Origin of the sequence: Weissella ceti (genome assembly GCF_018394055.1) — a bacterium.
In the GTDB taxonomy this organism is placed as follows: Bacteria; Bacillota; Bacilli; order Lactobacillales; family Lactobacillaceae; genus Weissella; species Weissella ceti.
In genome coordinates, this window is sequence record NZ_CP074441.1 from 970,699 (window position 1) to 1,432,071 (window position 461,373).

A 461,373-nucleotide genomic window follows, 5' to 3' on the forward strand; every position below is an offset into this window, starting at 1 on the left:
TAAGGTTTGTTGCGCCTCAGAATCAATTTGTCCTTCTACCCATTCATACTGTGCTTCAATCATCCTCGTCTCCCAACTCCGTTTGATCTAGTTTGATTGGTTGTGTGTTACTTTGCTTTCCAGTTGGAATTTCATACACATCAAAGTCATTCACAACACGTGTATTCTTAAAGACGCTGCGTGCTTGATAAGCCAATTCGCTGGCTGACTTACCGGCATAACGTGCTGAAATATGGGTTAGGAACAAGCGCCCAACCTTAGCGTTACCTGCGACTTCAGCAGCTTGCATACTTGTTGAATGATAGTGATTACGAGCTTGTTTTCCCTCGCCCTTACCATAAGTTGATTCATGGACTAACACATCCGATCCTTCAGCCAAGACTTGGGCATTTGGTGTCTTACGTGTATCACCAAGAATTGTAACAATACGGCCCTTCTTATCTGGTCCGATGAAATCGGCCCCGTTCACTTCAGTCCCATCTTCAAGTGTGACGATTTCTCCACGCTTCAAACGTCCATAGACTGGTCCAGATGGAATCCCTAGTTCACGTAACTTTTCAACCTGTAACTCACCAGCACTATCCGCTTCTTCAACACGGTATCCAAATGATAGAATCTTGTGGTCTAGTGGCAAAGCAGTAACTTTGAAACCAGCTTCTTCTAATACAACGCCACCTTCACTGGGAATCTCCACAAAATTTAGGGGATATGTTAAGTGGGTTTGTGACAAGCGTAGGCTGGTCTCAATGAATTGACGCGTTCCACGCGGTCCATAAATCGTTAACAAATCTTCGCCACCTTGGAACGAACGAGATGCCAACAAACCTGGTAAACCAAAAATATGGTCACCATGGAGATGGGTCACAAAAATTTTATCCACCTTACGCGGACGAATGGTTGAAGATAACATTTGAATTTGTGTTCCTTCACCGGCGTCAAATAACCAGACAGAATTTAATTCATCTAATAAACGCAATGCGATACTTGTCACATTTCGATAACGTGCCGGTACACCCGCACCGGTTCCTAAAAATTCAATTTGCATCATCCAACCTCAATACTTCCAACTTGTTTTTATATGTTTAATTTTTATTCTGTATGTTTGTCGTTTTCTGACATAAAAAAACCGCCTGTAACAGCGGACTTTTTGTTTATTTTATCATTTTTTAGTCTAAAATTCAGCTAAAAGCTGATTTTCTGCGCATCGGTTTTCGGTGTAATCATCTTCCCGTTTTGATCATATACACTCGAGAATTCAAAATGCATTGTTTGCAACTGATCACGTTGGCTAGCAGGCACCAATACTGTCATCCCCGTTGAAATGGTACTCTTGGCGGGGACTCCGGCTTTCAACTTATCATCATTCTCTAAACCACTCAACGCCGTGACTGCTGAACCGTTCAAATAACTAACCGCAACAACACCGTCAGTATAGATGTCATACGGGGCAGTATTTTCAATATCGTATTTCACTTGCACCGTCATAAATTGACGTCCTAACCCCTGGTCATTAAATTTATTGCGTGCATTTTGTTGTGCTTCTAAAGTCTTACTTGAATTAACCAACAATTTAATCGTCTTCAAATGGTACTTAACTTTTCCATTTTTAATAACTTCTTTGCTCTTGCTCAATTGGCGTAATTCAACCCGCTGTCCTAATGGCGAGTACATAAATTGCCCTTCTTTGGTCAATGGTCCTTTTTGCACAAAATTTTTATTTGCTTTTTCCGCTACCGGAATATCAAACATCACCGGCCGTTCTGGCGTTGTATCCGTCAATAAATTATTATCAGTTCCTAGGGCATCTAATTTGCCTTCATCGGTCTGCGTTGTGTAAAGATATGCACCACTAACTAATCCTATAATTAACACCATTAACCATGTATAGTTCATCCACTTCTTCATCACTACCCTCTTAACCTAAAATAATATCATCCCCGTCTACTCGATAACCAAAAATAGACTGTTCTTTACCCTCTACTCTTTGAACCAACTTCAGTTCGACATCGCTATGCCACAAATCCCGCAGATATAATGGCGCACCATCACCGCTCGATAACAGCAGACGTTCTCCCATCTTTTCAAGCGTTGTTACTGGTAGTTGATCTACCTTCCCTTTTAACCAAATGGGACGGTCTAACGCCATCCCTTCAGTTGCTTGCTTTAAATCGTATACATTCATAAAAACCTCTATATTGAAGATAGCAATCAAACCTTAAAGCAACAAAAAAACCAACGACCGTAGTCGTTGGTTAAAATGTTTAGCCAAAGAAACCGTGCATTGTTTCGCCTTCACCAAAAGCTTCTTGGTAAGCTTGCAACGCCTTCTTTTGAGCCTTATTCAACTTAGTAGGCACATCGATGTAAACCTTCACGATGTGGTCACCTTGGCCACCACGCATGTTAGAAGCACCCTTACCACGTAGACGGAAGTTTGTTTCTGTTTCAGTTCCAGCTGGAATCTTCAACTTCACATCTCCATGGACCGTCTTAACAGAGATTTCACCACCCAAAACCATCGTTGGGTAATCTACTGCGACACGTGAGTAAATCATGCTACCATCACGTTCGAAACCATCCTTAGATGCATCGACGTAGAAGACAACAAACAAATCACCGTAAGGACCACCGTTACTCCCAGCCTCACCTTGACCAGACAAACGCATTTGTTGTCCGTTCTCAACACCAGCTGGCACAGTAACCTTCAATTCCTTCTTTTCTTGTTGACCTAGGTCGTTCAAGCGAGAGAATGAAATGGTCGTTTCCTTACCAAATACCGCTTCTTCGAATGAAAGATTCATACGGTATTGCAAGTCACGTCCCTTACGTGGACGGTTTGGATCTGCTGAGAAACCACCACCGAACATTTGTTCGAAGATATCTCCCAAGTCAGATGCATCACCGAAACCACCGAAGCCTCCAAAGCCACCGCCTTGACCACCACCGAAGCCACCTTGGTTAGCACCAGCCTTACCATATTGGTTATACATGGCACGCTTTTGCTCATCCCCTAGTGTTTCGTAGGCTTCTTGGATTTCTTTATACTTCTCTTCCGCACCAGCGTCATGGTTGATGTCGGGGTGATATTGCTTTGACTTCTTTCGGTAAGCCTTCTTGATTTCATCTTGCGATGCATCTTTGGCTACGCCTAGGACGTCATAATATTCATTATTATTCATCACGATACCTTTCCATTTAACTTAACATCTTTCGATAATAGCACAAAACGAGGTCGAAACCTCGTTAGATGTGTTTAAAATCGATTACTTGTTATCTGATACGTCTTCAAAGTCACCATCAACAGTTCCGTCATCAGTTGCTGCACCTTGTTGTGCATCAGCTTCAGGCGCTGCTTGTTGGTAAAGCTTCATTGCCATTTCTTGGGCAACCTTTTCCAAAGCTTCCTTCTTAGTCTTCATGTCGTCCAAGTTGTCAGCTTCCTTAGCAGCCTTCAATTCTTCAACGGCATCTGAAACAGTCTTCTTTTCGTCTTCGGCAACCTTATCACCGACTTCTTCAAGAGTCTTTTCAGTGCTAAAGATCAATTGGTCAACTTCGTTACGCAAGTCAACTTCTTCCTTACGCTTCTTGTCGGCTTCTTCGTTGGCCTTAGCATCTTCCATCATGCGTTCGATTTCATCTTCTGACAATGAACCTGAGCTTTGGATAGTAATCTTTTGTTCCTTGTTAGTTCCAAGATCCTTAGCTGAAACAGAAACGATTCCGTTACGGTCAATGTCGAAAGTAACTTCGATTTGTGGCACACCACGTGGTGCAGCAGGAATGTCAGTCAATTGGAATTGTCCCAAAGTCTTGTTATCAGCGGCCATTGAACGTTCACCTTGTAGCACGTGGATGTCTACGGCTGGTTGGTTGTCAGCGGCTGTTGAGAATGTTTGTGACTTTGATGTTGGAATAGTTGTGTTACGGTCGATCAACTTAGTGAAGACCCCACCCATTGTTTCAATACCAAGTGACAATGGTGTAACGTCAAGCAAAACAACGTCCTTAACTTCACCAGTGATAACTCCACCTTGTACGGCTGCACCAAGGGCAACAGCTTCGTCAGGGTTGATTGAGTGATCAGGTTCCTTACCAGTCAACTTCTTAACTGATTCTTGAACTGCAGGGATACGAGTTGATCCACCGTTCAAGATAACACGGTCGATGTCGTTCATTGACAATCCAGCGTCCTTCAAAGCATTCTTAACAGGTGCTTCGGCACGCGCAACCAAGTCAGCAGTCATTTGGTTGAATTGGCTACGTGACAAAGTCAATTGAACGTGCAATGGACCAGCATCAGTTGCTGTAATAAATGGCAAGTCGATTTGTGCTTCAGTTGATGATGACAAAGTCTTCTTAGCAGTTTCAGCAGCATCCTTCAAACGTTGTAGGGCCAACTTATCGTCGCGCAAGTCTACACCGTTATCCTTCTTGAATTCTTCAGCAATCCAATCGATGATCTTTTGGTCAAAGTCGTCACCACCAAGGTGAGTGTCACCGTTAGTTGACAATACTTCGAAGACACCGTCTCCCAATTCAAGGATAGAAACGTCAAATGTTCCACCACCCAAATCGTAAACTAGGATCTTTTCGTCCTTTTCATCGTTTTCCATACCGTATGCCAAGGCAGCGGCTGTTGGTTCGTTGATGATACGTTCAACTTCAAGACCGGCAATCTTACCAGCGTCCTTAGTTGCTTGACGTTGGGCGTCGTTAAAGTAAGCAGGTACTGTAATAACAGCCTTTTCTACCTTTTCACCCAAGTAGTCTTCTGCGTAACCCTTTAGGTATTGCAAAATCAAAGCTGAGATTTCTTGTGGTGAGTAGTCCTTACCAGCAACAGAAACCTTGTAACCAGCTTCACCCATGTGTGACTTGATTGATGCAATTGTGTCTGGGTTTGTAATCGCTTGACGCTTAGCAGTGTCCCCAACTAGAATTTCATCATTCTTGAATGACACAACAGATGGTGTTGTACGACCACCATTTGGGTTTGTAATAATCTTAGCAGCATCACCTTCCATCACGGCAACGGCTGAGTTTGTAGTTCCTAAATCAATACCAATAATCTTTGACATAATGATAGTCTCCTTTTAATTGTTAATTTAATGTTTGTTTTATTTCGTTCATAAATGAATCTAATGATTCAACTTAGCTGTAAACAGCTACCATGGCTGGACGAATCACACGATCCTTCAATACGTAACCCTTTTGCATAACTTGGGCAATTGTATCAGCTGGGTGATCATCATCAGCAGGTACAGATTGAATTGCTTGGTGTTGGTTCGGATCAAATTCACCACCAACTTCACCAACAGCCACAATTTCATGGGCAGCCATTGTATCAACCAAAGTCTTCAATACCATATCCACCCCCGTCTTAATTTGTTGGGCTGCTTCGTCGTTTGTTTCAACTTGAAGCGCACGTTCCAAATTATCTAAGGCAGGCAAGATATCTGTCGCTAGCTTTTGATTAGCATACTTCAATGATTGGGCTTGTTCTTTTGCCAAACGCGCCTTCATGTTTTGTGCTTCCGCTTGATTACGCAGGAGCTTTTCTTCAGCATCAGCTAGTTGCGCCTTCAATTCAGCAATTTCATCAACTGCTTCTTCGACCGCTTCTGCATTTTCCAATGTTTCAGCTTCAGCAACTTCTTCTACTGTCGAATCTGCTACTTCAACTTCTTCAACGTTTTCATGTTGTTGTTCAGTCATCTCAACACCTCTTTTCCATATCAATTTTAATAATATTCGCGCATTTGCGCTTGAACGCCTTCTCGGAACGACTCCAATGCATGTACAGACTCACCATACTTCATCGCCATCGGTCCAATCAACGCTAATGCACCTAACCCATGGCCGGGTACATCAAATGTTGTCGACAGCAGACTGTACTGTTGCAACAATGATTGATCATTTTCTGATCCGATATGCACAGCAACCTGACCAGGCATATAATTAACCAATCGTCGCATGGCTTTTGGTGACTCAATCAGTTCATAGATTCGCTTAACATTCTGTGGACTCACTTCATCTGAGAAGTCCAACATATTCAAACGACCTCCGATAACAACTTTATCGCGAACTGTTCGTGCCAACACATCACCAAACATTTGCAAGAACGCAACCGGCGTACGGATAACGCGATCTGTCTTCATTGGATAATCACTAGCAATCGTTGCCAAGACATCGCTAACTAATTGGTTAACTAATGTTTGGTTAATATATTGCACCATGTTATCTAACTCATGTAGATCCATATCCGCAGGTATGCGGAAACTCTGGCTTGTTACCTCACCATCATTCGTTACGATAATCGCCATGACTTGTTGTCCATCTAATGGAACAAGTCGGAAACCTGATAATCGATTCTCACGAGAATCAGGCTTCAATGCCATCACTGTGTAACCAGTTAGCGTCGCCAATTCATCCGCGGCACTTTCAAGCACATCATCCACTTGTTGAAAGTTTCGTGAAAATGCTCGTTGCATCGCATCAGCAATCTGCCCTGCTCCTTGATTACCAGCCATTAACACATTGACATAATGGCGATATCCCGCTTGCGCTGGCACACGACCAGAAGATGTATGTTCTTTTTCAATGAAACCTAACCGTTCTAACACAGCCATATCATTTCGAACCGTTGCTGAACTAACATTTAACTGTAGTTCTTCGACTAAGACTTTCGAACCGACCGCCTTACCCGTATCAACGTAATTTCGAATAATTTCCTTCAAAATCAATGCTTGCCTTTCAGCTAACATAATACACCTCCTTGGTTAGCACTCTCGTATACCTCTTGCTAACAACGACTATATTACATGCCTTTTAGTTCTTTGTCAACCTTTTTAGCACTCCTTTTTTCAGAGTGCTAACACCACCACAAAAAAACAGCCTATCGACTGATAGACTGCATTTCTTGTTTTTAATTTTAAACGTCTAGACGACCAGCCTTAGCTTCAAACCAAACTGATTCACCATTAATTTCTGTGTTGTACCAAATCGTGTCATCTTCGGCAACGAATTGACCAATCACATGTACAACTTCACCATCAACAGCTTTACGTAACTTTTCTGATCCAGCTTCACCGCGTGGTGAGAACTTGTAAAGATCATCCTGACGCTTAGCTTGATTGAAGACAAAATCGGCATCTACTTGTTGCGCATTAACTTTTTCTAAATCTAATACACTAGCAGTTTTCTTGGCTGGAGCCTTCTTAACTACCTTCTTTGGTGTTGTCTTTTTAACTACTTTTTTAGGAGCGGCCTTCTTAACAGGGGCAACCGCTTGAGCTTTCACACTTCGTGAATCAACCCAAACATAGTATCCGTTAACCTTACCATAGTACCAAACAACCTTCTTTGCATCAGTGAATTTCTTTTCAACTAGAATTGCACGATTATTTGGTACACGTCCAGCATACTTGGCATCACGATATTGGAATGGTGCATTCACATACATACCATCCTTACGTCCAGCTTGATTAGTTACATAGGTCTTATTAACTGGTGTTGTCTTTAAGTTACTTGGTGCAACTACAGCCTTTGAGTCAAACCACACATACTTGCCATTAACTTGACCATAGTACCAAACAACATTATTTGACGTTGTAAACTTCTTATCGACGTAAACACGCACATCGTTAGGCATACGACCTGCATAATGAGCATCACTATATCCAAATGGCGTGTACATGTACATACCATCCTTACGACCAAATTGACTCGTTACATATGTTTTATTGACTGGCGTTGTCTTTAAGTTACTTGGTGCTACAACCGCCTTTGAATCAAACCATACGTACTTGCCGTTAACCTGACCATAGTACCAAACAACATTATTTGATGTTGTTAACTTCTTATCAACATAAATACGTACATTGTTTGGCATACGACCTGCGTATTTAGCATCACGATATCCAAATGGTGTGTACATATACATACCATCTTTACGACCAAATTGACGACTTACATATGTCTTATTCACATTTTGTGTATTTAGCTTAACGGGTCCCGCCACAGCAGTCGCATCAAACCATACATACTTACCGTTCACCTTACCGTAGTACCAAAGAACCTTGCTTGCAGTTGTCTTTTGCTTTTCTACTTCAATTTTAACGTTATGTGGCATGCGTCCGACAAATTGAGCATTCTTTTGACCATATGGTGCATTAACGAACAACCCATCTCGACGTGTTGTTTGATTACTTACCACTGTCTTGATTACGACACGCTTTTTAGGAACATTCACAACACTCTTGGCATCAAACCAAGCGTATTGCCCGTTAACCTTTCCGTAGTACCAGATAACTCCGTTACTTGCCTTTTCTTGTTTTTCAACATTCACAACCGCGCCATGCTTAGGACGTCCGACGAACTTAGCACCACCATAACCGTAAGGCGCTTGTGCATACAAGCCATCTGTACGATTCTTTTGATTGAACTTCATTTGCTTCTTAAGCGTTGTTGGGTTGACCTTTTTAACAGGCTTTGGTTTTGGCTTTGCTGGTGTCATGACCCCAGTATAGTCAATATTCGCATCAAAAGTTCCACGAACATTAGGGAAATGCATATTACTGTTAAATTGCCACATACCTAAATCAGTGTGCCAAAGATATTGTTTACTTGGAGTAAATGGGTATGAGGCCATCCAGATTTTGCGCTTACCATATGCATCTTGATTCAAATTCGTTTGTGTTGAATATGACGCGTAGGTATACAAAACGTTGTTTGTGTAACCCTTTGATGCTACTCCTGAACGGAACGCTGCAACATTAGCATTCACACGCCCGTTGGAGTTCACAGAAATCATTGATGGTTCTTCTAGATCGTCTGCCATCGGTGTATTCTTTGAAAGCCCTAGTTCTTTTGCAAATTGCGCAAAATATTGACCTTCAATACGGGCTTGGGCAGGATTAGCATACCAGCTATAGTGGTACCCACCAATTCGCATACCAGCTGCTTTAGCATTGGCAATTTGACTTGCAGCATATGGGTTACGGTAACTAGTCGCCTCGGTAAGCTTAACCATTACCCCTTTCACACCATAGCTCTTCATAATTTTAAATTCAGCAACCGTTGGAACACCATTATGTGACGAAATATCCACAAAATCTGTTCGCGGTACTGACTTATCCGTAATGTTTACCCATGGTGAACTTGCTTGCGCATCGTCCGAATGGATTAGTCCCATAATCCCTACAGAAAGCCCTACTAACAGTAAGCTTTTGATCTTCATACTCATTTCGCCTAACACATCTACCCTATATTTAATTTAACTAAAATTGTACATAACAAACAGTTTCCAGTTTAACATATCTGCTCCTTATTTGTTAATGACATCTACTTTACAAGAAACGGCTAAAATTACCGTTGTGTTGCACGAAACTTAAAAGTGAGTCTTTTTATTTTTTTTCTTAGTAAACTTTCGGATCAAAAACGCTGAACCTTTATCAAGCCAATTCGTTTTTTCTGTAGTAACCAGCGGATATTCACGGAATGTTTTATGATTAGTGATCATCCACGTGTCTAATAGATATTCTGACAAGAAACCAAATACACGGCTTTCTTGTCCTTCATATTCCCGATATGGAATCTTTGGTTCGACCTTTTCTAATACACCAAAGACAAAATCAGTAAACGACTGAAAATCCGCTTGTTTCATCATTTGCATGTTAAATAGGTGTGCTTTAGGTGAACGACATACTTGCTCGAATGCATCACTATATTCCGGAAACGCTGTCCCAATAACATCCTTCATAACTTGAAATGGTAGATGTTCATGTGCGTTGAAATAATGTGTTTGTTGATCTTCAATAAAGTAATTACGTGCTTTGGGCACCAAAACATCTACTTCTGTTAACGCCTTACGAATTTCTTCTCCTGACAAAACATCTGTCAACGAATGTGACGCCTTACGACCAAAATAACGACGATAATGCATCAACCCCAGAATGTCTTCATCTTGCAAATTGTACTTAGCCCAATATAGTGCTGTTAATTCATTAAAATGTGCATTCATAGGTGACATGTTCTTCCCAGTATCATCACCAATATACCCTTCAGGCATATTTTCCTTAAGCGCTGCACCAACATACACCGGTTGGTAAATAGGATCATCTGGCATTTGGTACGGCTTATGGGCCGCAACTAAAATCTTCATAGGTTTATCCTCTCTGTAAAAAAATCTCCCAAAACCATATGACTCGTTTTGAGAGATTTTTAATGAAATCATTAATTAACGTTCTTCTTTTGAAAGATAGACTGGTCGCTTCTTCACTTCCAAATAAATGTTTGAAATATAACGCCCCACTATCCCGATACTTAGTAATTGAATACCACCCATAAACAGGATAATAACAATCATTGATGTCCAGCCAGACACCACCGTCGCTGATGTAAACAATGTACGAGCAACTAAGAAAATACTTCCGATAGCTGCACCGATACATGAAAGCAAGCCAAGAACGGAAACAAGTACCAAAGGTGCCTGTGAAAAGTTGACAATTCCTTCAATTGAATACTTCAACAGACTCCAGAAAGACCATGATGTCTCTCCGGCCACACGGTCCTTATTCTTGAATTCAAGATACTTTGTATTGAACCCAACCCAGCTAAACATCCCCTTAGAGAAACGATTATACTCCGTCATGCTCAACAAAGCTTCCACCACTTGGCGGGACATAACACGGTAATCACGTGCACCTTCAACAATATGCGTTGAAGAAATACGATTGATCAATTTGTAAAACATCTTACTAAAGAACGTACGAATTGGCGGTTCACCATCACGGGTTGTACGACGTGTTCCCACACAATCGTATTCTCCTGACGCAACGCCTGCGACCATTTCTGGCAATAGCTCAGGCGGATCTTGTAGATCAACGTCCATGACAGCAACATAATCACCTGTTGCTTTTTGAAGACCAGCATACAACGCTGCTTCTTTCCCAAAATTACGTGAGAATGATACATAGTGTACCTGGTCTGGCATTTCTGCTTGTAACTTACGTAATTCTGCTAACGTTGAATCAGATGATCCATCGTCAATAAACCAATATTCAAAAGCAATATTTGGTAATTCGTTAATACGAATTTGCTCAACCGCTTCTGTAAAAATTGGAATCATGATTTCTTCGTTGTACACAGGTACAATGATCGAAAGCTTTTCCATAAAATTTACTCCTAAGTTTAATTCCTTAGTAACTAATTACCGTGGAAATTTTCACGTGCATAGGTGATGACGTCCATCCCTTGCGTAGATGATTTAACAATAATTTTCTTAATATCACTAGGTGCAAACTTGTCTGCAGGTAGTCCCGCATCTAGTAACTCTTGACGCACTCGTTCAACATCATTAGATGTCACCAAACGTCCATTTGCATCAACGTTTGGGTCATATGTGTCTGGCATTTGTTGGGTTGGCAACACTTTAGAAGACACTGCAGCATCTTCCTTAGATTCGATAGTATCAACTGCATTCATCAGCCAGATACTTCCACCAATCAAAACCAGCGTAATACTAATTAACACGATGTATAAACTTGTTCGTTTTTTATTCTGCATTGCCCATTCACTCCTAGTTACATGGCACCATCACGTTGGAAAATAGCCGCAATTGTCTTAAAAATAATTTTAAAATCAAACCACATATTTGCTTCTTTAGCATACTTTAATTCCAACGTTGCTCGCTCTGGATATTGAATCGTACTACGTCCAGTCGCTTGCCACAAGCCCATCGCACCTGGTTTAACAGACAAGAATTCTTCGACTTCATCACCGTATTCAACGAGTTCACGTTCTACCACCGGTCGCGGCCCAATGATACTCATATCTCCTTTTAAGATATTCAAGAACTGTGGTAATTCATCAATCGAAGTTTTGCGAATAAAGACACCAAACTTAGTAATCCGCGGATCTTCTTCGGTTGGTAGTTTGTAGCCATTTTCTACGAACTTAGCATACAACTTTTCATTCTCTAATAATTTTTGTTCTGCGTTCACAACCATTGATCGGAACTTATAGATTTTAAACGGCTTATGATGATATCCAATTCGCTCTTGTCGATAAAAGATTGGTCCTTTATTGCTACCAAACATGTAGAAACACATCACGATTGCAAAAATGGGAGCAAAAATAATTAACGCAAAAATTGCAACTGAAATATCTAAAAACCGTTTGGCAAAAATATAGCTCTTACTAAATTTATGCATCTCAACTCCTCTATGGAATTACAAATACTTCGCGTCCATTTCAGCATCTTGACTTGTCAAAATCTTTGGACCGTCATTTGTAATCGCAATTGTGTGTTCATATTGACATGACCATGAGCCATCCTTTGTTGTAACTGTCCACCCATCAACAGCAGATGTTTCAACTTGCCAACCACCTAGATTAATCATCGGTTCGATTGTAATGGTCATTCCTGGCTTCAAACGTAATCCACGTCCCGCTGTCCCATAATGAGGGACTGATGGTTCTTCGTGCATTGTAGGTTGAATTCCATGTCCAACATAATCACGTACATTACCGTAACCAAATTGCTTTACATATTCATCAATTGCAGAACCAATATCACCAATACGGTTTCCAACTTGTGCTTGATCAATTCCAAGGTACAAAGCCTTCAATGTCACATCCATCAATTGCTTAACTTCATCTGACACTTCACCAACCGCATATGACCATGCTGAATCAGTGTAGAATCCATCCAATTCCACAACTGTATCAACCGTGACTAAGTCTCCTTCGCGTAGAATTTCATTCTTACGAGGAAACGCATGTGCAACTTCATCATTAACAGAAACCGTTGTCGCAAATTCAAATCCTTCAAAGCCGATTTGTGCGGCGCGAGCACCACGACTCTCAATGTAGTCACGTCCAAATTCTTCAATTTCCCATGTTGAAATTCCTGGCTTAATAATATCACGAAGACCTTGATGCATCCCCGCAATAATTGCACCAGATTCCTTCATGGCATTAATTTCGCGATCTGATTTAATTGTGATCATTTACATCCACTTCCTTATTTTTTTACATTAATACTATTATAGCGCACTTTATGGCTAGGTGTTAATAAACTAACACATGTAACGCTTTCCTTATCATTTCTTTTTAACTCATCAAAAAAACGAGACCAACATTAATTGCAGTCTCGTTCTTATCATTAATGCATTTTAATCAGCCGCAGGAATAATTTCAAACAAAAAGTCGACTGTTTTTTGCGTAGGCACTGAATTGTAATATGTCAATACATCTTCAACTGCTGATGTCTCTAATTTCTCACCCTCGCCTAACATGTTTAACAATTCTGCCTCACTATGTGCAACAGGTAATGATAATTCCTCACCCGAAATGTATAAACCACGTTTCTCTTGATATTCAGCTAAGTCCGCTTCATACAAATAAATTGGCTTTAGTTCTGCTGCATAATCAAATAACAGACTTGAGTAATCCGTTACTAAAACATCACTCATTAAGAATAATGCATTTAGGTCCATATCATTCGCTACAACGACACCAGGTATTTTGTCTCCGCGCTCCATAAAATAATGACCACGATAAATCACATTATACGTCACTGCTAGCTCACTCAAAGCTCCACGACCTAAATATGCTAAGTTTTGATTATCACTTGTGTATTCACGGAATGTTGGCGCATATAACAAAGTCGGTTTGTTGGGATTCAGATGTAACTGTTCAAGCGATTGCTTACGATCAAATGTTAGACGTAGTTTTTCTAACGCATGCTTACGTAATTGTCCCACTTCATTGTAACGTTGCGCTGCAGGAAAAATGCGCTTAAAACGTTCTGTATCATATTGACCATACGTAAACAGATAATCAAAATCCGCATTTTGATACCATCGCTTGACTAATGGACTAATTGATTTTTCATCCACGCCAAGATGTTTCATTGGAATACCATGCCAAAATTGAATATACACATTTTTAGGATGTTTAAATGGCGTTAAGCGCTCAATTGAGGCATTTGACACCCAGTACTTAGAGCGCAACAGATGGTAAAAATACGTCACTGAATTTGCGGATACCTTCTTGGTAATGCCTGAATGATCAACTGCTTTGGGATCATTAAACGCCCACACAAATTTAAAATCAGCATAGGCTGGGTCTGCCTGCAACAATTCAAACGCTTCACGTGGAGAATCACTAAATTGACGGCCGCTATAGGCCATAAACATAATCTGCTTGTCATCCACCCGCACAAACAACTGTAAGAATTTAATGAAACTCAATTGCAAGACGCCATACATACGCCCAAGCAATGTCGAATTCTTAATTTTATTTTTTAATTGTTGCATATCTTACTCCTTAATATGTATCAGCGTAGGCTCATGTACCATACACAAACCGCTCCTGATGACATTAAACCAAATCCATAAACTTTCCACGTAGGCGCACGTGTACAATCGCTCCAATCCACAACATCAACACGGTTATTGTCCAGAAAAACGCTGAATTGATAGGGTTATAAAAAACACTTTCATTGAACAATAAACTGACACGAAAACTATCCAAAATATAGTAGAACGGTGTCATCTTCAAAATCGTAACCACCACATCTGGTAAGTTACGGGTATCTACATTAATAATGACGCCCGAAATAAAGAAGGCTAACCGGAAAAATAAATCCGCTGCCGTTTTAAAATCAGGTACTAAGATAGTTAGGGTTGAGGTTAATAAATTCATCCCTAGCATAAATGTCCACATCGCAAAAATCGCATAAATGACTTGTAACCACATCAAGTTGGGCATAATACCAAACAACATAATTACAATTATCGTTAATCCAATCAATACAAGAAAACGTCGAAATTCCTCTAACATTGGCACCACAGGCGCAATAGATAGCGGAAATTTCGTTTTCGTTAACATTCCAAGTTGTGACGAAATACTTGTCATCCCTCTTGTAAATGAGCCTTTAATAAAATACCAAGGAACAATCCCTACTAATAACCACAAAATATACGGTTGATTGTGCACAGTACCGTTGTACATACCCAGCCCGAAGACAATAAAATAGGTCGCAATGTACATTAGTGGTTCTAAATAATCCCAAGCAGAGCCTAAATAGTTGTCAGCCCATCGTGAAGCTATATTAAATCGTGCAAGTCGATTTGCAGTTGTGAAATGTTGACCTATTTCCTGCAACACTTGCCACAAGTCTTTCATCATCAATTCATCCCTCCAGCAGCAACCATCCCCATCAATACGCTTGCCTGGCCAATTAATGTTGATCCTAAGAAAATTGCAATCATCATAAATAATGCCAGTCCAATTTTATCACCTAGCGTTAGCCGATCGTTGAACGGTTGCGAAAAAACCTGATTTTTTACTGCCTGTTTGTCAACCGGTGTACTTACTTGGTTCATTGCACGTTCCGCCAACTTTTCAACAGAAAAACTCATTTGTGCTTCTCGCTTTTCATCACGATACTGTATTTGCCCAGCCGAATCTAGTGCTTTATATTCATCTACAAACGCATCATATTGATCCATGACTTCCCGCGTTGGTCCAAACATACGCACTTCACCAAAATGCATCCACAGCACTTTATCAGCCATTTCACGGACTTGCTTCAAGTCGTGAGAAACAAAAAATATTGTTTTCCCTGCTGCTTGAAAATCCTTGATTTTAGCAAGCGCCTTCCGGTTGAAGGTTGCATCCCCTACAGATAAGGCTTCGTCCACAATAATGATATCTGGATTCGTATATACTGAGATGGCAAATCCTAATTTCGATTTCATTCCAGATGAATAGTGCTTCACTTGCTGTTCAATAAAGTCTCCTAGCTCTGAAAAATCAATGATATCTTCCATGCGCTCATCAATTTCTTGCTCAGTTAAACCAAGCATCAGCCCTTTTAGCTTAATATTTTCACGTCCTGTCATCCCGCCACGCAAGCCAGCATTAATTGCAATCAAAGAAGTATCGCCATGAATGTTAATAGTCCCAGAAGTGTTCGGAATAATCCCAGCCACCATTTTCATCAACGTTGACTTACCTGAACCATTCGTTCCAACAATAGCAATTGTTTCTCCTGCATATGCGGTAAAACTAACACCACGAACAGCCCAAAACACAGCAAAATCACGATTAAACAAAGTCGCTTGGAGTTTTTCCACACGACTCGGCGCTAGCTCATACTGTTTGGTAATATACTTGGCTTCAATTTTCTTTTCTTTTGTTGTTTCCATTTTAGCCTCCTTGTTAATCGTGTCTATGTTCTCGCAGAACGTCTATTATAACTTTTGACTCATTTGTAATAGATTACGTGACTTAATTAGGCTAAGCGCTGTGACGAAAAATCCAATCAAACTAACCCCAATCTGGATTAATCCATTCACTTGCAGCCATTGAAAGGCTGTTGAAAGTGCAAATGTTGTAAACAATACAGAAAACGCAATAGCACGACTACGATTCGCATTCAAAATCATCATATCTTTGGTATTTTGTTTTGCAGCAACATCTTGCGTCATTTCTTGCATTTGCTTGGCAACGCGGGCCATTAAATCTTCCATTGATTCATTTGCTTCTGGATCAATGTTCATCATTTTAAATTGATTTTCTTGCATCTTTTTATTTAGTTTTTGCACACGCTCAGTGTTCGCAAAAGATTGATATTGCCCCCATGACTTAATCATCATGAATGCACACACCAACAATAAAATCGTATCTAAGACTACCATATAGTCCCTCCATCCTACTTAATGATCTCTATTTCCATCAAGTTTTTAACTTAAATATTAATGTACTCATTACACGTTAAATCAACTTAAAGATTACACGGTAATCATGCCAACATCCAATTTACTGGATGTGTCGGCCGCTCATTTTATAACTCGTGCCGTCAATGAAATCATTTCAAAGACTATCGTTATAGTATACGCCATTCCTGCTTGAGAATAACACTCTATACCGTGATTTTATGATTACTTACTTAGTTTTTCACAGCACATGCTACCTTTCCTTACATTTTATATTTTTTCACATAAGATTTATTGCATTCAAAAAGCAGTAAGGTATCATTGAAATAACTTAAATTAACTGGAGGCATTATATGACGATTCAAAATTTTGATACTTTGTTAACTAAATACGCAAATTTAATTGTGAATACTGGGATTAATATTCGCAAGGGACAAAATGTTATTATTTATGCGGAAATTGATCAACAACAACTTGTTCATGCCTTAACAGATGCAGCATATGCTGGCGGGGCAAATCGTGTTGACGTTGATTGGTCTGACTTGCACACTAAGCGCGAGTTTCTACGTCATGCAAGTGACAGCGACCTACAATCACTACCTGAATCAGCTAGCGTTCGTGCACAAGAAATTGCCGATAACGTGACATCACGTATTGCGGTTGTTTCAAATGATCCTGACGGTTTTGCTGGAATTGATGGCCAACGTGTGTCAACATTTGAACAAGCTTACCAACGTGCTGTTGCACCAGTTCGTCAAGCAACCATGAATAACGATCTAGATTGGTGTGTCGTCGGTGCAGCAGGACAAGCATGGGCGCAAAAGATTTTCTCAGGCCTTTCTGCCGCCGATGCACAAGATGCATTGTGGGAACAAATCTTCAAAATCAATCGTGTGACAGTTGATAATAACCCAACCGATGAATGGTCAAAGCATATCGCAACCTTGAATGCCCAAGGCGCTTGGCTAACAGAACAAAACTTTACTGAATTACACTTCAAATCAACCGTTACTGACCTAACTATTGGTCTAGCAACTGATCATGTCTGGGAAGCTGCCGATTCAACTGACAAGTCTGGTTCACGTTTTGTTGCGAATATGCCAACTGAAGAAGTCTTTACATCACCAGACTTCCGTAATATTTCAGGAACCGTTACATCAACTAAGCCACTATCTTATGCAGGTGTCTTGATTAACGATATCCAATTAACTTTTGAAGCCGGTAAGATTGTTTCTGCCACCGCTTCTAGCGGCGAAGCGGTCTTACAACAACTGATCTCTACTGATGATGGCGCAAAGTCACTTGGAGAAGTTTCATTGGTACCATTCCACTCACCTATTTCTGAGTCTGGAATCGTCTTCTACAACACTCTATTCGACGAAAACGCCTCATGCCACTTAGCAATCGGCGCTGCCTACCCTTCTAATATCAAGAATGGTACAACAATGGATACTGAAGCACGTCAAGCTAAGGGACAAAATGAATCTGTTGTCCACGTTGACTTCATGATTGGATCATCCGACATGCAAGTTGATGGTATCTTACCTGACGGTTCAAGTGTTCCTGTTTTCCGTGACGGTGATTGGGCCTAAGCCTTAAAAAGGATTATTAAATAACAAAAGCCTCGACATTTCTTCTTAGGAAGTTGTCGAGGCTTTCTTTTTATTTTTTATTTAAAAGCAACAAAAAAGCACCTCCTAAGAGGTGCTTCCTTAACGTTCATTGATTGGAATTAACCGATCTTTGAAACGTTTTCTGCTTGTAGTCCACGGTCTCCGTTAACTACTTCAAATTCAACAGCTTGTCCTTCGTTCAATGACTTGAAACCGTCACCTTGGATAGCTGAGAAGTGTACGAATACATCGTCACCGTTTTCGCGGGCGATAAATCCGAATCCCTTGTCATCGTTGAACCACTTTACTGAACCTTGTTCCATAATATGCAACCTCCTGGCATACGCCAAACTTTTAATAACAACAAAACTATGCCAGATACTTCAATGTTGCAAAAAACACTTTAATAATCTTTTTTTAGTTTTAACTACGTGTATAAGTATAACACGCCTCTCAAACAATTAGCTAGTAAAATTCTTCATAATTCATATATGCTTTTTTAATTTATAAAGTTTACATACGAATAATTAGCATATTGACTTGAATACCCCATAGGATGTCCACTTAAATCCATTACTTCATTTGCGACATCATTTTCTTTGCTTCTGCTTGTGTCAGCACCATCCAGTCGTTTGGTACATGGACAGTAGCTACCTCGCTAACAACAGTGTGATCTTGACCACTGGTTCCAAACAACCACTTTACGACATCATTCTTCCATTCAAGACGAGTTGTCTTTACTTCAACCTCTGCACGCTTATAAGCTGCGCTTTGCTTAAATGTTGCGTGACTTTTAGTAGCCTCCGTCAAATCATCCTGGTTTGGCTTAAAGTGTGCTTTAGGTGTCGTATCCGCCTTTGTATCACGATATACCATTACATAATGATTTTTTGCTGTCCCTAGTGGTTCAGCAATCATAATACCATTTGGTAGCCATGGATCACCAGCAGAGTAAATGGCCTTAGTTTCAACTGTTTCAACTTCCTTCATACCTAGATGATGAGTGAAATTCAAAGTCATGGCACCAACCGTTAGTATTAACCCTAACGCCGAAATCGTTCCGACAATCAAACGCGTCTTTCGAACTGGCACAACTAACCAGGCTACAAACGTTAATACGGCGAAGATTGCCATTAAAATCATAATCATATTACTTCACCTCCGCCTTCTTTTGTCCTGTCTTACCAGTGTGCAAGAAGTACGCAACAACGATACCAACTAACGCAAAGACCAAACTCAATGTAAATGAGATACGGAATCCATCCATTGAAGCGTTCAAGAAGTCGCTTGCATATTTAATTGGATCAGCTGCACGTAGTGCTTCTGTTGGCTTGTTAGTGTCAATCACATTTTGTGTAACTGACGTCAACAACGCCACAACCACGGCTGATGACACTTGACGAGCCGTGTTGTTTGAGGCCGTTGCGTGACTAGCCTGTTCTGGCGGCAAAGCTCCCATCGCTGAGGCTGTCAACGGCATCATAACCATCGCAATACCAAACATACGTAATGCGTACAAAGCAGTGATATAGGCTTCTGGTGCTTCAACAGTCAAAAAGACAAATGGTAGTGTTCCAATTGCCAAGATACTGAATCCAACAGCCGCTAAACGACGTGCACCAATACGGTCATATACACGACCAGCGATTGGTGACATCATTCCCATTACCAACGCTCCTGGTAACAATACTAATCCTGAGCGGAACGCATTCATTCCGTGAATGTTTTGCAAATATGTTGGCAACATCATTTCAACACCCATCATGGCCATCATAGCCATCATGATAGCTAGTGTTGTAAGTGCGAATTGCTTATTTTGGAAGACACGGACGTTCAAGAATGGTTCTGCCAAGTGCAATTGACGGCGAATAAAGATTGCAATAATCAAGACACCAAAGACAATTGGCAAAATAACGTTTGTCATGTCAAACCAACCAAAGGCTGCGACATTTGTGAATCCCCATAGGAACAACCCGAACCCAATAATTGATTCAATCAATGACAACATGTCTAATTGAATCTTCTTGTTTGGCACAACGTCCTTCAAGAGGAAGAATCCTAATACAAACGCGATGCTTAATACGACCATTGGGAAGTAGAAAATTGATTGCCATGTATCTTCAATCGTCATACCGAATACTGTGTGTGGTGACTCAAGAATCCATCCTGATAGAACTGGCCCAATCGCTGGTCCCATCCCAACAACTAGTCCTCCTAGCCCCATTGCAGCTCCACGTTCTTCGGCTGGGAAGATATTAACCATAACCACCTGCATAAGTGGCATTGTAATACCAACCCCCAAAGCAGCAAGAATACGTCCTACCAAGAACATATTCCACATATCTGGTTGTGGTGGTGTCAGAACAGATACACCCATTCCTAAGATAATCAACGCAAAGGCAGCTAAATATAGCCAACGCGTTGGAAATTTGGTTGTTAGATACGCTGATACCGGAATCATAATCCCGTTTGCTAACAAGAACCATGTTGTTGCTTGTTGTGCTGTTGCAAGATTAATATCAAAGCTTTCCATTAATGTTGGTAAAGCAGTTCCCAATGATGTTTGCATCAACACTCCAGCAAATGTCGCACTTAGAATCAGTGCCATCATCGCAAATCGACTAAACGACTTGCCATGAATATCTACTGGCCTAGTTTTTTGCTTATTTTGTGCCATGTCAATTCTCCTTTAATTGCTGATAAACTATTCTATTCCTATTAAGATTGAATTACAAGTACATGATAAACAAAAAAACACCCACAATTTCTTGTGAGTGTTTAAGTGGATTACCACCATCCGTTAGCGTTACGGAACTTTAGTGCTCCGTCAACTGATCCATAACGTGATGTTGCGTATCCAAGCATACCTTGAGTTTGTGTTGCAACTGAACCTGAACCCCAAGCTTCCTTAGTTTGACCAAGTCCGCGGTATCCAGCAGCTGAAACAACATTTGGGTTTCCACCTGATTCAGGTAGCACGATCGTGCGCCACATTGCAGGTGTTCCACCAGCAGCAATAAATTGGCTGTAAACTGATCCTGAACCAGCAGGCGCAGCAGAAGCACGTGGTGCTGAAGGTGCTGGTGTAGCAGCTGCTTGTGCGGCTACTGCGGCAGCTTCTTCAGCGGCTGCTTTTTCGGCAGCTTCCGCTTCCTTTTTAGCTTGTTCTTCGGCCGCCTTAGCAGCTTCTTCAGCTTCCTTCTTTGCCTTTTCTTCTGCAGCCTTAGCAGCCTTTTCAGCAGCTTCTTGCTTGGCTGCAGTTTCCTTAGCAACCTTAGCAGCCTTTTCGGCAGCCTTGTCAGCGTTTGACTTTGTGTCATCTGCAATCTTATCAGATGATACAGATGTGTTTGATGTAACACGGATGTTTTGGTCCGCAAAAGTAATGTTAGTGTTTGAGGCTGATGCAGAAACCATGTCGTCGATTGACACAGCTAGTTCTGAATCAGCTGATTGGTTAGCTGATAGTGTTGATGCAGCGTGAACCATAGTTTGGCCGGTCGTCAACAATGCAACGATTCCAGCCACCGTTAAGGCAACTTCTTTTGATGTCTTCATTTCTTTAAAATCCTCCATTGATCATATCGTGTAACCACGATTATCAAATGCTAATTGTTAAAGCAACTTGTGTTATCACAGGTCGTCCTTAGTGATTACCTGTCGCAATCACAAGAACTATCTTAACAAGCTAGCATGCTTTTATATTTCAAAAAAATGTCAAACAATCTATTAGATGACTAAACGATGCGTTTTTCTGTAACATAAATATCACATTCGACGAAAAATCGCCCAAAACCCTATCTCTAAACACTGCAAAAACCTTTTACTTAACCAGTTAATTAATTCCTATAATTTCGTTATTTTTATTGAAATAATCTCTAAACACTAAAATAAAGCGTCCATCAAACTAGTTTGTAACATAACTGTAATGTAGTAAAGTTTATTTTTTAGTGTTTTCGTAACCATATTTGATCAATACCATGACCAATCGATTTACGTAAAATTAAATCCGCACGCTCACGTGTCGGCAATATATATTGCGTTAAATTAGGTAAATTAACGGTTTCCCAAACAGATTGGGCATACGCCAAGGCTTGTTTTCGTGGTTGTTGCGCCAGTTCAAAAAAATAATTTTCCGGATCATTGACCACTTCTGTTTGATCTAACAACGCCTCAAATCGGTCTAAATACCAGTGTGCAATCAAATCTGTATCCGCATCTATATAGATAGAAAAATCAAAAAAGTCTGATAAATAAACGGCCGATCCCACACTAGACTGTAAAGTGTTGATTCCTTCGACAATTAATATAGAAGGTTTTGAAAACTCGTCAAACTCATCTTGCATCACATCTGAAATATCATGCGAGTATTTAGGCGAACGTAGCGTGTCTGTTCCAGATTTAACTTCATCCATAAATGCCAACAATTTAGGCATATCGTACGACTCTGGAAAGCCTTTGCGTTCCATCATCCCCTCAGCCATTAATTGAGCATTTGTTTTCAAAAAACCGTCTGTGGTCATCAAGGCGACTTCTTGTTCTCCAAACAGGTCTTGTAATAGATATGTTAATAAACGTGCCGTCGTTGTCTTCCCGACAGCCACTGAACCAGCAATCCCAATCACAAAAGGCATATCATTGCTGTTTTCATGTAAGAACATCGCTTCATTACGACGATGTGTTCTGAACTCTTCATATAGAAAGCGTACATAACGTACTAGTGGTAGATAAACGTCTTGTACATCCCCAAGAGAGATTTGGTCGTTAAAGGCCTTAATACGAGTTAGAAACGCCGCATCAATAGCGCTAGGCATTTGAACCGGAGTTTCCTGACCAATATGCCGCCATTGCTCTTTTGGATATGATACATAGTTCATCAACTTGGCATCATTCATGATTATCCTCGAGTATATAGAGCTGGATCAACACGATCCAACAAAGGTGTTAACTTGTCCAATGCCAAAACTGTCAAACGGTGCATTGCACGAGATGCAATTGTATAAACTAGTTGGCGTTCGTCATCTTGTGTGTACACCTTATCAGAAGCGTCCCACATGATAACAGCGTCAAATTCTAGCCCCTTTGCAAGGTACGCTGGCACAATAATTGTCCCCGGCACCAAACGTTGGTTTTCGGTACGAATAATCGTAACGTCAACATCATCACGCAATGCAGCATATACAGCTTCTGCTTCAGCCAAATTCTTAGTAATAATCGCTGTTGTTTCCTCATCATCGACATTACGTTCAACTTGTGTCTTAGCATCCGCAACCATTTCATCGAAACTTGACGCCACAACAACACGTGGTAATTCACCTTCACGCGCAAAGGCATTAATTTGCGCACCATCAATCAAAATTTCCTTCGCGAAATCAGTAATTGGTTGCGTTGAACGGTATGTGTCCGTCAATTGGATATATGCTGACTTTTCTGGGTTAAACAGAGTTGCTAGATCAGCACGCAAGCTCACAGAGTTTTCCTTGGTAAAGATGGCTTGGTTCAAGTCTCCTAGCATTGTGAAACGCGCCTTAGGAAAGCTGTACTTCAAGAACGCCAATTGGAATGGTGTGTAGTCTTGAATTTCATCGATAAAGACGAAACGAATGTCACGTTCTCCATGGCTACCCTTAATCAAGTCAAATAGGTAGATAAATGGTGTCATGTCAGCTAGTAACAAGTGGCTACCCTTCATTTCAGTAACTGTTTGTTGGATACTTGCAACCCAGTCTTGGTTTGTAATGTCATACTTTGACAAATCAACCATGTTTGGCACTGCTTGTAAGAAGTGGACAAATTGCTTGTTGATGTTGATAAATCGATTACGATTAATTCCCTTGGCCAAAGGTGCCAATTCATTAGTCACAATAATCTTAGCCAAGTACTTTGTTTCTGCTTCTTCAGAATCAAATTCCTTCGCTTCATCACCCAACATTGAGTCATATTCTTCCTTAGAAAGAGATTGAATGATTTGTTCAACCCAGTCAGCCTTCATTTCAGTCCCAACATGACCTTGCAAAATGTTCAGTAACTTTTCCTTCGTTGCTTGTAGACGGTTACCTAGGTGGTAATTTTCGTTAAAGCTGTAGAAGATACTCAAAATACGTTCCTTTGAGATTAATTCCTTACCCTTGAACTTAATTGGACGAACTTGAATATCGTTGAAGTTCAAACCTTCTGAATAAGTTGTCATCAAATCAAAGTAATCACGTGTTCCCTTAAAGTCGTTCACACGCTTTTGTGCGGGTGTTAAATCTTCTTCAAAACGTTCTTGCAATGTTTCTAGTTCGAAACGTGGCAAACGACGAGATGCGTATTGGTAGTAAGTCAATTGAACCATGTTTTGTTCCCCTAGTTCAGGCAAAACTTGGTCAATATAGTCGTTAAATAATTGGTTAGGTGAGAACATGACAACTTGTCCAGAAGTCAATTGTCCACGGTAACGATACAACAAGTACGCCACACGTTGTAGAACAGCAGATGTCTTACCTGATCCAGCTGCACCTTGCACGAATAACAAGTCATCCGCAGTATTACGAATAATCTTGTTTTGTTCTTGTTGAATAGTTGTAACGATTGATTGCATCTTAGTTGTTGAATCACCTGACAAGGCTGCCAACAACATTTGGTCACCAACGGCTTCATCCGTGTCAAAGATTGTCACAATTGTACCGTCTTCGATTTGGAATTGACGCTTCAAATGAACAGTCGCATCTTGTTGTCCATCTGGGGTTGTGTATGTCACTTCTCCAACACCATCATCATAGTAAATTGATGAAATTGGTGCACGCCAGTCATAAACTAAGAAGTTATCTGGCCCATCAGAAAATGATGCCAACCCAATGTAAATTGACTCCGTTGTTTCTGCACCTTTTTCTTGCACATCAATACGTGCAAAGTATGGACGCTCAACCAGACGGTCTAAAATTTCAGCACGACGATCAGCTGAGTTCATTGCTGCTTCACGTTGTTCCAACATTTGTTGTTGTTGACGCACTGAAGTTGCTGTTTCAAATAAACTACCATAGTTTTCTGTTTTGAAACGAACATCCTTCCACCCTGAATCAACTTGTGCATGTTGGTCAGCGGCATATTGTTGATCTAAACGATTTTGAACTTGTTCATCTTTAATCTTATTCAACACCATATCAAGGCGTTGTTGTTCTAGTTGAAACCCTTCATTCATTGGGAGCCTCCCCGTTTTCGTTAAAATTAGTTATTTAATCTTACTACAATTTGATGTTTAATTCCATGTTTGACAATTTATCAAGGCAATAAAAAAAGCGCCCGATTTTTTACAATCGAACACTTTTATGAAAAACTTATTCACCGTCGTCCAACAAATCCAATGATTCTACGTTTTCATTTGCCTCAACAGCATCAACCTCTTCAACAATTTCTTCCTTGTTTCCCAAGTAAGCATCACGAACACGGTTGTAAATTTCATCATAAGTTGCTTGTTGTTCAGGATCTTCTAGCCAACGAATTGCATTAACCTTTCCTTGACCAATCTTGTTACCTTCATAAGCAAACCATGATCCTGACTTATTGACGATATCCTTATCAACCGCCAAGTCAATCATTTCACCAGTCTTTGAAATTCCCTTACCGAACATAATTTCGATTTCAATTTCACGGAAAGGTGCAGCAACCTTGTTCTTAGCAACCTTAATCTTAGTCAAGTTACCAACTGACTTCACATCATCTCCATCTGCCTTAGTCGGTTCGATGCTTCCACGACGACGCACATCCAAACGTACAGAAGAATAAAACTTCAATGCACGTCCACCTGGTGTTGTTTCAGGGTTACCAAACATAACCCCAATCTTTTCACGCAATTGGTTAATGAAAATTGCAGTTGTTCCAGTACGTAAAATACCACCAGACATCTTACGCAATGCTTGTGACATCATACGTGCTTGTAGCCCAACTGAAGAATCTCCAATTTCACCGTCAATTTCAGCCTTTGGTGTCAACGCCGCAACTGAGTCGACAACAACCATGTCAATCGCACCAGATGAAATCAATTCATCCGCGATTGCAAGTCCTTGTTCACCAGTATCTGGTTGTGACAATAACAATTCATCAACATTAACACCTAATGCACGAGCATAAGCAACGTCAATCGCGTTTTCCGCATCAATATATGCGACAATTCCGCCATTTTTTTGCGCTTCCGCAACAGCGTGCAAAGCCAGTGTTGTCTTACCTGATGATTCAGGTCCATAAATTTCAATAATACGACCCTTAGGATATCCACCAATTCCCAAGGCGATATCCAACTTCAATGAACCAGTTGATGTTGATTCAACATGCGTGAACTTACTGTCACCCATCTTCATAACTGATCCCTTACCAAATGATTTTTCAATCTTCTTCAACGCATCATTTAAGGCCTTTTCACGAGCCGCTTTATCTTCAATACGTCCTTCAATCTTTTTATTCGGATTAATATTCTTCCCTGATGCCATAACGACTCACCTCTTATTAACTTTAACTTAATTTATTTAAGTATACACCTAACGACAAAGACCACGCAACCTTTTTAGTTATTAATTTCTAGTGTTGCTAATAGCCATTCTGCAGCTGCTTCAATTGCTTGTTCACGTACTGCTTGACGATCACCGGTGAACGAAAATTTACGACTCATTACAGAATGATTTGGTTGGGCAATGCCAATGAACACCGTCCCCGCTGGTTGCCCATCTGCTGGTCCAGGTCCGGCAACACCCGTAAAACTAATTGCCCAACTAGTATCCAATTTAGTTTGCGCTCCGCTTGCCATTGCTTTGGCTACTTCAGCGGATACAACCCCTTTGTCAGCGATTAAATCTAGCGGTACATCTACCATACTGGCTTTTGTTTCAGCTGAATACGTCACAAATCCACCTGGCAAGACAGCAGAGATTCCTGGCACATTACCTAAAGCACTTAGAAACAATCCTGCTGTTAATGACTCTGCACTCGTTATTGTTTGTTTTAAGTTGATTAATTGCTCGCCTAATTTAATCACGTTATTCATCTGTAAATCCCCCAAGCTAATTGTAAATAAAGAAGCCAATGTCACAGACACTGGCTTCTTTTGCTTTTTTATTTAAAACCGTCACTGAAGACGCGTCGGTTTTGATAGAAATAATCAATCCCTGAGTAGATTGTCGCAATCAACGCAATCCACATCATAATTTCTGCAAATGGTAACCCAATCAAAGCAAAGCCTGTATCATGAAGCAAGAAAAATGTAATTGCAATCATTTGAGACATTGTCTTAATTTTACCAGGCATTGCAGCTGCAAGTACTTGCCCATCATTTTCAACAATCAGTGTACGTAGTCCAGTAATGGCTAGTTCACGGATAACAATAATAGAAACCACCCAAGCTGCTACCCAGTTTAGTTCGACAAAGAAAATCAAGGCAGTCATAACGAGTAGTTTGTCCGCCAAGGGATCCGCAAACTTACCAAAATTTGTGACTAGCTTTTGACGACGTGCGATTTGTCCATCTAAAAAGTCAGTCAAAGATGCAACAATAAAGACCACAGCTGCAATCAAATGTACAGTTGGCATGGTTGCACCCAACAAGGTAACTGTTCCCCAGTTAAACGGCATTGATAGCAATACCATAAACACAGGAATCAAAATAATTCGAAAAACAGTCAATTTATTCGGTAAGTTCATGATCAATCCCCTTTATTAACGCTTAAAGTTCAACGCTGCACGCCAAACCATCACGTTACCATTCTTTAGTGGCAAATCAGTCCCATCCAATTGCATTGAAAGCATTGTGGCATTACCAATTTGCATGTTTACACCTGCCATAGTGGCTGGAATTTCAAGCGTTTGTGATGATCCACGCTTAAGTGTGTCATTCATCAAAACAGTACCATCTGTTCCAGTAATTTGCATCCAAACATCACCCTTAGCTGTAAACTTCAATGGTGTTGTCTTTCCCTTAGGCAATTCAATACCAGTATAAGTTACGCTACCAGCGGCAACTTGTGAGTTACCAAGCTTAATCTTCTTATCGTCGCGTGAAGAAGATGATGAATCTGCTTTACTTTCTGAAGAAGCACTTGATTCAGTCGCACTTTCCGTCTTTGAAACAGATGATGTTGTGACAGATACAGCCTTCTTATCTGGTGTGTTTGTCGCCCCAGTAAAGGCAACTACCAACGCCCAAATTACACCCAAAATACTTACGATTGCAATCCCAATCAATACCTTAGGTAGAACACGACGTGTCTTTTCGGCAGCACCTTCTTCGGCACGATGCATTCCCGCACGTGTCACAAGATCCTTGTCTACGCGTGCACCATCCAATGCCTTATCGGCTTCAGTTGCTGTTGACGCAGTTGTTAAATCATGTGCTGCTGTAAATGTATCTGCATCCAAATCAAGCGCATTCGCAAATTGACGTACAAACGCACGTTCATAAAATGCACCCGGTAGTTGCTCGAATTGCCCATTTTCAATTGCTTGCAAATAACGTGCTTGAATCTTTGTCTTTTGTTGAATTTCTTCTAGGGACATTCCCTTATCAAGACGGGCATTTTGCAAGTCTTGACCAATTTGCTTATTACGTTCTTCATTCATAACATTCACCCTACTCGTCAATTTATAGTTATTTGCTCATAATAGCATTTTTTAAGGCGTTTTTCAATTCTCAATTCGCTTGTGCAACGATTTCTACAATTTTATTTTGAGGCCCTTGAGCTAAGATATTTGCGACATCATCAACCGTTAATTCACGTAAAATTTTAATGTCATCAGCGATGGTGCTTTCGGCAAATGTTTGGCCTTCAAAATGCGTCACCACACCTTCCAAAAAGTTCAAACGTTGAATGGCACGGCTCAAGGCATCAAGCTTTGCGTACTGGAACGACTCTTTTACTACTTCGAATTGATTAGGTAAATCAGCTAGAACTCGCTTAATTTCTCCGACAAATTCATCAACTTCTCCAGTATCACCAACGACACTAATAAACGCAAAACCGCGTTCCCATTCCATGTCCACCGCAAAATTATCATCAATCAAACCATTATTGTACCAATCCATGTATGTTGATGAGAATTCACCGAAAACAAGGTCTAATGCCAAACTTACAGCTAAAATTTCACGTAGTGCTTCTTTACCAGTTGCTAAGACGCCTTTATTATCCCAACGCATCCCTAACGCAACCTTATTGCGGTTCGTTGGAATGTCGATAAACAGGGGCTCTTCATCACTTTCATGATGCTTAATTGGCAATCGTGTAGCCACCTCTTGAAATGGACGTTGCCCGGCTAATGATGCAGCAATCGTTGCCTTGGTCTTTTCTACGTCAAAAGCACCTGCGATATAAATGTCCATATTTTGTGGTTGGTAGAACGCATCAAAAGCAGTCTGAATATCCGCCATTGAAATTGCCGTTAATGATGCATGATCACCAACAATTTCATCAGCCAAAGCGTCCTGTGTATACAATTGTGCCATCAAGCCACGATACAGTTGTCCATCAGGATCATCTGCGTATTGGTCAGCTTCTTGCATAATAATATGCGATTCGCGTGCGACATCTTCTTCAGTTAAAAAGACTTCTTGAGTAAATGACAGTAATTCATTTAAAGCTTCTTGATTATCAGCCAAACTATTGAAGTAATAAGTGGTACGCGCTTGACTCGTAAACGCATTGGTGTCAGCTCCATAGGCACTTAACTTTGTAAAAGCATCATAGTCTGATTGTTTAAAGATACGATGTTCTAAAAAATGAGCAATCCCGGCTGGTTGGTGAATATCTTGACCTTGCCAATTAAAGTCACGATCACGGGCGCCAAAATCAACCGTGATCATCGCTGCCATTTGGTGATAATTTTGTCGTGGCTCCAAATGAACGCGTAGCCCATTTTCTAGGGTGTACACAATTTCTTCTGGACTAAATTTCTTCACTGGATTCATTTGCTGCTCCAATCGCTGTATAGTCGACGGCTAATTTCATTAGTTGCGCAGCCGTGCGTACATCTTCAACACTAACACTGGCTAATTTAGCCTGCCATGCTTCTTGTGATAATTGTCGATTTGACAAGGTCTGGTCAAAAGCACGGTCCGTCAGCTGACTCTGACTATCTAGACCAGTTAGATAGCTCGTCAACATTAATTTCTTAATCGTGGCTAATTCTTCTTCTGTAATTAGTTCTGTTTGTAATCGAAGTAATTCGGCTGCAATCGCTGCTTTAGCCTCCGCCAAACGATTTTGATCTACCCCTGCGGTTACTGTAACTGTGCGGTTATAGTAATTAAAATCAGAAGCGACCGTATACGCCAATCCCTGAACTTCACGTACTTCATTAAACAAACGTGAAACAGCAACACCACCAAAGATATCATCAAACGCATAGGCTGCAAAACGCTTTTCATCCGACACATTCAATTGGTAAATTTGAACCAATTGGGTTTGATTGGCATCCGTTTCAACTTGTTTAATTTGTGCCTTTTTTGGTTCAGCTTGTTCATAGTAAGGGGAAACAGCCATATCACGAGGACCAAAATCTAATGCTTGATAAGCAGCAAGCAAATCTTCCTCTTGAACATCCCCGAGCACAATCATATCAATACGGTTCGTTGCCAATGTTGTTTGCCATGTTTGCCATGCACTTAATGGATTGCTTTGTTCCACTAAGTTAACTGATCCATAAGCCGGCAACGCCATTGCGGCATCATCATAGTACATTGACAATGCATTGCGACGAGCTACATATGGTCGGTCATCTTCTAAACCGGCTAATTCATCTAAAATATTATCTTGTTGACGTTCAAAAATAGTGCGATCAAATCCATTAACATCGTCACCCAACGGACGCTTGAGCATTTCTGCTAAGAAGGCAAAACCTTCTGGAACTAATGATTTATGTGGCTCGGTAAAAATATCATGTACTAAGTTAAAGCGCACGCGCATCGTATGCACTTGACCATTCTTAACTGTTTCTACCCCAAAAGCCGCGCCATACATCTCACTTAAACGACGCGCTAAGTCGGTTTGACTTGGGTATAATTGCGAACTATTTTCTAACATATTAGAAATAATAATACGGTCACCCATTCGAGTTTGATTCAATGGCTCTGAAAAATTAATTTCAATGCGCGTTGTTGCAAATTGTGTCGTGGGGATAATGTGTAGATATACACCTTGTGCCAAATTGATTGTTTTGACCATGTGAATCCCTCCTTTGATTTTTAATCAAACAAAAAAGCACGTTTCCGCGCCTTTGCTTGTTTTATAATTTTTTGCGTATTTTTTACAAGATAGGTGATAACAAACGTGAAAAGGTTTGTTTGAAAGTCAACCACTTAGATTGCGCTAAGAAGTCCGCCTCAGTTAGTGGCTTAGCAAATGCTAAATCAGCTTCAAAAATCGCTTCTAGTTCTTTAGCGATTTTTTCACTATACATAAATGCATTTGCTTCAAAATTCAAACTAAATGAACGCATATCCATATTTGCGGATCCAACAGATGATACAACACCATCCACTGTCACTACTTTAGCATGTAAGAAGCCATTTTCATACGTATAAACTTCAGCACCTGCCGCTAACATTTCACGAGCATAGTACTGTGTTGCACGATAAACGAATGGATGATCTGGTTTATTCGGAATCATTAGGCGGACACGTACCCCAGACATTGCAACGATTTGTAACAAATCCAACACCCCTTGATCAGGGATGAAATACGGTGTTTGAATCGTGATTGAACGCTGTGCCCCAGCCATTGCCCGCATGTATCCTTGTTTAATTTGTTGAATATCTTGGTCTGGTCCTGAACTAACAATTTGAATGGCTGTATTTCCTTGTACACCAACTTCTGGGAAATAGGTTTCAGAAAAGGTTAATTTACCATGACGCGTGGTTGCATTCCAATCCATAAAGAATCGACTTTGCATCGCCAAGACAGCGTCACCGTTAATGCGAATATGTGTATCACGCCATGGGCCAAACTTTTTAGAGCGTCCAATGTATTCATCCCCAACATTAAAGCCACCAATAAACCCAACTGTTCCATCTACAATCACCATTTTACGATGATTACGGAAATTTGCACGGAATGTAATTGGGAAATAACGTGGTTGCATAAAGGCCTCTACGTGCCCACCGGCGTCAACTAAGCGCTTATACATCTTACGGTGACAACCATGAGATCCCCATTGATCGAAAATCACGCGTACCTCTAAGCCCGCTTTCGCTTTTTTCGTTAGCAAATCAATTAATTCATTTCCCAGTGAATCATCTGAAATACTAAAAAATTCAAGATGTACATGATGTTCTGCTTTTTCAATTTCTTCAAAAATGGCTGGAAAAAGTGCGTTTCCATCTGTATAAATGTCGACGTCATTTTGACGCGTTAAAATCGATGCATCATTATTTAAAAACAAGTTAATAAATGCATCTTGTTCTGCAATATTACGTAATTGATCAGCATTAGCTTCTTGTAGATAATGCCGTTGGTTTTCGACAATTTGATCCATCCCAAGATCTTCTTGCGTCCGAAGATCACTTGACTTTCGGCTAGAGATTTTTCGTCCCAAGAAACCATAAATTAAGAATCCAAAAATTGGAAACAACAACAAAACTAACAACCAAGCCCAAATTGAGGCAATATCGCGCTTTCCACTAAATACCGTTACAATCGCTGCAGCCGTATTCAGAAAAAAGATTAACGCAATAATTCCAATAATATAAAGTGACATTTATCCCCTACCCATTTGTTATTTATATGTATTCTATCATTTATGTACGTAAAAAGGGACTATTCCCCCGAAACTATCTAGCAACCTCGACAAAGGCTTATTTTAAGGTAATTATTGGATAATTGACCTAATTGCGCCTGAGTGCAATAATTAGCAAATCATACATAGTTTTGCGCTATCTTACATATGTTATTCAGGAGAACTACTCATGTTGAAAATTTCCCTTCGAGACCTTTATGAACGTGTCTTGCCCTTCCTTTTACCTTTTTTCCTTATTCTTGTGATGTCAACCTTGTTCATGGGATCATCACCTCTATTCCAAACAAATCCTTGGGACGACAGCAATGCCATGCTAACCATGGGTCGTAGTATTCAAGAAGGTCTAATTCCATTTGTGGATATTGTTGAACAACGTGGACCATTTATCTACTTCTTATATGCTATCGGTGCCGGTATTAGTTCCACTTCATTTATGGGCGTATTTTTAATTGAATTAGTCAATATTACGCTAATTTACTATTTTGCGACGCGTCTAGCACGAATGTTTACGACACATACGACACACATTCCTTGGTTGGCTTTACTAGCACCACTAACATTGTTGGGCACACCGGCCTTTCGTTTTGGTGGTTCACCAGAAGAATTCGCCTTTACATCAGTGATGTACCTCTTAGTCGTTTTAACTGAAAGTCATGGTCGTTTCTCAACAATTGCCTTGTCTCGATTCTTCTGGCTAGGACTTAATCTTGGCTTCATTTTTTGGAATAAGTATTCATTGGTTGGAACGTTTGCAATTTTCTTTCTACTATGTGGCTTCTACTTGTTGTATCGTCGTCAATGGTTACGATTTGTTCAAGTTGTCGCAATATCATTGTTGGGATTCTTTGTCGCAGCATTACCAATCTTCATTTATTACATTGCCGTCGGTCACCTAGATGCCTTGTTTAACATCTACTTCATTCAAAACTTAACGTCTTATCACGTCCAAGCTATGAGTGTTATGGATCAATTAACACAACTACTAGGTCTAATTTGGTTACAAGTTCATAACCACTGGTTTGGCTGCGTATTGATGGTAACAAGTTGGATTATTGCTTCTCGTAAAGGACACAATGTCAAAATTGAAATTATCTTAGCAGGTGGCAGCATCGTATTCGTGGCCTTGCAAAAGGTTGTCTACATCTACTATCCACTTGTTTGGCTTCCTTTTATGGCCATTGCCGTGATCCGCTTGATCGCTTATAGCTGGGACTGGTTACTAAAGAACAAGAATTGGACATTAGCTTGGCAAACACCTATTTTTATTGCCTTAGCATGTGTCATCTTACCATTCTTTGGTAATCCAGCTATCAAGTCACTTGTGCCAACTACTGGCATGGCCTCACTAAATGGCACAACTTATCATGCACAACCACAATTCGGTGAATTGATGCAAGCCAAGCATGCTAAGCCTAGCCTACTCACACTAAACTGTATTGATGCTGGTTTCTTCTTATCTGGTCAAACTGTTCCTGTTACCCCTTACTATCACCGCATGAACATGTCATACAATGAATTGCCAATCATGTACGACACATTCAAAAATGCGATGGAAGATCGTGCGGTTGACTATACAGTCGTACGTGTCCGTCATGCACTTACAGAAGATACAACTAACGCGGCTCGTAAAAAGTCTGCTGTTGATGCTGTGAATAACTCATTGAAGACTGCACTTTCTAACAACTATCATGTTGTGGATGCAGTTAACAATACAAAAAACACTTACTTTGTGTTATTGGAACGCAACGTAAACTAACTCAAAACCTAGCAATAACCCGTATTAAGACATCATATACGTGGTTATTGCTTTTTATTTTACCGATATGAAATATATTCACTTTACATTAAGGTTAAATGTGATATTCTTTTAAAGACAAATACGATACGACGTTAACATTTCATATGTTTCCGTTTTTAAATTAGGAGAATTTTATGGCTACTTTAATTACTTTTGCACTAGGACTTTTGTTTATGGCCTGGGGCTACTACCGTATCAAGACAGATTTCGCTAAGAATCAATCACGCAATAACTTACTACAACTTATCTTTACAGGACAAGCATCGGGAATCGGACAATTCCTATCTGGTGTTGTGTTCATGATTATTAGTGTCATTACATTGTTTGTAAAATAATCGATTCATAAAAAGACCACCGATGGGAAAATCCCTATCAGTGGTCTTTTTCTTATTTATTATCATATCTAAGTCTACATAACGATGTTCACTCTGCCCATTCTTGAATCGCATCATGTAAGAACTGTGCTCCACCAGATACAGCATCATTGTAATATGACGCAAACCGTTCATCAGCAATATACATCTCCGCTAACCCTTTATGGGCTTCTGAAGTGTATGAAGGCCAAGTATACGCTAACCATTCATGGTGTTTTTCAACTAAAATTCTTGCTTCATTAGATTGAACATTCTGGGTTTGTACCGCAGCCAATAATAGTGGGCCTTTGATATCAGCCTCCAATGCCCGAAATTCTTGGTAGATGTTCTCAGTCATCCCCATCATTTGAGCGTTACTAGCATCAACCGCTTGATCACCATATGTTTCGCGAATTTCTGCACCATATCGTTGCTCATTCTCTAAAACGAACGCCTCTTTAAAAGCGCTAAATTTCTCATCATTACTCATCTCGGCCCCTCCTTGATAATACTGCATGGTCTTTTCTAAACTTTTGAGAACTTTATCTAATCGTTGTTTTTCCAATGTTAGTGCATCATGTTGTTTAGCTAGCTGTTCCTGTATATAGCTAGGATTCGCTTCCATCAATGCTGCAATTTCTTTAAGCGGCATTTTTAATTCTCGATAGAATAAGATACGCTGTAGCCGATCAATTGCTGTTTGATCATAGACGCGTTGTCCATTTTTAATTGCAGTAGCTGGCAATAACTCAATTTCATCATAATAGCGTAGCGTTCGTGTACTAACACCTGATAGCTGTGCTAATTCTCCAATTGTGTACATAGTGATCTCCTTTCCATAATCAATGTTAATCGTTTCCGTTACGTCACTTGCAAACATATAGTTGCTAAATAACCAAAATAAAAACGATATAACGGATGATAAACATCGGTTATATCGTTTTTTCATATATTATTACTTATCGTCCTTCTTCACGTACTTACGTTGGAAGTCAGCGATGTTCTTGTATTCTGGTTGTAGGTGACGTGACAAACGGATAAAGATTGGTGCTAGTGCACGGTAAACTTCGTAGTTTTCAGGCTTTGGTTCGTAATCCTTAGATTCACCAACCATAGTTCCGATAACTTCAAGGTTATCAACCATTCCCAATGCCTTTTGTGCCATAACAGTCGCAGCCAAGGCTCCTGATTCGAAGGCAGTTGGTACTGTAACTGTTTGTTCAAAGATGTCAGCCATCATTTGACGCCACAATGCTGAACGAGCAAATCCACCAGTGGCTTGGATTGACTTCAAGTCTCCTGTCACTTCTTCAAGTGCCAATGAAACCATGTAGATGTTGAAGATGATTCCTTCAAGCACGGCACGTACCATGTGGGCACGAGTGTGGTTGTGAGTCAAACCGAAGAATGATCCACGTGCGTTGGCGTCCCAGATTGGGGCACGTTCTCCACCTAGGTATGGGTGGAACAACAAACCATCAGCTCCAGCAGGAACCTTGCTTGCGATTTCAGTAATCAAATCGTATGAGCTCATACCCATCAAATCTGCAGTAGACTTTTCAGCGTCAAACATGTTGTCACGGGCCCAACGGAAGACATCTCCACCGTTGTTAACTGGTCCACCAACAACCCAGTGATCCTTGTCCAAGGCGTAAGTAAATGTACGTCCCTTAGGGTCAATCTTTGGTGCATCAGTAACCACACGAATGGCTCCTGAAGTTCCGATTGTTACGGCTGCAACACCAGGTTGGATTGCGTTAACCCCCATGTTTGACAAAGGTCCATCACCAGCTCCGTAAACAAAGGCTGTGTCTTGGTCCAAGCCCAAAATGTGTGCCATTTCTGCTGAAAGTCCACGTTCAATTTCGTAAGGTTCAACTGGTTCTGGCAATTGTTCCTTAGAAAGTCCTGTTACTTCCAAAGCTTGAGCGTCCCAGTCCAATTCAAAGATGTTGAATAGACCTGTTCCTGAAGCAATTGAGATATCCATCTTGTTGGCACCAAACAAACGGTGGAACAAGTATTCCTTAATTCCAAGGTAGTGAGCTGCATTGTTATAGATGTCTTGCTTTTCGTTCTTCATCCAAAGGATCTTTGACAAAGGTGCCATTGGGTGAATTGGTGTTCCAGTCTTGCTGTAAATTTCTTGTCCAAGACCAGTTTCACGCAATTCTTCTGTGTACTTAACCGCACGGTTATCAGCCCATGTAATCACACGAGTCAATGGTTGCCAATCAGCGTCAAATGCAATCAATGAATGCATAGCTGAACTAAATGACACAGCCAAAACCTTTCCTTCTGTAGCTTCTTGTGCAACTTCTTGCACAGCTTCGACGAATGCACGGTAAATTTCGTCTAGATCTTCTTCAGCCATGTCAGGTTCGTCACGGTATAGCTTGTAACCGTGGTTTGCAGTGGCAATAACCTTTCCTGCTGTATCGAACAAAACTGCCTTTGTTGATGTTGTACCTAGATCAACTCCAATTAAGTAATCCATAATTGTTCTCCTTCGTAAACGTAATTCTCTTCCCTTTCATTTTAGTAGAGTTTTATGCCTTTGGCAACGCTTTCGCCTTGATTGGAGCGCATTCCAACGAAATAATTCAGTTTTTCACAAAAAAATTGTGATTCTTCTGAATGAAATTAAAAAATCATAATTACAACTATCAAAAATTTTTATATTTTAAAAAGAATTAAAACGTTTACGTATTGATAATTACAGTATTTAACACGGTTTGGCATACTTAACATCTATTAACCAATTTTATATATACCATTCCTGAAATTTAAGTATTTTTTTCACAAAAAAAGCACCCTAAGGTGCTTAATTTATTTATTTATCGAAATTTGGACGATAGATACTACGTTGGTCAAGCGACCATTGACGGCCTGAAAAAGTACCAGGTTCTGTATCTGCTAATGCATTATCAAAACTTTGCATTGTGGCATCTAATTCATCCAGTTGGTGTAAAATATTCGCTTCTTTGATCAGTGGACGTACTGGTGAGCCATATTCTAGAACCCCATGATGTGCTAAAACAGTATGGCGCAACACTAACATGTCTTCACTATATAGATCCAACCCAATTTCCTGGCTCGCAATGACGATTTGTTCATCAATTAATGTAATATGTCCAATCAAGTTACCAGCGGTTGTGTACTTCGTTGCGACAGGCCCGCTTAATTCAATTACTTTTCCTAAATCATGCAAAATAGCTCCAGCATACAATAAGCTTGCATTTACATCATCGTATTGCTTAACAATTGACTCTGCTAAACGGGCAATTGATAGTGAGTGATAAGCTAATCCGCCTGCAAAGGCATGATGATTAGCCTTTGCTGCAGGGAATTTGTAAAATTCATCATGGAATTTCTTTAATAGATGACGCACAACACGTTGCCATGTCGCATTGGTAATTTGGAATAACAGCTTGGCCACTTCTTCTTCCATCTCAGCTGCACGAACTGGTGCGGCCTGCATGAAATCAGCTGCATTTTGTGGTTCACCCGCAACGGCTGGTCGAATCGCAAGAACTTTAAGTTGTGGACGTTCTTGATACATTTGTTTAACGGCAGTGATATGTACCACTGTTCCAGCAGACAAATTTTGAACTGCATTGGTGTCAACATCCCACAGCATCCCGCGTACTTCCATTGAGCGGTCAGCTACTTCAACTGCCAAATATGGCTTACCTTGGCTCGTTGTACGAATATCTGCTTCTTTCAACAAAACAAACGTATCAAATTTTTCATCAAATTTAAATTCTTTTAATTCAGTCATATCGTCCTCCTACAAAATCACTTGGTCTGGTTCATTCATCGTATCTTTCGTAAAGTACAAGATTTGTTCATCCATACTTTGTCCTCGTAATAATGATAACAGAGCAGCTTGCCTTTCTATATCAAAATCAACAAAAGCATCATCAATTAGCATTGGTAAATTAACTTGCGCTTGTAATTCTACAATCATCGCGAGACGTAGCGCGACATATAATTGTTGCGCTGTTCCACGAGACAACTGACGAACTTCCCACTCTTGGCCTTGGAAATCAGTGACGATAAATGTTTTCTCAGACCAACTAACATGTTGATACTGTCCTTGCGTTAACGTTTGTAAATAGCCATCTGCTTGTTGTTCTAGACGCGGCCAACGATCATTATTGGCTGCGTCAAAACTTTGTTGCGTCCATTGAGCTGCCATTTGTAGAGCGAAATAATCTTGTAAGTCGGCAACTAATTCACTTTCCCAATTGGCCACCATCTGACGTTGTTGGCGAAGAGTTTGATCATTACTTAAACGCTCTAATTGTATTTCTAATTGGGCAATGTTCGCATGCTTATCACGTAATTGATTCGTTAGATCATCGACAGAATATTGAACGCCTTCTTGGTCTGTTATTTCAGCTAATTGTTCTTGCAAAATGCGTTGACGTTGTTCTTGCTGACTAATTTCGGCAGCAAGGGCACGCCGTGATTCAAATTCTGCATCTGACGTAATCCCCATTTGTTGATACAACATCTCTAATCGTTGTGACATTTGTTGATGATTATCGGTTTGGTGGCTCAATTTACCAATTTCTTGTGCAACTTGTTGGCGTGAAACCGCAATGTTTGTGTTCACATTTACCATGAAGCCTAGTTGTGCCAATTGTTCGATCAAACGTGCATCACGAGCATTTGACGTTTGTTGGACAGTTGTTTGTGGTGCACTCTTTTGCCAATATAAAACAAAGGCTCCAATAAGTCCCAAAATTGCACCAATCACACTCTGTCCAATGAGACTTCCAACAACAAACCCAAGCAAGACAAGCCCGACCATCAATAACCAAGGTTCCTCGCCCTGACTTTGTTGCGTCTGTCGTGTTGTAACAGGTTCATTTGATAATTGTGCCAACAAGCGTTCGATATCATAACAGCGTTCTAATTCGTCAGTCATTGGTGGATTAACTAATGCATTTTGTAGATACAAAACGTCATTAATATCAGATTCACGTAATTTTTCTGGTTGTGCTTCAAGCCAACCATTTACATCAACTAATTGTTGTTGTAGATGTGTGTATTGACTCGCTACCACTTGTTTCGTTTGTTGGGCTTGTAACGTATTTACTTCTTGTTTGAATTCACGAATACGTTGTTCTAACATTGTCACTTCCGGCAGCCCTTGCTCCATTCGGCGCAACGTCGCCTTAGCTTCTTCTAAATGAGCAATTTTCTGATTAATTGGACGCTTAGACGTAGCTGTCTTCCCCAACGCTAATTGCGCTTCTTTAATCCACGCATCACTTTGACGTAGCCAACCTTGGGCATGTGGAATTCCAATTACACGTAGACGTTCTAACAATTCCGCTGGCTTGAGCGTCAAAATTTCCAATAGGCTATCTTGGTTGAAGACGTAAATCTCTCGATACAGATCTGGCGTTACCGGTGCCATAAATTGCGCAATCATTTCGTTAGCATCCCCAAACTCTTGCCCAGTTTCAACGTCTGTTAGTATTACACTTGAATTCGTCCTTTGATGACGAACTAGTTCATAAATACGTTCTTCATGTTCAAACCACAGACGACCACCATATATTGTCGCTGCATTTTTATTCTCATACGTATTTTCATTGGCCTTAGCAGTAGGAAAACCGAATAACATCCCCTGAATAAACGCCATCAAGGTTGTTTTTCCAGCCCCATTCAACCCGCTAATCACTTGAAACTCATCAGAAAAAGAGAACTCTTGATTTTGCCAATGACCAAATTGATCAATTTGCACTTTATTAATTTTCATTGGTCACCTCTTCAACGGATTGAATATAGCCCTTCGCTTTACGACTAATTTCATCCATAAACTCTGCACTTGTTAATTGGGTTAATAAGGCTGGATCTTTAACCATCTTCAACCCCAATTCATACAAATTTTGCTCACTAAAGACATTCGTATAACTTGCTTCCCAATACGTTTCATCGACAGTTGGCAGCCCCTTATCTGTTGGACTTGCTAAGTGGATATTGACAACATAAAATGGATCGTCATCGTGACGGAAATAGTTTACATCAAATGTATGTTGCAAAATGTGTTGTTGGACGTCTGAATTATTTGTCATAACATTCAGATGAATTAATTGGAACGATGAGACGTCCTTAAAGGCAGTTCTAAGCGATTCGATGACAATTTGTGGATCATTAGCCTCAATTTCTGCTTTAACCCATTCTACGGGGGCTACTGAGACAAATTGAGGTGTTAAGATGCCATCATGTAATGACACCAGTTGATATCCCTTTGACCCAACTTCTTTTTCATGATACCCCTGTAAGTTACCTGCATAAGCAATAAAAGGTCGTTCATGGAGTAAAGCACGTTGATGGATGTGACCTAAAGCCCAATAGTCATATTGCTTCGCTAATAGGTCTGGTACATTAAATGGTGCATATTGACCAGATGTCCCGCTTTGCTCACCATGGTAAACACCAATATGATAATTCACATCTAAGCGTTCTGGAAATAGTGGCACCATAGATGTTTCTAGATGACGTTGATTATATGAAAAACCAGAAACTGCGACCGTCTCATTATTGATGGTTGTCAGTTCAAATGATTCAACTTGGTCAGAAAACAAATGAACATTATCTGGTAACAATTGACGTAATTTGTCGACCAATCCAAAGTCATGATTCCCCGTACCTGCAAAAACGGGAATCCCTGCTTTTTCTAGTGCTAACATCGCTGTACGAAATCGCAGCAATGATTGTTGATCTGGATTTGGCGTGGCAAATAAATCCCCTGCTAAAATAATAAAATCAATTTGTTGTGCAACTGCATCATCAACGATACGTTGCAAACCAAATTCAGGCGCATTTAATAGTTTTTCAGCGACACCGCCATTAGGTTGGCGAATCCCAGCAAAGGTGGCGCCAATATGTAAATCTGCTACATGTATAAATTGCATGAGTTGTCCCCTTAATTTATGTTAAGTCTATTATCCATCATCATTAAAAATTAGGATAGTCCTAACATCGTTATTTTTTAAAATTTCGCCAAAAAAGGCGACACAGTTGCCTGCATCGCCTTTTTGAACACTTATTTTGTGTTTAGTTTGTACCTAATTGCTTAACCTTGGTAAAGTTCTGCAATTGGCTTTGTGATTGCGTTGTTAATTTGCATCAACAATTGATTCATTGCTTGTTCTGTTTCCATCAATGTCTTCAATTCGTCAACCATTTCCATTTCCTTAGCAACTGCTTGCCATTCCATGATTTGTGCTTCTTCTGGTTGTTGTCCAGTTTGCATACTTGAGTTGATTGCAACTTGTGCTTCTTGGAAGCGAGTGAAGATTGCTGATGCTTCTTCGTTGGCACGTACGGCCTTCAAAGCTTCATTCAAGTTCTTGTATTGTGGTGTTTCACGCAAGTCCTTTTCTACTGCATTTACACTATCAAAAATATTTACCATGCTATCCACCATCCTTTATTTATATACCTTATATTATGCCACATCTAACCTTAAAACTCATTAATTAAAGAAATCAGATACTTTGTTCCAGACCTTACGAGCACCGTCTTCAAGTCCCTTAACAACACTATTTGCACCTTCTTTAAATTGTGAACCAATATCGTTCACTGATTTTGAAACACCATCTTGCTTTTGAACTTCCACTTTTTGGATCTTTTCATGTACACCCTGTACGCTAAATGGTGTTTGGTTCGTATTTGGAATCACTTGTTCCAACGTCGTCTTCATCAATGGACCAGCTGTTGCGCTTAGATAAATTGGTAAATTATTCTCGCCATTGGTCTTGTCAAAACCATTCCAAGTAACCACCACGACATCCGGTGTGTAGGCCACAGCCCATGCATCAGTTGCATTGGCCTGTGTTGAACCTTCACCAGATACTTCGGTTGTTCCTGTCTTACCAGCCACCTTGTAACCACTAGGGTTCGCTGACGTTCCTGTTCCATTGGTATAAACACCTAACATCATTGACGTCATATCATCAGCAACATTCTTAGACCAGACTTCGGTCTTCTTGTCTTTGTGTTCAACGACCGTCTTACCTGTTGCATCCACAATCTTGGTGATAAAGTGTCCTTCACTCATTTGACCACCATTGGCGAAACTTGTGTAAGCTTGGGCTAATTCATATGGTGAAGTTCCCTTCTCCATACCACCTAGTGCCAGTGACAAATTGTTATCATCATCAGTGACAGACAAACCAACCTTCTTTGCTGCATCAAATCCAACCTTTGAGCCCATTTGATCAAGCAACCAAACAGCTGGAATGTTGTAAGACATTTCTAACGCCTTGTACATTGGTACTGGTTCACTGGTTACTTCACCAGCATTGTGTGGTGTGTAACGGTTTGATCCAAACGATGTCACTTCATTCTTCAACTTTGATTCAACACCAAAACCACGTGACAATGCAGGTCCATAATCAACGATTGGCTTAATGGTTGACCCTGGTGAACGCTTCATTTGGGTTGCACGGTTAAAGCCACGGAACACGTGCTCACCACGACCACCAACAACCGCACGCACACCACCATTTGTGGCATCCATGACTAATGAAGCGGCTTGCGCTTGTCCATTCAAAGGATCTAAGCCAGGATTGTCATAATTTGCTTGCAAGTTCGTTTGATCTTGTTGATTCAAACTGGTGTAAATTTGGTAACCGTCATTCAACAACTTAGTTTCGCTAATATCATAACGTTCAATTGCTTCGTTAATAACAGCGTCAAAGTAATATGGATAGTTATAAGTTGAATTATCAGATTCATGTTCAGACGCACCAACCGGTGTCTTCTTTAATTCATCAGCTTGAGATTGTTCTAACTTATCCGTATTGACCATATTTTGCATCACTTGATTACGACGTGTTTGTGCTGCTTCTGGATGTGCAACTGGATCATAACCACCTGGTGATTGCAGCATCCCCGCAATCATCGCCGCTTGGTCCACCGTCAAATCTTTTGCATCAATACCAAAGTACTTTTGCGCTGCGTCTTGGACACCCCAAGCACCACGACCAAAGTAGGCATTATTTAGATACATTGTTAAAATATCGTCTTTTGAGTAGTCTTTTTCAACTTGAATAGCCAAGAATAATTCACGTAACTTACGTTTAATTGTTTGATCTTGAGTCAAAAAGGCATTCTTAACTAATTGTTGCGTTAGTGTCGATCCACCAGCAACAGCGTTAACACCTCGTGCTTTATTTAACACGGTTGTGATTCCACCGCGCATCATTCCACGTACAGAGAACCCATGTTCTTGATAAAAACGGCGGTCTTCAGTTGCAATGACCGCATCCACAACTGAAGGAGCTATCGCATCTAGCTCGACATAAGTCCCCTTATGACCTGCTAATGATCCAGCTTCATTATCATTTTCATCAAAGATAACTGTCGATTGCTGCAAACGTGCTTTTAAATCACTAACATCTGTTGTTTTCGCTTCAAACGTTCCCAACGCACTCACTAACAACACCATAAACAGGGTCAATACGATTAACCAACGACCGCCTTGGTAGCGATGCCACTTCGTTTTAAGCCATGTTTTAACCGTTTGTAAATGTTCTTTCATGCATTTCCCTCACTATAGCCAATGGTTAAACAACTCCGCTAGCTTTTCTGCTTCTTCTGATGATGGACTTGTCACATAAATAGTATCGTGACCAGCTAAAGTTGCGACAACTTCTGGTAATTGTGCGGCATCAATCGACGCCGCAATACGGTTTCCGTTACCTTTAGATGTTTTCAAAATTGTCATAAAGTCCACTCGTACAATATGATGTACTGATTGTTCAAACAAACGCTGCAAGACTTCTAAATTATTTTCTGGCATAACACGTAACGTTTGGTAACGCGCCGTCCCGTCTTGATCGGGTTGTCGAACAATATGCAATTCTTTAATGTCACGAGATACTGTTGCTTGCGTTGTAGTTACACCCACTGCTTCTAGTGCGTCCATCAACATATCTTGTGTTTCAATAATTTGGTCAGAAATAATTTGTAAAATATGATTCTGACGTTCGGTTTTCTTCATTGTCATTTTCTTTTCCCCTAATGTATCGCAAACATACATAATTCTCCCTTACTATTATATGTCATATACCTTAAAAAAGTCAGATGTATTTAAAAGGATACTAAAAAACGCACCGTCCTTAGGGACGATGCGTTCATTATTTATTACATTTCCTTAGGTGCCTTAACACCTAGCAAACGTAGAGATTCAGTCAAAACTTGTGAAACAGAGTTTACAAGTGCTAGACGTGCGTTCAATTCAGCATCTTCTTGCAAAATCTTTGAGTTTGCATAGTACTTGTTGAAAGCACGGGCTAATTGCAAAGCGTACTTCGCAATAACTGATGGTTCACGATCACGCCATGAACGTTCGATAGTAGCTGGGAATTCACCAACCAACTTTTCAACTTCCCAAACAGCAGCGTCTGAGATCGCCAAGTGGGCACGGTCAATTTCTGGGTTACCAACCTTACGTAGCAATGATTGTGCACGGGCATTTGTGTATTGCACATATGGACCAGTATCACCTTCAAAACGAACAACATCTTCCAACTTAAAGTCGAAGTTTCCGATACGTTCGTTCATCAAGTCGTGGAACACAACGGCTCCAGTTCCAACTTCATGCGCAACTTGTTCCTTGTTAGCAAGTGTCGGGTTCTTTTCGTCGATTTGAGCTTGTGCCAATTCAACAGAATCGTTCAATACATCCTTCAACAAGATGATACGACCTGAACGAGTTGACAACTTCTTACCATCAACAGTGATCAAACCAAATGGAATGTGTTCAACGTCATCAGCCCAATCATAACCCATCTCCTTCAAGACAGCCTTCAATTGTAGGAAGTGTTCACGTTGTTCACCACCAACAACGTACAATGACTTCACGAAGTCGTAGTTTTGCTTACGGTATGTTGCCGCTGCAAGGTCACGTGTCATGTACAATGTGGCACCGTCTGTACGTTGGATCATCGCAACGTTTAGACCGTACTTGTCCAAATCAACAATCTTAGCACCTTGTGATTCAACAAGAACGTTCTTTTCGTTCAAAGTATCAATCACTGTATCCATCTTGTCGTTGTAGAAAGCTTCACCGTTGAATGAATCAAATTGAATGTCCAACATGTCGTAAACATCCATGAATTCCTTCAATGATTCTTCACGGAACCACTTCCACAACTTAACGGCTTCTTCATCACCATCTTCAAGCTTCTTGAACCATGCACGACCTTCGTCGTTCAATTCTGGTTGTGTTTCGGCTTCTTCGTGGAAACGAACATAGTACTTTACCAAAGTGTTGATTGGGTCAGCTTGAACTTCTTCTTCTGATCCCCAACGCTTGTAAGCTGACATCAACTTACCAAATTGTGTTCCCCAATCACCCAAGTGGTTAATCTTGACTGGTTGGTAACCATTAGCACGTGCAATTTCTGCCAAAGAGTTTCCGATAACAGTTGAACGCAAGTGTCCCATTGACATTGGCTTAGCAATGTTAGGAGAAGACATGTCGATTGTAACGTGTCCTGCTTCACCATTGTTGTTTTGACCAAAACGTTCATCATTCAAGACAGTACGTAGAATTTCTGAACCAGCGGCTTGCTTGTCCAAGAAGAAGTTGACGTAAGGTCCAGCAGCTTCGACCTTTTCAAATCCTTCAGCATTGATAGCTTCTGCCAATCCTTCAGCGATTTGGTTAGGTGCTTGGCGGCGAACCTTTGCTAAAGTGAATGTAGGGAACGCGTAGTCTCCCATACGGCTATCCTTAGGTACTTCTACCTTTGATAGGATGTCAGCAAATTCTAGTTCTGATAAGGCTGGTTCGATGGCTTTTGCCACTTGCGTCTTAAAATCCATTATTCAGTCTCCTCTCCGTCTTCTTCGTTTTCTTTTTCAGCATTGGCTGCTTCAGCAGCTGCAACGCTCTTTAGTTCTTCATCTTCTTCGTCGTCTTCAGCCAATACCATGCGCGGTGCAGGATTGTCTGTCTTCTTCAAAATCTTCGTTTCACTCATACGTACAACCGCGCGTTGGTTGTATTCGTTAACAGTTGCTGAATCTTCCGGATCAAATTCAGTAATCATCACCAATAGTGAGTTTTCGTAGATTTTTTCAACGATTCCATCAAAATCATGTTCAAAGTTGGCAAACTTCTTTCCGTGAACGTAGTCACCAATATCAAATTCTGATGTGTTTTCAATAGGTTCTTTAGCCATGGCTAGCGCCCCTTTCTATATTCAGTGTTAATGTAAAGTCCCGATATTATAGCACAAATTATGCTAAAAAACTACTTAGAACCTTCTAGCTCTTGCACGATACGCTGTGCAATTGCCCAGTCATTTTCGTATGGTGTATCAACACCACCGATCTTTTGGTATTCATCCAAGCCCTTACCGGCCAAAATCACAACATCATTTTGACCAGCTGCGGAAATGGCAGCTGAAATTGCCTTAGTACGATCAAATTCGCGATGAACAATTACCTTTGGATCAGTAATCGCTGCTTGAATTTCATCCGCAATGTCTTCTGGCTTTTCAAATTGAGGATCATCACTTGTTAGGTAGACTTCATCTGCCCCTTCGTTAACCGCTTGTCCAATACCAGGTCGACGAGATTCACCCTTATTACCAGGTGCTCCCACGACGATACTCAAATGCTCAACGCTTTCGTTTGTCTTGGCAAATTGTAGCAAAGCTGCCACTGAGGCATAGTTGTGTGCGTAATCAACATAGATGGTTCCGTGTTCAGCAGTCGTCAAAACTTGCATACGACCTGGAATCTTCACGATTTCCAAAGCATCATGCATGGCGTCAGCATCAGCCCCAACGAGACGTGTTGCTAACATTGCCGCCACAGCATTTCCTTGATTGAAATCACCCGGCATATCCAACTTGAAGTCACCATCAATCTTTAGTGATTGTGCTTGTGGCCCAACCAAGTTAACGGCAAATTCACTACCTTGTAAGTTTTCTTCAATAGTACTGTAGCTAACATCAACACCGAAGCCTTGGTCGTCGCTTTCACGTCCGTACAACCAAACACCGTCACGTGGAATAAATTCAGCAGTATGTGTCACAACATCTTCAAAGTAAGCTGAGTCTGCATTGATAACTGCTTGATCTGAATGTTCAAGTAACATCTCTTTGCACATCAAGTATTCTTCGAAGCTTGCATGTTCATTAGGACCAATATGGTCTTCGCTAATATTCAAGAACACACCTACGTTAAAACGTAATCCATAAACACGGTCTAACTTGTAAGCTTGTGATGACACTTCCATTACCATGTGTGTCATCTTATTATCCACAGCTTCACGCATCCAACGGAATAGATCTACGGATTCTGGTGTTGTTAGTGTCGCACGGTAATGATTTTCTGCTTGATTACCTGTAATTACTTCTAGAGTTGAAGACAAAGCAACACGGTCACCTGTGGCCTGCTTTAGAATTTCATAGGCCATGTAAGTTGAAGATGTCTTTCCCTTAGTTCCAGTAATTCCAATCAAGCTCAACTTTTGTTGTGGGTACTCATAAAAAGCCATACTTAGAATACTCATAGCTGGCATCACTTCATCAACGGTCCAAGTTGGTAACGTTGTATCGTGAGCAAATCCCACTGGCGCCACAATACCTTGGACACCCTTTGCAATTGCATCAGTTAAGTATTCAGGTTTGAAGTTTCCTTTGATAAACAACAAAGTGCCTGGTTGTACGTCCTTTGAGTTATAAGCTAAATGCGTAAATGCACCCTTAAAATCTGGCGCAGCTTGTAATAGATATTCATCTGTAAGTAAATTGGTAATTTGTTCTGACGTTAGTTGCATTTGCTTTCCTCTCGTTATCTTTATATGTTTGCTAATTTCTTCAATAATACTTGTGCGGCACGCCCACGGTGTGCGTAATCAATACGCTCTGACAGAGGCATCTCACCTAGCGTCTGCCCTGTCTCAGTCACCATTAACGCATCAATGCCATTGTCACTACGTGCTGCTTCTGCGATGGCAATACCACCTGTTTGGACAACATCTACCCGTTCTCCTTCAGGCGTAATCAAATAAAAATTAGCTTGCAGGTAACCAGCACGATCAACACCTGCTGGTAATTGCGCCAAAATGTAGTCATTGATTTCTTCGTTACCTGATAATTGATGCGCTTTAAATTCACGCATTGTTGTGACCCCAAAATGTTCAGGGATACTTGGAATAAACAAGGCAGAATCGTCAGCCAAGATATATTCATCCGGTAAAATCGCATGCACTGTTTCGGCCTTCATTTGCATATTATACGCCATGTCGGTCTCTGATTCGGCAGGGAAACTAATCTGTTCATGCAAATCGCGATAATTAATCACTTCTTGTCCTAATAAATCAAAGTACGCAATCATTTCAGCTGTTTTGTGTGAATTGTTAGACGCAACTACTAACCGTTTATTAGTCATCAAATGTTAGTCCTTCCTTATTAATCGCCCGTAGTGTATACAATGAACCAGTCACAATAATCATGCGTTTCGTATCACGGCGTGCACGACGAGCTAAATTAATCGCCGCCGTGGAATCATCCGCAACTTCGACGTTAACATTACTTTGCATCACAATTTTAGCTGCTAGTTCATCCGCATGCATTCCTGCATGGTGGGCTGGTGTAACGGCGATCACTTGATCTGTCACTGGTAATACCATATCTAGAATTTCACGCCAATTTTCATCTTTACGTAGGCCAAGAACAAAAATCGGCTTTGCTTGTAGATGCCATGATTTTACAGAACTTAGCAAGTGTTCCATCGTGGTTACTGAATCTGCTCCATCAAACAAGATATCGTGCTCAGCATCATAAGTCATGTGCCCTGATACCTTCAAATGAGCCAATGCTTCTGCAATGTTAACCATTGAGATATGCGCACCATTTTCTTGTAGATATCCAATAATCTGTAGTACATTGGATAGATTTTTTAAATGGTCACTTCCCACGACGCTCAATCGCATTTCAACGTCATCGTTTAGTTTCAAAACCATCCCCTTAGAATCCGTCTTCATCAACGTCATCTTTGGTCGACTAGAATACCAAGTAGCACCCTTTGCTTCAGTCACTTCTTTCAAGACGCGTGAAATTTCATGGTCTTGCCCAGGCATATTGACAACCACAGCACCTGGCTTAATTGCGCCACTTTTATCTGCTGCAATTGACGCCAAACTATTACTTTGTGGCGTTTGCCCAGCTTTGTAGTCGTAATCAATGTGCGTAAACGCAACTAACAAGGGATTTGAAATAGCATTAGTCGGATCACAGGTACCATCCATGCCACCTTCCAAAACCACAAACTTAACTTCTTCACGTCGGAAATGATCAATTGAAATCAAGAACCACCATTCAAATCGGCTCAGTGTGTTAATGTCGCCACCGTGCCGCTTCAATTCTACTGAAATGCGTTGAAAACTACGAACAAATTGTTCTTTCGTAATTGGCTCATTATCAACCAAGATCATGTCACAATCGTCCATAATGGCTGGCGTAGTGAAACGTCCAGTTTTGTAATTCGCTGCGTTCAAAATCTCTGCAGTCATGGCTCCAGTGGCGCGTTTTCCGTCGGTTCCGACAATGTGAATGAAACGTAGTTTTTCATCTGGGCGGCCAATCCAATCAATAACTTCTCGTAAAATATGCCAACGCTCTTGGTCACCAATATGTGCACCTTCATGGCGATCCATCTGTTGATTGATTTGCTCATATAAATCATTGAATGACATACGTTGGCCTCACTTTCTTCCGTCTATAATATGCTTATTTTACCACAAATTTGACCAGTCGATTTGTATCTTTGCGCTTTCAAATAGTTGTGTGCTATAATTTATTTACGAATTGATGTAGGGGATGTCTCCTACTCTTAAACCACTCTGGAATAGACGCCAAAGTGGTTTTTATTTTGCTCAAATTCAGGTGTACTCGTTTTTGGCGCCACGTCTATAAAAGGCGCTAGAGAGGAGGCCTCCTCTAAATGCATCAATTCGTATTAGCAGTGTTTACTGCATTTTTGTCAATGATTGTCTCGGTGGCAACACCATTCTTAATTGACTATATTAAAGACTATTTGCGCAAGTAGTATATTCTTTAATTTAAAAGGCTCAATCATTCGTGGTTGAGTCTTTTTTAGTATAGTTATATCGTTCGTTACCTACACTATTTCTAAATGGCATCCACTTTTAATCGCTCCCCTAAACACATACCAACCTTCTCATAAAGAATTAAGACAAAGAAAAAGCATGATAAGTTTCCTTATCATGCTTTTTGCTTTAATCATTCACTTTGGTATCAATTTCAATGATATCTTGCGTGAATGGATTCTTTTCAATGTTTTCGTCAATCCCTGTAACCATTGTTAGCAAGGCACGGTGATTAACAAATGTCATGGGCGCGTCGCCACCATACTCACCATCCAAGTTAATTGGAATTGGGGCATCATTTTCAGGCAAAGGCGTAATCTTAACCTTCGATGACTTTACATATAGCAGGTTGTCGTCATCAACGTGCTTACCTTGGAACGCTTCTTTAACTAATACGAGTAATTCATTTAGCTTGGTTGTTTTCACGACAAGCAGTGTGAAATTACCATCATCTAGTTGTGCATCTGGCACTAATTGCTCAAACCCTCCAACTGAATTCGTCAAAGCTAGCAAAAACATTGAAGCTGGGCCACGGTAAACACCATCGTCATATTCAACTTCAATATCCATTTGATGTGACTGTGGTAACATTTCTGCTGCCTTAACCACATAAGCTAGATAACCATACATTGATTTTTGCTTTGAGGGTACGGAATATGTCAATTCAGATAATGAACCACCAGCGGCGATATTTACAAAGTAATTGTCATTGGCCATTCCAATGTCCATGCGGGCTGCACGACCTTTTAGAATAACTTCCGCTGCTTCCAGTGGGCTATCACGTGGAATGTGCAATGCACGTGCATAGTCATTCGTTGTTCCAGCTGGGATAACTGCTAACATTGGTGGATTATCCAATGCCGCAACCCCATTCACCACTTCATTGATTGTGCCGTCTCCACCAGCTGCGACGATTAATTCGAAACCATCTTGAGCTGCACGAAGCGCTTCATCTTGTGCTGAGTTTTCTTCAGGCGTAGTCGCAAATGCACTGGTCTCATACCCTGCAGATTCATACACATTTAAAATATCAACTAGGTCTCGGCGAATCGCTTCGCGTCCTGAAGTTGGATTATAAATAATTCGTGCTCGCTTCGTCATACTCGTTCTCCTTAATCATCAGTTTTAACTGATTGTCTTATCAACAAGTATACGAACCAGACCTTAAATTAATCTGGCTTACGTGCTGACAATTCGCTCATCAAGATATCATTCACAACATTAGGGTTGGCATTTCCCTTAGTAGCCTTCATGATTTGTCCAACCAAGAAGCCAACCGCACGATCCTTACCGTTGTGGAAATCTTCGATTGATTGTTCGTTAGCATCCAAGATACCCGCAATAATTGGTGTCAATTCAGCTGGATCTGACATTTGCTTCAAACCATTTGCTTCAACGAATTCAACTGGGTTTTCACCCTTTGTAATCGCTGTGAAGACACGCTTAGCCATCTTAGTTGAGATAGTACCATCATCAATCAAGTTGATCATTTGTGCCAAGTGCGCAGGTGTCAACGCAGTTTCTTGAAGGTCCAATTGCTTTTCGTTCAAGTAGGCGTTAACGTCACCCATCAAGTAGTTGGCAGCACGCTTAGCGTTAGCCCCTTCAGCAACAGTTGCGTCAAAGAAGTTTGCCATTTCAAGTGTTTGTGTCAACACTTCTGAGTCGTAAGCTTCTAGTCCCAAGTCGTTGACGTAGTGTGCACGGCGAGCTGGTGCTGATTCAGGCAACTTGTCCGCAACTTCAGCCAACCAAGCATCTGTCACATGAACAGGTGCCAAATCAGGTTCTGGGAAGTAACGGTAGTCATCTGCTGTTTCCTTTTCACGCATCAAGATTGTTTCACCAGTAGATTCATCAAAACGACGTGTTTGTTGCTTGATTGTTCCACCAGCCATGTAAATCTTTGCTTGACGGTTTTCTTCGAAAATCAATCCCTTACGGACATAGTTGAATGAGTTCAAGTTCTTCAATTCAACCTTAGTCCCGTATTCCTTTGATCCGACTGGACGGATTGAGATGTTCGCGTCAACACGCATTGATCCTTCTTGCATCTTAACGTCTGAAATGCCAGTAAATTGGATTGCTTGACGCAAAGCTTCTAGGTAAGCATATGCTTCATCTGGTGTGTGCAAGTCAGGTGCACCAACGATTTCAATCAATGGTGTTCCTTGACGGTTCAAGTCAACGTATGAGTAACCATCATCCGCGTGAGTGTTCTTACCTGCGTCTTCTTCGACGTGCATTTCAGTAATTCCAACACGCTTAGTTTCACCATCAATCACGATATCCAACCAACCGTTTTGTCCAATTGGTGTTTGGCTTTGTGTGATTTGGTAAGCCTTTGGATTGTCTGGGTAGAAGTAGTTCTTACGATCCCAAGTTAGGTCACGTGTCACTTCAGCGTTCAAAGCTGTTGCAGCCATCATTCCAGCTTCCAAGGCTCCTTGGTTCGCTGATGGCAAGACACCTGGGTAACCCCAGTCAATCACGTTTGTGTTTTGGTTAGCGTCCGCACCATATTGCACTGGTGATGGTGACATGGCCTTTGAGTTTGTCTTCAACTCAACGTGGACTTCAAGTCCGATAGTTGTTTCAAAATTTGGCACAGCCATTAGTTGGCACCTCCTGGTACTTTTTCAAATAGACGAGTTGCTTGTTCAAAAGCATATCCCGCTTGGTAAATCTTTTCTTCGTTAAATGCATCAGCAATCAATTGCATTCCAACTGGTAATCCATTGCTGAATCCAGCGTTAATTGACATACCTGGCAATCCAGCCATGTTAACTGGGATTGTCAATGCATCGTTCATGTAAGTTACTTCTGGGTCATCTGGATTTTCACCAAAGTCGTACGCAACACTTGGTGCAGTAGGTCCAACGATCAAGTCGTATTCAGCAAAGACCTTCTTGAAGTCGTTGGCTAGCAACGTACGTACTTGAGCGGCCTTCTTGTAGAACTTGTCGTATGAACCAGCTGAAAGTGAGTATGTTCCAAGCATGATACGACGCTTTACTTCATCTCCGAATCCTTCAGAACGGCTCTTAACGTACACTTCTTCAAGGGTCTTAGCTGATTCTGAACGGTAACCGTAACGAATACCATCAAAACGTTGTAAGTTTGATGATGCTTCAGCAGAAGCTAGGATGTAGTATGCAGCAACACCGTAACGTGTGTGTGGCAATGAAACAGTATCAACTGTTGCTCCTAGTTCCTTCAACTTGTCAATCGCGTTGTGGACAACTTCCTTAACATCTTCATGAATTCCGGCACCAAAGTATTCTTCTGGTACGGCAATCTTCATGCCAGTTAGGTCCTTGCCAAGGTGGGCAGTGTAATCTGGTACAGCGACGTGTGAGCTTGTTTGATCATTGGCATCATGACCAGCAACGGCACCCAAAACATACGCATTGTCCTTAACAGTACGTGTCAAAATTCCTACTTGGTCAAATGATGACGCAAAGGCAATAACACCCCAACGTGATACACGACCGTAAGTTGGCTTCATTCCAACAATTCCGTTGAAAGCAGCTGGCTGACGGACAGATCCACCAGTGTCAGTTCCCAATGAGTAAGGAACTTGTCCGGCAGCAACCGCAACGGCTGATCCACCTGATGACCCACCAGGAACCTTAGTTGTGTCCCAAGCGTTCTTTGTGTTCTTGAAGTATGAAGTTTCAGTTGTTGAACCCATGGCAAATTCGTCCAAGTTCAACTTACCAACACCAACCGCTCCACGATTTGCCAACATGTCAGTAACAGTTGATTCGTAGATTGGTGTGAAGTTAGCCAACATCTTTGACGCAGCAGTTGTCAAAACATTCTTTGTTACGATGTTGTCCTTGATTCCGTAAGGAATACCTGACAAAACGTCATCTACGTCGATTCCCTTAGCATCCAATTCACGAGCTTGGGCTAATGCTTCTTCCTTCATCACAGTGATGAACGCACCGAATGTTTCATCAGTTGCGGCGATGTTGTCAAGCGTTGCTTCAACAAGTGCTTCAGCAGTGATTTCTTTGTTAACTAGTTGCGCGTGTAGCGTTTCTAGGTCTGTGTTTAAGTAGTTCATTAGTTACTTGCCCCTCCTTCAAGAATGGCTGGCACCTTAATGTAATCACCCTTACGTTCAGGGGCATTAGCCAATAATTCTTCAGCTTGTTCAGCGTTCACACCTTCATCGGCACGCAATGACATTTGCAAGTCAATTGGGCTGAAAGTTGGCTTCACATCAGTTGTATCAACTGCATCAAGCATTGTCACCACTTCGAAAATCTTATCCAAGTGGTCTGTCATAATTTCTGTTTCTTCTGCTGTCAATTCTAGCTTTGATAGAGAGGCAACATTTAGCACTTCGTTAGCGCTCAAGCTTTGTTCACTCATGTTTGTAACTCCTTTGATATTTTAGTTATTGTATTTCTTTTAACGTGGCAAAAAACGTAATCCTTTAGGATAAAAATTCTTCATTTGGCCATTTACAAACTTACCAAATCCGATGCCATTGCCATTAAATGTCAAGACGTGCCAACCATTATCTAGTTGACTGTCTGGCATCATGAATGTATCACCATGGACATATTGAGCCCATTGTTCGTGGCTTAATTCAGCAACGTGTTTGAACGCATTGCTTGGCATCGCTAAGGCTAATGCCAAACTAGGTTCGAAACGCTTCTTTTTGAATGTCCCCAAATGCATCCCTGCACGCAAAACTTGTAACTTGTTTAAGTCTGGTGCATCGACGGGCAACGCATATAGTTGATCACCAAACGCATGTAACACACGATTTAGTGGTTCAACTAATTGGTTCGCTTCAAATTCATCCCATAATTCACGTTGTTCCTTTGTCAAATTAGTCTTCGCTAATTTAGGTTCACGTGCATCACTTTCCGCTTCTGCCTTATGTAGTTTAGCCATGAAGTGTCCTTCACCCGCAACGTGGTGTGGGAACAAACGGACAGTATCAGCCAACGCAGGATTACCATCTGCCCAATCCGGACGCCCAGCATCAACACCTTCAGGTAGATCAACAGGCACCACACTGAACTCAGGATATTCTGCTAGGAGCCAAGCAATCACTTGTTCATCTTCTTCTGGCGCAAAGGTACAAGTTGAGTAGACCAATGTTCCACCAGGTTTTAGCATGGTTACCGTATCTTCCAAAATCATCTTTTGGCGATCAGCGTTTTCCTGTGGATAATCCGCAGTCCAATAATCAACGGCGTCATGGTCCTTACGGAACATGCCTTCCCCTGAACACGGTGCGTCTAACACAATGGTGTCAAAATATTCTGGGAAGTGCTTGGCTAATGCCGTTGCATCGTGGTTGGTTACCAGCGCGTTTTGCACCCCAAAACGCTCCATGTTTTCACTTAGAATACCGGCACGCTTACGACTGATTTCGTTTGAAATCAACAAACCTTCTTGTTGCATAAAGGCTGCAAGGTGAGTTGATTTCCCACCTGGTGCAGCAGCCAAATCTAAGACGCGTTGTCCTGGTTTAGGTTCTGCTAACTCCGCAACAAGTTGTGCTGATGGTTCTTGTGAATAGATAACCCCTGTTGTGTGGTCCACTGAATGACCATTAACTTGGCCATAAAAACCAAAACGACTCCAAGGAATCGCTTCCCCTGAGTCGGTATCGAATGGTTCTTGATTCGCTTTCAACGGATTCACACGATAGGCTTTACTGGCCGGCTCATGAAGAGCCTTAAAAAAAGCATCTGCTTCATCACCAAGCAATTCTTGGTATTTTTCGACAAATGCATTAGGTAGAACTAACATGCCAGACCTCCTTTAAACGTGAATTCTTACTCCATATTTTACCATAAGCCCCTTGTTTTCGGCACATTTGCTATGCAAATAAAAGCAATAAATCATAATCACAACTATACCAATCGTTTGGTTTTGATATCTTTTTTTCTAAATACATTTTGAGTATACAAAAAGCTCCCCAAAACATTTGTTCCAAGTAGCTGATTCAATGGGGATTTCGATAAAACTTTCACGAGTTAAATCGCTCATTTTTTAGATATTAACCTGCGCATTATTTTTCTGGAATTAATTTGCGTACAATTACATTCACTGTAAATCCACTGATAAAAGCCAACAATACTAACAAGCCAAATGACATTTGATCGAATAGCATCGTCATCATCCCCAAACTGATAATCGTTCCTAAGGCAGAACCAATCATGTTTACATATTGCTTTTTCATTTCTATTTCTCCTTCATCCGCTTAATGATATGACGTATTTTTATCCTGTCGTCAATGCTCACATCGAACTAGTCCAATTGTTTAAAATGATGACTAGGCGTTAAATCTGTATAAATATGTTCTACTTTGAAGATATTTACCATAGACGAGGTCACACGAACGCCAATTTTATTTTCAGGCAGAATATAAGTCTTTAGATTAAATAACCCATTACGGACAATAAGGCCAAATCGGGTCGTTTTCATTGTCGTAATTGCAGGTCCAATCAACAGACCAAACAAAATCAAAGCACTAATGTACGTCCAAATTGCCAAACCAAAATACAACATCCCTACCAACAAGACGACTAGAAGGCCAGCTGTATAAATAATTTTCGACAGCGTCACATGCAGCGGTATACGCTCAAAGGTATGGGTATATGCCGGCACATACTTCTCTAACAATCCATTCACTTGAGCTACTTTAACATACGGAAAGAGTGTATTTTTCGTTTGCGTGCCACCCTCAGTGTCTGCATCATTCATAACTGCTGACACTGTACATAATCCCAACATGCGCATGCCTAGGGACTGTTCTACCATAATGCCATTGATATTCGTCTTTTCAATGATATGCTGATCACTATCAATTAGTCCGTTTTTCACCACAAAACGTCCCTGAATATCATAAATTTCGAATTGAATATATCTGAAAAATTGCAGAATAATTGTTCCTACGGGTAATACCAGTAACAAAAGCACACCGATTATCTTAATATCAATGTGTATTGGTAGATACTTCATCCATGGTTCAATAAATTCGATTCCCTGAATAAGCACGGGGATAATCAAGAAATAATTAGCGGAAACTAATGCCGTTAGGACAATTTTATTCCATGTAACGTTTACCTCTTGGATTCTATAGATACTAATATTTTCCACAGCTTCATCAACCGCATCTGAAACTTTAATATGCTTAGTCAATAAACTAATTTGTTCTGCAGACAGTGCTGCAAACTCAATGGGTTCTTGGTCTTCACCATTTTTAAAGTTAATAACTAATCCTTCAACACCTACTATTTTCTGTAACCAATTACTGGTCACACGATAATTTACGATTCCTTGATTTTTAGAAATATTAATCGTACTGACATCTAAAATGCCGTAATTCACATGAATGTCATTGTTGACGATTGCATAGGTCGTATTGAAATATCCCAATACAAACCGTACTAATGCAATGATCACCATTAATATCATTAAACACATTAAGAAAAACGGTTGATGTAACCACTTATTTAAAAAAATATATAGTGGAAACAAAGCAAACAATGCCCAAGCTAGGTCTTTTGTCTGCACGATAAAATATAACGGCGATTGTCTCTTAGCACTCATGATTGTACCTCTGAGATAACTTGCGTAATATCTTGCCACTTTTCGACTAATGGTTCACCTACCCCTGTTGCAATCCCGTGTACAGCGTAAGCTTTCGCTGATGTTTGAATCTCAAGAGTCATTAGATCAACGTTCTTTTGTAGAATATTTTGTTTTTTAATTGTGGCGTAAACCTTTTCTAACGGAATTGCGATTTCGCGATAATATAGTCTTCCTTTTCGGATAACCACTTTTTCACTATCAATCGTTACTGACGTATTTCTAACATACGCTTGAGCATATATCGTCATCCATCCAAAAAGTAAGACTACAAAAACAACAAACACACCCATATATTTTTCCAAACCAAAACACCATATTGTAAATATGCCTCCTACTAACAGGGCGACATTTTCCACGATATTCATCCAGAACTTATACTTCATATAATTATTATGTACATTTAAAATCATTGTTTTCTCCCTAATTTGATACACGATATTAAACGTTTAAATATTAGCACTAGATTTACAATCCTTCAAGAAGGCTCACCTACGCTAATTAGGCGATATATCCACTTAATTCCTACGCCTATCATGTTTAAAACGATTTAAGATTTAAACGTAAAAATCTGATTTTTAATACTTTTAAGAAAAGCTGATATACTAATGAAATACAAAAAATTGACGGCCTTATTTCTTACAGAAGGTCGTTTCAAAATTGGGAGACTAAGCGACATGGATACGCAAAACGAAATGGATTTTTCAGATATTAAAAATATAATCATCAATAGCACACCTTATTTTGATATCAAAACATTGTTTAATCATCATGAACCAGACCCCATCAATCGTCGACTTATGTACAGTGCTGAACCCCACGCAACATTACGTGGATCATTCATGGGTACACATACAACTGACCGAGAACTCTGGCCATTTTATCCAGCATTGGGCTGGTTAGCACAAGACGACATCAACGCTGGTGATACCGCTTCTTCATTCCGTACTCTATTTCATCACGTTCTATCTCAATCAGAAAACAAGGATAGCATCCTTCAGTCAATTGATGGTTTCAACCCTAATGAAAAACTTGAGAATCAATATGATTTACTCGTGGATAAATATGCTGAATTTGATTGGATTAGCGATAATCTGGATCGTTTCCGTCATTACGTGAGTTTAGTCGATACGCTGGGTAATATTGTTGTTTGGGATCGCATCTTTAACAAGGTCCGTGGGTTTGATTTTTCAACCGCAGATAATTTCCCACTATCTCTTGTCCAATACCAAGAGGAATTCTATGCAGACAATCCAACTGGTTGGCAACAGTTCATTACAGACAACCAATTAACCATGTACGTTAACGACGATTACTCAGTCGATGTTTTCTCAGACAATCCACTACCAAAAACAAGTGCAGAATTTGGTGCTTATCTTGACTGGATTACACCTAAAATGATGCAACGAAACGACGAAGTCATTGCTTTATTAGCCTAAATATTTGGCTGAATGATCGAAATTCACTATAAACGCAAAAAGGTAACTAATCACACTTATTGTCGTGTAGCTAGTTACCTTTTTTATTTTGCTCATTTCTTATTCTTGTGCGATTATGTACGTTAATTAATCTTTTTCAGGAATAAATTTGTATAAAATATACCCAATAATGTATCCAATTACGCCACCTATGGCTAATTTTTCCCAGAACATACCTTCTCCGAAAAATTGTCCCATCATGATTCCTAACACTGTTCCCACAGCTGCAATCAGTAACGTCTTATAATTTTTATCCATTGAAATATCCTCCCTAAATAGACATCCTCAGAAACATGTTCATTATATCACATTAATTTATCCCAACAAAAAACACCAACATTGATGTTGGTGTTTCGTATTATTTCATGTCATACAACTTGATTTCACCATCACGAAGGTTAATCTTTAGGGCATCTTCTTGCTTACCCTTTTTGTACTTGTTTTGCGCACGGGCCTTTTCTTGCTTCTTACGGGCCTTTTCTTGTTCTTTCTTGTTATCGATATCTAATTCGTTCTTATAGTCGTAGAAAGGATTGTTTTCATCTAGATATGCATCTTCTTCGCTAGACTTTGTTACATAAACGAACGCTTCTTCAAACTTACCTGTTTCAAGTTGTAGACCTGGTGCAGTTACACTTGAAAGTGAAACATTTCCATCACGGAGCTCAATGTTACTTGCTTCAGCAAGTGTCACAAATGATCCGTAAACATAAGCATCACGACCCGTTACCTTCAACTTGTCCAACTTAACATCGTCGAATGATAGACGACCGTCCTTAGTTGTCATCGTTAGTGATTCCCCAGTGAATTCGCTCAAGTTCGCACCACCACGACCAGAAGTTACTTTTGTGTGCTTAACGTTAAGTCCTTGCACAATAACACCACCATCATCCATTGTTAGATTCAAGTTTTCTAACTTAGTCCCAGCAGGTACGGTAATCTTCGCTGAGTATTCAAACGCTTCTGGCGTTGATAGGAAAGCACCACGTACCAATCCTTCATTCTTTACAGCTTCAACTGAAAGTACATCACCCTTTTGGGTAGCAGATGCCTTTTGATTGTCAACTGACCAGCTAGTCACTGACCCTTCAGATCCTTCGACAATACGCACAACACCTGAATTCGCATTCACGTTAATTGTTTTAATATTGTCGAACTTTTGTTCTGTCTTCTTAACGTCAACCAACTTCACACCACGGTCCCAACTGAAGTCAAAGTTCGATTGACCAACTGTTGTGACCATCATAGCTGCCCCAGCTACAAATAATACCCCACCAAGAATAAGCGGCTTCTTTAATTTAAACATTAGTTTTGCCCTCCTTGCATAGGTGCATTATCACGACGTGATACGAAACGACGTCCAATCCACTTCATGAATTGCACAAAGACATCAAACAACCATTGTGTTAGGTTCAAGACGATTGGTGTCATCATGATTGTCAAACCAGTCATCAATAGACCTAGACCCATGAAGAAAATACCAGTTGGTACTGATTGACCAATCAACATACCACCAAAGACCAATGAACCCACTCCACCAGCTAGAACACCAACAACCATCGCATAGATGCCAAATAGTGCCGCGACAAAGAAAAATAATCCTAGTCCCAACATCAATAGAACACCAATTGCCACTGGAATTAGAATTGGACTAGCAAATAGACCTAATACAATCAACCACAACATACGTGTACGTTGCTTTGTGCGTTGTTGGGGTGTCACTTCTTCTGATACCGGCGCATCATCCATGTCCATGAAGTATTCCAAACGGATTGTACGAGCAAATTGCTTAGGCGTTCCATACTTAGCTTCTACATCTTCTAGTGACATACCAGATTCAATGACTTGCTCATTGTAAAATTGCAGCATTTCTTCTTGTTCTGCTGCTGGTACACCATTTAGATAGCTTTTTACTTCATTAAAATATTGATCAATCATTTTGCTCATCCTCCAACAACAATGTATTCACAGATGCACGGAAACTTGTCCATGCAGTCTTAATTTCGGCCAAATGGGCACGACCTTCTTCGGTAATCTGGTAATAACGACGGATACGCCCTTCATAAGGTTCATCGTAATTAATCAGATAATTATTTTTCTTCAAACGACGTAATACTGGGTACATCGTTGATTCACTAACATTCATATGTTCTTGCATAGTCTTGGTAATCACATAACCATATGTGTCTTCTTTAGCCAAAATAGCCAAGACGGTACCATCAAGCACGACTGTTGGGACTTGAATATCCATAAGCGCTCCTTTAATACTGTTTTCTATATAACATATAGTACACCGTGTATAGTAGTGGGTCAAGCACAATATATTTTTAATTTATATTACAGACAAAAACATAAAAAAAAGACTGATGCACCAACCTAAGTTGGGCATCAGCCTAAATTTATTTTACTTTAAAATGTTGTCAATGGCTGTCAATTCGTCAGAAGTAAATGACAAGTTTTGCATTGCCGCAATGTTGGCTTGCAAGTGCTTTGATGATGTTGCACCAAAGACCAATGACCCAACACGTGGATCCTTTAGCAACCAAGCCATCGCCATTTGAGCCAATGATTGGTTACGGTTCTTTGCCAATTCGTTCAATTCGTTCAATTGCTTAACAGCCTTTTCAGGATCTTCAGCAATGAAGGCGTTTGAACGGTGCAATGGCATATCTGCTGGAATACCATCTAGGTAACGGTCAGTTAGCAGTCCTTCTGCCAATGGTCCGTAAGCAATCAACCCAGCATGATGTTGATCCAAGATGTCTAGCATGTTGTCCTTTTCTGCTTCACGGTTCAACATGTTGTATGACATTTGGTTACCAATAAATGGTGTGTGTAGTTCTTCAAAGATTTCAGCAATCGCTGCTGTTTGTTCAGCGTTGTAGTTTGAAACCCCAATGTACAATGCCTTACCTTGACGAACCAACAAGTCCAAAGCTTCCGCAGTTTCGCGCAAGTTTGTGTTTGGATCCCAACGGTGTGCGTAGAAAATATCAACGTAATCTAGGTTCATACGTTGCAATGACAAATCCAAAGCGTTTGACAATGTCTTCTTGCTTGAGAATTCACCGTATGGGCCTGGCCACATGTGGTAACCAGCCTTAGTTGTGATAACCAATTCGTTACGGTATGGCTTCAAGTCACTCTTGTAAACTGCTCCAAAAGTTTCTTCAGCTGTTCCGTTTGATGGGCCGTAGTTTGATGCATTGTCAAATGAGAAGATTCCGTTGTCGAAAGCTTCCAAGATAACACTCTTTGAATCAGCCAATGGACGTTGGTCTCCCATATTACGCCAGAATCCCAAACTCAAGTCAGGTAAGATTAGCCCTGAATCTGAAACGCGACGGTAAGGCATTTTTTCATAACGATCTTCTTGTGCAGCATATACCATAGTTAATATTTCCTTTTCAATTTATTTGTGTAGCTTAAATGTATCGGGATCATTTTGCGCGATACGTAGCTTATCTAGTGAGATTTCTTCATGAATATCATGAATGGCACGTCCCAAAACCGGCGCCACTGACAACACTTCTAGCTTGTCAGAACGGTTCGCATCTGAGATGGCGTTTGTGTCAGTCACAATAATCTTCGTAACATTGTCATCTGCACCCAAACGAGCACCTGCTTCATTTGAGAACACAGCATGTGTTGCCACAACATAAACTTCAGTCGCACCGTTTTCACGAACTGCCTTAGCCGTAATGGCCATACGTTCACCAGTATCAATGATGTCATCAATAATGATGGCACGACGACCAGCAACTTCACCCACAATTGCATCTGGTGATGACGGGTTCGTACGGGCGACGTTATCATTAACCACTCCCCATGGTGCTTCCAAGAAATCGGCAAAGCGACGTGCACGACCTGCACCTGTGTGGTCAGGAGACACAACGACTAGGTCATCCGTTAAGTTATGTTCAACGAAGTATTCCGCTAGTAATGGTGCAGCACGTAGCAAATCAACAGGGATATTAAAGAATCCTTGAATTTGATCCGCGTGGAAATCGATTGAAATCACACGTTCTACACCATTCATTTCTAGTAATGAAGCAAGTAACTTAGCTGTGATGGCTTCACGGGCCTTAGCCTTACGGTCTGAACGTCCGTAACCATAGTAAGGGATCACAACGTTGATTGTGCGTGCTGAGGCACGGCGCAATGCATCAATTAAAATCATGATTTCCATGAAGCTATCATTGGCTTCACCAGAAATTGATGAAATCACAAAGACATCGTCTCCACGGATACTTTCCAAGACACGTTCATAGATTTCACCGTCAGAAAAAGTTTGAATTTCAACTTCCCCTAAGGCAATTCCCATCTCGCGTACCGTCGCTTCTGCTAGTTCACGGCTGACGGACAAACCAAAGACTTTTAATTTAGACTCCACGATATGCCTCCAATTAGTAATAGAATATCTTTCTTATGTCTCCTATTTTAACAAAATTACCGGTTTCGGGCTATAACTAACCCATAATTCCATGACTTTTTACGTCTATACCAAAACTTTAAAACAACTTAGTAAAACACTGGATTTTTTAATTAAACATTGGTAAAATGTTTTAAACACTTTAACAACCACATATTTTAAGGAGATTTACCATGACGACTTTGACAGCGAGCATTGCAGGTTTCGACTTTGATGGCATTCTTTTGAATGCTGCTGGAATTAATTGCCAATCTATTGAGGAACTAGATCAAATCCGCACTGCACCTGGTGCGGCGAGCCTAGTAACTAAGACTGCAACACAACACCCTCGTAAGGGAAACGAAGGAATTCGTTATGCAGATATGCCATATGGTTCAATTAATTCAATGGGGTTGCCAAACTACGGTTTGGAATACTACATCGAATATGTTGAAAAGTATCAACATGAAAAGCCAATTTTCCTATCAACTGCAGGAATTACACATGATGAAATTTTGTACGCCATGCGTCGTATTCAAGAATCTGATTTCGATGGATTGATTGAATTGAACTTCTCATGCCCTAACGTGCCAGGAAAGCCACAAATTGGTTATGACTTTGCGACAACAGAAGCATTGCTAGAACAAATCTTTACCTTCTTCACAAAGCGTGTTGGGGTAAAGCTACCACCTTACTTTGATATCGCACACTTTGATCAAGTTGCTGAAATCTTGAACAAGTTCCCATTGGCATTCGTTAACTCAATTAACTCAATTGGTAATGGTTTGACAATCGATCCTGAAACAGACACAGTGACTATCACACCTAAGGGTGGTTTTGGTGGCCTAGGTGGCGCAATTGCCAAGCCTACTGCCCTAGCCAACGTGCGTGCATTCCGTGAACGTCTACGTCCTGAAATTAAGGTAATTGGAACCGGTGGTGTAACAAACGGTCGTAACGTGTATGACTTGATTCTAGCTGGTGCCGAAATTGTTGAAATTGGAACAACATTGTATCAAGAAGGACCTGCCGTCTTTGAACGTTTGAACGCTGAATTGATTGAAGAAATGCAACGTCGTGGTTACGATGATTTGTCACAATTCCGTGGAAAACTAAAGACATTGCAAGCAGATCCAAACGCAAAAAACATCTAATTGTTATTGCAAAGCTTTTGAGAACTAGATATACTTAATTGAAACGAATCGACCATGCTGGGGTGCCGAAAGGCTGAGATAATACCCATGAACCTGATCCGGTTAGTACCGGCGTAGGAAGCTTGGTTTTGTTTATTAATATTGCTATTAAACAAAACCCCAGTGAATGAAACCCGTAGAAATACGGCTTGATTGACTGGGGTTTTTACTTTGCTCTTGGCTGTCGGTTCGTTAAATAAATGTTTCAACACTCGTTGAAATAAAAACATATGCCGCTCTAGGAGGAGTATTTTCATGCAACAACGTAACATTCGGGTGACAATTGAAATTGCCATCTTTACTGCCTTGGCCATCGTTTTGGACCAAATCGTGCTATTCCGTATGCCACAAGGTGGAAGCATTTCTTTGGCCATGTTGCCAATCATTGTCATCGCCCTTCGTCGTGGAACAGCTGTTGGAATCACAACTGGTTTCTTGACAGGACTATTGAACTTCATCTTTGGGGGATTCTTCGTTAACATCTTCCAAATGCTTTTGGATTACCCATTAGCTGTGGCCGTTATCGGACTAGCTGGGGTCTACTCAAAGACACTACAAGCTCAATTGGCCAACAATCAATTGACTAAGGCTGCTATTTCAGGAAGTATCGCAACAATGATTAGTGGTGTTGCTGCACTAGTACCACATACAATTGCTGGTGTGGTTTTCTATGCGAGCTTTGCGCCAAAGAACCAATCAGTCTTGCTATACTCACTTGTATACAACGCAAGTTTCTTGATTCCAAAGGCGCTTGTGACACTTGTTGTGGTGGCAATCCTAATCATGAAGGCTCCTCGTATCTTCACAGATAACTTGTAAGAGCTCATTCACTTTTAAAATTAATCAAAATAAAAAGACTGTCACAATTGTGGCAGTCTTTTTCGTTATCGTTCAAATCTAATAATCGTTCAAATATGAATCAGCAAAGAATTTTGCTATGTCGTCGACTGATAATTGTCCAGGCGCAGATGCTTGCCCTGCTTGGGCAAATGTTAATTGAGAGCCATGACGAAACCCTTCTAGTCGGGTTCGGCTTCCTGCATCCCCCATCGCCATCGTAATTAATGGCATCTCACATTGTTGAAAAAGAGCTTTTGTTTCAGCTAACAGCATATTGGCTTGATCTTCATTTTCCGCCATTACAGCATATTTAATCACATCTACTGGCATGTCAGCTAACTCAAACAGCCGTTGATGTAGATTACTTGGATATTGCCAATCATGTCGTGAACCAATAACCGTAACGCCTTGCGCTTTCGCAAATGCACGCGTCGTCATTTGATCATCTAACACGTTAGTTTCAATATCAATCGCTGCAATCCCTGCCTCAATTGCTGCATAATAGACAGCTTGATAGTCATGGGCATTGTAGTTTTTTAAGCCCCCCTCTTCACGTGTACGCCATGTAAAGATAATTGGTCTTTGACTCACTACCATTACCTCTTTAATGACTGCAACAGTTAGGGTTCTCAAATCTTGCCAGGCATCAATGCGCCATTCAAGCACATCTACTCGCTCATCAATACCCGCTTGCAGATAGCCCTTCGTTTCTGACGCATCCTTCACTTGCATCGCAATCGCAATTAGTGGTCTCTCTTGCTGTCGCACTAGTTTACCGATTTGTAATTGACTACTCATAGTGCGCCTCATAGTGTTCAATAATTTCAGACACAATTTCTTGTGGCGTCTTACCATCAGTATGGATGGTCACATTAGCTGCCGCTTCATACTTTGGTAAACGACTACGCCATAACACACCAATTTCAGACAAACTGCTATTGCGCAGGATGGGACGATCCATATCATCCACAATACGCTCCATCGTCTGACCAAATCCACCAGACAAATAATACACTGGCGCAGGATTATCATATAAACGTTCACGATTGACGGTCGTTTCTACGACTCCGCCACCAGTCGCCAAGATACCTTCCTGTTGCAATGCTTTTTGGACGATATTTTTTTCTAACATTCGAAAGGCAGTTTCACCCTTTGCTGAGAAGATTTCACCTGGTGTTTGCCCGGTTTCTTCGGCAATCATTACGTCAGTATCTAGCATTGGTACGTTCAATTGTTGACTTAGGAGTTCAGCGGTTGTTGTTTTTCCCGCTCCCATAAAGCCAATTAGGATCAATTTACTCATGACTGCTTCCTTTCGTTAGAATTATTTTTTAAGTCGTGCTAAGTCTGTAAAGAAACTTGGATAGGACACATTCACAATGTCACCATCTGCCAAGATAACCTCACCATCCGTGATTAACGCTGCAATACTTAACATCATGGCAATGCGATGATCATCATAGACGTCCACCACTGTTGGTTCGTTAACTCGCAACGGCGTCCCCCCATGGACAATGAACCCATCTGGCTGTTCTTCAATGTTGGCACCTAATTTGTTCAATTCATTAGTCACTGCCGCGATACGGTCTGATTCTTTCACACGTAATTCGCCGGCTCCCGTAACAACTGTTGTCCCGGTCGCTTGTGTTGCAGCTAAGACCAAAAGTGGTAATTCATCAACCGCACTTGGAATATCTTCGGCGGTTACTTCAATCGCAGACAACTGTTGTGTTTGTACCGTTAAGTCCATCACTGGTTCGACGTCATTAGACGTCACTAAGTTTGGAAATGTTGCTCCCATTCGTTCAAAAAGACGCAATAACCCAATTCGAGTTGGATTAACCCCAACTTGTTCAATCGTAATCTGACTATTGGGCACTAACAGACCTGCTGTTAGCCAAAAAGCCGCTGATGACATATCACCCGGAACATTAATATCCGTCCCTGCTAATTGTTGCCCACCAGACACACTAATCGCATGGTTTTCAACGACCACTTGTACGCCAAATTGTCGCAACATACGTTCAGTATGATCGCGTGTCGCAATTGGTTCAATAACAGTTGTTGTACCTTCTGCTTGTAATCCGGCTAATAAAATTGCACTTTTAACTTGGGCTGATGCCATGGGTAAAGTATAGGTCATCCCCTTTAAATGTGTTGATCCGTTAGTGGTTACTGGCAAGACAGCTGTTTCCTCTGCTAGTTCCAATCCCATTGAATGCAATGGATCTAATACACGTGCTAATGGACGCTTAGATAGACTAGCGTCCCCAACAAAGGTTAGTGGAAATTGTTGCCCTGCAAGCAGTCCCATCAGCAAACGAGTCGTTGTTCCTGAATTCCCCATATCCAATGGTTGGTACGGCTCAGACAAGCCTTGGAATCCTTTACCTATAATTGTCCAGAGACCATTGTGTTCTGTGATTGAAATATCCATGGTACTAAACGCCGCAATCGTACTTTTAACATCAGCAGACTCTAACAGTCCTTTGACCGTTGTCACACCATTAGCGACACTTCCAAACATTACTGAACGGTGTGAGATACTCTTATCCCCAGGCACACGGACAGTCCCTTGCAATCCATGTTGTGCTTGTTTCAATGTAAGTTGCGCCATTAGAATTCTCGTACAGTTTCACGATATGCAGCAACTTGCGCAATCAATGTATCCATGTTGTCAGCATCGAACTTATCTAAAATTGCCTTGGCTAGTTCAATTGCGACCATCGCTTCCGCAATTACAACCGCTGCGGGAACCGCCGTTGTATCTGAGCGTTCAATAGAAGCACGGTGGTTTTCGTGCGTATCAATATCGACACTTTGCATGGGACGGTATAGCGTTGGAATTGGCTTAACGACTCCCTTAACGACAATCATCTCACCGTTGGTCATCCCGCCTTCAAAGCCACCTAAATTATTTGAGCCACGATAGAAACCACGTTCTTCAGTCCAGAAAATTTCATCCATGACTTCACTACCAAACTTTTCAGCATTGGCAAAGCCACCACCGAATTCAACCCCTTTGAATGCATTAATCCCTAGAATTGCTTGCCCGATTTTGGCATCTAACTTGGCATCTGCCGAGACGTAAGATCCTAATCCAACGGGGACACCGGTCGCCATCACTTGTACTGTTCCACCAACCGTATTACGGTCTAGTTTCGTGGCGTCTAACATTTCACGCATCTTCGCATCTACGTCAGCATCTAATGTACGTGTTTCGAATTGTTCACTGACCTCACGCATAGCCGCAAGATTCGGGAAGTCCAATAACTTATCTGTATTCGTCCAAACTGGTCCGACATTTAATACAATTCCATGCACATCAATGTCCAACAACTTTAGTAGCTTACGTGCCACTGCTCCGACTGCCACGCGCATGACTGTTTCACGGGCTGATGAGCGCTCTAAAACATTACGTAAATCGTTCTTATGTCCGTACTTAATTCCACCCACCAAATCTGCATGACCAGGCCGTGGTCGCAAAACTTTACGTGTTGAGTTTTCAGGCGTTTCTACCGCATCTGGATCCATGATGGCTGTCCAGTTATTGTGATCATCATTGTGTACATTCAATGCAATTGGTGATCCCAAGGTCATTTGATGGCGGACACCACCCATAATCGTCACATTATCTTTTTCAATAAGTTGACGTGCACCACGTCCATAACCACGTTGACGACGGTGTAATTCATGATTAATATCTTCTGCTGAAAGTGGCATTCCCGCCGGGATACCTTCTAAAATAGCGACCTCTTCTGGGCCATGGCTTTCGCCTGCTGTCATATAACGCATAATTAAATTCCTTCAATAAAATCTGACAAGTGATCCATTGTCTTCTTCAACAAGACCGGCTCACCAATTTTTTTCAAACCAATCAATTCAATTTGTTGACCACGATGTTTTTTATCGTGACGCAATGTCTCTGTAAAATCAGGATGATTAAATAACTCTGAAAAGACAGGCAGATTAACTGCCTGAATCCGCTTCACAAGTGCATCTGTTGTTCCGACTTCTGTATACCCATCTCGTTCAAAACGATCAGACATTGTTACCATACCAATCGCAATTGCTTCACCATGACGTAGCTTACCGTTTGAAAGCAATTCAATTGCATGGCCAAAGGTATGGCCAAAATTCAAAATTTGACGTTGCCCATTGTCAAATACATCAGATTCCACAATTTGCTTTTTAAAACGAATAGATGCATCAATCAACGGCATTTGATGTTCCCGTACATCATCTAGTGATTTAATTGCTTCAGTCATATCCGCAAAAACACCACCAGCTAATACACTCATCTTGATGATTTCTGCATACCCCGCAGCGTAATCACGAGTTGTCATTGTGGTCAAAACTGTGGGATCAATTAAGACCAAATCTGGTTGGTAGAATGTTCCCACGACATTTTTAATGCCTGCTAGATTCAACGCAGTCTTACCACCGATACTAGCATCTACTTGTGCTAATAATGAAGTTGGCATTTGAATTAAGCTAACCCCACGCATATATAGTGATGCAATCACGCCAGCCAAATCAGTTACAACTCCACCACCTAACGCAAAGACACCATCAGTACGGGTGAAGCCTAATTCAGTCATGCGGACCAAAATCTTCTCAGCAACTGTCATCGACTTGGCACCTTCACCAGCCGTGACGGTTGTTGCTGTGACTGTGAAGCCAGCATCACGTAAACTTTTTGATACTTCATCCAGATATAGTGGTGCAACATGATGATCAGTAATAATCATAATTTGACGTGGCGACCACACTTCGGCTACTTTTTCTCCCAAATGTTCGCGCAATCCATTTTCGAGCAAAATTTCATACGACTTGTCTTGTGTATTGACAATAATCATTTTATCCCTCCACTAAATCGTGAATTTGGCGAATCCCTGGTAATGCTTCGGCTAACACTTTTGGCGTAATCGCTTGGGCACCATCGACAAACGCCGCGTCAGGTTGTTCGTGCATTTCAAACATAACCCCTTGTGCACCAGCCGCTACCGCAGCACGTGCTCCAGGAATGACCAAATTGCGCTTACCTGTGGCATGTGATGAATCAACTAAAATTGGTAAGTGTGTCAATTCACGCAATACCGGCACAGCCATCACATCTAACGTATTTCGTGTGTACTTGGCATCAAATGTACGGACACCACGTTCAATTAGAAAGACATTTGGATTCCCATAGGCCATGATGTATTCCGCGGCATTCAGTAAATCGTCAATGGTTGCAGACATCCCACGCTTCAATCCAACTGGCTTAGTTTGTTGTCCCAATACCTTCAACAAACTAAAGTTCTGCATATTACGTGCCCCAACTTGAAAAATATCAGTGTACTTATCAACCAATTCAAAATCTTGTGTCGACATAATTTCAGTCATCATATCCAATTCCGCAGCGTCTGCTGCTTCGCGATGATAAACAAGACCTTCTTCCCCTAAGCCTTGGAAACTATATGGATTGGTACGTGGCTTGAATGATCCGCCACGTAGAATTGTACTTCCCATGTCTTTGACGTTTTGCGCCATCAAGTGAATATGCGCATTATTTTCAACTGAATCAGGTCCTGCGATAACCGTCAAATTGTCGCCACCAATATTGCTGTGCTTGGTTTCAATAACTGTGTCTTCTGGATGAAAGGCACGTGACACTTGCACAGCGTTCGCTGGTGCTAATTCAATCTCAATATCAGCTGGTAATTCTGATTGAATCATTTCTGGTAAGTCTTGTACCTGCTTATATCCAGCAACTGCGACTCGATTCAAATGAACAAAGACATTTTGCACGCCTAATTCAAGTAATTTATCCGCAACACGTTGTGCTTCTTCATTCGTACGAAAAATAATTATCATAATAATCCTTTCACTCTTGACTCGTCTCAATGATCGCTTTTGCCATACTGTCTCGATCAGGGGCTGCCTGAATCCATTTTTCATGACTTAAAATTGCCTGTCCCAATAACATTGCTTTTCCGTCCATCAAGGTTCTTTTCTCTCCTTGCCCTTGAGTCAAAAAAGGTGTTGCTGATTGGCCATACTTTAAATCAATCAACTTAACATCTGATTTTAATTGTGCAATTTGTTCCTCAATTAATACCGATTGGTCATTAGTTAAGCCCTGAGAGGTTGCATCAATGACGACATCTACCATTCCCCAGTCTTCAAATGTTGCTAAGTCTTTTAATTCGGTCTGTGTTAACTGCCAAACACTTTGCTCATATGCCGGAAAATTCGCACTACGTCGATTTAATACCTGTAAATGAACATGTTCAGGTTTTGTTGCCATAATGGCACGTGCCGCACCACCACAACCAATCATAACTACAGTTTGGTTCCCATCTATACCACTTGTGTCCCAAAAACCTTCACCATCAGTTGAATCACCAAACAGATCACCATTTGGTAGACGATAAACTGTATTCACTGCCTGAATCTTTTCTGCTGCTTCCGTTACTCCATCTAAATACGGAATAATGGCTTGTTTATATGGCGTTGTCACGTTTAACCCACTATACGTTTGCAGTATGTCTATAATTTCAGCGGCAAAGTCATCCGGATGAACAGGGATTAATTCATACGTATACTCTAGTCCTTCTGCATTAAACCCAGCATTATGAATTGCTGGTGAAAGTGAGTGATCGATTGGCCAACCAATTAATCCAAATTGTTCCATAATCTCTCTCCTTTAAGCAGAATGTGTCCGATTTTACTTACTTCTAATTAAATTGATTATACCGTAAAAATGAGCGCTATACATGTCTGCGGCTTTAAATTCATAAAGTCTTCAAGTATTTCATTTTAATTAAACAAAAAAGCTGTTGGTATAAACCCAACAGCTTTTCGACTTAATTATTCTGCTTAACAACAGGAATATAAACAACTTGGTCTGACGTAGACAAAACCCATTCTTCTAGATCCATTACTTCTGGCAATACTGTATCTTCTAGCATCGTCCACAATGCATCAGTCGCTTGTTCTACTGCCATGTTGAAGTCATCACCTTGCGTAACCATCCCCGGAATATTTGGGGAAGTCACCACAAAATAGTGTCCATCCTCATCATTCCTTTCCGAAAAAATTGTCGGATAACGAATTATTTCTTGTTTCATCATATTTGGTTCCCATCTGCTTTTACTTGAAACCAATACTAAATTTCTTGGCTTAGTGAATAATCGCTGTCAAAAAGGCTGTTAACCCAAAGAAAATCCCCGGCACGTTTGCAACCAAGATGGCCTTATCACGGGTATGCCCATCTAGTCCAAACAAACCGTAAATTGTCCAGAAAATACAGTTAACCGTCGCAACGAATGGTTGCACTGGATCACCATAGTTTCCCGCCAAGTTATTGGCGATTTGTGGAATATATGACACATACATTAATACTGACAAGATACTTGCTGCACGTGCAATAAATGACAAAACTTTTGTGTTCATGATATAGCTCACGCTCCTAAATATAAATAATTAGACATCTTACATTACCCTATACATGATGCCCCTATAGTCCCATACATGGACAATAAATCATTTCGGATTCGAACCGTTTTTTGTGTGTTTTACACACCACAATGCTCCCTAAGTGAGCATATGATTTCTAAAGATTCATTTCTTGATGCGAATCTGATTCAGATTAATGACCCCATCATTAAATATATATTACTATTAGTAATGAAATTAAACAAATTGATTCCATATATTTTAAACTCAAAAACCCACTTATTTCTATATTTTTTATCTATGCTATTTTTTAATTTAATACTGATTCATCCACAGTATCGTGCATATGTGCTCTAATCTATAAAAAAAGAACTCCTTCGTTGAAGGAGTTCTTTTTCTTAATCTATTATTTCAATTCAAACGCGGCTTCTCGTTCGCCACTTTGCCCAATTACTAAATATTTAGCATCAGAAATTTTAGTCATAAACGTTAGCGTTCCTTTTAAGGTTTCACCAGGTTCTACAACTTGATCATCGATTAGACGGAAATTGTATTCATTCAAATCTAATTCAGACAAAAACACATCATATTCAAGCATACGAGTTGCATCTTTACTGTCAGCTAATTCAAATTGGAAGCTTTGCAGTTCCAACGGCTCCTTACCTGTGTTTTCAATGTCCAATGCTACACGAACGTAATCATCGTTAATTTGCTTTGTTGAAATGACATCAAATTTAACGCCATCCGCTTCAACCCACTCATCTTTCGTAACAGTTAACAATTCAGAAACTGGACGTCCTTCATTTCCAGGCTCCAATTTCAAAGCGTTATAAATCGTTGTATCCAGCGTTGATACTTTATTGCTACGTTCGTAAACTTGATTGAAATGTGAACCAGCCGTAACACCTAATGAAATTGTTGCGGCACTAACAGCAACAGCCAAACTAATCAACGCTACTAAACGACGACGCTTCATATTAAACACAACTGCTGCAATGCTTACAACTAGACCTAGTCCTAAGACTACAATTGCACCCCAACCGTTACTTGTCACCCCAATTAAGATAGCACCAACTAGACTGATAACCATTCCCAACGCACCTAGCCAATAAAAACGTTCCTTACGTTCTAGACGAGGTGCTGCTTTCTTAGCAGGCATTAACATCAAAATTGAGAAAATCGTATTAAAAACCTTTAAGAAAACTAATGCCCATGGTAGTCCTGCATTACGCAAACGGCGCACACTCAAAGCTATTTCAGGCAGAAGTGATACTAGTGTGAACAACAATAGCATCCCAAATCCAATAATGATAATTGTGCCAATTGTTGCTAAATCGTTTCCCAGTAACACACCAATCAATGACAGGATAACGATCATCAATGCAATCAAGCCATTCATTACTTGCATGTACCAATATGTATAACGAGATGTTTCTCCAGTAAAATTAAACGCTTGTTTCCAAAATTCCATATATTGCTTCATACACTCTGCCCCCATTATTTTCCGTTCAACATCGTTATATTATACCGTATTTTTGTATGTAATTTAATTAATTACACGCTTAAATAAAAATATTTAAAATTTACAAAAACACAGCAAAAAACAGTATTAACGCTTAACTCGTTAATACTGTTTTCATCTTTAAATTAAGTTTTGACGGTTTAAATATGTTATGACAGGCATGGCGATTAGTGGTACTAAAATCATACCCGCAATAATTTCAAAAATTCCATTAAAGCCAGCAATTGATGTAATCAGCCAATTAGCTAACCCTGTGTCAGGAATTCCCGTAAACGATGTGTTCATCATTGAGAAGCTAAACCAAGTAATCAATAAAACCAGACTGGTATTAATGAACGCAGCTAAACCACCCAACAACACTAGATATGGCGTTTGCTTCTTCAATGATCGGTTTTTTACCCAATATTGATACAGTACTCCAATCAAAATCCCCACCATAATGCGTGGTACTAATGCAGTAATTGGGTTACGGAAAATCAATGCCCCAATACTCGGAACTGCAGTCCATGCATGCCATAATGAGTATGCGCCCCAAACAAATCCCAATAACGCACCAGTCCGTGGTCCCAACACGATTGCTCCGATTGCAACTGTAAACGTAATAATTGTTACAGCCGCCCCTAGCACGAATGCACCCAATGGTAATGTGCCTAACCAAGGTACGATTGATTGAACCAAAATAATGGCAATAAATAATGATGTCAACACTAAGCGTCGACTTTGTGTAGCTTGTTGCGCCATGACTCTGCAACCTCTTTATCTTTAAAGTACCTCCATTTTACCATGAAACCTTAAGATAAAGCATTTTCTACTGACTACGTTTATCCTGTAAGAATTTTTTCATGCGTGTGACAGCACGTTCAAGGTCTTCGTCTGAAACCGCATAAGAAATACGAATATAATCTTTGGTTGTCTCAGAAAAAGCCGAGCCTGGAATCACACCAACTTTGCCTTCTTGTGCTAAAGATAGTGCAAAGTCATAGCCATCATGGCCAATATCTGCTGGAATCTTCGCAAACATATAAAACGCACCTTGTGGACTTATCACACTAAAGCCCATGTCCTCCAAATGTGGCAGTAACCAATCCCGACGTCGTTGATATACTTGACGCATTTCTGCCACAATATCATCTGCTTCAGTAATCGCAACCAAAGCACCATCTTGAATCACCTTAGGTAAGGAAAACATCAATGTATCATGTACCTTCTTAGCTTGCTTCATAAATAAATCATCCGCCAAAATAAAGCCTAAGCGGTATCCCGTTAATGCATGTGATTTTGACAAACCTGTAATCATGACCGTTTGACTAGGCAGTAGTTCTGCCATTGAGGTATGTTCTTGGTCATATGTTAATTGCGAGTATATTTCATCAGAAATAACCCATAGTTGATGCTTTTCAAATACATTAGCCAATGCAATAAGTTCATCTCGTGAATAAGTCACACCAGTAGGATTGGTTGGATAGTTAAATAGAATCGCCTTTACCGGAATGGAGGCTTGTTCAATTGCTTCCTCAACTTGTTCTGGCGTTATCTTAAAGTCTGACGCACGTGTATTAATCGTAATAGCCTCTGCATACGCTAATTTTAGTGCTGCGAAGTATGGTGGGTAGGCCGGATCTGGAATTAGGATACCTTCTCCTGCTGCCAACATCGTCATAAAAACAACATTGATTCCTTCAGACACGCCTGCTGTAACCATAACATTAGACACATTCCCATAGTGTGTTTTGTACTTAGTATTTATGTATTCCCGAAACTTATCTCTGAGTGTTTCCTCACCCGATGGATCTGTATAATGTGAATTATCTGCGTCCACTGATGCCTTAACGGCTTGTTTAATCCGTGCATCTGCATTAAACCCTGGTTCTCCAAATGTTAATTGCACAATATCAGGGATATCCCGAATTGTTCTTTGAAATTCTGTTAACCCATCTGGAGCTAAATTCGTTACAATAGGATTAAGCAATTGATTGAAGTGACTAGTCATATTAATTTCCTCCGTTCGATTTTTTCGTACGATGAATCACTAGTTACCTTATTCTCATTGCCATAACATGAACTTAATAACGAACAGAAAGAGGTGTTTTATGATGGATTACACACAAACGCCAATTGCTTTACCTAAACCAAATTGGGATTGGGTGGCGATTCGCCAAGTACCAATTGCGCCAGTATCAGAAGAACTCATCTCATTAAATTATTTACCTTCACACATGTTGGTAAGCCCTCAATATGCTCTGCAAAAATTACCAGGAGCTGAAATTGAATTATACGCACGCCCAGCTGTCCAAGCCAAGCTTGTTGAAGCGGCAAACCTACTGCCCGAAGGATACAAGTTAGTTATTTTAGATGCCTGGCGTGCAATGGAAACACAACAAGCCCTATTTGATCAAATGCGTAAATTCGTCGCACGTGATTTCCCTGAATACACTGACGAAGAAAACGAACAAGCTGCCCTACGTATCGTTGCGTTGCCTTCACTTGATTTGAAGAAGCCATCTCCTCACAATACGGGAGGTTCAATTGATCTATCCATCGTTGATCCACAAGGTCGTTTACTATACATGGGTAGTCCTTTTGATGATATCAGCGAACGAGCTCGTACCGATTTCTATGAATCATCTGCGAAAACAGACGATGAAATCATCGCGCGTGATAATCGTCGCTTGTTGTATCACATCATGACCAGCGTTGGATTTACTAACTACGCCGAAGAATGGTGGCATTTTGATTATGGTAATCAAAACTGGGCGTGGGTATCAGAACAACCTAATGCACTTTATACGAGTACTACGCCAGTTTATGCCTGGGTCGATTAAGCTGCTTTTCTCAAGAATAAAAACAAATAGCCGAACTAATCAAGATTTGATTAGTTCGGCTATTTTTATGCCATAAACCGTTGTATACGTTTTACGGCTTCAATAATGTCATCTGTGGCCCCCGCAAATGATAAGCGGATATATCCATTAGCACCAAAGATGTCGCCTGGTAAAACGCCCACTTTTTCTTGCCCTGCTAATTCAATGACAAATCGTTCTACGTCAGTCAAAACTGGTAACTTAGCTAAAACATAAAATGCGCCCTCTGGTTCAATCACATGGAGACCAGCGTCCTGAAGTCCTTGGACTAAGATGTCTCGATTTACTTGATACACTGCTTTATGTTCGTTCACAAAATCAGTATTAGTTAGTGCGTTTACTGCACCAATCATTAAAGGCAATGGCACTGATCCTACTGTTAATTGATGGACTTGCGTTAACATTCGAATCAATTCCTGCGGTCCTAACACAAACCCTAGCCGATATCCCGGTATAGCATGTGACTTAGATAATCCGCCGATGATAATTGTTTGATCTGGTAAATATTTGGCGATTGTGACATGTTTGTTTCCATAAGTTAAGGCCCCGTAGATTTCATCCGTCACAACGACAAGATTAGTTTGGGCCAAAACTTGCGCTAAGGCGCAAACTTCACTTTCTGTATAAGCAACCCCTGTTGGATTGGTAGGATCATTAAAAAGGAATCCTTTAGCTTGGGGATGTTGTGCTAAACAATCTGCTAACAATGGTGCCGTCACACGAAAACCAGTCGCCCGCGTATCTAATGCAATCACTGTCAAACCAAGCAATTTAGCAATATTTCGGTATAACGGATACATTGGTGCTGGCACAATGATCTCATCCCCCGCTGTAAACAAGGCTTGCATCGTCACATAGATTCCTTCAGTCGCTCCGATAGTGACAAGTACTTCCGCAAGCGTGTAGTCAGGCGCGCCAAATGAGTCCTTCATATATGTGGCAATGTCACTTCTTAAAGGCGCATAACCCTCTGTCGTGGCATATTGAGCCGACCTTTCGGCTATGGCATTTTGAATTGATTCTGTGATTGATTCAGCCACTTTAAAATCCGGCTCACCTAAACTTAAATTAATAATCTCTGGGTCGATTTGAAAGCGTTGATGCCACTTACGCAATTGTGAATCTGACAATAACGTTTGACGTTGATTTAATTGTGGGTATAGTCCTGATTTTAAATCTGGCATCGTACATCTCTCTTTCTAGTTCATATAAATTAGCTGAATATGGCAGAAAACTCACGTCCATTACTGAACGTGAGCTTTTTAAAATCCATTCCAAGTTGTAATACTTGAAGCGATATCTACTTTCTTATCTTTAATAACTTGATAAGTATTTGTATTAATCGTGTATTGGTGGGTAGGTACAGCACTAGTTCCTTGTGTTAAAACCATTGTCACAGTATGATTACCATTATTTTTTAGGAATGCTTGGCGTGGTTTTTCATTAGGTTGTAGTGTAACCGCCCAGTATGGCTTTGCAAAATATGCTTTAAATTGTGGTGCTGCTTGTAATGTTTCAGAAGACTCGACTTTCAATTTCGGAAAATCAACACGATGCTTATTCGCTTGGCCTACTTTTGTTACAAATAACGCCGCATTCTTAGTAGTCCAGCCACGTTCAATATTGTCCGCAGGTTTTGTTGGTTCAGTTGGCATCGTGACGATTTGTTCACGTTGTGATGCTTCTAATTCTTTTTCAGCCTGCGTACTTGCTTGTTTAGCTGCTAATTCTTCTTTCTTTTGTTGCGCAGCCGTCTTTTCTTGCTTGTATTGTTTTTGTTGATGGGCATAGACACCCCCACCAACAACAACCAATACTACAAACAAGACGATTCCCCATACTATTTGTTTCTTCATATCGTACTCCTTATCAACTAAATCGCACGAGTTGAGGCACGTTCAATAAGCTTAACATCAAAGATACGTTCTTGACGATCGGCTTCAAAGTTTTGAACGCGGCTCAATACCAATTCAAGAGACGCCTTAGCAATTTCTTCCAGCGGTTGATGAACGGTTGTTAGACTAGGTTGGTAAAAACGAGCATAGTCTGTATCATCGTATCCGATAACTGACATTTTTTCCGGTACAGATATACCAATCTTATCTAATCCACTAATTAGACCAATAGCTAATTCATCATTCAAAGCAAATGTTGCGGTCGCTTTTGAAATTGATACAGCCATAGCGGACGCTTGACCACCTTGCTTTGACAAATAATGTGTTGTTACTTCACTTACCTTCGCACCCGCTTCGAGCATTGTCTCTTTAAAGCCAGCTAGACGATCTGATAAGTTATCATTCATTGCTTGCTTTCCTAGTACAGCTACGTGACGATGTCCCAATGACAACAAATGTTGCGCTGCAAGTTGACCACCCGCAAATTCTGCGGCTGCCACAACGTCAGCAGAACCTAATGAGACATGATTTTCAAGCATAACACATGCAATCCCACGCTTCTTAAGATCTGCTGTAACCCCTTCTGCATCTTGTAGTTGGTTCGCAACGATAATCCCGTTAACACCAGCAGACATCAATTGGTAAACTGCCTTGTCAGTATCAGCACCTTCCGCTGACATAATTGACAAAGATACATTTTCAGGCAATCCATCTTGAATTTTTTGTACAACATAACCAAAGTATGGCAATGCCAATGACGGTACAACAACACCGATCATCGTTAGATTGTTCTTCTTCAAACTACGAGCACTTAAATTGGGCACATATCCTGTTTCTTCACGTGCAGCAAAAACCTTGTTACGTGTTTCTTCAGAAAAGCGTTCCCCTTTGTTATTCAAAATTTGTGAAACGGTCGCAATTGATACGCCAGCTAAGTTGGCCACATCCTTGATTGAAGCTTTTTTCATTATCGTTTCCTCTCTACGCTGTGACCAACAACCCAGTGGTTGCCAGTTCAACTTTGCTAAATGTACCTGCTACTTCGACGTGCGCTAATACATCTAACATATCTTGTGTTTGTTCAGGGGCCACAAAAATAGCAATAGTCCCTTTATTGCCGACTTGGGTCGTTCCAAATACATCTAGGGCATGCGTTGCTTGACGAATTACAGCTAAATCTGAAGTGATTTCAGGAACTAGAGAATCATTTTCTAATAATTGTCCAGCTAATACATATTGGTTTGATTGCCATGCTGCAAACAACATGTTACCTGCTGCAGCTGCATCAATCGCAGTTGTCATTGTAATATTTTCAGCAGCTTGTCCCAACAGCACACGTTCCGTTGGTTCATACACGATAACATCATATGGCGGGGTAACAATTTGGCTACCAAAATAATCACCATTTTGTAAGTAACTCGTGGTAACGCCTCCCAATAATGCGGCAGATACGTTTGCAGGTTGTCCTTCAGTTCGTGCAGCCAATGTCAATTTTGTAAAGTCATCTAAACCTAAGCCACCTAATTGGTCTGCTAATTCAATTGCCGCCATTAATGCCGCTGTTGAAGACCCTAATCCACGTTGTAGTGGAATGTCTGATTCAACACTTAACTTATGAGGTGTAAGCCCTGGCGCCAATTTATTCGCAACAGCAACAATGTAATTGGTTGCATCAGTTGGAATTGATTCGCCTAAATTGTGGTTTACGACCCATTCAGTTGTTTCTTCGAGTACGGTTACTGTTAGCCACAAATCGAGCGCTAACCCAATTGACGCTTTTCCTGGTCCAAAATCACCAATCGTTGCTGGTACTTTAATTTGCATAGCGCTTGCCCCATTTCTTTATGATTATTTTATTTTACCAAATTTTACTTACATTTTCACTAACGGATAAACGTTTTTACAATACAGTATTTCTAATTTCAAAAATTAATGTTCGTTATTCTCACTTTTTATAAGACCTACTCATGTGTTATACTATTCTCTGTTCAAAAAATGAACACAGGGTAGACTTTGGTGCGTTAAGTGCTGCGGGAACGGAATGTGGACCGCAGACGAAGGATTTTCCGCGATGCCTTAGTCACATTCACTGTTTATATAGTGAGACCCTCCATTAAATTTAGGAGGTGTTTTCAAAATGAAAACATTAGAATCATATTTCACACGTCTTAATACTCGTGCAGTTGCACTGTTGGGTATTCTATTAGCACTTCACTTGCTAATTGGTCGCTTCTCTTTTGGAACTAATTTTCTAAAAGTTGGCTTCGGATTTGTTATTGTCGTTGTTATCGCTCGTTGGTTTGGTCCTTATTGGGGCGTTCTAATGGCGATTGTGCACGACATCATTTCCACAGCAATCAACGGACATTCATTCTTCTTCGGATTTATGTTATCTGCAATTGTTGGTGCATTCATTTACGGTGTTAGTTTCTACAATCGTGAACACATTTCATGGACGCGTACAATTACTACTGTTGCGATTGTTCTGTTCCTAGTTAACACGATTATGAATACCACTTGGGTGGTTATGATGGGAAATATCACAAACTTCGATGCCATTATGTCAATGGTTGAGATCCGTGGTATTAAGCAAATCATCATGTTGCCAATCCAATCAGTTATCATCTACTCTGTCTTGAACAACAAGTCATTGGGTGAATTGATGAACCGTGTTTTTAATTAACTAAAACAACCACTACACCTTGTTGGTGTGGTGGTTTTTATTTTGTAATTTTATTGGAAAACAGAAAAACGCCTGATGTAAAACTAACTTTACATCAGGCGTTTGTTTTATTTCTTTAGTAGTTATTAACCAGCTCCATGTTGGAATGCAGGATATAGTGACATTCCCCCATCCACAAACAAAGTAGTTCCTGTAATGTATTGTGCTTGCTCTGAGGCCAGGAAGGCTGCTGCATCAGCAACATATTTCGGTTTTCCAATTTCACCCATTGGTACCATCGCTTGCGTTTGCGCCTTCTGCTTAGGATCTTCAAACTTAGCTGCATTGATTGGTGTATCAATCGCACCTGGAGCAATATTATTTACTCGAATTCCCTTATCCGCATATTCTAGAGCGACTGTCTCAGTAAACATCTTCGTTCCACCCTTTGAGGCAGCGTAATGTGCGAATGTTGGCCATGGAATTTGTTGGTGAACGGAAGACATGTTGATAATGTTTCCCTTCTTCCCTGACTTCGTAAAATGACGTAAAGCTTCACGCGTTCCTAAGAACACTCCGGTCATATTGACGTCCATGACACGATTCCATTCGTCTAGGGGCAAGTCAGCTGTTGCATAAGCCTTTTCGACACCTGCATTATTTACCCACAAATCAAATCCACCAAATTTATCAATTGCAGTTTGTGCTAACTGAGCAATTTCATCTTCGTTAGATACATCAGCTTCAAAGAAGATAACAGAATCACCATACGTGTTCTTAACGTCTTGAACGGCATCTGATTCTAATACTTTGTCGCTGCCAACGTAATCAATAACTACCTTCATTCCTTCAGACAATAAACGTTTTGAGATTTCTAATCCCAAACCAGTTGCTGCACCAGTAACGATTGCGACTTTATCTTTTAAGTCCGTGTACATCTGTAATCCTCTCTTCCTGTATCTTTAATATAATTAACTAATGTTTTTTACATACTTAATGTTAGTGTTAAAACCTTGGAGAAAGTTTAAAACGTCCTGGGAAACGAAATAACGCCCTTATGTACCAAGACATAAGGACGTCATTTTTAGTTAAATCAACGCATCATTTCTGCAATAAAATTTTAGAAAGAATAAATTAATTTTAGAAAGATTGTTGTAGCGATACACCACGACCCATACATAATTTTTCAAAATGTTGAGCGAATCGGTCGCGTAGTTCAGTCGTATCAAATTTTAGGATGGTATGTTGTGCCACTTCGTTAATGCCGATTCGATAAACACAACTGTCCATCACTCGGCCGACGAAGATAACTGGTGGGTATTGTGTGAAAGATTGAATGGCTGTCTCGAGTTCTAGTCGTTGTTCACGAGCAATGTTTCGATGTGACAAAAGTGCTGCAAGGTCTTCATTATGAATAAGTGGGTTTTCTAGGCTCATGTACGTCTCCTTAAATGTGCCGCCAAAACTGTTGCTATGTGTCGTTGGTTTAACCACTAATAATATTATCATCAACCGACTTTTTACACAATGGCTAAATTATATTTTCATCGAGGTTATAAAACATTCAAGTACATTAACTTTATAGCGTGGTATAATGAGTCAACAAATAATTTATATTAAAAAGAGGCACTATTACATGAGTGATTCAGTTTCCAAAACCCAGTACTTACAAACCATTTTAGAATTAAGTGGCGGCGATGAAACAACAAAGATTTCTAATAATCAAATCGCTGATCACTTGCATGTGACACCATCTTCTGTGTCTAACATGCTTGCTAAATTGCAAGAAGCTGGGGAAGTTAGCGTTGTTCCATACTATGGAGTAACGTTGACAGAACCGGGACGTCAAACCGCTTTACGTTTGATTCGTTCTCACCGCTTATTTGAAACATTTATCGTTGATAACTTGAAGCTACCTGTTTCAGTTGCTCACGAAAATGCGGATCATCTTGACCACGATGCAAGTGGTCTACTGATGGATGCCTTAGATAACTTCCTTGGTAATCCTAGCCATAGCCCGCATGGACTATCAATTCCTGACAACAAAAACCACTATGCTCCTGAACACTGGACAAAGTTGATTGATGCTGCCGATGGACAAGAAGTCACAATGAAGAGCTACACTGAAGATCTTGAATTATTGCAATATGTTGAAACTTTGGATTTGCCATTGAACTCAACATGGACGATTCGTGAACGCTTGCCGTTTGAAGGTCCTATGATTCTTGAAAATGGTGAACGTGAACTACAAATCACACAACACGCTGCTTCATTTATCTACATTGTTTAAATTAAAGATATAAAAAAACCATATCCCTAAGGATATGGTTTTTCTTTTATTTTATTACTTTGTTTTTGACTTTTCAGCCAACTTCTTTGAAGAAGAATATGCTTTCTTTAGTCGTAGCAAACGGAATACGGCACGCATTAATTGGAATCCTGCTAATACCATAATCCAAAAAATTGAAAATGCTTCAGTCATCATCTTCAACTTAGTCATTGGTGTTGTCTTTTGCAGACGCGCCTCTTTTTTAGATACTTGTAAATTCTTCATATGTTCTCCCCTTACTTAATCCAACGATTATCAGCGGTAAATGAATCCTTCGCTGCTTTCGGTGCATGCTCCCAATCGTAAGTCTTGGTTAATTCACCTTGCATGACAACACGTCCTGCTTCGGCTGTGTAATTACATGTAATCAGTGTAATTACTTTCTTACCGGGTACTTCATGTGTCCATTGTACATCAGTACTCTTAATTGTTTCTACTGCAGTCGCCGTATATTCATAAACATTAGTCATATCAGTTAGATAGATTTTTTGTCCCACCTTACCTTTGTAGTACAAAGGAGAGAACATCAATCCCTTACCTGTTTCGCCTTGAATAAAGTGACTTGCCAGTGAGTAGTTTCCTTCACCCATCTTTTGATTAGGATACATCGTTCCCGCTCCAAGTGACAAAACTAGATCATCAATCCCATGTGCGATTGGTACAGAAAGTCCAATTTCTGGCATCGCTACGAAGCCAACAAAATTAACTTTTCCCGCATTTATACGCGCTTGTAAAATTTGTTCTGCGCTTAATGACTGTACATCACGCCATTCATACTTTGCATCTTCCTTTTCCGCAGCCGCAATTGTTTCCTTAGAAACTTCGGGATGGAAATTTTGTAGTGCAAAATGGGCAATTTGATTATGAAAGATCAAACCAAGCGAGATAAGAATCAACACAATAAACATTGTAATGCGCATAAACTTGCTCTTAAAGAACTTACCAATTGCTTTCATATAGTAAACCTCTACTTATTATTAATTGTTCCCGTCAAATGTATTAATAAAGTATAACAGAGTTTGTAGTTCATTGGTAAGATCGACGTTTTGGACACGTACGTTCTTAGGTACATCAAGACGTAGTGGCGTAAAGTTCAAGATACCTTGAATGTTTGCATCTGCCAAACGTGTTGCAATTTCTTGCGCAACTGGTGCCGGTACTGTCAGGATAGCCACTTCAATACGTTGTTCACGAATTTGTACTTCAAGTTCATCCATGTCGTAAACTGGTACACCACTTTGAATTGTATTTACGATATCTGGGTTAACATCAAACGCTGCAGAAATACGCGCATTTGAACTTTGGTGGAAGTTAAAGTTTAACAAGGCGTGTCCCAAGTTACCAACCCCAACTAATGCAACAGATGCAAGGCTGTCTTGATTCAAGATATCACCAAAGAATTCCATCAATTCTTTAACATCGTAACCGTAACCACGCTTACCTAGTGCACCAAAGTAAGAAAAGTCACGACGGATTGTTGCTGCGTCGAACTTAACGGCCTTAGCCAATTCGTTTGATGAGATACGCGTTACACCTGAATCTAGCAGAATGTTTAGGTAACGGTAGTAAATTGGCAAACGCTTGGCTGTCGCCTTAGGGATTGCCTTATCAGTTGTTTGAATGTTCATTTCATCAGTCATTATTTTGTCTCCTACATCTTAAAGCCTATCCACTTTTATTTGTGAATATAAAAGATAACAACCTTACTATAACATATAGTAAGGTTGTTATGTGAATTAATTAACATTTATTATTTTCACAGACTATCTAGAATATAGATATCTGATGTGTTTTTAATTCTTTGGCTTAGGCTTACCTTTGTTCTTACGATGCTTGCGCTTAGCCTTTTTCTCTTGTGCAAAACGCTCTTCACGTGATTGCACTTCAGGCACATCTTTCTTCACAAACTTTTTAGTTTGTGAAGAACGTGTTGAACTTATAGGCTTTTCGTCAGATTCAGTCTTCACAACCTTCTTTTCACCTGCTGCCTTAGCAGCACGCTTTTCAGCATACTTGTCCGTACGACCTTCGCGCTTTGATGTACGTTCGGCTGTTGCACGTGACTTCGTCAACAACTTTGGTTGCCCTGTAATTTGTTCGATTTCAACCGCAACCAAACGGCGCATTTCACGCAAGTCATGATCGTTACCAAATGAAATCACAACACCTTCACGAGACATACGTCCTGTACGTCCAGCACGGTGTGTGTATGTTTCTCCCATACGAGGCAAATCAAAGTTAATAACGGCTGGCAAACCAGGAATATCCAATCCACGGGCTCCAACATCAGTTGTCAAAAGGAACTTTGACTTTCCTTCACGGAAAGCACGCATTGCCTTTTCACGTGTTGAACTTGAATCACCACGGACCAATGTGGCCATTCCAATGTGTTCGTGTGCCAGGAAGTTGGCTGTGTTCTTCAATTGCTTTGTTGTGTTGAAGAATACCATTGCTTGGAAGTTCTTTTGTGATGCAAGTTGACGCAAACGCTTGTTACGTTGGTCATTGGCCGTCAACCAGAATTCGTGCTTGATACGTGTTGGGATTGGTACATCACGTTGGTCGATTGTTTCGAATTCACGGTCAAAAATCTTGGCTGGAATCGCTTCATCTACGGCTGTTGCCCCAAACAAAGCTACTTGGATATCGTCATCTTTCGCAGTACGCCAGATTTGTTCGATTTGTTCCGCTGTTTCTTCACGTAGCAATTCATCAGCTTCATCCAAGATAACAGTACGTAAGCGGTGTAGCTTTAGTTTACCAGCACGTACCAATTCTGAAACACGTCCAGGAGTTCCAACAATCACTTCTGGGTGCTTCTTCAAACGATCCAATTGGTTCTTAACATTGGCTCCACCAGTAACTGACAAAACACGTAGCCCTAGCACAGTTGCCCATTCACGCATCACACGTGTTGTTTGCATGGCTAGTTCTTGTGATGGTGCCAAAACAAGCAATTGTTCACCATCTTCAGGTACTAATGTTGGCAAAATTGGCCATGTAAAGGCCAAAGTCTTACCTGTTCCAGTTGGTGCCAAGGCATTAATTGATGCCCCATTGGCCATTGGTTCTGCAACAGCAGTTTGGATTGGAGTCCAATCTGTAATTCCAGTTGCTTTTAATTTTTCTTCAAAACGTGTATCCATGTTTATTCCTTTACTTATCAGCTGGGAACACAATGCCCGCTGATTGACGCAATGCTGTCAAAACTAGATTTACACGTTGACTAAGCATTAAGAGTTCATTATATTCTGTTTCAGTTTCAGCAGGGTTTTCTAGCATGTCTGCAAAGACAGCTGCTTCAACAACCATGGGGTTATCTGGCCCTGTTTGTGTCAATTCGTGACGTTCACCCGCTTCATCTATGTAGACTGCACCATCAAGTTCAGCAATGCTGTCTACGACGATTGTGTCCTTACGACCACGAATTTCTGTCTCTTGGTATGAGTTACTCATCTTACCAAATTCTGCCACCATGTTAAAGTCTTGGTACTTCAAGATCGCAGTTCCACGCCCATCAGCACCATTACGCAACAAAGTTGGGAAATAGTGACTTTCAGTTGGCAAACCAAACAACTTTACAATCGCATAAATTGGGTAAACACCCAAGTCAGTCAAAGCACCTGCACTGAATTCGCGGGTCAAAACATTTGGTTCTTCTCCAGCCAAGTAAGCATCAAAACGTGATGAGTACTTTTCGTAGACAAATGTTCCACCAGAAATGACCGGCATTTCCTTTACTTGCTTTTCAATTGCTTGGAAAGTTGGTTGGTAGATATGACGTGCTGCTTCAAACATACGAACATTAGGGTGTGTATGTAGCAAATCATAGATGGCTTCAAATTCAGTTGGGTTTGAGAAGATAGACTTTTCAACGATGATGCTAACATCATGTTCAATTGCCATCTTAGCTTGTTCAAAATGCAAACTGTTTGGTGAAGCGATGTACACAACTTCCACTCCACTAGCATAGAAGGCGTCCAAATCAGTAAAGATTTCGGCGTCGACATCTAAATCAGCTGCAAATGCAGCTCCCTTGTCAGCGTTACGTGAGTACACATGTGTTAACTCATAACGACCTGTTTGTGCAGCTGCCTCCACAAACATCTTTGTAATCCAATTTGTTCCAATAATACCTAATTTAAGTGTCATGTTGGTACTCCTTTTCAGTCCTTTAATTAAAGGCAGAATGCGTTAATCTGCTTGTCTCATTATAGCATATCAAAGCGATGAGACCGCTATTGCTCTACTGAACTACCCACTAATTGACCAAATAAAAAACAGCCTTAGTCCAACTTGAACAAAAGCTGTTTCTTAACTAAATTAGTTCTTTTCAAACACTGTGATTGATTCCACGTGTGTTGTTTGTGGGAATTGGTCAATTGGTTGTACATCACCCTTGATGTGGTAGCCGTTTTCAATAATTTGAACGGCGTCACGGGCCAATGTAGCTGGGTTACAGCTAATGTACACGATGCGTTCTGGTGCCATACCAGTAGCAGCAACGATCAATTCTTCAGTCAATCCCTTACGAGGAGGATCAACAAAGATTACGTCCGGCTTGACGTCAGCGTCTTGCCATTCGACCATCTTTTCTTCAGCCTTACCAAGTTCGAACTTAACGTTCTTGATGTTGTTAATGTCAGCGTTACGCTTAGCGTCATCAACGGCACCGGCAACAATTTCGACACCGATAACTTCCTTAACTTGGTCAGCAATGGCCAATGAGATAGTTCCGATACCTGAGTAGGCGTCGATTACTGTATCAGTAGCCTTCAATTCGGCCTTTTCAGCAGCCATTTCGTACAAACGTTCAGTCATTTGTGGGTTAACTTGGTAGAATGAGTTTGGCCCGATGGCGAAAGTCTTTCCTAGCAATTGGTCACGGATAGTTCCCTTACCCCAAAGGATGTTGTTCTTTTCACCCATGATAACGTTTGTCTTTTCTTGGTTAACGTTTTGTACGATTGACTTCACTTCAGGCAATGCTGCGCGAATGTCTTGTACAATAACTTCAGCCAATGGTAACTTCTTTGAACGAGTAACCAAAACAACCATCATTTCGTGGCTGTAGTATCCACGACGAACCATGATGTTACGGATAGTTCCCTTGTGAGTTTCTTCGTTGTACGCTTCAGTGTGGTACTTACGCAAGATATCACGAACAACTAAGATAGCTTCGTCAATCTTTGGATCTTGGATCAAGAAGTCTTCGATTTCAACCAAACGGTGTGATCCACGACGGTAGAAACCAGTCGTCAACAAGCCGTTGATTTCACGTGTAGGGATTTGAGCCTTATTACGGTAACCCCATGGGTTATCCATCCCCAAAGTTGGTGCGATTTCAACGTCAACGTGTTGCTTGTTGAAAACGTCCGCAACTTGCTTTTGCTTGTGCTTCAATTGTGCATCGTAGTTCAAGTGTGCCAAAGGCGCAATTCCAGTCAACAATGCGTTTGCTTCAATTTCATTATTACGGTCTGGTGATTCAACCAAGCGCTTGATTACACGTCCGAAGGCGTATGTACTTGCAACTTTAGTAACCCCAACCAATACGCGTTCTCCAGGAACAGCGTTCGTAACGAAGATAGGAAAATCGTCTAACTTAACGACTCCATTTCCTTCGTAAGTGATGTCGATAACATCAGCTTCAATTTCTTGATTCTTAACAACAGGTGCTTTACGTTTCATTTCATTTTCTCCTTTTGGTTTTTGCGACAACCATAAGTGCCTAGTATAGCATACTTTTCACTCAGCCCCTATACTATCTTCTTCGTTGATTATAATTCAATCAAATAAAAAAGCAGACCCTTAGGTCTGCTTTCAATTACATCGCGCGTAATGCGGCAATGCGCTTTTCCATTGGGGGGTGTGTATCAAACAATCCACTCAATGGTGATTCTTTCTTCAATGGGTCACCAATGTAAAGACCAGCACTTGAATCCGAAACGTTTTCTGGACGCATTGGTTCACTACTACTAATCTTTTCTAACGCTGAAATCATTGCTTGTGGGTTACGTGTCAATTCAACGGCCCCTGCATCAGCTAAGAATTCACGATTACGTGAAATCGCTAATTGAACAATTGTTGCTGCGATTGGTGCTAAGATCAATGCGGCAAATGACAAGATAATCCCGACAATGTTCGTTTCACGTTCATCATTGCGACGACTGCTCATCACCCAGAAGTTAGTCGCGAAGTTTCCAACCATTGCAATCGCAGCTGTTAATGCAACGGCTAGTGTTTGCAGACGGATATCGTAGTTCTTAACGTGTGCCATTTCATGCGCCATAACGGCTTCTAATTCAGCACGTGTTAGGCGTGACATAATCCCAGTTGTTGCCGCAACTGCTGCAGTTTCGGGATTATTTCCTGTCGCAAATGCATTAGGACTTGGATCATCAATGATAAAGACACGTGGCATAGGAACTTTCGCCACCATCGCCATATCTTCCACAATGTGCCATAGTTCTGGTGCTTGATTAGGTTCTGTGATTTCTTGGGCATTATTCATGCTCATAACAACTTCTGAAGATTGGCTAAACATGTATAGCGCGTATACAAGTGCACCAACTGATGTCATTAAGACACCACTGACAATGTTACCCCACATGAAGTAACCAAACGCCGCTCCAACAAGCGCCATGACCAAGAAAAATCCTAAGAAAAGAAGAATCGTATTACGTTTGTTTTGGGCAATTTGCTCAAATAACATCGCTTCCTCCTAATTACTTCCCATCGTCTCCAAATGAAACTGTTGGGACTGCCTTTTCTTCAGTTGGTGTTTCCAAGAAAGCTTCGGCCTTAAAGTTGTGCACCCCAGCAACGATATTCGTTGGGAATGTTTCCAGCTTTGTGTCGTAGCTTGAAACTGATGAATTGTACAATTGACGCGCGTATCCAATCTTGTTTTCAGTGTTTGTCAATTCTTCCATCAACTTGTTGTATTGTGTTGATGCCTTCAAATCTGGGTATGCTTCCGCAACAGCGAACACACTCTTCAAGCCTGATGACAATTCGTTAGAAAGAGCCATCATTTGTTCGTGATCCCCAGCAGGTACTTGTGTCAATTGATTACGCAAAGACACAACCTTTTCCAATGTTCCTTCTTCGAACTTAGCGTATCCCTTAACAGTTTCTACCAAGTTTGGAATCAAGTCATTACGGCGCTTCAATTGTACATCGATTTGACTCCATGATTCCTTAACGTACATGCGTGACTTAACTAGTCCGTTGTATGTGTTGATCCACATCATAACGATGATGACTAGTACAGCAATTAAAATCCAAATTAACATATGAATCTCCTTATTTTTGTTAAATAAATAGGCCTATTTCAGGATTACTTATTTTACGTGACGGTTCCACCATAGGTGTCCGATTGAAGTTGACAATAGAATTCCAGCAGATCCTAGACAGAACCCAGCTGAAACGTCTGATAGGTAATGTACACCAAGTGCAACACGTGACCAACAAACTAAAGCAATCATAGCAAAAGCAGTTAGTAATACCAATGTTCCAGTCAACATTGTTAGATGAGCAGCACGCATCATGTAAACCATTGTTAACCCTGCAACCAACCAAAAGAACGTGCTTGATAGCATTGCGTGTCCTGATGGGAAACTAAAGCCAATTTCATTTACCAAGTGGTACGCTGGACGTGGACGTTGGACCAAGTACTTAACTGACAAAGTCCCTACGCCACCAACAAGAAAGAATGTTCCGGCAAACCATTGTGCCAACGCTTTATCTTGCTTACGCCACATGTATGATGCCATGATAATCACGACAACAGATAGGACAATAAAGTTTCCAAATAGTGAAATAAACTCAGCGAAATGTGTACGAACCAAGCTACTTCCAGTGAAAATCATATCGTATCCAACAGCATCAATTCTTCCAATAAAGGGTGAATTGTGCCAAACACCCAAAAACAAAGTTAGGAAGGCCAAGATCAATAGACCCGCCAACGCAACAAACCATCGACGGTTAGTTTTAGAAAATTCCATGTAAATCACCTATTCATTTTATTCTATAATATTTAAGTTAACGTTATTCGACTTAAATAGCCCTAAAAGACTACTAATATCAACGTTACCAACTTTTTTTATTTCAAGCAAGATAAAATATTTTTTCTGCATCATTAAGTTAATTTAAATCGCTTTGTATCAGATATATCTTATAAGAAACACCGTATCAAAGCGATATGTGACTCACATAGTCGTAGAACATTTATCATCCTTTTTGACAAGGAACAGACCTTGTCAGATTTATTGATTGGGGTGTACTATAAAAGGGCAAAGAAAAAGCAGCAGGTGTGTCCGCACCTACTGCATCCAAGAATTTAAGTGTGATTTGTGTAACCGACTACTCTTCTGAGTAGTCGGTTTTCTTTTTCCTCTGTAGTCCTGACCTCCGTATAAAATCAGCCGTCGCTACTTTTATACAGAACGTTCCCAAAGCAAAAAGAATCATTGAACTAGCCATTGCACATTCAATTATCACTTTTACACTTAAAGATCCTTTCCATTTATTCATGTTCTTCACCTCCAAGAATTTAATGAACGAGAGATGTGGACACTCAAAATGGTCTAAACCTATTTCTTGGCATGATAGGTTACAGTTGTAAACTGCCCTACCACATGACTTAATATACTGTGTTTTGTATCCCAACGCTATCGCTAAAACTGCACGAAATCATGAGTAAAATCATACACCTATGTCATCATGTTTACACTGATTTGATTTTCATAATACGGTCAATATAAGTTCAGATATTGTGTATTCCGATTCTGAATTTTCGTGATTCTCTCTGTTTAATTTTTCTATCTTTATCAAAATTAAAATACAAAAAAGTCTAAGGTTGATCATGATCTCTGACCTCCTTAGACTCTTTATTTATTTTTCATCTCGCTTATAAGACGACGTATATTGCTTAAGAGATATACTCTGTTAATTATTTTTATTGCGTTGTAGTTCACGAACTTGCATGTGTACGTCTTTGTTCCCACGATCCATGACTTTAATTTCGTTCACGTGTTGAACAGCAACATATGCCCCTACCAAAAGACCGACAATAATCATTACCCAAGCTAATACCATTTTTTCAAAACGAACCGCTAACCACCCTAGCACAATTACGACAAGTGTTAGAATCGTCAACAGATACATCGTGTAATGGGCATTTGATCCAAGTGAATCTTGGTAAAAGAACACCTCTGATGTCCCCAATACAATCAGTAGTGTGTACATGATGAACAAAATTCCTGTACTCAATTTCTTCATTTTTACAATTCTCCTATTCCGATAACAATTATCTACTTTGTAATCCTTTTAACCCTCATCTATTTAATTTACCATTTTATTGGTCGACGATTTATTTCAACCTTTTCAATAGAACACATCATTTTAAATTAAAACGCACTTACATGCTTTTAGCCTTTATATGAACTATCCTCGATCACCTTACAGATTTAATAAACAAAAAATAAAACGCGATAATTTCTCACACCCGAGAACGTTATCGCGTTTTTTATATGTACAACAAGACATCATATTTCTTACTCATTGATAAGAGAATCGTTGTCTTAATCTTAGTTCGCATTAAGTGATTTTTCAATTGCTACCCAAGTTTCATCTGAAATAACTTGGCCATTTGCAACCATTAAGTCATTACGATCAGCGCGATTAACAATCGCCATCAAATCAATTGGTTCATTTTGTTTTGTATCGATGTTAAGACGCTTTTCAATTTCGTTCTTAATTAATGCAAAAGTTGCAATTTGATAATCACGATACTTTTCCTGTACGAAATCACTATCTGGTTGATCTAAATAGCCAAAAGGAATTTTAACCACGCTTTGGACACGCCAATTTGCATCCCCTTTCTTTGTTTTCAAACCAGCTGGTACACGATGATATTCAATCGTTACGACCGCACTAGCATCCAACGTGTTTGATGCATCTCCAGTTACCTTAACTGTTTGATATTCATCCCAACGAATTTTATTTGGATTACTCAAGTCAAACGGTTCTGCTGTAATGTCTGTTTCAAATTCAATTAATTCTTCTTCAGGCGCATCATATAAAAGCACATTCGTCGGCACATTTAACGCCTTAGCGACTTGTGCAATTGTTTCAAATTTGGGATTTCCTGTACGCCAACGGTACAGTGTCTTTTCACTCAAGCCAGCTTTCAGTGCAAGTTGGCTTAGTGACAAGCCTTGCAAATCCGCCAACTGCTTTGTTCTCATAAAAATATCCATCGTGGTCTCCTTAGCCTATTTCCACTAATCGTCAGTAGCTTATAATGCACATCTTTTTCCCAAAAAAACACCAACGTCAGTTGATGTTTTGAGGTTAATTATTATAGGTTTGTGTATTCAGCAATAGTTGCTTGAATAGCAGCCAATTCTTCTTCAGCCGCAGCTTGCGTGTTACCCTTTGTTCCAACGTAGAACTTAATCTTAGGTTCAGTTCCTGAAGGACGTACAGCAACCCAGCTACCGTCGATTAATTGGTACTTCACAACGTTAGCCTTTGGCAAGTCCAATGGTGTACTGATTTGTGTTGAAACTTGTGTGACTGTTTGCGCAGCAAAGTCTTCAACACGTTCAACTGGCACTCCACCAAATTCAGTAGGTGCTTCCGCACGGAACTTAGCCATCAACGCATTAATCTTGTCAGCCCCATCAATTCCGCTGAATGTTAGTGACTTCGTGTCTTCAACAAAGTAACCATAGTTTGCAAACAATTCTTGTAGCCCATCAAAGACTGTCTTACCTTGTGCCTTGTAGTAAGCGGCAACTTCAGCAAACAAGACAGTTGCTTGAACTGAATCCTTGTCACGAACGAAAGGCTTAACTAGGTAACCATATGATTCTTCAAATCCATACAAGAATGTACGACTGTTATCATCTTCGAATTGTTGAATCTTTTCAGCAATATACTTGAATCCAGTCAAGACATTCAACATTTCAACATTGTAGTGATCCGCAATAGCAGTTGCAAATTCTGATGACACAATTGACTTCACAACTGCACCGTTTGCTGGCAAACGATCGGCATCAGCCAGAGCAGTCAAAATATAGTTCAATGTGACAGCCGCAATTTGGTTTCCACTCAATAGTACGTACTCACCATCAGGTTGGCGAACTGCCACACCCATACGGTCAGCGTCTGGATCAACACCAATGACAACATCCGCGTTTTCCTTCTTGGCCAATTCAATTCCCATAGCCAAAGCCTTTGGGTCTTCTGGGTTTGGCAATTCAACTGTTGGGAAATCACCGTTTGGCGCCATTTGTTCTGGCACCATGATTACGTTTGTGAATCCTGCTTGTTCTAGCGCTGGTCCTGCTACCTTAGCACCAGTTCCGTGCAATGGTGAGTAAACCAACTTCATGTCAGCCCCTTCCGCAGCAATCAACTTCTTGTTGATTGAAACTGTGGCTACTTCAGCCAAGTAAGCTGCGTCAACATCTGCACCAATCATTGTTAACAATGGGTTTTCATCAAATGTTGCATCGTCGGCAACAGGTACTTCAAACATATCAGCTTCACGAATTGAAGCAGTAATGATGTCTGATTCTGCAGGTGGCATTTGACCACCATCTGTACCATAAATCTTGTATCCGTTGTACGCCTTTGGGTTGTGTGATGCTGTCAACATGATCCCAGCATATGCCCCTAGATGACGAACTGCAAATGACAATTCTGGTGTTGGACGCAATTCATCAAACAAGTATACCTTGATATTGTGCGCAACCAATACACGGGCTGCTTCACGCGCAAAGCGTGCTGAATTATGACGTGAGTCGTATGAAATCGCAACACCTTGTTCCTTAATGTCATCACCTTGTTGGTCCATCAAACGCGCCAATCCTTCAGTTGCTTGGCGGATTGTGTAGATGTTCATACGGTTGATTCCGGCTCCCATAATACCACGCATACCAGCTGTCCCAAATGATAGTGCTTGGTAAAATGCATCTTCGGCCAACTTTTCATCCCCGGCCAATTGAGCCATTTCTGTTTGCAAATCTTCTGGTAGGTTTTCACGTTCTGCCCAAACTTGATAATTTTCTTGCCAACTCATAATATTTCTCCCTTTTATTTGTTTCCTAAAATTTTGTAATTACTTCATAAAATCATGATCTACTGCTAGGTCAAACTCTGTACGAACAGTGTTTAACGCTGAATGGATAACTTGATCCATGTCGAAGTAACGATATTGTCCCAATCGTCCGCCAAACAAAACCTTGTCAGATAGCTGACGCGCTGCCTTCGCATATTCCTTATAAACGTTCATATTACGATCGTCATTCACTGGATAATACGCTTCTTCGTTGCGGTTCCATTCTTTAGGATATTCGCGTGTAATCACTGAGTATCCTTCATCAGACAATCCATCAAAATGTTTCCATTCCATAATACGTGTGTACGGTGTTTCAGCATCTGTATAGTTAATAACCGCATTACCTTGCACATTATCAACCTCATGTACTTCAGTTTTAAATTCAAGTGAGCGGTATTCCAATTCGCCGAATTCATACTTGAAGAATTGATCAATCATTCCTGTATATACGATTCGTGGGAATTCAGCCAAATAAGCTTCTTGATTAGTGAAGAAATCTGTATTTACTTGCACATCAATTAGTGGATGATCTAATAATTGATCAAAGATTTGTGTATATCCACCAATCGGAATTCCTTGATAACGATGATTAAAGTAATTGTTATCGTAGATAAAACGAACTGGTAGACGCTTGATAATAAACGCCGGCAATTCAGTCGCTTTACGTCCCCATTGCTTTTCAGTGTATCCTTTAATCAACTTTTCGTAGATATCGGTTCCAATCAAAGAAATGGCTTGATCTTCCAGGTTACGTGGTTCACGATCACCCATGGCTCCTAGCGCAGCTTGACGTTGTTCTTCAATCTTCGCTTGTGCTTCGGCAGGGGTCTTTGTGCCCCACATTTCATAGAATGTGTTCATGTTGAAAGGTAGGTTATATAGTTCACCCTTATAGTTTGCAATCACTTGGTTTTGATACCCATTAAATGGTGCAAATTGACGGATGTAATCCCACACTTCTTTATTATCTGTATGGAAAATGTGTGCGCCATAATCGTGCACCGTTACACCGTGATCAGTGTGTGTATACATGTTTCCACCGACGTGTTCACGCTTTTCAATGACTAAGACACGCTTATTTTGTTTTGCGGCTTCGTGTGCGAAAATGGCACCAAATGGTCCAGCTCCGACAACTAAATAATCATATTCTTTGTTATTTAACATAGTTTTCCCATTCTTAGTACGATTATCGACGATATTCGTCGATGCCAATTTCACTATTACCAATAGTATATAACATTCTATAAGTGATACCAAACAAAAAAGACTGCGTTTTCATTCGCAGTCTTTTCAAATTATTAAATTAAGTTCAAGCGGGCAAAAATATCGTCCACATGCTTCAAGTGCCAGTTGTAATCAAAGGCTTCATCGATTTCATCTTGAGTCAGACGTTCAGTGATTGTGTCGTTTGCTTCGACCAAATCCTTGAATTGTAGTTGTTCGTCCCATGAACGTGCAGTCAACGGTTGGACCGTATCGTATGCGCCTTCACGTGACATACCCTTATCAACCAACTTCAACAACAAACGTTGTGAGTAGATCAATCCATAAGTACGATCCATGTTGGCACGCATTGTGTCAGGGAATACTTGTAAGTTGTTCAAAATGTTTGTCATACGGTTCAACATGTAGTCCAAGACACTTGTTGCATCTGGCAAAATGATACGTTCAGCACTTGAGTGTGAAATATCACGTTCGTGCCACAATGGGACGTTTTCCATTGCAGTTACTGAGTAACCACGTAGGACACGTGACAATCCAACCACGTTTTCTGAACCGATTGGATTACGCTTGTGTGGCATTGCTGATGATCCCTTTTGTCCACCAGCAAAACCTTCTTCAACTTCATGAATTTCTGAACGTTGTAGTCCACGAATTTCAACGGCCAATTCTTCAATTGTTGTTCCGATAACGGCAATTGTTGATAGGTAGTCAGCATGTAGGTCACGAGGCAAGACTTGTGAACCAATTGGTTCTGGTGTCAAACCAAGTTCAGCCATCGCAACTTCTTCAACGTGTGGTGGCACATTGGCAAATGTTCCCACAGCACCAGACAACTTACCAGTTTCAACTGAATTAGCAACACGTTCAAAACGTTCAATGTTACGAACAGCTGCTTGGTAGAAACGAGCCATTACCAAACCAAATGTTGTTGGTTCAGCGTGCACACCGTGTGTACGTCCCATCATTACAGTGTCCTTGTAGGCCAAAGCAATCTTTGCCAATGCATCACGGTATGCAACAAGGTCAGCCTTGATGATGTCGTTAGCTTGACGCAAACGTAGCGCTTGTGCAGTGTCAACAACGTCAGTTGATGTCAAACCATAGTGAATCCACTTACGTTCGTCACCCAATGATTCAGAGACGTTACGTGTAAAGGCCACAACATCATGACGTGTTTCGGCTTCAATTTCTGCAATACGTTCTGCATCAAACTTTGCATTTTCACGAATTTTGATCAAATCAGCTTCGGGAATCATACCTTCAACAACCCAACCGGCTGTTACTGCGATTTCAACATCTAACCAACTTTGGTATTGGTTTTCTTGAGACCATACTGCGCGCATGGCTGGTCGTGTATAACGTTCAATCATCCTTAATCACCTGTCTCTTTCAAAATACGAACATTCTTTATTGATAAACATAATTATACACGCTTTCTACGTTAATGAATAGGTTAAACGATTAACTTTTGCAATAAAACCGAATTTAATCTGAAATTAAATCTTTTCTATGACCTCAAAACACGAACATTCTATTTTTTTGTTTTGTTTAATTAAAACGGCGCCACCACATTGTAAACGTTTACATTTTAAGTAAGTTTATCTATTATTAATATGTATAGCCCTATAAAACACTAGGAGGAACAACAATTGACTAAAATAGCTGTAATCTCAGATATCCATGGTAACCAAACTGCTTTTGAGGCAGTCATTGACGACATTAAATCAGAAAATGTTTCAGAAACGTGGTTTTTAGGTGACTTATTTTTACCTGGACCTGCAGGAAATGATTTGATCCCCTTGTTAGAAGAAATTAACACTACAGTATTGCTACGTGGAAATTGGGACGATGTTTTATTGAAAATAGTTGACCATCCTGATCAGTACAACAGTGATGATCCTTCTGATGTTTATATGGGGTTACTGTCAAAGTATCTATCTGAAAAACTAAACGATCAATATATTTCAATCATTCGAGGTGCCCCTATCCAGACAAATAAAACTATCCATCATTTAAATTTCACACTATCACATAATGAAAAAGCTAATAACGGCGGCCCAAAACTTGTCCCTACCTCACCGACTGATAATTTCGAACCTTTATTCGAAAACGAGAGTGTGGATGTTGCGATTTATGCACACACGCACCATCAATTGTTCAGATATACACAAAACGATCAACTAATCCTTAATCCCGGGTCTATTGGCGAACCCTTTTTTAAACATGCGAGTCTGAATAAAGATCGTCGTGCGCAATATACTATTTTAGATATTGATGACACAGGAATTAAAGACATTCACTTCAAAAAAGTTGCGTATGATATCAAAGCCGAAATTTTAAAGTCTGAGCAAGAAGCATTACCTTACATTGATTTGTATGATCGCCTTCTGAATCAAGGAATAAGCCCTACTCAAGACAAAGAATTGTTGCAATCTGTAAATGAGGCGAATGAGTTCAAGGAAATGTTTCAAGATATTCTTAACGCACTGAAATAAAAGGATGTCTTTCTTAAGAATATGTACGTTTTGAGAACCATCAATACATGGAAGTCGTGGCAGATTATTATGCACATCACTTAATCTATCAATAATCTCGCTATCTTTAATGTTTTAAATTAATTAAACATAAAATAAAACCTCGTTAATTGATCATATCGACCAACTGACGAGGTTTTATGTGCATCTCCTAGGAGATGCTTTTATTTAACTAAAATTACTTTGACTTAGCCTTAGCTTCATCAGCCTTCTTAGTTGCAGCAGCTTGAGTGTATGTGCTCAAAACGTTCTTCAAGTCCTTGTCCTTGATGTTAACTTCTGCCTTACCCAATTCTTCACCAACAATCGCATCAACAGTGTTCTTGTCTGCTTGGGCTGCCTTGATCTTACCATCCTTCATTTGGTCCTTAACGTCTTCAAATGACTTCTTGTCGTCACGTGAGTTCATCTTGATAACCGCATATCCAGTAGCTGTCTTAACAGGCTTCTTTGTGTATTCGTCCTTCTTCAAAGCAAAGGCTGCTTCGTTAAAGTCCTTTTCTTGTGTCGTTGTGTATGAGTTAAAGGCTTCCATCTTTCCACCTTCAGCTGCTTCTGCACTCTTTGATTCCTTCTTAGCGATTTCAGCGAAGTTACCCTTGTCATCAAGCTTCTTGATGATCTTTTCGGCATCTTCCTTCTTTTCTACGTTGATTACAGAAACGTTTACGTTAGGCGTAAAGTTGTCATAATCAGCCTTCAAAGTCTTATCTGAAACGTCAGTGTTAGCCGCTACAGCAGCTTCCTTCAACATTTGTAGCTTAACGGCTGACTTGAACATGTCAGCTGTCATTCCAGCTGATTGTAGTTGTTGTTCAAACATGTCTCCCATGTTCTTACGTTCTTCATCGTACTTCTTGTTAACGTCCTTATCAGAAACATCCTTACCGTAAGCCTTTTCCAACACTTCAATAACGATCATATCTGACAATGCCTTTTGGCCAGTAGGTGTGTTCTTGATATTGTCGTAGAACGCAGCTTCACTTACTTGTCCATCCTTAGTTGTCGCGATACTAGTTTGACCAGCAGATCCCCATACAGCAAGTCCTACTCCCGCACCCAATACGACGACTACCGCAATAAATTTCTTCCACATAGCTAATTCAGCCTCTTTTCTCTTACTTAGTTATTGTTACAGTGTATCATATTTTAACTCTGTACACCTAAATGTCACGCATCAAAAACTTCATAACGTGCCCCTAGGCCAAAGCGCCCATTATCTAATGCATGTTGCAATTGGAAATGGACTTTCATTTCTTCGTCTTCATAGGTCAACTTACCACCCGCGTGTTGCCAGTCGACTGCTGGTAACTTGGCTAACAATGCCAAGTCTTCTGCAGTCATTTGATCAAGCATTGCACGAACTGATAGACGCATAAAGCCAACACCAGTTACCTTTTCTAAGAAAGCAACATGCGTAAATGGCATTGGTAGAATACCATCCTTAGTTAACGCTGTGCAGTCATTAAAGTCAGTAACTTCACCTTGGTACAGTCCTGGAGCAATTAAATCTACATCCGGAATTGGCATTTCTGAAACCAGATGTTGGTCAGCTGGATCCATCACAATATGTGCATTGGTTTGGCGACTAACACCGATTGGGTACAATTGCTTCCCATCGTAGAAGTAATTCAACAAGTGCTTTTCGGCCTCAACCGGCAAAGTTGTCGTCAAATACTTATTGCGCGGGATAACTTGCACATTCAAGCCAGCTTCTTGCAAACTTTGAATCAACTTCATGCGATTACCAGGTACAAAGACACGCGTAGGCTTTTCAATGTCGACCACATTCATAATGTCAGAGATTTCCAAAGGTTCAAAATAACGTTTGTCGCTTAATTCCGGCATAAACATTAAGTCATGCGGGTTGTTATTCATCAAAATTGTTTTGATACCTTGACGCTTAATTTCATCCGCTACGGATGCCATCACGTATGATGAAGCCCCGCCATCCCCAAGGCGGAAGGCTCCAGTTCCGATAATTAATGCACTGTCATCCCCCAACTGTTCACTCTCGTTTTCAAATTCGAATGTTGAGTAATATTGCGTCACTGCTTCTTCAAATTCTCCAGCTGATGGCTCAAATGCTTTATAAGTTGGTAGAATTTCGTTTTCTAAACGGAAACGACGCACATCTTCATAGTCAGCATCCCACAAACGGGCAACTAACCCATCAGATAGCCCGTAGTATTTCGCCGTACGTAACATTTCTGTATCCCATGGTTGTTGTGGAATAGTTTGTTCTAACTTCATGATATTTTCTAGTTTATAGAAGTAGAATGCATCAATCTTTGTTAGCTCAACCAATTCATCAACGGTATAACCACGACGAATCGCTTCTAGTAATAGAAGAACACGGTTATCACGGGGATGTAGCAATTGTTCAATAATTTGGTTATCAGTCAGCGCATTCATCAACGTTGGTGAAAAACTCAAGTTATTGAAGTGTGCCGCACGAATCGCCTTTTCTAAGGCTTCTTCTACACTACGTCCCACCCCGATGGTTGTTCCAACAGACTTTTGAATTGTATCCAAACGATTTGCTGTTAGCACATTGGCATTTTCCAATTCACGGAAAGCGAACGCTGGGAAACGAACCGCAACGTGATCCATGGTTGGCTCTAACAAGGCAGTATGTTCTGCATAAACGTCAGAAATTCGAATCTTGTCTAGACGTTCACCCATCATTACACCAGTCATAACTGGAATTAGTGGGTACCCCGTCGCAGCGGTAATAATCGATGTCTTGCGTGCAAAGAAAGGAATCACACGTGTAATCACGTATTCATCTTCTTCCGGTTGAATCGCAAAACGAACTTCTAGAATTCCTTCAACGTCAAACCCACGTGCAACCTTAAAGGCAGCCTCACGTAATGTTTGGAATGCTGGATCAGACAATGTTTGAACCGGCGTAATTGCAATTGAATCTCCTGAATGAATCCCAAATGGGTCAAGATCTTCCATGCCACCAATTAACAAGGTTGTGTCACGTTCATCACGCATCACCAACAAGTCAATTTCACGGTAACCGTAAATACTTTTATCAATACTTACTTGATGCGTTAGTGATTGCTCCAAACAAACCGCAGCTACTTGATCTAGCTCTGCCGCATCTTCGGCTTGCAGACGTGTGCTAACTCCACGTGATGCCACAGGGCGGACAACAACGGGAAAGTCTAGTTCTCGCGCAACGTCAAATACTTCTGACTGCGTACTCGCAATGCGCGTTTGGATGTATGGCAAACCTAACTTCGCCAAACGTTCTTGCAAGTATTTAGAATTTTGGGCTGCTTCCATTACGGCCAAAGAAGGTCCTAAGATACGTGGGCTTTGTTCCCCTAACACTTCAACTAAGTCAGTCGCTAGGTTAATTGCCGTCATCCCCCCAACGGTTGGCGCAATGGCAGTGATTGCTTCTTCAATAATGATCTTAACTAATTTTTCAGTTGTTAATTCAGACACAATGAACTTAATGCCTGGATGTGTTGCCGCAAAACTATACGGATTATCATCCACATACAGCACGCTGCATTCACGACGTAATAGTTCATCAATCATTTCATAGCTGGCCATGTCACTTTCAGTGGCACGTCCAAATCCATCCGCGGAACTACCAATTAGTAGAATACGTTCGCTCATATACGGTAACCTCCTCGTCGGTCAGTAACCACTTCCATGAAGTCATCAAACGGTTGGACCGCTTCCGCAGGTCCTGGCGCTGTGTCTGGAAAGAATTGCACACTAAAGGCCGGATAGTCACGGTGCCGCAATCCTTGAATTGACCCATCAGTCAAATCAACGTGGGTTACGATCATGTTCTTACCTCTCAAGCTAGCCGGATCCACTTGGTACCCTTCTGCTTGCGTTGCATACATAATTTGGTTCGAAATTTGTTCTCGAATTGGGTGGTTCATCCCATGATGTTCGCTTGCCATACGTGACAAAGAAACCCCATTCGCTAACGCAAACAATTCATGTCCCAAGCCAATTCCAAACAATGGTACCTTTTCTTGGAATTCACGAATCAACGCCAAGATGCTTTCGGGTACAACGTGTGGATCACCAGGTCCAGATGAGAACACGATCCCGTCAGGATCCAAGTTAGATACATCATCACTCGTTGCGTTATATGGTAAGACCGTAACGTTCGCATCGTAATCGTTTAATAGACGCAAAATACCACTCTTCAAACCAAAATCAATCACAATAACATTAGTCTTACGACCTGGATTAACATACGCACGCGGCGTCGATGTTTGTTGGATTTGTTGACTCGTTAACACCATCGCGCGTAATTGATCAAATGCATGTTCATCGGCATTATCTACAATTGATGCTTTTTGTGCGCCACTTTCTCGTAGATGACGAGTTAGAGCTCGTGTATCCACTTGGGCAATTCCTGGAATATTATGACGCTTCAAAAATTCATGTAAACTCATTGAACGTAAACGGTTCGTTGAAACTTCTGCTAAAGAACGGACCACAATTCCCTTAACCATTGGTCCGATAGCTTCGTCGGCACGGTGGTTAATCCCGGCCGCACCAATTGTTGGCATTGTAAAAGCCACAATTTGGTTATGATAAATTGGATTGGTCATGATCTCTTGGTAACCCGTCATCGCCGTGTGGAAAAAGATTTCTCCTGACGCGCTTGTGGGTGCACCAAAAGCTACTCCTTCAAATACCGTTCCGTCTTGTAAAATTAAATATCGTTTTGCCATGATACCGTTCGTAACATCTCCCAATGTTACGTCCTTTCTATACCTGGTAATTAACGGATTTCAACGGCATCATAGCCGTCAACTTCCTTCACGTTAACCTTGATACGTTCTGTGGCTGATGTGGGGATGTTCTTCCCAACGAAATCGGCGCGAACAGGTAGTTCACGATGACCACGATCAACTAGTACAGCTAAGTTAACAACAGCTGGACGTCCATTATCCATCAAAGCATCCAATGCCGCACGAATTGTACGTCCTGTGTACAAAACATCATCGACCAAGATAACACGCTTACCATCGATGTTAACGTTCAATTCTTGCTTGTTGGCTTCACCAACTGTTGCATCATAATCGTCACGATAAGCCGAAATATCCAATTCTCCAACTGGAATATCAACGTTTTCTAATTGCTTTAGACGCTTGGCAACATGTTGTCCAATGAATACACCACGGGTCTTAATCCCAACAATCACTAGGTTATTAACACCTTTGTTCTTTTCAATAATTTCGTACGTAATACGTGTCAATGCACGTTGCATGGCCATTGCGTCAACGATTTCTTTAGTCATGATTTTTCTCCTAGGTATATAAAAAAGCGCTATCTGAAAAAATGCAGATAACGCTTTGGTTGCTTACTAATTTGGCGTTATCTTCTGCTCAACTCACAGGTTGAATTTAAGAAGAACTAACTAAATTTTAACATGAAACGATGCAGAAACAAATTAATCTTCTACGTCAGTTTCAGCATAACGTGGCAATTCAGCCAATGTCTTTTCAAAGATTTCTGGGACAGGTACTGAGAATTCTAATTCTTCCCCAGTTGTAGGTTGAGTCAAGCCAAGAGTGGCTGCGTGCAAGAATTGTCCGTTCCCCTTCAATGTCTTGCTTGGTCCGTATAATGGATCACCCGCCACTGGGTGGTTAATGTATTGCATGTGCACACGAATTTGGTGTGTACGTCCAGTTTCCAAAGTAACCTTCAACAATGTGTAACCAACGAAACGTTCTACCACTTCAAAGTGCGAAATTGCTTCACGTCCATCAGCCACAACACCTTGCTTCTTACGGTCAGCCTTTGAACGCCCAATTGGTGCCTTGATTGTTCCTGAATTTTCAACGAATTCACCGTGAACCAATGCGTAGTATTGACGCAAGTTCTTCTTGTCCTTCAATTGCGCTGACAATGCTTCGTGTGCCGCATCGTTCTTAGCAACCATCAATAGACCAGAAGTATCCTTGTCGATACGGTGCACGATACCTGGACGGATCACACCATTAATACTTGATAGTGTTGTGTGGTACATCAATGCGTTAACCAGTGTTCCGGATGGGTGTCCCAATGCTGGGTGCACAACCATTCCTTGTGGCTTGTTTACAACAATCACATCATCATCTTCGTAGACAATTTCAATGGGAATATTTTCAGCTTCGATACTCAATTCCACTGGATCTGGAATTGTAATCACAATTTCATCCCCTGGCTTCACTGAGTACTTTTGCTTCTTGTTCTCACCATTAACTAAGATGTTTCCATCCGTATTAAGAGTTCCAACTTGAGAACGTGTTAGATCTTCAAAGTGTTCCGCAAGAACCTTATCTAGACGTCCTGTTTCTTCTGTAATAACTAATGTCTTTTCTGGCACGATATTATCTCTTTCTATTTGTGTAACGTTGAAAAACGTTGCTTTAATTCGGTTAGGATGTTTGATGAGAACCAATAGTTATATTGCTCACCACGTACACTAAACATCATTGTACGTTTTGAAAATTGAATTTGTGACATTTCATCAAAGGTAATGTAGTCACTATGAATACTAGCTAGTTTACGGAAACGCAAACCATCTGTTTCAACTGTAATGCGTTGACGTCCAAAAATGTACACGACTAGTACGACGAACAAGATGAAAGCACCAATTGCATATACATTCAAATGACTAACTTCTAGCCACATAATCATACCAAATACTGGTATCATCAATAGCCATGTCCAAAATACCCAGCCTACTAGTCCAGCTGTTTGATAAAAACCTTTCATGCTTATCGCCTCACTCAATTTATTATTATTTCAGTATACCATATCAGAAGTAGCAAAAAACGCGCTTGCTTAGGCAAACGCGTTAGTTATAGATATTTATTATTTTAACAATGATCTAAATCGCTCAATTTATAAAGCTTTATATCGGGTCACTAATTTCATTACCTCTCGTGCGTATTCGAATAATTGACAAACTCTCATGACGATGGGACAATATTTATATAAAGTGTGTCAAACGGGGTAACCTTTTTGACTTTAAGCGTTTGACTTTGGTCGGTCAAACGCTTTTTTTGTGCATTCAAACTGAATAACCATGCTACAATAACAATCGTGCTATGACCATAAAAGGCACGGTTAGGAGGTTACCTCTTAAATGTTCGATACACTTTATACTGTTGTACTTGGCTTGGTTATTTCCGACCCATACAACGCTATTAAAGATCATCTACGTAAGTAATATAATCTTTAATCTAAAAGGCTCAACCATTCCTGGTTGAGTCTTTTTAATTTTATAATTTTTCACGTTAAACGTTGCCTCTTTATACCATTTATTTAACATCATCTCTCTTTTACTATTCTACGTATGCTTAATTCCTGCACAAAAAAACGCGCTTGCTTAGGCAAACGCGTTAGTTATAGATATTTATTATTTTAATAATCTGACATTAGTTAGATTCGACACGCTTTAGGCCGATTCCAGTCCATGCAGAGACGAATGAGAACACTGGTGACAACCATGCGAAGAATACAAATGGTGCCACGGCCCAAACAGTAACCCCTAGTGTTTGGGCGGCAAAACTACCAGCCACTCCCCAAGGAACAAGGTAGTTGAATACTGTCCCTGAGTCTTCTAATGAGCGTCCAAGGGCCAAACGAGATAGCTTTACACGATCAAAACTATCCTTCCACAATTGACCAGGCAAGATTGTTGCAAGGTATTGTTCTCCGATCATGAAGTTGGCTAAGATTCCAGTGAACAATGTTCCAGTAACGACACCAGCACCTGTCTTAATACGTGATACCAATGGCGCCATAACACTTTGTAGAATCTTTTGTTCTGTCAACAAACCACCTAGTGACAAAGCCAACATAATAATAATAACTGTTGGCATCATTGACATCATTCCACCACGGTTGAACAATGCTTGTACTAATTCGTTTGAACTGTCTGTCTTAAATCCTGTTAGCAATAGATCATTCAATGCCATTGGTGTGTGGTTCATCAAGAACACACTGGCTGTTAGCAAAATGTTAACCAGCAAAGTCACAATCGCCGGAATGCGCTTGATTGTCATCGCAACCAATAGTACTAGTGGTACAATCGCAAACCATGTTGGTGACATTAATGAGCGCAGTTCGTTCAAGCCAGCTACATCTGTTCCCGCTGTATGGTTCATTCCCAAGATAGCAAATAGAACTAAACTAGCAACAAGCGCTGGAATTGTTGTCCACATTAGATTCTTAATGTGCGCAAACAAATCTGTTTCTGCGATTGATGATGCTAAGTTTGTTGAGTCTGACAAGGGTGAGCTCTTGTCCCCAAAGATAGCTCCTGAAATAATTGCCCCAGCAAGTAATTCTGGTGAGAATCCAAGCGTTAGACCAATTCCCATTAAAGCAACTCCAACCGTTGCAATACTTGTGAACGCTGATCCAATCATTGTTCCAACCATTGCCATCAATAACAATGTTGTTGGCAAGAACCATTGTGCATTCGCAACGCTAAATCCAGCCCACAACATTGTTGGGATAACATTCGTTGCCATCCACAACGCGATTAACATTCCGATTAGTAAGAACAAGAATAATGGTGCTAGTCCGGTTTTAAGACCTGACAACATTTGGTCTTGAATGTCATTAAATGAAAACTTATGGAAACGACCAAATCCCATAACAACGGCAATACTGATAATTAGTGGAATAAATGGTGGTAGACCAAATCCAATAATACTTACAGCGAAAATTACTACTAAGCTAAGCAATAGGCTTAGTGCGGCCACAAAACGTGGTTGTTCAACTTTATTCATGAGTTTCTCCAATTCATTATCAAATATGTGTTATTAAATGTTCACTGGTTCTATTCGATAACGAATTTTGCCACCAGCATGGCTTAGTTTGTATATCCCATCAGCTTGCCTCATTTCTGTCTTGAAAAATAAAAAAGTCCCAACCGCGCACTAATGTGCACAGTTGGGACGAAATAATTAGTTTCGTGGTACCACCCAAGTTCATGCTGCCTAAAAAAGACAACACCTCTAGTCGTATACAATTGTTAATAGTTCAAGATATGTACCTGCACCGTTCACAGCGACCACGGTTTCTCTTACGTACAATACATATCTCTACTGGATGAGTCTAAGCATAACCACTCGCAAAACAAAAGTCAATCAAAAAACGAAAATAACTTACTTTTTCTCAGAAAAAACTTTTTATCCCACCTTTTTAGCATAAAAACGGTAGCTAATAAACCCAAAGATAATACACCATGTAAGCCCGCCTAATGCGGCATATCGATCATTTGTTGTTAGGAACAATGTTGCAAAAATGAAAATAAAGAAAATAATCGTTAACGGACTCGTAATTTTAAACCAAGGCATTGTAAAACCATCTGGCATAAAGTCTTCACTCTTACGGAACTTACGATGTGCAATCATAATCATCAAATAAATCACGACTGTAATCGCCGCAGTTGCTGATGCAAAGAAACCAAAACTTGATTCCAACATTGGCAAGGCACTAATTACAGGTGTTAAAGCAATTAAACCGGCTGACCATAGAATGGCTCGCGCTGGAATAGCATTGTGTGATAACTTCGCGAAGTAGTTTTCAACACGACCATCGTGCTCTTGTGACAATGCATACACGTCACGCCCGGCTGAATAGATTAGTGTATTCAAGGCTGACAACGCTGCTGTTAACACAACGAAATTCATAACAGCGGCTCCAATTGGCAAACCAACTAATTGGAAGACCATAACAAACGGACTTTCATTTGTTGGAATATAGCGCCAGTTGTAAATCGCCATAATCATTGCTAATGCACCAATGTAGAAGAACAAAATACGGAATGGTACTGTGTTGATCACCTTTGGAATCACATCACGCGGATTCTTCGTTTCCGCAGACATCAAGCCTACGAATTCAATTCCAACGAATGAGAAGAATACCATCGGAAAGGCTTGTAGAAAGGCACCACCACCATTAGGGAACCAACTAAAATCGATTCCCAAGTTAGCAAACGACACAGCGCCACCATGTGGGCCAGATGTTTGGAAGCCAGTTAACATCATAACGACTCCGGCAAACAAAATGGCTAGGATCGCAATGATCTTAATTGATGAGAACCAGAATTCCGCTTCACCAAAGTACTTAACGGCAGTGAGATTTAGCAAAATCAAAATCGCCATCACACCCAATTCAATTTCCCAAATTGCTAAACTAGGGAACCAATAACGGATGTAAATCGCAATCGCTGTTAATTCTGCCATGGCTGGCAAAATCAAAGTGATCCAATAAGACCACCCAACAAAGTGTCCCGCTCCTGGTCCAATATATTTAGATACGACACTCACAAATGAGCTACGGTCAGGATCTACATACAACATTTCTCCTACTGCACGCATCATTAAGAACAACATCAAGCCAGTTACAGCATAAATCGCCAGAACAGCAGGTCCTGTTAAACTAATTGTATCCCCTGCCCCTAGGAATAAACCTGTTCCGATTGTTCCTCCAATGGCCATCATTTGTACATGTCGACGACTTAGCCCGCGAGCCAACTCAGTCGGTTCATTTTTATTTTCATTCATATTTATCACCTCGTTTTAATCCATGCATCAGTATAGCATTAAAATGAATAAAAATGCAAAAACTTTTATATAATATACACTTTTTCTGTAATATTCATTTTTATATACAGAATTAAAGATTAAAACCGGTTGATTTAATAGAAATAATTGTTTTTATCATGCTCAAATACTACACAAAGTTTGTTATTTATGGTATATTGGTTCAGTTAATAAACTGACTCTAGCACAGAAAGTGTTAGGGCGATAAGGAGATTATATAATGCAAGCAGATATTCAACCACAATACCAACAAGTTGTATTCGTTGACTCAACTACTGGTAAGAAGTTCTTGACTGGTTCAACTCGTACATCATCAGAAACAATCGAATTTGAAGGTGCTACTTACCCAATGATTCGTGTTGAAGTTACTTCAGACTCACACCCATTCTACACTGGTAAGCAAAAGTTTACTACTGCAGACGGTGCTGTCGACAAGTTCAACAAGAAGTACGGTTTGAAGTAATTATACTTTTCTCAGTACAAAAAAAGCGATGCCTCGTGCATCGTTTTTTTTTGCTCTTTTTTCGGAATATTTATCTAAATTGAAATACAAAAAAGCCGATAAGATATCATCATAGACACCCTATCGGCTTTTATTTATTTCATGATTAATCAGTCTTAGTCTTCATCATCCGTGTTCAAAACAGACATAAAGGCTTCTTGTGGCACTTCAACAGTTCCAACAGACTTCATACGCTTCTTACCACGCTTTTGCTTATCCAACAACTTAGCACGACGGTCCGGATCACCTGTGTGAATCTTAGACGTAACGTCCTTACGGTAAGCTTTGATTGTTGAACGGGCGATAATCTTTGATCCAATTGCAGCTTGAATTGGCACTTCGAAGTTACGACGAGGGATAATTTCCTTCAACTTCTTTGTGATAATACGTCCACGTTCTTGGGCAAATTCACGGGCAACGATAAAGCTCAAGGCATCGACCTTTTCTGAGTTCATCAAGATATCGATCTTAACAAGGTCAGATTGGCGGTACCCTTCAATTTCGTAGTCCAATGAAGCATATCCACGTGTTGATGACTTCAACTTGTCGAAGAAGTCAAAGATGATTTCTGACAATGGAATGTGGTACTTCACGTTAACACGTGTTTCGTCCAAGTATTCCATTGTTTCGAATTCTCCACGCTTACGTTGTGCCAATTCCATAACTGCCCCAACATAATCATTTGGCACCATAATTTGAGCCAATACAAATGGTTCTTCGATAGACTTGATTTCGCTTGGATCTGGCATATCAGCCGGATTCAAAACTTCAACCTTTTCGCCATCTGCTGTGTATGCATAGTACGTTACAGATGGTGCAGTTGTAATCAATTCCAAATCAAATTCACGTTCCAAACGTTCTTGGATAACGTCCATGTGCAACAATCCCAAGAATCCAGTACGGAAACCAAATCCCAAGGCTTGTGATGTTTCTGGTTCAAATTCCAATGATGCGTCGTTCAATTGTAGCTTTTCCAATGCTTCACGCAAGTCATTGTAACGTGCGTTATCAGTTGGGTACAATCCTGAGTACACCATTGGTGTCATTGGTTGGTAACCAGGCAATGCTTCATCAGCTGGGTTAGAAACCAATGTAATTGTGTCACCAGGTCGCGCGTCACGGATGTTCTTGATTGACGCAGCAACATATCCAATGTCCCCTGCCATCAAGGCTTCACGCTTGATTGGTTGTGGTGAGTTCACTCCCACTTCAGTCACTTCATATTCAGCTCCTGAGTTCATGAAACGAATCTTATCTCCAGGCTTCACAACACCGTCACGAACACGGACAGTCAAGATAACACCCTTGTATGAGTCATAAGTTGAATCGAAAATCAAAGCCTTCAATGGTGCGTCTAGTTCCCCATCCGGAGCTGGAACAGTTTCCACGATTTGTTCTAGCAATTCGTGAATACCAATTCCTTGCTTAGCAGATGCAAGCACCGCTTGTTCTGCATCAATTCCGATAACTTCTTCAATTTCTTCACGCACACGTTCTGGTTCAGCGGCTGGCAAATCAATCTTGTTAATCAAAGGGATGATTTCCAAATCATTTTCCATTGCCAAGTAAACGTTCGCCAAAGTTTGTGCTTCAACCCCTTGTGCCGCGTCAACGACCAAGATAGCACCATCGGCTGCAGCCAATGAACGTGACACTTCATAAGAGAAGTCGACGTGTCCAGGTGTATCTACCAAGTGGAAGATGTATGTTTCGCCGTTATCGGCCTTGTAATGTACTTCAACGGCGTTCATCTTGATTGTGATACCACGTTCACGTTCAAGTTCCATTGTATCTAATAGTTGGTTTTGCATCTCTCGCTCAGTAACAGTGTGAGTTGCTTCTAGGATACGGTCTGAAATAGTAGACTTACCGTGATCAATGTGGGCAACGATACTAAAGTTACGGATATGAGATTGGCGCGCTTGCATTTCTTCTAAATCCATCTTTGCGCTCACTTTCTCTTGTTAATTTCTTTTGTCGTTTTTATTATACAGGGATATTGACCTTTTGTAATGTATTCAATTAAAAGAGCACGAAAAAAGGACTTGGAAATTAATTCCAAGTCCTTTTCTAGATATCTGATTACTCAGAAACCTTATCAGGTTAGATTACTTGTCTGAAATCGCAGCGATTCCTGGCAATTCCTTACCTTCAAGGTATTCAAGAGAAGCTCCACCACCAGTAGAGATGTGTGATAGCTTGTCAGCAACACCCAATTGTTGAACAGCAGCAGTTGAGTCACCACCACCAACGATTGTCGTTGCGTTGTTTGCTTCAGTAACCTTAACCAATTGTTCACCAATTGATAGAGTTCCCTTAGCGAAGTTAGGCATTTCGAACACACCCATAGGTCCGTTCCAAACAACAGTCTTAGCATCTGCAAGAACAGAATCGAACAATTCGATAGATGCAGGACCGATGTCTAGTCCCATGTATCCATCCTTGATACCGTCAGTAGCTACGTATGTGTCAGCATCGTTTGAGAATGCGTCTGCAGCAATAGCGTCAACTGGCAATACTAACTTGTCTCCAGATTCGGCGATCAACTTCTTAGCCAATTCAACCTTGTCCATTTCAACCAATGAGTTACCAATAGTCTTACCCATGGCAACGTCGAATGTGTAGGCCATTCCACCACCGATAATTACCTTATCAGCCTTGTGCAATAGGTTTTCTACGATTTCGATCTTGTCTGAAACCTTCGCTCCACCAATGATGGCAACGAATGGACGTTCAGGAGCGTTAACAGCTTCTCCCAAGAACTTGATTTCCTTTTCCATCAAGAACCCAGCAGCAGCTTGTTCGATGTTTGAAGCGATACCAACGTTAGAAGCGTGCGCACGGTGCGCAGTTCCAAAGGCGTCGTTAACAAAAACATCACCAAGTGATGCCCAGTACTTACCCAATGCAGGATCGTTCTTTGATTCGCGCTTAACTTCGTTTCCTTCTGCATCAACGTCAGCAAAACGAGTGTTTTCGAATACAAGAACTTGTCCGTCAGCCAATCCATTGATAGCTTCTTCCAATTCAGGTCCTTCAACAGCTGGTACGAAAGTAACAGCTTGTCCTAGCAAGTCAGCCAAACGTTGTGCTACCGGCTTCATTGAAAGCTTCTTCTTGTCATCGTTTGACTTGATACGTCCCAAGTGAGAGAAGATAACTGGACGTCCACCATTTTCCAACACGTACTTAATTGTTGGCAATGCGGCTACGATACGGTTATCGTTACCAACAACCATTTCTCCTTCTTCTTCCTTCAATGGCACGTTGAAGTCAACACGCATCAATACTTTCTTACCTTGCAAATCCAAGTTGTTAACAGCTAGCTTTGACATGGTTAAGTCCTTCTTTCTTTTTAAGATATGTTATTTCTGTGAATAAAAAAACAGGTGATCTAGTTTTCACCAAACCACCTGTTTAAAATTAATAACCGAACCGATTATTAAAGCTTTGCCAAGTGCAACAAAGTACGGATCATGTTTGAAGTGAAACCGTATTCGTTGTCGTACCAAGCAGCAGTCTTAACCAATTGGTGGTCTCCTGCAGTAACAACTTCAGTCAAAGTTGGGTCGAACATTGAACCGTGTGTGTCACCGATGATGTCTGAAGAAACGATTTCGTCTTCGTTCCATCCAAATGAATCGTCAACGTACTTCTTAACAGCAGCGTTAACTTCTTCAGCAGTAACCTTAGTTGACAAGATAGTTGTCAATTCAGTGATTGAACCGTCAACAACTTGCACACGTTGTGCGTGTCCGTTCAACTTACCCTTCAATTCAGGGACAACAAGACCGATAGCCTTGGCTGCTCCAGTTGAGTGAGGGATAGTGTTAACACCCGCAGTACGGTTGTTACGAGGCTTTGAACCCTTAGGTCCGTCCAAGATCATTTGTGTTGAAGTGTAGGCGTGGATAGTAGTCATCGTACCAACTTCAATTCCAAATTCCTTGTTCAATGCATTAGCCAAAGGAGCCAATGATTGTGTAGTACATGAACCAGCAGAAACAATGTTGTCTTCTGGCTTCAAGATGTCTTGGTTAACACCGTAGACAACTGTTGGCATGTCACCAGCAGGGGCTGAGATCAAAACCTTCTTTGCTCCAGCGTCCAAGTGAGCTTGTGACTTTTCCTTTGAAGTGTAGAATCCAGTAGCTTCAAGTACCAATTCAACAGAATCGTTTTCAACCCACTTCAAGTCAGCGGCGTTACGTTCTGCGTATACACGAATCTTCTTTCCGTCAACGATGATTCCATCTTCGTCTGCAGTAACTTCTGCATCCAAAGTCCCGTGAGTTGAGTCATACTTTAGCAAGTATGCCAACATAGCAGGGTTAGTCAAGTCGTTAATCGCAACAACTTCGATGCTTTCAGCAGTATCCTTCAATTCAAGAATACGACGGAATGCCAAACGTCCAATACGTCCAAATCCATTAATACCAATCTTAACAGTCATTATGAATGATTCCTCCAGAAAATAATTCGCAAAATACATTGCAGCTTTTTACAAGTCTTATTATACGACTTTGCGCAAAGTTTCGCAAACGCTATCAAGCAAAACCTTATGCGCTTTTGTTCATATGACGAACTTGTGAAAAACTCATAATTTGTGCATGTTCCATAGGACGGACAATGTCCCCTTTTAAGATCAAAATTTTATAATTAACATCTTCATTTTTCACAAAATAATATGCTGCAAATCCTAAACGGTAAACGAACATACCAATACTTGTAACAATTAACTTAGATACAACAATAATTCCTAAAATAGCGACAAACATAATGGTAAAACCTAACATCCCTTGCATAACACACCTCTTTTATTAGTTTTAACTTAATTCAATTTCAAAAATAAAACTCAGACCTGCTGAGTTGATATTTATATTCTATCATTAAGTTAAACCTAACTTCAAGGAGTTAAACCTAATTTAAATCTTATGTTTTTCTAAACATATCCTCGTCGACGATAATATGACAAGGTCTCATCAGCAAAATCAGCTGGATATCCCAATTGCTCCATTAACATCCATGGTGCCATTGGTTGCCCTTCATATTCACGTCCAACACGACTTAGCTCTTCTGGTTCAGTCATATAACCAATCACATTTTCACGTGCCATCAGTTCATTGTTGTAATGTCGTGCATTTTCACTGTAATCTAACATGTTTCCTAAGTCGAACATCACATGGAAGTATTCTTCTACGAGTGTCTGCGCTTTTTCAAATGTTGATAGATTTTTATCTAAGAAAATGTAGGCGTTATCTCCTTTTACGGTGACAACACCCGACAAACCAGATTCTTCTTTTAAAGACATGTTATCTAAAATAATGGGATTTAGGCCTTCAGCTTGTAGATCATCTTCTACGCGCATCATCAGGTCATCGTATTTTCTAGTTTGCATTCCGATCCTCGTAGTCAGCAATCAAGCCTTCTACGTATGATTTAGCGCGATCAATCACTCGGGCACGTTGATCATCAGGAACACCTGACAGATCTAATCCCCAATGCGCCGCCATCAATGTTGGCTCATCAGTTTGCTCTTTTTTGACGATTTGTTCGGGATCTTCAACAAGATCAGACTTGCTGATTCCGAAGTATTCAGCCATTGTTTCAATTTTATCAATTCGTGGGTATGTCTTACCGTTTGACCAGTCAGAAATTGTCGCAGTTGAAACTCCCACAATTTCTGATAAGCGTGCTGCAGTCATACTATTCTGCTTAAGCAATCGCTTAATATTCTTACCCATGATTGCCTTTCCTTCAGAAGTTGCCATATATTCACCTTTTCATTTTTTTATTTATATATTTCATAATAAAGGTAAACTTAACAAAAAACAAGGTTAAACCTAATTGCGTTTGTTAATTGCTTTTAAATTAAGCCTTCGCTATAATTATTTACATTGTTGGGCCCGTAGTGTAATGGATATCACGTTAGATTCCGGTTCTGGAGATGTGGGTTCGATTCCCGCCGGGCTCATGAAAATAAAAAAGCAGCCAGACAACATTTAAGTATGTTGTCTGGCTGCTTTTTATTTACTTTGTTTAATGAATTACTTTAAAGTGTTCCGCAACAGATCTTAACTCCTGACCATACTGACTCAAATAATCAATTAAATGGTCAGTCATCGTGCCTGGAATCTCGCGAATCGTTTTGTCTGTGTTAAACATAGTAAAACCACCCGCACCAGTTGAACGATATTGATTCATCGCAACTTCATATGTTTGATCCATCCCCATAGGTGTACCGTCTGCCAACGTTAAGTTAGTTACACGTTCTCCAATTTCTTGGTTCAAATCAAATGTATAGTTAATGCCTGACCAAATATCATAGTTATAATGTTCAACCTTGGGCCATAGATACTTAGGATTAACTACGACTGTATCCCCATCCAAGGCAAAGTAATTTGCGTTGACTTCCAACGCATCTTTAATGTTCTGGCCTGTTAATTCTTGTACAACAACTTCATTCGGATAAATGTAATTTGTCATGACATCACGACGAGTCACAGTCTTATCCAATCCTTGTACTTCATTGTTAAATAATGCCGTTGATGCAATTGTTGTATCACCTACGGCCATCTGAACAGTATTCACCAGTTCCAAATATGGATGGCTATGCATACGGGCTTGTAGATGATCAGTCACACGCATATCGACTGGTAGTGTCGTAATCGGTGTATCCAACCATGTATCAGTCGCAACTTGAATATCATCAATCGTTTGAACAACTTGTTCATCCATGGCTAAATCTGCCACACTAACAAGTTCAGCTTCACTGGTAATCACTTCGTGTTGTTCATTCAACGTTAAATGAATAACGCCGACTGCTTCACCACGGTAACCTGGTTGGGTTAACGGTGTTCCCTCAATCAAGGTCGCAATTTTACGATGTTGATGTCCAGTAACAACGGCATCAACGCCATCAATTTCAGCTAAAGCGTATCCTTGGTTTTCACCAGTATTCACTTCTGTGAATTCACCTGAATCAACATCACGTTCAACTCCACCATGATAAGCAACAACGATAATATCTACATCATCTCGTAACACCTGTACATAGTGTTCAACCGTTTCAACTGGATTATTGAAAATCAAGCCATGAATATGTGCATCAGTTTCCCAATTTGGAATAAATTGCGTTGTCACCCCAATGACCCCAATTTTTATCCCTTGTTGTTCAATGACACGATATGGTTGACCAATGAATGGCACGTTTGTCTGCTTATCTAAAATGTTCGCATTTAGTAAGCGATCATTATCTTGATAGAAAGCTGTTAAAAAATCACGACCATAATTAAATTCATGATTACCTAATATTTGCACATCATAGTCGATTTCATCAACTAATTGCTTAAATACATTCAATTGATCTTGTTGCTTCGCGTAATCCGTTAATGGTGATCCTTGAATAAAATCACCATTTTCAACAGTAATGGTTATATCTGCGTCCTCGACTTGGCGTAATGCAGTCACACTCTTGGCTAATCCAAACGGCTTATCCGAAGACGGACGCCGAAAATCATCGGCTAATACGTAACCATGAACATCTGATGTAGATAAGACTGTGACTTGCATAATAACCTCCTAGACAATACGACGACGAATAGCTCCAGAAATGTAATCAATAATGGTAACCATGATGATAATACCAACTAAGATAATACCAACGCGTTCCCAGTTACGTGTTTGCAAAGCAAAGATAAGTGGTGTTCCAATTCCCCCAGCTCCAACAATACCTAGAATTGACGCTGAACGTACAGCAATTTCAAAACGGTACAATGTGTAATTCAAGAATTCTGGTAACACAGTTGGGAATGTTGCCAAGTTTAGTGCTGCTAATGGTGTTCCACCAGCACTGATAATGGCTTCTTCCGGACGGCGGTCAACGTTTTCGACTGCTTCACTAAACAACTTACCTAACATTCCAATTGAGTGAATAGATACCGCTAGCACACCTGCGTATGCGCCTGGTCCAACTGCCTTGATGAACATCAATGCCAGAACGATTTCAGGGAATACACGGATGATAGTCAAAATTAGCTTTCCAATCATAGCGCGTGGTTGGAATAACTTTGATGTACGTGCAGCTAAGAAACCAAATGGGATTGATAGAATGGCTGAAATAAACGTTCCTAAGAACGCAATGGCTAATGTTTCAATCAAAGCTTGAATCAAATCTTCTCCTTCAGGATTGTAAATGTAGCCCCAATCAGGGTTCATCAAACCTGAGAATATTGCTTTCGTAATTGTACCTGCTTGTTCCTTAATTGGTGAGAAGCCTACCCCAGCAAAGGCCCAAACATAAATTGCTACAACGACAAGGGCAATTAACCACGGACGTGACTTTTGCCATAGTGTTTTTTGTTGAATTTCCATTATGACAATGCCTCCCGTAGATAATTTGATAGTGCATCAACTAGAATAACAACCACCAAAATCCCCATCACAACCACAATCGTACGGTCGTAACGGAACATTGACATTGTTTGTTCTAGGTACAATCCAACTCCACCGGCTCCAACATATCCTAAGACCGTTGAAGAACGGATGTTAATTTCAAGTGCATATAAGAAATATGACGCAAATTGATTAAGTACTTGCGGAATAATCGCAAAGGTAATCTTTTGTGGCATATTTGCCCCACTGGCAGTTAACGCTTCCAGCGGTCCTTCATCAATCGTTTCAATCGCTTCGTAGAAAAGCTTTGAAATCATTCCAAAACTAAAGATAGCAACCGCAAGTACCCCGGCCATCGGTCCAATTCCAACGATGGCTACAAAGACGGCAGCCAATAGCATTTCTGGAATGGCACGGACAATGTTCAAAATAAAACGAACAGCCCCACGGATAATTGGGTTGGTCACAATATTATTTGAGGCAAGTAGACTAATTGGTAGCGCAAAAACGGCTCCTAACAATGTTCCCACAAGGGCCATTTGAATAGTTTGCATAATGGCAGGAATAATAACGGTCATGTAAGCCCAATCTGGATTCAACATTTGCTTCCAGATTACACCAAATTCAACCCAGTTAAATTCCCCAGTGGCACCAACGATGCTAGCTGTTTGTAGAATCATCAAAACAAACAACACAACTAACAACACCGTCTTAACATGCCATTGTTCGGCTACTGAACGTGTTGGTAGTTGATTCATGCTAGCTCCTCACCTGACTTACCTGTGTAAATTTCAGAGAAGTCATTTTCTGTTACTTCAGCGATTGGCTTATCGTAAACCAATTCACCACCACGAAGACCAACAATACGTGTTGCGTATTCCATTGCTAATGGCACACTGTGCAAGTTAACAATAACAGTCATACCCATTTCTTCGTTCAACTTCTTCAAGTCATCCATGACCATCTTTGTTGTACGTGGGTCCAATGATGCAATTGGTTCGTCAGCCAAGATAACATTTGGTGATTGCATCAATGCACGAGCAATCGCAACACGTTGTTGTTGCCCACCAGATAGTTGATCGGCACGAACATAGTACTTATCTAGCAACCCAACACGCTTTAGGTTTTCAACGGCCTTTTCCTTATCTTCAGGTGTGAAGAATCCCATCATGCTGTCAAAAGTTGAATAGTATCCAACACGACCTGACATAACGTTACGGGCAACGGTAGAACGCTTTACCAAGTTAAAGTTTTGGAAGATCATCGCAATGTTACGGCGAGCTTCACGTAATTTCTTACCCTTAGCTTTCGTAATATCTTCGTTATCAATCAAAATTTCACCAGATGTGACATCATGTAGGCGATTAATCGCACGCAATAGTGTACTCTTTCCCGCTCCTGATAGCCCAACGATCACAACAAATTCACCTGCTTTGATATCTAGGTTAATATTGTTCAATCCAATTGTTCCATTGTCATAAATCTTAGAAACTCGCTTAATACTGACGTTCCCTTTTTCCGTGTTCATCTTTAGCTCCTTTAAACTTCGCTTTACGCGGGTTTACTTCATGTTATCAATGTATTCTTGGTATTCGCGCACAATGTTGTAGTTCTTATCTGATGACTTAGTTACCCCAACCCAACGATAAACATCCTTCATTACTTGCTTACCAACTTCATCTTCATTGAAGACCTTGATCATTGCATCTTGAATCTTCTTTGTGTCTTCCTTTGAAATTCCTGAACGAATTGTAATGTTGTCGTTTGGAATAGGTTGTGTGTACTTAATGAAACGAATTTCGTCATAAACATTTGGCTTATCTGCCTTAACAATGTTTGGTGCTTCTTCAAAGACAAAGGCGGCATCTGTGTCACCATTCAAAACGGACAAAATACCTTGATCGTGTCCCTTAACAGTTACAAGCTTTGAGTCCTTCAAAATGTTTACATTGTTATCTTTGTTCAATTCAACCGCTTGGAAAATGAATCCTGAGTCAGAAGTTGTATTTTGCACAGCAATTGACTTACCCTTCAAATCTTCTGGCTTCTTGATGTCTGAATCTTTCTTAACGATTACTGTTCCACGGTAGGCATTCGTAAATTCATCAGTTTGTGAACCGTCACCCTTCTTCGTGTTCATCTCGTAACGTTGTGCTTGTAGCAAAACGTCTGCCCCGTACTTTTCATGTGCGTAAACGTATGGGTGTGGTGGCAAGAATCCAAGATCAATTTGCTTTGATCCCAATGCTTCAACCACAGTGTTGTAGTCTGTTGAAATTGATACGTGCACTGGCATGTTCAATTCCTTTGACAACAACTTTTCCAACGGCTTTGTACGGGCTTCCATCTTGTCACCTTGTGATGATGGTACGAATTGGATACGGACTTCCTTGAGTGGTCCGTCCTTCTTGGCATCCTTACCTGAACCTTGCAAGGCATTGAACCCCATAATTCCACCCACGACAACAATAGCCGCAATTACAACAAACCAAAAACTTTTTTTAGACATTTCCTAAGCTCCTTAAACTTATCCTATTTGATACAGAATAAGCGTGTGATGACCCCTTGTCAACACAACACAGAGAGAGATTTTGGTCAAGATATTTTCGCTTCACATATCATTTTTTTATAAAACAGTTATATTTCAATACAGCTGTGAGCCTGATATATCAACGGTATCTCTTCTAAATGCCTATATTTTCCTGTTTCTTATAAAACAACAACAAACTATCAATATGTTATTTATTGAAACCGTTATTGGTTATTCCTTACGTCCATTTCAATTTCACAAACTATCAAAATCGTCTTACTTTCATTAAGAAAGCCCTAGACACAAGTACCATAACTTGTGCCTAGGGCCTGATTCAGTATTACACGTTTAGCCTGATCGGCATACAACGTATTGGCTTATTCAGCGACATACATGTATGTCTTGGATTACTTCATGTTATCAATAAGGTCTTGGTATTCGCGTACCTTATCGAAGTTTGAATCCTTAGACTTTGTAACACCTGACCAGCTGTAAACTTCTTCCATAACCTTCTTACCTTCTGGGTTCTCATTGAAGATCTTTAGCATCGCATCTTGAATACGCTTCTTATCTGCATCTGAGATTCCGGCACGTACAGTAATTGTGTCGTTTGGAATAGGTTGTGTGAACTTAATAGCACGCGTCTTCTTAAAGACTTCTGGTTGGTCCTTCTTAACAATATTACGGGCGTCTTCGAAAATGAAGGCGGCATCTGTGTCACCGTTTAGTACTGACAAAACACCTTGATCATGTCCCTTAACCGTGATCAACTTAGCGTCCTTTGTAATGTTCAACTTATCATCCTTGTTCAAATCTACGGCTGGGAAAATGTAACCAGCATCTGAAGTTGTATTTTGGACGGCGATTGACTTCCCCTTCAAGTCAGCTGGTGACTTGATATCTGAGTCTTCACGCACCAAGACCATACCACGGTAAGTATCTGACAACTTGTCCGTGTTTGCCCCATCATTCTTGCTTGGGTCAATGGCGAAACGTTGTGATTGCAACAACACTTCGGCACCATACTTTTCATGAGCGTAAACATATGGATGTGGTGGCAAGAATCCCATATCAACTTGCTTTGATCCCAACGCTTCCACAACTGTATTGTAGTCAGTTGAAACTGAAACATTAACTGGCATATCTAGTTCCTTAGACAACAACTTTTCCAATGGCTTAGCCTTAGCTTCCATTGTGTCAGCTTGTGATGATGGAACTAGTTGAATATTCAATTCCTTCAACGCACCATTTTTTTCATCCTTGGCATCACTCTTAGTCATAGCGTTATAACCCAAGAACCCACCAATTGCAATAATCACAATAACAACGATACTCCAAAATCCCTTTTTAGACATTTTATCCGTAAACTCCTTATCATTCGTTAGCAACAATTAACACGTTAAGCATAAAACCGAACAATATCTTTGTCAATATCCCTAACACACGTAAAACACGACTAAATAACGAACGAAAATGAGAAAACGGAATTAAATAATTTAAAAACACGAAAATAATTAGGATAGGTTAAACGATACACCTCGCTTGCTTATCATATTCCTATTTCTATCCATCATTTGGTCATTACATATGATCTTCTCATTTTTAGTCCGTTCATTTTAAAGAAATTTTTTTGTTAAATTTTTCTATATTATCCTAAACACATCTGATTTGAGGCCACTGCCGTTGATTAACCGTCAACACAATTAATTTTCATATGATGTCATCCTTATTTTTCAAATAAAAAAAGCACATCCAAAATAGATGTGCTTCACATATTAATTCTAGAATGCTGCAACGATGTTCATGATTCCATAAACAAGGAAGTAAGCTCCTAGCAAGGCAACTGCTAGCCCAACGGCTGCAATTGGGTTAAACAATAGGAAGATTCCTAGAATAATTCCCAAGATTGCCATGATGACTGTGAACCAGTACAAACCAGTAGACAACTTCTTAACGAATTGTGCAGCAAACAATTCGAAAGTTGAATCCATAATCAATCCTAGTGTTAGAACAATCCAGATGTACGTAATTCCTGATGCAGGTACGAACAAAATGATTAGACCTAGAATAATGTCCAATACTGCAGAAACTGTCAACATTCCCGTGTTTGACATCCCCATTGAACGTAGTGTGTTACGGTTGGCAAAACGGATAACTCCGTTAATGACTAGGAATAGTCCAACCATCCAAACTAAACTAATTACGGCTGATGCTGGGTTTGATAGTACGAAATATGCCAATCCCACTGACAAAATCCCCATCAACAACTTTAGAAAATCAAAATCTCTCTTTGCACTCATAATAATGCCTCCCATAGATGTTATTACTTCTCCATTATAACATAGTCAGAAATTGATAACTGAATGTAAGTAAATTAGGCTGCCGTTGCATCCCCAGAACGATAGTTGATCTTAACCCCTGGCTGAACGTTTGGAATAAAGACATTAAATTCTAAACTACCATCTTTCGCTTTGGCTTCCATATGTGACCCAGATGGCACTAGATTATCTCCTTCATACAAAGGTGTGACACGATAACGGACTTGTTTGTTTTTATCAAGGCTACGACGAACTAGGGTTTCATAATAGTTTTGACCAGTGTTTTGATCGTTCCCATTAGACGATTGATTAGCCCACGCTGTTTGCGTCGTAATATTTCGCGGATTAGCCACAGAAGCATCAAAACCTTTAATACTCCCTGCAATCGCGTATGCAATGGAGTGTCCCCGATTATATAAAACTTCTCGCCCCCCTAGGTTCTTTTGCTTCCAACCCACAGGGTTAATCTTCTTATCATTTCCCGTTTCTTCACGACTACGATATTCACGGGATGTCTTATTCAAGTAAGCATTGGCTGCTCCAGGACGCCCTAATGAATCTTGTGCGTTTAGTTGGACATATGGCGCAACATTTACATTTGCATCAAGATTCGTCTTACCATTGTTTACCACAAAGGCACCTGTCCCATTAAATTCAACAGAATTACTTTTTAGTTGTGACTTAATACTTGGCGTCATTACTGATTCAGCTAATTGTTGATCTGGTCGCTTTTGGTTCTGACCTTGATTCAACTTCAAAGATTCGGTTGAACTTGATTTCAATGCTTGGGTTGGCTGCCCAATTGCTTGACTGACTTGCGGTGGCAATAGATTAAAATAATCAGCTCCTGCTAACAGTCCAACAGCGATAATCCCTGTTAACGTCAGTTGTTTCGTCTTTGCTTGCTTCTTACCTTTACGGGCACGTGATTTGTTGGCCATTCGATTTATCCTCATTAATCTTATGTAATAAAAAAACTCTATTAATTAATATTAACAGAGTTTATTCATTTTAACCTAATATTTTATTTATTAATTCGCTTTTGCCATTTTTTCTTCATACGTTGGAATGCTGTTACACGTTGACGAATTTGTGCTGGCTTCAAATATTGACGGATAAATGGCAAGGCCTTTTTAACCTTACCGCCGACAAATTCAAAAGTGTGTCCTTCATCTGTTTTAACAATAAATCCACGATAATAGAAACCTAAAGCAATTTCGACACTAATGTATTCCACATTTTGCCAAGGAATAAAGATATATCCACCTTTATCTGATCGATAATCTAATCCCTTTTCCCCATACAGCATCATCCCTGGTTGAATATCAACTGGTGACATTGCCGCATTGACACGTGCCATAAATGGTTGTGGTTGGACGCCTTCAACTTTAGCCATATTTGATCTCCTTTAACGCCATTATATAGAAAAAGAGGACGCTATTCGCGGCCTCTTTAACTTGGTTATGCTTAACCCATGATACCAGTTGCGTATGCAAGGATACCAACGGCAAACAATCCGAAGATAATTGTGATAGGTGAAACGCGCTTGCGCAATAGCCACAAGACAACGAACATCAACAACAATGGTGCCAAACCTGGAATCAATTGGTTCAACGTATCTTGCAATGTTGTAACCTTTTCAATACCAATGTTTTGTCCACCTTGGATGGCGTGGATAGCACCTGAAAGTTCATCACCTGTCAACTTACCGTTGTTAGCCAATTCAGCCAATCCGTTAACGTCAACATATGCACCTTCTTGTGCCTTAACACGTGAAATTTCCATTGGGAAGTTCATTGTAGTCCAACGAGGAACCAGAACACCCATGATAAACATACCTAGGATTGATGCACCCATGGTAAGCTTTTGCATCATTCCACCGGCCAAGTTAGTTGTGATGTTTGTTCCTTCACGGTATCCCAATTCTTGTGTGTACCACAAGAATGCCATACGAGCCAAGTTCCAAACAAGGAAGAAAATGATTGGTCCAAGAACTTGTCCACTAATCGCCATACCAGCAGCGAAAGCTCCCAAAACTGGACGTACAGTTCCCCACCAGATTGGATCTCCGACACCGGCCAAAGGTCCCATCATACCAACCTTAACACCTTGAATTGTTTCATCGTCAATTCCAGTGTTTCCGTTAGCACGTTGTTCTTCCAACGCCATTTCCACACCGATAATTGGTGAGGCAACGTATGGATGTGTGTTAAAGAATTCCAAGTGACGCTTCATTGCGGCAGCACGGTCTTCCTTAGTCTTGTATAGTCGCTTAATTGTTGGCACCATTGTGTAGGCCCAACCAACGTTTTGCATACGTTCGTAATTCCATGAAGCTTGAAGGAAAGTTGAACGCCACCACGTTGCTCGACGGTCACCCTTTGTTAGGTGAACTCCGTCAGTTTGTACACTAGTGTTTTGTACTTCACTCATTTTTCTTTCCTCCACCTTAGTAATTGTTTAGAATTTGATCAAGTTGGTCGCCACCTTGATTTGATGAACCACCACCGTTGTTGTCGCCACCACCGTTTCCACCGTTAAATTCTGGTGAAAGTTGTAGGTAAACAAGGGCAAGTACTAGACCGATAATTCCCATTGCGATCAAGTTCAATTCTGTCAATGATGACAAAGCAAATCCAAGGAAGAAGAATGGCCATAGCTTTGGTGTTGCCATCATGTTAATAACCATGGCGTAACCAACAACCACGATAAATCCACCGGCAACGGCAAGTCCCTTAGTAATCACATCAGGAATTGCGTTCAAAGCGGCGTTAACTGGTTCGGCACCAACAGCGATAACGATTCCTGTTGGGATCGCAATACGTAGTCCTTGTAGCATCAAGGCAGTCATGTTAACCATGTCCAAGCCACGTAGGTCACCCTTTTCTGCCTTCTTGTCGGCAACGTGTGCCAACGCAACAGTCAATGTACGAACACCGATTGTCAAAACTTGTCCGGCAACGGCAAGTGGAATGGCAATCGCCATACCTTGTTCGATTGAAACTTGTGCAGGTCCTGTTACCAAGTAAGCAGAAACAACAGAAGCCAAGGCTGCGTCAGGCGCAACAGCAGCTCCGATGTTCATCCAACCTAGGGCCAACATTTGAAGTGTTCCCCCCAAGATAACACCTTCAACCAAGTGTCCATTTGCCAATCCAATCAAAGTTCCAGCAACGATAGGTTGTTGGAATTGGAATTGGTCCAAGATACCATCCATTCCGGCTAGGAATGCGATAATAATAACGAAAAACGCTGAAACCATTGCGTTAATCCTCCTAATTTCTTTTAAAAGTTACTCATTTTGAGTATGCGTTGTTTTACTTATCCTTCAACAAAGCAAAGATGTCCTTACTTTGATCAGCGGGAACCTTACGAACATCGAACTTAATGCCGTTGTCGCGTAGGTATTCAAAAGTCTTCACGTCATTGTCATCAACGGCAATTGCGTTAGTAACCATGTGCTTTCCTTCTGAATGTGACATTGATCCCAAGTTCACAGTGTTCAACTTAACGCCACCTTGAACCGCCTTTTCGACGTCTTGTGGTGTTTCGAACAACAACAATGCCTTAGTTCCCTTAAAGCGTGGATCATCCCAAATATCCACAAGCTTTTGGATAGGTACAACGTTAACCTTAACCCCAACAGGTGCTGCGTTAACTAGCAAAGTCTTACGCAATTCATCCTTTGATACCCCGTCAGATACGACGATGATACGGTCAGGTTGAACTGACTTAGTCCATGCAGTTGCAACTTGTCCGTGCAACAAACGTGAGTCAACACGTGCCAAACCAATTTCAAGAGTTGGTTCACCAGAGTGTTCTACCTTTGTTACATCAGTTGGTGCCATTGCAGCAGCTGGTGCTTCTGAGACAGTTTCTTCGGCAGTTTCAACAACTGTTTCTGGAATTGTCTTAACCCCATCCTTAGCAACTGGTACCAAGTAAGATGCGATTTCTGCAGCATTTTCCATTGTGAATCGAGCACCGAATGCTTCAACAAGCATTGGTAGGTTCAATCCAGCAATGATCGCCATACGATCTGGGTTTTCAGCTTGAATACGTGAAGCTGCGTTGAAAGGTGATCCTCCCCACAAATCAACCAAGAACAAAACTTGTCCGTCTGGTGCAAATTGCGCCAAAGCTTCTTCGTAATGCTTCATTAGATCTTCAGGCCCTTCATTTGGCATGAAAGTAACCACTTGCACGTTTTCTTGCTCCCCAAAAATCATTTGACCTGATTGTCGAATTCCGGCAGCAAATTCCCCGTGACTCGCGATGATAAAGTTTACCATATCACTCATCTCCTTAAATTTATGTAACTAACACGTCACTAGAAGTAATTGTACGCTATGAAACGTTGATTGTAAACGTTTTCAAGTGTTTTTTCATAACTTTTTCTTCTTATTTACATTTAAAAAGGTGTTGTTTTAACAATTTGTATGACATTTAATGTATTTCAATAGGTATTCTACATCAAAGTTATCGTTTCGAGTCATTATCAGTTCTGGCAATAATGCTATAATAAGGACACATTATTCTGATTTATGAGGGAGCAATTATGTTATCGAATCGTCAATGGTGGCGTAAAAATGTCATATCGTATAGTCTGCTATTCACGGCTGTGTCATTGGTTATTTTTTTACCCTATGTTTTGTCAGGAACATCGTTAGTTTGGCAATCAGATGGAATCACCCAGCATTTACCTGCTCTTGCCCAGTGGCAACAAGATTTAAAGCATTTGTTTGCCACTGGTAACTGGCCCACCCAATGGAATTGGCATATCGGTTTAGGCGCTGATTATTATCAAACATTTTCTTACTATACTTTGGGCGATATTTTTTCATACGGGGTTGGCCTAGTCAGTGCGCATCACTTACTTGCCTACTATGAGTGGATGATTATTATCCGCTTGTTCTTAGCCGGGGCAGCCATATTATGGGCGATTAAATACTTTACTCAAAGTAATCATCACTGGATTAATGCAGCTATCTCATTAGCCTATGTTTACACTGGGTACACGGCGTTTTCTGCGTTTGAACATCCATTCTTTATTAACCCGCTAATTATTCTACCTTTATTAGCTGTTAGTTTTGATTATTTATTATCAACGCGCAAGATGGTGCCATTTACATTAATGGTCTTTTGGACACTATGGAATAATTACTATTTTGCATTCATGTTATTCCTAGGCTTAGGCTTTTATTGGATCATTAAAAATACGCTCCAACACACTTGGTTAGATTGGCGCATGCATTTACGTGTTCTTATATCCGGACTACTAGGTCTAATCATGTCGTTAGTCCTATTTTTACCAAACGTCATTGGTGTTTTATCATCATCTCGTTCTGGTGCTACTGTAGCCAACGGGCTAACTATTTATCCAATGTACTATTACTTGGCATTGCCAGGCACCTTCCTGGGTAATTCTGCCACACCGAATTTTTGGTTTACAGGTGGTTTTGCAAGTATCTTCATCTTAGGATTAATTTTCACGAGTTTACATTGGCGCGAGTATAAAACGTTAGCCTCAATCTGGTTATTAGCTGGTATTGGCTTACTCTTCCCTGTATTCGCTGCAATGTTTAATGGTGGCTCTTCGCCCTCTAACCGCTGGACATTCCTGCTGGCCCTGCCGTTAGCTTTAGCGGCTGTTCATTTATTAAATCATCTTGATGAACTCTCAACTCGTGATTGGTATTGGTTTTATGGCGTAGGTTTCCTTATGGCCTTATCTTTATTCGTTGTTTCAGGTTTCTCCTGGCAAACACCGTTTGGTATGTTAATTACGATTTATGTGATGACGTTACTGCTACTCAAGATTGCTCAACATACTCCTCAAAAGAAATTGACCTCTGGACTTGTCGTCGTAATATTAATAAATATCGTCGTTATTATGGGACATACCCATTTGTCTGATTTTGACCCTGATAAAACGCCAATGTTATCACGCGCAAGTGTCCAAAAATTATTGAAACAACAAGCTGACTATCCTACTGAACATGTTTCAAACACGGCAAGTCTACAACGTTCATTAATTTCTGATCCACTTCATAACGCCGAAGGGATTGCCCCTGGTAATAACTTAGCGTTACTAAGCTCGGCTCATAGCATTGAAAGTTATTGGTCATATCAAAATGGCGCAACTAATCGTGTTATGCGTGATTTAGGTATACTGACGAGCAATAATAATGATGTGACTAGTGATTTAAATAGTCGTACCGTCGTTGCTCATATCTTAGGGATCAATCAAGTGTTCAAAAATGCAACTGATCTTGATATCCCTAACTATGATTATGGACCTGAGTTAAATTACCAAACGCTTGGCACAAGTACTTCAGCGTATCCACTAGCTTATGTCCCTACTAATGTTGTCTCACCAGATACGTATCGTAAAGCATCACCCACGCAACGTGAAGCAATGTTTGCTGACAGTGTTGTCTCAGACGCATTACCTAATACCCACAATACTAATAAGTTCGTCGATAGTTTAGTCACAAGTCCCATTAGTCATCAAAAGACAAGTGACTCAGCTAACTCACTTCATTACAAATACACAACTAAATCTGATACAGACAAGCTTGGTATTTACGTTCCCGCTAATAAAAAACTACAAAACACAGAGTTACATTTGGAACTAACGAACATCCGTTTCGTTCCACAAACATTCAATGAAGCCTATCAAACTGATTTAGACGCATATACTTTTGCTAAAAAAGAACATGAAACTGATAAGAATACGCCTGATTTGCGTTATAACCCTTCTGCTTTCTGGTTTAATTGGCATAAAGAAAATATTGGTCAATATGGTTCAAATATGGGTGGTTACTCTATCACCGCTAAGTACAATGATGTAAAACAAAAGTTTGTTCAAACAAGTCAGAAAAATCTGTCTTTCTTTAACCCGCGAACTAGTGCCACAATCAATCTAGGTATGGCTAATAGCGTTGATGAAACACAATTTATTCCATTAACATTCAGTCAACCAGGTACTTATGAATTTGATATTCAATTAGTTGGTGTCCCTACTGATCGGCGTTTTACAGATAAAGCCAAAGAAGCGCAAGAACATGCCGTACCTCTTAAATTAGACGCTGACCATATTACAGGTCGCTTCCAATCTGAAGGCCGCCAAATTATTTCGACAACCATTCCCTTTAGTCGTGGTTGGTCATCTGAAAACAATGAGTTAATTGAAGTTAACAACGGATTCCTTGGTATGCTAACTACAGATGGTGAAAACACTATTGATCTGACGTATCATACCCCTGGTTTGAAACTTGGTATGTATAGTTCATTCATTGGATTCTTCTTATTTATCGGCTTAGTTATCTTCGAACAACGTTTCATATCGTTATTACGTAAAAAGAAGTCATAACGCATCAATTTAATTGCACAAGAAAAGGCCCCGCATATACATGCGAGGCCTTTTTAGTATTTAAATATAATCTAGGGCAAACCATTCTGCCATTGTTACCCATACGTCTGTTTTTTGCACATAGATCATGTATGCGGTAATGTCTTGTAGATTGTTTCGTTCGCCATCTAATGGAGACCAATACGTATCATCTGCACGCTTTAAAACGTCCCACACTTGATATGTTTGCTCATTACCAGCTTCGTCTCGTACTTTAAACGGAACGTCTAATTTAAACGTTTTTTCGCCAACGACAGGTGCAGCAACACCCAGATCCACGAGTAATTGTTGGTATGAATCATTTTGAATTGCATCTAGGCTCATTGCTAGCTCCTCCTATTCATTAAGAACTATTATACAGAATTTAGGCAATAAAAAAACACTCATTTCTGAGTGTTAGTGATCGGGACGACAGGATTCGAACCTGCGACCCCCTGGTCCCAAACCAGGTGCTCTACCAAGCTGAGCTACGTCCCGAATTTTATTTAAAAGAAAATGCCCATCTCTGGACATTTTCTTTAGTGCCGTCGGTGGGAATCGAACCCACACTCCCTTGCGGGAACTGGATTTTGAGTCCAGCGCGTCTACCAGTTCCGCCACAACGGCATGTGTTTGTTTGAATATTACATCTAAGGGCGATTGACGGGACTCGAACCCGCGCATGCTGGAACCACAAACCAGTGTGTTAACCAACTTCACCACAACCGCCATGGCAGGGATAGAGGGAATCGAACCCACACCGACGGTTTTGGAGACCGTTGTTCTACCGTTAAACTATATCCCTAAAATGCATGTAATATTCAAAACGGTCACAACGGGACTCGAACCCGTGATCTCCTGCGTGACAGGCAGGCGTCCTAACCACCTAGACCATGCGACCAAAGTGGACGTTACAGGGATCGAACCTGTGACCCCCTGCTTGTAAGGCAGGTGCTCTCCCAGCTGAGCTAAACGTCCATATATGCATTGCGATGTCCTATCCTCGCAGGGGGCGATCCCCCAACTACTTTTGGCGCTATTGAGCTTAACTTCTGTGTTCGGTATGGGAACAGGTGTGGCCTCAATGCCATCATCACAACACGGTATATTCAAGACTTACGTCTCTCAAAACTGAATAATATGTAAATTTTACTTCACTCTTTAATTGAGCCTTAACACCACGTTTTGTTCAACTTGGTTAAGTCCTCGAACCATTAGTACTAGTCCGCTCCATGCATCACTGCACTTCCACTTCTAGCCTATCTACCTCATCATCTTTGAGGGGTCTTACTTCATAAAGAATGGGAAATCTCATCTCGAGGCGAGTTTCACACTTAGATGCTTTCAGCGTTTATCTCATCCGTACATAGCTACTCAGCGATGCTCCTGGCGGAACAACTGATACACCAGAGGTACGTCCACCCCGGTCCTCTCGTACTAAGGGCAGCTCCTCTCAAATTTCCTACGCCCGCGACGGATAGGGACCGAACTGTCTCACGACGTTCTGAACCCAGCTCGCGTACCGCTTTAATGGGCGAACAGCCCAACCCTTGGGACCGACTACAGCCCCAGGATGCGATGAGCCGACATCGAGGTGCCAAACCTCCCCGTCGATGTGGACTCTTGGGGGAGATAAGCCTGTTATCCCCAGGGTAGCTTTTGTCCGTTGAGCGATGGCCCTTCCATGCGGAACCACCGGATCACTAAGTCCTACTTTCGTACCTGCTCGACTTGTAAGTCTCACAGTCAAGCTCTCTTGTGCCTTTACACTCTACGAATGATTTCCAACCATTCTGAGAGAACCTTTGAGCGCCTCCGTTACCTTTTAGGAGGCGACCGCCCCAGTCAAACTGCCTGCCAGACACTGTCTTCCATCGCGATAAGCGATGTGAGTTAGAGTGGTCATACAACGAGGGTAGTATCCCACTGATGCCTCCTTCGAAACTAGCGTTCCGATCTCAACGGCTCCTACCTATTCTGTACAAGCTGCACAAACACTCAATATCAAGCTACAGTAAAGCTCCATGGGGTCTTTCCGTCCTGTCGCGGGTAACCCGCATCTTCACGGGTCTTTAAATTTCACCGAGTCTCTCGTTGAGACAGTGCCCAGATCGTTACGCCTTTCGTGCGGGTCGGAACTTACCCGACAAGGAATTTCGCTACCTTAGGACCGTTATAGTTACGGCCGCCGTTTACTGGGGCTTCAATTCGTACCTTCGCTTGCGCTAAGCACTCCTTTTAACCTTCCAGCACCGGGCAGGCGTCAGCCCCTATACGTCATCTTACGATTTTGCAGAAACCTGTGTTTTTGATAAACAGTCGCCTGGGCCTATTCACTGCGGCTCAGCTTTCGCTGAGCACCCCTTCTCCCGAAGTTACGGGGTCATTTTGCCGAGTTCCTTAACGAGAGTTCACTCGCTCACCTTAGGATGCTCTCCTCGACTACCTGTGTCGGTTTGCGGTACGGGCAGGTAAACACTAACTAGAAGCTTTTCTTGGCAGCGTGACATCACAGACTTCCCTACTTTATTTCGGTCCTCATCATCACTTGTCCTTGGAAGAGCAAGCATTTAACTCACTCTAAGACTTATGATTTAACCCAGCATATCCATCAGCTGGGATCTGTTAGCCTTCTGCGTCCCTCCATCGTTCAAACATGTTCACCTGGTACAGGAATCTCAACCTGTTGTCCATCGACTACGCCTCTTGGCCTCGCCTTAGGTCCCGACTAACCCTGGGAGGACGAGCCTTCCCCAGGAAACCTTAGTCATACGGTGGACAGGATTCTCACCTGTCTTTCGCTACTCATACCGGCATTCTCACTTCTATGCGCTCCACCAGTCCTCACGGTCTGACTTCATCGCCCATAGAACGCTCTCCTATCGCGCCACTTACGTGGCACCCGTAGTTTCGGTGGTGTGTTTAGCCCCGGTACATTTTCGGCGCAGAATCACTCGACTAGTGAGCTATTACGCACTCTTTAAATGGTGGCTGCTTCTAAGCCAACATCCTAGTTGTCTATGCAACTCCACATCCTTTTCCACTTAACACACACTTAGGGACCTTAACTGACGATCTGGGCTGTTCCCCTTTCGACAATGGATCTTATCACTCACTGTCTGACTCCCGGACATACGTGATTGGCATTCGGAGTTTATCTTAATTTGGTAACCCGAGATGGGCCCCGCACCAAAACAGTGCTCTACCTCCAACACGCTTCATTCCGAGGCTAGCCCTAAAGCTATTTCGGAGAGAACCAGCTATCTCCAAGTTCGATTGGAATTTCACCGCTACCCACACCTCATCCCAGCATTTTTCAACATGCACGGGTTCGGGCCTCCAATGCGTTTTACCGCATCTTCACCCTGGACATGGGTAGGTCACCTGGTTTCGGGTCTACAACAACGTACTCAAGCGCCCATTTCAGACTCGCTTTCGCTACGGCTCCGGTCTTTCCACCTTAACCTTGCACGTTATCGTAACTCGCCGGTTCATTCTACAAAAGGCACGCCATCACCCATTAACGGGCTCTGACTTCTTGTAGGCACATGGTTTCAGGAACTTTTTCACTCCCCTTCCGGGGTGCTTTTCACCTTTCCCTCACGGTACTGGTTCACTATCGGTCACTAGGGAGTATTTAGCCTTGCGAGATGGTCCTCGCGGATTCCGACCGGATTTCACGTGTCCGGCCGTACTCAGGATCCTGTACGGGAGGTTGTTCGTTTTCGCATACGGGGCTATCACCCTATCCTGCTCAGCTTCCCAGCTGATTCTGCTAACAAACAACTTTGTAACTCCACAACGACAGTCCTACAACCCCAATGTGCAAGCACATTGGTTTGGGCTCTTCCGTTTTCGCTCGCCGCTACTGACGGAATCGATATTTCTTTCTCTTCCTGTTGCTAATGAGATGTTTCAGTTCACAACGTCTACCTTCAACCTGACTATGTATTCATCAGGTGATAACTTGCATACACAAGCTGGGTTCCCCCATTCGGAAACCCCCGGATCAAAGCTCACTTACAGCTCCCCGGGGAATATCGGTGTTAGTCCCGTCCTTCATCGGCTCCTAGTGCCAAGGCATCCACCATGCGCCCTTAATAACTTAACCTATCAACTTACGTTGATGATTCAAGTTTGAGTATGTGGCTCAAGGCCACATGCGATTTAAACTAATTTAAAAAACTCAAAAAATTACGCGGTGTATTTTTTTCGGCTCAATTTAATTAAATAATTAATTTGAAATGAATTTAAAATTTACAATATTATTCAGTTTTCAAAGATCTAAGTCACTGCCACGTGAGTGGCAATGGAGAATATCGGGATCGAACCGATGACCCCCTGCTTGCAAAGCAGGTGCTCTCCCAGCTGAGCTAATTCCCCGTTAGAATGGGACTGAGAGGACTCGAACCTCCGACCTCACCCTTATCAGGGGTGCGCTCTAACCAGCTGAGCTACAGTCCCGAGGTTCTTCTCTCGTGTATTACATTGAGTGTAAACCACTCAAAACTAAATATCGTTTCAATGCGAATGTGTAGGTTTCCGATTTTCCTTAGAAAGGAGGTGATCCAGCCGCAGGTTCTCCTACGGCTACCTTGTTACGACTTCACCCTAATCATCTATCCCACCTTAGACGGCTGGCTCCTAAAAGGTTACCTCACCGGCTTTGGGTGTTACAAACTCTCATGGTGTGACGGGCGGTGTGTACAAGACCCGGGAACGTATTCACCGCGGCGTGCTGATCCGCGATTACTAGCGATTCCGACTTCATGTAGGCGAGTTGCAGCCTACAATCCGAACTGAGACAAGCTTTAAGAGATTTGCGTACCCTCGCGGGTTAGCGACTCGTTGTACTTGCCATTGTAGCACGTGTGTAGCCCAGGTCATAAGGGGCATGATGATTTGACGTCATCCCCACCTTCCTCCGGTTTGTCACCGGCAGTCTCACTAGAGTGCCCAACTGAATGCTGGCAACTAGTAATAAGGGTTGCGCTCGTTGCGGGACTTAACCCAACATCTCACGACACGAGCTGACGACAACCATGCACCACCTGTCACTTTGTCCCCGAAGGGAAAGCGCCATTTCTGGCGTGGTCAAAGGATGTCAAGACCTGGTAAGGTTCTTCGCGTTGCTTCGAATTAAACCACATGCTCCACCGCTTGTGCGGGTCCCCGTCAATTCCTTTGAGTTTCAACCTTGCGGTCGTACTCCCCAGGCGGAGTGCTTAATGCGTTAGCTGCGACACTTAGGGGCGGAAACCCCCAAACATCTAGCACTCATCGTTTACGGTGTGGACTACCAGGGTATCTAATCCTGTTTGCTACCCACACTTTCGAGCCTCAACGTCAGTTACAGTCCAGAGAGCCGCCTTCGCCACTGGTGTTCCTCCATATATCTACGCATTTCACCGCTACACATGGAATTCCACTCTCCTCTACTGCACTCAAGTTATCCAGTTTCCAAAGCACTTCCACAGTTAAGCTGTGGGCTTTCACTTCGGACTTAAATAACCGTCTGCGCTCGCTTTACGCCCAATAAATCCGGATAACGCTTGGAACATACGTATTACCGCGGCTGCTGGCACGTATTTAGCCGTTCCTTTCTGGTAAGATACCGTCAGACACTGAGCAGTTACTCTCAATGCTATTCTTCTCTTACAACAGTGTTTTACGAGCCGAAACCCTTCATCACACACGCGGCGTTGCTCCATCAGACTTTCGTCCATTGTGGAAGATTCCCTACTGCTGCCTCCCGTAGGAGTATGGGCCGTGTCTCAGTCCCATTGTGGCCGATCAGTCTCTCAACTCGGCTACGCATCATCGTCTTGGTGAGCCATTACCTCACCAACTAACTAATGCGCCGCGGGACCATCTCTTAGTGATAGCAGAACCATCTTTCAAATAGCAACCATGCGGTTGCTAGTGTTATGCGGTATTAGCATCTGTTTCCAGATGTTATCCCCCGCTAAGAGGTAGGTTTCCCACGTGTTACTCACCCGTTCGCCACTCACTGCAATGTTCATCGTCATATCAGAGCAAGCTCTTCAAATCAGTTGAACCACAGTGCGTTCGACTTGCATGTATTAGGCACGCCGCCAGCGTTCATCCTGAGCCAGGATCAAACTCTCAATTTGAAGTTTGAGTATAACTCAATTTTTTTGTTGTTTAACAGATGTTAAACGAATTTACTAGCGAATTGACTTCGCAAATGTTTGGACCAACTAATAGTTGGTCGACCTACACATTTGTTACATCGAAACGATATTCAGTTTTCAATGATCTACTTCGTTGTTTCGTTTGATTTGCATCTCCCTGAAACAACTTAATTATCATACCGTGAACCGATATGATTGTCAACGCTTTTTCAAAAGTTTTTTTAAAACTTTTTCCAGAAGCGAATCGGCTAATGACTTGCGCCCCTAGGGGTTAGCGAATCGTTTTGCCTTTGACAACTCGTATAATATTACAGACGAGCGAGCTAATTGTCAACACCTTTTTTGAAAAAGTTTTTTGAATCAATTAGCGTTGTTTCAGTCGCCGTAGCGCCCTTAACAACTCGTATAATATTATAGAGCAATCACTGAAATGTCAACATTATTTGACAAATTAATTCAAAATTTCTAAAAAACCGCTAATCCAGGCTTGTAACCCCTGACATATCAACGTTTTGCAGCAATTTATGTGCTTGACGCGCATTCATAAATTGCAAACCAACAGCACGTAGTCGTTCAAAATCTAACAAAGAAATATCAATTGGTTCGAAAGTAAATAGAGAAAAAGCGTCACTATTGTCTTGTTCACCACGTTCATGCCATACAGCTAATTCGCCTAAACGTAGGTTATCAATGTTAATACCTAGTTCAGATTTCATCCCCGTTAGCAATGAACCTAGTGCAGTATCACCTGCTTGACGGTGTAGCTTAACAGTATAAAAGCGTGATACTGGTGTATCTGTAACTAAAAAGAAGGATTGATCTCCTCTTGTAAAGATAATAGTTCCCGCAACGTATGACATATTCTTCTCTCCCTATGATTAATCTAACCGTTCTAAACTTTCCTCTATAGAAGCATTTACGTGTTCAGCGATTGTTTCAAAGCCAAATGTATAGTGTTGGTTCGTCCAAAAATGATGATAACGTTGATCGCTTGGCTTATATTCAAGTGTTACCTTCTTAATTCGTTCCCGATCCACCACACTTCGTCTAGACAATGATAGTTTTTGCGTATATTCATCTATATCTAGCACCATGACTTCAATTGCTTGTCCAATCGACAATTCATCACTGACTTGCTTAATAAACGCTGAACGACATTCAGAGATATGAATTAGCCCTTGTTGTTCTTCATCTAGTTGCACAAATGCACCATAAGGTTGGATTCCCGTCACAACCCCTTGTACGATATCACCAATTTTATACTTCATCACATCTCCTCCTTTCTATAACAATAATGGTTATTATCCCTTTAACCATTCCCATCTATATGTATCCGGGTCTATGTGCACCCGGGTATCACCATTACCCTTCAGTAATTGTGATGTTTTCGATCTTGATTTCTTCCATTGGCTTGTCAGCGTAGTCAGACTTTGCATTAGCAATCTTTGATACGACATCCATACCTGACATAACATGTCCAAAGACAGTGTGCTTTCCATCAAGCCATGGTGTTCCACCCATTTCACCGTATGCTGTGATGACTTCATCAGGGAATTGTCCCTTCATTTGCTTCAACATACGACCTGGTACACGAGTTGCTTCAACGATGAAGAATTGTGAACCGTTAGTATTTGGACCAGCATTGGCCATTGATAGGGCACCACGCAAGTTAAATACTTCTGATGAGAATTCGTCTTCAAACTTCTTACCGTAGATTGAAGTTCCACCCATTCCAGTACCTGATGGGTCTCCACCTTGAATCATGAAGTCCTTAATCACACGGTGGAAGATTGTACCATTGTAGTATCCTTCTTCTGCCAATTGGATGAAGTTCTTAACACTCTTAGGTGCATCTTCAGGGAAAAGCTTGATTTGAATCTCCCCCAATGTAGTTGTCATTGTAACGACAGGACCATTTTGTTCTTCTAAACTAAGTTGCTTCAATGTCATGATAGACTCCTCTAAGACTTTAAATATTCAATAAAACACATTGGGTTCATTATAGCATACTGCACTGTAACAAATAAGTTGTGGTACACTACTAATTAAACGTAGATATAAAGAGATAGAGGAGATCTTTCATCATGATGCACATCATTGATATTTTCATTCACCTCGACAAGCATCTTACTGAATGGGTTAACGTCCTAGGACCTTGGTCATATGCGTTACTATTCGGTGTGATTTTTGTCGAAACAGGATTGGTTATTTTCCCATTCTTACCTGGTGATTCACTATTGTTTGCTGCTGGTGCCATTTCTGCACTACCAGGATCAACATTGAACCCTTGGGTATTAATGATTTTGTTCTGGATTGCTGCCGTAACAGGTGACAGCTTGAACTACTTCTTAGGACACAAGGTTGGTCTACCTCTTGTAAAGCACCCAGTATTGGGACGCTTTATTAAACAAGAACACTTGGATGAAGCAAATACTTTCTTTGAAAAGTATGGACCATGGGCTATTATCTTTGCCCGCTTCTTGCCAATCATCCGTACACTAGCACCATTTACAGCCGCTATGTCTAAGTTCCCATACCGCAAGTTTGTGATGTTGGAAATGTTAGCAGCTACTATCTGGGTGGTTATTGCCGTTGGAGCTGGATTCTTCTTCGGTCAAATCCCATTTATCCAACATAACTTCTCACTTGTTATTTTCGGAATTTTGTTTGTTACTGCTTTACCAGTCATTATCACTGGTTTGCGTTCATACATTGTAAAGAAACGCGAAAAGAAGTTTGCCAACAAGGATTAATAAATACAAAAAAGACTCACATCATCTGATGTGAGTCTTTTTTATTTATTAAGCTTCGTTTTCTAGTTCAGTTGCCGCTGCATCAATCACAACGTTTCCTGCTTCGATTTCTTCAAAAGCTTGTCCGATTGGCTTAACTGAATCGAACTTTGGCAATGTAGGCAATGCCCCTTGTTCCAATTCGTGCGCACGCTTAGCACCAAGTGCAATCAACTTGTAACGTGAATCAACTTGTTCCAACAACTTATCAACAGATGGGTATAGAATCATAATTATAGCTCCTCAATCATTGCAATATATTCGGGAACAACACGTTCAACACGCAATCGTTCCACTTTGATAACGTCTTTAATACGTTGTACGGCAGCAGCAACTTCATCGTTAACCACAGCGTAATCGTAACGCTTCATCATACCAATTTCAGTCTTGGCCGTGTTAACACGGCTTTCGATAACTTCAATTGATTCTGTTCCACGACCAATCAAACGATCCTTCAAAGCCTTTAGATCAGGTGGTGTTAGGAAAATGTAGGCCCCTTCAGGCATCTTTTCCTTCACTTGAACTGCACCTTGAACTTCAATTTCAAGCAATACATCTTTACCGGCAGCAAGTGTCGCATCAATGTATGACTTAGGTGTTCCGTAGTAGTTACCAACATATTCGGCATACTCCAACATTTCACCTTGTTCAATACGCGCTTCAAATTCTTCACGCGTTACGAAGAAGTAATCTTCCCCATCGACTTCACCTTCTCTGGGTTGACGGGTCGTCATAGAGATTGAGTATTGAAAGTCGATGTCTTCTTCTTCAAACAACGCCTTTCGCACAGTCCCTTTTCCAACACCTGATGGACCAGACAATACAATCAAAACACCACGCTTCATGGTCAAAACTCCTCTTCAAACAAACTATATAATATCTCATTGTACTTGTTTTAAAGTCGAGACACAACATACAGATTTATTTATGCTTGTGCAGTGCGGCGTTCAGCAGCACGTTGAATCAAATCACGCGCATTACTTTTCGCTGCTTCCGTTAATTCATCCCCTGACAACATACGCGCTAATTCATCAACACGCGCTTCACCATCTAGACGATCAACTGACGTTTCAGTACGTCCATCAATCACTTCTTTATGGATAAACACATGATGTTGTGCCACCGCAGCAACCTGAGGTAAATGTGTAATTGTCAAAACTTGTGAATGACTCGCCATATCTGCAATCTTGTCCGCCATTGCTTGCGCGACACGACCAGATACCCCAGTATCCACTTCGTCAAAGACAATTGACGTCACACCTTGTTGACGTGAGAAAATCATCTTCATCGCTAGCATCATACGGGACAATTCACCACCTGATGCAATCTTGACCAATGGCTTGGCTTGTTCACCTTCATTCGTTTGAATGAAGAATTCAACATTATCTTTTCCATCAGCTTGTAAATCAGCCAATTGATCAACGTGAACTTGGAACTCTGCCTTACTCATATGCAAATCTTGCAGTTGTTCATGGATCAATGTAACCAATTGCTCACCCGCAGCCATACGTGCATTGTGTAATTCTGCCGCAATTTTTTCAGCTTGCTCAGCCAAGACTTGTACTTGTTGTGCAAGTTCATCCGCTGATTGTTGGTCACCACCCATGTCATCCAATTCTTGTTCAACACGTTCTTGGTGTTTAAGGACATCTTCGATGGTTGCCCCGTACTTTTGTTCCAAACTGTGAATCAAATTCAAGCGATCATTCACATATTGTAATTGTTCACCGTCAAATTCCAAGCCATCACGTACAGAATCAATCTCACTGCTTACATCACGTAGATTGTAGTACACTTCGCGCATAGATTCAGCCAGCTTTGTATAACGCGGTGATAGTTCTTCAATGTCTTCCAAAGCACCTAATGCAGTACCGACACTTTCAGTTCCATTGTTTTCCCAATCACCAGTTAATACTTCACTGGCCTTTGATAGTGCTTCTAAGACATCTTGAAAATTAGTCAATTCTTGATATTCAGCGTCTAGTTCTTCTTCTTCACCGGCACGTAAATCTGCAGCCTGCAATTCATTCACTTGGAAAGTCAATGTATCCAGACGTTGGGCCCATGCTTGTTCATCACTTTGACGCTTCTTCAAAGCACGCTTTAGGTTTTGATACTCCGCAAAAATAGCAGCATACTTCTCTTTCAGTGGGCCAATGGTTTCAAACCCAAATTCATCAAGTAAGCTAATGTGCTTTTCGACTTGCATCAAATCTTGCGTATCATTTTGGCCATGAATATCAACTAGATAACGGCCAATTTCTTTCAACGCAGTCGTATTGATTAAACTACCATTAATACGAATCACATTTCGTCCACTACGGTGTAGTTCACGATGGATCAATAATTGACCATCTTCCACTTCAATCCCGTGTGTCTCTAGCAAAGCCATCAATTCTGGTTGTTCATTAATACCAACCAATCCTTGCAAGACTGACTTATCAGCACCTTCACGAATGTATTCCTGTGAACCACGGCCACCGGTCAATAAACCAACGGCATCGATGATAATTGACTTTCCAGCTCCGGTCTCCCCAGTTAGCACAGTCATTTCGGGTTCAAAGCTAATATTTAACTTAGGAATAATCGCAAAATTTTGAATAGACAATTCTTGTAACATGAGAACTCCTCTCTATGTTAATGACGCACATCCATCATGTTGGTCATGAATTCTGACGCATCAACATCTTTTTTCAAAATTAATAGTACACCTGTGTCATCACCAACAATCCCAAACATTTCTGGTGCATTCACTTCTTCCAATGCAATCTTCAATGCTGGGCCTGATCCTGGTGATACTTTCACCATGACCAGATTGTCTTGGACATTATACTGTGTCGTTGTTTCATGTAGGATATGGCGTAGTTGGCTACGGTAATCATCATGTGACATCGTTGCATACGTAAATCCACCTTCAGCAAGCGGCACTTTAACCAATTGCATTTCTGAGATATCACGTGACACCGTTGCTTGTGTTACTTGCCATCCTAATTGGTTTAATTGTTGCACCAAATCTTCTTGACGTCGAATTTGTTGTTGCGTAATTAAACGTCGGATATCTTGTTGTCGTTCTTGCTTATTTTTCGCCATCCTCAGACTCCTCACGACGCGCGTTCAATTGTGCGTGGGCATCTTGCACCACATGTTCACGAGCTTGTTCGTCCAATGTTGTTGCGCCATTGTCTAATACTAGGTCAGCAATGAATTCAATGTTTCCTGAGCCACCCTTAATTGGTGAGAAATCTAAACCAGCCAAGCTAAACCCACTTTGCTTAGCCAAATCAGCAACCTTATGGATAACCGCCAAGTGTGTATCTGCATCCTTAACGATTCCGTGCTTACCAACTGCTTCACGACCAGCTTCAAATTGTGGCTTAATCAATGTAGCCACGTGACCACCAGGTGTCAAAATTTCTGACAATGGTGGCAAAATCAAGCTAAGTGAGATAAATGATACGTCGATTGTTGCCATTTCGGGTTGACCAGAAGTAAAGTCGTCACGCTTTGAATAACGGAAGTTCGTGTTTTCCATAACAACGACACGTTCATCTGAACGCAACTTCCATGCCAATTGATTTGTCCCAACGTCCAATGCATAAACTTGCTTAGCCCCGTTTTGCAACGCAACGTCAGTAAAACCACCTGTTGATGAACCAATATCCAATACCGTCTTACCTGTAACGTCCAAACCGAAGACTTCAATCATCTTCGCTAGTTTGAATCCCCCACGAGATACGTAAGGCATTGGCGCACCCTTTAAGTGCAATTCCGTTGTGACTGGAATCTTTTCACCTGGCTTGTCTTTACGTTCTTCTTTATCCCCTAGGATTTGTCCGGCCATGATGGCACGCTTTGCTTGTTCTCGTGATTCAAACAATCCTTGTTGGACTGCCAAAATATCAACACGTTCTTTTTCTACACCCATTGTTTCTCCAATGCTGGTTTAAAGTATTCTAAAAATGATTCCAATAATTCGACGTTGGCGTGACTGTTATAGCGAACGATCGCCAAAGCATCACGTGCCAACGCTACTTGTTCAGCAAGTGCATCTTGTGCCCCTTGTACACCCAACAAAGTTGGGTATGCTTGCTTATCTTCTTGATCATCTTGTGACAAGTCATCTAAGTCGTCATTAATTTGGAAAGCAAACCCAAAGGCACTTCCAAAATCATCTAACGCACTTAATGTCACTTGATTGGCATCCACTAAGATACCTCCGGCTACTAATGCATAACGAATCAAGGCTCCCGTCTTCAAACGGTGCACATTTTCGGCATCGAACAAAGTTGCGTCATCATGTCCGGTAAAGGCCATGTCTAACACTTGACCTCCAACCATTCCGTTCGGTCCACTGGCCTTCGTTAGCCCCAATGTCAATTGACTCTTTTGGAAGTCTGACAAAACTAGGCTTTCGTTAATCCATTCATACGCTAGTGGTTGTAATGCATCCCCAGCTAAGATGGCCATTGCTTGACCAAACTTCACGTGTGTTGTTGGCTTACCACGACGCATATCATCGTCATCCATTGCTGGTAAGTCATCATGAATCAAGCTATATGCATGAATTAATTCCAATGCGCTAGCTTCAGTCAAATAACGTTCTGGACTACGGCCAAAACTTTCGATGACTGCCAATGTCAATAATGGACGCAATCGCTTACCACCATTCATCACCGCATAATCCATGACTTCATGTAATTGTGCATTTTTAACAGTGGCTTTTAAATTATGTGATAGTTGTTCATTCAACTTAGGTTGCCAAATGGCTTTAAAGCTCGCTAAATCCATTAATCGGTCACCTTAAATTCTGATACAGTCCCATCATTTTCGATAATCTTTGCCAGGCTCTTTTCAGCTGTTTCCAATGTCTTTTGCAATGATTGGCTAAGTTGAATCCCTACTTCGAATTGCTTCAAGGCTTCTTCTAGCGGTACATCACCCTTTTCCAATTGCGTCACAATTTGTTCCAAACCTGCCAAATTTTCTTCAAAACTCTTTTGCTCTGCCATATTTATTCTCCTGTTACCTTTGCTCGAATAATACCATCAGTCACGCGAATGGCCAATTCATCATCTTCTTTAACTTGTGTCACGCTTTGTACAACTGCGCCATCTTGTTCTACTACACTGTATCCACGTGCCAAAACTGCCAATGGACTAACAAGATCCAATCCCTTAAACGCTTGTTGCGCTTGGTATTGTTTACGTTGTAGTAATTGCTCCATCGCTGCACTCAAACGTGGATCCAGTAATTCATAGCGATGCTTAGCATCACGTAATTGTTGATCCATATTTTGTTGTAAACGTTGGTTCGCAATATCAACACGTTGCAAGTAGCCTTCATACAAACGTTGGGGTTGTGTCAAAACATAGCTATTTTGAACACGTGTCAAACGTTCTTGACTTTGCTTAATTTGGCGTTGCATTTGTGCAACTAGTCTTTGTTGATATTGTTGAATCCCCAACCAAACATCTGCTAGCGGTACAGCAGTTGCAAGTTCGGCCGCTGCTGTTGGGGTTGCTGCACGTTGATCGGCAACAAAGTCCGCAATCGTGGTATCCGTTTCGTGTCCAACGGAACTAATAATCGGCATCTTCATTTGCAACATTTGTTGGGCAACTTGTTCATCATTAAATGCCCACAAATCTTCAATGGATCCACCACCACGTCCCATAATCACGACATCCGCTGATCCATCTGCGTTAACTGCTTGCAATTGCTTCAACAAAGACGGAACTGCGCCATCTCCTTGCACCACTGCTGGGTACAACACAATTTCAGCGATTGGATAACGACGTTCAACCGTAGTCATGATATCGCGAATAACCGCACCACTTGGTGATGTGATAACCGCAATCTTCTTGGGGAAACGCGGGATTGGACGTTGAAGTTGTGCAAAGACACCTTCAGCTTCTAATTTACGCTTCAATTGTTCATAAGCTTGGTACAACGCCCCAACACCATCGGGTTCAAGGCGACTGATAATCAAACTGTATGAACCATTTGGTGCGTACAAATCAATGTGTCCAGTCGCATTAACTTTCATTCCTGCTTCAAGTTCAAACGGTAATTTTGAAAATGGACCCTTAAACATCGTTGCGTTAATCACCGCACCATCATCCTTCAAAGAAAAGTATTGATGGTTTGGTCGCTTACGATAATTTGATACTTCCCCAGTAACATGAATTTCTTTCAAGTGTGGGTCAGCTGTAAATTTGCGCTTTAGATATTTTGTTAGTGTACTAACTGTTAAATACTCTGCCATGCATCCTCCAAAGTTACGCCGTGATGTTCAGCCGCTAGTTCTAGCGTTGTTTGCATCAAGGTCGCAATCGTCATTGGTCCTACACCACCCGGTACAGGAGTAATCTTTGATGCAACTGGTTCTGCTGATGCGAAATCAACATCACCAACCAATGAACCATCCTCTAGGCGATTAATACCTACGTCAATGACCACGGCTCCTGCCTTTAGATCATCCCCAGATACTAGACCTGGAACACCCGTTGCGACAACAACGACATCCGCCATAGCCAACAAAGTCTTGCGTTGTGCATCAAGTGTATAGCGGTGAACCAAAGTTACTGTTGCATCCGCATTTTCAAGCAATGCAAACATTGGACGACCAACTAATACTGAACGACCAATCACAACCACATTCTTATGCTTCAATGTGACATCTTCAGCTGCTAACATCGTCATAATCCCACGTGGCGTGTTCGCGACTGGATAGTAACCTTCGCGATCAGCATATAGACGGCCAACATTCACTGGATGGAAGCCATCAACGTCCTTTTCTGGTGCAATTGCATCTTGAATACGCTTTTCGTTAATGTGCTTAGGCACTGGACTTTGTACTAAAATCGCGTCCACTGCTGGATCTGCATTCAATTCTGAAATCTTAGCCAACAAAGCATCTTCCGTCATATCGCTTGGATATTTAAACGTTTCTTCCGCAATCCCCACCTTTTCTGCTGCGCGTCCTTTATTACGCACATAGATTTCACTTGCTGGGTCATCCCCCACTAAAATCACCGCCAATCCAGGCGTGATTCCTTTTTCTTGTAAACGTGCAGTTTGCTTGGCGACTGCACCACGCAGACGTGTTGCAATTGCTTTTCCATCAATTATGGTTGCCATTTTCCACCTCACAAATATTCATTATTATTGCATAATTTTACCACAAATCAGGTAAAGTGACCATCTCACCTAGTTAGCCAAAATAAAAAAGTTGCCTCAGCTTTAGACTGAGACAACTTTGTTTTAAGCTTTATTCTTAAAGAAGTGGTAGCCATAGATAAAGGCTGTACCAAAGATTCCAATAACAAGGAAGTTTAATCCTGCAGCGGTCAAACCTTGGTTCAACACATATAACCAATCTGACTTATAGACTAAGGCATCGCCTAATGGTGCAATCACTCCCCAGACGAGAATATTTGCAATTCCTTGCCAGATGTTAAATTGAATTGCACGTTGCAAGGTAATTGGTTGCTTCAACAAGTTTAAACGCGTTGCGATTAACCCCAACATTAAACCAAAGACTCCATCGGCTACAATCCAAGTCCACCAAACGGTTGTATACGTTAAACTATCTGATAGAAAATGGGCCAAGAAGGCAACAATTGGCGTCAATATAGCCCCAGATAGTAACGCAAAAATCGTTAATGCGGCATAAGATAGTGACCCTTGGACATTATCTACACCAACATCAAGTAATAGTAGGCGACCAACTAAGACAACACAGAGTGTCCCCAAGATGATCAATCCACCTTTTTTAACAACTGTCATTAAGCGTCACCTTCACCATCTTGTGTTTCTTCACTATCATCAAGTTCTTCTAGTGTTTCTGTATTATTGATTAGTGTAATCTTTTCATCAAAGTATGCCGCAATACGTGCTGCGACTGAATCAAAATCATCTAATGCAGATGTAACTGACGCAGCAAAATCAATACGTAGTCCTGATTGAGACACCTTAGGGTGTTCCACAATCATGTATAGGTTTACTTCTGCATCGTCATTGTTAATCACAATTTTCTTGATTGCATTGGCATAACGCAATGGCAAATTGATCAAGTTACTTTCAACCATCAATGTAATGGGTTCATCCCCACTGATAATCATTTCAGCGTGAACAAGTTGATCTGCTTTGATTGTTTTATGGACAAATTCGAAGAATTCGTCCAAGTTGATTGTTGCTTCATCCGCAGCTGTAAAAGTCTTATTTGTTACTGCTTCTGTTTCTAGTGCCTCAATTAAGGCGTTCCCTGTTAATTGCATATCTGCACTCACCATCTCTTATTTATTACACCTAGTTTAGCATAGTTCATCTATGTCCACTATGCTAAATCGAAAAAATAGACAGCCCCCTTAAGCACTGATGCCTAGGTAGCTGTCTATTTTTATACGTTACATTAGTTCGTTTATTGCTTAGGCACGCCCCAGTAACTTCTTCATCAACTTGTATAGACGGTACTTCATCTTGTTGATTGGGTATTCAAATTCACCGACTAATTGATCAGCAGTTCCATTGAATTCGGTCTTAAAGCGGAAGACACCATCTGATCCATCGAAGTCTCCACTGATACCATAGAAATTGTGCGTTGGAATATTGTGTTCAATTGCCATGCGCATCATTGTGTCTTGAATCAAGTATGGTGCAAAGTATTCACGGTATTCATCATACATACCAGAGAACATGTAGGCCATTTCTTGTGGTTGTTCGACAAACAATGCACCCGCCACAATCGTTGGCTCAGTTGGAATGTCACCATTGAACAAATCATTCACGCGCTTCATACGCTTAATGTGCATATTCTTTTGGTCAGTAAATTCATTAAATTGACCACGGTTCTTCTTAGTTTCCTTCACTGCTAGACGTTCTGCCAATGTATTGATCTTCACATCTAGTTGATCAATCGTTGCTTGTTCTTCAGCCAAGTAATTTGGGAAATTAACTTCAGCCACTGTAAAGTGCGCATCATCCCCGTATGTGTTGAACAGCACTTCGTAGAATGAAAGTTCCTTATCATCAAAACCACGACGTTCCGCAGTATCCGCAGTCAACTTCTTGAACTTAGGCAATTCTTCAAACGGCAATTCACGGAACTTAACCCCAAATTGCTTATTCTTCTTCAAGTAGTACTTAACGTCTGGTTGGTAACTTGCAATCAATGAATCCAAGTCTAATGAACGTAGATCCTTAGAGTATTGCCAAGGCATACTTCCATCAGTGCTCATTCCCTTCTTAAATGGCATGTGCTTTGCACCATGCTTTTCAAGACGTGCAATAAAGTCTGTTTCTGGTTCAGTAACCGGATTACCATGGTTATCGAAACGTTGGTATACAACATTAGGTGAAAACTTAATGTACAAGCCATTAAATTGCTTAGCGAAGTTAGCCAAGCCCTTCAAGTATGTATCTAAGACACCTGTGTCGCTATAGTTCATCAATGGTCCATGATTCACAGATGCAACTGTTCCACCATTGATACCATCAAAAGTGACAATTGATCCCGCTAAAATCGTACCATCAATATCTTTAACACCTAGAATATGAACGTTCTTACCACGTCCTTGCAACAAGTCGTATTGTTCAACTGATTGCGTCATTGATCCTAATGGTGATTGCTTTTCAAATTCGGCATATTCAGCCTTTGTTAATGCAGTAAATTCCATGCTATCTCCCATCACTAACCAAGTCTTGGTTTTTTATATCTGAACCATGCTGTCCAGCTTTAATGTTAATTTTTAACGCTCGTTTAGCACACAAACGAACCGTTCTATAGGCGTTATTATAGCATAATTGACATTAAACCAACCTAGTGTGACACGTAATCATACTGATTTTTAACATCTAAAGCATGTCTCCATTGATTTAGCTTAAGCCAATGGCAAATACCACAATAAAGAGACTTAACATGCTGATAAATACATTGTCCCACTTCGCTTTCTTCTTAAGTAGCTCAGCGTTTAATTGAGTTATCTCAAGATAAATGCCTTCTGAATGCTCTAATAAGATATCTATTGCCACATTTTGCCTAACCATAATTTTTTGCAACGTTTTATACAGCCAAATAGCTGTCAAAATCCCTGCAATAATGTGCCAAGGATGCCCGACATTTAAAGTAATGACTAAAAGCACTGCCATGATTGACACCGTTTGCCAGATAATGCGCGTTCGACTTTGCGTCTTATCAACATGTGTTGTAATAACGTTCGTCGCATATGCTTGGTAGCTCATCTCTTTATTTACTTTTAAATATTTTTCTTTTGCTCGTAGGTTACGTCGTATCGGTGCGGTCATATACTGTTCCAATGCCAGAATCACAAACATTGTCACTAACAGTCCATAAATCACAATTGTCATACGTCTTTCCTCCCAACAATTTAGTTACGCATTCACTACACAACACCAAAGTCCAACATCATTATCTTGGCTTCAATGTAATGTTCTTCTTTACCATCACAATGTAGGCAATTAAAATTAACCAACCAAATAACAAATAAAACACAATGGCCCAATAAACAATCAAACCTGTCACTAATCCAGTAAGTAATGTTAGCCCAATCACTTTGACAAATGGTACGACGCCATCTTTTTTATAGATGTGTTCACGTTGCTTAATCAAATTAGGAATACGACTTGCTTGCTTGATAAATGCATCAGTCACCACACGACGTACATTCACAACTTGATAAGCATCTAATAGATCGACCACCAATGCATTTGCCAATGGATAGATAACAAACATCAACGCAATAACCAGGTTCAAAATAAAATCATTCCACAGAACACTAAATTGTGTCCCCATCCCGCTTTCCACAGTCGTAATATCATGCACCACATGTGGCCAAATATACATCGTAAACAACACAATCGCAATCACGTAACGAATCACAAAAAAGCGACGATCTTGTAAATCAAAAATATCTTTAATCATATATCCCCCTCACAAAAACAATAAACATCCCTAATATGTATAAACTTTTATGCATCAGATTATCGTCCCTCAAACAATAACCGACTACCACGCCATAGCAGCATCGAACCGTTAATTATTGTGCTTGGCGTGACCCTGTATATGCTTTAAACAAACGAATACTTTCATACATCGCAACGATTAACCAACCACCGAACAAATACACCAGGATTTTAGTCATTAATAGCAACACCGCAATCATTCCTAACAATAAGCATTGTCCTGCCAATAAAGTGATACGTCCCCAATTAACGTCACTTTTACGAATATTGTGCATATCGATATCATCGGCTTCAACCATCAACTTATAAAACAATGTACCAACTTGTTTGACCAATATTAACACCCAGTTTTGGACATGACGTGCATCTAGCAATGCCTTAACAATCGCGTTCGCCAATGGCGCAAAGCTTGTCACAAAGATCATTAATAAAATATTCGGCACTGTCACCATTAAGTGTAACGGTCCAATAACGGTATAAACACCATTTGAATCTTGTAAGAAGAGCATGGCAACAAATTGCCAACAATAAAACAGCCCTAATAACGCATAACGTCGCATAAAAAATTGATGGCTTTGCAAACGCAACACCGTATTAAACATCTCTATAAACATTCCTAACCCCTTAACAAATAACCCTCTTAATATCTTCTATCCATCATACACATTAAAAAACGCTAATCAAATTGAATGCCTAAAACTTCCGTCATTTAAACCTATTTGCCCTTCAACTGCAATAAAAAACAACCTATCGTTAGTTTCCTAACAACAGGTTGTCTAAGAGTTATTTAATTAGGCCATCTTGATGTTGTCGCGGTTCTTCAACTTAGCTGATGAAGCAGCGTCAACGATAACTGTAACGTCCTTGTGCGCTTGCAAGGCACTTGCTGGCATGTCTTCAGTCATAGGACCTTCGATCATTGCAGCAACGGCGTCAGCCTTACCGGCACCGTAAGCAACCAACAAAATCTTCTTACCCTTCATGATGCTTCCAATTCCCATTGAGTAAGCTTCACGAGGAACATCGTTGATGTCTTCGAAGAAACGAGCGTTCGCTTCGATTGTTGATTCAGTCAAAGCAACCTTGTGAGTCAATTCGTCAAATGGAGTTCCTGGTTCGTTGAAACCGATGTGTCCGTTTGCTCCCAATCCCAACAATTGTAGGTTGATTGGCATGTTGTCGATGATGTCTTCGTAACGCTTAACTTCAACTTCACCATCTTCAGCCAAACCATTTGGTACGTAGCTTTCGCGGAAAGGCTTCTTGTTAAACAAGTGTTGGTTCATGAAGAAACGGTAGCTTTGGTCGTTATCTCCTGACAATCCAACGTATTCATCCAAGTTAATTGACACCTTGTCTGAGAAGTCCAAGTCTGATGCAGTGATTGTATCGTAAATGCTGATAGGAGTTGATCCAGTAGCTAGTCCGAATACGTTCGCTCCGTTTTCCAAGGCATCCTTGAAAATGTCGAATCCAACTTGTCCACCTTGAGCTTGGTCTTTAACTTCAATAATTTGCATAATTTGTTGCCTCCACGTTTTTTGGTATAGTCCAATTATAAACGAGTGGACTAGTCCAATTCAACCCTTTTATTTAAAATAATTTTATCTAATTTTTGAACCCTTGATTTGCTGGGAATTCAGGCAATAAAAAAGCTGACCGTATTTTCAAATACAGTCAGCTTTTTATCATTCAATCATGAATGCGGTCGGATTATTCTCCGATCATCGCCTTTTCAATCTTTTCTAGTGTTTGTGAGTGGCTTGCAATATCAGCCAACAAGTTTGCTTCGAATGTATCAACATTTTCTGCAACCATGTCCTTTGAACCGAAACGACGGATTGTAACTGAGTCGTTCTTCACTTCTTCATCACCGATAACCAATGTGTATGGAATCTTTGATGTTTGTGCATCACGGATCAAGTAACCCATCTTTTCGTTACGGTCATCGTATGAAGCACGAATTCCTTGCAAGACCAAACGTTCCTTCAATGCTTCAGCGTATGAACCATGCGCTTCGCGGTTAACAGGAATGATACGTACTTGTTGTGGTGCCAACCATGTTGGGAAGGCTCCCTTGTACATTTCAGTTAGGTAAGCAGTGAAACGTTCCATTGTTGAGATGATTCCACGGTGAATCATAACAGGACGGTGCTTTTCACCATCGGCTCCAACGTAGTTAACGTCGAAACGTTCTGGCAACAAGAAGTCCAATTGGATTGTTGATAGTGTTTCTTCACCACCCAAAGCAGTCTTGATTTGCACGTCCAACTTAGGTCCGTAGAACGCAGCTTCTCCTTCAGCTTCGAAGTAATCCAATTCCATATCGTCCATGGCAGTCTTCAACATGCGTTGTGCCTTTGACCACATTTCATCATCATCGTAGTACTTTTCAGTGTTTTCAGGGTCACGGTATGACAAACGGAAACGGTAGTCTGTGATATCGAAGTCCTTGTAAACATCAACCATCAAAGTCAAAATCTTCTTGAATTCATCTTCGATTTGGTCAGGAGTAACGAATGTGTGTCCGTCGTTCAAAGTCATTTCACGTACACGTGACAAACCTGTTAGGGCTCCTGACTTTTCGTAACGGTGCATCATTCCCAATTCAGCCACACGGAATGGCAATTCACGGTATGAACGAGGCTTGTGCTTGTACACTTGGATGTGTGAAGGACAGTTCATTGGACGCAATTCTAGGAATTCGCCATCACCCATATCCATAGGTGGGAACATGTCATCACGGTAGTGATCCCAGTGACCTGATTGCTTGTACAAGTTCAAGTTTGACACAACCGGTGTGTACACGTGTTGGTATCCGTCAGCCAATTCACGGTCAACGATGTAACGTTCTAGTGTACGACGGATAGCGGCTCCGTTTGGCATCCAAACAGGCATTCCGGCTCCAACTTCTTGTGAAGTGAAGAATAATTCTTGGTCGGCACCAATCTTACGGTGGTCACGTTCCTTAGCTTCTTCACGACGCTTCATTTCTTCATCCAAATCAGCTTGTGTCCAGAACGCAGTTCCGTAGATACGTTGCAACATTGGGTTAGAAGATTGACCACGCCAGTATGCTCCAGCAACTGAAGTCAACTTGAAGACCTTAATCCAGCTAGTTGATGGTACAAGTCCACCACGGTCCAATTCAACGTGTTCACCTTGAACAGCGATTGTGATTGGTTCGTCAGCTGGCAAGTCTTGGATCAATTCAACCTTATATGGGTCATCCTTGAACATGTCCAATGCTTCGTCACGTGAAATTTCACGAGAAACGATTGGCAAGTTTTCCGCAACAATCTTCTTCATCATCTTTTCGATTTCAGGGAATTGTTCTGCGGCGATTTGTCCATCAGCCTTATCAGTGTCGTAGTAGAAACCATTGTCGATGAATGGTCCTACACCAAAGTGTACGTTTGGGTATAGACGGTTGATGGCTTGTGCCAACAAATGAGATGCTGAGTGACGCAAAATGTCCAATGCTTCTGGATCTGACTTTGTAATCAATGAGAATTCACCATCCTCAGTAATTGCATCGTTCATTCCAACATAACGTCCGTTCAACTTAGCTGAAACAGACTTCTTAGCCAATGACTTTGAAATCCCTTCGGCGATTGTTAATGGTGTTACGCCTGATTCAAATTCCTTAACGGCCCCATCAGGGAACGTCATCTTAACCATTTCTGCCATGATAATCTCCTTAAATATATTGATATTAGTTTTTGTGCTTAGAAAACAAAAACGCCCCGTCACATAGTCTATATGTGACGGGACGCCTTTCTCACGTGGTACCACCCGAATTCATCCACTTATGTGGACCTTAGGGCTCTTAACGCGAGCTCACGGAACTGGTTTGCCAGTTCACTTAGAAGGAGTATTTCAATTGACATGTGGCTCATTCACAACAACTAGAGCTCTCTGGACACATGCGATCAATCAAAACATATCTTCATCAACGTTTTCTAATGTCATTATTGTATCAAATCCAACTTTAAAAAGAAAGCCTATGCTTGACTCTCTTTGCTAGCGATTAAATCAGCCACCATCTTGGTCAAAGCGACTTCATCATTCGCATCTGGATTTAGATTAATCTTCACAGAGTCAGCCCCACGAGTTGCATTTGTTAACGCTAATTGCGTTTCAAAATCATCAACGGCTGTGCCAAAGTCATCCCCGTAAAAATCATCCCCTGAGCCAGCCACTGCATAATACAAACCAGTGAAATCTAAATCAGGTAAGTCTTCATAAAAGTCTAAGGCTTCTTCTGGCAATGACCCTAGATCAAATGTATACGGAACAACAACTAGAAATTCAGTTTCTGCAGGGTTAATCGTCATTGCATCAACTAATGATAAATCTTCTTTAGTTGTTTCAATCCCAGCATTTTGAAATTGCGTCACAATGATATTAGCGACTGCTTCATTATTACCAGTAATTGTCGCAAACATAACGCGTGCTTTCATGACGAAATCTCCTTTCAATCTTAAAAATTAGAATGGGTGTTCATCGTATTCTGTCCAGCTCGTGTGGCTATCTTGAATACGCTTAAACATCTTTTCCACGTCCATCATTGATAGTGTAACAACTGTCGGACGGCCATGTGGACAGTTATATGGATTTTCAGTTTCCGCTAATTGCGCAATTAAGCCACGGGCTTCAAAGTCATTCAAAGACCAATTGGCTTTAATTGATCGCTTACAGGCCATCATAATCGCTGTCTTTTCACGGAACTTTTCCAGCGTTAAGTGTTCGTCGCGTAAATACCAGTCTAACATTTCACGTAGAGTTGATTCTTCTTGTCCTTTGACGAACCACCCTGGGTGTTCACGTAAAATAAAGGTATTTACACCAAACTCTTCTAATGTAATTCCAAGGCTATCTAATTCTTCTAAATGACCTTGTAGCTTTAGCGCATCTACTGCTGAAAATGATACCACAATGGGTACTAATAATTGTTGGCGTTCTAAGCCAGTTTGACCAATCTCAACACGGTACTTTTCATACTTGATACGTTCTTGGGCGGCGTGCTGGTCAATCATGTACAAGCCGGCCTCACCCTGCGCGAATAAGAATGTACCATGCATTTGCCCAATATAACTAAGCTTCGGGAATGTTTCTTGCGTTTCCGCTTTATCTTCTTCCCACAATGTTTCTTGGGCCGCAACACCAACAACTTGTGATTCATGTCCCGCGAAAGGACTCGCCTCAGTGCCACTATAGGTCGCTGAAAAGCTTCGTAAGTTATCTAATTCAGATTCATGGGCCACAGTGATACTTTCGACTGGTTCCTCATGATCAACTTTTGTGACTTCATCTGCTGATGTGGCAGCTTGTTTTTCAACCGCTTCCGCAACAGGTGTTTCCACAACTGGTTCACGTAGAGTTAGGTCTGCACCCAACACGGTTTGATTCATCAAATTATCTAACCCATCCGGAATCAAGTTTTCACGCGCCAATCTTTCAGCGATTGCTTCACGAACTAGATTAACTAACTCTGTTTCTTTTGATAAACGCACTTCATGCTTTTGTGGATGCACGTTCACGTCGACCAATAACGGATCCATTTGAATATCAATCACGGCAATTGGAAAACGACCAACCATTACCTTTGAGCCATACCCTTTGATAATGGCATTTGTTAATTGATAATTCTTTACATAACGACCATTAATTAAGACAGCCATGTAAGAACGATTGGCACGTGTTAATTCAGGCAATGATGTGTAGCCATTAATCTCAAAGTCATTATCTTTAGCTGTAAATTCAACCATCTTACGTGCTTGTTGCGTACCATAGATGGCCGCAATCACTTGCTGCAAATTGCCATTCCCAACTGTACGCATGATTTCTTTATCACCATGTCGTAGTCGTAATGAGACTTCTGGATGACTCAATGCAATATGGTGCAAGACATCCGTGATTTGCGCTAATTCAGTTGATGGACTCTTTAGATACTTCAAACGTGCTGGCGTATTAAAGAATAGATTTTTAACCGTAATATCCGTCCCTTGACGCGCACTGGCACTTGTATGTGATTCTAAAAGCCCACCTTTATACACAACTTGTGATCCTTGTGCACTATCAGCTTGCGCTGTTACCAATGTCACTTCACTAACAGAGGCAATTGATGGTAAAGCTTCACCACGAAAACCAAGTGAGTGAACACGGAAAAGATCATGACGTGTTGCAATCTTAGAGGTCGCATGACGTAAAAATGCTGTTTCAACATCATCGTCAGCGATTCCTTGCCCATCATCAATCACACGAATTAAATCTGTTCCCGCTGCTTCAACGAGTACATCAACTCGTGTTGCTTGCGCATCAATGGCGTTTTCAACCAATTCTTTTACGACTGACGCAGGTCGTTCAATTACTTCACCAGCCGCAATTTGATTGGCCAACACATCCGACAGCGTTGCAATCTTTCCCATTGTATCCCCTCCTCAAGTTTCCATTTACTTATCACTTTATTTTAACTTAGCTTGCCATTCATTTAACTTAATCAGCGCTTGCAATGGTGTTAAGTCAGCTAAGTTCATTGCTTTCACTTCATCTAGCACACCTTGTGTATCTGCATCGGGCATCGCAAACAAGTCTAATTGTGCATCTTGTTCCACGGTTTCTTCGACAGCTGTCTCAACGATTGGTGCAATTACTTCTGGTTCAGCAGTGACTACTTGCTCTGTCACTGGTTCGTGAATTGGTAAGTTAGCTGATGGTTCATGTAATGAAGCAATCGTCACATCTTCACTAGCTTCTAGAGTTGCCAAGATGTCACTTGCACGTGTAATCAACGTATCAGGTAGCCCCGCTAACTTCGCGACGTTAATTCCATAACTTTGATCAGCTGGTCCCGCCAAAATTTTGTGTGAGAAAATCAATTCGCCATTCTCTTCAGTTGCACCAACGTGAATATTCTTCAAGTGTTCTAGTTCAGTATCTAGACTTGTTAATTCATGGTAGTGCGTTGAGAACAATGTCTTGGCCTTGGTGTGTGCATGTACATGCTCAATAATCGCTTGTGCCAATGCCATTCCGTCATACGTTGCTGTTCCACGTCCTAATTCATCAAATAGGATCAATGAATGTGGGGTCGCGTTTTGCAAGGCCGTATTGGCTTCAGCCATTTCAACCATGAACGTTGAGTTACCGGAAATTAAATCATCGGCCGCTCCAATACGCGTAAAGATTTGATCAAAAATTGGCAACGTTGCACTTTCAGCTGGTACGAACGATCCAATTTGTGCCATCACAACAGTTAAAGCAAGTTGACGCATGTATGTTGACTTACCAGACATATTTGGTCCAGTGATCAACAAAATGGTCTCATCTTCACTCATTGTAATATCGTTAGCAACATAGCTTTGGTGTCCCAATACTTTTTCAACCACTGGATGACGACCATTCTTGATATTCAAGATTTGCTTATCTGCCAAGTTAGGACGCACAAAATCATAACGTTCTGCAACATCAGCCAATGCTTGTAGAACGTCCAACTCAGCCAATGCAGCCGCTAGTTTTTGCAAACGTGTAATATTCGCCTTAATTGTTTCTCGGACTTCACTAAACAATTGGTATTCTAATTCGCTAGACTTTGTCTCAGCTTCTAGAATTAATTGTTCGTGTTCCTTCAATTCAGGTGTAATAAAACGTTCAGCGTTAACCAATGTTTGCTTACGTGTGTAACGATCTGCTTCAAGTCGATCAATGTTAGCCTTTGTCACTTCAATGTAGTAACCAAAGACCTTATTGTAACCAATCTTAAGTGAATTAATCCCTGTTACTTCACGTTCACGTGCTTCAAGATCAGCCAACCATTGCTTACCATTTTGTAGTACATCACGGTATTCATCTAATTGTGCATTGTAGCCATCACGAATCACGCCACCATCTTTCAAACCAATTGGTGGTTCTTCAATGATTGCTTCACTAATTAATGTTTCTAGGTCAGCGACTGGATCAAGTTGTTGGGCAAAGTTACCAAAAATCGCTGCGTCCATCGTACGTAGACTATCCAGCAACAATGGTACTTGACGTAATGAATTACGTAGTTGTAATAAGTCACGCCCATTGGCGGTTCCATACGCAACACGTCCGGCAAGACGTTCCAAGTCATAGACCTGCTTCAAGCCATCTTGAATTTGGGCGCGATTGAAGAAGTCCGCCACAAAGCCACCAATTTTATCGTAACGAAGGGCCAAGGTTGGCTTATCTAGTAATGGTTGCTCTAACCATTGCTTCAATAAACGACCACCCATGGCTGTTTTCGTTTCATCCAACAACCAGTAAAGCGTCCCACTACGTTGTCCCGTACGCAGATTCGTTGTTAGTTCCAAGTTCGCACGTGAGTTACGATCCAACTTTAGGTATTGCGCTAATTCATAACTAGCCGCAATTTTCAAATGATCAAGGGCACGCTTTTGAGTTGTAAATAAGTACGCCAACAAAATCTCAGTTGCAGCCTTTTCTACTTCAACTGCCAAGTTTTGTGTTAAGTATGAAATCTCAGCATTGGCATCAGTCTTTTCTTGATGTGATGTCAAAATACCAAGGTTCGTTAGGTTTGCTTGGAAATCGTCTGGTAATGGTCCGTCAGTAACAATTTCTTTTGTTTCTAAACGACTCAACTCATTCAAGACATTATTTAATGACACAACCGTAGTAGCCTTCAGTTCACCAGTCGCTAAATCAGTATAGGCAAGCCCATATTGTTGTTGCGGGTTCATGGTTACACTGACTAGATAATTATTGTCTTTCGCATTATCTGCTGTGTCCTTCATACGTGTTCCTGGTGTCACCAATTGCACCACGTCACGCTTAACCATCCCCTCAGCTTCAGCGGCATCTTCTAATTGTTCCACAATCGCAACTTTATACCCTTTATCAACCAAAATATCGATGTAATTCGCAGCTGCGTGATGTGGTACTCCAGCCATCGGAATTGGATTGTCTGATTTCTTGTTACGTTGTGTTAATGTCAATTCCAGTAATTGAGAACCCAAGACGGCATCATCGTTGAATAGTTCATAAAAATCGCCTAAACGATAAAACAAAAAGGCATCCGGATATTGCGCCTTGATTTTGTTATATTGCTCCATCATCGGTGTAGTTTTTGCTTTTTGCACCATCTTGTACCCTCCATTAATTTGCGCAAACTATGTGATTTAAAAAACGCTCATTGGGGTTAGCCAATCAGCGTTTAGGTTTATTTGTCGCTGGCCTCTGCAAACAAGTCTGCCAATCCAGCTAATGGTGTGTTACTTTGCTCTTCATCAGCCTTATTTTCGTAATCAGTTTCAGTCAATACTGCCCAATCCTGACCCGTTGGCATATCTTGTCCCTTTGCTTCTTCTTCAGTTAGCACTTGCAATGGAATGTTCACAACAATGTATTCTGCAATCGCTTCTTGGAAATCAATATCCTTTTCAACGACGACAACAGATTGTTCTTCTTCGTAGCGATCCATGTGTGTTGTGTCTTGAATGTACACTTCATCAATGTCAAAGCTTAGTGGTACTTCTACCAATTCCAATGAACGTGTTGAGGGTGTTGTCACCGTAACATTAACTGTTGCGTGGACAATGATATCATCACGATCTGCTTGTGTGAAACCTTTAACCTCAACTGGTGAAACATCCTTAACAACATTGTTAAAGTCACCTAGCAAACGGTCCTTCACATCAATTGTTTCAGTGAAGTTCTTAACTTCTTCACCGAAGTTTTGTAAATCAGAAAAACGCCATTTCATGATTATGTCTCCTCATAAAAAATTGGTTGTCTGCGCACGTCTTGTGTGAAGTTTTGATAAACCTCATCAACAGCACAGTACTGATACAGTTGTCCTGCCCGGAAATCCAAACGCAGTAAGTGAGTCAAATCATCTTTACCCACTTTAGTTAGATTCGGTAAGGTAATCGATTCACGTTGTTGTTTCATATAACGTCGTCCCGTTTGATTACTGCCTAAGAGACGTAAGTACGGTTGTACTTGGTTCATCTCATCCTCAGTAATCTGTAACAACGTATATAACAAGGTACGTTGTAAACGCGCTTGTGTGTAACGCTTTGTTTTAAATTCTGATTGGAAAGTTTCCCAATCAACATTTGGTTGTGTTTCAATTAGTCGCTTCAAACGGAAAGCTAGTCCATCATTTAATTGATAGATGTTTTCTAATTGTTCAACTGGTGTTGTTAGCACTTTATACTTCAACAACGCAAACCATTTATCTGACCACACAGCGGTTTCTGGACCTTGCGCTAACCATTCTGCAGCTTGGGTAGAAGCATATTTCGATACATCTCCCGTTGCAGCACGTAAGGCAGTTGCACTCGCAATCTCACCAGTTGGTAGATTGGTATCGTGATAACCTGCTTGAATACGTTGAATTGGTGTCAAAGTCATTTCATCTGCCCACCCCAATTCAATGACAGCATTTGCATATGCAAAGCCTAACAAATCATTTGGAGTTTCTAGACGAAAGCCAATGATTTCCTCAAGGACATCATTGAACTGTGTAGCATAGGTTTGCCGATAATCTTGCTTAAAATCTTGATTTTCTGCTAGTTGCTTGTGCGCTACTAACGCTAAATTCATAAAATCTAATTCAGCATGTTCAGCACCAAACACAACTTCACGAACACCAAGATCATGTAAGATCATCAAAGCACCTTTGGCGAATAAATGCGCAGGTTGTACCGCATACGCGAATGGTAGTTCATAAACTAAATCAACGCCACCTTGTAGCGCTAATTCAGTTCGTCGCCATTTATTAAAAATAGCTGGTTCGCCACGTTGGACAAAGTTACCACTCATCACAGCAACAACTAAATCTGCACCACTCACCTCACGAGCTTGTTGCGCGTGATAGGCGTGTCCATTATGGAAGGGATTATATTCAGTTATTAGACCAACTGCTTTCATAATCACACCTCCATACTATTACGCCTTCGTTGTGCTAAAGAACCAACGTGGTGCCTTATCCAAGTCTTCACTACGACCAAAGTCACTTGTCACCTTCACATTCGTGAAGCCAGCTTCTGCCAACAACTTCATGTATGTTTCTAGTGGGTAAGTACGTTCCGTGTGAATTTCTTGGATTTGTTGGTAACCATCAATTTCTTCGTTAAAGACAAAGAATGTTAGTTCATGTTCGACTGTATGTTCAGCTTCTTCAACACCGAATGATGACCACATAAATGCAGTTTCTTCATCATGCCAGTTGTACATGTATCCTGGATAGATCACATCAGTTTGTTCTGGTGTAATCACGTCAAAGATAAATTGACCACCTTCATCCAAGTGTTGCGCCACTTGTTGGAAAGTTGCCAACATTTCCGCTTCATTCGCCAAGTAGTTGAATGAATCTGCGAAACATGTAATTGTGCCGAACTTTTGTTCAAGCGCTGACCATTCACGCATATCTCCTTGCACTAATGGCAAGTCAACTTCTGCGTTATTGGCATGTTCTGATGCGATCGTTAACATTTCCTCTGATAGGTCAAAGTTCATCACGTCATCAAAACCAGCTTGCTTCAACATAATCGCCAAACGCCCTGCACCACCTGCTAATTCTAGTAAAGGTGCCTTAGGGTCTTTAATCTCTTGCTTTGCATAAGAAAACCAATCTTCATATGCTGTTTCATCAAATAATTGGTCATATAAACGAGCAAAAGTTTGGTAATTCATATTAGTATTCTTCCTCTACCAACCAGTCACCAATGTTGATTTCAGGTGCTTGTCCCCACAACTTTTCAAGGTTGTAGAATCCACGTGCTTCACCCTTGAATAGGTGCACTAGCAAGTCACCAAAGTCCAACAATACCCATTGCGCTTCTTGACGTCCTTCTTGACGTAGCAAAGGTACACCGGCTTCAGCCATCTTGTCGATCACTTCATCAGCAATCGCCAAAACTTGACGTTCTGTTGGTGCATCTGCGATTAGGTATGTGTCAGCGATGAAGCTGATTCCACCCAAGTCCAAAGCCAAGATGTCAGCAGCGCGCTTTCCATCGACAGCCTTAACGGCAATTTCTAATTGTTGTTTTGCATCAATCATGTTTAGTACTCCATACATTGTAAGTTTGTAAAGTGCCTGGATAAACAGGCAACTTTTGGTTAATTAAATAAGTAAGGGTGTGTTCTGTTTGCCAGCCCACACTGGCCGCTAAGTCTTCAAAAGCTAATGCTCTGACTTCCTCAACGCCCGGGAAAGTTCGCCCTGATTCGATGTAATCAGCCATGTATAAAATTTGGCTAAGTGGTGACATTGCTGCCCCACCAATGGTGTGTTGGCGAATAGCTGTCAGAATACGCTCATCATGAATGTGCAATTCTTTCGCAACTAATTCAGCCCCAACAACACCATGCCAGACATTATTGCCCCAAGCTTTTAGGTCAGAATCTAAATGTAATTCATCAATGACTGCTAAGAAATCAGCGTCAGGTCGTTCTTTTGCGTAATCATGTGTTAATGCTGCAATTGAAACCAATTGTGCATCCACTTGATATTGTTCTGCCAATGCCAGTGCCATTTCTTCCACACGTAGGACGTGGGCAAAACGCTTCGCTGACATATGTGGTTCAACAAGTGCTGCTAGTTCAGCACGTGTACCTGCAAAGTAAGGGGTTAGATCATCATTGTTCATCAAGATATAATCCTTTCTTAAAGATATACGCTGCAACCATATCCGGTACCATGTATCGAATACTTGCATGTTGCGCAACACGTTGTCGAATCACAGTAGAACTGATTTCCAATTGTGGTACATCAGCCCAAATCACAGGATACGGTTCTTCTTTATTAACACCCGGTCGGTTAACACCTACAAAGTGAACGAGATCAACCAGTTCATCAATGCGATGCCAAGTTGGCAAATATGCCACTTCATCTCCACCAATAATAAAGTAAAAGTCCGTATCCGGGTTTTGTTCACGCAAGGCGACAATACTATCGTACGTATAACTCTTGCCACCGCGTTGAATTTCTAATGTCTCCAACGCGAACAAGTGATTATCATGTACAGCAGCTTGCACCATGGCTGCACGTTCGAGAGGATCAATCGCAATTTTCGTATCCACATGTGGTGGTAATGCGTTCGGCATAAAGCGAACTTCATCCAGTTGTAATTGCTGCGCAACATGCTCACCAATCATTAAATGCCCTAGATGTGGTGGATTAAAGGTTCCCCCTAAAATACCAACCCGCTTCTTAGGCTTTGTTTCAACTGCCGTTTGTGTTTTTGCTTGAATTGCCATGGTAACCCCCTCTTGTGTAACTAGATGGCGCGAACCTTTGTTGAGTAGTGACGACGTTCCTTGTCAGCTGATTCACCAAACAACACCAAAGTGTGTCCGATTGTTTGTACAACTTGTACATCGTAGACATTTTCTTCGATGAATGCCTTCAATTCGTCAACAGTAACGTCTGAGTTAGATTGGATGTTAACCTTGAACAATTCGCGCTTGTTGATAGCGTCTTCGATTTGTTCTAGCCAAGCTTCAGTCAATCCTTGCTTTCCGATACTGAATAGTGGTGTCATGTCGTGTGCTGATGCACGTAGGTAGCGCTTTTGCTTTCCGCGTAGTTCAATCATATTAAATCATAGCCTTTCGAGTCAAAACAGAGACACCCTTAGGCGCCCAACCAGCAACAACAGAGTTAGCAGGAACAGTAATCCAACCAAGTCCATCGATGACGATATCTGTCTTTTGTGTTGTTTTAAATTCGTGGCGTTGCAATGGTGGCAAATCTGCCAAATGCTCCGCTGATGGTGGTGCAAGTAGTGTACCAGCATGCTTGGCATAGAAATCTTCTGCCTTTTCTAGCTTAGTACGGTGAATCATCAAGTTGTTGTCAAAGTAAGCTGTAAAGCCACCCTTTGATCCTTGAACGAAGTCGAAACGTGCCAATGCGCCCATAAACAATGTTTGTTCAGGGTTCAATTGGTAAGTACGCGGCTTTAATTCCTTTTGTGGTGTGACATACTTCAAGTCCTTAGGTGACAAGTAGTGTGCCATTTGGTCTTGGTGAATGATACCAGGTGTGTCAATAATCGCACTATCATCATCCAAAGGAATTTCAATACGATCTAGTGTTGTACCTGGGAAACGTGAAGTTGTGATAACTTCGTTCTTTTCACCAGTAACATCCTTGATGATTTGGTTAATCAAAGTTGACTTACCAACGTTAGTAACCCCAACGACGTAAACATCACGTCCTTCACGGTACTTTTCAATCAAGTCCATCAAGGCTGGCAAATCATCCCCTGTACGTCCAGAAGTCAAAGCAATATCAATTGGACGAAGTCCAGCGATATTAGCTTGTTGACGCATCCAGTCCTTAATCTTGCTACGACGCAAAGACTTTGGCAAAACGTCAATCTTGTTTCCAACCAAAAGGATTGGGTTCTTTCCAACGAAACGGTGAATTCCAGGGATCAATGATCCAGAGAAGTCAAAGACGTCCATTACGTAAACAACCAATGAATTTGTTCCACCGATTTGATCCAACAAACGACGGAAGTCATCGTCAGTCAAACTAACAGGTTGAATTTCATTGTAGTGTCGCAAACGGAAACAACGTTGGCAAAGAATTTCTTCGTTTTCAAATCCCTTACGCAACGCTGACATTGGTGTGTAACCCAATTCTTCAGGTTCAGTTGTTTGAATCAATGCCCCACAGCCGATACAGCGAAGTTCGTCTGCTAGGTATTCTTGTAGTTCTGCATCACTAATCAAGTTCTTGCCTCCATGTTAGCTCTGGATGTGCTGCAAGCATACGCTTCTTCACATCCTTTTCAAAGAATCGGTTGATTTTTGTATTCCATTGGTCAGTTTCCAAAATAGGCTTAACCAAGATACTGCGCATGCCAGCATTGTTAGCTGACCAGACGTCTGTCAATAATTGATCCCCAACCATCACAACTTCATCAGCTGAAAGGTTTAAGTCACGCATTGCCTCGTTCAATCCACGTGTTAGTGGCTTAAATGCACGAGAGACGTATGCAAGTGACAATGGTTCTGCAACACGTGCAACACGTGGCGCCTTGTTATTTGACACAATAACCACTGGAATTTCTGCTTCGGCCATTTCAGCCAACCAACGGTGCAATTCAGGTGTCCCGTCGGGGTTATTCCACGCAATTAGCGTATTATCTAAATCTGTTAATACCGCCTTAATCCCCTGGGTGCGCAATTGTTCAGGAGTTAAGTGATAAATCGCATCCAACATCCATGTTGGTGTAAATTTTTCAGTCATATTATTTCCTAACTTAACTTTAGTATTATTCTTCATTATACGCTAAAACACGTCTAACTGAAAGGCACAGAGAAAACAGAAAAGACGTTGCTCAATCAAGCAACGTCTTTTTCATTGGTAATTAGTCAGTAGCGCGTTCAGCGTTAATGTTCTTCTTTCCAACCTTTTCTTCACCCAAGGCAACGAAGTCGTATGACAACTTTGCGTTACGTTCGAATTCGGCTAGTCCGTAAGCGATGATTTCATCAATCAATGCTGAGTAGCTAATTCCTGAAACTTCCCACATTTGAGGGTACAAAGAAATGTTTGTAAATCCAGGCAATGTGTTAGGTTCTCCCAAGTATGGCACACCATCTTGGTCAACCATGAAGTCCATACGAGTCAATCCTACAAGACCAAGTGCCTTGTAAGTTGCCAAAGCCATTTCAGTAATTTCTTCTGCCAAACCATCATCTAGAGTTGCTGGCAATTCGAAAGTCATTCCTGAGGCGTCAACGAACTTGTTGTTGTAGTCGTACCATACGTCTTCACCAGCATCTGGCAAAATGATTCCACCAATGCGTGATGCACGTGGGTTTTCATTTCCCAAGATTGAGATGAATACTTCGCGTGGTGACTTCAATCCAGCTTCTACAAGGACCTTGTAGTCGTATTGTAGGGCGTCAGCAAGTCCTGCTGCATATTCTTCTGCATTCTTAACACGGTGAATACCAACTGATGAACCTTGCTTAGCAGCCTTAACGAACAATGTGCTTGTTCCAAGCTTTTCAACAAGTTCTTCGTATGTGTAATCATCCTTAGTTTGGTCTGTCAACAAAACGTACTTTGTGTTACGGATTCCCGCTTGGTTCAAAACACGCTTAGTTAAGTCCTTATCAAAGGCCATTGCTGACGCAGCAGTTCCCGGTCCAATGAAAGGCTTTTGTAGTAGACGGAACAATGATTGCAATGTTCCGTCTTCTCCCAAGTTACCGTGCACAACTGGGTAGAACAAATCGATTTCGCCCATTTCTACCAAGTTTGCGATTGGTGCAAGTGGGTTAGACATGTCCATCTTTTCCATTGCTGCTGCAACGATTGGATCTTCATCTTCACCTTCAAAGACACGCAAAGAATCTTCGGGGTTCATAATAATTCCGGCCTTTGAAATCAAGAAAACAGTAACGTCGTACTTTTCCTTGTCCATTGCTTGGTAAATGTTCCAAGCAGAACGCTTTGACACGTCGTGTTCTGATGAGTTACCACCAAAAAGCAATGCAATATGCAACTTTTCTGTCATGTTCGCACACTCCTCTGTACTTTGTGAAATTTGAGTTCTTGGAAACCATAGTATACCACGAATTTATAACTAAGCGAGTATGTTCTTTGATTGATTTAAATATTCCCTAATTTCTTCAGGCAACTTTTCACGAATCAATAAACCTTGTAGGAAATGTTTTTGATTACTCAAACGAACCCAACTCAACTCATCTTGTGCTGAACGTTGTAACACCAGGCTTTTACGCCATTGTTTCAAGATATTCAACGCATAGTCTACGTAGATTTGATCTAGGTCTAGTAAGTTAATCCAGTATGTGACTAAACGCCAGTCTTCACCAGAAACTAGTGGGTATGGTTGGCGCTTTAACCCCTCGACCATTAATGCTAACAAGAAGATTTTATCGGCACGTTGCACTTGCTCAGTTAATGCCACAGCGTCCAAAAATTGACCAACTTGTAGGTACGTTTGCGCCAATCCTTTTCCATCAATCATGCCACGATTATCACGTTCTAAAACAAGATACACAGCAAAGCGTTCTAGAATTTGTGTTTGCAATAATGCCGGTAGGTTTTCTTTGTATTGGCGTGGTCCCCAAAATAGGATAACAGCTAACAAATTCACCGCAGCAGCCCGTGTAAACACAGCATCATTAGGTCCTTCATCAATATGCGCTAACAAATACTCATCGCGACTAATTAGATAGGCAACGCGCTTCACTTGTGTCCAAGTTAGGACACCACCTTGAATCAAATCCGTCAATAAGGTTACTGCACCCGCATCACGAATAAAGAATTCCTTCGCATGCAGTCCCTTTACCAACAAATCTACTTCTTCATCCGTTACCGCGCGATCTTTTTCCGTACGTAACACGATCATTAATTCTGTTAAATCGTGTTCATCATCTGGTCGCATGCCTGCGACACGTGATGATTCTGTCCGATCATTCTTTTCTTCAACACTATCCATCCAACGACCCAATACATCCCCTAGTGATGTATACAAGGCACCTGTTAGAACCCGTTGGCGTAATCGACTTACTTCTCTTCTTAATGCATTATAATCAGTCGTCATAATCGCCTCCTCGTTTTTATCTTAATATCTATTGTACACAAGCAAGAGGAATCAAAAAAGACCCACACCTAAGTGTGGGTCTTTTCGTAAGTACCTTCGGTTGTTGAAGGTCTTTTTTGCTTTAATGCTTTAAGTGGTAATAGTAAATTGATACTGCAACGTCTCGACTAGCCAGCGCATTGTGTAGGCGCATACTGTTTTGATTGTGCAACGCATTTTGCCAACTATGACGTGGTACGAAACTTGGAATCAAAATCGTTACAGAGTGATTGCGTTCCTTCGCACTCTTTGAAATTTCATCCACGAAACGTACCGCTGGTTCAGTAATTGAACGATATGATGAATGAATATCTACGTATCGAACATCTGGGAATTCTTTCTTGAACTTAATTCCTAAATCACGTTCCTTTTGCGGATTAGAGTCAAATGACACGTGCATGGCGATGACTTGATCACCAATTGATTTAGCGTAATCAACCGCTTCTACCGTGACCTTAGTTAGGTTAGACACCAACAAGACAACAGTACTTCCGGCATAGTGATGACGCTCAACTCGTTCCTTAGCCATAACACGTAATTCATCGGCTACATTCATATAGTGTAAATGAATACGCCAGAAGATACCTAGCAATACTGGCATAACAACTAGGTAAGGCCAAATCCCGTCAAAGCGTAATAAGAACAACGAGATAACTAGCACGGCTGAAATTAGGGCACCAATGAAATTGGCAACCATCTTCCAACGCCAGTGACCTTCACGTTCACGAATCCAATGACGAATCATTCCTGATTGTGACAAAGTAAATGGCACGAAAACTCCAATTGCGTACAATGGAATCAATTGTTCTGTTGAACCTTGGAAGATAATCACTAACGCAATCGCTCCAAGCGCCAAAGACACAATTCCATTTGAATAACTCAAACGGTCTCCCTTATCCAAGTAAATGTGTGGCATGTACTTATCTTTGGCCAAATTGTAAGCCAATTGCGGAAAGGCTGAGAATCCAGTATTTGCCGCAACAGCCAAAATCAATGCTGTCGCTAATTGGAATAAGTAGAACAAGACACCATGACCAAAAGTTACGACCCCAATTTGGGATAGAACAGTCACTTCTGCTTCTGGTACAATGCCGTACCAATAAGACAAAAAGGTAATTCCGGCAAAGAAGACTGCCAAAATGGTTGCCATAATCGTCAAAGTCGCCGCAGCATTTTTCGCCTTAGGTGTCTTAAAGTTTGGCACCGCATTTGAAATCGCTTCGACTCCGGTCAATGAAGATGATCCACTTGAGAACGCACGCATAAACAATACTAACGATGCACTTCCAAATGATGTTCCCACTGCCGCCGTTGCATTGTATGTGACTTGCCCAGTGATGATGTTATAAAACCCCATCCCGATCAACAACAAGACCATCGCAATGAAGAAGAATACTGGAATGGTCAAAAATCCAGCGGATTCTCGTACACCACGTAGGTTCAAGGCCATCAACAATAAGATCAGTCCAATCGCAATGAGCACTGAATAGGGACGTAAGCCTGGTAAAGCCGACGTAATGGCTTCTGTTCCAGATGCAACAGAAACGGCCACTGTTAACGTGTAATCAACTAGCAATGATCCTCCGGCTACTAGCCCTGCTTTTTGTCCCCAGTTCTTGGCCGTAACACGATATGCGCCTCCGCCACCTGGATATGCGTGGATAATTTGTCGATATGATAGTGTAATGGCTGCCAATAAAATCAAGACAAGCCCAGCAATTGGTAATTGCCACCATAACGCAACTGTTCCAGCCATCAACAAGGCTGTAATAATTTGTTCTGTCCCGTACGCCACAGATGACAATGCATCTGATGACAACAAAGCTAATGCTTTTCCGCGACTCAACTTTTGCGATCCTTCATCGAGCGTCTTCAATGGTTTCCCAATGACAAGACGCTTAAGATAACGCCACATTTTCTTACCCTATGTCTTTCTAAAATTATATAAAGCTTTAAGTTACTAACGGTCATTTTAGAACCATTAACAACGAAAGTCCATTATTTTACACTTTGTTTTTTAAAGTTCTTGAAAAATAAAAAACAAAACAGCCAGTTCAATCACTTGAACTGGCTGTTTATCTTACTTTTTTAAAATTACATCATTCCGCCCATACCGGCCATGGCTGCTGCTTGTGCAGCTGCATCACCGTTATCCGCCTTAGGTTGTTCTGCCACAACGGCTTCAGTTGTTAGCAACAATGCGGCAACTGAGGCAGCGTTTTGCAAAGCTGAACGCGTTACCTTAGTTGGATCCACGATTCCAGCTTGGATCATATCAACCCAAGTGTCATCAGCGGCATTGTATCCAATACCTGGTGTTTGTTCCTTCAACTTGTTAACGATAACTGATCCTTCAAGTCCTGCGTTTTCAGCAATTTGACGCACAGGTTCTTCAAGGGCACGCTTAACAATGTTGATACCAGTTTGTACATCACCAGTTTCTTCAAGCTTAGCAACTGATTCAATAGCGTTTACCAAAGCAGTTCCACCACCTGGTACGAACCCTTCTTCCACAGCAGCACGTGTCGCATTCAACGCATCTTCGATACGGTACTTACGTTCCTTCAATTCTGTTTCAGTCGCTGCACCAACGTTGATTACTGCAACTCCACCAGCCAACTTAGCTAGACGTTCTTGTAGCTTTTCACGATCAAAGTCTGATGTTGTTTCGCTAATTTGCTTCTTCAACATTTCAACACGTTCGGCGATAGCATCCTTAGATCCAGCACCTTCAACGATTGTTGTTGCATCCTTTGTCACGTTAACCTTCGCTGCTTGTCCCAATTGAGCCAAAGTTGCATCCTTCAAACCTAGTCCTAGGTCATCAGTAATCACAGTTCCACCAGTTAGGATAGCGATATCAGCCAACAATTCCTTACGACGGTCACCAAAGCCTGGTGCCTTAGCCGCAACAACGTTGAATGTTCCACGCATCTTGTTCAAGACCAAAGTTGGCAAAGCTTCACCTGCAATGTCATCAGCGATGATGAACAATGCACGTCCTTGTTCCACAACATTTTGCAACAATGGCAAGATGTCTTGGATGTTGTTGATCTTCTTGTCAGTAATCAAGATATATGGATTTTCAAGGGCAGCTTCCATCTTGTTTTCGTCAGTTACCATGTATTGTGACAAGTAACCACGGTCGAATTGCATTCCTTCAACAACATCTAGAGTTGTTTCAATTCCCTTTGATTCTTCAATTGTGATAACACCATCGTTACCAACCTTGTCCATTGCTTCCGCAATCAAGTCACCAACTTCAGCATTTGCGGCTGAGATTGAGGCAACTTGTGCCACTTCATCCTTAGATGAAACAGTCTTTGACATCGCGTGCAATGAGTCTACAGCGGCCGCAGTCGCTGTTTCAATTCCACGACGAATTCCAACGGGGTTCGCACCAGCAGTTACGTTCTTCATACCTTCGTTAACAATTGCTTGTGCCAACACAGTTGCAGTTGTTGTTCCGTCACCAGCGATGTCGTTTGTCTTTGAAGCCACTTCCGCAACCAACTTGGCTCCCATATCTTCAAAGTGGTCTTCTAGTTCAATTGCCTTCGCAATTGTCACACCATCGTTAGTAATTGTAGGTGCACCGTAGGCTTGTTCCAACACAACGTTACGTCCCTTAGGACCAATTGTTGTCTTAACTGTATTAGCCAACTTGTCTACACCAGCTTGCATCTTTGAACGTGCATCTTCAGAAAACTTAATATCTTTAGCCATTTCGTACTCCCTCTTTTTCTTTTAATTTATCGTTTTAATCGCTTAATTTAATGGTTGCTTACATCACACCGATGATGTCTTTAGCATGTAGGACCAATAGTTCTTCACCATCAACCGTAATCTTAGTTCCGGCATATTGGTCGTACAATACTTCATCACCCACTGAAATTCCTTGTGGGGCAACTAATTCACCCATCGTTTGTTCTGAAACAGCAACAACCGTTCCAACAATTGACTTTTCTTGTGCATTAGATGCTAGCAAGATTCCACCGACTGCTTGTTCTGTTTCTTGCATGACACGCAAGACAACACGATCTCCTAAAGGCTTTAACATAAATGATGTCCTCCACAAATTTTATTTTAGCACTCTGTATATCCAAGTGCCAATTTCAACATAACTATCATACCATAATTCAAAAAAATAAAAAAGCATCACACGCTAATCGTGTGATGCCATTTAAAAATTTAAATTAAAAATCTTCAAGCTCGATAGACACATCTGTCCATCGTTCTTCTAATTCTTTATTTTGCTCACCCAATTGAGCACTTTCCTCAGAAAGTTGCGTCAATTGATAAACATCTTGTGCCAATTCAGGCGCGTTCATTTCCACTTCAATTTCAGACAAACGTTCATCAATCGTAGCCATTTGCTTTTCAATATCCGCTAGTTCACGTTCCAACTTACGTTGGGCCTTTTGACGTTCCTTACGTTCTTGATTACTCAAAACTGCTTCAGAAGGTGTGTCTTCAACAGCTTGTTCTGTTTCTTCTTGTTTAGCTGCGACACGCTTCTCTAGGTAATAATCATAGTCACCATCAAAGAATGTTGTGCCATCCGCAGTTAATTCAATCACTTCAGATGCAACTGAGTTAATGAAGTATCGGTCGTGGGAAACAAAGAAAATTGTTCCATTGTATTCATTCAAGGCCGTTTCCAATACTTCACGAGAATCAATGTCCAAGTGATTTGTTGGTTCGTCCAGGATCAAACAGTTCGCTTTTTCAAGTGATAACTTAGTTAGCAATAGACGCGCACGTTCACCACCAGATAAAGCTGAAACTTTCTTATCAACTGCTTCACCACTAAACATGAATGAACCCAAAATTGTACGTACATCTTTTTCTGGCATGGTTGGATGTTCATCCCAAATCGTGTTGATAACCGTCTTCGTTTCATCAAGAACTTGTTGTTCTTGGTCATAGTAACCAACCGTTACACTTGAACCAATCTTCATCGTTCCACCTAGTAATGGTAAACGATCCAACAAAGTCTTAATCAACGTAGACTTTCCGACTCCATTTGGTCCAACCAGCGCCACGGCGTGTTGCTTATCAATTTCAAGATTTACATTTTCAGCCAAAATGTTATCCATTCCGTAACCAACTTTTCCATCAAACATACGAATGACTTCATTACCAGATTCTTCGGCTGCAGAGAAAGTAATACGTGCTACCCCAGATTCATTTTGCGGCGCTTCAATCTTTTCCATACGTTCCAATTGCTTACGACGTGACTTGGCACGATTAGATGTTGAAGAACGCACAATATTCTTTTGTACGAAATCTTCCAACTTCGCAATTTCTTCTTGTTGCTTATCGTAAGCTTGTTGTTCACCCAAAATCTTTTGGGCTTTCAATTCCATGAACTTACTGTAGTTTCCAACATAATGATCTAGCTTCCCAGAGTGCATATCGTAAATTTCATTTACAACACGGTCCAAGAAGTAACGGTCGTGGGAAACAACCAATAGTGCACCACTGTAGTTTTGGAGATATTGTTCCAACCAAGCTAATGTTTCCATATCCAAATGGTTAGTCGGTTCGTCTAAAATCAACAAATCAGGTGTTTCTAACAATTGTTTTGCAATCGCCAAACGCGTACGTTGTCCACCAGATAGTGAATCAATCTTACGGTCATAGAATGATTCATCAAAACCAAATCCATGCAAGACACTACGAATTGTTGCTTCGTAACCGTATCCGTTCTTTTCTTTAAAGTCATATTGCATTTGATCATAATCACTCAAAAGCCGTTGGTAAGCATCCCCTTCGTAATCAGTCACATTTGCCATCTCTGTTTCAACAGCACGCATCTTTGCTTCCAATTGCACAACATCTTCAAAGACTTCACGCATTTCATTGTAAACAGATAGTGTTGAATCTAGTCCTGAGTTCTGCGCCAGGTAAGCCATACGCAGTCCCTTTTTACGAGAAATCTCACCTTCATCAGGGGTAGTTTCTCCTGTAATCATCTTCAACAAAGTTGACTTACCCGCTCCATTACGACCGACTAACCCAACACGTCCTTTATCTTGAATTTGCATCGAAAGATGCTCAAAGAATGTCACACCGCTGAATCGGCGTGTTACATCACTTGCTTGTAAAATAATCATGTTTTTATCCTATTTATCTTTTCTTATCTTGTATCTGTACTTTTAATTGTTGTTGGCACGCATGATGGCATGACGTACTTCAGATACAAAATACAACGATCCAGTTACGATCGTCACGTCTGCATCCCCAACAGTCATGTCTAATGCTTCTTGCCAACTATTTTGCCATGCTAAGCGTTCATGTTCGAATGGTAGCTCAGACATCGCTTGGCGTGCACCAGGCGCTACAAAAGGTACAACAGTCACACGAATGTTATTTTCGGATAACAACTTCTCTAGCATTTGTTGAAAGTTCTTATCCGCCAAGGCACTAAAAATCACATTAATATGCTTATCAGCATAATTAACGCGTAGTGTTTCAACTAAGGCCTCAATCCCTGCTACATTATGTGCCCCATCCACAATGATTAATGGATTGGTTTGTACAGTTTCAAAGCGGGCTGGCCACGTAACGTGACTCAGCCCATCTTGTATGATTTTATTGGCAACATCTATCCCTAAGGTAGGCGCAACTGTTAAAACAGTTGTAATAGCTACCGCAGCGTTATTAATTTGATACTTACCTTGTAAACTCAATTGCACGATGACATCATGACCTAACCCTGTGTAGTGTAGCCCATCTACTTTTTGTGTCATGTTAAAATCTTGTCCATTAACCAATAAAGCACTATGACGTTCATTAACAGTCTCTGTCACGACTGCCATTGCTTCATCTGGTAATAGTCCCACAATCACAGGGCGTTCAGCTTGAATAATATCTGCCTTTTGTGTCGTAATTTCAGTTAAAGTATCACCTAATACATGCATATGGTCATAAGAAACTGAGGTAATAACTGATGCTAGCTTATCTGGAATAAATTGCGTACTATCCCACATTCCCCCTATGCCGACTTCCAAAATCACAATATCCATTGGACGTAGACGGAAATACATAAACATCAATGTGGTCACAACTTCAAACTCAGTTAGTTCGAAACCAGGATGTTGCGCATCTTGCGCTTCAACTAGTGGCGCTAACTCTTGCATCAAAGTTAGCAAGATATCATCAGGAATTTGTCCGGCGTTATCTTGGATGCGTTCATTAAATCTTTCAATAAACGGTGAGCTAAACAAACCAACTTGTAAACCAGAAGCACGTAAAATTCCTGCCATCATTTGACTCGTTGATCCTTTTCCATTTGTGCCCGTCACATGAATATATTTTTGTTCTTGTTCAGGATGATCAAGCGTCGCCAAAATAAGCGCCAAACGATCAAACGTTGGCGTTTTAGTCCATTTATGGCGCCCGTGAATAAAGGCGATGGCTTGGTCATAGGTCTCAATCATTAGCTCACTCATCTCATTTTTAATACATCAATCGTATCATGAATAGCCTTAAACCTAAATGCCTAATGTCTTGATTACAATTTGATATGAAGACAACAAAAAAGCGCAGACTATCAATGATAGTCTGCGCTTTATTTGTTATTAATTATCCGCGAGCAGCTTCAAGTTCTGTCAAACGAGCTTGTGTAGCAGCCAACTTAGTTTCCCAGTCAGCAAGCTTTTCACGTTCAGCCGCAACAACGGCTTCAGGCGCTGAACCAACGAACTTTTCGTTGTTCAACTTACCAGTACTACGCTTAACTTCACCCGCAAACTTCTTTGCTTCACCTTCAAGACGAGCAATTTCTTCTTCAATGTCAATCAATTCTGCAAGAGGCACGTAGATTTGTGCTCCTGAGATAACTTGTGACATGGCCAAAGCTGGCGCTTCAATTTGAGCACCAATTTCAAGTGTCTTAGGCTTTACAAAACGGTTGATGTAATCTGCATTTTCTTCGAAAATACGTTGTAGATTTTCATCTTCAGTTTGAATCAAGATGTCAATTTCAGTAGACATTGGTGCATTCGCTTCTGTACGGATAGTACGAACCGCAGTAATCAAGTCTACCAAGCTTTGGAAGTCAGCTTCCGCAACTTCATCAGCCAATTCAGCATGTACTTCTGGGTATGCAGCTGAAGTCAATGAGTCTTCAGTTGGCATAGGCATATCCAAGTAGATAGCTTCTGTAACGAATGGCATGATTGGGTGTAGCAAACGCAATGTTTGGTCAAGCACGTAAGCAAGAACTTGTTGTACAGTCTTCTTAGCTTCTGCGTCATCCCCATTCAAAGTTTGCTTAGTCATTTCGATGTACCAGTCAGCAAAGTCGTTCCAGATGAAGTTGTACAATGTACGTCCAGCTTCTCCGAATTCGAACTTTTCGAAATTCTTTGTGACGTTTTCGATTGTTGTGTTCAAACGTGACAAGATCCAACGATCAGCCAATGACAAAGCTGCACGGTCTTCTGGCAACTTCGCTTCAGTATCTGCATCCAAGTTCATGATAACGTAACGAGACGCATTCCAGATCTTGTTGATGAAGTTCCATGAAGCATCCATCTTAGTGTATGAGAAACGTACGTCTAGCCCTGGAGTTGATCCAGTTGCCAAGAACCAACGCAATGCATCGGCTCCGTACTTTTCAATCACGTCCATTGGGTCGATTCCGTTACCCAATGACTTAGACATCTTACGACCGTCTTCGTCACGGATCAAACCGTGAATCAACACATTGTTAAATGGACGACGTCCAGTGAATTCCTTTGATTGGAACATCATACGTGATACCCAGAAGAAGATGATGTCGTATCCAGTTACCAAAGTATTAGTTGGGAAGTAACGGTTAAAGTCATCCGCTTCTTCATCTGGCCAACCCATTGTTGAAAATGGCCATAGCGCTGATGAGAACCAAGTGTCCAAAACGTCGTTGTCTTGTTCCCAGTTTTCGATATCTTCAGGCGCATCCATACCAACGTACATTTCCCCAGTAGTCTTGTGGTACCAAGCTGGGATTTGGTGTCCCCACCATAGTTGACGTGAGATAACCCAATCGTGAATGTCTTCCATCCAGCGTGTGAATGTATCTTCGAAACGTGATGGATAGAAGTCAACGCGGTCTTCACCTTGTTGCATAGCCAAAGCTTGTTCAGCCAAAGGCTTCATCTTAACGAACCATTGTGTTGATAGACGAGATTCAACTGGCACACCAGTACGTTCTGAGTGACCAACTGAGTGTGTGATTGGTTCAATTTCTAGCATGTAGTCACCAGCTTGCAAATCAGCTGAGATGGCTTCACGCGCTTCGAAACGATCCATTCCTTCGTACTTACCAGCACGTTCGTTCATTGACGCATCATCGTTCATTGTGTTGATACGTTCTAGATCGTGACGGTTACCAACGGCAAAGTCGTTAGGGTCGTGGGCTGGTGTAATCTTCACCATTCCTGATCCAAATTCTGGGTCAACGTATTCGTCAGCGATAATTGGAATTTGACGACCAACCAATGGCACTGTTACCAATTGACCAACAAGAGCCTTATAACGTTCGTCACTTGGGTGAACGGCAATCGCAACGTCACCAAACATTGTTTCCGGACGTGTTGTCGCGATTTCAATGTAGTTCTTACCATCGTAAGATACCCCTTCTTCAACGAATGGGTACTTCACATGGTAGAAGGCACCTTCATCATCTTCGTGGATAACTTCGATATCTGACAAAGCCGTACGGGCCTTTGGATCCCAGTTGATGATGTATTCACCACGGTAGATCAAGTCCTTTTCGTACAATGTCACAAAGACCTTACGCACAGCATCTGACAAACCTTCGTCCAATGTGAAACGTTCACGTTCGTAATCCAAAGAAAGACCAAGCTTTCCCCATTGTTCGTGGATTGTTTCAGCGTATTCGTTCTTCCAATCCCAAACTTGTTCAACGAACTTTTCACGACCTAGATCGTAACGTGAAATCCCTTCACCAGCCAAACGTTGTTCAACCTTAGCTTGTGTTGCGATTCCAGCGTGGTCCATTCCAGGCAACCACAATGTGTCAAATCCTTGCATACGCTTTTGACGGATCAACATGTCTTGCAAAGTTGTGTCCCAGGCGTGTCCTAGGTGCAACTTTCCAGTAACGTTAGGTGGTGGAATAACGATTGAGTAAGGACGAGCCTTATCGTTACTACTTGGGGCAAAGCGGTTGTCAGCCAACCACTTTTCATAGCGACCCGCTTCAACGGACGTCGCGTCATATTTACCAGGCATTTCAATTTCACGCATTGGTATTCTCCTTTTGGGTTATCAATTATCAACAATATTTAAAGCAAATAAAAAGCCCCGATCATGTATAAAAATATACATAATCAGGGCGATTGGATTCGCGGTACCACCTGAAATTAGGAAAAATCCTATCTCATTAGAACTTAACGCGTTCACACGTCATCAACTACAAAATCAAGTTCATTGATGAGGCCCACTAGGTACTACGATGCTATCTTAATGATGTGCTTTCACTATCCACATTCGCTGAAACATTAATTTGATAACATCGCCTCTAGTGCATTGCTATTCCATCATTTTAAGTCTTTTAGCCCTAAAAATCAAGTTAGCCCATAATCATTTTCGCAGCACCGACCAATAGGTAGATACCGTAAGCCATCACGATAAATCCAGATACAATGTTGACCCAGACGAAAGCTTTCTTTGTTAGCTTTGTCTTGAACAAGTTCACAATCAACGTGATGAATGTGAACCATGTTGCAGTCGCAATCAATACCCCGATGATAAATGGCCAAACATCAGCTTCAGCCAACTTGGCACGTGTTGCTCCCAACATCAAGCTTCCATCAACCAATGCTTGTGGGTTTGCCCATGTCACAACAAAGGCTGAAATCAATGCGGCCTTAGGTGTCAAAGAAGTTCCCTTTTCACCCATTTCAACGCTATTCGCTGAACGGAAAATTGCCCAACCAATATATAGAACCAACAATCCCCCAACGATCATCACAATCAACTTCAACAATTCGTTTGAGTTGATCAATGCACCCATGCCAAAATAGGCTGCTAGTGAAAAGGTTGCGTCCGCAAACCATACAAATGCAACGTACAAAAATGCACGCTTCATTGTGTTATTCATCGCATTGTTAAAAACATACAAATTTTGCATCCCGATTGGTGCAATAAATGCAAAACCAATCGCCATACCACTTAATAGTGCCAACATAATTAAGTGCCCCCATCCTTTTATTTTTAATTAATAATGATATTTATTTTACACTACTTAGGTAACTAAACCTAACTTTATGTTTAAATTCCAGACATGAGACATTTAAACAATAAAAAACAGCTACTGACCTAAGTCAGTAGCTGCATAATAATTTATTAGTCTTCGGCACGAACAATCAATGTGTCGATCTTTGATGTACGGACAACGTAGTCAGCAACAGAACCAATCAACAAACGTTCGATTGTGTTCAACCCAGTGGCTCCCAACATGATCAAGTCAATGTTGTATTCCTTAGGTGCTTCTTCAGCAATGATTGCCTTAGGTGATCCGTATTCAATTGTGTATTCTACGTTTTCAACACCAGCAGCCTTAGCTTCAGCTAGGTAGCGATCCAATGTTTCCTTCGCAGTTTCCGCAACTTGATCAATCATTGTTGTTTGGAAATCAGTCACACTTTGGAATGAACGTGTATCGATAACGTGCAAGATGTGCAAATGCGCATCAGAACCGTTACGCAAAGCAACTTGAACTGACTTCTTGAAGGCAGCTTCAGATTCCTTTGATCCATCGACCGGTACCAAAATGTTGTTGTATGTTAATTCTGTCATAATAATTTCCCCCTACATCCTTTTGATACTCATAGTATAGCACAAAAACATGTAAGCGCTTAATTTATTTTTTCATTATTTTGAAAATAACTTTTGAACTAACACACCACCAAATACTGGCATCAAAATTGAGCCTAAAATCAAACCAACAACCGGCCAACCTGATTCAGGCCCAAAATCCAATAGCCACCAGGCAGTTAATAATCCTACCCCCGCAAACAAAGGTACAAATGTATTGCTAATGCGCGTTGATGTTTCAACGTCCAATGTTAAAATACTTGTCTTTTGTAGCCAAAGGTAGATTGAAACCACTAACATCAAGGCGATAAAAATGTAATATAGCACACTAATCATGAGACACTCCTTACTTCATCAATTGAACGAACAAATCAATGACGTTCACAATGGCAAACAATGAGGCAAAACAACCAAAGATAACGTACACAAAGGCACCAATCTTACGGTCACGAGCATTCTTCCCGTAGCCCAAGTAAAAGCTTCCTGCTGCTAATGCAACAAACAATACAACTAATAAACTAATCACCAATAGTGAACGTTCCATTCCTAAATCCTGCTCTCTTTATGTTTATGACTTCAATTGTTCTTTTTGTGTCTTTTTCAAACTTTGATAACGTTGTGCGTATGTCTGTTCGACCTGCGAATTACCATCTGGGGTAAAGTATTCACGTCCCATTAATTCAGTAGGTAGATATTGCTGTGCAACCCAGTCATTTGGGTAATTGTGTGGATATAGATATCCAACCCCATGACCCAAGTCAGCCGCCCCTTTATAGTGGCTATCCTTTAGATGATCGGGTACTTCATACGTCTTGCCAGAACTAACGTCAGCTAAAGCCGCATCAATCGCATTAATACCAGATGCTGACTTTGGCGCTAGCGCTAATTCAATTGCCGCATTCGCTAATGGAATCCTTGCTTCCGGGAAACCAACTTGCTCAGCTGTTTGAATTGCCGTAATCGCACGTTGTGCAACGACGGGTGCTGCTAGGCCAATGTCTTCATACGCAATGACACGCATACGACGGGCAATGCTTTGTAGATCACCCCCGGTAATCAAACGGGCTAAATAATGCAATGCCGCATCAGCGTCACTCCCACGAATAGATTTTTGTAACGCTGAGATAACGTCATAGTGACCATCCCCATCCTTATCAACGGATAGTGCTTTACGGCGAACAGTTTCTTCCACAACAGATAAATCAATATGCACAATGCCATCAGTATCCGGCTGGGTTGACTTAACAGCCAATTCCAAACCATTCAATGCAGCACGTAAGTCACCATTCGTTGTTTCAACTAGGTGTAACTTTGCTTTATCGGAAATTTCAACATTGAAATTTCCCAAACCGCGGTCTTTATCAGCCAAGGCACGATCTAAGGCCAATAGCATATCATCAACTGACAATGATTCAACCTCAAAAATCTGTGTTCGCGAACGAATGGCTGGATTAATTGATAGGTATGGGTTTTCAGTCGTGGCCCCAATCAAAATGATTTCACCACTTTCAAGCAATGGTAGTAAGAAATCTTGCTTCGTTTTATCTAGACGATGAATTTCATCTAGCAATAAGACAACACCCCCACTCATACGCGCTTCCTCAGCGACGATTTGTAGATCCTTCTTGCTATCAGTTGCCGCATTTAACATGCGAAAGGCATACTGAGTGGATCCAGCAATTGCACTGGCGATACTTGTTTTTCCAGTTCCTGGTGGTCCGTACAGAATCATTGATGACAACATTTTGGCATCAACCATACGACGTACAACCTTCCCTGGGCCGACCAATTCTTCTTGTCCAACAATTTCATCAATTGTACGAGGACGCATACGGTAAGCTAACGGTTTTTGCATAACGGCCTCCTTTCAATGACTGCATTTTTAAAAGAAACGTTGGTACCATTTCTTTTTCGGTGCTTCATTTGTTTCAATGACTTGTTCTTGTGGTTCGTTCTCTGCCAACATATCTTCTAAGTATACATCTTCTTTATGCACTGCGTGATCAGCTACCAACACAGCGACGATATCATTACGTGCAGATGCACTATCCGTCACCATTGAAAACTCTTCATGGTGTTTCTTTGCTAATTGAATATATGGCATTAATTCATCCGCTGCTAGATGACCATTTAGTTTCCAAACGGCATCTGGATATTTCGTTAGGATATCATCCCACAAGTCCATCACTTGTGCATCATCTAAACTCGCTTTCGTTTGAATCGCGTAGACACGTTCACGATAAGCACCCAAATATTTATTTTGTTCATCCGGGTTTAACTTTGGCGTCCCATATAACGCATTTTGTAAATGTGGATCCATTTCTGGCATGGCATTTCTCCTCTTAATTCATTAACTATTAGTTTAACATATTCACCTTAAGCTAGCTGAAGCACTACGCTACATCACTTTTAAACAAAAGAAAAAAGCCGGCGCTAATGCGCCAGCTTTCTATCCCAATATTAAAATATAAAGCCCCATAACAAATACACACAACATATAGATACTAAACAGTATATGCCAGAAGTTATATGCCTTAGGGTAGCGGCGTAACAGCCAATGTCCGGCAAAGTAAATCACGGTTGGTAAAATCATGATAATTGCGAACGACTGTAACCCTGCTAACCAAGTTGTTGATGCGACCGCAAGGGTCAACATCATAGCTTAGCCTCCAATTGCACATCTGGATACTTATCACCGAACCAGCGTTCAGCGAATTGGTTTTCAAACAAGAACACTGGGTTTTGTGAACGGTCACGGACCAACAAGTTACGTGATGAGGCCATACGAGGATCAAGTTGATCTGGGTTCACCCAACGCGCAATCTTGTTCCCCATTGGTTCCAAGACAACTTCAGTGTTGTATTCATTTTCCATACGGAATTGGAAGACTTCAAATTGCAACGCCCCGACGGCACCCAAGATGTAATCTCCTGAATCCCAAGCAGTGTACATTTGAATCGTTCCTTCTTGCACTAGTTGTTCCACTCCCTTGTGGAATGACTTTTGCTTCAAAACGTTCTTCGCATTAACACGCATGAATTGTTCTGGTGTAAATGTAGGCAATTCTTCAAATTCAACCTTCTTCTTACCAGCATGGATTGTATCTCCAATTTGGAAGTTTCCAGTATCATAAAGTCCAATGATATCACCTGGTACGGCTGTTTCAACGTTTTCACGCGTATCAGCCATAAATTCAGTCACGTTAGACAAACGCAACTTCTTACCAGTACGTGCCAATGTCACGTCCATACCACGTTCAAATTCACCAGATACGATACGTACGAAGGCGATACGGTCACGGTGATTTGGGTTCATGTTGGCTTGAATCTTAAAGATAAAGCCAGAGAATTGTTCATTATCTGGTTCCATCTTACCACCATCAGTAGTTGCCTTTGCTTCAGGAGCTGGCGCATATTGCATGTAAGTTTCAAGGAATGTTTCAACCCCGAAGTTAGTCAAGGCTGATCCGAAGAATACAGGTGTCAATTCACCCTTCAAAATTGCTTCTTCAGAGAATTCGTTACCCGCATCAACCAACATTTCAACTTCATCACGCGTTTCTTCCCATGCTGGTGTTTGTTGGATTGGGTTTGGTTCAACTAGTTCTGACCCTTCTTCGTTCAATGCAAGGAAACGTTCCCCTTCAGGACGGTAAACTTCAACACGGTTGTGGTACAAGTCAAACAACCCTGACAAAATCTTACCTGACCCAATTGGCCAGTTCATTGGGTATGCGTTGATTCCCAACGTGTTTTCCAATTCATCTAACAAGTCTAGTGGTGGACGACCATCACGGTCCAACTTGTTGAAGAATGTAAAGATTGGAATGTGACGTTCCTTAACGATTTCAAACAACTTCTTTGTTTGTGGTTCGATACCCTTAGCTGAGTCGACAACCATGATAACTGAGTCAACGGCCATCAATGTACGGTATGTATCTTCAGAGAAATCTTCGTGGCCCGGTGTGTCCAAGATGTTAATACGCTTACCTTGGAAATCAAATTGCAATACAGATGATGTAACAGAGATTCCACGCTTTTGTTCGATTTCCATCCAGTCAGACTTGGCAAAGTTTCCCTTACGTCCCTTAACTGTTCCTGCTTCACGGACAACTCCCCCAAGCAACAATAGTTGTTCTGTAATTGTTGTCTTACCCGCGTCGGGGTGGGAAATGATGGCAAATGTCCGGCGATTCTTTAATTGTTCTTGAAATGCTTCCATGATGAGTTCGCCCTTTTTTATGATTTTTAATTTAACTATTTCTTAATTTTCTTAACAATTTAGTATACCCAAAAAAACACCCTGGTTCAAGACCAAGGTGTTTCATTAGTATGATATTTTACCAACGCATTTCAGTTGCGACGTCGGATAATGAGCTTGCGCCATTACGTGACTTAACAGTTTGAATTAGTTGTTGGACTTCAGGATCAGGAACGTAATCAATATTCTTACCTTGTTCTGCCAAACGTGCGCGCGCTTGCGCAACAGTCATATTACCTTCTGCAATGTTTTGCTCACGCTTTGTGTTACCTTCTTGCTTAGGCGCCTCTGTTTCAGGCTTATTAGCTTCTGGCTTTTCACTTGTGGCTTTTTCTTCTTCAGGCTTAGCTTCCAAAGTTTCATCATCCTTCTTCAACTCTGAACGTGAACCATCTTTGTCAGCTTGCTTCTTGTCAGCATCTAATTGCTTCTGCAAATCAGCCTTCATCTTATTCATTTCATCCATAATTACAGGAACAGTCACTTCTTGCTTCATTGACTTATCCAAGATATCAATGGCACCTTGTTGGTCATTACCCGCCACTGTTTCAGCGTTCATGATGGCTGTTAATTGTTCATTAGCAGCTGTTGTCATGTCTGTCTTCTTAATCTTTGCCGCGTCCTTGTATGCGTTTTGTGCATCAGTCCACTTGTGTTCCTTAACTTGTTTTTCAGCCTTAGTAATGGCTTCATCATATTGCTTGTTTGTGTTGTTATTCATGACTGCGTAAACGCCACCAGCACCTAACAATAGCACCAAAAGTGCTCCAACAATGGTTAGTATCTTCTTCATCTTGCAGTCCTCCTTGTTATTACGTTTAGTATATCAAAAGGATGAATGCGTTATCATCTTTTCATCTTTAAATAAAAAAACGACCCTGAGGTCGTTTCTTACAACTTTATCGATTATTTCGTCGCTTAATTTCTAAGTAACGACGGTACCACAAATCAACATATGCTTGTGAAAATGGGCCACGCTCTTGCTCAATCCAATCAACCAATATTTTGACATGTTCTTTCAAAATATAATCTATGTCTGCCGAATATTGCCAACGCGCTTTATGAATCTCATATTCATCTGCATCTAATAAACGACGTTCACCATCTGGAAACACTTTGACATCCAGGTCGTAATCTATATATTTAAGTGCTTCTTTATCTAAAACAAATGGTGAGGCCAAGTTGCAGTAATATGACACGCCATTTTCACGCAACATCGCCACAATGTTAAACCAGTATTTTCGATGAAAATATACGATGGCTGGTTCACGAGTCACCCAACGGCGCCCGTCATCTTCAATCACCAACGTATGATCATTTAATCCAATAATCGCATTTTCACTGGTCTTTAACACCATTGTGTCACGCCAGGTACGATGGAGGCTCCCATCATGCTTGTAGCTCTTAATCGTAATAAAGTCGCCTTCCCGTGGTAGTCGACTATCTTTCATTATTAGAGCCCGCTAAGCCTTTCTCCTATTTAAAATCTTCCCTTTTATTGTACCTGAAAGCCAGCATAATGTATATTCTTTGCCTGCCTATTCCTCGTCTTTTTCGCGCTCAAACGCTCGTAACCAGCGATCAATGGCATCTAATTGATACCCTTTACGATACAAGGCTTGTTTTACCCGTTTCGTGAATTCCCAACCAGTATATTGACGATAACGGTTAACCACTTTTTGGGCATCTCGATCTAGTTTCTCAGCTTCTTCATCAGCGTCCACACCATGTGTTTCAAAGTAGTCTGCTAATGCATGTTTAATGAGGCGTTGATCAAACCCATCTTGTAGTAATTTCTGAGTTGTCTTTTGCTTGGCAATATAAATTGACTGATTACTATGTTTCTCGAGCAAGCGTTCCACTTGTGTTACGAGATGTTCTGATTGCGTTTCATCATCATATGCATCCACAGCATCCAGAATAGTATTCTGATCAATCCCCCATTGCTTTAACTTGTAGATGACACCTTTTGGTCCCAACTTCCCAGAGCGCATTATACCCGCCACATAGCCTTCTGCGAACGCTGTATCATCTAATACCTGTGCATTAGTCAGACGCTCTAAAACACGTTCTATAACATGTGGTGGGAATTCAGCTTGTCGCAGTTTTTCGGCCACCTGTTGACTAGAACGTAATTGGCCAGTCGCATAAATTAACCCTTTTTGATAAGCTTTTTGTTCAAATTCAGCGGCTTCTACTTCAGCCAACTGCTCATCATCTAAGGTCGTACCCTTAAATAAATCAAATTGAATCAAAATTTTTTCGTCGACCGCAAAGCCATAATCATCATCTAAATAAATGTTATAGCGGCCAGGTCGTTTTTGTTGCGTTACGCGTGTAATTGTTCGCATCTTGTCGTCCTCTATCTTTTACTATAACAAAAAAACGCCACTTTCGTGACGTTTTCGTTTCTTACAAGTATGAAGATGTACCAGGGTTCAATTCAACAATCTTTCCTGTACGCTTGTAAATAATCCATTCAGCAATATCTGTAACGTAGTCTTCAGTACGCTTCAAGTATCCACCCACAACAATGTAGTCAGTTGCTGCAGCAACGAATTCAGGATCTTCCTTCATTGCTTCAATTGACTTGTTACGGATTTCAGCCATTTCTGCACTAACGTGGCTTGCTTCAGTTGCCATTGATTCGGCACCAGCAATATCATCGTTAACGTAGTAGTCCAAGACCTTCTTAACCATACCAGCAACTTCCTTACCAACTTCACCAATCAAGGCTTCAATTTCAGGAATACGCTTTGTACCCTTCATGTGAATTGTTGAAATGGCGATGTTACGGGCGTTGTCACCAATACGTTCAAGAACTGAAACAGCCTTCAAGATTGTGACGATTTCACGCAAGTCAGTTGTAACCGGTTGGTACAAAGCAATCATTTCGAATGTCTTCTTTTCGATTGCAATTTCACGTTGGTTAACTGCCTTATCGTGGTCGATAATTTCTTGGGCATTTTCACGATCGTGATCAAGGAATGCTTGAACAGAGTGTTCCAAAGTTTCTGAGACAAGAAGTCCCATTTCCTTAAATGATGTATCTAAATCAGCTAATTCTTCATCAAACATGCGACGCATATTGAATCCCTCCCAAATTTCCCCTTATTTCTAAGGTGCCGTATTTTAAATTTTATCCAAAACGTCCAGAAATGTAATCTTGTGTTTCTTGACGTGCTGGGTTCATAAACATCTTCTTTGTTGTATCTGCTTCAATCAAATCACCATTCATGAAGAATGCTGTACGATCTGAGATACGTGACGCTTGTGACATTGAGTGTGTCACAATAATCATTGTGTAGTCATCACGAAGTGACAACAATGTGTTTTCCACCTTGTGTGATGACACTGGGTCCAACGCAGCTGTTGGTTCATCCAACAACAAGATGTCAGGTTCAGTGGCTAGCGCACGGGCAATTGACACACGTTGTTGTTGTCCACCAGACAATGATAGGGCTGACTTGTGCAAGTCGTCCTTAACTTCGTCCCAGATAGCGGCTTGACGCAAAGACATTTCAACCTTTTCGTCCAAGATCGCCTTATCTGTTTGACCAGAAATACGCATTCCAAATGAAACGTTATCGTAAATTGAGAATGGGAATGGGTTTGGTTGTTGGAAAACCATTCCTACCTTCTTACGCAATTCAACGACGTCCATTGTTGGGGCATAGATATCTTGCCCTTCCAAAGTAAATGTTCCATTAACAGTCACGTAGTCAGTCAAGTCGTGCATACGGTTGATTGTACGCAAGTAAGTTGACTTACCAGACCCTGAAGGTCCGATCAAAGCAGTAATTCCGTAACGATCGTAATCAAGGTTAATCCCGTGTAGGGCTTCCTTTTCACCATAGTACAGACGAACATTTTCTGTTTTTAAAATTTTATCGCTCATGCTAGTCCCCTTATCCAAAGTTTCCGTTGACGTAGTCAATTGTCAATTGCACCTTAGGGCGTGTGAAGATCTTACGTGTTTCGTCGTATTCAACAACCTTTCCCAAGTGGAAGAAAGCTGTGTAGTCAGAAATACGTGCTGCTTGTTGCATGTTGTGTGTCACGATAACAATCGTGTACTTGTCCTTCAATTCAAGCAACGTATCTTCAATCTTAGCTGATGAGATTGGGTCCAACGCTGATGCAGGTTCATCCAACAATAGGATGTCTGGCTTCATGGCAATTGCACGGGCAATAACCAAACGTTGAGCTTGTCCACCAGACAAAGCCAAAGCTGACTTATCCAAGTCATCCTTAACTTCATCCCACAAAGCGGCTTGCTTCAATGATGATTCAACAATTTCATCCAAGTATTCCTTATCGCGAATACCGTGTTGCTTCAAAGCAAAGGTAATGTTTTCGCGAATTGACTTAGCGAATGGGTTTGGACGTTGGAATACCATTCCAATGTGACGACGCATTTCGTAGACGTCAACATCCTTAGAGTTGATGTCCAAGCCACGGTACATGATTTCACCTTCAACGTTCGCTACACCATCATTCATACGGTTCAATGAACGCAAGAAAGTTGACTTTCCTGATCCTGAACCACCAATTAGTGATGTAATCTTAAAACGTTCGAATTGTAAATCAGCATCTTGCAATGCAAGCTTTGTGCCGTAGAAAACCTTCAACCCATTAGTTGTTAGGGCGACTTCTTGGTTTTCTCCCATGCGGTAAATGTTGCTTGTTGGTTGATCCGCATCAAGATTTAAGTAATCTAAGTTATTTTCACTCATGTCAAAATCCTCTTTTACTTGGTTGCTGTTAGACGCTTGAATAGGTAATTACTTAGGTAACGTGCTAAGAAATTAAAGATCAAGACAGCAATGATAAGAACTGCAGAAGCACCGGCTGAAACGGCAGCCGCATCTGGCATAATTCCTTCAGAATTAATCTTCCAGATGTGTACTGACAATGTTTCAGCAGGACGCATGATGTTCAATGGACTTGAGATATTGAATGGGTTCCAATCTCCAAAGTTCAAAGCAGGAGCTGATTGTCCGGCTGTGTAAATCAATGCAGCGGCTTCACCGAATACACGTCCGGCTGACAAAACAAGTCCTGTCACGATTGATGGCAAAGCAGCAGGCAAGATAATGTGCCCAACTGTTTCCCAACGTGACAATCCAAGGGCTGCCCCAGCTTCACGTTGAATGTCAGGTACTGTACGCAATGAATCTTCAACTGAACGTGTCAACAATGGCAAGTTGAAGAATGTCAAAGCAATCGCCCCTGACAAGATTGAGAAACCAAGCTTGAATTGAACAACGAATACCAAGAAACCAAACAAACCAACAACAACTGATGGCAATGATGACAAGATTTCGATTGATGTACGAATCAAACCTGTCATGCGGCTCTTAGGGTTAGCATATTCATTCAAGTAAATTCCAGCTCCCAAGGCAATTGGGAATGAAATCATCATGGTAATAATTAGTAGGTAGAATGAGTTAAACAATTGGATTCCAATTCCACCACCGGCTGAGAAACCAGTTGATGGTGATGTCAAAAACTTCCATGACAAATGTGGTAATCCTTGAATTAAGATATATCCTAGCAAGGCAGCTAGAATCACAATTACGAAACCAGAAATTCCATAAAGGACACCTGTTGCAATCTTATCTGCACGTTTAGCGTTCATCATGATTACATCGCTCCCTTCTTGGCAATGGCACGAATAACTGAGTTAAAGAATAGTGACATCAACAATAGGATCAATGCCAAACTCCACAAAGCGTTGTTTTCTAGTGATCCCATAACTGTGTTACCGATACCTTGTGTCAAAACTGATGTCAAAGTAGCAGCTGGTGATGTTAGGTTGTGTGGCATCAAAGCCGCGTTACCAACCACCATTTGTACGGCCAAAGCTTCACCGAAGGCACGCGCCATTCCAAAGACCATGGCTGTCAAGATACCTGGTGTTGCACCGCGCAAGATAACCTTGTAAATCATTTGCCAACGAGTTGCACCAAGCGCCAAGGCTGATTCACGGTAGTGACGTGGCACAGCCTTTAATGTATCAACAGTCATTGATGTGATGGTTGGCAAAATCATAACAAACAGAACCATTGCCCCAGACAAGATTCCAAATCCAGATCCACCGAAAGTGTTACGCATGAATGGTACCAAAACTGATAGTCCAATAAATCCATAAACAACAGATGGAATACCAACTAGCAATTCAGTAACAGGTCCCAAAATCTTGGCACCCTTCTTTGGTGAGATTTCTGTCATGAACAAAGCAGTCCCAATTGCAAATGGTGTTGCAATCAAAGCAGCCAGTAGTGTTACCAAGAATGATCCAACGATCATTGGTGCAGCACCAACAAATGGTACGCCATTAGCGTCCTTTTGTCCTGGGGCCCACTTAGTTCCAGTTAGGAAATCCCAAATGTTAATGTTGTTAGAAAAGAAAGTTGCTAATCCCTTAGAAGCAACGAAGTAAAAGATTGACACAACAACGGCCACAATCAACAACAATGCTGACAATGATACGATGCGTCCAAACTTATCACGACGACTAGCTTTAGATTCCTTTAACAAGGACTCACGAATTTCGTCCATCATTATTCTCCTTTAACTGCGCGTACATTTCCTTCAAGATCACGTTCAACCTTCATATCGTGAATTGAAATGTATCCTAGTTGTGGTACAAGTGTTTGTTGAATTTCTTTTGAATTCATATGATCAATGAATTTTTGAACAACCGGACGTGGTTGTCCCTTTGTGTAAACGTGTTCGTATGCCCAAATTGGCCACTTACCAGCTTTTACAGTATCGTCAGATGGCTTAATGCCATTCAACATTGGTACAGAAATTGAATCATCTAAGTAAGCAAAGGCTGCGTATGAGATTGCACCAGGTGTTGTTGATACGATTTGACGTGTCATCCCTGATGAATCTTGTTCTTGCGCATCCATAGATTCGCCTTCCTTCAATCCCCACTTCTCAAACGTCAAACGCGTTCCAGAACCAGCGACACGGTTTACAACAACAACTGGCAAGTCAGCACCGCCAACTTCACTCCAGTTCTTGATCTTACCTGTAAAGATATCGATCAATTGTTGTTGTGTTAGGTTATCAATTTTATTCTCTTTGTTCAGCATAGGTGCGATTCCGACAACTGCGACCTTGTGGTCAACTAGTTGACTGGCATCGATTCCGTTCTTTTCTTCCGCAAACACGTCAGAATTCCCTAAATCAACGGCCCCTGATTGTACTTGTGCTAGTCCTGTTCCAGTTCCACCACCTTGGACGTTAACAAACGTTCCCAAGTGCTTGTTGGCGAAATCTTCCCCAGCAGCTTCCACAAGCGGTTGTAGCGCGGTTGAACCAACCGCAGTAATGTTCTCGCCACCATTTTCATCGCGTGTTGCATAGCCCCACGTCAATAGTCCTCCAATGGTCACAAGAATGGCAATAATGATCAACCAACTACGTTTCATAATTGAACGTCTCCTATCAATTTTTACTACAATAATAATTATCTAAGATATATGTAAAATCGTCATCACAGTTGTGTAAAGATTTCCATTACAAAAGCTAAATATTAATGACTCAGCTTAGCTAAATGCTGTGGCAATCCCAAGCAACAAGACTGTCACTGCATTCAGTCCAATAATAATTGAATACAGAATACGTTGTCGCTTTGTTAGGTTTTGCGTTAACAGCAAGACACCAAAGAATACAAAAATCATTAACATCGCAATGACAATTAATAGTTGATTGCGAATCATCAGTTGTGCCAACATCACGACAATCAGTGCAACGTTGTACCAAATTGAATTAACAATCGGCACAAGTGCCGTTGCTATCTTCTTTATACCAGACATTTCTCTCCCTCAAATCCTGTAGATTACCCTAACCAAGCTGCTAGTTCTAAGACAATGATCACTAAGTACAAACCTAGGATAATGTAATAGAATGTGCGTTGTTGCTTCGTTAGCTTAACCGTTAGTAAATTAACAACCACCAACAATAGCACCATTGCCATTGATAAGAAGGTTGTTAATGGTGTTCTAAAAAAGAACTGCGCCAAAATAACAGCACCAAAGATAATCAAAAACCAAACCGTTTGAATATACGGTTTTACTGCAAAAGCAAATTTTGTTAATAGCTTCAAAACATATTCCTCAATTTCTAAATGGCAATGTTACTAACTAGTATACTATATTTAAGACCACTTTATGGCCACTCAATCACCCGATCAAGGGTTTAATTATGAAAAATTTAAGGTTGTTTTTTGACCTAATTGATATACTTTCTTTACTTAAAACGCTTATCGTCAAGAAAAAAGGAGTCTTTTTATGCAAGAAATTTTAGTTGTGACGACTGCTGAAGTTGCTAACTTCAACATCGTTCAAACCCATGGTGAAGTCTTTGGACAAACAACCCGCTCACGTAATATCTTCTCTAGCATCGGACAAGCCTTTAAGTCATCTACCATTGGTGGTGAAATTAAGGGTTACACTAAGCTACAAGACAGCGCTCGTGATGAAGCGATCGAACGTATGCGTCAATCAGCCCTCGAATTAGGGGCAAACGCCATTGTCATGTTCCGTTTCGATAGTAATTCTGGTTCTATTGGAGATTCAGTTACAGCGTATGGAACTGCTGTAACGATTGAACCCGTTAACTAATCACTTGTGATTTAAAATAAAAACATACAAAAAGCCGACCTATTCTGTTTAGAAATAGGTCGGCTTTTTAAGTATTCTCTTGCAAAAAATTATGCGTTTAGAAAGTCCATTCATCTAATGCATTCACAACATGCGTTGGTTGAACATCTTTTTGCGCGACTTGTTCTGGTGTTGAAACACCACTATAGACAAGCAATGTATCCATCCCTGAGTTAATCCCCGCTAAGATATCAGTTTGGTAGTTATCTCCCACCATCACAACTTGATCCGCAGTTAAACCAGTGCGCTTAAGCGCTTCTTGCATAATAATTGTTTCCGGCTTTCCAACAATGGTTGGCTCTGTTTGAGTCGCTGTCTTAACAGCGGCTACAATTGTTCCGGCACCCGGCAACAAACCACGTTCATTTGGTAAGTTGGTATCACCATTTGTGGCAATAAACGCCGCCCCAGCTTGAATTGCCAATGTTGCTTCAGCCAACTTCGCGTAATTAATGTCGCGGTCTAGCCCAACCACAACAGCATCAGCTGGTCCTTCGGTCACAATCGTTAAACCTTTGTTTTCTAAAGCAATCTTCAATCCGTGTTCACCAATCATTAGGACACGTTCAAAACCACGACTAGCCACATAATCAGCTGTGGCCATCGCACTTGTGTAAACTTCCTCAGGACTTGTCGGAATGTTGTGTTGCTCTGTTAGAAAAGCAGCCACTTCTTCAGGTGTTTTTGTAGAGTTATTTGTAACAAACAAATGGTCACTGTCAGATGCTTTTAAATTAGCGACAAATGTTTGTGCTGCGGGAAATGATTCCATCCCCGCATAGATAGTTCCATCAAGATCAATAAAATATGCAGCATACTTTGACATGTTTACTTTCCTTTCGTGACATTAGGCTTATCCGTCTTACGATCACGGACTTCAAAATGACGCTTCTTACGTGCACCCTTCACCTTAACTTCAGTGTTCTTACCACCCGTTGGTTTCTTATTTTGCACCGGACGTTGCGTTTCTTTGATCGCAGCACCCTTATCCTTGCTTTTATTTCCAAAGCCAGGACGACGACGTGAACGATGGCGACGCTTAGTTCCTTCACCAGCATCGACTTCTTCAGGCACATCATGTGGTTCTAAGTTTTCTAGCACAAAGTATGGTGCCCCAAAGTTCACTTCTTCATACAAGTAATCTTCCAAAGCCGTAATTTGTTGGTTACGCGGAATGCCTGTAATCCCTTTATTGTAGAAGCCACGCAAACGTAATTGGTCTGCCGCAATGTCTCCCACAATAAAGTTATACTTTTCCAAAAACTCACTGAAACGAGCAGCTAACTTAGCATCGTCATACGCTTCGCGATAGTTGACAACTAACTTGTAGCTACGTTCATTAATTTGTAGTTTATCAAAATCATCAGGCGCATGGACAATTTGTGTCGCTGCTTGACGTTCAGCAAATTGTGCTTCCGCCAACTCTTTCATTCTTTCACGGTTCATGTTAATTACTCTTTTTCTGTCTTATTTTTTAAATAGTTGCCAAAAGTCTCACGTAACACTTGATCGTACATTAACGTATTATCCCCGGCGATTTCCAATGTTGGGAAATACGGAATAAACAAAAAATGATCCAAGCTCCCTAAATGGTAGGTATGTGTCAGTTCAATCGGCTCATCATGCACATAATAAGTTCCATTATCTTCTGTGATGCCACTGAAGACAATCGTTCCAAATTCTTGTCCACGGAATCCCATCCCCTTTTGTCGATGCATACGCAAAAACGGTTGGTTCTTTTTAATCTCTTTAAGTAAACGAATTAAGTCGCTTCCTAGTAATTCAGTCCGCATCGGATGAATCGCATGGGGCAACATGTCGTGCAAAGTCTTTTTAGTTATCGTTCCAACTGGTAAGTCTGTTAGGAACAAGCCGGTTGATAACATCGCAATATCAGTATCCGTTGCTGCTTCTAAGGCTTCTAATCCTAAGTCGATAACACGATGATTTCCCGTTAGCCCATTTGAATATACAGTCGGCATCTCAGTGATGACTTCACGCTTTAAACGTTCGTCACCAGAAATACGGTAGCCATTAATTTCACCCTCATCTTCAAACAGACGTGGCATCTCAGCAACTGGATAAACCGTCGCTTCGGCAGTTACACGATCATCTTCGAATTCTAGGGTGACTTCACCAACGTGGTCGCCATGGCGTCCTGCTGCTGCAAGCAATGTCTTACCTACATATTCACCTTCTGGCAACAAGTGGTGCGTGTGCGCACCTAAAATAACATTGATATCTTCAAACTTAGTCGCAATGTCTCGATCAGTCGGTAGCCCTAAATGTGATAGTAGCACAATAGCATCATGATTCTCTTTTAACTTCGGAATCCAAGTTGCTAAAGTATCCATGACATCTAGCGGTGCCCACCCGAGCAATGGTAGCGTACGAATAAATGGCGCGGTCATTGCTAGGACAGCAATCTTTTTTCCGCCACGCGTAACCAATGTTTTACTAGCTTGTGCCCATACTGGTACTTGTTCTGTTGCCATATCAAGCACATTCGTGATGATAACGGGAAAGTTTGCTTGGTCATATAGATGGTTCAAAGCGTCATGAGTCATCCCCAAGTCTTCATTATTACCAATTGTCACCGCTGTGTAATCACCTTGGTTTAACAATTGCACATTCGCACGTCCCATTGTGGCATCGGTTAACGGATGTTCACGATCAAGTGCATCCCCAATGTCAAAGGTATATGACGTCATCCCTGCACGATTCGCATTGCTACGGCTTGCCTTGAGAAAACGGCGAATCCGTGGCCAACGTTCCAAGTGTGAATGCATATCATTCGTGTGTAATAACTGAACTTTGTCTCCCATTTACATCACCTCACTAACTCATTTAAATCACGTGCCCATGGCCTAAACTTTGTAGCCAATTTTCAAACTCAGCTAAGTTGTCTGGCTCCGCATTGGCACCCATGTATTGTTGCCAAGCTTCAATCTCATCGTCAAAGAAACGTAGACCCCATTCATCAGTTTCCCCAATTTGCAGTTTTTGCATTTCAGGGACCCATTGTGCAGTCAACTCATGCATATGACGTTCAATATTCTTCCATTGAAGTGAGACATCTTGCCCCAAATGTGCATAACGACGTAATAATGGATTCTTTCGTAATGTGTCTTCATTGCGTGGCATGAAGTTAATCTCAGCATCTGAAATATCAAAACGTGGTGCCTTTAGTTCTTTATTAACTGCGACCACAAAAGCTTCAGAAGCATTCAATTGCTTACCATATACGAAATCAAAACCATTCTTTAAATTCCCATGATAAAACTCAAAATACGCTAATGCCATCTTACTTCTCAATCACAATCAAATCTGTTGAAATACCAGCAGTTAGGTTTTCGTAGCCATCTTCAGTAACCAAGATTTCATCTTCGATACGAACCCCACCTTGATCAGTCAAGTAGATACCAGGTTCAATTGTTAGCACCATGTTGGCACGAACAGTATCAGCTTCATCGGCACGGGCTGAGATAACTGGTCCTTCGTGGACATCAAGGCCAATTCCGTGTCCAGTTGAGTGACCGTAAGCTTCACCGTAACCAGCAGCCTTAATGATGTCACGATCAACAGCATCCAATGTTGCCAGGCCAACACCAGCCTTTGTAGCTTCGATGGCTGCACGTTGTGCTTCTAATACGATTCCGTAAACCTTCTTCATTTCGTCCGTTGGTTCACCAAAGGCTAGTGTACGTGTAATGTCTGATGTGTAACCATCAACGAAGTACCCAAAGTCAATTGTGACCATATCACCTGCTTCAATCACCTTGTCTGAGTAAATACCATGTGGCAAAGCACCACGGTAACCTGACGCAACGATTGTATCGAATGATGTCTTGTCGGCACCATTTTCCTTCATGATGGCATCCAAACGGTTAGCTACTTGTCGTTCTGTCATCCCAACATGTAGTTCAGGCAACAATTGGTTAAATGACTTTACAGCCACATCCGCTGAACGACGAATCTTGGCGATTTCTTCTTGATCCTTCACTTCACGGATCATTTCCAACAAGCTTGGTACAGGTGCAATATCAACACCATCAAAGTTTTCATCCAAGTAATCAAAGTCACGGAAAGCGATGCTATCTTCGAATCCCAAGTTCTTAATCTTGAAGCGCTTAGCCGCAGCCATCGCTACACCCCAGTAATTACGTGTTACCAACATTTCAATACCCTTTTCTGCCAAAGCAGCGCGGTATTCATCTTCGTAACGATCATCAGTAATCAACGCGATGTTGTCAGGTCCTACCAAAACAAGTCCATCACCAGTCCCACCTGTAAATCCTGTTAAGTAGTTCATGTTTGTTCCGTCTGTAATAATCAAACCATCTACGTTTAGTGGTTCAAACATTCGGCGAACGTTTTCTGTACGTGTCATCATGCTAAATCCTCCGGTCGTTTTTTTCTATTATATAGCAAAAAGCACCTCGATGTTAAACGAGGCACCTATCTTTATGGCTTTTGTAACAAGTTATACGTATATTTCGGTCCAATTTGTTGGGCTTCAATTGCTGGCCAATCAAGTTCAATACCAATCCCCGGCCCAGTTGGCACCAATACCTTACCACCTTCAAAGATTAAATCTTGTTGCACAATATCGCGTGTAAAGTAACGCGTCTGTTGTGAAATATCAGCTGGATATTGCGGTGTCGGTAACTGACTAGCTAATGCTGCATCGACGGCACGTCCTAAGCCAGAAGCCAACATCCCACCAATCCAGGCTAGCTTATTCGCTTGAACAATCAAAGTCATTGTTTGTAGTGTATGTTGAATTCCGCCTAATTTCCCCTGCTTCAAGGTATAGGCGGGTATGTCTGTTTGTGTTAACCACATTTCAACATCAGCAACGGTATCTAACTGCTCATCAAGACTAACCTTTAACGGTGCTAGTTCATTTGCCAACCGATGATAACTGTCTAGTGTAGGTTCAGCGAAAGGTTCTTCAATCAGATTAATCCCTAAGTCGCGAACACCTTGTAGATAACGATGCGTTAATTCGGTATCTGGCAAACTTGCATTGTAGTCTAATGAAAATAGTTGGTTTGGGTATTTGGTCACAAGCAACGCTAATTCATCTAGATTTGCTTGCTGCTGTTTCAACTTAATGCGTTCATAACCAGCCTGGATAGCATCATCAATTTCACTTCGTTCATCAAGGCCTAATGCAATCCCCACTGGCGTACTGCTTGTATGCTCACCTAACATATCCGCTAACGATTTATTTTGTTGCTTACCCACTGCATCCCAAACAGCCATTTCTAATCCAGCACGAGCAAATTGACCATCAATTGGTAACTTCGCCAATAACGAATTGATATCTTCACCCTGCCAATTTTTCAAACTAGGCATTGTATCTGTTAACCAAGCTAACGCATCGGTTTGATCTTGTGTCGCATATGCATGGTTATCAAATGCTTGAACTTCACCATACCCAATGTATTCGTCATCCAATGTCACAGCAATCAAAATTAAGGGGCGTGTAGCGGTTGTGTCATTCGCTGTCTTAAAGCCATTCTTCATTGTTAGGGCTAATTGACGATATTCAATTTTAGTAATCTGCATGTCTACCCTCCCAATGGTAATAAAAAACCACCATACACCGATTAGTCGGCATATGGTGGTTAGTCAGAATGTTCCTTCAGGGACTCGAACCCTGGACCGAACGGTTATGAGCCGTTTGCTCTAACCAACTGAGCTAAAGGAACCCCATAAATACTGTTTAATCGATTGATTAAATGTCCCCTCAGGGGCTCGAACCCTGGACCCAAGGATTAAAAGTCCTCTGCTCTACCAACTGAGCTAAGGAGACAGTGTATTTATTAGAAAATAACAAAATTAATTATACCGTAATCCTTTTTTGAATGCATCCTTTTTAAAGACGATTCAATAATTCAACAAAGCGCTTAGGCGCTTCTAGATGAACATTATGTCCTACATCAGGCACAACAATCTGCTTACTTGTCGGAATTTCGGCTACAAGCGCTTGACCAAGGTTGGTAAATTTCTCATCAACAGAACCTGTGATGATTGTCGTTGGTATCGTAAGCGTTGCTAGATTCTGCCAATGATTAGGCATACTACCTGTGCCGAAAGCACGTAGTGATGCGGCCATATTCGCGGGTTGTTGCCGCAGACGTTGCTGACGAACATGTTGTTGTACTTCATCAGTCAATTCAGTTTGTGTGGCAAATAGTGGCAAATTTTCCCACATTGTCACAAAATCAGCCATGCCATTTGTTTCAAGACGTTGCGCAAGGCGCTCATCTTTAGCACGTCGTTCTGCTCGCTCTTCGCTTGTTTGTAGACCAGCTGTGCCACTTTCTAAGATCAATTGTTCAATTAATTCTGGATAGATGAGTGCATAACTCAATGCTAGTCGCGCTCCCATTGAATAGCCAACTAGATTAACGTGTGTCAACTCTAACGTCTGTAATAGTTCATGCAGTTCAGCTACCTGCTTTTCAACGGCCATGTCATTCGTCTCAACGATTGGTGCATGTACGCCAAAGCCCTTTAAATTCACATAGATGCGCGTTCCATGTGGTTCAATGTGTTGAAACTCGGTTTGACTACCTAAAAAACCATGTAAGAATACCCAAGTTGGTTGTCCATTGCCCACGATCTGCACATCGTATGGATAGCCTTGTACACTAACTTGCTTATCCATGACTCGCCTCTTTTAGCGCAGCAATACGATCAGCATGTACCGCAACGTTATCTTGACGCGTTGTTTGCACCTCAATGATACGTAAACCATGCCAAGGGGATGTCACCAACGTATCCAGTTCTGCTGCATCTGTAATTAATTGATAATCTGCATCATACAAAGCAGCAATTTTTTGAATATCTAAATTCTGTGGTGTCCCAAACATTTCTTCAAAATAATCATCTGCTTGTGCTTGCGGCAAGAATGAGAAAATCCCACCCCCATTGTTATTCGTTACAATCAATGTCAAATCAACATCGTTTTGACGCGCTAACATCAAACCGTTCATATCATGGAACAATGTGAGATCACCAATGGGCAACCACGTTGGCTGGCCGTTAAACGCCATCCCCACAGCTGATGCAATTGTTCCATCAATCCCGTTAGCCCCTCGGTTAGCCATCGTCTTGACGACTGACTCTGGTTGCCAGTAATTATCGAAGTCACGAATCACCATTGAATTGGCTAAGAAGATTTGTTGTTCCTTAGGCAATGCTGCCAATGCGTTAGCAACACTCATTTCGGTTAGTACATCATTTTGTTGCACATCACTTAATTGTGTTTGTGTCTTTAACCACGCTTGTAAGAATTCAGCATCTGACTGCACATCTAAGTTCATCAAGTTAGCCAAGATTGTCATCTCATCCCCAGCAATGTTGATAGATGCATGGCGTGAATGATCATGCCCCAAATGTTGTGTCCCTACTTGAATTTCAAGCACCTTATTACTCTTCAACCATGGCAATACGCGACCAGAAACTGGTGTTCCCCCAAATCGAATCACAACATCAGGAATTGCTTGTGTTGGAATGGCGTCTGCTGCAATCAACGAATCAATCCCAGAAATCATGTGCTTTTGCCCACGGACACCACTTAGTACGTCCGCAATAACCGGTACTTGCCATTTTTCAGCTAGTTCTTCAAACGCATCAGCGGACCAAGCTGATTCAGCTGGTCCCGCCAAAATAGCAATACGCTTATTCGCAAGCAACGCTTCAACTTCTGTCATGTCAATCGTTTGTGTTATTTCTACGAACGTTTGTGGTGTCGTGATTGGCCATTCTGTCCCAAGGTCTGGCATCAATGGCTTACGTAATGGCAAATTGATTTGCACTGGCCCAGCTGGTGCTGTTGTTGCTTCGTGTACCAAATGTTGGGTTTCATACATGATGTATTCAGTCACATCTGCATGCTCATCTTGCAGTGTTAACTCAATTGCACGCTTAGCGTGTTCACCATACATCCCCAATTGTGGCATCGTTTGTGGTGCCCCCACATGACGCAGTTCTTGTGGGCGATCAGTTGTCAAAACAATCAATGGAACATGTGACAACTTAGCTTCCGCAATTGCTGGTAAGTAGTTCGCTGTTGCGGTTCCCGATGTCGCTAACAAAGCCACTGGCATCTGTTGCGTCTTAGCTAATCCTAATGCTAAGAACGCCGCATCACGTTCATCAACGGCTATATGAATTTGGAATTCTGGATTAACATGTGTCACATATTCCGCTAGCAGTAGCGCTAATGGTGTTGACCGTGAACCTGGTGAGACAACAATATGTTGCACACCTTGCATTACTAAACTTTGAATCAAGTGTTGTCCATTGTTCGTTAAAACTGGATTAGTCATTTAGTTGCTCCTTAATCAATTCCAACATTGGTGTCATCTTCAAGTTAATTTCAGCCCACTCTTGCTGTGCATCTGAGGCCGCCAAGATCCCCGCCCCAGCAAATAATGTCGCTGTGTTACCAGCCACGACCATCGCACGAATCCCAATCGCAAATTCACCATCGCCATCAGGCCATACGACCCCAAATGGTGCAGCGAATAATCCACGCGGCTGAGCTTCCACTGCCTTAATTGTCTGCATCGCCCATTCGCGTGGTACACCACCCAAAGCTGGTGTTGGGTGCAAAGCCTTCATAACATCTAGGATATGACGACCATCTTTCAACGTTCCTGTAATTGGTGTGTACAAATGTTGAATTTGCGGTGTTTGTAACATAATCGGTGTATCTGCCCATGCCACGTTTGCGATATTCGTCAAACGTTGACTAATCTCATTCACTACTAACGCATGCTCTTCACGATTTTTGTCGTCCGCAATCAACGCTTCACCTAATACTTTGTCTTCAGCAGCATTTTTACCGCGTGGTGTAGATCCAGCAACAGCGGCCGTTGCGAAGACGTGCGCATCGACTGAAACCAATCGTTCGGGTGTTGCAGAGACGAATAAGTTGCCTTCACGCTTAAACGCAATATGGTAACTCTTCGGTTGCTTCAAATTTAGATCACGCAATAATTGCGCTTGATCTAACGGCTTAGATAGATGTACTTCTTTTTGTGCACCAAGGACCGTCTTTTGTTTTGTTGTGTCGTTGGTCATTTCAGTGATTACTGCATCAACGCGTTCAACCCAGTTATCTTCTAGCGTCTCCTCTATAATCACCCGGGCTATTGGTTGTGTAATTTGTGGCATGACATCTGTCTTTAGATAGTTTTCGTCACCTAAAATGACTTGCTTATTAAAATCAATCACAACCTTTGGTGCAATAAATCCGGCCAATAAATCACGTTGATTTTCTGGTGTCGTTTCGTCAAATGACAAGCCACCAAATACTGGCACGACTTGTGCAGCTTGCCATGCTTTTAACGCCTCCATATCTTCGGCAGTGTGACTTGACGCTACCCCAAATCCCATTAAGGTTGTTTGTCCATCGGCACTTTTCCAGTAAACTGCGTTGTCCGCTTGTGCAAACAGCTCAAAATAATCTTCAATAATCATATTTATCCCCTTAATTCTAATAGTCTATTTCGTAATTTATCATCTGCTGCAGTGACATACAAGCCTTTAATGCCCCAACTGATCAATACATGTAAGGTATTCAACATGTATGTCTGCGCTAAGGCTTTCAACGTTGCTGGATCTGTCACATCTGGACGACGCTTGTAAATTTCACGATGTGTAACTTTATCAGTATTAACCACAATTCGATCATTCATGTCATCATATTCGTATGCCGGACTTAAAATAACACCAACATAATTCAAATCGAATCCTTGTACCGTATAAATTGACCCTACTTCGTTAATTGATTCTGGTCGTTCCGCCCAAGGTGTTTTTTGTGGATCATATTCATCCCAAGGTAAGTCGAAGTCATCCATATACACATTGTGCTCATCTGGATGCCGACGTGGAAATCCAGTTGTCGCCACAATTCGTGATAGTCCCACTGATGCATCGCGTTCTTTAATTAGGCTGAACATATCTGACGCTTTATCGAAAACCTGAATATCATAATCACCATGCTCTTTGGGAATCACTCGTAACTCACCATGGCCAAACGCTTCTATCCATTCTTGGATGGCTTGCGGTGCTTGAACACGATGTTGATAATTTAAGTTCAGTTGTAGTATTTCACTGCCTACCAACTGTTCTTGTAACAAATCAGGCGTCCACAACATCTTACTCTGCATCACTTGATCAAAATCAAACACGACGATGACTACTTTGGCCCTTTTAATAATCTCGTGAAGTTGATTATCTTGTGTAAACCGAATATATGGTTCTGACTTTGATAAAAGCAAGTGTCCCTCATCAATCACCACGACATCCGCATGTCGTTCTTCTTTATCTAGACGATTAATCAAACTGGTTGGTCGGACATAGTCTTTTTGGCGTAACTCTGGGATGTCCGTTGTTAGCGCTTGGTAGACTTTTAGTAATTCCGGATGGTTAACCGTAAAGTAATTATCCAAGTCAGCAAAACCATCAACCTTATTCTTTACCTTGGTTTGTAGTCGACGGAAAAGCGCTGTTAATAACACACTCTTTCCTGTCCCAGCTGCCCCTTCAATAATAGCGACATGCGGGTCATCTGCTTTTAAGCCGGTTTCAATAAACGCTTCTAACGTGGTTAAATCATTTTCTTGTTGTTTAGTTAATGTTGGTACATTAAATTTCTCAAAAATCGCATTTGTCATATACCTAGTATAACGCAACAAATCAAAACACTTGTATAAAAAAAGAGAGCCACTTCTTAAAGTGACTCTCCGAAAATCTAATCTTAATTAGATTTTTATTTACCTGTCTTTTCTGGCAAGATGTGTCCGTATGTCTTGTTGAAGTTTTCAACTTGACTGATTGTGACACGGTCTTCATGCCCTTCTGGACTAACCAAGTTCTTGTCATAGAATGGGCTACGACGTTCTAGTTCAGAATCAAAGTATTCCAAGCCATCACGTTCTAGCAAAGTCTTTTCGTTTGACATCAAATCAGTTCCAAGCCCTAGACGATCACCTTCAATCTTAACTCCCATATTTGAAAGAATTGTTGGGAAGTAGTCGAATGACGCGTATTGACGGTTATGCGTCTCAGGGTTCTTGTGTTCTGATTCTCCATTCAAAATCAAGTTGAATGTTGTACGGTTGTAGTTTGGATCAAAATCACGGAAGAACTTCTTATCCATACTTAAGTGATCACCAGTCAAAACGATTGTTGTGTCCTTGTAGAATGGTTGCTTTTGAATCCAACGAACAAACTTAGTTACTTCTGCTTGTGAATGGAAGATAACATTCGCATATTGCATGTCGAATGGTTCTGCCATCCCTTCTTCAACGTAACCGTTCGGGAAGTGTGTATCTGCATTTTCCATGACAAAGTTAAATGGTTCTGGCTTAGCAGCTAGCTTTGTAATTTCTTCCTTAGCGTATTGGTACAACTTCTTGTCTTCAAATCCCCAGAATTCTTCATAGTCGACTGGAATCTTACCATTAGCACGTGCATATGAAACGTCGAAGATATCATAGTTTCCGTGTGTCTTGTAGTAAGTTGTCAAACCACCGAAGTCTGCGTCAGATCCAAACATAACCATTTGGTTATATCCTTGGTCCTTCAACAAGTCTCCCATTGTTGTCGCTCCAGGCAAGAAAATTCCATCACGCCCATAAGTATTCTTAGCTGAAACCTTCAACGGAATACCAGCTGACATATTAACCATTCCAGCAACTGACCAGCTTGAACCATACGTTTGTTGTGGGCCACCGAACTTATCCGTGTCAGAGAAGTGCACACCTTCATCAGAAAGCTTTTGCAAATCTGGCATCAAGTTGGTGTTCATGTAACCACCATCTTTTTTCTCTAGGTATGAGTTTTCATATGATTCTAAGTAAATATGAATCAAGTTACGCTTCTTCTTTGGGAATGTTAGCTTAGCCTTTTCAGGATCAACATAGTTGTCCTTTACGTATTCAGACGTTGTGTAACGTGAACGGTACAAGCTAACAACACGCAATTCATGCCCAGCAAAGAATAGACTTCCTAGTACGATTGCCAATTGCACAATCACAAACCAAATCTTAAATGTCTTTTCCTTCATGTGCCAGTTCTTAATAGCAAGCGTCCAGCTTCCCCACAACAAACGTAGGTTAATCATCACGATCACTAACCAGGCAACGATTGGCCCGTTCCAGACTGAATTCATAACTGATGAATCAGCACCATCAGTTGTTGATGTCAATTGGAATGACAATTGTTCTGGTGTAATCTTACCGAATGTACCCACGAACCACATTGCCCCAACTGTAACAAATGTTCCAGCCACAACGATGATACTCATCACTGAGTAGCCAGCCCATTCACACGGCGTTAACTTGTGGTCTTCCAGTGTCAAACGAATTGGTGACTTGTGTCCGTACATACGTGCCAACATGTAGATGCCCGCAAGTACAGCCACAACCATTAGGTAAAATAGCAAATGTACCCAATTTGTCATGCCTAACAAAGTTAATACAATGTCTTCAAAGTCAAACACGTAACGCATTACCAATAAAGCAAATGCATTTAGTAGGACTGAGTGCCACAATACCACTGGAATTTGACGCCAACTCGTTAATTCTGGCCCAAACTTACGTCCACTGATATATGTTAGCCCGCTACCTAGCAGCAGGCACAAAATTAGATAAAACATATTTATTTCCTTTTTCTCTCTATAACATATGTATCACGTTATGTTGTCACAGCACTCCGTGTTTATCGCACTAAATTTTCCGATTCTCAAAAAGCACTATTTAAGTAGTATAACAAAAAGAAGTGCTTTCGACTGTATTTTTATTGTGCAATAAAACAAAAAAAACACATGTCTGTTTAAAACAGACATGTGTCTAGATGCTTAGGCGCGGCGGTTCATAAAGACATATACCGGCAAACCAAGCAATGTTAATGATAGTCCGATCAATGCCAAACTAAATTGCGTGAACAACGTAATGATAACGATGAACAAACCACTAGCAATCGCAATAATTGGAATCACTGGGTACAAAGGTACCTTGTATGGACGTGGCAAATCTGGTTCGCGACGACGCAAGATAATTACGGCAACAAAGACCATTGTGTAGAACATCCAGATAACGAAGATCAACATGTCAGTCAACATGTCAAATCCACCCATGAACATCAAACCAATTGACAATGCCAATTGGAACAATCCAGCCACAAATGGAATTTGGAAACGGTTCAAACGTGACAATTGCGCTGCGAAAGGCAACATCTTAGCTTGAGCCATCACGTATGGCAAGCGCATTCCAGTCAATGTGTATCCATTCAAAGTTCCAAAGATTGAAACCAAGATACCAACGGTGATCAACTTACCACCCATATCACCAAAGATGATTGAGGCAACGTCCATCGCTGCGTTAGGGTTTCCAGCAAGTGCTTCTGTTGGCAATGTACGAACGAATACCAAGCTAACTAGCATGTAGATAACTGTGATTCCGACCAAACCACCAAGGATGGCACGTGGCAAGTCACGTGATGGGTTCTTCATTTCACCAGCAATGTTACCAACGTGGATCCAACCATCGTAAGCATACATCGTTGCTAGCAAACCAGCACCAAGTGCTGTGATAAATCCACCAGCTTGTGATCCAGCTTCGACTGGGAACAAGCTCACTTCAACGTGACCTGGTTGCAACAAACCGAAGAAGATAATCAATGCCAATGGTACTAACTTGAAGACCAATGTGATTGTTTGGAAGCTTCCAGCAACCTTTGATCCTAAGAAGTTAATCAAAGTAACAAAGACTAGTGCAATAACTCCAACAGGGACAATCATCTTCATGTCCAAGTGGAACAAGTTTACAACTTGCGTTCCAAAGATAACACCTTTAGCGGCGATACTAGCTGGGAAGTAAATAATAACTTGTGCCCAACCTAGTAGGAAGCTCCAAAGCTTTCCATACGCACGTTCGATGTAGACCAACATTCCCCCAGTTTCAGGGATTGCTGCTGCTAATTCCGCACCAGTCAAACCGGCGGCGATACTAACCAAACCACCCAACAACCAAACCAAAAGCGTCATGCTTGTTGATCCAGTAACTTCCGCAACGTTTGATGCCTTAAAGAAAACACCCGCTCCGATAACAGTACCCATGACTGTTGAAATCGCAGGAATTAGGGTCATCATGCGATTCAAGCCTTGTGGACTTGTCGTATTGCTCATGTTTCTAACCTCTACTCGTTCAAATTTATTTTTGTGATTACGTTACTTCAACGACTAACGTAATTTTGAATACCGCTCATTATAGCACTTAAAAAAAACATAAAGAAAACTTTTTGTTAATATTCCTTACACATACGAGTGTCATCATGTAAAGATTGCGAGATATCCGCCCGCAACAACTAACATCAAAGCCCCACCCATACGGTTTCCCATCTGGGCAAATCCAATTAAATCAAGTCGATTAGCAGCACTCAAAACCCCTAGATTTCCAGTACCACCCATTGAATTGTTAACTAATCCAGCCGTAATTGCTGATTCTAGTGGATATAGGCCCATTAGATATCCCAGGAATCCGGCCACAATACTAATAATAACAACGCTCAAAATGACCATTAGCGCCAAACGCCAAGTCACGGTATTCCAAACAACATCCAAATTCAATTTTGTTAATCCAACCCCTGCCAAAACTGCATGAGACAAATTCTTCGTAATTGATTGACTAAATGAAACTGATGCCCGTTCATATTTCAACGGTAAATGTCCAGATAGCTTTACCACCATCACACTCAAAATAATGAATGCATACCGGTTAACTACAGGCACAATGGCATGCAGTAAGGTTCCAACCATGTAGAATGATAAAATAATCATCAACCCAACGCCCATATCAGTTGCATCAGCCCGTTGAAATGAACGTTTCGCAACATTTTTTTGGTTACGTAACAGGACCCCATGACCATCAAATTTTGTATCTTCACCCCATTTTGAGAGCCAACCAGACACAATAATGGCAACGATATTCCCAAAGATAACCGCCGGTAGAATCATTGAAAGATAATCACGACTGACCCCAAAAGCGGAAGCATATAATTCTGATAACGGAATAGCACCTGCGCTAATACCACCACCCATAATTGGAAATCCAACGAATAATAACGTTTGATTGACATCAAACCCAAAGATATAGGCAATTAGTGCTAACGCACCCAATGTAATCCCCATGGATATAAAGGCAACTGGTAAAAACCGTACCGCTGCTTGCGCCATTAATTGACTGCTAATCCCTAAAATAGACCCAACAATCAAAGAAATGATAAAGAAGTCAATGAACTTAACATCACTCAATAGACCTTCAACTGATTCGACCACGTATGGTGGCACAATATTAAACATCGCTAGTGCAGCTGATCCAACTAAGGTCACAACAGCACCACCACCAACATATTTATTTAAAAATGGTACACGTGATCCAACGTTATAAAGCAGGTTTCCCAAGACCAACATCATAAATAGATCACCTAAAATATTTTGCGGATATAAGTCAAAATGGATCAAAATAATCAATAATGACACCATTAGGGCATACATACTTAAGCCCATGCCATCAATTGGCCGCCCGCTAAATTTTTGGAGTGCTGAAGCACTACTTTGTTGTTCTTTTTCTTCTAATCCCATTTTATCCATACTCTCTTAAACCATTAGCACGGGCATAAAACATCTTGCTAATTAAATGACTTTGATTTGATATACATGTGGCTTCCTAAAATTTGTACCACAATCACAACAATTGCTAATGGTACCAAAGAATCGGCGCCCATTAGTCCAACTAATGGTGACACAAGTCCCCCCATCGCATAACGCATCAAGCCCAAAATCCCTGATGCTGCTCCGGTCCCTGTTTCCACATGTTGCATGGCGATTGACGTAGACAAACTGCTGACACCACCAACTGGCGCAACAATTAGGAAAAATGCCAAACACATTAATAACACATTGTTAGACAGTACCACATTCAACCACAATAAACCACCACCAACTAACGAGATGACAATAAAGGCCCCCAAAGCACGGTATTCACCAACCTTCTCAGCTAAACGCGCAGAAAGATGTGCCGCGATTAAGATACCTAGACCATTAATTGCATACACGATTGAAAATTGTAGAATTGATAAGTGATAAATCGTTTCTAAGACAAAAGTTGATCCAGCAATATACGCAAATAATCCAGCCATCATAAGTGCTTGCGTCCAAGCCATGTACATAAATCCTTTATTGTGTCCTAAGGCAATAAAAGATTGTTTTGGTGAGACTTGTTTCGCGCTCACTTCTTGGACTGGTGCAGTTTCCGGAAGGCTTGTATAGATAGCTACCCATAAAATCACACCTAAGATTGCTAATGTAATAAAGGTCATTTGCCAATGTGACATGGCGATAATAACACCACCAATAACGGGTGCCACAATCGGAAAGACACCATTGATCATCTGATTCAAAGCGACGTTTCGTGTTAGTTGTAGTCCTTCAAACGAATCCGCAATAACAGCTAATGACAAAACGATTCCCGCAGAACCACCTAAGCCTTGAATGAAACGGAATAAGATAACTCCGTAAATATTTGGCGTCACAATGATACCAATTGTTGCTAATGTAAAGAGTCCCACACCAACAAGTAATGCGCGACGGCGGCCAACACGATCAGACCAAGGTCCAATAATGATTTGACCAATAGCTAACCCAATCAATGACGCTGTAATCGTCAATTGAATCATTGTTGGTGTTGTATGCAAATTTTGTTGCATTTCTGGTAATCCCGGCAAATATAAGTCCAGTGATAATGGTCCAAATGCGCTCAAGATTCCTAGTAAAAATAACTGTACTGCCCCTAACTTTTGTCGTGCCAAAACAAATCCTCCTTATCACAAAACCACCTATGTTGTGTTACATTATGGCATATTTAACTAACAAAAAATAGGCTTTTTATCGGTCTATGCCTAGCTAACAACAGGGTTCACAAGAATTGTGAGAATCATGTGACTTTGGTATACTCAGGGTAATCTAAAAAAATCAGGTAATTAACATGCGAAATCTTTATAACAAATATGCTCACATTCTGTCATATCTTTTCTGGGGTGTCATGACTACGATTATTAGTCTAGCTTCATATGCTCTGTTCCTATCCGTCTGGAATGTGAACTACCAAATTAGTAACGTCTTATCATGGATTATCTCAGTGACATTCGCCTTCTTTGTGAATAAGTATTTTGTTTTCCATTCAAAGCAATCAGATTTAAAAACACTTCTTATAGAAGGAATGAACTTCTATGGTGCCCGTTTAGGTACACTTTTCATGGAAATGTTTGTATTGTGGGTTGGTGTCAGTGTCTTACAAGGAGATGCTTACCTATGGAAGCTAATTGTCCAAGTTCTTATCTTGGTGGCAAACTACGTCGCAAGTAAGTTTATCTTTAAAAACAAGGCTGCTTAAAGCAACTAAATCGTCATATATCTTAAATTATAAAAAGCAGGTGAACATCATGATGTTCACCTGCTTTTTCGTTATCTTTTATTATTCACACTTACGTGCTTACTTTGACAAATCTACCAAGATCTTAGCTTGAGACTTATCTGTTGTTAGTGTTTCAAATCCCTTTGTTACGATATCATCTAGCACAATTTCATCTGTGATAACAGGTGTCACGTCTAGCAATCCTTGGCTAACCAAATCAACGGTTTGTTGGAATGATTCACGTGAGTAAGCAATAGTTGTTGTTAGCTTAACCCCTGAGTTCATCAATTGCATTGGGTCAAATGAGATTGGCTTAGCAAAGATTGATACAATCACTGAAGTTCCACGAGGCTTTGTACTATCGATTGCTTGTTCGAAAGTTGATTGAACTCCTGCCACTTCAAATGAGACATCCGCTCCACCAGGAATGATTTCCTTGATAGCAGCCACAGTATCGTCAACCTTGGATGGGTTGATGACATCAGTTGCGCCCATAGCCAACGCCTTTTCAAGACGAACATCTGACAAATCAACAACCACAATCTTAGTTGCTCCGGCTGCCTTTGCAGCAGCGGCAACCAAGACACCGATTGGACCTGAACCGAAAATTACGACCTTTTGTCCGAACTTCAATCCACCTTCTTTAACGGCTTGAACCGCAACGGCAGCTGGTTCAATTGTTGCGGCCAAACGTAGTGAGAAGTCTTCTGGGATTGGGTAAATGTTAACTTCCGGTACGTTAACAAATTCTGCGAATCCACCATCAGTACTTAGCCCCAAGAAGCTGTATCCATCGTAGACATCAACGTCATCAGCAGAGTCCATGTGTGTCACTGTTGGGTTGATCGCAACGTGATCCCCTACCTTAACCTTTGTCACATCCTTACCAACACGTTCAACGATTCCTGAGAATTCATGTCCCATTGTGATAGGTGCTTGTCCACCAGTCAATGCATCTTGCTTTTCAACAGGGATAAACACTGGCCCTTCCAAGTATTCGTGCAAGTCACTTCCACAGATTCCTGCGTACGCCACTTTCACAACAACTTCGTTATCCTTCGTTTCCTTCAAGTCCACGTTTTCTACTCGAACGTCCTTAACTCCGTGCCATACTGCTGCCTTCATGATGAATCCTCCCTATGCATATCCTTTTATCTGTTCTCTACACTTTATATTTTAAACTTTTTAAATTAAAAAACAAGCATTAAATTACTTTTTTCACATTCTTTCATCTCCAAGCGTTTCTTTCGTGACAACTCAATAAAATACTGAACAAATCTAAAACACATACTTTAGATTAATTAAACAAGACAATTACCATATTCATAATTAAAGACACAAAAAATGCCCGCAAAACCACCCACAACCTTTGTGGAATGTTTCACGGACGAATACATTCAATTCAACGTTTAAAACGTTTAACTGTTTTAAATTTAAAATTGTCATTGAAATTTCAAGACATTAAGCACGATTCATAATGAACGAACTTTAATTTACATCTCAAAATGAATCAATGGTGGTACATCAGCCTTATCCGATACACGAATATGATCCGCTAGATAGGCTAGTTCATGAGAAATATCTTCTCGATTCGCATGCAAAGTTAGAATCGTGTCACCAACTGTAACCTCATCCCCCAACTTCTTATGCATCGTAATCCCAACACCATAATCTAGGACATCATCCTTAGATGCGCGACCACCACCAAGATACATTGATGCCATTCCCAACGAATCTGCATCCATTTCAGCTAGTACACCAGCTACTTGCGCTGTGAATGGAATATGAAACTCAGCTTGTGGCATTAAGCTGTAATCATTAATAACTTCTGGATTACCGTCTTGCGCAATAATCATTTGTTTGAATGCCTCTAGCGCTGTGCCATCTGTCAATGTAGCTTGCAACATGTCACGTGCTTCAGGTTCAGATGTCGCCTTACCAGCCATCATGACCATTGGCGCTCCAAGTGCAAGACATAGTTGGACTAAGTCAGCTGGTCCATTGCCCTTCAAAGTCTCAATGGTCTCTTGAATTTCTAGTGCATTTCCAATTTCACGACCCAAAGGTTGATTCATATCCGAAATAACAGCCTTCATTTGTAGACCTGCTGCTTTACCGATATCAACTAATGACTTGGCTAACGCCTTCGAATCATCAAGCGTCTTCATAAATGCACCTGAACCAGTCTTCACATCTAAGACCAAAGCATCATTTCCAGTTGCTAGTTTCTTGGACATGATTGAACTAGAAATCAATGAAATTGAATCTACTGTTGCGGTTACATCACGTAGTGCATAGATTTTCTTATCAGCGGGTGCAATATCACCAGTCGCAGAAATAATCGCTGTTCCAACAGAACGGATTTGTTCCTTGAATTGTTCTTCAGTCAAATTAACATTGAAACCGGGAATCGCTTCTAGCTTATCCAATGTCCCACCAGTGTGACCTAACCCACGGCCAGAAATCATCGGTACTTTGATATCTAATGCCGCAACCATTGCCGCTAATGGCAAACTCGTCTTATCGCCCACACCACCTGTTGAATGCTTATCAACCTTAATGCCTGGAATGTCTGACATATCTAAGACATCCCCAGAACGCATCATCGCATCCGTTAAAGCAGCGCGTTCAGTGACATTCATTTCATTGAAGAACACGGTCATCAAAAATGCACTCATTTGGTAATCTGAAATTGTCCCATCTGTATATCCATCGACGACAAATTGAATTTCTTCGCCGGATAACGCTTCCCCATTACGCTTCTTCATCAATACATCGATCATTTTCATACTATTCACCGTCTCCCAATTGATGGTCAGAATTACAAGGTAATTGCTGTTTCAAGCGCCACTAGCATCATGTCCTTGAAGGATGTTTGTCGTTCTTCAGGTGACAGCGCTTCATCACGATAGATATGATCTGATGCCGTTAAAATGTCCAAAGCACGGAACTTCAACTTTGCGCCTAATAGATATAGACCTGCCGCTTCCATCTCGGTACCTAGTACGCCATAATCTTTCAACTTATTCATGTCGATTTCATCATTATAGAAACGATCAGCGGCAAAAATGTTTCCGACCTTAACAGGCACATTTAAATCCTTTGCCTTATGGAAAGCCATGTCTAACAATTCAAAGTCAGGTAAAGCTGACCAGTGAATACCTGGTCCAAACGTCTGCGCAATCACTGCAGAGTCAGTTGATGCCCCTGAGGCCAACACAACATCTCCCAATTCAATGTCATCGGCCATCGCACCAAATGAACCAACACGCATAATATTCTTCACGCCATAAACTGTCGCTAATTCATTCACATAAATCGACATAGATGGAATTCCCATTCCAGATCCTTGTACGGAAACGCGATGCCCCTTGTAAGTTCCGGTGAAGCCCAGCATGCCACGAACATCATTGACTTGCACAACGTCTTCTAAAAAGGTTTCCGCAATGAACTTCGCACGTAATGGATCTCCTGGCAACAAAACTGTTTCTGCGTAATCACCAATCTTGGCATTAATATGTGGTGTCATGTGTCTATCCTCCCAATTATTTCCCGTTAGTTAAGTTAGCTAAGAAACTTTCACCGGCTGGTCCACCGGTAACATTAAAGTTTTCTAGAATGGTTTGTCCTAAGTCAGCAAATGAATGCCTCACACCTAAGTCATGACCAGTGCCCATACTTGGTGAGTACGCCAACAATGGCACTTGCTCACGTGTATGGTCCGTTCCCTTAAAGCCAGGATCATTCCCATGATCGGCTGTTAGGAGTAGTAAATCATCCGGCTTCATGTTAGCCATCACATCACCTAGGCGGGCATCAAAGGCCATTAAGGCTTCTCCCATGCCTTGTGGATCACGGCGGTGCCCATACATCGCATCAAAATCAACTAAATTCGCAAATGCGAAGCCAGTGAAATCAGTCGCAATCCATTTATCAACTTGGTCCATCCCATCCATGTTTGATTCAGTATGCACACCTTCACTAATTCCTTCACCAGAGAAAATGTCATTGACCTTACCAATTCCAATCACCTTGATCCCAGCATCAGACAAACGATTTAAATCAGTTGTCCCATTTGGCTTCAATGTAAAGTCATGACGGTTAGATGTACGTTTGAAACTTGTGCTATCTTCTCCAATAAATGGACGCGCAATAATACGCCCAATCATATTAGGTGCATCATTAACTAACGTACGTGCATATTCACAAATGCGGTACAACTCTTCTAACGGAACTACATCTTCATGCGCTGCAATCTGTAAGACTGAGTCGCCAGATGTATAAATAATGAGCGCGCCTTCATTCACAGCTTGTTGGCCGTAATCACGGATAACATCTGTTCCGGAGTAAGGCTTATTAACTAATAATGGTCGGCCTGAGAATTCAGCTAGCTTATCCATGATTTCTGTGGGGAAACCATTTGGATAAGTTGCTAATTCTGTTTTGACTGGTAGTCCCATCATTTCCCAATGACCGTCCATACTATCTTTACCAGCCGACGTTTCTTGCATCACGCCATAGTCCCCAATAGGGTGCCTAATTGGTTCAACGCCCAAGATAGGCGTTTCGCGTGCAATGTTACCTAAGCCAATTTTTTGTAGGTTTGGTAACTTTAATTTTCCTTGGAAATGCGCTCCCACATGTCCAAGGGTATCTGATCCGACATCCCCATAGTTTGCTGCGTCTGGTGCTTCACCAATGCCAACTGAGTCTAATACAATACTAAAAATACGCTTATAAGCCATCGTCACTCTCCCTTTAAGTAAACGTTTACATATAATTGTCAAAGAAAAGGTAGGGTCAGCCCCTACCTTTTTGTTCCCTTATTTAGTTCTCATGCTGACTAATTTTTAGTAGTCACCTGCGTATTCTTCTTCATTCATGATCGCAACTGACGCACTAACGCCCAAACGGCTTGCGCCTGCTTCAATCATCGCTAAGGCTTCTTCACGTGAGTGAATACCACCGGATGCTTTAACGCCTAAATCTGGTCCAACTGTTGCACGCATAATGCGTACGTCTTCAACCTTAGCACCACCAGTTGAGAATCCTGTTGATGTTTTAACGAAGTCTGCACCACCATCTACCGTCGCTTGGCTAGCAAGAATAATCTCTTCATGTGTTAGTAAAGCTGTTTCGATAATCACCTTCAAAATTGCACCACGTTGATGCGCTGCTTCAGCTAATTGATGAATTTCATCTGTCACCATTGCAACGTTACCCGCCTTTAGTTCACCAACATTGATGACCATATCAACTTCTGTCGCACCATTTTCGATGGCATCTACTGTTTCCGCGACCTTAATCGCTGTTGTATTGGCACCCAAAGGGAATCCAATTACCGTACATGTGGCAACGTTTGTGCCCTTCAAAGCATCAGATACCGTTGAAACCCAGTATGGGTTAATACACACTGACGCAAAATCGTATTGCTTGGCTTCCGCAACAATTTGCATCACTTGTTCCTTAGTTGCATTGGCCTTCAATAGGGTGTGGTCCATTGTCTTGGCCAATTCTTGTAGTGTCATCGTCATAACGTGATCTCCTTATAATGTAAGAAATAAAAGTGTCTATGAGATTGCCCTAGCTCTCATGATTAACGACAGTCTCCACGCCACACCACTGCCACCCGCTGCGTTTTTTGCAAACGCTTACAAAAGTAAGTTTAACTGCCGTAGCCAGGATTGTCAATTAAAAGGTATTTTGTGAAACGTTTTAACACAAAAGGTGGCTTGGTCCCCTCATATAAAGCGGTACGGACCAGTTTTGATTTTGTGAAACAACCAAAATTTTTTTGATAAAATTCAGCGGATTGGTCTATACATGTCACTTTATTTGCATAAGTGACACTGTGCCATTTTAAACCAGTTCCTTAAAAAGAACTGGTATACCTTTGGTATACATATGCCATTCAAAAAACCTATAAATAAGGCTTTCCTTTTAGTTTGAAAACGGTTACATTATGTGTGTAAGGAAGTTGTAGTATATGTTTATTTCTTAAATTCATTGTTTTTTCGGAGGAAACAGTTATGAATGATAAAGTTACACAGTTTTTAGAAAAGTATTTACAGCCGGTCGGGGTTAAACTTGCCGCTAACAAGCCGCTTAACGCTATCCGTGATGGAATCGCACTAAGTATGCCACTTGTTATTGTTGGTTCAATGGCTTTGTTGATTGCCAACGGATTCTCAATCGACCCATTTAAGATGTGGTTGATGGACAACGGTATCTTTGATTGGTTGGTAAAGATCGTTAATTCAAGTTTCGGTTTGATTGGTTTGGTTGCTTCATTTGGAATCGCCTACCGTTACGCTGAATCACACGGTAGTGATGCCCTATCAGCCGGTGTCCTATCTCTTGCAAGTTTCTTCTTAATCACCCCAGACTTGATGGGTGGGCCTGAAGGTTTGCAAACTGGAATTGCTTACAGCTTCTTGGGAGCTGGTGGTTTGTTCGCCGCAATTCTAGTGGCCTTGATCAGTACAGCCATCTTCAATTGGTTCGTTAAGAACAACATTCGAATTAAGATGCCTGACGGTGTGCCACCTGCAGTATCAAATTCATTCGCTGCCTTGATTCCTGGCTTCGTAATCCTTGTCTTCTGGGGACTTGTTTACGCCGGAATGGCCGTCACACCATTTGAAAACATTCACCAAGTTCTACAAGTTTTGCTAGGACAACCATTGAGCGCCTTTGGTGGTTCATTGACTGGTGCGATTGTTGTGACAATTTTGACTTCTCTTCTATGGTTCATTGGTATCCACGGTGGTAACATCACTGGTGCTGTTATGAGCCCAATCTGGTTGGCATTGATGGCTGAAAACTTGAGTGCTTACCAAGCTGATCCAAATGCCGTTATGCCACACATCGTGACACAACCATTTATGGACTTCTTCGTCTACCTAGGTGGTGGAGGTGCAACCCTTGGACTAGTTTTGGCCATGTGGATTGTTGCTAAGTCTAAGCGTTACAAGACCCTTGAAAAGTTGATCACACCTCCTGGTATGTTCAACATTAACGAACCTACAATGTTCGGTGTCCCTGTTGTTTTGAACGTTAGCTTGATTATTCCATTCGTTATGGTGCCAGTTATTAACGCCATCATCACTTACACAGCGATGGCAACTGGACTTGTCCACGCAACTGTCGGAGTTGTTGTTCCTTGGGTTACACCACCAATCATCTCAGGATTCTTGGCTACAGGTTCACACATCTCTGGTGCCCTACTACAAATTGTCTTGATCGTAATCGACGTTGCCCTATACATTCCATTCATGCGTAATGTTGACCGCATGGAATACAAGAAGGAATTGGCAACAGTTGAAAACTAATTTAGATATACAGGAGGTTAACAGATGCATGAATTAGGTGTTTCAATCTATCCATCGCAATCTTCATTTGAAGACATGCGAGACTATTTAGACACAGCTAGTCGCTTAGGCTACACACGTATCTTTACCTCACTATTAGAAGTGACGGGTGATACAGCAGAAGTCGTGTCTAAGTTTAAGAACATTATCCAACATGGTAATAGCCTGAATATGGCCACAACCATTGATATCAACCCTAACTTGTTTAAGCAATTGGGGATTACGTACGACGATCTAAGTTTCTTCAATGATTTGGGAGCGGCCTCTATCCGACTTGATGAAGGATTCACTGGCTATGAAGAAGCGAAGATGACGTACAATCCTTACAACATTAAAATTGAAACAAATATCTCACGTGGCCAACACTACATTGATATGGTTTGGGACTTCGGTCCTAACCCACGTAACTTGATTGGTTCACACAATTTCTACCCCCAAGTTCGTACTGGTTTAGAACAAGGTTACTTCGTTGATACAACTAAGCGTTATAAACAATACAATCTAGAAACATCTGCCTTCATCGATGGTGATACAGGAAAGCTTGGGCCTTGGCCATTGGCTGACAAGATGGTTTCTATGGAAGCACAACGTCAAATGTCATCAACGAGCCAGGTTCAACTGCTTAAGCAATTGAATGTGATCGACAATTTGTTTATCTCAAGTTCATTACTTGAAGCTAGCGAACTAGAAACGATCCGTGATGCTTATCTAACCCCCTACCCGGTTCTAGAAGTCGAGTTATCAGATAGTATTTCAGATTTGGAAAAGAAGATTGTGACTGAAGAAATTCACCTATACCGTGGTGACTTCTCTGGTTACATGATTCGATCATCTCAACCACGCGTTAAATACGCGAAGGAATCTGTCCCTGCGCACAACTTGAACGATATTCAAGTCGGTGACATCGTCATTGGAAATGATTCATTTGGTCAATATAAGGGCGAACTACAAGTCGCGCTTAAGCCTTGGACAAATGACGGCCACTACAATGTCGTTGGACATGTAAAAACATCAAATGTACCTGTGCTTGAAAGTATCAAGCCATGGCAAACATTCACTCTAACCCAACAATAAAGGAGGCCTTATCATGGCTGAAAAAGTAATTATGCTAGCTTGTGCTGCTGGAATGTCTACATCACTAATGGTTCAAAAGATCCAAGAAGCTGCGGCTAAGGATGGTAAGGAATACGACGTCTTTGCTAAGTCTACTGCTGACGTAGAATCACAATTGAACTCAGATAAGATTCCTGACGTTGTCTTGCTTGGCCCTCAAGTTTCATACTTGAAGGATGACATCAAGGCTAAGACAGATGCTAAGGGGATTCCAATGGACGTTATGAACATGATGGACTACGGAATGATGAACGGTGAAAAGATTTTGAAGTTCGCCGAAGATTTGATGGAGGACTAAGCCATGGATGAACAATACATGCAAGTTGTGATGGGAATCATCATGCACGCTGGTAACTCAAAGGGTTTGGCTCACGAGGCTTTGGCTGCGGCTAAGACTGGTGATTTCGAAGCTGCGCATGATTTCATGTCAAAGGCTGACAGTGCCCTATCAGAAGCACACAATGTACAAACTGACATGCTAACTAAAGAAGCACAAGGTGAACACACTGAAGTGAACCTATACATGGTTCACGCTCAAGATCACTTGATGAACGCAATCACTTATAAAGACCTTGTTAAGGAGTTCATCGAACTCTACGAAACAAAGGTATAAAACTAAAATAAGCCCCACACAAAACTCTCTCCTTTGTGTGGGGCTTTTAGTATGTATTTAAATAAACACCCGTGAATCAATTACTGTTCATTCGGTATGAGATAACAATAAACACACTCCCTAAGATGACTAATAGGCCAATGAATACAACATCTGGTGGTGTAATAACGTAGCCCATTACAATGTTGAAGGCTAGATATGCAACACCCACGATTAGACTAGCGTTTCCTTGCCATCGTAAGTTTTTTGCCTTATCTTTTGGCCAATACCTTTTATTAATCTGTGCTGCAATAATCCCTACAAGGGCAATCAATATCGGTACAATTGGATTTAACATGGCTATACTTCCCCTCTTATGTGACTCTTCATGTCACAACCATATGATAGATTGTCTCAAGTATATCGAAATATATAAAACACGCATGAAACTTTACAACTTATTAAAACACAAGTATATTAAAATTAACAATATTCAAAGACATTCTACTTTTTAAAAGGAGATACATATTATGAAAAAAACAACACTTAGTTCAATCACTAGCGGACTTGGTGTCTTAATTGCCATTAATTTATTTCAATTCCTAGATGATAAATTTTCAGACACAGTCCAATGGACAATCGTTTTCTTTGTATTATTAATCATAAATTATGTGCCTACTTTGTTCATCAAGACAATTGATGATTCCGAAAAACAAAAAGCCTTTAGAAAAAATCATCCAACAATCCTCTTCTTATTTATTGCACTCTTTGTTTTCTTTGGCCTATTTACAATGTTTACGATTGTATCTACTGGCTCAATTAACAACGGTATCTTTAATTTGGCATCTGGAATTGCTGCACTAGGTCTTTCAGGTTACGAATCATACAAAATTATTGCAAAGAAATAAAACCCACCAAAGCTCACGCTTTAGTGGGTTTTTGTCTGTTTATAATTCTTAAATAGGGAACTCAGTGTATCCCTCATGCAAACTTCTTGAGTTAAGCGTTACTATTATCGTGAATTACTAACCAATACAAAAACGACCACTCAGTTAATACTAAGTAGCCGCATTTTAACGTCCTCTAACGCATTAATTTACTTTTATAGGTATTTACCAGTCACAGAATTAGGATCCGTTACAGAACCTTCTGGTGTCCCTGTATAGATGATTTGCCCACCAGCCTTACCCCCAGTTGGTCCCATATCAATCATCCAATCTGCTTGACGAATCACATCAACATTGTGTTCGATAATAACGACCGTATTTCCGTTATCAACTAAGCGGTTTAGGATTTCAAGAATCAAACTAATGTCTGACATGTGTAGTCCGGTAGTTGGTTCGTCCAGAACATAGATACCGTTCTTTCCAGATAGTTCCTTAGCCAACTTCAAACGTTGGGCTTCACCACCTGATAGTGTATCTAACCCTTGACCAAGACTTAGATAACCCAGTCCTACATCAACTAATTGTTGGATTTTCTTCAAGATTGGCTTTGCTTCAAAGTAGTCCAACGCAGATTCGACGGTCATATCCATCACTTCCACAATGTTCTTATTTTTGTACGTGTATTGTAGAACGAAGTCTTCAAAACGTGTGCCATGACAACGTGGACATTCAATATCATTTTGGTCCATGTATGACATGTTTAGTTGCAGCTTTCCAGTTCCATTACATTCCGTACATGCACCCTTTGAGTTGTAGCTGAAGTAACCATTATCGACATCATTTTCTGTCGCAAACAATTTACGAATTGGTGTCATCAAATCCATGTATGTCGCTGGGTTTGAGCGACTATTTGTATGAATTGACTTTTGATCAATGTAAATTGCCTCAGGATGTTCTTGTAAGAAGACTCCTTGAATCAATGAACTCTTTCCCGAACCAGCTACTCCTGTCAAAACAGTCAGAACATGTTCTGGTAGTTCCAAGGCTACATCCTTCAAATTGTGTAAATGACTTGTCTTCGTCTTGATTGTTGTGGTGATAGCACGTGGCTTTTCCTTGAATGGCATGGCGTTATCTAGGAAACGTCCAGTCAATGTATCTGACTTTAGTAACCCCGCGTAATCACCAGTGTACATCACGTTACCACCGTGCACGCCTGCCTTAGGGCCAACGTCCACAATATAATCCGCAATCTTAATCACATCTGGGTCATGTTCGACGACCAAGACAGTATTACCATTATCACGAATTTGACGCAGTAGTTCATTCAAACGATGCACGTCCTTAGGATGTAGTCCAGTACTCGGTTCATCAAAGATATACACCATGTCGGTCAAACTACTTGATAGATTCTTCATCATCTTGACACGTTGTGATTCACCACCTGAGAGTGAGCTTGTTTCACGCGTTAGATTCATGTAGCCAAGCCCAATATTAATCAAGTTATTGGCACGGCCCAAGATACCATCAATAAGCCCCTTGGCTGTTTCAGGTACAGATAGTTTAGATAGTACTTCTACTAAGTCATCCAATTCCATATCTGTTAGATCAAAAATAGAATACCCATCAATCTTTGAACTTAGGACATCATCGTTGTAACGCGCACCATGACAATCAGGACATTCTTCAGCGATACTGAAGTCTTCCATAATCTTGGCTGATGTCTTTGTTTGTTCCTTGTCTGTCTTCACTTGTGTACGAATGAAGTGCGTTACAAAACCTTCGTACGTAACTTCTAGCTTTGACTTCTTGTAGGTGATTTCAACCCTAGTTGCCTCGCCATACAAGAATTGGTGCCACTCTTCATCAGTGTAATCTTCCAACGCTTTATCGTTATCAAAGAAACCTGATTCTGCGAACATACGCCATTGCATGCTATCTACCTTGTAACCAGGATAGATGAACGGCCCTTCATTCAATGACTTTGTCTTATCAAACGCAGCATCAATGTTTAGGGTGATAATTCGTCCCAAACCTTCACAGGTTAGACACATTCCCTGTGGATCATTGAATGAGAATTGGTTAGCGTAATCACCAATGTGGGGATGTCCGACACGTGAAAACAAGATACGGAACAATGAATTAATGTCCGTTGTGGTCCCCATCGTTGAACGAGCATTCCCACCCATCGGCTTTTGATTAACGATGATTACCGGTGAGATACCTGTAATATCGTCAATATCAGGCCGCTTATATTTTGGCAAAAATGTACGTACAATCCCCGTGTATGTTTCATTCATTTGACGTCCTGATTCTTGAGCAATTGTATCGAAGACAATTGATGACTTCCCTGATCCTGAAACCCCAGTAAAAATAGAGATTTTATTCTTTGGAATTTCAAGGCTGATGTTCTTTAAGTTATTTTCTCGTGCATTCGTCAGTACAATTTTGTCTGGCATATTCCCACCCATACCTTCATTTAATAACAACACTTACATTCTTAATTATACAGAACACATATCAAAAGCACAGTGTCACTATTTCAAATGATTTTAAATAAAAAAAGACGCCCTAAGGCGCCTTTAATTTTGTTTATCTAATTATTTAGGGACTATTAATACACTTTGCTCAACGTTTACGATGTGTAAAGGTACGCCAAATGTATTTGACAACAAGTTCTCATCTAACATAGTCGGAACTATTCCTGACAATAGGTTCTCCTGATTATTCATCAACCAGATATTGTCCCCTACATTAAAAGCCTGCGTTAAATCATGTAAGACCATCAAGACCGTGAATCGGCGTTGCTTTTGTAAGGTCGTTAGCGCTTGTAAGAATAATTGTTGGTAACGCAGATCAAGATATGTTGTTGGCTCATCTAATAATAATAGGTCTGGTTTTTGATGTAAGACATAACCTAACCAAGCTAATTGGCGTTGTCCACCCGATAGCTGATCCATCTGCTTATCCAGTAAAGCTGTTAACTGTAATAAGTCTACGACTTCTTCATCGATATCATTACTTTGAATCGTCAACAATTCACGAACCGTTAACGGTTCGAAGAGTTCATTATGTTGTGCTAACAGCGCAATTCTTTCTGGCACATCTTTAATTTCACCAGTAGTTGGTTGAAGCTGTTTTGTAATCAAATTGAATAATGTTGATTTTCCGACACCATTCGGTCCAATTAAACAGGTGATTTCATGATCGATTAGTTGCGCGCTAACATTATTTAAAATGACTTTGTCACCTACTGAATATGAAAGATGATTTAGTTCTACCATACTATTTACCACCCTTCATAAGTAACAGAACAAACAACGGTCCACTAATCGCTAACAACACCGCACCAGTTGATAATTCAGTTGGTGCCACAATTGTTCGTGCAATTGTATCAGCGTTCAATAACAATAGACTGCCGCATAAGCCAGTTGGCATAAACAAGGCTTGTGACTTAGCATGCGGTGCGATAAACCGTGTAATCTGTGGCAATACTGCGCCTAAAAAGAAGATAACCCCTAAGAGACTTGTCACCGCTCCAGACCATAGTCCCACAGTCCCTAGAACAAGATATACTGTCTTATGCTCTGATATTTTTAACAGACTTAGCTGTTCTGATGACAATGCAAAGTATTTCAGATTAGGCCAGACAACAATTAATCCCATTAATCCTATTAATAAGATAACTAGTAGTTGGATAGTCTGGCTTAAAGTTACCGTACTCAGAGTTGGTAGTGGCACGCCAAAGCCCGTTGTTGTTAATTGCGTCAGCGCTTGGAAGGTCATTGCTGTCGCAATTCCCATCAAAATTAATTGCATAGTTGTACGTTGCTTTGGCATAACAATCCGCCAACCAATACTAATAATGACGCCACAGAAACTCGCTACCAAGACATTAATTGTCGTAAGCATGGGCATTAACACAATCAGACACAACATCAAAAATTGAGCGCCATTCATCATCCCCAAAATAGACGTATCAATTAATCGATTGCGTAATACAAGTTGAATCAACACACTACTCCAACCGATCATTGCACCACCTACGACAGCGGTAATAATCCGTGGTAGTCGATAATGGATGATTAATTGCCACGCTTCTGGCTTCGCTTGAATCAAATTCTGTGGATTTATATACGTACTTCCTAACAAGAAAGCCGCCCCAATACTAAGAATAAGGGCGGCTGTTAGGACGCCGGTATATGCTTTAGGCATAACTGGTCTCCTTTTTATTTAGACTTTACTTCCGCAAGCCAATCTTGAATTTGCTTAAATGCTTGTGGTGCATTCAAATTAGCAGTCATGCCAAAAATTGGTTCTTTAGCTTGATAAACATGCTTATTTTTTACAGCGCGCATTTGTTGCCAATTAGCGGATTGCAATGTTTCTTTGAAACTTGCAAAGACACTATCTTCCATCGCATGAGCCATGGTAATAATCACGTCGGGTTGTTCATGAACAAGTTGTTCCATATTTGGTTGGACATAGTCACTCTTTGCATCACTAGTGGTCATAATTTCACCACCGGCACGTTCGACTAAATCCCCAACATAACTATACTTCGTTCCAGCTAAGAATGATCCACCTGGCATACCCATCAAAAGTAACACTTTGGGATGCTTAGTCATTTTTCGGTCTTTTAAATCTAACGTTCTGTTTAATTTAACCGCTTCTTGTTCTTTACCAAAAGTATCACCTAACTTAGTGATACTATCTTGTAAATTAGCGACTGTTTTAAAATTAAGTACTTCAACTTTAATACCATCACTAGTTAATCGCTTCTTGTAATCATCAATCAGTGCTGCATCCACGTAGACGGCATCTGGCTTTAGCGACCCAATTTTTTCCATGTTGGGTGACACATGATTGCCTACTTGCGGTAACTCAGCATAACGAGTTGGTACTTGTTTATTCGTACCCGGCGTAGCAACACCTACAACTTGCTCAATTCCTAATTGATCAAACACTTCACTCTGTGCATTAGTTGTTGTTACTACCCGCTTAAATGCTTGATCTGAATTACCAGGCGTCATTTGAGCAAACGCCAACCATAACCAGCCCCCAGCCAATAAGACAAGTACAAGTACACATCCGGCCATCAATCGTAATTGTGTTTTTGTCATATTATTTCTTTCTTGATGTAAACCAAATCACAGCACCTGCCGCTAAAATACCGACTGCTAAACCACTACCAATAAAGATAAGAATTTTATTCGTTACGTCTGACTTCTTAGCTGCATGATTCTGCTTACTACGTTCCGTCATTCTAGATTCCTTTGCCTGACTGTCTGCAGACTTCTTGTTTGTGCTATATCCAAACGCAGATTCTTTTTTAGCAGGTTCATGCTCGCTTGATGCTTTCTTTGTTTCGACGTCTGATAATTCAGACATAGCTTTTGTCTTCTCTGTAGATGACATATCTGCTCGCTTGGATGTCGTAATTTCTTGTTTCTTGGCTTGCTTGTCAGCTTGCGAAGCTACTTCTCGTGTAGTCATTTTTTTCGTAGACTTCATCTGGGTAGGTTCTTTAATAGAGCTAGCATCAATTTGTAGCCCAACATTGTAAACATGATGATAATTGATGCTATCCACATCAACCTTAATGACCGCATTCTGTCGTGCACTTAAATTATTCGTTTGAAACGAGTAAGTGATAGTTTGCGTCTGACCGTTAGCTGACTTCGACGTATTAGCTGCCCCACCATTAATACTCATAATCTGGACTGGGTAATTTCCCAATGATTTATTTGTTGTTACGCTTGAAGTAATAGTATATTGGCCATTACCCAGCGGCGTGACACTGGCAACATTTGAAAAATATGATGCCGCGTAAGACGTTTGGTTTGTTCCCTCTTTCAACACAGATAGCGGAACTGTCTGTGTGTTCGCACTAGTGATCGGCACCCCCACAAACAATGCACTGATTGCCAGGAACAGTGTAATTAAAATATTTTTCTTGATGTTCATCATTTTATCCTTTAAACATTAGCCAAGCTAATGTAACTGAAATAAATCCTAGCAGTGCTGCAATAACACTTCCTAGCAACAAGAACGCATTATTGATATCAGCTTGTTCTTCCGCTGAATTGGTCATTGCTGCATCGTTAGATTGCGCCGCATCAATTAATTGTTCCATTGTGTTCTTGGCTGGTTCTTTGGTGTCTGATGCCTTAGCTACATCTGTTGAATCCATATCGTCATCAAGGTTAGCATCCACCTTAGTTGTAGGAACAAAATGCATTGGCAAAACAGTATCCGTTTGGTTTGTCGTTGTTGCATTATTCAATGGCTTCACTACCTCGATTGGTGTCGTTGCATCGGCTGATTCAACAGTATTCTTGTTCACTCGTAATTCACGTGACTTAGTTACACCCTTATTATTCGTGTGTACTTGTCCATCTTGTGTTGGTACTTGCGGAGCAACTTCTTCATGTACTGCATCTTCTGTTTTAGGTGTTCCCTTAAAGCCAGCAATTAGGCGTAATGAGAATGGTTGTGATTCCTTAATAACGCCCGGTACATCAACGTCCACGTGTCCAACAATTGTCGTTGTCAAAACTGACTTTGGCAAAGTTACTGTGAAACTGTTACCAGAACGGACGGCCTTTTGACCGCCAATCATCAAACGCGTAATCATATTCGCCGCTGCTTCATTGTTGGCGAAAATAGTGATTGTCGCTTGGTTCCCCTTAATTTCAACATGCGCTGCGTTTAGCATGTATTGCGCCATCACTGAAGTTTGATCCGTACCTAACTTCAAGAACTTCGCTACATAATTGTGGTATTTATTTGGTGTCACGTTGTTTTTGTTTGGTGTGCCAGACTTATCTTCTGAATCAGACTTATTCGGCTTAGTCTTATCCGGTTGCTTGTCTTGTTCTGATTCTTTTTCAGGTTTGTTCTTTTGCTCATCAACTTGTTTATCAGCATCGTCATGTTCAACTGGCTTATCAGGTACAATACCCTTTTGAACCGTACGTCCATCTAAGCGAAGCGTGAACGGTTGTTCTTCCTTAAATTGTCCAAGGCCTGGGATAAATGTTGAGACACTTACAAAACCGTCCAATGTAATCGTTACATCGTTTTGTAGCTTCTTAGTTCCCAAATCGAAATAGAACTTAGTTCCTTCGCGCTTTACGTAGCTTTTTCCATTCAACATCAAGTTTTGAATCATCGCTGCTGCTTTATCATTATTAGCACTGACCACCAAATATTGATGTCCATTTTGATAGTACATTTGTGCACTCTTCAGCATGTATTGTGCCATCACGGAAGCATCAGACGTTCCTAGCTTCAAGTAATGTGCTTTATAAGTTACAAGATCTTGTTCCTTAGATGGTTTTGTATCTTGCTGTGGTTCTTTATCTTTATTCACATCTTGTGGCTTCTCAGGAACATTCGGTGTTTCTGGTGTTTCTGGTGTTTCTGGTGTTTGCTTTTCTGGCTCTTGCTTTTCTGGCTCGGTACTTTCAGTGTTTTTATTCTTATCAGGTACACTATCTTTTTGAACCGTACGTCCATCTAAGCGAAGTGTGAATGGTTGTTCTTCCTTAAATTGTCCAAGGCCTGGGATAAACGTTGAGACACTTACAAACCCGTTTAATGTAATCGTTACATCGTTTTGTAGCTTCTTAGTTCCCAAATCGAAATAGAACTTAGTTCCTTCGCGCTTTACGTAGCCTTTTCCATTCAACATCAAGTTTTGAATCATCGCTCCTGCTTTATCATCATTTGCACTGATTAATACGTATTGATGTCCATTTTGATAGTACATTTGTGCGCTCTGCAACATATATTGCGCCATTACAGATGTATCATTTGTCCCTAACTTTAAGTAATGAGCCTTATACGTCACAACATCTTGTTCCTTAGATGGATTAACATCGTTATGTGATTCTGTATCCTTATTCACATCTTGTGGCTTATCAGGAACATTCGGTGTTTCTGGTGTTTGCTTTTCTGGTGTTTGCTTTTCTGGTTCTTGCTTTTCTGGTTCTTGCTTTTCTGGTGTCTTATTCTCTTGAACAGTACGTTCATCTAACTGTAACGTAAATGGTTGTTCTTCTTTGAATTGACCAAGACCAGGAATATACGCTGAGACACTTACAAATCCGTTCAATGTAATCGTTACATCGTTTTGTAACTTCTTAGTTCCCAAATCAAAATAGAACTTAGTACTTTCACGCTTCACGTATGATTTTTCATTCATCAACATGTTTTGAATCATCGCTGCGGCTTTGTCATCATTTGCACTAATGACTAAGTATTGATGTCCATTTTGATAGTACATTTGTGCGCTCTTCAACATATATTGCGCCATTACAGATGTATCATTTGTCCCCACCTTTAAATAATGGGCCTTATATGTCACAACATCTTGTTCTTTAGATGGTGTGACATCATTGTTAGATTCTGTGTCCTTATTCACATCCTCTGGCTTATCTTCAGTCTCAGGCTTAGTAGCTTCTTCATCCGGATTAGGCTTCACTTCAGGTTCTGCAGGTTGTTCTGCATCCTTGTCGGCATCATTTGTTAACCCATAAAGCTTGAAGAAAACATCATAATGATGATCATAATTCAGCACTTCAGGATTAATCTTAACGTGCATATTTTCCTTAAATGGCGTGCCATTAAGAGCATCCTCAGTTAACGCAAAGCGATATTCAAGTACGTATGTTTCTCCAACTAACTTGGTTGAAACCTTAGTTCCGTGCAAGAAAGTGATACTATCTGCACCATAAGTCTTTGGAACAATGACTTTAATCAACAATGTCTTTTGTCCGTCAGCCTGGGTTTCTACCACTGCATTCGTTTGAATAAAGTTACTTGCAACTGACGTTAGGTTGCTGCCATCACCCTTTAAGACAGAAATCTTAACGGCTTGATTTTCGTCAGTCTTGTCTGCACCCTTTAGTTGAACAGGTTGCGTCAATGTCCCAGTAAATTTAATCGCCTTATCTTCCGCATCGGTCTCCCAAGACATGTAAACTTCATTATCTTTATTCACATCAATATCAGTTAGTAACAGTCCCTCATCGTTCACTGTTAGTTGACCATCAGATTGTAGTTTTATTGGTAATACATTTGCGTTACGAGACTTCACTAATACCGGAATTAATCCTGATGCCTTCTTATCATTAATCATCGCTACCGGCAGCGTTACTGCTTGGAACTTCGCATTTACACGTGTGATTTTAGTCAAATCTTTCAACGCGCTCAAATCGTAAATATGATTACGCATCATGTTGATTGTTTCCAATCCACTTAATTCTTTCAAGACAGAAATATCAGATACGTTATTATTTGAAAAACCAAGATACTTTAGATTTTTTAATTCAGCCAACGGCGTCAAAGATGACACATTATCTTTGCTAAAATCTAAATCACTTAATTTCGTTAGCTTACTTAAGCTGCTTAAATCTGAAATTTGATCATTAAAGTCAATTGCCAAAATTTCTAAGTCCTTCATACCTGCGAAGATTGACATTTCATTATTTGATAATCCCATTTGTGAGAAATTAGCTTTTTTCAATTTCGTCAAACTCTTCAAGGAACTCACATCGGCAGAACGATTATTTCCAAGCGCAATACGCTCTAGATTGGTTAGATGTGACACAGGCTCAAAATTAGTAATTTGATTTGAATTAATTTCTAATTCTGTCAATTCCGTCATACTTGCCAATGCACTCACATCAGTTAATTGATTACCACCCATCCCCAATGAACGTAATTTTGTTAACTTACTTAGATCAGGTACGACACTCAATTTAGTATTTTGCATTTCTAGTGTTACCAAATTGGTTAAATCACTAACCGCTGATAACTTGTCCGGTTCTAGCCCATAGGCATTAGCCACTAAATTCAATTGTGCAACAGATGTAGTCTTTAACGGCGCCAAGTCAGGTAGGACTTTAGATTTATTGAAGCGTAGGCTCACAGATTCTAAATGATGTAACTGTCCTAAAGGTTCAATACTAGCAATGGCATTCCCAGACAAATCAATTAATTTTAGATTTTTGGCATATTCTAAACCAGTTAAATCAGTGATATCAGAATACGTTAGATTTAGACTTGTGACTTTCAACAAGTTTTCCTTCGTTAATGGAACGCCCGTCCCCAAAGCACGTTGTAATTCCTTTTGTAAATTCTCATCTGGAATCACGACAACGTTATCTTCTGTTAAATTAGTTTCATCCGCATGAATAATGTTCACATCCATGAACTCACCCGCGCTCAAACCGATCAGTAATGTACTCATCAGTGTCATGACAATATGCTTTTTCATCTTCTATTCCTTTGTTTGTACAAAATTCAATATGTTTATATATTTAAGATTTGTGTACAGATAACATAATAACTGTTTTTAAACAGCCCTATCTCAATAAACATTACACTTATTAACCAAATCAATTGAACCGTTATAATATTCACAAATCGCTTTAACTTTATTTCAAAAACAACCTACAATCACGATATATATATATTAAAAAAATCGTTTAAATCGCATAAAATTCACACAAAAAATATAACGTTAATCATACACCTCCTGTTCACAATAGTTATTTCATTCACAATCAGTCTACTACAGAGTACACCCTAATTATTCAAATTAAAAGGTATTTAGTAAGTAAAAAACACCGCATCACATAAAGTGACACGGTGTCATGATTGTATATCAAATGTATTTAACTGTTCACGAACATACACATTGCTTTCTATCAACATATGTAAGCTAACATAAATGAAAACGCATTTTTATTTTAATTTTTTTAGTTTAAAAATTGAATTTATCTACTTTTTTCAAATAATCAATCTTTCACGAATCTTTTCTACACGTGCGCTAAATGAATACGGAAACGCTCCAGATTCTGATCATCAGTACGTACCCAACGGTCATCTGACACTTTCATCAGCTTTTGTTCTTCAACAAATGAGACGATTGGTTGCAGCCAATCTTGTTTTTCATGTTCATCTTCAACTGGCATCGCTTGAATTAATGTTTGGGTATATGGATGAAGCGGGTTATTGAAAATGTCGTTCGCATGCCCAACCTCCACTAATTCACCATGATACAAAACACCAATTCGATCTGAGATATGTTGTACCATAGGTAAATCATGCGCAATAAACAAGTAAGTCAATTTTAATGTTTCTTTCAGATCCTGCATTAGATTAATTACCTGAGCTTGAATTGACACATCTAACGCCGAGATTGGTTCGTCCGCAATCACAAACTTTGGATGCATGATTAGTGCCCGGGCGATTCCAATTCTTTGGCGTTGTCCACCAGAAAACTCATGGGGGTAACGATTACCATCGGTTTCTTTCAATCCCACTACCTTTAAAATCTCGGTGATTTTTTGTTGGCGTTCGTCTTTAGAAGCATATAGTTTATGTGCATCTAGCCCTTCCGCGATAATGTCTGAAACCTTCATTTGTCCATTTAACGATGCACTAGGATCTTGAAAAATCATTTGAATCGTTTGTTTAAACTGCTTCATCTCACGTTTATTCATTGCTTGAACATCTTGTCCATCAAAGCGAATATTGCCTGACTCTGGTTTAATGATACCTAATAATGCCCGACTTAAGGTCGTTTTCCCTGATCCAGATTCACCAACCAGACCAAATACTTCTCCTGGCATAATGTCGAAAGATACATCTTTTAATACTGTTTTTTGATGCTTCGTGTCTGCATCAAAAGTGACTGATACATTTGAAAAAGACACAATTGGTTTAACTGTCATGAGCAACGACCTCCTTTTTAGCTTTAAACGCCTGCCAACGATGGATAATTTCTGCCGGTGGCGTTATTTCAGGTGCTCTTTCATCAAGCAACCACGTGGCTGCTTGATGTGTATCTGATACCGTAAACATTGGCGGACGTGCCATCAAATCAACTTCCAATGCGAAGGGATTACGTGGTGCAAAGGCATCCCCAGTCGGCTCGTGTAACAAGTCCGGCGGCGTTCCCGGAATCGTGTGCAAACGTGTCATCTTAGATTGCACACTTGGCATTGAGGCCAGTAACCCCCATGTGTATGGGTGTTGGGGATTTAAGAACACTTCTTGCTTCGTCCCAACTTCGACAATTTCTCCAGCGTACATAACCGCAACACGATCAGCAATATTAGCAACCACGCCTAAATCATGTGTAATGAAAATAATTGCGGTACCTAATTGCTGCTGTAACTTATGCATCACGTCTAGAATTTGCGCCTGAATGGTTACATCCAAAGCCGTTGTGGGCTCGTCCGCAATCATAATCTGTGGTTGGGTAATTAACGCAATTGCAATCACAATACGTTGACGCATCCCTCCTGAAAATTGGTGTGGGTAGGCGTCTAAACTCTTTTGACTATCTGGAATACCAATTTCAGCTAACAATGCAGCTGCTTGTTGCCAAGCATCTTCTTTACTTACTCCACGGTGAAGCATCAATGGTTCCACCAATTGATTACCAATTGTCATCGTTGGATCTAACGCCGTCATAGGATCTTGAAAAATCATGGTGATATCTGAACCACGAATGCTTTCAAATTCCTTTTCGGTTGCGCCAACTAGTTGTTTCCCCGCGAAATCAATCTCTCCCGAATCAATATGCGCATTACCAGGTAATAGGCCCATAATCGCTTGGGTTGTTACTGACTTTCCTGATCCTGATTCACCAACAATGGCTAAAGTTTCACCGGCCTTAATATCAAAATTAACACCACGTAGCGCATGTACTTGACCACGTTTAGTATCGAAAGATACATGTAGATTTTTCACACTCAAGATTGTGTCTGTCATAGCTTTAACTCCTTTCGTTAATTATTAATTGTTAATGGTTTCTTTTGGATTTAAGGCATCTTGTAGGCCATCCCCTAAGGCGTTAAAACTCATCATCAATAGTGACAAGACAATCATTGGAATCACCAATTGGTATGGGTAGAATTGGAATGACTTTTGCCCTTCATTCAATAGTGTTCCCAAGGATGCTGTTGATAGACCCAAACCCATGAATGACAATAATGCTTCAAAGAAAATCGCACCCGGAATCGTAAACATCAGTTGGACAATAATCGTTGAACTCATATTTGGTAGTAAGTGTTTCCAAGCAATTTTCCAATCAGACGTTCCTAGTGTTTTCGCAGCAATCACGAATTCCGCTGACTTTAAATGTAGGACTTCTCCGCGGACTAGTCGTGCCATCGTTACCCATGATGTTAGTCCAATTCCCAAGGCGATTGTTAACATCCCCGGCTTCATCCACAGAATTAATAAAACGAAAATAACTAGACTCGGAATTGCTGCCAAAATCTCTAGAAAACGTTGCATGAATAAGTCCGTTTTTCCACCGCGCCAGCCAGCAATCATGCCGTATAAGACACCAATACTTAAATCAATCACCGTAGCGATTAATGCGACTAATAACGAAATACGTGTACCGTATAAAATACGCTTGAAAATATCGCGGCCAAATTCATCAGTCCCCATAATGTGGAATTCATTCGGTACACCTGCTTGTGCATACGCATCAATTGTTTTACCTCCCACTAAATGCTGGCTTCCATCAAAGCCCATAACCCCACCTGGTAACTTAGGTGGTAAATTCTGTTGTCGAATATTTTGCACCGACGTTGTTTCTTCTGTTGCGAATCCAACCGATGCCGTTACTGCAAAGAAAATAATCCCTAGAATTGCTAAAGCAATCATAGCTCCACGATGTCGTTTTAATCGGCCAAACGCGCCACGCCAAAATGACACAGCTGGTGTTGTATCTTCCTTGGTATCATGCTTAAAATCCGGTGATAGGAGTTTAAAATGTGCATCAGTTATTTGTTGTGTCTCAACCATACTTTTCTCCTATCTATCAAAACGAATACGTGGATCTAACCAACCGTAAATCAAATCTGTAATCAGTAACACAATCATCAATAAACTTGCGTAGACAATTGTGGTTCCCATAATCATTGGGTAGTCATTTGTTAAGATTGCTGATACGAATTGATTTCCAATTCCCGGAATCGCAAAGACTTGTTCAATAACAACTGAACCGGTCATCAAGCCAACCGCTAACGGTCCACAAATCGTAACCAACGGTAACAATGCGTTACGTAACATATGATTCTTAACAATTTGACGTGGTGTTAGTCCTTTTGCGCGGGCAAAAGCAACATAGTCTGTTTGCATGACATCAATCAACTTAGCGCGCATAAAGCGTGTTGATAACGCAAAAGGTGCAATCGTCAATGCCAAGGTTGGTAAGATGGTAAATTTAAATCCTTCCCACCCAGCGATTGGCAACCAACCTAGCTTTAAACCAACAAAATATTGCAGTAAGGCCGCCACCACAAATGATGGCACAGACATACCAACCATACTCATGAATGAGACTACCTTATCGCCACGGCGATGATGATGCATCATGGCAAAGATTCCCATCAAGATACCTAATGTGACCCCAAAAACTAAAGCTTGTAGGCCAATTTGAACTGATGGTCCTAGACGCATACTGATTAGTTGCGATACTGTTTGACCAGGAAATTGGAATGATTCACCAAAATCAAAGTGCAACGCACGCCATACGTAATTACCGTATTGCATCCACAACGGATCATTTAGGCCGTATTGCGCAGCTAAGGCTGCTTGTTGATCTGGTGTTAATTTATCTGCATTCGCAAAAGGCGAACCAGGCATTAATTTCATCAAGAAGAAGGTTGCTGAGATGACTAGAAACAACGTCACCAGCAGCATGCTTAATCTTTTCATTACGTATTTAAACATCTACTCTCTCCTCTTTATTGCTCACGATGTGCCCATTTCCAATCAACTGCGGCACCAGATGGATGAAAGACAACGTCTTTAACTTCTGGGTTCTGCAGCGCTGCCTGTGAGCCGTAGTATAGCGGTATCGTTGCTAATTCATCTGTTAGTAATTCTTCCGCTTCCTTCAACTGCTTAAAGCGGGCTTCTGGCGCGGTTGCGTTTACTGTACTGGCTTCTTTCAGTAACTGATCAAACTTTGGATTGCCCCAACCGCTATTATTCATCTCACTATCACTTTTGAAACTATCTAAGAATGCGGTTGGGTCTGCGACATCCGCCCCCATTTTAGTGACGGTCATTTCAAAGTCACCTGCTTGTGACATCATGATACGTGAACGTGGTGGCACTGTCTTAATACTGATTTCAATCCCATCTAACGCTTCTAATTGCGCCTTGATGAATTGAGCAGTTCGACTTCCACCATCTGAATCATCTGCTAACAAAGTAATCTTCAAGTTTTTTTGATTCAGGTCTTTCAGACCTTGCGTCAACTTTTCTTGCGCTTTTTCAGGGTTGAAACGTAAGACGTCGTTAGTTGGAATATCTTGGGTAAAGTCTTTATGCGTATTTGGATCTTCAACTAAGTTTTCTGCGACGAAGGTACGTGCTGGTTTCGCACTTCCAGTTAGAATCTTGTCGGTCAATAATTCCCGATCCAAACTCATCGAAAGTGCTTCGCGAATGTGCTTGTTTTTAAATGCGGGAACTTTGTTTTGGTTCAGCGCAACTGATGCTGCCATCGCATTTGATTGGACTTTGAAATCAGGACTGAATTTAGAAGCACTCACTTGTTGTGCCGTTAACGGTGTGAAATCAATTACACCGGATTGGTACAAGTTGTAGCCGGTATTACGATTACTAATGACTGACACTTTCACCTTAGGCACCTTCACATGTGCTGCATCAAAGTATTGATCATTCTTTTCAAATGCGTATTTATCTGATGAACCATCCCATTCGGTCATTTTAAATGGTCCAGAAGAAATCGTGTTTTTCGCTGTTGTGCCAAACTTATTGCCTTGTGCTTTAACGAATTTTTCGTTTTGTGGCAAAAATGGCGATAACGTTAAGAGACTTTTTAATTGCGGTAATGGGCGCTCTAACTTTACAACCAAGGTGTGATCATCTAATGCTTCAATTCCTAATTTTTCGACATTCTTTTCTTTGCCTAAGACAATATCATCCGCAAAAGCAATCCCCGAAAATGAACTGCCACTTGTTGATTGACTAGTCGGATCAACCGCTCGACGCCAACCAAACACAAAATCGTGTGCTGTTAGTGCGTCACCATTTGACCACTTCAAATTAGGCTTTAGCTTGAAGTGTACCGTTAGCCCATCACTACTCATCGTCATCTTGTCTGCCAATGCTAGTTGTGGTTTATTTTGTTGATCACTTCGTACTAGCCCTTCCCCAATTGCCACCTGGGCATTGGAATCAACGTTTACCGCTCCTTTCACAGGATCCATCGTTGTTAGTGGTCCTGCTTCAGTCCAGTGAATCGTTCCGACAGGATCAACCGTACTTCCTGTCTTGGCATGTAACTGACTAGCTGCAAGTCCCGTAATCGCAACTGCACTTACTGACACCAGCATCAAGCCTGATAGACTTTTTGTTATTTTCATCTTATCTCTCCTTATGTATTTGCTTTAGTGTCAATGTTTCCTTATCCGTCATCTAACCGGTTTAACTGTTTATACTTACGCCATAACCCATTGTTCATTCTCCTTTTGTAAACAAAAAAGCCCCAGCTATGTCAAAGACATAACTGGGACGAATTTAATATCCGCGGTACCACCCACACTGTAACTACCGAAATAGTTACCACTCAAAGTTGATTTAATTGTTCAATCGCCACCTAAAAAAGCATTTTGAGTAGCACTAAACAAGATAATCGTCTGCCTAAAAAGCCTACAATTATCTTTGATAAATACCTCAAGATATAAAAAAAGTCCCAGTTACGTCAAAAGACATAACTGGGACGAATTAGATATCCGCGGTACCACCCAAAAACTTGCACTCATCCTCTGATGAGCACCTCTTTAATCTGATTTAATTGTTAATAGTTCAATTTCCGGACCTGCGCTGTTCACAGCAACCACAGCTTCTCTTACATACAATCCGAAATTCTACTGAAACCGTTTATCAACGGCTTATCGATAGACATAACATTACCAGAACTATTTCAGTTGTCAACAAGCTTTGTTTAAGTAAGCTGTCGAACCGTGAGTTTTAACACTTAAATCCAAAACTCGTATAGAGGACTCAAACCACTGCTACATAGCCTTTTAATTAGTAAGTAAAACGCCGACATCGACTTACAAAAAATTATTTAAAAAACTTTTCAAATAACCCTTTTCAACCGACATTTTCTGAGAATCACGCTCAATTATCGATGCGCCATTTCTTATATTATGCACAGTATCTGTGATTAAATTTAAAATTCTGAATCATCCAAGTTGCGTTCAATTTCGTTTTGGCGCCAATTATTTAGTAACAGAATTGGTACAATAATCATCATTGTGATCACCATAGCAGATAGCGCAGAAATAATAAAAATCGGAATTAACATAAACACTTGTTCATTTTTATAATGTGACGCATAATTTGCAAGATTATTAATTGTTACAATTATCCCCACAATCAATCCACAAATTGAACTACTTAACAAACCTGTTTTAATTGACATAGTTTCTTTTTCAATGATGCCAACTAAGATTGGTGCCACAGCTATGTATAGTATGATGCCCGCTAATAGGTAAATTGCGAATGCATACTCATGATACGGAGCTTTTAACATTGCGCTCATTAATACTACATAAATAACCGTAACAGTCAGTATAAGCCAAAATCCTGCCGTATATAGCCGTTGTAGCGTTGCCGTTACCCGTTCATCCTTATTCGTAAACATCATTATTCCTCACAAAACAAATCATTCAAAGTGACATTAAGCACCTTACAAATATCAATACATAATTTGATAGACGGATTATATTTCCCTAACTCAATCAACCCAATTGTTTGTCGGGTAACTCCTACTTTTTCCGCCAAACTCGCTTGACTCAGATCAGCTTCTATACGCGCCAATTTCATTTTAGTATTCTTCATAAGCACCCCTTTCAAAATCAATTATACAATATACATGTCTTTTAGCAATATATATATGTCACATTAAATGAATCGATTTCGGTAATTATTGAATTTCTGCACAAAAAAAGCCCTTACCACGTAAATGGTAAAGGCTTTTTAAATCAAGTAGAAATTACTTTCCGATGATTTCGTTGTACTCTTCACGAGAGATAACAGATACTTGGCGCTTGTCACGGCCCATACGACCGAACTTAACCACACCATCTGTCAAAGCGAACAATGTGTCGTCGCTTCCACGTCCAACGTTTACACCTGGGTAGATGTGAGTTCCACGTTGACGGTAGATAATTGATCCAGCGTTGATGCTTTGTCCATCAGCGCGCTTAGTTCCTAGACGACGTCCAGCAGAGTCACGACCGTTGGCAGATGATCCACCACCCTTGTGCTTTGAGTGCATCGTCAAGTTGTTCAAATTCAATTGCATTTGCATGATTTAAATCCTCCTTAGATGCCTAGGCGATAGTGTCAATGACAACCTTAGTGTAAGGTTGACGGTGACCTTGCTTAGAATGTGAGTGCTTCTTTGGCTTGTACTTGAAAGTGATAACCTTCTTTTCCTTACCTTGCTTCTCAACAGTTCCTGAAACTGAAACGCCTTCAACGTAAGGTGCTCCGAATTGACCGTCAATGAAAACGACCTTATCAAAAGTAACCTTTTCGCCTGCTTCAGCGTCCAACTTTTCGATGTAAATTACATCACCAGCGGCAACCTTGTATTGCTTACCACCAGTCTCAATGATTGCATATTCTGCCATAAGTCTGTAGACCTCCATTTTTATTTATGTCATTTCTGACTAACTTAGACTCACCGTGCCCGCGGGATAAACCTCTTAATACAGACGACGAATGGTTGAAATTTGTGAGTTCCACAAACACAACGTTGTTTATTATAAACCACTTTTCCGATTTATGCAATGTTTCTCATATATAGGAAAAGATTAATTAAAGCAGAAAAGCCACTTCAAGAGAAATGGCTTTTATCGAGCTTAATGCAAGTCTGCTTCTTCGCGTGCAATCACCTTTCGTTCGTTGACTGACAAGTATGTCAACAACAATACGGCAGCCGTTGCGGCAGCGAACAAGACGTAATTTGATGCTTGCCAACCGTAGATTGATACCAAGATACCAATCAAGGCTGTGGCTAGTGTTTCACCTACCATGTATTGGAAGAATCCCATGAATCCAGTTGATGACCCAACCGCAAACTTTGGCACTGCTTCGTTAACCATCAATCCAACAAGGGTCAATGGTGCGTAGATTAGTGTTCCCATGATAAACAATGTAATGATGATGTATGTGTGGTTCATTGTTGTGAAGTACACGAACAAACATCCAGCAAGACCAATCACACTAATTAAACTAACTAAGGCACGACGTCCTTTCAAGAAATCAGAAACCATCCCCAACAAGATAACCCCTGGTACGGCAGCTAATTCAAACATTCCAATCAGCCACTTCGCTTGGTTCGGATCAAAGCCCTTTTCATCACGTAGGTAAGTTGGAATCCATGACATAATTCCGAAACGAATCAAATACATAGACATTGAAGTTAACGTAATTGCCCAAACAATCTTGTTTGTCAAAATGTACTTCTTAAAAATTTGAACGATGCTCAAATCTGTTGTTTCAGCTTCAACAACCTGACCATCAGCAATCACTTCATCACCAGTGTATTCAGTAATACTTGGCAACCCAACTGATGTTGGACGATCTGAACCAACAATCAAGATAAAGGCCGCAATTAGCAATGATACGAATGAGGCTGTGTAGAAGATGGCTGGCAATGAACCGGCAAACAAGAATGTTGCCAATTGCACAATGGCCACACAGACAAAGGCTCCAGCATTGTGGGCTGAAGACCAGATTGAGTAGACAGTTCCACGGTTCTTACGTCCCCACCAAAGTTGTACTAACTTTTGACAGGCCGCAGCTCCCATTCCTTGGGTGACTGAAATCATAAGCATCAAAATCAAAATGACACTAAAGTTTCCTGTTGATCCTAGGAAGATGTTCAAGATTGATGACAAAATCAACCCCGTGGCCAAGTAACGATTTGGATTACTCTTATCACTCAAAGCTCCCATGAATAGCTTTGAGAATCCATATCCTACACCAAAGGTTGATAGAATCAACCCCATTTGTGCCAACGAAAGGTTATACGTCTCCATGATGGCCGTTTGTTCTGTTGTAAAGATCAAACGAATCACGTAATACCCTATGTACCCAATACACGCTGCCAACAACACCCCTAATTGATGTTTGCGGTATGAACCTGCAATTTTATCAGGCGCAACCTTTACCGTTGCATCTGGTGCCGGCTTCAAAAAATTAAACATATACTCGTAGTCCTCCGATTTGACTGAGAAGTTTTGTAAACGTTTACAATATTACACCCAAATTGGTATACGTCAACTCAATTTTATGAAATTTTGTATGCGCTTTCTTGGAAATCACGACTGTACGGGTTTTCATGTGCTTAATCAATTGGCCACAAACGCCCATTGTCATGCCATTGGCCAATTATTTTTCCTTCGCGTAACGACTCTAAAAATTTGTTCAATCTTTTTTCATAAGTTTCACGATCATCACGAACACTTTGGATTGTATCGATACAGATACGTGTGTATAGTTCCGGTAATTCAGTAAATTTTTCAACCAAAACTGGTTCGTTTTCAATACGATCTTTAATTTCAGAATCAATCAAAAATGATGAAATATCCATATTTGGTAAGACCGCACGTCCAGCATCCGTCATTAGATTTAATCGTTCCAAACGCCGTACACGTTCCTTATTTAACTCTGTCCAGTTACTCTTTTTACTGCGAGGTGATAAACGTTGTACTGTTTGTGTATCAGACAATTTCTTCTTCGTACTATCAACCCAGCCGAAACATAAAGCTGCTTCAACAGCATCTAAATACTGTAATTTATTTGGTTCTGGCTTAATACTAACCGTTACCCAACAGACCTTTTCAGTTTTATAATTCTGGGCTAGCCACGTCAGTAGTTCGGCTTGCGTTGTGACCTCAAGTAAGTCTTCAATCTCCATCATAATCTCCCAAATATGCTTTCCTGCATAAAATCTTGTGTAATAAAAAGACCCCTATCACCTATTCATGGGATAGAGGTCTTCTTAGTCGTTATTTCTTGCCTGATATGTACCTGGTGGGGTTCGAACCCACAATCGCTCGGGTAGAAACCGAGTGCATTATCCAGTTATGCTACAGGTACGCCGTAAAAGGCAATGTAAACACTGCCTTATTATTGTAGCTTGATTTTATATGCGATACAAGCTAATCATTAGCCATTTGTAACGTTTTCTGCACTTGTTCATCCAACGCTTCAGGCGACAATTGTAATTCAACTAAGCCCAACTTTAAAAATGAACGCCATGCATGTGAAAAGTCACTCTGACGCTTTTGATGGTAACTGTTTAGCAACATCGTTTTAATACCCATAAATTGGTGCGCTAATTGACGTTGCGGGAAACGTGAAAATTTTGCCAAGTCTTCATCTTCCATGACCATTAAATGCGTCCACTGCATTAAGTTTGATGCTTGTAGGAATAATACAAAGGCATGGGCATAGGCCGCCAAAACCGCCGCTTCATCCTGTTCTTCGTGCATTTCCATCGGCACAGTTGGTTGTGTGACATGAGCTACCTGCATCAATTCACTTAGCGCAATATCTAGGTTTAGATAGACATTCAATGGTACATCGTCACGCTTAACCGGTGTTGCCCATTCATAGCTCATATCAGCATGCACCGCACGGGCAGTACGTAAATATCCAGCAAAATCTAACATGTCATTAACCCTTCTTAGGTTCAAGCACTTCAACTTGAACAGTCGGTGCAACAGCTGATGTTTCAGTTACGACACTTGGATTTTGCTTAGCTAGGAACAATGCATTGATATCATGACCCAAGCCAGTTTGGTTTTCAAACAAATTAACATCGTATGCTAGCTCAAAGTCAGCACGTTGTCCCATGTACCAGTTAGCCAAAAAGTCATGTGCTAACAATAGGTCCATGATTGAAACTTGGCTTTGCTTATCCAATACTTGGACAGCCCACAAATGATCATCATTTGGTTGGAATAGTCGTAGTTCAACATCATTTTCCAAAACCATTACCGCTTCATCACCAACACGTTGTAGGATGTATGGTGTTTGTGCTGATTGCACAAACAAGTTATCCAACACAGCAGCTGTATTTTCAGTTTGCATGATACCGTAAACGTATTCGTTAGCTGTTTCTAAGACGTTATAGTCGACTACATATCCCAAGACTTCTTCCATGTAACGTGCCCAGTCTAAGAACATCTTCGTAAAGACCGCACGATTTTTACTATCGGCTAACTTACCAATTAATAAGTCTGCCAATGTGTGCGCATTAAACTTAATTTCACGACGTTCTAGTGACCAGTAGAATAGACGCAGACCTGTCGCGACTTCAACAAACGCGGCACCCCCTTCAGTCCCCTTGTTAGGCACAAAGGCGAATGCAGCGGTTGAACCAAAGCCAGTAAATGACATATGCATTTCTTCATGTGCTTCTGGCAAAATCATGTCGTAGGCATCGATACCAGTCAATGACATAAAGCGGCTCAATGCCACTAGATACCAATCTGCAAATGAGTATTGGCGTGGTACTGTAACCCACACAGTTTCCAAAGAAGTTTGGGTTAAGAACTCTGCCAATGTCTGTAGTTCTTCAGGTTGATGCTTTACCGTCAAATCACGCGCAGCAGTATTGTAGTGATTGATCAACGCCAAGTCTGCATCAATGTGATTTTCGTATTGCATTAAACGTTCTTGTAGACGATCACTCATGATTACTTACCTCCTTCTACACGCAAAGCGTTTAGATAGTCCGCATACAAAGTACTTACAGCGGTTTCGAAGTCCGTAAATGAGCCAAATGTTTCGTTAATAGCGCGTTGTTCATACAACAGGATTGTATCTTCCTTTGAGTATTCCAAAATCTTGGCATTGTTTTCAGCAATGACGGCTGGTACTTCATCAGCCTTAGCATCCAATGCATCCAACTTAGCTAATTCTTCTTGTACTTCTTCACGTTCTTCTGAATTTCCACGACCTAAGAAGAAGCCATTCTTATCACCCAATTCCGCAAGCTTATTTTCTAACTCACGACGTTGTGCATTGCGTTCTTCTTGACCATCCAACAATTGTTGGTGAATTTCATTCGTCTTAGTTGTTTCTTCAATCGCAGCGGCGTGGTAACGTTCATCGTTCTTAGCCATTTCTACGGCACGACTTAGCATGCTGTAGGCTTGATCGTCAAAAATAAATGACACAGATAGCGGATCTAGAATTCCAAAGCGGCGACGTCCCCACCAATTACCAAAGTACAATTCAAACACACCTAGATGCGTTTCTTCGTAGTAAAAGAATGGGAACTTTTCTGACAAGTACGCAATTAACTTAGTTGCCAAGTAGTGTCCCATATCGTGGTGCATGTTGTTAACTAGCAAAGGCAAGTCAGTATCTGTTTCTTCAAGTTCAACACCGTTTAGTTCTAATTGGAAACGACGTTGGTCTAGCAGTTCATAGACATTCAAGTCTTGTTCTGCGTTAATCGCTGCTTGTACAGCTTGAATATAATTAATTTTTGTATCAAACTTTTCGTTGATGATAGCGTCGTTGTTAGCTACCTCAGACGTTAGGTATGGGATCTTTTCCATGTTCATTCCCTCCTTCACAAGGGGTGTATTATATTTGTAATATACTCCTTCTATCATAGCAGAAAATTAAAAAACAGGCTTATATTTATAATTAATGGTTCCGCAATTTTTTAAAGCCGTTACACAAAACACTTGCACTAGTGCGAATAGTCTCTGCTTATTAGCTTTACATCGCATCCCACATTAACTTGGTATCTGTAATTTGTGTAAATGATGCCACCTTATCATCTGCATTAATTTCGTACAAATGGACAAATGGGGCGCTAAATGCCTTACCAGTTTGACGATTAATCCCTGAATACTCACCATAAACAAAAACAGTATTCCCATTCACAGCATATACATCATCTATCGCTTTAAAGTCGGCCCAATCTGCATTTAAACGGGCGTGCACATTTTCAACCACAGCATCTGGGCCAATAAATTCTCCGGCATATGGGGCACCAGTTGCTTCACGCCAAACAATATCGTTTGCCAAAGCTGCTTTAAACTCTGCAATCTTACCTTGTGCCATCAATTTATACGTATTTGCCACAATTTCTTGATAGTTATTCATGTCAGTTCCTCTTGATTTCTTGTTCATTAGTGCCGGCGTGCTCTACTTATTATTTATAAGTATAGACTAAAATTACCACATTACCACTTTGTAAATTTTATACATAAAGAAAAACAGCGCATTTGCTCTTATATCAAGCAATGCGCTGTTTATTTACTTTTTATAGTGATGCATGCACTAATTTTAGTATTGATCCAAGTACGTATCTAGTTCCCATTGTGATACGGCTTGACGGAATGCCTTGTATTCCAGACGCTTAGCATCTGCGAAAGTACGTGCCATGTAAGGTCCGATGGCATCTAGCATGATATCATCCCCTTCAAAGCTGTTTACGGCATCCAACAATGTGTCAGGCAGGTCAGTGATTCCAGCCTTACGACGTTCTGATTCATCCATTAGGTAGATGTTTTGATCAACTGAATCACGTGGTTCGATATCACGACGAACTCCATCCAATCCAGCACCCAATACTGCAGCAAAGGCCAAGTATGGGTTAGCCGTTGGGTCAACTGTACGTAATTCTAGACGTGTTGATTGTCCACGAGATGCTGGAACACGTACCATTGGTGAGCGGTTTGATCCAGACCAGGCAACGTAAACTGGCGCTTCAAATCCAGGTGTCAAACGCTTGTATGAGTTGACTGTTGGGTTTGTAATCGCTGTGTAGTTGGCCGCGTGTTCTAGCAAACCACCCAAGAATGAGTATGCTGTGTGTGATAGACGGTCTGCACCTGCCTCATCAAAGAAGACGTTCTTGCCATCCTTCAACAATGACATGTTAACGTGCATTCCGTTACCGTTAATACCCGCAACGGGCTTTGGCATGAATGTTGCGTACAAACCATGCTTACGCGCAATCGTCTTAACAATCAGCTTGAATGTTTGAATGTTGTCCGCTGCGTCTAAAGCGTCCGCATACTTGAAATCAACTTCGTGTTGTCCTGGCGCCACTTCGTGGTGCGCTGCTTCAACTTCAAAGCCCATCTTTTCCATTTCCAACACAATTTCACGACGTGTGTCTTCACCCATGTCCAATGGCGCAAGGTCAAAGTATCCACCCTTGTCGTTTAGTTGTGTTGTTGGATTTCCAAATTCATCTAACTTGAACAAGAAGAATTCTGGTTCTGTTCCCAAGTTAAAGTCATCAAAGCCAGCTTCATTCATTTCACGTAGGACACGCTTCAAGTTATTACGTGGATCTCCAGCAAATGGTTCACCGTCAACTGTGTAGATATCACAGATCAAACGTCCAACCTTACCACCACGGCTATCTGTTGCCCATGGGAAAATCAAAAATGTAGACAAATCAGGATATAGGTACATATCTGATTCTTCAATACGCACAAATCCGTCAATTGAAGAACCGTCAAACATCATCTTGTTATCTAGAACTTTTTCTAATTGCGAAACAGGTACTTCAACGTTCTTGATTGTTCCAAAAACGTCAGAAAATTGCAGACGTAGGAATTCTACATTTTCAGTTTTAATAATTTCGCGGATGTCATCTTTTGTGTAATTCTTACGTACCATTATTTCTCCCCTTTTTACTACATGCATCAATAGTTATTATCTAAAATTGCTTACGATCTGAAAAACGTCCAATTGACAACATTTCATCCGCCAAGAATCGACGAAGATCTTGGTCAGACTTTTGCGTCTCTTTTTGCTTTTGCTTGTGCTCAACGGCGCGAATTTCTGCAATGCTATATCCTGCATCCATATAATCCACAATTTCAATTAAACGATCAATGTCATCTAACGAATAACGTCGTTGCTTCCCTGCACCACGTGAAGGCTCAATCAGAGCTTGTTGATCATAGTATCGAATCTGTCGATCTGATAATCCGGTCAATTCACGTACAGCACTAATCGTTAAGACCGCTAGGTCTCGTCGTAATGTTCGTTCACTCATATGCCTACCTCCCTATACCTAAGTATTCTAGCATTAAATGAAACATGAACAAGAGAGAATGTCATGTATTATGACATGAAAGAATGTACATCATCTAGTATAACGTTTAATGTGTCAGGTTTTTGCACTAAGTCCGCCCAATGGATATCTGTAAATTGGTTATTGAACCAAGTTAATTGACGTTTTGCGTAACGGCGTGAGGCCATTTTCAATTCCTCACTCGCTTGTTCTAACGTAGCGTGACCTTCGTAATATGGGAATAACTCTTTATAACCAATCGCTTTACGCGCAGTCGCATCTTCTGACAAAGCATGTACCAACGCCACTTCATCCATCAAGCCTTCTGCTAACATCATATCGACACGTAAATTAATACGTTCGTATAACTTCGCACGATCAGTATTCAAACCAATAATATAAGCATCATATTGACGCTTAGGTTCTGGTTGTAAGCTAGAGAAAGGTTGTTGCATTTGTTGGCTAATCAATAACGCTCGCTTCAATCGACGAATCTGGCCTGGCAAGATTCGTTCTGCACTGATCGGATCTACAGCACGCAAGGCATCGCGTAGTCCTTCCTCACCATATTCTTGCACATGCGCATCCCAATAATCTTCAAAGGCTTGGTCTGGCTGTTCTTCAATCACAGACAATGGCCGATCACCTAACAAAGCTTGCACATAAAAGCCAGTTCCACCAACTAAAATTGGTGTCTTACCTCGACTAGCAATGTCAGAAATAGCGGCTTGTGCCATCTCCACAAATTTTGCCGCTGAATAATGTTCTTCTGGGTCTGCAACATCAATTAAATGGTGTGGTGCTTGCGCTTGTTCTTCCGAGGTTGCCTTAGCGGTCCCAATACTTAACTCACGGTAAATTTGCATTGAGTCGCCTGAAATAATTTCACCATCAATCGCGTTGGCAATTTCTAATGATAGCTTTGTCTTCCCAACCGCAGTTGGTCCAACAATCACAATTAATTTTTGCATATGATATCCTTTTATCTTTTTTCATTCAAAATCGATATGTGAATATGTTAAAATGAGTTATTACATCATAACGGAGGATTAACACATGAACAATTTTGGTAAGGGTGTTTTAGCTGGAGTCGTGGGAACAGTGGCAGCAGCCATTGCGGCTGGTGTAGCATTCCATGAAGTAGCAGTTAAGCCGGTCGAAGAAGTTGAAGCTAAGTTCGACGAAACAGAATTCAAGTCAGCTCGTAAGGCTGCACATTCACACGGATCTCGCTACTAATCTAGCATCCATCTTAACATAAAACGGAGACAGCACCTGATGTGCCGTCTCCGTTTTTATTTTATCTTTTAAACCTTACACCATGTTAGTCTTTGTGCGACCAGTGTAGGCAGTGAATCCACCCTTTAGGATGTAGATGTCTGAGTAACCATCCTTCTTCAAGTCCTTGGCCAAGCGAGCCGCTTGTTGGACGTTACCATCGTACAAGAATACTGGCTTGTCCTTACGGATGGCGCTGTGGTTTTCCTTTAACATTGGGTACGCAATGTTACGTGCGCCCAATACGTGCTTCACCTTGAAAGCTCCTGCATCACGCAAGTCAATGATTTGTTGTCCACGACTTTGGTCTTCAAATTCTTCTGAAGTCAAAAGTGTCGCGTTCTTCTTAATCAATGAACGCATGTAAAAGTAGTTAAATCCTACCCAAGCTGCTGTTGCGATAAATAGTGCCAATAAAATATTTAACATTGTAAACCCCTTTAAATTCGATATTAATAAAAAAGTGCCCTAAGGCACTTTTCACTTTAATTAGCTTCGTTTTCAGCAGCTGCAGTTTGCAAAGCCAATGAAGCAGCTCCGTAAGCACCAGCATCATTTCCCAATTGAGCCAAACGCAATTCAGTTACATCGCGAGTAGTCTTGAAGGCGAAGTTTTGGAATTCCTTTTCAACACGTTCTAGCAAGAATGATCCTGCAGCTGAAACTCCACCACCGATAACGATCTTTGATGGGTTCAATGTGTTAGCCAAGTTAGCAGTTGCTAGTCCAAGGTAGTAAGCCACCTTGTTAACAACTTCGTTAGCCAAGAAATCGTTCTTCTTTGCTAGGTCAAAGACGATCTTTGATGTGACTTCATCACCGTTATCAACCATTTGCTTCAATTCTGAAGTTCCCATGTAGGCATCTGCCAAATCGTGGGCCAAGTGAACAACACCAGTTGCTGATGCGTATTGTTCCAAACATCCCTTGTTTCCACAAGTACATTGGTAACCGTATGGTTCAACGATAACGTGTCCAACTTCACCAGCTGCTCCTGATGTTCCGTGGATCAACTTACCTTCGTGGATCAATCCTCCACCAACACCAGTTCCAAGAGTCAAGAAGGCAACTTCAGGTTCGTTATCTCCGGCACCACGCCATTGTTCACCCAATGCAGCTGAGTTAGCATCGTTATCAATTGTAACCTTGAACCCAGTTCCAGCTTCGATTTCGTCACGAACTGGACGTGCTTCACGCCAGTTAAGGTTGAAGGCTCCTTGAACAGTTCCAGATGCTTGATCAACTGTTCCCGGTGTTCCCATTCCGATTCCAATCACACGTTCCTTGTCCAATTGGTACAAGTCCAAGTGGTGGTTCACTGATTCAACGATATCTGGCACGATGTGATTTCCATCATCCAAAATATTTGTCTTGATTGACCACTTTTGTTGGATTTCTCCTTCTGCAGTCATAATGGCAAACTTTACAGTAGTTCCACCCAAATCAATTCCAATTAACTTATCTTTAACCATGTCCATACCCTCATTAACATTTATTTTATGTAAACCCTTAAGCTATGTAAGGGTTTTCTTGTTACTCACAAGGGTCATTATATCTTAAAAAAAGCGGAAATAAAAGGGCTTTCACGGTGAAATTATGCGTTAAATTCATATTTATTGTCTAAGCTTTAAATATCTTGACGATTTGCTTCAGCTTCGTGTTCATGTTGTAACACAAGTTTAATTCGCGCGTATTCTTCTGGTTGAATCAAACCAGCTCGTGCCATGTTATCAATTTCAATCGCCGCTAACTCAATATCCCATAAACGGTTCCCTAAATGTACGTAAATGTCATAACGCTTTAATAGATTTAAGACATCTAAGAACGTCTTCATCTGTGTCTCTTGCATTGATCTTCTCCTTAGTAAAAAATCCCATTTAAACGTGTCAAGACACCAAATACCAGCGCGCCTAGTATGATAGCTGTACTTACGTAAGCTAAGATTGTCGTTGTCTTAGATGACTTAAAAGTATTTTGCGCATAGCGGCTTTGAATCAAACCACCCGTTAAGGTCAATCCCATCAAGAAACCACCTACGTGGGCCCAGATACCAATTGAGGAATCGAATAAACTGAAGACGACATTCATCCCCACAAAAATAATCATCGTCTGCATTTGTTCCCGCCAGACACCCCGACGATTTTCTCGTAGTCCTAGATAGATAATCGCACCGACTAAGGTAAATGCGCCCCCAGATGCACCTAAACTAATCACAAGGACATTTCCTAGTAACATAGCAAATAAGTTACCGCCAATCACACCAACTAGAAATAACACGGCTAATTGAAGGGATCCTAGCGACATTTCTAATAGACGACCAATGAAATAAATGACTACCACATTTAACAACATATGTGTCAATGAGACGTGAATAAAGCCAGCCGTTAATAGCCGCCACCATTCATTTTGAGCGAATACTGCCGCCGGCACTAAACCACCAAAGTTGTACATAGTCGCCATATCAATGGTTAAGCTACCTGACCGTAGGGCTTCAGCTAAATAAATAACAACTAATAAAACACTCAAACCAACTGCCACTGGGACTTGTTTAAATTCTCGTTCAAAATTATGCATGTTCTGCTCCTATCACCAATACTTGTTTAACTCGTTGATCAAATTCGTCCACTTGCCAAATCGGCTCTTCAAAGTAAAAGGGGGCACTCACGATACCTAGCGTCGGCACCACTGGATACTTCATTAGTAAACGATCATAGTAACCACCACCAAAGCCAACTCGACTCCCATCACGACTAAAAGCCAATCCTGGGACGACAATTAAGTCGAGGTGATTGATGTCTGCTAACGTATCTCCTATTGGCTCCAACATGCCAAAACGATGTTCCTCATACTCAGTCGCTTCGGTAATCCGAATAAAGTTTAATTGACGTCCTGGTGCCACCTTAGGTAAATAGACTTCCTTCTTTTGTAACAAAGCCGTTTGAATCAATAACTGCGTTGGTAGCTCATTATTTTGTGCCAAGGTTAGTGCAATCTTTTCTGCTTCCTGCCAGTTTGGTAATACAGTCACCTTTTTGACCATTTCTTGCATTAAAGTAGCACGTATTGTTGAACTTTGTTGTTCGTAGAAGGCCTGAGCCTTTTTTCTAATCACTTGTTTCGTTTCCATCTTTGTTCGCCTCGTTTTCAGGATACAAAAAAACTGAATCATTTCTGATTCAGTTTAACATATCGTCTATTAGCGTGAAGATTTCACCTCTCAGAAATCTTACTTTTCATCGTTCTTTTGCTTGTCAGCACCAGTTTCTGGGTTAACACGCACATTCTTCCAGAACGCATCTAGAATTTCATTGGCGATTGTTTGGTTAACAATGGTTTCCATTTGTGCCGGCACTCCCGGAATGACAACTGACAAAGCAACGTCTTCACCTGGAACAAAGGCTACTAATGAGTAAGTTAGTGTACTTGCACCATTAGTAAATGTTTCTGCCGTACCTGTCTTAGCAAAGACCGTTGGCTTTTGCTTTTGCAATGGACGACCAGTCATAAATTTACTGCTTCCATTAACAACCTTGTCCATACCATCTAGAATCACTTGACGTTCGGCTGCCGTCCAGTTCACTGTCCCTAGTACTTCTGGCTGCATTGTTGTCGCAACACGATCTTGACGCCCGTTTTCACGGTGTTGAATTTGTTGTACCACACGCGGACGGATACGGTAACCACCATTGGCAATCGTTGAAACATATTGCGCTAATTGCATCGTCGTATACGTATCGTACTGACCGAATGATTCGTCTAACGCATTACCAATACGTTCACGGCTAGCTTCACCACGTACACCAGATGTTTCGCCTGGCAAATCAATTCCAGTCTTGACCCCCAAACCGAAGGCATTAAATCCTTGACGCATTGTCGTGAAAATTTCTGGATTCAAAGCTCCCAAGTCCATTCCAGCAGAGTAATTTAATCCACCCATCTTCAGCATCAATTGCATCACATACGAGTTAGAAGATACCATCAAGGCATCTGACCCGGTCAACGGAATTGAATTTTCACCATTCTTGTTAAACCATGATGACTTAGATGCTGTTCCAGCAATTTCAATCGGCCTATCGACAAATGTATTATTCTTTGGGGTAATTGTCTTCGTCAACAAACCTTGTGTAATCAAGGCGGGCTTAACAACAGATCCAACAACCGCAGAACTATTAATCGTTGCCATCGCATCATCTTGCGACTTTCCATTTGAATTAGTAATTCCGTTCATCGCATAGATTCCACCCGTTGATGGATTCATTACAACTGAGTAAGCACCTTGAGTTGTCCCACCAGGCATGTTTTTACGTAGAATCTTTTGCACTTCTGATTGGAACTTTGAGTTGATTGACAACGTCATATTATCCCCAGATTGACCAGCGAAACGGACCTTTTCAGTATTTTCACCTTCTGAGTTTTGCGTCACTTCAACTTCACGCTTCGTTCCACGCAATGCGTCTTCATAAAACATTTCTAGGTTAGAGGTTCCAACAGAATCATCTCGTGAGTATCCTTCTGTTAGCATTTGGTTAACGCGATCTTCAGGTAGTCCCGTTGTAGACGTTGAGACACGTCCTAAGATTGACGCCATCAAATCATCATCTTTCACCCCTTGGCGCTTGTAGTATAGTCCAACACGCACACCAGGCAATAGGGCTTGACGTTCCCCAATACTAGCAATTTCCTCACTGGTAACGTCATCTTCCTTCAAGTAAACCGTTGATAGCGCGTACGCATTCAGCATCTTTTGGAAAATCATGGCATTGTTCTTTTGTTGATCACTCAATTTAACAATGTCTGGATTAGCATTCACATATGTCTTTAACGCTTCCACGTATGGGTCAGTTCCAGGTGCCTTAGTCGTACCACTTAATTCGGCTACTTGCTTTTGATTATCTTTATCTTGCAAGAAGTACAAACGAACATTGGCATCTGACAAACGCTTTGTATCAATCTTCAAATGTTCCCCAACTGCATTCGCAATGGCATACATTTCTTTTTCCGTTACAAACTTTGGCTTTGTATACGTAATCGCTTGGTTTCCTTCGTTTGATACCAACTTACGCCCAGTACTGTCAAAGATCATGCCACGTTGGACACCAACTTGTTCGATACTCTTTTCAGCACTATTAACTTCATGTTTGTATTTTGCTGTATCTGTGATTTGTAAATTAGCTAATCGAATTGCCAACAATCCTAGCATCACAATGACAATTCCCATTAAAATATTTAGTCGCGCTGGGATACGTGATGAAGCCTGACGCTTCCCACGACTACCGCGTCGTTTTGGTGCTTGCATGGTTTTACCCCTTTAACTTGTTCTTCATGTAATGTTGCTATTGTAGCATAATTCAAGCGTCATTTTTATGTCCGTGCTCAATTCTTACTATTAAATATCATTTGCAGATGTGTTTTAATGGTATTAGTTATATTTCGTAGGAGGAAGATATTTTGGCCAGTTTAAATCCAATGCGTTGGCAACATAAAACACGTCTATTATGGCTTAGTTTTATGTTACCCGCGGTCTTTATGACCTTATATTTTGCCTACCGACAAATGGCCCCATTTGGGGACAATACCATCTTAACCGTTGACCTAGGCCAACAGTACATTGACTTTTTCGAGGCGTTTCGCACCGCCATCATCCATGACCCTAGTCAATTATTCTTTAACTTCAGTAAAGGATTAGGCGGCGAAATGTATGGCGATTGGGCTTATTACCTTTTAAGCCCCACTAATATTATTTTGTTATTTTTCCCAAATACATATTTACCGGCTGGTATTTTATGGCTAACCGTTATCAAGTATGGACTGGCCAGCTTAAGTTTTGGTTATGCACTTTATAAATTAAATTGGCAACGTAATTACGCTGTTCCTATTTTTGGCTTCGCCTATTCTCAGTGTGGTTGGTTCGTTGCCAATCAATTAAATGTCATTTGGCTTGATGCCGCCATTTTATTGCCGCTGATTATTTTAGGGATTGAATATCTATTTGATCATAGACCAGGTTGGTTCTATGTCATCACCCTAACCATGTGTATTATTTGTAACTACTACATGGCTTACATGGTTGGTCTCTTTGTTGTTTGTTATGTCTTTTGGCGTTTATTTGTCTATCAGTTAAGTTGGAATCAACGTTTTAGATTAGTCCGCCAATTTACAGCCTACACGTTAATTGCCATTGGGGTATCTGCGATTGTCTGGTTACCGACTGCCTACACGCTATTAGGCAGTAAAGGGCAATACATGTTGCAGAACCTAACATGGACCTTCCAATATATGCCACCCGATATCTTAGCTAAGTTTTTCGGTGGCACATTCAATTTCGATCAAATGCCTAGTGGTTTGCCAAATATTTTTGTTGGGTCAATTCCCCTGATTACCTTCTGGGCATGTTTAATAACGCGTAAGATTCGATGGCAAACTAAAGTAGCCACAGTTATTGTGACAACTTTCTTAGTTATTTCAATGATGTTTGCCCCATTAGATTTGATGTGGCATGGGTTCCAATATCCGGTTTGGTATCCATACCGTTTCTCTTTTGTTTTCTGTTTCTGGTTATTGTGGTTATGTGCTGCAACTTGGCATCCCAACTTCCGAATCAGTCTGAAGCAAAGCGTCAGCCTATTCATTGTGGCTGTCGTTGCATGGCTTTGGTTGGCCGCACGTTATGAAGATCTAAATTTCTTAAGTTTGTCACAACTTACGGTTGGAATTGTATTCTTCTTACTATTTTTACTTTGCTTAACACTTCCATACAAACAAATTTATTGGGGTGTATTAGTGAGTATCTTGGTCTTAATCGAAATGAGTTCAAGTACCATTTTAACTTTGAACAATTTCTCTTACTTATCAAATTCAGAGTATCAAACGAGCATTAAAAATCTCAATACAATCACCGCGAATCTGCCTCAAGATAAGCAAGACTTCTATCGCGTTACACAAAGTTTCCACCGTACTAAGGGTGATCCTTTGCAAGGACACTATTATGGTGGTTCCACTTTCTCATCTGGCCTTGAGCACCAACAAAGTGATTTCATGGCTACGATTGGTCAACCTGAAGGTGATAACTATATCAACTATACCAATGGTACATTGGTCACTGATAGTTGGCTAAGCATGCGTTACTTAATGCAGAGCAATGGCTTGCAACAAAGTACTCCGGGAACCCCTGCGGCGGATCAAGTATTCCCACGTTATGATACCAACGGAATCTATGACCTCTATGCCGCCAATCCACTAACCCTGTTGTCGGAAAACCCATATAGCTTACCCTTAGGGTTTATGGCCAACGATCAATTGCACGCTATTCAACTACAACCGAATACCCCGTTGCTAAATCAAAACACACTTTGGTCTGCTGCGACTAATCAAAAGAAACCTTTATTTACTAAAGCTGATTTTTCTAGCGCTATCAGTCGTAACACTTCAACACCAACGCAAGTGACCAATGCAAGTTTCACAAAGAAAGATCATAAGAAACCAGCCAGTCTTGAATTAAGCTTTGTTGCAACGTCAAATGATCCCTATTACCTAACACTAGGTAATAGTGTTACCGCCGATGCTACAACCATCACACTTAATGGTCGTGAGTTAGGACGGATTCCAAGTCATCGTCATACGATTGTCTTACCCCTAACTGCTGGTAAAGTAGGTAAAGTTCAAACCATTAAATTTGATTTCCATGAAGATGACCTTTGGCTACAAAATGTGGCATTGTACCGCTTGAACATGGCTCCTTTCAAAGCCGGCATCAAAGAACTTAAGCAGCAAGAATTAAAGTTGTCACACTTCTCTGATACACATATCACCGGTACAATCACCGCGACGTCAGATCAACGATATCTAACAACAAGTATTCCAAATAGCAAAGGTTGGCATGTTTACGTTGATGGCAAACCCGCTGAAATTGAACCAACGCTTGATTTCTTTATTGGTCTTTCATTAACACCAGGTGAACATGAAATCATGTTCACTTATCGCCCACCTTGGCTAATAATTGGTGCAATTATCTCCGCATTGGCTCTGTCAGTGGGAGTAACCGCATTCATTTTTCAACGCCGTAATCAAAAAAACTAACTTTACAGACTTGAAACAACATGATAACCTAGCATTTGAAACCATACGAGTTATGAGTAAAATTTATTTATAGGGACAAGGACATACGCATGAGCGCAGAAAAAGAATATCCAATGACGGCCGACGGCCAACAAAAACTTGAAGATGAACTAAACACGTTGATTATGGAAACACGTGCCGAAATTACTGGCCGTATCCAAAACGCCCGAAGCTTTGGAGATCTTTCTGAAAACTCAGAATACCAATCAGCTAAGGATGAACAAGCCTTCGTTGAAGGACGTATCAAGACATTGCAACACATGCTTGATAACGCTGTTATCATCGACTCATCTGAAGTTGCTTCAGATGAAGTGTCTGTTGGTAAGATTGTCACGTTCAAGGAACTTCCTGACGAAGAACCAGAAACATACAGCATCGTTGGTGCCGTTGAAGCTGATCCTCTAGAAGGTAAGATTTCAAACGAATCACCAATCGCTAAGGCTTTGCTTGGACACGTTATCGGTGACCAAGTTGAAGTACCACTTCCTAACGGAATTGTGATTACTGTTGAAATCTTGGCAGTCGAAGCTGCTTAATTAAAAAGACCACTACTGATGTAGTGGTCTTTTTTGTATCTTCAAGGATCCTCATATCTTTGCACTTATGTTGTATCTCCTCCACCAATGCAACTATCCGGAAAGAGCTGAATTAAAGCCAACAAAAAAGGACTGTGAAACTCACAGTCCTTTTCTTTGTTTATACAATTTATTCAGGCTTATCTAGTAATCCGATTTGATCGTTATCAGCTTGAACTGAGTCAGTCAAACCAAGATGCGCATCGTAATCGTGTGAATAGTAAATTTTACCATCCTTCAAGTTAGCCACGAAATACAAGTAATCTTGTTCACGATCCTTAGGGTTCAATACAGCCAAGACTGCATTCACACTAGGGTTGTTCATTGGACCAGGTCCAAAGCCAGCGTGTACATAATTATTGTATGGATCTTCGTTTTGAACATCCTTAATACTCAAGTTAGCACGCTTTGTCTTCAACGCATACTTCGTTGAGACGTCAGATTGCAATGGCATATCAATGTCCAAACGGTTCAAGAAGACCCCTGCAATCTTACCACGACTTTCCTTATCAACTCCTTCACGTTCAACAAGTGACGCAAGTGTCAAAACTTCGTGGATAGTCATCTTAGAATCCTTGATTTCCTTAAAGTAAGGCTTCAAAGCGATGTATTCTTGACGCACCATCATCGTTACCAAGTCTTCAACGGTTTCTGCATCTTGCCAGTTATATGTGGCTGGGTATAGGTACCCTTCCAACAAGTAACGGACACCCTTTGCCTTAGCCGCTGAATCAAGCAAACCAGGATAATCTGCCTTCAAAGCATCAAACAACTTCTTGTCGTTAACTGCCTTCAAGAAACTCTTTTCACTAAAATTAGTCTTTTCACCGACTTGCTTAGCGATGTCATCAATGATTTCACCTTCACGAACAAGAATAACATTCTTGTTATTTGAAGGAACCGCTGATCCCCCAAGACGTAACGCTAACACAATGTCTTCAACCGGCATAGCAGGTGAAAGTTGGTAGTAGCCTGCCTTCAAATCTGTATAATTTTCAGTACTTACGAAATTAACAAAGGCGCGTTGTGAGCGCAATACACCGGCTTCGCTCAAGGCTGACGCCATTTGCTTTGGTGATGAACCTTCCTTAATACGTACTTCACGCGCCTTATCATCCTTTGTGTTCAGCGCAGAGTAGTCTTGTTTATCGTTTTGAATGTAGGTCACTGTAATTCCTCCAACAACAACAATCACCGTCATCGCTAGTAAGAACTTCACCCAACCTGGTAGTTTGGATAAAAACTTAATCATTAAATTCACTCCTCATGTATACGTAACACACGTTTTTTATGTGACTCTTATCCCGAATTCTATCGAATTTCAGCAGAAAAGGCAACATTTAATGCCTGTGTGATCTTTTCGATCGCTGCGTTAATGTCTTCGTCAACTAGTGTGTGCGCTGCATTTTCAAAGCGTAGTGAGTAGGCAACTGACTTCTTGTCTTCAGTCACATTGCTTCCAGTGTAAACGTCAAAGACTGTAACTGTCTTCAAATCTTCCCCACCGTTTTCACGAATGATGGCCATCAAATCAGCTGATGCGACATCACGATCAACCAAAATTGCCAAGTCACGTGAAATGGCTGGGAAACGTGACACAACTTCATAGTTTGTACCAGCAATGTGTAGGTCGGCAATCTTATCCATGTCAATTTCAAAGGCAACTGTTTGGTTAATCTTGTATGCCTTAGCAGTCAATGGATGTACTTCACCAATAAATCCAACAACTTCGTCATTAATGATGATATCGGCTGTACGACCTGGGTGCATTTCTGGACGTTCTGCATTTGGTACAAAACGTGCTTCCATTCCCCAGTTAGTCAACAATTGTTCAACAATTCCCTTCAAAGTGAAGAAGTCAGCAACTTCTGCTCCTTGATCCCAGTTACGGGCACGAAAATTACCTGACAAGACACCTGCTAGGTGTTCAGTTTCAAGTGGTTGTTGGTCATCCCCTTGTGCAGCGAAGACACGCCCTTGTTCGTACAAAGCCAAATCGCTTTGGTTACGAGCCGTGTTGTAAGCAACATCATCCAACAAGCTTGTCAACAAGCTACCACGCGTTGCGCGACGGTCTTGTGACATTGGGTAGCTCAATTCAACTGGTGTGCTATCAGTAATTGTAAATTGCGTTGCCTTTTCAGGTGTTGTCAAAACGTATGAGATGGCTTGGTTCAATCCCAATCCTTCTAGATCATGACGTGTTGCACGCAATAGGCTTTGCTTAGGTGTTAGTTGCCCTGGTGTTGTTTCTCCAGTTGGCAAAGTTGCAGGTAGGTTATCGTAACCGTACATACGAGCAACTTCTTCAATCAAGTCAGCAGGAATTGTGATATCCCAACGACGTGCAGGGACTGAAACGGTAAAGCTATCGTTAACTTCAACAAATTCAAAGCCTAGACGTGTAAAGATAGCTGCAACATCTGAACCAGTGATTGTTGTTCCTAGCACATGGTTAATGTCATCAACACTAACCACAACTTCAGGGGCTTCGTAAGCTGCGTCTTGGGCAATGACTTGACCAGCCAAAACTTCACCACCCGCAATTTCAGCAATCAATGCTGCGGCGTGATCCAAAGCTTGGAATGTCATGGTCATGTCGACACCACGTTCGAAACGTTGTGAAGCTTCTGAGTGCAAGTTTTGGTCACGAGCTGCATGACGGATGGCCTTTGGTTCGAAAATCGCTGCTTCCAAGACAACGTCTTGTGTTTGAGCAGTTACTTCAGTAGATTGTCCACCCATAACTCCTGCAAACATCAATGCTTCATCACCAGATGCAATCACGAGGTCACCAGCCGCAGCTTCACGGTCTTGGCCATCAAGTGTTGTAATCTTTTCTCCTGCAACGGCTTCACGTACGTGAAGTGCCTTTTCTGGCAAATTGTTGTAGTCAAAGGCATGCAATGGTTGTCCGTATGTCAACAACATCAAGTTTGTCACGTCGACAACGTTAGAGATTGGACGGATGCCCATCTTCCATAGACGTTGTTGCAACCAAAGTGGTGAATCACCTACCGTTACGTTCTTAACAACACGCACCCCGTACTTAGGTGCCAAAGCTGCATCAGCAGAAACTGAGATCATATCAGCTGCCGCTTCATTTGATTCAACCAATTCAAAGCTAGGTAGCTTAACTGGTTCGTCCATAATCGCGGCAACTTCCCAAGCAGTTCCATTCATTGACAACATGTCGGCACGGTTAGGTGTAATTCCTAGTTCCAAAACATTATCGTCAAAGCCAAGTACTTCAAGTGCGTTGTCACCAGCATTAAGCTTAGCTGATTCTTCTTCACTAAATACCCAGATGCCTTCGTCAAAGTCCTTAGGTGAAACCTTTTCTTCCAAACCAAGTTCTTGTAAGGCACACAACATACCGTTTGATGGGACACCACGTAGCTTGCCCTTCTTGATCTTCACACCATCAGCGATAACTGACTTGTGCTTAGCCAAGATAACTGTTTGTCCAGCAGCGACGTTAGGAGCTCCAGTCACAACTTGCACGGGTTCTTCTTCACCAGCATCCAATTGAGTCACAACCAAGTGATCTGAATCTTCGTGTGGTGCCACAGACAAAACCTTTGCAATCACGATATTCTTCATATCACCTTGCAAATCGATTTGATCTTCTACTTCAACGGCTGTACGTGAAATCTTTTCGGCCAATTCATTTACTGGCAATGAAATAGGCAAGTATTCTTTTAACCAATCAACTGAAATCTTCATTGATAATTACCCCTTTTGATCAAATTGCGTTAGGAAACGAACGTCGTTCAAGTAGAAGTTACGGATATCTTCCACCCCGTACTTCAACATTGCGAAACGATCAGGTCCCATACCAAAGGCAAATCCACCGTATACTTCTGGATCAACACCAGCCATACGTAACACATTTGGATGTACCATTCCAGCACCAAGTACTTCAATCCATTCGATATCTTCTGGCTTAGTATCTGGTGTTACTGGTCCCCATGAAACGTCAACTTCAACTGAAGGTTCTGTAAATGGGAAGTAAGATGGACGTAAACGGATGTCGTGGTCTGCTCCAAACAATTGGTGCGCAACTGCCAACAAAGTGCCCTTCAAGTCACCCATTGTGATGTGTTTGTCGATAACAAGTCCTTCAAATTGGTGGAATTGGTGTGAGTGTGTTGCATCGTCAGTGTCACGACGGTAAACACGACCCGGAGAAACCATCTTCAATGGTCCCTTAGCAAAGTCATGTGTTTCCAATGCACGTGCTTGTACTGGTGATGTTTGTGTACGCATCAACAAGTTTTCAGTGATGTAGAAAGTGTCTTGCATATCACGTGCAGGGTGATCCTTAGGTAGGTTCATCATTTCGAAGTTGTACTTATCTTGTTCAACTTCAGGCCCTTCCATCACTTGGTAACCCATCCCCATGAATTGGTCTTCCAATTCTTCGATGATTTGTTGCAAGACGTGTGGTTGCCCTTGGACAACTGGCTTACCCGGCAAAGTAACATCCAAAGTTTCAGTAGCCAACTTTCGTTGCAAAGCCGCAGCTTCTAGCGTTGTTTGTGCTTTTGCGATTGTTTCTGTCAATGCATCACGCACTTCGTTAGCCAAAGCTCCTACAACCGGGCGTTCTTCCGCTGTTAGATCCTTCATACCACGCAATACTTCTGTTAGTGGCCCCTTCTTACCTAGCCACTTAACGCGGACATCATTCAATGCCTTCATTGCGTCTGTTCCTTCAATTTCCGCCAAGGCTTGTGCCTTTAGCGCTTGCAAGTCTTCTTGTAAACTCATGTTCGGACTCCTTCTGTCTGAAATAAAAAAAGCGCCCCTTCGATGCGAACATCGAAGGGACGTTTGTTAACGTGGTACCACCCAAAATTTAGTCTTAATAGTAATTAAGACCCTTTGAAGTCAGTTAACGCTGACTATACGGGTACCCCTTATCAAGGTACCAGCTCCTGACTGAATGACTGTTTCTCCTATGCATCAGGCTTCCACTTCTCCCGACTCGCTGTCCACGGTTTTAAACAATCCGGCCATTCCTAGCTGTTATCACTAATTTTACTAAATAAAGCTATGTAGACGCAAGCCTTTTCTAGGCTTCAACCGGGCTTTCTTCTTGCCATTCGTTAGCCCATTCATGGATTTCTTCCATCATGTGGCGCATCCCTTCACCCTTTTCAGTTAGTGAGTATTCAATCAAAGCTGAATCTTCATATGTCAAACGGTTGATAATTCCGGCCGCTTCTAATTCCTTTAGTCGTTCAACCAAGACACGGTCAGAGCACTTCTCGACCATCTTAGCTAGATCCTTGAAGCGCATGACACCATTGTTTAGCAATGATTTGATAATCAACCCGTTCCATTTGCGACCTAGTAGGTCAAATGTCGTAATAAACTTTGTACACAGTTTTTCGTTTACCACGGGATTCTTTGCATCAGTCATGTTACATCCTCCATCGATATTCATCGCATTTATGTATTTTAATTTAGTGTGAGCTTTTAAATTGTTAATAGCCTTTCACAATTTTAGACGTATTGCCTTTTAATTACTAGCATAAAATATCATTTTCGCGAAATTTTTATTTTTTTACTTATTTTAGTATAGCGCTTTTTAGACCAAATTGCACTTTTTCTTCTAAAAGTAATGTTTTTGTAATTAAAAAAACCAAAACAACACTTTAAATAAGTGGTATTTTGGTTGTTCAATATTACTTTACTAACTCATTGTAAACGTCATTATCCAATACAACATCAATTTCACCAATGTATTCCAATGGCGCTGCCTTCACGAAGGTATGCTTGAACACATAAAGTGGATCTGAAGTGCTTTCTTCTTCAATTCCACCCATGTCATATAACGCAATGTTTTCATCGAGCGCCCATTGAATCATCGCAGATTGAACAGCATATGGTGCGTAGTAAACATTCCCGTCCATTGAACCGGCGTACATATACCAAATCTTTTCACCGTATTTAAACGCAATTCCGGTAGACAACAATTCACCTTCACGCGTCGCCATAAAGATGCGCATTGTGTCATCATCGAATGCTGCTTGCATACGTTCGAAGTATTCCTTTGGACGGTATGAAATTTCATGACGCTTAGCCATTGTTTCATATGTGTTGTAGAAAGCTTCTAGTGCTTCTGCATCATTAGCCCAGGCGACTTCAACGCCATCACGGAATGGACGCTTCAACTTACTCTTCGTCTTTGATGGGTACAAGTCTAGCGTTTCCTTGGCATCAGGGAAATCACGTAGGTTAATCACCATGTTCAAACGGGGTTGAATCGTTGCGTGCATTCCTGCATCTGCAACGTTACGGTTACGAGTTGTGTAACCCGCTTCAATCAATGCAGCATTCAATTCATCTGAGTAGTCAATTTCTGGATCCATACGTAGCACATAGGCATCATCCAAAATTTGCTTTGCTTCAGTTACCAAGGCATTCAACACATCCAGGTTAAATCCACCTGCAATAACAGGTCCCTTTGATGCATAAGCAAACTTCTTCCCAGCTGGTGTATCAGTCAATAACATTGTCATTGCCCCTGTGATTTCACCAACTTCATTTTCGACGAAGACTTCGCGTGATTCCCAGTTATTCTTCACTTGTCCCCAAGCCAAATCTTGCGTCACACGCCCTTCAGGTGTTGATTGCATAAATGTTGTATAGCGCGTCATTTGTTCAGCGTTTTGACGATCTAAAATTGGCATTTTTGATATCCTCTTTCCTTACTAGTATATCGATTCTCTCTTTACCGTATTATAGCATATGCAACATGGCCTTTATGGCGTATAATTTAATTTATGGAAACTATTAAATCAGCTCAAAATAGCCGAGTGAAGACATGGCAAAAATTACAAACAAAGAAGGGTCGTCAAACGACTCAAACTTACCTACTAGATGGTTGGCACTTGGTGCAAGAAGCTATCGAAAATAACGGACGTCTACGCGCCCTTATTGGTACACCAGAACAATTGGCATTGCACGCAGATGCAATTCCTCATGGTGTTCCTGTTTTCGAAATCACAGCTGACATTGCAAAGAAGTTGTCAGACCTAGTTACACCACAAGGAATCTTCGCGGAAGTATCACTTCCAACAAGTAACCGTGACCCAAAGTACATCCACGATGGTGCTTGGTTGTTCCTTGATGGTATCCAAGATCCTGGTAACGTTGGAACAATGGTCCGTACTGCAGACGCTGCTGGATTTACTGGTGTGGTCTTCGGTGAAGGATCAGTTGATCCATACTCACCAAAGGCTATCCGCGCAATGCAAGGAAGCCAATTCCACCTAGAACTTGCTAGTGGAGACTTGGTTAACTGGACACGTACATTCCAAGACAACAACATGGATGTCTACGGAACAAAGTTGGATACAGATGCTGCTGACTTGTTCAGCATGACACCTGCTGAAAACTTCGCCCTAATCATGGGTAACGAAGGACAAGGTATGCAAGAAGACGTTGCTAACGCAACAACTCAAAACTTGTACATTCCACTGTCTGGACATGCTGAATCATTGAACGTCGGTGTCGCAGCCGGTGTTGCAATGTTCGCCTTAAAGTCTCGTTAATATTCATTTGTTAGGATGAAGTTATGGAGGTGTTTTATGCAAAATTGGCAACATGATCAAGCATATCGTGAGATCGTCGACGGACTGCTTGCAGAACCGTCGGTACAACACCTAAGTGATTATATTCAACATCACCATACCGACCGTCTAACTCATTCAATTAGCGTTTCTTATAGAAGTTATCGGATTGCTAAACGCCTACACTTAAATGCAACGGCTGTTGCGCGTGCAGGTATCTTACATGACCTCTTCTATTATGATTGGCGTGAAACTAAGTTCGAATCTGGAAATCATGCGTATATTCATCCCCGTATTGCGTTACGTAATGCGGAACGATTAACACCACTCTCTCCAATGGAACGAGATATTATTCTTAAACATATGTGGGGTGTGACTGCCGCGTTACCAAAGTATCGTGAAAGTCTGTTGGTTGATATCGTTGATGATTATGTCGCGGTTACTGAATTCTTTATTCCAACAAAACGTCGTGTTAAAAACATATTGTCTCATGTAAAAAACCATTAAACATTTGTTTAATGGTTTTTTTGTGCCTTAATTATGAATCTCTATTACCGAAAATACAGTTTGCAAAAACTTCCACAACATCAGGATTATTTACAACTGCAATGGCGATTTTCTCTTTTGCTCTACTTAAATTTACATATAGCCCTTCAATCGGATGATAATGATTTTGAACTTCATTAATATGGTGTAACTTGTATTTTCCTGATCCTCTTGTACCTGGTTCAGGTTCAATCCATTTATACTCATATCTCTCATCAATCATGATAGCTACTTTAGAGACGTCCTCGCCAATGACATCCGTCGTAACTAGAGATGTCGAACGTTCTTTTTCCTTCTGCCATTCAGGTACCTGTTCCAATACCGAATATCCATTTTCAGAACAAGTTGATAGCCATTGATTTGCATCATTCTTGTTTGTAAAATATCGAAACATTACGTCATTCGCAATAGTTTGATGAGTAACTCCTTTTTTATATGAATATGATAAATCTAAGAATTTGTTTACAAACGCGTTGATATTTTCATTTGATCTAACATTATCTGTCAAACTTAATTCATTTGCCCTTCCAGCTAATAAGCTTTTAACCCCACCACCAAAATCCTTTTTACTTAAGGATTGTTTAACATCATAAAAAACCACTGTTTTCTGTACTTCATTATTACTGGCTAGACGGATTGCTTTATCAAGTTGAGGTCTAACATTATCAAATGATCGTTGGGCTTCATCAATAAGAATCACATCGAAATCTTCTAAAGACAGCTGTGCAAATTCTTTTGCCCCTACAATAGTAAGATTCGGTATTTTTTTCTCTAAGTCAAAATGCCCCTGACGTTTTCTTCCAGTAAACGAATAGAGTTTTCTAGCCCTGGGGAGTTTTAATATAATATCAAAAGCTACCATGGTTTTCCCAGATCCTCCCGCCCCTTCGATTGAAAACGCGTTACTGATCAAATTTGCATTCATAACTTTTTTAACAACATTATTCTGATCTTCCGTTAACCAATACTCGTGGTTTAAAAATTTGTCAGTATTCGTTACCGGAGAGATAATAAAATCAGATGGATTAATGTTTAGAATTTCATTATTTAACGCAGTAGTTCCCAACGATTGAAAAATTTTACACACTTCATTTATTGAAATTTCCTCTAAATTTTTTTCAGTTTTAGAATACTTCCAATACTTAATGCCATATTCACTCACATACATCGCAACATGACATAAATATCTACCTTTCTGCATCGTACATAATAGTCTTTCTTGTCTTTGAAATTTTTCTAACACAGATATTTTGATCTCCTCTTCAGGTTTAATACCAATAGTATTATCTTTAAAATCAAAATTTAGTATTTTCTTTTCATTATTAAAGAACATGTCAAATTCATCATTAATAGGTGCCGGAGGCTTTATTCCAAAATAAAAACTGGTTTCAGAATCGTTAAATCCATGTGACACTAGTTCCCTTATTAATTCGCTTAAATTTTTTAGTTCTTGCTCTTTTAATATGAACGAGTGTGACTTAAGTGCATTCTTTAATACATCTAATTTTTCTGGTGATGCATTGAACGTGTTTTTTAAATCATTAAACGCTATTGGTTGTCCTAAGCTCACAGCTTTCTCCTTTTTAAAAATCTAGTGCTAACTGTTTTGCTGGTCTCTCCCAATCATCAGATATAAAAAATTTCCAACAATCTGGTGAAATCAAATATACATCGCTTTTTGAACGAGTCAGCGCAACATACAATTTATTTCTAGTAGAAATCGATAATTCCTTACTGGCATCTACCAATAATTTATCATATGTTGTTGGGGTTAAAATAATTGCAACATTTTCAAATGTACTCCCTTTGGAAATCGTCCAATTGTACGTTTTATTTCTGTACTTTTCGGGTACAATTGTTTTTCTATCAAATATCAAAATACTCTCTACTTTTTCAAGAACATCGTCTGCAAAGTCATCTATGAAATGTACATAACCACTATTTTTTTTATTTGACGTAATGTTTATTCCTAATTTTTCTTTTACAAATTCAGCAACATTTTCTGTAATTCTTTTGCTGTCTAAAAATAACTCGCCATCAACTTGAATATTAAAGGGTTCAGTTTCAAACTGTTTTTTGATGAAAAAGACATCACTTGAATAATCATTTTTATAGGGGGTTACTGTTGTCGATGTCGTTGTCACCAATGATTGATATACATCTCCGACATAAACAATGTCCATTTTACTTTTTTGGATAAGTTCCCTCAAAAATGAAAAGTCATAATTTGTAAAGTCTTGAAATTCATCAACAATAATTACATCAAAATATTTTCTTAGACGTTGTAACCCTTTTTCAAATACGAACTTATTGTCTAGTATTAATCTGCTTACTCGGTTCCCGTATATTTGTCCATTACTATTTGTCCAAAAATCGATATTTTGCTTCTTCGCAAATCTTTTTTCACCAATTTCTTGTTCACTTACCCAACTTATTCCATTTGATAAATTAATATTCTCAGTAAAACAACTATTAATGTCATTAATATAGGGTCTAATAAAATTGTTTATCAGCATCGAGTGATATGTTTGAATATAAACATTCTCACTCTTGTGTGATGAATCCTGAACAAGAAAGGTAATATTCTTTATATTTTCATTTGTAAATGTTGTATATAAAATTCGCTTTCCAATAAATTCATTAGATTGTGTAACGTATCTCGTTTTTCCAGCACCAGCTTTTGCTAATATTATTTTTTTAGTTGTCATTCAATAACCAACTTAGTCCATTTTCAATATAACTAGGCATAACCAATGATCCATCTGTAAATCTATCCACCATATCTAATGCTATTATCGTCTTATTATCTAGCATGTAATTCAATTCACTGTTTACAGTTCTAGTACTAAAAGGCGTCTTTTCAATTCTTTGTTTATTCCGCTCATATACGGCAGCTTCAAAAGTCCATTCAGTCTCCAAATCTTCACCTAGAAAAATCCTTACATCTTCATTTTTTTCATTGTTATTCTTCGCCTGTTGTAATCGCTTCTCGTCTCGATCGTTATCTGTAAAAATAACTACCCGAGCATTTGTTATTCTTGCTAATTCATAAAAGGCATCGTAATATCTCCCTTTATACGAAATCACTTCTACAGAATCAGCTAAAGCTGGATTAGCAATCTTTAATAAGGTTTCCATCACAATATATTCAGCCGTTCCCTCAACTAACACAATATATTTTGCACTCAACAAATTCAGAAAATTCAAATTATCTAAGCGTTCAAAAAAACTTGTTGTTTTTTGAGTCAATTTAGAGAATGTTTGAATAGTTGGCTTATTATTTTTGATCCACAAAACGTTTTTAATCCCCATCCTGCTTATAATTTGAGGATTATGCGTGGTAACAATTAATTGTGATTCATTTATATTTTTTTTGATATTTGTAATTTGTTGTTTAGTATTATTTGTAGATAAATGATTTTCTGGTTCTTCAATCAAAATCAATCGCGTATCTTCTGACTCTAACGCGAGTTTCGTTTTTATAAGATTTTCTTGTCCACTACCTAAATGCCTTATAGATACTTGATTATTTACATTTATCACATCTAAAATTGACTCTAGACTGGTTGTATTTGGATTGATTTTTAATTCGTACTCCTCAATATTTTCAGAGTGTATTTGAGAAATTGATTGTCTGTACGAAGATTGCATTTTTTGTTTTTTTGAGTCAGTTAATCCATTGAATAATTGTTTTGCGAATATATTGAATGGATCGCCTATCCAATTACTGTTATCAATAGTTATTGTTTTTAATGGGTCTTGTCTCATTAAATATGCAACACCTGAAAATGTTCTCCAGGTTGCTTGATACAAGTCAAACGGTAACGTAAACACACCTAAATCCGATTGATTTAACGTCCATTCCATATATTGTTCTTTGAAATCTTCATTGAATTTATATTCAAAAATCACACCACTCGATCCCAGATTCCAATTTTTCATGGATTGTGGATAATTTTCTCCATCAAAAACACTATTTTTAGGCACCTTTTCTAACTCAAATTCTATCACTAATTTAATTGATGGTAATTTTGTATAATCGTGTCTATTTTTTGTGTCGTTTTCAAACGACCTTACAAGATCAGCATTCAACAAATTAGCGTATGTATTGTCTGTTGACGAATTAATATTGTGGTATTTCCCTTTAAGTACAATAGAAATCGCTTGTAACACACTTGATTTCCCAGAGTCATTGTCTCCAATTAAGATAGAAATGTCCTTATTAAAATTAATTTCCGTATGTTCCTTATATTTCTTAAATCCCTCTAGATGTAGTTTAGAAATAGTATTCATACATTCCCTCTTTTTTAAAATAATTAATAATTAGATAAACACGTTTAATAATTATAATCATACACCTATGGTGATTTTTTTCAAATTTTAGACAATAAAAAAAGCGACTAGCCTAAGCTAGTCGCTCTAGTTATGTCCCCTCAGGGGCTCGAACCCTGGACCCAAGGATTAAAAGTCCTCTGCTCTACCAACTGAGCTAAGGAGACATCGAAAGTTAATAAATAACTTACTTGATATATTATACAGTGTTTAAGGCAAAAATAAAGTGTTTTTCATTTTGAATATGCCATAAAAGAGAAATAGACCAACCTCAATTGAGATTGGTCTATTTTTTATCAACTTTATTCAGGATTTTCAGTCGCTAACTTCCAACGCAAGTAGGCATCGATGAATGGATCTAATTCTCCGTCCATCACAGCTTGTGGATTTCCGTATTCAAAGTTCATACGGTGGTCCTTAACCATGCGGTATGGTTGGAAAACATATGAACGAATTTGTGATCCCCATCCATTTTCCATTTGATCACCCGCAATTTGTGCACGTTCAGCTTCTTTCTTGTCCATTTCCACTTGATATAACTTGGCACGCAACATGTTGTAAGCTGTGTCCTTGTTTTGGAATTGTGAACGTTGTTGTTGTGAAGCAACAACGATTCCAGTCGGCATGTGCGTCAAACGAACAGCTGATGACGTCTTGTTAATGTGCTGTCCCCCAGCACCAGAAGCACGATAAACGTCCATCTTAACGTCAGCTGGATTAATATCCACTTCCACAGAATCATCTAGTTCTGGCATCACATCAATTGAAACGAATGACGTGTGTCGACGACCAGCTGAGTCAAATGGTGAGATACGAACAAAACGGTGCACACCACGTTCTGAACGTAGGTATCCATATGCATTGTGTCCAATAATCTTGATAGTAGCAGAATCAATTCCAGCCACATCACCTGGGTGATAGTCCATTAATTCAACCTTGAATCCATGACGTTCAGCCCAACGTGTGTACATACGTTGTAGGTTCGCTCCCCAATCGGCTGATTCAGTCCCACCAGATCCTGGGTGAATTTCTAGAATCGCATTACTCTTGTCGTAAGGTTCATTCAACAATTGACTCAAACGGTAAGCATCTAGATTGCTTTGCAGTTCTTCTAGTGCTTCTTCCATTTCAGCTTGCATGTCTTCATCTGGTAATTCGCTCAACAATTCCAAGGCCGTTGAGACTTCTTCAACACCTTCTGTTAGCTTTAGATAGTTATCTCGACGTTCTTTTAGACTGTTGTTATCATCAATCACAGCTTGTGCAGTTTCATGATTATTCCAAAAGTCTGGGAAACTCATTTCATTTTCATTGGCCGCAATGGCATCGTTCAATGCATCCAAGTCCAATGTCTTCCCAAAATTTTCAACATCTGTTGTAATTTCTAGTAATTGATTGCGTGCTTCGGCAATTTCCATACTGACAACCTCACATTTCGTAGGCATTCGCCCGTCTCTATATCTTTTAATCATAGGCGAGATAAGTACCCTTGTCAATTCAATCCATGACAGTAAAAAAGCACCGCTGCAAGCAGCGATGCTTTTATTTATATCAATTAGCTACGGATGTTTTGACGAATTTCTGACTTCAACACTAGACGTGTTGCATCGTACTCAATTTGAGCAATCATTTCTTCAAACATACGGAACCCTTCGTTTTGGTATTCAATCAAAGGATTCAATTGACCGTATCCACGTAGTTGAATTGAATCACGTAGTTGGTTCATATTTTCCATGTGATCAGTCCAGTAACTATCAACAACACGCAAGATAACAACTTGTGTGAATTGTAGCAATTGTTGATCATCATCTAGCAATTCGCGCTTTGATTCGTAGTTCGCCTTGGCACGGCTGTACAATTCATCCTTAATTTCTTGGACAGACTTGTTACGCAAATCAGCAACGTTAATGCTATCTTCTGGCACCAAGACACTCTTGGCAAATTCTGTTAGAGATGTCAAATTCCATTCGCTTTCACGTCCCAATGTGTTGTTATCAACAACATGATCGATTGTACGTTCAATCATTGGCAAGATAACATTTTCTAGACTACCTTCCGCATCAATCACTTGGTTACGGTTGTCGTAGAATGTTGTACGTTGTTGTGACATAACATCATCGTATTGCAAAACATTCTTACGTGAGTCGTAGTTGTTACCTTCAACACGCTTTTGTGCTGATTCAACTGAGCGTGTGATCAAACCATTACGGATAACAGCATCTTCATCTTCAAGATTCAAAGAATCCATCATGTTCTTGATACGTTCTCCACCGAAACGAATCATCAAATCGTCTTGTAGTGACAAGAAGAATTGTGAGTAACCAGCGTCACCTTGACGACCGGCACGTCCACGCAATTGGTTGTCAATACGACGTGATTCGTGACGTTCTGTTCCAATAACAGCCAATCCACCAAGTTCAACCACACCAGGGCCAAGCTTGATGTCAGTTCCACGACCAGCCATGTTAGTGGCGATAGTAACGGCACCCTTTTGACCAGCGTTGGCGATGATTTCCGCTTCACGCGCGTGGTTCTTAGCGTTCAACACATTGTGTGCAATGCCACGTTGGTCCAACATGTGTGACAACAATTCTGAACTTTCAACGGCAACAGTACCAATCAAGATTGGTTGTCCAGTTGCGTGCAAACGTTCTACTAATTCGATAACCGCGTTAAACTTTTGTTCCAATGATGGGTACAAAAGATCTGGTTCGTCGATACGTTGGATTGGCACGTTCGTTGGAATTGTTGTGACTTCCATGTTGTAAATTTCACGGAATTCTTCGGCTTCAGTTTGCGCTGTACCGGTCATTCCTGACAACTTCTTGTAGCGACGGAACAAGTTTTGGTAAGTAATTGAGGCCATTGAACGGTTGTCTTCTTGGATATCAACCTTTTCCTTAGCTTCCAAAGCTTGGTGCAGTCCGTCAGAGAAACGACGACCTTCTTGAATACGTCCTGAGAACGCATCAACCAAGACAACTTCACCTTCACGCACAACATAATCCTTGTTGTTAGCCATTGTGTAGTTAGCACGCAAAGCTTGGTCGATGTGGTGAGTCAATGCAGTATTATCTGCATCGTAGATATTTTCTAGCGTGAAGTATTCTTCAGCACGCTTGATTCCTTCTTCAGTCAATAGTACTGACTTAGTTTCATGATCAACCGTGTAATCTGTACCTTCAACCAATGTCTTAACGAAACGGTCCGCACGAATGTACAATTGCATGTTAACTTGCGCAGGTGCACCAGAGATAATCAATGGTGTACGCGCTTCGTCAATCAAGATTGAGTCTGTTTCATCGACTAGGGCGAAGTTCAAGGCACGTTGTACACGATCTTCCTTACGGGTCACCATGTTGTCACGTAGGTAGTCAAATCCGATTTCTGAATTTGTTGCGTACGTAATATCGGCGGCGTAAGCTTCACGCTTTTCCATTGCAGTCATGTCAGCTGAGTTAATCCCAACAGTCAATCCCAACCACTTGTACAGTTCTCCCATTTCTTCCCCGTCACGACGTGACAAGTATTCATTAACTGTAACAACGTGAACACCTTCTCCAGTAAGCGCGTTCAAGTAAACGGCCATTGTGGCTGTCAATGTCTTACCTTCACCAGTACGCATTTCAGCGATGTTTCCACCATGCAACACTGTTGATCCCATGATTTGCACACGGAATGGGTAAAGTCCCAATACACGACGAGCTGCCTCACGAACAACTGCAAATGCTTCTGGCAAGATGTCATCTAATGTCTTACCATCTGCTAATTGTTGCTTGAAGTAAGGTGTCTTTGCTTGCAAGTCTTCATCAGACAATGTTGCCATTTGGTCTGCGTATGCTTCAACTTGATCTGCTGTTTTTCCCAAACGGCGCAGAGTACCGCGATCACTTTCAATAATCTTTCGTAATGGATTTGCCATTTTGCACTTCCTTTTTCAACACCCAATTTGGGCTTAGTTATAGATAGTATTATTTTACCACAATTCGTTTTCTAGGAACACTTTCAAAGGCAGATGAATTCCTGATAGACACATCCCACCCAGAATAATGTTCATATGTTTATCGTAGCGACTAAGTCTTAAATTCCAATAAAAAAAGTGACCTTATAATTATCATTTACAAGGTCACTTCTATTATTTTAATTTACTTGTTGCTCTTACAAAAAGTCGCGAACGTTCTTCAAAGTTTGTTCACGGCCCAACAATTCAAGCAATTCACCCAAGTTAGGTCCTTGTTCTTGACGTGTTGAAGCAATACGAAGTGGGTTCCACAATGCACGAGCACGGATACCTGTTTCGTTTTGGATTTCGCGAATAGCACCCATGATTGCGTGTGCAGTAAACAAAGGCAAAGCTTCTAGCTTGTCTACAAATGTTTGCAATAGCATTGGTACTTCTTCAGCAGCCATCCATTCCTTTTCTGATTCTGTGATTTTTGATGCGGCTGGCATCTTGAAGAACACAGGTTCAACCAAAGGTACAATTTGTGATGTGTATGAAACACCATCCATGTAGACGTTCATTACTGAACGCAACCATTGCATTGATTCGGCAGTCAATTCCTTAGGATCGACCAATTCAGAAGCAACCAATTGTTGCATCATCTTGTCAAAGACCATGTTTTGGTCTGCAGTCTTAATCCATTGGTTGTTAATCCATTCAAGCTTCTTGTTGTCGAACTTAGCTGGTGACTTTGACAAACGCGCTTCGTCAAACATCTTTACCAATTGTGACTTAGTAAAGATTTCCTTTTCACCAACTGGTGACCAACCAAGAAGAACGATGAAGTTCAACATCGCTTCTGGCAAGTATCCCAATTCACGGTATTGTTCGATGAATTGTAGGATTGTTTCGTCACGCTTTGACAACTTCTTTCCAGTTTCAGCGTTGATGATCAATGTCATGTGCCCAAAGATTGGTGCTTCCCAGTCAAAGGCTTCGTAAATCATCAATTGCTTTGGTGTGTTTGACACGTGATCATCCCCACGCAAAACGTGTGAGATTTCCATCATGTGGTCGTCCACAACAACGGCAAAGTTGTAAGTTGGCATTCCATCGGCCTTTTGAATAACCCAGTCTCCACCAATTGTGTTGGCGTTGATTTCAACGTTACCCTTAACCATGTCATCCCATGCGTAAACCTTTTCAGGTACACGGAAACGTACAACGTAAGGCAATCCAGCTGCTTCAGCTTCTGCTTGTGCAGCTTCGATTTCAGCATCTGACATTCCTTCGTATTCGTATACGTAGTGAGGTGCTTCCTTCGCTTCGATTTGTGCTTCACGTTCAGCTTCTAGTTCTTCAGAAGTCTTGAATGACTTGTAAGCCAAACCACGGTCTAGCAAATCTTGAACCAATGGTTGGTAGATTGATAGACGTTCTGATTGACGGTATGGTCCGTATTCTCCTGGATTAGCTGGTGATTCGTCCCAGTCTAGCCCCAACCATGCCAAGTTGTCCAATTGTGAACGTTCACCTTCCGCAATGTTACGTGCTTGGTCAGTATCTTCGATACGGATAACAAATTCACCCTTGTTGTGGCGAGCAAATAGCCAGTTGAACAAGGCTGTACGGGCGTTACCAATGTGTAGGTGCCCAGTTGGTGATGGTGCGTATCGAACACGAATCTTCTTTTCTGTTTGTTCAGTCATGATTGACCCTCTCTTTTAATAAATCTGTACCTTTAAATATACATGTGTCAGGGCTATGTTTCAAGTTATCAATCTAGTCCTAAACGCAATGCATCAGCTAATGTTTTAACGCCAACAACCTCAATACCACCGACCTTATCCTTGGCTGTTAGACCTGACATCGGCACGAAAACACGCTTGAAGCCCAATGTCTGTGCTTCAACGATTCGGTCATGCAAACGTGGCACACGACGAATTTCTCCCGTCAGTCCAATTTCACCGACAAAGGCATCGCCTGGACGCGTCCCCTTATCGCGGTAACTAGATGCAATCGCCATAGCAATCGCAAGGTCAATCGCTGGTTCATCCAGTCGAACTCCACCCGCTGCACGGACATATGCATCTTGGTTTTGTAGTAATAAGTTGGCGCGCTTTTCAAGTACCGCCATTAATACTGATACACGATTGCGGTCAATACCCGCAGCCGTACGTTGTGCATTTCCAAATACCGTCGGTGTCACCAATGCCTGTAATTCAACAAGCACAGGACGTGTTCCTTCTAAAGCAACGACCACGGCAGATCCACTAGCATCTTCCAAACGTTCTTCTAGGAACATTTGTGAAGGATTCGCAACTTCCGCTAATCCTTCATGTTCCATTTCAAAGACACCTAATTCATTGGTTGAGCCAAAACGATTTTTAACTGCACGTAATAGACGGAAACTACGTTGGTTGTCACCTTCAAAATACAAAACGGTATCAACCATGTGTTCCAAAATCTTTGGTCCCGCAATGTTACCTTCTTTGGTCACGTGCCCCACGATGAAGATTGTCACACCATTAGTCTTTGCAATCTGCAACAATTCCGCAGTTGTTTCACGAATTTGTGCCACTGAACCAACACTTGATTGTACGTCGGGTTCTTGCATCGTTTGAATTGAATCAATAACGACCAAATCCGGCTTTAATTCATCAATCGCTTTACGAATTTGACTCATGTCAGTTTCGGGATATAGGTAGAAGTCCGCATCACCTTGAACACCAAGACGCTCGGCACGTAACTTGATTTGTGACGCACTTTCTTCACCAGAAACGTACAGTACTTTTTGGCCAGCATTAGCCAATGAACCAGAAACTTGTAGCAACAATGTTGACTTACCAATCCCTGGATCACCACCAATCAAGACTAGTGAACCTGGTACGATTCCACCACCTAAGACACGATCAAATTCATTTGAATTAGACGTGACACGTAGTGTTTCTTCTATATTAATATCTGCTAGCTTTTCGAACTTCGCAATTTCACCTGCCAAATTAACACGTGACTTACGATCTGCCTTTTCAGGTTGTTGAACTTCTTCGACCAATGTGCCCCATGCCCCACAGCTTGGACAACGTCCCATGTAACGTTGTGATACTGCGCCACAGTTTGAACACACGAATTGCGTTTTAACTTTAGCCATTTATGCCTCGCTTCTTACGCTTGGCCGGAACTCCCAAAGCCTCCGACACGCGCATCTTTCTTATCATTCATATCATCATCAGTGACCAAGAATGGCATGAAAATACCTTGTGCGATACGTTCACCCTTCTTAACATGTACATCCAAAATACCAAAGTTTGTCATTTGAATGAAAATTTCACCTTCGTTCTTTGGATTGTCAACGTAATCCGCATCAATAACGCCAACCCCGTTTGGCACTAGCAAACGACGCTTCAATGGGTTTGATGAACGGTTCGCAATCATCAAGAATTCATTTTCAGGCATGTAGGCCTTAATTCCTGTTGGAATCAATACTGGCTTCAACGCACTTTGCGCTTGATCAGCTTCAGTAGCCAGTAGGCTACGCTTTTGACGAAGCAACTTGATAGCGTGCATCAAAGGGCTCTTCCAAATTGAAGGGACCACAAAGTCTTCAGCTGCTTCAAAGTCATATCCTGCAGCTTGTTGTGTTGCACGAACTGGTAAGTTCAAGTTCGCATCCTTGTACTTTGTAACGATTGCAAATTTACGTGTCATTATGTTCTCCACCTTATTGTCTTAAGTAATACTCTCTATTATACATGAAAATGAGAAGTCCGAATTATCTTCGTCCGCCTCATTTTAGATCATTATTTCACTTCTAATGCTTGATAGTCTGGCGTTTTGGCAAACACCTTTTTCGCAAATGAGCAAGTAGGCTTTAATTGGACATGTTGTGCTCGTGCTAAACGAACAACTTCCGCCAACAATTGATTCGCAATTCCTTGACCACGTAAGCTTTCATCCACAAATGTATGATCAATATCCCAAATTGTTCCTTCGTCGTTAGCTGGGAAAGTAATCTTAGCTTTCACTTCACCATCAACACTGTAAGAAATCATACCCTCTTCATATTGAAAATTCATTTTAAATACCTCGTGGCATAATCGTTCCAACAAAATCAGGTAACCACGTGTCTGCCAATGTCTTTATTGCAACTTCCCCCGCTAATAAATCAACCGTTAGATAGCGAGACCCACCAATGTAAACTCCCGCATTAATAACTAAATCGCCTGACTTCCAGTACATCACATCCTTAGGCATAATGTCTTGTAGTTCAATCAAAGTCAACGCGTTTAATTGATCCTCCAATTTACTTGGAAAACCACGCCCCATTGATTGGTTGTACACATATTGAATTAAACCAGCCACATCAAATCCTGTTTTAGGTTGATTACCTTGCATCTTATACGGTAGTCCTTCAACTTCTGAGGCTACTTCTAAAAGATTACGGCTACTACGTGCAATAATTAACTTCATTAATTCTTGTTCAATATAGTTCGAATTTCCACCACGTTGAATTTGTGATGACAAAATTTGTAAATGTTCTTCTCCGGTTGGTGCGATGAACGTAATCTTACTATCAATGTTCCCATAGTCATCCATATGGATGGCAACACCTGGTTCAATACTAAATGGCATATGCTACTCCTTCAAAAGGTTTAAGTGTAAAAAAAGAAGGGTCCGCACGAGACGGAACCCTTCATTTCATTTATAAACTTAAGATTAACGGATGAATGTTACTCCGGCAGTTGAGATAGTACGTGTGTTGTATGCCTTACCAGCGTAGTTACCTTCTGAGATAGTCATCATTCCACCGTTTACTGATTCAACGTAAGCAACGTGACCAAGGGGTCCGGCACCTTGTTGTCCAGCAGCGAATACGGCTACTGATCCAGCAGTTGCAGTTCCGCTGATTGTACGTCCAGCAGCTGCGGCTGAGCTAACCCATTGGTTGGCGTTTCCCCAGAAGCTACCAACGAATGATGCACGGTCGTATACGTATGCAGTACATTGACCAGCCATGTAGGCGTTTCCTGAACGTCCTGTAACAGGAGCTGAAACTTCCTTAGTTGCAGCAGGTGTTTCGATAGTCTTGTTTTCAGCGGCTACAGAAACGTTTGTGTTAACTTCAGTTTCAACTGGAGCTTCAACAGTTACAGGTGCAGCAGCTACTTCAGCAGGTGCTTGTTCTGCTTGCTTAACTTCAACTTCTTCCTTAACTTCAGCAACAACTTCCTTTTGTTCGTCAGTCAAAGTCAAGTCCTTAGCAGCCTTACCAGTGATAACTAGCTTGTCTCCTGCCCAGATCTTGTTAGCGTCCTTGATGTTGTTTGATGAAACCAAGTCTTCAACAGTTGCATCGTATTCAATAGCAAGTTGTGACAAAGTGTCACCTGACTTGATAGTGATCTTTGAGTCAGCTGATCCCATTGCTGATGATCCAGCCATCAATACAGCCGCACCCGCAGTAGCCAACAACATGTTCTTTACAGTAGTATTCATAAGATTTAAATCTCCCAGTGATTTTTGTTTATTTGCTTGTTTTTTTAATTTGTTTTAATTTCTAACTTAAATTACAAGACTTAGTATATGCATTGGGTTTTTCAGGAACATACCATAATCATGAACATTCATTTACGCTTATTTTACAGGAATGTTTCAAAGAACTTTTGATATTTAAACAAAAATCCGCTCTAAATACTGATACATCAACGTTCCTACTTATTTTGAACGTTTTTATAGCTCATTTATCTTCTATAAATAAGAGTTTATATGACATATTATATTTCTTCATAATTAAAAAAAGGCCACCAATGCGGTGGCCTTTTCCTATTTCAAATGAATTACTCAGTTAAATCATGTGCTTCTTTGGCAATTTCATCTAACTCAGCAGCTTTTTCAGCTTCTTTCTTGTCTTGCTTCATTTCTTTTGTTGCTTCCTTTTCCTTATTAGGATCAGTTTCTGCAACAATCACGATTTCGTCATCACGTACTTCTGCACGCAAGTCCTTTACTTGTGGATTATCTAGATAGAAGTCGGCAATTTGATCTTCTAGTTGATCTTGGATTACACGACGTAGTGGACGTGCACCCATAGCTGGGTCGTAACCTAAGTCAACCAACTTTTGCTTTGTTTGATCTGTAATATCGATGTGTAGCCCCTTCAATGCAATTGCATGGTTCATACCATCCAACATAAGGTCTACAATGCTTAGCAAGTCTTCCTTACTCAAAGCACTAAATTCAACAATCGCATCAAAACGGTTCAAGAATTCAGGCTTAAAGTATGGTGCTAATCGTGTCATCAAATCAGTCTTCTCTTCATCTGTGTTATCAAAGCCAGCTTGCCCGGCATTTGATGTCATGATAATGATCGTGTCCTTAAATGAGACAACATGCCCTTGTGCGTCAGTCAAACGACCATCGTCCAAGATTTGTAGGAACATATTCATTACATCTGGGTGAGCCTTTTCAACCTCATCCAAAAGGATTAATGAGTATGGGTGGCGACGAACAGCTTCAGTCAATTGACCGGCCTCTTCGTAACCAACATATCCAGCTGGTGCCCCAATCAACTTAGAAACAGAATGCTTTTCCATGTACTCTGACATGTCGAAACGAATCATGTTTTCGTCAGTTCCAAACAATTCCTTAGCTAATTGCTTAGCTGTTTCAGTCTTACCAACTCCAGTAGGTCCAGCAAATAGGAAGCTTCCAATTGGACGACCAGACTTGTTGAAGCCGACACGGTTACGACGAATTGCGCGTGCAACACGTTCAGTTGCTTCATCTTGTCCAATAACATGTGCTGCTAAATCCTTATCCAAGTTCTTCAATTGAGCTTGTTCAGATTCAGCTAATTCACCAACCGGAATACCAGTCTTTTGTTCCACGACCTTTTCAATGTCACGCTTTGTAACAGTCAAAGCTGCATCAGTTTGGCGCTTTTGACTATTCAATGACTCTAATTGAAGTGTCAATTGGTTAACTTGATCCTTCCAGTGAGTTGCCTGTTCGAAGTCTTCAGCGTTTACGGCTTCAATCTTCTTGTTATCGGCAATTTGAATTTGCTTTTCAATTTCCTTAGGATCACCGACCTTCACAGCTAAGTTCTTAACTGATCCAGCTTCGTCCATCAAATCAATCGCCTTGTCTGGCAAATAACGATCAGTAATGTAACGGTTTGATAGATCTACCGCAGCTTCCAATGCGCCATCTGAATACTTTACCTTGTGATAATCAGCATAGCGTGGAGCCAAGCCCTTCAAAATCATCGTGGCTTCTTCAGTAGTGGGTTCGTTAACCATTACTGGTTGGAAACGACGAGCAATCGCACCATCCTTTTCAATTTGACGGTATTCATTCAAAGTCGTTGCTCCTAGCAATTGAAAATCACCACGAGCCAAAGCTGGCTTCAAAATGTTTCCGGCATCCATAGAACCTTCGCCAGTTCCACCAGCACCCATAATTTCGTGAATTTCATCAATAAATAGGATTACGTCTTGGCGTTGTGAAACTTCATCCATCAACTTTTGCATACGCTCTTCAAACTCTCCACGTACACCAGTTCCTTGAACAAGTGAGACAACGTCCAAACGAATAACTTCCTTATTTTGTAGCTTAGCTGGTACCTTAGCGCTAACGATGGCTTGTGACAAACCTTCGACAACCGCTGTCTTACCAACACCAGGTTCACCAATTAATACTGGGTTGTTCTTACTACGACGATTCAAAATTTCAATCGTACGTTGAATTTCATCGTCACGGCCAATCACGGGATCAAAGTTTCCACGACGAGCTTCCTCGGTCATGTTAATTCCATATTGGTCTAGTAGTCCTTGTTCTTGTTGCGGAACCTGTTGTTGGCTTCGCATTTGTTGTTGTCGCATTTGTTGTTGCTGAGGTTGTTGACGAGACATGCGTTGTTGACGCGCAAGGTCATCATTCATCATTCGAAAAATATCGTCAAAATCTGAGAATCCAAAATTGTCTTGTGCCATAGTAACATCCTCCATATTCAATTTTAATATTTATTACTTTAACTATTTTTGTTTGGAGTTATCTCTACTAACTCCATGTCTATATATTAGCACTCACTATATGTAAGTTCAAGTGTTTTTAGAAACCTTTTTAACAAAACCGTAACAAAAATGAAATAAAAAACACAAAAAAACCTTTAACCATGCTTGATTAAAGGGTTTTAACCTACTTAAAGGTTTATAAATTCAGTTTTAACTAATCATTCATAGCCACAACATGTTTACCATATTGTCCATTATTAGCTGTTTGTGCTAGTGCATCTGCGATATTTTCAACTGTTAGTCCGTTAAATACATGACCAACATACGGTGTCAAAACTTGTTCTGCACTTAATTGAGCCGCAATTTGTAATGCCTTTCCTTGTTCTGCCATCTTCTCTTCTATAGAAGCTTTGGCAAACATGAATTCCCAATCAATCGATACAGCCTTGTTTTTTACCAATCCAATATCAACAGGTTCAGCGGGTGCCACAATCATGCCAATATGTCCAAATGGTTCAATAATTTCAGCTACGCGTGCAAAGTGACGCGTTGGTTCATGTAAAACAGCAATATATGAGATATTGGTCCAACCAGCATTTTGAATACTTTCTGCGTAATCTTCATAGTGATCAACCACTAAATCAGCACCATTATCACGTACCATCTCCTGGCTTGCTAAACTTGAAGCTGTCGCAATCACTTGCATCCCCATCCATTTAGCTAATTGTGTCATCACACGCCCAACTGCGCCTGATCCATTCACGATTAATAATGTTTCACCTGCGGCACCACCTGGTGAAAACATTAGTCCAAACTTATCAGTCAGCAGCTCATAGGCTGTTAAAAAAGTTAGTGGCATAGTTGCGGCTTCTTCATCTGTTAGATTTTGTGGTGCTAACGCGATTAATTCTTCACGCACAATTTGCTTTTGCGCAAAACTACCATCACGTGTGACATCGCCACTATAGAAGACGCGATCCCCCGGTTGAAATGCTTGTACCTCGTCCCCAACGGAAATAACAATTCCCACAGCGTCGTAACCTAAGATTTTCCCCACTTCCGCAACTTCACGTTGCTTCATATCTACTGGGTTAACGCCGGCTGCCTTAACGTTAATTAGGACATCATGTGTGCCTAATTCTACTAACTCATATTCATTCTCAACTAATTGACCATCTTCGGTTGTGCGAATGGCCATATTCATATATCCCATGTGTGATTTCTCCCTTTTTTCGTAACAATGATTTATATGTATTCTACCAAACAATCTCCCCATATTAATTTACAATTCTTAAAACCAGACAAACGCCGTTTTTCAAATGTTTTAAATAAACGAATTTATTTGCTATATTTCAAAATTAATCCTTTCTTTTTTTTTCGACAGGTGTACAATATGGTTATCAAATACTTAGATTATCTAATGACAAGGAGTACTGAAATATGTCTGATACACAACAATACGGGGCTGACTTAATTGTCGACAGCCTAAACAACCACGGCGTTGATTTGATTTTTGGAATCCCCGGTGCAAAGATCGACCGTCTATTCGAACGACTAGAACACCCTGAAGAAGGCGCTGTTTCTCCGGAACTAGTTGTTGTTCGTCACGAACAAAACGCAGCCTTCATGGCACAAGGATTTGCACGTATCACACGTAAGCCAGGGGCCATGATTGCAACTTCAGGACCTGGTGTTGGTAACCTTGTTACTGGATTGATGACAGCTACTGCTGAAGGTGACCCTGTCTTGGCAATTGGTGGACAAGTACCACGTAAGGACCTTTACCGTCTAACACACCAAAGCACAGACTCTGTATCTATCTTTAAGCCAGTTACAAACTACTCTGTGGAAGTTCAAGACCCTGAAAACATTTCAGAAATCTTGTCTAATGCATTCGTTGCTGCTACTGGGCCAAAGCCCGGAGCTGCTTTCGTTTCTATTCCACAGGACGTCGATGACGCTGTTATCACAGCTAAGCCATTGCCAGTTGCAAACGCACCAAAGATGGGTGCTGCTCACTCAACTGATATTGCTTGGCTTGTAGAACAAGTGAAGAACGCTAAGTTGCCAGTTATCTTGGTTGGACAACGTGGATCAGACGACGACACTGTTGCATCACTACGTGCCTTGTTAGAACAAACAAACTTGCCTGTTGTTGAAACATTCCAAGGAGCTGGAGTTATCTCTCGCGAATTAGAACCTTCAACATTCTACGGACGTATTGGTTTGTTCCACAACCAACCTGGTGATCAATTGTTGGCTGAATCTGACTTGGTTATTACAGTTGGTTACGATGCGATTGAATACGAACCACGTAACTGGAACGCAAACAACGACTTAAACATCGTAACAATCGATACTGCATTCGCCCAAATTGATAACCACTATGTACCTGAACGTCAATTGATTGGTTCAATTGCAGATACTTTGGATGCATTGAAGGATGGTATCAAGGGTTACAAGCTAGAAGATGCTGCTTTGGCGACATTGGCTAAGACTAAGGAACGTATGCATGAATTGGACAACCAATCATACACACCTGCTGAAGCACACCTTAACCACCCATTGAACGTTGTTAAGGCTCTACAAGCACGTGTAACAGATGACATGACTGTTGCTAGTGACATTGGGTCTCACTACATCTGGATGGCACGTCACTTCAAGTCATTCGTTCCTCGTCACTTCTTGATCTCAAACGGTATGCAAACACTTGGTGTTGGACTACCATGGGCTATGGTCGCAGCAATGGTTCGTCCAAATGCAAAGGCTATCTCTGTTTCTGGTGACGGTGGATTCTTCTTCTCAGGACAAGAATTGGCCACAGCAGTTGAAATGAAGTTGAACACAGTTAGCCTTGTTTGGAATGACAACCACCGTTACGACATGGTTAAGTTCCAAGAAGAAAAGAAGTACGAAGGAAAGTCAGCCGGAATCCAACTTGCCCCTATCGACATCGTTAAGTTTGCCGAATCAATGGGTGCCAAGGGATTGCGTGTTGAATCACCTGATCAATTGGATGCTGTATTGGACGAAGCCTTCGCTACTGAAGGACCAGTTGTCATCGACATTCCTGTTGACTACTCACACAACCACGAATTAGCACAACTTGTTGCACAAGAAGGCTAAAACAATCATTAGCCGCCTTCGGGTGGCTTTTTTTGGAGGTAAATAATTATGACAGTTCTTTATCAACACAGCACATTAGGGGCTCTTATGGCGCGCCAAATGGCTGGAACCACAACAGCACACGATCTTCTAACACACGGTGATACTGGTATCGGTACACTACACGGCGTTAATGGTGAAGTTATTATTCTTGATGGTCAAATGTATCATGCCCAAGAAGACGGTTCTGTTCATCATGTCACGGATACTGAAAACACAACATTGCCATTCGCAACAGTTCATTTTTCAGAATCAGGACAAGCACTTAGCCTACCGTCTGCGGACTTCAATAGTCTGGCTACTTTAGCTGATGAATTCCACTTCCATAATAACTTTGCATCAATTCGCTTACATGGTGACTTTAGCCACGTCTTAGTGCGCATCGCACCTAAGTCAGAAGCACCTTACCCTAGCTTGGCAACGGTCGCAGCTAACCAACCGACTTTTACTGCTGAAAACATCAGTGGAACAATCGTTGGTTACTATTCACCTGAACTATATCAAGGGGCTGTTGCTGCTGGTTGGCATTTACATTTCTTAAGCGATGATCAAACCTTTGGTGGTCATTTACTAGCGATTGAAGGTACGAACTTAACAGGTAAATTGGAAGAATTTTCTGATTTTCAATTACACCTACCAATTGATAACGCTGATTTCAAAAATCACACACTTGAATTAGATGGCTTAAATGAAGGCATTGCAGCTGCTGAAGGACATTAATTCATATCATGAATAAACAATAAACCCCGTATCTAATACTTAGATACGGGGTTTTACTTTGGCATTGATCATTAGGCTTTAATCAATAAATCTATTAAACTGTTCAATTTCTAACTTTGAATATTCATTTAAATCTGATTTTAAAAAGCGTTCTCTAAGCCACACCAAATCAGCATTTTTAATCAACTTTAATTTATCGCTTAGTTCGTCACTAAGGATAGATCCTGCTTCAATTTGATTAAGCGTTCGGACGGGAATACCTGAAAATTCTGAAAACCCACGTTTTGAGAGCCCTAATGTCTGTCGTAATTCTATAACTTCTTCTGATGTCACCAGTTCATGACTCTGATTATAGATTGCAAATAGCTTCAAGTTATTTTCATTTTCCACAACATGATCAAATACTTCTTCACCATTTTCTATAACAATACGGACATTTCCATTAATCGTTATCTCATGTCCCTTTACTGAACTCACAATAACCTTTTCAATGATTGTTGTTTCAGTTTCTTCAATTAATTTATCAGTTGATTCAACATAATATTTCATTTACTCACCTCCATATAATATACAGCTTCATGAAAGGAAATAATCCATCCAAGTTCGTCGCGTAGTTGTAATTTAATATAGACCTGCTTCTCAACAAACGTTGTTGCAAACACCCATACAAAACATGCTACATGATTATGGTCTGGATCTGGACCTTTAATATAGTCTTTCGATGTTAGGCTACAGATTGTTTCTTCTACTGCACCAACCGATAGTCCCCATTCACGGATAAAATCTAAATTCTTTTTTCGTGGAGATAAGTAATATTCATGACTTCGTATTTTATTCCTAAACTCTTTTAAAAACAAACTAATCTGAAATTCAGTCGCGTCATTGTACATAATTCCTCACCCCCTTCGTCAACTTTATCAAGCGACATTCTTTTAAACCAATCTTGTTTTTTTGCTAAATCAAAAATAATTCACACTACATCGATTAGGAATTCCCCTCATTTTCTAACAGAGCGATATATCCACTCCAAAATAAAAAGGCCCAAACTAACATTCCGTTATTAGTTTGGGCCTTTTTCGTTTTTATCTATTAATATAGTAAGAAGTTGTTTTATTGCACAAAAAAAGCACTGCCAGAAGCAGTGCTAAATTGACTGGGTATACTGGATTCGAACCAGTGAATAACGGCACCAGAAGCCGTCGCCTTACCGCTTGGCCAATACCCAAAAATCAACTTCATTATCATACTATAAACCTAACATGATAATCAAGCTGATTAGACAACTAACTAGTAGTCACCATCAAGTTGACGAGCACGTGCACGCGTCTTTGAAACAACCTTTTCATCAAAGTGACGAATAAATTCCAAAATCGCTTGTGCTTTGTCTTCACCGAATACTTCTACCCAACCATCAAAACGATTTGTTACACGTTCAGTAACAATTTGTTCAATTTCGACCCCTAAGTCTGTTAGGTGTAGCAACATGCGACGACGATCGTTCTCATCAGCCTCTTGATAAATGTAGCCCTTCTTCAACAACATTTTAATTTGTCGTGAAACAGCAGCTCGTGTTACGTGGCGATCTTCCACGATATCTGTCAACGTAATCCCATCTTTTTCAGCAATCCCATGCATGATTAGGTATTGTTCAAATGACAATCCATATTCATCCGCAGGCTCTGAAATGACCTCATCCAGGTATTTCAGCGTTGATAGATAAGCATCAATATACTCACTTATGTAATTCCATGTTTTCCCCCTAAATGCGATGCATCAATGCCCCTATCTTACACGAATACCTACATATTGTCAGCCAAAATCCCAAATATAGGTAAAGACCTTACCTATTCTTAGCGAACGATCATAACTGATACAGGTGCGTTGTTAGCGACATAACTTGATTGTGAACCAAAGTATGTTGTACGCCCAACATTAGAATGTGATCCGATAACCACGAAGTCGATGTTGTATTGTGGGACAACGTCCTTAACAATCACTTGTCCGGGTTCTCCTTCAGCTAGAATCAATTGTACGTCCTTTACGCCTGCGTCCTTAGCAACCTTCTCATAACGTGCTAGGGCGTGTTCTACGTCCGCGTAAGCAGCATTTGTCTTATCCTTAGACATTGCGTCAAACACACTCAAATCATCACGTTCAAAGACTGAAACAATTGATAACTTTGCTTCATCTTCTAATGATTGATGAATCGCATTCATCAATGCTAATTGTCCCAATTCTGACTCATCTACTGCGGCTAATACGTTCTTAAATTGCTTCCCTGGCTTCATGTGTATTTCCTCCACTCCATTTTCATAAGTATGTATGTTACATTAAAAGTATGCTCCTGATTAGTTTTCTTGTAAACCCTTTCATAGAAGTTTCATGAATTACAAGTCAGACGGCTTGACAAAAATCGAAATATAAAGTAAATTAGAACAGTTGAAAAAATAATCGATTATTAAACACTGCCTTCTTATATCACGGCGGTGTGATAAGGAGGATAGATCTATGGCAGTTCCTGCACGTAAGACTTCAAAGATGAAGAAGCGTATGCGTCGTGGTGGTCAAGGTGGACTTAAGACACCTGTACTTCACAAGAACGAAAACGGTGTTTACGTACGTAACCACCACGTGGCCGCTGACGGTTCATACAAGGGTAAGCAAGTTGTTTCTAAGTAATCAACTAGCAAGCTAAAAAAAGCATTAGTCTTCTGACTAGTGCTTTTTTTGTGCTCTAAAATCCTTTTTCAAGCCTTTCTGTTCACTCCCACCCATTTATACTATTATCCCCTTAAAAGCGCTCACGCCCCCTCTTATAAGCGTTAAAACATACATACACGAAACAATCTACATCCCACCTGCATCATTACGTACATTATCGTTGTTTAGATGTATTTTAATGCGTGTTACAACTTAACTACGTACCTAAAGAATTAATTTAAAACAAAAGAAAAACGGCCGTCCCTAAGGACGACCGTTTATTTAATTTGTCTTACATGTCTTGCTTAAAGTCTTCAGGTGAGTACAAGTGAAGAACCTTTGTGCATACGTAGTCGACTGCCAAACCAGCGACAACTGGAATAACAAACCAAACCATCAAGCCAGGCAGCACACCAATTACATTGGTAACGAATGCTGCATCAGCCTTTTGTGCCAACATTGATTGGATAGGTGATACCATTCCAATCCAACCGAATCCGGCTGAAGTTGGTGTTCCTTGCACGTTTAGCAATGCAACTGGAATAGCTGAGATTGCGGCTGTTGCAAGGAAAGCAGTGATCATAATTGGCTTCTTGAAGATGGCAGGCATCATACCCTTCATCGCTCCCAAGAAAATCGCGAATGTTGTTCCACCCTTGTTAACCTTGAATGAGTTAACAAGCAGAATAACTGTTGTTGCGACAACACCGACACCGGCAGCACCGGCACCCATACCAGCCAATGAGATTGCCAAAGCAATTCCAACTGTTGAAACTGGTGTGATGATGATGAAGGCGAAGGCCATCGCAATCAAGATTGCCATTGGCAATGGTTGTAGATCAGTGAACAAACGCACTACGTCTCCGATAGCAGTTGTGATTGATCCAACGTAAGGCGCAATCATACGTCCTAGCAAAGCAACTCCACCACCAATTAGCAATGGGCTGAAGATGATTGCAACAGCACCAAAGCCGTTCAAGTACTTAGAAACTGCCCAGATAACCAACACACCAATCGCAGCAACGATCATGGCATTGATAACGTCTCCGGCTCCAGCAGCCAAGTAAACAGTACTTGGTGCCTTAGTAGCAACCCCTGTGATTGGGTTGACGAACCCAGCATCCACAGTGGCCCACTTGATTGACCCAGAAGCAGCTCCAGTAGCAATTGCCATAACTCCTACGTCAAGTGAACGCATGTTGAATTGTAGGGCCACCGCTACCCCGATCAAAACCGGAATAAATGATCCAAACAATACCAAGATTGCGTTCAAGTCAGCCGCCCAGGCTTGACCTGTAAACATCATCAAAACATACTTCAAAACGGCGGCTGGTAGAACCCCAATCAAAATTCCTTGTGCAGATCCTGAAAGAACCTTAAAGAAGAAATCTTTTACATTAAACTCATAACTACCATCAAAAACTTTACTCGTCATCCTTCTAACCCCTAGTGATTTCTCAAATTTAGTTTTTTGTTTTCTTTATCGAAATATTAGTATTCAACCGCAATGGCTGGTGTTTCACCCTTAATGAACGCCAATGAAGCGTCCATTGATTGTGTCACCATTTCTTGAACAGCCTTTGTTGTGTAGAACGCAGTGTGTGGTGTAACCAATACGTTTTCACGTGCGATCAAGTCAGCAATCTTTGCGTCTGGCAATTCAGTATCTGACCAGTCAGCGTTGAACAATCCAACTTCATGTTCGTAAACGTCCATTGCGAAGTCTGAAATCTTTCCTGAGTCCAAACCAGCAATAACATCATCCAAGTTCATCAAGTTTCCACGTGATACGTTAACCAAAACTACGCCATCCTTCATCTTAGCAATTGTTTCAGCGTTAATCATGTGGTGGTTTTCAGCAACACCAGGAACGTACAATGAGATAGCATCTGCTTGTGCGTACAATTCGTCTAGTGAGTCAACGTATAGTCCTTGTTCTGCAATTTCAGCATTTGGGAACTTGTCGTATGCAATAACCTTTGCACCAAATCCTTGCAAGATCTTGATTGCAACACGTCCGATGTTACCAGTTCCGATAACCCCAACCGTTTGCATACGCATTTCACGTCCAATAGCTGGTGCCCAACGCAAGTCATGCTTAGCTACCTTGTTGTCCAATTGCTTGGCACGACGTAGCAAACGTGACAATTGAATCATTGAGTGTTCTGCAATGGCGTTTGGTGAGTAAACAGGTACGTTTGAGATGCTGAAGTCAAATTCGCTAGCAGCGTCAAAGTCAATGTTGTCTGTTCCGACGTTACGCAATGACATCTTGTTAATTCCTAGTTCGTGCAAGGCTGTCAAAGTTTCGCGTGTGTAATCCAATTGTTGATATACGTTAACTGCATCTGCACCAGCAGCAAGCTTAGCTGTTTCAGGTGTTAGCAATTCGTTAGTAAATGCAACTTCAACTTCAGGGTGGGCAACTTCCCATGCCTTCAAGTCAGCTTCTTCATCAGGGCGAATTCCAAATGCAAAAATCTTCATAATATTTTCCTCCAGATTACGTTCAATTAGTAATTATTTTTTTAAATATTCCTCTTAACATTTATTATTATAAATCGTTGCTTGTGAAAATGTCAACAAAGATTTCGATATTTTGTGAAGTTTTTCTCACACTTTTTTTAAAACGATTTGAACAGCTTGATCTGACGGCTTTTAGACGAAAAAAAGCCGACCTAAATAGGTCGACTTTCACGATTACTTATCTTCAGTTTCACGATCTGATGCATTGGTCATGATCTTGTCAGCCAATCCATACGCAACTGATTCTTCGGCATCTAGCCAGTAGTCACGTTCAGTATCTGTTTCAAGACGTTCATATGGTTGCCCAGTATTACTTGCCAAGATTTGGTTCAACTTCTTACGTGTCTTCATGATTTCTTCAGCAGCGATCGCAATGTCACTTTGTTGACCTTGCGCACCACCAGAAGGTTGGTGAATCATGAATTGTGAGTTAGGCAAGATGAATCGCTTACCCTTAGCACCTGATGATGCTAGGACAGAACCCATTGATGCCGCCATTCCAATAACAATTGTTTGGACATCAGCCTTAATAAATTGCATCGTGTCGTAGATGGCCATCCCGGCAATAACTTCTCCACCTGGAGAGTTAATGTACATGTAGATGTCCTTTTCTGGATCTTGAGCATCCAAAAATAGTAATTGCGCAATAATTGATGTAGACATTTGTGAGTCAATTGGTCCTGTAACCATGACAATACGATCAATTAATAGGCGAGAAAAAATATCATATGAACGTTCACCACGTGATGATTGTTCAATAACATAAGGAATTGGTAACATTTTTGAAGCCCCCTTCGTTCTATAATTTTATCTATTATAACACTAAATTACTTGTTCGGTTGAATGCCTTTTGGCAGCATCCCCGTTGTTCGTATATCATCAGCCATCTTCGTCAATTTACGTAAACGATGATTAACCCCTGACTTAGAAATCGGTCCACTAGGGACATAATCGCCTAATTCTGATAGTGGCGCTTCACGATGTTGCAGACGTACGTGCGCAATTTCACGTAACTTTTCAGGCAAACGATGCAAGCCAACTTCTTCATCTAAGAACTCAATATCTTCGATTTGCTTTTGACTCGCATTGACTGTTTTATCCATATTCGCGTTTTCAGCATTCACCAAACGATTAACTGAATTACGCATGTCACGCATAATCCGAACGTCTTCTAATTTAAACATCGCATTGGTTGACCCAATGGCCATTAACATGTCTGCGATTTTTTCCGCTTCCTTCAGATACACAATATAACCAGAACGTCGATCAACAACCTTCGCATTCAAATCATAACGATTCATCAAACGCTCTAGTTGCATTGCTTGTTCTTCATATAGAGAGTAAATCTCTAAATGATACCGACTCGTTTCCGGATTGTTTACTGATCCAGCGGCCAAAAAGGCACCACGTAGATATGAACGCGCCATACCATCTTCTTCTAACCAGCTATCTGGTGGCGTCGGCACCATGCCCCCATCTTCCAGAATGTGCAGGTCATCCAATAGATCATTAACACCTTGTTTCAAACGAACAACATATAGGTTATTTTTCTTCAATTTCATTTGACGACGAACACTAATTTCCGCCGGCAAGTCATAAAACTTTTGCAATAATGTTAGGATACGACGTGCTGTCGCCGCATTTTCTGTCTGAACATTCAACGTGAATTGCATGTTACTCAGACCAAGCGATCCGTTCATTCGCAACAATGCAGCTAACTCTGCTCGTGCATTATTGGGATTATTAATCTCTAACATGGTCAGTTCTTTTTTAACATCACTTGCAAATGACATGTACTACCTCTTTCTAATCGTGCATCGCATTTGCAATTTCCATTATCAAGCGCGCAACTTTATCTTCATTGTGGAAAGCTCCGTTTTCACGTAGCTCAAGTAGATCAGCAATAACAGGACGAGCCCCTTCGGCTAATACAGCTTCTGGATCAAAATCAACTTGCTTCGCGATTTCGCTCCATTTGTGCCAATCAACATAGTCTTCAGGCACTTTCGTTTCATTCATCACACAGGTGTCAACGATTCGCTGTCCTACGTGTTCATTAATGACACGAATATGATCAGCTTCAGTGTAATTATCGGTCTCACCTTTTTGGGTCATAATATTCGCAACATACGTAATTGTCGCATTAGTTGCTTTCAAGGCTTCGCGTACATTAGGTACCATAACATTAGATAGCACACTCGTGTACAGACTTCCCGGTCCTAACACGATTTCATCAGCGCCCAAAATGGCATCGATCACTTCTTTTGGTGCATGTGCTTCTTCATTATCAGAATCCGGTTGTGGTGTCACCCAAATATTATCAATCACACCATGAGCGGCTGTAATTTCTGCCTCACCAGATAAAATCGAACCATCGCGGAATTTCGCATGTAATACCAATGGTTCATTTGCTACTGGATAAATGTGTCCTTGCACATTCATAAATTCAGCTAATTGCTGTACACCTAAGAAAATGTCTTGTTGTTTTTCTGCCATCGCCGCGATAATTAGATTACCTAGGGCGTGTCCAGCTAACATTTCGTCTTCTTTTTTAAAACGATATTGGAAAACATCAATCATATTATCTGGCACATCCGCTAAAACGGCCATGACATTACGAATATCGCCAGGTGGAATCGTGTTCAAATAGTCACGCAATGTTCCAGAAGACCCACCGTCATCCGCAACAGTAATAATCGCCGTTAGATCGGCATCTAACTTTTTTAGTCCTTTTAAGATAATTGGTTGTCCTGAACCTCCACCAATCACAACTACCCGAGGACGTTCCAGCGTTTTCAAGTCCATGGTTTAGCTCCTCTTTCGGCGTTCAATATCACGGTGATATTCGTTAACTGCATACCCAGATTGTTTTAATTGTTCAGACAGGCGATGTGTAAAGGCTACTGAACGATGTTGTCCACCGGTACATCCAAAGGCAATCGTTACGTTAGACTTACCTTCCGCCTTGTAGCGGGGCAATAGCCATTCGATACTCTGCTGAACACGTTGATAGTACGTTTGGGCATCATCGTTATCCCAAACATAATCAGCGACTGGTGCATCTAGCCCTGTTTGTGGACGTAGTTCTTCTAGATAGTATGGATTATCCAAGAAACGGACATCCATGACCATATCTGCATCTGCTGGCAATCCATACTTAAAGCCAAAGCTCATGACTTGGACATTGAAAGCAGCTTTCTTATCTTCATCAGTTCCATAACGTTCAAAAATGGCTTGGCGCAATTCCTTGGCCGAAAATTCATCTGTGCTAATCACACGGGTTGCCAACTTTTTGACATCATCTAACATACGACGTTCTTTGGCAATCCCAGCCAGAACACTTTTATTAGCGGCTAATGGATGAGCACGACGCGTTTCTTTGTAACGGGCAACCAATTCATGATCAGATGCATCCAAGAATAGAATCTTCAATTCATAGTCGTTGTGGTTTGCTTCACGCATACGTTCGACTTCCGCTTCAAGTTCTGAAAAGAAGTTACCAGAACGCGCATCAATCATAATGGCTGCACGTTCTACATTTTCATCCCCCGAAATCAAGTCCCAAACTTTTGGCAACATTTCAGCCGGAATATTTTGCGCTGTGAAGTATCCCAAATCTTCTAGCGATCCCATTGTTACTGTCTTACCAGCACCACTCATCCCTGTTACGATTAACAGTTCTTTTTTTGCCATGCTATTCCCCTCTCACAGTCTTTTTATAATGTTTCAATTATAGCATCTTTCCCTTTATCAATCATTAAGCCGGGTGTTTCATTTTACGATTATGGCCTCCAATATTTTAATTGAAAGCCCCATAAAAAAAGCCCCGTTATAATCTACCTAATACGGTTGATCTTAACGAGACTCTATATTTACTTACCCAGACACAGGTTCATTAATCCATGGAATCGATTATACCTATCAATGCAGTTCCATCGCTAACATCCCTTTTATTTATGCATACGGGCGATATCACGTGCCATGATTTCCTTTAGATAACGACCAGTATATGATTCTGGTGTTGCAGCGACCTTTTCGGGTGTACCCGTTACAAGTACTTCCCCACCACCAGCACCGCCTTCAGGTCCCATATCAATAATCCAATCAGACGTCTTAATGACATCTAGATTGTGTTCAATGACTAGGACTGAGTTACCACCATCAACCAAACGTTGTAGCACTTCTAGTAGACGCGCAATATCATCAGTATGCAATCCAGTTGTTGGTTCATCTAGGATATAGAATGTCTTACCAGTTGAGCGACGTTGTAGTTCAGCGGCCAACTTCATACGTTGTGCTTCTCCACCAGACAACGTTGTGGCAGATTGACCTAGCTTCACGTAACCCAAACCAACATCATTGATTGTTTGTAGCTTACGACGGATCTTTGGAATTGACGCAAAGAATTCAACAGCTTCTTCGGCTGTCAAATCTAGCACTTCAGAAATGTTCTTACCACGGTACTTCACTTCAAGTGTTTCTGAGTTGTAGCGAGTTCCATGACACACTTCACAGGCGACGTAAACGTCAGGCAAGAAGTTCATTTCAATCTTCAAGACACCATCACCCTTACAGGCTTCACAACGGCCACCCTTGGTATTGAATGAGAAACGTCCCTTAGCATAACCACGTAGCTTCGCTTCATTTGTATTCGCAAATAAGTCACGAATATCATCAAAGACACCTGTATACGTCGCTGGGTTAGAACGTGGTGTACGACCAATTGGACTTTGATCAATGTCAACGATCTTATCAATGTTCTCAACGCCAGTTATTGACTTATACTTACCTGGCTTTTCAGAATTATTGTTTAGTTTTTGTTTCAAAGCACGCTTCAAAATCGTATTCACTAACGTAGACTTTCCAGAACCAGAGACTCCAGTCACAGAAACAAATTCCCCTAATGGGAAATTAACATTGACGTTCTTTAGATTGTTTTCAGCAGCACCCTTCAACACTAGCTTTTCACCAGTTCCCTTACGACGAGACGTTGGGACAGGAATCAACTTCGTTCCGGCCATATATTGTCCGGTCAAAGAATCCGGGTTCGCTTCAATTTCTTGCGGTGTTCCGACTGCCATGATTTGCCCACCATGTGATCCAGCGCCAGGCCCGACATCAATAATGTAGTCCGCGGCTTGCATCGTATCTTCATCGTGTTCAACGACAATTAGGGTATTCCCTAGATCACGCATGGCTTTCAAGGAACCAATCAAACGGTCATTGTCACGTTGGTGCAGTCCGATAGACGGTTCATCCAACACGTACATAACCCCAGAAAGGTTTGAACCAATTTGCGTTGCCAAACGAATACGTTGTGATTCTCCACCTGACAATGTACGGGCAGAACGCGCTAATGTTAGATAATCCAGCCCCACGTTCTTTAGGAACTTCAAACGATCGGTAATTTCCTTAATGATGGGACGTGCAATGGCTTCGTCTTGTTCACCGAAAGTCAAACTTTCCATGAATGTTAGTTCTTCATCAACCGGCCATGACACCAATTCACCAACATTGTGTTCACCAACCTTAACTGACAAAGCAGCTGGGTTTAGACGGTAGCCATGACACGCAGAACATGGCAATTCATCCATGAAGCCACGCATTTGTTCGCGGGTTACATCTGAAGTTGATTCACGGAAACGACGATTAATATTGGTAATGATTCCTTCGAAAGTTGTATCCACATCACGAACACCACCAAAATCATTTTCGTAGTGGAAATGGAATTCCTTATCAGATCCATGCAAGATTTGATCTTGTTGTTCTGCATCTAATTCTTCATATGGGACATCCATGGGGATATCATTTTGCTCCGCGAATTGGCGCAACAATTCTGGGTAGTAGTTAGATGAAATGGGATTCCATGGCGCAATCGCCCCTTCAGCCAATGTCTTGGTTGGATCAGGCACAATTCGATCAACGTCCACTTCCATAGTTTGCCCTAGTCCGTCACAGACTTCACAGGCCCCAATAGGTGAGTTAAATGAGAACAATTGTGGTTCTAACTTCCCAACACCATAGTTCTTCAAGGCGCCTAGGTAATGGTCGGTAAATGTTAATGAATCCCCACCCTTTAGTACATCAACCGTCACCATACCATCAGCCATGCGTAAGGCTGATTCAAAGGCTTCGAACAAACGGGCACGTGAGCTTTCTTTCAAAACAATACGATCAACAACCACGGCGACATCATGATACTTATTCTTATCTAGCTTGATATCTTCACTGACTTCAAGCATTTCACCATCCACCATGACACGGACGAAACCTTCTTGTTTAATACGGTCTAGCGTTGTGGCATGTGATCCACGCTTGTGTTGAATGATCGGGGCCAAAATTTGCATACGAGCACCCTCTTCTAGGCGCTCAAACACTTCGTTGATCATTTGATCAATTGAAGACTTCACAATTGTGCCATCAGATGGTGCATCTGGTTCACCGACACGAGCAAACAATAAACGATAATAATCATTAATCTCGGTTACAGTTCCGACTGTAGAACGAGGGTTCTTTGATGTTGTTTTTTGGTCAATTGAAATCGCTGGACTCAACCCTTCGATTGAATCGACGTCTGGCTTTTCCATTTGTCCCAAGAATTGTCGTGCATATGCTGACAAACTTTCAACATAACGGCGTTGCCCTTCGGCGTATAGCGTATCAAAGGCTAGTGAGCTTTTCCCAGAACCCGACAAACCAGTGACAACGACAAACTTATTCTTAGGTATATCTACCGTTACATTTTTTAAATTGTGCGCTCTGGCACCATGTACTGAAATTAAATCATTCGACATACACACTTCCTCCACAAATAGTATTACTTTCATTATAAACTAGTTGGCAATGATTATGTTAGGTTTTAACTAACAAGACCTTAAAAGACTGTTAAAAGGGCATATCAGACTGTACCTTCCTTAAAAATAACGTATAATTAAGAAACAATAACCTCGGAACAAGGGAGCATCGGGAAATGCAAAATATCGATTCAAAGCCATGGTCATTCCGTTGGCTAATGGAACATCTAGGATCTGCAGTCCTACTAATCGGCGCAGTTACAGCCGCCGCTGTTGCACTAACAACACTAATCATTGGTGTTGAAGAACTTATTTCATTAATTGTGGTTCAACGCCCTATTAATACCTACACAAATGCCTACGGAAATGCCTTACAAACTGTCTTGTGGCATTTCCTAATCGTCTTTGTTGTGGTCGCCTTCTGGGCAGCACTAGACACATTTACAGCTGAACCGACTGAATAAACATTAAATTTTCGAATTACTCACAAAAAATTAAAAACTATATGCGAAAGCATTCACAAAGTAAACCCTATGTTTACGGCTTGTGAATGCTTTTTTCACAAACTCACTCATATCAACCAGTAAAACGCTTTAAAAGTCCTGTTTTAATGCAACCATTTTCACGAAGTTTGTAGTATACTGAACAAGTTAGTTTTTACTGGAGGAATAATTATGGAGTTTTTAATGTTAGCCATTTCAATCGCCCTATTGTTGGTGTTGATTGTTAAATGCAAGTTGAACACATTCGTGTCACTTATTATTACGGCCTTCGTTTTGGCCTTGTTGCTAGGAATGGATCCAATGTCAATTCCATCTGCGGTCTTAGGGGACCAAGGTGTGGGAAACATTCTAGGATCTAACTCAGTTATCTTCATCTTTGGTGGAATGATTGGACGTTTGGTTGCTGATGCTGGTGGTTCATACCGTATTGCCCGCACATTGATCAACTGGTTCGGTCTAAAGCGTCTACAATGGGCTGTTTTGATTGCATCATTCATCATCGGAATCTCAATGATCTTCGGTGTTGGAATGGTCCTATTGATTCCTATTGTGTTCGCCGTTGCCATCGAAGCTAAGGTGCCATTGCTATACCTAGGTATCTCAATGACAGCTGCTCTATCTTCTGCACAAGGATTCTTGCCACCACAACCTGCTCCTACTGCTGTTGCCACAGCTTTGGGTGCTAACATTGGTATGATGTTGATGCTTGGATTGGTTGTTGCGATCATTACTGCTGTTGTTGGTGGACCATTGTTCACTAAGTTGGCACAAAAGTACGCACCTGATGCATTCGTTATGAAGAAAGAATTGCCTGCTATCGGTCCTGTTGAAGAATACGACCTAGACAAGACACCTTCATTCGGATTGTCAGTTTTGACATCAATCTTCCCATTGATCTTCATGATTATCGCAACTGTCTACAAGATGATTTACACTGGTGGAGTTACACCAGCTAACCCAACTATGACAGACTCAATCATTGAATTCATGGCTAACCCTGCTGTTGCAATGACTGTTTCATTGATCTTCGCTGTATTCTCAATGGGAATCTGGCAAAAGCGTACAATGACACAAGTTGGTGTTTCAATGAACGAAGCAATCAACGCCGTTGCTGGTATCCTACTTATCGTTGGTGGTGGTGGTGCTTTGCGTGGTGTCTTGGTTACTTCTGGATTCTCTGACCAAGTTGCTGCTATGTTCCAAACAAACGGTGACATGTCACCTGTTATGTTGATCTTGTTCGCCTGGGTTGTTACTGTTCTATTGCGTGTTTCTGTTGGATCAGCCACTGTTGCTGGTATGACAGCCGCTGGAATTTTGACTTCTGTTGTGGCAACACAATCAAACCCACTAATCGCTGTTTTGGTTGCTTTGGCAATCGGAGCTGGATCATTGTTCGCGTCACACGTTAACGATGCTGGGTTCTGGATCTTCAAGGAATTCTTCGATATCTCAGTTAAGCAAACATTCCAAATTTGGACAGTTCTTGAAAGTGTTATTTCATTGACTGGTTTGGTTGTTATTATCGGATTGGCATTGTTGCTAGTATAAACAAACATATAAAAACTACACCATAAAAAAGACCCCGGCTTAATTGCCAGGGTCTTTTTTAGTGCGTTTAAACACTAATTAATAGTGCCATTGAATGGTTTCATCGTCATCAGCCATAATACCTAAAAGTATTACAGGCTTATCCTAGATGACTCTGAAACACCCTACACGCCTACATAATATTCATCTTCATAAGCAATACATGCGTTCAATAATTGTCGCCATTACCTATAAAAATAGATTTCTTTCAACCGACTCCAAAAACGTCTCAGGTACGTCATACCGTGATTTATCCATATTTCAATGAGACAGTCCAACTCATAATCAATCGTGTCCATACATCCCCTCACAAACGCTAAATCGTATTGTGTACGGTGTTTCAGGCACTAGTGTACGTGGAATATATATACTTGTCTAGAATTTTATCTATTTCATTATCCTTAGGATTTTTTTCGTAAAAGAAAAGCCACAATAACGATTCTGTCTTTATACAGACAAAATGTTATTGTGGCATTGAATTTTAATTTCAACAACTAGGATGTACTCCTAATCAATGTAGGTTGGAAATCAGCCCTGAGTTAAATTGCCTACTTTGATTAAAAGTACAATTTATCTAAGAGCCCTATTCTTCATCTTGCAGTTCCTTAAAATGTTTCTTTATGCGATCTAACCGACGACGTGCAGTTGTTCGATGTATATCAAGCGCCTTGCAATAGTCGTTCAATTGTTCGCCTGGGGTTTCGCAGATATACTTCCATCAGCTTATAACTGGCATCCTTTTTATCTAGCGTCTCCATATATGCATTTAACGTTGCACGTAAGTCCAAGTTATCCCACTCGCTGTACGTTAGCAAAGGTAACTCTTCGGTAGGCTCAAATCGTTTTTGATCACGATTATTTTTACGTAACATATCCAACAGACGCCATTTTAAGAACTTAAATAACATAGTGTTATTCGTTAACGAAAGATTGTTATCTTTTTCAAATTCTTGATATAACAAGATTAGTAACTCTTGTTTATAATCGTCATAATCTTGTTGGAATCCTTGTACACCTACGGCAGAAAGTACACCGCCCACTAATTTATTAGCTTGTTTCAAATCCATTTTCTAATTCTCCTAAAATACGATCTCGTATCCATACTATTTCTAGAGCCGATTCCGTATTTTAGTTTAATTATCATTGGTCCCTGTGTCTTATTTATCTTTTCAAAAAACGGAAATCAAATCTATTTATCATGCATGATTACATCGATGCAATTAATTTCATTATCTCATTGAGCGACGGTATCCAGCATCAATAGCTTCTTGCTCTGAATTAAAGTACACTTTATTTTTTTCCGCCATGCGATAGTTTTGTTGTCCCGGCATGTGATAAATACGGCTTCGTACATTCCCAACAATCACTCCACCAATATCCGTCAATTGCGTTTCTGATCTAGTTACCGGCTTCTTTTCAGCAGCAACCTTACTTCGTGCTTCCTCTTGCTTGCAGCTGCCTTAACTCGTGCGTTTTCCTCTGCTTTAATTTTTGCCTGCGCTTCTGATTCCGACTTCTGTTGTGCTTTTACACGAGATTCTTCCTCGGCACGTTTCTTATCAGCTGATTCTGATTTCGCCTTGGCTTCTGATTCTTTTTTCTTTTTTTCTGCTTGCTTCTTATCTTCTTCTGATTGTTTCTTTGCTTCTGATTCGGATTTTGCTTTCGCTTCTGATTCTTCTTTTTCTAACTTCTTTGCCGCAGCTTTTTCTTCAGATTCTGCTTTTTCCGATGCGATTTTAGCTGCAACTGCACGTTCTTTACGATCCGCTTCTGCATATGGAGCATTAATTACACTTCCTAATAGAAGCACAGCTGCTGCACCAATTCCCATTTGCTTAAACACTTTTTTCACGGGTTTTTTGGTTACAAATTTATTTCTGATCAGGTGTACCAGAGAAGTAATTAATAAAACAAATCCTAGTAAAATTAAAATCTCTCCAATAGTACGTAATGTAGGTTGTCCCACAAAATAACCAAACAACAAAATTCCTAAGCCAATAAATCCAAGTTTTTTCTCGGTTTGATTTAATTCAGGTCGTTTATGTAATTTAAAACTTACATATTTAACTCCCCAAATACTCATAGTAATTACCCCAACTAAAACAATAAGTCCCCCTAAAGTTTTCATCATATTCCTCCAATATGTATTTATTCATGTAAACACATCTATTATATCAACAATGTTTACTTTTTTAAAATAAGTACACATATACCACTTTTTGAAAAATATGTCAGTTTATAAATTTTTTATAAACAAAAACACCCGACCGCCTAAGCGATTGGGTGTTTTCATATTTGATAGTTGAAAAACGTCCAACTCTCGAAATCGAATAATCGTAAAGATTAACGCTTTGAGAATTGTGATGCCTTACGGGCCTTCTTAAGACCTGGCTTCTTACGTTCCTTCATACGTGCGTCACGAGTCAACAATCCTGCTGACTTCAATGCTGCACGGAAGTCTGGGTCAACTTGCAATAGGGCACGGGCGATACCGTGACGGATTGCACCAGATTGACCAGAGAAACCTCCACCATCAACGTTAACCAAAACGTCGTATTGACCAAGAGTTTCAGTTACGTTGAATGGTTGAACCATAACCTCACGCAAGTTAGCGAAAGGAATGTATTGTTCAGCTGAACGACCGTTGATTGTAATCGCTCCGTTACCAGGTACCAAACGTACACGTGCAACAGAATTCTTACGACGACCAGTTCCGTAGTATTGTACAGTAGCCATAATAAACTATTCTCCTTCCGTTAAATTAGATAAGGTTGTTGATGTTCAACAACACTGGTTGTTGCGCTTCGTGGTTGTGTTCTGAACCAGCGAAGACATGCAACTTCAAACCTTGTTGGCGACCAAGTGATCCCTTTGGCAACATTCCGTGAACTGAAAGTTCTAGCAAACGTTGTGGGTTCTTTTCGCGCAAGTCACCAGCCTTACGTTGCTTCAATCCACCTGGGTGGTTTGAGTGGTGGTAGTATACCTTGTCAGATGCCTTGTTACCAGTCAAAGCGACCTTTTCAGCATTGATAATGATTACGTTGTCACCAGTGTCAACGTGTGGTGTGAAAGTTGGCTTGTTCTTACCGCGCAAGATTGATGCTGCTACAGTTGAGATACGTCCCAAAGGAACATCAGTCGCGTCAAGAATGTACCACTTGCGGTCAATTTCACCGGCTTTTGCCATATAAGTTGTACGCATGGAAATTTCCTCCAATAATTTGTTTGTTTACTTTACCAAAAAATATAAATAGTCGTACCAGGACAATTCCCAAATTGTGGTTGGTAAACAATACCAGCTTCAATCTTACCGCGGATTTTGTTTACCGTCAATGTAAATATGGATAATTTCCTGAACTAAATATTAGTAGCGAACTTCAACCAAATACAACCCTTGAGCTGGTGCAGTGAAGCGCGCTTCTTGTCGATCTTTTACTTCAAATAATCGTTGAATGTCATCAACTGGACGTGAACCATGTCCAATTTCTAATAATACCCCGACCATAATTCGAATTTGGTTATATAGGAAACCATTCCCTGAGAATTCAAACCAAATTTCATTTTCTTCCGGCTTCAAGAACATTTCAGCTGAGTACACAGTACGCACTGTTGTCTTTTGTTGGAAGCCAGCAGCAACGAAGCTTAACCAATCGTGTTCACCCACGTAATCACCAATTGCTTGTTGCATTAGGTCAGTATCTAAACGACGGTTCCAGTGTCCTGTGTAGTTACGCTTGAATGGGTCACGGAATTCAGTTGTTGAAAAGCGGTAACGATAAGTCTTATCATGCGCTGCGTATTGTGCATGGAATTCATCATCCACAATTTCAACATCTTTAATCCCGATGTCGTATGGCAACATTGTTGATAGTCCCTTACGCACTGCTTCAGCTGGGATATTAAATGGTAAGTCGAAGTGCGCAACCTGACCAATCGCATGGACACGTGCATCAGTGCGGCCAGATCCTTGAACACGAATTGGTTCTGCTGGATTCTTAGCCATCTTGTTTACAGCTGCTTCTAGTTCTAGTTGCACTGTACGCTTACCTGGTTGAACTTGCCAACCAAAAAAATCAGTACCATCATAAGCAATCGTTGCTTTATATCGTGGCATATCTTACTCCTCAGTCACTCTAAATAAATCGTGTAGCAAACAACAGAATCGCAAAAGCGATAAATCCAATGTAAGCAACTGTATCTTGGTTGGTTGATTGTAGGACACGGTAGCGACTACGGTTATCGCTGTCACGGTAACCACGCGCTTCCATCGCATCCCCTAACTCAATGGCCCGTTTAATGGCGTTCACAAATAGCGGAATCATTAATGGCACATATGACTTCGCACGCTTAAACAAATTTCCTTCGTTAAAGCGTACACCTCGTGCACGTTGCGCATTCATAATGTTTTCTGCTTCATCCATCAAGGTTGGCACAAAACGTAACGCAATTGAGACCATTAACGCTAATTCAGCGACTGGTACATTGAATCGCTTTAGTGGTGACAATAGCGACTCCATTGCATTCGCAACTTGTAGCGGTGGCGTTGTTAGCGTCAAAATTGTTGAAAACATAATGATCAACATGAAACGCACAAACACAACCAAACTATTAATCACACCATCTTGTGTAATCCGTAGCCATCCCCAGTCTACCCAAACTGGTCCAGTCTGAATAAAGAACAGTTGTAGGATTGTTGTTAATAACATCAAGAAGGCAATTGGTCGTAGACCACGTAAGAAGACCCCAAAGCCTAAACCTGTTAAGGCAATTGATAAGGCCGTAAAGGCACCTGCAGCCAAGTAACCCCACACATTATCAGCCATAAAAATAATGAAGATAAATGTGAAGCTCAAGACAAACTTGGTGCGTGGATCTAAACGGTGAACCCACGAGTTACCCGGTAGGTAACGTCCAATAATTAACTTACCCATGCGTCCCTCCTTGTAATTGTTTTACAAGTTCATCAGCCAAGGCATCCATATCTAACACTTGGTTTAGTTGAATATCTTTTTCAGCCAATGCATCTGCGAATTGTTGCGCCGCTGGTACATCCAGTTGATGTGCTTTTAGCCAGGCACTGTCCGCAAAGATTTCCGCGGTTGGCCCTTCTTTTAGTACAGTTCCGCCTTCAAACACGATCACATGGCTTGCATATTCTGCAACGAACTCCATTTGGTGCGTAATCAACACAATTGTTAGATTACGTTCCTTTTGGAGACGACCAAACGAAGCCATCAATTCTATCTGACCAGCCGGATCTAGTCCTGCTGTTGGTTCGTCCAAAATTAACAGGTCGGGTTTCATTGCTAAAATACCGGCAATGGCAACACGTCGCATTTGTCCACCTGACAAGTCAAATGGCGTGCGGTCATCAAAGCGTTCAGCCATACCGACAGTACGCAACGCTTCTTTAGCCGCAATACGTGCTTCGTCTTCCGTCATCCCATAGTTCATTGGTCCAAACATAACGTCTTGTAAAACAGTTTGTTCAAACAATTGTGCTTCTGGAAATTGGAAAACCATTCCGATATGCTCACGCATTTCGTTTAAGGCCTTCTTCTTTGTTTCAGCGGTAATCACTTGATTCCCTACCGTCACTTGCCCCGTCGTTGGTTGTGTTAAACCATCAAGCATTTGAACCATCGTAGACTTACCAGAACCAGTATGCCCAATAACAGCCGTAAACGTGTTTTCTGGGATATGCAAATTAACATCATGTAATGCTGACGTTGCAAACGGCGTACCAGCTTGGTATGTAAAACTTACTGCTTCGAAATTGATTGCCATAACCAGTCCGCCATCCCTTCTGTTGTCATATATGCTTCTGGTACATTAACACCACGTTCGGTTAACTTTTCTTTTAATTGTTCCGCAAAGGGGACACTCAAACCTAACTCACGCAACTTAGTTGCATTTGAAAAGATTTCTTGTGGTTCCCCCATTTCACGAATACGGCCGTCACTTAACACAACAACTTTATCAGCGTGTGATGCTTCATCAATGTCATGTGTAATTGACAGAACTGTTAATTCGTCACCCATTGTCGCTTTCAATTCACGTACTAAGGCAATCATTTCCATGCGCCCTTGTGGATCAAGCATGGCTGTAGCTTCATCTAGAATCAAGATCTTAGGTTCTACTGCTAAAACAGATGCAATGGCCACACGTTGCTTTTGTCCACCAGACAAACGAGCCGGTTCACGATCACTAAAGGCACTCATGTGGACGCGATCTAAAACAGACGCCACACGTGGTAACATCTCTTCACGTGGTGTATTACGGTTTTCTAATCCAAATGCAACGTCGTCTTCAACGGTTGCCCCAACGAATTGGTTATCAGGATTTTGAAAGACCATTCCGACTAAGTCACGAATCGTCCAAACATTTTCTTCATTCACAGAAACACCATCAATTTCAATGGTTCCTTCTGTTGGCACTAATAGATAGTTCAATAATTTTGCAAAGGTTGATTTACCGGATCCATTACGCCCAATAATCGCTACCCAGTCACCTTGAGCAATCGTTAGGTCGATATGTTCCAAAGCTGGTTGTTCTGCATTGGGGTATGTGTAAGAAACATCTTTTACTTCAATTATGTTTGCCATCATGTCAATGTCCTTTCATGTAAACTCATACCTTCTATCATACCAAATAACCATTAAATTGGCTTGAATTATTCTATCGAAGACTATTCTGTCAATGATATACTAGTTCTATTATGTCATAACATTTAAGGGAGGTTCCAATGCCCCAACGCATTTCTTGGATAGACGTTGCTAAAGGCCTGACAATCTTACTTGTCGTCTTTGGTCATGTTATCATCGGTTTATTTGATGCCAACCTATACATAGGACAAACACAGGCAAATCTCTTAAATACTGTACAAAGTATTTATCTGTTCCATATGCCCGTGTTTATCGCTTTTTCTGGTTACTTTTTTACACGGACTGCGTCCATCAACAGTTTTATCGAACGATTGAAAAAACGTAGTATCTCAATTGGTATCCCCTATCTTGTTTTTAGTGTCATTCTATTGTTCCTATTTCAATTAGGCGGTTCGAAAGTGCGTGCCATGTATGATTGGCATTCCTTATCACAACTTTGGCAAATACCTATTGGGCCACTTTGGTTCTTAGATGTGCTATTTGGCGTTATTATCGCAAATTCCGCACTGTCTATGTTTATCAAAGATACACGTGTCCACTTTGCCATCGCCTGCTTACTCGCTTTAATGGCTAATTTTTGGATCGTACCCATTTATGCTATCCAACGGATTCTAATCTGGTCTCCATTCTTCCTATTAGGTGCCTTATTACGCAAATATCCACTCAAAGGTTCTTGGCTATCAATTAGTCTTTTAACTAGCATATACGGCTTTTATTTAATTATTTGGGCAAATGCAGGCCATACATCCCGTGTTAGCTACAATGCACCTGGCGTTGATGGTATCATCATGCTAATCGCCGTCATGTTAGCCTTTATGATTTTCCCAAAGATTAATTTACAAACTGCTTTTGGGCGTTATTTTAATCATGTGGGTCAATTGTCACTAGGTATTTACTTAGTTCATGTGCCAATCGTCAGTGCAACACGTATGTTGCTATTGCAACTGGGTTATCATAATGTCTTTCTACACATTGTTATAGGTTCGCTCATTGGGTGGTTTGGTAGTCTATTGATTCTAAAATATGTTTCCGTCCTTAACTATGTGCTTTATCCACTAAATTATATTCAAATTAAAAAGAAGGTATCTTAATATGTCTCAAATCGATCTTTCTCGTTCAGCTGATTACCGTAACATCATTGATTACTTCAAAGGTAAGCCTAACGAACAAATTAAAGCAGAACTAGCCGAAACGCGTGGTGACATGATTTCAATCATGCAAAATCTAAGTCACGACTTCAACAAGTCTTCTGCTGTCCGTAACAGTAATGCATTCGGTATGCGTAAGGTGATCTTCCTTAACCCAGAAAACCCAATGTTGCCTGACTCAAAGGAAGGTATGAAGAAGTGGGATCGTCGCGGTGCACTAGGAACGCAAAATTACGAAACAATCGAACACCTACGCATTACTGATTACCAAGAATTGTTCGACCAATTGCATGAAGAAGGTTACACAATCTTCGCCGTAGATAACACTGAAGGTTACACACCACAATCATTGTACGAAGTAGAATTGCCTAAGAAGTCAGCCTTCTTGTTCGGTGAAGAACAACTAGGGTTGGCTGATGATCTAATCGAAGCCAGTGATGCAATGATTTACATTCCGCAATACGGCAGCATTGCTTCAATTAACGTTAGTGTCGCTAACGGGGTTATCGCTGCGTTCTACGCAAATCAACACATGCCTAAGCGTTAATTAATAGCTTTATGAACACGAAAAAAGCACTCACAGAAATGTGAGTGCTTTTCTTTTACCTTCTAAATGACTTTACTCATTCAAATGGTTTATTTGATTACTTGTAATCGTGGTATTGTGATGAACGCTTTCCGTGCAATACACGGTTAGCAAAACGTTCTAGGGCTGGGATCAACCAGAAGTCGACACCAAGCACACGTCCAGAACCGTTCATAACAGCCAATGAAGCTGCAGCAGTCATCAACCATGCTCCAGTAATGAATCCTGAAACACCGCTAGTTGTGATAACGAAGTACAAGCTCAACAAAATTCCGACGAAAGCCGCAACTGATGTGAACATACCAAGTACGATCAACCAACCAACGATCAAAGCCAAAGTTCCTAGCCATGAACCAGTCATACCAACTGCTTGTCCCACTGACATCCATACCATACCTGTGATGAAACGAAGTGGCAATGTGAACAATACGTTAGCGTGGCGTGAAGTCCATCCGAAGAATGGGTTACGGCCATCTGGTGTTTCGAAGATTTCATCACGTAGGTAGTGACCTAGGTAGTACCAGCTGTTCAATTGCAAGAACCAGTAAACGTTGATCATGTGCTTGAACATGTTGGCGAAGAAACCAGACATTCCGATTCCGTTCTTACCAATCTTCTTGTCTCCTAGTTGTAGCCAAACAGCAACAGCGTAACGAGAACCAATAGAAACAGCGTAACCTTGGTAACGTCCCTTAAATAGCTTACGTTCTCCCTTACCAGTCAAGTCAAAGACAATGTTTGGTACAGCAGTCTTAGCAGCAGATTCTCCACCTTCAACTGTTTGTGGAGTCCAACCAGCACGTGGGTTTTCTGGGTCAGCCAATTCAGGGTCTTGGTATGCAGCAGCGTCTCCAACGGCGTAGATATCTTCTTCACCTTGAACACGTGAGTAACCATCAACCATGAAGCGTTGACCAGGTCCCAATTCAAGTCCCCATTGTTGTCCTTGATCCTTAGCCTTAACACCGGCAGTCCAGATCAAAGTTTCTGTAGGAATTTCTGATCCGTCCTTAAGAACAGCAGCGTTTTCCTTAACTTCAACAACACCAGTAGACTTCATCACTTCAACACCGTGTGCAGTAAAGTGAGCTTCAGCCTTGTCAGCCAACTTACGATCTAGCATGTTCAAGATTGTTGGTGCAGCTTCCACCATCTTGATCTTGATTTCGCTTTCGTCCAAGTTGTTAGCCAATGCCAATTCGTGACGTTGTTCCATCAATTCACCGGCCAATTCTGAACCAGTAAATCCTGAACCAACAACAACGATTTGCAACTTAGCTGCACGAACTTCTGGGTCTAGTTCCAAAGCACCATCACGGATAACCTTTTCGATGTGTTCGCGCAAACGAACAGCTTCTTCATATGACCATAGTGTGTAACCATATTCGTAAACACCAGGTGTTCCGAATGTGTTAGTAGTTCCACCAGTTGCCAAAACCAACTTTTCGTATGGAACAGTTCCATCAGTTGTTTCGATAACCTTCTTTTCCTTGTCGATTGACTTAACTTCAGCAGTCATCAATTCAACGTTCTTGTATGGGTAGAACAAAGTACGCAAATCGTTTTGCACGTGCTTAGGTTCAACACGGCCTGTAGCGACTTCGTGCAATTCAGTCATGTAAGTCATGAATGAGTGCTTGTCGATCAAGACAATCTTGTAATCTGTACCCTTTAGCTTCTTAGCTAACTTACGTGCCGCAACGACACCGGAAAAACCGGCCCCAACGACAACTACGTTCTTAGTTGACATATATATTCTCCTTGTTCTCGTAAAACACAATAAATACTCATGTTCAATTCTATTCCTGTACTAATACTTTGTAAACCGAATAAAGCTAATTTCATCACAAAGATTATAAATTTTTTTAGGAACTCTATTTATTTCATTTACGTTTTTTAAAATATTAAAAAACGACACCATCATTTAAGATAGCGTCGTTCTTGTTTTTTTATTACTCAGATTACTTAGCCTTACCCATCATTCCATCATGCATGTGGTCGATATTCCACTTCATCATGTCGTAGTAAGTGTCCCCTGTCTTACCTTCCTTGGCCAATGAGTCTGTGAAGACTGTTGAGTAGATTGACAATCCTGTTTCCTTACCAACCTTTTCCATTGACTTAGGTGATACTGAACTTTCAACGAACAATGACTTAACGTTTGTGTCAGCGATCTTCTTCAAGACGATCTTCATTTGTTCAGGTGTTCCTTGAGATTCAGTGTTGATTTCCCAGATAAATACTGGTGAAATTCCGTATGCCTTTGAGAAGTACTTGAAGGCTCCTTCTGAAGTAACCAATACACGTTGGTCTTCAGGGATATCATTGAACTTTGACTTAGCTTCTGCGTCCAACTTCTTCAATTCAGCAACGTACTTGTCTGAACGTTCTTGGTAAGCGTCAGCATGCTTAGCATCCTTCTTCTTCAAAACGTCAGTAATGTGTTGAACGTACTTGATACCGTTTTGAATATCTAGCCATGCGTGTGGGTCTTCTTCGTTTTCTTGTCCCTTAGATGTTAGGTACATTGCCTTAACATTTTCTGAGGCTGAGAATACTTCTTCACCATCGCGCTTGTTTGATTGTTCCATCAACTTTGTGAACCAACCGTTTCCACCTGTTTCCAAGTTCAAACCGTTGTGGAAGACTACGCTAGCTTCTGTAGCTTGACGAATGTCTTCTGGTGTTGGGTCATATTCGTGTGGATCAGTACCACGCGGAACCATGCTGTATACCTTAACGTCGTCCCCACCAACCTTTTCAACCATGTCTTGCAAGATTGAGTTTGTTGTTACAACGCTAAACTTTCCACCATTTGTTGATTGTTGATCACCACGTCCGTTAACGAACCAAACGACTCCACCGATTACGACTAGTAATGCCGCAAGTGTAATTCCTAACTTCTTAAGCATTTTTTCCCCCTAGCTTTTGAATGAATCCTTGCTTTGGTGCAATAAAGAATGACACCAAGAAAATAATAGCTGCTACCAACACAATAGCGGGCCCCGATGCCCAGTTAAATGTGTATGAAAGGTATAGCCCGACAACTGATGATACAGTTCCGAATGCTGATGCCAACGCCAACATTGTTGACAACTTGTTTGTCCACAAGAATGCAATGGCCGCTGGTGTGATCAACATCGCAACGATCAAGATAATACCAACTGTTTGAAGAGCAGTAACAGTTACAAGAGTCAAAACGATCATCAAACCGTATTGAATCAAGTATGTCTTCAAACCGTACACACGTGCAAATGTTTCGTCGAATGATGTGATTTGCAATTCCTTGAAGAACAAAACCACAAACAAGATAACAATTGCCAAGATGATAACTGTTGTAACCAAGTCAGAATCTGACACGGCCAAAACGTTACCAAACAAGATGTGGTGCAAGTTAGTTGATGATTCTGCCATTGAAATCAAAATGAATCCCAAAGCAAAGAATGCTGAGAAAACAATTCCGATAGCAGTATCATTCTTCAACTTACTGTGAGTTGAAACGAAACCAATCAATAGCGCTGCGATAACTCCGAATGTAGCTGCTCCCCAAAGCATGTTAATTCCAAGCATGTACGCAACGGCAACTCCAGGAAGAACTGAGTGAGAAATCGCATCTCCCATCAATGACATTCCACGAAGAATGATGAAACTTCCGATGATACCTGACATGATTCCAACCATGATTGAAGCCATCAAGGCACTTTGTAGGAAGTTGTATTGTCCTAAAGCGACAATAAAATCTTGAATACTAGCAAACATTAAGCTTCCTCCTTGTTATCAAACAATACTGCACCAAGATCGGCAGAGAAGGCCTTTTGAATGTTTTGTTGTGTGTATACTTCTTCAACTGGTCCAGCTGCCACAATACCGTGGTTCATGATTACCAAGTTGTCAAAGTAGTTCGCAACCTTGTTCAAGTCGTGGTGAACAACGATGATTGACTTACCTTCGTCACGCCACTTCTTCAAGATATTCATGATTTCTGCTTCTGAAGTCATGTCGATTCCAACGAAAGGTTCGTCCAAAATCACAACTTCAGCTTGTTGAACAATCGCACGAGCAACGAACACACGTTGCAATTGTCCACCTGACAAACCACCGATTTGGCGGTTCTTAAATTCTTCTAACTTGACTTGCTTCAATGCATCCATTGCCAAGTCTTTTTCTGCCTGCCCAGGGCTTTTGAATAATCCTAACTTACCGTATGTACCGGTTAGAACCAACTCAAAAACACTGATCGGGAAGGTTAGGTCCAAGTTGGCACGTTGTTCAACGTACGCAATCTTTTGACGTTCCTTTGTGACGGGTTGTCCATCAACTGTGACTTCCCCACCTTGCTTACGAATCAACTCCAAGATACCCTTGATCATTGTTGACTTCCCAGCTCCGTTGGGTCCGATGATACCCGTGATTTTTGCCGGTTCAAAATTAACTGACAAGTTTTCAAATACAGGGGTCGCCGTGTAACCGACTGTTAAATTCTTTACCTCTAACATTTGAGCCTCCATTACCTTTTTTTATGACACGAAAAAACTTCTTTTCATATTCGCCTTAATTAGATTAACAGGTTTCATCTGAATAAACAACAGTTTTCATCACATAACAAACTTTATTTATTTCACATATCATTAAAAAAAAGACATGGTTAAAGCATATGGTTCACACCGCTTGAATGTAAGCGCTTAACCTGTTTTTGAAGAATTAATATGCTTTTTAGAATTGTTGATATTTACCATTCTTTCGCCTTTTTCACATACTTTATCTGGTTCCATATGCATAATTATACAAATCTATAATCGATGACAAGCAAACCATATTTAAACATACCTACTTCAAAACACCCGTTTTATGCATACCATTATTGCCTCACACACTTTTAGCCGAACTCACGCTCATCAAACTATTGTTTTAGCTAATCCACCGGCAATGACTACGCTGCTTTAATTGTCATTCATATTTTTTAGCCCAATAAAAAAGACTAAACATTTCTGCTTAGTCTTTCATAATTAACATGATTAATTGCGCCTATTAGCTAAATAATCCCTTATATTTTCCGTATACAGCTTCTTCTAATTCAGAAACAGGAATAAACTTCAATGCTGCTGAGTTAATGCAGTAACGTAATCCACCGCGATCAGCGGGTCCGTCCGTAAATACGTGACCTAGATGTGAATCAGCTTCCTTAGAACGCACTTCTACTCGTGGACGTAGTAACTTGTAGTCTGCTACTTCATTAATTTCATGTGCATCAATGGGTTGTGTAAATGCTGGCCACCCACAACCTGCATCATATTTATCGGTTGAACTGAACAATGGTGTCCCATCAACCACGTCTACATAGATTCCTTCTTTATAAAAGTCATCATATACACCCGTAAATGGATGTTCTGTCGCACTTTCTTGCGTTACCGCATACTCTTCAGGGGTTAAACGTGCACGTAACTCTGCTTTTTCTTCTTCTGTTTTTGCCATATTAACTTCCTCCTTAATGTGTCCTTATCTTACGCTACGAACCTTAAAAATTCAAGACAACAAAAAAAGACCAACTCCTAAGAGTTGATCTTTTCTTTAGAAGACGAAATTACTTAACAGTAACAACGGCTCCAGCTTCTTCCAACTTAGCCTTCAATTCGTTAGCTTCGTCTTCTGAAACACCTTCCTTAACCATTGATGGTGCACCATCAACAAGGTCCTTGGCGTCCTTTAGTCCCAAACCAGTTGCTTCACGAACTGCCTTGATAACCTTAACCTTAGCGGCTCCACCAGAAGTCAATTCAACATCGAATTCTGACTTAGCAGCTTCAGCAGCTCCACCAGCGGCACCAGCAGCTGCAACAGGAGCAGCGGCTGAAACACCAAATTCTTCTTCGATAGCTGAAACCAAGTCAGCCAAATCCATGATAGTTGCTTCCTTCAATGAAGCGATGATTGTATCCTTATCAAAAGCCATGATAATTCCTCCATATATTGATGTCTTATAGACATTGTTTTTTTATATTTGTGGGACAAGTCCCGGATAAGTCAGAACGTTGAGCTTACGCTTCAACAGTTTCTTCCTTGGCGTCCTTAACTGCGTTAACAGCGTAAGCAACGTTACGAACAGGTGCTTGCAATGTTGACAACAACATTGATAGCAATCCGTCGCGGTCTGGCAATGCAGCGTACTTGTTGATATCTTCAACAGACGCAACGTTACCATCGACAACACCACCCTTGATTTCCAAGGCTTCGATCTTGTCGGCAAACTTCTTCAAAATACGTGAAGGTGCGATTGCATCTTCAGTTGAGAATGCAACGGCTGAAGGTCCAGCGAACACGTCGTTCAATTCGGCCAAGTCTGCAGCAGCAGCGGCACGAGTCAAAATCTTGTTCTTGATAACCTTAAGTTCAACACCTTCTTCACGCAATGCAGAACGCAATTCGTTTGATTGTTCAACAGTCAAACCACGTACGTCTACCACAACAGCTGAAGCAGCATCCTTAAACTTAGCGGCTACTTCTTCAACTTGTTGTGCTTTAACAGCAATATTTGCTTCACTCATGTGATCATTCCTCCTGTTTAGAATTTTTGATCCTAACCAAAACCCCCCGTTACACAAAGGTACCGGGGGGTCAAAAGTCGCTTGCGCGTTTTTCACTTCCTCGGCGGGATTTATGTCTTACGACACCTGCGTCTTAGGTAGAATCGATATATTACATTAGTTACTATATCAGCTTCTCGAGGAAGCGTCAACTGGCAAACTGAAATTGTCTATTACAACAATCCAGCTGGGTCCAAGTTGATTGAAGGTCCGAATGTTGAAGCGATTGATACGTGTTGTACGTATGTTCCCTTAACAGCAGCAGGACGTGCCTTAACAACAACGTCTGCCAAAGCCTTGATGTTTCCAGCAAGCTTTTCGGCGTCGAATGAAGCCTTACCAACTGGTACAGCAACGTTTCCGTCACGGTCAGTACGGTAAGTAACTTGACCTGACTTAGCATCGGCAACAGCCTTAGCAACGTCAAATGTAACTGTTCCAGTCTTAGGGTTTGGCATCAATCCCTTAGGTCCAAGTGCACGTCCAACACGTCCAACTTGAGCCATCATGTCAGGTGTTGCGATAGCAACGTCGAAGTCCAACCATCCATCAGAGATGCGTTGTACCAAGTCAGCAGCACCAACAACGTCGGCACCAGCTGCTTCAGCTTCCTTCGCCTTATCACCTTGAGCGAACACAACAACAGTTTGATCCTTACCAGTTCCGTTAGGCAAAACTAGTGCCCCACGCAATTGTTGGTCAGCTTGACGTGTGTCTACGTTCAAGTTGAATGCAATTTCAACTGTTGAGTCGAAGTTTGCGAATTCAATTTCTTTAACTAGTGTAGCAGCTTCTTCGATAGTGTATAGCTTGTTAGCATCTACCTTTTCAGCGGCTGCTAAATACTTCTTACCATATTTCTTAGCCATGGTTGCTTTCCTCCTTGCAAATGCGGTCAAACGGTCGTCCAGACCTTCCGCTTGATCATGCTTAGTTTCCTATGCGATCCGTACAAACACTTGGTTTATGAATTAACCTTCAACGATGAATCCCATTGAACGTGCAGTACCTTCAATCATGCGCATTGCTGCTTCTACGTCAGCTGCGTTTAGATCTTGCATCTTAGTTTCTGCAATTTCGCGAACTTGCGCTGCAGTAACTGTTGCGACCTTCTTCGTGTTAGGTTCTCCTGAACCCTTTTCAACCTTAGCTGCCTTCTTTAGCAAAACTGCTGCAGGAGGTGTCTTAGTGATGAATTCGAATGAACGATCTTCATATACAGTAATAACAACAGGAATCAACATACCATCTTGATCAGCAGTACGTGCGTTAAATTCCTTTGCGAACCCCATGATGTTAACACCAGCTTGACCCAATGCAGGTCCAACTGGAGGTGCAGGTGTAGCCTTACCGGCTGGAATCTGCAACTTAACAATACTTGAAACTTTCTTAGCCACGATTGTTTCCTCCTTCGTGTTTGTGGTATAAATGGCGAGTTTCGATTTCCGCCTCCCACATACGTTTGTCACCAAACATACTTGTCCATAATAACAAAGCCCCTGCCAATTGGCAAGGGCTTTGGAATAATTAATCTAGTGTTTCTACTTCTGAGAATGGCATTTCAGTTGGTGTTTCACGTCCCAAGAAGTTAACCAATACAGTAACTTCTTGCTTTTCAGTGTTAATGTGCGTGATTGCACCTTCCATACCAGCGAATGAACCTGAAACGATGTTAACAACATCACCAACTTCAGCGTTCAATTCTTCAACAACTTGACGTTCTGTCATGTTCATACGTGACAACATTTCGTCAACTTCTTCAGGCAACAATGAGTTAGGCTTTGACCCACCACCGTGTGATCCCAAGAATCCAGTAACTCCTGGTGTGTTACGTACAACATACCAAGCTTCGTCAGTCATTACCATTTCAACAAGAACGTAACCAGGGAAGTCATTTTCCATAACAACCTTAGTTTCGTCACCTTCGCGAACAGTAACTTCTTGTTCTGGAACAACTACACGGAAGATGTAGTCAGTCATTCCCATTGTTTCAATACGTGATTCTAGGTTAGCCTTCACCTTGTTTTCGTAACCTGAGTATGTGTGAATAACAAACCATTCATTTTGAAGTGATTCTGCGCCTGATTGTGCCATGATTTCAGTCTCCTCGTGCTTATATGTGCCTATTTTTTTGTAAATAAAAACCCTCAAAAAGAACCTGAGGGGTTTACTTGCTTATCTATATGTTGATTATAACGTAACCAGCTTACTTCGACAAGAACATTAGTCCATGTTCAAAGATCCAGTCAACGGCTCCCAATAGAATGGCAAAGAATCCACTAGTTACCAACACAATCATTGTATTACGCATGTTTTGATTGAATGTTGGCCATGTTACACGCTTCATTTCTGCCGCTACACTTGCAATAAACTTCATAGTGTTACGTCTCCCTTTACACAGTCTCGCGATGCATTGTGTGCTTATCGCAAGTCTTGCAGTACTTCTTCACTTCTAACCGAACGGCGCGATCAAGCTTTTTTGCAACCGTATAGTTTCGTGAACCGCATTCACTACAGGCCAAAGCCACTTTTTTTCCTGCCATGTCGATTACCTCTACTTTTCAAATATAGTCACATTCTATCACGAATACAGAAAAAAAACATCTTTTTATATTCGAGTCCATTGATCACAATAAATCCGTATTTCTTTCATTGTCAAATAGCACCATGATTTTGACCTTTTTAATATTCGTGCACACTCTGCGATTGAATATCCTGTGACACGTAATTGTAGTAGCTGATACTGCTCTGCTTGTAACTCAATCACCATCTCATTACAGAACAAATGCAGTTGGAGCTCTGGTTCCACAATAAAATACTCCCTCGGATTAATTGCGCCATTCTTGAGTACATCTTTAACGATAGCAGCTCGTTTCTCTTCTTGACGCCATAAAGTTACTGGATGATGTATTAGCGCACGCTGATAATATGCTGTTAAGACACCCCATTGTAGGTCTTTAATCCGTTGTAAACAATAAAACAGTACAATACGTGCTTCATGTTGCCAATCTTTCGACGCAATTCGAATGGATTGATATTTGTACCCGCGCCAAATTAAGCCAGAATACCTCTGTACAATTACTTCAAATGCCTCTTCATCCCCCGACTGTGCGGCCAATAATAATTCTGCGTCTGTTTGCATTCTGCATCCTCCTGTTTTTACACACCTTTATTACAGACGTTGCAAAATGGATTTATGACACAAAAAAACACATCATTTTCATGATGTGTTTTAATTTTATTCACTTTATAGTGGGTTACGTGAGTTAAACCCTTGGTAAATCAATAGGCTGGCTGCAACAGAAGCGTTCAAACTTTGCACGTGTCCAACCATTGGAATAGTTAGCGTTTCGTCCATTGTCTTCTTCAACAATGGTGCAATTCCCTTACCTTCGTTTCCAATAACTAGCGCAGTTGCGCCCTTAGCATCCCATTGACGGTAGTCCTTACCGTTCATATCAGTTCCGTAAACCCATAGGCCACGCTTCTTCAATTCAGTAACAGTTTGTACTAGGTTCGTTACACGGGTAACTGGTACGTGTTCGATTGCCCCTGTTGAGGTCTTCGCAACAACAGCAGTCAATTGAACCGCACGACGCTTTGGAATGATAATTCCGTGGACTCCAGCTGCATCAGCTGTACGTAGAATTGATCCCAAATTGTGTGGGTCTTCGATTGAATCTAAGATCAAGAAGAATGGTTCTTCATTCTTTTCAGCAGCCTTAGCAAACAAGTCATCAAGTTCTGCGTATGCATATGCCGCAACAGACATCACAACACCTTGGTGGTTTGCGCCGTTTGCTAGTTCGTCTAGCTTAGCCTTAGGTGCATCTTGTACAATCAAGCCACGCTTCTTCGCAAGTGCGATTAATTCGTTACGTGTCTTGTCAGCAAGTCCAGCTTGCAGCCAAACCTTGTTGATGTCCGTTTCACCCTTCAATGCTTCAGTTGAAGCGTGAATTCCAAAGATGAATTCTGAATCTTCAGGGACTTGTACGACTTCAACTTGTTCAGTTTGTGGGCGTGACTTCTTAGTTGGACGATTGTCGCGGTTATCACGATCGTCACGACGCTTAGCTGGCTTGTTAGGCTTAGTTCCCTTTACCGGCTTTGGCGTCTTCATCTTCTTGTTATTTTGTACCATTTTCTCGTGTCCGTCCACTTTCTACTTGTTCAAATACCCATGACACAACTTCATCCAATCGTTCGATTTGACGACTTGCATATAGATATCCAATTAATGCTTCAAAACCAGTTGAGATACGGTATGTTACCACGTCCGTATTCTTGGCCTTTGTATGTGAGTTAGCATTACGACCACGCTTGAAGTATGATTCTTCAGCTTCCGTCAATAGTGCATCTTCTTCCATCAAGCGATAAAGCGCCGCGTGTGCTTTCGCTGAAACGTATTGCTTCGCTTCACGTTGTAGCTTGTGTGGCTTCTTAATCCCTAGTGCTAATAGATGTTGACGTACATAGAATTCATACACAGCATCCCCAAAAAACGCTAGGTCTAACCCAGTCATTTGTTGGTAATCGACTTTTTCATCTAACATGTTTATTCCTTAATCTTGTGTCGCACGACGCCAACGCGTCCCTTGCGGTGTATCTTCTAGTAAAATATCTTGTGCTGCTAGTTCTTCGCGAATTTCATCTGAACGCGCAAAGTCACGGTTCTCACGGGCTGCATCACGTTCATCAATCAATGCTTGAATTGTTTCGTCAGCCAATTCTTCTTGCGCCAAGTCATCAACTCCGAAGATATCCATCAACTTAGCTAATGTTTCTAGAATCAAGTTAACGTCACTTGTGACCACAACGTTTTCTTGTGAAGTTGTGTTAGCCAATTCAACTAGATCGTAGATAGCTGACAACGCGTTTTGTACGTTAAAGTCATCATCCATAGCTTCGTTGAATGTGTTAACGATTGTCGCAACTTGAACAAGTGTTTCTGGGTTAATACCTTCTTGTGCATCCGCCAAACGGAATTGCAAGTTACGGTATGCCGTACGGATACGGTTCAAGTTGTTCGTTGCTTGTTCTAGGTTCGCTGTTGAGAAAGCAATTGGGCGACGGTATTGTGTGCTTGCCATGAAGAAGCGCAAAGCCAATGGGTCGCTCAATTCTTGCAACAAGTCGTGGACTGTTGTGAAGTTACCTAATGACTTAGACATCTTCTCTTGTGCATCCCCAACTGTCACAAATCCATTGTGCAACCACTTGTGCACGAATGTTTCGCCAGAACGTGCTTCTGATTGTGCAATTTCATTTGTATGGTGTGGGAAAGCCAAATCGATTCCACCACCGTGGATATCAATATTGTTACCCAAATACTTAGTAGACATGACTGAACATTCAATGTGCCATCCTGGACGTCCTGCTCCCCATGGTGAATCCCATGAAATAGCGTTGTCATTAGCTGCTGACTTCCAAACAGCGAAGTCCATTGGATCTTCCTTACGGTCTTGTTCTTCATCATCCAAACGACCTGCAGCATTATGCTCCATTTCGTCTAGGTCTTGGTGAGCCAAGTGACCGTAATCAGGGAACTTACGTGCACGGAAGTACACATCCCCTTCTGCAACATAAGCGTAGTCCTTGGCAATCAAGTCTTCTACGAATGTGATAATTTCTGGAATGTTATCTGTGGCACGTGGTTGTACCGTAGCAGGCTTAACATTCAAGGCAGCTGTATCTTCAAAGTAAGCTGCAATATAACGGTCCGCTAGTTCAGGTACTGTAATACCTTCTTCAGCGGCTGCTTTAATCATCTTGTCATCAACGTCAGTGAAGTTAGAAACAAAGTTAACTTCGTTTCCACGGTATTCCAAATAACGTCGAATAGTGTCAAAGGCAATAGCAGAACGTGCGTTTCCAATATGAATGTAGTTATACACCGTTGGTCCACAGACGTACATGTTAATGACCCCTGGAGTTACCGGTTCAAACGTTTCTTTTTCTAAAGATAATGTATTAAATACTTTCATTCTTGATAGTTCTCCTTACCTTATTATTTTCATGCTTTTTATAGAGCATATGTCGATTAATTGTTTCTCTTTAAGCATACTTAAACAAAGGGTTAACGTCAATGAAAGGGGCTAAAACACTCTAATAATCTCTCTATTTTTACATCGTCTTTTTCATTGATTTGAATAAGAAAAAACTCTATCACCTCAGTGATAGAGTTCGTAAGTAGATTCGGTTTAACGCCACCATTGGTCAAAGACTGTAACTGGTCCACGACGCTTGTGCATTGTGCGGTTATACCAACCTTCAATCTTAGTTGCGGCATCGTCTGAAACTGTCTTACCTTCTAGGTAGTCGTCTAGGTCATCATATGTGACACCTAGCGCAACTTCATCAGGTAATGATGGACGGTCTTCTTCAAGATCAGCTGTTGGCACCTTTTCATACAAGTGCACAGGTGCTCCTAGCATTTCCAAAATTTGACGTCCTTGACGCTTAGTTAGACGGTATAGTGGCGTAATGTCCGCTGCACCATCCCCAAACTTTGTGTAGAATCCAGTCACTGCTTCGGCTGCATGATCCGTTCCAATCACAACACCACCAACTTCACCAGCCACCGCAAATTGTGAAATCATACGTTGACGGGCTTTGATGTTTCCTTTGTTGAAATCAGAAACAGACATCCCCGCATCGGTTAGTTGCTTAACTGACGCTTCGGTTGCACCTTGAATATTAACACGAATTGTTTGGTCTGCATTTTGCCAGGCAATTGCATCCAACGCATCTTGTTCATCAGCTTGTTCATTGTATGGCAAACGCATTGCAATAAACTTGTATCCTGCATCTCCAGTTTCTTCGCGCAATTCTTCCACGGCTGTTTGTGCCATTTTACCGGCTAACGTTGAATCTTGCCCACCAGAAATACCTAATACATAAACTTTTAGTCCTGTCTTCTTTAGGTATTCCTTCAACAAATCAACGGAACGACGGTATTCAACCATCGGGTCAATCGTTGGTTGTGAGCCTAAAGCGGCAATAATTTCTGCTTGTTTCGTTGTCATGATTAGTCCTCGTTGATATCCTTTGGCAATGCTTCTTCAGTCACTGCAATACGCTTTACGAATCCTTGTACTTCTTCAATCAAACTCATCTTGTTTTGCCAAGCCTTCTTAGATAGATCGACTGGGTATTCTTGTGGGTTCAAATCACGACGATATTCTGCCCACAATGCTTGCAAGTTTTCTTGAGAGTATGCACGAATTTCAGCCAAGTCTGGTGATTCATAGACAATCTCACCATCCACAACCACATCATGCAACAAAGGACGTGCTGTGTAATCAGTAATCGTCTTGTTTAGGTATGGGTAGTTCGGATTGAACATGTACACACCTTCTGGGTCATCCTTAGGGTTTTCATCCCATAGGGCAACATAGTCACCTTCAGACTTACCATCCGCATTTGATGTAATACGCCAAACTTGCTTCTTACCTGGTGTAGAAATCTTCGCAGCCGTTCCAGAAATCTTAATGGTGTCGACCATCTTACCGCGTTCGTTCTCAATTGAGACAACCTTGTAAACACCACCTAGTGCTGGTTGATCGTACGCTGTAATCAACTTAGTTCCAATTCCCCAGACGTCAATCTTGGCATCTTGGCGCTTCAAACTCGTAATTGTTTCTTCATCCAAATCATTAGATGCGTAGATCTTGGCATCTGGGAAACCAGCATCATCCAACATCTTACGCACACCCTTAGACAAGTAAGCCATGTCTCCTGAGTCAATGCGAACACCTAAGAAGTTAATCTTATCACCAAATTCACGCGCCACCTTAATTGCGGCAGGTACACCAGAACGCAATGTGTCATAAGTATCTACTAAGAATACACAGTCACGGTGACTTTCGGCGTACGCCTTGAAAGCTTCATAATCACTACGGTAAATTTGAACCAAACTGTGCGCATGTGTTCCAGAAATTGGAATACCAAAAATCTTACCCGCGCGGACATTTGAAGTTGCATCAAATCCTCCAATGTATGCAGCACGTGTTCCCCATAGTGCGGCGTCCATTTCTTGGGCACGACGTGTTCCAAATTCCATCAAAGCTTGATCCCCAACAACGCTTCGAATACGTGATGCCTTTGTCGCAATCAATGTTTGATAATTAATGATGTTCAATAATGGTGTTTCAATTAGTTGCGCATCAAAAACGGATCCTTCGACTTGCAAGATTGGTTCATCATTGAAGACTGGTTCTCCTTCACGAGGCGCACGGACAGTTCCCTTAAAGCGCCAGTTCTCCAAGTAATCAATGAATTCTTCACTGTATGAACCTGTTTCACGTAGGTAGGCAATATCCGTTTCTGAAAAGTGCAAACCACGTAAGTATTCTAAGACGCGTTCCAGACCTGCAAAAATTGCATATCCATTCTTAAATGGCAGCTTACGGAAATACATTTCATAAACCGCGTGACGGTTATTAATTCCTTGATCAAAATATGTTTGCATCATAGACAGTTGATAAGCATCGGTGTGCAATGCTAGGCTATCATCCGCGTAATGTAATGACATGATGTTTCTCCACTTCCCTCTTGTGACGTTTTTAATAAGTACTATTTTACCACACACTATACAAACCGCCCTTATAATTCTACATATGACTAAACCGATCAATTTCGACTACATCCCATAATATAAAAATCGCCTATGTGCTCTTTACATCACCCATTAATTAGTTAATAATTAACGCCATGCCTTACAGAGGAGAATTTAATATGCAATTATATTTTTTATGCACTGGTAATTCATGTCGTAGTCAAATAGCAGAAGGATTTGCCAAACACTATTTGCCTACTGATTGGACGATTAAAAGTGCCGGAATAGAAACTCACGGCTTAAATCCTAATGCTGTCAATGTTATGCAAGAAATCGGAATTGATATTTCAAATCAAACCTCAAACTTAATTGATCCTGATTATTTAAATTCTAGTGACATTATTATTACGCTATGTGGGGATGCCAAAGACAAGTGTCCTATGACACCTCCCCATATCAAGCGATTACACTGGGATCTACTAGATCCTGCACAAGCAACAGGAACACCTGAGCAAATTATTCAAGTGTTTAGAGATACGCGCGATACTATACAAGAGCTCGTCAAATCCTTGCAACCTTAGGGTTATTAGTTCTAGGATAGTCATTCATGGCATAAATCTATGTACATTAAATAAATATTTTTCACTTACTATTTGACAACGAAAATAAAATCTATTATTATTACTCACAAGTATTAGAACTAAACAAAGTGATCAGGAAAGTAATTTGGATTTATCCTCCTCAGAGAGACAACGGTGGTGCAAGTTGTCGTGTGATAACCAAATGAAAATGACCTGTGATTGGCGTTGATGAGCAGCAAGTCTGTAAGTTAACGACGGATTGGTCTCCGTTATCAGGACACACGAATCGGCATAGCATCATTTCGCTCACTGCCTGCTCGTTGCAAGGTCTTTTTGGGTAACCAAAAGATAAACTAGAATGGTAACACGAGGTGACTCGTTTCTATTGTGTCTTTCGCAGCTGCGACACATAGGAACGGGTCTTTTTTTGTGCCATAAAATTTAAGGAGAGAGATTATGAATACGAAATTGAAAATTGCTGGAACTGCATTAGCTACTTTTGCCCTAACTGTAACTGGTATGGGATTACTAACTACTGAACGTCCAAATAATGGTACTTCAAGTAATAATGACTCACCTACTGTAACGATTGGGTTAGTTGGTTCATCTGATAAGGAATTATGGGATTCTGTTGCTAAAACCGCTAAGGATGAATACGGTATTACGGTTAAGACCAAGACATTCACTGATTACAATCAACCTAATAAAGCTGTGGCAGACGGTTCAATTGACTTGAACGCCTTCCAGCATAATGACTTCTTAAAGAACTGGAATGCTTCAAACAATAACCAATTAGTCGGCATTGGGGATACAGCCATTTCACCCCTGCGTCTTTACTCAGATTCTTTGAAGACTGTATCAGACTTTAAGGCTGGTGACACCATTGTTGTTCCTAACGATCCGACTAATGAAGCACGTGCATTACAACTATTGGCCCAAGCAAAGCTAATTGATATCAAGAAAACAGCAATGCCTACTGTCAAAGACATTACTAAAAACAATAAGGATTTGAAGATTAAGGCAGTTGCCGCTGACCAAACTGCTTCAAACCTAAAGTCAGGTAATGTGGCCGGGGCCGTTATCAATTCTAACTACGCCGTTGAAGCTAAGGTCGATCCAGAAACTGCAATCTTCGTTGAGCCACTAACTAAAGCATCTAAGCCATGGATTAACATTATTGCAGCTAAGAAGGATCAAAAGGATAATGACAACTACGCTAAGGTCGTGAAGTCATTCCAAACAGAAACAACAAAACAATACTTCAAAAAGCACTGGGGTGACACTCAAATTGCAGCTTGGGATTTGGATCTAAAATAAGGAGTTCTTATGCCGATTATTGAATTAAAGAATATTAACGTCACATTTAAACAAGGACAACGTAATATCGTTGCTGTGCAAAATGAAAGCCTAACTGTTGAAGCTGGTGACATCTACGGTATCGTAGGTTACTCAGGAGCTGGTAAGTCTACGCTTGTCCGTAACATTAACCTACTCCAACGCCCAACATCTGGGGAAGTTATCATTAATGGTCAAGACCTAACGAAGCTATCTTCTAAAGACTTACGTAATCAACGTAAGAAGATTGGGATGATTTTCCAACACTTCAATTTGCTAGATGAAATCACAGTCTTTGATAATGTCCTACAACCACTAAAGCACGCTTCACTAAGCACAGCTGAAAAGAAAGCTAAAGTTTCCGAGCTATTAGAATTAGTTGGTCTATCTGATCGAGCTGGTAACTACCCGTCACAACTATCTGGTGGTCAAAAGCAACGTGTTGCCATTGCGCGTGCGTTGGTTAATGATCCTGACATCTTGCTTTCTGACGAAGCAACGTCTGCGCTTGATCCACGTACAACGAACCAAATTTTGAAACTACTAAAAGAAGTTAATCAAACATTGGGTGTCACAATCATTATGATTACCCACGAAATGCAAGTCGTTAAGGAAATCGCCAATAAAGTTGCGGTGATGGAAAATGGTCACATTATCGAACGTGGTTCACTACTTGAAATCTTTACCAACCCACAAAAGACCCTAACTAAGGACTTTATCAATACAGCTACTAATCTAGATGCTGCATTAGAAAATGTCCAAGAACTATTGGCGACACGTCCCTTAGATGCGAATAGTAAACTTGTCCAAATCCACTATGTTGGAAATGATACAGCACAACCATTGTTAGCAACAATCTATGCTGATTACGGCGTGGCACCAAACATTCTATACTCAAACATGGAAATCCTAACACAAACACCTGTAGGACTCGCTATCGCAGTCTTTAGTGGTCCAAGTGAAGCTGCGATTAACGACGCACTACAACACTTCCGTGATCAAGGTGTTGGTATCAAAATCTTAAATGAAGGAGGAAATGCCAATGCTTAATTGGATTGAAACGAATTTCCCTAACGTCTATAACCTAGGTTGGACCGGTGACGGTGCCTGGGGAACATCTATCTTTGAAACACTATACATGACTTGTGGTTCTGCGATTTTCGGTGGTCTACTTGGTTTAATCTTTGGAATCGGATTGGTTCTAACTGATGCGAACGGTATTATGCCTAATAAGGTTGCTTTCCAGTTCCTAGACAAGTTTGTCTCAATTGGCCGTGCAATTCCTTTCATTATCATGGTTGTTATCTTCTCTCCATTGACGCAATTCGTGGCCGGAACAACAATCGGTCCAACTGCTGCATTAGTGCCCCTTTCATTGGGGGTATTCCCCTTCTTCGCGCGCCAAGTGCAAGTTGCCCTCCTAGGTGTATCTACTGGTAAGGTTGAAGCAGCACGTTCATACGGTGCAACCAACTGGGACATCATTACATCCGTTTACCTACGTGAAGGTCTATCAGAACTAATTCGTGTTTCTACAGTCACAACCATTAGCCTAGTTGGATTAACAACGATGGCGGGAGCTATTGGTGCCGGTGGTTTAGGAACTACTGCCATTGTTACTGGATACCAACGTTTCCAACCCGATGTTATGTGGACAGCCACAATCATCGTGCTACTATTGATCCTATTAATTCAATTCACTGGTGATGCTTTAGCTAAGCTAAGCCGTCACGGTTAACCAGTAGTTATTTAACACAGCGTTGTTTAATAAATCATCTAAATATACAAAAAGAACCTCAATCTAACACATCGTTAGACTGAGGCTCTTTCTTTATCAATATATCCATCCAGGGTACATCATTTCAATACCGATCGCTGTTGATACAACGTACTCATCCATAATGACCCGAATATAAAAACCCCATGGCATATCTACCAAGAGGTTTTATGTTATCGATGGTAATTGTAGATACAAAAAAACCTCACACACTAAGAGGCGCGACACGAGTGTCATTCAACCTAGACTCGGCAATGCCATCATCATAGCGGTTTATACCTCAAAGCATGAGAGATTTGATTGTTAATGTAAAGTAGTTACTTTAGAATTAGTCAACCAATTGCAAAAGAACCATAGGAGCAGCGTCTCCACGACGTTGGTCCATCTTTAGAATACGAGTGTAACCACCCGCACGACCCTCAAAGCGTGGTGCAACTTCGTTAAACAAGTATTGCACAGCATTTTGAATCTTAACGTTTTCTTCTTCAGAAACGTTTACGTCCGCAACTACGTTACGTAGGAAAGCAGCAGCCTTACGGCGTGATGCCAAGTCTCCATGCTTACCTAATGTAATTATCTTATCAGCAGTACGGCGAACTTCCTTCGCACGTGCTTCTGTAGTTTGGATTGATCCGTTGATCAACAATTGTGTTGTCAAGTCGCGCAACAAAGCCTTACGTTGTGCGCTAGAACGTCCTAACTTACGGTATCCCATGAGTGTATTCTCCTTTACTTGGATTTATCTATTTAGGTTTAGTCTTCCTTGCGGAAGCCTAGTCCTAGTGCTGTTAGCTTATCTTGGATTTCGTCAAGTGACTTACGTCCAAGGTTACGCACATTCATCATTTGGTTTTCTGAGCGATCAGTCAACTCTTGAATCGTGTTAATTCCAGCACGCTTTAGACAATTGTATGAGCGAACTGAAAGGTCCAATTCTTCAATCGGAACTTCCGCATGCTTGCTCGTTGTTGTTTCTTCCTTGTCTAGCATAACTTGTGTTTCCACCGCACGCTCTGACAATTCAACGAATGGGTTCAAGTGGTCTGACAAGATACGAGCTGCCAATGAGATTGCCTCAGTAACAGAAAGTGATCCATCAGTCCAGATGTCCATTGTCAACTTGTCGAAATCGTTACGTTGACCAACACGAGTTTCTTCGACTTGGTAGTTAACGCGTTCGATAGGGGTGTAGATTGAATCAATTGCTAGAACTCCGATTGGCATGTTTGAATGCAATTCTTTGTTCTGATCTCCTGAAACATACCCACGTCCACGTTCCGCTGTAAGCGTCATGTGCAACGTTGCCCCTGCCGCAACAGTGGCGATGTGCAAATCCTTGTTCAAGATTTCAACATCCGCATCACCGATGATATCACCGGCAGTAACCATTGCTGGACCATTTACGTTAACTTCGAGTGTTTTTGCATCATCGCTATCAATACGCATTGCAACCTTTTTAAGGTTTAGGATGATTTGCGTAACATCTTCAACAACGCCTTCGACGGTTGAAAATTCGTGCAAAACTCCATCAATTTGTACTGAGTTGATTGCAGCCCCTGGTAATGAAGACAACAAAACACGGCGTAGGGAATTCCCTAGAGTAGTTCCATAACCACGTTCAAGCGGTTCAACCACAAACTTACCGTAGTTACCATCATCTTCAACCAAAGTAATCTTTGGGTTTTCGAATTCAAGCATACTGTTTGTCCCCTTTCAAAGCGTTTTGTGAACTAGTTGTAGTAACAATTAGACACGACGACGCTTTGGTGGGCGACATCCGTTGTGTGGTACTGGAGTAACGTCCTTAATTGAAGTTACTTCCAAACCAGCAGCGGCCAAGGCACGGATAGCTGATTCACGTCCTGAACCAGGACCCTTAACAGTAACCGCTACAGTCTTCATTCCGTTTTCCATTGCTCCCTTAGTAGCAGCTTCGGCGGCCATTTGCGCAGCAAATGGAGTTGACTTACGGCTTCCCTTGAAACCAAGAGAACCAGCTGAAGACCAAGCAACAGCATTACCTTGAACGTCTGTGATCATAACGATCGTGTTGTTGAATGTTGCGTGGATGTGAACTACACCTGCTTCAATATTCTTCTTAACACGACGCTTACGAGTATTACGACCTGCCATAATCAAGTAATCTCCTTTCTTTAAAAATTAATTACTTCTTCTTACCTGCAATTGCAACAGCTGGGCCCTTTCGAGTACGAGCATTGTTCTTCGTGTTTTGACCACGAACAGGCAAGCCCTTACGATGACGGATACCACGGTATGAAGCCATTTCTTGCAAGTTTTTAATGTTCATTGAGATTTCGCGACGCAAGTCACCTTCCACCTTAATTCCGTCTACGACGGCACGGATGGCGTCTTCTTGGTCGGGAGTCAAGTCTCGAACACGAACATCTTCTGAAACACCAACTTCACTCAAAATGTTTTGAGCAGTAGTGCTACCGATTCCATATACATATGTCAATGCGATCACGATACGCTTATCGCGAGGCAAATCAACACCAGCAATACGAGCCATTACGATTACCTCCTATAAATTTTATATATTTTAAGGAAAAATTACTTTCCTTGACGTTGCTTGTGCTTTGGGTTTGCTGAGCAAATCACCATAACACGACCGTTACGCTTGATAGTCTTACAACTATCGCACATAGGCTTAACAGATGGACGAACCTTCATGATATTTACCTCCCCTTGGGTTTTTTAACTTGACTATTTAATGTAGCGGTATGTGATACGGCCCTTAGTCAAGTCGTATGGCGACATTTCTACCGTTACGCGATCACCGGGCAAGATACGAATGAAATTCTTACGGATCTTACCTGATACGTGAGCTAAAATTGTCGCTCCGTTTTCCAATTCAACGGTAAACATGGCATTTGGTAATGTTTCTTTAACAATACCAGAAATTTCAATAACATCTTTGGCCACGTTGTTGCCTCCTTAGTGTGACATTGGAGAACGTAACAAGTCATTATAGCAGACAATATATATTTATTCAACATTTATTGTCTGAGACTTATTACCCTTCCAAATTATCAAGTACCTTTTCTACATCGGCGAACACTTGGCTAAGTTCACGTGTTCCGTCAATTTCATGCAAGATGTTTTTATCTGCATAGTAATCGGCGATAGGTTGTGTCAACTTTCCGTTAACATCCAAACGATTCTGAATAACTTCAGGTGTATCGTCTGCACGTCCGCGGGCCATCATACGTTCAACCAACACGTCGTTATCAGCTGTGAAATAAAGAACGCCGTCAATTGAGCGATCGTTCTTTGCCAACATAGTTTGCAATGCCTCAGCTTGGTCAATGTTACGTGGATAACCATCTAGAATGAATCCAGCTGATGTATCAGGTTGAGCCAAACGCTCTTCCACAATACCGTTCGTAACTGAATCGGGAACTAGGTTACCTGAGTCCATGTAAGACTTAGCTTCCAAGCCCAATTCTGTTTCGTTCGCCATTGCTTCACGGAACATATCTCCAGTACTGATGTGCGGCAAGTTGTATGCTTCCACAATCTTTGCAGCCTGAGTACCTTTTCCTACGCCTGGTAGTCCCAGGAGAATGATATTCTTGCTCATTTTGCTTCGACTCCTTCTTGAATAAATCCAACATACTGTCGCTTCATCATCAATCCTTCAAGCTGGCGAATTAAGTCAATTGCGACACCAATAACGATCAAAATTGACGTTCCTGACATTGCAAGGTTACTGTCCAACCCGAAGAAATAAGCGGCTAGGATTGGGGCCAAAGCGACAAATCCTAGGAATAGCGATCCGACTGATGATAAACGCAATAGAAGAGATGAAAGCCATTCTTCAGTTGCCTTACCAGGACGAACACCAACAATATAACTACCTTGCTTTTGCAAGTTCTCCGCAATCTTTTCAGGATTAATCTGAACGAAAGCGTAGAAGAATGTAAACAAGATAATAAGAGTGGTATACAAAATCCCACCTTGCAAAGTTTGCATGTCTAGGAATTGCATCGCCGTTGTATACCAACTAGCATCACCAAACTTTCCCGCAAACAATTGTAGAATTGTTTGTGGTGTCACGATAAGTGACGAAGCAAAGATGACGGGAATCACACCAGCAACATTGACTTTCAAAGGTAAGTAAGACGTGCTTCCTGAACCCTTTGATTGTCGTGTATATTGCATTGGAATCTTGCGAATAGCTTGGTTAAACCAAGTAACAAAGCTAATCACAACGACAAAGATAATTGCCAATCCCAATAGGAAAGCCCAACCACGCGCTTGGTCAGGACTTGCGATAATGTGTTCCTTAAATAGTTGATACACATCTGCAGGGAATCGAGAAATGATTCCTGCAAAAATTAGCATTGAGACACCTTGCCCAAGACCACGGTCTGTGATCATATCACCCAACCAGACAGCGAACATAGTTCCTGCTGTTAGGATGAAGCCGATCAAGATGTAAGTCTTAGTATCTGGTGTTGTCACCAAATTAACCTGACTCAATTGATTAAATCCTGCCGTGATACCAATAGATTGGACAAACGCCAGAATAATAGTCAAATAGCGGGTCACTTGGTTCAACTTACGTCGACCAACTTCACCTTGTTTTGACCATTCAACAAATCGTGGCACAATATCCATTTGTAGGAGCTGTACCACGATCTGTGCTGTAACGTATGGTGAAACTCCCATTGCGAACAATGAGTAATTAGTTAAACCACCACCGCTAAACATATTCAAAATGCTGCCGAGCCCAGAATTTGCAACTTCACTTAGTGCCATAGTATTAATACCAGGAATGGTAATATGAGCACCTAATCGGTAAACAATCAGTATCAATAAGGTAAACAACAACTTGTTACGGATGTCCTTTTCCTTAAGTGAGTTGAGCACGGTTTTTAGCATTAGATCACCTCTGTCTTACCACCAGCAGCTTCAATAGCTGTTACTGCTGTTGCTGAGAACTTGTGAGCCTTAACAGTCAATGACTTAGTCAATTCACCGTTAGCCAAGATCTTGATGCCGCTCAATTCGTTCTTAACGATTCCAGCTTCTACCAACAATGCTGGTGTAACTTCTGAACCGTTATCGAATTGATTCAACACGTCAAGGTTTACTACAGCGTATTCCTTGCGGTTGATGTTAGTAAATCCACGCTTTGGGATACGACGGAACAAAGGCATTTGTCCCCCTTCAAATCCCATACGTACCTTACCACGAGCCTTTTGACCTTTTTGACCACGTCCAGCAGTCTTACCATTACCTGATGATTCACCACGTCCGACACGGTTGCGGACCTTACGTGAACCTTCAGCTACTTGGAGTTCATTAAGCTTCATTAGGTTGTACCTCCTTCAGAGCAATCTGTTCAGCTTACTTAACTACTTCAACAGTAATCAAGTGAGCAATCTTAAATAGTGCACCACGCGTTGCAGCGTTATCAGGCAATACGGCTGATGAGTTCACTTTGTTCAAACCAAGTGACTTAACAATCGCACGTTGATTTGGCTTACGGTGAGCAGCACTCTTAACAAGTGTAACCTTTACTTGATCGGTCATTTGTCTGCCTCCTTAATCTGCCAAGTGCTCAAGTGAGACTTGACGCAACTCAGCAACTTCTTCAGCGTTCTTCAATGATTGAATAGCTTCAAAAGTTGCGCGTACAACGTTGATTGGTGTTGATGAACCTAGAGACTTTGCAGTCACGTCAGCAACTCCAGCCAATTCCAATACGGCACGAGCAGCACCACCGGCTGCCACTCCAGAACCTTCAGCGGCTGGCTTCAATAGAATGCGGCCACCGTCGAAGACACCCAAAGTAGAGTGAGGAAGGGTCGTACCAACAGTTGGAACAGAGATAATGTTACGCTTTGCGTCTTCAATCGCCTTACGGATTGCTTCAGGCACTTCTTGCGCCTTACCAGTTCCGAAACCAACGTGTCCATTGCGGTCACCAACTACTACAAGAGCTGCGAAACGTAGACGACGTCCACCCTTAACAACTTTTGTAACACGGTTAATACCAACAACGTTTTCTTCTAGTTCGCCTAGCGTTTTTGGATCGATATAAGCCATTTTAATTTCCTCCTTCCCTTAGAACTTCAAACCAGCTTCACGAGCAGCTTCGGCCAAGGCTTGTACACGTCCGTGGTATAGGTAACCACCACGGTCAAATACTACAACTTCGATGTTAGCGGCCTTAGCGCGCTCTGCGATCAAAGCTCCAACCTTAGAAGCTTGCTCAGTCTTTGGAGCAGTCTCAACTGACTTGTCCAAAGTTGAGGCACTAGCAAGCGTCACACCCGCTACGTCATCAATTAATTGAGCGTAGATGTTCTTGTTAGAACGGTAAACGTTCAAGCGTGGGCGCTCTGCAGTACCAGAAATCTTACCACGAACACGAGTGTGTCGGTGTTGACGCACTTTATTCTTGTCTGACTTCGTAATCATTGTTCGTAACCTCGTTTTTCAAATAAATTGAAAGATATACGGATAAGTAAATCGGGAACGTTGCTTGTCCCGTCTCAGCCAATGGCTAAGATTACTTACCAGTCTTACCTTCCTTACGTGCAACGTGTTCGTTTTCGTAACGAATACCCTTACCCTTGTATGGTTCAGGTGGACGTACGGCGCGGATTTCAGCAGCCAAGTCTCCGACTAGTTGCTTGTTGATTCCTGAGATGACAATTGTCAATGTGTCAGGAACTTCCACTGTCAAACCTTCACGGGCCTCAAAGTTAACTGGGTGTGAGTAACCAACGCTCAATACAAGGTCTGATCCTTGCATTGCGGCACGGTAACCAACACCGACAAGCTTCAAAGTCTTCTTGAAACCTTCTGAGACACCCTCAACCATGTTAGCAACATTGGCGCGAGTTGTTCCGTGAAGTGCCTTAATACGACCTTCGTCTGATGGACGTGTGAAAGTAACTTCTGTACCTTCAACGTTAAATCCAATTTCAGGCGCGATTTCGCGTGAAAGAGTTCCCTTAGGACCCTTAACAGTAACAACGTTACCTTCACGTGAGATTTCAACGCCAGCTGGCAAAGTCAAAACTTTGTTACCAATACGACTCATGTGTAGACACCTCCTATATTAGTTTTTATATTACCAAACGTAAGCTAATACTTCGCCACCAATACCCTTGGCGCGAGCTTCTTTGTCGGTGATAACACCTTCTGAAGTTGAAATGATAGCAGTTCCCAATCCGTTCAATACCTTAGGCACAGCATCTGACTTTACGTATGAACGCAATCCTGGCTTTGAAATACGCTTCAAACCAGTGATAACACGTTCCTTGTCAGAACCATACTTAAGGAAAACACGGATGACACCTTGCTTGTCATCTTCAATGTATTCAACGTCACGAACATATCCTTCATTCTTTAGAATTTCGGCGATGTCCATCTTGATCTTTGATGCAGGTACTAGAACTGAATCGTGACGAACCATGTTGGCGTTACGAATACGAGTCAAAAAATCTGCAATTGGGTCAGTCATTGACATTGGTTTTCCTCCTGTAATTAAATGTTTTAATCAGTAAATGATTACTTAGCGAAAGGCATACCCATTTGAGTAAGCAATTCACGACCTTCTTCGTCTGTGTTGGCAGTCGTCACAATGACGATGTCCAAACCACGAACACGGTTAACGTTATCGTAATCAATTTCTGGGAAAATTAGTTGTTCACGGATTCCTAGAGTGTAGTTTCCACGACCATCAAAGGCCTTTGGTGAAACTCCACGGAAGTCACGAACACGTGGCAATGAAATGTTAACCAACTTGTCTAAGAAGTCGTACATACGTTCACCACGCAAAGTAACCTTAGTACCGATTGCCATACCTTCACGCAAACGGAAGCCAGCGATTGACTTCTTAGCGCGAGTGATAACTGGCTTTTGACCAGCAATCAATTCAAGTTCAGCAACAGCTTCATCCAAGTTCTTTGAGTTAGAAACAGCGTCACCAACACCCATGTTCAAAACGATCTTTTCGATCTTAGGTGCTTGCATGATTGAAGTGTAGTTAAACTTTTCGATCAACGCAGGTGTCACTTCGCTAACGTATTGTTCCTTTAAGCGATTTGCCATGATAATGATTTCCTCCTTTCACCTAAAAATTATGCTAAAGTCTTTCCAGACTTCTTTGCGTAACGTACCTTCTTACCATCTTCAACCTTGTAACCAATCTTTGTTGGTTCGTTAGTAGAAGGGTCAAGCAATTGTACGTTTGAAACGTGGATAGGAGCTTCTAGCTCAATAATTCCACCTTGTGGGTATTGGTTATTTGGCTTTTGGTGCTTCTTAATCTTGTTCACACCTTCCACAACAACACGGTCTTGAGTCTTCAACGTCTTTGTAACAACGCCTTCCTTACCCTTGTCCTTGCCGGCGATAACCATAACCTTGTCACCAGTCTTTACAAACATGCGAGGCTTCCTCCTTGATTTAGTGATGGTAAATTACAATACTTCAGGTGCCAATGACACGATTCGCATGTAATCACTGTCACGCAATTCACGCGCAACAGGTCCGAAAATACGAGTACCAACTGGGCTCTTGTCATCCTTGACGATAACTGCAGCGTTTTCGTCAAACTTGATGTATGAACCGTCAGTACGGTGAACTCCTGAAACGGTACGAACGATAACGGCCTTAACGACGTCACCCTTCTTTACAGTACCACCAGGGATAGCTTGCTTAACAGTTGCGACGATCATGTCACCGATACCGGCGAACTTGCGACCTGATCCACCCAAAACCTTAATAGTTAGGATCTCACGGGCACCTGAATTGTCAGCAACCTTCAAACGACTCTCTTGTTGAATCACGATTTTGTCCTCCTTCCGTTATTGGTAAGATTCGAGATTAACGATTAGATAATAACAGCCTTCTCGACGATTTCTACCAAACGGAAGCGCTTTGTAGCTGATGTTGGACGCGTCTCCATGATGCGTACAATATCACCTTGCTTAGCTTCGTTGTTCTCGTCGTGAGCCTTAAACTTCTTCGTGTACTTAACACGCTTACCATATACAGGATGGTTCTTGTAAGTTTCGATGGCAACAGTGATTGTCTTATCCATCTTATCTGAAACTACGCGTCCTTGGTAAACTTTACGTGCGTTACGATTTTCAGTCATATCGGTCTCCTCTCCTAGTCTACTTGTTTAGTTCGTCTTGACGAATGGCAGTCTTGATACGCGCAATTTGCTTACGTACTTCAGCCAAACGCGCTGTGTTTTCAAGTTGACCAGTGGCTAGTTGGAAGCGTAGGTTAAACAATTCTTCCTTGTAGGCCTTTTCCTTGGCAACCAATTCAACAGTACTTAGACCCTTGATTTCGTTTTTTAGATCCTTGATCTTCATTATTCACCCTCCATTTGGCGAGTCACGATTTTAGTTCGGACTGGCAACTTGTTAGATGCAAGACGCAAGGCTTCGCGGGCGACTTCTTCTGAAACTCCACCAACTTCGAACATAACAGTTCCACGCTTGACAGGTGCAACCCATCCTTCTGGAGAACCCTTACCGTTACCCATACGTACACCAACACCCTTAGAAGTGTATGACAAGTGTGGGTAGATCTTGATCCAAACTTGACCACCACGCTTCATGTGACGTGTCATTGCAATACGAGCAGCTTCGATTTGACGATTAGTAATCCAGTGTGAACTCGTGGCTTGTAGTCCGAATTCACCGAAAGATACCTCGCGTCCACCCTTCGCTTCGCCGCGCATGCGACCACGATGTGGACGACGGTACTTTACACGCTTTGGTACTAGCATGTTACTCGCCTCCTTGCTTCTTAACTGACTTCTTTTCTGGCAAAACATCTCCACGGTAAATCCAAGTTTTAACACCTAGTTGACCGAAAGTTGTTGTTGCTTCGTCCCATGAATAGTCGATGTCTGCACGCAATGTGTGTAGAGGCACCGTTCCTTCAGTATATTGTTCAATACGAGCAATATCTGCACCATTCAAACGACCAGAAACTTGAACCTTGATACCCTTGGCACCTGAACGCATTGCACGTTGCATTGCACCACGCATAGCGCGACGGAAAGCAACACGGCGTTCTAGATCACCAGCGATTTGTTGACCAACTAGCTTGGCTTCCAAATCAGGCTTCTTAATCTCAATGATGTTGATGTGAACACGTTCACCCTTGGCAACCATCTTAGAAAGTTGGTTACGCAATGCATCAACTTCTGATCCACCCTTACCAATAACCATACCTGGCTTTGCAGTGTGGATTGAGATGTTTACACGGTTAGCTGTACGTTCAATTTCAATACGTGAAACTGAAGAGTCAGCCAACTTAGTCTCGATATACTTACGTAGCTTAGTATCTTCTAGAAGATTAGCTGCGAAGTCCTTCTTGTCTGCGTACCACTTGGCATCCCAATCGCGGATGACACCGACACGAAAACCGGTTGGGTTAATCTTTTGACCCATGACTCAATCCTCCTTACTTTTCTGATACCACAATAGTAATGTGGCTTGTACGCTTGTTGATCGCTGAAGCTGATCCCTTGGCACGAGGACGGAAACGCTTTAGCGTTGGTCCTTCGTTAGCAAAGGCTTCGGCAACAACTAGATCTTCACGATCCATTGAAAAGTTGTTCTCAGCGTTAGCAACTGCTGAGTTCAACACCTTATATACATCTAATGAAGAGTGGTTTGGCAAGAATTCTAGAATTGCAAATGCCTCTGCCACTGACTTCCCACGAACTTGGTCAAGCACAAGGCGGACCTTACGTGGTGCGACACGAACAGTGTTTGCTGTGGCGCGTGCTGACGTGATTTGTTCAGCCATTGTATTGTCCTCCTTATTACTTACGCTTAGTCTTCTTATCGTCTGCTGCGTGTCCACGGAATGTACGTGTTGGAACGAATTCACCCAACTTGTGTCCAACCATATCTTCTTGGACCAAAACTGGAACGTGCTTACGTCCATCATAAACAGCAAAAGTCAATCCGATAAAGCTAGGAAAAATTGTTGAACGACGTGACCATGTCTTGATAACGGCTTGCTTTTCTGAAGCGTTAGCGGCTTCAACCTTCTTCAACAAGCTAGCGTCAGCAAAAGGTCCCTTTTTCAAGCTACGACTCATGATTGAGTCCTCCTCTCGATTGCTATACTATACTAAGTCGAAATCGACTTAGATTACTTACCCTTACGACCACGAACGATAAACTTGCTTGAGCGAGCATTAACGTTACGAGTCTTCTTACCGGCAGTCTTCTTACCCCATGGTGACAATGGTGAAGGACGTCCGATAGGAGCCTTACCTTCTCCACCACCGTGTGGGTGATCGTTAGGGTTCATTACTGATCCACGAACTGTTGGACGCTTACCACGCCAACGGTTACGACCAGCCTTACCCCAGTTGATCAATGAGTGTTGTTCGTTTCCGACAACACCGATAGTTGCACGGCAAGTTGCCAAGATCATACGTACTTCACCAGATTGTAGGCGAACAAGTACGTACTTTCCTTCCTTACCCAAAACTTGGGCTGACGCTCCAGCTGAACGTACCAATTGTCCACCCTTACCAGGCTTCAATTCGATGTTGTGGATTTGCGTTCCGTCAGGAATGTTTGACAAAGGCATTGCGTTTCCGACCTTGATGTCGGCTTCAGGACCTGATTCGATAACAGTGTTAACTTCTAGTCCCTTAGGCGCCAAGATGTAAGCCTTAACTCCGTCAGTGTAGTGAAGAAGCGCGATGTTAGCAGTACGGTTTGGATCGTATTCGATCGCGATAACCTTGGCTGGAACATCATCCTTGTTACGCTTAAAGTCGATAACACGGTATTGACGCTTGTGTCCACCACCACGGTGACGAACAGTCATGTGACCGTAGGCGTTACGTCCACCAGTACTTGACTTTGAATCTAGCAAAGTCTTTTCTGGCGTAGTCTTTGTGATTTCAGAAAAATCTGAACCAGTCATATTACGACGACCGTTTGTGGTTGGTTTGAATTTCTTGATAGCCACGCTAATTTCCTCCTAATTTATTTTTTATTATTGTTCGTTGAATAGTTGGATTTCCTTTGAAGCAGATGACAACTTAACAATTGCCTTCTTACGCTTCTTAGTGTATCCTGCGTAGCGTCCTTGACGCTTTAGCTTACCACGTACGTTTGCAGTATTGATCTTTTCGATTTTAACTTCGAAAATTTCTTCAATAGCGCGCTTGATTTGTGGCTTAGTAGCGCGAACATCAACTTCAAAAGTGTAAGTCTTGTTATCCAAAACTGCCACTGTTTGTTCAGTGATGATCGGGCGCAAAATGATATCGCGTGCGTCCATTATGCCAAGACCTCCTCAACCTGTGCCAAAGCTGATTGTACAACAACCAACTTATCGTTGTTGATTACGTCAAGAACGTTAACACCCTTAGCAGTCATTACAGTCACGTTGTTCAAGTTACGTGCTGCCAAAGCTGCGTTTGTGTTGTTATCGTCCAAGACTACCAACGTCTTTTCGTTTACGTTCAAGTTGTCCAAAACCTTGATGAATTCCTTAGTCTTAGGTGCGTCGAATGACAAAGCATCAACAACAACCAAAGCTGAATCCAAAACCTTTTGTGACAATACTGACTTCAAAGCCAAACGGTATGCCTTCTTAGGCATCTTGTAGGCATATGAACGTGGAGTAGGTCCAAAGACAATTCCACCACCACGCCATTGTGGAGAACGGATTGATCCTTGACGAGCACGTCCAGTACCCTTTTGACGCCATGGCTTACGCCCACCACCACGAACAGCTGAGCGGTTCTTTACGGCGTGTGTACCTTGACGCATTGATGCACGTTGCATCAAAACTGCGTCAGTAATGACATCGTTGTTTGGTTCGATAGCGAAAATCGCGTCATTCAACTCGATTTCACCAGCATTTGAACCATCTTGCTTAAACATAGCAATCTTAGTCATGTTTAATTCCTCCTTTCGACCTTATTACTTAGCTTTTACTGAATTCTTAACAGTAACTAGTGACTTGTTGGCTCCAGGAACGTTTCCCTTAACCAAGATCACGTTGTTTTCAACATCAACGCGAACAACTTGCAAGTTTTGAACAGTACGCTTGTGGTTTCCCATACGTCCTGGCAACTTCTTACCCTTGAACACGCGGTTGATAACAGCACCCATTGAACCAGGTCGACGGTGGTAACGTGATCCGTGAGACATAGGCCCACGTGATTGTCCGTCCTTCTTGATGTTTCCTTGGAAACCATGACCCTTTGTGATTCCAGTAACGTCAACAGCTTCACCAGCGGCGAAGATATCAACCTTAACTTCATCCCCAACGTTAAATTCACCTTCAGCGTTACGAATCTCACGAATGTAGCGCTTAGGGGTCGTGTTTGCCTTAGCGGCGTGACCTTGCTCAGGCTTGTTGCTCAAAACAGCACGCTTATCGTCGAAACCTAGTTGAATAGCTTCGTAACCATCGTTTTCCATAGACTTAACTTGGAAAACAACGTTTGGCGTAGCTTCAATTACAGTAACTGGAATAAGTTCACCGTTCTCAGTAAATACCTGAGTCATGCCGACTTTGCGGCCTAAGATACCCTTAGTTGTCATGACTAATCTCCTTAAATAATAGATATAACATCTTTAGCTTTTGGTCAGTTAAATGCTTAACCAGGCAAGTTGTTAATATTTAAAATTCAAATTACAACTTGATTTCGATATTAACACCACTAGGTAGTTCAAGCTTTGACAAAGCATCAACTGTCTTAGCAGTAGGATTCAAGATATCGATCAAACGCTTGTGTGTGCGCATTTCGAATTGTTCACGTGTATCCTTGTGCTTGTGTGGTGAGCTCAAAACAGTGTACAAAGTACGTTCTGTTGGCAAAGGAATTGGACCTGAAATTTCAGCCCCTGTACGCTTTGCTGTTTCCACGATCTTTTCTGCTGATGCATCCAAGATTTCGTGTTCGTATGCCTTCAAACGGATACGGATTTTCTTACTTGCCATGATAATTCTCCCTTCGTCCATATTGGAATATGCAACTAACTCCGTGAAAGTTACCGACGCACCATCCGAGGGCACCATGGCTGGGACCTCGTGGCAATGCTGCCGGGTGTGTCGCAACCTCTCACATCAAAGCTATTTATTATTACGTAGTTTAGATGGGCTTTTACGCCCCCTGAAATAACGTACTTGACTATAATACTAGATAAATCTATTAATAACAAGGGTTTTTGGAACATTTATTTATTTATTTTTGTGGTTCCGCTTTCAACTTTTTTACATAAAAATAAACGAATATAATTCGGTACATTTATATAGTAGGAAGTTGTTAAAAAAGTCTTGTTTAACAGAAAATTAACCTGACTTTTTGTACGGAATAGTTTACACTAAATATCATAAAATACGTTGCTTAAAGCAGACAAAAGAAGGGAATCACACCATGGCGACGCCTAGTCATAAATTACATTCAATGTGGGATGACTTTCCAACATTGAAGGAAGATCTAACAGCCGTAAGTGAATTGATTGAAGAAAGCCTTGATGTGAACAACAAAGATGTTCAAGCTGCTTTAATCAAGATGATGACTGGTCGCGGGAAGTTCTTACGCCCTGCCCTAACATTACTTGCTGGTCAATTTGCTCCACATAACCATAAAAACTTAATCGCGTTAGCAGCCAGTGTTGAGATTCTTCATTCCGCTTCACTTATTCATGATGACATTATTGACGACTCACCATTGCGTCGTCACCAACCATCAATGCAAGCACAATTCGGGAAAGATATCGCCGTTTACGCTGGTGACGTGCTATTCGCTAAGACATTCAGCTTACTTGCTTGGCATATCGACGATTTAAAGACAAGTCGTATGGCAACTACTTATCTAAGCGATCTCCTACAAGGAGAACTAGAACAGCGTTCTAATTACTATCGTTTAGATATGACGCTTTCTGACTATCTAACTCAAATTGCCGGAAAGACAGCTAGCCTGTTTGAATTAGCGATTCGCTTAGGAACATCAACAGCCCCCGAAACACCTGAGTCTGTTGTATCTAACCTAACAACATTCGCTTACAACCTAGGGATGGCCTTCCAAATCGCTGATGACATCCTAGATTATGAAAACGATAGTTCAACACTCGGTAAGCCAACGCTAAATGATCTACGTGAAGGAATCTACTCTGCCCCATTACTAATAGCGTTAGAAAAGAACCCTGCACTAGGAGATACATTAGCTAAGCGCTTTGACATCACAGATGATGAAGCTCAAGCCGTTGCTGATTACGTTATTAGTTCTGGTGCGTTAGATGAGGCTAAGGAATTAGCTTTGGATTACGCTAACAAAGCGGACGATATGTTAGACCTACTACCTGACAGCGATAGTAAAGATATCTTGATGGATCTACAAGCAAAGTTGATTTCACGTCAAGATTAGTTAAAAAGACCGATACTCATACGAGTATCGGTCTTTTTGTTTGTTGTTTGTTGTTTATTCTTTATTACATTTATCGCATAAAACCTAGTTGTCGTTTGAACTAATCTAGTTCTTCATCTTCTAGGTATGGGAATTCCAAACCTGGGTTGGCATTCAATCGCCAGTCGCCACGTACATCATGACGGTAAGCAATATCTCCCGCTGCACCAATCATCGCAGCATTGTCACCAGCCAAAGCTAGTGGCACTGGAAGATAAGTTGTTTCTGGGAAATCAGCCATCATGTTTGTCAATTCAGCACGTAATCCCTTATTCGCAGCCACTCCCCCAGCAACGATAAAGCTCTTTACTGGGTATTCTTGTAGCGCACGACGTGTTTTTGTTACCAACACTTCAATTACCGCAGCCTGGAAACTTGCGGCAAGGTTGATTTCATCGATGTCCTCACCACGTTGTTCAGCATTGTGTAGCAGGTTAATCACTGAACTCTTCAATCCTGAGAATGAGAAATCAAAGTTATCTTCCTTAACCATTGCACGCGGTAGGTTGTATGTGTCTTGCCCTTGGTGTGCCATTTCATCTAATACTTTACCAGATGGATATGGCAAGCCCATAACACGCCCAACCTTGTCGTAGGCTTCTCCGGCCGCATCATCACGTGTATCACCAACGACCATGTAATCAAATTCACTACGCATTAGTACAAGCTCTGTATGTCCACCAGAGACCATTAAAGCTAACGCAGGGTATTCAATTGGCGCCACGAAGTTAGCCGCGCTAATGTGCCCTGCCAGATGGATAACGGGTACTAACGGTAGGTTGTGGGCCCACGCAATTGTTTTTGCGGCCGTCACCCCAATCAAAAGCGCCCCAACCAAACCAGGTCCTTGGGTTACTGCAATCGCAGTCAAATCGTCATAAGTTAAACCAGCATCAGTCAATGCTGCATCAGCCAAAATGGTCACTTGTTCAATATGGTGACGACTAGCCACTTCAGGAACAATTCCACCAAAACGTTGATGACTCTTAATTTGGGTTGCCGTTGCTAGACTAACAATTTCATTACCATCAGCGATAATCGCCACACTGGTTTCATCGGCACTTGATTCAAACGCCATGATTAATCGTTTAGCTGTCATGAGATTCCTTTCCTGTTGTGAAGTATTCCATCATTACCGCATCTTCAGTCGGATTGTGATAGTATCCTTCACGTACATAATAACTTGTAAAACCAATTTTTTCATATAAACGGCGCGCAGCTTGATTCCCCGCACGAACTTCTAACAAAGCACGTGTATTAGCAGGGAAATGCGCTAACCATTCACTTAATAGTATCTTTCCTAATCCTAGACCTTGTTGTGCCTTAATAATCGCCACATGACTAATAGATAGTTCGTCTGCAATTAAAGTCCCACTTGCGAACCCTACCGGTTCATTGTCTTGCAACAAGACAGAATAATCAGTCCACTTATTCGCTAGATCTGTTTCAAACGCTTTTTGCGTCCATGGACTACCTTCAAATGATTGATCAGCGAGTGTGAAAATTTCTAATGCATCGATTGGCTTACGGTATGTGATCATCCAAAGTCACCTTGATATCGATCCAGTGCATGATGCATGACATAAGCATCTTCACCAATATCGTAATAATCGGCTAATACGTCTGTTTGTTCAAACCCTAGACGGCCATAGAAGCGTTGTGCATCTTCATCAGACGCACGCACTTCTAAGTACGCTTCAGCAAATGCTTCACGTTGTGCCCAAAGCATAATATAAGTCATCAAGAACGTCCCAACAGCACGCCCTTGCCAATGCGGCGCAATTGTCACACTAGTAATGTGTACTTGGTTTGCATCCGGCAAGACTTCAAGCCCGATATACCCAACCAACGAGTTGGTTTCTGGTTGGCGCAAGATAATATATTGACGTTCAGGCTTATTTTGTAGATCATCACGGAAGATATCGCCAGTCCAGGCTAATGATTCCCCATAGACTGTTTGTTCTAGTGCGACCAAGTCATCAATATCTTCAAAATCGGCTGTCATCATACGAAATGAAAAACCATTCACTTGTACTTCTTGTGTTGTTTCAACTTCCGTTTCAACAACGACTTGTTGGCGGCGACTTTCTAACCATCGTTTAAACGCGTTCCACATAGCCCACCTCTTCCTCGGGATGTGCACGCGCCCAATCTGCCTCTGCTTGTGATAGTCGGTGATAGTTTGGTACAAATTGATGAATATCATCCACGTTAGTCAACACACTATCAGCCTTAACTAGCTTCACTGCATGCGCCGCATGTGGCACATTGTCTGTGGCTAATGTCGCATTGGGATACATTGCTTGAATACGTTCTGCAAAACGATCCAAATCACCTACGAACACAAGTTCACGACCTGAAAAGTCTGCCAGACGTGCCAATAGCGCTTCGATATTAGTATGTTGGTCATCAAGTACGGCACTTAATGTACCATCAACCCATTCATACGCCGCTGCATACATATTATCATTACGGGCATCCATCATCGGTACGATTAACGCATCTGTATCAGTTACATTGGTCGCCAATAGACCTAGGCTAGATACACCTGCTAATTCAATTCCTAACGTATATGCCAATGTTTTAGCTGTTGTGACACCAATACGTAGGCCGGTGTATGAACCTGGTCCAGCACTAACCACAACACGATCTAAGTCAGTTGGTTGCCAACCGGCATCCATCACTAATTGATCAATCGCCGGCAATAATTGTTCTGATTGATTCCGACTAATATTTGTTTCAATTTGCGCGATAACATTATTCGCGTCTAATAACGCCACACTTAACGGTTGGTTACTCGTATCAAAAGCAATTGTTTTCGTCATTGGTCGGCTCCTTATGAATTTCTTATCTTTCTATTTTAATGCTTTTAAGTATATAAAAAAAGGTTAAGGCTGCTTTTTCCCCTGTGAAACCCACTTTTTATCGGTTATATGGCCAAACAAAAAACCGAAAGTCCTTAGACCTTCGGTTTGTGTTTTACTTTGCGTATCCGTGTGGGTGCTTTTGCATCCAGTTCCACGCAGTTTTAATAATATCTTCGACGTTTTCGTATTGTGGTTCCCATCCAAGCAATTCACGGGCCTTTTGTGATGATGCCACCAATGAATCTGGGTCACCAGCACGGCGTGGTCCAACTTCGGCTGGAATATCAACACCTGTAGCTGTACGTGCAGCTTCAACCATTTCCTTAACTGAGTAACCAGATGCTGACCCCAAGTTAAAGGCTTCAGATGGCTTATCAGCAGCCAAGTAATCCAAAGCCTTAACGTGTGCAGCAACCAAGTCCATAACGTGGACATAATCACGTACGTTGAAGCCATCTGGTGTCTTGTAGTCATCCCCGAACATCATGATCTTGTCACGTTGTCCCAAAGCTGCTTGCAAGATGATTGGTACCAAGTGTGTTTCAACTGGGTGATCTTCCCCAATTGATCCATCAGCCTTCGCACCAGCTACGTTAAAGTAACGCAATGCAACCCACTTCATCCCATAAGCCTTTTCGGCCCATTGAATCATGTGTTCCATTTGTAACTTTGATTCACCATATGGATTGATTGGGTTTTGTGGTGTTGTTTCCAAAATCAACGCATCTTCAGGTTCACCGTAAGTGGCGGCTGTAGATGAGAAGACAATGTCCTTAACATCATGTTCAATCATCACTTCAAGCAATGTAATCATCCCACCAGTGTTGTTATCAAAGTACTTCAATGGATCAGTCATTGATTCTGGCACAATTGATGATGCTGCAAAGTGCACAACTTGGTCAATATCTTCCTTATCAAACACTTCTGAAAGAGCGGCCTTGTCACGAATGTCAACTTCGTAGAAAGGTACGCCAGCTGGAACTGATTCACGGTGTCCTGTTAGCAAGTTGTCCACAACAACGACGTCGCGTCCTGCTGCTAGCATCGTATCCACCATGTGTGAACCGATGTATCCTGCACCACCTAAAATTAATGTTGTCATGGTATTACTCCTTATTTTTAAAAGGGTTTGGCATATCTGATACTTGCCACACGACATTAGCTTGCGCTGATAACGTGTCCCCTGCCCAAATTTGATGCTTCGTTGTCATATCATCGCGTTGGCACTTAGACATTACAACGTCGTGCATCCCCACTTCTTGCTCAAATCGAATGATGACTTCGCGTGGTTCCATTTCAGCTAGAAAGGCCGCGCCTAGCACATCAGATACCCACTCATAATAACGTGAATTATTAACATGTAAGTTAGTATCAATATCATTATACCGCACTGCATACTCTTGTGTCCCTGACCACACATCACCGTCAGCCCACATCGCATTCTTAGCAAGTCGTGCAACACGCTTTACTTCATGTGGCTCTAACGCTGCGATGAAGTGTTCTGGAATACGTGTTAACTTACGACTTGTCATGTCTAGTAGTGCAAATAACATTTTAATTTCAACTAATACGTCATCCCCTTTGAGTACTTCAAAGTGACGAATACTGAAGAAACTATTCGCTTCTTCAACCCACGTTTTCACAGTCACTTGATCATGAACATGTGGTAGTCGTGTAATCTTCACGGCTGTTTCAAGGATAATCCAGCCTAATCCTTGCGCGTGTACTTCTTCTTCACCAATGTTTAGTGACGCTGCCTGTTGTGTTGATGCTTCTAACGACACATTAATCAACATTGGTAACGTTACTTGTTGCTTCGCATCAGCTTCGTAATATTGAATTGTATGTTGTGTCGTAAATACTTTAGGCATTGTTAAACTCCGTATATAGTCGTTGGCGATCTAATTCACGTGTCTTGGCAATTTGTTTGACCGCTGCAGTTGTCTTCATTCCACCATCAACTAAAGCTTGAACTGCTTCAATTGGTGTTAACTCAGCCAATGGATCATCGTTTTGTGCTGTCACAGCTTCACTGTTTCCAGCTGTCATAACCACAAATTCTCCACGTACTTCTTGAGTTTGAGCCCATTCAGCAACTTCTTCAGCCGTTCCACGAATGAATTCTTCATAACGTTTCGTCAATTCACGTGCAAGCACGACTTGGCGATCAGGTCCAAAGACCTTCACAATGTTTTGTAGTGTCTTCCCCAAACGATGTGGTGCTTCATAGAACAACATTGTTTCTTGATGCGTCAACAAGTTCGTCAACGCTTCTTGTTGTTCTGAATTCTTACGTGGCAAGAAGCCATAGAATGTAAATGGTTGTGGTACAAGTCCACTCGCAACCAAGGCGGTAATCCCTGCAGATGCACCTGGTAGCGGTACAACTGGGATATCAGCTGCCAATGCGGCCGCAACCAATTCTTGACCTGGATCAGAAATTGATGGCATTCCTGCATCTGAAACTTGCGCAAGATTCGTTCCTTGCGTCAAACGTTCAACAAGTTCAGGAATACGCGCTTCTTTATTGTGTTCATGGAACGAAATTTGACGTGTTTCAATATCAAATTGGTTCAACAATTGTTGGGTGTGACGTGTATCTTCAGCCGCAATCAAATCAACATCTTTCAATGTATCAATAGCACGTACTGTCATATCACCTAAATTACCAATCGGCGTGGGCACTAAGTACAGTGTTCCAACCTCATGCTTGGCATAACTTTTTTGTTGTTGCATGTTTTTACCTACTATTTCATCAATTTAAATTGCGCTTCAAGGACTAACGCTTCCATCACGGTTTGAAAGTTAATGTTTAACTGACGGCGTTGACGTGCCTTAGTCACATTGTCAATCACAGCCATCACATCATCTAATGGCGCTACTGCCGTTATACCAGCAAAGCTTGGTTGATATCCAGCGACAAGCTGTCGCATCATTTGATCACGCCATGCTTGCGCAAAGATATCCAAGATTGTATTTTGTTGCTCCGGTGTTTTAGCCAAGGCAGTTAAATCAGTTTGCACCAAACTAATGGCACTTCCTTGGTTCTTCAATAATGCATTCATCATTTTAGTCATGACATCTTGCACGTTTTTAAACCAATCATCCTCTAACCATGTCTGGGCTTCTTGTACACTATCCGTTAACAGGCGCACTAGTTGTAGCTCATCATTCGTGTAGCCAAGCGCTAACAATTGTTTCTCTAGTTGTGCACTATCACCAGCGTTAAATTCAATGACTTGCGTACGTGAGATGATAGTTGGCAACATTTGACTACGATGTTCCGCTAACAAAATTGCAGTTTGTGGCCCCGCGGGTTCTTCCATAAACTTCAAAAGCCCGTTTGCAGCACTCGTTGTCATGGTATCGGCACCAACGATAATGAATACCTTTTGACTACTTTCCACTGCCTTCTTAGAAAACTCATCTTTCAAGGTACGAATTTGGTCAATCTTTAATGACTTACCTTCTGGACGAACAACTAAGACGTCTGGATGTTCATCCTTAGCAATACGCATGCAATTGATACATGTCCCATCTGGGTCACCAGCGTCAGTCGGTGCTTCACACAGCAAGCGCATTGCTAACCAAGTGGCAACATCTAATTGACCACGGCCAGCTGGACCTGAGAATAAGAAAGCATGCGCGAGTTGGTTACTTGCAATTGCGTTTTTAAACTGGGCAACTAACTGTGGTTGTTGCGTATGGGCTGTGTCAATAATTCCTACAGCTGCATCATCAGCCATCGCTCATCCTCCTCACTCTGTCGTATTTCTTTCAAGGTCATCTAATGGTTCGTTATCTAGTTGTTTCCACACTTTAGAAGTGGTGGAATTGTTCAACGTTTTGGACAAACACTGTTGCCCCACCGATTTGAACATTCAATGGTTCTGTCACAACAGATTCCATTACTGTCCCAGGGTTCATCGCTGGTGTCATCACTTGACTACGTGTCTTCGCATTTTCAGAAATCAATGCCAAGGCGTCATCAAGTTGTTCGTCTTGCACACCCATGATAAATGTTGTGTTTCCGGCACGCAAAAAACTTCCTGTTGAGGCCAAACGAGTTGCTTGGAACCCCGCAGCCACAAGGGCTTTTGTTAGTACGTTCGCATCTTGATCTTGTACAATCGCTGTAATCATCTTCATTGTCTTAATCCTCCTCAGTAGCTAAAATACGTTGCAGTGTTTCCCATGCTGATTCAATCACATCTGCCAATGGTTGTGAAGCATCAATGACATGGAATCGTTCTGGGTTTGCTTTGACTAGTTCACGATAAGCACCTGTTACACGTTCATGAAAACTAAGTGCTTCAACGTCCAAACGATTCACTTCATCTTGACGTGTATTTTGAATACGTGCTAACCCAACTGCTGGGTCCAAATCCAAGTAAATTGTTGCCTTAGGCATTAGCCCCTCAATGGCATAAGCATTGATGTCTGAAACTTCTTGGACACCCAATTCACGCCCACCACCTTGATAAGCGATTGAGCTATCAACGTAACGATCAGTTAAAACAACCTTACCTGCAGCCAATGCTGGTCGAATTGTTTTTGTGACGTGTTCACGACGTGCTGCCGCAATCAATAACGCTTCAGTCATTGGATCCATCGTTGGTAATTCTGGACTCAGTACGACTTCACGAATCGCTTCTGCTACTTGATTGTTATTTCCACCCGGTTCACGTGTTACTAATAGACGTTCACCCAATAATGGCTCAACACGTTCAAGTAACGCATTTAACACTGAAGTCTTCCCAGCACCATCTGGTCCTTCAAGTGAAATAAATAATCCCGCCGTCATATGTGATTCCTACCTTCTATTGTTTCTATAATTAGTTTCTATTATATCAAATAATCATTTAAATATTAGAACGTTTACTAAATCATAATACGTAAAACACTAGGAAAACCGCAGTTTATCTCGTCTTCAACTCATAGTTGTGGAAACTAGAGACAAACAAAAAACTCCCGAATCTAAATTCGAGAGCTTTTTTGTTAGCGTTCTGGATGTTCAAATGCGGTAGACCAACGACCACGCATATTACGTTCACGCGCTGCACGCAATAAGAAGAAGTAGGTTTGTTTAGCGCGGGCTGTTTCAGCCAATACCTTACGTGTATCTACATTACTTTCAAACATTGCATTTTGTGTTAAACGCGCTTTTTCATAATCATACTTAGCATCATTAATAATTTCTACTAATTGATCATCATACGCCTGTGAATCTAATTTTGGTCGACGAAATAATCCCATATACTACAACTCCGTTCTTCCCTCAACTGCCTTAATCAATGTGATTTCGTCTGCATAGTCAATATCACTACCCACTGACAAACCAGTTGCCAAACGAGACACCTTGATTCCTGCGGGCTTCAATAAACGTGACAAGTACATCGCAGTCGCTTCCCCTTCAGCGTTTGCGTTCGTTGCCACAATAATTTCTTGAATCTCTTCATGACGTTGTAGACGCGTCACAAGTGAATCAATGTTTATGTCATCAGGTCCAACTCCAGCTAATGGTGACAAAACACCGTGAAGCACATGGTACAACCCACGGTATTCACCAGCATTTTCAATCGCCATCAAGTCCTTTACGTCCGCAATCACCAACACTGTTGTTTGATCACGGGTAGTATCTGTACAAATCATACAAGGATCTGCTTCTGTTAAGTTCCCACAGATACTACAAAAACGCAGGTCACGTTTCGCTGAAATCAACGCTTGCGCAAAACCAGTCACATCATCTTCTGGCATGTTAATGACATGAAAGGCAAGCCGAGTAGCTGTCTTAATCCCAATTCCAGGCAATTTTGTAAAACTATCAATCAACTTCGCAATCGGTTCTGGATATTGCATGTCATTCCTGCTTTCTTAATTCAAAATGAGCTTAGAAGCCCATTCCTTGTGGTGCAAACTTTCCTAGACGCTTTTGAGAATCAGCTTCAACCTTTGCCAAAGCATCGTTCACAGCCATCACAACCATGTCTGACAATTCTTCTGGATCTTCTGGATCAATAACATCTGACTTGATTTGCAAGTCTAGCAATTGACGGTCTCCGTTGAACTTAGCAATAACCAAGTCTTCTGGTGACTTTCCTAGGTATTCTGTTTCCGCAATCGCAGCTTGTTCTTCTTGCATTTGTGATTGCATCTTCTTCATTTGCTTCATCATTTGTTGCATGTTTTGTCCACCGAACATAGTAGGCCTCTTTTCTTGTTTATGTTTTTATTGTAAGAATTATTCTATCTATTTTAAATTAAATTTACCCAAATCAACAGGTTTTTAATCGTCTTGTGCTTCAACCATTTCAGAACCAAACAGACTGATTGCTTCTTCAACTGCTAGATTACCTGCATTATCGACAGGTTCTTCTGGCATCCCCGGATCCACAATAGTGTTTAATTGTGTTGTAACTTGTTGCGTTTCTGCTTCTGGCGCTGGTGACGTTGATGCTGCCTTACGTTGGGCAACGAATTCACCACGCAACTTTGTCCAATCATCGTTTGTGATAAAGACCAACTTACGCTCTGTACCGGCTTCAGTTAGAATACGCAATTGTTGCGTCACTGTATTAATTAATTCGGCATTCTTCATCGCATTAACACGCATGACATCAAAGTCAAAGCCAACAACTAATCCTTCTGGAGAAGCTGCAACTGGCTTTGCCACATTCAGCATCGCACGTTGTGAGACTGGCAACATGTTCGTTACGTCACCCCAAACTGATGTGACACGATTCAAATCACCACGAGTAGCATTTTGTAACACGTTAAACACAGATTGCTTATCATCAGATACTGATACCTTAGCAACCGCTACTGGCTTCTCTTGAACTGGTTGTGCTGGTTGTGCTGGTTGTGCTGGTTGTGCTGGTTGTGCTGGTTGTGCTGGTTGTGCTGGTTGTGCTGACACATTTTGAACCGGCGCAACTGGCGCGTCAACGACAACTTGCTTTGGTTGGCTCAACTTAACTGTTAAGACTTCTAGATAAATACTTGGTCGATTTGTAAAACGCAATTGTTGTTGCGTATCGTTCAAAGTATCAATCATGTTGTACCAAACTTGTGGTTGTTGTGCTTCTGCCATTGTTTGGAAGTTATCATCAGGTACCAATGTAATTAAGTCTGGCGCTTCAGTGTACAACAACAGATCACGGGCGTAGACAATTAAGTCTTCGATGAAACGTTGTGCATCCTTACCTGCAGCCAGGACTTCACTCAACTTACCTAATGCAGCTTGTGTGTCATGTGCAACCACAGCTTGTAGGTATTCACCCAACAATGTTTGTGTCACTGAACCAGTCACAAGCAAAGCATTGTCTAATGTGATTGACCCATCCCCAAATGACAACACTTGATCCAAAATACTCAAAGCATCACGCATTCCACCATCAGCAGCATTCGCAATCACACGTAGCGCATTTTCATCGTAGTCATTACCACGTGAATTCAAGATGTGCACCATACGGTCATAGGCTGCATGTGCATCAATACGCTTGAAATCAAAACGTTGAGTACGTGAAATGATAGTAGCTGGAATCTTTTGTGGTTCAGTTGTCGCCAAAATAAAGATGACGTTAGCAGGTGGCTCTTCCAATGTCTTCAACAAAGCATTGAAGGCACCAGTTGAAAGCATGTGCACCTCATCGATGATGTAGACTTTGTACTTAGCTTGAGTTGGGGCGTAGTTAACGTCTTCACGGATTTCACGAATTTCATCAACTCCGTTATTTGAAGCCGCGTCTAATTCCACAACATCACCAAGGGTTCCTGCATCTGCGGCTAAACAGATTTCACACGTCAAATCAGGTTCACCATGATCTGGGTGTAAACAGTTAACTGCTTTCGCAAAAATCTTTGCGGCTGAGGTCTTCCCAGTCCCTCGAGGTCCATTAAAGAGATACGCGTGGGTAATTTGTCCACTCTCAATGGTGTTTTTTAAGGTCTTTGTGACGACTTCTTGTCCAATTAGGTCACTGAACTTTTGTGGTCGCCATGTCCGATATAATGCTTGATACGCCATTGCAATATCGTCTCCCTTCGTGTTTTTAATCGTTATTTTTCTTTTTCTATCATACCAGATTTTGCGCTAAAAAAAGTCGCCCAGATTAATAAAAATCGGGCGACTCATTAAATATCAATAAGGTGTGAAGCACAATACGTGGTCTCCTTAGTGCTGCTGCCTTCCGACCCTGACACGGTTCGAAGTACATACTTGCCTCACGAGAAATATTATAACATGCTTTCACTTTCTTTGTCAGCATCTTTTCGTGCTTGCTTTTCAAGTTTCTTGCGTGCACGTAATGCCTTAAAGAATGTTTTCAATTGTTGACTAGCGCGTTCTTCTTCAACCCCAGCATGGACAGTGACTTGATGGTTCAAGCGTTCGTCATCCAATAGATGGTACATTGAGCACACACCACCTGCCTTGGGATCAATTGCGCCAAAGTAGACATCAGTAATGCGCGTTTGTTGAATTAAACCGGCACACATAATACAGGGTTCAAGCGTCACAAATAATTGCGCATTGGGTAAACGCCATGAACCGGCTGCTGCATTTGCCTCACGCATGGCGATGAATTCTGCATGTAGGGTTGCATCTTGTTGGGTTTCGCGCAGGTTATGCCCACGGCCTATCACTTTACCATCTTGAACAATCACCGCTCCAATTGGTACTTCACCTAATGCTTCTGCTTTTTCTGCTTCAGCGAATGCTTCATTCATAAACATCGCCACTTGGGCGTCAGACAAACCAAACGTATCTTGTTGCAAATTAGACATTACGAACACTTTCAATGATGTAGTAACCCTTATCCTTTGAGATAGTTTGTGCGTTACCAAATGTTTCTTCCATCAAAGCCTTAGCTGATGGTGCTCCTTGCTTCTTTTGCAAAACAATTGTCAAAGTTCCCATTGGTTCCAAGTGATCAATGGCTTCGCTAATCATGCGCTTAACAATGTCCTTACCAGCACGTACAGGTGGATTGATCAAAATAGCAGCAAATGTTCCTTCAACGTTTGAGTAAACATCTGATTGCACAACCGTAATACGGTCAGCAACCTTATTCGCCTTAGCGTTCTTTTCAATCAAAGCTGCCGCACGTTCGTTGATTTCAGCCGCAACGAATTCACGTTCTGGCAATGTCTTGGCCAAACTGATCGCAACTGGACCGTATCCAGCTCCAAGATCCAAAATCTTACCAGCTGGCAAGTCTGTATCAAATGCATCTAGCATCGCACGTGTTCCATAGTCGACAGTGTGCTTTGAAAAGACCCCTGAATCTGTTGTGAAGCCTAGGTCATGCCCTAGCAATTCAAAGCGCCAGCTTTTTTCGTTATGTTCACCAGTAGGTGTTTGTGTATAGTAATGTTCAGTCATCTGTTTGCCTCTTTATCCGTATAATCGTTATCTCCTATTTTAGGTTATTTACGAGTAATTTAAAAGGTTAAGAAGTTTCCCCATCACACAGGGACATATCTTAGATAAAACCGATAGTTCACAGCCTATTTTTCGGACTCCCGTTTATAACGCCAATCATCTTGAAATAGAGCATATCGATACACATCTTCCCACTGACCTTGATGAAACACCTCTGCTTTAAATCGTGCTTCTTGTTGAAATCCATACGTTTCATACAGATGAATAGCTCTTTCATTATACGAAACAACTCTAAGAATCAATTTTCGTAAGTTCAATTGATTAAAGGCATATTCGACAATCAGATTTAAAGTTTCTTTACCAAATCCCCTATTACGATTTTCAGCATTCAGAATTCCTACAGAAATTTCACCTATTTGATTTTTGTGATCAATATCAGAAACACCAGCCATTCCGAGTAGTTTATCATCTTCTTTACCTCTCACAGTAAATTCAACTGCCTCATCATTGTTGGATGCTTCCTCAAATACTTTAATCCAGTCTTTTTCAGTAAACGGATGTATTGCTTGTATCGCAATCAAATCTAGAAATGTTTCATCCCATTGATCACGCGCAAAAATTGCACCATCTTCTTGTTTAAAATGTGATAGTTTAACTTTCTCACCAAAATACATACAAATCACCTCATGTTTAAATTAGACCTACTTCACGTACTTACCCAAGAAACCAGATACCGTACTTACATACTTCGCTTCATCATCTTGGTAAGCATCCATATGTCCAGCCCCAGGTACAACTAACTTTTCCTTTGGTCCATTTGATGCATTGTAAGCATCATCAACCATGTAAGTCGGCACGAACATGTCATCCCCACCATGGATGAACAACATTGGACGTGTGTTCTTTTCCAAGGCCTTAGCTGGCTTTACATCATCATATGAGTAACCTGCTAGTACTTGTGAGTAAACAGATAGAATGCTAGACATGGGATTGATAACTGACGCTGGTAACTTGTACATCTTTCCACCCTTAAAGGCTAGTTCTTCACGCAAGTCACTATATCCACAGTCTTCAATGTATGCCTTTACTTGCTTAGGTGGGTTCATCCCCGCCAATAGCATGGTTGTGGCCCCACCAAGTGATGTTCCATATACGACGATTTCTGTATCTTCACCGTGTTCAGCAATTAACTTATCAATCCATTCCAAGTAATCCTTGGCTTCTAGATAACCATAACCAATGTACTTACCATCTGACTTACCTGCTGAACGGTTGTCAGCTGACAAAACATTGTATCCTTGACGGTGCATTAGTTCTGAATAAGGCACCACCGCACGACGATCAACTGAGAAACCGTGGATAACAATCGCGATCTTCTTTGAAGGCTTATCGGCCTTCACATATTCACCACGGAGTGTTAATCCATCCTTCGTCTTCAATGAGACATCTTCCTTAGGTAATGCTTGCCAACGCATTTGTTCTTCATATAAAGGTTGTCCGGCAGTACGAACACCTGTATCTACGAAATCTTTATCTGAACGCACTTGCGCAACGTAAAACAGATATCCACTGATGGCTGTAACTAGCACAATCAGTCCAACTACTAGCCCGATTAAAATCTTCATATGCAATCTTCTTTCTATGGCGAAATGATTTATTTCGTTATTATTCATTAAAAAATGGTATGTATTACATTATTTACTATCTATAAGTTTAAAGCAACAACAAATTGTATATACCATATACTAATTTAAAAAGTTTATTTTTTGTAAGTATGCTAAACTAATAAACAATAACTTAGATTGGAGACTTATTAGATGACTTATTCTCAAAACTGGAATCTGGAAAACATTTATGCTGGTGGGGTTGATGGCCAAGACTTTCAATCAACACTAGCTGCTGTTGCAACAGATTTAAATGCTCTAAATACAGAAGTCGCACCAATGATTGAAATCCAAGATTTTGTCGCGATGGCTAACCGTCTACAAAAGTTAGACAGTACCTTACGTACATTAAACGTATTCGTTAACGCACTTACGTCTGCGGATTATACAAACCCTAAGTATCGCCCTTTCCAAAATAAATTAGATAACCTATCTGTGATGTATCAAAACATCCTAGATAATTACAGCCGTGCTTTAGCAACATTGGATGATGCCACATTCGCTGAATTCCAAGCACATGCAGATATTGTGCCCGTAGCGTTTTATGTAGCTGAATTACGTAAAAGCGCTGAACGTATGTTAGATCCACAAACAGAACAATTGATGAACCAATTGCAGCTAGATGGACTAACAGCGTGGTCAAGTCACTATGATACGATCTCAGCGACATTAGATATGCCATTCACGAAGCCTGATGGAACCACAGAAACTATCTCAGCTGGTCAAGCCCTGAATCTAGTGGACAGCCATCCTGATAATGATGTCCGTGCTCAATTGATGGACGGTTATGAGGAAATGTGGTCACAAGCAGATAGCTTGACTGCGGATACCTTGAATCACTTAGCTGGTTCACGTCTAACGAGCCAAAAGGCACATGGCTACACTGATTTCTTAGAAGAACCATTGGAAATCAACCGTATGTCTCGTCAAACGTTAGATACGATGTGGCAAGTCGTTGAAGATAACAAAGATATGTTCACGGCTTTCTTTGCCCGTAAAGCTGAACTTCTAAACCTAGATGGCTTTGGTTGGCAGGATCAAGTTGCTCCATTAACAAAGGTTGGTGACTTCGAACCAACTGAACAAAGCTATGATGAAATTGCTGATTTCATCGTCAAAAACTTCGGCCAATACTCACCAAAGATGGCTGAATTTGCTCAAATGGCATTGGACAAGCAATGGATTGAAGCCGAAGATCGTCCAGGTAAGCAACCTGGTGGTTGGATGGACTCATTACCCGATAACCACGAGTCACGTATCTTCATGACATTCACTGGTTCCGTCAATGATGCGTCTACCCTAGCCCACGAATTAGGGCATGCATTCCACTCAAGCGTCTTAACTGACCTGCCTGTTTGGCGTGATGCTTACGCAATGAACATCGCCGAAACAGCTTCAACGTTTGCAGAACTATTAATTGCTGATGCGAATATTGCGGCTGCGAAGACAGATGCCGAAAAAGTTGTCTTACTAGATGCTAAGATGACTAACCCGGTTTCAATGTTCATGAACATTCGCGCTCGTTACATTTTCGAACGTGCCTTCTACACAGAACGTGAACAAGGTTACGTCCCAGCAGAACGTCTAAACGAATTAATGGAAGAAGCGCAAAAGGAAGCCTTTAATAGCTTGTTAACGAAGACACATCCCCACTTCTGGTCTTCTAAGTTACACTTCTACATTGATAGCGTGCCATTCTACAACTTCCCATACACATTCGGTTACTTATTCAGTGCTGGGGTCTACGCCTGGGTTCAAACACAAGAGAACTTCGAAGAAGCTTACATTGCGTTGCTACGTGATTCTGCCCACATGTCAATTGAAGACTTGGCACAAAAGCATTTGAACGTTGATCTAACACAACCAGACTTCTGGCAAGCCGGTGCTGATCTAGTACAAGCTGATATCAACGAATTCTTACGTGTCTCAGAACAATTTGTAAAGTAACATTTAGCGTTCTTCGTTGATCTGAATAAATAAGAAAAGCCCCTACACATACGTGTAGGGGCTTTTCTGTTGTGCATGCACTAGTTGCTTAATAGATGGCTTGCAAGTTGTCTGCTGCGTATCACACAACTCATCTATTTACATGACTGTCTAGTGCTAACGGGTCTTCGATCACACTCTATCTTCTGGGGTGGTCCCAAATAAACTTTAAGGAGCGATGAGCACGCGATCTATAAAAAAACGACTTCTGGCTGTGTTGGTATGGACTGTTACAGCATTGTCTGTCACCAAAGTATGACCACGTATGTTTTTCATCTTGTATGCCCCCTTTAAATGGCTAACGTCGTATTCTACGACTTTATAAAAGCGCACCAAAGAGTCAATTTGTTGAAAATGAAAAAGTCAAAAATGTAAAAAAATAGTTTAATCACTGTACTACATTAATCAAAATAACGAAACAGATACAGAATAGCGTTCAACGCATAACTCTTCGGTTTAAATTCGGATACAGGGGATGAATAACACAAGATCATTTATTTGGTTCGATAGTCACTATATCAAGCTATGCCACGAAATCCTATAACAGTTTCATATCAAAAAATGGCGTATATAACACATATTTCTCTGATTGATTAGTTACGTCACCCTACTAACAATTCGAAACAGCGACGTGCCTCACCTTACGAAAAAACCGTCATTACCAAACGGTAATAACGGTTAACGGGCGATATAAATTGTTTCATCAATCAAATCGAACGATTTTAGTGACGTATTTAAGACATTCAATGGTGTTAGCTTAGTTTCTTGCCAAAAACGTTGTGAATTTGTGGCACCATTCTTTTCACCAATCACCAATAATTCCACGTTTGGAACATGTTCACGTATCCAAGATAAGACTTGCCAATCAATGGCATCTGTATCCGGTGCCCATGACATGATAATGACGTCTGACTCATAACCATGGCGCTCTAATGCTTTCATAGCGTCTTCATTCAGTACTTCTGTTACTGGTGGAATATGTTCACCTGGTTGATCTAACCACGCTTGATTATCCGTTGCGATAATTGTCCTATTAGGATTTAAAGCACGTAATCCTGCGGTTAAGTAGCCTTGTCCGGCCATCAACTCTAAGACACGACGTTCACCAATGTATGCATCTAATCCCATCATGAAGTCCTCATTAGGATAACTGTACATATCAAATGAACTAATCAATTCATCACGTAAGCTAGCCAACAATTCATCCAGTGCTTCTAAGGGATCAATTAAGGTTTCCCAATACACATTCCCCTTCTCTGGATTATTAGGATACTTCGCTAAAACATGCGCTTGCAGGAGCGCAACATCATTTTCAGTAATCGTCATGTCTGTAATTTTGGGTGGTAAAAAACCATTGTTAATCTGATTAATCACATGTTGTGTCGTTTCAATTTTTTGCTTGATATGTGGGACCTGGTTATAATGCGAAAAAAAATCAGCTAACGTCTGCGCGAAGGCAAGATCCGTTAGCTGACGTCCAGTCCCAAATTTAATTGGTTTAACTGTCATAATATTCCTTTTTAATTAGAACAAGTTTTCTTGGTGATTAATCTTCACATCTTCATCCGCAACCTTATTAACTGGGTTTAGGTATGAATTAACGTGTTGGAAGATATCAAAACGTTGTTGATCTGTTAGTGGCTTACCATTGAAGTCAATTTCTTTACCTGACAAGAATAGCAAAGATAAATCAGTCTTTTCAGAGCTTGCACGTCCTACTAGAAAGTCCATAGACACACTGAAAAAATCAGCTAGCTTGCAAACTTCAATATAAGAAGGTGAGCGGTCCCCACGTTCCCAATTTCCGATTTGTGCTGCTGTATTTGGTTTTTGCCCGGGATCTAATTGCTTGTTCATTTCATCCGCGAGATTTTCTAATGTGATACTTCGGCCTTTACGTAGTTCACGCAATCGATCTGGAAACATATCTTCTACACCTACTCACTATCTGGAAACTGCTCAAAAATAGATACTTACGTACTATTTTACCTAATCTATATCTAGAATACTAGACTTTTTGCTTAAAAAACTATCAATTCGTTACTTTTGCACCGCAATTAATACCACTACGTCAACTGTAATCGATGTCAAAGGTGTCGCTTCTGCCGCTGCTTGGGCTTCTGGACGCGCCCCCCAGTGTAATGGTGTCATATGCAACAATGATTGATAATCTTCCGCAGGGATATCCCATGTGTATGTCACTGGCACAGTTTGTGCATCAGGGTAAAATTCATGGAAACGATCCACCACCAATTGATTATCATATGTGTGCTTGCTTGAGCCTTCTGGATATAGCATTTCACGCAATTCACGTAGATATCCTGCCGCTGGAACAACCTTGACAATTAGTCCACCTGGCTTAACCACGCGCTTAAATTCATCGTATGCGCTTGGTGAGAAGAATTCAACGACTGCGTCAAAGACACCGGCATTAAATGGTAGACGCGCTAAGTCCGCCACCATAAATAATGCATCTGATTCTAGTTGCGTTGCTAAGTTGACCCCTGCCTTAGAGATATCAAACCCAATTCCAACATCACCCTGATTACGACCATTCAGCAACTTAACGAATGGTGTTCCTTCACCAGTTCCAACGTCTAAAACAGTTTGCGCTTCATTTGGCAATGCATCCGCAACAGCAGCCACAATTCCATCAAACAAACCATCTTGTAAGACTTGGCGACGATCAGTTAACATATCATCATCATATTCTGTATTTACAGCATGGTTCAAGAAGTTTAGGCTTCCCTTCTTGTTCACATCAATACTGTGGTTATTGGCACATACTAAGCTATGCCCTTCAACTGAAGCAAACGCTTCATGACATGTTGGACATTGGAATAGATGTAATTGTTCAGTTACAAATTGTGTACCACGTTCAATTTTCTTCATGTTTATCTCACTTTAATTTAGCCATTAAAAAAACCTTCTCATGACAAGAAGGTTTTAGTTATCTTTAATTATAAGGTTTGTAGACATTAAGTCAAATGTAGTGGCTCCATTGCATCACGATATAAGTCTTCAACCATTTCAGCGTCCATTGGCATGAAGGCCATACTCAAGTTTCCGTTTTCTACAGCTGCCTCTGCTATGGCCTTAAAGTGAACATCTGATGTAATACCAACTTCAGGTAGTGTAGCAGGGATGTTCATTTGCTTAATCCATTCTGCCGTCTTCTTAATACCCTCAATGGCCATTGTGTAGTCATCATCGCCAGTTACACCCCAAACTTGTTGGGCATAACGTGCAAACTTAGGCGCTGTATCATCATTCAACACCATCTTCATCCAGTGTGGTGTTAGAATTCCTAGCCCAACTGCGTGCGTGATGTCATAGTAAGCTGACAATTCGTGTTCAATTGGGTGCACTGACCATTCATCATCCTTACCTGTTCCAACTAGGCCGTTCAACGCTTGAGTTGATCCCCACATCAAGTTAGCACGAGCATCGTAATTCTTTGGTTCCGCAACCGCAATTGGTCCCCACTTAATTACTGAGCGTAGCATTCCTTCGATCATACCGTCTTGCACATCAGTTGCTAGCGCCTTATCAAAGTATTGTTCTAGCAAGTGTGACATGATATCCATGGCACCCGCTGATGTTTGGTAGGCAGATACTGAGTATGTCAAAGAAGGATCTTCAAATGAGACTGCTGGTGTATTGGGCCCAAACGTTGCCAACTTTTGGTGTGTTTCTGGGTTAGAGATAACAGAACCTGTGTTCATCTCTGTTCCAGTCGCAGCCAATGTCAAGATATCAACAACCGGTACTTGGTCAATCTCAAAACGTAGTTCTGAATCTAGTACCAAGTCCCATGCATCACCAATATAGTATTTGGCAGACGCAATTACCTTACTTGCATCAATAACAGATCCTCCACCAACAGCTAGAATGACATCTACATCTTCGGATTGTGCCAAAGCTTGTCCCTTACGAACTGAGTCAATCTTGGGATTAGGTTCCACACCAGCTAATTCAGTCACTTCAAAACCTTCTAATTGCGCCATAATTTGGTCATATACGCCACTAGTCTTAATAGAACCTCCACCATATACAAATAATACTCGTGGTCCAAATTGTGCCAATACTTCAGCTAATTCATTCCAAAAACGCTCTTCACCAAAACGAATTTCAGTTGAATTCCCATACGTAAACTCATTCATATTCAGTATCTCCTTTTATTCTCACTTAATTCTTCAAGTTTAAGCCGGCAATATCAAAGCATACTTAAAATAAGTGAGTTTTAAAATCAAAACCGAATTTATTTAAATAAAAAAAGAGCCCGTCCCTAAGGACGAGCTCTTTCATTAGTAATAACTAAGCCTAAGCTTAGTCAGTTACTTCTTGTTCTTGGTTCATTGAGTTTTCAATGTCAGCGATAGATGGCACCTTAGTAGCATCTTCGTTGTTTACAACTGGAGCACCGACAACTTCAGGTTGTACGGCTTGGTATTGCTTCATACCAGTTCCAGCAGGAATCAACTTACCGATAATAACATTTTCCTTCAATCCTACCAATGGGTCGTTCTTTCCACGAATAGCGGCGTCTGTAAGAACACGCGTTGTTTCTTGGAAGGAAGCGGCAGACAAGAATGAGTTTGTTTCCAATGAGGCCTTAGTAATACCTAGCAAGACTGGACGAGCAGTCGCTGGCAACTTACCTTCAACCAATGGCTTTTCGTTGGCTTCACGGAATTCCGCGATATCCATCAAAGTACCTGGCAACAAGTCAGTCTCACCTGGATCCATGACACGAACCTTACGGATCATTTGACGAGCCATAACTTCGATGTGCTTGTCAGAGATCTCAACACCTTGCATACGGTAAACCATTTGCACTTGGTCAACCAAGTAGTTTTCTGTAGCAAGTGTGTCACGAACTTCGATCATTTCCTTAGGATCAGCTGAACCTTCGTTCAAAGTTTCACCACGGTGGATCATATCCCCTTCAGCAACACGCATACGTGCAGCCATAGGCAATGTGTAAGTACGAGTATCAGTCTTACCTTCGATGGTAACTTCCTTCGTACGTTCCGCTGGGTTTTCTTCGATTGACTTAACTTCACCAGTAACCTCAGTAATCATCGCACGACCCTTAGGGTTACGTGCTTCAAAGATTTCTTGGACACGAGGAAGACCTTGCGTGATGTCGTTTCCGGCAACTCCACCCGTGTGGAAAGTACGCATTGTCAATTGTGTTCCAGGTTCTCCGATTGATTGAGCGGCGATAGTTCCGGCAGCTTCACCAACTTCAACGATATCTCCAGTAGCCATGTTACGACCGTAGTCTAGTACACAGACTCCGTGTTCAGTGTTACAAGTGAACGCTGAACGGATGTTAACTGAAGTAATACCCGCTTCGATGATTGCCTTAGCTTCTGCTTCTTCAATCATTTGGTTGTGGGCAACGATGACTTCACCAGTTTCAGGGTGAAGAACAGTCTTTTGTGCGAAACGTCCCAAGATACGGTCGTAAAGTGGTTCAATCACTTCGTTACCGTTCATGATAGCCGCAACATCCAAACCACGATCAGTTCCACAATCCATTTCACGAATGATAACGTCTTGCGCAACGTCAACCAGACGACGAGTCATGTAACCTGAGTCGGCAGTCTTCAAGGCCGTGTCGGTCATACCCTTACGAGCTCCGTGGGTTGAGAAGAACATTTCCAAAACGGATAGTCCTTCACGGAAATTGGCGATGATCGGCAATTCCATGATCTTTCCGTTAGGAGCGGCCATCAATCCACGCATTCCAGCAAGTTGTGAGAAGTTAGAGATGTTACCACGAGCTCCTGAATCTGACATCATGAAGATGTTGTTGTCCACTTCGAAGTGAGCAATAAGCTTTTCAGTGATATCATCCTTAGCGCGGTTCCAAATTTCGATAATACGTTCATAACGTTCATCATCTGTAATCAATCCACGACGGAATTGCTTTGTCACTGTCGCAACCTTTTCATGGGCTGCTTCAATGATTGCTGGCTTTTCCTTCAATTCAGTAACGTCGGCAACCCCAACAGTCAAACCTGACTTAGTTGAGTCTGCGTAACCAAGGTCCTTCATACGGTCCAATAGCAATGACGTTTCTGTAACCTTGTAGATCTTGTAGACTTCAGCGATGATGTCTGACAAGTAACCCTTCTTGAATGGTGGCAAGATAGCAGTATCTGCCAAGTATGCCTTCACGTCAGTTCCTGGTTCTAGGAAGAAACGATCGTCAATACCCTTCAAGTTGGCTTCTGTAGGTTCGTTCAAGTATGGGAAGTCAGTAGGCAAGATGTCGTTGAACAACAACTTACCAACACTTGTTACCATAATGCGTGAACGTTGTTCATCGGTAAATGGCTTTGACGCTGGGAATGATGATGTTTGAACTCCAACACGAGTGTGCCAGTGAACATAACCATTTTGCAAAGCAGTGCGGGCTTCGTTGATGTCCTTAAAGATCATCCCTTCACCTTCACGACCAGATTCTTCAGTAGTCAAGTAGTAGTTACCGATAACCATGTCTTGTGATGGCGCAACGATAGGCTTACCGTCCTTAGGTGCCAAGATGTGACCAGCGGCAAGCATTAGCAAACGTGCTTCAGCTTGAGCTTCATCTGACAAAGGAACGTGGATGGCCATTTGGTCTCCGTCGAAGTCGGCGTTGTACGCTTCAGTAACCAATGGGTGCAAACGCATTGCTTTACCTGAAACCAACACTGGTTCGAACGCTTGGATTCCAAGACGGTGAAGAGTTGGGGCACGGTTCAATAGAACTGGGTGTTCCTTGATAACGTCTTCCAACACGTCCATCACTTCATCATCACGACGGTCGATCTTACGCTTAGCGGCACGGATGTTTCCAGCCATTTCGCGTTCAACCAATTCCTTCATGATGAATGGACGGAACAATTCAACGGCCATTGGCACAGGCAATCCCATTTGGTTCATCTTCAAGAATGGACCAACGTCGATAACTGAACGTCCAGAGTAGTCAACACGCTTTCCAAGCAAGTTTTGACGGAAACGTCCTTGCTTACCCTTCAACATGTGTGACAAAGACTTCAACGGACGGTTACCAGGACCAGTAACGGGACGTCCACGACGACCGTTATCGACCAAAGCGTCGACCGCTTCTTGCAACATACGCTTTTCGTTTTGCACGATAATACCTGGGGCATTCAATTCTAGCAAACGCTTCAAACGGTTGTTACGGTTAATTACACGACGGTACAAGTCGTTCAAGTCAGAAGTCGCAAAACGACCACCTTCTAGTTGTACCATCGGACGCAAGTCAGGTGGGATAACTGGAATAACATCCATTACCATCCATTCAGGCTTGTTACCTGACTTAACGAAGGCTTCGATAATGTCCAAACGACGAACGGCACGAATACGCTTTTGACCAGTTGCTTCACGCAATTCAGCCTTCAATTGAGCGACTTCACCTTCAAGGTCAACATTGGCTAGCAATGCCTTGATGGCTTCCGCACCCATACCAGCCTTAAAGGCAGTACCGTATTGTTGCTTGTGTTCGCGGTATTCACGTTCTGACAACAATTGCTTTTCAACAAGTGGTGTGTCACCGGCATCAGTAACCACGTAAGAAGCGAAGTAAATGATCTCTTCTAGTGAACGTGGTGACATGTCCAAGACAAGACCCATACGTGATGGGATTCCCTTGAAGTACCAGATGTGTGAAACTGGAGCAGCCAATTCAATGTGCCCCATACGTTCGCGACGTACCTTTGCAGTAGTTACTTCAACACCACATCGGTCACAGACGATTCCCTTATAACGAATACGCTTGTACTTTCCACAGGCACATTCGTAATCCTTGGTAGGACCAAAGATTCGTTCATCAAACAATCCATCCTTTTCAGGCTTTAGTGTTCGATAATTGATAGTTTCGGGCTTCTTAACTTCACCATGTGACCAGCTGCGAATCTTGTTTGGACTTGCCAAACCGATTTGCATGCTTTCAAATTTATTGACATCAATCATTGGTTTACCCCTTTCATATCTTGTTCGCACTCATCGCTGCGTCTAGAAAGGCTAAACCTGCAATGACTAACCAACCGTAATTAATCAGTCATCACAGGCCTAGCTACTTGCTAGACCAGTCGATGTTTAAATGTTATTAATCTTCGCGTACTTCATTGATTTGGATAACGTCGTCAGCAACTTGTCCTTCGTCTTCACGATTGAACTTAGCTTCAACGGCCTTGTCAACAGAGTCAGTAGCCTTATCTAGGTTAACGACTTCGTTTTCCATGTCATCGTCCATGTCGCGCAATTCAATTTCTTCTGAATTTGCGTCAAGAACCTTCATGTCCAAACCAAGAGCTTGCAATTCCTTAACCAAGACACGGAATGATTCCGGAACACCTGGCTTAGGAATTTGTTCACCCTTAATGATTGCTTCGTATGTCTTAACACGTCCAACAACGTCGTCGGACTTGTATGTCAAGATTTCTTGCAATGTGTGAGCAGCCCCGTACGCTTCAAGGGCCCAAACTTCCATTTCACCGAAACGCTGTCCACCGAATTGAGCTTTACCACCCAATGGTTGTTGCGTAACAAGTGAGTAAGGTCCGATTGAACGGGCGTGGATCTTGTCTTCCGCCATGTGGGCTAGCTTCATGTAGTGCATGATACCAACCGCAACACGCTTGTCGAAGGCTTCACCAGTACGTCCGTCGTAAAGTACGCTCTTACCGTCAGCTGGCAATCCAGCTTCCTTAATAGCATCCCAGATATCTGAGTCACGAGCCCCGTCAAAGACAGGAGAAGCAACGTGGATACCTAGTTCACGAGCAGCCATACCCAAGTGCAATTCAAGCACTTGACCGATATTCATACGAGAAGGCACACCCATGGGTGAAAGCATGATATCAACTGGAGTTCCGTCTGGCATGTATGGCATGTCTTCAGAAGGCACGATAACTGAAACCGTACCCTTGTTTCCGTGACGTCCCGCCATCTTGTCACCAACTTGGATCTTACGACGTTGTGCAATGTATACACGAACCATCATGTTAACCCCTGGTGCCAATTCATCACCGTTTTCACGAGTGAAGATACGAACGTCTTGAACCACACCACCACCACCGTGTGGCACCTTCAATGAAGTATCGCGAACTTCGCGAGCCTTTTCACCGAAGATGGCGTGCAACAAGCGTTCTTCAGCTGACAATTCAGTAACACCCTTAGGTGTAACCTTACCAACCAAGATGTCGCCATCATCAACTTCAGCCCCGACGCGGATAATTCCACGGTCGTCCAAGTTCTTCAATTGTTCTTCCCCAGTGTTAGGGATTTCACGAGTGAATTCTTCAGGGCCAAGCTTTGTGTCACGAGCTTCTGATTCGTATTCTTCAATGTGAATTGACGTGTACACGTCATCACGAATCAAACGTTCGTTAATGATGATGGCATCTTCAAAGTTGTATCCTTGCCATGTCATGAAGGCGATCAATGGGTTTTGTCCCAAGGCCAATTCACCTTGTTCCATTGATGGTCCATCAGCCAAAACGTCATCTACGTCGATGATGTCGCCAACCTTAACGATTGGACGTTGGTTGTAGTTCTTACCAGCGTTTGAACGACGGAACTTCATTAGCTTGTACTTGTCCAATGAACCGTCATCGCGACGAACGCGGATTTCGCGTCCATCAACGTATTCAACTACACCAGCAAACTTCGCGATGATCGCAACACCGGCGTCGTGGGCTGCCTTGTATTCAATCCCAGTACCAATCAATGGTGAATGTGGATCAATCAAAGGAACAGCTTGACGTTGCATGTTGGCACCCATCAAGGCACGGTTTGAGTCGTCGTTTTCCAAGAAAGGAATAGCCGCAGTGGCAACCGCAACGATTTGCTTAGGAGAAACGTCCATGTAGTCGACTTGGTCGATTGGCACTTCGATGTTGTCGTGTCCCTTACGGGCCAAAACAGTATCAGTTGTAAATGAACCATCATCGTTCAAGACAGAGTTACCTTGCGCAACAACGAAGTTATCTTCTTCGTCGGCCATTAGGTAGTCAGTCTTTTCTGTAACCTTGTGTGTGTCCCATGAGACACGACGGTAAGGTGTTTCGATGAATCCGTAACGGTTAACACGAGCGTATGTGGCCAATGAGTTGATCAACCCGATGTTAGGTCCTTCAGGTGTTTCGATTGGGTCCATACGTCCATAGTGAGTATAGTGAACGTCTCGGACTTCATATCCGGCACGGTCACGTGTCAAACCACCAGGTCCAAGGGCTGAAAGACGACGCTTGTTAGTCAATTCACCCAATGGGTTTGTTTGGTCCATGAATTGTGACAATTGTGAAGATCCGAAGAATTCCTTAACAGCCGCAACAACTGGACGAATGTTGATCAATTGTTGTGGTGTTACAGTATCAGGATCTTGAATTGACATACGTTCGCGAACCACACGTTCCATACGGCTCAAACCAATACGGAATGTGTTTTGCAACAATTCACCAACACGACGAACACGACGGTTTCCCAAGTGATCGATGTCATCAGTTTGACCGATGTTCAATTGTAGGTTCAAGAAGTAGTTCATTCCGGCGATGATGTCGGCTGTCTTAACAGTACGAACAGTTTCGTCGAAGTGACCGTTTCCGATCATAGGCACAACAGCTTCAGGATCTGAAGGGTCTTGAACTAGGATACGTTGCAAGACAACAGGTTCTGTAACAATCGCATCTTCTGATGGCATGTGTGTTTCTGTCTTAAAGTCATCACGATCAAGGAATGGTGCCAAGACACTCATAACCTTCTTGTCGATCAATGTTCCCTTTTCGAACAACACTTCACCAGTTTCAGGATCTGCCAAAGTTTCACCCAAAGTCATACCCATCAAACGTGTCTTCAATGACAACTTCTTGTTGATCTTGTAACGACCAACTGGTGCCAAATCGTAACGACGTGGGTCGAAGAATCGAGCTGTCAACAATGAACGAGCTGATTCTGCAGTCTTAGGTTCTCCTGGACGCAAACGGTCGTAAATGTCCTTCAAGGCTTCTTCAACTCGAGAGTCGTTAACATCCTTGTGAACATCCTTGTCCAAAGTCAATCCTAGAGAGTCATAGTTTGATCCCAAGATTTCCAAGATTTCAGTGTCTGAACCGAAACCTAGGGCACGAACCAATTCAGTCATTGGCAACTTACGTGTACGGTCGATACGTACGTAGTCCAATCCCTTAGCATCTGTTTCGAATTCCATCCAAGCACCACGGCTAGGAATGAAAGTAGTTCCGTAAACAGGACGTCCGTTCTTGTCAGCTGCTTCGTTGTAGTACACACCAGGTGAACGTACAAGTTGTGAAACGATAACACGTTCCGCACCGTTGATGATGAACGTACCTTGTTCTGTCATCAATGGGAAATCACCAAAGAATACATCTTGAGACTTGATCTCACCAGTTTCTTTGTTTGTTAGACGCAACGTAACGTGCAATGGTGCTGAATAATTCGCATCATGGTCACGTGCTTCTTCTACTGTGTACTTAGGCTCCATAAGCTTATAGTCCACAAATTCCAATGACAACTTATCTTGGAAATCTTCAATTGGCAAAATGTCTGTAAACATTTCACGCAATCCTTCATCCAAGAACCAGTTGTATGAATCCGTTTGGATTTCAATCAAGTTTGGCAAATCAAGGACTTCCTTAATTCGCGCGTAACTACGACGAACACGGTGTTTACCGTATTTAACTAGTGTTCCTACCAAGTCTTCCACCTCGCTTCATATTTGCCAATTGCACATTACAATCTCTTTACAATTTGATTACATTTCATAAAAAAACTGGTTTTTAAGTACAAAAAAGACAAAAGCATCTTCATTTCAAAAAATGCTCCTGTCTTTGATATATAGGTATTTAGGGACAATATTTCCTAGCAACCATCTTTTTTGCACAATTAAACGTATACACAATTATACGCAAAAAGTAACTAAAATTCAAGCCCCCTTACATCCCCATTCAATCAGGCTTTTATGAAGGGACGGCTATTTTTTCAACATCTTTGTAAGTCAAAGTAATCTTACCTTGCTTTGCACCTACAACAACTTGCTTATCTTCTGTTAACTCACCCGCCAACAATGCTTCGGCCAACTTATCTTCAACTTGCGTTTGCAAAGCTCGACGAATTGGACGTGCACCATATTCAGGATCAAAGCCAGCTTCAGCCACCACATCAATCGCAGCTGGTGTCAACTTAGCGTGGATACCACGTTCAGCCAAACGCGCAATGACGTCATTAGACATCAACTTCACGATTTCGTGTAGTTCTGGCTTAGTTAGTGAGTGGAAGACAACACTTTCATCCAAACGGTTAATGAACTCTGGTCGAAACGCATCCTTCAAAGTTGCTTGAACCAACGCCTTCATTGCTTCGTAATCATCCGCAGATGATGTTGAACCAAATCCAACCTTCTTTTCGTCACGTAGACGTGTTGCACCTAAGTTAGATGTCATGATGATAATCGTGTTACGGAAATCAACCTTACGACCCTTAGCATCTGTTAGGTACCCATCATCAAACACTTGCAACATCAAGTTGTAAATATCTGGGTGGGCCTTTTCCGCTTCATCCAATAGTAGCACTGAGTATGGTTGACGACGTACTTGTTCAGTCAATTGTCCACCTTCATCGTATCCCACGTAACCAGGCGCTGAACCAACTAGACGACTAGCTGTGTGTGCTTCACGGTATTCAGACATATCGACACGAATCATGTTCTCTTCAGAACCAAATACAGTCGCAGCCAGCGCCTTAGCCAACTCAGTCTTACCTGTTCCAGTAGGTCCTAAGAACATAAATGTCCCGATTGGACGGTTTGGATTCTTCAATCCAGAACGACTACGACGAATAGCACGAGCAACTGCAGATACAGCTTCATCTTGTCCGATAACGCGCTTATGCAAGTCTTCTTCTAAGTGTAGCAAACGTGTTTGTTCATCCGTCGCCATTTCAGCCAATGGAATCCCTGTTTGTTCAGCTAACAACTTCGTAATATCTGCTTCATCGACTGACATCGCATAAACCGGCGCCACATTTGCATGTACTTGTTCATACGCATCCAACGCAGCACGTTGGGCCATTTCTGCATGACGCAGGTTCGCAGCTGCTTCAAAGTCCAAAGCCGCAATGGCTTCTTCCTTTTCAACTTGTAATTGACGTAAAGCGTCTTGTAGCTTGGCGTGTTCTGTTGGTTCAGCAACACCCGTAATACGCACCTTAGCGGCCGCTTCATCCATTAGGTCAATGGCCTTGTCAGGCAAGAAACGATCCGTTAGGTAACGGCTAGATAGCTTTACCGCTGCTTGAATAGCATTGTCTGTAATCGCAACTTGGTGGAACTTTTCATAACGCGGCTTCAAACCTTCAAGAATCGCAATCGCTTCTTCTTGGGTAGGTTCTTCAACCATCACCTTAGCGAAACGACGTTCTAACGCCGCATCAGCTTCAATGTACTTTTGGTATTCATCTAATGTCGTTGCCCCAATTGTTTGTAGTTCACCACGGGCCAAGGCTGGCTTCAAGATGTTAGCTGCATCGATGGCACCTTCAGCGCCACCAGCACCAATCAATGTGTGCAATTCATCAATAAACAAAATAACATCTTGTTCTTGTTGAATTTCATCCACAATGTTCTTCAAACGATCTTCGAATTCACCACGGAACTTAGTCCCCGCAATCAAAGATCCCATATCCAACATCATTAGACGCTTATGTGCCAAATCGTGTGGGACGTTACCAGCCACGATGCGTTGGGCTAATCCTTCCGCAATCGCAGTCTTACCAACCCCAGGTTCTCCAACCAAGACAGGATTGTTCTTAGAACGACGTGCCAAGATTTGAATCGCACGTTGCACTTCTGCATCACGACCAATCACCGGATCCATCTTTTGATCACGTGCTTGTTGCGTTAGGTCCTTAGCCAAAGAATCTAGCAAAGGCGTCCCTTCAACAGGTTCCTTTTGTTGGTTACGGCGACGCTTGTCACCCTTCTTGTTCGCCTTAGTTTGTGGGTCAAAACCAGTCTTTTGAATAATTGCATGACGCAAGTCACTCAAGTTAACTTCTAAGGCCGCCAAAATACGTGAGGCCAAAATTGTTTCATCTGAAATCAATGCCAACAAAATGTGCTCTGTCCCAATTTGCTTTTGTTCAGCTAACTTAGCTTGCTCAGCAGCTTGGTTCAAAACCGTTTGCACCTTAGGTGAATAAGGTAGGTAACTACTATTAAAGTCACGAGCTAAGTTTCCATAGCCGGTGAATTGTTCAATTTCTTCACGTACCGCCGCTTCGTTGACAAAGAATTGTGCCAATACCTTACCAGCGATACTGTTATGTTCTAGTACTAATGCTAATAGAACGTGTTCTGTCCCCACCGCTTGGTGTTGGAAACGCTTGGCTTGTTCTTGCGCTAACGTTAGAACATTTTTCGCGCTATCTGTATATTGTTTTTCCATACTTAGTCACGCTCACTTTCAAATTTTAATCGATTCAATAATTGATGTAATAAACGGGCACGAAGACGATTTTCTGCAGTCATCCCTGTTACTGCCAGCGCATCTTTATCAAACAAAGTACGCATCAGCATCGCTTCATGTTCAGTGATCAAACTATCCCGCACTAAGCACCCTAAAACCGCTTCTGCTTGCTGGATCGTCACGACTTGACCTACTTGTTCGATCAAGTCGTCAAAGCGTTCAGACTCTTGTTTAAGATGTACACGTTCAATCCGAATAAAACCACGACCACCACGTTTAGAAACAACGACATAGCCATTCTGCAAAGAGAAACGGCTTCGCATCACATAATTAATTTGAGATGGTACAACATCGAACTTTTCAGCTAAAGCTGAACGATTCAATTCAATCTGATCTGATTCTGACAACAAACTCTTGAGATAAGCTTCAATTTGATCTGAAATATTGTTCATCATTGTCCCTCCCGCTTTTGTTGTCCAAAATTATACGCCAACTCATTTACTAATGTCAATAATAGTCAAAGTCTGAAAAGGCGACAAAAAAACGACCAAGTAAACTTGATCGTTTTTTAAGAATGCACCTAGCAGGAGTCGAACCTGCAACCTTCTGATTCGTAGTCAGACACTCTATCCAATTGCGCTATAGGTGCATATTATTAATTTTTTTAATTTGAGAGATATACTCCCAAATGCCGACTACTGGATTCGAACCAGCGACCCCTTCATTACTAGTGAAGTGCTCTGCCAGCTGAGCTAAGTCGGCAAATGCGGATGACAGGAATCGAACCTGCACGCCCGAAGGCACTGGAACCTAAATCCAGCGCGTCTGCCAGTTCCGCCACATCCGCATACGCTTTTTGTCTCATCTACCTGAGACAACTTATTAATCATATCAAGCTCAGCAACTTTTGTCAACGTTTCTTTCGAAATATTTTTTAAAAGTTTTTCGAACCAGGTGGCTAAGTTGTTTCCCCCTTAGCACTTAACCTATAATACACACCTCTTTTTGTTTATGCAACCCTTTTTTGATAAAAAAACAGCAATTATCTAAGATAATTGCTGTTTTAATCACTTTTATTCTATTTTTAGTCGTTTTCAGTTGTTTTAACTGGGTATATGACTAGATTTGGTCTTCAGGAACAATCTTTTCGGCCCCAAAGTAAGGTACTAATGCAGTTGGAATAGTAACTGTTCCATCTTCATTTTGGTAGTTTTCCAAAATAGCTGCTACTGTACGACCAACCGCAAGTCCAGATCCGTTCAATGTGTGAGCAAATTGCAGCTTTCCATCTTCGTCACGGTATTGAATACGTGCACGACGAGCTTGGAAGTTTTCTGTGTTAGATACAGAAGAAATTTCACGGTATAGTTCTTGTTCTGGCATCCAGACTTCCAAGTCATATGTCTTGGCTGCTGAGAATCCCATGTCTCCTGTAGACAAAGTCAAGACGTGGTATGGTAATTCTAGCTTTTGCAAGATGTTTTCTGCATCAGTAACCATTTGTTCCAATGCATCGTATGATTCGTCTGCCTTAGCAAACTTAACCATTTCAACCTTGTTGAATTGGTGCATACGGATTAGTCCACGTGTGTCACGTCCTGCTGAACCAGCTTCTTGACGGAATGATGGTGAAACAGCAGTCAATGAGATTGGCAACTTTTCAGCGTCCAAGATTTCTTCACGGTAGAAGTTAGTCAAAGGCACTTCCGCAGTTGGGATCAAAGTCATACCTTCGTCACCCTTCATACGGTAAGCATCTTCTTCAAACTTAGGATATTGACCAGTTCCAAACATAGCAGCGTCCTTAACCATGTATGGTGTGATCATTTCCTTGTAACCTTCTTGTTGGTGTTGATCCAACATGAAGTTGTACACGGCACGTTCTAGACGAGCACCTTGACCTACATAATAGACAAAACGCGCACCAGAAACCTTAGCTCCACGTTCCCAGTCCAAAATTCCTAGGTCTTCACCAAGTTCGTAGTGGGCCTTTGGCTTGAAGTCGAATTGACGAACTTCACCAATCGTACGTTCCAAACGGTTCGCTTCTTCATCAGCTCCTACAGGGATTCCTGGGTTTGGCAAGTTAGGTAGCATCAACATACGGTTTTCGATTGCTGATTCTAGCGCTGTAACTTGTTCATCCAATTCACGAATTTCAGCTGAGACAGCTTGCATTTCTGCAATTGTTTCAGAAGCATCTTCCTTGTTACGCTTCTTTTGTCCAATTTCATCAGACACAGTGTTACGGCGTGCCTTCAATTCTTCAACGCGGACCAACAAGTCACGACGCTTAACGTCATCAGCCAAGATAGCGTCGATAGTTGCCCCATCAACTCCACGAGTTGCCAAACGTTCCTTTACTTCTTCTGCGTTACTACGCATCAACTTAATATCAATCATGTGTCTCCACTCCTAACGTAGGTTTAGTTTCTCTAATTCAGCGTCAATAATTGCCAAAACTTCTTCACGCGCCTTTGGGTCTTCAACGAAGTCGTATTCATCCCCATTAATTTGCAACTTAGGCGAACGATCATAAGCTTCAAACCAATCTGTGTAACGTTGGTTCAATTCCTTGTAGTATTCAAACAAACTAGAGTCATTGTCTAGTTGTTCGAAATCACGACCACGCTTCTTAATACGTTCTAGCATCTTATCGAAGCTAACAGAAATGTGAATCAACAAATCAGGATCTTTTTGTTCTGTTGAAGATTCAATTTTTTCCATCATGTTGTTCAACAAATCAGCGTAAATCTCTGCTTCTGTTTGTGTTGCACGATTCAAATCTGCGTTTAGTTGGAACAACAAACGATCTTCATAGATCGAACGATCAATAATGTTTAACTTTTGCACACGCGCATCTTTGATGTTTTCCAAACGCTTGTTCAAGAAGTAGTTTTGCAACAAGAATCCGTATCGTTGCGGATCTTCGTAAAATAATGGCAAGATTGGATTGTCATCTACCGATTCGTAAAAAGCATCACTTCCTAGATGCTCTGCCAACATCGTCGTTAGACTTGTTTTCCCTGCCCCAATTGTTCCAGACAATACGATCATTGCTTCGTCCTACTTTCTTTATTTTTATAACGCTTATTTTATCAAAAAAAGCGTTAACTGTCAGATTTACTGCGGTTTATTACTTCTTTGCGTCCATTAATTCCCAGTATTGTTCTAGAGTTAGGTCATTTTCAGCCATGTACTTAGCGTTTTCCACACCTACATAACGGAAATGCCAACTCTCATACTCAATCCCAGTGCTCTTACGAGCTTCTTTAGACTTAGGGTAACGCAAAACCAAACCATAATCAGGCGCGTGCTTGATCAACCATTGTTGTGACTTTGTTTCATCAGCTTCAGGATTCAAAGCATGATGTACGTTCCAGTATTCGTCAGCCATAATATCAACACCCAAACCAGTATGATGTTCACTGGCCCCTGGTGTTTGAATATATTGCAACGTCAACTTCATCGCTTCATCTTCACTCTTACCTTGATCCAAGTATTGCTTTACTTGTGTATCAATAACTGTTTGTTGGTAAGCGATTGAACGATAAGCTGAAACAATTGTTACTGGCACACCAGCTTGCGCAGCTCCCTTAACAAAATCAGTTAGCGCTTGTGTCATCAAGCCATTGTATGGCACACCACGCATTTCAGCCTTTTCGAAGTTAATTTCTTCTTTCAAAGGGTGCTCTTTATTGACAAGCACCAAGGCTGGATTCTTTTCATCCGCTGAAGCAGGTAATTCAGATGCTTGCTTTTGCTTAGCCGCTTCTTTATGTTCCGCTTCAAGACGTGGTGTCTTTTTGTTTTCTTCGTTTTTAACAGCTTCTTTAGTAGAGTCCAACTTCACTGGTGTCATCGCTTGTTGATAAAACCAGAAACCACCCAATAAAATCAACACAACACTTAGCAACGCCTTCATATTCTTATTCAAATCTCCGTCCCCCTAGACATTAATTAAAAATAGCACGCCATGTACGAACAAACCAATTGGCTTCATCAGTCTTTTCAGTTGCTTGTACAGCTACTGATCCAACTTCCGGCAAAAAGAAATCTGGCTTTCCAGCAAAATCCCATGTTGCTGTTCCAATCTTTTGTCCAGCCTTAAATGGGGCTTCTCCGTTCAACTTTACATCAGTAAAACTTGGCTTTTCTTCGTTCTTTCCTAGCAGGTACTTGTGTTCGTCAGCTAAATCAACCTTCACAATGCCAATATTTGCTGTCTTTTCTTTCACTTCACCTAGTGACATTCCCTTCGGTGCTATTTCTGCGACCAATGCTTCACTTGCTTGGTTCCACATATTCTTAGATGAAACAAACAATTCAGTTTCGCTATCTGCAGGCTTCGCATTCAAAAGTACAGACAGAACTGGCACACCATGAATCTTCGTCTTCGCAACTAAATTTTTACCATATTCCAAAATGGTTCCAGTCTTCATCCCCTCAACATCGTAATCTGGGTCTTCCAACAACTTATTTGTATTTTCCAACGTTACACTGCCGCCTTTCCCATCAGGGAATGGTGCGGTAACTGTTCCATTGAATGTCAAAACGTGTGGATGATCTTGCAGTAGACGACCTGCAATAATAGCTACTTCACGAGCTGACAAACGGTTCATTTCATCTTCATGATATGTATCTGTTTGGAATGGTCCTAGCGCGCCAACTGGCAAACCACTGGCAGATGACCAGTTCGCGTTTGGAATTCCCCAACTAGCTAATTTTTCATTAGCCATTTGGTTAAACTTTTCTTGATCCCCAGCAATCAAATCAGCCAAGACTAGTGACGCACTGTTACTTGATGGAATCAACGTTGCATTCATCAAATCATGCAGTGTGTATTCCCCTTCCGAATACAAAGGTACCGTCGCAACGGACAAGTCATGACTGTATTCTACGAACTTAGGCTTGATCTTAATCTTTTGGTCCCATGACAATTTACCATCTGCTACGGCTTCTTCAATAAAGTAAGCCACTACTAGCTTAGAAACTGATCCTAGCGGTAGACGTTCGTTGCTGTTCTTGTCAGCAAGCACACGACCAGTATTCAAATCAATCAACAACGCCGCACTACTCTTCGTTTCTGGCTTAAACACAGCCGCTGACGCTGACATTGGCGCAAGGACTAATCCCAAAGCAAACAATGTCATCATCATTTTCTTAAATCGCTTCATATTGTTCTCCATTCGAAAAATCTATCATTAAACATTATACGCTGTTGTTAGGTGTTAATCGACTATGAATACAACTTCATCTGTTGTTTTCTTTTTTGTAAGCACAATAAAACCCTGAGATATCTTAGTGAATACCTCAGGGTTTTATGTTTAATTATTTACCAGTTGCGGCATGAATACGATTCACGGCACGACGCAAAGCTGCTTCGGCACGTTCTGATTCACGCTTGCTGTGTGCTTCACGCAAATGACGTTCGGCACGTTCACGAGCTGCGTTCGCACGAGCAACGTCAATCGTCTCCGCACGTTCCGCTGCATCCGCAACAATAGTTAATAGATTATTTGAAAATTCCGCAAAACCACCATTGACCGCAATCAACTTTTCAAATCCTTCAGCCTTGTTTTCGATCTTAACTTCACTGATCGTCAACGCTGAAATAAATGGTGTGTGGTTTGCCATGACACCCGTTTCACCACTAACTGTGTGTAAAACGACCATCGTCGCATCTGCGTAAGTAAAGACATCGCCATCAGGCGTTACGACATCAACCGCAAAGGTGTGCTTTTCTAACATCGGCGACCTCCTTTAGGTTAACCCTTTAGCTTTTCAGCTTTTTGGGCCACTTGTTCAATCGCTCCCACGTTACGGAACGCTTCTTCTGGGTATTGGTCAAATTCACCATCAAGGATAGCCTTGAAACTGCGAACTGTTTCCGCAACTGGCACGTATTCTCCTTGGACCCCAGTAAAGGTTTCCGCAACAGAGAATGGTTGTGACAAAAAGAATTGGATACGACGCGCACGGTTAACGATTGTCTTTTCTTCATCAGACAATTCATCCATTCCTAGGATTGAGATGATGTCTTGCAATTCACGATAACGTTGCAAAGTACGTTGTACTTCTGACGCTACTTCGTAATGCATTTGTCCAACGATTTCAGGTGTCAAAGCCGTTGATGTAGAAGCCAATGGATCCACGGCAGGGTAAATTCCTTGTTGAGTCAAAGAACGTTCCAAGTTAGTTGTGGCATCCAAGTGGGCAAATGTTGTCGCAGGCGCTGGGTCAGTATAGTCATCGGCAGGCACGTAAACGGCTTGGATAGACGTAATTGATCCATTCTTAGTTGACGTAATACGTTCTTGCAATTGTCCCATTTCAGTCGCCAATGTTGGTTGGTAACCAACGGCTGATGGAATACGACCTAGCAAGGCAGAAACTTCAGATCCAGCTTGTGTGAATCGGAAGATGTTGTCGATGAACAACAACACGTCTTGGTGGTTAACATCACGGAAGTATTCCGCAATTGTCAATCCAGTCAAGGCAACACGCATACGTGCTCCAGGCGGCTCGTTCATTTGACCATAGACCATGGCTGTTTGAGACAATACGCCTGATTCCTTCATTTCGTGATACATGTCGTTACCTTCACGGGTACGTTCTCCGACCCCAGTAAAGACAGAAATTCCATTGTGTCCTTGTGCAATGTTGTGGATCAATTCTTGGATCAAGACAGTCTTACCAACTCCGGCTCCACCGAACAATCCAATCTTTCCACCACGGATATAAGGTGCCAACAAGTCGATAACCTTAATCCCTGTTTCCAAAACTTCAACTGATGTTGTTAGTTCATCATAAGCTGGTGCTGCACGGTGGATTGGCATACGCATTGCATCATCTGCAAATGCTTCACCGTTGTCCACTGGATCACCCAAAACGTTCAACACACGTCCAAGCGTTGCTTCTCCAACAGGCACTTCGATAGGTGCCCCTGTGTCAGTAACTGCCATTCCACGTTGTAGTCCGTCTGTAGAGTCCATCGCAATTGTACGTACAACTCCGTCACCAAGTTCAATCGATACTTCGACCGTCAACTTTTGACCATCCCCAAGATCAACAAGCAATGCGTTGTTAATCGCTGGCATAGGTGTTCCAGTTGGAAAGGCCACATCGACAACTGGTCCAATGACTTGAACAATTTGTCCGTTACTCATTGTGCTTCCTTTCTATGTCTCATATGGAAGACGCGCTACTTTTCAAGCGCTGCCATTCCACCTGTAATTTCTGTAATTTCAGTCGTAATTGCACTCTGACGTGCACGATTGAATTGTAGTTCCAACTTATCGATAACTTCCTTCGCATTATCTGAAGCCGCAGACATAGAGTTAACAGAGGCAGCGTGTTCAGCTGTCTTTGCATCTAGGATTGCGCCATAGATGAGGCTTTGCGCATATTGTGGCAAAACCACGTTTAGAATTTGTTCCGGTGATGGTTCAAATTCATACTCAGGTTGGATACCAGATTCATCAGATTCTACTTCCATTCCTTCTGTGTTAACAGGTAGGAATTGGTTAATCGTGACTTCGTTAGAAACACGTGATACGAAGTGTTGGTAGGCAACTTGCAACTCGTCAAAGACTTCGTTGTTGTACATCGCCGTAACCATCTTCACGATATCACGTACTTCATTAAAGACAGGCACATCAGGTACTTCACGGTATTCATACGCCACATTAAAGCCACGCTTCTTGAAGAAATCAGCGCCGTTTCCACCAACTGCTAGAATAACAATTTGGTCACGGTCTAATTCACGGTCTTGCATGTCAGCCAAGACAGCCTTTAGCAAAGTAGAGTTATATCCACCAACTAAACCACGGTCTGACGTGATCACCAAGTACCCGACTTGCTTCACTTCACGCTTTTCTAATAGTGTGTCACCAACATTTGACAACTTAGCTTGCGCTAAATGCGCAACCACATTGTGTAGATGTTGGGCGTAGGTCTTATACCCTTGCCCTGAACGTTGAATTTTACCCAATTTTGCCGTTGAGACCATTTGCATGGCACTCGTAATTTGGCGGGTATTTTTCGTTGAGCTGATACGGTGTTGAATTTCTTGTAAAGAAGCTCCCATTTCGCCCTCCTACTTTAGTTTTGGCTGCCTGTAAAAGTTGCCTTAAATTCAGCCAAAGCATTATCCATCAAATCAGTGTCTGGCAAGTCCTTTGTTTGCAAGATAACTTGCAACAAGTCTGTGTGTGACGCATGCATAGCACTGATCAATTCTTCTTGGAAACGTGCAATATCTTCAATTGCAACGTCATCAATAAATCCACGAGTCAAGGCGTACAAGACCATAACTTGGTCTTCCACGGCCATTGGTGCGTGCAATGGTTGCTTCAACAATTCAACTGTACGACGACCACGAGCAAGCTTAGCTTGTGTGGCTTCGTCCAAGTCAGAACCGAATTGCGCAAATGATTCCAATTCACGGTATGAAGCTAGGTCTAGACGCAATGTTCCAGAAACCTTCTTCATTGCCTTGATTTGGGCGTCTCCACCAACACGTGACACAGAAGTACCAGCGTCGATGGCTGGACGTACACCAGCGTAGAACATATCTGAATCAAGGAAGATTTGTCCGTCAGTGATTGAGATAACGTTAGTTGGGATGTACGCAGAAACGTCACCAGCTTGTGTTTCAATAACTGGCAAAGCAGTCATTGATCCACCACCCAATTCGTCAGACAAACGCGCAGCGCGTTCCAACAAACGTGAGTGCAAGTAGAAGACGTCACCTGGGTACGCTTCACGACCTGGCGGACGACGCAAGATCAATGACAGCTCACGGTACGCCGTAGCTTGCTTTGATAGGTCATCATAAACCACCACAACATGCTTTCCGTTGTACATGAACTCTTCACCCATCGCTGCCCCAACATAAGGTGCTAGGTATAGCAATGGTGCTGGTTCTGAAGGACCAGCTGTGATCACGATTGTGTAGTCCAACGCACCAAGTCGACGCAAAGTTTCAACTTGTGTACGCACTGTTGAGTCCTTTTGACCAATTGCAACATAAATCGCGATGATGTCTTGACCCTTTTGGTTCAAGATTGTGTCAATCGCAACTGATGTCTTACCTGTCTTACGGTCTCCGATAATCAATTCACGTTGACCACGTCCAATTGGAACCAATGCGTCAATCGCCTTGAATCCAGTTTGTAGTGGTTCTGAAACTGACTTACGTTCCATAACTCCAGGGGCCTTAGTTTCTACTGGACGAGTCTTTGTTGTGTTGATTGGTCCCAATCCATCGACTGGTTGTCCCAATGCGTTCACAACACGTCCAATCATTTCTTCACCAACAGGCACTTCCATGACACGCCCTGTACGCGTTACAACATCACCTTCGTGAATGTCATCGTAACGCCCTAGAATAATAATACCAACGTTATTTTCTTCTAGGTTTTGTGCCATACCATATACGCCACTTGCAAAAGTAACTAGTTCGCCAGAAAGAACATTTTCCAATCCGTCAACACGGGCAATTCCGTCACCAACGTATGTTACTGTTCCAGTTTCTTGAACATCCAAGTTCTCTGTGTAGTTAGCTAATTGTGCCTTGATGAGAGAACTGATTTCTTCTGCTTTAATGCTCATATCAATTCTTCCTCGTACTTTCACTCGTTTATCTACTAGTTATTAATCCACAATCAATTGGCGAACCTTTGCCAACTTAGCAGCAATTGATCCATCCATTGTGGTGTTATTTGCTTGTACAATGACGCCACCAATAATTGATGGGTCAATCTTTTCGACTAAGACAATTTCGTTAGCGTTAAATTGTTCTTTTAACTTTAAAGTTAGACGCGCACGTTGTGCATCATCTAATGCAACCACAGTGGTTACTTCTGCTGTGACACGTCCTTGATCTTCGTCTACCAATGCACGGTAGGCATCAACGATCAATGACAAGTCACCGATGCGCCCATTTTCAAATACCAATCCCAAGAAACGAGCACCTAGTGGTGTCATATCCGTTGAGATAGTTTTCATAACATCTGCCTTAACAGACGCTGGTACTTGTGGTGATTGCAACGCCGTTAGTAGTGCTTCATCAGTTGATAAAGCTGCAACACGGACTTGAAGTTCCTCTAAAGTAACACTATCTGCGTTATCCGCATGTGATAGCTCAAACAAAGCAACAGCATAGCTTTTTGCCGTCGTTACTTTATTGTTGCTTACCATTTGCTTGCGCTCCTAACCCATCAATATACGCATCAATCAATGCTTTTTGTTCTTGAATATCAAGTTCCTTTTGCATCATTTTTTGCGCGATTGTGATAGAAAGTTCTGCGACATCATTCTTAGCAGCGTTCAAGGCTTCTTGACGATCTTGCGCGATTTGCGCCGCTGCTTGTGTTTGAACATCTTGTGCCTTAGTTTGTGCTTCAGCGACAATTTGTTCCATTTGTGCGGTTCCTGCTGCTTTGGCATCCGCGATGATACGGTTAGCATCATTACGCGCAGCAACCAAGGCTGCTTGGCGTTCTTGTTGCAAAGCTTGCGCTTCAATTCGTGCCTCTTCCGCAGAATCCAAATCATGAGCAACACGCTTAGCACGTTCGTCCATCATTTGGGTAACTGGGCCCCAGGCAAATATCTTAACTAGTACCATCAAAACTGCAAATGCTACTAATAGATACAACATGTTCCCCAAAGCCAACCCATCACCAGTACCTAACAGGCTAAATTGATTCAACATTTAGTTGGCCTCCATTGATTAAATTACTTGTTCAACAACATGAACGCAATGGCGATTGTGATGATTGGCACGGCTTCGACCAAGGCAACCCCGATAAACATGTTTGAACGTAGCTTACCTTCAAGTTCAGGTTGGCGAGCCATTCCTTCCAACATCTTTGAGATAACGATTCCGTTACCAATTCCACCACCGATAGCAGCACCAGCTGCGGCAAGACCTACACCGATCATTGCAATACTTCCTGTCAACATGAGTATTCCTCCATTTAAATAATAAAAAATTTTATATTATGCTTCCATCTTTTCAGCAACATATACGCTAGTAAGTGTTACAAAGACATACGCTTGAATTGCACCAATAAACAATGAGAAGCCGACCCAAACAATGGTCATAAACATCCCTGGTACAAGTGTTAATAATCCTGCAGAACTGGCAAACTCCCAAAGCAATGCTAGTAGCATTTCTCCGGCGAAAATATTACCAAACAGACGCAATCCTAACGTCATAAAACTAGTAAACTGATCAATCAAATTAATTGGTAATAAAGCTGGGTATGGACTTAGGTATACATTTTTGATGTATCCTTTGAAACCAAGCTTGTTTACACTCAAGAAATGAGCTAATCCGACTGAAATTAAAGCTAACGTAAAGGCAACTAGCGGATCCGCTGTCGCACTCTTTAGATACGTTACACCGTCATATCCAACGTGTAAGAACAAACCAACTTGATTCGAAACAAACACGAACATGAACAACATAAACGCATAGAACTTTAAATCGTTTCCTGTCTTATTTGGCAATGAACCTTCGACAATACCATTTGTAAATTCAATAACCATTTCAAGGGCATTTTGTTTCTTGGTTGGCTTCATTGTTATCTTATGTGATAACCAAAGTAAACCAAAGAAAATCACTGCCATTGCAAAGGTAATCGAAATCACGGCCGGCCAGTCAAAGATCAGTCCCGCAATACTAAATGATGCGGTCTCTTCCACAGAACTTCACCTCCTTAATTTTTTAAATCAGCGAGCGCGCATGTAATCGGCGTGTTGTTCTCGGCTAATACCCCCTTATATTAGCCCCTTTCTTTCACAAATTCAACTTTAAAAATTGCTATTTTTTCTTGTCACTTTAAAAAAGGCGATAAACAGGCGTTTTCAAGCGCATAAATTCACAAACTTTTTTTAAATCATTTTACAAAGAAGTCGCAAATTAGGCTGAAAATTCATGCCAAACCCCGTTATAACTTGCTTTCCAGCTATATTTTAAGAATTAAAAAAAGAGCTCACATTTTGTGAACTCTTTTCTCAACTTTTTAAAATCACTTATTTAGTCAGCTAATTCTTTTTCAGATACTGATTGTTGTGGCAAAATCAAGTTTAGGACAATCGCCATAACTGTAGCAATCGCGACACCTGAGAATTGCACCACACCATCGCCAGTTCCTAGTTGTAGGTAGGCGTTTCCGATTCCGATAACCATAACTGGTGACGCAATCATCATGTTACGCTTGATATCAAAGTTAACCTTGTTATCAATCAAGATACGCAATCCTGATACCGCGATAACCCCAAACAACAAGAATGAAATTCCACCAGACACAGCGCCTGGAATTGTTTGAATCAATGCTGACAACTTTCCAACAAATGAGAACCCGATGGCGAAGATTGCAGCCCCAATCAATACGTAGACTGAGTGAACCTTAGTGATCGCCATAACTCCGATGTTTTCACCGTATGATGTTACAGCTGGACCACCAACAAGTCCGGCAAACATTGATGCCGCTCCGTCACCTGCAAGCGTACGTTGTAGTCCTGGATCACGGAAGTAATCGCGCTTAGTCAAATCATCAAGCACCATCAAGTGGCCCAAGTGTTCTGTCATTGTAACCAATGCCAACGGCGCCATAACGATAATGGCATTCCAGTAGAACTTAGGTTGGTAATCCAAGAATGGAATATCAAAGTCAGGCAAAGCGAACCAAGCCGCATTCGCAACTGGTTGTAGATCAACCAAACCAAAGGCCAAGGCTGCGATGTACCCAACAACAATTCCAAGCAAGATTGGAATCAAACCTAGGAAACCACCTAGGAACATATTGAAGATAATTGCCGCAGCCAAGGTAATCATTGAAACTGTGAAGACACGCCAGTCATATTGTCCATCCAACAAAGTTGCTGATGAAGCAGCTGCTCCTGACAATGACAATCCAATCACCAAGATGATTGGGCCCACAACAACAGGTGGTAGCAACTTGTGGATCCAGTCAGTTCCAATCAAAGCAACCAAGATGGCCACAATCATGTAAACCAAACCAACTGAGATAACCCCGGCTGCAACTCCTGGATAACCAGTTGTTTGCATCAAAGCAATCATTGGAATGATGAAGGCAAAACTTGATCCCATGTACGCTGGAATCTTACCTTGTGTGATCCAAATATGTAATAGCGTTCCAACCCCTGAACTGAACAAAGCAATTCCTGGGTTCAAACCAACCAACAACGGTACCAAGACCGTTGAACCAAACATTGAAAATAGGTGTTGCAATGACAAACCAACCCATTGGAATAGGCCTGGCTTCTCGTTAACATCCAAAACGACGTCGCGATGTTGTTCCATGATAAATCTCCTTCATATAGGCGCGCATCTCTATCCTCAAAAAAAAGACTGATGCAGTATTTTGCATCAGTCTTTTACTTCAATAGCCCCACACTCAAAGTGCGCGGTATTAACGTTCAACTTTTCAATCTCTCGGGATTGAATTAAAGATGCGTTTCGCTTGTTAAATTATATCCCGATTGTTTTTACTAATCAAGTAAAAGTTTAACGAGTTTTAAAACGCTATACTTTCAGGCGCTTCAACGAATGATTCAAGTAAAACAGACTTTACATGAACTTCCAAAATCGTTTCTTCTTCTGGATGCGGATGTCCAGATTTCCAACCAGCATTATCTGCAAACAAGTGCGCAATTGCTGAAAACGGCTTATCTGATACCTTGGCAACCGCTTGATTCGTTGAAACACGCTTACCACCAGCTCCTGGGAATGTTGAGAAAGCGACGTTTCCATTGCCTTCAATTTCACCAACCTTAGTAGATTCAGGCTTGGTTACAATGTAAAACACACCTGGCTCAGCTTCATCATAACCAAATCCGACAGTGCGCACTGATGGGTGGTTGTCTGCTACTGTTGCGAAACTCATCAATTGATGTGCTTCAGAAAGATACTCTACTAAATTTGCCATTGTAAAATCCCCCATTAACTTTGTATTTAATTGCATTCTATCACAATTAAACAAACCCATTTGTGCTCTAAATTTACTAAAACAATAATTGTCATTTAAAAGATACGCAAAATTCAGAACTAGCCCCTAATATAATGACTTTATTTAAATACCTTCGGTTTTAGGCCATAAAAAAAGAACACCCTAAGGTGTTCTTTAATTAATTAGTGAGTTCCGTACAAACGGTCTCCAGCATCCCCTAGTCCAGGAACAATGTATCCAGCTTCGTTTAGACCATCGTCCAAACCAGCAGTATAAATGTCAACATCTGGGTGAGCCTTTTGCACAGCAGCGACACCTTCAGGTGCAGCAACAACTGTGATCAACTTGATCTTCTTTGCGCCACGCTTCTTCAAAGCATCAATCGCCATGTCTGCTGATCCACCCGTTGCAAGCATTGGGTCAACCATCAAAACTTCACGTTGGTCGATGTCTTCTGGCAACTTCAAGAAGTATTCAACTGGTTCTAGTGTTTCTTCATCACGGTACATACCGATGTGCCCAATACGAGCAGCAGGGATAAGCTTCATGATTCCGTCCACCATACCAAGACCAGCACGCAAGATAGGCACGATAGCCAACTTCTTACCTGCCAAAGTCTTTTGAATTGTCCAGGCAACTGGTGTTTCCACATCAATTTCAGTCATTGGTAGGTCACGAGTTACTTCGTAAGCCATCAATGAAGAAATTTCGTCAACTAGTTCACGGAATTCCTTTGTTCCAATTTCCTTATTACGGATAATTGTCAACTTGTGTTGAATTAGTGGATGTTCGAATACTGTTAATTTGCTCATAACGTAGCTCCTATCTAAATAATTAATTTATTCGGCGTGCTCGATTTCACTTAATGGAAAACGATCCGTCAATTCACGGACTTTCTTAGCAACCCCTTGCAGAATTTCTTCATCTTCTGGATGCGCCAACGCTTCCAAAACAAGTTCAGCAACTAATGCTGATTCTGCTTCTTTAAAGCCACGGGTTGTAATGGCTGGTGTTCCGATACGGATACCAGATGTCACGAATGGACTACGCGGTTCCTTTGGAATAGCTTCCTTGTTAGTTGTGATTTGCACAGAATCCAACAAGTTTTGTGCTTCCTTACCAGTCAAACCAGTTGGTGTTAGGTCCAAGTTGAACAAATGGTTGTCTGTTCCACCTGAAATAACACGAACAAGGTCTGATTGTTGGAAGACTTCAACCATCGCCTTAGCATTGGCCACAATTTGTTGACCGTATGCCTTGAATTCTGGTTGCATGTCTTCGTAGAATGCAACTGCCTTACCAGCAATCACATGTTCCAAAGGCCCACCTTGTGTACCAGGGAAGATGGCAGAGTTCAACTTCTTACCTAGTTCTTCCTTAGCCAAGATCATTCCACCACGTGGTCCACGCAATGTCTTGTGTGTTGTCGTTGTAACAACGTCAGCGTATGGGATTGGTGATGGGTGTACACCGGCGGCGATTAGACCGGCGATGTGCGCCATATCAATCATCAAGTACGCATCAACTGAATCCGCAATTTCACGCAAACGCGCGAAATCAATGAAACGTGAGTATGCTGAGGCACCGGCCACGATCAACTTAGGCTTGAATTCATCAGCCAAAGCTTGAATTTGGTCATAGTCCAACAATTCTTCGTCGTTTAGACCGTAATCGTGGAAGTTGTAAAGCTTACCTGAAAAATTAACTGGTGAACCGTGAGTCAAGTGCCCCCCTGCGTTCAAATCCATTCCTAGTACATCATCCCCTGGTTGTAGCAAAGCTGCGTAAACCGCTGCATTCGCCTGAGAACCTGAATGTGGTTGCACGTTCGCATATTCTGCACCAAACAATTCCTTGGCACGATCAATTGCTAATTGTTCAACTTGGTCAATGAATTCTGTCCCACCGTAGTAACGCTTGCCAGGGTACCCTTCCGCATACTTGTTCGTTAGGATACTTCCTTGTGCTGCGCGCACACCAGCAGATGCAATGTTTTCTGACGCGATCAACTCAATGTTGCGTTCTTGGCGAACGGCTTCGCGGTCAATTGCTTGCCATAGTTCTGGATCATATTCTCGATAATTTGTCATAGTGGTACACCTCCGTGAAATTTTATATCATACCCACTGTATAAGCTTACTCAATTGTACTCACGTGAGACTAATCTGTCCATAGTTCCGTCGCACGATGTCCACCTGATGCTTTCAACAAACGGTTGTTGTAGGCAGCATGAGTAGAGTCGCGCACGAAATCAGCCACAAAAATAGTTTTCACGTCTGCTTGACCATCAAAATGACGAAGACCCGCAAACAATTGTGCCATCGCACTGTTTACATCTTCACCCAATGACCAAGCATCGTCAACCTTGTGTTGTGTCATGGCTTGTGCTGGCATCATCAGACCAACTGGTTGGTCTTGTTCGTCCACCCAAGCCAAGACATCTGCCCATTCATCCGCACCAACCATATAGACATCCTTATCAGGTGCATAATGACGGTACTTCATCCCTGGGGCTTTCGGCGCTGCAGATGCATCCTTCATCGTTACTTCAGAGATAACGTCCGTACCAAGTACTTCGGCTAACTCCTCTGGTGTAATCTTTCCTGGACGCAAAACAGCTGGTTGATCCGTAGATAGGTCGATGATCGTTGATTCAACCCCAATCATCGTCGCCCCATCATCCACAACTCCCGCAATCTTGCCTTGCAAGTCATGATAAACGTGCGTCGCAAGTGTTGGTGATGGACGGCCTGATGTATTAGCTGATGGCCCAACAATTGGCACCCCAGCATCACGAATCAATTGACGCGTAACATCATTATCAGGCATACGGATTGCCACTGTATCCAATCCACCAGTTACCGTTTCAGATAATGCATCTGGTTGGACTGGCAAAATCATGGTTAGTGGTCCTGGCCAGAATTGTTTCATCAACTTTTCTGCCCATTCATTTACTTGTGCAAAGTCTGATACTTGTTCAATATCAGCGACGTGCACGATCAAAGGATTGTCGGATGGACGCCCCTTTGCAGCGTAAACATTTTTAACTGCCACTTCATCAAAGGCATTCGCCCCTAGTCCATAAACAGTTTCACTTGGAAATGACACAAGCTGACCGGCTTTGATAGCTGATACGGCTGCTGAAAGTTCTGATGATGTCCAAATCTTTGTTTCCATCATATTTATCCCTCCCGTTGCACACGAATCATGCGATCATGCCCACTCATGTCTTGCTTAAGTGTCACGGTCACATTTGGTAATGTTTCAAAGAGCGCAACTAAGGTTGGCCCTTGTTGGTAACCAATTTCAAAAAAGGCTTGTCCGCTTGGCTTCAAGTATGTCAACAAATCTGCCGCCATCTTCTTATACAAAGCTAGCCCTTCATCATCAGCAAACAAAGCTAAGTGTGGTTCAAAGCCAATTACTGATGTATCCATCTGGTCTTCTTCAGAATCAGCAATATATGGTGGATTACTTACAATCACATCATATTGCCCTTCAATAGAACTAAACAGATCACTTTCAACGAAAGTTACATCAGCATTGAATTGTTCCGCATTGCTCTTAGCCACTTCTAGTGCATCTGTTGAGATATCACTGGCAGTGACTTTCCATATTGGTCGTTCAACGGCCAGCGTTGTCGCAATTGCACTTGAACCAGTCCCAATATCCAGGACTGACAATTCTGTTTTCGGTTGCGTATTTAGAATCCATTCAACTAATTCTTCAGTTTCTTGACGTGGAATTAGCACACGGCTATCCACGTTAAATTCACGGCCGTAAAAATTAGCATGTCCTAGTGCATATTGCACCGGTTGACCGCCCTTAATGGCACGCACCGCAACCATAAAACGAAGACGTAAATGATCTTCTAAAATTGTATTCATATTATTTGATAATTGACTGTAATTCCAATCTAGCATCCCCGTTAATAGGTATTCTAGTTGAGCAATACGTTCAGTCTTATCATGTACGTAAGGTTCAAGTTGCCAATCTCCCCAGTCACGCACTGCTTGGATGGTCCATTGTTCCTCTAACATTGCAATTACCCTTGCTTCAAGGCTTCAAGCTTCGCTGTTTGGTCAGCAATCACCAAGGCGTCAATCACGTCAGCCAATTCACCGTTCATAACACGGTCCAACTTGTTCAAAGTCAAACCAATACGGTGGTCAGTCACACGGTTTTGTGGGTAGTTGTAAGTACGGATACGTTCTGAACGATCTCCACTACCAACGGCAGTTTTACGTTGTTCAGCATATTCAGCTTCGTTTTGTGAGGCGTAGTGATCGTACACACGCGCCTTCATGATTTCCATCGCCTTCAAACGGTTTTGTTGTTGTGAACGTTGGTCTTGCATCGCAACAACAATTCCAGTTGGCAAGTGGGTCATACGAACGGCTGAAGACGTCTTGTTAACGTGTTGTCCCCCGGCCCCTGAGGCACGGTAAACATCGACACGCAAGTCCTTGTCTTCGATTTCGATATCAACGTCTTCGTATTCTGGCATCACACCAACTGTGGCAGTTGATGTGTGCACACGTCCAGCTGATTCTGTTTCAGGCACACGTTGCACACGGTGGGCTCCGTTTTCAAACTTCAACTTTGAGTAAACGTTGTCCCCAGTGATCATCAAAACGATTTCCTTGTATCCACCAATTTCTGTCTTGTTTTCGTCAATGATTTCAACATTCCAGTTTTGGCGTTCCGCAAAACGCACGTACATGTCGTACAAGTTCGCAGCGAATAAAGCTCCTTCATCTCCACCAGCGGCTCCGTGGATTTCCATGATGATGTTCTTGTCATCATTAGGGTCCTTAGGCAACAAAAGAACCTTCAACTTTTCTTCTAGTTCTTCCTTAGTTGCACGAAGTTCCTTGATTTCAGCCTTTGTCATTTCTTCCATTTCTGAATCCAAGTCTTCTTCAGCTAGCATTTCTTGGTTAGCTTCCAATTCTTCGATTGTTTCTTGGTAGTTACGGTAGGCTTCCACAGTTTCACGTAGTTGACCTTCTTCTTTAGAAAGGGCCATAAAGCGCTTTGTGTCTGCGATGATTGTTGGGTCAGAAATCATTTCACTGATTTCATCATAACGATCAACGACGGCTTGCACTCGTTCAAAAATTTCATTCATGGTGTTTATCCTTCTTTAATCTTTTTATTTATTGGTTTTAAAACTACTTCTTACCAAAACGTTCTTGCAGTACGTCAAGATCTGGCGCGTTGTAGTGACGACGACAAACAGGTAGATAAGATTCATCCCCACCAATTTGAACTTGCGCACCTTCGTAAACTGGCTTGCCGTCAGCTACACGTAGGTTCATTGTTGCCTTACGACCACAGAATGAGCACAATGTCTTCATTTCTTCGATCTTATCAGCGTAAATCAACAAAGCTTCTGATCCTGCAAACAAGTGGTTGAAAGCATCATTCTTCAAACCAAATGCCAAAACTGGAATATTCAAGTCATCCACAACATGGGTTAGTTGCAACACTTGTTCTGGTGTCATGAATTGCGCTTCATCAATCAATACGGCCGCAATATCTTCTTCGCCACTAATCAAGGCAAACAAATCATCTGCATCTGAGATTGCACGAGCTGGACGTTGCATCCCAATACGTGATGCAATCGTACCAATTTCAGTACGGTTGTCTAACGCACTAGTTAGCAACAAAACATGACGTCCTTGTGTTTCATAGTTATGAGCAACCTTTAGAATTTCAATACTCTTTCCGCTGGCCATTGCCCCGTGTCTGAAAAATAGTTGTGCCATGTCGTGTACTCCTCTCAAATTCAGCTGAATGCCGTTTTAGTCCTGTTTACCAGTATAACGAAATTTAGCCTATAAAAAAAGCATCTGAGCAAATTGATTACATAATAAAACAAGACGAGTTATCTACGTTTTAATTGCGTAAATAACTCGTCTTCAATTTAACTTTTATTTAGTAGAATTCAGGCTCAATCTTTTCGATTTGACTGTGCCAATCAACGTCTGGATAACGACGGTTCAACATCTTCTCCAAGACACGCAAAGTTAGGTTTCCATTACGTGCAAAGATAGGTCCGTGGAAGTACGTTCCGTAAACATTACGGTAAACAAGTCCTTCACCACCATCTTCACCATTGTTTCCCTTACCTTGCTTCAATTCACCAAGTGGGCGTTGCTTGTCATCAAGGAATGTACGTCCTTGGTGATTTTCAAACCCGCGGTAAACATCCCCGTTAGTTGGGTCTTCAATGATAACATTCCCAATGAAACGACCGTTTGGTTGGTTCAAAGTGTAATGTCCCATCGCCTTGATACCTTCAACACGCGTACCATCAGCTAAAATGAAGTAATCACCCAACAATTGGAAACCACCACAGACACCTAACAAAGGTCCATCACCTTCGATGTATTCTTTGATGGCATCAGCCTTACTTGGTAGGTCCTTAGACACGATCATTTGTTCGTAGTCTTGTCCTCCACCAAATAGAACGAAGTCGTATGCCTTAGCATCAAACTTATCACCCAATGAGATGATTTCAGTTTCAACTTCAACACCCAATTGCTTCGCGTAGTAACCCAAAGAAACGGCGTTTCCATAGTCACCATACGTGTTCATCAAGTCACCGTAAAGGTGCGCAATATTTAGCTTATATTCAGTCATTCGCTTACGCCTCCTTTTCAGCCTTAATGTAACCAGCTTGCTTCATTTCTTCACGCAATTGCATCATAGCCGTGTATGTGGCCGCAACATATACGTGTTCAGTTGGCATTTCTTTAATAGCGCCCAAAACATCCTTCAAATTAGGATAGATGGGGTGATCACCAAAGCCAGCCATCTTCAAACGAACGTACATATCCTTGTATCGTTCTCCACCAGTTGAAACGGCAGAAATACCTGTATCATGCAATGATTCAAAGTCTGCATCCCAGATCCAACTTGTGTCGATTCCATCGGCATAGTTCGCGTTCAACAAAGTCATCAATGAGAATGGTTGGTCATCCGTCTTCATCATATCAATGACTTGGTTTGCACCAACCGGATTCTTAATCAAGACGATTGTAACGACCTTGTCTTCAACTTGAATCGTTTCTTGACGTCCAAAAATTTGTGCATTTGATGTGAAAGCATGTTGCACATGTGGCACATCAACGCCCATAAAGCGACCAACTGCATAAGCAGCTAGTGCGTTATAGATGTTGTACATCCCACCAATTTCAATCTTGAATGGTGTGCCATCAATTTCAAACGTTGATGATTGTGGTGTCATTTCAGTTAACTTCGTCACAGCGTAATCCAACTCAGGACGCTTGAAATCATCAGTCTTACTAAAGTAGTAACCTTGATTTCCGTAGGTCATAAAGTGGTAGTGCAAGATTGAGTTATTAGTTGGTGACAACACACCATCCGTGTTGCTTGGCGCATGCATATCACCATCCGCAGGTACGTGGTTGAAACCATAGTAAACCTTTGGATTTGGCAATTCTTCACGCAAGAAAATAGGTGAATCCGCATTCGCAATCACAGTGGCTTCTGGGAACAAACGAATTCCCTTTAGCACCTTTTCGTAAGTTGTGTAAATTTCACCATAGCGGTCCAATTGGTCACGGAAGATGTTTGTCAACACAAAGGCCATTGGCTTCAATTGACGTGCAACTTCTTCAACGTTGGCTTCGTCAACTTCTAACAAAGCAATTGGACGTGCATTCTTGTCCTTTGGCTTTGCTGTCAACATTGTCCCCGTGATACCTTGCATCATGTTTGATCCAGATGGATTAGTAATCACGTCTGGGTACACTTCACGTAGGACACGTGTTGTTAAGGCTGTTGTTAGAGTCTTACCGTTAGTACCTGTAATCAAGATTACATCGTACTTTTCAGCTAAATGGCTCATGACTTGTGGGTCAATCTTCATTGCTAGTTTTCCAGGCAATGATGAACCACCACGCTTCAATACATCATGTAATACAAAGTAGGCACTACGTCCTACGGCTGTTGCCAGCGAACTTCGTAAAGTCATCTATCTCTCCTATACGTCATGTCCGCCATGACTTTTTCATAATTCCATCCATCTAAACATACCACATTGATTTGGATGATATCGCATGTGGTTTAATCATACATTAAAGTGAAGCGGGTCCCGGAGTTGACGCAATCAAAGTTGCTTCTCCCTCCAAAGTCCAACGTTGTACATCGCTTGGCAAAATAAACGTTGTCCCTGGACGCAATGGATAAGTATGGTTACCTACCATTAAATTCGCTGCACCATCAATTGTCGTCACAATGGTGTATGGGTTTTCCTTCGTCATCACCACCGTACCATGAATATCCCATTTTATGATATTAAAGGCTGGTGCTTCAACCAAACGACTTTCATCATAGCTAGGATGTGATTCAATTTGGACAATTGGTTCTTGTTCAACGGCTGGCACGGTAACAACGTCTAACGCTGCATCGCGGTGTAATTCACGAAGCTCTCCAGTCTTAGCATCACGACGATCAAAGTCGTAGACACGGTAAGTTGTATCTGAAGATTCTTGTACTTCCAAGACCATTACTCCAGCACCAAGGGCGTGCAATGTACCTGCTGGTACATAGAACACTTCCCCCACTTCTACATCCACAGTCTTCAACAAGTCATCCCATCGACCATTATCAACCATGTCCGCAAATTCTTCACGGGTTTGGGCATTATGCCCGAAGTAAATTTTAGCGCCTGGTTCGGCATTCAAGACGTACCAAGCCTCGGTCTTACCTAATTCATGCTCATGTTCTTCTGCATAGTCATCATCAGGATGAACTTGTACAGATAGATTTTGTTGCGCATCTAAAATCTTAACCAATAATGGGAAAGGGCGATTTACGTCTTTATTTTCAAACAAAGCAGGTTCGCTTTGCCAAAGTTGGGCGAGAGTCTGTCCTTTGAAACGTCCATTGTTCACAACTGTCAGACCATGATCATGGCCCGACGCCACCCAGGCTTCACCTGTGTGTTCACTCGGTAGTTCAAAATCAAATTGCTCGTGGAGGCGTGTTCCGCCCCACATCTTGTCTTGTAAAACAGCATTTAACATCAACGGTTCCATCATTACGTCACCTCGCCTAAATATAATTGTTTTAATCCAACTTTAAATAAATTTTTGAAATCCAACCTAAATCAACAATATGATACCACTCTACACCCGCGGCATCACGTGCAACTTCATCAATATCAACACGTAGTCCGTGCACAGCACGCCCTACTTCTTTTCCATACGGTACATCATACACCGTTACATCCTTAGTTGAAACGTAGTCCACAACACCATGCTTTTCAACCGCTGTACGGGCCAGCAAATCCAATTGCGTGGTTGGACGTTGCGTCACGTCTGGCGCAGTGGTTGATTCTGGCTTGTTCACCAATTGCATGGTTTCCAAATTAAATGGTACCCAACGCGTATCAGCGATTTGATACCAGAATTCCCCATCAGCTGTGGCCACACGCTCCACGACCTTCACAACCGTCCCATTCCACAACGGCATTGCCGGTGCTGACTTCTTCAAGTCAGTGTAAGTCGGTACTTCACGGAAAAGACGCAGATACTTATCGTCTAAGACTTCCGTTTCCATGTAGCTATTACGACGGTAATAGAACGTCACCGTACGCCCTTCCATATTGAAAATACCGGTTGGTGAACCTTCCGCTTTAACGAAACGGTACCCTTCAATTTCTACAGGTTCAATTGTAAAAGCATCCCCGACTGCCCCTTCCACAATACGGTGTGGCGCAATCGACAGCTTTGTATTGACATCTTTGGCATACACCCAAATCGGTGTCCCTTGTAATCGCACATCAACCATGTCGACATTTCCTTTCAACTCTAAAGTTTCTCTTATTACTTATTGTACCAATTTACCTTAAGTTTAGCCCGTACCTTTATCAGCTTTTAAACATTAAAAAAACGACCTGTTCTTAAACAGGTCGTTTTCATTAATTATCTAAATAATTACGGGTTTAGCGTTCGATTATTTCCATCTCTTCGCCACCAATGATTAGCATGTCACAGATTTCCAAGAATAATCCGTGTTCAACCACACCAGTCATCGCCTTCAATTCAGTTCCCAATGCCAAAACATCAGTTCCCGCTGGCAATTGCACATCGATGATGTAGTTTTCTGAATCAGTTGCCAACTTTTCGTCAGCATCAGTCATACGCCATTGTGGTTGCAATCCCTTTTCAGCCAAGAAGTTGAAGACTTGTTGGCTACCAAACTTAACCACTTCGATTGGCAACAAGAATGATCCCAATTCTGTGTGGTACTTTGATGAGTCAACAATCCAGATGTTCTTATCTGACATCATGGCAACAACCTTTTCGAACAACAAAGCTGCTCCACCACCCTTGATACCGTTCAAGGCTGGGTCAACTTCGTCAGCACCATCAACAGTGACGTCAACGTGCTTAACTTCATCGATATCAAGAACCTTGATACCCAATTCAGTCGCCAAGTCAGCTGTACGGAATGAAGTTGAAACAGCTTCAATTTGAAGTCCTTCGTTCTTCACACGTTCTGCCAAAGCACGCACAAAGTGAGCAGCTGTACTTCCAGTACCCAATCCGATAACGGCGTTGTTTGGCATCAATGAGGCAGCCTTTTGGGCAGCCTTCTTCTTTTGTGCATCTAATACTTCTAGGTTAGTCATTATGCTTGCTCCTTTAGTCCATCTTCAATTTCTTGCTTGAATGGAATGGCTGGGATCGCACCCGGACGTGAAACAACCAAGCTACTTGCGAAACTAGCACGACGGATTACATTTTCAACATCTGAGAAGTCCGGTTGCAAAACAGTTGCAACACTACCAATGAAAGTATCTCCCGCAGCAGTTGTATCGATTGCCTTAACCTTGAAACTTGGCACAACGCCGTTAGTTCCATTTACATGATAGAAAGAACCATCTGAACCAAGCGTAACCATTACTTGCTTGATACCCAATTCGTTTTCAAAACGTGACATGTGTTCTGCCAATTCAGCAGCATCAGTAGTTGCTTCAGCTTCCAACAATGCAGCTGCTTCCGTTTCGTTAGGGATCAACAAGTCAGTTTGTGCCAACAATTCTGGGTCAACATGGCTTGTAACAGGTGCTGGGTTCAACAATGTCATTGCGCCGTTTTCGTGGGCAATCTTGAATCCAGCCAATACAGCAGCTTGTGGGACTTCTAGTTGCGCAACAACGACGTCAGCATCCAACAACACTTCACGTGCTGCTTCAACGTCAGCAACAGTCAATTCTTGGTTGGCTCCACCGTATACCAAGATTGTGTTGTGACCATCTTCTTCCAACATAATGTAGGCAGTTCCAGTCGCAGTATCTTCCTTGATTGAAATGTTTTGTGTATCAACACCTTCTTCGTTCAAAAGATCGATGTAGCTTTGGCCACGACCATCATCACCAACAGCACCAACAAAGGCTACTTCCGCCCCTTGACGAGCAGCAGCAACGGCTTGGTTAGCACCCTTACCACCAAAGTTAGTACTTTGGTCAATCATTCCTAATGTTTCTCCTTGACGAGGCAAACGAGCCATCTTTTGGATAACATCAATATTCAAACTTCCGATAACAACGACTTTATTCATAACTTGCTCCTTAGTATGTGGGACACATTTTAGTCAATACATTTATTTTAACAAATTTTCAATAATAAACTAGCTTTTAGACTGAAAAAATGAAAACGTTTTACTTTTTAAGTTTCGCACGTTTCTATTCTATTGTAAAACGTTTTACTTTAAATTCATTTTACATTTATATTTCATTATTAATTTTAATTTCAGAAAAAGGGTACACAAGACAATCGACTCTGTTATACTCGCAATGTAAACGTTTTAATTTTATAAATTTTATTGAAAGTATTTGTGAGGTAATACTTGATGTTATTCATGATTGTTAATTTTTTGAGTATTTTTGTTTTCTTGGGGATTGCTTACCTATTCTCTGACAACAAAAAGGGTATCCACTGGCGTTCAGTGCTTACTGTGATCGTGCTACAACTTGCCTTGGCTTGGTTCTTCATGAGCTTCAGCATCGGACAAGACATGGTCCGTGGAGCTGCGGATGGATTTAAGTGGTTGGTTGACGTTTCTAACGCTGGTATCGCGTTTGCTTTGCCAGACTGGTTGCAACCAACAACTGGAATGCCTAACTTCGTAACTAGCGCATTACTACCAATGTTGATGATTGTTCCATTCTTCGACTTGCTTAACTACTTTGGTATCTTGCCATTCGTTATTAAGTGGATCGGACGTGGATTGTCAGCAGTTACTGGACAACCTAAGTTCGAAGCATTCTTCTCAGTTGAAATGATGTTCCTAGGAAACACTGAAGTTTTGGCTGTTTCTAAGACACAATTGAACGCAATGAGCGCTCGTCGTAACTACACACTAGCTTTGATGTCAATGAGCTGTGTGACTGCATCAGTTATCGGAGCCTACACGACTATGGTTCCTGGTCAATACGTAATGGCCGCTATTCCTTTGAACATCTTGGGTGCCATTGTTATTTCATCAATGCTTAACCCAGTTGACGTTCCTGCCGAAGAAGACACAATCGCTTCAATTCATGCTGAAGGTGAACACCGCGAACCTGTCTTCTCATTCATCGGAGACTCAATCTTGGGTGCCGGTCGTTTGATCTTGATCATCACTGCATCAGTTATTGGATTCGTTGCCTTGGCCGCTTTGGTTGACGCCCTATTCAGCTTGACTGGTTTGGAATGGTTGAAGTTGTCAAACATCTTCGGAGTTGTATTGTTCCCATTGACATGGTTGCTAGGATTCAACGTTGCTGAAGCGTTTGAAATCGCGCAATTGATGGGAATGAAGTTGGTTACTAACGAATTCGTTGTTATGGGAGAAATCTCAAAGGACATCATGGCTGGTACTGGTTTGTTCGCTAACGAACACGCTAAGGCCGTTGTAGCTGTATTCCTAACAAGCTTTGCTAACTTCAGTACTATTGGAATGATCCTTGGTGCTTTCAAGAGCTTGGTTTCAAAGGAAAAGTCAGACTACATCGCTCAACGTGTTATGAACTTGCTTGTTGCTGGTATCTTGGTTTCACTACTATCAGCTGCAATCGCTGGATTGTTCGTTTGGTAAACAACGCATAAATTATCATAGGAGATATACTCATGGTTAAACCTGTAATTTTAGATATGGATCCTGGTGTTGATGACGCAGCAGCCATTGCCGTTGCGCTTAACAACCCTGCCCTTGACGTTCGTTTGATTACGACTGTTGCTGGAAATGTTAGTGTGGACAAGACAACGAATAACGCCCTTAAGTTGGTTGATTTCTTTGGCAAGAACACACCCGTTGCAGCTGGTGCTAAGGCACCGCTAAAGCGCGAATTTACAGATGCATCATACGTCCATGGAGAATCAGGAATGCCTGGTTACGACTTCCCAGAAGCCACAAGCCAAGCATTAGAAATTGACGCTATCGAAGCTATTCACAACGAACTACACGCTGCGGATGCACCTATGACAATTATTGCGACTGGAGCGTACACAAACATTGCGCTTCTATTGGAAAAGTACCCTGAAGATCGCGAACTAATCAAAGAATTACTTTTGATGGGTGGTTCAATTTCTGGGGGGAACGTTAGTTCAGTTGCAGAATTCAACGTCTTCACTGATCCTGACGCCGCTAAGATTGTTTTCGAAAGCGGACTTCCAATTGTTATGATCGGGCTTGACGTTACATTGAACGCTTTGATCACAACAGAAACAACAGAAGCACTTCGTACTCTTGGACGCGCTGGTGAAATGCTTTACGGTATTATCACAGCCTACGGTGACGTTCACGAAGGTGGAAAGCCAATGCACGATGTTAACACCATCCTCTATGCTGTTAACCCTGACTTGATTACAACACGTCCATTTGCGATTGATGTGATCACTGAAGGTCCTGCAATTGGTGCGACTGTCGCTGACACGCAACACCGTTGGCACGAAGATGGCTTCTACAATGCTGAAGTTGGTATTGATATTGATGCCGCCAACTTTAACACATGGTTCCTTGAGCAAGTCAGCTTGATGAACTAATTTTTCAGGAGAAACAATTATGGCAAAGAAGAAAATGATTTTGGACTTGGACACAGGAGTTGATGACGTATTGGCAATCGCCTACGCCCTTGCAACACCTGACGCCGACCTTATTGGTATCGTAAGTTCATACGGAAACACATTGGTAGACATCGCTGGTGAAAACAGCCTAAAGATGTTGGAACAATTCGGTGCACCTGACGTGCCTGTCTTCATCGGACACAGCCACTCATCAGACACTGAAAGCTTCGAAACAATGGAAATCTCAAAGCAAATCCACGGACAACGTGGACTTGGTGCGGTTGAACTTCCTTTGGCAAAGCGTGCTGTTGAAGAACAACACGGTGTCGACTTCATTATCGAAGCTGCACACAAGTATGCAGACGACTTGGTTATCGTACCAACTGGTCCACTTACTAACTTGGCCGATGCGATGCAAAAGGATCCAGAAATTGCTGACTTGATTGGTAACATCACAATCATGGGTGGTGCGTTGACTATTCCTGGAAACGTTACTGCTTACACAGAAGCAAACATTAACCAAGACCCTAAGGCAGCTGATTACGTATTCCGTAACGCTAAGATGTTGGTCATGGTTGGTTTGGACGTCACAATGAAGACATTGTTGACTAAGAACGAAACACAACAATGGCGTGAACTAGGAACTGATAAGGGTGTTATCATGGCAGATATCTTTGATTTCTACATCGATGCATACCGCGACCTAGGAATCGACGAACGTGGAGCTGCTTTGCATGACCCACTTGCTGTCGGTGTCGCTGTTGACCCTGCCTTGGTATCACTATTCCCTATCAACATGATGGTTGACCACGAAGATGGTCGTACAATCGGTGATCCAAAGCGTCTTCTTGACCCAGTTAAGAACAACTACGCTGCTATCGACGTTGATGAAGACTTCTACCTAGAACGCTTCATGAACTACATGGCAATCGTACTTGGAAAGTAATTTCCACAAAGTTAAACACCAGCCGATTTCGGTTGGTGTTTTCTTTTGCCCCAAAATTAGAACGTGCTACAATATTGGCAAGGACTAATTATGAAATACTTACTAAACAAAAACTATTTAACTTATATTGTATTGATTGTGATGGTCATCAGCCTACCTCTTTACTTTGGGACCCATGGTTCACAATGGCTGATTGGCGCAATGATGTTATTGCCTTTGCTAAGCTGGTTCTTCTTTCTAGACAAGCAACGCCGTGATCAGATTCAGCATCTACAAAACACCATTAATAAGCTATCTATCAGCGACATTCGTCGTTTGTCGCTAAATACCCGCCTATCGGTTAAAACGCTCAGAAACCTTAATTCTGCGCGTCTAACGCATACTCAAATCACACAATTAAAGCATCTACTAGACTCGGAGGTTTCCCATGCTTACTAAAATCACTTGGTTTTCATTAATCGGCGTCATCTTAATCGCCACAATCGCTATGATCTTCGTCTTTCCTTACGCTTGGGCGAAGTGGACCTTCGCTGGCCTAGCCTTATTTGAAGTGGTTATCTTCTACTTACTTGATCTGTTGCGTAAGTCTGCCCCTGCAGAAGAAAAGATCAAGTAATGGATACACCAACAAAGTTCGATTTCAAAAAAACACCAACTTATAAAGCAACTAAAAAAACGCAGATTATCACCCGCCCCTCACTACTTGCATTAACAATCGCTGGGACAGGGGATCCGAACCAAGAAGGTTTCCAAACGGATATTCAAGCCATGTACACTTTCGCGTATGGTATTAAAATGGCTTATAAGAAAATGATGGCTAACGATATTTTCAGCTCATTAGAAGTAAATGAAACGATTGACGATTATGTCGTCCCACCGCTAGCTGGATACTGGACAATTTCGGAAGAAGCACAATTACTGGGCGCTTGGGACAAGTCTGATTTAGTTTATCGCTTAGAATTAGTGATTCCTGATGCCGTGCCATTGGATTTCATTCACGAACGTATGGACGCAATTAAGGCAGAGAAAGTCGCTGAAAACCCACGTATTAATGATGTTGTCTTAGCGACGCTGCCTGCTGAAACTGTGGCGCACATCTTACATGTTGGTCCGTATGATGATGAACCAACGAGTTTTACGATGTTAGAAGCAGCGATTCAAACTGACGGTTACCGCCGTATTAACAAAGAACATCGTGAAATCTACTTGAGTGATACGCGTCGAACAGCCCCTGAGAAATTAAAAACGATTCTAGAAGTCGCTGTTTCGCCAACTGAAATACAATAATTCAACACAAAAAGACCAATCACTCTATATTGAGAATGATTGGTCTTTTTATTTACTATTTTGAATACCTTCAGTTAATAACTATTCAAACACCATTTGGTTGTGGTACAACTCAGCGTAGAAACCGTCTTGTGCAAGCAGTTCTGCGTGAGTTCCTTCTTCAATGACGTTTCCATCACGAAGCACCACAATCTTGTCGGCACCTAGAATTGTCTTCAAACGGTGGGCAATAACGAAACTTGTACGTCCGCTAATCACATTATCCATCGCCTTTTGAATACGTGCTTCCGTAACCGTATCAACGTTAGAAGTCGCTTCATCCAAAATCAACAAATCAGGGTTGGTCAAAATTGTACGGGCAATGGATAGCAATTGCTTTTGACCTGTAGAGAACACCGAGTTTTCATCACTGACTTCAGTGTTGTATCCGTCAGGCAACGTCATGATAAAGTCATGAATGTTCGCTTGCTTCGCAGCATCTTCAACTTCAGCATCCGTCGCATCAAATTCACCAAAGGCGATGTTATCACGAACCGTTCCACTAAAGATAACTGATTCTTGCAAAACAATCCCCACGTGGTCACGTAGGCTCTTCAAGTCCATATCGCGGACATCAACACCATCGAATTCAACTGAACCACTATCGACATCGTAGAATCGGTTCAACAAGTTCATAACGGTCGTCTTACCTGAACCAGTTGGTCCAACCAAGGCTACCATTTGTCCCTTTTGGACACTGACATCAATACCATGAAGGATTTCTTTTCCTTCATCGTAACTGAAGTGCACATCGTTCAAAGTAACTTCCTCGTCAATACCAGTCAATTTGTGCCCTTGTTCAGGAGTGATTTCTTCGTTTTGATCCATAATTTCTTCAATACGCTTTGCCCCAGTCACAGCCAATTGCAGCATGTTGTATGTTGCAGTGATTTGTGTGATTGGTTGGTAGTATTGTTGTGAGAAGTTAACGAACATCACGATCAATCCCAAAGCAACGGCACGATCAAGACTACCATCAAGCGCTAGATATCCACCAAAGAAGATAACAATCGCAGTGTTAACCAAACTCATCCCCATCATCAATGGGTACAAAATACCTGACCAAACTTGACCCTTGAATGTAGCATCCAAAACCTTCTTGTTGTGGACATCAAATTCAGCCATTGTCTTTTCTTGCAAACCATTTGTGATGATGACTTGTTCACCGTTAATTTGTTCATTAACGAATCCGTTCAATTCACCAACTTCAGCTTGTTGCAAGTTAACAAACTTTTCAGCCTTACGAATGATCAAGATTGCTAGCAAAATCGCGATTGGTGTTGACGCAATTGTCACCCAAGCCATTTGTGCACTTTGACTAAACATCATCCACAAGACACCGATCATCAATGCAGCTTGTGAGAACAATTGGAAGATCGCTTCGTTCATCGCATTGTAGATGTTATCGATGTCAGATGTGAAACGTGATAAAATTTCTCCGTCTCGGTGAGAATCGAAGTACTTGATTGTCATACGTTGTAGCTTACCGAACAAGCCCTTACGCATATCTCCAACGGCCTTTGATGACACAATTGATTGAATCGTTGATGTAATCAACAAGCCAACGGCCATCATCACCACGAACAAGACGAACATCCAAATGGCTTCATGGACTTGATCTTGAGATGCTTGCGCAGCAGTTGCTGGGTTTAACGCCAACATCATGTAGTTAGCGATTTCTTGAATCGCCTTCCCCATGTAGACAGGGGCCTTAACTTGGAAGTATGTGGCCAAGGCCATAAAGACGAACATAATTGCCATTCCAAGTGAGTAGCGCTTGAAGTAACGTGCAAAGAACTTTGTTGCTTGCCATAAACTCTTCATTAGTCCACTACCTCCTGTGCTTTTTGTGTTTCATAAATCTCGCGGTACGCTTCTGATGATTCTAGCAATTCCGCGTGAGTTCCTTCACCAACCAAACGACCTTCGTCCATAACGAAGATACGGTCAGCATTAATAACAGATGAAATCTTTTCAGCGATAACAAACTTAGTTGTCGCATTCAATTCAGTATCCAACGCTTCTTGCACCTTCTTTTCAGACTTCGCATCCAAGGCAGATGTTGAGTCGTCTAGGATCAACACAGCTGGGTTACCAATCACACCACGTGTAATTGATAGACGTTGCTTTTGACCACCAGAGAAGTTAGCAGAGCGTTCTTCAACTTCGTGTTCATATGTGTCTTCATATCGTTCAACGAATTCAGCGGCTTGCGCAATACGAGCTGCTCGCTTCATATCATCGGTTGTGGCATCAGCCTTACCATGGCGCAAGTTATCAGAAATCTTTCCTGAGAACAAAGTTGCACGTTGCAAGACGAATGAAACAGCTTGGCGCAATGATCCTTCGTTGACCTTCTTCAAATCTTCATCCCCAACCTTTACGACTCCTTCAGTTGGATCGTAAAGACGTGGAATCAATTGGGCCAAAGTAGACTTACCAGAACCAGTGGCTCCGACAACCCCAACCATTTCACCAGGGTTAACCTTAAATGAAATGTTTTTTAGCACCATTGAATCGTCACCTGGGTAGGCAAAACTAACATCATCAAATTCAACTACACCACGTAAGTCTTCAGCAGGGGCTTCGGGATCAAATGTCAAATCTGGTTCAGTATCCATCACTTCCTTCACACGACCAGCAGAAACCATTCCACGAGCAGCGAAGGTCATCATGAATCCACCCATCACAATCGCCATCATAATTTGCATCAAGTAGTTAACAAATGATGTCAACGCACCCAACATTTGTGGGTCTGAAACAACATTAGATGCGACGAACCAAACAGATACGGCAATTGCTAATTGACCAATCAACATAAATGCTGGCATTAGGATTGAGAACAAGTATCCAATCTTGATGTTAATGTTCGTCAAACCATCCGCAACTTCATTAAATGTGTCTTCTTCACGTGATTCTTGGTTAAATGACTTAACCACACGCACACCTTGTAAGTTTTCCTTAGCCAATCCATTTGTACGATCAATGTACTTTTGAATTGAACCGAAGAACTTACCCATTGGCGTAAAGACCATCATTGAAATCCCAACAATCAAAACGATCATGACCAAGATAACCCACCACAATTGTGGTAATGTCATCAAAGCCAATACCAACGCTCCAATGAACAACATTGGAATACGTAGCACTGTTTGGAACAGTGACATTACCATGGTTTGAACTTGTTGCACGTCGTTGGTCATACGGACAACTAAGTTACCCGCTGAGAACTTTTCAATATTTCCAAATGAGAAGCTTTGAATCTTTTTATATTCATCGGCACGAATATCAGCTGCGACTCCCATCGCAATTCGCGCTGAGAAGATTGTACTCAAAGCTCCTGCCACCAAACCTACCAAGGCGATGACAATTAATTGTCCACCTAGTGGGTACATTTGACTCATTTTGTCTTCTGCAATTGCTTGAATGACTTGTTGTAGTAACTTTGGTTGCCACAAACTTGCAATCGCTGCAATTGTTACCGTGATGAAGGCCCAAAGCGCGTCGACTTTGTACTTCTTCACATATGAAAGTATGAATTTCATCTTTCTGCCTCCCAATTTCGTAATCTTACCAGTATACCACTCTGATTTTTAATTAGTTTAAATCTAACTTAAAAGCGCCTATGTTTCCATAGACGCTTTTAAGAATTATTTAGTCGATAATATAATCGGCATAACGAGCCACTTGTGTTGGCGTTAACGTCACCACCAAACGTGTCCCGTCTTCAGTGTATTCCGTTTCATGCACAGTCGCGTCATCATTCAAAGCCGCCACGACTTGTCCATCAGAAAATGGAATCATCAATTCTTTTTGTACATGATCAGAAAAGATTTCTGCGCGTACCATTTCAATCAATTTGTCTAATGAATCGTCAGACTTAGCAGACATGATCAATTCATCATTATCTTGGACTGGGAAGGCTTGGTCTTCAAGACGGTCCGCTTTATTAAAGGCGATAACCATCGGAACATCACGTACCCCAATTTCCTTCAAAGTCTTTGTTGTTGTTTCCATCATCGCCTTGTAATCAGGGTCAGAGTAATCAACGACTTGGATCAACAAGTCAGCTTGTGCTGCTTCTGCCAAGGTTGCCTTAAAGGCAGCCACTAGACCGTGCGGTAACTTAGATACGAATCCAACCGTGTCAGACAACAAGAATGATTGCTTGTCTGGCAAGTTAATCTTACGTACCGCTGTTTCCAATGTCGCAAACAACATGTCAGCTTGGAACACTGTCTTTTCTTGGTTTTCACCAAAACGCTTGACCAAACCATTCATGATTGTAGACTTACCCGCGTTAGTATACCCAACTAAGGCAACCGTCTTAATCTCTTCCTTTTCACGGTGCGCACGACGTGTTTGATCATCAGCTTCAATGTTTGCCAATTCCTTACGTAATTCAGAAATTTGGTGTTCAATGTGACGACGATTCAATTCAAGCTTCGTTTCACCAGCCCCACGACTTGTGAAACTTCCGCCACCACCACCTGTTTGTTGGTCCATTCGTACATTCATTGATGTACGTAGACGTGGTAGTTGGTATTGTAATTGCGCAATCGCAACTTGTAGCTTCGCTACCTTTGTCTTAGCACGTGTTGCAAAGATATCTAGGATTAACGCAGTACGGTCCATCATTGATACTCCAGTACCTGCTTCTAGATTACGAATTTGTGAAGGTGACAATTCATCATTAGTCACGACCATTTCCGCATCAAGTGCCTTAACAAGCTCACCTAATTCTTCAACCTTACCTTTACCAAAGTATGTTCCACCATGAGGACGTTCCATCTTTTGAGTCAAAGTCCCAACAACTTCCATGTTGTTGGCATCTGCTAGGTTAGCCAATTCTTCCATTTGGTAGGTAAAATCGACATCAACACGTTCTAGTCCGGCTAAAATAACCTTACGACGTGGGTTTTGTTCATTTTCAATCATTTACTTCTCGTTTCCGCCTACCACACGGTATTCGTATCGTTGTAGGCCTTTAATTTCATTTCGTCTACACCAACTTCAAAGACAGAAATCGCTCCGTTATCAACGGGACCACTTGTGGCTAGTGTTTCATCATGGAAACGAGCTGCCATGTTACGGATCAATGTTCCGTGGGCAACAAGCAAGATGTTGTCACCATCCTTAGCTGCTTCTAGCAAGCGAATCATTCCATTGTCAAAACGGTGCCAGAACATTTCAGCTGTTTCCGCATCATGATATGGATCAGTTTCATGAAATGCATCCATCATCCCGTCCATCCCTAGTGCTAGTCCCAATTCACCATATGTCTCTGACGCTGGTTCTAAGTTCTTTTCACTTGAAATTTGCTTGGCAACTTCAGTCCCCAATAAACCTTCATAAATTCCAAAGAACACTTCACGGAAGTTATCTAGCTTTTCAGGTTGCTTCAAGTCACCACTGGCAACGTTACGTGCCAAAATCCCTTGTGCTGTCTTATACGCACGAGTCAAATCAGATGAATAAGCATGTGAGAACTTCACATCGCGTAGGCGCTCCCCCGCAGCAAACGCGTCAGCTACTCCACTTTCTGTCAAAGGTGCATTACTCCACCCTTGCATACGTCCATACTTATTCAAGTAAGTTTGTCCATGTCGTACAATATATAAGTTAAAAGTCATAATTCGTTCCCATCCTTCTTATGCCATTCAGTAACAATCTACTACCTATTAATTATAACATTCTCATTGTTTAAACGGGGGCGTTTAAACTGGCTTATTTTGAATAAATCAGTTGACATCAAGGCGTTTACTAGATATAGTTAATAACGGTTGTTCTTTAAAAAGACCAATCATTCATGATGAAATTTGGCCCAGTGGTCAAGTGGTTAAGACGTCGCGTTCTCAGCGCGGAATCCAGGGTTCGATTCCCTGTTGGGCTATTGCTCAAAAGTTAAATTCATCATGGCCCAGTGGTCAAGTGGTTAAGACGTCGCGTTCTCAGCGCGGAATCCAGGGTTCGATTCCCTGTTGGGCTATCTTTAGATATACATATTAAGCTCACGATTAAGTTCGTGGGCTTTTTTTGTGTCATTTTTACGCAAATAGCGCATACTTTCGTACATGTTACGTTTTGTTGCGTGCATTTTACCCCGCATTCAAAATAAACTAGTAACTGTAAAGGAGAAAACTATGAATATAAATGATGTCATTAAACAACAACGCTTAGCTAGCCAACTAACCCAAGAAGAATTAGCTACAGAATTATTCGTCTCACGTCAATTAATATCTAATTGGGAACGTGGGAAAAGTTATCCTAACCTTGAACAAATCATCCAATTGAGCGACTTTTTCAACATCTCATTAGACGAACTTATCAAAGGAGATACTAAAATGACAAAGACATTCGATCGTGCCCTGAAGTTAAAGAAAGGCTTGTATTTCGCACTTGGACTACTTGCCGTTCTCATTATAAATGGATTTATCAGTAACGTTCCATTAGCAAGCACACAGTTTGACATACCAGTCACTAAACTGACTTTAGTCCGTGATAAAACATATGATGGTGGCGATATGTATCGTGACTTCAATACTGATGTTACAGCGACAATCAAACAAACCAATCCATTTATTAGAGTTAATCCTGACACTGTGTTTTTTCATTCTGATCATAACTACATATTTTTAAACGCCACAAAATCGTTTAATCTCTTTCACATTTTTACATGGTCAACACCCATAACGATCAAAAATTCTATTATGCTTGATAATAAGATTCCAAATAAAGAATTAGAGCTTGAAATACCTAATGCAAACTTGGAAGTCGTTGATCAAGAAACTTCTTCGAAACACTGAGCACTTCACAAAACTATTAGCCGCTGCCCAAAATCCATTCACTAAAAAGGCTCAATCATCCTTTGATGACTGAGCCTTTTGTATATCCTATTCCATTGCACTTACACTTGATTAAAACATACTCTTTCCATTGAATGTAAAGATCATCCAGCCAATGAAGGCTACTAACGCAAAAACAACCCAGTAATAGCGAACCAAGAATTCCCACCCATTATTGATTTGGCCGTATTGCCATTCACGCCAGCGATGATTTTCATGCCAGTCTTTGTCTGAGGCATCTTGAGTTAGAAAAGCAGTTACACGTTCTTTAACCAATCCTTGGTTTTGGGTTTCAATCCCTAACACTAATTCGTCTAAGCCAATGCCAAAAACCTGTGTCATTAGTAGTAGATGATTCATGTCTGGAACTGCCCCACCTTTTTCCCACTTTGAAATCGTTTGACGTGTGACAAACAACTCTGAAGCCAATTGTTCCTGTGAAAGTTGTGCCTGCTTACGTAGTTCAATTAAGTTATCTGCGAAGTTAAACGTCTCATTATCCATTCCCTAAATCTCCCTTGTTATAAGTTATCTTTATCATAGAACAAACCCACCAAAACAGGGTAGTCATAATTATTAACATGGCTGTTTTTTTGATTAACAACGCCGGAATACCAGCATTTATGACCACAATATCTACACACATCTAGAAGAAAACTTACGGGTACTAAAAAACCTCTGCCATTTATTTGACAGAGGTTTTTATCGTATATGAGCAAAATTGATTAGTTCTTGCGTGACTTACGTGCAATCAATGATGCGACAACACTTAATAGTGCCAATCCCAATACTGTGAAGATTGAGTTCACAGGACGTTCTCCTGTATTTGGCAATGTTGTTTGTGATTCGTTTAAACGCTTAGTCAACATTGAATTAACATCTGAAACATTTGTATCTTCGTGCTCCGCAACTGCATCCTTTTCAGCAGGCTTTAGTTGCTTGTACTTTGTTTGCTTTGCCTTTTCAACTTCCTTCACCTTTGACTTTGGTGCTGGCATTGGCTTAGGCGTATTGTTGCGCTTTGGCTTTGATGGCTTATCACCAGTCTTCTTGTCTTCCTTTACTGGTGGCACGACCTTTGGATCTTCAATTACCAACGGCTTGTCTGTTGGCTTGATTGGATCTTCCAACTTTGGTTCTTGTGTTTCCTTGGCTTTACCTTCACCTGGGATGAACGGTGGCAAAATTGGCAAATCATCAATTGATTCTGACTCATCTTCCAACTTTTCTTCCTTTGGTTGGTTTGGTTCAATTTGTACTTCAGGCTTGTCCGTTGGCTTAATACCATCTTCTAGCTTCGGTGTTTCACCTTCGGTCGCCTTGTCACCTTGTGGAATAAATGGTGGTAGTTCATCAGTTGTTTCTGATTCGTCTTCCAACTTTTCTTCCTTTGATTCATTCGGCGCAATTTCTACCTTTGGCTTATCTGTTGGCTTAATACCATCTTCTAGCTTCGGTGTTTCACCTTCGGTCGCCTTGTCACCTTGTGGAATAAATGGTGGTAGTTCATCAGTTGTTTCTGATTCGTCTTCCAACTTTTCTTCCTTTGATTCATTAGGTGCGATTTCTACCTTTGGTTTATCTGTTGGCTTAATGATATCTTCTAGCTTTGGTGTTTCACCTTCGGTCGCCTTATCACCTTGTGGAATGAATGGTGGTAGTTCATCAGTCGTTTCTAATTCGTCTTCCAACTTTTCTTCCTTTGATTCATTAGGCACAATTTCTACCTTTGGCTTGTCTGTTGGCTTGATGATATCTTCTAGCTTTGGTGTCTCACCTTCTGTTGCCTTGTCACCTTGTGGAATGAATGGTGGTAGTTCATCAGTTGTTTCTGACTCGTCTTCCAACACTTCTTCCTTTGATTCATTAGGTGCGATTTCTACCTTTGGCTTGTCTGTTGGCTTGATGATATCTTCTAGCTTTGGTGTCTCACCTTCAGTTGCCTTGTCACCTTGCGGAATGAATGGTGGTAGTTCATCAGTTGTTTCTGACTCGTCTTCCAACACTTCTTCCTTTGATTCATTAGGCGCAATTTCTAACTTTGGCTTATCTGTTGGCTTAATACCGTCTTCTAGCTTTGGTGTTTCTCCTTCAGTTGCCTTATCACCTTGTGGAATGAATGGTGGTAGTTCATCAGTCGTTTCTGACTCGTCTTCCAACTTTTCTTCCTTTGATTCATTAGGTGCGATTTCTACCTTTGGCTTGTCGGTTGGCTTAATGATATCTTCCAACTTTGGTGTTTCACCTTCTGTTGCCTTATCACCTTGTGGAATGAATGGTGGCAAGATTGGCAAGTCATCTGTAGATTCTGAATCATCAGTCACAACTTCATCAGTTGGAAAATGTGGTCCAATTTCAACTTCAGGCTTATCTGTTGGCTTAAGAATATCTTCTAATTTTGGTTCTTCACCTTCAGTTGCCTTTCCAGCACCTGGATTAAAGGGCGGTACTGTTTCAAGGTCTTCGATTGTTTCTGATTCATCAGGAACAACTTCTTCCTTTGGCTCATGTGGCTTGATATGTACATCTGGCTTATCTGTTGGCTTTACCGGCTTTTCCAACTTTGGTTCTTCTGTCTTATCCGCCTTGCCATCTTCTGGCTTAAATGGTGGAACAACTTCTAGATCTTCAATTGTTTCTGATTCATCAGGAACGATTTCTTCCTTCGGTTGGTGCGGCTTAATATGTACTTCAGGCTTATCTGTTGGTTCAACCGGCTTTTCTAATTCCGGCTCCTTAGTTTCATTTACCTTTCCATCTTCTGGTTTAAATGGTGGTAATTTGTCCAAGTCTTCAAAAGATTCTGATTCATCTTTTTCTACTTGACCTTCAAGTGGCTTGTTTGGCTTTAATTCTAATGATTCAAGTGGTGGCACACCATTTTTGTCATTACGTGCACCTTCTGGTAGGTTGTGTACTTCGAATCCACCACGTTGAACTAGGGAATTAATGAACAATTGTCCATTAATGTTCCCACCATTTCCATCAAGGTTAGAATATGGTGCGTAAAAATCTCCCACGACTCCAAACCCATTGATGGATACATTCTTCGTTGTATCGTCCATAATCCAAGTCAACTTGCTTGCATATTGACGCATCAAGTTGTTTTCTGGTGTTCCTACTGGTTGGTTAACGTCCAATAGTGTACGGTCTGCCTTAAGTATTGATCCATTAGCGAATGATACTGAACGCGCCTTAATCTTAACGATGATACGATCATATTGGTTCAATGCTGGCAATTGCATTTCACTAACCTTGATGCTGTCAGCAGATAGTGACACAACTCCGATACGCGGGTTACCAGGTACTGGTTGAATCTTAAATTCCTTACCAGTAGGCTTCACACTGTTTGCAAAACCATTCAATTTGTCGAAACGAACACGCATTTGACTGTGAATTGAAGCCATGAAAGCATCCATTTGCTTATCCGTGAAGTCTACACGCTTCACATCCGCATCAAATGTCGAAATGTCACGAATACTTGCACGAACCCCAACATTTTGTCCTAGCACACGTACTTTTCCAAATGGTCCAGATACGCCTTGCCCCAAAATCAAACTGGGCACGTTGGGCTTCAAGCCCTTGTCACCAATCAAATTAGCAGCACCAGATCCTGATGCACCGTAATCAAAGTGTGGTTGTTGTCCAGGACGGTCGGGCTTTAGGAAGACATTCCCTTGAACAATTGTGGCTCCTTCAATGTCTGCCTTAGAAACCGTGTGATTTCCAAAGATGATGGCATTGTAATCACGCGCGTTACGTGACACATCCTTCACTGTTAGGTTAGTGCTTGGCTTGTGTCCTTGATCATTGTTGTGATTGTGATGTTGGTTTTGATTATGATTTGGGTATCCAGGGTAATATGCATTTACTTTTTGTTCAGTTACTTGATTAGCAGAAACTTGCGCAGCTGTCGGCGCAACTGTTGTTCCCAAAACCACACTAAATAATAGTATGCGGTTCATTATGTTTTTATGTTTCATTATGTTTTATCCTATTATATGTATTTATATGTATTTATATGTTTTTAAGTTATGCTTAAGCAAGAATTATAACTGAAATTACTATGCAATTACAAGCAATCTCAAATGCTCAATTTTTTTCAGTTTTATAAAAAAAACACATTTCCATAACTCAATTTCATTAAATTAAGGATATTTTCCGCTTCATTTGTTTAAATACACTTCAAAATATATAAAATTAATTTTCACATTTTTTATTATTTTCTAAGAATTTAAAGCGACTTTCTTTTCTCCGCCACCTAATTAGTTAACTGGCCATCATTTTATGTTACATACTATTTAAGTTAACTAACCCAGCTTTTCCATGTAGTAATTTACAAACACTTCGCCTCGTAATTCAGCTTGATTTTCTCGTACCACCTGATATCCATGACGCTCAAAAAATGGCTTAGCCGTAATTGAGGCATACGTTGTTATTTTGTCCATGGCATAACTATTTTCGATGTGCTTCAATAATCTTGTCGCAATCCCTTGGCCCTGATAATCTTTATGCACGAACATATTGTCTAAATAACCAGCATCATCCATGTCCGAAAATCCAATGATGGCATCTTCTTCTGACAACATCACGAATGCATGATTATCATCGCGCATTTGGAATCGTCGTGGATCTAATTCAGCCCATACTTTCACCTGTTGCGGAGAATAATCTGGTTGATTAACCGCTAAGATACATTCTTTAATCATCGTCATAGTCTCAGTTAGATATTTATCTTCATACGCTTGTATTCGCATATTCCTTTCCTCTCTTTATTTACCTGCCATGTCTGTACACCCACAACATGATTGTGCATATTATAAAAAACATTGTGTTTTTTAATTATTTAAGCGTATATTGAATATATAAACATATGTGTACATATCAGAATAGGAGCTATATTTATGCAACGTTGGTTACCACTTATTATCGCTGTTACTGTGAGTGTTATTGTAACAGTAATTAGCTTTATCGTATTGAAAGACTTGTCCGTTGGCGAAATCCTATCCATTCTTTCTAGCTTATTTATGCTATCTGCTATTGTGCTTTACTTCATTGATAAGCATCAAAAGTAGGCACAGCAGCATACAAAAAAGGAGTTCATCTTAGGATGAACTCCTTTTTCATTTATATGATTTAACTAAACTTGATTAAACGAACATGCTCAAGATTAGGGCCATTACCAAACCAACGATGGCAATGATTGTTTCTAGAACAGTCCAGATCTTCAATGTTTGCTTAACATCTAAGTCGAAGTATTCCTTAAACATCCAGAATCCAGCGTCGTTCACGTGTGAAGCAGCCAATGATCCGGCACCGATAACGATAACCATCAAGGCTGGGTTAACACCAGCAGTTGCCATCAAAGGTCCAACCAACCCAGCAGCTGTCAAAGCAGCAACTGTAGCTGATCCCAAAGCAACACGCAAGATAACTGTGATAATCCATGCTAGCAACAATGGTGAGATTGTTGATCCTTGGAACATTGCAGCAACTTGGTCAGCGATTCCACCGTCGATCAAGATTTGCTTGAACGCAGCTCCACCACCGATGATCAATAGCAACATAGCGATTGAGCTGATAGCTCCTTCAACTGTTTCTGCCATTTCAGAAGATGTCTTCTTTTGCAACCATCCCATTGACCACAATGCGAATAGCAATGAAATGATCATGGCTCCAACAGGGTTACCGATCATTGTAACGAATGAATCGAATCCTTGTGGATCAGTAAATGGCTTACCGTTGTTGTAAACCATTGTGTAGATAGTTGTCATAGCCATCAAGATAACTGGGAACAAGCTAGTCAACAATGACAATCCGAATGAAGGTGTCTTGGCTAGATCAAATTCCTTGATTTCTCCAAATGAGCTCAACTTACGCTTAACAACGAACGCTTCAGGAGCGTAACGTTGTGCCAAACGTGTAAAGATTGGTCCGGCGATGATAGCAGCTGGTACAGCAACGATCAAACCGTAAATCAAAACTTCACCAGTATTAGCTCCCAAAGCTGTTGAAATAGCTGTTGGGGCTGGGTGAGGTGGCAAGAATCCGTGAGTAACTGACAAAGCAGCTCCCATTGGAATACCCAAGGCTAGCAAAGGCATTTCAACTTCAAGCGCGATAACGAAGATGATTGGAATCAAGATAACCATTCCAACTTCGAAGAACAAGGCGATCCCCAAGATGAAGGCCGCAACCATAACAGCTAATTGAATACGCTTCTTTCCAAACTTTTCAATTAGTGTGTGGGCAATACGGTATGCTCCACCAGCATCAGAAACCAAACGTCCCAAGATTGCTCCGAATCCAAAGACGATGGCCAATTCACCCAGTGATCCTCCAATACCAGTTGCGATTGAGTGTGGAATTTGTGCGAAGTCCATACCCAAACCTAGTCCAACTAGCACTGCTGTGAAGATAAGTGAGATGAATGTATTTAATTTAACTTTCACGATTAGGAATAGCAAGAAGACAATTCCTAGAAATAGTGTAATCATTGATGATATGATTTTTCTCTCCTATATATTTTTGTATGTAGATTATTGTACGGGTTTTCCTTACTTTTTGCAAACGGTTTCAGTGTTTATTTTTAGTTTTTTTAAAGGTTTCCTTGAAATAAATCGCTTTCATCGTCAATATTTAACATTTTTAAAATAAATACCCTTTGTATCAACGCTAGCTTTGCAATTCATCTGAAAAAACAGGTACAATATACCTATTACAAGCGTTAGAAAGGACGTTAACATGCAATTCATTTCATGGAACATCGACAGTTTGAATGCTGCAATTCAACATAAATCTCCTCGTGGAGAAATGACTTGGGCAACTCTACAAGCCATTGCAAAAGCACAACCTGATGTTGTGGCTATCCAAGAAACCAAGTCTCCTATTTCTGGGATGACTGGCCCTCAAGAAAAGGTCATTCACGAACTTTTCCCCGACTACTACGTTTACCAAAACACAAGTACAGAACGTAAGGGTTACTCAGGAACAATGATGTTGTCAAAGACAGCACCTATCAGTGTTGATACACCAAGCATCGATGCCCCGGATGGTATGGATACAGAAGGCCGTATCTTAACTCTTGAATTTGAAAACGCCTTTGTTTCTACTGTTTACACCCCTAACTCTGGTCGTGATTTGGATCGTCTTGCAGATCGTCAAGCTTGGGATGAAAAATACCAAGCTTACATTGAATCACTTGATGCCAAGAAGCCAGTCATCTTCTCGGGGGACATGAACGTTGCCCACCAAGAAATTGACTTGAAGAACCCTAAGACAAATCGCCGCTCTGCTGGATTCACTAACGAAGAACGTCTTGGCTTCACCAACCTATTGTCTGCTGGTTTCGTAGATACATTCCGTTACCAACACCCTGATACTATCGAAGTCTACTCATGGTGGGCACAAATGTCTAAGACATCAAAGATCAACAACACTGGTTGGCGTATTGATTACTACCTGGTGTCAGAACGCCTAACAGATAATATTGAAGAATCAGGGATGTTAGATACTGGCGATCGTCAAGATCATGCACCTGTGACGTTGTCATTAAAGAATTTCGAATTATAATCCTTCTTATTATGAGGTGAATAACAAAAAAGGTAAGCAATGTTGGCCAATAACCATCCTTGCTTACCTCTTTTTATTGTGTTTCACGTTCTATTTTATCGATTGAATGGATTATTTACACTTGAATGCTTTAAATATCATTGTGCCCAGCAAAATCAACCAGCCACTAATCGATACCCAAATACTTACCAATGACACCATTGATATTTTGTATTCGACAGATACTTCATTCTGCCCTAATTGTTCTTTGATAATTAGATTACCAAGGTCGGTTGTCTTTAAATCATTTGCGGTCACAACATGACCATTGACTGTTACTTCTGAACGATGATACGCAAATAGCGGAATTTCTTTCTCGGTGTTTCCCTTCCCCTCCCAAGAAAGCTTCACTTTTCCATTATCGTCGATTTTATGTGCAAACTTATTAATTACAAAAATAATTCGTTCCTTGTAAATTCGATAGAATTTATTTACATGACTTTCTTGTTTTCTAGTAGGCAGATAGTCTGGTGTTGTGCGATCAACCGTCATTATAAATTCACTTAATTCATCTGAATGTAGTAAACGCTCAACATCTTTTGCAGTTCTTGGAGCTTGTATATTATTGTAGGATTTAGGAAATAAGAGGTTTGGACTTTTGATATGTAAAGCCTCTTTAATTGTCTTGTCTGGACTCCTATAGGTATTGATTTGTGGTTGGAAAATTGAAAACATCATAACAAACATGGACAACACGGCCATGCATCCGGCAATAACTTCGATCCACTCTGTGTTTCGAGGTTCTTTCAGTACATCAACAAGCATTGCCACAACACCTAATATAATTATTGCAAACCCTAGATAACCAATGCGCATAGGCATTTGTAGTAGGCTGCCTAGTGCTGGCATCTGCGCGTCAATCAGATGCCATGGGGTTACACCTGAACCCACTATCACATACCCTAACCCACTAATTAAGATTACCTTCGTCGTCGACTGTATTTTCGTCCAAAATACGACCAATCCAACCAACCCAACCACCACGCACAAGGTAATCATTTGATCAGGTAAAAGCTTGTTAGTTGGATCCATAATATTAAGCACACCATCCATTAATTTCATCTTAGTTGGACGTAATAAATGATTATTGCGGCTTAATTCGATAAACGGTACCAAAACATTTAAACTTAAAACGATAGATGTCATGGCCCCTACAACCAGATACCCAACATGTTTCAGTTTATCCGTTGATTTGATAATTCCTCTCAAAGTTGGATAAATCAACACTGGCAACATAAACAAGACCGAAATAAGTTGAATTTGGGCTAATGCGCCAATAAGTACGCCCAATCCAACCATATTCTTTAATGACCAATTGCCCTTGTACAAATTGACCATCGGTATAATAAATAAGGGTACAATTGCAAACCCAAATGATCTAAAGGTTCCAGTGGTAATAAATGGATAAATCGCGTGCGATGATAGATACAACATCCCTAAAAAGACAGATAATCGTGTACTAAACCCCAGTTTTTGTCCTGCATAATACATTGATAATCCCGCTACCATAAATAGTACAATGAATGACAACAATTGGAATTTAAACCATGAACCGACTAACAGTAATAATCCCCCCAATAAATATCCAATCAAAGGACTATAAAGCTGATTAACAATTCTCCCAGCTTGTTGGAACGTATACAAGTTTAGAAAACTAAAGTTGTGTTCTTTAATTTGCATCGCTGCTTCATAAATCCGATTATACTGAAAATAAGCATCCGTTCCCAGAACACCCGTTTTCGAATAGATAAACGGAAGTAATGCAAAACAAGAAACTAATAAAAAGACCAAAAAGATCCCCAAATTTTTCTTCCAAGACGACATACTAACCCTCCTATATTGTGTAAACTCCATTTTACCATGCCACTATATTCGTAAATCTAATTGAATATACAAAAAGACCACTTCTGATAGTCCAGGAGTGGTCTTTTCTAACTCTAATTATTACAAAATAATTTTTAGAATTGGTTTTCTAGCAATGTCTTGATGTCTGACAAGTATGGTTGGCGTGGGTTGGCCGTTGTTGTTTGATCATCGTATACCAAGTCCAACAACCCCTCTAGTTGGGCATCAAAGTCCTTCTTAGTAACACCATTTCCTGACAATGTCACATCGATATCTAGACCATCAGTCAATTCCTTGATCTTAGCTAGCAAAGCATCTACCAAAGCAGCGTCATCCTTACCAGTCAAACCAATGTAACGAGCGATATCAGCGTAATCCTTTTGGGCTGTGTAAGTTTCGTAACGAGGGAATGGTGTACGCTTTACGTTTCCACTTACCGCGTTGAACTTAATCACTTCTGGCATAGCAATTGAAATTGATAGTCCGTGTGGCAAATCGAAGGCTCCACCAGTCTTGTGCGCCAAGGCGTGGTTAATTCCTAGGAATGCATTCGCAAATGACATACCTGCCAAAGTTGAAGCATAATGCATGTTCGCACGTGCTGATTGTCCTTCCTTAGTTGGGTGACTTGCATCGTACTTGTATGAAGTTTCCAAGTTTTCGAAGATCAACTTGATGGCTTGCAACGCCCATGGACGTGTGAAGTCTGATGCCATAACTGAGACGTATGATTCTAGTGCGTGTGACAAAGCGTCCATTCCTGAGAAGGCAACTGTGCGCTTTGGTACTGTCATCACGAATTCTGGGTCAACGATGGCGACTTGTGGTGTTAATTCGTAGTCAGCCAATGGGTACTTAACGTGTGTTTCGTCATCGGTAATAACTGCGAATGGTGTCACTTCTGATCCAGTTCCAGATGTTGTTGGAATAGCCACCATTTGTGTCAAAGTTTGGTTTTCAAATGTCACGATACGCTTACGGATATCGATGAACTTTTGTTGTAGCTTACCAAACAATGTCGCAATTTGTGCTTCATCATCCAAAATTCCGGGGTGGTTTTGTGCATATTCGTATAGGTAACGACCAACCTTACCAGCATCAAGCGCTGATCCTCCACCTAGCAAGATAACTGTGTCAGGTTGGAAGTCACGCATTTGCTTAGCAATCGCAACTGCTTCACTAATCATTGGGTCAGGTTGTACTGATCCGTAGATGCTTGTCTTTACCGCATTTTGGCGCAAAGCCAATTGTTCCACAACCTTTTCAACGAAGCCAAATTGCACCATTCCCGGGTCAGCAACGATGAAGGCACGTTCCATGTTAGGCATGTCTTGCAAGTATGAAATTGCGTTTGATTCGTAGTAAATTTCTTCTGGCAAGCGGACCCATTGTGGGCGGTTACGACGATGCGCAACAGTCTTAATGTTCAAAAGATCGTTTGTTGATAGATTGTGTGACAATGAATTCTTCCCCCATGATCCCGTTCCAAGCGTCAATGATGGGCGCATGGCATCGTTATAAATATCTCCAACTCCACCTAGAGCATCTGGTTGGTTAACCAAGATACGTGATGCTCCGATGGCATCAGCGTATTCCTTAACGAAAGGATCATCTTGGGCCCCAATTTGAATTGCAGCGTTGTGACCAGCTCCTTGGTAATCCAACAAAGCTTGGACAATTTCAATTCCTTCTTCACGTGAACCAGCCTTGTAGACTGACAAAAGTGGGCTCAACTTTTCTGATGAAAGAGCTTCACCGATGTTTTCCTTATCCAATTCGAACAAGATAACATCCTTTTCAGCCGGCATCTTTACACCAGCGTTATCAGCAATTGTACGTCCGGGCATTCCAGCGATTGGTCCAGTAACGCCGAATCCTTCCGCATTAGCCTTGAAGACGTAATCAGCTAACTTTTGGTGTTCCTTCTTTGGTAGCAAGTAAGCCCCTTGTGCTTGAACTTGTGCCATGAATTCGTCATAAACTTCTGCCGCAATAACAACTGAATTTTCAGTTGCACAGATCATTCCGTTGTCAAAGCGCTTTGATAGTAACAAGTCTTCAACGGCACGGTTTACATTCGCAGTTGCGTCAACGTAAACGGCTCCGTTACCAGCGCCAACACCCATTGATGGGTTTCCTGAACGAAGCGCTGCGTTAACCATTCCAGGTCCCCCAGTTGCCAAGATTGAGGCAATGTCTGGGTTTGTAATCAACGCGTTCGTGCCTTCCATTGATGGCTTTTCAATCCATTGGATGAAGTGCTTTGGTGCCCCAGCTGCCAAGGCTGCTTCGTATACGATTTGTGCAGCGTGTGCAGATGACTTTTGTGCTTGTGGGTGGAAAGCAAAGATGATGGCGTTACGTGTCTTGGCTGTCATCATTGACTTGAAGATTGTTGTTGAAGTTGGGTTAGTTGTTGGCACGATTCCAGCCAAAATTCCAAGTGGCGCTGCCAATTGAACGGATCCCGTTACCTTATCTTCACCGATTACACCAACCGTCTTGTCATGCTTGATTGAGTTATAAACTGATTCTGATGCAAACTTGTTCTTTGTATCCTTGTCTTCGACAACTCCACGGCCAGTTTCATCGTGAGCTTCGTGGGCAAGTAATAGTGAGTTTTCCGCTCCAGCCAAAGCCATTGCTTCAACTACGCGATCAACTTGTTCTTGTGTGAAATTTTGGAATTCTAGCAAAGCTTCTTTTGCGTTGGCAACTAACGTTTGTGTCATTACTTCTGCGGCTGCTTTCTTTTCCTCAGGAGTCATGTTGTTTTGCTTATCTGTACTCATGTTATTTTTCCCCTTGTTTTTCAAATCTTTTAATATCTCATTTATCTACACACTTAGTGTAACACTTCACAAAGAGATGTCAATACACTTTGATAATCTTTTCACAAAAATTTCATTCGCATTGCTACAGCAGTACTTCTACGCCTTCCAAAGTCATTGTGATTTAAAACACATGACGTTCTGTACGAAAAAAGAAATTTAGGAAATTTCGACTTTTTTTAGTATTCATTTTTTCACAACAATAAACCCTTTCACCTGCCTATATATAAGCATCCTGTCTTTTATTGTGAATTTTTATGCGCATAAATTGAGTAGAACTCTTCTTATTACTTTTAAATCGATTTACGTTTTTTAAAACTGGCCTTTCTTTTTCGATTAGCATGTATTATCATTTTAGCTGTACTCAGAAAGCGCTTTCAAAGAGTAGTCAATATCGCATGTTCAAATAGTTTGAGCATGTTTTCACAACTGCACACGACGAAATAGGAGATTTATGATGATTGATAATCCAGCAATTCAAGTGAATTCCGAAATTGGGAAGTTGAAGTCAGTTTTGTTACACCGTCCTGGAGCCGAAATTGAAAACATCACGCCAGATTCAATGGAACGTCTATTGTTTGATGACATTCCATTCTTGAAGATTGCGCAAGAAGAACACGATTTTTTCGCCAAGACACTGCAAGACAACGGTGTTGAAACAGTCTATATTGAACAACTACTAGAAGATGTCTTACAAGATGAAGAAGTTCGTAATCAATTTTTGACACGATACTTAAACGAGCACTATTACACTGGTGCTGCGATGCGCGATATTCGAAACTACTTAAACACACTAGATGTTCATACGATGGTTGCCACAATCTACGCTGGTATCCGACGTGAACTGGTGGATTTGTCAGAACCCAACCTACACGACGTGTCTGGGTCTGATGCTCAAAATGCATTCTTGATTGACCCACTACCAAATGCGTACTTTACACGTGATCCGCAAGCCATGATGGGAAATGGTTTGACAATTAATCGTATGACATTTGCTGCTCGTCGCCCTGAATCATTGATTACTGAATTTGTCATGCAATACCACCCACGTTTTGCCGGTAAGGTTGACGTTTGGTTGGATCGTAATACGGATTCACGTATCGAAGGTGGAGATGAATTAGTCTTGAACGACCACACATTAGCCATTGGTGTGTCAGAACGTACTTCAAGTCGTGCTATCCAAGCATTGGCTGAAGAAATGTTCAAGAATCCAGATAGTAAGTTCGATACTATCGTAGCCATTGAAATCCCACACAACCACGCAATGATGCATTTGGACACAGTGTTCACAATGGTTAACCATGACCAATTCACTGTCTTCCCTGGCATCATGGACGAAGACGGTAAGATGAACATCCAAATCCTACGTCCTGATAAGGACGGCAATGTGACGCTTCATCCTCGCACGAACTTGAAGAAGACATTGATGGAAGTGCTAGATTTGCCTGAACTAGACCTGATTGAAACTGGTGGCGGTGATCCAGTCATTGCCCCACGTGAACAATGGAACGATGGATCTAATAACCTGGCAATTGCGCCTGGTGAAATCGTAACCTACGATCGTAACTACGTCTCAATTAAATTGATGGAAGAACACGGAATCAAGGTTCACCAAATCAAGTCAAGTGAACTGGCTCGTGGTCGTGGTGGTGGACGTTGTATGAGTCAACCTATCTGGCGTGACAACATCTAATCCATTCAATTACCCAGAAATCAAATCAAACACATAAAAGGAGCTCAATAATGGTTGAATTAGCACAATTACAAGGTATGCAAGGTCGTTCATTCCTAAAGGAAATTGATTACACACCCGCAGAAATGCACGCTTTGGTTGATCTTTCAATTGAATTGAAGGCTGAATTAGAAGCCCAAAAAGATGGTGGTCCTGTTGTAACGAAGTACTTGCATGACAAGAGCATTATCTTGTTGTTCGCTAAGACTTCAACACGTACACGTTTGTCATTTGAAATTGGTGGTGACGAATTAGGTGCTAACACGGTCTACATTGACCCAACTTCAAGTCAATTTGGTAAGAAGGAATCGGTTGCCGATTCAGCACGTGTCTTTGCTGGTATGGCTGATGGAATTGAATACCGTGGATTCGCCCAAGCAGATATGGAATTGATGGCTAAGCATGCCATTGACTCAAAGGGACGTCATAAGCCAGTATGGAACGGGTTGACTGACGAATGGCACCCAACCCAAATGATCGCTGACTTCATGACTGTGAAGGAAGAATTTGGTCACTTGGGTAACGACATTACATTGGCCTTCGTTGGTGATGGTCGTAATAACATGGCCAACTCATTGCTAGTTACTGGATCAATGTTAGGTGTTAACGTGCATATCGTTGCCCCTGCAGACTTGCAACCAACACAAGAAGTTCAAGACATTGCCAAGAAGTATGCTGCTGAATCAGGTGCCAAGCCAATGGTTACAGCTGATTTGGATGAAGGTGTTGCTGACGCTAACATCATCTACAACGACGTGTTCGTAAGTATGGGAGAAACTAATTGGGAAGAACGTTTGACCCAATTGGTACCATACCAAGTCAACATGCCATTGTTGAAGAAGTCAAAGCACTTTGGCAAGGACTTGATTACAATGAACTGTTTGCCAGCCTTCCACGACTTGAACACTTCAGTTGCCCAAGACGTTCACGAAAAGTACCCTAACCTAGTTGGTACTGACGGAATCGAAATCACTGATGAAGTCTTTGAAGGACCACAAGCACGTCATTTCCAAGAAGCGGAAAACCGCAAGCACTCAATTAAGGCTATTATGGTCGCAACTTTGGGTGACTTGTCTCTATATCCAAAGCAATAAGCGCTAGAATTGTTGCAAAAAATGAATTGTGACATTGCGTTACAATTCATTTTTATTTTACGGAGAGAGTATTATGGAAAAAGCAGAGGTTAAGAAATTAGGCCTTGTGGCCCTAATTAGTGGGATTGTTACCAGCTCATTAGGATCCGGAGTCTTCAACGTATCATCTACACTGGCCCAAGGAAGTACGGTTGGTGTATCAATTCTAGCTTGGTTATTCGTCATGGTCGGTATCGGTGCCCTTGCCTGGGTATTCGCTACCCTATCAAACCTATTTCCTAAGCTAACAGGTGTCACTGACTATGCCTTAGAAGGAAGTGGTAAAATCGCTGCCGTGGCATCTGGGTTCGCCTACTTCGTCAGTGGATTCTGTGGAAACCTAGCCTTTCTTTTGATGCTAGGCCAAGCAATTAGTTACTTCTCAATTTACATCCCTGCGCTAACCCCCTTAGCCGATGGAAGTAATGTGATTACAATTATTTTTGTCTCAGCTTTCTCATGGATTTTGACATGGTTCGTGATTAAGTATGGTGTTGAAAACATGGTGAACTTTAACACCATCATCACCTTCTTCAAGGTTGGTTCATTAGTTGCCTTCATGTTGTTTGGGGTTATCTTCTTCCAAGCTGGTATCTTCACTTCCCACTTCTGGGAGTCATTTGCCAACAACATGGGTAATCTTTCATTCGGCCAAATGACCGGTGAAAGCTTCTACAACCAATTTAGTACTGGAATTCTATCAATGATTTTCTTGTTCGTTGGTATCGAAAGTGCTTCAATGATGGGTGATCGTGCCCAAAAGAAATCAGACGTTGCTAAGGCAACCATGATTGCGACATTCATCTTGTTCTTTATGTACTTCGTCATTACCCTATTGCCATTCGGCATGTTGCCACAACAAGAGTTAGCTAACATTCAAGAACCAGCCCTAGTCTTTGTTGTTCAACAAACGGTTGGCCCAATCGGTGGTGCCTTGATGAGTCTAGCTCTGATTATTGCGCTAGTTGGTGCTTTGATTAGCTGGTTCTTACTACCAGTTGAACCTTTGCAACGACTATCATCACAAAATATTTTCCCTAAGTGGATGGGTAAGACCAATGCGATTGGTGCCCCCGTCAATAGTTTGATTTTCACGCAAGTATTGATGCAATTGTTGATTTTGACACTGTTCTTTACTGACTCTGCCTACATCTTTGCATTAAGTCTGTGTACCGTTGCGATTGTTATTAGTTACTTCTTCGTCGGTTTATTCCAACTACAAATTGGAATTAAGCGCAAGAGTGCTGCATTGATTATCCCTGGCTTGATTGTGGTAGTATTCGAAATTATCGCTGTTGCTGTTTCAGGAATTCAATACCTTGCCCTATGTTCATTTATCCTAATCATGGGATTTGCATTTTATGTCCAACATCAGGGTGCGGCTAACATTAAGCGTGGTGAATGGATTACCATTGCCATTACAGCGGTTGCTACTCTTTTGACTATCGTTGCACTTGTTAACGGGTCAATCACATTGAGTTAACGTTAATTCGGAAAGGATCGTATTATGCAAAAAAGAGTTATTTTCGCCCTTGGTGGAAACGCCATTTTAACGAACGATGCTTCTGCTGAGGCCCAACAAGATGCCTTGAAGGCCACAGCTAAGAAGCTTGCTAATTACGTCCGTACACATGATGGTACACAATTAGTCATTACCCACGGAAACGGACCACAAGTTGGTAACTTGATGCTACAACAATCTGCTAACCCATCTGAAAAGAATCCCGCCATGCCACTAGATACCGTTGGTGCGATGACACAAGGTGAAATTGGTGTCTGGTTAGCTAATGCACTAAATGATGAATTACCAAACAGTGACGTCGCAGCCCTCCTAACACGTACGCTCGTCGACAAGAACAACCCCGCATTCCAACACCCTACGAAGCCAATTGGTCAATTCTATACCCAAGAAGAAGTTTCAGCGCTCCAAACTGAACACCCTGATTGGCAATTCGTTGAAGATGCAGGTCGTGGCTTCCGTCGTGTGGTTGCTTCACCAGAACCAATCGGTATCGTTGAGGCTCCAGCCGTTGAGGCACTAACAAACGCCGGTGAAATTTTGATTGCCGGTGGTGGTGGTGGTGTTCCAGTCATTCGCGAAGACGGCCAATACATTGGTGTTGAAGCTGTTATCGATAAGGACTTCACCTCAGCTAAATTAGCTGAAGTGGTTCAAGCGGATGAATTGATTATCTTAACTGCCATTGATCAGGCCATGATCAACTATGGTAAGGAAAACCAAGAACCTTTAGGTACTGTTACTGTCACTGAAATGAAGCGTCACGTTGATGACAATCAATTCGCTGCCGGTTCTATGAAACCAAAGATTCTCGCATTATTATCATTCGTTGAACGCACAGGGAAACCTGCAATTATGACAAGTCTTGATAATGTTGGTGATTATGAAGAAAACGGTCGTGCCACAATTATTGTGCCTGACTAATATCGGCTTAATCACCACTTGCTTTACCCGTCTATTTTTTAAACTCCAGATAAAAACATATAGACTTTAAAACCCACACAGTCCCCCTAGCTGTGTGGGTTTTTGTGTGTCGTAAATATCACAATATAAAAATACATCCCCAGAAACCAGATGTTTCCAGAGATGTACTCACAAACTTATTAAATAACGACTCCATTTATATTGACTTAATGATAGATCCACAAACCAAGCAATGGTCGTTGATTACCAATATAATATTCTAACTTAGGACGCACCTCACTAAAGACTGGCGGGTTATCGACGCCAACTTTATAATTCCGCAAGGCCATATGTTGGATATGTTTGACCACATCTGATAGACACTGCGCATCCCATTTCCCGGCATCTACCACTTGATATGCCTCTAACAATGCTCGCCTTAATCGATTATATCGACGGCCATATTCCGGTTGCGCAATCGCATTATATACTTCCGTCAACAGTGCTTTAATTTCTTCTTGGCGTTGTTCCTTCATCAACTGTTTCTTCTTTTTATTAAACATATCCGCTACTTTCTCCTTGTTCACACAATTTGATTTCAAAACGATTAGTTCTCTTTCTTACTTCTATTCTAACCATATTCGCCTATGTCCATCTATTTAAATCCGAAATAATCTGTCAAATCGACCAAACTTTTACGCTTCCCTAAAACTTCTGCAAACTATTCACACTGTTAACAAAATACTTTACTATGGTTTGCAATTAAAGCTACTAAAAAAGACTATCCAATTGGATAGTCTTCTCAGATTATTTCATGATGAACTTAACGTACATACAATTGGCAAATTACCAAATCATGACCCGATCTTCAGGGGCACGATACATTCCATCAGTTGGTTGAACGTCATATGTTGTGTAGAATTCGTCAAAATTAGACATTGTCACGTTCGTACGTAGCTTAGCTGGAGCATGCACATCTGATGCAACTAATAGTTGCATGTATTCAGGACGGGCCTTCATACGCCAGATTGTTGCCCAGTTATCAAAGAAAGCCACCAAGTCAGCGTCTTCTTCGCGTTCAGTCGCTTCTAACGCGGCCGCAACCCCACCAAGATCGGCGACATTTTCAGATACCGTCAACTTACCGTTCACCTTCGCACCGTATGATTCTAGCCCTTCAAATTCATCGACGACCCTATCAGTCTTAACCTTGAAGGCAGCGTAATCATCTTCAGTCCACCAATTATTTAGACTTCCATTTTCATCAAATGACGCGCCGTTGGTGTCGAAAGCGTGTGAAATTTCGTGCGCAATAACCGTTCCAATTCCACCGTAATTCGCAGATGCAGATTGTTCCAAGCTATAGAATGGCGCTTGTAGAATTGCAGCTGGGAAGACAATTTGGTTTTGTTGCGGATCATAGTAAGCATTCACTTGATGCGCTGGCATATGCCATTCAGTACGATCAACTGGTTGGTGCCACTTTGACCAGTGGTACGCAATGTCTTGACGACGGAAACGACTTGCCACCGTCACTAGGTTATCATCATCCTTGATGACCTTTTCGTAGTAACGGGCTGGCAACTTTTCAGGATACCCAATGTGTGCTGAAATTGCATCTAGCTTAACTTGTGCTTTCGCACGTGTTTCTGGTGCCAACCAGTCCACATTTTCCAAACGGTTCTTGTAGACATCAATCATCACCGCGACTTGATGTTCAACATCGGCCTTTGCTTCTGGTGAGAAGAACTTGTGCGCATACCAAAGCCCTAATGCTTGGCTGTACGGACGAGAAGCCAAGTAATACGCTGACTTTTCACGACTAATAGCTTCTGGCGTTCCAGATAAATGACGCCCATATGCCCCACTTAGAATACGAATTTCATCAGTCAAATAACCCGTGTAACTATTTACTGCACTCAAAATCAAAGTCGCCTTCAATAGTGGCCAGGCTTCTTCTGAGTAGAATTCAGATGCGTGTTGCCAGAAACGTTCTTCAGGTACAATGACCATGTCTGGTTCTTCACCAATCAATTGCACCATCATATCAGTCAAAGGTAGTTCTGGGACTAGCTTTGTAAAGTCAGCCCACTTATACGGGTGGTATAACTTAGCGTATTCCGCAGATTCTTCGTTACTTAGTACATACTTAGCCACACGCGCGTCGTATGCGATTGCCTTATCCAACAAGTCTTGAATTTCTGTTTCAGAAAAATCAAATTTGGCTAGTAATGCAGCTTGTGTTTTACGCCACTTAGCTAATAATTCTGGTCCTTGTGGGTGACCTTCTTCATAGTAAGTTGTATCAGGCAAGATTGTGCCCAAGGCATCCGCCCACAAGACATTCATTTGTGCGTTCTTGAAGTCAGGTGCCACGCCAAATGGGAAGGCATTTGGTAGACCAGCTTCTTCAAGATCAGCCATCATGTTCACAAATTCAGTCCATGACCCCATATCCTTATAGGTCGCAATCATCAAATCAACTGGGGCCGTCCCTTGTTTCTCACGTGTTTCCCAGTCATTTGCCAAATGATGTAACTTCACAAAATTACTTAGTAGCTGTTCCGTTGGTACATCTTTACCGGCTTGCCAATCAGCCGTCGTCTTTAACATCAATTCTTCAATTTCATCAGCTAGATCACTAAATCCACCTGTACGCGCCTTATCGCTGGGGATTTCGGCTGTTTCTGCCCATTCAGCGTTAATGGCGTCATAAAAATCATCTTGTTTACGTATCATGATGCACCTCCAATTATTTAATAACTATTTTACCATTAAGAACTAAAAGCAATCAAAAAACACAGTCGTATAAGACTGTGTTTCCAAGGTTACTTATTCCATTCAGCTAATTGTTTCTTCACATCTTCATTTAGACGTTCCTTAGCTTTTTTCGCTTCGTCATCAGCGACCTTATTCTTTAATGAATCTTGTGCCTTCTTATCGTTGGCAAACTTCTTATCTTTCTTAGTGGCGGCTTCGAATTCCTTCTTCATCTTGTCTTCTAGTGACTTAGATGCTTCAGAGGCCTTCTTTTCAGCTAACTTAACTAATTCATCATAGTGTTCTGTGGTTACAAATTGCCAGTTTTCTGGCACTGTCATCACATAGTCAGTCCCCTTCGCAATTTCACGTGGTTCTCCCCAACGCATGAATTGTTCGAAAAAGTTAGTTACTTGATAGTTATTCACATTTGTTTCCAATTGGGCTGGTGATCCAGCCTTAATCGTCATTGTTGTATTCCCAACAAGTGTTTGGTAAGTCTTACCATCTGTCATGTACGTATAACGTGTGCCGCCATCCGTGTTCTTCGTTGTAATAAAGTTATAATCCCCAACGTGTCCCGCTGGTTCAATCTTATCTGTCTTGGTAGCTTGTACTTCTTGCATAAACAAGTGCTTTGATTCAGCATGCATCAAACCATACCCATTTCCTGCTACCAGAAGAATTCCAATAACGAATGGGACCCAAGAGATTTTGCGGTGATGGACAAATTGCATCAATGTGTAAAGCAACAATGCAAATCCTAATACTAGTAAAATGATCATGAGTTCCTTATCCTCGACTTTCTTTCCCATATTATACCATGATGCCTTAATCGCCCCTTTAAGGCTAGCTTAGTATCATGTTACGAATGATTTCAAACCATTACCATCGTTATTACTAACGAATACCTAAAATAATCAGGTTGGCTTCGCACCAACACACCCCTAGTTGCAGGCTGATTATTGAAATTACTTTCCTAGTCCCCACGCGGCTAAACCACCGAAAACGATTAGTCCGACTGTAAATAGCACACTCACGACCACAATCATAAACATAACAAATCCAGCACGGTTCCAAGTTGCTTGAACTGCCTTAAAAGTCGCGACATCAGTGTAGTCACCGTTCTTCCAAGCCCATTCATTTCCCTTAATCCCAACAACGAACATCCAAAAAATGTTAAATACTGGAATTAGCATCAATAGTGGTAAGTATGACTTGTTTCCAAATCCCCACAAAATACTGTACATAAAGGCACCCCAGTTCCATCCCTTAACTTCTTCTGGCACAACATTATTATTCATAATAATTTTCCTACCCTATATTTAGTCTATTTAAAACATCTTCATATCATAACACACTCTATTTTAAACACAAAAAAACGACCTACTCTAATGAGTAAGTCGTTCTTTTTATCACACTTAATTAATCAAAAGATTAAACAAGTGGTGACCACTTCCAGTCAGTGAATTCTTCAATGTCACGACCTTCGTTACGAGTAACGTCGAAGTGCTTAGCCAAGATGTCATCCATCTCCTTCAAGAAGACAGCAGCCTTAGCTTCATCGATTGATCCGTTAGCAGCAAGTGTAGAAACGGCGTCCTTAGCTTGGTTGAAACGGTCCAATTGTGAGTAAACACGCATGTCGTAAGTAGTTGTGATGTCACCATCTTCACGGTATCCGTGAGGGCGCAATCCCAAGTGTCCACGTTGGTAGAAGAATGATTCGATCAAACCTTCGTAACCGTGGAATCCGAAGACAACAGGTGTTCCAGCTTCACCGAAGTAAGCTGCGAATTCTTCGTCTGACAAAGTACGGTCATCGTTCATAGGACCGTTCTTAGCTTGCAAACGCATCAATTCAACAACGTTGACGTAACGCATAGCAACTTCAGGGAAGGCAGCGTTAACCAAGTGCAATGCAGCCAAAGTTTCGATTGTTGGTTCTACACCAGCAGATGCGAAGACGATGTCAGCCTTACCTTGAGGAGCAGTTGATGCCCAGTCGATTGTTGCCAATCCTTCTTCTGCCAATACAGCAGCTTCATCAGCTGAGAACCATTGTTGACGTGGTTGCTTTGATGCAACAACGTGGTTAACAACGTTACGTTCTGAGAAGGCACGGTTGAATACAGCCAACAATGAGTTTCCATCGGCTGGCAAGTATTGGCGGATGAAGTCAGACTTCTTTTCAGCCAAGTGTGTCAACATACCTGGGTCTTGGTGAGTGTAACCGTTGTGGTCTTGTTGGAATACAGTTGAAGTTGAGATCAAGTTCAACGCTGGGTAATCGTTACGCCATGATTGTTCTGAGGCGTGACGCAACCACTTGAAGTGTTGAGTGATCATTGAGTCAACTACACGTAGGAATGATTCGTATGATGCGAATACACCAACACGACCAGTCAATGTGTAAGCTTCCAACCAACCTTCAGCTTGGTGTTCTGAAAGTTGTGAATCAATGATACGTCCTTCAGGACCAACTTCTTGGTCGTTAGGGAACTTTGTTTCTTCCATCCATTGACGAGTAGTTACATCAAACATGTCCCATAGACGGTTTGACATAGTTTCGTCAGGTCCGAAGATACGGAATGAAGTAGGGTTCATCTTTGCAACTTCTGCGAAGAATCCTGACAATACGTTCATGTCCATGTTACGCTTTGAGTCAGCCAATTCAGTACCACGGTTTTCCGCAGTAATTTCGTTGGTGAACTTACGCCAGTCTGGCAAGTCCAAGTTCTTTGATGATTGACCCTTAGGTGCTCCACCGTTGGCGATTGGGTTAGCTGCCATACGCTTGTCACCCTTAGGTGCAAGTTCAGCCAATTCAGCCTTCAATGAACCATCAACGTTGAACAATTCTTCAGGCTTGTATGAAGCCATCCATTCTTCGAATTGTGGCAATGTTGACATGTTACCTTGTGACAATGACAAAGGAACTTGGTGCGCACGGAATGAGTCTTCGATTGGGTTTCCAGCTTCGTCGAAGCGAGGTCCACCCCAACCCTTTGGCAAACGTGCAATAATTACAGGCCATGCAGCGATTTCACCATCTTCGTAACGTCCGTTTTCACGAGCGTCCTTTTGGATAGCTTGGATATCTTCGATAGCTTGGTCGAAGATACGTGCTGACATTTCGTGGTAAGCCATGTAGTCGTGGATGTCATCGTTTTCGATGAAACGAGGTGACCATCCCAAACCTTCGAAGAACTTTGTGATTTCTTCGTCTGACATACGTGAGAAGATTGTTGGGTTAGAAATCTTGAATCCGTTCAAGTCCAAAATTGGCAAAACGGCTCCGTCGTTCTTAGGGTTCAAGAACTTGATTGAGTTCCAAGCAGTCATTGATGGACCAGTTTCGTTTTCACCGTCACCGATAACAGCGAAAGCGATTTGTTCTGGGTTATCCAACACAGCACCAGTGGCGTGTGATAGTGAGTAACCAAGTTCTCCACCTTCGTGCAATGAACCAGGAGTTTGCGCAGTCATGTGTGATCCGATTCCACCTGGGAATGAGAAACGCTTGAACAACAATGACATTCCCTTAACGTCTTGAGTGATTTCAGGGTAGTTGTCAGTGTAAGTTCCGTCAAGGTATGAGTTAGTAACCATAACTTGTCCACCGTGACCAGGTCCACCGATGTAGAACATGTCTAGATCGTACTTGTTGATCAAACGGTTAGCGTGAGCGTATAGGAAAGTTTGTCCTGAGATAGTTCCCCAGTGACCGATTGGCTTAACCTTAACGTCTTCTTCAGTGATTGGTGTGTTAGTCACTGAGTACAATGGGTTGCTCTTCAAAAAGATCATACCTGCTGAAAGGTAGTTGGTTGCACGCCACCAGGCGTCAACTTTTTCAAGGTATTCCTTTGAATCAAAATTAGTCATTTTGATGAATCTCCTTTATGAAAGAAAGTGTATAGTGAATTAAACACCGGGGCTAGCGAAAATGCTACCCCAGCTAACATGTCAATCATAACAGATATTCAAAATGTGTTCAAGAAAAAGACTTAGATTGGTGCGGTCCAATCTAAGTCTTTTATTTAGTCACCATCAAGGCTATCAAAACTATTAAATTGCATGTACTTGTAGTGCACACGCATATTGGCCATTTCAAATGGTGTTCCATCATCTAGGAAGTAAATTCCGGCCATGACACCTACTGGTTCAACTGGCTTTAGATCTAGTAAATCTTGATCAGCTGCGCTAGAAGGCTCTGCGGTCACAGTTAGGAAAGACTTCGTAACTGATTTCTTTGTTGCATCCTGTGTGTATTGGAACAAAGAATGTTCCACATTTTGTTCTGTTAAGTCTGGCAATAGCTTAACTGGAATTGTTGCATTCTCAATCATGAAGGCTGTCCCTTGCAACATACGTAGACGTTGCATTTGATAGACTTGTTCACCTTTCTTTAAAAACAATGCTTGGCGTACTTCTTCGCTTGCCGTTTCAACGTTGAAAGACAACACTTTGATTGCTGGTGCTTCACCATTATGACGATAAGCATCCGTAACCCCCAAGTTTTGTCCAGCAGATTGAAACATTTGTTGCTTCTTCAGGTATAACGGATTAACAAAAGTTCCTGAACCACGCTTTTTAAAAATAATCCCCTGTTGAGCCAAAACCATCAGCGCGCGCTTAATAGAGCTGCGTGACACATCATATGAGACGGCCAGTGAGCGTTCATCTGGTAGTTTTAAACTGGGGAATTCTTTCGCGTTAATGCGCTTTTTCAAATCAGCGACAACACGCATGTAAATCACTTCATTTTCCATTAATGTTACTCCTGTGGCTATGTATCTTCTAATAATAGCACAAAAGTGGTCCAACCAAAACAATTGGTAGGACCACTTTTCATTTTTAATAGTCTGTATTATGCCATTCAGCCAAATATTGATCAATAAACGCACGCATCGCAGCATCACGTTTTGCACCAATACGCTTACCTTCATCTGTATTCAAACTATCTGGTAATAGTAGTAGCTTTTCATAGAAATGATTGATGATTGTTTCACCTTCATCACTACGGTAATCAGCTTTCGTCTTCAATTCACGTGGTGGCATACTTGGATCATAAATAATGTGCCCACGTGGAATACCGTATTGCATCGTACGCACAACGCCAGTTAGTCCCATGGCTTCAAGACGATCAGCGTCTTGCACAATTTGTCCTTCTAGTGGCAAAGGTTCTGGATTCCCAAAACGTTCCTTACTCCATGACATGTTATCAATAATTAGGAAAATTGTTTCACGATCTATTTCAGAAATCCCCAACTCTACCAACTTATCCATAACAACTTGTTTAGCAGCAGCTTGATCATCAACTAACTTCTCATCGTATGTATCATGCAAGATAATCGCAGCTAATGTGATGAATTCGTCTGCATCTGGTTCTGTTGTCAAAATATGTTGCGCTAATTTAATGGCACGATGCACATGATCATCCCCATGACCAGTTGCATCAGTTCCCTGTAAGTCTTCCATAAAATGCATCAAAGCAACTAAACGTTCTTCCATGATTCGCTCCTAACGGGTCAAAGCCCAAACACTCACATACACAATAATTGCAATACCAAGTAATCCTAACATACCTAAAACTAGCGGACTACCAATTGTCAACCAGACCATTTCCGCTGAAATCTTCATGAACCAGACAATAATCGTTATCACAGTTAGAACCAATACATATTGGGGCAATCCATTCCGAACACCTTGCCAATCTGATCGACTTAACTTCAATCCCAACACTAAACTAATTAACAAAATGAACAACAACGGCAATTGCCACCAACTACTCATCGTGACCCATGTTTCTCGGTTCATATCCAATAATTCTGGCCATAACCACCAAGTTAAACCAAATCCCATTGCTGTAATCCCAAACATAGGTGCCAAGCCAATCATCATATTTCCCATTTGTTGGTAAAAACTATCTGGGCGCCATGAGTGTGAGACATAGCCACGCGTGCGATACCCATCATCATTGACTTTGCCACGTTGAAACAATTGAATCTTATCCACGTCATGACGGAAGATAAAAGCCATAATTGCATGGGATAATTCATGGACAATGACCCCAAACAACGCCAAATAGTCCACCACGCGTTCACCGAAACGCCGATCAATCATCGTATTAATTTGTTGCGTCACCGCTGAAATCATTAGTGCCGCCAAAAGAAATGAACCACCAAAGCAAAATAACATCGTTAACCATAATTGCCAAAAGGTCGTCCAGTTCATTAGGCCTCCTCAGCTTGAATATCGACAAATTGACCGTGAACAAACTTTGCTAACGCTTCAGCATTAACTTGAATTGAACGGCCTAGTTCACCAGCTGAAATAACAATTGTCCCCGCTTCTTGCGCGGCATTGTCAAAATAGATTGGAAACTTCTTTGTTTGCCAAATCCCCACTGGGTTATTCGCCCCATGGACATAACCGGTTGTGGCGACCAACTCCTTGGCTGGCAACATGTGTACTTTCTTATTACCAGATACCGCGGCTAATTTCTTTTCAGATAGGTGTCCTTCAACTGGCACAATACCAACTAATGGTCCTGTCACATTTCCAGATAGTGCCAACGTCTTGTAAACATCCGCTTCAGTAATACCATGTGCTGCTAATTCTTCTTCGCGTCGGTCCATCCCCTCAGAGAAGACAATTGATTCATATGGAATCTTAGCCTTATCCAAAATCTGTTCAACTAGAATCTTCTTCACTTTCGTTTTCTTTGCCATGTTAAGCACCTCATTTATCACTTTTGTGATTTCTATTTTAACAGAAAAAGCCAGAAACCATATCACTATGATTTCTGACTTTTATTGTTATTAATTTAGATTACAAAACAATGTTTTGCTTTTCCATTGCTTCGATAACTGATGGGTTAGCCATGAATTCTTCGAAGTTAGTGTCGGCACGTTCGATAACACCTTCGTTACCAAGCACGACAATGTGGTCAGCAATTGTTTGCGCAAATGTACGGTCGTGAGACGTAAAGGCGATTCCACCCTTGAAGTCGATCAAACCATCGTTCAATGCCGTGATTGATTCCAAGTCCAAGTGGTTAGTAGGGTCATCCAATACCAACACGTTTGGCTTAGTCAACATTAGCTTAGAGAACATAACACGAACCTTTTCTCCCCCAGACAAAACGTCCAAAGTCTTTTCGGCATCTTCTCCCTTAAACAACATACGTCCCAACAATCCACGTAGGAATGTGTTGTCGTCTTCACCCTTAGCAGCGAAGTCACGCAAGAAGTCCAAGATGAACATTTCAGGCTTAGGGAAGTTTTGTCCCATGTCCTTAGCTAGGTAGTCGTGAGAAGTTGTCACTCCCCAAACAACTGATCCTTCATCAGGTTCTGATACACCAGCCAAGATGTCCATCATCGCAGTAGCGGCAACGTCGTTTTCGGCCATGATCAAAGTCTTTTCGTTTGGTGCCAAAGTGAAGCTAACGTTGTTAAGCAACTTCACACCATCAACTGTCTTTGAGACGTTTTCAACACGCACCATGTCGTTTCCGATTTCACGAGTGATTTCGAAGTTGATGAATGGGTACTTACGAGTTGAAGGTTGGATGTCATCCAATGTAATCTTTTCAAGTTGCTTCTTACGAGCAGTCGCTTGCTTAGACTTTGAAGCGTTCGCTGAGAAACGCGCAACGAATTCTTGCAATTGCTTGATTTGTTCTTCCTTCTTGGCGTTTTGTTGCCCTTGCAAACGCGCAGCCAATTCTGAAGATTCCTTCCAGAAGTCGTAGTTTCCAACGAATTCTGTGATCTTTCCGTAGTCAACGTCCAAAGTCATAGTTGAAACAGCGTTCAAGAAGTGACGGTCGTGGGAAACAACCAAAACAGTGTTTTCGTAGTCTGCCAAGAAGTCTTCCAACCATGCAATTGTCTTTGAATCCAAACCGTTAGTCGGTTCGTCCAAGATCAAGATGTCAGGGTTACCAAACAATGCTTGTGCCAACAAGGCCTTAACCTTAGTTGTTTCAGGCAAGTCACCCATCAAAGTGTTTTGTTGTTCAGTTGAGATCCCCAACCCTTGCAACAATTGTGCGGCGTCTGCTTCCGCAGTCCAACCGTTCATATCGTCAAACTTAGCTGACAATTCACCGGCACGGATACCATCTTCATCGCTGAAGTCTGGCTTTGCGTATATGGCGTCCATTTCAGACTTAACGTCGAACAATTCCTTGTATCCACGCATAACAGTTTCCATCACTGTTAGATCATCAAAAGCAAAGTGATCTTGTACCAATGATGACATACGTTCGTTAGGACCCATTGAAACAGTTCCTGTAGTTGGTTGGATCTTACCTTCCAAAACCTTCAAGAAAGTTGACTTTCCGGCTCCATTGGCTCCAATAATTCCGTAAGTGTTACGGTTTGTAAATTGTAAATTAACGTCTTCGTACAACTTCTTACCAGTAAATACGACTGACACATTTGACACTGTTAACATATTTTCAGTACATCCTTTTATTTTTTTCGGTATTAAATTCATTCTATCAGAAACATAGTGGCTTGTCGCCTTAGCTACAGGAATACCCCATATCATCTTCTTAAATAAACATGTTTGGTTGCAACAAGACATAAATTGGTCTATTTTTGATGTATAGCTTAATTCTCGAACAGTTACATAAACATAGTTGTGTAAAATGCACAACTTAATTCAAACCTGAGGTGAAGTATGAAAATTGTCCCATACATTATTTCCATTTTGCTAGTCACAAATTTAATCAAATTATTTCCGCTGCAAACAACCACAATTAACTTCGAATGGTATTGGAATCTCTTCACTGGATTAGTTGGTGTTGTATATCTGATTATTTTGATTATCACGCAATTTAAGAAGTTATAAATTTAGCTATCCCATTAAATATAGACAGAAAAGCCGACCCACTTTCTTTTAACCAAGAAAATGGGTCGGCTTTTAACTTAACGCATTATTTACGGTTCTTTTGTGTCAACGCAAGTGTCACAAAGTAGATACCCGCTTCAATAATCGCAATAAAGAATGAAACTGGTAAGTTCGTCCAAAATGACAAGACTAGCGCAGACCAGACACCTGCCAAGGCGAATAGAATGGCATAGCCAAGCATTTGCCAAACAGTACGTCCAATACGCATTGCAGAACTAGCTGGTAGCGTCATTAGAATGAAGATTAACAATGATCCCACAATTTGTGATGATACTGCCACGGTTGTGGCCATCAAAACAAGGAACACCACTTCAATTCCGACAATGTGTTTCACACTGAAACGTGCTGTTTGATAATCAAAGGCGAAATGACGTAATGGTCGGAACAAAGCTAGTCCGACAACTAAGACACCACCTGCCAACAAAACAACTTGGATAATATTTTCAGTACTAATACTAAAGATTGATCCAAAGAGGATACTTGTGGCCGCACTCGCATTCTTTTGGGATAACGCCAGGAAAGCAATCCCCAGCCCAATCGCTACGGCACTTACCGCTGAAATCAATGATTCAGCACGCTTTTCTTGAATCCCTAGTTCACCAATTGTTGTGGCAGCTAGAATTGTGAATAGCAGCATTCCCCACAAAGGAGACCATCCCATAAATAAACCGAAGGCGGCACCCGCGAAACCAATTTCACTAAGTGTATGGGCCAAGAAAGACAAGTGGCGCGCAACCACAAAGACACCTACGAAACCACTGACGACAGCGATCAATGTACCTACGAAAAACGCATTTTGCATAAATGGATAACTAAACATGATTGTTCTTCCCCATTTCTAACTTATGAATATCTAACTCTGCGACTGATCCAAATTCACTACTATCAGGACGCAGTAACAAGTAATCATCCGCATACTTTTGAATGATGTCCAAATCGTGGCTAATCATCACAATACTCAAATCATGGTGATCACGATAATGACGGACAACATCCATCAGTTCAAACTTAGCGACATTATCTAGATTAGCCGTTGCTTCATCCAAAATTAAAACATCCGGATCGGCTAGTAACGCTTGTGCCAAGTAGGCACGTTGACGTTCACCACCAGAAGCCAAATCGATGCGTTGCTTAGCTAACTTCGTTAGATTGGTATCTTCTAGAATGTGTGCCAAGTGCGCTTTTTCTGCTTGGGTCATCCAAGGACGCCAACCTTGATCATTACTCAACGCCACAAAATCCGCAATTTGTAACGGGAAGTTTTGCGCATCTGGACGTTCTTGTGGGACATAACGAACAACGTTATCACTTGTTTCCCAGATTAATTCTCCCGCCGTAATTTGTTGTTGTCCCAACAAAGCACGAATCAACGTTGTCTTCCCAGTCCCGTTGTCCCCAACAACAGCTAAGACACGCTTCTTACGTAATTCAAAATCTACTTCTCGGTATAGCCAGCGATCACCAAAAGCAATCCCGACACCTGCTCCTTTTACCACTACCATTTATTTCACCGCTTTCTTCAAAGCCTCTAATTGTTGATATTGCCAGTCAATGTAATTGACGTCAGCTGGCTTCGTTTCTGATACTTGCACAATTGGCATACCCGCATCTTTAGCCGCCTTAACAGATTGGTCAACCAATTGACTTGTTGCTTGTGTATTTTGAATCACCGCAGCCGCTTTGTGTTGCTTGGCTGCATCTCCCCAAGCCTTAATTGATGCTGGCGTTGGGTCTTGCCCTTCTTCAACAGCAAAGGCAAATTCAGGCACTAATACTTTTACCCCCATCGCTTTAAGCCATGGATCAAAAATGGGTTCCGTTGTTAGTACTGCTTGTCCCTTTAGTTGCTTCGTTAATTCCTCACGCAACGTCGTCACTTTATCCATCTTAGCCAAGTACTTACGTGCATTATCTTCAAATGTACGACGATGGTCAGGGGCAAGATCACTATATGTCTTGACCAATTCCTTCGTTAACTTCTCAACCAAATCTGGTTCATACCAGAAATGTTCGTTATCACCTTCGTGGTAGTTGTACAGCGTACTAATGCTGATGCTCTTCGCTTGTTGGTTCGCCTTAGCAAACTTTTCGCTCCAAGCATCCAAACCACCACCATTTGAAATGATGACATCGGCTTGATCATATTGCTTAGCTGTATTTGGTGTTGGTTCGAAATCATGCGGGTCTACATCTGGATTCGCAATCACACTGGTAACTGAACCAGCATCACCCAAGACAGCTTCCGCAATATCACCATAGCTGTTCAAGCTGGTAATCACCGTCAACTTATCATCGGTCTGAGTTGTTTTATTTTGTTGTAGTCCTTGGTAAATCACAGTCACAATTAAACCAATCACTAGAATCGTCGGAATCCATAACAATACTTTAGAACGCTTATTTTCCATGCATTTGTCCCCCATCCAGACGACTTGTCATCGCTGTTAAAAATTCACCAATTACGGCTTGTTGTTCTTCATTAAAGTCTGCCAAGACTGCATCGTATTCCGCCAAGGTATCACGATGTTCTTGGGCGTGTGCTGAGGCTAACGTAATCCCCCGTTGTGTTAGTGACCAACGGGTTACACGTAAGTCATTTTCATCTGGAATTTGCGCCACCATGGGTTCATCATCGTTTTGCAATACTTTCATCGCCTTAGTAATTGCTGCTGGAGATACTTGCAGGGCTTGGGCCAAAGCTGTGTTCGTTTGTGGTCCTTGTTGTGCCAACAACATCAAGACGTGTCCCTGTGTTGTGGTCACATTCGCATCTGAACGATCACAGATTAGAATTTCTCGTTGATTCTCCGCTAACATGCGGACATGATTTAGAAAATCATCAATTTGTTTTGCTGATTCGGTTGCCATACAAAAAACTCCTTTACCGGTTAATTAACCAGTAAAGGATATCACGTTTATTATTCTTTGACAAGCGTAACTTCATGAAGGCGTCCACGACACTTACCACAGACGTAACGCTTCGTATTCACTTGGCGTTGTCGTTCCATGCGATGACCATTCGGACATTCATAAATATAGTTTACTTGGCGCTTTGATGTAACCGGCGCATACCGAGCACCACCCACTTCAGCTAGCAGTTGTTTAAAGGCAGCGTCACGGTGCTGGTGTGGCAGACCATTTACATGCAGATGATAATGCACTAATTCATGTCGAATAACGCCAATGAGATTTTCTTGATCAAACTCGGTTAACATCAAGGGATTAATTTCAATATCATGACTACGTAATAGGTAGCGACCACCCGTCGTTCGTAAACGTGTGTTAAAGCGTGCTTGGTGTTTAAACGGACGCTTGAACTCATTAGTTGAAATCGTTTCAACTAATGTCTGTAACTCTTGCTCCGTCATTTTATTGCTTGTCATCATTGACTTGCTTTTGAACACGCAATGCTAGGAAGAATTCAGCAGTTGCGGCTGTGTAATATGGACGAGAGTACAATGAAGACATCTTCATTGTTAGTAGGTCCAAGATAAACCAACCAATGAAACTTAGTTGCAATGCAAACAATTCCATCTTATGTCCACGCATCAATTGCGCAGAAGCTTTCAAGTAAGCACCAGCCGACTTTATTTGACGTCCAGCAGCAACGTCTTCAGCGTATAAGAAAGTTGCTTGTGAGTATGAATACTGCTTAATGATTCCTGGTACCACTAGCAACATCGTCCACAATGTTAAGAAGAATAAACGCACTGCGATCAACACAACACTATCCATCACAACATCCTTACGCCAGAAGCGTAAACTTGCACGGTATTGGTTCTTAGGTGGTGTGTTAGTTACACGCCATTGTACGAACGCCCAACCAGCTCCAATCATAAAGACACCCAAGACGATGTCGATAACTAATTGCATTCCTAACAAAGCCAACAATAATGAACGAATCTCACCAACACTAGCAACGATATCCCCAGCAGCGACACCACGTATCCAATTCATACGTCCACTACCATTGACCATCATGCTCATCACTAATTCAACGATCAAAGCAAGAAATACTAGGTTAAACGCAATCGGGAAGGATCTCCCACGAACAAATTCTTTCCCACGCTTTTTAATCTGACTAATTGTACTCATACACCTGCTCCTCTGTTTTTCGTACCTATTATGGTATCAAAAAATCTTTTAAAAACAAAATAAAAAGCCGGCAAGCGTAATCGCTCACCGACTTTTTTAGCTGGGATAGCTGGATTCGAACCAGCGATGCACGGTACCAAAAACCGATGCCTTACCACTTGGCCATATCCCAATGATAAATGGGGGCTATAGGATTCGAACCTATGAACCCGAAGGAATGGATTTACAGTCCACCGCGTTTGACCAGACTTCGCTAAACCCCCTCAATCAACTTTTTTATAATACCAATCGTACCAACTGATTGCAACCCTTTTTGCCAAAAAAAGTTGAAAAAAAGAGATTTTTTTGTAAATCAGCTGAAAACCAGTAAAAACATCTCATTTAGAGGCGCTAAAGCGCTTTTTGAGACACATTTATGATCCAAACCAATTTGATTACGCAGAATTATTTCTCTACTTTTCTGTTTTTTCTCACCTAGTATTCACTGGCATTTTAGCCAATTACATTTTTGAGCAACAGAAAAGCCGATAGACAAATGTCTACCGGCTTCATTAGCTGGGATAGCTGGATTCGAACCAGCGATGCACGGTACCAAAAACCGATGCCTTACCACTTGGCCATATCCCAATGATAAATGGGGGCTATAGGATTCGAACCTATGAACCCGAAGGAATGGATTTACAGTCCACCGCGTTTGACCAGACTTCGCTAAACCCCCATAATTATAAGGTGTTGAGCACTTGGTGCGCCTCAACAAAATAATACTATACAGAGTTTTGCTAAAAGTGTCAACACTATTTGGAAAAAATGTACATTTTTTCTTCAATTGCACTTAATAAGTCTGATTTAAGCCATTCTTGGCGCCTTTTTTTGATGCCAAGCGCCACATTTGCGTAAGGTACATCCCCATAATAACGAATTGGTGGGTTCACATGTTGGTGTCCAAACACAACCGCTACAACATTTTCCTGTGATTGAATTAGTTCACCAATTCGTTTTGACCCCATAATGGCATTCACCAACCCAATACGCGGATCCTTGCCTGCATGTAAATCGTCTTTAATAGGAACAAAGTGCGTCGCAAACACAATTTGTTTCTTATCTAATTGCGCTTGTGTAAATAAAGTCTGCATTTCTACTAATGCACGATCAGTACGTTCAATGTCAGTTTCCTTTTGTGGAATCACACGATCAAAATATAGACCATGATGAAAAGCACTCGCTTCTTCATTGGTTACTTGTGGCGCCCATGTATAATCGTACCAACCATTATGGCCAACGACTCTAATATCTGAGTTCGGTACATCAAACCAGCTTTTATGTAGGTAGTTAGGATGACTTTCTTCTATAGTAACTTCATCAACCCCACGAGCCATATCATGATTCCCAGAAATGAAGAATATTCGTGTCTCACCAACCAATTTCTCATTTAACTCTTGGACAAGTGCTTCAGTCCGTTGAAAATTGTTGTAAGTATCACCAACCAACACTAAAAAATCTAATTGTTTGTCGGTAATCACTTGCATTAATGTCATTTTTGCTTCAACATCACTTATTTTATTAATATCTAAATGCAAATCACTGATAAATCCCACGCTACTCATGTCAGGTTTCCTCTCAAATTGAATGTTTTTTCCCTTATTACGTCCCATTTAAACTTGTACTTTAACAACTCCTGTTATAGAATTATTAATATTATCTAATCATAATATCATAAAAGAGCATATTAAATGAGAATTAGACTTTTGGGGGAATGCAATTATGAGTACTACAAACAGCCCGGTTGATAAAAAACCGCAAAAAGAACGTACCTTCTTTGGCCAACCAGTTGGTCTAAAGACACTATTCCAAACAGAATTGTGGGAACGTTTTAGTTACTACGGTATGCGTGCGATCTTGCTTTACTACATCTGGAGCTTGATTGACAACGGTCAACTTGATATTGACCGTGCAACAGCCGCATCAATTATGGCGATCTACGCCTCACTTGTTTACCTATCAAGTGTTATCGGAGGATTCGTTGCCGATCGTATCTTAGGTGAATACAAGACCGTCTTCGGTGGTGGACTATTGATTATGGCTGGTCACATTATGTTGGCCATGCCAGGAGCAGCACTAACACTGTTCTCATCAATGGCCCTAATCATTCTAGGTACTGGTTTGCTAAAGCCTAACGTATCTTCAATGGTTGGTACCCTATATAAGGGTAACGACATGCGTCGTGACTCAGGGTTCTCAATCTTCGTCTTCGGAATTAACCTTGGATCATTTATCGCGCCATTTTCAGTTGGGTGGACACAAGGTAGCTACGGCTTCCACGCAGCCTTCTCATTGGCCGCAATTGGAATGTTCCTTGGATTGATTCAACTACACCGTGGTAAGAAGGATATTCCTGCCGAATCATTCTACGCACCAAACCCAATTCAACCTGAAGAAGTTCGTCCTCTAGTAAGTAAGTTTGTTATTGGAGCCGTTGTCTTCGCACTTGTCTTGGTTTTGATGTTCTTGATGGGTTGGACTTCTATTGAATCATTTATTAACCTACTAACAATTATCGCGTTGCTTTTGCCAATCTCATACTTCATTACAATGAGTACGAGTGCAAAGGTTACATCTGAAGAACGTTCACGTGTGTGGGCTTACATCCCACTATTTATCGCCGCAATCTTGTTCTGGGCAATTGAAGAACAAGGATCAATCGTTCTAGCAACTTTCGCTGCCGAACGTGTTAACTACGCTGGAATGCCTGGTTTCGTTTCACCAGCGATGTTCCAATCATTGAACCCATTGTTCATTATGTTGTACACACCATTCTTTGCTTGGTTGTGGACTAAGTGGGGAAAGAGTCAACCTTCTGCACCACTTAAGTTCGCCGTTGGTTTGATGTTCGCTGGATCATCATTCCTATTGATGTCATTGCCAGGAGCATTGTTTGGAACTAATGTTACTGTGTCACCTTGGTGGCTAATCGGTTCATGGGCATTGGTTATCATCGGTGAAATGTTGATCTCACCAGTTGGATTGTCAATCACTTCTCGTTTGGCACCAAAGGCCTTCATGTCACAAATGATGTCACTATGGTTCTTGGCTAATGCTGCTGGTTCAGCTTTGAACGCGCAACTAGTTCGTCTATACAACCCCGAAAACGAAGTTTCATACTTCCTATACTTCGGACTAACTTCAATCGCACTAGGAATCGTCCTAGTCTTCATGGTACCTCGTATCAAGCGTTTGATGGTTGGTATGGACTAATAATCTAAAACCAAATAAAAGAGCCGCTAGCGATTGCTAGCGGCTCTTTTTGTATGCCATTCAATGTTATTGTTCATCTAACACACGTGTGCTAATGGTAACGACTGATTCTTCTTCTGAGAATTGTCCATACTTTTCACTCACGACTTGTTCGTAGAAAGCCACATAGGCCATCAAAGCATATGGTACAGCGAATAACAATCCTAGCCCTAGGGTAACTGCTCCTAAAATGAACCAACCTAGTAATGTTAAGCCTAACCAAACATAACGCCAGAACACGCTCCATGTCATCAACGTCCAGCTTGTACGAATGATTGCCCCTAATCGTTCTAGCATGGTCATCTTTGCAAAGTTAACGTCGTTGAAAGCAGTAGCAGACATGTCACCAAAGATTGCATCGGCGAAGACAAAGTCATTCAAGCCTAACTTCAAACTCACCCAAACCGCAATCACAACCCAGCTCATCATAATAACGCCTGAGGCAATAATACCAATGAATGTGAACCCATCCAAGAATGTTCCCACCAACACGGCTGGAATTAGGACACCAAATAATGATCCAATCCCAAAGACCGTCAATACAGTGGTAAAGACTAAGTAATCAACTCCCATGTTTAGTCGGTTAGCCCAGACCTTAAACAAGGCCAACCATGACCAACTCTTGGCATACGCACGCGCTTCATTAGCATCACGCTCTTGCAATGCCATTAACGTGCTGGCATGTGGGAAGAACCCTAACGCCAACATGCCGTATACAATTGCTGTCGCAGATGACAAGAAGTCATTTCCAATTGCTGCAATTGCCATGTACAACACAGTTGGTACAACGAAAACCTTCAACACTGAGAAAAAATTCCCTGATAGTGCATCTAAGGCACGCGCTTTAACTTGACGATTAATCGCAAATACATTTTGTCTCATCTTTTAACCCCTCCCGTAAATAACATATGTATAGACCCTGAGGTCTGTTTATTCTTCAATAATATCTTCTTCTGATAGCAGTGGTAGACGCACAATGAAACTTGTCATTTCATCAGTTGATTCAACATTCACCGTTCCATTATGAGCATCAATGACACTTTGCACGATAGCTAGCCCAAGTCCAGTTCCACCCGTTCCTAAGTTACGTGAACTTTCAACACGATAGAAACGATCAAACAAACGTGCCACTGCTTCTTCTGGGATTTTAACCCCATTATTCGTAATACGTACTTCAACGACATTGGCCAATTCATCCACCTTTGCAGATAGACGAATAAAGGTTGCGCCATCACCATACTTTAAAGCATTACTAATTAAGTTCATGAACACACGTGCTAGTCGATCTGAATCACCAATCATTTCAATTCGCTTAGCCGCAGTAATCGTTGAGATGACCATGCCATGCTCTTTCGCTTCTAGTTCATATGATACGGCCAATTGTTCTAGCATCGCACCCAAATCCATTGGCGCCCAACGTAACTTAAAGTCTACTTGTTGCACTTGCGTGTAATCAAACAAATCTTCAACCAACGACTTCATTTGTTCAGCCTTGTGATAAGCCGTCTTGGCGTACGTCTTGGCTTGCTTAGAATCAATTGGTGTTTCATCCGGCACAATCAAGCCCAAGTATCCTAGGATTGATGTTAGTGGTGTACGCAAATCATGCGACACATTGGTAATCATCTCGTCCTTTGAACGTTCAATATTACGTTGTTCTTGCATTGCTTGTTGCGCGGTCTTAAATAGACGTACAACACCATGAGCCATTGGGTTCAATCGGTGTCCCCAATGCATATTAGGAACCGTATATTGTCCGTCCACCTTCGTTACTTGATTCTCCAATTGGCGAATCAAGTTAGTTAGGTAGGCCAACATCATTTGTTCGTAGAAATGTATCAATGAGAAAATCCAACCAATCACGTTAATCAAAGCGACTACGCTCCAAATAACTGGTGACACCTCAATTTGCAGCATATTTAACACTGCCGCAATTCCAAATGCGCTGAACACAAAAAAGAGGGCTGAAACCACACTCTTTATGCCAAACAACAGCCAACTCCAAGCTTTAGGTTTCATGCCCTACTCCTTTATATATCTCATACTTAATCCGGTGAATTACAAGACTTCAATCTTGTAACCGACACCCCAAACTGTTTGCACAACTTGGTTACCCCCAGTTGCTTCTTCCAACTTGTCACGCAAGTGTGACACGTGAACCATGACGGTCTTAGCAGACACGACAGATTCTTGTTGCCAAACACGTTCGAAAATATCATCTGCACTAAACACACGGTTTGGGTGTGACGCAAGTAGGTATAAAATCCCAAATTCCAAAGCAGTCAAGTTAATATCAACACCTTCTGATGTCTTTACTTCGTGACTATCCTTGTTAATTGTGATTGGGCCTACATCCAACACTTCCGGTGTATCTTGTTGAATAACATTTTGTGAACGACGCAATAGCGCTTTAATACGCGCCATAACTTCCAATGGATTGAAAGGCTTAGTGACATAGTCATCAGCCCCTGTAATCAACCCTTGAATCTTATCCATTGCGCCAGACTTAGCTGACAACATCAAGATTGGCACACCGTTATCCTTACGGATTTCCTTCACAACTTCAGTTCCGTTCATTTCAGGCATCATGATGTCCAAAACAACCAAACCAACGTCGGGGTTCGTGCGCAACTTCTTCAATGCATCTTTTCCATCACCAGCGGTGATTGGATCATAGCCTTCGTTTTTAACGTAAATCTCTAGCAATTCAGCAATTTCTTGGTCATCATCAACAATCAAAATTTTCATTGCATTCTCCTCTCAACCTACTCATGTAGAAATTAGCGACGGCGTTGGTTTCCTCCCAAGAAACCACCTTGAATACCTGTAGCTTGACGCCAGCGGCGGAATCCAAAGTATGTCAACCCAGCCAACGCTAGGTAAATCCAACCATCAAGGATTGGGTTAATGGCAAGTGGGATAAAGGCGAAACTCATGTATGCCAAGAACCATGCACTAAACAAGATAATTGTTGCCGCTAGACGGAACCACATGCTGCGTTGTGAACCATCTTGACGTGGCGCAACGATCATTGACCATGCACCAAAGAACAATCCACCTGATACAGCAGTCAAGATCAATGCAGTCAATCCGAATGATCCTGTGTTTTGTTGTCCATCAGCAAGCATTTGTTGTCCACTGAACAACAGCATCAATCCAAACATACCTGTAAACATTCCGAAGAATACCAAGGCGTTATCGATAGCGATTGGCCAGAATCCGTATGAGGCGTAGCCACGTTCAGGCGCATTTGCTTGTGCCTTCTTCGTTTCCAAACCAAGTGCTTGTTGTGGTGTCCCAAAAATTTGACGAGCAGTTTGTCCTGTCTTTTGACCAGCCAACAATTCCTTTTGTACTTGTGCAACCAAACCAGCATTACGTTGTGCTTCAGTTGCTTGGTTTTGTACGTCCCAGATAAAATCTTGGTTACGCTTTGATAGCCCTGACGCAGCAAAGTCTGCACGCGTTTGTAGCGGGTAGCTTACTTCTGTTGTTTCTTCCATGTCTTTTCCCCTTAACATCCTACTCGATTAAACGTTGAACAAGAACTCCATGATGTCCCCGTCTTGTACCACGTATTCCTTACCTTCTGAACGACGCTTCCCAGCTTCCTTAACTGCCTTCATTGAACCGTATTCGTCCAAGTCAGCAAAGGCAACTGTTTCCGCACGGATAAATCCACGTTCGAAGTCAGAGTGAATAACACCAGCAGTTTGTGGTGCCTTCATTCCAGCACGGAAAGTCCAAGCGCGTGTTTCCTTACCACCAGCAGTGAAGTAAGTACGCAAGTCCAACAAGTGGTATGCAGAACGGATCAAACGGTTCAATCCTGGTTCTGTAATTCCTTGCAATTCCATGAATTCGGCCTTGTCTTCATCATCCATTTCGGCGATTTCTTCTTCGGCACGAGCTGAAATTCCGATTACTTGCGCGTTTTCTTGCGCAGCGTATTCAGCGATTTGTTGGTAGTATGTTCCAGCTTCTGGATCAGCCATGTCATCTTCAGCCACGTTAGCGACGTAAAGAACTGGCTTTGAAGTCAACAAGAACAATCCTTGTACAACGGCTTGTTCTTCATCATCAAAGTCCAATGAACGAACTGGCTTTTCAGCTTCAAGCGCAGGCTTGATCTTGTTCAAAACGGCGAATTCAGCAACTGAGGCCTTGTCACCCTTCTTAGCAAGCTTTTCAACCTTTGAGAAACGCTTATCAACCGCTTCAAGGTCAGCCAAAATCAATTCTGTGTTGATTGTTTCGATGTCATCCAAAGGATCAACGTTTCCAGACACGTGAGTGATGTCATCATCATCAAAAGCACGCACAACGTGAACGATGGCGTTAACTTGACGGATGTTTTCCAAGAACTTGTTTCCAAGTCCTTCACCCTTTGATGCACCCTTAACGATTCCCGCAATGTCAGTAAATTCGAAAGTAGTTGGTACTAGCTTTTCAGCAGGTACCAATTCTTGGATACGTGCCAAACGATCATCTGGCACTTCAACCATCCCCACGTTTGGTTCGATTGTCGCGAATGGGTAGTTGGCCATTTCAGCCCCAGCCTTAGTGATCGCGTTAAATAGTGTTGACTTACCTACGTTAGGTAGTCCAACAATCCCAGCAGTCAATGCCATATTGTCTTCCTCTTTTTCTATTCATTTGCATCAGCGTTAGCTGCTTGCAAGACTTTTTTAAATCGCTTATTAAAATCGTGTCGTGTCATCATCAACGTGTGATGGCAATTTTGACACTCAATCTTCATATCCGCCCCAATACGCGTAATCAACCAAGCATTAGCGCCACATGGGTGCGGCTTCTTCATTTCAACGATGTCACCTAATGCGTACATGTCTAAACCTCTTACATGTCATCCAATGACAAGTCCAACACTTCAAAAATGCGGGCCAAGTCATCATCTGACAAATATGAAATTTCGATCTTTCCAGCACCACGTTGGTTACGTGTCACGTTAACCTTTGTGCCAAACTTTTCTTCCAACACATTTTGTGTCGCTGTTAAGTATGCTGATGGTACGGCTGTTGGCTTAGTTTCATCACCTTGTTCGTTCATCTTGTTAACCAATTGTTCCAATTGACGAACAGTTAATCCTTCGTCAACGACACGCTTGGCAACACCAGGAATACGGCGCTTGTTACGTAGTCCTAGCAATGTACGCGCTTGTCCCATTGATAGCGAACCATCATTGACCAAGTCTTTTACAACATCTGGCAATGTCAACAGACGCAACAAGTTAGCCACGGCTGAACGCGCCTTACCCAAACGCTTAGCGACTTCAGCTTGCGTCAAGTTCATCACATCCATCATGTCGCGGTAAGCTTGAGCTTCTTCCAACGGTGTCAAATCTTCACGTTGCAAGTTTTCCAAGATTGCTGCTTGCATCATTTGTTGATCATCAAGATTACGAATGATTGCTGGCACAACTGTTTGTTCAGCTAGCTTAGAGGCACGCCAACGACGTTCACCAGCCAAGATTTCAAATTTCTTTGAATCTTCAGTTGGACGAACAATGATTGGTTGCAAAACCCCATTTTCTGTAATTGAAGCAGCCAAATCAGCCAAGGCAGCTTCATCAAAAATACGACGTGGTTGGAATGGGTTAGTAACAATTTGTCCCAAGCTCAATTCGATAACTGCTTCGCCGTCAACCGGTGCAGCAGCTTGCGTTGGTGCTTGGACTTCAATTGATGATGTATCGACGTTTTGTTCACCGAACAAAGCATCAAGACCACCAACTGTTCCTAGACCAGACTTCTTCTTATTCACCATGGGCCGCTAAGACCTCCTTCGCCAAATTCATGTACACTTCTGCACCCTTTGACTTTGGATCGTAGTCCATAATGGCCATTCCGTGTGAAGGTGCTTCTGAAAGACGCACATTACGTGGAATAGTTGTTTGGTACACTTCGCTACCAAAGTATTCACGAACATTGTTTACAACTTCAGTTGATAGGTTTGTACGTCCATCAACCATTGTCAACAAGACTCCTTCAACTTCCAAGTCAGGGTTAAAGTGTTGCTTAACCAACTTCATGTTGTTCATCAATTGACCCAAACCTTCAAGCGCATAATATTCGGCTTGAACTGGAATCAAGATGGCATCCGCAGCTGAAAATGTGTTGATAGTGACCAATCCAAGTGAAGGTGGATTGTCGATCAAAATGTAGTCATAGTCGCCATCAATGTCAGCAATCGCATTCTTCAAACGCAATTCACGAGCCATTACTGGGGCCAATTCTAGTTCTGCGCCAGCCAAACGAATTGTTGCTGGTACAATTTCAAGTCCTTCGTGTGAAGTTGGTACGATTGTGTTCTTGATTGGCTCGTTTTGAACCAATACGTCATAAACGTCCTTTTCGATTGATGACTTGTGTACACCAGAACCTGATGTCGCATTACCTTGCGCATCTGTGTCGATGATCAAAACTTTCTTTCCTAGGCTCGCCAATGAGGCTCCTAGGTTAACAGTAGTCGTTGTCTTACCAACGCCACCCTTTTGGTTTGCTAATGCAATAACGTGTCCCATGTTATTCCCCTTCCTACAATGGCTTGCGGACTGGATCGCCCGGCTTACGTGGATACTTCTTCGGTGTTGGCTTAACCTTGTTAATCACAATAACTGCACGAGGATCACCATTTGGCAAAGTCACATCGATTTGTTCACCGATCTTTCCACCAAGTGTTGTGATCGCCTTGTTGGCTTCTTGAAGTTCTTCGTCTGCTTGACTACCCTTCATGGCTAGCAATGCACCACCCACTTCAACAAGTGGTAGTGTAAGCTCTCCCAAGACATTCAAACGCGCTAAGGCGCGGGCAGTAGCCACATCAAAAGTTTCACGGAATGCGCTACTCTTTTGACCGAATTCTTCAGCACGAGCGTGTGTTACTGTAACGTTATCTAGTTCCAATTCATCAACTAAGTCAGCCAAGAACTTAATACGCTTGTTCAACGCATCGATGATGGTAATTTTCAAATTAGGAAAAGCAATTTTCAATGGAATTGACGGGAATCCCGCTCCTGCCCCAACATCGACCATCTTCAATGGTTCTGTTTGTAATGCTGGGTAAGCAAAAGCAAGCGTCAATGAATCATAGAAATGCTTCAAATAGACATCATCACGGTCCGTGATAGCTGTCAAATTCATATGTTCGTTAACTGCTACCAAACGTTCGTAATATTTTTCATATTGCATCAGTTGTGTGTCGTTCAAAACAACACCGTGTTCGCGTAATGCCGCCGCAAATTCTTGAGGATTCATATCATTTCTCCATACTGGTTCCAATAATAAAAGAATACCCTAAAACGCCTATAAATTCAACACTTACGCCGATTGAATCTAACGCTCAAGAGTACGATAACTAAGGCATCGAGGGCGTTTTTTACTTCGCCATTTTCTGCCAGATTTTTTCTTGAATTTTCGGTTGTGGATCTGCCATCAACAATTCTTGTTCGCGCCAAACACCGCGACTCAATTCGGGTGTTTCTGTGATGTGACCCGTTAAAATTGTCACTGTCCATTTTTGATGCGTGTAAATGTGCGTGACTGGCTTACCTTCTACTGCTTCAAGTGTCACTTGAACACCATAATCTGCCAGAATACGTGCTTCAGTCGCCGTAATCATTTCCTCAATGGTCCACTTCGCATCAGTATCCCCAATAAATTCATTCAAGTTGTACAGTGGCATCGTCCAAAAGTTAGCTAACAAGCCATTTTCTGGTCGTTGTTCCCACAGAAATCCTTCGGGTGATTTAACAGATACTGCGAAGTATGTAATTGGCTTCGCTTTTTTAGCCTTTGATTTTACCGGGTAGAAATCTTCTGTCCCATCTTCATAAGACGCATTGAAGGCTTTAACTGGTGAATTTTCTGAATCATAGTTCTTCGCAGACATAAATGATGACCCCAAGTCCATAATAGCTTGGTTAAAATCACCGGGACGAACTGGATCAATTAATTTATTTCCTAACTCAAAGAACAAATTACGCGTCTTGGGTTGGGCAACATCAGCATCGATTTTAAACAAACGTGCATAAACACGGAAGGCATTTCCATCAATTGCGGCAACAGGTTCTTTGAACGAAATACTTGCCACAGCTGCGGCAGTATAAGGGCCAATCCCCTTCAAATCTAACAACCCTTTCATATCATCTGGCCAAACACCAGCATGATCGTCCACAATTTGTTGTGCTGCTTTTTGCATATTACGTACACGTGAGTAGTAACCTAGTCCTTCCCACGCCTTTAACAAGGCTTGTTCTGGTGCAGCTGCTAAATCTTGCACAGTTGGAAACATCCCCATAAAACGTTCATAGTAAGGGATCACGGTGTTCACTTGGGTCTGTTGCAGCATAATTTCTGACACCCAAATGTGATATGGTTCTTGGTCTTTACGCCATGGTAATTGGTCACGCCCTTCTGCGTCATACCACGCTAATAACGTCGCTCTGAACGACTCGATTTTTTCATCTGACCACATGTCAATCATCTGTTAAATCTCACTTTCATCAGTCTTTATTTTCAATTTGTTCAATTTTTCATATCTGTATAAACATACCACTTTCATTACCGCTCTGCCTACACATGCGAACATTTATCCCCTAAACAAACACAATAAAAACGCCAATCCGAGATATCACCTTATCCCGACTGGCGTTTTATTTTAATCATTCAATTATGTACGTTTACTTATCTACTTCTGTCACGCGATCTTTTTTAACTTGGTCACGGTATCCCTTAAAGAAACCAACCGCAAGTAACAAGAATCCCATCCACAAAATTTGTGAACGTTCTTGGTTTGCAATAAGTTCCGGTTGAATCGCCCACATCACAAACCACACCAATGCAAACCACCCAAAATTCGCAACCATTTCATCAAATCCATTACTAATTCTCTTCTTCATCGCTTCATCCTCCCTAATTCCTATGTCCCAATCATACATCATTATCCATCAACAAAGAATAATGACGCCGAAGAGTCCACGCAACCGAAACCCTATCATATCAACGGTTATGCTGATTTAATTATCCGTGTAACATAAATATTGCGTGTCATCTTTTTCCTCTTTTAGTATGATTATTATTAAATAAGCACATTGGAAGGATGAACACATGAAGTTTGAAGACGCGCTATACCAACAACGGGTTGCCAAGCAACTCACCCAACAAGAATTAGCTGACGCTTTATTCGTGACTCGCCAAACTGTGTCACGTTGGGAAAAAGGACACAACTATCCCACACTAGATATGTTGGGAGACATTTGTCGTGTTCTAGAAACAGATATTCAATCTTTGTTCCCTGAAGAATTAACGAAACATGTTAAAAGTACTGGCGTTCCCGTCTCATTCTTTCGTAAACTTATGACATTCATTATTGGCACGGCATGTACTGGCGGATTATTTATCTTCATTCTCCTTTTTGGAAAATACAATGATGTCGATATCATCAACCGCTATAATCCTTTCCTTACTAGCACACACCATTAAACACAAAAAAGACGATGAGTACTCTATCCAATAGAGCGTTCATCGTCTTTTTATATCAGTCACATCGTAATTAACTATCTAATTAGCTGCGGACTTTCTTTTGTGTTTTAGGTAAGTTCATCGTAAACGTTACACCATGTGGATCTGTATCTGTGATGTTAATTGTTCCGTGATGTCCTTGTACAACCCACTTCGCAATTGATAGACCTAGACCGTGTCCCCCCGTTGAACGAGAACGCGCCTTATCAATTCGGTAGAATCGATCGAACAAGCGTTTCTTTTGTTCATCTGTAACACCCTTACCAGTGTCAGATACGGTTAGCTTAATCATATCTTTCTTTTGTTCACCTGATACGGTGACATGGGCACCTTCACCAGCATACTTTTGCGCATTATCAATTAAGATAACGAACAATTGACGCATACGTTGGGCATCCCCGATCATCATTAATTCATCAGGCATATCAATCGTTAGTGTTTGTTCCTTGCTTACTGCGTTCAGCTTATAGACATCCCCAACTTCACGCGCAACCTCAGTAACATTCATTTCCTCAAATTCAAACATTGGCACACTAGCATCAGATTGCGCTAATGTCAGTAGGTCAGATGTTAAATGATTCAAGTGACGTACTTCGGTCAATGAATTGGCAATGTTCTCAACTTGATCCATCACGGTATCGTTAGGATGTTCCAACATACGTTCCAAGTTGTTTTGCATAATTGTCATCGGTGTCTTAAATTCATGTGCCGCATCAGCAATAAAGGTCTTTTGTTGGTGCGAAGCACGCAAAATCGGACGCATATTGGCTCGTGTTAAGGCCATCGCCATCAACAAAAGTGCAATTTCAGATAACCCAAAAATCCATAGCAGACGATATGAAATTTTTTCTAGCAATTGATATTGTGCTGTGACGTTCAAAAAGGCTAATTGATCATTATGTGCCTTAAAGAAATACCATTCACCGCGATATTTCTTCATCTCGACTTGGTCTTGCTTCAATTTCAATGCAACCTTTAATTCGTCGGTATAGTCCATTACATCCGCTGGTTGAACACCATCCCGTTGTTGGACCTGAACAAATGTCTTTTCGACACGGCGTTCAGCTGGTCGGTACATAACCGTCTTGAATTGTGCCACGGCAAAGAAACTAATCAGTGCAAAGACCAACGTAAAACCGACAACCATCAAGATCATCATCTTCTCACGTTGGCTCAATGACTCACGCAACTTTTGCAATGGTCGTGGCAAACGAAGATTTTCATAATTTTGCGCCACATATGGTGCATATTCTGGCGTTTGTTGTGATTTACGCTCAGCCATAATTAATCAGCCTGCGCAGTCAATGAGTAACCAACGTTACGTAATGTCTTAATGTTAATCGCAGCATCTGCATTACGTAGGTTCTTACGCAAGTTACTCATGTATACTTCAACAACTGTCAAAGATGTATCTGAGTCAAATCCCCATAGGCGGTCAAAAATTTGATCCTTAGTTACGATTTGGCCCATGTGTTGCATCAAGTAAACTAACAAACCAAATTCACGTCCTTGTAGGTTTACTTCCTTACCGTCAACCAACACCTTGTGTTGTTCAACGTAAACTTGCACATTTCCAACTTCCAACGCACCAGCTTGTCCTAGAACACCCGTGTGACGTAGCAAAGTCTTCAATCGGGCAAGCAATTCTTCCTTGTAGAAAGGCTTTGTAATGTATTCATCAGCCCCCAAGTCGAACCCTTGCATCTTGTCAGCCAACTCTCCCTTAGCCGTCAACATTAGGATTGGTAGGTTCGGGAACATTTCCTTAGCCTTACGCAAGATTGTAAATCCATCTTGTCCAGGCAACATAACATCCAAGACAACTGCGTCGTAAACGCCAGATTCAATTTCGTACAAGCCTTCGTCACCATCGTGAACTTGTGTGATACTTCCTAATCCACTAATTGTTTCACTAATTGTGTCGTTCAATGCGTAATCGTCTTCTACAATTAACAACTTCACTGTCTCTTTTGCCATATCCCTACCCCTTTACAAGTTAATTATTCTTTAATTTATATAATTATCGTAAGTTGTGAACCTTAAACGCGGCTATTATTTTGGCCTGAACCTTAAATATTTAAGGTTTCTCAATTTCGTCTTGTAGTCGGAAACGTTGAATTTTACCACTAGCAGTACGTGGCCATTCCTTATCATAGCTCATAAATTGCTTCGGCACTTTGTAATGCGCTAAGTGTGTGCGCCCAAATTCACGCAAATCATTTTTGTCTAATACATGTCCTTTATTTAACCGAATGAACGCGACGGGTACTGCACCCCAACGGTCATCCGCACGACCGACAACAACAATTTCATCAACTACCGGGTGTTGTTGATAGACTTCTTCAATTTCAGCCGGGAAGACATTTTCCCCACCAGATGAAATCATATCGCCTTCACGACCAACAATCGTCACAAACCCTTCCGCGTCCATTGTTGCTTGATCACCAGTATCAAACCAGCCATCCACAAATGACGCAGCGTACTTAGCATCATCATTTAGATAACCCACTGTGATGGTGGGAGACTTCACTTGTAGTCGTCCTACGCCACGAGCGTCAACGTCAGTTAAACGCACTTTAACGGGTGTAACAGCTTTACCAACCGTCCCCAATTTCGTCACAGCGTCTGCGTCAGACAGCGTTAGAATTTGCGAAGCTGTTTCTGTCATGCCGTACGTTTGCGTGATATGAGCATTAACAGCATCCCCAGCAATTAAATCGGCCTTAGTCACTGGTCCACCACCCAGAATAAAGTGGCGGAAACTTGTTGGATACTTATCAACTTGCGCCGCTAACATTCCCTTCAACATCATTGGTACGACTGAAATAACCGTCCCTTTACCTGCCATAATATCCTCATTCAACTCGGCTGGATCATAGTGATCATAGAAATGAACACGTAATCCCAAGATTAATGAACGCATGACGATTGAGAAACCACTGATATGGAACAATGGCACAACCGTTAGCCATGTATCATCAGCTGTTAGGCTAAAGTTTTGGGCCGTTGCTTGCGCAGACGCATAATGATTACCGAAAGTTTGTTCTACTCCTTTAGGACGACCAGTCGTACCAGATGTGAACATAATACTGGTTACATCTGATGGTTCAAAGTTATCTACCAACGTCGCAGGTATACGTTCCGCCTGCGTTACAACTGAAAATGTCACTTGTTCGACATGTTCTAGCACATGCATAAAGTCATCATCTTGCAGCACTTGTGTGATTTCAGCATGTTCAACTTGATATTGTAATTCTTTAGCTGACAAGCGA

457 protein-coding genes, 23 tRNA genes, 3 rRNA genes, 1 other RNA gene, 2 riboswitches and 2 other annotated features (2 of these 488 cut by a window edge) are annotated in these 461,373 nt (G+C 41.4%); of the genes, 57 read left to right on the forward strand and 427 right to left on the reverse strand.

The genetic code is table 11. The features are described from left to right. The 18 genes from recJ to KHQ31_RS05170 all read right to left on the reverse strand — a co-directional run. A protein-coding gene (gene recJ / locus KHQ31_RS05085; RefSeq protein ID WP_213408459.1) for a single-stranded-DNA-specific exonuclease RecJ crosses the window boundary here: on the reverse strand, positions 1-63 show its 5' end (the start). Its footprint begins 2,238 nt before the window's first position; the window shows 63 of its 2,301 coding nt (coding positions 1-63); the start codon lies at positions 61-63; its stop codon lies off the left edge, out of view. After that, positions 56-1,045, reverse strand: coding sequence for a ribonuclease Z (rnz, locus tag KHQ31_RS05090; RefSeq protein WP_213408461.1), 990 nt, complete (start codon positions 1,043-1,045; stop codon positions 56-58). The genes recJ and rnz overlap by 8 nt, the downstream gene beginning before the upstream one ends. A gap of 137 nt (positions 1,046-1,182) precedes the next feature. Then, entirely contained in the window at positions 1,183-1,905 is a 723-nt protein-coding gene (locus KHQ31_RS05095) for a hypothetical protein (RefSeq protein WP_213408463.1), read from the reverse strand. Between the two features lie 10 nt (positions 1,906-1,915). Next, positions 1,916-2,182, reverse strand: a complete 267-nt coding sequence (locus KHQ31_RS05100) for a hypothetical protein (RefSeq protein WP_213408465.1) — start codon at positions 2,180-2,182, stop codon at positions 1,916-1,918. 79 nt (positions 2,183-2,261) lie between these two features. Beyond that, positions 2,262-3,179: a DnaJ C-terminal domain-containing protein gene (locus tag KHQ31_RS05105; protein ID WP_213408467.1), complete on the reverse strand. Its 918-nt coding sequence runs from the start codon at positions 3,177-3,179 to the stop codon at positions 2,262-2,264. A gap of 84 nt (positions 3,180-3,263) precedes the next feature. Further along, positions 3,264-5,081, reverse strand: a complete 1,818-nt coding sequence (gene dnaK / locus KHQ31_RS05110) for a molecular chaperone DnaK (protein ID WP_213408469.1) — start codon at positions 5,079-5,081, stop codon at positions 3,264-3,266. 73 nt (positions 5,082-5,154) lie between these two features. Beyond that, positions 5,155-5,718, reverse strand: coding sequence for a nucleotide exchange factor GrpE (gene grpE / locus KHQ31_RS05115; RefSeq protein ID WP_213408471.1), 564 nt, complete (start codon positions 5,716-5,718; stop codon positions 5,155-5,157). A 26-nt stretch (positions 5,719-5,744) separates the two neighbouring features. After that, positions 5,745-6,767, reverse strand: coding sequence for a heat-inducible transcriptional repressor HrcA (gene hrcA / locus KHQ31_RS05120; RefSeq protein ID WP_213408473.1), 1,023 nt, complete (start codon positions 6,765-6,767; stop codon positions 5,745-5,747). A gap of 167 nt (positions 6,768-6,934) precedes the next feature. Further along, a complete protein-coding gene (locus KHQ31_RS05125; protein ID WP_213408475.1) occupies positions 6,935-9,241 on the reverse strand; it encodes a GH25 family lysozyme in 2,307 nt (768 codons plus the stop codon). A gap of 150 nt (positions 9,242-9,391) precedes the next feature. Beyond that, complete coding sequence (locus KHQ31_RS05130; RefSeq protein ID WP_213408477.1) at positions 9,392-10,165, reverse strand: DUF4422 domain-containing protein; 774 nt, start codon at positions 10,163-10,165, stop codon at positions 9,392-9,394. A gap of 75 nt (positions 10,166-10,240) precedes the next feature. Then, positions 10,241-11,176, reverse strand: coding sequence for a glycosyltransferase family 2 protein (locus KHQ31_RS05135; RefSeq protein WP_213408479.1), 936 nt, complete (start codon positions 11,174-11,176; stop codon positions 10,241-10,243). A gap of 32 nt (positions 11,177-11,208) precedes the next feature. Then, complete coding sequence (locus KHQ31_RS05140; RefSeq protein WP_213408481.1) at positions 11,209-11,568, reverse strand: hypothetical protein; 360 nt, start codon at positions 11,566-11,568, stop codon at positions 11,209-11,211. Positions 11,569-11,585: 17 nt separating this feature from the next. After that, a complete protein-coding gene (locus KHQ31_RS05145; protein WP_213408483.1) occupies positions 11,586-12,215 on the reverse strand; it encodes a sugar transferase in 630 nt (209 codons plus the stop codon). 18 nt (positions 12,216-12,233) lie between these two features. Continuing rightward, positions 12,234-13,013, reverse strand: coding sequence for a type I methionyl aminopeptidase (gene map / locus KHQ31_RS05150; RefSeq protein WP_213408485.1), 780 nt, complete (start codon positions 13,011-13,013; stop codon positions 12,234-12,236). A 165-nt stretch (positions 13,014-13,178) separates the two neighbouring features. Beyond that, complete coding sequence (locus KHQ31_RS05155; protein ID WP_213408487.1) at positions 13,179-14,324, reverse strand: CDP-glycerol glycerophosphotransferase family protein; 1,146 nt, start codon at positions 14,322-14,324, stop codon at positions 13,179-13,181. A 64-nt stretch (positions 14,325-14,388) separates the two neighbouring features. Continuing rightward, complete coding sequence (locus KHQ31_RS05160; protein WP_213408489.1) at positions 14,389-15,198, reverse strand: ABC transporter permease; 810 nt, start codon at positions 15,196-15,198, stop codon at positions 14,389-14,391. Then, positions 15,198-16,220 (reverse strand): ABC transporter ATP-binding protein, encoded by a 1,023-nt coding sequence (locus KHQ31_RS05165; protein WP_213408491.1) that lies wholly within the window; start codon positions 16,218-16,220, stop codon positions 15,198-15,200. The genes KHQ31_RS05160 and KHQ31_RS05165 overlap by 1 nt, the downstream gene beginning before the upstream one ends. Positions 16,221-16,265: 45 nt before the next feature. Next, on the reverse strand, positions 16,266-16,712 hold the full coding sequence (locus KHQ31_RS05170) for a hypothetical protein (RefSeq protein WP_213408494.1): 447 nt from the start codon (positions 16,710-16,712) through the stop codon (positions 16,266-16,268). Positions 16,713-17,083: 371 nt separating this feature from the next. Here KHQ31_RS05170 and KHQ31_RS05175 point away from each other — a divergent pair, with 371 nt between their 5' ends. Beyond that, on the forward strand, positions 17,084-18,322 hold the full coding sequence (locus KHQ31_RS05175) for an aminopeptidase (RefSeq protein WP_213408495.1): 1,239 nt from the start codon (positions 17,084-17,086) through the stop codon (positions 18,320-18,322). A gap of 140 nt (positions 18,323-18,462) precedes the next feature. Here KHQ31_RS05175 and KHQ31_RS05180 read toward each other — a convergent pair whose 3' ends face one another. The 13 genes from KHQ31_RS05180 to cls all read right to left on the reverse strand — a co-directional run bounded on the left by KHQ31_RS05180 (position 18,463) and on the right by cls (position 33,058). After that, positions 18,463-18,666, reverse strand: a complete 204-nt coding sequence (locus KHQ31_RS05180; protein ID WP_213408497.1) for a cold-shock protein — start codon at positions 18,664-18,666, stop codon at positions 18,463-18,465. 250 nt (positions 18,667-18,916) lie between these two features. Next, the gene (locus KHQ31_RS05185) at positions 18,917-19,492 is read right to left on the reverse strand and encodes a DUF4811 domain-containing protein (protein WP_213408499.1); all 576 of its coding nucleotides are present in this window, start codon (positions 19,490-19,492) and stop codon (positions 18,917-18,919) included. A 1-nt stretch (position 19,493) separates the two neighbouring features. Beyond that, positions 19,494-21,020 carry a DHA2 family efflux MFS transporter permease subunit gene (locus KHQ31_RS05190; protein WP_213408502.1) on the reverse strand — a complete coding sequence of 509 codons (1,527 nt, stop codon included), beginning with the start codon at positions 21,018-21,020 and terminating at the stop codon, positions 19,494-19,496. 110 nt (positions 21,021-21,130) lie between these two features. Next, on the reverse strand, positions 21,131-21,901 hold the full coding sequence (locus tag KHQ31_RS05195; RefSeq protein WP_213408503.1) for an aggregation-promoting factor C-terminal-like domain-containing protein: 771 nt from the start codon (positions 21,899-21,901) through the stop codon (positions 21,131-21,133). A gap of 389 nt (positions 21,902-22,290) precedes the next feature. Then, entirely contained in the window at positions 22,291-23,238 is a 948-nt protein-coding gene (gene coaA / locus KHQ31_RS05200; RefSeq protein ID WP_213408505.1) for a type I pantothenate kinase, read from the reverse strand. Positions 23,239-23,240: 2 nt separating this feature from the next. Beyond that, positions 23,241-25,526, reverse strand: coding sequence for an RNA polymerase recycling motor HelD (gene helD, locus KHQ31_RS05205; protein ID WP_213408507.1), 2,286 nt, complete (start codon positions 25,524-25,526; stop codon positions 23,241-23,243). Between the two features lie 136 nt (positions 25,527-25,662). Then, on the reverse strand, positions 25,663-26,811 hold the full coding sequence (recA, locus tag KHQ31_RS05210) for a recombinase RecA (RefSeq protein ID WP_213408509.1): 1,149 nt from the start codon (positions 26,809-26,811) through the stop codon (positions 25,663-25,665). Positions 26,812-26,885: 74 nt separating this feature from the next. Further along, positions 26,886-27,362 (reverse strand): CinA family protein, encoded by a 477-nt coding sequence (locus tag KHQ31_RS05215; RefSeq protein ID WP_213408511.1) that lies wholly within the window; start codon positions 27,360-27,362, stop codon positions 26,886-26,888. Between the two features lie 68 nt (positions 27,363-27,430). Then, positions 27,431-28,015, reverse strand: coding sequence for a CDP-diacylglycerol--glycerol-3-phosphate 3-phosphatidyltransferase (pgsA, locus tag KHQ31_RS05220; protein WP_213408513.1), 585 nt, complete (start codon positions 28,013-28,015; stop codon positions 27,431-27,433). Between the two features lie 15 nt (positions 28,016-28,030). Beyond that, a complete protein-coding gene (locus KHQ31_RS05225; protein ID WP_213408515.1) occupies positions 28,031-28,930 on the reverse strand; it encodes a helix-turn-helix domain-containing protein in 900 nt (299 codons plus the stop codon). Between the two features lie 70 nt (positions 28,931-29,000). Beyond that, entirely contained in the window at positions 29,001-30,272 is a 1,272-nt protein-coding gene (yfmH, locus tag KHQ31_RS05230) for an EF-P 5-aminopentanol modification-associated protein YfmH (RefSeq protein ID WP_213408517.1), read from the reverse strand. Beyond that, the gene (gene yfmF, locus KHQ31_RS05235; RefSeq protein ID WP_213408519.1) at positions 30,250-31,527 is read right to left on the reverse strand and encodes an EF-P 5-aminopentanol modification-associated protein YfmF; all 1,278 of its coding nucleotides are present in this window, start codon (positions 31,525-31,527) and stop codon (positions 30,250-30,252) included. Before yfmF ends, yfmH begins: the two co-directional genes overlap by 23 nt. An 82-nt stretch (positions 31,528-31,609) precedes the next feature. Continuing rightward, complete coding sequence (gene cls / locus KHQ31_RS05240) at positions 31,610-33,058, reverse strand: cardiolipin synthase (protein WP_213408522.1); 1,449 nt, start codon at positions 33,056-33,058, stop codon at positions 31,610-31,612. Positions 33,059-33,266: 208 nt separating this feature from the next. Here cls and KHQ31_RS05245 point away from each other — a divergent pair, with 208 nt between their 5' ends. Then, positions 33,267-34,853 carry a teichoic acid glycosyl transferase gene (locus KHQ31_RS05245; RefSeq protein WP_213408523.1) on the forward strand — a complete coding sequence of 529 codons (1,587 nt, stop codon included), beginning with the start codon at positions 33,267-33,269 and terminating at the stop codon, positions 34,851-34,853. 176 nt (positions 34,854-35,029) lie between these two features. Then, positions 35,030-35,230, forward strand: a complete 201-nt coding sequence (locus KHQ31_RS05250; RefSeq protein WP_213408525.1) for a hypothetical protein — start codon at positions 35,030-35,032, stop codon at positions 35,228-35,230. An 88-nt stretch (positions 35,231-35,318) separates the two neighbouring features. Here KHQ31_RS05250 and KHQ31_RS05255 read toward each other — a convergent pair whose 3' ends face one another. The 21 genes from KHQ31_RS05255 to KHQ31_RS05355 form a co-directional block, all read right to left on the reverse strand. Beyond that, on the reverse strand, positions 35,319-36,071 hold the full coding sequence (locus KHQ31_RS05255) for a MerR family transcriptional regulator (protein ID WP_213408527.1): 753 nt from the start codon (positions 36,069-36,071) through the stop codon (positions 35,319-35,321). Between the two features lie 132 nt (positions 36,072-36,203). Beyond that, positions 36,204-37,745, reverse strand: coding sequence for a gluconokinase (gene gntK / locus KHQ31_RS05260; protein ID WP_213408529.1), 1,542 nt, complete (start codon positions 37,743-37,745; stop codon positions 36,204-36,206). A 336-nt stretch (positions 37,746-38,081) separates the two neighbouring features. Then, positions 38,082-39,029: a 3'-5' exoribonuclease YhaM family protein gene (locus tag KHQ31_RS05265; RefSeq protein WP_213408531.1), complete on the reverse strand. Its 948-nt coding sequence runs from the start codon at positions 39,027-39,029 to the stop codon at positions 38,082-38,084. A 9-nt stretch (positions 39,030-39,038) separates the two neighbouring features. Continuing rightward, positions 39,039-41,024 carry an ATP-binding protein gene (locus KHQ31_RS05270; protein ID WP_213408533.1) on the reverse strand — a complete coding sequence of 662 codons (1,986 nt, stop codon included), beginning with the start codon at positions 41,022-41,024 and terminating at the stop codon, positions 39,039-39,041. Further along, positions 41,014-42,183 (reverse strand): metallophosphoesterase family protein, encoded by a 1,170-nt coding sequence (locus KHQ31_RS05275; protein ID WP_213408535.1) that lies wholly within the window; start codon positions 42,181-42,183, stop codon positions 41,014-41,016. The genes KHQ31_RS05270 and KHQ31_RS05275 overlap by 11 nt, the downstream gene beginning before the upstream one ends. Before the next feature lie 161 nt (positions 42,184-42,344). Then, positions 42,345-42,686, reverse strand: coding sequence for a YlbF family regulator (locus KHQ31_RS05280; RefSeq protein ID WP_213408537.1), 342 nt, complete (start codon positions 42,684-42,686; stop codon positions 42,345-42,347). Between the two features lie 60 nt (positions 42,687-42,746). After that, positions 42,747-44,816, reverse strand: coding sequence for a PBP1A family penicillin-binding protein (locus KHQ31_RS05285; protein ID WP_213408539.1), 2,070 nt, complete (start codon positions 44,814-44,816; stop codon positions 42,747-42,749). Positions 44,817-44,828: 12 nt separating this feature from the next. Next, positions 44,829-45,284 carry an arginine repressor gene (locus KHQ31_RS05290; RefSeq protein ID WP_405196833.1) on the reverse strand — a complete coding sequence of 152 codons (456 nt, stop codon included), beginning with the start codon at positions 45,282-45,284 and terminating at the stop codon, positions 44,829-44,831. A 137-nt stretch (positions 45,285-45,421) separates the two neighbouring features. Further along, the gene (gene argS / locus KHQ31_RS05295) at positions 45,422-47,107 is read right to left on the reverse strand and encodes an arginine--tRNA ligase (RefSeq protein ID WP_213408541.1); all 1,686 of its coding nucleotides are present in this window, start codon (positions 47,105-47,107) and stop codon (positions 45,422-45,424) included. Continuing rightward, the gene (locus KHQ31_RS05300) at positions 47,107-47,466 is read right to left on the reverse strand and encodes a hypothetical protein (protein ID WP_213408543.1); all 360 of its coding nucleotides are present in this window, start codon (positions 47,464-47,466) and stop codon (positions 47,107-47,109) included. Before KHQ31_RS05300 ends, argS begins: the two co-directional genes overlap by 1 nt. Positions 47,467-47,537: 71 nt before the next feature. Further along, positions 47,538-49,073: a UDP-N-acetylmuramoyl-L-alanyl-D-glutamate--2,6-diaminopimelate ligase gene (locus tag KHQ31_RS05305; RefSeq protein WP_213408545.1), complete on the reverse strand. Its 1,536-nt coding sequence runs from the start codon at positions 49,071-49,073 to the stop codon at positions 47,538-47,540. Positions 49,074-49,093: 20 nt separating this feature from the next. Next, the gene (locus tag KHQ31_RS05310) at positions 49,094-49,687 is read right to left on the reverse strand and encodes a non-canonical purine NTP pyrophosphatase (RefSeq protein WP_213408547.1); all 594 of its coding nucleotides are present in this window, start codon (positions 49,685-49,687) and stop codon (positions 49,094-49,096) included. Continuing rightward, positions 49,680-50,993, reverse strand: a complete 1,314-nt coding sequence (locus KHQ31_RS05315) for a bifunctional folylpolyglutamate synthase/dihydrofolate synthase (RefSeq protein WP_213408549.1) — start codon at positions 50,991-50,993, stop codon at positions 49,680-49,682. Before KHQ31_RS05315 ends, KHQ31_RS05310 begins: the two co-directional genes overlap by 8 nt. 543 nt (positions 50,994-51,536) lie before the next feature. Further along, entirely contained in the window at positions 51,537-52,508 is a 972-nt protein-coding gene (locus tag KHQ31_RS05320) for a diacylglycerol kinase (protein ID WP_213408551.1), read from the reverse strand. A 68-nt stretch (positions 52,509-52,576) separates the two neighbouring features. Beyond that, positions 52,577-54,022 (reverse strand): Asp-tRNA(Asn)/Glu-tRNA(Gln) amidotransferase subunit GatB, encoded by a 1,446-nt coding sequence (gene gatB / locus KHQ31_RS05325; protein WP_213408553.1) that lies wholly within the window; start codon positions 54,020-54,022, stop codon positions 52,577-52,579. Further along, complete coding sequence (gene gatA, locus KHQ31_RS05330; protein WP_213408555.1) at positions 54,022-55,479, reverse strand: Asp-tRNA(Asn)/Glu-tRNA(Gln) amidotransferase subunit GatA; 1,458 nt, start codon at positions 55,477-55,479, stop codon at positions 54,022-54,024. Before gatA ends, gatB begins: the two co-directional genes overlap by 1 nt. Then, positions 55,479-55,790 (reverse strand): Asp-tRNA(Asn)/Glu-tRNA(Gln) amidotransferase subunit GatC, encoded by a 312-nt coding sequence (gatC, locus tag KHQ31_RS05335; protein ID WP_213408557.1) that lies wholly within the window; start codon positions 55,788-55,790, stop codon positions 55,479-55,481. The genes gatA and gatC overlap by 1 nt, the downstream gene beginning before the upstream one ends. 39 nt (positions 55,791-55,829) lie before the next feature. Next, on the reverse strand, positions 55,830-57,188 hold the full coding sequence (locus KHQ31_RS05340) for an RsmB/NOP family class I SAM-dependent RNA methyltransferase (RefSeq protein WP_213408559.1): 1,359 nt from the start codon (positions 57,186-57,188) through the stop codon (positions 55,830-55,832). 262 nt (positions 57,189-57,450) lie between these two features. Next, entirely contained in the window at positions 57,451-57,621 is a 171-nt protein-coding gene (locus KHQ31_RS05345) for a hypothetical protein (protein ID WP_213408561.1), read from the reverse strand. A gap of 68 nt (positions 57,622-57,689) precedes the next feature. Further along, a complete protein-coding gene (locus KHQ31_RS05350) occupies positions 57,690-58,994 on the reverse strand; it encodes a PH domain-containing protein (protein ID WP_213408563.1) in 1,305 nt (434 codons plus the stop codon). Beyond that, the gene (locus KHQ31_RS05355; protein ID WP_213408566.1) at positions 58,991-59,446 is read right to left on the reverse strand and encodes a PH domain-containing protein; all 456 of its coding nucleotides are present in this window, start codon (positions 59,444-59,446) and stop codon (positions 58,991-58,993) included. Before KHQ31_RS05355 ends, KHQ31_RS05350 begins: the two co-directional genes overlap by 4 nt. A 264-nt stretch (positions 59,447-59,710) precedes the next feature. On the opposite strand from KHQ31_RS05355, the gene KHQ31_RS05360 reads away from it, so the two are divergent. Beyond that, positions 59,711-60,472: a hypothetical protein gene (locus tag KHQ31_RS05360; protein WP_213408568.1), complete on the forward strand. Its 762-nt coding sequence runs from the start codon at positions 59,711-59,713 to the stop codon at positions 60,470-60,472. A gap of 126 nt (positions 60,473-60,598) precedes the next feature. Here KHQ31_RS05360 and KHQ31_RS05365 read toward each other — a convergent pair whose 3' ends face one another. The 6 genes from KHQ31_RS05365 to KHQ31_RS05390 form a co-directional block, all read right to left on the reverse strand. Continuing rightward, positions 60,599-60,769 (reverse strand): hypothetical protein, encoded by a 171-nt coding sequence (locus tag KHQ31_RS05365; protein WP_213408570.1) that lies wholly within the window; start codon positions 60,767-60,769, stop codon positions 60,599-60,601. Between the two features lie 100 nt (positions 60,770-60,869). Continuing rightward, positions 60,870-61,817: a DUF4097 family beta strand repeat-containing protein gene (locus tag KHQ31_RS05370; RefSeq protein WP_213408572.1), complete on the reverse strand. Its 948-nt coding sequence runs from the start codon at positions 61,815-61,817 to the stop codon at positions 60,870-60,872. Continuing rightward, positions 61,817-62,449, reverse strand: a complete 633-nt coding sequence (locus KHQ31_RS05375; RefSeq protein WP_213408574.1) for an HAAS signaling domain-containing protein — start codon at positions 62,447-62,449, stop codon at positions 61,817-61,819. Before KHQ31_RS05375 ends, KHQ31_RS05370 begins: the two co-directional genes overlap by 1 nt. Beyond that, positions 62,442-62,762, reverse strand: coding sequence for a PadR family transcriptional regulator (locus KHQ31_RS05380; RefSeq protein WP_213408576.1), 321 nt, complete (start codon positions 62,760-62,762; stop codon positions 62,442-62,444). Before KHQ31_RS05380 ends, KHQ31_RS05375 begins: the two co-directional genes overlap by 8 nt. Before the next feature lie 153 nt (positions 62,763-62,915). Continuing rightward, the gene (locus tag KHQ31_RS05385) at positions 62,916-63,902 is read right to left on the reverse strand and encodes an aldo/keto reductase (protein ID WP_213408578.1); all 987 of its coding nucleotides are present in this window, start codon (positions 63,900-63,902) and stop codon (positions 62,916-62,918) included. A gap of 21 nt (positions 63,903-63,923) precedes the next feature. Then, positions 63,924-64,904: a ribose-phosphate diphosphokinase gene (locus KHQ31_RS05390; RefSeq protein WP_213408580.1), complete on the reverse strand. Its 981-nt coding sequence runs from the start codon at positions 64,902-64,904 to the stop codon at positions 63,924-63,926. Positions 64,905-65,116: 212 nt separating this feature from the next. On the opposite strand from KHQ31_RS05390, the gene KHQ31_RS05395 reads away from it, so the two are divergent. Together KHQ31_RS05395 and thiT are read left to right on the forward strand one after the other, a co-directional pair. Next, entirely contained in the window at positions 65,117-66,076 is a 960-nt protein-coding gene (locus tag KHQ31_RS05395) for a dihydroorotate oxidase (protein ID WP_213408582.1), read from the forward strand. A 48-nt stretch (positions 66,077-66,124) separates the two neighbouring features. Then, positions 66,125-66,213: riboswitch (TPP riboswitch) on the forward strand. Positions 66,214-66,370: 157 nt separating this feature from the next. Then, the gene (gene thiT, locus KHQ31_RS05400) at positions 66,371-66,934 is read left to right on the forward strand and encodes an energy-coupled thiamine transporter ThiT (RefSeq protein ID WP_213408584.1); all 564 of its coding nucleotides are present in this window, start codon (positions 66,371-66,373) and stop codon (positions 66,932-66,934) included. A gap of 78 nt (positions 66,935-67,012) precedes the next feature. Here thiT and aroD read toward each other — a convergent pair whose 3' ends face one another. The 12 genes from aroD to KHQ31_RS05460 all read right to left on the reverse strand — a co-directional run bounded on the left by aroD (position 67,013) and on the right by KHQ31_RS05460 (position 77,910). Then, on the reverse strand, positions 67,013-67,753 hold the full coding sequence (gene aroD, locus KHQ31_RS05405) for a type I 3-dehydroquinate dehydratase (RefSeq protein ID WP_213408585.1): 741 nt from the start codon (positions 67,751-67,753) through the stop codon (positions 67,013-67,015). Further along, positions 67,746-68,258: a shikimate kinase gene (locus KHQ31_RS05410; protein WP_213408587.1), complete on the reverse strand. Its 513-nt coding sequence runs from the start codon at positions 68,256-68,258 to the stop codon at positions 67,746-67,748. Before KHQ31_RS05410 ends, aroD begins: the two co-directional genes overlap by 8 nt. A 21-nt stretch (positions 68,259-68,279) precedes the next feature. Continuing rightward, positions 68,280-69,572 (reverse strand): 3-phosphoshikimate 1-carboxyvinyltransferase, encoded by a 1,293-nt coding sequence (gene aroA / locus KHQ31_RS05415; RefSeq protein ID WP_213408588.1) that lies wholly within the window; start codon positions 69,570-69,572, stop codon positions 68,280-68,282. Continuing rightward, on the reverse strand, positions 69,572-70,750 hold the full coding sequence (aroC, locus tag KHQ31_RS05420; RefSeq protein WP_213408589.1) for a chorismate synthase: 1,179 nt from the start codon (positions 70,748-70,750) through the stop codon (positions 69,572-69,574). The genes aroA and aroC overlap by 1 nt, the downstream gene beginning before the upstream one ends. A gap of 2 nt (positions 70,751-70,752) precedes the next feature. Further along, positions 70,753-71,814, reverse strand: coding sequence for a 3-dehydroquinate synthase (gene aroB / locus KHQ31_RS05425; RefSeq protein WP_213408590.1), 1,062 nt, complete (start codon positions 71,812-71,814; stop codon positions 70,753-70,755). A gap of 1 nt (position 71,815) precedes the next feature. Continuing rightward, entirely contained in the window at positions 71,816-72,814 is a 999-nt protein-coding gene (aroF, locus tag KHQ31_RS05430) for a 3-deoxy-7-phosphoheptulonate synthase (protein ID WP_213408591.1), read from the reverse strand. Positions 72,815-72,824: 10 nt separating this feature from the next. Then, positions 72,825-73,634, reverse strand: a complete 810-nt coding sequence (locus KHQ31_RS05435) for a shikimate dehydrogenase (protein ID WP_213408592.1) — start codon at positions 73,632-73,634, stop codon at positions 72,825-72,827. 172 nt (positions 73,635-73,806) lie between these two features. Further along, positions 73,807-74,073, reverse strand: a complete 267-nt coding sequence (locus KHQ31_RS05440; RefSeq protein ID WP_213408593.1) for a type II toxin-antitoxin system HicB family antitoxin — start codon at positions 74,071-74,073, stop codon at positions 73,807-73,809. 49 nt (positions 74,074-74,122) lie between these two features. Further along, positions 74,123-74,395: a SemiSWEET family transporter gene (locus KHQ31_RS05445; protein WP_213408594.1), complete on the reverse strand. Its 273-nt coding sequence runs from the start codon at positions 74,393-74,395 to the stop codon at positions 74,123-74,125. 409 nt (positions 74,396-74,804) lie between these two features. Continuing rightward, the gene (locus KHQ31_RS05450; protein ID WP_213408595.1) at positions 74,805-75,881 is read right to left on the reverse strand and encodes a DUF805 domain-containing protein; all 1,077 of its coding nucleotides are present in this window, start codon (positions 75,879-75,881) and stop codon (positions 74,805-74,807) included. 159 nt (positions 75,882-76,040) lie between these two features. Then, a complete protein-coding gene (locus KHQ31_RS05455) occupies positions 76,041-76,661 on the reverse strand; it encodes an ECF transporter S component (RefSeq protein ID WP_213408596.1) in 621 nt (206 codons plus the stop codon). Between the two features lie 67 nt (positions 76,662-76,728). Further along, positions 76,729-77,910 carry an aminotransferase class I/II-fold pyridoxal phosphate-dependent enzyme gene (locus KHQ31_RS05460; RefSeq protein WP_213408597.1) on the reverse strand — a complete coding sequence of 394 codons (1,182 nt, stop codon included), beginning with the start codon at positions 77,908-77,910 and terminating at the stop codon, positions 76,729-76,731. 100 nt (positions 77,911-78,010) lie between these two features. Here KHQ31_RS05460 and KHQ31_RS05465 point away from each other — a divergent pair, with 100 nt between their 5' ends. After that, positions 78,011-78,742 carry a M15 family metallopeptidase gene (locus KHQ31_RS05465; RefSeq protein WP_213408598.1) on the forward strand — a complete coding sequence of 244 codons (732 nt, stop codon included), beginning with the start codon at positions 78,011-78,013 and terminating at the stop codon, positions 78,740-78,742. A gap of 65 nt (positions 78,743-78,807) precedes the next feature. Here the strand turns inward: KHQ31_RS05465 and KHQ31_RS05470 are convergent, their stop codons facing one another. The 4 genes from KHQ31_RS05470 to KHQ31_RS05485 form a co-directional block, all read right to left on the reverse strand. Next, positions 78,808-79,965, reverse strand: a complete 1,158-nt coding sequence (locus KHQ31_RS05470) for a pyridoxal phosphate-dependent aminotransferase (RefSeq protein WP_213408599.1) — start codon at positions 79,963-79,965, stop codon at positions 78,808-78,810. A gap of 78 nt (positions 79,966-80,043) precedes the next feature. Then, a complete protein-coding gene (locus tag KHQ31_RS05475) occupies positions 80,044-80,637 on the reverse strand; it encodes a hypothetical protein (RefSeq protein WP_213408600.1) in 594 nt (197 codons plus the stop codon). Positions 80,638-80,654: 17 nt separating this feature from the next. After that, positions 80,655-81,644 carry a ribose utilization transcriptional repressor RbsR gene (rbsR, locus tag KHQ31_RS05480; protein WP_213408601.1) on the reverse strand — a complete coding sequence of 330 codons (990 nt, stop codon included), beginning with the start codon at positions 81,642-81,644 and terminating at the stop codon, positions 80,655-80,657. Positions 81,645-81,657: 13 nt separating this feature from the next. Then, positions 81,658-82,500 (reverse strand): GHMP family kinase ATP-binding protein, encoded by an 843-nt coding sequence (locus tag KHQ31_RS05485; RefSeq protein WP_213408602.1) that lies wholly within the window; start codon positions 82,498-82,500, stop codon positions 81,658-81,660. Positions 82,501-82,676: 176 nt separating this feature from the next. After that, positions 82,677-82,770: riboswitch (THF riboswitch) on the forward strand. A 43-nt stretch (positions 82,771-82,813) separates the two neighbouring features. Between KHQ31_RS05485 and KHQ31_RS05490 the strand changes: the two genes are divergently transcribed. Beyond that, the gene (locus KHQ31_RS05490; protein WP_213408603.1) at positions 82,814-83,359 is read left to right on the forward strand and encodes a folate family ECF transporter S component; all 546 of its coding nucleotides are present in this window, start codon (positions 82,814-82,816) and stop codon (positions 83,357-83,359) included. A gap of 125 nt (positions 83,360-83,484) precedes the next feature. On the opposite strand, the gene KHQ31_RS05495 is transcribed toward KHQ31_RS05490, so the two are convergent. Continuing rightward, complete coding sequence (locus KHQ31_RS05495) at positions 83,485-84,276, reverse strand: glucose 1-dehydrogenase (protein WP_213408604.1); 792 nt, start codon at positions 84,274-84,276, stop codon at positions 83,485-83,487. A gap of 202 nt (positions 84,277-84,478) precedes the next feature. After that, a complete protein-coding gene (locus tag KHQ31_RS05500) occupies positions 84,479-84,775 on the reverse strand; it encodes a hypothetical protein (RefSeq protein ID WP_213408605.1) in 297 nt (98 codons plus the stop codon). 199 nt (positions 84,776-84,974) lie between these two features. Between KHQ31_RS05500 and KHQ31_RS05505 the strand changes: the two genes are divergently transcribed. Next, positions 84,975-85,628 (forward strand): metal-dependent transcriptional regulator, encoded by a 654-nt coding sequence (locus KHQ31_RS05505; protein WP_213408606.1) that lies wholly within the window; start codon positions 84,975-84,977, stop codon positions 85,626-85,628. A 54-nt stretch (positions 85,629-85,682) separates the two neighbouring features. On the opposite strand, the gene KHQ31_RS05510 is transcribed toward KHQ31_RS05505, so the two are convergent. The 14 genes from KHQ31_RS05510 to purB all read right to left on the reverse strand — a co-directional run bounded on the left by KHQ31_RS05510 (position 85,683) and on the right by purB (position 100,394). Next, positions 85,683-85,892 carry a hypothetical protein gene (locus KHQ31_RS05510; RefSeq protein WP_213408607.1) on the reverse strand — a complete coding sequence of 70 codons (210 nt, stop codon included), beginning with the start codon at positions 85,890-85,892 and terminating at the stop codon, positions 85,683-85,685. 11 nt (positions 85,893-85,903) lie between these two features. After that, a complete protein-coding gene (locus tag KHQ31_RS05515) occupies positions 85,904-86,623 on the reverse strand; it encodes a class A sortase (protein WP_213408608.1) in 720 nt (239 codons plus the stop codon). A gap of 21 nt (positions 86,624-86,644) precedes the next feature. After that, positions 86,645-87,307 (reverse strand): redox-sensing transcriptional repressor Rex, encoded by a 663-nt coding sequence (locus tag KHQ31_RS05520; protein ID WP_213408609.1) that lies wholly within the window; start codon positions 87,305-87,307, stop codon positions 86,645-86,647. A gap of 153 nt (positions 87,308-87,460) precedes the next feature. Further along, positions 87,461-88,813: a DEAD/DEAH box helicase gene (locus KHQ31_RS05525; protein WP_213408610.1), complete on the reverse strand. Its 1,353-nt coding sequence runs from the start codon at positions 88,811-88,813 to the stop codon at positions 87,461-87,463. Between the two features lie 10 nt (positions 88,814-88,823). Continuing rightward, on the reverse strand, positions 88,824-89,819 hold the full coding sequence (locus KHQ31_RS05530) for a Gfo/Idh/MocA family protein (protein WP_213408611.1): 996 nt from the start codon (positions 89,817-89,819) through the stop codon (positions 88,824-88,826). 171 nt (positions 89,820-89,990) lie between these two features. Further along, positions 89,991-91,358: a 23S rRNA (uracil(1939)-C(5))-methyltransferase RlmD gene (gene rlmD / locus KHQ31_RS05535; RefSeq protein ID WP_213408612.1), complete on the reverse strand. Its 1,368-nt coding sequence runs from the start codon at positions 91,356-91,358 to the stop codon at positions 89,991-89,993. Positions 91,359-91,494: 136 nt separating this feature from the next. Then, on the reverse strand, positions 91,495-92,382 hold the full coding sequence (gene htpX, locus KHQ31_RS05540) for a zinc metalloprotease HtpX (protein WP_213408613.1): 888 nt from the start codon (positions 92,380-92,382) through the stop codon (positions 91,495-91,497). 13 nt (positions 92,383-92,395) lie between these two features. Continuing rightward, positions 92,396-92,965, reverse strand: a complete 570-nt coding sequence (locus KHQ31_RS05545) for a LemA family protein (protein ID WP_213408614.1) — start codon at positions 92,963-92,965, stop codon at positions 92,396-92,398. A gap of 48 nt (positions 92,966-93,013) precedes the next feature. Beyond that, on the reverse strand, positions 93,014-93,676 hold the full coding sequence (locus tag KHQ31_RS05550; RefSeq protein ID WP_213408615.1) for a phosphatase PAP2 family protein: 663 nt from the start codon (positions 93,674-93,676) through the stop codon (positions 93,014-93,016). Between the two features lie 943 nt (positions 93,677-94,619). Continuing rightward, positions 94,620-94,952 carry a hypothetical protein gene (locus KHQ31_RS05555; protein ID WP_213408616.1) on the reverse strand — a complete coding sequence of 111 codons (333 nt, stop codon included), beginning with the start codon at positions 94,950-94,952 and terminating at the stop codon, positions 94,620-94,622. 308 nt (positions 94,953-95,260) lie between these two features. Then, the gene (locus KHQ31_RS05560; RefSeq protein WP_213408617.1) at positions 95,261-95,932 is read right to left on the reverse strand and encodes a helix-turn-helix domain-containing protein; all 672 of its coding nucleotides are present in this window, start codon (positions 95,930-95,932) and stop codon (positions 95,261-95,263) included. Between the two features lie 101 nt (positions 95,933-96,033). Then, positions 96,034-97,761 (reverse strand): phospho-sugar mutase, encoded by a 1,728-nt coding sequence (locus KHQ31_RS05565; RefSeq protein WP_213408618.1) that lies wholly within the window; start codon positions 97,759-97,761, stop codon positions 96,034-96,036. A gap of 39 nt (positions 97,762-97,800) precedes the next feature. Then, positions 97,801-98,964, reverse strand: coding sequence for a UDP-galactopyranose mutase (gene glf / locus KHQ31_RS05570; RefSeq protein ID WP_213408619.1), 1,164 nt, complete (start codon positions 98,962-98,964; stop codon positions 97,801-97,803). A 134-nt stretch (positions 98,965-99,098) separates the two neighbouring features. Next, positions 99,099-100,394, reverse strand: a complete 1,296-nt coding sequence (gene purB, locus KHQ31_RS05575; RefSeq protein ID WP_213408620.1) for an adenylosuccinate lyase — start codon at positions 100,392-100,394, stop codon at positions 99,099-99,101. Between the two features lie 279 nt (positions 100,395-100,673). On the opposite strand from purB, the gene KHQ31_RS05580 reads away from it, so the two are divergent. Further along, positions 100,674-101,519: a metallophosphoesterase family protein gene (locus KHQ31_RS05580; protein ID WP_213408621.1), complete on the forward strand. Its 846-nt coding sequence runs from the start codon at positions 100,674-100,676 to the stop codon at positions 101,517-101,519. Positions 101,520-101,736: 217 nt separating this feature from the next. Here the strand turns inward: KHQ31_RS05580 and KHQ31_RS05585 are convergent, their stop codons facing one another. The 8 genes from KHQ31_RS05585 to KHQ31_RS05620 all read right to left on the reverse strand — a co-directional run bounded on the left by KHQ31_RS05585 (position 101,737) and on the right by KHQ31_RS05620 (position 112,123). Continuing rightward, positions 101,737-102,654 (reverse strand): peptidylprolyl isomerase, encoded by a 918-nt coding sequence (locus tag KHQ31_RS05585; protein WP_213408622.1) that lies wholly within the window; start codon positions 102,652-102,654, stop codon positions 101,737-101,739. Between the two features lie 74 nt (positions 102,655-102,728). Then, complete coding sequence (locus KHQ31_RS05590) at positions 102,729-105,197, reverse strand: ATP-binding protein (protein WP_213408623.1); 2,469 nt, start codon at positions 105,195-105,197, stop codon at positions 102,729-102,731. After that, positions 105,194-106,279, reverse strand: a complete 1,086-nt coding sequence (locus tag KHQ31_RS05595) for a carbamoyl phosphate synthase small subunit (protein ID WP_213408624.1) — start codon at positions 106,277-106,279, stop codon at positions 105,194-105,196. Before KHQ31_RS05595 ends, KHQ31_RS05590 begins: the two co-directional genes overlap by 4 nt. A gap of 50 nt (positions 106,280-106,329) precedes the next feature. Beyond that, complete coding sequence (gene pyrR, locus KHQ31_RS05600) at positions 106,330-106,848, reverse strand: bifunctional pyr operon transcriptional regulator/uracil phosphoribosyltransferase PyrR (protein ID WP_213408625.1); 519 nt, start codon at positions 106,846-106,848, stop codon at positions 106,330-106,332. A 153-nt stretch (positions 106,849-107,001) separates the two neighbouring features. Then, entirely contained in the window at positions 107,002-107,922 is a 921-nt protein-coding gene (locus KHQ31_RS05605) for an RluA family pseudouridine synthase (protein WP_213408626.1), read from the reverse strand. Positions 107,923-107,936: 14 nt separating this feature from the next. After that, positions 107,937-108,314, reverse strand: coding sequence for an EbsA family protein (locus KHQ31_RS05610; protein ID WP_213408627.1), 378 nt, complete (start codon positions 108,312-108,314; stop codon positions 107,937-107,939). 665 nt (positions 108,315-108,979) lie between these two features. Beyond that, a complete protein-coding gene (locus KHQ31_RS05615; RefSeq protein WP_213408628.1) occupies positions 108,980-110,341 on the reverse strand; it encodes a Na+/H+ antiporter NhaC family protein in 1,362 nt (453 codons plus the stop codon). A gap of 402 nt (positions 110,342-110,743) precedes the next feature. Then, positions 110,744-112,123 (reverse strand): amino acid permease, encoded by a 1,380-nt coding sequence (locus KHQ31_RS05620; protein ID WP_213408629.1) that lies wholly within the window; start codon positions 112,121-112,123, stop codon positions 110,744-110,746. Between the two features lie 259 nt (positions 112,124-112,382). Here KHQ31_RS05620 and KHQ31_RS05625 point away from each other — a divergent pair, with 259 nt between their 5' ends. Further along, a complete protein-coding gene (locus KHQ31_RS05625) occupies positions 112,383-112,625 on the forward strand; it encodes a type B 50S ribosomal protein L31 (RefSeq protein ID WP_213408630.1) in 243 nt (80 codons plus the stop codon). A gap of 155 nt (positions 112,626-112,780) precedes the next feature. Here KHQ31_RS05625 and lepA read toward each other — a convergent pair whose 3' ends face one another. From lepA to KHQ31_RS05655, 6 genes are all read right to left on the reverse strand, one after another. Next, positions 112,781-114,607, reverse strand: a complete 1,827-nt coding sequence (gene lepA, locus KHQ31_RS05630) for a translation elongation factor 4 (RefSeq protein ID WP_213408631.1) — start codon at positions 114,605-114,607, stop codon at positions 112,781-112,783. Between the two features lie 165 nt (positions 114,608-114,772). Next, the gene (locus KHQ31_RS05635) at positions 114,773-115,999 is read right to left on the reverse strand and encodes a phosphoglycerate kinase (protein WP_213408632.1); all 1,227 of its coding nucleotides are present in this window, start codon (positions 115,997-115,999) and stop codon (positions 114,773-114,775) included. Positions 116,000-116,106: 107 nt separating this feature from the next. Further along, entirely contained in the window at positions 116,107-117,117 is a 1,011-nt protein-coding gene (gene gap, locus KHQ31_RS05640) for a type I glyceraldehyde-3-phosphate dehydrogenase (protein ID WP_213408633.1), read from the reverse strand. Between the two features lie 106 nt (positions 117,118-117,223). Then, positions 117,224-117,469, reverse strand: coding sequence for a hypothetical protein (locus tag KHQ31_RS05645; protein ID WP_213408634.1), 246 nt, complete (start codon positions 117,467-117,469; stop codon positions 117,224-117,226). A gap of 137 nt (positions 117,470-117,606) precedes the next feature. Next, on the reverse strand, positions 117,607-118,062 hold the full coding sequence (locus KHQ31_RS05650; RefSeq protein WP_213408635.1) for a hypothetical protein: 456 nt from the start codon (positions 118,060-118,062) through the stop codon (positions 117,607-117,609). After that, positions 118,052-118,435, reverse strand: coding sequence for a helix-turn-helix transcriptional regulator (locus KHQ31_RS05655; RefSeq protein ID WP_213408636.1), 384 nt, complete (start codon positions 118,433-118,435; stop codon positions 118,052-118,054). The genes KHQ31_RS05650 and KHQ31_RS05655 overlap by 11 nt, the downstream gene beginning before the upstream one ends. 131 nt (positions 118,436-118,566) lie before the next feature. Between KHQ31_RS05655 and KHQ31_RS05660 the strand changes: the two genes are divergently transcribed. Then, positions 118,567-118,638, forward strand: a tRNA-Arg gene (locus tag KHQ31_RS05660). 65 nt (positions 118,639-118,703) lie between these two features. Here KHQ31_RS05660 and KHQ31_RS05665 read toward each other — a convergent pair. The 12 genes from KHQ31_RS05665 to KHQ31_RS05720 form a co-directional block, all read right to left on the reverse strand. Then, on the reverse strand, positions 118,704-120,236 hold the full coding sequence (locus tag KHQ31_RS05665) for a bifunctional metallophosphatase/5'-nucleotidase (RefSeq protein ID WP_213408637.1): 1,533 nt from the start codon (positions 120,234-120,236) through the stop codon (positions 118,704-118,706). Positions 120,237-120,245: 9 nt separating this feature from the next. Next, the gene (phnE, locus tag KHQ31_RS05670; RefSeq protein ID WP_213408638.1) at positions 120,246-121,037 is read right to left on the reverse strand and encodes a phosphonate ABC transporter, permease protein PhnE; all 792 of its coding nucleotides are present in this window, start codon (positions 121,035-121,037) and stop codon (positions 120,246-120,248) included. Next, the gene (gene phnE, locus KHQ31_RS05675; RefSeq protein ID WP_213408639.1) at positions 121,037-121,816 is read right to left on the reverse strand and encodes a phosphonate ABC transporter, permease protein PhnE; all 780 of its coding nucleotides are present in this window, start codon (positions 121,814-121,816) and stop codon (positions 121,037-121,039) included. The genes phnE (KHQ31_RS05670) and phnE (KHQ31_RS05675) overlap by 1 nt, the downstream gene beginning before the upstream one ends. Next, positions 121,813-122,586 (reverse strand): phosphonate ABC transporter ATP-binding protein, encoded by a 774-nt coding sequence (gene phnC, locus KHQ31_RS05680; RefSeq protein ID WP_213408640.1) that lies wholly within the window; start codon positions 122,584-122,586, stop codon positions 121,813-121,815. The genes phnE (KHQ31_RS05675) and phnC overlap by 4 nt, the downstream gene beginning before the upstream one ends. A 33-nt stretch (positions 122,587-122,619) precedes the next feature. Further along, on the reverse strand, positions 122,620-123,567 hold the full coding sequence (locus tag KHQ31_RS05685; protein ID WP_213408641.1) for a phosphate/phosphite/phosphonate ABC transporter substrate-binding protein: 948 nt from the start codon (positions 123,565-123,567) through the stop codon (positions 122,620-122,622). A gap of 428 nt (positions 123,568-123,995) precedes the next feature. Beyond that, positions 123,996-124,943, reverse strand: coding sequence for a phosphate/phosphite/phosphonate ABC transporter substrate-binding protein (locus KHQ31_RS05690; RefSeq protein WP_213408642.1), 948 nt, complete (start codon positions 124,941-124,943; stop codon positions 123,996-123,998). A gap of 426 nt (positions 124,944-125,369) precedes the next feature. Further along, a complete protein-coding gene (locus tag KHQ31_RS05695; RefSeq protein ID WP_213408643.1) occupies positions 125,370-125,888 on the reverse strand; it encodes an HdeD family acid-resistance protein in 519 nt (172 codons plus the stop codon). Between the two features lie 74 nt (positions 125,889-125,962). Further along, on the reverse strand, positions 125,963-126,847 hold the full coding sequence (locus KHQ31_RS05700) for a DNA/RNA non-specific endonuclease (RefSeq protein ID WP_213408644.1): 885 nt from the start codon (positions 126,845-126,847) through the stop codon (positions 125,963-125,965). A gap of 83 nt (positions 126,848-126,930) precedes the next feature. Continuing rightward, positions 126,931-127,302, reverse strand: coding sequence for a DUF956 family protein (locus tag KHQ31_RS05705; RefSeq protein WP_213408645.1), 372 nt, complete (start codon positions 127,300-127,302; stop codon positions 126,931-126,933). Between the two features lie 71 nt (positions 127,303-127,373). After that, complete coding sequence (locus KHQ31_RS05710) at positions 127,374-128,339, reverse strand: PTS system mannose/fructose/sorbose family transporter subunit IID (protein ID WP_213408646.1); 966 nt, start codon at positions 128,337-128,339, stop codon at positions 127,374-127,376. A gap of 16 nt (positions 128,340-128,355) precedes the next feature. Further along, positions 128,356-129,168 carry a PTS mannose/fructose/sorbose transporter subunit IIC gene (locus tag KHQ31_RS05715; protein ID WP_213408647.1) on the reverse strand — a complete coding sequence of 271 codons (813 nt, stop codon included), beginning with the start codon at positions 129,166-129,168 and terminating at the stop codon, positions 128,356-128,358. Positions 129,169-129,223: 55 nt separating this feature from the next. Beyond that, the gene (locus KHQ31_RS05720) at positions 129,224-130,198 is read right to left on the reverse strand and encodes a mannose/fructose/sorbose PTS transporter subunit IIA (RefSeq protein WP_213408648.1); all 975 of its coding nucleotides are present in this window, start codon (positions 130,196-130,198) and stop codon (positions 129,224-129,226) included. Between the two features lie 266 nt (positions 130,199-130,464). On the opposite strand from KHQ31_RS05720, the gene KHQ31_RS05725 reads away from it, so the two are divergent. Further along, a complete protein-coding gene (locus tag KHQ31_RS05725) occupies positions 130,465-133,281 on the forward strand; it encodes a YfhO family protein (protein WP_213408649.1) in 2,817 nt (938 codons plus the stop codon). A gap of 60 nt (positions 133,282-133,341) precedes the next feature. Here the strand turns inward: KHQ31_RS05725 and KHQ31_RS05730 are convergent, their stop codons facing one another. From KHQ31_RS05730 to KHQ31_RS05800, 15 genes are all read right to left on the reverse strand, one after another. After that, positions 133,342-133,644 carry a hypothetical protein gene (locus KHQ31_RS05730; protein ID WP_213408650.1) on the reverse strand — a complete coding sequence of 101 codons (303 nt, stop codon included), beginning with the start codon at positions 133,642-133,644 and terminating at the stop codon, positions 133,342-133,344. 79 nt (positions 133,645-133,723) lie between these two features. After that, positions 133,724-133,797: transfer RNA gene (locus KHQ31_RS05735), tRNA-Pro, on the reverse strand. 45 nt (positions 133,798-133,842) lie between these two features. After that, a tRNA-Leu gene (locus KHQ31_RS05740) sits at positions 133,843-133,926 on the reverse strand. Positions 133,927-133,954: 28 nt separating this feature from the next. Then, positions 133,955-134,028: transfer RNA gene (locus tag KHQ31_RS05745), tRNA-His, on the reverse strand. A 2-nt stretch (positions 134,029-134,030) separates the two neighbouring features. Then, positions 134,031-134,104 (reverse strand) — tRNA-Trp (locus KHQ31_RS05750). Between the two features lie 22 nt (positions 134,105-134,126). Beyond that, positions 134,127-134,200 (reverse strand) — tRNA-Asp (locus tag KHQ31_RS05755). A 4-nt stretch (positions 134,201-134,204) separates the two neighbouring features. Beyond that, positions 134,205-134,277, reverse strand: a tRNA-Val gene (locus KHQ31_RS05760). A gap of 6 nt (positions 134,278-134,283) precedes the next feature. After that, positions 134,284-134,400: ribosomal RNA gene (gene rrf, locus KHQ31_RS05765) — 5S ribosomal RNA — on the reverse strand. A 93-nt stretch (positions 134,401-134,493) separates the two neighbouring features. After that, a 23S ribosomal RNA gene (locus KHQ31_RS05770) occupies positions 134,494-137,410 on the reverse strand. A gap of 199 nt (positions 137,411-137,609) precedes the next feature. After that, positions 137,610-137,682, reverse strand: a tRNA-Ala gene (locus tag KHQ31_RS05775). Positions 137,683-137,689: 7 nt separating this feature from the next. Next, a tRNA-Ile gene (locus tag KHQ31_RS05780) sits at positions 137,690-137,763 on the reverse strand. A 92-nt stretch (positions 137,764-137,855) separates the two neighbouring features. Continuing rightward, positions 137,856-139,433: ribosomal RNA gene (locus KHQ31_RS05785) — 16S ribosomal RNA — on the reverse strand. Together the 16S, 23S and 5S rRNA genes with 8 tRNA genes alongside form the textbook arrangement of a ribosomal RNA operon. A 497-nt stretch (positions 139,434-139,930) precedes the next feature. After that, the gene (locus tag KHQ31_RS05790; protein WP_213408651.1) at positions 139,931-140,314 is read right to left on the reverse strand and encodes a hypothetical protein; all 384 of its coding nucleotides are present in this window, start codon (positions 140,312-140,314) and stop codon (positions 139,931-139,933) included. Positions 140,315-140,332: 18 nt separating this feature from the next. After that, positions 140,333-140,722 carry a CvfD/Ygs/GSP13 family RNA-binding post-transcriptional regulator gene (locus KHQ31_RS05795; RefSeq protein WP_213408652.1) on the reverse strand — a complete coding sequence of 130 codons (390 nt, stop codon included), beginning with the start codon at positions 140,720-140,722 and terminating at the stop codon, positions 140,333-140,335. Positions 140,723-140,816: 94 nt separating this feature from the next. Further along, the gene (locus KHQ31_RS05800; protein WP_213408653.1) at positions 140,817-141,404 is read right to left on the reverse strand and encodes a peptidylprolyl isomerase; all 588 of its coding nucleotides are present in this window, start codon (positions 141,402-141,404) and stop codon (positions 140,817-140,819) included. A 134-nt stretch (positions 141,405-141,538) separates the two neighbouring features. Here KHQ31_RS05800 and KHQ31_RS05805 point away from each other — a divergent pair, with 134 nt between their 5' ends. Further along, complete coding sequence (locus KHQ31_RS05805) at positions 141,539-142,207, forward strand: VTT domain-containing protein (RefSeq protein ID WP_213408654.1); 669 nt, start codon at positions 141,539-141,541, stop codon at positions 142,205-142,207. 48 nt (positions 142,208-142,255) lie between these two features. On the opposite strand, the gene rpoZ is transcribed toward KHQ31_RS05805, so the two are convergent. The 56 genes from rpoZ to KHQ31_RS06085 form a co-directional block, all read right to left on the reverse strand. Continuing rightward, on the reverse strand, positions 142,256-142,477 hold the full coding sequence (rpoZ, locus tag KHQ31_RS05810) for a DNA-directed RNA polymerase subunit omega (protein WP_213408655.1): 222 nt from the start codon (positions 142,475-142,477) through the stop codon (positions 142,256-142,258). A gap of 2 nt (positions 142,478-142,479) precedes the next feature. Beyond that, positions 142,480-143,091: a guanylate kinase gene (gene gmk, locus KHQ31_RS05815; protein WP_213408656.1), complete on the reverse strand. Its 612-nt coding sequence runs from the start codon at positions 143,089-143,091 to the stop codon at positions 142,480-142,482. Between the two features lie 80 nt (positions 143,092-143,171). Continuing rightward, complete coding sequence (recN, locus tag KHQ31_RS05820) at positions 143,172-144,866, reverse strand: DNA repair protein RecN (protein WP_213408657.1); 1,695 nt, start codon at positions 144,864-144,866, stop codon at positions 143,172-143,174. A gap of 17 nt (positions 144,867-144,883) precedes the next feature. Continuing rightward, positions 144,884-145,336 carry an arginine repressor gene (locus tag KHQ31_RS05825; protein ID WP_213408658.1) on the reverse strand — a complete coding sequence of 151 codons (453 nt, stop codon included), beginning with the start codon at positions 145,334-145,336 and terminating at the stop codon, positions 144,884-144,886. Beyond that, positions 145,323-146,171 (reverse strand): TlyA family RNA methyltransferase, encoded by an 849-nt coding sequence (locus KHQ31_RS05830; protein ID WP_213408659.1) that lies wholly within the window; start codon positions 146,169-146,171, stop codon positions 145,323-145,325. The genes KHQ31_RS05825 and KHQ31_RS05830 overlap by 14 nt, the downstream gene beginning before the upstream one ends. Beyond that, complete coding sequence (locus KHQ31_RS05835; RefSeq protein WP_213408660.1) at positions 146,162-147,034, reverse strand: polyprenyl synthetase family protein; 873 nt, start codon at positions 147,032-147,034, stop codon at positions 146,162-146,164. Before KHQ31_RS05835 ends, KHQ31_RS05830 begins: the two co-directional genes overlap by 10 nt. After that, complete coding sequence (locus tag KHQ31_RS05840) at positions 147,034-147,255, reverse strand: exodeoxyribonuclease VII small subunit (RefSeq protein ID WP_213408661.1); 222 nt, start codon at positions 147,253-147,255, stop codon at positions 147,034-147,036. Before KHQ31_RS05840 ends, KHQ31_RS05835 begins: the two co-directional genes overlap by 1 nt. A 2-nt stretch (positions 147,256-147,257) precedes the next feature. Next, positions 147,258-148,511: an exodeoxyribonuclease VII large subunit gene (xseA, locus tag KHQ31_RS05845; RefSeq protein ID WP_213408662.1), complete on the reverse strand. Its 1,254-nt coding sequence runs from the start codon at positions 148,509-148,511 to the stop codon at positions 147,258-147,260. After that, positions 148,496-149,386, reverse strand: coding sequence for a bifunctional 5,10-methylenetetrahydrofolate dehydrogenase/5,10-methenyltetrahydrofolate cyclohydrolase (locus tag KHQ31_RS05850; protein WP_213408663.1), 891 nt, complete (start codon positions 149,384-149,386; stop codon positions 148,496-148,498). Before KHQ31_RS05850 ends, xseA begins: the two co-directional genes overlap by 16 nt. A gap of 123 nt (positions 149,387-149,509) precedes the next feature. Further along, positions 149,510-150,034 carry an ECF-type riboflavin transporter substrate-binding protein gene (locus KHQ31_RS05855; protein WP_213408664.1) on the reverse strand — a complete coding sequence of 175 codons (525 nt, stop codon included), beginning with the start codon at positions 150,032-150,034 and terminating at the stop codon, positions 149,510-149,512. Further along, positions 150,034-150,525, reverse strand: coding sequence for a hypothetical protein (locus tag KHQ31_RS05860; RefSeq protein WP_213408665.1), 492 nt, complete (start codon positions 150,523-150,525; stop codon positions 150,034-150,036). The genes KHQ31_RS05855 and KHQ31_RS05860 overlap by 1 nt, the downstream gene beginning before the upstream one ends. A 150-nt stretch (positions 150,526-150,675) precedes the next feature. Continuing rightward, a complete protein-coding gene (locus KHQ31_RS05865) occupies positions 150,676-151,923 on the reverse strand; it encodes a peptidoglycan bridge formation glycyltransferase FemA/FemB family protein (protein ID WP_213408666.1) in 1,248 nt (415 codons plus the stop codon). A 199-nt stretch (positions 151,924-152,122) separates the two neighbouring features. Then, on the reverse strand, positions 152,123-152,614 hold the full coding sequence (locus tag KHQ31_RS05870; RefSeq protein WP_213408667.1) for a hypothetical protein: 492 nt from the start codon (positions 152,612-152,614) through the stop codon (positions 152,123-152,125). Between the two features lie 61 nt (positions 152,615-152,675). Beyond that, positions 152,676-153,188, reverse strand: a complete 513-nt coding sequence (locus tag KHQ31_RS05875) for a hypothetical protein (RefSeq protein WP_213408668.1) — start codon at positions 153,186-153,188, stop codon at positions 152,676-152,678. Positions 153,189-153,303: 115 nt separating this feature from the next. Continuing rightward, complete coding sequence (locus tag KHQ31_RS05880) at positions 153,304-153,843, reverse strand: hypothetical protein (RefSeq protein WP_213408669.1); 540 nt, start codon at positions 153,841-153,843, stop codon at positions 153,304-153,306. A 177-nt stretch (positions 153,844-154,020) separates the two neighbouring features. Further along, complete coding sequence (locus KHQ31_RS05885; protein WP_213408670.1) at positions 154,021-154,749, reverse strand: glucosamine-6-phosphate deaminase; 729 nt, start codon at positions 154,747-154,749, stop codon at positions 154,021-154,023. Between the two features lie 193 nt (positions 154,750-154,942). After that, positions 154,943-156,919, reverse strand: a complete 1,977-nt coding sequence (thrS, locus tag KHQ31_RS05890; protein ID WP_213408671.1) for a threonine--tRNA ligase — start codon at positions 156,917-156,919, stop codon at positions 154,943-154,945. 314 nt (positions 156,920-157,233) lie between these two features. Continuing rightward, positions 157,234-157,692, reverse strand: a complete 459-nt coding sequence (locus KHQ31_RS05895; RefSeq protein ID WP_213408672.1) for a flavodoxin domain-containing protein — start codon at positions 157,690-157,692, stop codon at positions 157,234-157,236. 27 nt (positions 157,693-157,719) lie between these two features. Further along, positions 157,720-159,660: a DNA mismatch repair endonuclease MutL gene (mutL, locus tag KHQ31_RS05900; RefSeq protein ID WP_213408673.1), complete on the reverse strand. Its 1,941-nt coding sequence runs from the start codon at positions 159,658-159,660 to the stop codon at positions 157,720-157,722. Between the two features lie 36 nt (positions 159,661-159,696). After that, positions 159,697-162,357: a DNA mismatch repair protein MutS gene (gene mutS / locus KHQ31_RS05905; protein WP_213408674.1), complete on the reverse strand. Its 2,661-nt coding sequence runs from the start codon at positions 162,355-162,357 to the stop codon at positions 159,697-159,699. Between the two features lie 77 nt (positions 162,358-162,434). Continuing rightward, on the reverse strand, positions 162,435-162,977 hold the full coding sequence (locus tag KHQ31_RS05910) for a YceD family protein (RefSeq protein ID WP_213408675.1): 543 nt from the start codon (positions 162,975-162,977) through the stop codon (positions 162,435-162,437). 2 nt (positions 162,978-162,979) lie between these two features. Continuing rightward, entirely contained in the window at positions 162,980-164,149 is a 1,170-nt protein-coding gene (locus KHQ31_RS05915; protein WP_213408676.1) for a nucleotidyltransferase, read from the reverse strand. Positions 164,150-164,167: 18 nt separating this feature from the next. Next, entirely contained in the window at positions 164,168-164,914 is a 747-nt protein-coding gene (locus KHQ31_RS05920; protein WP_213408677.1) for a class I SAM-dependent DNA methyltransferase, read from the reverse strand. 1 nt (position 164,915) lies between these two features. Next, on the reverse strand, positions 164,916-165,284 hold the full coding sequence (gene rsfS, locus KHQ31_RS05925; RefSeq protein WP_213408678.1) for a ribosome silencing factor: 369 nt from the start codon (positions 165,282-165,284) through the stop codon (positions 164,916-164,918). Continuing rightward, complete coding sequence (gene yqeK, locus KHQ31_RS05930) at positions 165,277-165,873, reverse strand: bis(5'-nucleosyl)-tetraphosphatase (symmetrical) YqeK (protein ID WP_213408679.1); 597 nt, start codon at positions 165,871-165,873, stop codon at positions 165,277-165,279. The genes rsfS and yqeK overlap by 8 nt, the downstream gene beginning before the upstream one ends. Beyond that, complete coding sequence (locus KHQ31_RS05935; protein WP_213408680.1) at positions 165,863-166,483, reverse strand: nicotinate-nucleotide adenylyltransferase; 621 nt, start codon at positions 166,481-166,483, stop codon at positions 165,863-165,865. The genes yqeK and KHQ31_RS05935 overlap by 11 nt, the downstream gene beginning before the upstream one ends. A gap of 20 nt (positions 166,484-166,503) precedes the next feature. Beyond that, positions 166,504-166,821, reverse strand: coding sequence for a YhbY family RNA-binding protein (locus tag KHQ31_RS05940; protein ID WP_213408681.1), 318 nt, complete (start codon positions 166,819-166,821; stop codon positions 166,504-166,506). A 1-nt stretch (position 166,822) separates the two neighbouring features. Continuing rightward, positions 166,823-167,965, reverse strand: coding sequence for a ribosome biogenesis GTPase YqeH (gene yqeH / locus KHQ31_RS05945; protein ID WP_213408682.1), 1,143 nt, complete (start codon positions 167,963-167,965; stop codon positions 166,823-166,825). Further along, positions 167,958-168,485, reverse strand: coding sequence for a YqeG family HAD IIIA-type phosphatase (locus KHQ31_RS05950; RefSeq protein ID WP_213408683.1), 528 nt, complete (start codon positions 168,483-168,485; stop codon positions 167,958-167,960). Before KHQ31_RS05950 ends, yqeH begins: the two co-directional genes overlap by 8 nt. Before the next feature lie 121 nt (positions 168,486-168,606). Beyond that, complete coding sequence (locus KHQ31_RS05955; protein WP_213408684.1) at positions 168,607-169,764, reverse strand: D-alanine--D-alanine ligase family protein; 1,158 nt, start codon at positions 169,762-169,764, stop codon at positions 168,607-168,609. Between the two features lie 69 nt (positions 169,765-169,833). Beyond that, on the reverse strand, positions 169,834-170,817 hold the full coding sequence (locus KHQ31_RS05960) for a DUF2785 domain-containing protein (protein ID WP_213408685.1): 984 nt from the start codon (positions 170,815-170,817) through the stop codon (positions 169,834-169,836). A 121-nt stretch (positions 170,818-170,938) separates the two neighbouring features. Continuing rightward, positions 170,939-172,771 (reverse strand): APC family permease, encoded by a 1,833-nt coding sequence (locus KHQ31_RS05965; protein ID WP_213408686.1) that lies wholly within the window; start codon positions 172,769-172,771, stop codon positions 170,939-170,941. Between the two features lie 179 nt (positions 172,772-172,950). Then, entirely contained in the window at positions 172,951-174,582 is a 1,632-nt protein-coding gene (gene groL / locus KHQ31_RS05970; RefSeq protein ID WP_213408687.1) for a chaperonin GroEL, read from the reverse strand. A 58-nt stretch (positions 174,583-174,640) separates the two neighbouring features. Beyond that, a complete protein-coding gene (locus tag KHQ31_RS05975) occupies positions 174,641-174,916 on the reverse strand; it encodes a co-chaperone GroES (RefSeq protein ID WP_213408688.1) in 276 nt (91 codons plus the stop codon). A 136-nt stretch (positions 174,917-175,052) separates the two neighbouring features. Further along, positions 175,053-176,975, reverse strand: coding sequence for an ABC-F family ATP-binding cassette domain-containing protein (locus tag KHQ31_RS05980; protein WP_213408689.1), 1,923 nt, complete (start codon positions 176,973-176,975; stop codon positions 175,053-175,055). A 42-nt stretch (positions 176,976-177,017) separates the two neighbouring features. Beyond that, the gene (locus KHQ31_RS05985; RefSeq protein WP_213408690.1) at positions 177,018-178,301 is read right to left on the reverse strand and encodes a bifunctional folylpolyglutamate synthase/dihydrofolate synthase; all 1,284 of its coding nucleotides are present in this window, start codon (positions 178,299-178,301) and stop codon (positions 177,018-177,020) included. Positions 178,302-178,446: 145 nt separating this feature from the next. Beyond that, positions 178,447-181,116, reverse strand: a complete 2,670-nt coding sequence (locus tag KHQ31_RS05990) for a valine--tRNA ligase (protein ID WP_213408691.1) — start codon at positions 181,114-181,116, stop codon at positions 178,447-178,449. A gap of 325 nt (positions 181,117-181,441) precedes the next feature. Then, a complete protein-coding gene (locus KHQ31_RS05995) occupies positions 181,442-182,059 on the reverse strand; it encodes a LysE/ArgO family amino acid transporter (RefSeq protein WP_213408692.1) in 618 nt (205 codons plus the stop codon). 158 nt (positions 182,060-182,217) lie between these two features. Further along, entirely contained in the window at positions 182,218-182,670 is a 453-nt protein-coding gene (locus KHQ31_RS06000; RefSeq protein WP_213408693.1) for a universal stress protein, read from the reverse strand. Between the two features lie 75 nt (positions 182,671-182,745). Continuing rightward, a complete protein-coding gene (locus KHQ31_RS06005; RefSeq protein WP_213408694.1) occupies positions 182,746-183,024 on the reverse strand; it encodes a hypothetical protein in 279 nt (92 codons plus the stop codon). A gap of 10 nt (positions 183,025-183,034) precedes the next feature. After that, positions 183,035-183,232 carry a hypothetical protein gene (locus tag KHQ31_RS06010; protein ID WP_213408695.1) on the reverse strand — a complete coding sequence of 66 codons (198 nt, stop codon included), beginning with the start codon at positions 183,230-183,232 and terminating at the stop codon, positions 183,035-183,037. Positions 183,233-183,256: 24 nt separating this feature from the next. Then, positions 183,257-184,543: a replication-associated recombination protein A gene (locus KHQ31_RS06015; protein WP_213408696.1), complete on the reverse strand. Its 1,287-nt coding sequence runs from the start codon at positions 184,541-184,543 to the stop codon at positions 183,257-183,259. Between the two features lie 27 nt (positions 184,544-184,570). Further along, positions 184,571-185,017, reverse strand: a complete 447-nt coding sequence (locus KHQ31_RS06020) for a YueI family protein (protein ID WP_213408697.1) — start codon at positions 185,015-185,017, stop codon at positions 184,571-184,573. A gap of 120 nt (positions 185,018-185,137) precedes the next feature. Further along, positions 185,138-185,347 (reverse strand): hypothetical protein, encoded by a 210-nt coding sequence (locus KHQ31_RS06025; RefSeq protein WP_213408698.1) that lies wholly within the window; start codon positions 185,345-185,347, stop codon positions 185,138-185,140. Further along, the gene (locus KHQ31_RS06030; RefSeq protein ID WP_213408699.1) at positions 185,344-186,909 is read right to left on the reverse strand and encodes a peptide chain release factor 3; all 1,566 of its coding nucleotides are present in this window, start codon (positions 186,907-186,909) and stop codon (positions 185,344-185,346) included. Before KHQ31_RS06030 ends, KHQ31_RS06025 begins: the two co-directional genes overlap by 4 nt. Before the next feature lie 118 nt (positions 186,910-187,027). Beyond that, complete coding sequence (locus tag KHQ31_RS06035; protein WP_213408700.1) at positions 187,028-187,741, reverse strand: hypothetical protein; 714 nt, start codon at positions 187,739-187,741, stop codon at positions 187,028-187,030. A gap of 106 nt (positions 187,742-187,847) precedes the next feature. Further along, positions 187,848-188,399, reverse strand: a complete 552-nt coding sequence (gene ntdP / locus KHQ31_RS06040) for a nucleoside tri-diphosphate phosphatase (protein ID WP_213408701.1) — start codon at positions 188,397-188,399, stop codon at positions 187,848-187,850. Between the two features lie 87 nt (positions 188,400-188,486). Beyond that, positions 188,487-189,299 carry a RecX family transcriptional regulator gene (locus KHQ31_RS06045; RefSeq protein WP_213408702.1) on the reverse strand — a complete coding sequence of 271 codons (813 nt, stop codon included), beginning with the start codon at positions 189,297-189,299 and terminating at the stop codon, positions 188,487-188,489. Between the two features lie 61 nt (positions 189,300-189,360). Then, a complete protein-coding gene (phoU, locus tag KHQ31_RS06050; protein ID WP_213408703.1) occupies positions 189,361-190,035 on the reverse strand; it encodes a phosphate signaling complex protein PhoU in 675 nt (224 codons plus the stop codon). A gap of 52 nt (positions 190,036-190,087) precedes the next feature. Then, positions 190,088-190,846, reverse strand: a complete 759-nt coding sequence (gene pstB, locus KHQ31_RS06055) for a phosphate ABC transporter ATP-binding protein PstB (RefSeq protein ID WP_213408704.1) — start codon at positions 190,844-190,846, stop codon at positions 190,088-190,090. A 10-nt stretch (positions 190,847-190,856) separates the two neighbouring features. Next, positions 190,857-191,684, reverse strand: coding sequence for a phosphate ABC transporter ATP-binding protein PstB (gene pstB, locus KHQ31_RS06060; protein ID WP_213408705.1), 828 nt, complete (start codon positions 191,682-191,684; stop codon positions 190,857-190,859). A 14-nt stretch (positions 191,685-191,698) separates the two neighbouring features. Beyond that, complete coding sequence (pstA, locus tag KHQ31_RS06065; protein ID WP_213409723.1) at positions 191,699-192,589, reverse strand: phosphate ABC transporter permease PstA; 891 nt, start codon at positions 192,587-192,589, stop codon at positions 191,699-191,701. 5 nt (positions 192,590-192,594) lie between these two features. After that, positions 192,595-193,512 carry a phosphate ABC transporter permease subunit PstC gene (gene pstC, locus KHQ31_RS06070; protein ID WP_213409724.1) on the reverse strand — a complete coding sequence of 306 codons (918 nt, stop codon included), beginning with the start codon at positions 193,510-193,512 and terminating at the stop codon, positions 192,595-192,597. A 2-nt stretch (positions 193,513-193,514) separates the two neighbouring features. Then, positions 193,515-194,393 (reverse strand): phosphate ABC transporter substrate-binding protein PstS family protein, encoded by an 879-nt coding sequence (locus tag KHQ31_RS06075; protein WP_213408706.1) that lies wholly within the window; start codon positions 194,391-194,393, stop codon positions 193,515-193,517. Positions 194,394-194,510: 117 nt separating this feature from the next. After that, complete coding sequence (locus KHQ31_RS06080; protein ID WP_213408707.1) at positions 194,511-194,780, reverse strand: hypothetical protein; 270 nt, start codon at positions 194,778-194,780, stop codon at positions 194,511-194,513. Positions 194,781-194,803: 23 nt separating this feature from the next. Beyond that, positions 194,804-195,070 (reverse strand): hypothetical protein, encoded by a 267-nt coding sequence (locus KHQ31_RS06085; RefSeq protein ID WP_213408708.1) that lies wholly within the window; start codon positions 195,068-195,070, stop codon positions 194,804-194,806. 184 nt (positions 195,071-195,254) lie between these two features. Between KHQ31_RS06085 and KHQ31_RS06090 the strand changes: the two genes are divergently transcribed. Beyond that, positions 195,255-195,587 (forward strand): heavy metal-binding domain-containing protein, encoded by a 333-nt coding sequence (locus KHQ31_RS06090; RefSeq protein WP_213408709.1) that lies wholly within the window; start codon positions 195,255-195,257, stop codon positions 195,585-195,587. A 97-nt stretch (positions 195,588-195,684) separates the two neighbouring features. Here the strand turns inward: KHQ31_RS06090 and KHQ31_RS06095 are convergent, their stop codons facing one another. The 16 genes from KHQ31_RS06095 to KHQ31_RS06170 all read right to left on the reverse strand — a co-directional run bounded on the left by KHQ31_RS06095 (position 195,685) and on the right by KHQ31_RS06170 (position 212,522). Further along, positions 195,685-196,452 carry a TIGR01457 family HAD-type hydrolase gene (locus KHQ31_RS06095; protein ID WP_213408710.1) on the reverse strand — a complete coding sequence of 256 codons (768 nt, stop codon included), beginning with the start codon at positions 196,450-196,452 and terminating at the stop codon, positions 195,685-195,687. 2 nt (positions 196,453-196,454) lie between these two features. Continuing rightward, positions 196,455-197,072, reverse strand: a complete 618-nt coding sequence (locus KHQ31_RS06100; protein ID WP_213408711.1) for a YutD family protein — start codon at positions 197,070-197,072, stop codon at positions 196,455-196,457. Positions 197,073-197,077: 5 nt separating this feature from the next. Continuing rightward, complete coding sequence (locus KHQ31_RS06105; protein WP_213408712.1) at positions 197,078-198,451, reverse strand: bifunctional metallophosphatase/5'-nucleotidase; 1,374 nt, start codon at positions 198,449-198,451, stop codon at positions 197,078-197,080. 22 nt (positions 198,452-198,473) lie between these two features. Further along, a complete protein-coding gene (locus KHQ31_RS06110; protein ID WP_213408713.1) occupies positions 198,474-198,929 on the reverse strand; it encodes a phosphoesterase in 456 nt (151 codons plus the stop codon). Position 198,930: 1 nt separating this feature from the next. Then, complete coding sequence (locus tag KHQ31_RS06115; RefSeq protein ID WP_213408714.1) at positions 198,931-200,019, reverse strand: aminopeptidase P family protein; 1,089 nt, start codon at positions 200,017-200,019, stop codon at positions 198,931-198,933. Positions 200,020-200,090: 71 nt separating this feature from the next. Next, positions 200,091-201,200, reverse strand: a complete 1,110-nt coding sequence (locus KHQ31_RS06120; protein ID WP_213408715.1) for an enolase C-terminal domain-like protein — start codon at positions 201,198-201,200, stop codon at positions 200,091-200,093. 69 nt (positions 201,201-201,269) lie between these two features. After that, positions 201,270-201,343 (reverse strand) — tRNA-Ile (locus KHQ31_RS06125). A 31-nt stretch (positions 201,344-201,374) separates the two neighbouring features. After that, positions 201,375-201,447 (reverse strand) — tRNA-Lys (locus tag KHQ31_RS06130). Between the two features lie 63 nt (positions 201,448-201,510). Further along, the gene (menH, locus tag KHQ31_RS06135) at positions 201,511-202,305 is read right to left on the reverse strand and encodes a 2-succinyl-6-hydroxy-2,4-cyclohexadiene-1-carboxylate synthase (RefSeq protein WP_213408716.1); all 795 of its coding nucleotides are present in this window, start codon (positions 202,303-202,305) and stop codon (positions 201,511-201,513) included. Next, the gene (menD, locus tag KHQ31_RS06140) at positions 202,298-203,971 is read right to left on the reverse strand and encodes a 2-succinyl-5-enolpyruvyl-6-hydroxy-3-cyclohexene-1-carboxylic-acid synthase (RefSeq protein WP_213408717.1); all 1,674 of its coding nucleotides are present in this window, start codon (positions 203,969-203,971) and stop codon (positions 202,298-202,300) included. Before menD ends, menH begins: the two co-directional genes overlap by 8 nt. Then, positions 203,964-205,127, reverse strand: a complete 1,164-nt coding sequence (locus KHQ31_RS06145; protein ID WP_213408718.1) for an isochorismate synthase — start codon at positions 205,125-205,127, stop codon at positions 203,964-203,966. Before KHQ31_RS06145 ends, menD begins: the two co-directional genes overlap by 8 nt. 2 nt (positions 205,128-205,129) lie before the next feature. Next, entirely contained in the window at positions 205,130-206,326 is a 1,197-nt protein-coding gene (locus KHQ31_RS06150; RefSeq protein ID WP_213408719.1) for a DUF2075 domain-containing protein, read from the reverse strand. 95 nt (positions 206,327-206,421) lie between these two features. Then, positions 206,422-208,311: an LTA synthase family protein gene (locus KHQ31_RS06155; protein WP_213408720.1), complete on the reverse strand. Its 1,890-nt coding sequence runs from the start codon at positions 208,309-208,311 to the stop codon at positions 206,422-206,424. Between the two features lie 201 nt (positions 208,312-208,512). Continuing rightward, on the reverse strand, positions 208,513-209,841 hold the full coding sequence (locus KHQ31_RS06160) for an APC family permease (RefSeq protein WP_213408721.1): 1,329 nt from the start codon (positions 209,839-209,841) through the stop codon (positions 208,513-208,515). Positions 209,842-209,985: 144 nt separating this feature from the next. Continuing rightward, positions 209,986-211,296 carry a 2-hydroxycarboxylate transporter family protein gene (locus KHQ31_RS06165; RefSeq protein ID WP_213408722.1) on the reverse strand — a complete coding sequence of 437 codons (1,311 nt, stop codon included), beginning with the start codon at positions 211,294-211,296 and terminating at the stop codon, positions 209,986-209,988. A gap of 47 nt (positions 211,297-211,343) precedes the next feature. Further along, a complete protein-coding gene (locus KHQ31_RS06170; protein ID WP_213408723.1) occupies positions 211,344-212,522 on the reverse strand; it encodes a multidrug effflux MFS transporter in 1,179 nt (392 codons plus the stop codon). A gap of 176 nt (positions 212,523-212,698) precedes the next feature. Between KHQ31_RS06170 and KHQ31_RS06175 the strand changes: the two genes are divergently transcribed. Next, positions 212,699-213,106: a GtrA family protein gene (locus tag KHQ31_RS06175; RefSeq protein WP_264336015.1), complete on the forward strand. Its 408-nt coding sequence runs from the start codon at positions 212,699-212,701 to the stop codon at positions 213,104-213,106. Between the two features lie 99 nt (positions 213,107-213,205). On the opposite strand, the gene KHQ31_RS06180 is transcribed toward KHQ31_RS06175, so the two are convergent. The 5 genes from KHQ31_RS06180 to deoC form a co-directional block, all read right to left on the reverse strand. Continuing rightward, a complete protein-coding gene (locus KHQ31_RS06180; RefSeq protein WP_213408725.1) occupies positions 213,206-214,252 on the reverse strand; it encodes a 2,3-butanediol dehydrogenase in 1,047 nt (348 codons plus the stop codon). A gap of 368 nt (positions 214,253-214,620) precedes the next feature. Then, on the reverse strand, positions 214,621-215,916 hold the full coding sequence (locus KHQ31_RS06185) for a thymidine phosphorylase (RefSeq protein WP_213408726.1): 1,296 nt from the start codon (positions 215,914-215,916) through the stop codon (positions 214,621-214,623). A gap of 32 nt (positions 215,917-215,948) precedes the next feature. After that, positions 215,949-216,656, reverse strand: coding sequence for a purine-nucleoside phosphorylase (gene deoD / locus KHQ31_RS06190; RefSeq protein WP_213408727.1), 708 nt, complete (start codon positions 216,654-216,656; stop codon positions 215,949-215,951). Positions 216,657-216,672: 16 nt separating this feature from the next. Beyond that, entirely contained in the window at positions 216,673-217,872 is a 1,200-nt protein-coding gene (locus KHQ31_RS06195; protein ID WP_213408728.1) for a phosphopentomutase, read from the reverse strand. 105 nt (positions 217,873-217,977) lie between these two features. Then, a complete protein-coding gene (gene deoC, locus KHQ31_RS06200) occupies positions 217,978-218,661 on the reverse strand; it encodes a deoxyribose-phosphate aldolase (RefSeq protein WP_213408729.1) in 684 nt (227 codons plus the stop codon). Between the two features lie 495 nt (positions 218,662-219,156). On the opposite strand from deoC, the gene celB reads away from it, so the two are divergent. Genes celB through KHQ31_RS06220 form a run of 4 tightly spaced genes read left to right on the forward strand, consistent with a single transcriptional unit; the run spans position 219,157 to position 222,223 of the window. Next, positions 219,157-220,458 carry a PTS cellobiose transporter subunit IIC gene (gene celB, locus KHQ31_RS06205; protein WP_213408730.1) on the forward strand — a complete coding sequence of 434 codons (1,302 nt, stop codon included), beginning with the start codon at positions 219,157-219,159 and terminating at the stop codon, positions 220,456-220,458. Between the two features lie 24 nt (positions 220,459-220,482). Next, on the forward strand, positions 220,483-221,571 hold the full coding sequence (locus KHQ31_RS06210; protein ID WP_213408731.1) for a DUF871 domain-containing protein: 1,089 nt from the start codon (positions 220,483-220,485) through the stop codon (positions 221,569-221,571). 13 nt (positions 221,572-221,584) lie between these two features. Continuing rightward, the gene (locus KHQ31_RS06215) at positions 221,585-221,908 is read left to right on the forward strand and encodes a PTS sugar transporter subunit IIB (RefSeq protein ID WP_213408732.1); all 324 of its coding nucleotides are present in this window, start codon (positions 221,585-221,587) and stop codon (positions 221,906-221,908) included. Between the two features lie 3 nt (positions 221,909-221,911). Beyond that, positions 221,912-222,223, forward strand: coding sequence for a PTS lactose/cellobiose transporter subunit IIA (locus KHQ31_RS06220; RefSeq protein ID WP_213408733.1), 312 nt, complete (start codon positions 221,912-221,914; stop codon positions 222,221-222,223). Positions 222,224-222,299: 76 nt separating this feature from the next. On the opposite strand, the gene KHQ31_RS06225 is transcribed toward KHQ31_RS06220, so the two are convergent. Further along, a complete protein-coding gene (locus KHQ31_RS06225; RefSeq protein ID WP_213408734.1) occupies positions 222,300-222,560 on the reverse strand; it encodes a hypothetical protein in 261 nt (86 codons plus the stop codon). Between the two features lie 172 nt (positions 222,561-222,732). On the opposite strand from KHQ31_RS06225, the gene KHQ31_RS06230 reads away from it, so the two are divergent. Next, the gene (locus KHQ31_RS06230; RefSeq protein WP_213408735.1) at positions 222,733-223,110 is read left to right on the forward strand and encodes a hypothetical protein; all 378 of its coding nucleotides are present in this window, start codon (positions 222,733-222,735) and stop codon (positions 223,108-223,110) included. 194 nt (positions 223,111-223,304) lie between these two features. Here KHQ31_RS06230 and KHQ31_RS06235 read toward each other — a convergent pair whose 3' ends face one another. The 25 genes from KHQ31_RS06235 to miaA all read right to left on the reverse strand — a co-directional run bounded on the left by KHQ31_RS06235 (position 223,305) and on the right by miaA (position 250,212). Next, on the reverse strand, positions 223,305-225,548 hold the full coding sequence (locus tag KHQ31_RS06235) for an ATP-binding cassette domain-containing protein (protein WP_213408736.1): 2,244 nt from the start codon (positions 225,546-225,548) through the stop codon (positions 223,305-223,307). A gap of 141 nt (positions 225,549-225,689) precedes the next feature. After that, positions 225,690-226,373: an ABC transporter ATP-binding protein gene (locus KHQ31_RS06240; protein ID WP_213408737.1), complete on the reverse strand. Its 684-nt coding sequence runs from the start codon at positions 226,371-226,373 to the stop codon at positions 225,690-225,692. 1 nt (position 226,374) lies between these two features. Then, complete coding sequence (locus tag KHQ31_RS06245; protein WP_213408738.1) at positions 226,375-227,304, reverse strand: iron chelate uptake ABC transporter family permease subunit; 930 nt, start codon at positions 227,302-227,304, stop codon at positions 226,375-226,377. Between the two features lie 14 nt (positions 227,305-227,318). Further along, positions 227,319-228,212 carry an ABC transporter substrate-binding protein gene (locus KHQ31_RS06250; protein ID WP_213408739.1) on the reverse strand — a complete coding sequence of 298 codons (894 nt, stop codon included), beginning with the start codon at positions 228,210-228,212 and terminating at the stop codon, positions 227,319-227,321. Position 228,213: 1 nt separating this feature from the next. Then, positions 228,214-229,059, reverse strand: a complete 846-nt coding sequence (locus tag KHQ31_RS06255; RefSeq protein ID WP_213408740.1) for an NEAT domain-containing protein — start codon at positions 229,057-229,059, stop codon at positions 228,214-228,216. A 1-nt stretch (position 229,060) separates the two neighbouring features. Then, positions 229,061-233,374 (reverse strand): leucine-rich repeat domain-containing protein, encoded by a 4,314-nt coding sequence (locus KHQ31_RS06260; protein ID WP_213408741.1) that lies wholly within the window; start codon positions 233,372-233,374, stop codon positions 229,061-229,063. A gap of 544 nt (positions 233,375-233,918) precedes the next feature. Continuing rightward, positions 233,919-234,836 carry an ATP-binding cassette domain-containing protein gene (locus KHQ31_RS06265; protein ID WP_213408742.1) on the reverse strand — a complete coding sequence of 306 codons (918 nt, stop codon included), beginning with the start codon at positions 234,834-234,836 and terminating at the stop codon, positions 233,919-233,921. Beyond that, complete coding sequence (locus KHQ31_RS06270; protein ID WP_213408743.1) at positions 234,826-235,881, reverse strand: ABC transporter ATP-binding protein; 1,056 nt, start codon at positions 235,879-235,881, stop codon at positions 234,826-234,828. Before KHQ31_RS06270 ends, KHQ31_RS06265 begins: the two co-directional genes overlap by 11 nt. Before the next feature lie 24 nt (positions 235,882-235,905). Beyond that, positions 235,906-236,928, reverse strand: coding sequence for an ABC transporter permease (locus KHQ31_RS06275; protein WP_213408744.1), 1,023 nt, complete (start codon positions 236,926-236,928; stop codon positions 235,906-235,908). Positions 236,929-236,937: 9 nt separating this feature from the next. Further along, a complete protein-coding gene (locus KHQ31_RS06280; protein WP_213408745.1) occupies positions 236,938-237,858 on the reverse strand; it encodes an ABC transporter permease in 921 nt (306 codons plus the stop codon). A gap of 14 nt (positions 237,859-237,872) precedes the next feature. After that, entirely contained in the window at positions 237,873-239,525 is a 1,653-nt protein-coding gene (locus tag KHQ31_RS06285; RefSeq protein ID WP_213408746.1) for a peptide ABC transporter substrate-binding protein, read from the reverse strand. A gap of 812 nt (positions 239,526-240,337) precedes the next feature. After that, on the reverse strand, positions 240,338-240,811 hold the full coding sequence (locus KHQ31_RS06290; protein WP_213408747.1) for a DUF6773 family protein: 474 nt from the start codon (positions 240,809-240,811) through the stop codon (positions 240,338-240,340). A gap of 2 nt (positions 240,812-240,813) precedes the next feature. Next, positions 240,814-241,008 (reverse strand): helix-turn-helix transcriptional regulator, encoded by a 195-nt coding sequence (locus tag KHQ31_RS06295; protein WP_213408748.1) that lies wholly within the window; start codon positions 241,006-241,008, stop codon positions 240,814-240,816. Between the two features lie 154 nt (positions 241,009-241,162). Then, positions 241,163-241,474: a 50S ribosomal protein L27 gene (rpmA, locus tag KHQ31_RS06300; RefSeq protein ID WP_009496164.1), complete on the reverse strand. Its 312-nt coding sequence runs from the start codon at positions 241,472-241,474 to the stop codon at positions 241,163-241,165. A 28-nt stretch (positions 241,475-241,502) separates the two neighbouring features. Further along, entirely contained in the window at positions 241,503-241,805 is a 303-nt protein-coding gene (gene rplU, locus KHQ31_RS06305; RefSeq protein ID WP_009496165.1) for a 50S ribosomal protein L21, read from the reverse strand. Between the two features lie 231 nt (positions 241,806-242,036). Further along, positions 242,037-243,386: an MFS transporter gene (locus tag KHQ31_RS06310; RefSeq protein WP_213408749.1), complete on the reverse strand. Its 1,350-nt coding sequence runs from the start codon at positions 243,384-243,386 to the stop codon at positions 242,037-242,039. Positions 243,387-243,526: 140 nt separating this feature from the next. Further along, positions 243,527-244,102 carry a YdeI/OmpD-associated family protein gene (locus KHQ31_RS06315; RefSeq protein WP_322743212.1) on the reverse strand — a complete coding sequence of 192 codons (576 nt, stop codon included), beginning with the start codon at positions 244,100-244,102 and terminating at the stop codon, positions 243,527-243,529. A gap of 105 nt (positions 244,103-244,207) precedes the next feature. Beyond that, positions 244,208-244,281: transfer RNA gene (locus KHQ31_RS06320), tRNA-Arg, on the reverse strand. Positions 244,282-244,343: 62 nt separating this feature from the next. Then, positions 244,344-244,856, reverse strand: a complete 513-nt coding sequence (locus tag KHQ31_RS06325; protein ID WP_213408750.1) for a dUTPase — start codon at positions 244,854-244,856, stop codon at positions 244,344-244,346. 4 nt (positions 244,857-244,860) lie between these two features. Then, a complete protein-coding gene (locus tag KHQ31_RS06330; protein ID WP_213408751.1) occupies positions 244,861-245,883 on the reverse strand; it encodes a hypothetical protein in 1,023 nt (340 codons plus the stop codon). A gap of 2 nt (positions 245,884-245,885) precedes the next feature. Then, complete coding sequence (locus KHQ31_RS06335; protein ID WP_213408752.1) at positions 245,886-246,755, reverse strand: hypothetical protein; 870 nt, start codon at positions 246,753-246,755, stop codon at positions 245,886-245,888. Positions 246,756-246,921: 166 nt separating this feature from the next. After that, a complete protein-coding gene (locus tag KHQ31_RS06340; RefSeq protein ID WP_213408753.1) occupies positions 246,922-247,311 on the reverse strand; it encodes a nuclear transport factor 2 family protein in 390 nt (129 codons plus the stop codon). A gap of 183 nt (positions 247,312-247,494) precedes the next feature. Next, positions 247,495-248,841, reverse strand: coding sequence for a type I glutamate--ammonia ligase (glnA, locus tag KHQ31_RS06345; protein WP_213408754.1), 1,347 nt, complete (start codon positions 248,839-248,841; stop codon positions 247,495-247,497). A 40-nt stretch (positions 248,842-248,881) separates the two neighbouring features. Then, a complete protein-coding gene (locus tag KHQ31_RS06350; protein WP_213408755.1) occupies positions 248,882-249,223 on the reverse strand; it encodes a MerR family transcriptional regulator in 342 nt (113 codons plus the stop codon). A 68-nt stretch (positions 249,224-249,291) separates the two neighbouring features. Then, a complete protein-coding gene (gene miaA, locus KHQ31_RS06355) occupies positions 249,292-250,212 on the reverse strand; it encodes a tRNA (adenosine(37)-N6)-dimethylallyltransferase MiaA (RefSeq protein ID WP_213408756.1) in 921 nt (306 codons plus the stop codon). Positions 250,213-250,297: 85 nt separating this feature from the next. Between miaA and KHQ31_RS06360 the strand changes: the two genes are divergently transcribed. Continuing rightward, on the forward strand, positions 250,298-250,480 hold the full coding sequence (locus tag KHQ31_RS06360; RefSeq protein WP_213408757.1) for a DUF3042 family protein: 183 nt from the start codon (positions 250,298-250,300) through the stop codon (positions 250,478-250,480). A 75-nt stretch (positions 250,481-250,555) separates the two neighbouring features. On the opposite strand, the gene KHQ31_RS06365 is transcribed toward KHQ31_RS06360, so the two are convergent. From KHQ31_RS06365 to KHQ31_RS06390, 6 genes are all read right to left on the reverse strand, one after another. Beyond that, entirely contained in the window at positions 250,556-250,948 is a 393-nt protein-coding gene (locus tag KHQ31_RS06365) for a rhodanese-like domain-containing protein (RefSeq protein WP_213408758.1), read from the reverse strand. 56 nt (positions 250,949-251,004) lie between these two features. After that, positions 251,005-251,991, reverse strand: coding sequence for an ROK family glucokinase (locus tag KHQ31_RS06370; RefSeq protein ID WP_213408759.1), 987 nt, complete (start codon positions 251,989-251,991; stop codon positions 251,005-251,007). A 155-nt stretch (positions 251,992-252,146) separates the two neighbouring features. Then, positions 252,147-252,353 carry a YqgQ family protein gene (locus KHQ31_RS06375; protein WP_213409726.1) on the reverse strand — a complete coding sequence of 69 codons (207 nt, stop codon included), beginning with the start codon at positions 252,351-252,353 and terminating at the stop codon, positions 252,147-252,149. A gap of 26 nt (positions 252,354-252,379) precedes the next feature. Next, entirely contained in the window at positions 252,380-253,093 is a 714-nt protein-coding gene (locus KHQ31_RS06380) for a rhomboid family intramembrane serine protease (protein WP_213408760.1), read from the reverse strand. Continuing rightward, positions 253,086-253,646 (reverse strand): 5-formyltetrahydrofolate cyclo-ligase, encoded by a 561-nt coding sequence (locus KHQ31_RS06385; RefSeq protein WP_213408761.1) that lies wholly within the window; start codon positions 253,644-253,646, stop codon positions 253,086-253,088. The genes KHQ31_RS06380 and KHQ31_RS06385 overlap by 8 nt, the downstream gene beginning before the upstream one ends. Positions 253,647-253,745: 99 nt before the next feature. After that, complete coding sequence (locus KHQ31_RS06390; protein WP_213408762.1) at positions 253,746-255,815, reverse strand: penicillin-binding transpeptidase domain-containing protein; 2,070 nt, start codon at positions 255,813-255,815, stop codon at positions 253,746-253,748. Between the two features lie 152 nt (positions 255,816-255,967). Here KHQ31_RS06390 and KHQ31_RS06395 point away from each other — a divergent pair, with 152 nt between their 5' ends. After that, the gene (locus KHQ31_RS06395) at positions 255,968-258,595 is read left to right on the forward strand and encodes a YfhO family protein (protein ID WP_213408763.1); all 2,628 of its coding nucleotides are present in this window, start codon (positions 255,968-255,970) and stop codon (positions 258,593-258,595) included. 89 nt (positions 258,596-258,684) lie between these two features. Beyond that, a complete protein-coding gene (gene greA / locus KHQ31_RS06400) occupies positions 258,685-259,170 on the forward strand; it encodes a transcription elongation factor GreA (protein ID WP_213408764.1) in 486 nt (161 codons plus the stop codon). Between the two features lie 169 nt (positions 259,171-259,339). Here the strand turns inward: greA and mltG are convergent, their stop codons facing one another. From mltG to femX, 5 genes are all read right to left on the reverse strand, one after another. Continuing rightward, positions 259,340-260,461: an endolytic transglycosylase MltG gene (gene mltG, locus KHQ31_RS06405; RefSeq protein ID WP_213408765.1), complete on the reverse strand. Its 1,122-nt coding sequence runs from the start codon at positions 260,459-260,461 to the stop codon at positions 259,340-259,342. A gap of 59 nt (positions 260,462-260,520) precedes the next feature. Then, positions 260,521-262,935, reverse strand: coding sequence for a phenylalanine--tRNA ligase subunit beta (gene pheT, locus KHQ31_RS06410; protein WP_213408766.1), 2,415 nt, complete (start codon positions 262,933-262,935; stop codon positions 260,521-260,523). Positions 262,936-262,941: 6 nt separating this feature from the next. After that, positions 262,942-263,982: a phenylalanine--tRNA ligase subunit alpha gene (gene pheS, locus KHQ31_RS06415; protein ID WP_213408767.1), complete on the reverse strand. Its 1,041-nt coding sequence runs from the start codon at positions 263,980-263,982 to the stop codon at positions 262,942-262,944. Between the two features lie 304 nt (positions 263,983-264,286). Beyond that, positions 264,287-264,637: a winged helix-turn-helix transcriptional regulator gene (locus KHQ31_RS06420; RefSeq protein ID WP_213408768.1), complete on the reverse strand. Its 351-nt coding sequence runs from the start codon at positions 264,635-264,637 to the stop codon at positions 264,287-264,289. 265 nt (positions 264,638-264,902) lie between these two features. Next, positions 264,903-265,910: a UDP-N-acetylmuramoylpentapeptide-lysine N(6)-alanyltransferase gene (gene femX / locus KHQ31_RS06425; RefSeq protein WP_213408769.1), complete on the reverse strand. Its 1,008-nt coding sequence runs from the start codon at positions 265,908-265,910 to the stop codon at positions 264,903-264,905. A gap of 93 nt (positions 265,911-266,003) precedes the next feature. On the opposite strand from femX, the gene KHQ31_RS06430 reads away from it, so the two are divergent. Together KHQ31_RS06430 and KHQ31_RS06435 are read left to right on the forward strand one after the other, a co-directional pair. Then, a complete protein-coding gene (locus tag KHQ31_RS06430) occupies positions 266,004-266,774 on the forward strand; it encodes a TrmH family RNA methyltransferase (protein WP_213408770.1) in 771 nt (256 codons plus the stop codon). 36 nt (positions 266,775-266,810) lie between these two features. After that, positions 266,811-267,299: an HD domain-containing protein gene (locus KHQ31_RS06435; RefSeq protein WP_213408771.1), complete on the forward strand. Its 489-nt coding sequence runs from the start codon at positions 266,811-266,813 to the stop codon at positions 267,297-267,299. 31 nt (positions 267,300-267,330) lie between these two features. On the opposite strand, the gene KHQ31_RS06440 is transcribed toward KHQ31_RS06435, so the two are convergent. From KHQ31_RS06440 to KHQ31_RS06505, 14 genes are all read right to left on the reverse strand, one after another. Next, positions 267,331-268,908: a DNA/RNA helicase domain-containing protein gene (locus tag KHQ31_RS06440; protein WP_213408772.1), complete on the reverse strand. Its 1,578-nt coding sequence runs from the start codon at positions 268,906-268,908 to the stop codon at positions 267,331-267,333. 13 nt (positions 268,909-268,921) lie between these two features. Continuing rightward, positions 268,922-270,046 (reverse strand): UvrD-helicase domain-containing protein, encoded by a 1,125-nt coding sequence (locus tag KHQ31_RS06445; protein WP_213408773.1) that lies wholly within the window; start codon positions 270,044-270,046, stop codon positions 268,922-268,924. Next, positions 270,036-271,631 carry an ATP-dependent nuclease gene (locus KHQ31_RS06450; protein WP_213408774.1) on the reverse strand — a complete coding sequence of 532 codons (1,596 nt, stop codon included), beginning with the start codon at positions 271,629-271,631 and terminating at the stop codon, positions 270,036-270,038. The genes KHQ31_RS06445 and KHQ31_RS06450 overlap by 11 nt, the downstream gene beginning before the upstream one ends. Positions 271,632-271,764: 133 nt before the next feature. After that, a tRNA-Lys gene (locus tag KHQ31_RS06455) sits at positions 271,765-271,837 on the reverse strand. 135 nt (positions 271,838-271,972) lie between these two features. Then, positions 271,973-273,088 (reverse strand): peptide chain release factor 2, encoded by a 1,116-nt coding sequence (gene prfB / locus KHQ31_RS06460; RefSeq protein WP_213408775.1) that lies wholly within the window; start codon positions 273,086-273,088, stop codon positions 271,973-271,975. A gap of 137 nt (positions 273,089-273,225) precedes the next feature. Continuing rightward, positions 273,226-275,592, reverse strand: a complete 2,367-nt coding sequence (gene secA / locus KHQ31_RS06465) for a preprotein translocase subunit SecA (RefSeq protein ID WP_213408776.1) — start codon at positions 275,590-275,592, stop codon at positions 273,226-273,228. A 236-nt stretch (positions 275,593-275,828) separates the two neighbouring features. Then, positions 275,829-277,322 carry a glutamate--tRNA ligase gene (gene gltX, locus KHQ31_RS06470; protein ID WP_213408777.1) on the reverse strand — a complete coding sequence of 498 codons (1,494 nt, stop codon included), beginning with the start codon at positions 277,320-277,322 and terminating at the stop codon, positions 275,829-275,831. Positions 277,323-277,390: 68 nt separating this feature from the next. Further along, entirely contained in the window at positions 277,391-278,764 is a 1,374-nt protein-coding gene (gene radA / locus KHQ31_RS06475; RefSeq protein ID WP_213408778.1) for a DNA repair protein RadA, read from the reverse strand. Between the two features lie 14 nt (positions 278,765-278,778). Further along, positions 278,779-279,321, reverse strand: a complete 543-nt coding sequence (locus tag KHQ31_RS06480; RefSeq protein ID WP_213408779.1) for a dCTP deaminase/dUTPase family protein — start codon at positions 279,319-279,321, stop codon at positions 278,779-278,781. 92 nt (positions 279,322-279,413) lie between these two features. Continuing rightward, positions 279,414-279,689, reverse strand: a complete 276-nt coding sequence (locus KHQ31_RS06485) for a GNAT family N-acetyltransferase (protein WP_213408780.1) — start codon at positions 279,687-279,689, stop codon at positions 279,414-279,416. Between the two features lies 1 nt (position 279,690). Beyond that, the gene (locus KHQ31_RS06490; protein WP_213408781.1) at positions 279,691-280,245 is read right to left on the reverse strand and encodes an NlpC/P60 family protein; all 555 of its coding nucleotides are present in this window, start codon (positions 280,243-280,245) and stop codon (positions 279,691-279,693) included. Between the two features lie 84 nt (positions 280,246-280,329). Further along, positions 280,330-281,109 carry a COG3942 and LysM peptidoglycan-binding domain-containing protein gene (locus tag KHQ31_RS06495; protein WP_213408782.1) on the reverse strand — a complete coding sequence of 260 codons (780 nt, stop codon included), beginning with the start codon at positions 281,107-281,109 and terminating at the stop codon, positions 280,330-280,332. A gap of 341 nt (positions 281,110-281,450) precedes the next feature. After that, positions 281,451-283,607 (reverse strand): ATP-dependent Clp protease ATP-binding subunit, encoded by a 2,157-nt coding sequence (locus KHQ31_RS06500; RefSeq protein ID WP_213408783.1) that lies wholly within the window; start codon positions 283,605-283,607, stop codon positions 281,451-281,453. Between the two features lie 235 nt (positions 283,608-283,842). Next, positions 283,843-284,841 (reverse strand): alcohol dehydrogenase catalytic domain-containing protein, encoded by a 999-nt coding sequence (locus KHQ31_RS06505; RefSeq protein ID WP_264336121.1) that lies wholly within the window; start codon positions 284,839-284,841, stop codon positions 283,843-283,845. A gap of 227 nt (positions 284,842-285,068) precedes the next feature. On the opposite strand from KHQ31_RS06505, the gene alsS reads away from it, so the two are divergent. Then, on the forward strand, positions 285,069-286,754 hold the full coding sequence (alsS, locus tag KHQ31_RS06510) for an acetolactate synthase AlsS (protein WP_213408784.1): 1,686 nt from the start codon (positions 285,069-285,071) through the stop codon (positions 286,752-286,754). Between the two features lie 48 nt (positions 286,755-286,802). Beyond that, a complete protein-coding gene (gene budA / locus KHQ31_RS06515) occupies positions 286,803-287,513 on the forward strand; it encodes an acetolactate decarboxylase (RefSeq protein ID WP_213408785.1) in 711 nt (236 codons plus the stop codon). A 78-nt stretch (positions 287,514-287,591) separates the two neighbouring features. Here budA and KHQ31_RS06520 read toward each other — a convergent pair whose 3' ends face one another. From KHQ31_RS06520 to KHQ31_RS06540, 5 genes are all read right to left on the reverse strand, one after another. Further along, a complete protein-coding gene (locus KHQ31_RS06520) occupies positions 287,592-288,062 on the reverse strand; it encodes a hypothetical protein (protein WP_213408786.1) in 471 nt (156 codons plus the stop codon). Continuing rightward, complete coding sequence (locus tag KHQ31_RS06525; protein WP_213408787.1) at positions 288,059-288,403, reverse strand: type II toxin-antitoxin system MqsR family toxin; 345 nt, start codon at positions 288,401-288,403, stop codon at positions 288,059-288,061. Before KHQ31_RS06525 ends, KHQ31_RS06520 begins: the two co-directional genes overlap by 4 nt. A gap of 263 nt (positions 288,404-288,666) precedes the next feature. Further along, positions 288,667-288,738, reverse strand: a tRNA-Gln gene (locus tag KHQ31_RS06530). A gap of 62 nt (positions 288,739-288,800) precedes the next feature. Next, positions 288,801-289,253, reverse strand: a complete 453-nt coding sequence (locus KHQ31_RS06535) for a MarR family winged helix-turn-helix transcriptional regulator (RefSeq protein ID WP_405196837.1) — start codon at positions 289,251-289,253, stop codon at positions 288,801-288,803. Positions 289,254-289,363: 110 nt separating this feature from the next. Next, positions 289,364-289,801: a universal stress protein gene (locus tag KHQ31_RS06540; protein ID WP_213408788.1), complete on the reverse strand. Its 438-nt coding sequence runs from the start codon at positions 289,799-289,801 to the stop codon at positions 289,364-289,366. A 220-nt stretch (positions 289,802-290,021) separates the two neighbouring features. Between KHQ31_RS06540 and rpmF the strand changes: the two genes are divergently transcribed. Further along, the gene (gene rpmF / locus KHQ31_RS06545; protein WP_009496206.1) at positions 290,022-290,192 is read left to right on the forward strand and encodes a 50S ribosomal protein L32; all 171 of its coding nucleotides are present in this window, start codon (positions 290,022-290,024) and stop codon (positions 290,190-290,192) included. A gap of 313 nt (positions 290,193-290,505) precedes the next feature. Here the strand turns inward: rpmF and KHQ31_RS06550 are convergent, their stop codons facing one another. The 7 genes from KHQ31_RS06550 to uvrA form a co-directional block, all read right to left on the reverse strand. After that, on the reverse strand, positions 290,506-291,648 hold the full coding sequence (locus KHQ31_RS06550; protein ID WP_213408789.1) for a PTS sugar transporter subunit IIC: 1,143 nt from the start codon (positions 291,646-291,648) through the stop codon (positions 290,506-290,508). 56 nt (positions 291,649-291,704) lie between these two features. Continuing rightward, positions 291,705-292,700, reverse strand: coding sequence for a D-2-hydroxyacid dehydrogenase (locus KHQ31_RS06555; RefSeq protein WP_213408790.1), 996 nt, complete (start codon positions 292,698-292,700; stop codon positions 291,705-291,707). Positions 292,701-292,913: 213 nt separating this feature from the next. Beyond that, positions 292,914-293,519: an ATP-dependent Clp protease proteolytic subunit gene (locus tag KHQ31_RS06560; protein ID WP_213408791.1), complete on the reverse strand. Its 606-nt coding sequence runs from the start codon at positions 293,517-293,519 to the stop codon at positions 292,914-292,916. Positions 293,520-293,566: 47 nt separating this feature from the next. After that, complete coding sequence (gene whiA, locus KHQ31_RS06565; RefSeq protein WP_213408792.1) at positions 293,567-294,532, reverse strand: DNA-binding protein WhiA; 966 nt, start codon at positions 294,530-294,532, stop codon at positions 293,567-293,569. 13 nt (positions 294,533-294,545) lie between these two features. Further along, positions 294,546-295,544 (reverse strand): gluconeogenesis factor YvcK family protein, encoded by a 999-nt coding sequence (locus KHQ31_RS06570; RefSeq protein WP_213408793.1) that lies wholly within the window; start codon positions 295,542-295,544, stop codon positions 294,546-294,548. Positions 295,545-295,547: 3 nt separating this feature from the next. Next, positions 295,548-296,432 (reverse strand): RNase adapter RapZ, encoded by an 885-nt coding sequence (rapZ, locus tag KHQ31_RS06575; protein WP_213408794.1) that lies wholly within the window; start codon positions 296,430-296,432, stop codon positions 295,548-295,550. Between the two features lie 257 nt (positions 296,433-296,689). Then, positions 296,690-299,533 carry an excinuclease ABC subunit UvrA gene (gene uvrA / locus KHQ31_RS06580; RefSeq protein ID WP_213408795.1) on the reverse strand — a complete coding sequence of 948 codons (2,844 nt, stop codon included), beginning with the start codon at positions 299,531-299,533 and terminating at the stop codon, positions 296,690-296,692. 176 nt (positions 299,534-299,709) lie between these two features. On the opposite strand from uvrA, the gene KHQ31_RS06585 reads away from it, so the two are divergent. Further along, positions 299,710-299,997 carry a hypothetical protein gene (locus tag KHQ31_RS06585; RefSeq protein WP_213408796.1) on the forward strand — a complete coding sequence of 96 codons (288 nt, stop codon included), beginning with the start codon at positions 299,710-299,712 and terminating at the stop codon, positions 299,995-299,997. A 210-nt stretch (positions 299,998-300,207) separates the two neighbouring features. Then, positions 300,208-301,587: a gluconate:H+ symporter gene (locus tag KHQ31_RS06590; protein WP_213408797.1), complete on the forward strand. Its 1,380-nt coding sequence runs from the start codon at positions 300,208-300,210 to the stop codon at positions 301,585-301,587. Positions 301,588-302,285: 698 nt separating this feature from the next. On the opposite strand, the gene KHQ31_RS06595 is transcribed toward KHQ31_RS06590, so the two are convergent. From KHQ31_RS06595 to KHQ31_RS06635, 9 genes are all read right to left on the reverse strand, one after another. Then, the gene (locus KHQ31_RS06595) at positions 302,286-302,693 is read right to left on the reverse strand and encodes a hypothetical protein (RefSeq protein WP_213408798.1); all 408 of its coding nucleotides are present in this window, start codon (positions 302,691-302,693) and stop codon (positions 302,286-302,288) included. A gap of 162 nt (positions 302,694-302,855) precedes the next feature. Beyond that, on the reverse strand, positions 302,856-303,011 hold the full coding sequence (locus KHQ31_RS06600) for a sunset domain-containing protein (protein ID WP_213408799.1): 156 nt from the start codon (positions 303,009-303,011) through the stop codon (positions 302,856-302,858). A 17-nt stretch (positions 303,012-303,028) separates the two neighbouring features. Then, a complete protein-coding gene (locus KHQ31_RS06605) occupies positions 303,029-303,760 on the reverse strand; it encodes a hypothetical protein (protein ID WP_213408800.1) in 732 nt (243 codons plus the stop codon). 212 nt (positions 303,761-303,972) lie between these two features. After that, complete coding sequence (gene rpsI / locus KHQ31_RS06610) at positions 303,973-304,365, reverse strand: 30S ribosomal protein S9 (protein ID WP_213408801.1); 393 nt, start codon at positions 304,363-304,365, stop codon at positions 303,973-303,975. A gap of 25 nt (positions 304,366-304,390) precedes the next feature. Continuing rightward, positions 304,391-304,834, reverse strand: a complete 444-nt coding sequence (gene rplM / locus KHQ31_RS06615) for a 50S ribosomal protein L13 (RefSeq protein ID WP_213408802.1) — start codon at positions 304,832-304,834, stop codon at positions 304,391-304,393. Between the two features lie 162 nt (positions 304,835-304,996). Next, complete coding sequence (gene truA / locus KHQ31_RS06620) at positions 304,997-305,746, reverse strand: tRNA pseudouridine(38-40) synthase TruA (RefSeq protein ID WP_213408803.1); 750 nt, start codon at positions 305,744-305,746, stop codon at positions 304,997-304,999. 19 nt (positions 305,747-305,765) lie between these two features. Beyond that, the gene (locus KHQ31_RS06625; RefSeq protein WP_213408804.1) at positions 305,766-306,563 is read right to left on the reverse strand and encodes an energy-coupling factor transporter transmembrane component T family protein; all 798 of its coding nucleotides are present in this window, start codon (positions 306,561-306,563) and stop codon (positions 305,766-305,768) included. Further along, complete coding sequence (locus KHQ31_RS06630; protein WP_213408805.1) at positions 306,556-307,419, reverse strand: energy-coupling factor transporter ATPase; 864 nt, start codon at positions 307,417-307,419, stop codon at positions 306,556-306,558. Before KHQ31_RS06630 ends, KHQ31_RS06625 begins: the two co-directional genes overlap by 8 nt. Beyond that, on the reverse strand, positions 307,395-308,237 hold the full coding sequence (locus KHQ31_RS06635) for an energy-coupling factor ABC transporter ATP-binding protein (RefSeq protein WP_213409729.1): 843 nt from the start codon (positions 308,235-308,237) through the stop codon (positions 307,395-307,397). The genes KHQ31_RS06630 and KHQ31_RS06635 overlap by 25 nt, the downstream gene beginning before the upstream one ends. A gap of 140 nt (positions 308,238-308,377) precedes the next feature. On the opposite strand from KHQ31_RS06635, the gene KHQ31_RS06640 reads away from it, so the two are divergent. Continuing rightward, a complete protein-coding gene (locus tag KHQ31_RS06640; RefSeq protein ID WP_213408806.1) occupies positions 308,378-309,388 on the forward strand; it encodes an acyltransferase family protein in 1,011 nt (336 codons plus the stop codon). 1 nt (position 309,389) lies between these two features. Next, positions 309,390-309,992 carry a TrmH family RNA methyltransferase gene (locus tag KHQ31_RS06645; RefSeq protein WP_213408807.1) on the forward strand — a complete coding sequence of 201 codons (603 nt, stop codon included), beginning with the start codon at positions 309,390-309,392 and terminating at the stop codon, positions 309,990-309,992. 97 nt (positions 309,993-310,089) lie between these two features. Here the strand turns inward: KHQ31_RS06645 and KHQ31_RS06650 are convergent, their stop codons facing one another. The 18 genes from KHQ31_RS06650 to KHQ31_RS06735 form a co-directional block, all read right to left on the reverse strand. Further along, positions 310,090-311,781: an NAD(P)/FAD-dependent oxidoreductase gene (locus KHQ31_RS06650; protein WP_213408808.1), complete on the reverse strand. Its 1,692-nt coding sequence runs from the start codon at positions 311,779-311,781 to the stop codon at positions 310,090-310,092. Between the two features lie 211 nt (positions 311,782-311,992). Beyond that, positions 311,993-312,943: a metal ABC transporter solute-binding protein, Zn/Mn family gene (locus KHQ31_RS06655; protein WP_213408809.1), complete on the reverse strand. Its 951-nt coding sequence runs from the start codon at positions 312,941-312,943 to the stop codon at positions 311,993-311,995. Beyond that, complete coding sequence (locus KHQ31_RS06660; protein ID WP_213408810.1) at positions 312,936-313,790, reverse strand: metal ABC transporter permease; 855 nt, start codon at positions 313,788-313,790, stop codon at positions 312,936-312,938. Before KHQ31_RS06660 ends, KHQ31_RS06655 begins: the two co-directional genes overlap by 8 nt. After that, a complete protein-coding gene (locus KHQ31_RS06665) occupies positions 313,790-314,527 on the reverse strand; it encodes a metal ABC transporter ATP-binding protein (RefSeq protein WP_213408811.1) in 738 nt (245 codons plus the stop codon). Before KHQ31_RS06665 ends, KHQ31_RS06660 begins: the two co-directional genes overlap by 1 nt. Positions 314,528-315,059: 532 nt before the next feature. Then, entirely contained in the window at positions 315,060-315,503 is a 444-nt protein-coding gene (gene msrB, locus KHQ31_RS06670) for a peptide-methionine (R)-S-oxide reductase MsrB (protein WP_213408812.1), read from the reverse strand. 109 nt (positions 315,504-315,612) lie between these two features. Beyond that, entirely contained in the window at positions 315,613-315,981 is a 369-nt protein-coding gene (gene rplL, locus KHQ31_RS06675) for a 50S ribosomal protein L7/L12 (protein WP_213408813.1), read from the reverse strand. 85 nt (positions 315,982-316,066) lie between these two features. Continuing rightward, positions 316,067-316,573 carry a 50S ribosomal protein L10 gene (gene rplJ, locus KHQ31_RS06680; RefSeq protein ID WP_213408814.1) on the reverse strand — a complete coding sequence of 169 codons (507 nt, stop codon included), beginning with the start codon at positions 316,571-316,573 and terminating at the stop codon, positions 316,067-316,069. A gap of 28 nt (positions 316,574-316,601) precedes the next feature. After that, positions 316,602-316,729: a sequence feature (ribosomal protein L10 leader region), on the reverse strand. Between the two features lie 56 nt (positions 316,730-316,785). Then, positions 316,786-317,481 (reverse strand): 50S ribosomal protein L1, encoded by a 696-nt coding sequence (gene rplA / locus KHQ31_RS06685; RefSeq protein ID WP_213408815.1) that lies wholly within the window; start codon positions 317,479-317,481, stop codon positions 316,786-316,788. 102 nt (positions 317,482-317,583) lie between these two features. Then, positions 317,584-318,009 (reverse strand): 50S ribosomal protein L11, encoded by a 426-nt coding sequence (rplK, locus tag KHQ31_RS06690; protein WP_213408816.1) that lies wholly within the window; start codon positions 318,007-318,009, stop codon positions 317,584-317,586. A 130-nt stretch (positions 318,010-318,139) separates the two neighbouring features. Continuing rightward, positions 318,140-318,706 (reverse strand): transcription termination/antitermination protein NusG, encoded by a 567-nt coding sequence (gene nusG / locus KHQ31_RS06695; RefSeq protein ID WP_213408817.1) that lies wholly within the window; start codon positions 318,704-318,706, stop codon positions 318,140-318,142. Positions 318,707-318,818: 112 nt separating this feature from the next. Then, the gene (gene secE, locus KHQ31_RS06700) at positions 318,819-318,989 is read right to left on the reverse strand and encodes a preprotein translocase subunit SecE (RefSeq protein WP_213408818.1); all 171 of its coding nucleotides are present in this window, start codon (positions 318,987-318,989) and stop codon (positions 318,819-318,821) included. A 16-nt stretch (positions 318,990-319,005) separates the two neighbouring features. Beyond that, complete coding sequence (rpmG, locus tag KHQ31_RS06705) at positions 319,006-319,155, reverse strand: 50S ribosomal protein L33 (RefSeq protein ID WP_213408819.1); 150 nt, start codon at positions 319,153-319,155, stop codon at positions 319,006-319,008. A gap of 65 nt (positions 319,156-319,220) precedes the next feature. After that, a complete protein-coding gene (locus KHQ31_RS06710) occupies positions 319,221-319,754 on the reverse strand; it encodes an RNA polymerase sigma factor (protein WP_213408820.1) in 534 nt (177 codons plus the stop codon). A gap of 105 nt (positions 319,755-319,859) precedes the next feature. Further along, positions 319,860-320,756 (reverse strand): 23S rRNA (guanosine(2251)-2'-O)-methyltransferase RlmB, encoded by an 897-nt coding sequence (gene rlmB, locus KHQ31_RS06715; RefSeq protein ID WP_264336123.1) that lies wholly within the window; start codon positions 320,754-320,756, stop codon positions 319,860-319,862. After that, a complete protein-coding gene (locus tag KHQ31_RS06720; protein ID WP_213408821.1) occupies positions 320,743-321,168 on the reverse strand; it encodes a Mini-ribonuclease 3 in 426 nt (141 codons plus the stop codon). Before KHQ31_RS06720 ends, rlmB begins: the two co-directional genes overlap by 14 nt. Positions 321,169-321,177: 9 nt before the next feature. After that, positions 321,178-322,599: a cysteine--tRNA ligase gene (gene cysS / locus KHQ31_RS06725; protein ID WP_213408822.1), complete on the reverse strand. Its 1,422-nt coding sequence runs from the start codon at positions 322,597-322,599 to the stop codon at positions 321,178-321,180. A 216-nt stretch (positions 322,600-322,815) separates the two neighbouring features. After that, positions 322,816-323,640: an ammonia-dependent NAD(+) synthetase gene (gene nadE, locus KHQ31_RS06730; protein ID WP_213408823.1), complete on the reverse strand. Its 825-nt coding sequence runs from the start codon at positions 323,638-323,640 to the stop codon at positions 322,816-322,818. Positions 323,641-323,642: 2 nt separating this feature from the next. Next, positions 323,643-325,148 carry a nicotinate phosphoribosyltransferase gene (locus KHQ31_RS06735; protein WP_213408824.1) on the reverse strand — a complete coding sequence of 502 codons (1,506 nt, stop codon included), beginning with the start codon at positions 325,146-325,148 and terminating at the stop codon, positions 323,643-323,645. A gap of 203 nt (positions 325,149-325,351) precedes the next feature. On the opposite strand from KHQ31_RS06735, the gene arsC reads away from it, so the two are divergent. From arsC to KHQ31_RS06755, 4 genes are all read left to right on the forward strand, one after another. Then, the gene (arsC, locus tag KHQ31_RS06740; protein ID WP_213408825.1) at positions 325,352-325,753 is read left to right on the forward strand and encodes an arsenate reductase (thioredoxin); all 402 of its coding nucleotides are present in this window, start codon (positions 325,352-325,354) and stop codon (positions 325,751-325,753) included. Between the two features lie 119 nt (positions 325,754-325,872). Then, positions 325,873-326,140: a binding site (T-box leader), on the forward strand. 69 nt (positions 326,141-326,209) lie between these two features. Then, a complete protein-coding gene (locus KHQ31_RS06745) occupies positions 326,210-327,070 on the forward strand; it encodes a MetQ/NlpA family ABC transporter substrate-binding protein (protein ID WP_213408826.1) in 861 nt (286 codons plus the stop codon). A 9-nt stretch (positions 327,071-327,079) separates the two neighbouring features. Continuing rightward, complete coding sequence (locus KHQ31_RS06750; RefSeq protein WP_213408827.1) at positions 327,080-328,138, forward strand: methionine ABC transporter ATP-binding protein; 1,059 nt, start codon at positions 327,080-327,082, stop codon at positions 328,136-328,138. Beyond that, a complete protein-coding gene (locus tag KHQ31_RS06755) occupies positions 328,131-328,826 on the forward strand; it encodes a methionine ABC transporter permease (RefSeq protein WP_213408828.1) in 696 nt (231 codons plus the stop codon). The genes KHQ31_RS06750 and KHQ31_RS06755 overlap by 8 nt, the downstream gene beginning before the upstream one ends. Before the next feature lie 367 nt (positions 328,827-329,193). Here KHQ31_RS06755 and rplQ read toward each other — a convergent pair whose 3' ends face one another. The 28 genes from rplQ to rpsJ form a co-directional block, all read right to left on the reverse strand. Beyond that, positions 329,194-329,580 (reverse strand): 50S ribosomal protein L17, encoded by a 387-nt coding sequence (gene rplQ / locus KHQ31_RS06760; RefSeq protein WP_213408829.1) that lies wholly within the window; start codon positions 329,578-329,580, stop codon positions 329,194-329,196. 38 nt (positions 329,581-329,618) lie between these two features. After that, positions 329,619-330,563 (reverse strand): DNA-directed RNA polymerase subunit alpha, encoded by a 945-nt coding sequence (locus KHQ31_RS06765; RefSeq protein ID WP_213408830.1) that lies wholly within the window; start codon positions 330,561-330,563, stop codon positions 329,619-329,621. Between the two features lie 48 nt (positions 330,564-330,611). Continuing rightward, on the reverse strand, positions 330,612-330,998 hold the full coding sequence (gene rpsK, locus KHQ31_RS06770; RefSeq protein ID WP_213408831.1) for a 30S ribosomal protein S11: 387 nt from the start codon (positions 330,996-330,998) through the stop codon (positions 330,612-330,614). Positions 330,999-331,029: 31 nt separating this feature from the next. After that, the gene (rpsM, locus tag KHQ31_RS06775) at positions 331,030-331,395 is read right to left on the reverse strand and encodes a 30S ribosomal protein S13 (protein ID WP_009765017.1); all 366 of its coding nucleotides are present in this window, start codon (positions 331,393-331,395) and stop codon (positions 331,030-331,032) included. 41 nt (positions 331,396-331,436) lie between these two features. Then, positions 331,437-331,556: a 50S ribosomal protein L36 gene (gene rpmJ, locus KHQ31_RS06780; protein WP_009765018.1), complete on the reverse strand. Its 120-nt coding sequence runs from the start codon at positions 331,554-331,556 to the stop codon at positions 331,437-331,439. 33 nt (positions 331,557-331,589) lie between these two features. Next, a complete protein-coding gene (gene infA / locus KHQ31_RS06785) occupies positions 331,590-331,808 on the reverse strand; it encodes a translation initiation factor IF-1 (RefSeq protein WP_009765019.1) in 219 nt (72 codons plus the stop codon). Between the two features lie 91 nt (positions 331,809-331,899). Continuing rightward, the gene (locus tag KHQ31_RS06790) at positions 331,900-332,466 is read right to left on the reverse strand and encodes an adenylate kinase (RefSeq protein ID WP_213408832.1); all 567 of its coding nucleotides are present in this window, start codon (positions 332,464-332,466) and stop codon (positions 331,900-331,902) included. Continuing rightward, positions 332,463-333,770: a preprotein translocase subunit SecY gene (secY, locus tag KHQ31_RS06795; protein ID WP_213408833.1), complete on the reverse strand. Its 1,308-nt coding sequence runs from the start codon at positions 333,768-333,770 to the stop codon at positions 332,463-332,465. The genes KHQ31_RS06790 and secY overlap by 4 nt, the downstream gene beginning before the upstream one ends. After that, entirely contained in the window at positions 333,770-334,204 is a 435-nt protein-coding gene (gene rplO / locus KHQ31_RS06800) for a 50S ribosomal protein L15 (protein WP_009765022.1), read from the reverse strand. The genes secY and rplO overlap by 1 nt, the downstream gene beginning before the upstream one ends. A gap of 34 nt (positions 334,205-334,238) precedes the next feature. Then, complete coding sequence (gene rpmD, locus KHQ31_RS06805; RefSeq protein WP_009765023.1) at positions 334,239-334,424, reverse strand: 50S ribosomal protein L30; 186 nt, start codon at positions 334,422-334,424, stop codon at positions 334,239-334,241. Positions 334,425-334,436: 12 nt separating this feature from the next. Then, the gene (rpsE, locus tag KHQ31_RS06810; RefSeq protein WP_213408834.1) at positions 334,437-334,940 is read right to left on the reverse strand and encodes a 30S ribosomal protein S5; all 504 of its coding nucleotides are present in this window, start codon (positions 334,938-334,940) and stop codon (positions 334,437-334,439) included. 18 nt (positions 334,941-334,958) lie between these two features. Next, positions 334,959-335,315, reverse strand: coding sequence for a 50S ribosomal protein L18 (gene rplR, locus KHQ31_RS06815; RefSeq protein WP_009765025.1), 357 nt, complete (start codon positions 335,313-335,315; stop codon positions 334,959-334,961). Between the two features lie 91 nt (positions 335,316-335,406). Then, on the reverse strand, positions 335,407-335,943 hold the full coding sequence (rplF, locus tag KHQ31_RS06820; protein WP_213408835.1) for a 50S ribosomal protein L6: 537 nt from the start codon (positions 335,941-335,943) through the stop codon (positions 335,407-335,409). A 30-nt stretch (positions 335,944-335,973) separates the two neighbouring features. Beyond that, positions 335,974-336,372 carry a 30S ribosomal protein S8 gene (rpsH, locus tag KHQ31_RS06825; RefSeq protein WP_009765027.1) on the reverse strand — a complete coding sequence of 133 codons (399 nt, stop codon included), beginning with the start codon at positions 336,370-336,372 and terminating at the stop codon, positions 335,974-335,976. Positions 336,373-336,413: 41 nt separating this feature from the next. Continuing rightward, positions 336,414-336,956: a 50S ribosomal protein L5 gene (gene rplE / locus KHQ31_RS06830; protein ID WP_213408836.1), complete on the reverse strand. Its 543-nt coding sequence runs from the start codon at positions 336,954-336,956 to the stop codon at positions 336,414-336,416. 29 nt (positions 336,957-336,985) lie between these two features. Then, complete coding sequence (rplX, locus tag KHQ31_RS06835) at positions 336,986-337,294, reverse strand: 50S ribosomal protein L24 (protein WP_009765029.1); 309 nt, start codon at positions 337,292-337,294, stop codon at positions 336,986-336,988. 33 nt (positions 337,295-337,327) lie between these two features. Next, the gene (gene rplN, locus KHQ31_RS06840) at positions 337,328-337,696 is read right to left on the reverse strand and encodes a 50S ribosomal protein L14 (protein ID WP_009765030.1); all 369 of its coding nucleotides are present in this window, start codon (positions 337,694-337,696) and stop codon (positions 337,328-337,330) included. A 44-nt stretch (positions 337,697-337,740) separates the two neighbouring features. Beyond that, on the reverse strand, positions 337,741-338,007 hold the full coding sequence (rpsQ, locus tag KHQ31_RS06845; RefSeq protein WP_213408837.1) for a 30S ribosomal protein S17: 267 nt from the start codon (positions 338,005-338,007) through the stop codon (positions 337,741-337,743). Positions 338,008-338,026: 19 nt separating this feature from the next. Next, a complete protein-coding gene (gene rpmC, locus KHQ31_RS06850; protein ID WP_213408838.1) occupies positions 338,027-338,233 on the reverse strand; it encodes a 50S ribosomal protein L29 in 207 nt (68 codons plus the stop codon). Further along, complete coding sequence (gene rplP / locus KHQ31_RS06855) at positions 338,233-338,652, reverse strand: 50S ribosomal protein L16 (protein ID WP_009765033.1); 420 nt, start codon at positions 338,650-338,652, stop codon at positions 338,233-338,235. Before rplP ends, rpmC begins: the two co-directional genes overlap by 1 nt. Before the next feature lies 1 nt (position 338,653). Further along, positions 338,654-339,322: a 30S ribosomal protein S3 gene (rpsC, locus tag KHQ31_RS06860; RefSeq protein ID WP_213408839.1), complete on the reverse strand. Its 669-nt coding sequence runs from the start codon at positions 339,320-339,322 to the stop codon at positions 338,654-338,656. Positions 339,323-339,335: 13 nt separating this feature from the next. Next, positions 339,336-339,683, reverse strand: coding sequence for a 50S ribosomal protein L22 (rplV, locus tag KHQ31_RS06865; RefSeq protein WP_213408840.1), 348 nt, complete (start codon positions 339,681-339,683; stop codon positions 339,336-339,338). A gap of 16 nt (positions 339,684-339,699) precedes the next feature. Beyond that, positions 339,700-339,981: a 30S ribosomal protein S19 gene (gene rpsS / locus KHQ31_RS06870; RefSeq protein WP_009765036.1), complete on the reverse strand. Its 282-nt coding sequence runs from the start codon at positions 339,979-339,981 to the stop codon at positions 339,700-339,702. A 53-nt stretch (positions 339,982-340,034) separates the two neighbouring features. Next, complete coding sequence (gene rplB, locus KHQ31_RS06875; protein WP_213408841.1) at positions 340,035-340,868, reverse strand: 50S ribosomal protein L2; 834 nt, start codon at positions 340,866-340,868, stop codon at positions 340,035-340,037. Between the two features lie 27 nt (positions 340,869-340,895). Further along, the gene (gene rplW, locus KHQ31_RS06880; protein WP_213408842.1) at positions 340,896-341,183 is read right to left on the reverse strand and encodes a 50S ribosomal protein L23; all 288 of its coding nucleotides are present in this window, start codon (positions 341,181-341,183) and stop codon (positions 340,896-340,898) included. After that, a complete protein-coding gene (gene rplD / locus KHQ31_RS06885; protein WP_213408843.1) occupies positions 341,183-341,806 on the reverse strand; it encodes a 50S ribosomal protein L4 in 624 nt (207 codons plus the stop codon). The genes rplW and rplD overlap by 1 nt, the downstream gene beginning before the upstream one ends. A 24-nt stretch (positions 341,807-341,830) precedes the next feature. Then, the gene (rplC, locus tag KHQ31_RS06890; RefSeq protein ID WP_009765040.1) at positions 341,831-342,457 is read right to left on the reverse strand and encodes a 50S ribosomal protein L3; all 627 of its coding nucleotides are present in this window, start codon (positions 342,455-342,457) and stop codon (positions 341,831-341,833) included. A gap of 91 nt (positions 342,458-342,548) precedes the next feature. Then, positions 342,549-342,857, reverse strand: a complete 309-nt coding sequence (gene rpsJ / locus KHQ31_RS06895) for a 30S ribosomal protein S10 (protein WP_213408844.1) — start codon at positions 342,855-342,857, stop codon at positions 342,549-342,551. 436 nt (positions 342,858-343,293) lie between these two features. Between rpsJ and KHQ31_RS06900 the strand changes: the two genes are divergently transcribed. Continuing rightward, complete coding sequence (locus KHQ31_RS06900) at positions 343,294-344,286, forward strand: polyprenyl synthetase family protein (RefSeq protein WP_264336085.1); 993 nt, start codon at positions 343,294-343,296, stop codon at positions 344,284-344,286. A 100-nt stretch (positions 344,287-344,386) separates the two neighbouring features. On the opposite strand, the gene tsaD is transcribed toward KHQ31_RS06900, so the two are convergent. The 19 genes from tsaD to KHQ31_RS06995 all read right to left on the reverse strand — a co-directional run bounded on the left by tsaD (position 344,387) and on the right by KHQ31_RS06995 (position 358,199). Next, positions 344,387-345,424, reverse strand: a complete 1,038-nt coding sequence (gene tsaD / locus KHQ31_RS06905) for a tRNA (adenosine(37)-N6)-threonylcarbamoyltransferase complex transferase subunit TsaD (RefSeq protein ID WP_213408845.1) — start codon at positions 345,422-345,424, stop codon at positions 344,387-344,389. After that, a complete protein-coding gene (gene rimI / locus KHQ31_RS06910; RefSeq protein WP_213408846.1) occupies positions 345,414-345,866 on the reverse strand; it encodes a ribosomal protein S18-alanine N-acetyltransferase in 453 nt (150 codons plus the stop codon). Before rimI ends, tsaD begins: the two co-directional genes overlap by 11 nt. Beyond that, a complete protein-coding gene (locus KHQ31_RS06915) occupies positions 345,863-346,441 on the reverse strand; it encodes a GNAT family N-acetyltransferase (protein ID WP_213408847.1) in 579 nt (192 codons plus the stop codon). The genes rimI and KHQ31_RS06915 overlap by 4 nt, the downstream gene beginning before the upstream one ends. Further along, on the reverse strand, positions 346,425-347,150 hold the full coding sequence (gene tsaB / locus KHQ31_RS06920; RefSeq protein WP_213408848.1) for a tRNA (adenosine(37)-N6)-threonylcarbamoyltransferase complex dimerization subunit type 1 TsaB: 726 nt from the start codon (positions 347,148-347,150) through the stop codon (positions 346,425-346,427). Before tsaB ends, KHQ31_RS06915 begins: the two co-directional genes overlap by 17 nt. A 154-nt stretch (positions 347,151-347,304) precedes the next feature. Next, entirely contained in the window at positions 347,305-348,294 is a 990-nt protein-coding gene (gene galE, locus KHQ31_RS06925) for a UDP-glucose 4-epimerase GalE (protein WP_213408849.1), read from the reverse strand. A gap of 4 nt (positions 348,295-348,298) precedes the next feature. Then, positions 348,299-349,063: an acyl-[acyl-carrier-protein] thioesterase gene (locus KHQ31_RS06930; RefSeq protein ID WP_213408850.1), complete on the reverse strand. Its 765-nt coding sequence runs from the start codon at positions 349,061-349,063 to the stop codon at positions 348,299-348,301. After that, a complete protein-coding gene (gene rsmI / locus KHQ31_RS06935) occupies positions 349,056-349,928 on the reverse strand; it encodes a 16S rRNA (cytidine(1402)-2'-O)-methyltransferase (protein ID WP_213408851.1) in 873 nt (290 codons plus the stop codon). Before rsmI ends, KHQ31_RS06930 begins: the two co-directional genes overlap by 8 nt. 11 nt (positions 349,929-349,939) lie before the next feature. Next, a complete protein-coding gene (locus tag KHQ31_RS06940; RefSeq protein WP_213408852.1) occupies positions 349,940-350,938 on the reverse strand; it encodes a DNA polymerase III subunit delta' in 999 nt (332 codons plus the stop codon). A 73-nt stretch (positions 350,939-351,011) separates the two neighbouring features. Further along, entirely contained in the window at positions 351,012-351,341 is a 330-nt protein-coding gene (locus KHQ31_RS06945; RefSeq protein ID WP_213408853.1) for a cyclic-di-AMP receptor, read from the reverse strand. Positions 351,342-351,345: 4 nt separating this feature from the next. Continuing rightward, positions 351,346-351,996: a dTMP kinase gene (gene tmk, locus KHQ31_RS06950; protein WP_213408854.1), complete on the reverse strand. Its 651-nt coding sequence runs from the start codon at positions 351,994-351,996 to the stop codon at positions 351,346-351,348. Between the two features lie 194 nt (positions 351,997-352,190). Continuing rightward, positions 352,191-352,448, reverse strand: coding sequence for a YaaL family protein (locus tag KHQ31_RS06955; protein WP_213408855.1), 258 nt, complete (start codon positions 352,446-352,448; stop codon positions 352,191-352,193). A gap of 3 nt (positions 352,449-352,451) precedes the next feature. Beyond that, entirely contained in the window at positions 352,452-353,051 is a 600-nt protein-coding gene (recR, locus tag KHQ31_RS06960) for a recombination mediator RecR (RefSeq protein WP_213408856.1), read from the reverse strand. A gap of 31 nt (positions 353,052-353,082) precedes the next feature. Further along, entirely contained in the window at positions 353,083-353,394 is a 312-nt protein-coding gene (locus KHQ31_RS06965) for a YbaB/EbfC family nucleoid-associated protein (RefSeq protein ID WP_213408857.1), read from the reverse strand. Positions 353,395-353,478: 84 nt separating this feature from the next. After that, positions 353,479-355,218: a DNA polymerase III subunit gamma/tau gene (dnaX, locus tag KHQ31_RS06970; protein WP_213408858.1), complete on the reverse strand. Its 1,740-nt coding sequence runs from the start codon at positions 355,216-355,218 to the stop codon at positions 353,479-353,481. A 118-nt stretch (positions 355,219-355,336) separates the two neighbouring features. Continuing rightward, positions 355,337-355,422, reverse strand: an RNA gene (ffs, locus tag KHQ31_RS06975) — signal recognition particle sRNA small type. A 5-nt stretch (positions 355,423-355,427) separates the two neighbouring features. Continuing rightward, complete coding sequence (locus KHQ31_RS06980; RefSeq protein WP_213408859.1) at positions 355,428-355,976, reverse strand: nucleoside deaminase; 549 nt, start codon at positions 355,974-355,976, stop codon at positions 355,428-355,430. After that, positions 355,969-356,574: a class I SAM-dependent methyltransferase gene (locus KHQ31_RS06985; RefSeq protein WP_213408860.1), complete on the reverse strand. Its 606-nt coding sequence runs from the start codon at positions 356,572-356,574 to the stop codon at positions 355,969-355,971. The genes KHQ31_RS06980 and KHQ31_RS06985 overlap by 8 nt, the downstream gene beginning before the upstream one ends. A 125-nt stretch (positions 356,575-356,699) precedes the next feature. Beyond that, positions 356,700-357,248 carry a GNAT family N-acetyltransferase gene (locus KHQ31_RS06990; RefSeq protein ID WP_213408861.1) on the reverse strand — a complete coding sequence of 183 codons (549 nt, stop codon included), beginning with the start codon at positions 357,246-357,248 and terminating at the stop codon, positions 356,700-356,702. Between the two features lie 27 nt (positions 357,249-357,275). After that, a complete protein-coding gene (locus KHQ31_RS06995) occupies positions 357,276-358,199 on the reverse strand; it encodes an alpha/beta hydrolase (protein ID WP_213408862.1) in 924 nt (307 codons plus the stop codon). 192 nt (positions 358,200-358,391) lie between these two features. On the opposite strand from KHQ31_RS06995, the gene KHQ31_RS07000 reads away from it, so the two are divergent. Then, positions 358,392-360,185 (forward strand): M3 family oligoendopeptidase, encoded by a 1,794-nt coding sequence (locus KHQ31_RS07000; protein ID WP_213408863.1) that lies wholly within the window; start codon positions 358,392-358,394, stop codon positions 360,183-360,185. A gap of 717 nt (positions 360,186-360,902) precedes the next feature. Here the strand turns inward: KHQ31_RS07000 and KHQ31_RS07005 are convergent. The 37 genes from KHQ31_RS07005 to rbsK form a co-directional block, all read right to left on the reverse strand. After that, positions 360,903-361,733, reverse strand: coding sequence for a class I SAM-dependent methyltransferase (locus KHQ31_RS07005; protein ID WP_213408864.1), 831 nt, complete (start codon positions 361,731-361,733; stop codon positions 360,903-360,905). 15 nt (positions 361,734-361,748) lie between these two features. Further along, positions 361,749-362,150 (reverse strand): helix-turn-helix domain-containing protein, encoded by a 402-nt coding sequence (locus KHQ31_RS07010; protein ID WP_213408865.1) that lies wholly within the window; start codon positions 362,148-362,150, stop codon positions 361,749-361,751. 114 nt (positions 362,151-362,264) lie between these two features. Next, the gene (locus KHQ31_RS07015) at positions 362,265-363,116 is read right to left on the reverse strand and encodes a methyltransferase domain-containing protein (RefSeq protein WP_213408866.1); all 852 of its coding nucleotides are present in this window, start codon (positions 363,114-363,116) and stop codon (positions 362,265-362,267) included. Between the two features lie 86 nt (positions 363,117-363,202). Further along, positions 363,203-364,387 (reverse strand): iron-containing alcohol dehydrogenase, encoded by a 1,185-nt coding sequence (locus tag KHQ31_RS07020; protein ID WP_213408867.1) that lies wholly within the window; start codon positions 364,385-364,387, stop codon positions 363,203-363,205. A 166-nt stretch (positions 364,388-364,553) separates the two neighbouring features. Continuing rightward, the gene (gene rpoC, locus KHQ31_RS07025) at positions 364,554-368,216 is read right to left on the reverse strand and encodes a DNA-directed RNA polymerase subunit beta' (RefSeq protein WP_213408868.1); all 3,663 of its coding nucleotides are present in this window, start codon (positions 368,214-368,216) and stop codon (positions 364,554-364,556) included. A gap of 136 nt (positions 368,217-368,352) precedes the next feature. Continuing rightward, positions 368,353-371,961, reverse strand: a complete 3,609-nt coding sequence (gene rpoB / locus KHQ31_RS07030) for a DNA-directed RNA polymerase subunit beta (RefSeq protein ID WP_213408869.1) — start codon at positions 371,959-371,961, stop codon at positions 368,353-368,355. A gap of 262 nt (positions 371,962-372,223) precedes the next feature. Then, positions 372,224-374,707: an ATP-dependent Clp protease ATP-binding subunit gene (locus KHQ31_RS07035; RefSeq protein ID WP_213408870.1), complete on the reverse strand. Its 2,484-nt coding sequence runs from the start codon at positions 374,705-374,707 to the stop codon at positions 372,224-372,226. Between the two features lie 2 nt (positions 374,708-374,709). After that, positions 374,710-375,183 (reverse strand): CtsR family transcriptional regulator, encoded by a 474-nt coding sequence (locus tag KHQ31_RS07040; protein ID WP_213408871.1) that lies wholly within the window; start codon positions 375,181-375,183, stop codon positions 374,710-374,712. A 120-nt stretch (positions 375,184-375,303) separates the two neighbouring features. Continuing rightward, positions 375,304-375,377 (reverse strand) — tRNA-Arg (locus KHQ31_RS07045). Positions 375,378-375,417: 40 nt separating this feature from the next. After that, positions 375,418-375,490, reverse strand: a tRNA-Thr gene (locus KHQ31_RS07050). A 3-nt stretch (positions 375,491-375,493) separates the two neighbouring features. Then, a tRNA-Leu gene (locus KHQ31_RS07055) sits at positions 375,494-375,575 on the reverse strand. Positions 375,576-375,847: 272 nt separating this feature from the next. Further along, positions 375,848-377,131, reverse strand: a complete 1,284-nt coding sequence (gene serS, locus KHQ31_RS07060) for a serine--tRNA ligase (protein WP_213408872.1) — start codon at positions 377,129-377,131, stop codon at positions 375,848-375,850. A gap of 12 nt (positions 377,132-377,143) precedes the next feature. Then, positions 377,144-377,785 (reverse strand): deoxynucleoside kinase, encoded by a 642-nt coding sequence (locus tag KHQ31_RS07065; protein ID WP_213408873.1) that lies wholly within the window; start codon positions 377,783-377,785, stop codon positions 377,144-377,146. 79 nt (positions 377,786-377,864) lie between these two features. Then, positions 377,865-378,665 (reverse strand): M15 family metallopeptidase, encoded by an 801-nt coding sequence (locus KHQ31_RS07070; RefSeq protein ID WP_213408874.1) that lies wholly within the window; start codon positions 378,663-378,665, stop codon positions 377,865-377,867. Positions 378,666-378,684: 19 nt separating this feature from the next. Then, on the reverse strand, positions 378,685-379,905 hold the full coding sequence (locus KHQ31_RS07075; RefSeq protein WP_213408875.1) for a D-alanyl-D-alanine carboxypeptidase family protein: 1,221 nt from the start codon (positions 379,903-379,905) through the stop codon (positions 378,685-378,687). Positions 379,906-380,059: 154 nt separating this feature from the next. Continuing rightward, positions 380,060-380,479: a F0F1 ATP synthase subunit epsilon gene (locus tag KHQ31_RS07080; protein WP_213408876.1), complete on the reverse strand. Its 420-nt coding sequence runs from the start codon at positions 380,477-380,479 to the stop codon at positions 380,060-380,062. Positions 380,480-380,496: 17 nt separating this feature from the next. Next, positions 380,497-381,897, reverse strand: a complete 1,401-nt coding sequence (gene atpD / locus KHQ31_RS07085) for a F0F1 ATP synthase subunit beta (RefSeq protein ID WP_213408877.1) — start codon at positions 381,895-381,897, stop codon at positions 380,497-380,499. A 35-nt stretch (positions 381,898-381,932) separates the two neighbouring features. After that, complete coding sequence (locus KHQ31_RS07090) at positions 381,933-382,817, reverse strand: F0F1 ATP synthase subunit gamma (protein WP_213408878.1); 885 nt, start codon at positions 382,815-382,817, stop codon at positions 381,933-381,935. A gap of 14 nt (positions 382,818-382,831) precedes the next feature. Further along, positions 382,832-384,343 carry a F0F1 ATP synthase subunit alpha gene (gene atpA, locus KHQ31_RS07095; RefSeq protein WP_213408879.1) on the reverse strand — a complete coding sequence of 504 codons (1,512 nt, stop codon included), beginning with the start codon at positions 384,341-384,343 and terminating at the stop codon, positions 382,832-382,834. Between the two features lie 42 nt (positions 384,344-384,385). Further along, positions 384,386-384,931 (reverse strand): ATP synthase F1 subunit delta, encoded by a 546-nt coding sequence (gene atpH / locus KHQ31_RS07100; RefSeq protein ID WP_213408880.1) that lies wholly within the window; start codon positions 384,929-384,931, stop codon positions 384,386-384,388. Further along, the gene (atpF, locus tag KHQ31_RS07105) at positions 384,915-385,448 is read right to left on the reverse strand and encodes a F0F1 ATP synthase subunit B (RefSeq protein ID WP_213408881.1); all 534 of its coding nucleotides are present in this window, start codon (positions 385,446-385,448) and stop codon (positions 384,915-384,917) included. The genes atpH and atpF overlap by 17 nt, the downstream gene beginning before the upstream one ends. A gap of 23 nt (positions 385,449-385,471) precedes the next feature. Further along, complete coding sequence (atpE, locus tag KHQ31_RS07110) at positions 385,472-385,699, reverse strand: F0F1 ATP synthase subunit C (RefSeq protein WP_213408882.1); 228 nt, start codon at positions 385,697-385,699, stop codon at positions 385,472-385,474. Between the two features lie 36 nt (positions 385,700-385,735). Beyond that, positions 385,736-386,443 (reverse strand): F0F1 ATP synthase subunit A, encoded by a 708-nt coding sequence (atpB, locus tag KHQ31_RS07115; protein WP_213408883.1) that lies wholly within the window; start codon positions 386,441-386,443, stop codon positions 385,736-385,738. Positions 386,444-386,777: 334 nt separating this feature from the next. Continuing rightward, positions 386,778-388,067, reverse strand: a complete 1,290-nt coding sequence (locus tag KHQ31_RS07120; RefSeq protein WP_213408884.1) for a solute carrier family 23 protein — start codon at positions 388,065-388,067, stop codon at positions 386,778-386,780. Between the two features lie 214 nt (positions 388,068-388,281). Further along, complete coding sequence (locus tag KHQ31_RS07125) at positions 388,282-388,692, reverse strand: pyridoxamine 5'-phosphate oxidase family protein (protein WP_213408885.1); 411 nt, start codon at positions 388,690-388,692, stop codon at positions 388,282-388,284. Positions 388,693-388,895: 203 nt separating this feature from the next. Further along, a complete protein-coding gene (gene upp, locus KHQ31_RS07130) occupies positions 388,896-389,525 on the reverse strand; it encodes a uracil phosphoribosyltransferase (RefSeq protein WP_213408886.1) in 630 nt (209 codons plus the stop codon). Between the two features lie 27 nt (positions 389,526-389,552). Beyond that, a complete protein-coding gene (gene glyA, locus KHQ31_RS07135) occupies positions 389,553-390,803 on the reverse strand; it encodes a serine hydroxymethyltransferase (protein WP_213408887.1) in 1,251 nt (416 codons plus the stop codon). Between the two features lie 70 nt (positions 390,804-390,873). Next, positions 390,874-391,890: an L-threonylcarbamoyladenylate synthase gene (locus tag KHQ31_RS07140; RefSeq protein ID WP_213409732.1), complete on the reverse strand. Its 1,017-nt coding sequence runs from the start codon at positions 391,888-391,890 to the stop codon at positions 390,874-390,876. Positions 391,891-391,895: 5 nt separating this feature from the next. Continuing rightward, the gene (gene prmC, locus KHQ31_RS07145) at positions 391,896-392,753 is read right to left on the reverse strand and encodes a peptide chain release factor N(5)-glutamine methyltransferase (protein ID WP_213408888.1); all 858 of its coding nucleotides are present in this window, start codon (positions 392,751-392,753) and stop codon (positions 391,896-391,898) included. A gap of 5 nt (positions 392,754-392,758) precedes the next feature. Further along, positions 392,759-393,844, reverse strand: a complete 1,086-nt coding sequence (gene prfA / locus KHQ31_RS07150) for a peptide chain release factor 1 (protein ID WP_213408889.1) — start codon at positions 393,842-393,844, stop codon at positions 392,759-392,761. A gap of 43 nt (positions 393,845-393,887) precedes the next feature. Then, on the reverse strand, positions 393,888-394,484 hold the full coding sequence (locus KHQ31_RS07155) for a thymidine kinase (protein WP_213408890.1): 597 nt from the start codon (positions 394,482-394,484) through the stop codon (positions 393,888-393,890). Positions 394,485-394,653: 169 nt separating this feature from the next. Further along, the gene (locus KHQ31_RS07160) at positions 394,654-395,361 is read right to left on the reverse strand and encodes a type 1 glutamine amidotransferase (protein ID WP_213408891.1); all 708 of its coding nucleotides are present in this window, start codon (positions 395,359-395,361) and stop codon (positions 394,654-394,656) included. Between the two features lie 4 nt (positions 395,362-395,365). After that, positions 395,366-396,718, reverse strand: coding sequence for a MurT ligase domain-containing protein (locus KHQ31_RS07165; protein WP_213408892.1), 1,353 nt, complete (start codon positions 396,716-396,718; stop codon positions 395,366-395,368). 103 nt (positions 396,719-396,821) lie between these two features. Further along, positions 396,822-397,787: a mannose-6-phosphate isomerase, class I gene (gene manA / locus KHQ31_RS07170; RefSeq protein WP_213408893.1), complete on the reverse strand. Its 966-nt coding sequence runs from the start codon at positions 397,785-397,787 to the stop codon at positions 396,822-396,824. Positions 397,788-397,815: 28 nt separating this feature from the next. After that, positions 397,816-398,538, reverse strand: a complete 723-nt coding sequence (locus KHQ31_RS07175; RefSeq protein ID WP_213408894.1) for a MucBP domain-containing protein — start codon at positions 398,536-398,538, stop codon at positions 397,816-397,818. A 154-nt stretch (positions 398,539-398,692) separates the two neighbouring features. After that, entirely contained in the window at positions 398,693-399,382 is a 690-nt protein-coding gene (gene rpiA / locus KHQ31_RS07180) for a ribose-5-phosphate isomerase RpiA (RefSeq protein WP_213408895.1), read from the reverse strand. Continuing rightward, the gene (gene rbsK / locus KHQ31_RS07185) at positions 399,382-400,314 is read right to left on the reverse strand and encodes a ribokinase (RefSeq protein WP_213408896.1); all 933 of its coding nucleotides are present in this window, start codon (positions 400,312-400,314) and stop codon (positions 399,382-399,384) included. The genes rpiA and rbsK overlap by 1 nt, the downstream gene beginning before the upstream one ends. A 291-nt stretch (positions 400,315-400,605) precedes the next feature. On the opposite strand from rbsK, the gene KHQ31_RS07190 reads away from it, so the two are divergent. From KHQ31_RS07190 to KHQ31_RS07215, 6 genes are all read left to right on the forward strand, one after another. Further along, the gene (locus KHQ31_RS07190) at positions 400,606-401,832 is read left to right on the forward strand and encodes a NupC/NupG family nucleoside CNT transporter (RefSeq protein ID WP_213408897.1); all 1,227 of its coding nucleotides are present in this window, start codon (positions 400,606-400,608) and stop codon (positions 401,830-401,832) included. Positions 401,833-401,864: 32 nt separating this feature from the next. After that, entirely contained in the window at positions 401,865-402,779 is a 915-nt protein-coding gene (rihC, locus tag KHQ31_RS07195; RefSeq protein ID WP_213408898.1) for a ribonucleoside hydrolase RihC, read from the forward strand. A 19-nt stretch (positions 402,780-402,798) separates the two neighbouring features. Further along, on the forward strand, positions 402,799-403,746 hold the full coding sequence (locus KHQ31_RS07200) for a nucleoside hydrolase (RefSeq protein ID WP_213408899.1): 948 nt from the start codon (positions 402,799-402,801) through the stop codon (positions 403,744-403,746). Between the two features lie 90 nt (positions 403,747-403,836). Beyond that, positions 403,837-404,184 (forward strand): hypothetical protein, encoded by a 348-nt coding sequence (locus KHQ31_RS07205; protein WP_213408900.1) that lies wholly within the window; start codon positions 403,837-403,839, stop codon positions 404,182-404,184. Further along, positions 404,174-404,362 carry a hypothetical protein gene (locus KHQ31_RS07210; RefSeq protein WP_213408901.1) on the forward strand — a complete coding sequence of 63 codons (189 nt, stop codon included), beginning with the start codon at positions 404,174-404,176 and terminating at the stop codon, positions 404,360-404,362. Before KHQ31_RS07205 ends, KHQ31_RS07210 begins: the two co-directional genes overlap by 11 nt. Beyond that, entirely contained in the window at positions 404,362-405,033 is a 672-nt protein-coding gene (locus tag KHQ31_RS07215) for a GyrI-like domain-containing protein (RefSeq protein WP_213408902.1), read from the forward strand. Before KHQ31_RS07210 ends, KHQ31_RS07215 begins: the two co-directional genes overlap by 1 nt. Before the next feature lie 81 nt (positions 405,034-405,114). Here KHQ31_RS07215 and KHQ31_RS07220 read toward each other — a convergent pair whose 3' ends face one another. From KHQ31_RS07220 to KHQ31_RS07235, 4 genes are all read right to left on the reverse strand, one after another. Then, the gene (locus tag KHQ31_RS07220) at positions 405,115-406,896 is read right to left on the reverse strand and encodes an ABC transporter ATP-binding protein (protein WP_213408903.1); all 1,782 of its coding nucleotides are present in this window, start codon (positions 406,894-406,896) and stop codon (positions 405,115-405,117) included. Next, entirely contained in the window at positions 406,896-408,617 is a 1,722-nt protein-coding gene (locus tag KHQ31_RS07225) for an ABC transporter ATP-binding protein (protein WP_213408904.1), read from the reverse strand. Before KHQ31_RS07225 ends, KHQ31_RS07220 begins: the two co-directional genes overlap by 1 nt. Before the next feature lie 109 nt (positions 408,618-408,726). Next, positions 408,727-410,010 (reverse strand): GTPase HflX, encoded by a 1,284-nt coding sequence (hflX, locus tag KHQ31_RS07230; protein WP_213408905.1) that lies wholly within the window; start codon positions 410,008-410,010, stop codon positions 408,727-408,729. A gap of 17 nt (positions 410,011-410,027) precedes the next feature. Continuing rightward, positions 410,028-410,705, reverse strand: a complete 678-nt coding sequence (locus KHQ31_RS07235) for a histidine phosphatase family protein (RefSeq protein WP_213408906.1) — start codon at positions 410,703-410,705, stop codon at positions 410,028-410,030. A 188-nt stretch (positions 410,706-410,893) separates the two neighbouring features. Here KHQ31_RS07235 and KHQ31_RS07240 point away from each other — a divergent pair. The 3 genes from KHQ31_RS07240 to KHQ31_RS07250 all read left to right on the forward strand — a co-directional run bounded on the left by KHQ31_RS07240 (position 410,894) and on the right by KHQ31_RS07250 (position 411,878). Continuing rightward, positions 410,894-410,965: transfer RNA gene (locus KHQ31_RS07240), tRNA-Glu, on the forward strand. Positions 410,966-410,989: 24 nt separating this feature from the next. Next, positions 410,990-411,061: transfer RNA gene (locus KHQ31_RS07245), tRNA-Glu, on the forward strand. Positions 411,062-411,215: 154 nt separating this feature from the next. Continuing rightward, a complete protein-coding gene (locus tag KHQ31_RS07250) occupies positions 411,216-411,878 on the forward strand; it encodes a helix-turn-helix domain-containing protein (protein WP_213408907.1) in 663 nt (220 codons plus the stop codon). A 111-nt stretch (positions 411,879-411,989) separates the two neighbouring features. Here the strand turns inward: KHQ31_RS07250 and KHQ31_RS07255 are convergent, their stop codons facing one another. From KHQ31_RS07255 to KHQ31_RS07265, 3 genes are all read right to left on the reverse strand, one after another. Continuing rightward, positions 411,990-412,421, reverse strand: coding sequence for a helix-turn-helix domain-containing protein (locus KHQ31_RS07255; protein ID WP_213408908.1), 432 nt, complete (start codon positions 412,419-412,421; stop codon positions 411,990-411,992). Between the two features lie 221 nt (positions 412,422-412,642). Next, on the reverse strand, positions 412,643-415,882 hold the full coding sequence (locus KHQ31_RS07260; RefSeq protein WP_213408909.1) for a collagen-binding domain-containing protein: 3,240 nt from the start codon (positions 415,880-415,882) through the stop codon (positions 412,643-412,645). Positions 415,883-416,227: 345 nt separating this feature from the next. Then, a complete protein-coding gene (locus KHQ31_RS07265; RefSeq protein WP_213408910.1) occupies positions 416,228-416,674 on the reverse strand; it encodes a GNAT family N-acetyltransferase in 447 nt (148 codons plus the stop codon). Positions 416,675-416,821: 147 nt separating this feature from the next. Between KHQ31_RS07265 and KHQ31_RS07270 the strand changes: the two genes are divergently transcribed. Next, entirely contained in the window at positions 416,822-416,992 is a 171-nt protein-coding gene (locus KHQ31_RS07270; protein WP_213408911.1) for a hypothetical protein, read from the forward strand. A 75-nt stretch (positions 416,993-417,067) separates the two neighbouring features. On the opposite strand, the gene KHQ31_RS07275 is transcribed toward KHQ31_RS07270, so the two are convergent. Beyond that, a complete protein-coding gene (locus tag KHQ31_RS07275; protein ID WP_213408912.1) occupies positions 417,068-418,414 on the reverse strand; it encodes a gluconate:H+ symporter in 1,347 nt (448 codons plus the stop codon). A 247-nt stretch (positions 418,415-418,661) separates the two neighbouring features. On the opposite strand from KHQ31_RS07275, the gene KHQ31_RS07280 reads away from it, so the two are divergent. After that, positions 418,662-419,489 carry an exodeoxyribonuclease III gene (locus KHQ31_RS07280; RefSeq protein WP_213408913.1) on the forward strand — a complete coding sequence of 276 codons (828 nt, stop codon included), beginning with the start codon at positions 418,662-418,664 and terminating at the stop codon, positions 419,487-419,489. 111 nt (positions 419,490-419,600) lie between these two features. Here KHQ31_RS07280 and KHQ31_RS07285 read toward each other — a convergent pair whose 3' ends face one another. Beyond that, positions 419,601-421,352 carry a hypothetical protein gene (locus tag KHQ31_RS07285; RefSeq protein ID WP_213408914.1) on the reverse strand — a complete coding sequence of 584 codons (1,752 nt, stop codon included), beginning with the start codon at positions 421,350-421,352 and terminating at the stop codon, positions 419,601-419,603. Between the two features lie 134 nt (positions 421,353-421,486). Next, positions 421,487-424,165, reverse strand: coding sequence for a bifunctional acetaldehyde-CoA/alcohol dehydrogenase (adhE, locus tag KHQ31_RS07290; RefSeq protein ID WP_213408915.1), 2,679 nt, complete (start codon positions 424,163-424,165; stop codon positions 421,487-421,489). 496 nt (positions 424,166-424,661) lie between these two features. On the opposite strand from adhE, the gene arcA reads away from it, so the two are divergent. From arcA to arcC, 4 genes are all read left to right on the forward strand, one after another. Then, the gene (gene arcA, locus KHQ31_RS07295) at positions 424,662-425,897 is read left to right on the forward strand and encodes an arginine deiminase (RefSeq protein ID WP_213409733.1); all 1,236 of its coding nucleotides are present in this window, start codon (positions 424,662-424,664) and stop codon (positions 425,895-425,897) included. A 50-nt stretch (positions 425,898-425,947) separates the two neighbouring features. After that, positions 425,948-427,030, forward strand: coding sequence for an ornithine carbamoyltransferase (gene argF, locus KHQ31_RS07300; RefSeq protein WP_213408916.1), 1,083 nt, complete (start codon positions 425,948-425,950; stop codon positions 427,028-427,030). Positions 427,031-427,103: 73 nt separating this feature from the next. Continuing rightward, positions 427,104-428,552 carry an APC family permease gene (locus KHQ31_RS07305; protein WP_213408917.1) on the forward strand — a complete coding sequence of 483 codons (1,449 nt, stop codon included), beginning with the start codon at positions 427,104-427,106 and terminating at the stop codon, positions 428,550-428,552. A 24-nt stretch (positions 428,553-428,576) separates the two neighbouring features. Further along, the gene (gene arcC / locus KHQ31_RS07310) at positions 428,577-429,512 is read left to right on the forward strand and encodes a carbamate kinase (protein WP_213408918.1); all 936 of its coding nucleotides are present in this window, start codon (positions 428,577-428,579) and stop codon (positions 429,510-429,512) included. Positions 429,513-429,718: 206 nt separating this feature from the next. On the opposite strand, the gene KHQ31_RS07315 is transcribed toward arcC, so the two are convergent. From KHQ31_RS07315 to KHQ31_RS07360, 10 genes are all read right to left on the reverse strand, one after another. Beyond that, complete coding sequence (locus tag KHQ31_RS07315; RefSeq protein WP_213408919.1) at positions 429,719-430,054, reverse strand: hypothetical protein; 336 nt, start codon at positions 430,052-430,054, stop codon at positions 429,719-429,721. A gap of 283 nt (positions 430,055-430,337) precedes the next feature. Beyond that, positions 430,338-432,230 (reverse strand): M13 family metallopeptidase, encoded by a 1,893-nt coding sequence (locus KHQ31_RS07320; RefSeq protein WP_213408920.1) that lies wholly within the window; start codon positions 432,228-432,230, stop codon positions 430,338-430,340. Between the two features lie 89 nt (positions 432,231-432,319). Then, positions 432,320-433,036, reverse strand: coding sequence for a DUF4811 domain-containing protein (locus KHQ31_RS07325; protein ID WP_213408921.1), 717 nt, complete (start codon positions 433,034-433,036; stop codon positions 432,320-432,322). 186 nt (positions 433,037-433,222) lie between these two features. Further along, positions 433,223-433,555: a hypothetical protein gene (locus KHQ31_RS07330; protein ID WP_213408922.1), complete on the reverse strand. Its 333-nt coding sequence runs from the start codon at positions 433,553-433,555 to the stop codon at positions 433,223-433,225. Between the two features lie 133 nt (positions 433,556-433,688). Next, on the reverse strand, positions 433,689-436,139 hold the full coding sequence (locus KHQ31_RS07335) for a phosphoketolase family protein (protein ID WP_213408923.1): 2,451 nt from the start codon (positions 436,137-436,139) through the stop codon (positions 433,689-433,691). A 155-nt stretch (positions 436,140-436,294) separates the two neighbouring features. Beyond that, a complete protein-coding gene (locus KHQ31_RS07340; protein ID WP_213408924.1) occupies positions 436,295-437,026 on the reverse strand; it encodes a GntR family transcriptional regulator in 732 nt (243 codons plus the stop codon). 85 nt (positions 437,027-437,111) lie between these two features. Further along, positions 437,112-437,768: an HD domain-containing protein gene (locus tag KHQ31_RS07345; protein WP_213408925.1), complete on the reverse strand. Its 657-nt coding sequence runs from the start codon at positions 437,766-437,768 to the stop codon at positions 437,112-437,114. Positions 437,769-437,777: 9 nt separating this feature from the next. After that, the gene (locus KHQ31_RS07350; protein WP_213408926.1) at positions 437,778-438,491 is read right to left on the reverse strand and encodes a zinc metalloprotease; all 714 of its coding nucleotides are present in this window, start codon (positions 438,489-438,491) and stop codon (positions 437,778-437,780) included. Beyond that, positions 438,491-438,988: an aminoacyl-tRNA deacylase gene (locus KHQ31_RS07355; RefSeq protein ID WP_213408927.1), complete on the reverse strand. Its 498-nt coding sequence runs from the start codon at positions 438,986-438,988 to the stop codon at positions 438,491-438,493. Before KHQ31_RS07355 ends, KHQ31_RS07350 begins: the two co-directional genes overlap by 1 nt. A gap of 100 nt (positions 438,989-439,088) precedes the next feature. After that, complete coding sequence (locus KHQ31_RS07360) at positions 439,089-440,720, reverse strand: ABC-F family ATP-binding cassette domain-containing protein (RefSeq protein ID WP_213408928.1); 1,632 nt, start codon at positions 440,718-440,720, stop codon at positions 439,089-439,091. A 228-nt stretch (positions 440,721-440,948) separates the two neighbouring features. Between KHQ31_RS07360 and KHQ31_RS07365 the strand changes: the two genes are divergently transcribed. Continuing rightward, a complete protein-coding gene (locus KHQ31_RS07365; protein WP_213408929.1) occupies positions 440,949-441,119 on the forward strand; it encodes a hypothetical protein in 171 nt (56 codons plus the stop codon). 85 nt (positions 441,120-441,204) lie between these two features. Here the strand turns inward: KHQ31_RS07365 and KHQ31_RS07370 are convergent, their stop codons facing one another. From KHQ31_RS07370 to KHQ31_RS07420, 11 genes are all read right to left on the reverse strand, one after another. Beyond that, positions 441,205-441,999 (reverse strand): metal ABC transporter permease, encoded by a 795-nt coding sequence (locus KHQ31_RS07370; protein WP_213408930.1) that lies wholly within the window; start codon positions 441,997-441,999, stop codon positions 441,205-441,207. Continuing rightward, positions 441,992-442,681 (reverse strand): metal ABC transporter ATP-binding protein, encoded by a 690-nt coding sequence (locus tag KHQ31_RS07375; protein ID WP_213408931.1) that lies wholly within the window; start codon positions 442,679-442,681, stop codon positions 441,992-441,994. The genes KHQ31_RS07370 and KHQ31_RS07375 overlap by 8 nt, the downstream gene beginning before the upstream one ends. Then, positions 442,682-443,584 (reverse strand): metal ABC transporter solute-binding protein, Zn/Mn family, encoded by a 903-nt coding sequence (locus KHQ31_RS07380; protein WP_213408932.1) that lies wholly within the window; start codon positions 443,582-443,584, stop codon positions 442,682-442,684. Beyond that, complete coding sequence (locus tag KHQ31_RS07385; protein ID WP_213408933.1) at positions 443,574-444,044, reverse strand: MarR family winged helix-turn-helix transcriptional regulator; 471 nt, start codon at positions 444,042-444,044, stop codon at positions 443,574-443,576. Before KHQ31_RS07385 ends, KHQ31_RS07380 begins: the two co-directional genes overlap by 11 nt. Positions 444,045-444,094: 50 nt before the next feature. Continuing rightward, positions 444,095-444,544 (reverse strand): SprT family protein, encoded by a 450-nt coding sequence (locus KHQ31_RS07390; RefSeq protein ID WP_213408934.1) that lies wholly within the window; start codon positions 444,542-444,544, stop codon positions 444,095-444,097. A 1-nt stretch (position 444,545) separates the two neighbouring features. After that, on the reverse strand, positions 444,546-445,271 hold the full coding sequence (locus tag KHQ31_RS07395; RefSeq protein WP_213408935.1) for a DUF975 family protein: 726 nt from the start codon (positions 445,269-445,271) through the stop codon (positions 444,546-444,548). Positions 445,272-445,371: 100 nt separating this feature from the next. Further along, a tRNA-Gln gene (locus KHQ31_RS07400) sits at positions 445,372-445,443 on the reverse strand. Positions 445,444-445,451: 8 nt separating this feature from the next. Further along, a tRNA-Tyr gene (locus tag KHQ31_RS07405) sits at positions 445,452-445,534 on the reverse strand. Between the two features lie 292 nt (positions 445,535-445,826). Next, positions 445,827-445,898, reverse strand: a tRNA-Gln gene (locus tag KHQ31_RS07410). 8 nt (positions 445,899-445,906) lie between these two features. Then, positions 445,907-445,989: transfer RNA gene (locus tag KHQ31_RS07415), tRNA-Tyr, on the reverse strand. Between the two features lie 76 nt (positions 445,990-446,065). Continuing rightward, complete coding sequence (locus tag KHQ31_RS07420) at positions 446,066-446,875, reverse strand: metallophosphoesterase (protein WP_213408936.1); 810 nt, start codon at positions 446,873-446,875, stop codon at positions 446,066-446,068. A 157-nt stretch (positions 446,876-447,032) separates the two neighbouring features. Here KHQ31_RS07420 and KHQ31_RS07425 point away from each other — a divergent pair, with 157 nt between their 5' ends. Beyond that, complete coding sequence (locus KHQ31_RS07425; protein ID WP_213408937.1) at positions 447,033-448,523, forward strand: peptide MFS transporter; 1,491 nt, start codon at positions 447,033-447,035, stop codon at positions 448,521-448,523. Positions 448,524-448,589: 66 nt separating this feature from the next. Here KHQ31_RS07425 and KHQ31_RS07430 read toward each other — a convergent pair whose 3' ends face one another. The 11 genes from KHQ31_RS07430 to KHQ31_RS07480 form a co-directional block, all read right to left on the reverse strand. Next, positions 448,590-449,444, reverse strand: a complete 855-nt coding sequence (locus tag KHQ31_RS07430) for a DUF975 family protein (RefSeq protein WP_213408938.1) — start codon at positions 449,442-449,444, stop codon at positions 448,590-448,592. Between the two features lie 48 nt (positions 449,445-449,492). After that, positions 449,493-450,581: a sensor histidine kinase gene (locus tag KHQ31_RS07435; protein WP_213408939.1), complete on the reverse strand. Its 1,089-nt coding sequence runs from the start codon at positions 450,579-450,581 to the stop codon at positions 449,493-449,495. 39 nt (positions 450,582-450,620) lie between these two features. Continuing rightward, positions 450,621-451,310: a response regulator transcription factor gene (locus KHQ31_RS07440; protein ID WP_009765137.1), complete on the reverse strand. Its 690-nt coding sequence runs from the start codon at positions 451,308-451,310 to the stop codon at positions 450,621-450,623. A 32-nt stretch (positions 451,311-451,342) separates the two neighbouring features. Next, positions 451,343-452,065 (reverse strand): DUF1129 family protein, encoded by a 723-nt coding sequence (locus KHQ31_RS07445; RefSeq protein WP_213408940.1) that lies wholly within the window; start codon positions 452,063-452,065, stop codon positions 451,343-451,345. Positions 452,066-452,092: 27 nt separating this feature from the next. After that, positions 452,093-453,193, reverse strand: coding sequence for a redox-regulated ATPase YchF (gene ychF / locus KHQ31_RS07450; protein WP_213408941.1), 1,101 nt, complete (start codon positions 453,191-453,193; stop codon positions 452,093-452,095). A gap of 17 nt (positions 453,194-453,210) precedes the next feature. Then, on the reverse strand, positions 453,211-453,408 hold the full coding sequence (locus KHQ31_RS07455) for a DUF951 domain-containing protein (protein WP_213408942.1): 198 nt from the start codon (positions 453,406-453,408) through the stop codon (positions 453,211-453,213). A gap of 11 nt (positions 453,409-453,419) precedes the next feature. Further along, the gene (locus tag KHQ31_RS07460) at positions 453,420-454,346 is read right to left on the reverse strand and encodes a ParB/RepB/Spo0J family partition protein (RefSeq protein ID WP_213408943.1); all 927 of its coding nucleotides are present in this window, start codon (positions 454,344-454,346) and stop codon (positions 453,420-453,422) included. Continuing rightward, positions 454,336-455,103 carry a ParA family protein gene (locus tag KHQ31_RS07465; protein WP_213408944.1) on the reverse strand — a complete coding sequence of 256 codons (768 nt, stop codon included), beginning with the start codon at positions 455,101-455,103 and terminating at the stop codon, positions 454,336-454,338. Before KHQ31_RS07465 ends, KHQ31_RS07460 begins: the two co-directional genes overlap by 11 nt. Positions 455,104-455,116: 13 nt before the next feature. Next, positions 455,117-455,836: a 16S rRNA (guanine(527)-N(7))-methyltransferase RsmG gene (gene rsmG / locus KHQ31_RS07470; protein ID WP_213408945.1), complete on the reverse strand. Its 720-nt coding sequence runs from the start codon at positions 455,834-455,836 to the stop codon at positions 455,117-455,119. Positions 455,837-455,957: 121 nt separating this feature from the next. Further along, positions 455,958-457,064 (reverse strand): A/G-specific adenine glycosylase, encoded by a 1,107-nt coding sequence (gene mutY, locus KHQ31_RS07475; protein WP_213408946.1) that lies wholly within the window; start codon positions 457,062-457,064, stop codon positions 455,958-455,960. 196 nt (positions 457,065-457,260) lie between these two features. Next, positions 457,261-457,479 (reverse strand): hypothetical protein, encoded by a 219-nt coding sequence (locus KHQ31_RS07480; protein WP_213408947.1) that lies wholly within the window; start codon positions 457,477-457,479, stop codon positions 457,261-457,263. Positions 457,480-457,687: 208 nt separating this feature from the next. Here KHQ31_RS07480 and KHQ31_RS07485 point away from each other — a divergent pair, with 208 nt between their 5' ends. Next, complete coding sequence (locus tag KHQ31_RS07485; protein ID WP_213408948.1) at positions 457,688-458,062, forward strand: helix-turn-helix transcriptional regulator; 375 nt, start codon at positions 457,688-457,690, stop codon at positions 458,060-458,062. An 82-nt stretch (positions 458,063-458,144) separates the two neighbouring features. On the opposite strand, the gene KHQ31_RS07490 is transcribed toward KHQ31_RS07485, so the two are convergent. From KHQ31_RS07490 to menE, 3 genes are all read right to left on the reverse strand, one after another. Beyond that, complete coding sequence (locus KHQ31_RS07490) at positions 458,145-459,383, reverse strand: sensor histidine kinase (protein WP_213408949.1); 1,239 nt, start codon at positions 459,381-459,383, stop codon at positions 458,145-458,147. A gap of 2 nt (positions 459,384-459,385) precedes the next feature. Next, entirely contained in the window at positions 459,386-460,078 is a 693-nt protein-coding gene (locus tag KHQ31_RS07495) for a response regulator transcription factor (protein WP_213408950.1), read from the reverse strand. Between the two features lie 100 nt (positions 460,079-460,178). Then, positions 460,179-461,373, reverse strand: partial view of an o-succinylbenzoate--CoA ligase gene (gene menE / locus KHQ31_RS07500; RefSeq protein WP_213408951.1) — the 3' portion only. It continues 239 nt past the right edge of the window; 1,195 of the gene's 1,434 nt are visible here — the last part of the coding sequence; the start codon falls outside the window, past its right edge; the stop codon is at positions 460,179-460,181.

What these genes read in the sequence shown, in the direction of transcription:
- rplQ (WP_213408829.1), bottom strand. Translation starts at nt 329,580, where the DNA reads ATGGGATACCGTAAGTTAGGACGTTCTAGCGCACAACGTAAGGCTTTG.
- rplE (WP_213408836.1), bottom strand. Translation starts at nt 336,956, where the DNA reads ATGGCAAATCGCTTAAAGGAACAATACGTTAGCGAAGTGACACCTGCG.
- KHQ31_RS07120 (WP_213408884.1), bottom strand. Translation starts at nt 388,067, where the DNA reads ATGGAACAACATCGCGACGTCGTTTTGGATGTTAACGAGAAGCCAGGC.
- dnaK (WP_213408469.1), bottom strand. Translation starts at nt 5,081, where the DNA reads ATGTCAAAGATTATTGGTATTGATTTAGGAACTACAAACTCAGCCGTT.
- glyA (WP_213408887.1), bottom strand. Translation starts at nt 390,803, where the DNA reads ATGACAAATTATCGAGAATATGATCCAGAACTATGGCAAGCAATTGAC.
- KHQ31_RS05800 (WP_213408653.1), bottom strand. Translation starts at nt 141,404, where the DNA reads ATGACATTGAAGCAACTTAGTTTAGAAGAACAAAATGGTCCTGTCGTT.
- KHQ31_RS05610 (WP_213408627.1), bottom strand. Translation starts at nt 108,314, where the DNA reads ATGAAAGGTTTTTATCAAACAGCTGGACTAGTAGGCTGGGTATTTTGG.
- KHQ31_RS06225 (WP_213408734.1), bottom strand. Translation starts at nt 222,560, where the DNA reads ATGTTAAATCCAATTGTACCGATATTGATTGCCCTTGTAGGGATTATT.
- KHQ31_RS05125 (WP_213408475.1), bottom strand. Translation starts at nt 9,241, where the DNA reads ATGAAGATCAAAAGCTTACTGTTAGTAGGGCTTTCTGTAGGGATTATG.
- KHQ31_RS05130 (WP_213408477.1), bottom strand. Translation starts at nt 10,165, where the DNA reads ATGAAGATTTTAGTTGCGGCCCATAAGCCGTACCAAATGCCAGATGAT.
- KHQ31_RS06965 (WP_213408857.1), bottom strand. Translation starts at nt 353,394, where the DNA reads ATGTTCGGTGGACAAAACATGCAACAAATGATGAAGCAAATGAAGAAG.
- gltX (WP_213408777.1), bottom strand. Translation starts at nt 277,322, where the DNA reads ATGACTGAACAAACAGAAAAGAAGATTCGTGTTCGATACGCACCATCA.
- KHQ31_RS05460 (WP_213408597.1), bottom strand. Translation starts at nt 77,910, where the DNA reads ATGACTAGTCACTTCAATCAATTGCTTAATCCTATTGTAACGAATTTA.
- KHQ31_RS05705 (WP_213408645.1), bottom strand. Translation starts at nt 127,302, where the DNA reads ATGGCTAAAGTTGAAGGCGTCCAACCACAACCATTTATGGCACGTGTC.
- KHQ31_RS06180 (WP_213408725.1), bottom strand. Translation starts at nt 214,252, where the DNA reads ATGAAGGCAGCAGTATGGCACGGAGTTAAGGACGTTCGAGTAGAAAAC.
- KHQ31_RS05305 (WP_213408545.1), bottom strand. Translation starts at nt 49,073, where the DNA reads ATGCAACTAACGTCAGAACAAATTACCAATTTACTTACAGATGAATAT.
- KHQ31_RS05995 (WP_213408692.1), bottom strand. Translation starts at nt 182,059, where the DNA reads ATGTTGGCACTATTAAGTGGTATGGCGATTGGTTTTGCATTTATTGCA.
- galE (WP_213408849.1), bottom strand. Translation starts at nt 348,294, where the DNA reads ATGACAACATTAATTTTAGGTGGTGCAGGATACATCGGTTCACACATG.
- KHQ31_RS05720 (WP_213408648.1), bottom strand. Translation starts at nt 130,198, where the DNA reads ATGGTAAACTTTATCATCGCGAGTCACGGGGAATTTGCTGCCGGAATT.
- KHQ31_RS06310 (WP_213408749.1), bottom strand. Translation starts at nt 243,386, where the DNA reads ATGTTTAATTTTTTGAAGCCGGCACCAGATGCAACGGTAAAGGTTGCG.
- KHQ31_RS06260 (WP_213408741.1), bottom strand. Translation starts at nt 233,374, where the DNA reads ATGAAAAAGCATATTGTCATGACACTGATGAGTACATTACTGATCGGT.
- rplR (WP_009765025.1), bottom strand. Translation starts at nt 335,315, where the DNA reads ATGATTACGAAGTCAGACAAGAATAAAGTGCGTCAACACCGACACACT.
- KHQ31_RS06270 (WP_213408743.1), bottom strand. Translation starts at nt 235,881, where the DNA reads ATGACAGACACAATCTTGAGTGTGAAAAATCTACATGTATCTTTCGAT.
- KHQ31_RS05950 (WP_213408683.1), bottom strand. Translation starts at nt 168,485, where the DNA reads ATGACTGAAAAATTTACACCAACATGGATGTTGGATGCGATTTATCAC.
- KHQ31_RS05850 (WP_213408663.1), bottom strand. Translation starts at nt 149,386, where the DNA reads ATGGCAACCATAATTGATGGAAAAGCAATTGCAACACGTCTGCGTGGT.
- phnE (WP_213408638.1), bottom strand. Translation starts at nt 121,037, where the DNA reads ATGGAAATTCAACAAAAAACACTATGGCAAAAGTCACGTCCGTGGTTA.
- pstA (WP_213409723.1), bottom strand. Translation starts at nt 192,589, where the DNA reads ATGAACGCTAAACGTGCAGATAAGATTGCAACAGGTGTCCTTTATGGA.
- pgsA (WP_213408513.1), bottom strand. Translation starts at nt 28,015, where the DNA reads ATGAACTTACCGAATAAATTGACTGTTTTTCGAATTATTTTGATTCCT.
- KHQ31_RS05380 (WP_213408576.1), bottom strand. Translation starts at nt 62,762, where the DNA reads ATGGATATTCAAGTCCCAACAGTCGTGCTTGATGGTACCGTCTTGGCT.
- KHQ31_RS05455 (WP_213408596.1), bottom strand. Translation starts at nt 76,661, where the DNA reads ATGGCGCAACAAGCTACACAAAGTCGACGCTTAGTGTTGACATCATTA.
- mutS (WP_213408674.1), bottom strand. Translation starts at nt 162,357, where the DNA reads ATGGTGCAAAAAGCAAAAACTACACCGATGATGGAGCAATATAACAAA.
- rlmB (WP_264336123.1), bottom strand. Translation starts at nt 320,756, where the DNA reads ATGGTACAAAATAACAAGAAGATGAAGACGCCAAAGCCGGTAAAGGGA.
- truA (WP_213408803.1), bottom strand. Translation starts at nt 305,746, where the DNA reads ATGCCACGATATAAAGCAACGATTGCTTATGATGGTACTGATTTTTTT.
- KHQ31_RS07325 (WP_213408921.1), bottom strand. Translation starts at nt 433,036, where the DNA reads ATGATCATTTTACTAGTATTAGGATTTGCATTGTTGCTTTACACATTG.
- deoC (WP_213408729.1), bottom strand. Translation starts at nt 218,661, where the DNA reads ATGACGATGACACTACAAGAATTGGCCAAGACAATGGACCACACCCTA.
- ntdP (WP_213408701.1), bottom strand. Translation starts at nt 188,399, where the DNA reads ATGAAAGATAGTCGACTACCACGGGAAGGCGACTTTATTACGATTAAG.
- KHQ31_RS05520 (WP_213408609.1), bottom strand. Translation starts at nt 87,307, where the DNA reads ATGACTGATGAAATGAACATTCAAACAACTGATAAGGCAATCCCTAAG.
- thrS (WP_213408671.1), bottom strand. Translation starts at nt 156,919, where the DNA reads ATGGCAGAAATGGTTAAGATGACGTTCCCTGATGGGGCCGTTAAGGAA.
- KHQ31_RS06990 (WP_213408861.1), bottom strand. Translation starts at nt 357,248, where the DNA reads ATGTATTTTGGTGAGAAAGTTAAACTATCACATTTTAAACAAGAAGAT.
- KHQ31_RS05275 (WP_213408535.1), bottom strand. Translation starts at nt 42,183, where the DNA reads ATGCAATTTATACATGTAGCAGATTTACATATTGGCGCCACCTTTGCT.
- KHQ31_RS06570 (WP_213408793.1), bottom strand. Translation starts at nt 295,544, where the DNA reads ATGGACTTGAAAACGCTGGAACGTCCTCGGGTAGTTGTGATTGGTGGA.
- KHQ31_RS06240 (WP_213408737.1), bottom strand. Translation starts at nt 226,373, where the DNA reads ATGGTAGAACTAAATCATCTTTCATATTCAGTAGGTGACAAAGTCATT.
- KHQ31_RS07235 (WP_213408906.1), bottom strand. Translation starts at nt 410,705, where the DNA reads ATGACTTTTAACTTATATATTGTACGACATGGACAAACTTACTTGAAT.
- KHQ31_RS05440 (WP_213408593.1), bottom strand. Translation starts at nt 74,073, where the DNA reads ATGATGAAACAAGAAATAATTCGTTATCCGACAATTTTTTCGGAAAGG.
- KHQ31_RS06360 (WP_213408757.1), top strand. Translation starts at nt 250,298, where the DNA reads ATGAACAATTTTGGTAAGGGTGTTTTAGCTGGAGTCGTGGGAACAGTG.
- secE (WP_213408818.1), bottom strand. Translation starts at nt 318,989, where the DNA reads ATGAAGTTTATTGCAAGTGTAGCGGCAGAAATGAAGCGTGTAACATGG.
- KHQ31_RS06265 (WP_213408742.1), bottom strand. Translation starts at nt 234,836, where the DNA reads ATGACAGTTAAACCAATTGTGTCTTTTTCAAATGTATCAGTCACTTTT.
- KHQ31_RS05465 (WP_213408598.1), top strand. Translation starts at nt 78,011, where the DNA reads ATGATGGATTACACACAAACGCCAATTGCTTTACCTAAACCAAATTGG.
- pstB (WP_213408705.1), bottom strand. Translation starts at nt 191,684, where the DNA reads ATGAGTGAAAATAACTTAGATTACTTAAATCTTGATGCGGATCAACCA.
- KHQ31_RS05340 (WP_213408559.1), bottom strand. Translation starts at nt 57,188, where the DNA reads ATGTTAGTTCTACCTAATGCATTTGTCGAAAAATACCAAGAATTGCTT.
- rplV (WP_213408840.1), bottom strand. Translation starts at nt 339,683, where the DNA reads ATGGCTGAACAAATCACGTCAGCACGCGCCACAGCAAACACTGTTCGT.
- KHQ31_RS05095 (WP_213408463.1), bottom strand. Translation starts at nt 1,905, where the DNA reads ATGAAGAAGTGGATGAACTATACATGGTTAATGGTGTTAATTATAGGA.
- KHQ31_RS05550 (WP_213408615.1), bottom strand. Translation starts at nt 93,676, where the DNA reads ATGGAATTTTCTAAAACTAACCGTCGATGGTTTGTTGCGTTGGCGGGT.
- KHQ31_RS06340 (WP_213408753.1), bottom strand. Translation starts at nt 247,311, where the DNA reads ATGAATAACTATCAAGAAATTGTGGCAAATACGTATAAATTGATGGCA.
- KHQ31_RS06590 (WP_213408797.1), top strand. Translation starts at nt 300,208, where the DNA reads ATGGAGTTTTTAATGTTAGCCATTTCAATCGCCCTATTGTTGGTGTTG.
- rbsR (WP_213408601.1), bottom strand. Translation starts at nt 81,644, where the DNA reads ATGAAAAAAGCTTCAATCAAGGATGTGGCCAACTTAGCTGGCGTATCA.
- KHQ31_RS05170 (WP_213408494.1), bottom strand. Translation starts at nt 16,712, where the DNA reads ATGGTAGTCTTAGATACGATTTTATTGTTGGTGTGTGCATTCATGATG.
- rpmJ (WP_009765018.1), bottom strand. Translation starts at nt 331,556, where the DNA reads ATGAAGGTTCGTCCATCTGTTAAGCCTATGTGCGATAGTTGTAAGACT.
- KHQ31_RS06430 (WP_213408770.1), top strand. Translation starts at nt 266,004, where the DNA reads ATGGAAACTATTAAATCAGCTCAAAATAGCCGAGTGAAGACATGGCAA.
- KHQ31_RS06220 (WP_213408733.1), top strand. Translation starts at nt 221,912, where the DNA reads ATGGATGAACAATACATGCAAGTTGTGATGGGAATCATCATGCACGCT.
- mutY (WP_213408946.1), bottom strand. Translation starts at nt 457,064, where the DNA reads ATGATTGACATGTGGTCAGATGAAAAAATCGAGTCGTTCAGAGCGACG.
- KHQ31_RS05300 (WP_213408543.1), bottom strand. Translation starts at nt 47,466, where the DNA reads ATGGCTAAAGAACCTATTGAAAACACATCAGAATTTGATATTGGTGAC.
- KHQ31_RS05505 (WP_213408606.1), top strand. Translation starts at nt 84,975, where the DNA reads ATGAGTGATTCAGTTTCCAAAACCCAGTACTTACAAACCATTTTAGAA.
- KHQ31_RS07005 (WP_213408864.1), bottom strand. Translation starts at nt 361,733, where the DNA reads ATGACAGTTAAACCAATTAAATTTGGGACTGGACGTCAGCTAACGGAT.
- KHQ31_RS05160 (WP_213408489.1), bottom strand. Translation starts at nt 15,198, where the DNA reads ATGATGAAAGACTTGTGGCAAGTGTTGCAGGAAATAGGTCAACATTTC.
- KHQ31_RS05495 (WP_213408604.1), bottom strand. Translation starts at nt 84,276, where the DNA reads ATGTACACGGACTTAAAAGATAAAGTCGCAATCGTTACTGGTGCAGCA.
- uvrA (WP_213408795.1), bottom strand. Translation starts at nt 299,533, where the DNA reads ATGTCGAATGATTTAATTTCAGTACATGGTGCCAGAGCGCACAATTTA.
- gntK (WP_213408529.1), bottom strand. Translation starts at nt 37,745, where the DNA reads ATGGATTACTTAATTGGAGTTGATCTAGGTACAACATCAACAAAGGCA.
- KHQ31_RS07330 (WP_213408922.1), bottom strand. Translation starts at nt 433,555, where the DNA reads ATGAATAATAATGTTGTGCCAGAAGAAGTTAAGGGATGGAACTGGGGT.
- pstC (WP_213409724.1), bottom strand. Translation starts at nt 193,512, where the DNA reads ATGGACGAAATTCGTGAGTCCTTGTTAAAGGAATCTAAAGCTAGTCGT.
- KHQ31_RS05695 (WP_213408643.1), bottom strand. Translation starts at nt 125,888, where the DNA reads ATGAGTGCAAAGAGAGATTTTGATTTTCTAAAGTTGTTGATGGGGATT.
- rpsH (WP_009765027.1), bottom strand. Translation starts at nt 336,372, where the DNA reads ATGTCAATGACTGACCCAATTGCAGATTTTTTGACTCGTATTCGTAAC.
- KHQ31_RS06250 (WP_213408739.1), bottom strand. Translation starts at nt 228,212, where the DNA reads ATGACAAAAACACAATTACGATTGATGGCCGGATGTGTACTTGTACTT.
- femX (WP_213408769.1), bottom strand. Translation starts at nt 265,910, where the DNA reads ATGCCAATTTTAGATCGTCAAAACGCTGAACAAATGACGCGCTATACA.
- KHQ31_RS06650 (WP_213408808.1), bottom strand. Translation starts at nt 311,781, where the DNA reads ATGTCAACTAAGAACGTAGTTGTCGTTGGGGCCGGTTTTTCCGGTGTC.
- KHQ31_RS07345 (WP_213408925.1), bottom strand. Translation starts at nt 437,768, where the DNA reads ATGGAAGAACGTTTAGTTGCTTTGATGCATTTTATGGAAGACTTACAG.
- pheS (WP_213408767.1), bottom strand. Translation starts at nt 263,982, where the DNA reads ATGAGTTTACAAGAAGACTTGCAAGCGCTAAAGGCACAAGCCTTGGCG.
- pheT (WP_213408766.1), bottom strand. Translation starts at nt 262,935, where the DNA reads ATGAAGATTTCAGTTGATTGGTTAAAAGAATACTTGCCTATTTCATTG.
- KHQ31_RS05175 (WP_213408495.1), top strand. Translation starts at nt 17,084, where the DNA reads ATGACGATTCAAAATTTTGATACTTTGTTAACTAAATACGCAAATTTA.
- KHQ31_RS06755 (WP_213408828.1), top strand. Translation starts at nt 328,131, where the DNA reads ATGCTTAATTGGATTGAAACGAATTTCCCTAACGTCTATAACCTAGGT.
- KHQ31_RS05585 (WP_213408622.1), bottom strand. Translation starts at nt 102,654, where the DNA reads ATGTGGAAGAAATTTATTGCGGTAGTCGTCGTATTGGGTGCGGGAGTA.
- KHQ31_RS06655 (WP_213408809.1), bottom strand. Translation starts at nt 312,943, where the DNA reads ATGCTTAAGAAGTTAGGAATTACACTTGCGGCATTACTAGTCGTAATC.
- KHQ31_RS07140 (WP_213409732.1), bottom strand. Translation starts at nt 391,890, where the DNA reads ATGGAAACAAAGATTTGGACATCATCAGAACTTTCAGCAGCCGTATCA.
- KHQ31_RS06010 (WP_213408695.1), bottom strand. Translation starts at nt 183,232, where the DNA reads ATGGAACGTTCACTATTGGTGATTAGTTTATTAGTTGTATTGTTTGTT.
- KHQ31_RS06525 (WP_213408787.1), bottom strand. Translation starts at nt 288,403, where the DNA reads ATGTACAATGACGCGACTGAATTTCAGATTAGTTTGTTTTTAAAAGAG.
- cysS (WP_213408822.1), bottom strand. Translation starts at nt 322,599, where the DNA reads ATGAAAGTATTTAATACATTATCTTTAGAAAAAGAAACGTTTGAACCG.
- KHQ31_RS05265 (WP_213408531.1), bottom strand. Translation starts at nt 39,029, where the DNA reads ATGACTGAATTAAAAGAATTTAAATTTGATGAAAAATTTGATACGTTT.
- rpsJ (WP_213408844.1), bottom strand. Translation starts at nt 342,857, where the DNA reads ATGGCAAGTAAGAAAATCCGTATCCGTTTGAAGGCATACGAACACGAA.
- arcC (WP_213408918.1), top strand. Translation starts at nt 428,577, where the DNA reads ATGCAAAAAAGAGTTATTTTCGCCCTTGGTGGAAACGCCATTTTAACG.
- KHQ31_RS07080 (WP_213408876.1), bottom strand. Translation starts at nt 380,479, where the DNA reads ATGTTAGAAAAGCACACCTTTGCGGTTGATGTCGTAACGCCTGATGGC.
- KHQ31_RS06030 (WP_213408699.1), bottom strand. Translation starts at nt 186,909, where the DNA reads ATGGAAGCATTTCAAGAACAATTAAAGAATCGCCGGACATTTGCCATC.
- nadE (WP_213408823.1), bottom strand. Translation starts at nt 323,640, where the DNA reads ATGACAACGAAACAAGCAGAAATTATTGCCGCTTTAGGCTCACAACCA.
- yfmF (WP_213408519.1), bottom strand. Translation starts at nt 31,527, where the DNA reads ATGGTCAAAACAATCAATTTGGCACAAGGTGTATATCTACACATTATC.
- KHQ31_RS06210 (WP_213408731.1), top strand. Translation starts at nt 220,483, where the DNA reads ATGCATGAATTAGGTGTTTCAATCTATCCATCGCAATCTTCATTTGAA.
- KHQ31_RS05490 (WP_213408603.1), top strand. Translation starts at nt 82,814, where the DNA reads ATGAAAACATTAGAATCATATTTCACACGTCTTAATACTCGTGCAGTT.
- alsS (WP_213408784.1), top strand. Translation starts at nt 285,069, where the DNA reads ATGTCTGATACACAACAATACGGGGCTGACTTAATTGTCGACAGCCTA.
- deoD (WP_213408727.1), bottom strand. Translation starts at nt 216,656, where the DNA reads ATGACACCACATATTAATGCCAAGATTGGTGATTACGCAGAAACAGTT.
- menH (WP_213408716.1), bottom strand. Translation starts at nt 202,305, where the DNA reads ATGGATAAGCAAGTTAGTGTACAAGGCTATCCATACGATGTGCAGATC.
- KHQ31_RS05310 (WP_213408547.1), bottom strand. Translation starts at nt 49,687, where the DNA reads ATGACTAATAAACGGTTAGTAGTTGCGTCTAACAATTCACACAAAACA.
- KHQ31_RS07390 (WP_213408934.1), bottom strand. Translation starts at nt 444,544, where the DNA reads ATGACGGAGCAAGAGTTACAGACATTAGTTGAAACGATTTCAACTAAT.
- gatB (WP_213408553.1), bottom strand. Translation starts at nt 54,022, where the DNA reads ATGGCTGTGCCAAATTTTGAAACAACTATCGGACTTGAAGTCCACGTT.
- KHQ31_RS06230 (WP_213408735.1), top strand. Translation starts at nt 222,733, where the DNA reads ATGAAAAAAACAACACTTAGTTCAATCACTAGCGGACTTGGTGTCTTA.
- KHQ31_RS06155 (WP_213408720.1), bottom strand. Translation starts at nt 208,311, where the DNA reads ATGTTTTATCTAATTTTGTGCCTGCTGCTAGGTAGCGGGCTAACATAT.
- KHQ31_RS06645 (WP_213408807.1), top strand. Translation starts at nt 309,390, where the DNA reads ATGTCTCAAATCGATCTTTCTCGTTCAGCTGATTACCGTAACATCATT.
- KHQ31_RS07435 (WP_213408939.1), bottom strand. Translation starts at nt 450,581, where the DNA reads ATGAAACCTAAAGCTTGGAGTTGGCTGTTGTTTGGCATAAAGAGTGTG.
- menD (WP_213408717.1), bottom strand. Translation starts at nt 203,971, where the DNA reads ATGACTAATCCAGTTTTAACGAACAATGGACAACACTTGATTCAAAGT.
- KHQ31_RS05860 (WP_213408665.1), bottom strand. Translation starts at nt 150,525, where the DNA reads ATGCAATTAACAGGGAACGCCTTAATTGAGGCACTAGAAACAGAAGCA.
- KHQ31_RS07335 (WP_213408923.1), bottom strand. Translation starts at nt 436,139, where the DNA reads ATGACTAATTTTGATTCAAAGGAATACCTTGAAAAAGTTGACGCCTGG.
- KHQ31_RS06005 (WP_213408694.1), bottom strand. Translation starts at nt 183,024, where the DNA reads ATGATTAGTGTGCTATATTACATTTTTATCGCCTTGATGTTAGTGGTT.
- KHQ31_RS06495 (WP_213408782.1), bottom strand. Translation starts at nt 281,109, where the DNA reads ATGAATACTACTGTAAAGAACATGTTGTTGGCTACTGCGGGTGCGGCT.
- KHQ31_RS05690 (WP_213408642.1), bottom strand. Translation starts at nt 124,943, where the DNA reads ATGTCTAAAAAGGGATTTTGGAGTATCGTTGTTATTGTGATTATTGCA.
- groL (WP_213408687.1), bottom strand. Translation starts at nt 174,582, where the DNA reads ATGGCTAAAGATATTAAGTTTTCTGAAGATGCACGTTCAAAGATGCAA.
- KHQ31_RS05345 (WP_213408561.1), bottom strand. Translation starts at nt 57,621, where the DNA reads ATGAAAAAGCAATATGTAAACATGATTGGTTCTGCCTTAGGAACGATT.
- KHQ31_RS07260 (WP_213408909.1), bottom strand. Translation starts at nt 415,882, where the DNA reads ATGAACCGCATACTATTATTTAGTGTGGTTTTGGGAACAACAGTTGCG.
- KHQ31_RS07275 (WP_213408912.1), bottom strand. Translation starts at nt 418,414, where the DNA reads ATGATTACACTATTTCTAGGAATTGTCTTCTTGCTATTCCTAATCGTG.
- KHQ31_RS07075 (WP_213408875.1), bottom strand. Translation starts at nt 379,905, where the DNA reads ATGAAGCGATTTAAGAAAATGATGATGACATTGTTTGCTTTGGGATTA.
- KHQ31_RS06150 (WP_213408719.1), bottom strand. Translation starts at nt 206,326, where the DNA reads ATGACAAATGCGATTTTTGAGAAATTTAATGTACCAACATTAACTAAA.
- KHQ31_RS07350 (WP_213408926.1), bottom strand. Translation starts at nt 438,491, where the DNA reads ATGAACTGGACGACCTTTTGGCAATTATGGTTAACGATGTTATTTTGC.
- KHQ31_RS05500 (WP_213408605.1), bottom strand. Translation starts at nt 84,775, where the DNA reads ATGAGCCTAGAAAACCCACTTATTCATAATGAAGACCTTGCAGCACTT.
- KHQ31_RS06335 (WP_213408752.1), bottom strand. Translation starts at nt 246,755, where the DNA reads ATGGAAAAGATCCCATACCTAACGTCTGAGGTAGCTAACAACGACGCT.
- manA (WP_213408893.1), bottom strand. Translation starts at nt 397,787, where the DNA reads ATGATGGAACCGTTGATGTTAAATGCTGTTTTACAAGACAAGATGTGG.
- KHQ31_RS07425 (WP_213408937.1), top strand. Translation starts at nt 447,033, where the DNA reads ATGAGTACTACAAACAGCCCGGTTGATAAAAAACCGCAAAAAGAACGT.
- KHQ31_RS05935 (WP_213408680.1), bottom strand. Translation starts at nt 166,483, where the DNA reads ATGGCAATTCAAGCAAAAACACAAACGGCAGTTGAAACAAAGCCTAAG.
- yqeK (WP_213408679.1), bottom strand. Translation starts at nt 165,873, where the DNA reads ATGAACAATGATGATCTAACCCCTTACTTTGCAGGTACACGTGCTGAA.
- KHQ31_RS06765 (WP_213408830.1), bottom strand. Translation starts at nt 330,563, where the DNA reads ATGCTTGAATTCGAAAACCCAAAGATTACTTTGGTTGAAGATGATGGT.
- KHQ31_RS05475 (WP_213408600.1), bottom strand. Translation starts at nt 80,637, where the DNA reads ATGAAGAAACAAATAGTATGGGGAATCGTCTTGTTTGTAGTATTGGTT.
- aroF (WP_213408591.1), bottom strand. Translation starts at nt 72,814, where the DNA reads ATGATAATTATTTTTCGTACGAATGAAGAAGCACAACGTGTTGCGGAT.
- KHQ31_RS07155 (WP_213408890.1), bottom strand. Translation starts at nt 394,484, where the DNA reads ATGGCACAACTATTTTTCAGACACGGGGCAATGGCCAGCGGAAAGAGT.
- rplD (WP_213408843.1), bottom strand. Translation starts at nt 341,806, where the DNA reads ATGACTAAGATTGCTATGTTTAAGCAAGATGGTTCAAATGCTGGTGAA.
- KHQ31_RS06285 (WP_213408746.1), bottom strand. Translation starts at nt 239,525, where the DNA reads ATGAAAATAACAAAAAGTCTATCAGGCTTGATGCTGGTGTCAGTAAGT.
- KHQ31_RS06500 (WP_213408783.1), bottom strand. Translation starts at nt 283,607, where the DNA reads ATGGCACAAGACAATTTTGGATTCTCAGATTTTGACGATATTTTTCGA.
- KHQ31_RS05685 (WP_213408641.1), bottom strand. Translation starts at nt 123,567, where the DNA reads ATGTCTAAAAAAAGTTTTTGGTTTGTTGTAATTGCGGCTATTGTTGTC.
- KHQ31_RS06985 (WP_213408860.1), bottom strand. Translation starts at nt 356,574, where the DNA reads ATGACTGAACATTACTATACACAAACACCTACTGGTGAACATAACGAA.
- rplM (WP_213408802.1), bottom strand. Translation starts at nt 304,834, where the DNA reads ATGCGTACAACTTATATGGCAAAAGCCGGTGAAATTGACCGCAAGTGG.
- KHQ31_RS05365 (WP_213408570.1), bottom strand. Translation starts at nt 60,769, where the DNA reads ATGGATAAAAATTATAAGACGTTACTGATTGCAGCTGTGGGAACAGTG.
- upp (WP_213408886.1), bottom strand. Translation starts at nt 389,525, where the DNA reads ATGAGCAAATTAACAGTATTCGAACATCCACTAATTCAACACAAGTTG.
- rpmD (WP_009765023.1), bottom strand. Translation starts at nt 334,424, where the DNA reads ATGACCGATCAAGTAAAGGTTACACTTGTTAAGAGTGCTGCTCACCGT.
- KHQ31_RS06485 (WP_213408780.1), bottom strand. Translation starts at nt 279,689, where the DNA reads ATGAATTTTCAATATGAAGAGGGTATGATTTCTTACAGTGTTGATGGT.
- KHQ31_RS06390 (WP_213408762.1), bottom strand. Translation starts at nt 255,815, where the DNA reads ATGCAAGCACCAAAACGACGCGGTAGTCGTGGGAAGCGTCAGGCTTCA.
- KHQ31_RS06555 (WP_213408790.1), bottom strand. Translation starts at nt 292,700, where the DNA reads ATGAAGATTTTTGCATTTGGAATTCGCCCTGATGAAGAAGCTGACTTG.
- KHQ31_RS07315 (WP_213408919.1), bottom strand. Translation starts at nt 430,054, where the DNA reads ATGTTTAATAAAAAGAAGAAACAGTTGATGAAGGAACAACGCCAAGAA.
- KHQ31_RS07065 (WP_213408873.1), bottom strand. Translation starts at nt 377,785, where the DNA reads ATGATCGTATTGTCTGGAACAATTGGGGCAGGGAAAACAAGTCTAACG.
- KHQ31_RS07440 (WP_009765137.1), bottom strand. Translation starts at nt 451,310, where the DNA reads ATGAAAATTTTGATTGTTGATGATGACCAAGAAATTGCTGAATTGCTA.
- KHQ31_RS06145 (WP_213408718.1), bottom strand. Translation starts at nt 205,127, where the DNA reads ATGATTATTGAAGATTATTTTGAGCTGTTTGCACAAGCGGACAACGCA.
- KHQ31_RS05180 (WP_213408497.1), bottom strand. Translation starts at nt 18,666, where the DNA reads ATGGAACAAGGTTCAGTAAAGTGGTTCAACGATGACAAGGGATTCGGA.
- KHQ31_RS06640 (WP_213408806.1), top strand. Translation starts at nt 308,378, where the DNA reads ATGCCCCAACGCATTTCTTGGATAGACGTTGCTAAAGGCCTGACAATC.
- pstB (WP_213408704.1), bottom strand. Translation starts at nt 190,846, where the DNA reads ATGAGCGATAAAATTTTAAAAACAGAAAATGTTCGTCTGTACTATGGT.
- KHQ31_RS06385 (WP_213408761.1), bottom strand. Translation starts at nt 253,646, where the DNA reads ATGGAAACGAAACAAGTGATTAGAAAAAAGGCTCAGGCCTTCTACGAA.
- KHQ31_RS05370 (WP_213408572.1), bottom strand. Translation starts at nt 61,817, where the DNA reads ATGTTTAAATTAAAGAAGCCGCTTATTCTTGGTGGGGTATTATTTGTA.
- lepA (WP_213408631.1), bottom strand. Translation starts at nt 114,607, where the DNA reads ATGGATTTAGAAGAAATGCAAGCGCGCCAATCTCATATCCGTAACTTT.
- KHQ31_RS05870 (WP_213408667.1), bottom strand. Translation starts at nt 152,614, where the DNA reads ATGACAATTGTGATTTATGGACTGTTAGTGACAATGTTTGTGATTCTG.
- KHQ31_RS05100 (WP_213408465.1), bottom strand. Translation starts at nt 2,182, where the DNA reads ATGAATGTATACGATTTAAAGCAAGCAACTGAAGGGATGGCGTTAGAC.
- KHQ31_RS06185 (WP_213408726.1), bottom strand. Translation starts at nt 215,916, where the DNA reads ATGAAAATGATCGATGTATTGATGAAGAAGCGTAATGGGGAAGCGTTA.
- KHQ31_RS05510 (WP_213408607.1), bottom strand. Translation starts at nt 85,892, where the DNA reads ATGAAGAATTTACAAGTATCTAAAAAAGAGGCGCGTCTGCAAAAGACA.
- rpsK (WP_213408831.1), bottom strand. Translation starts at nt 330,998, where the DNA reads ATGGCAGGTCGTAATACTCGTAAGCGTCGTGTTAAGAAGAATATTGAA.
- secY (WP_213408833.1), bottom strand. Translation starts at nt 333,770, where the DNA reads ATGCTAAAAACCGTGCTCAACTCACTTAAGGAAAAGGACATCCGTAAC.
- KHQ31_RS06255 (WP_213408740.1), bottom strand. Translation starts at nt 229,059, where the DNA reads ATGATGAACATCAAGAAAAATATTTTAATTACACTGTTCCTGGCAATC.
- KHQ31_RS07370 (WP_213408930.1), bottom strand. Translation starts at nt 441,999, where the DNA reads ATGTTTAGTTATCCATTTATGCAAAATGCGTTTTTCGTAGGTACATTG.
- atpE (WP_213408882.1), bottom strand. Translation starts at nt 385,699, where the DNA reads ATGTTGACAGGAAGTATTGCAATGATCGGTGTAGGTCTTGCCGCAGCT.
- KHQ31_RS05710 (WP_213408646.1), bottom strand. Translation starts at nt 128,339, where the DNA reads ATGAGTGAAGTACAAAACACTAGTGTACAAACTGACGGAGTTCACCTA.
- KHQ31_RS06025 (WP_213408698.1), bottom strand. Translation starts at nt 185,347, where the DNA reads ATGATGTTGACCCTTGCGGTCGCATCAACAACTTGGTTAGCAGGGTTA.
- greA (WP_213408764.1), top strand. Translation starts at nt 258,685, where the DNA reads ATGAGCGCAGAAAAAGAATATCCAATGACGGCCGACGGCCAACAAAAA.
- KHQ31_RS06195 (WP_213408728.1), bottom strand. Translation starts at nt 217,872, where the DNA reads ATGGCTTATAAGCGTATTTTTAGTATTGTATTAGACTCAGTTGGCATT.
- KHQ31_RS05855 (WP_213408664.1), bottom strand. Translation starts at nt 150,034, where the DNA reads ATGACAGTTGTTAAAAAAGGTGGATTGATCATCTTGGGGACACTCTGT.
- KHQ31_RS06435 (WP_213408771.1), top strand. Translation starts at nt 266,811, where the DNA reads ATGCAAAATTGGCAACATGATCAAGCATATCGTGAGATCGTCGACGGA.
- rpsI (WP_213408801.1), bottom strand. Translation starts at nt 304,365, where the DNA reads ATGGCTACTGTACAATACTACGGAACTGGTCGTCGTAAGAATTCTGTT.
- KHQ31_RS06720 (WP_213408821.1), bottom strand. Translation starts at nt 321,168, where the DNA reads ATGTTAGATGAAAAAGTCGATTACCAACAAATGACTGGGTTAGACCTA.
- KHQ31_RS06940 (WP_213408852.1), bottom strand. Translation starts at nt 350,938, where the DNA reads ATGGCTGATGATGCAGCTGTAGGAATTATTGACACAGCCCATACGCAA.
- KHQ31_RS05895 (WP_213408672.1), bottom strand. Translation starts at nt 157,692, where the DNA reads ATGAAAGCACGCGTTATGTTTGCGACAATTACTGGTAATAATGAAGCA.
- KHQ31_RS05965 (WP_213408686.1), bottom strand. Translation starts at nt 172,771, where the DNA reads ATGTGGCGTTATCTTAAGCGTCTTGTCATTGGGAAACCATTGAAGACG.
- KHQ31_RS06075 (WP_213408706.1), bottom strand. Translation starts at nt 194,393, where the DNA reads ATGAAACGTAGTTGGTTGATCATTATTGCCATTCTTGTGACCATTGGA.
- KHQ31_RS07225 (WP_213408904.1), bottom strand. Translation starts at nt 408,617, where the DNA reads ATGAAATTCATACTTTCATATGTGAAGAAGTACAAAGTCGACGCGCTT.
- KHQ31_RS06790 (WP_213408832.1), bottom strand. Translation starts at nt 332,466, where the DNA reads ATGAGCAAGAATATCATTCTCCTGGGACTACCAGGCGTAGGAAAAGGT.
- KHQ31_RS05635 (WP_213408632.1), bottom strand. Translation starts at nt 115,999, where the DNA reads ATGTCAAAGCTAGCTGTTAACAACTTGGATTTGCAAGGTAAGAAAGTA.
- KHQ31_RS07420 (WP_213408936.1), bottom strand. Translation starts at nt 446,875, where the DNA reads ATGAGTAGCGTGGGATTTATCAGTGATTTGCATTTAGATATTAATAAA.
- KHQ31_RS06035 (WP_213408700.1), bottom strand. Translation starts at nt 187,741, where the DNA reads ATGAAGAAGATACTAACCATTGTTGGAGCACTTTTGGTGCTATTGTTA.
- KHQ31_RS05195 (WP_213408503.1), bottom strand. Translation starts at nt 21,901, where the DNA reads ATGAAGACATCAAAAGAAGTTGCCTTAACGGTGGCTGGAATCGTTGCA.
- KHQ31_RS06315 (WP_322743212.1), bottom strand. Translation starts at nt 244,102, where the DNA reads ATGATGGAGATTGAAGACTTACTTGAGGTCACAACGCAAGCCGAACTA.
- KHQ31_RS05980 (WP_213408689.1), bottom strand. Translation starts at nt 176,975, where the DNA reads ATGATTATTTTACAAGCAAGTGATGTAACACGCCGATTCAGCGGTGTG.
- KHQ31_RS05655 (WP_213408636.1), bottom strand. Translation starts at nt 118,435, where the DNA reads ATGGCAACTTCTGAAGGAAAGGCAATCATGGGTAAGAATATTAAGCGA.
- KHQ31_RS07355 (WP_213408927.1), bottom strand. Translation starts at nt 438,988, where the DNA reads ATGGCAAAGAAAACGAAAGTGAAGAAGATTCTAGTTGAACAGATTTTG.
- rpmG (WP_213408819.1), bottom strand. Translation starts at nt 319,155, where the DNA reads ATGGCAGGAAAAAAAGTGGCTTTGGCCTGTAGTGAATGCGGTTCACGA.
- rplW (WP_213408842.1), bottom strand. Translation starts at nt 341,183, where the DNA reads ATGGACGCACGCGATATCATTTTGCGCCCGATCATCACTGAACAAACA.
- KHQ31_RS05285 (WP_213408539.1), bottom strand. Translation starts at nt 44,816, where the DNA reads ATGAAAGAACATTTACAAACGGTTAAAACATGGCTTAAAACGAAGTGG.
- KHQ31_RS06015 (WP_213408696.1), bottom strand. Translation starts at nt 184,543, where the DNA reads ATGCAAAAACCGTTAGCTTACCGTATGCGTCCTCGTACAATTGATGAA.
- KHQ31_RS06630 (WP_213408805.1), bottom strand. Translation starts at nt 307,419, where the DNA reads ATGGCAATCAATTTCGAAGCAGTAAGTTTTACATACCAAGCTGGTACG.
- KHQ31_RS05280 (WP_213408537.1), bottom strand. Translation starts at nt 42,686, where the DNA reads ATGGTAAATATTTTTGATAGTGTAAATGCAGTAGAAAAGGACTTGCGT.
- KHQ31_RS07360 (WP_213408928.1), bottom strand. Translation starts at nt 440,720, where the DNA reads ATGTTAACAGTGTCAAATGTGTCAGTCGTATTTACTGGTAAGAAGTTG.
- KHQ31_RS07020 (WP_213408867.1), bottom strand. Translation starts at nt 364,387, where the DNA reads ATGAATGAGTTTACGTATGGGAATTCAACTGAAATTCGTTTTGGTGAA.
- rpsE (WP_213408834.1), bottom strand. Translation starts at nt 334,940, where the DNA reads ATGGCTTATATCGATCCAAAAACGCTAGGCGAACTAGAAGAAAACGTT.
- grpE (WP_213408471.1), bottom strand. Translation starts at nt 5,718, where the DNA reads ATGACTGAACAACAACATGAAAACGTTGAAGAAGTTGAAGTAGCAGAT.
- KHQ31_RS05990 (WP_213408691.1), bottom strand. Translation starts at nt 181,116, where the DNA reads ATGCGTGAAATTGAAATGCCTGGTAAATATGACGCGACGTCCGTTGAA.
- KHQ31_RS06955 (WP_213408855.1), bottom strand. Translation starts at nt 352,448, where the DNA reads ATGGGATTATTTCGTCGACCAAAATTAGATTCACAGGCGTATGATGAT.
- rbsK (WP_213408896.1), bottom strand. Translation starts at nt 400,314, where the DNA reads ATGAATAAAGTCGTTGTTATCGGAAGTTTGAATATTGATGTTATCCAA.
- adhE (WP_213408915.1), bottom strand. Translation starts at nt 424,165, where the DNA reads ATGAGTACAGATAAGCAAAACAACATGACTCCTGAGGAAAAGAAAGCA.
- KHQ31_RS05525 (WP_213408610.1), bottom strand. Translation starts at nt 88,813, where the DNA reads ATGGATACACGTTTTGAAGAAAAATTAAAAGCAACTGGAATTACAGAT.
- KHQ31_RS05885 (WP_213408670.1), bottom strand. Translation starts at nt 154,749, where the DNA reads ATGCAAATTATTGAAGTTAAAGACCAAGCTCAAGGTGGACAAGTTGGA.
- KHQ31_RS05565 (WP_213408618.1), bottom strand. Translation starts at nt 97,761, where the DNA reads ATGAGTTGGCAAGAAAATTATCAAGTTTGGGCAGAACGTGAAAACCTA.
- KHQ31_RS05835 (WP_213408660.1), bottom strand. Translation starts at nt 147,034, where the DNA reads ATGGATTTAGCGAGCTTTAAAGCCATTTGGCAACCTAAGTTGAATGAA.
- KHQ31_RS05865 (WP_213408666.1), bottom strand. Translation starts at nt 151,923, where the DNA reads ATGGAATTTACTGCATTAACAAAGGCTGAATATGCCGAATTTGAAAAG.
- KHQ31_RS06290 (WP_213408747.1), bottom strand. Translation starts at nt 240,811, where the DNA reads ATGTTTACGAATAAGGATGAACGGGTAACGGCAACGCTACAACGGCTA.
- KHQ31_RS06165 (WP_213408722.1), bottom strand. Translation starts at nt 211,296, where the DNA reads ATGGGATTAGAAGAAAAAGAACAACAAAGTAGTGCTTCAGCACTCCAA.
- KHQ31_RS07125 (WP_213408885.1), bottom strand. Translation starts at nt 388,692, where the DNA reads ATGGCAAATTTAGTAGAGTATCTTTCTGAAGCACATCAATTGATGAGT.
- arcA (WP_213409733.1), top strand. Translation starts at nt 424,662, where the DNA reads ATGATTGATAATCCAGCAATTCAAGTGAATTCCGAAATTGGGAAGTTG.
- tsaD (WP_213408845.1), bottom strand. Translation starts at nt 345,424, where the DNA reads ATGACAGCTAAACGATTAATCATGGCGTTTGAATCAAGTGCCGATGAA.
- celB (WP_213408730.1), top strand. Translation starts at nt 219,157, where the DNA reads ATGAATGATAAAGTTACACAGTTTTTAGAAAAGTATTTACAGCCGGTC.
- KHQ31_RS05385 (WP_213408578.1), bottom strand. Translation starts at nt 63,902, where the DNA reads ATGGTATATGCTGCACAAGAAGATCGTTATGAAAAAATGCCTTACCGT.
- KHQ31_RS06330 (WP_213408751.1), bottom strand. Translation starts at nt 245,883, where the DNA reads ATGAGTGATCGTCTACAAGAACGTTTAATGCAATACGAAAATCACATT.
- KHQ31_RS07465 (WP_213408944.1), bottom strand. Translation starts at nt 455,103, where the DNA reads ATGGGACACGTTATTGCATTAGCAAACCAAAAGGGTGGCGTTGGTAAG.
- aroC (WP_213408589.1), bottom strand. Translation starts at nt 70,750, where the DNA reads ATGCGTTATATGACAGCAGGCGAAAGCCATGGCCCAGAAGAGGTCGCT.
- KHQ31_RS07255 (WP_213408908.1), bottom strand. Translation starts at nt 412,421, where the DNA reads ATGGATAATGAGACGTTTAACTTCGCAGATAACTTAATTGAACTACGT.
- KHQ31_RS07485 (WP_213408948.1), top strand. Translation starts at nt 457,688, where the DNA reads ATGAAGTTTGAAGACGCGCTATACCAACAACGGGTTGCCAAGCAACTC.
- KHQ31_RS05515 (WP_213408608.1), bottom strand. Translation starts at nt 86,623, where the DNA reads ATGAAAGCAATTGGTAAGTTCTTTAAGAGCAAGTTTATGCGCATTACA.
- KHQ31_RS07480 (WP_213408947.1), bottom strand. Translation starts at nt 457,479, where the DNA reads ATGAAGAAGAGAATTAGTAATGGATTTGATGAAATGGTTGCGAATTTT.
- rsfS (WP_213408678.1), bottom strand. Translation starts at nt 165,284, where the DNA reads ATGATTGATGCAAAACAACAATTAGAAATTGCCGTTAAGGCTGTCGAT.
- KHQ31_RS07250 (WP_213408907.1), top strand. Translation starts at nt 411,216, where the DNA reads ATGAATATAAATGATGTCATTAAACAACAACGCTTAGCTAGCCAACTA.
- KHQ31_RS05355 (WP_213408566.1), bottom strand. Translation starts at nt 59,446, where the DNA reads ATGATTTTAAATGTACATAATAATTATATGAAGTATAAGTTCTGGATG.
- KHQ31_RS06480 (WP_213408779.1), bottom strand. Translation starts at nt 279,321, where the DNA reads ATGACACGTAAATTTGCAATCGTTACAAAGTACAAGGATGCGAACTTG.
- prfB (WP_213408775.1), bottom strand. Translation starts at nt 273,088, where the DNA reads ATGGAAATTGCCGAAGCACGCAATCAATTACTAGAAATTACAACAGAT.
- KHQ31_RS05395 (WP_213408582.1), top strand. Translation starts at nt 65,117, where the DNA reads ATGACGACTTTGACAGCGAGCATTGCAGGTTTCGACTTTGATGGCATT.
- KHQ31_RS05360 (WP_213408568.1), top strand. Translation starts at nt 59,711, where the DNA reads ATGGATACGCAAAACGAAATGGATTTTTCAGATATTAAAAATATAATC.
- KHQ31_RS06325 (WP_213408750.1), bottom strand. Translation starts at nt 244,856, where the DNA reads ATGTTAGATTTTGCTGGATATTTACGTACTGCCCGTGCGGTGCATGCT.
- gmk (WP_213408656.1), bottom strand. Translation starts at nt 143,091, where the DNA reads ATGAAGCGTGGTGTTTTGATTGTATTGTCTGGTCCATCAGGTGTTGGA.
- KHQ31_RS07305 (WP_213408917.1), top strand. Translation starts at nt 427,104, where the DNA reads ATGGAAAAAGCAGAGGTTAAGAAATTAGGCCTTGTGGCCCTAATTAGT.
- KHQ31_RS05975 (WP_213408688.1), bottom strand. Translation starts at nt 174,916, where the DNA reads ATGTTAAAGCCTTTAGGAGATCGTGTTGTCTTGCGTGTCATGCAAGAA.
- recA (WP_213408509.1), bottom strand. Translation starts at nt 26,811, where the DNA reads ATGGCATCAGGGAAGAATATTAATCCGAATAAAAAGATTGAAGGACGT.
- KHQ31_RS06520 (WP_213408786.1), bottom strand. Translation starts at nt 288,062, where the DNA reads ATGAAATATTATGTTGAATCAACTGATAAATTAATTGAAGAAACTGAA.
- KHQ31_RS05560 (WP_213408617.1), bottom strand. Translation starts at nt 95,932, where the DNA reads ATGGATATTTTTATGAGAACAAAGCAGTTGGCGGATTTGCAAGGCTTG.
- whiA (WP_213408792.1), bottom strand. Translation starts at nt 294,532, where the DNA reads ATGTCATTTGCAAGTGATGTTAAAAAAGAACTGACCATGTTAGAGATT.
- rplP (WP_009765033.1), bottom strand. Translation starts at nt 338,652, where the DNA reads ATGCTAGTACCAAAGCGTGTAAAGTACCGTCGTCCACATCGTGGTCGC.
- pyrR (WP_213408625.1), bottom strand. Translation starts at nt 106,848, where the DNA reads ATGACTAAAGAAATCGTTGACGCAATGGCCATGCAACGTGCATTGACA.
- KHQ31_RS05185 (WP_213408499.1), bottom strand. Translation starts at nt 19,492, where the DNA reads ATGATTATGATTTTAATGGCAATCTTCGCCGTATTAACGTTTGTAGCC.
- KHQ31_RS07175 (WP_213408894.1), bottom strand. Translation starts at nt 398,538, where the DNA reads ATGGTTGATGTGCGATTACAAGGGACACCGATTTGGGTGTATGCCAAA.
- rpmC (WP_213408838.1), bottom strand. Translation starts at nt 338,233, where the DNA reads ATGAAGATCAAGGATCTAAAAAACGAAATCAAGGGTCTAAGTACTGTT.
- arsC (WP_213408825.1), top strand. Translation starts at nt 325,352, where the DNA reads ATGCAATTATATTTTTTATGCACTGGTAATTCATGTCGTAGTCAAATA.
- KHQ31_RS05315 (WP_213408549.1), bottom strand. Translation starts at nt 50,993, where the DNA reads ATGTCATTCAATGATTTATATGAGCAAATCAATCAACAGATGGATCGC.
- KHQ31_RS05155 (WP_213408487.1), bottom strand. Translation starts at nt 14,324, where the DNA reads ATGCAACAATTAAAAAATAAAATTAAGAATTCGACATTGCTTGGGCGT.
- KHQ31_RS05620 (WP_213408629.1), bottom strand. Translation starts at nt 112,123, where the DNA reads ATGAATGAAAATAAAAATGAACCGACTGAGTTGGCTCGCGGGCTAAGT.
- KHQ31_RS06020 (WP_213408697.1), bottom strand. Translation starts at nt 185,017, where the DNA reads ATGCCAGAAATGGATCCACATTTACAAAATGCGTTATATGGGACGCCA.
- purB (WP_213408620.1), bottom strand. Translation starts at nt 100,394, where the DNA reads ATGATTGAACGTTATACACGACCAGCCATGCGCGCAGTATGGTCTCAA.
- KHQ31_RS07375 (WP_213408931.1), bottom strand. Translation starts at nt 442,681, where the DNA reads ATGGTAGTGGTAAAAGGAGCAGGTGTCGGGATTGCTTTTGGTGATCGC.
- KHQ31_RS07490 (WP_213408949.1), bottom strand. Translation starts at nt 459,383, where the DNA reads ATGGCTGAGCGTAAATCACAACAAACGCCAGAATATGCACCATATGTG.
- KHQ31_RS05190 (WP_213408502.1), bottom strand. Translation starts at nt 21,020, where the DNA reads ATGGCACAAAATAAGCAAAAAACTAGGCCAGTAGATATTCATGGCAAG.
- KHQ31_RS05795 (WP_213408652.1), bottom strand. Translation starts at nt 140,722, where the DNA reads ATGAAGTATAAAATTGGTGATATCGTACAAGGGGTTGTGACGGGAATC.
- hrcA (WP_213408473.1), bottom strand. Translation starts at nt 6,767, where the DNA reads ATGTTAGCTGAAAGGCAAGCATTGATTTTGAAGGAAATTATTCGAAAT.
- rpsM (WP_009765017.1), bottom strand. Translation starts at nt 331,395, where the DNA reads ATGGCTCGTATTGCTGGTGTTGATTTGCCTCGCGATAAGCGTATCGTG.
- KHQ31_RS06350 (WP_213408755.1), bottom strand. Translation starts at nt 249,223, where the DNA reads ATGAGTGAACGAACATTACGACGAGACCTAGCGGTCTTAACGATTAGT.
- rplL (WP_213408813.1), bottom strand. Translation starts at nt 315,981, where the DNA reads ATGGCTTTTGATAAGGATACAATCATCGCTTCATTGAAGGAAGCAACT.
- thiT (WP_213408584.1), top strand. Translation starts at nt 66,371, where the DNA reads ATGCAACAACGTAACATTCGGGTGACAATTGAAATTGCCATCTTTACT.
- KHQ31_RS06665 (WP_213408811.1), bottom strand. Translation starts at nt 314,527, where the DNA reads ATGTTAGAGGTAAAGAATTTAACAGTCGGTTACACGGCGACCCCTGTA.
- yfmH (WP_213408517.1), bottom strand. Translation starts at nt 30,272, where the DNA reads ATGAATCCAGTGAAGAAATTTAGTCCAGAAGAAATTGTGTACACCCTA.
- rplO (WP_009765022.1), bottom strand. Translation starts at nt 334,204, where the DNA reads ATGAAGCTTAATGAACTCCAAGTAGCTGAAGGTTCACGTAAGGTCCGC.
- KHQ31_RS05450 (WP_213408595.1), bottom strand. Translation starts at nt 75,881, where the DNA reads ATGAAGCAATATATGGAATTTTGGAAACAAGCGTTTAATTTTACTGGA.
- rplF (WP_213408835.1), bottom strand. Translation starts at nt 335,943, where the DNA reads ATGAGTCGTATTGGTAACAAAGTTTTGACTTTGCCAGCTGGCGTTGAA.
- KHQ31_RS06660 (WP_213408810.1), bottom strand. Translation starts at nt 313,790, where the DNA reads ATGTTTGCTAGTATTCAAGATTTTATTGTCGCTTTAGGACAATACAAC.
- KHQ31_RS05320 (WP_213408551.1), bottom strand. Translation starts at nt 52,508, where the DNA reads ATGACGAAGCGAGCACGAATTATTTATAATCCAACTTCAGGACGCGAA.
- KHQ31_RS05910 (WP_213408675.1), bottom strand. Translation starts at nt 162,977, where the DNA reads ATGAAATGGCGTTTTTCTGATTTACAAAACTTCGGTGAAGAAGTTAAG.
- KHQ31_RS05805 (WP_213408654.1), top strand. Translation starts at nt 141,539, where the DNA reads ATGATGCACATCATTGATATTTTCATTCACCTCGACAAGCATCTTACT.
- mltG (WP_213408765.1), bottom strand. Translation starts at nt 260,461, where the DNA reads ATGATTAAGTTTTTATCCAAACTACCAGGTTGGGTGAAGTTCTTACTA.
- atpD (WP_213408877.1), bottom strand. Translation starts at nt 381,897, where the DNA reads ATGAGTAACGGACAAATTGTTCAAGTCATTGGACCAGTTGTCGATGTG.
- atpF (WP_213408881.1), bottom strand. Translation starts at nt 385,448, where the DNA reads ATGTTGAATCAATTTAGCCTGTTAGGTACTGGTGATGGGTTGGCTTTG.
- KHQ31_RS06275 (WP_213408744.1), bottom strand. Translation starts at nt 236,928, where the DNA reads ATGGTTGAGACACAACAAATAACTGATGCACATTTTAAACTCCTATCA.
- KHQ31_RS06375 (WP_213409726.1), bottom strand. Translation starts at nt 252,353, where the DNA reads ATGAAGACGTTCTTAGATGTCTTAAATCTATTAAAGCGTTATGACATT.
- KHQ31_RS06045 (WP_213408702.1), bottom strand. Translation starts at nt 189,299, where the DNA reads ATGCGAACAATTACACGCGTAACGCAACAAAAACGACCTGGCCGCTAT.
- KHQ31_RS07430 (WP_213408938.1), bottom strand. Translation starts at nt 449,444, where the DNA reads ATGAGACAAAATGTATTTGCGATTAATCGTCAAGTTAAAGCGCGTGCC.
- KHQ31_RS06505 (WP_264336121.1), bottom strand. Translation starts at nt 284,841, where the DNA reads ATGGGATATATGAATATGGCCATTCGCACAACCGAAGATGGTCAATTA.
- KHQ31_RS07210 (WP_213408901.1), top strand. Translation starts at nt 404,174, where the DNA reads ATGCTTACTAAAATCACTTGGTTTTCATTAATCGGCGTCATCTTAATC.
- KHQ31_RS05270 (WP_213408533.1), bottom strand. Translation starts at nt 41,024, where the DNA reads ATGAAAATTAATAAAGTGCAAATTGATCAATTTGGTCATTGGCAAAAT.
- rimI (WP_213408846.1), bottom strand. Translation starts at nt 345,866, where the DNA reads ATGATCACATACCGTAAGCCAATCGATGCATTAGAAATTTTCACACTC.
- rpsC (WP_213408839.1), bottom strand. Translation starts at nt 339,322, where the DNA reads ATGGGTCAAAAGATTAACCCAACCGGTTTTCGTGTCGGTGTCATCCGC.
- KHQ31_RS06160 (WP_213408721.1), bottom strand. Translation starts at nt 209,841, where the DNA reads ATGAGCAATACGACAAGTCCACAAGGCTTGAATCGCATGATGACCCTA.
- miaA (WP_213408756.1), bottom strand. Translation starts at nt 250,212, where the DNA reads ATGCAAAAATTAATTGTGATTGTTGGACCAACTGCGGTTGGGAAGACA.
- KHQ31_RS07200 (WP_213408899.1), top strand. Translation starts at nt 402,799, where the DNA reads ATGGCAAAGAAGAAAATGATTTTGGACTTGGACACAGGAGTTGATGAC.
- tsaB (WP_213408848.1), bottom strand. Translation starts at nt 347,150, where the DNA reads ATGACGAAAACAATTGCTTTTGATACGAGTAACCAACCGTTAAGTGTG.
- coaA (WP_213408505.1), bottom strand. Translation starts at nt 23,238, where the DNA reads ATGAATGATGCCAAGTTGATGAACTATGTATCATATCCAAAAGAGCAA.
- gatC (WP_213408557.1), bottom strand. Translation starts at nt 55,790, where the DNA reads ATGAGTGAACAAAGCTTGAGCGCTAACGAAGTGCTAAATGTTGCCTCT.
- KHQ31_RS07460 (WP_213408943.1), bottom strand. Translation starts at nt 454,346, where the DNA reads ATGGTGAATAAGAAGAAGTCTGGTCTAGGAACAGTTGGTGGTCTTGAT.
- KHQ31_RS05135 (WP_213408479.1), bottom strand. Translation starts at nt 11,176, where the DNA reads ATGGAAAAGCTTTCGATCATTGTACCTGTGTACAACGAAGAAATCATG.
- KHQ31_RS05875 (WP_213408668.1), bottom strand. Translation starts at nt 153,188, where the DNA reads ATGATTAAAGATATTTTTGATTTACAAGATCGTCGCTTTTTTGTGATT.
- KHQ31_RS05625 (WP_213408630.1), top strand. Translation starts at nt 112,383, where the DNA reads ATGCAAGCAGATATTCAACCACAATACCAACAAGTTGTATTCGTTGAC.
- aroB (WP_213408590.1), bottom strand. Translation starts at nt 71,814, where the DNA reads ATGATTATTGTCAATACACAAGACAAGTCGTATGAAATTTTGCTCGAA.
- KHQ31_RS05375 (WP_213408574.1), bottom strand. Translation starts at nt 62,449, where the DNA reads ATGATTGATCAATATTTTAATGAAGTAAAAAGCTATCTAAATGGTGTA.
- KHQ31_RS05830 (WP_213408659.1), bottom strand. Translation starts at nt 146,171, where the DNA reads ATGGGTGTAGAAAAAGAACGTGTTGATATTTTGGCAGTCCAACAAGGA.
- KHQ31_RS06930 (WP_213408850.1), bottom strand. Translation starts at nt 349,063, where the DNA reads ATGCCTAAAGTATTTACGACACAACATACAATTCAATATTACGAAGCT.
- xseA (WP_213408662.1), bottom strand. Translation starts at nt 148,511, where the DNA reads ATGGCAGAGTATTTAACAGTTAGTACACTAACAAAATATCTAAAGCGC.
- tmk (WP_213408854.1), bottom strand. Translation starts at nt 351,996, where the DNA reads ATGACGGCGGGATTATTTATTTCACTTGAAGGACCAGATGGTGCTGGG.
- cls (WP_213408522.1), bottom strand. Translation starts at nt 33,058, where the DNA reads ATGTCACTTTATATTATTGGAATTATTGCGTTAATCTTTTTTCTGAAT.
- KHQ31_RS06945 (WP_213408853.1), bottom strand. Translation starts at nt 351,341, where the DNA reads ATGAAGATGATTACAGCGATTGTACAAGATCAAGATGCGAACGTACTA.
- rpoC (WP_213408868.1), bottom strand. Translation starts at nt 368,216, where the DNA reads ATGATTGATGTCAATAAATTTGAAAGCATGCAAATCGGTTTGGCAAGT.
- KHQ31_RS07395 (WP_213408935.1), bottom strand. Translation starts at nt 445,271, where the DNA reads ATGAGTACAATTAGTCAGATTAAAAAGCGTGGGAAAGAATTTGTTCGT.
- KHQ31_RS06445 (WP_213408773.1), bottom strand. Translation starts at nt 270,046, where the DNA reads ATGACAACTAAAAAAATAATATTAGCAAAAGCTGGTGCTGGAAAAACG.
- KHQ31_RS07160 (WP_213408891.1), bottom strand. Translation starts at nt 395,361, where the DNA reads ATGACTGAATATAAGCTAAATATTGCGCACCTTTACGGTGACTTGATG.
- budA (WP_213408785.1), top strand. Translation starts at nt 286,803, where the DNA reads ATGACAGTTCTTTATCAACACAGCACATTAGGGGCTCTTATGGCGCGC.
- KHQ31_RS05485 (WP_213408602.1), bottom strand. Translation starts at nt 82,500, where the DNA reads ATGCAAATTAAAGTACCAGCAACGATTGGTGATTTTGGACCAGGAAAA.
- KHQ31_RS07380 (WP_213408932.1), bottom strand. Translation starts at nt 443,584, where the DNA reads ATGGAAAATAAGCGTTCTAAAGTATTGTTATGGATTCCGACGATTCTA.
- KHQ31_RS05350 (WP_213408563.1), bottom strand. Translation starts at nt 58,994, where the DNA reads ATGAGTGCTAAGAGACAATCGCCGTTATATTTTATCGTGCAGACAAAA.
- KHQ31_RS06090 (WP_213408709.1), top strand. Translation starts at nt 195,255, where the DNA reads ATGCAAGAAATTTTAGTTGTGACGACTGCTGAAGTTGCTAACTTCAAC.
- KHQ31_RS07320 (WP_213408920.1), bottom strand. Translation starts at nt 432,230, where the DNA reads ATGATACGTAAACAAGATGATTTTTATGACGCCATTAACGCTGAATGG.
- KHQ31_RS06365 (WP_213408758.1), bottom strand. Translation starts at nt 250,948, where the DNA reads ATGTTAAATATTTTATTGGCACTATTTATCGCAACAGCAGCTTGGGTA.
- KHQ31_RS06420 (WP_213408768.1), bottom strand. Translation starts at nt 264,637, where the DNA reads ATGACTGATGCAAAGAATCCCGTGGTAAACGAAAAACTGTGTACAAAG.
- KHQ31_RS06115 (WP_213408714.1), bottom strand. Translation starts at nt 200,019, where the DNA reads ATGATGACACGTACAGAAAACGTTCGCCGAATGTTTGAACCACTAAAC.
- KHQ31_RS05165 (WP_213408491.1), bottom strand. Translation starts at nt 16,220, where the DNA reads ATGGAAACAACAAAAGAAAAGAAAATTGAAGCCAAGTATATTACCAAA.
- KHQ31_RS05725 (WP_213408649.1), top strand. Translation starts at nt 130,465, where the DNA reads ATGTTATCGAATCGTCAATGGTGGCGTAAAAATGTCATATCGTATAGT.
- KHQ31_RS06245 (WP_213408738.1), bottom strand. Translation starts at nt 227,304, where the DNA reads ATGCCTAAAGCATATACCGGCGTCCTAACAGCCGCCCTTATTCTTAGT.
- rnz (WP_213408461.1), bottom strand. Translation starts at nt 1,045, where the DNA reads ATGCAAATTGAATTTTTAGGAACCGGTGCGGGTGTACCGGCACGTTAT.
- rsmG (WP_213408945.1), bottom strand. Translation starts at nt 455,836, where the DNA reads ATGAATCCTCAAGAATTTGCGGCGGCATTACGCGAACACGGTGTTGTT.
- KHQ31_RS06280 (WP_213408745.1), bottom strand. Translation starts at nt 237,858, where the DNA reads ATGTTTAAATACGTAATGAAAAGATTAAGCATGCTGCTGGTGACGTTG.
- KHQ31_RS07365 (WP_213408929.1), top strand. Translation starts at nt 440,949, where the DNA reads ATGAAAATTGTCCCATACATTATTTCCATTTTGCTAGTCACAAATTTA.
- htpX (WP_213408613.1), bottom strand. Translation starts at nt 92,382, where the DNA reads ATGTTATTTGAGCAAATTGCCCAAAACAAACGTAATACGATTCTTCTT.
- KHQ31_RS07190 (WP_213408897.1), top strand. Translation starts at nt 400,606, where the DNA reads ATGTTATTCATGATTGTTAATTTTTTGAGTATTTTTGTTTTCTTGGGG.
- KHQ31_RS07205 (WP_213408900.1), top strand. Translation starts at nt 403,837, where the DNA reads ATGAAATACTTACTAAACAAAAACTATTTAACTTATATTGTATTGATT.
- KHQ31_RS05250 (WP_213408525.1), top strand. Translation starts at nt 35,030, where the DNA reads ATGGCTACTTTAATTACTTTTGCACTAGGACTTTTGTTTATGGCCTGG.
- KHQ31_RS05915 (WP_213408676.1), bottom strand. Translation starts at nt 164,149, where the DNA reads ATGAAAGCAGTTGGTCTAATAACTGAATATAATCCCTTCCATAATGGA.
- KHQ31_RS05825 (WP_213408658.1), bottom strand. Translation starts at nt 145,336, where the DNA reads ATGGCGAAAAATAAGCAAGAACGACAACAAGATATCCGACGTTTAATT.
- KHQ31_RS07340 (WP_213408924.1), bottom strand. Translation starts at nt 437,026, where the DNA reads ATGGAAAATGAAGTGATTTACATGCGTGTTGTCGCTGATTTGAAAAAG.
- KHQ31_RS05645 (WP_213408634.1), bottom strand. Translation starts at nt 117,469, where the DNA reads ATGCAAGGGATGTTAGGTTTTACCATTATGTTTGTCGCTATTTTAGGA.
- KHQ31_RS07040 (WP_213408871.1), bottom strand. Translation starts at nt 375,183, where the DNA reads ATGATGAACAATATTTCAGATCAAATTGAAGCTTATCTCAAGAGTTTG.
- KHQ31_RS05880 (WP_213408669.1), bottom strand. Translation starts at nt 153,843, where the DNA reads ATGTTTATAGAGATGTTTAATACGGTGTTGCGTTTGCAAAGCCATCAA.
- KHQ31_RS07265 (WP_213408910.1), bottom strand. Translation starts at nt 416,674, where the DNA reads ATGCGAATACAAGCGTATGAAGATAAATATCTAACTGAGACTATGACG.
- radA (WP_213408778.1), bottom strand. Translation starts at nt 278,764, where the DNA reads ATGGCTAAAGTTAAAACGCAATTCGTGTGTTCAAACTGTGGCGCAGTA.
- KHQ31_RS06490 (WP_213408781.1), bottom strand. Translation starts at nt 280,245, where the DNA reads ATGCCATTTAGTATTGAACCAGGTGTTGCCATCCATATGGATGACTAT.
- map (WP_213408485.1), bottom strand. Translation starts at nt 13,013, where the DNA reads ATGATCACAATTAAATCAGATCGCGAAATTAATGCCATGAAGGAATCT.
- prmC (WP_213408888.1), bottom strand. Translation starts at nt 392,753, where the DNA reads ATGTTAGAGGAACAATGGACCATCCAAGCAGTGCGTGACTGGGGAGAT.
- KHQ31_RS06595 (WP_213408798.1), bottom strand. Translation starts at nt 302,693, where the DNA reads ATGGATTTGAAACAAGCTAATAAATTAGTGGGCGGTGTACTTTCTGCC.
- KHQ31_RS06370 (WP_213408759.1), bottom strand. Translation starts at nt 251,991, where the DNA reads ATGGTTAAAGATAAGTTAATTGGAATTGATTTGGGTGGAACTACTGTA.
- KHQ31_RS07280 (WP_213408913.1), top strand. Translation starts at nt 418,662, where the DNA reads ATGCAATTCATTTCATGGAACATCGACAGTTTGAATGCTGCAATTCAA.
- glf (WP_213408619.1), bottom strand. Translation starts at nt 98,964, where the DNA reads ATGTTAAATAACAAAGAATATGATTATTTAGTTGTCGGAGCTGGACCA.
- aroD (WP_213408585.1), bottom strand. Translation starts at nt 67,753, where the DNA reads ATGAGTAGTCAATTACAAATCGGTAAACTAGTGCGACAGCAAGAGAGA.
- rpiA (WP_213408895.1), bottom strand. Translation starts at nt 399,382, where the DNA reads ATGACTAACCTAGAAGTATTAGATGCACAAAAGAAGAAGGCTGCCCAA.
- phnC (WP_213408640.1), bottom strand. Translation starts at nt 122,586, where the DNA reads ATGAACACGGAAAAAGGGAACGTCAGTATTAAGCGAGTTTCTAAGATT.
- KHQ31_RS06550 (WP_213408789.1), bottom strand. Translation starts at nt 291,648, where the DNA reads ATGACGAGTAAAGTTTTTGATGGTAGTTATGAGTTTAATGTAAAAGAT.
- serS (WP_213408872.1), bottom strand. Translation starts at nt 377,131, where the DNA reads ATGATTGATATTAAGTTGATGCGTAGTAACGCAGAAGAAGTAAAGGAA.
- KHQ31_RS05985 (WP_213408690.1), bottom strand. Translation starts at nt 178,301, where the DNA reads ATGATTGAGACCTATGACCAAGCCATCGCCTTTATTCACGGGCGCCAT.
- KHQ31_RS06710 (WP_213408820.1), bottom strand. Translation starts at nt 319,754, where the DNA reads ATGCAAACAGACGCAGAATTATTATTGGCCGCACAGTCGGGGGATGAA.
- KHQ31_RS05555 (WP_213408616.1), bottom strand. Translation starts at nt 94,952, where the DNA reads ATGAAGAAATTGAGTACAGGAATTTTGTTCATCATGTACACACTACTG.
- KHQ31_RS05255 (WP_213408527.1), bottom strand. Translation starts at nt 36,071, where the DNA reads ATGTACACAATTGGAGAATTAGCACAGCTATCAGGTGTTAGTACACGA.
- glnA (WP_213408754.1), bottom strand. Translation starts at nt 248,841, where the DNA reads ATGGTACGTAAGAATTACACAAAAGATGACATCCGCGAAATTATTAAA.
- KHQ31_RS05790 (WP_213408651.1), bottom strand. Translation starts at nt 140,314, where the DNA reads ATGTCATACGTTGCGGGAACTATTATCTTTACAAGAGGAGATCAATCC.
- KHQ31_RS07000 (WP_213408863.1), top strand. Translation starts at nt 358,392, where the DNA reads ATGACTTATTCTCAAAACTGGAATCTGGAAAACATTTATGCTGGTGGG.
- KHQ31_RS05730 (WP_213408650.1), bottom strand. Translation starts at nt 133,644, where the DNA reads ATGAGCCTAGATGCAATTCAAAATGATTCATACCAACAATTACTCGTG.
- KHQ31_RS05590 (WP_213408623.1), bottom strand. Translation starts at nt 105,197, where the DNA reads ATGAGCGAACGTATTCTACTAATTGGTAGTTCCGCGGATGGATTTGGA.
- KHQ31_RS06915 (WP_213408847.1), bottom strand. Translation starts at nt 346,441, where the DNA reads ATGTGGAACGCGTTTAAACGATGGTTAGAAAGTCGCCGCCAACAAGTC.
- rpsS (WP_009765036.1), bottom strand. Translation starts at nt 339,981, where the DNA reads ATGAGTCGTAGCTTGAAAAAGGGACCTTTTGCTGACGCTAGCTTGTTG.
- KHQ31_RS06380 (WP_213408760.1), bottom strand. Translation starts at nt 253,093, where the DNA reads ATGCATAATTTTGAACGAGAATTTAAACAAGTCCCAGTGGCAGTTGGT.
- nusG (WP_213408817.1), bottom strand. Translation starts at nt 318,706, where the DNA reads ATGGCACAATCAGGCGCAGAATCACTTCAAAATGAATGGTTTGTTATT.
- argF (WP_213408916.1), top strand. Translation starts at nt 425,948, where the DNA reads ATGGTTGAATTAGCACAATTACAAGGTATGCAAGGTCGTTCATTCCTA.
- KHQ31_RS06450 (WP_213408774.1), bottom strand. Translation starts at nt 271,631, where the DNA reads ATGAATACTATTTCTAAACTACATCTAGAGGGATTTAAGAAATATAAG.
- KHQ31_RS05140 (WP_213408481.1), bottom strand. Translation starts at nt 11,568, where the DNA reads ATGCAGAATAAAAAACGAACAAGTTTATACATCGTGTTAATTAGTATT.
- KHQ31_RS07445 (WP_213408940.1), bottom strand. Translation starts at nt 452,065, where the DNA reads ATGGAAGAAACAACAGAAGTAAGCTACCCGCTACAAACGCGTGCAGAC.
- KHQ31_RS05595 (WP_213408624.1), bottom strand. Translation starts at nt 106,279, where the DNA reads ATGGCAAAACGATATTTAATTTTACAAGACGGAACGGTATTTGAAGGA.
- KHQ31_RS07215 (WP_213408902.1), top strand. Translation starts at nt 404,362, where the DNA reads ATGGATACACCAACAAAGTTCGATTTCAAAAAAACACCAACTTATAAA.
- KHQ31_RS05290 (WP_405196833.1), bottom strand. Translation starts at nt 45,284, where the DNA reads ATGACAATGAAGAAAACCGAACGTCAGAATCATATTTTACAAATTATT.
- KHQ31_RS05940 (WP_213408681.1), bottom strand. Translation starts at nt 166,821, where the DNA reads ATGATTGAACTACGCGGAAAGCAAAAGCGCTACCTACGTGCATCAGCA.
- phnE (WP_213408639.1), bottom strand. Translation starts at nt 121,816, where the DNA reads ATGAATCAACTACCAACACGTTCAGTAGCCGAACAATGGCATGTTAAG.
- gatA (WP_213408555.1), bottom strand. Translation starts at nt 55,479, where the DNA reads ATGAACTACTTAAACACAGACCTAGAAACGCTACACGCGCAACTAGTT.
- KHQ31_RS05145 (WP_213408483.1), bottom strand. Translation starts at nt 12,215, where the DNA reads ATGCATAAATTTAGTAAGAGCTATATTTTTGCCAAACGGTTTTTAGAT.
- KHQ31_RS05105 (WP_213408467.1), bottom strand. Translation starts at nt 3,179, where the DNA reads ATGAATAATAATGAATATTATGACGTCCTAGGCGTAGCCAAAGATGCA.
- KHQ31_RS07385 (WP_213408933.1), bottom strand. Translation starts at nt 444,044, where the DNA reads ATGGCAACCGAATCAGCAAAACAAATTGATGATTTTCTAAATCATGTC.
- KHQ31_RS06995 (WP_213408862.1), bottom strand. Translation starts at nt 358,199, where the DNA reads ATGAAGATTTTAATCGGGCTAGTAGTTGGACTGATTGTGCTAGTTACA.
- KHQ31_RS07165 (WP_213408892.1), bottom strand. Translation starts at nt 396,718, where the DNA reads ATGACTTTACGAAGTTCGCTGGCAACAGCCGTAGGACGTAGTGCCTAC.
- rpoZ (WP_213408655.1), bottom strand. Translation starts at nt 142,477, where the DNA reads ATGATTCTATACCCATCTGTTGATAAGTTGTTGGAACAAGTTGATTCA.
- KHQ31_RS05545 (WP_213408614.1), bottom strand. Translation starts at nt 92,965, where the DNA reads ATGTTAATTTGGATTTTAATTGCTGTACTAGTCATCATCGTTATGATG.
- KHQ31_RS06000 (WP_213408693.1), bottom strand. Translation starts at nt 182,670, where the DNA reads ATGACAGAATTAACATACAACAACATTTTGGTACCGGTCGATGGATCA.
- recN (WP_213408657.1), bottom strand. Translation starts at nt 144,866, where the DNA reads ATGTTACAAGAATTGTCTATTCAAAATTTTGCGATTATTCCTAAGTTA.
- KHQ31_RS05615 (WP_213408628.1), bottom strand. Translation starts at nt 110,341, where the DNA reads ATGAATAAAGTTGAACAACCACGTTTTGTGGCCGCACTAAGCCTATTG.
- KHQ31_RS06750 (WP_213408827.1), top strand. Translation starts at nt 327,080, where the DNA reads ATGCCGATTATTGAATTAAAGAATATTAACGTCACATTTAAACAAGGA.
- KHQ31_RS05225 (WP_213408515.1), bottom strand. Translation starts at nt 28,930, where the DNA reads ATGAATGAAGAACGTAATAAGCAAATTGGTCAAGACTTGCAAAATGCC.
- KHQ31_RS07285 (WP_213408914.1), bottom strand. Translation starts at nt 421,352, where the DNA reads ATGTCGTCTTGGAAGAAAAATTTGGGGATCTTTTTGGTCTTTTTATTA.
- phoU (WP_213408703.1), bottom strand. Translation starts at nt 190,035, where the DNA reads ATGCGTCGCATGTTTGATGAAGAATTAGCTGATTTAGATACATCATTT.
- KHQ31_RS05245 (WP_213408523.1), top strand. Translation starts at nt 33,267, where the DNA reads ATGTTGAAAATTTCCCTTCGAGACCTTTATGAACGTGTCTTGCCCTTC.
- KHQ31_RS05665 (WP_213408637.1), bottom strand. Translation starts at nt 120,236, where the DNA reads ATGCAAGTCACAGTCTTATCTACATCAGATGTTCATGGTTACGTATTA.
- KHQ31_RS06540 (WP_213408788.1), bottom strand. Translation starts at nt 289,801, where the DNA reads ATGAAGCCAGGGAAGCAATTTAAGAACGTATTAGCCGCAGTAGATGAG.
- dnaX (WP_213408858.1), bottom strand. Translation starts at nt 355,218, where the DNA reads ATGGCGTATCAAGCATTATATCGGACATGGCGACCACAAAAGTTCAGT.
- KHQ31_RS06100 (WP_213408711.1), bottom strand. Translation starts at nt 197,072, where the DNA reads ATGAACCGTGAAAGAATGAAAGAGTTGGCGGAAGCACAATTTGCTGAA.
- KHQ31_RS07495 (WP_213408950.1), bottom strand. Translation starts at nt 460,078, where the DNA reads ATGGCAAAAGAGACAGTGAAGTTGTTAATTGTAGAAGACGATTACGCA.
- KHQ31_RS06175 (WP_264336015.1), top strand. Translation starts at nt 212,699, where the DNA reads ATGCGAAATCTTTATAACAAATATGCTCACATTCTGTCATATCTTTTC.
- KHQ31_RS05700 (WP_213408644.1), bottom strand. Translation starts at nt 126,847, where the DNA reads ATGGCCAACAAATCACGTGCCCGTAAAGGTAAGAAGCAAGCAAAGACG.
- rpsQ (WP_213408837.1), bottom strand. Translation starts at nt 338,007, where the DNA reads ATGACTGAAAATCGTAACGCACGTAAAGTTTACCAAGGACGCGTAGTT.
- rsmI (WP_213408851.1), bottom strand. Translation starts at nt 349,928, where the DNA reads ATGCAACAACAAAAAAGTTATGCCAAGCATGAGGTTGGAACACTGTAC.
- KHQ31_RS06095 (WP_213408710.1), bottom strand. Translation starts at nt 196,452, where the DNA reads ATGTCAAAGTATGCTGCATATTTTATTGATCTTGATGGAACTATCTAT.
- rlmD (WP_213408612.1), bottom strand. Translation starts at nt 91,358, where the DNA reads ATGAAACGTAAAGCACCTGTTGTTAAGAATCAAGAAATTGAAGCTGAT.
- KHQ31_RS05955 (WP_213408684.1), bottom strand. Translation starts at nt 169,764, where the DNA reads ATGACAGAAAAGTTGCATATTGCATTGCTTTTTGGTGGTAACTCATCA.
- msrB (WP_213408812.1), bottom strand. Translation starts at nt 315,503, where the DNA reads ATGGCAAAAACAGAAGAAGAAAAAGCAGAGTTACGTGCACGTTTAACC.
- KHQ31_RS05715 (WP_213408647.1), bottom strand. Translation starts at nt 129,168, where the DNA reads ATGGTTTCAGCGTTTTTCGTTATTATTATCGCATTCCTAGCCGGAATG.
- hflX (WP_213408905.1), bottom strand. Translation starts at nt 410,010, where the DNA reads ATGATTGAAAATGAACAAAACCCACGTCGTAAGGTTATTTTAGCCGGA.
- KHQ31_RS07455 (WP_213408942.1), bottom strand. Translation starts at nt 453,408, where the DNA reads ATGTACGCATTAGGTGACATCGTTGAAATGAAGAAGCCGCACCCATGT.
- KHQ31_RS07010 (WP_213408865.1), bottom strand. Translation starts at nt 362,150, where the DNA reads ATGTTTCCAGATCGATTGCGTGAACTACGTAAAGGCCGAAGTATCACA.
- KHQ31_RS06235 (WP_213408736.1), bottom strand. Translation starts at nt 225,548, where the DNA reads ATGCCAGACAAAATTGTACTGACGAATGCACGAGAAAATAACTTAAAG.
- rpmF (WP_009496206.1), top strand. Translation starts at nt 290,022, where the DNA reads ATGGCAGTTCCTGCACGTAAGACTTCAAAGATGAAGAAGCGTATGCGT.
- KHQ31_RS06980 (WP_213408859.1), bottom strand. Translation starts at nt 355,976, where the DNA reads ATGTCTAATTTGCAACAAGATACGTTTGGTTTGTCTGACGCCCAAGTG.
- KHQ31_RS06295 (WP_213408748.1), bottom strand. Translation starts at nt 241,008, where the DNA reads ATGAAGAATACTAAAATGAAATTGGCGCGTATAGAAGCTGATCTGAGT.
- KHQ31_RS05530 (WP_213408611.1), bottom strand. Translation starts at nt 89,819, where the DNA reads ATGACACTTAAATTAGGTATTATTGGAACAAATTGGATTACAAAGATG.
- KHQ31_RS06120 (WP_213408715.1), bottom strand. Translation starts at nt 201,200, where the DNA reads ATGCAGATTACTAAAATTGAATATCGTCAATTAGCCCTAACAATGAAG.
- KHQ31_RS06110 (WP_213408713.1), bottom strand. Translation starts at nt 198,929, where the DNA reads ATGGCATTAGCGTATTTTGAGTTTTATCATGGGAATTTAAAGAATGGT.
- KHQ31_RS05215 (WP_213408511.1), bottom strand. Translation starts at nt 27,362, where the DNA reads ATGAATAACGTGATTAAATTAGGCGAGCAATTAATCAACTTAAAACAA.
- rplU (WP_009496165.1), bottom strand. Translation starts at nt 241,805, where the DNA reads ATGGCAGAATATGCAATCATTGAGACTGGTGGTAAGCAATACAAGGTT.
- KHQ31_RS06215 (WP_213408732.1), top strand. Translation starts at nt 221,585, where the DNA reads ATGGCTGAAAAAGTAATTATGCTAGCTTGTGCTGCTGGAATGTCTACA.
- KHQ31_RS06080 (WP_213408707.1), bottom strand. Translation starts at nt 194,780, where the DNA reads ATGTCTGGTATAAAGAAGATAGCAACGGCACTTGTGCCGATTGTTAAT.
- prfA (WP_213408889.1), bottom strand. Translation starts at nt 393,844, where the DNA reads ATGAATGAAATTTTTGAACGAGTGCAAGCCGTCGTTGATCGTTATGAT.
- KHQ31_RS06900 (WP_264336085.1), top strand. Translation starts at nt 343,294, where the DNA reads ATGGCGACGCCTAGTCATAAATTACATTCAATGTGGGATGACTTTCCA.
- rplC (WP_009765040.1), bottom strand. Translation starts at nt 342,457, where the DNA reads ATGACAACTAAGGGTATCTTAGGCCGCAAAGTCGGCATGACTCAGGTA.
- atpH (WP_213408880.1), bottom strand. Translation starts at nt 384,931, where the DNA reads ATGGTAAGCAACAATAAAGTAACGACGGCAAAAAGCTATGCTGTTGCT.
- atpA (WP_213408879.1), bottom strand. Translation starts at nt 384,343, where the DNA reads ATGAGCATTAAAGCAGAAGAAATCAGTTCTCTCATCAAGGCACAATTA.
- KHQ31_RS06625 (WP_213408804.1), bottom strand. Translation starts at nt 306,563, where the DNA reads ATGGGTAAGTTAATTATTGGACGTTACCTACCGGGTAACTCGTGGGTT.
- KHQ31_RS06585 (WP_213408796.1), top strand. Translation starts at nt 299,710, where the DNA reads ATGCAAAATATCGATTCAAAGCCATGGTCATTCCGTTGGCTAATGGAA.
- recR (WP_213408856.1), bottom strand. Translation starts at nt 353,051, where the DNA reads ATGCAATATCCAGAACCGATTGCGAAGTTGATTGATAGTTTTACAAAA.
- KHQ31_RS06560 (WP_213408791.1), bottom strand. Translation starts at nt 293,519, where the DNA reads ATGTTACCAATTCCTTATGTTATTGAACAATCATCACGTGGTGAACGT.
- KHQ31_RS07090 (WP_213408878.1), bottom strand. Translation starts at nt 382,817, where the DNA reads ATGGGAGCTTCTTTACAAGAAATTCAACACCGTATCAGCTCAACGAAA.
- KHQ31_RS05650 (WP_213408635.1), bottom strand. Translation starts at nt 118,062, where the DNA reads ATGCAAACTAGAAAATACGATGACCTGATGATGCGCGTAGAAGATGAT.
- KHQ31_RS07220 (WP_213408903.1), bottom strand. Translation starts at nt 406,896, where the DNA reads ATGAAGAGTTTATGGCAAGCAACAAAGTTCTTTGCACGTTACTTCAAG.
- rihC (WP_213408898.1), top strand. Translation starts at nt 401,865, where the DNA reads ATGGTTAAACCTGTAATTTTAGATATGGATCCTGGTGTTGATGACGCA.
- KHQ31_RS07015 (WP_213408866.1), bottom strand. Translation starts at nt 363,116, where the DNA reads ATGAAGAAAATTGAACGTGGTACACAATTTGTAACTGAACAATTACAT.
- KHQ31_RS05960 (WP_213408685.1), bottom strand. Translation starts at nt 170,817, where the DNA reads ATGACGACTGATTATAATGCATTAAGAAGAGAAGTAAGTCGATTACGC.
- KHQ31_RS06735 (WP_213408824.1), bottom strand. Translation starts at nt 325,148, where the DNA reads ATGTCATTACATTACGCGGATGATAGCCTAGCATTGCACACCGATGCT.
- rplX (WP_009765029.1), bottom strand. Translation starts at nt 337,294, where the DNA reads ATGTTTGTAAAGACTGGTGACAAGGTTATGGTTATCGCCGGCAAGGAC.
- KHQ31_RS05435 (WP_213408592.1), bottom strand. Translation starts at nt 73,634, where the DNA reads ATGGAACAATTTGGATTAATTGGTTGGCCAATCGATCACTCACTTTCA.
- ychF (WP_213408941.1), bottom strand. Translation starts at nt 453,193, where the DNA reads ATGGCATTGACTGCTGGGATTGTTGGACTACCTAACGTAGGTAAGTCA.
- KHQ31_RS05470 (WP_213408599.1), bottom strand. Translation starts at nt 79,965, where the DNA reads ATGCCAGATTTAAAATCAGGACTATACCCACAATTAAATCAACGTCAA.
- KHQ31_RS05410 (WP_213408587.1), bottom strand. Translation starts at nt 68,258, where the DNA reads ATGAGTAAATTGATCCTAATTGGCTTTATGGGAGCGGGAAAAACAACA.
- rplJ (WP_213408814.1), bottom strand. Translation starts at nt 316,573, where the DNA reads ATGAGTGAAGCAAATATTGCTGTTAAAGCACAACAAGTTGAAGAAGTA.
- KHQ31_RS05840 (WP_213408661.1), bottom strand. Translation starts at nt 147,255, where the DNA reads ATGGCAGAGCAAAAGAGTTTTGAAGAAAATTTGGCAGGTTTGGAACAA.
- argS (WP_213408541.1), bottom strand. Translation starts at nt 47,107, where the DNA reads ATGGATTTTAAGACGCAAGTGGCAAAAGCCATCGAACCAGCCTTATCA.
- KHQ31_RS06635 (WP_213409729.1), bottom strand. Translation starts at nt 308,237, where the DNA reads ATGGCAAACATAATTGAAGTAAAAGATGTTTCTTACACATACCCCAAT.
- gap (WP_213408633.1), bottom strand. Translation starts at nt 117,117, where the DNA reads ATGACTGTTAAGATTGGTATTAATGGATTTGGACGTATTGGACGTTTG.
- KHQ31_RS06105 (WP_213408712.1), bottom strand. Translation starts at nt 198,451, where the DNA reads ATGGGAGACAAAGTTCAGTTATTACACACGAATGATATGCATTCACAC.
- secA (WP_213408776.1), bottom strand. Translation starts at nt 275,592, where the DNA reads ATGGCAAATCCATTACGAAAGATTATTGAAAGTGATCGCGGTACTCTG.
- mutL (WP_213408673.1), bottom strand. Translation starts at nt 159,660, where the DNA reads ATGGGAAAGATTGCAACGCTGTCGGATGTGTTGGCCAATCAAATTGCG.
- rapZ (WP_213408794.1), bottom strand. Translation starts at nt 296,432, where the DNA reads ATGGCAAAAAAAGAACTGTTAATCGTAACAGGGATGAGTGGTGCTGGT.
- rpmA (WP_009496164.1), bottom strand. Translation starts at nt 241,474, where the DNA reads ATGCAATTGAATTTGAACAACTTGACGATGCACTCAAAGCACAAGGGT.
- KHQ31_RS06745 (WP_213408826.1), top strand. Translation starts at nt 326,210, where the DNA reads ATGAATACGAAATTGAAAATTGCTGGAACTGCATTAGCTACTTTTGCC.
- KHQ31_RS06605 (WP_213408800.1), bottom strand. Translation starts at nt 303,760, where the DNA reads ATGATGAAAACTTTAGGGGGACTTATTGTTTTAGTTGGGGTAATTACT.
- aroA (WP_213408588.1), bottom strand. Translation starts at nt 69,572, where the DNA reads ATGGCGCAACTTACATTGAAACAAGCACAACATGGATTGCAAGGGACT.
- KHQ31_RS05445 (WP_213408594.1), bottom strand. Translation starts at nt 74,395, where the DNA reads ATGAACACAAAAGTTTTGTCATTTATTGCACGTGCAGCAAGTATCTTG.
- KHQ31_RS05920 (WP_213408677.1), bottom strand. Translation starts at nt 164,914, where the DNA reads ATGAATTACCAAACTTTTGCTCGTTTATATGACCAATTATTTGATGAA.
- KHQ31_RS07035 (WP_213408870.1), bottom strand. Translation starts at nt 374,707, where the DNA reads ATGGAAAAACAATATACAGATAGCGCGAAAAATGTTCTAACGTTAGCG.
- rplA (WP_213408815.1), bottom strand. Translation starts at nt 317,481, where the DNA reads ATGGCTAAGAAATATGGTAAGAAGTATTTAGCAGCCGCTGAAAAGGTA.
- helD (WP_213408507.1), bottom strand. Translation starts at nt 25,526, where the DNA reads ATGAATGAAGGGTTTCAACTAGAACAACAACGCCTTGATATGGTGTTG.
- KHQ31_RS07270 (WP_213408911.1), top strand. Translation starts at nt 416,822, where the DNA reads ATGCAACGTTGGTTACCACTTATTATCGCTGTTACTGTGAGTGTTATT.